Origin of the sequence: Nonomuraea sp. NPDC051191, assembly GCF_044455665.1 — a bacterium.
In the GTDB taxonomy this organism is placed as follows: Bacteria; Actinomycetota; Actinomycetes; order Streptosporangiales; family Streptosporangiaceae; genus Nonomuraea.
On the sequence record NZ_JBITEZ010000008.1, the window covers coordinates 55,170 to 475,863 of the forward strand.

At 71.5% G+C, this 420,694-nt stretch carries 379 protein-coding genes, 1 other RNA gene, 2 pseudogenes and 3 CRISPR repeat arrays (1 of these 385 running past the window's edge); of the genes and pseudogenes, 224 read left to right on the top strand and 158 right to left on the bottom strand.

Going from position 1 to position 420,694, the window contains the following annotated elements; all coding sequences use genetic code 11:
• A protein-coding gene (locus tag ACIA8R_RS23715) for a hypothetical protein (RefSeq protein ID WP_397040378.1) crosses the window boundary here: on the top strand, positions 1–657 show its 3' portion. It extends 591 nt beyond the left edge of the window; 657 of the gene's 1,248 nt are visible here — the last part of the coding sequence; its start codon lies off the left edge, out of view; the stop codon is at positions 655–657.
• On the opposite strand, the gene ACIA8R_RS23720 is transcribed toward ACIA8R_RS23715, so the two are convergent.
• The 4 genes from ACIA8R_RS23720 to ACIA8R_RS23735 all read right to left on the bottom strand — a co-directional run bounded on the left by ACIA8R_RS23720 (position 654) and on the right by ACIA8R_RS23735 (position 4,508).
• Positions 654–1,415, bottom strand: a complete 762-nt coding sequence (locus ACIA8R_RS23720; RefSeq protein ID WP_397040380.1) for a hypothetical protein — start codon at positions 1,413–1,415, stop codon at positions 654–656. The genes ACIA8R_RS23715 and ACIA8R_RS23720 overlap by 4 nt on opposite strands.
• Positions 1,416–1,631: 216 nt before the next feature.
• Positions 1,632–2,540: a phosphotransferase gene (locus ACIA8R_RS23725; RefSeq protein WP_397040381.1), complete on the bottom strand. Its 909-nt coding sequence runs from the start codon at positions 2,538–2,540 to the stop codon at positions 1,632–1,634.
• On the bottom strand, positions 2,537–3,226 hold the full coding sequence (locus ACIA8R_RS23730) for a GntR family transcriptional regulator (RefSeq protein ID WP_397040383.1): 690 nt from the start codon (positions 3,224–3,226) through the stop codon (positions 2,537–2,539). Before ACIA8R_RS23730 ends, ACIA8R_RS23725 begins: the two co-directional genes overlap by 4 nt.
• An 883-nt stretch (positions 3,227–4,109) precedes the next feature.
• On the bottom strand, positions 4,110–4,508 hold the full coding sequence (locus ACIA8R_RS23735; RefSeq protein ID WP_397040385.1) for a hypothetical protein: 399 nt from the start codon (positions 4,506–4,508) through the stop codon (positions 4,110–4,112).
• A gap of 101 nt (positions 4,509–4,609) precedes the next feature.
• Between ACIA8R_RS23735 and ACIA8R_RS23740 the strand changes: the two genes are divergently transcribed.
• From ACIA8R_RS23740 to ACIA8R_RS23750, 3 genes are all read left to right on the top strand, one after another.
• On the top strand, positions 4,610–5,866 hold the full coding sequence (locus tag ACIA8R_RS23740; RefSeq protein ID WP_397040387.1) for a multiprotein-bridging factor 1 family protein: 1,257 nt from the start codon (positions 4,610–4,612) through the stop codon (positions 5,864–5,866).
• A complete protein-coding gene (locus tag ACIA8R_RS23745) occupies positions 5,863–6,495 on the top strand; it encodes a 2'-5' RNA ligase family protein (protein ID WP_397040389.1) in 633 nt (210 codons plus the stop codon). The genes ACIA8R_RS23740 and ACIA8R_RS23745 overlap by 4 nt, the downstream gene beginning before the upstream one ends.
• A 246-nt stretch (positions 6,496–6,741) precedes the next feature.
• Positions 6,742–7,746: direct repeats of the CRISPR family, unit length 26 nt; unit sequence ATCACCCCCACGGGCGTGGGGACCGG.
• A 79-nt stretch (positions 7,747–7,825) separates the two neighbouring features.
• Positions 7,826–9,013: an IS30 family transposase gene (locus ACIA8R_RS23750; protein WP_397040390.1), complete on the top strand. Its 1,188-nt coding sequence runs from the start codon at positions 7,826–7,828 to the stop codon at positions 9,011–9,013.
• Between the two features lie 116 nt (positions 9,014–9,129).
• Positions 9,130–10,489: a CRISPR direct-repeat array (repeat unit 29 nt; unit sequence CGGATCACCCCCACGGGCGTGGGGACCGG).
• A gap of 84 nt (positions 10,490–10,573) precedes the next feature.
• Here the strand turns inward: ACIA8R_RS23750 and cas2e are convergent.
• The 9 genes from cas2e to ACIA8R_RS23795 form a co-directional block, all read right to left on the bottom strand.
• Entirely contained in the window at positions 10,574–10,870 is a 297-nt protein-coding gene (gene cas2e, locus ACIA8R_RS23755) for a type I-E CRISPR-associated endoribonuclease Cas2e (RefSeq protein ID WP_397040392.1), read from the bottom strand.
• A 42-nt stretch (positions 10,871–10,912) separates the two neighbouring features.
• Positions 10,913–11,902, bottom strand: a complete 990-nt coding sequence (cas1e, locus tag ACIA8R_RS23760) for a type I-E CRISPR-associated endonuclease Cas1e (protein ID WP_397040394.1) — start codon at positions 11,900–11,902, stop codon at positions 10,913–10,915.
• Complete coding sequence (cas6e, locus tag ACIA8R_RS23765) at positions 11,899–12,534, bottom strand: type I-E CRISPR-associated protein Cas6/Cse3/CasE (RefSeq protein ID WP_397040396.1); 636 nt, start codon at positions 12,532–12,534, stop codon at positions 11,899–11,901. Before cas6e ends, cas1e begins: the two co-directional genes overlap by 4 nt.
• Entirely contained in the window at positions 12,531–13,271 is a 741-nt protein-coding gene (gene cas5e, locus ACIA8R_RS23770) for a type I-E CRISPR-associated protein Cas5/CasD (protein WP_397040398.1), read from the bottom strand. The genes cas6e and cas5e overlap by 4 nt, the downstream gene beginning before the upstream one ends.
• A complete protein-coding gene (gene cas7e, locus ACIA8R_RS23775) occupies positions 13,268–14,392 on the bottom strand; it encodes a type I-E CRISPR-associated protein Cas7/Cse4/CasC (protein WP_397040400.1) in 1,125 nt (374 codons plus the stop codon). The genes cas5e and cas7e overlap by 4 nt, the downstream gene beginning before the upstream one ends.
• Positions 14,389–15,051, bottom strand: coding sequence for a type I-E CRISPR-associated protein Cse2/CasB (gene casB, locus ACIA8R_RS23780; RefSeq protein ID WP_397040402.1), 663 nt, complete (start codon positions 15,049–15,051; stop codon positions 14,389–14,391). The genes cas7e and casB overlap by 4 nt, the downstream gene beginning before the upstream one ends.
• Positions 15,044–16,564, bottom strand: coding sequence for a type I-E CRISPR-associated protein Cse1/CasA (gene casA / locus ACIA8R_RS23785; protein WP_397040404.1), 1,521 nt, complete (start codon positions 16,562–16,564; stop codon positions 15,044–15,046). The genes casB and casA overlap by 8 nt, the downstream gene beginning before the upstream one ends.
• A 12-nt stretch (positions 16,565–16,576) precedes the next feature.
• The gene (gene cas3, locus ACIA8R_RS23790) at positions 16,577–19,297 is read right to left on the bottom strand and encodes a CRISPR-associated helicase Cas3' (RefSeq protein ID WP_397040406.1); all 2,721 of its coding nucleotides are present in this window, start codon (positions 19,295–19,297) and stop codon (positions 16,577–16,579) included.
• A 234-nt stretch (positions 19,298–19,531) separates the two neighbouring features.
• Positions 19,532–22,009: direct repeats of the CRISPR family, unit length 29 nt; unit sequence CCGATCCCCACGCCCGTGGGGGTGACCCG.
• A gap of 484 nt (positions 22,010–22,493) precedes the next feature.
• Complete coding sequence (locus ACIA8R_RS23795) at positions 22,494–22,997, bottom strand: SRPBCC family protein (protein WP_397040408.1); 504 nt, start codon at positions 22,995–22,997, stop codon at positions 22,494–22,496.
• Between the two features lie 144 nt (positions 22,998–23,141).
• On the opposite strand from ACIA8R_RS23795, the gene ACIA8R_RS23800 reads away from it, so the two are divergent.
• A complete protein-coding gene (locus ACIA8R_RS23800) occupies positions 23,142–24,041 on the top strand; it encodes a LysR family transcriptional regulator (RefSeq protein ID WP_397040410.1) in 900 nt (299 codons plus the stop codon).
• A gap of 262 nt (positions 24,042–24,303) precedes the next feature.
• The gene (locus ACIA8R_RS23805; RefSeq protein ID WP_397040411.1) at positions 24,304–24,609 is read left to right on the top strand and encodes a hypothetical protein; all 306 of its coding nucleotides are present in this window, start codon (positions 24,304–24,306) and stop codon (positions 24,607–24,609) included.
• 49 nt (positions 24,610–24,658) lie between these two features.
• Here the strand turns inward: ACIA8R_RS23805 and ACIA8R_RS23810 are convergent, their stop codons facing one another.
• Positions 24,659–25,240 carry a GNAT family N-acetyltransferase gene (locus ACIA8R_RS23810; RefSeq protein ID WP_397040413.1) on the bottom strand — a complete coding sequence of 194 codons (582 nt, stop codon included), beginning with the start codon at positions 25,238–25,240 and terminating at the stop codon, positions 24,659–24,661.
• Between the two features lie 52 nt (positions 25,241–25,292).
• On the opposite strand from ACIA8R_RS23810, the gene ACIA8R_RS23815 reads away from it, so the two are divergent.
• Positions 25,293–26,216 (top strand): LysR family transcriptional regulator, encoded by a 924-nt coding sequence (locus ACIA8R_RS23815; RefSeq protein WP_357707743.1) that lies wholly within the window; start codon positions 25,293–25,295, stop codon positions 26,214–26,216.
• Here ACIA8R_RS23815 and ACIA8R_RS23820 read toward each other — a convergent pair.
• From ACIA8R_RS23820 to ACIA8R_RS23840, 5 genes are read right to left on the bottom strand one after another with little or no spacing between them, the layout of a single operon-like run.
• Complete coding sequence (locus ACIA8R_RS23820; RefSeq protein ID WP_364086077.1) at positions 26,185–26,937, bottom strand: serine hydrolase; 753 nt, start codon at positions 26,935–26,937, stop codon at positions 26,185–26,187. The two genes, ACIA8R_RS23815 and ACIA8R_RS23820, sit on opposite strands and share 32 nt — an antisense overlap.
• Entirely contained in the window at positions 26,934–28,517 is a 1,584-nt protein-coding gene (locus ACIA8R_RS23825) for an amidohydrolase family protein (RefSeq protein WP_397040415.1), read from the bottom strand. Before ACIA8R_RS23825 ends, ACIA8R_RS23820 begins: the two co-directional genes overlap by 4 nt.
• Positions 28,518–28,548: 31 nt before the next feature.
• Complete coding sequence (locus tag ACIA8R_RS23830) at positions 28,549–29,301, bottom strand: amino acid ABC transporter ATP-binding protein (RefSeq protein WP_397040749.1); 753 nt, start codon at positions 29,299–29,301, stop codon at positions 28,549–28,551.
• 1 nt (position 29,302) lies between these two features.
• A complete protein-coding gene (locus ACIA8R_RS23835; RefSeq protein ID WP_364086081.1) occupies positions 29,303–30,133 on the bottom strand; it encodes an amino acid ABC transporter permease in 831 nt (276 codons plus the stop codon).
• Positions 30,130–30,996 (bottom strand): ABC transporter substrate-binding protein, encoded by an 867-nt coding sequence (locus ACIA8R_RS23840; RefSeq protein ID WP_357707736.1) that lies wholly within the window; start codon positions 30,994–30,996, stop codon positions 30,130–30,132. The genes ACIA8R_RS23835 and ACIA8R_RS23840 overlap by 4 nt, the downstream gene beginning before the upstream one ends.
• 122 nt (positions 30,997–31,118) lie before the next feature.
• Here ACIA8R_RS23840 and lysA point away from each other — a divergent pair, with 122 nt between their 5' ends.
• Positions 31,119–32,354, top strand: a complete 1,236-nt coding sequence (gene lysA, locus ACIA8R_RS23845; RefSeq protein ID WP_364086084.1) for a diaminopimelate decarboxylase — start codon at positions 31,119–31,121, stop codon at positions 32,352–32,354.
• A 16-nt stretch (positions 32,355–32,370) separates the two neighbouring features.
• On the opposite strand, the gene ACIA8R_RS23850 is transcribed toward lysA, so the two are convergent.
• Both ACIA8R_RS23850 and ACIA8R_RS23855 read right to left on the bottom strand, forming a co-directional pair.
• Entirely contained in the window at positions 32,371–32,886 is a 516-nt protein-coding gene (locus ACIA8R_RS23850; RefSeq protein WP_397040418.1) for a pyridoxamine 5'-phosphate oxidase family protein, read from the bottom strand.
• Between the two features lie 100 nt (positions 32,887–32,986).
• Entirely contained in the window at positions 32,987–33,169 is a 183-nt protein-coding gene (locus tag ACIA8R_RS23855; protein ID WP_397040419.1) for a hypothetical protein, read from the bottom strand.
• A 216-nt stretch (positions 33,170–33,385) separates the two neighbouring features.
• Here ACIA8R_RS23855 and ACIA8R_RS23860 point away from each other — a divergent pair, with 216 nt between their 5' ends.
• The 3 genes from ACIA8R_RS23860 to ACIA8R_RS23870 all read left to right on the top strand — a co-directional run bounded on the left by ACIA8R_RS23860 (position 33,386) and on the right by ACIA8R_RS23870 (position 38,426).
• Positions 33,386–34,414, top strand: a complete 1,029-nt coding sequence (locus ACIA8R_RS23860; protein ID WP_364086091.1) for a polysaccharide deacetylase family protein — start codon at positions 33,386–33,388, stop codon at positions 34,412–34,414.
• A gap of 813 nt (positions 34,415–35,227) precedes the next feature.
• Positions 35,228–37,396, top strand: a complete 2,169-nt coding sequence (locus ACIA8R_RS23865) for a protein kinase (protein ID WP_397040421.1) — start codon at positions 35,228–35,230, stop codon at positions 37,394–37,396.
• Between the two features lie 55 nt (positions 37,397–37,451).
• On the top strand, positions 37,452–38,426 hold the full coding sequence (locus ACIA8R_RS23870; RefSeq protein WP_357707730.1) for a malate dehydrogenase: 975 nt from the start codon (positions 37,452–37,454) through the stop codon (positions 38,424–38,426).
• A 34-nt stretch (positions 38,427–38,460) separates the two neighbouring features.
• Here ACIA8R_RS23870 and ACIA8R_RS23875 read toward each other — a convergent pair whose 3' ends face one another.
• Positions 38,461–39,693: an MFS transporter gene (locus ACIA8R_RS23875; protein ID WP_397040423.1), complete on the bottom strand. Its 1,233-nt coding sequence runs from the start codon at positions 39,691–39,693 to the stop codon at positions 38,461–38,463.
• Between the two features lie 219 nt (positions 39,694–39,912).
• Complete coding sequence (gene galE / locus ACIA8R_RS23880) at positions 39,913–40,863, bottom strand: UDP-glucose 4-epimerase GalE (protein ID WP_397040425.1); 951 nt, start codon at positions 40,861–40,863, stop codon at positions 39,913–39,915.
• Positions 40,864–40,949: 86 nt separating this feature from the next.
• On the opposite strand from galE, the gene ACIA8R_RS23885 reads away from it, so the two are divergent.
• Both ACIA8R_RS23885 and trpS read left to right on the top strand, forming a co-directional pair.
• A complete protein-coding gene (locus ACIA8R_RS23885) occupies positions 40,950–42,263 on the top strand; it encodes a hemolysin family protein (RefSeq protein ID WP_397040427.1) in 1,314 nt (437 codons plus the stop codon).
• 14 nt (positions 42,264–42,277) lie between these two features.
• Positions 42,278–43,282, top strand: a complete 1,005-nt coding sequence (gene trpS, locus ACIA8R_RS23890; RefSeq protein ID WP_357707725.1) for a tryptophan--tRNA ligase — start codon at positions 42,278–42,280, stop codon at positions 43,280–43,282.
• 35 nt (positions 43,283–43,317) lie between these two features.
• Here trpS and ACIA8R_RS23895 read toward each other — a convergent pair whose 3' ends face one another.
• From ACIA8R_RS23895 to ACIA8R_RS23905, 3 genes are all read right to left on the bottom strand, one after another.
• Complete coding sequence (locus tag ACIA8R_RS23895) at positions 43,318–43,524, bottom strand: hypothetical protein (protein ID WP_357707724.1); 207 nt, start codon at positions 43,522–43,524, stop codon at positions 43,318–43,320.
• A gap of 96 nt (positions 43,525–43,620) precedes the next feature.
• A complete protein-coding gene (locus tag ACIA8R_RS23900; protein ID WP_397040429.1) occupies positions 43,621–44,811 on the bottom strand; it encodes a helix-turn-helix domain-containing protein in 1,191 nt (396 codons plus the stop codon).
• A gap of 134 nt (positions 44,812–44,945) precedes the next feature.
• The gene (locus tag ACIA8R_RS23905; protein WP_357707720.1) at positions 44,946–45,419 is read right to left on the bottom strand and encodes a MarR family transcriptional regulator; all 474 of its coding nucleotides are present in this window, start codon (positions 45,417–45,419) and stop codon (positions 44,946–44,948) included.
• A gap of 93 nt (positions 45,420–45,512) precedes the next feature.
• Here ACIA8R_RS23905 and ACIA8R_RS23910 point away from each other — a divergent pair, with 93 nt between their 5' ends.
• The gene (locus ACIA8R_RS23910) at positions 45,513–46,376 is read left to right on the top strand and encodes a haloalkane dehalogenase (RefSeq protein ID WP_364086109.1); all 864 of its coding nucleotides are present in this window, start codon (positions 45,513–45,515) and stop codon (positions 46,374–46,376) included.
• Here ACIA8R_RS23910 and ACIA8R_RS23915 read toward each other — a convergent pair.
• Positions 46,373–46,879: a MarR family winged helix-turn-helix transcriptional regulator gene (locus ACIA8R_RS23915; RefSeq protein WP_357707717.1), complete on the bottom strand. Its 507-nt coding sequence runs from the start codon at positions 46,877–46,879 to the stop codon at positions 46,373–46,375. The two genes, ACIA8R_RS23910 and ACIA8R_RS23915, sit on opposite strands and share 4 nt — an antisense overlap.
• A gap of 61 nt (positions 46,880–46,940) precedes the next feature.
• Here ACIA8R_RS23915 and ACIA8R_RS23920 point away from each other — a divergent pair, with 61 nt between their 5' ends.
• Positions 46,941–48,218 carry an amidohydrolase family protein gene (locus ACIA8R_RS23920; RefSeq protein WP_397040432.1) on the top strand — a complete coding sequence of 426 codons (1,278 nt, stop codon included), beginning with the start codon at positions 46,941–46,943 and terminating at the stop codon, positions 48,216–48,218.
• A gap of 30 nt (positions 48,219–48,248) precedes the next feature.
• A complete protein-coding gene (locus ACIA8R_RS23925) occupies positions 48,249–49,262 on the top strand; it encodes a YihY/virulence factor BrkB family protein (protein WP_364086114.1) in 1,014 nt (337 codons plus the stop codon).
• Between the two features lie 48 nt (positions 49,263–49,310).
• On the opposite strand, the gene ACIA8R_RS23930 is transcribed toward ACIA8R_RS23925, so the two are convergent.
• Entirely contained in the window at positions 49,311–50,297 is a 987-nt protein-coding gene (locus ACIA8R_RS23930; RefSeq protein WP_364086116.1) for a D-alanyl-D-alanine carboxypeptidase, read from the bottom strand.
• Between the two features lie 198 nt (positions 50,298–50,495).
• Between ACIA8R_RS23930 and ACIA8R_RS23935 the strand changes: the two genes are divergently transcribed.
• Complete coding sequence (locus ACIA8R_RS23935) at positions 50,496–50,726, top strand: SCO4848 family membrane protein (RefSeq protein WP_357707710.1); 231 nt, start codon at positions 50,496–50,498, stop codon at positions 50,724–50,726.
• Here the strand turns inward: ACIA8R_RS23935 and ACIA8R_RS23940 are convergent.
• Positions 50,698–52,089 (bottom strand): peptide ligase PGM1-related protein, encoded by a 1,392-nt coding sequence (locus ACIA8R_RS23940; protein ID WP_357707709.1) that lies wholly within the window; start codon positions 52,087–52,089, stop codon positions 50,698–50,700. The two genes, ACIA8R_RS23935 and ACIA8R_RS23940, sit on opposite strands and share 29 nt — an antisense overlap.
• Positions 52,090–52,578: 489 nt before the next feature.
• On the opposite strand from ACIA8R_RS23940, the gene ACIA8R_RS23945 reads away from it, so the two are divergent.
• Positions 52,579–53,805, top strand: coding sequence for a M20 family metallopeptidase (locus tag ACIA8R_RS23945; protein WP_357707707.1), 1,227 nt, complete (start codon positions 52,579–52,581; stop codon positions 53,803–53,805).
• Between the two features lie 47 nt (positions 53,806–53,852).
• Here ACIA8R_RS23945 and ACIA8R_RS23950 read toward each other — a convergent pair whose 3' ends face one another.
• The gene (locus tag ACIA8R_RS23950) at positions 53,853–55,733 is read right to left on the bottom strand and encodes a Xaa-Pro dipeptidyl-peptidase (RefSeq protein WP_364086120.1); all 1,881 of its coding nucleotides are present in this window, start codon (positions 55,731–55,733) and stop codon (positions 53,853–53,855) included.
• A gap of 289 nt (positions 55,734–56,022) precedes the next feature.
• Here ACIA8R_RS23950 and ACIA8R_RS23955 point away from each other — a divergent pair, with 289 nt between their 5' ends.
• The 6 genes from ACIA8R_RS23955 (at position 56,023) to ACIA8R_RS23980 (ending at position 62,887) form a co-directional block, all read left to right on the top strand.
• The gene (locus tag ACIA8R_RS23955) at positions 56,023–57,090 is read left to right on the top strand and encodes a BMP family ABC transporter substrate-binding protein (protein WP_364086122.1); all 1,068 of its coding nucleotides are present in this window, start codon (positions 56,023–56,025) and stop codon (positions 57,088–57,090) included.
• Between the two features lie 95 nt (positions 57,091–57,185).
• Complete coding sequence (locus ACIA8R_RS23960; protein WP_357702388.1) at positions 57,186–58,793, top strand: ABC transporter ATP-binding protein; 1,608 nt, start codon at positions 57,186–57,188, stop codon at positions 58,791–58,793.
• Positions 58,793–59,935, top strand: a complete 1,143-nt coding sequence (locus ACIA8R_RS23965; RefSeq protein WP_357702390.1) for an ABC transporter permease — start codon at positions 58,793–58,795, stop codon at positions 59,933–59,935. Before ACIA8R_RS23960 ends, ACIA8R_RS23965 begins: the two co-directional genes overlap by 1 nt.
• Positions 59,932–61,221, top strand: coding sequence for an ABC transporter permease (locus ACIA8R_RS23970; protein ID WP_357702392.1), 1,290 nt, complete (start codon positions 59,932–59,934; stop codon positions 61,219–61,221). The genes ACIA8R_RS23965 and ACIA8R_RS23970 overlap by 4 nt, the downstream gene beginning before the upstream one ends.
• Positions 61,218–61,613 carry a cytidine deaminase gene (locus ACIA8R_RS23975; protein ID WP_357702394.1) on the top strand — a complete coding sequence of 132 codons (396 nt, stop codon included), beginning with the start codon at positions 61,218–61,220 and terminating at the stop codon, positions 61,611–61,613. Before ACIA8R_RS23970 ends, ACIA8R_RS23975 begins: the two co-directional genes overlap by 4 nt.
• Positions 61,614–61,615: 2 nt before the next feature.
• On the top strand, positions 61,616–62,887 hold the full coding sequence (locus ACIA8R_RS23980; RefSeq protein ID WP_397040437.1) for a thymidine phosphorylase: 1,272 nt from the start codon (positions 61,616–61,618) through the stop codon (positions 62,885–62,887).
• Between the two features lie 74 nt (positions 62,888–62,961).
• Here the strand turns inward: ACIA8R_RS23980 and ACIA8R_RS23985 are convergent, their stop codons facing one another.
• Positions 62,962–63,348 (bottom strand): MarR family transcriptional regulator, encoded by a 387-nt coding sequence (locus tag ACIA8R_RS23985; protein WP_357702398.1) that lies wholly within the window; start codon positions 63,346–63,348, stop codon positions 62,962–62,964.
• Positions 63,349–63,435: 87 nt separating this feature from the next.
• On the opposite strand from ACIA8R_RS23985, the gene ACIA8R_RS23990 reads away from it, so the two are divergent.
• Positions 63,436–64,842: an MFS transporter gene (locus tag ACIA8R_RS23990; RefSeq protein ID WP_397040439.1), complete on the top strand. Its 1,407-nt coding sequence runs from the start codon at positions 63,436–63,438 to the stop codon at positions 64,840–64,842.
• 49 nt (positions 64,843–64,891) lie between these two features.
• On the opposite strand, the gene ACIA8R_RS23995 is transcribed toward ACIA8R_RS23990, so the two are convergent.
• Positions 64,892–66,547: a hypothetical protein gene (locus tag ACIA8R_RS23995; RefSeq protein WP_397040441.1), complete on the bottom strand. Its 1,656-nt coding sequence runs from the start codon at positions 66,545–66,547 to the stop codon at positions 64,892–64,894.
• A gap of 124 nt (positions 66,548–66,671) precedes the next feature.
• Here ACIA8R_RS23995 and ACIA8R_RS24000 point away from each other — a divergent pair, with 124 nt between their 5' ends.
• From ACIA8R_RS24000 to ACIA8R_RS24015, 4 genes are all read left to right on the top strand, one after another.
• A complete protein-coding gene (locus ACIA8R_RS24000; RefSeq protein ID WP_364086131.1) occupies positions 66,672–67,271 on the top strand; it encodes a hypothetical protein in 600 nt (199 codons plus the stop codon).
• 5 nt (positions 67,272–67,276) lie between these two features.
• Positions 67,277–67,627: a cupin domain-containing protein gene (locus ACIA8R_RS24005; protein WP_364086133.1), complete on the top strand. Its 351-nt coding sequence runs from the start codon at positions 67,277–67,279 to the stop codon at positions 67,625–67,627.
• A gap of 91 nt (positions 67,628–67,718) precedes the next feature.
• The gene (locus ACIA8R_RS24010; protein WP_357702408.1) at positions 67,719–68,792 is read left to right on the top strand and encodes an adenosine deaminase; all 1,074 of its coding nucleotides are present in this window, start codon (positions 67,719–67,721) and stop codon (positions 68,790–68,792) included.
• Positions 68,789–69,415 (top strand): PH domain-containing protein, encoded by a 627-nt coding sequence (locus ACIA8R_RS24015; RefSeq protein ID WP_357702409.1) that lies wholly within the window; start codon positions 68,789–68,791, stop codon positions 69,413–69,415. The genes ACIA8R_RS24010 and ACIA8R_RS24015 overlap by 4 nt, the downstream gene beginning before the upstream one ends.
• 35 nt (positions 69,416–69,450) lie before the next feature.
• On the opposite strand, the gene ACIA8R_RS24020 is transcribed toward ACIA8R_RS24015, so the two are convergent.
• From ACIA8R_RS24020 to ACIA8R_RS24030, 3 genes are read right to left on the bottom strand one after another with little or no spacing between them, the layout of a single operon-like run.
• On the bottom strand, positions 69,451–70,179 hold the full coding sequence (locus tag ACIA8R_RS24020) for an enoyl-CoA hydratase/isomerase family protein (protein WP_397040444.1): 729 nt from the start codon (positions 70,177–70,179) through the stop codon (positions 69,451–69,453).
• Positions 70,176–71,663 (bottom strand): AMP-binding protein, encoded by a 1,488-nt coding sequence (locus ACIA8R_RS24025; protein WP_397040446.1) that lies wholly within the window; start codon positions 71,661–71,663, stop codon positions 70,176–70,178. Before ACIA8R_RS24025 ends, ACIA8R_RS24020 begins: the two co-directional genes overlap by 4 nt.
• Complete coding sequence (locus ACIA8R_RS24030) at positions 71,623–72,294, bottom strand: TetR/AcrR family transcriptional regulator (protein WP_364086140.1); 672 nt, start codon at positions 72,292–72,294, stop codon at positions 71,623–71,625. Before ACIA8R_RS24030 ends, ACIA8R_RS24025 begins: the two co-directional genes overlap by 41 nt.
• Positions 72,295–72,411: 117 nt before the next feature.
• Here ACIA8R_RS24030 and ACIA8R_RS24035 point away from each other — a divergent pair, with 117 nt between their 5' ends.
• Genes ACIA8R_RS24035 through ACIA8R_RS24045 form a run of 3 tightly spaced genes read left to right on the top strand, consistent with a single transcriptional unit; the run spans position 72,412 to position 74,650 of the window.
• Entirely contained in the window at positions 72,412–73,230 is an 819-nt protein-coding gene (locus tag ACIA8R_RS24035) for a MerR family transcriptional regulator (RefSeq protein ID WP_364086142.1), read from the top strand.
• A complete protein-coding gene (locus ACIA8R_RS24040) occupies positions 73,191–74,150 on the top strand; it encodes a sigma-70 family RNA polymerase sigma factor (protein ID WP_397040448.1) in 960 nt (319 codons plus the stop codon). The genes ACIA8R_RS24035 and ACIA8R_RS24040 overlap by 40 nt, the downstream gene beginning before the upstream one ends.
• Positions 74,151–74,164: 14 nt before the next feature.
• Positions 74,165–74,650 carry a GyrI-like domain-containing protein gene (locus tag ACIA8R_RS24045; RefSeq protein WP_364086146.1) on the top strand — a complete coding sequence of 162 codons (486 nt, stop codon included), beginning with the start codon at positions 74,165–74,167 and terminating at the stop codon, positions 74,648–74,650.
• A 96-nt stretch (positions 74,651–74,746) separates the two neighbouring features.
• Here ACIA8R_RS24045 and ACIA8R_RS24050 read toward each other — a convergent pair whose 3' ends face one another.
• Complete coding sequence (locus tag ACIA8R_RS24050; RefSeq protein ID WP_397040450.1) at positions 74,747–76,252, bottom strand: MFS transporter; 1,506 nt, start codon at positions 76,250–76,252, stop codon at positions 74,747–74,749.
• Between the two features lie 156 nt (positions 76,253–76,408).
• On the opposite strand from ACIA8R_RS24050, the gene ACIA8R_RS24055 reads away from it, so the two are divergent.
• A complete protein-coding gene (locus ACIA8R_RS24055; RefSeq protein ID WP_357702424.1) occupies positions 76,409–76,777 on the top strand; it encodes a YciI family protein in 369 nt (122 codons plus the stop codon).
• Positions 76,778–76,854: 77 nt separating this feature from the next.
• On the opposite strand, the gene ACIA8R_RS24060 is transcribed toward ACIA8R_RS24055, so the two are convergent.
• From ACIA8R_RS24060 to ACIA8R_RS24075, 4 genes are read right to left on the bottom strand one after another with little or no spacing between them, the layout of a single operon-like run.
• Positions 76,855–78,498: a phospho-sugar mutase gene (locus ACIA8R_RS24060; RefSeq protein WP_397040751.1), complete on the bottom strand. Its 1,644-nt coding sequence runs from the start codon at positions 78,496–78,498 to the stop codon at positions 76,855–76,857.
• A gap of 38 nt (positions 78,499–78,536) precedes the next feature.
• Entirely contained in the window at positions 78,537–79,340 is an 804-nt protein-coding gene (locus ACIA8R_RS24065) for a purine-nucleoside phosphorylase (protein ID WP_357702426.1), read from the bottom strand.
• A gap of 3 nt (positions 79,341–79,343) precedes the next feature.
• Entirely contained in the window at positions 79,344–80,648 is a 1,305-nt protein-coding gene (locus tag ACIA8R_RS24070) for a M20/M25/M40 family metallo-hydrolase (RefSeq protein ID WP_357702428.1), read from the bottom strand.
• A complete protein-coding gene (locus tag ACIA8R_RS24075; protein WP_357702430.1) occupies positions 80,645–81,625 on the bottom strand; it encodes an Lrp/AsnC family transcriptional regulator in 981 nt (326 codons plus the stop codon). The genes ACIA8R_RS24070 and ACIA8R_RS24075 overlap by 4 nt, the downstream gene beginning before the upstream one ends.
• Before the next feature lie 113 nt (positions 81,626–81,738).
• On the opposite strand from ACIA8R_RS24075, the gene ACIA8R_RS24080 reads away from it, so the two are divergent.
• Positions 81,739–83,043 (top strand): MFS transporter, encoded by a 1,305-nt coding sequence (locus tag ACIA8R_RS24080; RefSeq protein WP_397040453.1) that lies wholly within the window; start codon positions 81,739–81,741, stop codon positions 83,041–83,043.
• Here ACIA8R_RS24080 and ACIA8R_RS24085 read toward each other — a convergent pair.
• Positions 83,040–83,465, bottom strand: a complete 426-nt coding sequence (locus tag ACIA8R_RS24085) for a gamma-glutamylcyclotransferase (RefSeq protein ID WP_364086158.1) — start codon at positions 83,463–83,465, stop codon at positions 83,040–83,042. The genes ACIA8R_RS24080 and ACIA8R_RS24085 overlap by 4 nt on opposite strands.
• Positions 83,466–83,712: 247 nt before the next feature.
• On the opposite strand from ACIA8R_RS24085, the gene ACIA8R_RS24090 reads away from it, so the two are divergent.
• From ACIA8R_RS24090 to ACIA8R_RS24100, 3 genes are all read left to right on the top strand, one after another.
• Positions 83,713–85,107 (top strand): NAD(P)H-quinone dehydrogenase, encoded by a 1,395-nt coding sequence (locus ACIA8R_RS24090; protein ID WP_357702436.1) that lies wholly within the window; start codon positions 83,713–83,715, stop codon positions 85,105–85,107.
• A 27-nt stretch (positions 85,108–85,134) separates the two neighbouring features.
• The gene (gene vph, locus ACIA8R_RS24095; protein ID WP_397040456.1) at positions 85,135–85,989 is read left to right on the top strand and encodes a viomycin phosphotransferase; all 855 of its coding nucleotides are present in this window, start codon (positions 85,135–85,137) and stop codon (positions 85,987–85,989) included.
• Between the two features lie 184 nt (positions 85,990–86,173).
• Entirely contained in the window at positions 86,174–86,680 is a 507-nt protein-coding gene (locus ACIA8R_RS24100) for a hypothetical protein (RefSeq protein WP_364086164.1), read from the top strand.
• A gap of 83 nt (positions 86,681–86,763) precedes the next feature.
• Here the strand turns inward: ACIA8R_RS24100 and ACIA8R_RS24105 are convergent, their stop codons facing one another.
• On the bottom strand, positions 86,764–87,309 hold the full coding sequence (locus ACIA8R_RS24105) for a TIGR03086 family metal-binding protein (protein ID WP_397040458.1): 546 nt from the start codon (positions 87,307–87,309) through the stop codon (positions 86,764–86,766).
• Here ACIA8R_RS24105 and ACIA8R_RS24110 point away from each other — a divergent pair.
• Complete coding sequence (locus tag ACIA8R_RS24110; RefSeq protein WP_397040459.1) at positions 87,308–88,135, top strand: DUF6597 domain-containing transcriptional factor; 828 nt, start codon at positions 87,308–87,310, stop codon at positions 88,133–88,135. The two genes, ACIA8R_RS24105 and ACIA8R_RS24110, sit on opposite strands and share 2 nt — an antisense overlap.
• Positions 88,136–88,149: 14 nt before the next feature.
• Here ACIA8R_RS24110 and ACIA8R_RS24115 read toward each other — a convergent pair whose 3' ends face one another.
• Together ACIA8R_RS24115 and ACIA8R_RS24120 are read right to left on the bottom strand one after the other, a co-directional pair.
• Positions 88,150–88,491, bottom strand: a complete 342-nt coding sequence (locus ACIA8R_RS24115) for a DUF5713 family protein (RefSeq protein WP_357702445.1) — start codon at positions 88,489–88,491, stop codon at positions 88,150–88,152.
• Between the two features lie 75 nt (positions 88,492–88,566).
• A complete protein-coding gene (locus ACIA8R_RS24120; RefSeq protein WP_357702447.1) occupies positions 88,567–89,013 on the bottom strand; it encodes a hypothetical protein in 447 nt (148 codons plus the stop codon).
• A gap of 72 nt (positions 89,014–89,085) precedes the next feature.
• On the opposite strand from ACIA8R_RS24120, the gene ACIA8R_RS24125 reads away from it, so the two are divergent.
• The 3 genes from ACIA8R_RS24125 to ACIA8R_RS24135 all read left to right on the top strand — a co-directional run bounded on the left by ACIA8R_RS24125 (position 89,086) and on the right by ACIA8R_RS24135 (position 91,133).
• Positions 89,086–89,892 (top strand): helix-turn-helix domain-containing protein, encoded by an 807-nt coding sequence (locus tag ACIA8R_RS24125; RefSeq protein ID WP_397040462.1) that lies wholly within the window; start codon positions 89,086–89,088, stop codon positions 89,890–89,892.
• 105 nt (positions 89,893–89,997) lie between these two features.
• On the top strand, positions 89,998–90,387 hold the full coding sequence (locus tag ACIA8R_RS24130) for a VOC family protein (protein ID WP_364086176.1): 390 nt from the start codon (positions 89,998–90,000) through the stop codon (positions 90,385–90,387).
• Between the two features lie 242 nt (positions 90,388–90,629).
• Positions 90,630–91,133 carry a GNAT family N-acetyltransferase gene (locus tag ACIA8R_RS24135; RefSeq protein WP_397040463.1) on the top strand — a complete coding sequence of 168 codons (504 nt, stop codon included), beginning with the start codon at positions 90,630–90,632 and terminating at the stop codon, positions 91,131–91,133.
• On the opposite strand, the gene ACIA8R_RS24140 is transcribed toward ACIA8R_RS24135, so the two are convergent.
• Positions 91,067–91,444 carry a hypothetical protein gene (locus tag ACIA8R_RS24140; protein WP_357702455.1) on the bottom strand — a complete coding sequence of 126 codons (378 nt, stop codon included), beginning with the start codon at positions 91,442–91,444 and terminating at the stop codon, positions 91,067–91,069. The genes ACIA8R_RS24135 and ACIA8R_RS24140 overlap by 67 nt on opposite strands.
• Before the next feature lie 167 nt (positions 91,445–91,611).
• Between ACIA8R_RS24140 and sigJ (ACIA8R_RS24145) the strand changes: the two genes are divergently transcribed.
• Complete coding sequence (sigJ, locus tag ACIA8R_RS24145; RefSeq protein ID WP_397040466.1) at positions 91,612–92,505, top strand: RNA polymerase sigma factor SigJ; 894 nt, start codon at positions 91,612–91,614, stop codon at positions 92,503–92,505.
• A 65-nt stretch (positions 92,506–92,570) separates the two neighbouring features.
• Complete coding sequence (locus tag ACIA8R_RS24150) at positions 92,571–93,071, top strand: carboxymuconolactone decarboxylase family protein (protein WP_397040468.1); 501 nt, start codon at positions 92,571–92,573, stop codon at positions 93,069–93,071.
• 9 nt (positions 93,072–93,080) lie between these two features.
• Here ACIA8R_RS24150 and ACIA8R_RS24155 read toward each other — a convergent pair whose 3' ends face one another.
• From ACIA8R_RS24155 to ACIA8R_RS24185, 7 genes are all read right to left on the bottom strand, one after another.
• A complete protein-coding gene (locus tag ACIA8R_RS24155) occupies positions 93,081–93,842 on the bottom strand; it encodes a PIG-L family deacetylase (protein WP_357702460.1) in 762 nt (253 codons plus the stop codon).
• Positions 93,843–93,850: 8 nt separating this feature from the next.
• Positions 93,851–94,987, bottom strand: a complete 1,137-nt coding sequence (locus ACIA8R_RS24160; protein ID WP_357702462.1) for an ROK family protein — start codon at positions 94,985–94,987, stop codon at positions 93,851–93,853.
• A gap of 2 nt (positions 94,988–94,989) precedes the next feature.
• On the bottom strand, positions 94,990–95,811 hold the full coding sequence (locus tag ACIA8R_RS24165; RefSeq protein WP_357702464.1) for a carbohydrate ABC transporter permease: 822 nt from the start codon (positions 95,809–95,811) through the stop codon (positions 94,990–94,992).
• Between the two features lies 1 nt (position 95,812).
• Complete coding sequence (locus ACIA8R_RS24170; protein ID WP_397040470.1) at positions 95,813–96,694, bottom strand: carbohydrate ABC transporter permease; 882 nt, start codon at positions 96,692–96,694, stop codon at positions 95,813–95,815.
• A 3-nt stretch (positions 96,695–96,697) separates the two neighbouring features.
• The gene (gene ngcE, locus ACIA8R_RS24175; protein WP_397040472.1) at positions 96,698–98,125 is read right to left on the bottom strand and encodes an N-acetylglucosamine/diacetylchitobiose ABC transporter substrate-binding protein; all 1,428 of its coding nucleotides are present in this window, start codon (positions 98,123–98,125) and stop codon (positions 96,698–96,700) included.
• 113 nt (positions 98,126–98,238) lie between these two features.
• On the bottom strand, positions 98,239–99,195 hold the full coding sequence (locus tag ACIA8R_RS24180; protein ID WP_397040474.1) for an N-acetylglucosamine kinase: 957 nt from the start codon (positions 99,193–99,195) through the stop codon (positions 98,239–98,241).
• Positions 99,189–100,439, bottom strand: coding sequence for a 6-phospho-beta-glucosidase (locus ACIA8R_RS24185; RefSeq protein WP_397040476.1), 1,251 nt, complete (start codon positions 100,437–100,439; stop codon positions 99,189–99,191). The genes ACIA8R_RS24180 and ACIA8R_RS24185 overlap by 7 nt, the downstream gene beginning before the upstream one ends.
• 179 nt (positions 100,440–100,618) lie before the next feature.
• Here ACIA8R_RS24185 and ACIA8R_RS24190 point away from each other — a divergent pair, with 179 nt between their 5' ends.
• Positions 100,619–101,218, top strand: a complete 600-nt coding sequence (locus ACIA8R_RS24190) for a dihydrofolate reductase family protein (RefSeq protein WP_364086193.1) — start codon at positions 100,619–100,621, stop codon at positions 101,216–101,218.
• On the opposite strand, the gene ACIA8R_RS24195 is transcribed toward ACIA8R_RS24190, so the two are convergent.
• Positions 101,196–101,642: an ATP-binding protein gene (locus tag ACIA8R_RS24195; protein WP_397040478.1), complete on the bottom strand. Its 447-nt coding sequence runs from the start codon at positions 101,640–101,642 to the stop codon at positions 101,196–101,198. The two genes, ACIA8R_RS24190 and ACIA8R_RS24195, sit on opposite strands and share 23 nt — an antisense overlap.
• A 209-nt stretch (positions 101,643–101,851) precedes the next feature.
• On the opposite strand from ACIA8R_RS24195, the gene ACIA8R_RS24200 reads away from it, so the two are divergent.
• From ACIA8R_RS24200 to ACIA8R_RS24215, 4 genes are all read left to right on the top strand, one after another.
• The gene (locus ACIA8R_RS24200; protein WP_397040480.1) at positions 101,852–102,667 is read left to right on the top strand and encodes a Scr1 family TA system antitoxin-like transcriptional regulator; all 816 of its coding nucleotides are present in this window, start codon (positions 101,852–101,854) and stop codon (positions 102,665–102,667) included.
• The gene (locus ACIA8R_RS24205; RefSeq protein ID WP_364086199.1) at positions 102,655–102,861 is read left to right on the top strand and encodes a DUF397 domain-containing protein; all 207 of its coding nucleotides are present in this window, start codon (positions 102,655–102,657) and stop codon (positions 102,859–102,861) included. The genes ACIA8R_RS24200 and ACIA8R_RS24205 overlap by 13 nt, the downstream gene beginning before the upstream one ends.
• Before the next feature lie 201 nt (positions 102,862–103,062).
• On the top strand, positions 103,063–103,716 hold the full coding sequence (locus tag ACIA8R_RS24210; RefSeq protein ID WP_397040482.1) for an RNA polymerase sigma factor: 654 nt from the start codon (positions 103,063–103,065) through the stop codon (positions 103,714–103,716).
• Positions 103,706–104,725 (top strand): CU044_5270 family protein, encoded by a 1,020-nt coding sequence (locus ACIA8R_RS24215; RefSeq protein WP_397040484.1) that lies wholly within the window; start codon positions 103,706–103,708, stop codon positions 104,723–104,725. The genes ACIA8R_RS24210 and ACIA8R_RS24215 overlap by 11 nt, the downstream gene beginning before the upstream one ends.
• Positions 104,726–104,804: 79 nt before the next feature.
• Here the strand turns inward: ACIA8R_RS24215 and ACIA8R_RS24220 are convergent, their stop codons facing one another.
• The 5 genes from ACIA8R_RS24220 to ACIA8R_RS24240 form a co-directional block, all read right to left on the bottom strand.
• Positions 104,805–105,908 carry a hypothetical protein gene (locus ACIA8R_RS24220; RefSeq protein WP_397040486.1) on the bottom strand — a complete coding sequence of 368 codons (1,104 nt, stop codon included), beginning with the start codon at positions 105,906–105,908 and terminating at the stop codon, positions 104,805–104,807.
• Positions 105,905–106,399, bottom strand: a complete 495-nt coding sequence (locus tag ACIA8R_RS24225; RefSeq protein ID WP_364086210.1) for a SigE family RNA polymerase sigma factor — start codon at positions 106,397–106,399, stop codon at positions 105,905–105,907. Before ACIA8R_RS24225 ends, ACIA8R_RS24220 begins: the two co-directional genes overlap by 4 nt.
• A gap of 102 nt (positions 106,400–106,501) precedes the next feature.
• Positions 106,502–107,905 (bottom strand): hypothetical protein, encoded by a 1,404-nt coding sequence (locus ACIA8R_RS24230; protein ID WP_357702488.1) that lies wholly within the window; start codon positions 107,903–107,905, stop codon positions 106,502–106,504.
• Positions 107,906–108,010: 105 nt separating this feature from the next.
• The gene (locus ACIA8R_RS24235; RefSeq protein WP_397040488.1) at positions 108,011–109,762 is read right to left on the bottom strand and encodes an acetyl/propionyl/methylcrotonyl-CoA carboxylase subunit alpha; all 1,752 of its coding nucleotides are present in this window, start codon (positions 109,760–109,762) and stop codon (positions 108,011–108,013) included.
• Between the two features lie 27 nt (positions 109,763–109,789).
• Entirely contained in the window at positions 109,790–110,509 is a 720-nt protein-coding gene (locus ACIA8R_RS24240) for an SDR family NAD(P)-dependent oxidoreductase (protein WP_397040490.1), read from the bottom strand.
• A 123-nt stretch (positions 110,510–110,632) separates the two neighbouring features.
• Between ACIA8R_RS24240 and ACIA8R_RS24245 the strand changes: the two genes are divergently transcribed.
• The 3 genes from ACIA8R_RS24245 to ACIA8R_RS24255 all read left to right on the top strand — a co-directional run bounded on the left by ACIA8R_RS24245 (position 110,633) and on the right by ACIA8R_RS24255 (position 114,587).
• On the top strand, positions 110,633–110,905 hold the full coding sequence (locus ACIA8R_RS24245) for a WXG100 family type VII secretion target (protein ID WP_397040492.1): 273 nt from the start codon (positions 110,633–110,635) through the stop codon (positions 110,903–110,905).
• 90 nt (positions 110,906–110,995) lie between these two features.
• On the top strand, positions 110,996–112,144 hold the full coding sequence (locus ACIA8R_RS24250; RefSeq protein WP_364086224.1) for a S8 family serine peptidase: 1,149 nt from the start codon (positions 110,996–110,998) through the stop codon (positions 112,142–112,144).
• Between the two features lie 91 nt (positions 112,145–112,235).
• Complete coding sequence (locus tag ACIA8R_RS24255) at positions 112,236–114,587, top strand: protein kinase (protein WP_397040494.1); 2,352 nt, start codon at positions 112,236–112,238, stop codon at positions 114,585–114,587.
• 3 nt (positions 114,588–114,590) lie between these two features.
• On the opposite strand, the gene ACIA8R_RS24260 is transcribed toward ACIA8R_RS24255, so the two are convergent.
• Genes ACIA8R_RS24260 through eccCa form a run of 3 tightly spaced genes read right to left on the bottom strand, consistent with a single transcriptional unit; the run spans position 114,591 to position 119,943 of the window.
• The gene (locus tag ACIA8R_RS24260; protein WP_364086228.1) at positions 114,591–115,673 is read right to left on the bottom strand and encodes a transglycosylase SLT domain-containing protein; all 1,083 of its coding nucleotides are present in this window, start codon (positions 115,671–115,673) and stop codon (positions 114,591–114,593) included.
• Positions 115,670–115,954, bottom strand: coding sequence for a hypothetical protein (locus ACIA8R_RS24265; protein WP_364086230.1), 285 nt, complete (start codon positions 115,952–115,954; stop codon positions 115,670–115,672). The genes ACIA8R_RS24260 and ACIA8R_RS24265 overlap by 4 nt, the downstream gene beginning before the upstream one ends.
• On the bottom strand, positions 115,954–119,943 hold the full coding sequence (gene eccCa, locus ACIA8R_RS24270) for a type VII secretion protein EccCa (RefSeq protein ID WP_397040497.1): 3,990 nt from the start codon (positions 119,941–119,943) through the stop codon (positions 115,954–115,956). The genes ACIA8R_RS24265 and eccCa overlap by 1 nt, the downstream gene beginning before the upstream one ends.
• A 102-nt stretch (positions 119,944–120,045) precedes the next feature.
• On the opposite strand from eccCa, the gene eccD reads away from it, so the two are divergent.
• Positions 120,046–121,482, top strand: coding sequence for a type VII secretion integral membrane protein EccD (gene eccD, locus ACIA8R_RS24275; protein WP_364086234.1), 1,437 nt, complete (start codon positions 120,046–120,048; stop codon positions 121,480–121,482).
• 28 nt (positions 121,483–121,510) lie between these two features.
• Here the strand turns inward: eccD and ACIA8R_RS24280 are convergent, their stop codons facing one another.
• The gene (locus ACIA8R_RS24280; protein WP_397040499.1) at positions 121,511–121,939 is read right to left on the bottom strand and encodes a YbaB/EbfC family nucleoid-associated protein; all 429 of its coding nucleotides are present in this window, start codon (positions 121,937–121,939) and stop codon (positions 121,511–121,513) included.
• Between the two features lie 125 nt (positions 121,940–122,064).
• Here ACIA8R_RS24280 and ACIA8R_RS24285 point away from each other — a divergent pair, with 125 nt between their 5' ends.
• From ACIA8R_RS24285 to ACIA8R_RS24325, 9 genes are all read left to right on the top strand, one after another.
• Complete coding sequence (locus ACIA8R_RS24285) at positions 122,065–122,379, top strand: hypothetical protein (RefSeq protein WP_357702509.1); 315 nt, start codon at positions 122,065–122,067, stop codon at positions 122,377–122,379.
• A complete protein-coding gene (locus ACIA8R_RS24290) occupies positions 122,376–123,290 on the top strand; it encodes a hypothetical protein (RefSeq protein WP_357702511.1) in 915 nt (304 codons plus the stop codon). Before ACIA8R_RS24285 ends, ACIA8R_RS24290 begins: the two co-directional genes overlap by 4 nt.
• A 46-nt stretch (positions 123,291–123,336) precedes the next feature.
• Positions 123,337–123,780 carry a YbaB/EbfC family DNA-binding protein gene (locus tag ACIA8R_RS24295; protein WP_364086240.1) on the top strand — a complete coding sequence of 148 codons (444 nt, stop codon included), beginning with the start codon at positions 123,337–123,339 and terminating at the stop codon, positions 123,778–123,780.
• Between the two features lie 126 nt (positions 123,781–123,906).
• Positions 123,907–124,233: a WXG100 family type VII secretion target gene (locus ACIA8R_RS24300; RefSeq protein ID WP_364086242.1), complete on the top strand. Its 327-nt coding sequence runs from the start codon at positions 123,907–123,909 to the stop codon at positions 124,231–124,233.
• Between the two features lie 13 nt (positions 124,234–124,246).
• The gene (locus ACIA8R_RS24305) at positions 124,247–124,561 is read left to right on the top strand and encodes a WXG100 family type VII secretion target (RefSeq protein WP_364086244.1); all 315 of its coding nucleotides are present in this window, start codon (positions 124,247–124,249) and stop codon (positions 124,559–124,561) included.
• 52 nt (positions 124,562–124,613) lie between these two features.
• Positions 124,614–125,018 carry a hypothetical protein gene (locus ACIA8R_RS24310; RefSeq protein WP_364086248.1) on the top strand — a complete coding sequence of 135 codons (405 nt, stop codon included), beginning with the start codon at positions 124,614–124,616 and terminating at the stop codon, positions 125,016–125,018.
• Positions 125,019–125,027: 9 nt separating this feature from the next.
• The gene (locus tag ACIA8R_RS24315; protein ID WP_397040503.1) at positions 125,028–126,473 is read left to right on the top strand and encodes a hypothetical protein; all 1,446 of its coding nucleotides are present in this window, start codon (positions 125,028–125,030) and stop codon (positions 126,471–126,473) included.
• Positions 126,474–126,483: 10 nt separating this feature from the next.
• Positions 126,484–126,942 carry a hypothetical protein gene (locus ACIA8R_RS24320; RefSeq protein ID WP_357702523.1) on the top strand — a complete coding sequence of 153 codons (459 nt, stop codon included), beginning with the start codon at positions 126,484–126,486 and terminating at the stop codon, positions 126,940–126,942.
• A gap of 7 nt (positions 126,943–126,949) precedes the next feature.
• Positions 126,950–128,230 carry a hypothetical protein gene (locus ACIA8R_RS24325; protein ID WP_397040505.1) on the top strand — a complete coding sequence of 427 codons (1,281 nt, stop codon included), beginning with the start codon at positions 126,950–126,952 and terminating at the stop codon, positions 128,228–128,230.
• A 140-nt stretch (positions 128,231–128,370) separates the two neighbouring features.
• On the opposite strand, the gene ACIA8R_RS24330 is transcribed toward ACIA8R_RS24325, so the two are convergent.
• Complete coding sequence (locus ACIA8R_RS24330; RefSeq protein WP_397040507.1) at positions 128,371–129,291, bottom strand: M23 family metallopeptidase; 921 nt, start codon at positions 129,289–129,291, stop codon at positions 128,371–128,373.
• A gap of 130 nt (positions 129,292–129,421) precedes the next feature.
• On the opposite strand from ACIA8R_RS24330, the gene ACIA8R_RS24335 reads away from it, so the two are divergent.
• A complete protein-coding gene (locus ACIA8R_RS24335) occupies positions 129,422–130,501 on the top strand; it encodes a hypothetical protein (protein WP_397040509.1) in 1,080 nt (359 codons plus the stop codon).
• Between the two features lie 13 nt (positions 130,502–130,514).
• Positions 130,515–131,252 (top strand): hypothetical protein, encoded by a 738-nt coding sequence (locus ACIA8R_RS24340; protein WP_357702531.1) that lies wholly within the window; start codon positions 130,515–130,517, stop codon positions 131,250–131,252.
• A 91-nt stretch (positions 131,253–131,343) separates the two neighbouring features.
• On the opposite strand, the gene eccB is transcribed toward ACIA8R_RS24340, so the two are convergent.
• Positions 131,344–132,747, bottom strand: coding sequence for a type VII secretion protein EccB (eccB, locus tag ACIA8R_RS24345; protein WP_364086257.1), 1,404 nt, complete (start codon positions 132,745–132,747; stop codon positions 131,344–131,346).
• Between the two features lie 55 nt (positions 132,748–132,802).
• Complete coding sequence (locus ACIA8R_RS24350) at positions 132,803–134,425, bottom strand: alpha/beta hydrolase (RefSeq protein WP_397040512.1); 1,623 nt, start codon at positions 134,423–134,425, stop codon at positions 132,803–132,805.
• A 79-nt stretch (positions 134,426–134,504) separates the two neighbouring features.
• Here ACIA8R_RS24350 and ACIA8R_RS24355 point away from each other — a divergent pair, with 79 nt between their 5' ends.
• Entirely contained in the window at positions 134,505–135,068 is a 564-nt protein-coding gene (locus ACIA8R_RS24355) for a helix-turn-helix domain-containing protein (protein WP_357702537.1), read from the top strand.
• A 30-nt stretch (positions 135,069–135,098) separates the two neighbouring features.
• On the opposite strand, the gene ACIA8R_RS24360 is transcribed toward ACIA8R_RS24355, so the two are convergent.
• Complete coding sequence (locus tag ACIA8R_RS24360) at positions 135,099–139,784, bottom strand: FtsK/SpoIIIE domain-containing protein (protein WP_397040514.1); 4,686 nt, start codon at positions 139,782–139,784, stop codon at positions 135,099–135,101.
• A gap of 349 nt (positions 139,785–140,133) precedes the next feature.
• Between ACIA8R_RS24360 and ACIA8R_RS24365 the strand changes: the two genes are divergently transcribed.
• The 12 genes from ACIA8R_RS24365 to ACIA8R_RS24420 all read left to right on the top strand — a co-directional run bounded on the left by ACIA8R_RS24365 (position 140,134) and on the right by ACIA8R_RS24420 (position 150,375).
• Complete coding sequence (locus tag ACIA8R_RS24365; RefSeq protein ID WP_397040516.1) at positions 140,134–140,808, top strand: hypothetical protein; 675 nt, start codon at positions 140,134–140,136, stop codon at positions 140,806–140,808.
• Position 140,809: 1 nt separating this feature from the next.
• Entirely contained in the window at positions 140,810–141,526 is a 717-nt protein-coding gene (locus ACIA8R_RS24370) for a hypothetical protein (protein WP_352361875.1), read from the top strand.
• Positions 141,523–142,818 (top strand): ATPase, T2SS/T4P/T4SS family, encoded by a 1,296-nt coding sequence (locus ACIA8R_RS24375; protein ID WP_364086266.1) that lies wholly within the window; start codon positions 141,523–141,525, stop codon positions 142,816–142,818. The genes ACIA8R_RS24370 and ACIA8R_RS24375 overlap by 4 nt, the downstream gene beginning before the upstream one ends.
• 2 nt (positions 142,819–142,820) lie before the next feature.
• A complete protein-coding gene (locus tag ACIA8R_RS24380; protein ID WP_357702547.1) occupies positions 142,821–143,669 on the top strand; it encodes a type II secretion system F family protein in 849 nt (282 codons plus the stop codon).
• Positions 143,662–144,582 (top strand): type II secretion system F family protein, encoded by a 921-nt coding sequence (locus ACIA8R_RS24385; RefSeq protein WP_397040519.1) that lies wholly within the window; start codon positions 143,662–143,664, stop codon positions 144,580–144,582. The genes ACIA8R_RS24380 and ACIA8R_RS24385 overlap by 8 nt, the downstream gene beginning before the upstream one ends.
• Positions 144,582–144,812, top strand: coding sequence for a hypothetical protein (locus ACIA8R_RS24390; protein WP_357702551.1), 231 nt, complete (start codon positions 144,582–144,584; stop codon positions 144,810–144,812). The genes ACIA8R_RS24385 and ACIA8R_RS24390 overlap by 1 nt, the downstream gene beginning before the upstream one ends.
• The gene (locus ACIA8R_RS24395) at positions 144,796–145,218 is read left to right on the top strand and encodes a TadE/TadG family type IV pilus assembly protein (protein ID WP_397040521.1); all 423 of its coding nucleotides are present in this window, start codon (positions 144,796–144,798) and stop codon (positions 145,216–145,218) included. The genes ACIA8R_RS24390 and ACIA8R_RS24395 overlap by 17 nt, the downstream gene beginning before the upstream one ends.
• Entirely contained in the window at positions 145,215–145,610 is a 396-nt protein-coding gene (locus ACIA8R_RS24400; protein WP_364086273.1) for a TadE family protein, read from the top strand. Before ACIA8R_RS24395 ends, ACIA8R_RS24400 begins: the two co-directional genes overlap by 4 nt.
• Before the next feature lie 20 nt (positions 145,611–145,630).
• Entirely contained in the window at positions 145,631–146,017 is a 387-nt protein-coding gene (locus ACIA8R_RS24405; RefSeq protein ID WP_357702557.1) for a pilus assembly protein TadG-related protein, read from the top strand.
• Positions 146,018–146,087: 70 nt separating this feature from the next.
• On the top strand, positions 146,088–148,820 hold the full coding sequence (locus tag ACIA8R_RS24410) for a hypothetical protein (protein ID WP_397040524.1): 2,733 nt from the start codon (positions 146,088–146,090) through the stop codon (positions 148,818–148,820).
• Positions 148,817–149,437, top strand: a complete 621-nt coding sequence (locus ACIA8R_RS24415) for a hypothetical protein (protein ID WP_397040526.1) — start codon at positions 148,817–148,819, stop codon at positions 149,435–149,437. The genes ACIA8R_RS24410 and ACIA8R_RS24415 overlap by 4 nt, the downstream gene beginning before the upstream one ends.
• Positions 149,434–150,375 (top strand): hypothetical protein, encoded by a 942-nt coding sequence (locus ACIA8R_RS24420; RefSeq protein ID WP_397040528.1) that lies wholly within the window; start codon positions 149,434–149,436, stop codon positions 150,373–150,375. The genes ACIA8R_RS24415 and ACIA8R_RS24420 overlap by 4 nt, the downstream gene beginning before the upstream one ends.
• Here the strand turns inward: ACIA8R_RS24420 and ACIA8R_RS24425 are convergent.
• The 5 genes from ACIA8R_RS24425 to ACIA8R_RS24445 form a co-directional block, all read right to left on the bottom strand.
• Positions 150,372–150,803 (bottom strand): MarR family transcriptional regulator, encoded by a 432-nt coding sequence (locus ACIA8R_RS24425; RefSeq protein ID WP_364086285.1) that lies wholly within the window; start codon positions 150,801–150,803, stop codon positions 150,372–150,374. The genes ACIA8R_RS24420 and ACIA8R_RS24425 overlap by 4 nt on opposite strands.
• Positions 150,804–150,937: 134 nt before the next feature.
• Positions 150,938–151,861 carry a hypothetical protein gene (locus ACIA8R_RS24430; protein WP_397040530.1) on the bottom strand — a complete coding sequence of 308 codons (924 nt, stop codon included), beginning with the start codon at positions 151,859–151,861 and terminating at the stop codon, positions 150,938–150,940.
• 36 nt (positions 151,862–151,897) lie between these two features.
• Positions 151,898–152,404, bottom strand: a complete 507-nt coding sequence (locus tag ACIA8R_RS24435) for a methylated-DNA--[protein]-cysteine S-methyltransferase (RefSeq protein ID WP_357702569.1) — start codon at positions 152,402–152,404, stop codon at positions 151,898–151,900.
• Positions 152,401–153,804, bottom strand: coding sequence for an AlkA N-terminal domain-containing protein (locus ACIA8R_RS24440; RefSeq protein ID WP_397040532.1), 1,404 nt, complete (start codon positions 153,802–153,804; stop codon positions 152,401–152,403). Before ACIA8R_RS24440 ends, ACIA8R_RS24435 begins: the two co-directional genes overlap by 4 nt.
• A 77-nt stretch (positions 153,805–153,881) precedes the next feature.
• Positions 153,882–155,138 (bottom strand): MFS transporter, encoded by a 1,257-nt coding sequence (locus ACIA8R_RS24445; protein ID WP_397040534.1) that lies wholly within the window; start codon positions 155,136–155,138, stop codon positions 153,882–153,884.
• A gap of 60 nt (positions 155,139–155,198) precedes the next feature.
• Between ACIA8R_RS24445 and ACIA8R_RS24450 the strand changes: the two genes are divergently transcribed.
• Positions 155,199–156,197 carry a DUF5937 family protein gene (locus ACIA8R_RS24450; RefSeq protein WP_364086297.1) on the top strand — a complete coding sequence of 333 codons (999 nt, stop codon included), beginning with the start codon at positions 155,199–155,201 and terminating at the stop codon, positions 156,195–156,197.
• Here ACIA8R_RS24450 and ACIA8R_RS24455 read toward each other — a convergent pair.
• The 3 genes from ACIA8R_RS24455 to ACIA8R_RS24465 all read right to left on the bottom strand — a co-directional run bounded on the left by ACIA8R_RS24455 (position 156,155) and on the right by ACIA8R_RS24465 (position 158,990).
• On the bottom strand, positions 156,155–157,096 hold the full coding sequence (locus ACIA8R_RS24455; protein ID WP_352321648.1) for an NYN domain-containing protein: 942 nt from the start codon (positions 157,094–157,096) through the stop codon (positions 156,155–156,157). The two genes, ACIA8R_RS24450 and ACIA8R_RS24455, sit on opposite strands and share 43 nt — an antisense overlap.
• Positions 157,097–157,203: 107 nt before the next feature.
• A complete protein-coding gene (locus tag ACIA8R_RS24460; protein WP_357702576.1) occupies positions 157,204–157,404 on the bottom strand; it encodes an acyl-CoA carboxylase subunit epsilon in 201 nt (66 codons plus the stop codon).
• Positions 157,401–158,990: an acyl-CoA carboxylase subunit beta gene (locus tag ACIA8R_RS24465; RefSeq protein ID WP_364086300.1), complete on the bottom strand. Its 1,590-nt coding sequence runs from the start codon at positions 158,988–158,990 to the stop codon at positions 157,401–157,403. Before ACIA8R_RS24465 ends, ACIA8R_RS24460 begins: the two co-directional genes overlap by 4 nt.
• Before the next feature lie 36 nt (positions 158,991–159,026).
• Between ACIA8R_RS24465 and ACIA8R_RS24470 the strand changes: the two genes are divergently transcribed.
• The 3 genes from ACIA8R_RS24470 (at position 159,027) to ACIA8R_RS24480 (ending at position 164,151) form a co-directional block, all read left to right on the top strand.
• On the top strand, positions 159,027–159,833 hold the full coding sequence (locus tag ACIA8R_RS24470; protein ID WP_357702580.1) for an ABC transporter ATP-binding protein: 807 nt from the start codon (positions 159,027–159,029) through the stop codon (positions 159,831–159,833).
• Positions 159,830–161,461 (top strand): hypothetical protein, encoded by a 1,632-nt coding sequence (locus ACIA8R_RS24475; RefSeq protein ID WP_397040538.1) that lies wholly within the window; start codon positions 159,830–159,832, stop codon positions 161,459–161,461. Before ACIA8R_RS24470 ends, ACIA8R_RS24475 begins: the two co-directional genes overlap by 4 nt.
• A 113-nt stretch (positions 161,462–161,574) precedes the next feature.
• Positions 161,575–164,151, top strand: a complete 2,577-nt coding sequence (locus ACIA8R_RS24480; RefSeq protein ID WP_364086662.1) for a phosphoenolpyruvate carboxylase — start codon at positions 161,575–161,577, stop codon at positions 164,149–164,151.
• A gap of 50 nt (positions 164,152–164,201) precedes the next feature.
• On the opposite strand, the gene ACIA8R_RS24485 is transcribed toward ACIA8R_RS24480, so the two are convergent.
• Positions 164,202–165,281, bottom strand: coding sequence for an epoxide hydrolase family protein (locus ACIA8R_RS24485; RefSeq protein WP_364086306.1), 1,080 nt, complete (start codon positions 165,279–165,281; stop codon positions 164,202–164,204).
• Positions 165,282–165,442: 161 nt separating this feature from the next.
• On the opposite strand from ACIA8R_RS24485, the gene ACIA8R_RS24490 reads away from it, so the two are divergent.
• Positions 165,443–167,257, top strand: coding sequence for a hypothetical protein (locus ACIA8R_RS24490; RefSeq protein ID WP_397040541.1), 1,815 nt, complete (start codon positions 165,443–165,445; stop codon positions 167,255–167,257).
• Between the two features lie 64 nt (positions 167,258–167,321).
• Here ACIA8R_RS24490 and fdhD read toward each other — a convergent pair whose 3' ends face one another.
• Both fdhD and ACIA8R_RS24500 read right to left on the bottom strand, forming a co-directional pair.
• Entirely contained in the window at positions 167,322–168,164 is an 843-nt protein-coding gene (fdhD, locus tag ACIA8R_RS24495; RefSeq protein ID WP_364086310.1) for a formate dehydrogenase accessory sulfurtransferase FdhD, read from the bottom strand.
• Positions 168,161–170,365, bottom strand: coding sequence for an FdhF/YdeP family oxidoreductase (locus tag ACIA8R_RS24500; RefSeq protein WP_397040543.1), 2,205 nt, complete (start codon positions 170,363–170,365; stop codon positions 168,161–168,163). The genes fdhD and ACIA8R_RS24500 overlap by 4 nt, the downstream gene beginning before the upstream one ends.
• A gap of 84 nt (positions 170,366–170,449) precedes the next feature.
• Here ACIA8R_RS24500 and ACIA8R_RS24505 point away from each other — a divergent pair, with 84 nt between their 5' ends.
• From ACIA8R_RS24505 to ACIA8R_RS24550, 10 genes are all read left to right on the top strand, one after another.
• Positions 170,450–171,271 carry a biotin--[acetyl-CoA-carboxylase] ligase gene (locus ACIA8R_RS24505; RefSeq protein ID WP_357702592.1) on the top strand — a complete coding sequence of 274 codons (822 nt, stop codon included), beginning with the start codon at positions 170,450–170,452 and terminating at the stop codon, positions 171,269–171,271.
• Positions 171,272–171,317: 46 nt separating this feature from the next.
• Entirely contained in the window at positions 171,318–171,836 is a 519-nt protein-coding gene (locus ACIA8R_RS24510) for a PH domain-containing protein (protein WP_357702594.1), read from the top strand.
• A gap of 83 nt (positions 171,837–171,919) precedes the next feature.
• Positions 171,920–172,837, top strand: a complete 918-nt coding sequence (locus ACIA8R_RS24515) for an adenylate/guanylate cyclase domain-containing protein (protein WP_364086664.1) — start codon at positions 171,920–171,922, stop codon at positions 172,835–172,837.
• Positions 172,838–172,852: 15 nt separating this feature from the next.
• The gene (locus tag ACIA8R_RS24520) at positions 172,853–173,938 is read left to right on the top strand and encodes an S-(hydroxymethyl)mycothiol dehydrogenase (RefSeq protein ID WP_397040546.1); all 1,086 of its coding nucleotides are present in this window, start codon (positions 172,853–172,855) and stop codon (positions 173,936–173,938) included.
• On the top strand, positions 173,939–174,559 hold the full coding sequence (locus ACIA8R_RS24525) for an MBL fold metallo-hydrolase (protein ID WP_364086319.1): 621 nt from the start codon (positions 173,939–173,941) through the stop codon (positions 174,557–174,559).
• 120 nt (positions 174,560–174,679) lie between these two features.
• On the top strand, positions 174,680–174,856 hold the full coding sequence (locus ACIA8R_RS24530; protein ID WP_125632481.1) for a bacterioferritin-associated ferredoxin: 177 nt from the start codon (positions 174,680–174,682) through the stop codon (positions 174,854–174,856).
• Positions 174,857–174,882: 26 nt separating this feature from the next.
• A complete protein-coding gene (gene bfr / locus ACIA8R_RS24535; protein ID WP_357702600.1) occupies positions 174,883–175,368 on the top strand; it encodes a bacterioferritin in 486 nt (161 codons plus the stop codon).
• 135 nt (positions 175,369–175,503) lie between these two features.
• Entirely contained in the window at positions 175,504–176,043 is a 540-nt protein-coding gene (locus ACIA8R_RS24540) for a hypothetical protein (protein ID WP_397040549.1), read from the top strand.
• A 317-nt stretch (positions 176,044–176,360) separates the two neighbouring features.
• Positions 176,361–177,029 (top strand): response regulator transcription factor, encoded by a 669-nt coding sequence (locus ACIA8R_RS24545; protein WP_043620820.1) that lies wholly within the window; start codon positions 176,361–176,363, stop codon positions 177,027–177,029.
• A 4-nt stretch (positions 177,030–177,033) separates the two neighbouring features.
• Positions 177,034–178,311, top strand: coding sequence for an ATP-binding protein (locus ACIA8R_RS24550; protein WP_357702604.1), 1,278 nt, complete (start codon positions 177,034–177,036; stop codon positions 178,309–178,311).
• On the opposite strand, the gene ACIA8R_RS24555 is transcribed toward ACIA8R_RS24550, so the two are convergent.
• The gene (locus tag ACIA8R_RS24555) at positions 178,295–178,771 is read right to left on the bottom strand and encodes a GtrA family protein (RefSeq protein ID WP_364086323.1); all 477 of its coding nucleotides are present in this window, start codon (positions 178,769–178,771) and stop codon (positions 178,295–178,297) included. The two genes, ACIA8R_RS24550 and ACIA8R_RS24555, sit on opposite strands and share 17 nt — an antisense overlap.
• A gap of 227 nt (positions 178,772–178,998) precedes the next feature.
• Between ACIA8R_RS24555 and ACIA8R_RS24560 the strand changes: the two genes are divergently transcribed.
• The 3 genes from ACIA8R_RS24560 to purE are packed head-to-tail and all read left to right on the top strand — an operon-like array spanning position 178,999 to position 181,460.
• Positions 178,999–179,772 (top strand): hypothetical protein, encoded by a 774-nt coding sequence (locus ACIA8R_RS24560; protein ID WP_364086326.1) that lies wholly within the window; start codon positions 178,999–179,001, stop codon positions 179,770–179,772.
• A 42-nt stretch (positions 179,773–179,814) separates the two neighbouring features.
• Positions 179,815–180,963 (top strand): 5-(carboxyamino)imidazole ribonucleotide synthase, encoded by a 1,149-nt coding sequence (locus ACIA8R_RS24565; protein WP_357702610.1) that lies wholly within the window; start codon positions 179,815–179,817, stop codon positions 180,961–180,963.
• Positions 180,964–180,983: 20 nt separating this feature from the next.
• Positions 180,984–181,460, top strand: coding sequence for a 5-(carboxyamino)imidazole ribonucleotide mutase (purE, locus tag ACIA8R_RS24570; protein WP_357702729.1), 477 nt, complete (start codon positions 180,984–180,986; stop codon positions 181,458–181,460).
• Positions 181,461–181,640: 180 nt separating this feature from the next.
• Here the strand turns inward: purE and ACIA8R_RS24575 are convergent, their stop codons facing one another.
• Positions 181,641–182,954 carry a UDP-glucose/GDP-mannose dehydrogenase family protein gene (locus tag ACIA8R_RS24575; RefSeq protein ID WP_357702612.1) on the bottom strand — a complete coding sequence of 438 codons (1,314 nt, stop codon included), beginning with the start codon at positions 182,952–182,954 and terminating at the stop codon, positions 181,641–181,643.
• A gap of 123 nt (positions 182,955–183,077) precedes the next feature.
• On the opposite strand from ACIA8R_RS24575, the gene ACIA8R_RS24580 reads away from it, so the two are divergent.
• A complete protein-coding gene (locus tag ACIA8R_RS24580; protein ID WP_364086331.1) occupies positions 183,078–184,241 on the top strand; it encodes an acyl-CoA dehydrogenase family protein in 1,164 nt (387 codons plus the stop codon).
• Between the two features lie 57 nt (positions 184,242–184,298).
• Here the strand turns inward: ACIA8R_RS24580 and ACIA8R_RS24585 are convergent, their stop codons facing one another.
• Complete coding sequence (locus ACIA8R_RS24585; protein WP_397040553.1) at positions 184,299–184,952, bottom strand: hypothetical protein; 654 nt, start codon at positions 184,950–184,952, stop codon at positions 184,299–184,301.
• 151 nt (positions 184,953–185,103) lie between these two features.
• On the opposite strand from ACIA8R_RS24585, the gene ACIA8R_RS24590 reads away from it, so the two are divergent.
• A complete protein-coding gene (locus tag ACIA8R_RS24590) occupies positions 185,104–185,769 on the top strand; it encodes a DNA alkylation repair protein (protein WP_397040754.1) in 666 nt (221 codons plus the stop codon).
• A gap of 523 nt (positions 185,770–186,292) precedes the next feature.
• Here ACIA8R_RS24590 and ACIA8R_RS24595 read toward each other — a convergent pair.
• Together ACIA8R_RS24595 and ACIA8R_RS24600 are read right to left on the bottom strand one after the other, a co-directional pair.
• A complete protein-coding gene (locus ACIA8R_RS24595; protein ID WP_397040554.1) occupies positions 186,293–186,748 on the bottom strand; it encodes a hypothetical protein in 456 nt (151 codons plus the stop codon).
• Between the two features lie 170 nt (positions 186,749–186,918).
• Positions 186,919–187,155, bottom strand: a complete 237-nt coding sequence (locus ACIA8R_RS24600) for a hypothetical protein (protein WP_364086337.1) — start codon at positions 187,153–187,155, stop codon at positions 186,919–186,921.
• Between the two features lie 471 nt (positions 187,156–187,626).
• Here ACIA8R_RS24600 and ACIA8R_RS24605 point away from each other — a divergent pair, with 471 nt between their 5' ends.
• On the top strand, positions 187,627–188,331 hold the full coding sequence (locus ACIA8R_RS24605; protein WP_397040556.1) for a hypothetical protein: 705 nt from the start codon (positions 187,627–187,629) through the stop codon (positions 188,329–188,331).
• Between the two features lie 143 nt (positions 188,332–188,474).
• On the opposite strand, the gene ACIA8R_RS24610 is transcribed toward ACIA8R_RS24605, so the two are convergent.
• From ACIA8R_RS24610 to ACIA8R_RS24630, 5 genes are all read right to left on the bottom strand, one after another.
• Positions 188,475–189,167: a DUF4097 family beta strand repeat-containing protein gene (locus tag ACIA8R_RS24610; protein WP_364086341.1), complete on the bottom strand. Its 693-nt coding sequence runs from the start codon at positions 189,165–189,167 to the stop codon at positions 188,475–188,477.
• A 153-nt stretch (positions 189,168–189,320) separates the two neighbouring features.
• On the bottom strand, positions 189,321–190,160 hold the full coding sequence (locus tag ACIA8R_RS24615) for an LLM class flavin-dependent oxidoreductase (protein WP_364086343.1): 840 nt from the start codon (positions 190,158–190,160) through the stop codon (positions 189,321–189,323).
• A complete protein-coding gene (locus tag ACIA8R_RS24620) occupies positions 190,157–190,987 on the bottom strand; it encodes a GNAT family N-acetyltransferase (protein WP_397040559.1) in 831 nt (276 codons plus the stop codon). The genes ACIA8R_RS24615 and ACIA8R_RS24620 overlap by 4 nt, the downstream gene beginning before the upstream one ends.
• A 113-nt stretch (positions 190,988–191,100) precedes the next feature.
• Entirely contained in the window at positions 191,101–191,448 is a 348-nt protein-coding gene (locus tag ACIA8R_RS24625) for an STAS domain-containing protein (protein WP_357702635.1), read from the bottom strand.
• Positions 191,449–191,483: 35 nt separating this feature from the next.
• Entirely contained in the window at positions 191,484–192,926 is a 1,443-nt protein-coding gene (locus ACIA8R_RS24630; protein WP_364086348.1) for an LCP family protein, read from the bottom strand.
• An 81-nt stretch (positions 192,927–193,007) separates the two neighbouring features.
• Between ACIA8R_RS24630 and ACIA8R_RS24635 the strand changes: the two genes are divergently transcribed.
• Positions 193,008–194,024 (top strand): glycosyltransferase family 2 protein, encoded by a 1,017-nt coding sequence (locus ACIA8R_RS24635; RefSeq protein WP_357702639.1) that lies wholly within the window; start codon positions 193,008–193,010, stop codon positions 194,022–194,024.
• Here the strand turns inward: ACIA8R_RS24635 and ACIA8R_RS24640 are convergent, their stop codons facing one another.
• Positions 194,025–195,758 (bottom strand): CDP-glycerol glycerophosphotransferase family protein, encoded by a 1,734-nt coding sequence (locus ACIA8R_RS24640; protein ID WP_397040562.1) that lies wholly within the window; start codon positions 195,756–195,758, stop codon positions 194,025–194,027.
• A gap of 69 nt (positions 195,759–195,827) precedes the next feature.
• Positions 195,828–196,562, bottom strand: coding sequence for an IspD/TarI family cytidylyltransferase (locus ACIA8R_RS24645; protein WP_364086353.1), 735 nt, complete (start codon positions 196,560–196,562; stop codon positions 195,828–195,830).
• A gap of 91 nt (positions 196,563–196,653) precedes the next feature.
• On the opposite strand from ACIA8R_RS24645, the gene ACIA8R_RS24650 reads away from it, so the two are divergent.
• The 6 genes from ACIA8R_RS24650 (at position 196,654) to ACIA8R_RS24675 (ending at position 202,443) form a co-directional block, all read left to right on the top strand.
• Positions 196,654–198,069 carry a CDP-alcohol phosphatidyltransferase family protein gene (locus ACIA8R_RS24650; RefSeq protein ID WP_397040564.1) on the top strand — a complete coding sequence of 472 codons (1,416 nt, stop codon included), beginning with the start codon at positions 196,654–196,656 and terminating at the stop codon, positions 198,067–198,069.
• 52 nt (positions 198,070–198,121) lie between these two features.
• Positions 198,122–198,745, top strand: a complete 624-nt coding sequence (locus ACIA8R_RS24655; RefSeq protein ID WP_357702646.1) for a DUF5941 domain-containing protein — start codon at positions 198,122–198,124, stop codon at positions 198,743–198,745.
• Positions 198,746–198,822: 77 nt separating this feature from the next.
• The gene (locus ACIA8R_RS24660; protein ID WP_364086357.1) at positions 198,823–199,557 is read left to right on the top strand and encodes a phosphocholine cytidylyltransferase family protein; all 735 of its coding nucleotides are present in this window, start codon (positions 198,823–198,825) and stop codon (positions 199,555–199,557) included.
• 29 nt (positions 199,558–199,586) lie between these two features.
• Entirely contained in the window at positions 199,587–200,627 is a 1,041-nt protein-coding gene (locus ACIA8R_RS24665) for an iron-containing alcohol dehydrogenase family protein (protein ID WP_357702733.1), read from the top strand.
• Complete coding sequence (locus ACIA8R_RS24670) at positions 200,605–201,372, top strand: CDP-alcohol phosphatidyltransferase family protein (RefSeq protein WP_357702650.1); 768 nt, start codon at positions 200,605–200,607, stop codon at positions 201,370–201,372. The genes ACIA8R_RS24665 and ACIA8R_RS24670 overlap by 23 nt, the downstream gene beginning before the upstream one ends.
• A 186-nt stretch (positions 201,373–201,558) precedes the next feature.
• Positions 201,559–202,443: a glycosyltransferase gene (locus ACIA8R_RS24675; RefSeq protein ID WP_357702652.1), complete on the top strand. Its 885-nt coding sequence runs from the start codon at positions 201,559–201,561 to the stop codon at positions 202,441–202,443.
• On the opposite strand, the gene ACIA8R_RS24680 is transcribed toward ACIA8R_RS24675, so the two are convergent.
• The 5 genes from ACIA8R_RS24680 to ACIA8R_RS24700 form a co-directional block, all read right to left on the bottom strand.
• Entirely contained in the window at positions 202,440–203,111 is a 672-nt protein-coding gene (locus tag ACIA8R_RS24680; protein ID WP_397040566.1) for an acetoacetate decarboxylase family protein, read from the bottom strand. The genes ACIA8R_RS24675 and ACIA8R_RS24680 overlap by 4 nt on opposite strands.
• Positions 203,112–203,185: 74 nt before the next feature.
• Entirely contained in the window at positions 203,186–204,148 is a 963-nt protein-coding gene (locus ACIA8R_RS24685) for a glycosyltransferase (protein ID WP_364086361.1), read from the bottom strand.
• Between the two features lie 56 nt (positions 204,149–204,204).
• Positions 204,205–205,404 carry an acyltransferase family protein gene (locus ACIA8R_RS24690; protein WP_357702658.1) on the bottom strand — a complete coding sequence of 400 codons (1,200 nt, stop codon included), beginning with the start codon at positions 205,402–205,404 and terminating at the stop codon, positions 204,205–204,207.
• Between the two features lie 172 nt (positions 205,405–205,576).
• Complete coding sequence (locus ACIA8R_RS24695) at positions 205,577–207,199, bottom strand: LCP family protein (protein WP_397040569.1); 1,623 nt, start codon at positions 207,197–207,199, stop codon at positions 205,577–205,579.
• A gap of 143 nt (positions 207,200–207,342) precedes the next feature.
• Positions 207,343–208,932, bottom strand: coding sequence for a hypothetical protein (locus ACIA8R_RS24700; RefSeq protein WP_397040571.1), 1,590 nt, complete (start codon positions 208,930–208,932; stop codon positions 207,343–207,345).
• Between the two features lie 65 nt (positions 208,933–208,997).
• Here ACIA8R_RS24700 and ACIA8R_RS24705 point away from each other — a divergent pair, with 65 nt between their 5' ends.
• From ACIA8R_RS24705 to ACIA8R_RS24720, 4 genes are read left to right on the top strand one after another with little or no spacing between them, the layout of a single operon-like run.
• Entirely contained in the window at positions 208,998–211,022 is a 2,025-nt protein-coding gene (locus tag ACIA8R_RS24705; protein WP_397040573.1) for a glycosyltransferase family 39 protein, read from the top strand.
• A gap of 33 nt (positions 211,023–211,055) precedes the next feature.
• Entirely contained in the window at positions 211,056–211,883 is an 828-nt protein-coding gene (locus tag ACIA8R_RS24710) for a hypothetical protein (protein WP_397040575.1), read from the top strand.
• A 58-nt stretch (positions 211,884–211,941) separates the two neighbouring features.
• Positions 211,942–212,871 (top strand): glycosyltransferase family 2 protein, encoded by a 930-nt coding sequence (locus ACIA8R_RS24715; protein ID WP_357702668.1) that lies wholly within the window; start codon positions 211,942–211,944, stop codon positions 212,869–212,871.
• 3 nt (positions 212,872–212,874) lie between these two features.
• Positions 212,875–213,939, top strand: coding sequence for a glycosyltransferase family 4 protein (locus tag ACIA8R_RS24720; protein ID WP_364086372.1), 1,065 nt, complete (start codon positions 212,875–212,877; stop codon positions 213,937–213,939).
• Here ACIA8R_RS24720 and ACIA8R_RS24725 read toward each other — a convergent pair.
• Positions 213,840–214,799 (bottom strand): YbhN family protein, encoded by a 960-nt coding sequence (locus tag ACIA8R_RS24725; protein ID WP_397040577.1) that lies wholly within the window; start codon positions 214,797–214,799, stop codon positions 213,840–213,842. The two genes, ACIA8R_RS24720 and ACIA8R_RS24725, sit on opposite strands and share 100 nt — an antisense overlap.
• A gap of 144 nt (positions 214,800–214,943) precedes the next feature.
• On the opposite strand from ACIA8R_RS24725, the gene ACIA8R_RS24730 reads away from it, so the two are divergent.
• From ACIA8R_RS24730 to ACIA8R_RS24760, 7 genes are all read left to right on the top strand, one after another.
• A complete protein-coding gene (locus ACIA8R_RS24730) occupies positions 214,944–215,771 on the top strand; it encodes a methyltransferase domain-containing protein (protein WP_357702674.1) in 828 nt (275 codons plus the stop codon).
• Complete coding sequence (locus ACIA8R_RS24735) at positions 215,768–216,676, top strand: lysylphosphatidylglycerol synthase domain-containing protein (protein WP_397040579.1); 909 nt, start codon at positions 215,768–215,770, stop codon at positions 216,674–216,676. Before ACIA8R_RS24730 ends, ACIA8R_RS24735 begins: the two co-directional genes overlap by 4 nt.
• A 95-nt stretch (positions 216,677–216,771) precedes the next feature.
• Positions 216,772–217,890 (top strand): glycosyltransferase family 4 protein, encoded by a 1,119-nt coding sequence (locus tag ACIA8R_RS24740; protein WP_397040581.1) that lies wholly within the window; start codon positions 216,772–216,774, stop codon positions 217,888–217,890.
• Between the two features lie 20 nt (positions 217,891–217,910).
• Positions 217,911–219,002 (top strand): NDP-sugar synthase, encoded by a 1,092-nt coding sequence (locus tag ACIA8R_RS24745; RefSeq protein ID WP_357702680.1) that lies wholly within the window; start codon positions 217,911–217,913, stop codon positions 219,000–219,002.
• 74 nt (positions 219,003–219,076) lie between these two features.
• Positions 219,077–219,970: a DNA-3-methyladenine glycosylase family protein gene (locus ACIA8R_RS24750; RefSeq protein ID WP_397040756.1), complete on the top strand. Its 894-nt coding sequence runs from the start codon at positions 219,077–219,079 to the stop codon at positions 219,968–219,970.
• Positions 219,971–220,021: 51 nt separating this feature from the next.
• Positions 220,022–222,574 carry a bifunctional FO biosynthesis protein CofGH gene (locus ACIA8R_RS24755; RefSeq protein WP_357702682.1) on the top strand — a complete coding sequence of 851 codons (2,553 nt, stop codon included), beginning with the start codon at positions 220,022–220,024 and terminating at the stop codon, positions 222,572–222,574.
• 116 nt (positions 222,575–222,690) lie between these two features.
• The gene (locus ACIA8R_RS24760; protein WP_397040584.1) at positions 222,691–224,403 is read left to right on the top strand and encodes a substrate-binding and VWA domain-containing protein; all 1,713 of its coding nucleotides are present in this window, start codon (positions 222,691–222,693) and stop codon (positions 224,401–224,403) included.
• Between the two features lie 41 nt (positions 224,404–224,444).
• Here the strand turns inward: ACIA8R_RS24760 and ACIA8R_RS24765 are convergent, their stop codons facing one another.
• From ACIA8R_RS24765 to cofD, 4 genes are all read right to left on the bottom strand, one after another.
• A complete protein-coding gene (locus ACIA8R_RS24765; protein WP_364086381.1) occupies positions 224,445–224,870 on the bottom strand; it encodes a DoxX family protein in 426 nt (141 codons plus the stop codon).
• A 15-nt stretch (positions 224,871–224,885) separates the two neighbouring features.
• Positions 224,886–225,617, bottom strand: a complete 732-nt coding sequence (locus ACIA8R_RS24770; protein WP_357702688.1) for a lytic polysaccharide monooxygenase — start codon at positions 225,615–225,617, stop codon at positions 224,886–224,888.
• Positions 225,618–225,717: 100 nt separating this feature from the next.
• Positions 225,718–226,989, bottom strand: a complete 1,272-nt coding sequence (locus ACIA8R_RS24775; RefSeq protein WP_357702690.1) for a coenzyme F420-0:L-glutamate ligase — start codon at positions 226,987–226,989, stop codon at positions 225,718–225,720.
• Positions 226,986–227,924 carry a 2-phospho-L-lactate transferase gene (cofD, locus tag ACIA8R_RS24780; RefSeq protein ID WP_364086386.1) on the bottom strand — a complete coding sequence of 313 codons (939 nt, stop codon included), beginning with the start codon at positions 227,922–227,924 and terminating at the stop codon, positions 226,986–226,988. Before cofD ends, ACIA8R_RS24775 begins: the two co-directional genes overlap by 4 nt.
• Before the next feature lie 182 nt (positions 227,925–228,106).
• Between cofD and ACIA8R_RS24785 the strand changes: the two genes are divergently transcribed.
• From ACIA8R_RS24785 to ACIA8R_RS24800, 4 genes are all read left to right on the top strand, one after another.
• A complete protein-coding gene (locus ACIA8R_RS24785) occupies positions 228,107–230,785 on the top strand; it encodes a hypothetical protein (RefSeq protein WP_397040587.1) in 2,679 nt (892 codons plus the stop codon).
• 321 nt (positions 230,786–231,106) lie between these two features.
• A complete protein-coding gene (locus ACIA8R_RS24790) occupies positions 231,107–231,367 on the top strand; it encodes a WhiB family transcriptional regulator (RefSeq protein ID WP_020546325.1) in 261 nt (86 codons plus the stop codon).
• Between the two features lie 104 nt (positions 231,368–231,471).
• Entirely contained in the window at positions 231,472–234,291 is a 2,820-nt protein-coding gene (locus ACIA8R_RS24795; protein ID WP_397040589.1) for a glycosyltransferase, read from the top strand.
• Complete coding sequence (locus ACIA8R_RS24800; protein ID WP_397040590.1) at positions 234,288–235,592, top strand: DUF5719 family protein; 1,305 nt, start codon at positions 234,288–234,290, stop codon at positions 235,590–235,592. Before ACIA8R_RS24795 ends, ACIA8R_RS24800 begins: the two co-directional genes overlap by 4 nt.
• A 24-nt stretch (positions 235,593–235,616) precedes the next feature.
• Here ACIA8R_RS24800 and ACIA8R_RS24805 read toward each other — a convergent pair whose 3' ends face one another.
• Together ACIA8R_RS24805 and ACIA8R_RS24810 are read right to left on the bottom strand one after the other, a co-directional pair.
• Positions 235,617–235,976: a metallopeptidase family protein gene (locus ACIA8R_RS24805; RefSeq protein ID WP_357702700.1), complete on the bottom strand. Its 360-nt coding sequence runs from the start codon at positions 235,974–235,976 to the stop codon at positions 235,617–235,619.
• A 133-nt stretch (positions 235,977–236,109) separates the two neighbouring features.
• The gene (locus tag ACIA8R_RS24810) at positions 236,110–236,409 is read right to left on the bottom strand and encodes an ArsR/SmtB family transcription factor (RefSeq protein ID WP_397040592.1); all 300 of its coding nucleotides are present in this window, start codon (positions 236,407–236,409) and stop codon (positions 236,110–236,112) included.
• Between the two features lie 207 nt (positions 236,410–236,616).
• Here ACIA8R_RS24810 and ACIA8R_RS24815 point away from each other — a divergent pair, with 207 nt between their 5' ends.
• From ACIA8R_RS24815 to ACIA8R_RS24835, 5 genes are read left to right on the top strand one after another with little or no spacing between them, the layout of a single operon-like run.
• The gene (locus tag ACIA8R_RS24815; protein WP_352323386.1) at positions 236,617–236,985 is read left to right on the top strand and encodes a DUF3499 domain-containing protein; all 369 of its coding nucleotides are present in this window, start codon (positions 236,617–236,619) and stop codon (positions 236,983–236,985) included.
• Positions 236,986–237,026: 41 nt separating this feature from the next.
• Entirely contained in the window at positions 237,027–238,379 is a 1,353-nt protein-coding gene (locus tag ACIA8R_RS24820) for a phosphomannomutase/phosphoglucomutase (RefSeq protein WP_397040594.1), read from the top strand.
• Positions 238,376–238,543, top strand: a complete 168-nt coding sequence (locus ACIA8R_RS24825; protein ID WP_352323388.1) for a Trm112 family protein — start codon at positions 238,376–238,378, stop codon at positions 238,541–238,543. Before ACIA8R_RS24820 ends, ACIA8R_RS24825 begins: the two co-directional genes overlap by 4 nt.
• Complete coding sequence (locus ACIA8R_RS24830; RefSeq protein ID WP_397040596.1) at positions 238,540–239,646, top strand: SIS domain-containing protein; 1,107 nt, start codon at positions 238,540–238,542, stop codon at positions 239,644–239,646. Before ACIA8R_RS24825 ends, ACIA8R_RS24830 begins: the two co-directional genes overlap by 4 nt.
• A 48-nt stretch (positions 239,647–239,694) precedes the next feature.
• Positions 239,695–240,621 (top strand): cation diffusion facilitator family transporter, encoded by a 927-nt coding sequence (locus ACIA8R_RS24835; protein ID WP_357702708.1) that lies wholly within the window; start codon positions 239,695–239,697, stop codon positions 240,619–240,621.
• Positions 240,622–240,624: 3 nt separating this feature from the next.
• On the opposite strand, the gene ACIA8R_RS24840 is transcribed toward ACIA8R_RS24835, so the two are convergent.
• Entirely contained in the window at positions 240,625–240,960 is a 336-nt protein-coding gene (locus tag ACIA8R_RS24840) for a MerR family DNA-binding transcriptional regulator (protein ID WP_357702710.1), read from the bottom strand.
• Positions 240,961–241,062: 102 nt separating this feature from the next.
• On the opposite strand from ACIA8R_RS24840, the gene ahcY reads away from it, so the two are divergent.
• Positions 241,063–242,490 (top strand): adenosylhomocysteinase, encoded by a 1,428-nt coding sequence (gene ahcY, locus ACIA8R_RS24845; RefSeq protein ID WP_357702712.1) that lies wholly within the window; start codon positions 241,063–241,065, stop codon positions 242,488–242,490.
• 65 nt (positions 242,491–242,555) lie between these two features.
• Positions 242,556–243,791, top strand: a complete 1,236-nt coding sequence (locus ACIA8R_RS24850) for an adenosylhomocysteinase (RefSeq protein ID WP_357702714.1) — start codon at positions 242,556–242,558, stop codon at positions 243,789–243,791.
• Positions 243,792–243,808: 17 nt separating this feature from the next.
• Here the strand turns inward: ACIA8R_RS24850 and ACIA8R_RS24855 are convergent, their stop codons facing one another.
• Positions 243,809–244,441 carry a DUF305 domain-containing protein gene (locus ACIA8R_RS24855; RefSeq protein WP_397040598.1) on the bottom strand — a complete coding sequence of 211 codons (633 nt, stop codon included), beginning with the start codon at positions 244,439–244,441 and terminating at the stop codon, positions 243,809–243,811.
• A 167-nt stretch (positions 244,442–244,608) separates the two neighbouring features.
• On the opposite strand from ACIA8R_RS24855, the gene ACIA8R_RS24860 reads away from it, so the two are divergent.
• Positions 244,609–246,015 (top strand): hypothetical protein, encoded by a 1,407-nt coding sequence (locus tag ACIA8R_RS24860; protein WP_364086408.1) that lies wholly within the window; start codon positions 244,609–244,611, stop codon positions 246,013–246,015.
• 15 nt (positions 246,016–246,030) lie between these two features.
• Here ACIA8R_RS24860 and ACIA8R_RS24865 read toward each other — a convergent pair whose 3' ends face one another.
• Complete coding sequence (locus ACIA8R_RS24865; protein ID WP_364086410.1) at positions 246,031–246,957, bottom strand: RDD family protein; 927 nt, start codon at positions 246,955–246,957, stop codon at positions 246,031–246,033.
• 51 nt (positions 246,958–247,008) lie between these two features.
• On the opposite strand from ACIA8R_RS24865, the gene ACIA8R_RS24870 reads away from it, so the two are divergent.
• Positions 247,009–248,001 (top strand): stage II sporulation protein M, encoded by a 993-nt coding sequence (locus ACIA8R_RS24870; RefSeq protein ID WP_364086412.1) that lies wholly within the window; start codon positions 247,009–247,011, stop codon positions 247,999–248,001.
• Here the strand turns inward: ACIA8R_RS24870 and ACIA8R_RS24875 are convergent.
• The 5 genes from ACIA8R_RS24875 to ACIA8R_RS24895 are packed head-to-tail and all read right to left on the bottom strand — an operon-like array spanning position 247,998 to position 253,502.
• Complete coding sequence (locus ACIA8R_RS24875) at positions 247,998–249,371, bottom strand: DUF58 domain-containing protein (RefSeq protein WP_397040601.1); 1,374 nt, start codon at positions 249,369–249,371, stop codon at positions 247,998–248,000. The genes ACIA8R_RS24870 and ACIA8R_RS24875 overlap by 4 nt on opposite strands.
• 55 nt (positions 249,372–249,426) lie before the next feature.
• The gene (locus ACIA8R_RS24880) at positions 249,427–250,383 is read right to left on the bottom strand and encodes a MoxR family ATPase (RefSeq protein ID WP_357703060.1); all 957 of its coding nucleotides are present in this window, start codon (positions 250,381–250,383) and stop codon (positions 249,427–249,429) included.
• Between the two features lie 13 nt (positions 250,384–250,396).
• Entirely contained in the window at positions 250,397–251,575 is a 1,179-nt protein-coding gene (locus ACIA8R_RS24885; protein ID WP_397040603.1) for a DUF4350 domain-containing protein, read from the bottom strand.
• Positions 251,572–252,198, bottom strand: coding sequence for a DUF4129 domain-containing protein (locus tag ACIA8R_RS24890; RefSeq protein WP_364086420.1), 627 nt, complete (start codon positions 252,196–252,198; stop codon positions 251,572–251,574). Before ACIA8R_RS24890 ends, ACIA8R_RS24885 begins: the two co-directional genes overlap by 4 nt.
• Complete coding sequence (locus ACIA8R_RS24895) at positions 252,195–253,502, bottom strand: glycerophosphoryl diester phosphodiesterase membrane domain-containing protein (RefSeq protein WP_357703054.1); 1,308 nt, start codon at positions 253,500–253,502, stop codon at positions 252,195–252,197. Before ACIA8R_RS24895 ends, ACIA8R_RS24890 begins: the two co-directional genes overlap by 4 nt.
• 268 nt (positions 253,503–253,770) lie before the next feature.
• Here ACIA8R_RS24895 and mtrA point away from each other — a divergent pair, with 268 nt between their 5' ends.
• From mtrA to ACIA8R_RS24925, 6 genes are all read left to right on the top strand, one after another.
• On the top strand, positions 253,771–254,448 hold the full coding sequence (gene mtrA, locus ACIA8R_RS24900; protein WP_043620615.1) for an MtrAB system response regulator MtrA: 678 nt from the start codon (positions 253,771–253,773) through the stop codon (positions 254,446–254,448).
• Between the two features lie 17 nt (positions 254,449–254,465).
• Positions 254,466–256,214 carry an MtrAB system histidine kinase MtrB gene (gene mtrB / locus ACIA8R_RS24905; RefSeq protein WP_397040605.1) on the top strand — a complete coding sequence of 583 codons (1,749 nt, stop codon included), beginning with the start codon at positions 254,466–254,468 and terminating at the stop codon, positions 256,212–256,214.
• The gene (locus ACIA8R_RS24910) at positions 256,201–257,925 is read left to right on the top strand and encodes an LpqB family beta-propeller domain-containing protein (protein ID WP_364086425.1); all 1,725 of its coding nucleotides are present in this window, start codon (positions 256,201–256,203) and stop codon (positions 257,923–257,925) included. Before mtrB ends, ACIA8R_RS24910 begins: the two co-directional genes overlap by 14 nt.
• A 345-nt stretch (positions 257,926–258,270) precedes the next feature.
• Positions 258,271–258,864 (top strand): ComF family protein, encoded by a 594-nt coding sequence (locus ACIA8R_RS24915; RefSeq protein WP_364086427.1) that lies wholly within the window; start codon positions 258,271–258,273, stop codon positions 258,862–258,864.
• Positions 258,865–259,491: 627 nt separating this feature from the next.
• On the top strand, positions 259,492–260,154 hold the full coding sequence (hpf, locus tag ACIA8R_RS24920; protein WP_357703046.1) for a ribosome hibernation-promoting factor, HPF/YfiA family: 663 nt from the start codon (positions 259,492–259,494) through the stop codon (positions 260,152–260,154).
• A gap of 264 nt (positions 260,155–260,418) precedes the next feature.
• Entirely contained in the window at positions 260,419–261,117 is a 699-nt protein-coding gene (locus ACIA8R_RS24925) for a response regulator transcription factor (RefSeq protein ID WP_357703044.1), read from the top strand.
• Between the two features lie 782 nt (positions 261,118–261,899).
• Here the strand turns inward: ACIA8R_RS24925 and ACIA8R_RS24930 are convergent.
• The gene (locus ACIA8R_RS24930) at positions 261,900–263,093 is read right to left on the bottom strand and encodes a winged helix-turn-helix domain-containing protein (RefSeq protein ID WP_397040608.1); all 1,194 of its coding nucleotides are present in this window, start codon (positions 263,091–263,093) and stop codon (positions 261,900–261,902) included.
• Between the two features lie 252 nt (positions 263,094–263,345).
• The gene (locus tag ACIA8R_RS24935) at positions 263,346–263,606 is read right to left on the bottom strand and encodes an HGxxPAAW family protein (RefSeq protein ID WP_357703040.1); all 261 of its coding nucleotides are present in this window, start codon (positions 263,604–263,606) and stop codon (positions 263,346–263,348) included.
• 225 nt (positions 263,607–263,831) lie between these two features.
• Here ACIA8R_RS24935 and secA point away from each other — a divergent pair.
• Positions 263,832–266,348: pseudogene (secA, locus tag ACIA8R_RS24940) on the top strand (preprotein translocase subunit SecA); the annotation flags it as partial.
• A 102-nt stretch (positions 266,349–266,450) separates the two neighbouring features.
• Positions 266,451–266,621 (top strand): annotated as a pseudogene (locus ACIA8R_RS24945) (SEC-C metal-binding domain-containing protein); the annotation flags it as partial.
• Between the two features lie 78 nt (positions 266,622–266,699).
• Here the strand turns inward: ACIA8R_RS24945 and ACIA8R_RS24950 are convergent.
• From ACIA8R_RS24950 to ACIA8R_RS24960, 3 genes are all read right to left on the bottom strand, one after another.
• On the bottom strand, positions 266,700–267,962 hold the full coding sequence (locus ACIA8R_RS24950; protein WP_397040610.1) for a PTS transporter subunit EIIC: 1,263 nt from the start codon (positions 267,960–267,962) through the stop codon (positions 266,700–266,702).
• A gap of 79 nt (positions 267,963–268,041) precedes the next feature.
• Entirely contained in the window at positions 268,042–269,358 is a 1,317-nt protein-coding gene (locus ACIA8R_RS24955; protein WP_364086435.1) for a PTS transporter subunit EIIC, read from the bottom strand.
• A gap of 69 nt (positions 269,359–269,427) precedes the next feature.
• Positions 269,428–270,168: a GntR family transcriptional regulator gene (locus ACIA8R_RS24960; RefSeq protein WP_357703032.1), complete on the bottom strand. Its 741-nt coding sequence runs from the start codon at positions 270,166–270,168 to the stop codon at positions 269,428–269,430.
• 176 nt (positions 270,169–270,344) lie between these two features.
• Between ACIA8R_RS24960 and ACIA8R_RS24965 the strand changes: the two genes are divergently transcribed.
• From ACIA8R_RS24965 to ACIA8R_RS25010, 10 genes are all read left to right on the top strand, one after another.
• Positions 270,345–271,379, top strand: a complete 1,035-nt coding sequence (locus tag ACIA8R_RS24965) for an SIS domain-containing protein (RefSeq protein ID WP_364086438.1) — start codon at positions 270,345–270,347, stop codon at positions 271,377–271,379.
• A gap of 51 nt (positions 271,380–271,430) precedes the next feature.
• Complete coding sequence (locus ACIA8R_RS24970) at positions 271,431–271,667, top strand: glucose PTS transporter subunit EIIB (protein ID WP_125632338.1); 237 nt, start codon at positions 271,431–271,433, stop codon at positions 271,665–271,667.
• 10 nt (positions 271,668–271,677) lie between these two features.
• On the top strand, positions 271,678–272,124 hold the full coding sequence (locus ACIA8R_RS24975; RefSeq protein WP_357703028.1) for a PTS glucose transporter subunit IIA: 447 nt from the start codon (positions 271,678–271,680) through the stop codon (positions 272,122–272,124).
• A 170-nt stretch (positions 272,125–272,294) separates the two neighbouring features.
• Entirely contained in the window at positions 272,295–272,558 is a 264-nt protein-coding gene (locus ACIA8R_RS24980; RefSeq protein ID WP_357703026.1) for an HPr family phosphocarrier protein, read from the top strand.
• The gene (ptsP, locus tag ACIA8R_RS24985) at positions 272,555–274,219 is read left to right on the top strand and encodes a phosphoenolpyruvate--protein phosphotransferase (RefSeq protein ID WP_397040614.1); all 1,665 of its coding nucleotides are present in this window, start codon (positions 272,555–272,557) and stop codon (positions 274,217–274,219) included. Before ACIA8R_RS24980 ends, ptsP begins: the two co-directional genes overlap by 4 nt.
• Before the next feature lie 70 nt (positions 274,220–274,289).
• A complete protein-coding gene (locus ACIA8R_RS24990; protein WP_397040616.1) occupies positions 274,290–275,585 on the top strand; it encodes a glycoside hydrolase family 3 protein in 1,296 nt (431 codons plus the stop codon).
• Between the two features lie 59 nt (positions 275,586–275,644).
• A complete protein-coding gene (locus ACIA8R_RS24995) occupies positions 275,645–276,292 on the top strand; it encodes an HAD family hydrolase (protein ID WP_397040618.1) in 648 nt (215 codons plus the stop codon).
• A 31-nt stretch (positions 276,293–276,323) separates the two neighbouring features.
• Positions 276,324–276,827: a DUF6912 family protein gene (locus tag ACIA8R_RS25000; protein WP_364086445.1), complete on the top strand. Its 504-nt coding sequence runs from the start codon at positions 276,324–276,326 to the stop codon at positions 276,825–276,827.
• A gap of 12 nt (positions 276,828–276,839) precedes the next feature.
• Positions 276,840–277,466 carry an HAD hydrolase-like protein gene (locus tag ACIA8R_RS25005; RefSeq protein ID WP_357703017.1) on the top strand — a complete coding sequence of 209 codons (627 nt, stop codon included), beginning with the start codon at positions 276,840–276,842 and terminating at the stop codon, positions 277,464–277,466.
• 94 nt (positions 277,467–277,560) lie between these two features.
• Positions 277,561–278,268, top strand: coding sequence for an HAD family hydrolase (locus ACIA8R_RS25010; RefSeq protein ID WP_397040620.1), 708 nt, complete (start codon positions 277,561–277,563; stop codon positions 278,266–278,268).
• A gap of 43 nt (positions 278,269–278,311) precedes the next feature.
• Here the strand turns inward: ACIA8R_RS25010 and ACIA8R_RS25015 are convergent, their stop codons facing one another.
• On the bottom strand, positions 278,312–279,919 hold the full coding sequence (locus tag ACIA8R_RS25015; protein ID WP_397040622.1) for a penicillin-binding transpeptidase domain-containing protein: 1,608 nt from the start codon (positions 279,917–279,919) through the stop codon (positions 278,312–278,314).
• 86 nt (positions 279,920–280,005) lie between these two features.
• Here ACIA8R_RS25015 and ACIA8R_RS25020 point away from each other — a divergent pair, with 86 nt between their 5' ends.
• The 3 genes from ACIA8R_RS25020 to ACIA8R_RS25030 are packed head-to-tail and all read left to right on the top strand — an operon-like array spanning position 280,006 to position 283,809.
• The gene (locus tag ACIA8R_RS25020; protein WP_397040624.1) at positions 280,006–280,935 is read left to right on the top strand and encodes a LysR family transcriptional regulator; all 930 of its coding nucleotides are present in this window, start codon (positions 280,006–280,008) and stop codon (positions 280,933–280,935) included.
• Positions 280,932–281,789, top strand: coding sequence for a serine hydrolase (locus ACIA8R_RS25025; protein WP_397040626.1), 858 nt, complete (start codon positions 280,932–280,934; stop codon positions 281,787–281,789). The genes ACIA8R_RS25020 and ACIA8R_RS25025 overlap by 4 nt, the downstream gene beginning before the upstream one ends.
• A 58-nt stretch (positions 281,790–281,847) precedes the next feature.
• Positions 281,848–283,809, top strand: coding sequence for an acetoacetate--CoA ligase (locus ACIA8R_RS25030; RefSeq protein ID WP_357703007.1), 1,962 nt, complete (start codon positions 281,848–281,850; stop codon positions 283,807–283,809).
• 13 nt (positions 283,810–283,822) lie between these two features.
• Here the strand turns inward: ACIA8R_RS25030 and ACIA8R_RS25035 are convergent, their stop codons facing one another.
• A complete protein-coding gene (locus ACIA8R_RS25035) occupies positions 283,823–284,458 on the bottom strand; it encodes a GNAT family N-acetyltransferase (protein WP_397040628.1) in 636 nt (211 codons plus the stop codon).
• Between the two features lie 639 nt (positions 284,459–285,097).
• Here ACIA8R_RS25035 and ACIA8R_RS25040 point away from each other — a divergent pair.
• Positions 285,098–285,694, top strand: coding sequence for a L,D-transpeptidase family protein (locus ACIA8R_RS25040; RefSeq protein WP_397040630.1), 597 nt, complete (start codon positions 285,098–285,100; stop codon positions 285,692–285,694).
• A 1-nt stretch (position 285,695) separates the two neighbouring features.
• On the opposite strand, the gene ACIA8R_RS25045 is transcribed toward ACIA8R_RS25040, so the two are convergent.
• The 4 genes from ACIA8R_RS25045 to ACIA8R_RS25060 all read right to left on the bottom strand — a co-directional run bounded on the left by ACIA8R_RS25045 (position 285,696) and on the right by ACIA8R_RS25060 (position 291,261).
• Entirely contained in the window at positions 285,696–287,210 is a 1,515-nt protein-coding gene (locus tag ACIA8R_RS25045) for an FAD-binding oxidoreductase (RefSeq protein ID WP_397040631.1), read from the bottom strand.
• Positions 287,211–287,296: 86 nt separating this feature from the next.
• Positions 287,297–288,904 carry an NADH-ubiquinone oxidoreductase-F iron-sulfur binding region domain-containing protein gene (locus tag ACIA8R_RS25050; protein ID WP_357702999.1) on the bottom strand — a complete coding sequence of 536 codons (1,608 nt, stop codon included), beginning with the start codon at positions 288,902–288,904 and terminating at the stop codon, positions 287,297–287,299.
• A gap of 31 nt (positions 288,905–288,935) precedes the next feature.
• Positions 288,936–289,766: a hypothetical protein gene (locus ACIA8R_RS25055; RefSeq protein ID WP_357702997.1), complete on the bottom strand. Its 831-nt coding sequence runs from the start codon at positions 289,764–289,766 to the stop codon at positions 288,936–288,938.
• 55 nt (positions 289,767–289,821) lie between these two features.
• Positions 289,822–291,261, bottom strand: coding sequence for a DUF1996 domain-containing protein (locus tag ACIA8R_RS25060; protein WP_397040634.1), 1,440 nt, complete (start codon positions 291,259–291,261; stop codon positions 289,822–289,824).
• Between the two features lie 218 nt (positions 291,262–291,479).
• Between ACIA8R_RS25060 and ACIA8R_RS25065 the strand changes: the two genes are divergently transcribed.
• The 3 genes from ACIA8R_RS25065 to ACIA8R_RS25075 all read left to right on the top strand — a co-directional run bounded on the left by ACIA8R_RS25065 (position 291,480) and on the right by ACIA8R_RS25075 (position 297,360).
• Positions 291,480–292,034: a sigma-70 family RNA polymerase sigma factor gene (locus ACIA8R_RS25065; protein WP_364086468.1), complete on the top strand. Its 555-nt coding sequence runs from the start codon at positions 291,480–291,482 to the stop codon at positions 292,032–292,034.
• On the top strand, positions 292,034–292,231 hold the full coding sequence (locus tag ACIA8R_RS25070; protein ID WP_357702991.1) for a zf-HC2 domain-containing protein: 198 nt from the start codon (positions 292,034–292,036) through the stop codon (positions 292,229–292,231). The genes ACIA8R_RS25065 and ACIA8R_RS25070 overlap by 1 nt, the downstream gene beginning before the upstream one ends.
• Before the next feature lie 269 nt (positions 292,232–292,500).
• Positions 292,501–297,360: an NAD-glutamate dehydrogenase gene (locus ACIA8R_RS25075; protein ID WP_397040636.1), complete on the top strand. Its 4,860-nt coding sequence runs from the start codon at positions 292,501–292,503 to the stop codon at positions 297,358–297,360.
• Between the two features lie 19 nt (positions 297,361–297,379).
• On the opposite strand, the gene ACIA8R_RS25080 is transcribed toward ACIA8R_RS25075, so the two are convergent.
• Positions 297,380–298,411, bottom strand: coding sequence for a hypothetical protein (locus ACIA8R_RS25080; RefSeq protein WP_364086472.1), 1,032 nt, complete (start codon positions 298,409–298,411; stop codon positions 297,380–297,382).
• A 47-nt stretch (positions 298,412–298,458) separates the two neighbouring features.
• On the opposite strand from ACIA8R_RS25080, the gene prfB reads away from it, so the two are divergent.
• The 6 genes from prfB to ssrA all read left to right on the top strand — a co-directional run bounded on the left by prfB (position 298,459) and on the right by ssrA (position 304,634).
• The gene (gene prfB / locus ACIA8R_RS25085) at positions 298,459–299,574 is read left to right on the top strand and encodes a peptide chain release factor 2 (protein ID WP_357702985.1); all 1,116 of its coding nucleotides are present in this window, start codon (positions 298,459–298,461) and stop codon (positions 299,572–299,574) included.
• A 378-nt stretch (positions 299,575–299,952) separates the two neighbouring features.
• A complete protein-coding gene (gene ftsE / locus ACIA8R_RS25090) occupies positions 299,953–300,642 on the top strand; it encodes a cell division ATP-binding protein FtsE (protein WP_020541427.1) in 690 nt (229 codons plus the stop codon).
• A 20-nt stretch (positions 300,643–300,662) separates the two neighbouring features.
• Positions 300,663–301,571 carry a permease-like cell division protein FtsX gene (gene ftsX, locus ACIA8R_RS25095; protein WP_364086475.1) on the top strand — a complete coding sequence of 303 codons (909 nt, stop codon included), beginning with the start codon at positions 300,663–300,665 and terminating at the stop codon, positions 301,569–301,571.
• Between the two features lie 23 nt (positions 301,572–301,594).
• Positions 301,595–302,062: an SsrA-binding protein SmpB gene (gene smpB, locus ACIA8R_RS25100; RefSeq protein WP_357702981.1), complete on the top strand. Its 468-nt coding sequence runs from the start codon at positions 301,595–301,597 to the stop codon at positions 302,060–302,062.
• A gap of 20 nt (positions 302,063–302,082) precedes the next feature.
• A complete protein-coding gene (locus ACIA8R_RS25105; RefSeq protein ID WP_364086478.1) occupies positions 302,083–303,948 on the top strand; it encodes a penicillin-binding transpeptidase domain-containing protein in 1,866 nt (621 codons plus the stop codon).
• A gap of 301 nt (positions 303,949–304,249) precedes the next feature.
• Positions 304,250–304,634, top strand: a transfer-messenger RNA (tmRNA) gene (gene ssrA / locus ACIA8R_RS25110).
• A gap of 77 nt (positions 304,635–304,711) precedes the next feature.
• Here ssrA and ACIA8R_RS25115 read toward each other — a convergent pair.
• From ACIA8R_RS25115 to ACIA8R_RS25125, 3 genes are all read right to left on the bottom strand, one after another.
• Positions 304,712–306,082 (bottom strand): hypothetical protein, encoded by a 1,371-nt coding sequence (locus ACIA8R_RS25115; RefSeq protein ID WP_397040640.1) that lies wholly within the window; start codon positions 306,080–306,082, stop codon positions 304,712–304,714.
• Positions 306,083–306,153: 71 nt separating this feature from the next.
• Positions 306,154–306,414 (bottom strand): hypothetical protein, encoded by a 261-nt coding sequence (locus ACIA8R_RS25120; protein WP_397040641.1) that lies wholly within the window; start codon positions 306,412–306,414, stop codon positions 306,154–306,156.
• A gap of 104 nt (positions 306,415–306,518) precedes the next feature.
• Positions 306,519–306,923: a hypothetical protein gene (locus tag ACIA8R_RS25125; RefSeq protein ID WP_397040643.1), complete on the bottom strand. Its 405-nt coding sequence runs from the start codon at positions 306,921–306,923 to the stop codon at positions 306,519–306,521.
• A 99-nt stretch (positions 306,924–307,022) separates the two neighbouring features.
• On the opposite strand from ACIA8R_RS25125, the gene ACIA8R_RS25130 reads away from it, so the two are divergent.
• From ACIA8R_RS25130 to ACIA8R_RS25140, 3 genes are all read left to right on the top strand, one after another.
• Entirely contained in the window at positions 307,023–307,991 is a 969-nt protein-coding gene (locus ACIA8R_RS25130) for a GlxA family transcriptional regulator (RefSeq protein WP_397040645.1), read from the top strand.
• An 84-nt stretch (positions 307,992–308,075) separates the two neighbouring features.
• Entirely contained in the window at positions 308,076–308,654 is a 579-nt protein-coding gene (locus ACIA8R_RS25135) for a hypothetical protein (RefSeq protein WP_397040647.1), read from the top strand.
• Positions 308,638–309,183: an OmpA family protein gene (locus ACIA8R_RS25140; protein WP_364086489.1), complete on the top strand. Its 546-nt coding sequence runs from the start codon at positions 308,638–308,640 to the stop codon at positions 309,181–309,183. Before ACIA8R_RS25135 ends, ACIA8R_RS25140 begins: the two co-directional genes overlap by 17 nt.
• Before the next feature lie 20 nt (positions 309,184–309,203).
• On the opposite strand, the gene ACIA8R_RS25145 is transcribed toward ACIA8R_RS25140, so the two are convergent.
• Together ACIA8R_RS25145 and ACIA8R_RS25150 are read right to left on the bottom strand one after the other, a co-directional pair.
• Positions 309,204–310,283 carry a trypsin-like peptidase domain-containing protein gene (locus ACIA8R_RS25145; RefSeq protein WP_364086492.1) on the bottom strand — a complete coding sequence of 360 codons (1,080 nt, stop codon included), beginning with the start codon at positions 310,281–310,283 and terminating at the stop codon, positions 309,204–309,206.
• Positions 310,284–310,302: 19 nt separating this feature from the next.
• Positions 310,303–311,733, bottom strand: a complete 1,431-nt coding sequence (locus ACIA8R_RS25150; RefSeq protein WP_397040649.1) for an AMP-binding protein — start codon at positions 311,731–311,733, stop codon at positions 310,303–310,305.
• 746 nt (positions 311,734–312,479) lie between these two features.
• Here ACIA8R_RS25150 and ACIA8R_RS25155 point away from each other — a divergent pair.
• The 8 genes from ACIA8R_RS25155 (at position 312,480) to ACIA8R_RS25190 (ending at position 325,660) form a co-directional block, all read left to right on the top strand.
• On the top strand, positions 312,480–313,262 hold the full coding sequence (locus ACIA8R_RS25155; protein WP_357702961.1) for a hypothetical protein: 783 nt from the start codon (positions 312,480–312,482) through the stop codon (positions 313,260–313,262).
• Between the two features lie 70 nt (positions 313,263–313,332).
• Positions 313,333–315,510 (top strand): acyl-CoA dehydrogenase, encoded by a 2,178-nt coding sequence (locus ACIA8R_RS25160; RefSeq protein WP_357702959.1) that lies wholly within the window; start codon positions 313,333–313,335, stop codon positions 315,508–315,510.
• Between the two features lie 77 nt (positions 315,511–315,587).
• Positions 315,588–317,141 carry a hypothetical protein gene (locus ACIA8R_RS25165; RefSeq protein ID WP_397040651.1) on the top strand — a complete coding sequence of 518 codons (1,554 nt, stop codon included), beginning with the start codon at positions 315,588–315,590 and terminating at the stop codon, positions 317,139–317,141.
• Positions 317,142–317,265: 124 nt separating this feature from the next.
• Complete coding sequence (locus ACIA8R_RS25170; RefSeq protein WP_260477562.1) at positions 317,266–317,397, top strand: hypothetical protein; 132 nt, start codon at positions 317,266–317,268, stop codon at positions 317,395–317,397.
• 85 nt (positions 317,398–317,482) lie between these two features.
• The gene (locus ACIA8R_RS25175) at positions 317,483–318,703 is read left to right on the top strand and encodes a glycosyltransferase family 4 protein (RefSeq protein ID WP_397040653.1); all 1,221 of its coding nucleotides are present in this window, start codon (positions 317,483–317,485) and stop codon (positions 318,701–318,703) included.
• Positions 318,700–322,851 (top strand): alpha-(1->3)-arabinofuranosyltransferase family protein, encoded by a 4,152-nt coding sequence (locus ACIA8R_RS25180; RefSeq protein WP_397040655.1) that lies wholly within the window; start codon positions 318,700–318,702, stop codon positions 322,849–322,851. The genes ACIA8R_RS25175 and ACIA8R_RS25180 overlap by 4 nt, the downstream gene beginning before the upstream one ends.
• The gene (locus ACIA8R_RS25185; protein ID WP_397040656.1) at positions 322,848–324,686 is read left to right on the top strand and encodes a hypothetical protein; all 1,839 of its coding nucleotides are present in this window, start codon (positions 322,848–322,850) and stop codon (positions 324,684–324,686) included. Before ACIA8R_RS25180 ends, ACIA8R_RS25185 begins: the two co-directional genes overlap by 4 nt.
• Entirely contained in the window at positions 324,683–325,660 is a 978-nt protein-coding gene (locus ACIA8R_RS25190; RefSeq protein WP_364086506.1) for a DUF3068 domain-containing protein, read from the top strand. The genes ACIA8R_RS25185 and ACIA8R_RS25190 overlap by 4 nt, the downstream gene beginning before the upstream one ends.
• Here ACIA8R_RS25190 and ACIA8R_RS25195 read toward each other — a convergent pair.
• The gene (locus ACIA8R_RS25195; protein ID WP_364086508.1) at positions 325,601–326,338 is read right to left on the bottom strand and encodes a methyltransferase domain-containing protein; all 738 of its coding nucleotides are present in this window, start codon (positions 326,336–326,338) and stop codon (positions 325,601–325,603) included. The genes ACIA8R_RS25190 and ACIA8R_RS25195 overlap by 60 nt on opposite strands.
• A gap of 34 nt (positions 326,339–326,372) precedes the next feature.
• Here ACIA8R_RS25195 and ACIA8R_RS25200 point away from each other — a divergent pair, with 34 nt between their 5' ends.
• Positions 326,373–328,196 (top strand): ArnT family glycosyltransferase, encoded by a 1,824-nt coding sequence (locus ACIA8R_RS25200; protein WP_397040659.1) that lies wholly within the window; start codon positions 326,373–326,375, stop codon positions 328,194–328,196.
• Here ACIA8R_RS25200 and ACIA8R_RS25205 read toward each other — a convergent pair.
• The gene (locus tag ACIA8R_RS25205) at positions 328,139–329,386 is read right to left on the bottom strand and encodes an acyltransferase (RefSeq protein ID WP_364086514.1); all 1,248 of its coding nucleotides are present in this window, start codon (positions 329,384–329,386) and stop codon (positions 328,139–328,141) included. The genes ACIA8R_RS25200 and ACIA8R_RS25205 overlap by 58 nt on opposite strands.
• A gap of 120 nt (positions 329,387–329,506) precedes the next feature.
• Between ACIA8R_RS25205 and ACIA8R_RS25210 the strand changes: the two genes are divergently transcribed.
• The 6 genes from ACIA8R_RS25210 (at position 329,507) to ACIA8R_RS25235 (ending at position 335,483) form a co-directional block, all read left to right on the top strand.
• Complete coding sequence (locus ACIA8R_RS25210) at positions 329,507–330,427, top strand: DUF3068 domain-containing protein (RefSeq protein WP_364086516.1); 921 nt, start codon at positions 329,507–329,509, stop codon at positions 330,425–330,427.
• Entirely contained in the window at positions 330,424–331,311 is an 888-nt protein-coding gene (locus tag ACIA8R_RS25215; protein ID WP_397040661.1) for a decaprenyl-phosphate phosphoribosyltransferase, read from the top strand. The genes ACIA8R_RS25210 and ACIA8R_RS25215 overlap by 4 nt, the downstream gene beginning before the upstream one ends.
• On the top strand, positions 331,308–332,657 hold the full coding sequence (locus tag ACIA8R_RS25220; protein ID WP_397040663.1) for an FAD-binding protein: 1,350 nt from the start codon (positions 331,308–331,310) through the stop codon (positions 332,655–332,657). The genes ACIA8R_RS25215 and ACIA8R_RS25220 overlap by 4 nt, the downstream gene beginning before the upstream one ends.
• An 88-nt stretch (positions 332,658–332,745) precedes the next feature.
• Positions 332,746–333,486: an SDR family NAD(P)-dependent oxidoreductase gene (locus ACIA8R_RS25225; protein WP_364086522.1), complete on the top strand. Its 741-nt coding sequence runs from the start codon at positions 332,746–332,748 to the stop codon at positions 333,484–333,486.
• An 89-nt stretch (positions 333,487–333,575) separates the two neighbouring features.
• Positions 333,576–334,682: a nitronate monooxygenase family protein gene (locus ACIA8R_RS25230; RefSeq protein WP_357702936.1), complete on the top strand. Its 1,107-nt coding sequence runs from the start codon at positions 333,576–333,578 to the stop codon at positions 334,680–334,682.
• A gap of 24 nt (positions 334,683–334,706) precedes the next feature.
• A complete protein-coding gene (locus ACIA8R_RS25235) occupies positions 334,707–335,483 on the top strand; it encodes an arginase family protein (RefSeq protein ID WP_397040665.1) in 777 nt (258 codons plus the stop codon).
• Between the two features lie 35 nt (positions 335,484–335,518).
• Here the strand turns inward: ACIA8R_RS25235 and ACIA8R_RS25240 are convergent, their stop codons facing one another.
• Positions 335,519–335,992 carry a carboxymuconolactone decarboxylase family protein gene (locus ACIA8R_RS25240; RefSeq protein WP_357702933.1) on the bottom strand — a complete coding sequence of 158 codons (474 nt, stop codon included), beginning with the start codon at positions 335,990–335,992 and terminating at the stop codon, positions 335,519–335,521.
• Between the two features lie 103 nt (positions 335,993–336,095).
• Positions 336,096–336,905 carry a crotonase/enoyl-CoA hydratase family protein gene (locus ACIA8R_RS25245; RefSeq protein WP_397040667.1) on the bottom strand — a complete coding sequence of 270 codons (810 nt, stop codon included), beginning with the start codon at positions 336,903–336,905 and terminating at the stop codon, positions 336,096–336,098.
• A gap of 126 nt (positions 336,906–337,031) precedes the next feature.
• Between ACIA8R_RS25245 and ACIA8R_RS25250 the strand changes: the two genes are divergently transcribed.
• Genes ACIA8R_RS25250 through ACIA8R_RS25270 form a run of 5 tightly spaced genes read left to right on the top strand, consistent with a single transcriptional unit; the run spans position 337,032 to position 343,231 of the window.
• Positions 337,032–338,582 carry an acyl-CoA synthetase gene (locus tag ACIA8R_RS25250; RefSeq protein ID WP_364086530.1) on the top strand — a complete coding sequence of 517 codons (1,551 nt, stop codon included), beginning with the start codon at positions 337,032–337,034 and terminating at the stop codon, positions 338,580–338,582.
• Positions 338,572–339,474, top strand: a complete 903-nt coding sequence (locus ACIA8R_RS25255; RefSeq protein WP_364086532.1) for an OB-fold domain-containing protein — start codon at positions 338,572–338,574, stop codon at positions 339,472–339,474. Before ACIA8R_RS25250 ends, ACIA8R_RS25255 begins: the two co-directional genes overlap by 11 nt.
• Positions 339,471–340,490 carry a thiolase domain-containing protein gene (locus tag ACIA8R_RS25260; protein WP_397040670.1) on the top strand — a complete coding sequence of 340 codons (1,020 nt, stop codon included), beginning with the start codon at positions 339,471–339,473 and terminating at the stop codon, positions 340,488–340,490. The genes ACIA8R_RS25255 and ACIA8R_RS25260 overlap by 4 nt, the downstream gene beginning before the upstream one ends.
• Positions 340,491–340,493: 3 nt before the next feature.
• The gene (locus ACIA8R_RS25265) at positions 340,494–341,642 is read left to right on the top strand and encodes a thiolase domain-containing protein (protein ID WP_357702923.1); all 1,149 of its coding nucleotides are present in this window, start codon (positions 340,494–340,496) and stop codon (positions 341,640–341,642) included.
• Entirely contained in the window at positions 341,642–343,231 is a 1,590-nt protein-coding gene (locus ACIA8R_RS25270; RefSeq protein ID WP_397040672.1) for an acyl-CoA synthetase, read from the top strand. The genes ACIA8R_RS25265 and ACIA8R_RS25270 overlap by 1 nt, the downstream gene beginning before the upstream one ends.
• Before the next feature lie 158 nt (positions 343,232–343,389).
• Here the strand turns inward: ACIA8R_RS25270 and ACIA8R_RS25275 are convergent, their stop codons facing one another.
• The 3 genes from ACIA8R_RS25275 to ACIA8R_RS25285 all read right to left on the bottom strand — a co-directional run bounded on the left by ACIA8R_RS25275 (position 343,390) and on the right by ACIA8R_RS25285 (position 351,471).
• A complete protein-coding gene (locus ACIA8R_RS25275; RefSeq protein WP_397040674.1) occupies positions 343,390–349,854 on the bottom strand; it encodes a hypothetical protein in 6,465 nt (2,154 codons plus the stop codon).
• An 84-nt stretch (positions 349,855–349,938) separates the two neighbouring features.
• Positions 349,939–350,568: a LysE family translocator gene (locus ACIA8R_RS25280; protein ID WP_397040675.1), complete on the bottom strand. Its 630-nt coding sequence runs from the start codon at positions 350,566–350,568 to the stop codon at positions 349,939–349,941.
• 21 nt (positions 350,569–350,589) lie between these two features.
• Positions 350,590–351,471 carry a LysR family transcriptional regulator gene (locus ACIA8R_RS25285; protein WP_397040677.1) on the bottom strand — a complete coding sequence of 294 codons (882 nt, stop codon included), beginning with the start codon at positions 351,469–351,471 and terminating at the stop codon, positions 350,590–350,592.
• Between the two features lie 117 nt (positions 351,472–351,588).
• Between ACIA8R_RS25285 and ACIA8R_RS25290 the strand changes: the two genes are divergently transcribed.
• Positions 351,589–352,110, top strand: coding sequence for a cysteine dioxygenase family protein (locus ACIA8R_RS25290; protein WP_357703067.1), 522 nt, complete (start codon positions 351,589–351,591; stop codon positions 352,108–352,110).
• Positions 352,111–352,114: 4 nt separating this feature from the next.
• Here ACIA8R_RS25290 and ACIA8R_RS25295 read toward each other — a convergent pair whose 3' ends face one another.
• From ACIA8R_RS25295 to ACIA8R_RS25310, 4 genes are read right to left on the bottom strand one after another with little or no spacing between them, the layout of a single operon-like run.
• On the bottom strand, positions 352,115–352,681 hold the full coding sequence (locus tag ACIA8R_RS25295) for a TetR/AcrR family transcriptional regulator (RefSeq protein ID WP_357702914.1): 567 nt from the start codon (positions 352,679–352,681) through the stop codon (positions 352,115–352,117).
• Positions 352,678–354,933 (bottom strand): YhgE/Pip family protein, encoded by a 2,256-nt coding sequence (locus tag ACIA8R_RS25300; RefSeq protein ID WP_397040679.1) that lies wholly within the window; start codon positions 354,931–354,933, stop codon positions 352,678–352,680. Before ACIA8R_RS25300 ends, ACIA8R_RS25295 begins: the two co-directional genes overlap by 4 nt.
• A complete protein-coding gene (locus tag ACIA8R_RS25305) occupies positions 354,933–355,487 on the bottom strand; it encodes an ATP-binding cassette domain-containing protein (RefSeq protein WP_364086550.1) in 555 nt (184 codons plus the stop codon). The genes ACIA8R_RS25300 and ACIA8R_RS25305 overlap by 1 nt, the downstream gene beginning before the upstream one ends.
• 60 nt (positions 355,488–355,547) lie before the next feature.
• Positions 355,548–356,216 carry an alpha/beta fold hydrolase gene (locus ACIA8R_RS25310; RefSeq protein ID WP_397040681.1) on the bottom strand — a complete coding sequence of 223 codons (669 nt, stop codon included), beginning with the start codon at positions 356,214–356,216 and terminating at the stop codon, positions 355,548–355,550.
• 114 nt (positions 356,217–356,330) lie between these two features.
• On the opposite strand from ACIA8R_RS25310, the gene ACIA8R_RS25315 reads away from it, so the two are divergent.
• Both ACIA8R_RS25315 and ACIA8R_RS25320 read left to right on the top strand, forming a co-directional pair.
• Positions 356,331–356,918: a helix-turn-helix domain-containing protein gene (locus ACIA8R_RS25315; protein WP_357702906.1), complete on the top strand. Its 588-nt coding sequence runs from the start codon at positions 356,331–356,333 to the stop codon at positions 356,916–356,918.
• A gap of 12 nt (positions 356,919–356,930) precedes the next feature.
• Positions 356,931–357,143: a hypothetical protein gene (locus ACIA8R_RS25320; protein ID WP_357702904.1), complete on the top strand. Its 213-nt coding sequence runs from the start codon at positions 356,931–356,933 to the stop codon at positions 357,141–357,143.
• A gap of 14 nt (positions 357,144–357,157) precedes the next feature.
• Here the strand turns inward: ACIA8R_RS25320 and ACIA8R_RS25325 are convergent, their stop codons facing one another.
• Both ACIA8R_RS25325 and ACIA8R_RS25330 read right to left on the bottom strand, forming a co-directional pair.
• Positions 357,158–357,928: a phytanoyl-CoA dioxygenase family protein gene (locus ACIA8R_RS25325; protein WP_397040684.1), complete on the bottom strand. Its 771-nt coding sequence runs from the start codon at positions 357,926–357,928 to the stop codon at positions 357,158–357,160.
• An 81-nt stretch (positions 357,929–358,009) separates the two neighbouring features.
• The gene (locus ACIA8R_RS25330; protein ID WP_357702900.1) at positions 358,010–359,365 is read right to left on the bottom strand and encodes a dipeptidase; all 1,356 of its coding nucleotides are present in this window, start codon (positions 359,363–359,365) and stop codon (positions 358,010–358,012) included.
• Positions 359,366–359,596: 231 nt separating this feature from the next.
• Between ACIA8R_RS25330 and ACIA8R_RS25335 the strand changes: the two genes are divergently transcribed.
• Entirely contained in the window at positions 359,597–360,979 is a 1,383-nt protein-coding gene (locus tag ACIA8R_RS25335) for an aspartate aminotransferase family protein (protein ID WP_357702898.1), read from the top strand.
• A 54-nt stretch (positions 360,980–361,033) separates the two neighbouring features.
• Positions 361,034–362,143: an alanine dehydrogenase gene (ald, locus tag ACIA8R_RS25340; RefSeq protein WP_357702896.1), complete on the top strand. Its 1,110-nt coding sequence runs from the start codon at positions 361,034–361,036 to the stop codon at positions 362,141–362,143.
• A 34-nt stretch (positions 362,144–362,177) separates the two neighbouring features.
• Here ald and ACIA8R_RS25345 read toward each other — a convergent pair whose 3' ends face one another.
• From ACIA8R_RS25345 to ACIA8R_RS25365, 5 genes are all read right to left on the bottom strand, one after another.
• On the bottom strand, positions 362,178–363,566 hold the full coding sequence (locus ACIA8R_RS25345; RefSeq protein ID WP_397040686.1) for a sel1 repeat family protein: 1,389 nt from the start codon (positions 363,564–363,566) through the stop codon (positions 362,178–362,180).
• Positions 363,567–363,622: 56 nt separating this feature from the next.
• Entirely contained in the window at positions 363,623–364,501 is an 879-nt protein-coding gene (locus tag ACIA8R_RS25350; protein ID WP_364086561.1) for a sulfite exporter TauE/SafE family protein, read from the bottom strand.
• Between the two features lie 116 nt (positions 364,502–364,617).
• Positions 364,618–365,388, bottom strand: a complete 771-nt coding sequence (locus ACIA8R_RS25355) for a class I SAM-dependent methyltransferase (RefSeq protein WP_397040688.1) — start codon at positions 365,386–365,388, stop codon at positions 364,618–364,620.
• A 59-nt stretch (positions 365,389–365,447) separates the two neighbouring features.
• A complete protein-coding gene (locus tag ACIA8R_RS25360) occupies positions 365,448–365,909 on the bottom strand; it encodes a Clp protease N-terminal domain-containing protein (protein WP_397040690.1) in 462 nt (153 codons plus the stop codon).
• Positions 365,910–365,917: 8 nt separating this feature from the next.
• Positions 365,918–366,115 (bottom strand): helix-turn-helix domain-containing protein, encoded by a 198-nt coding sequence (locus ACIA8R_RS25365; RefSeq protein WP_357703066.1) that lies wholly within the window; start codon positions 366,113–366,115, stop codon positions 365,918–365,920.
• 57 nt (positions 366,116–366,172) lie between these two features.
• Here ACIA8R_RS25365 and ACIA8R_RS25370 point away from each other — a divergent pair, with 57 nt between their 5' ends.
• Positions 366,173–367,645, top strand: a complete 1,473-nt coding sequence (locus ACIA8R_RS25370) for an FAD-dependent monooxygenase (protein WP_397040692.1) — start codon at positions 366,173–366,175, stop codon at positions 367,643–367,645.
• Here the strand turns inward: ACIA8R_RS25370 and ACIA8R_RS25375 are convergent.
• Positions 367,626–368,273: a response regulator transcription factor gene (locus ACIA8R_RS25375; protein WP_357702885.1), complete on the bottom strand. Its 648-nt coding sequence runs from the start codon at positions 368,271–368,273 to the stop codon at positions 367,626–367,628. The two genes, ACIA8R_RS25370 and ACIA8R_RS25375, sit on opposite strands and share 20 nt — an antisense overlap.
• Positions 368,270–369,379 (bottom strand): sensor histidine kinase, encoded by a 1,110-nt coding sequence (locus tag ACIA8R_RS25380; RefSeq protein WP_364086570.1) that lies wholly within the window; start codon positions 369,377–369,379, stop codon positions 368,270–368,272. The genes ACIA8R_RS25375 and ACIA8R_RS25380 overlap by 4 nt, the downstream gene beginning before the upstream one ends.
• Before the next feature lie 95 nt (positions 369,380–369,474).
• On the opposite strand from ACIA8R_RS25380, the gene ggt reads away from it, so the two are divergent.
• Together ggt and ACIA8R_RS25390 are read left to right on the top strand one after the other, a co-directional pair.
• Positions 369,475–371,199 carry a gamma-glutamyltransferase gene (gene ggt, locus ACIA8R_RS25385; protein ID WP_397040695.1) on the top strand — a complete coding sequence of 575 codons (1,725 nt, stop codon included), beginning with the start codon at positions 369,475–369,477 and terminating at the stop codon, positions 371,197–371,199.
• 311 nt (positions 371,200–371,510) lie between these two features.
• Complete coding sequence (locus tag ACIA8R_RS25390; protein ID WP_397040697.1) at positions 371,511–372,182, top strand: glycoside hydrolase family 25 protein; 672 nt, start codon at positions 371,511–371,513, stop codon at positions 372,180–372,182.
• Between the two features lie 10 nt (positions 372,183–372,192).
• Here the strand turns inward: ACIA8R_RS25390 and ACIA8R_RS25395 are convergent, their stop codons facing one another.
• Entirely contained in the window at positions 372,193–373,596 is a 1,404-nt protein-coding gene (locus ACIA8R_RS25395) for a flavin-containing monooxygenase (protein WP_397040759.1), read from the bottom strand.
• A gap of 235 nt (positions 373,597–373,831) precedes the next feature.
• Positions 373,832–374,005 carry a hypothetical protein gene (locus ACIA8R_RS25400; RefSeq protein WP_357702875.1) on the bottom strand — a complete coding sequence of 58 codons (174 nt, stop codon included), beginning with the start codon at positions 374,003–374,005 and terminating at the stop codon, positions 373,832–373,834.
• A 105-nt stretch (positions 374,006–374,110) separates the two neighbouring features.
• On the opposite strand from ACIA8R_RS25400, the gene ACIA8R_RS25405 reads away from it, so the two are divergent.
• Positions 374,111–374,893 (top strand): SURF1 family protein, encoded by a 783-nt coding sequence (locus ACIA8R_RS25405; protein ID WP_397040699.1) that lies wholly within the window; start codon positions 374,111–374,113, stop codon positions 374,891–374,893.
• Between the two features lie 2 nt (positions 374,894–374,895).
• Entirely contained in the window at positions 374,896–375,207 is a 312-nt protein-coding gene (locus ACIA8R_RS25410) for a DUF3817 domain-containing protein (RefSeq protein WP_357702871.1), read from the top strand.
• Positions 375,208–375,235: 28 nt separating this feature from the next.
• Here ACIA8R_RS25410 and ACIA8R_RS25415 read toward each other — a convergent pair whose 3' ends face one another.
• The 4 genes from ACIA8R_RS25415 to ACIA8R_RS25430 all read right to left on the bottom strand — a co-directional run bounded on the left by ACIA8R_RS25415 (position 375,236) and on the right by ACIA8R_RS25430 (position 378,915).
• A complete protein-coding gene (locus tag ACIA8R_RS25415) occupies positions 375,236–375,427 on the bottom strand; it encodes a hypothetical protein (RefSeq protein WP_364086579.1) in 192 nt (63 codons plus the stop codon).
• Positions 375,428–375,532: 105 nt separating this feature from the next.
• The gene (locus ACIA8R_RS25420) at positions 375,533–376,957 is read right to left on the bottom strand and encodes a glycosyltransferase family 39 protein (RefSeq protein ID WP_397040701.1); all 1,425 of its coding nucleotides are present in this window, start codon (positions 376,955–376,957) and stop codon (positions 375,533–375,535) included.
• Positions 376,954–378,021 (bottom strand): protein kinase, encoded by a 1,068-nt coding sequence (locus tag ACIA8R_RS25425; protein ID WP_397040703.1) that lies wholly within the window; start codon positions 378,019–378,021, stop codon positions 376,954–376,956. The genes ACIA8R_RS25420 and ACIA8R_RS25425 overlap by 4 nt, the downstream gene beginning before the upstream one ends.
• 39 nt (positions 378,022–378,060) lie before the next feature.
• Entirely contained in the window at positions 378,061–378,915 is an 855-nt protein-coding gene (locus tag ACIA8R_RS25430) for an arylamine N-acetyltransferase (RefSeq protein ID WP_397040705.1), read from the bottom strand.
• A gap of 72 nt (positions 378,916–378,987) precedes the next feature.
• On the opposite strand from ACIA8R_RS25430, the gene ACIA8R_RS25435 reads away from it, so the two are divergent.
• From ACIA8R_RS25435 to ACIA8R_RS25460, 6 genes are read left to right on the top strand one after another with little or no spacing between them, the layout of a single operon-like run.
• A complete protein-coding gene (locus ACIA8R_RS25435) occupies positions 378,988–379,671 on the top strand; it encodes a response regulator transcription factor (RefSeq protein WP_397040707.1) in 684 nt (227 codons plus the stop codon).
• Complete coding sequence (locus tag ACIA8R_RS25440) at positions 379,668–382,694, top strand: DUF4153 domain-containing protein (RefSeq protein WP_397040709.1); 3,027 nt, start codon at positions 379,668–379,670, stop codon at positions 382,692–382,694. Before ACIA8R_RS25435 ends, ACIA8R_RS25440 begins: the two co-directional genes overlap by 4 nt.
• Positions 382,695–382,702: 8 nt before the next feature.
• Positions 382,703–384,232 carry an amidohydrolase family protein gene (locus ACIA8R_RS25445; RefSeq protein ID WP_397040711.1) on the top strand — a complete coding sequence of 510 codons (1,530 nt, stop codon included), beginning with the start codon at positions 382,703–382,705 and terminating at the stop codon, positions 384,230–384,232.
• A 42-nt stretch (positions 384,233–384,274) separates the two neighbouring features.
• Entirely contained in the window at positions 384,275–385,351 is a 1,077-nt protein-coding gene (locus ACIA8R_RS25450) for an alanine racemase (RefSeq protein WP_364086594.1), read from the top strand.
• A 9-nt stretch (positions 385,352–385,360) separates the two neighbouring features.
• Entirely contained in the window at positions 385,361–385,741 is a 381-nt protein-coding gene (locus ACIA8R_RS25455) for a RidA family protein (RefSeq protein ID WP_189649864.1), read from the top strand.
• A gap of 9 nt (positions 385,742–385,750) precedes the next feature.
• The gene (locus tag ACIA8R_RS25460) at positions 385,751–386,947 is read left to right on the top strand and encodes a hypothetical protein (RefSeq protein ID WP_397040713.1); all 1,197 of its coding nucleotides are present in this window, start codon (positions 385,751–385,753) and stop codon (positions 386,945–386,947) included.
• A gap of 10 nt (positions 386,948–386,957) precedes the next feature.
• On the opposite strand, the gene ACIA8R_RS25465 is transcribed toward ACIA8R_RS25460, so the two are convergent.
• Together ACIA8R_RS25465 and ACIA8R_RS25470 are read right to left on the bottom strand one after the other, a co-directional pair.
• Positions 386,958–387,497, bottom strand: coding sequence for a TetR/AcrR family transcriptional regulator (locus ACIA8R_RS25465; RefSeq protein ID WP_397040715.1), 540 nt, complete (start codon positions 387,495–387,497; stop codon positions 386,958–386,960).
• Between the two features lie 3 nt (positions 387,498–387,500).
• Positions 387,501–388,115: a LysE family translocator gene (locus ACIA8R_RS25470; RefSeq protein ID WP_364086600.1), complete on the bottom strand. Its 615-nt coding sequence runs from the start codon at positions 388,113–388,115 to the stop codon at positions 387,501–387,503.
• Positions 388,116–388,217: 102 nt separating this feature from the next.
• Between ACIA8R_RS25470 and ACIA8R_RS25475 the strand changes: the two genes are divergently transcribed.
• The 5 genes from ACIA8R_RS25475 (at position 388,218) to ACIA8R_RS25495 (ending at position 395,494) form a co-directional block, all read left to right on the top strand.
• The gene (locus ACIA8R_RS25475; protein ID WP_397040717.1) at positions 388,218–390,956 is read left to right on the top strand and encodes an AAA family ATPase; all 2,739 of its coding nucleotides are present in this window, start codon (positions 388,218–388,220) and stop codon (positions 390,954–390,956) included.
• Between the two features lie 322 nt (positions 390,957–391,278).
• A complete protein-coding gene (locus tag ACIA8R_RS25480; RefSeq protein WP_364086604.1) occupies positions 391,279–392,058 on the top strand; it encodes a hypothetical protein in 780 nt (259 codons plus the stop codon).
• Positions 392,059–392,232: 174 nt separating this feature from the next.
• Positions 392,233–393,525 (top strand): ArsB/NhaD family transporter, encoded by a 1,293-nt coding sequence (locus ACIA8R_RS25485; protein WP_364086606.1) that lies wholly within the window; start codon positions 392,233–392,235, stop codon positions 393,523–393,525.
• A gap of 57 nt (positions 393,526–393,582) precedes the next feature.
• Positions 393,583–394,485, top strand: coding sequence for an RNA polymerase sigma factor SigJ (gene sigJ, locus ACIA8R_RS25490; RefSeq protein ID WP_364086609.1), 903 nt, complete (start codon positions 393,583–393,585; stop codon positions 394,483–394,485).
• Between the two features lie 7 nt (positions 394,486–394,492).
• Positions 394,493–395,494 (top strand): LacI family DNA-binding transcriptional regulator, encoded by a 1,002-nt coding sequence (locus tag ACIA8R_RS25495; RefSeq protein ID WP_397040720.1) that lies wholly within the window; start codon positions 394,493–394,495, stop codon positions 395,492–395,494.
• Here ACIA8R_RS25495 and ACIA8R_RS25500 read toward each other — a convergent pair.
• Positions 395,491–396,912 (bottom strand): MFS transporter, encoded by a 1,422-nt coding sequence (locus tag ACIA8R_RS25500; RefSeq protein ID WP_357702839.1) that lies wholly within the window; start codon positions 396,910–396,912, stop codon positions 395,491–395,493. The two genes, ACIA8R_RS25495 and ACIA8R_RS25500, sit on opposite strands and share 4 nt — an antisense overlap.
• A gap of 78 nt (positions 396,913–396,990) precedes the next feature.
• Between ACIA8R_RS25500 and ACIA8R_RS25505 the strand changes: the two genes are divergently transcribed.
• Positions 396,991–397,479, top strand: a complete 489-nt coding sequence (locus tag ACIA8R_RS25505; protein WP_364086614.1) for a helix-turn-helix domain-containing protein — start codon at positions 396,991–396,993, stop codon at positions 397,477–397,479.
• A 28-nt stretch (positions 397,480–397,507) separates the two neighbouring features.
• On the opposite strand, the gene ACIA8R_RS25510 is transcribed toward ACIA8R_RS25505, so the two are convergent.
• The gene (locus ACIA8R_RS25510; RefSeq protein WP_364086616.1) at positions 397,508–398,047 is read right to left on the bottom strand and encodes a hypothetical protein; all 540 of its coding nucleotides are present in this window, start codon (positions 398,045–398,047) and stop codon (positions 397,508–397,510) included.
• 110 nt (positions 398,048–398,157) lie between these two features.
• Between ACIA8R_RS25510 and ACIA8R_RS25515 the strand changes: the two genes are divergently transcribed.
• The 20 genes from ACIA8R_RS25515 to ACIA8R_RS25610 all read left to right on the top strand — a co-directional run bounded on the left by ACIA8R_RS25515 (position 398,158) and on the right by ACIA8R_RS25610 (position 419,109).
• Complete coding sequence (locus ACIA8R_RS25515) at positions 398,158–399,498, top strand: lanthionine synthetase LanC family protein (RefSeq protein ID WP_357702833.1); 1,341 nt, start codon at positions 398,158–398,160, stop codon at positions 399,496–399,498.
• Positions 399,499–399,860: 362 nt separating this feature from the next.
• On the top strand, positions 399,861–400,379 hold the full coding sequence (locus tag ACIA8R_RS25520; RefSeq protein ID WP_357702831.1) for a flavin reductase family protein: 519 nt from the start codon (positions 399,861–399,863) through the stop codon (positions 400,377–400,379).
• A complete protein-coding gene (locus ACIA8R_RS25525; protein ID WP_397040723.1) occupies positions 400,376–401,287 on the top strand; it encodes a glutathione S-transferase C-terminal domain-containing protein in 912 nt (303 codons plus the stop codon). Before ACIA8R_RS25520 ends, ACIA8R_RS25525 begins: the two co-directional genes overlap by 4 nt.
• Positions 401,284–402,606: an NtaA/DmoA family FMN-dependent monooxygenase gene (locus ACIA8R_RS25530; protein ID WP_397040725.1), complete on the top strand. Its 1,323-nt coding sequence runs from the start codon at positions 401,284–401,286 to the stop codon at positions 402,604–402,606. The genes ACIA8R_RS25525 and ACIA8R_RS25530 overlap by 4 nt, the downstream gene beginning before the upstream one ends.
• The gene (locus tag ACIA8R_RS25535) at positions 402,603–403,772 is read left to right on the top strand and encodes an LLM class flavin-dependent oxidoreductase (protein WP_357702825.1); all 1,170 of its coding nucleotides are present in this window, start codon (positions 402,603–402,605) and stop codon (positions 403,770–403,772) included. Before ACIA8R_RS25530 ends, ACIA8R_RS25535 begins: the two co-directional genes overlap by 4 nt.
• A complete protein-coding gene (locus ACIA8R_RS25540; RefSeq protein WP_357702823.1) occupies positions 403,769–404,803 on the top strand; it encodes an LLM class flavin-dependent oxidoreductase in 1,035 nt (344 codons plus the stop codon). Before ACIA8R_RS25535 ends, ACIA8R_RS25540 begins: the two co-directional genes overlap by 4 nt.
• On the top strand, positions 404,800–405,888 hold the full coding sequence (locus ACIA8R_RS25545) for an LLM class flavin-dependent oxidoreductase (RefSeq protein WP_397040727.1): 1,089 nt from the start codon (positions 404,800–404,802) through the stop codon (positions 405,886–405,888). Before ACIA8R_RS25540 ends, ACIA8R_RS25545 begins: the two co-directional genes overlap by 4 nt.
• The gene (locus tag ACIA8R_RS25550; protein ID WP_397040729.1) at positions 405,885–407,486 is read left to right on the top strand and encodes an ABC transporter substrate-binding protein; all 1,602 of its coding nucleotides are present in this window, start codon (positions 405,885–405,887) and stop codon (positions 407,484–407,486) included. Before ACIA8R_RS25545 ends, ACIA8R_RS25550 begins: the two co-directional genes overlap by 4 nt.
• Positions 407,483–408,388, top strand: coding sequence for an ABC transporter permease (locus ACIA8R_RS25555; RefSeq protein ID WP_364086627.1), 906 nt, complete (start codon positions 407,483–407,485; stop codon positions 408,386–408,388). Before ACIA8R_RS25550 ends, ACIA8R_RS25555 begins: the two co-directional genes overlap by 4 nt.
• Before the next feature lie 6 nt (positions 408,389–408,394).
• Positions 408,395–409,252 (top strand): ABC transporter permease, encoded by an 858-nt coding sequence (locus tag ACIA8R_RS25560; RefSeq protein ID WP_397040731.1) that lies wholly within the window; start codon positions 408,395–408,397, stop codon positions 409,250–409,252.
• A complete protein-coding gene (locus ACIA8R_RS25565) occupies positions 409,249–410,871 on the top strand; it encodes a dipeptide ABC transporter ATP-binding protein (protein WP_397040733.1) in 1,623 nt (540 codons plus the stop codon). Before ACIA8R_RS25560 ends, ACIA8R_RS25565 begins: the two co-directional genes overlap by 4 nt.
• A 47-nt stretch (positions 410,872–410,918) precedes the next feature.
• The gene (locus ACIA8R_RS25570; RefSeq protein WP_397040735.1) at positions 410,919–412,541 is read left to right on the top strand and encodes a TIGR04028 family ABC transporter substrate-binding protein; all 1,623 of its coding nucleotides are present in this window, start codon (positions 410,919–410,921) and stop codon (positions 412,539–412,541) included.
• Entirely contained in the window at positions 412,538–413,467 is a 930-nt protein-coding gene (locus tag ACIA8R_RS25575) for an ABC transporter permease (protein ID WP_397040737.1), read from the top strand. The genes ACIA8R_RS25570 and ACIA8R_RS25575 overlap by 4 nt, the downstream gene beginning before the upstream one ends.
• On the top strand, positions 413,464–414,252 hold the full coding sequence (locus ACIA8R_RS25580; protein WP_357702807.1) for an ABC transporter permease: 789 nt from the start codon (positions 413,464–413,466) through the stop codon (positions 414,250–414,252). Before ACIA8R_RS25575 ends, ACIA8R_RS25580 begins: the two co-directional genes overlap by 4 nt.
• On the top strand, positions 414,249–415,796 hold the full coding sequence (locus ACIA8R_RS25585) for a dipeptide ABC transporter ATP-binding protein (RefSeq protein WP_397040739.1): 1,548 nt from the start codon (positions 414,249–414,251) through the stop codon (positions 415,794–415,796). The genes ACIA8R_RS25580 and ACIA8R_RS25585 overlap by 4 nt, the downstream gene beginning before the upstream one ends.
• Positions 415,793–416,785: a putative FMN-dependent luciferase-like monooxygenase gene (locus ACIA8R_RS25590; RefSeq protein ID WP_364086641.1), complete on the top strand. Its 993-nt coding sequence runs from the start codon at positions 415,793–415,795 to the stop codon at positions 416,783–416,785. Before ACIA8R_RS25585 ends, ACIA8R_RS25590 begins: the two co-directional genes overlap by 4 nt.
• The gene (locus ACIA8R_RS25595) at positions 416,782–417,366 is read left to right on the top strand and encodes a CMD domain protein (RefSeq protein WP_357702801.1); all 585 of its coding nucleotides are present in this window, start codon (positions 416,782–416,784) and stop codon (positions 417,364–417,366) included. The genes ACIA8R_RS25590 and ACIA8R_RS25595 overlap by 4 nt, the downstream gene beginning before the upstream one ends.
• Complete coding sequence (locus ACIA8R_RS25600; RefSeq protein ID WP_397040741.1) at positions 417,363–417,929, top strand: alkylhydroperoxidase domain protein; 567 nt, start codon at positions 417,363–417,365, stop codon at positions 417,927–417,929. The genes ACIA8R_RS25595 and ACIA8R_RS25600 overlap by 4 nt, the downstream gene beginning before the upstream one ends.
• Positions 417,926–418,546 (top strand): VOC family protein, encoded by a 621-nt coding sequence (locus ACIA8R_RS25605; RefSeq protein ID WP_397040743.1) that lies wholly within the window; start codon positions 417,926–417,928, stop codon positions 418,544–418,546. Before ACIA8R_RS25600 ends, ACIA8R_RS25605 begins: the two co-directional genes overlap by 4 nt.
• A 23-nt stretch (positions 418,547–418,569) precedes the next feature.
• On the top strand, positions 418,570–419,109 hold the full coding sequence (locus ACIA8R_RS25610; RefSeq protein ID WP_397040745.1) for an OsmC family protein: 540 nt from the start codon (positions 418,570–418,572) through the stop codon (positions 419,107–419,109).
• Between the two features lie 32 nt (positions 419,110–419,141).
• Here the strand turns inward: ACIA8R_RS25610 and ACIA8R_RS25615 are convergent, their stop codons facing one another.
• Both ACIA8R_RS25615 and ACIA8R_RS25620 read right to left on the bottom strand, forming a co-directional pair.
• Complete coding sequence (locus ACIA8R_RS25615; RefSeq protein ID WP_397040747.1) at positions 419,142–420,233, bottom strand: YeiH family protein; 1,092 nt, start codon at positions 420,231–420,233, stop codon at positions 419,142–419,144.
• Complete coding sequence (locus ACIA8R_RS25620) at positions 420,233–420,367, bottom strand: hypothetical protein (protein ID WP_357702791.1); 135 nt, start codon at positions 420,365–420,367, stop codon at positions 420,233–420,235. Before ACIA8R_RS25620 ends, ACIA8R_RS25615 begins: the two co-directional genes overlap by 1 nt.
• Positions 420,368–420,694: the final 327 nt, after the last annotated feature.

Consider the following 420,694-nt stretch of genomic DNA (forward strand, 5'->3'; position numbering starts at 1 on the left):
CTGCAAGGATTGCGCCTTGCTCAGGTGTCCGGAGATCGCATGCTGGGTGGCCTGATCCTGGCCGACATGAGCCACCAAGCGAATTATCTGGGCCGATACGACCAGGCCATTCAACTCGCGCGTGCGGCGCAGGAGGGCTGCCGTAACGCGTCCACCGCGACGCCCATGGCCTTGTTCTTCGCCATGGAGGCCCGCGCGCACGCCGGGAACGGCGACGAGGCCGCATGCGCGCGAGCCCTGCTTGAGGCGGAGAAATGGTTCGCCAAGCGCAACGTGGACGATGACCCCTCGTGGGTCGGGTACTTCGATGCCGCCGAACTGGCCAGCGAGGGCGCGCATTGTTACCGCGACCTTCGCAAGCCGTCCCGGGCGATGGAGTTCGTCGGCCAGGCGGTCGGGCTCTGCGATCCGATGTACGTGCGGACACTGGCCTTCGACCGGCTGGTCCAGGCGGCGAGCTACGTGCACATGGGCGACCCGTCGCAGGCCGCGGCCGTCGCGCTGGAGGCCATCGACCTCGCCGGGCCGCTCAAGTCGGAGCGCTATCTCCGGTACATCCGAGACCTACAAGCAGACCTGAAGGCGTACGCGGACGATGGGCTGGTGGCGGAGTTCAACGCCGTCGTCGCCCGGAAGTATTCGCCGGAGAGCGATTAGCTGTCGTATCCGCGGCGAGGCGGCCGGCCGTATCTCCACAGGAGGTAACCGAGCGGCAGCACGAGTACCAGCAGCCGAGCAGGGGCATCGCGGAGGCCGTCGAACTGGAGTTGGTACAGCAGGCCGGCGCGTAGGGATTCGTCCCCGGTGAGGAGCGGGGCGAGGGCCACCAGCCCGTACACCACCAGGGCGTCCATGACGGTCGTCAGCGCGCGCCGTCCAGAGATCGGCGGCGCTGGGGAGTGCGATGCGAGCAGCACCAGCAGGGCAGCCGCCAGCAGGCACAACTCCCAGAGTCCCCAGCCGCCGGACAGAGCCTCGAACCAGTCCGAGGTGAACATGGGCAGTGAGCCCGAGCAGATGCTGTCCCCCTGGTAGTCGGCCGAGAGTGGCCGGGCGAGCGCGATCAGCATCAGCACCCAGGCGGCACGCGGTCCCGCCGTCGCCGAATCCCGCCGCATCAGGGCGACCAGCACGGCCAGCAGGGGCACGGCCCAGGTCGTCGCGAGTTCGGTGAGGGTGGCGAGGTCGTCGCGCAGCGGTAGGAACGGCGAGTGGTCTATCGCGTCGTACGGACGTACGCAGCTCACTACGCCCTCGGTGAAGCCCCCGAAGTGCTCCTTCGCGTAGTACTCCTCGGGCACGTTGGCGGCCGTGAACAGGGAGGACCAGTCGAACCTGGTCTTCCAGGTGTCCCAGGTGGGGTAGGCCGCAGCGGCGAGGGCCGCTAGCCAGGCTAACGGGGCTGAGGGTGACACGTCAGGGGCTCCTTTTGCTTCTGGCGCACCCTATCGGTGATCTTGAGCGACGAGAGCTGTGGCTGTTGGAGAGGGGCATTCCATCCCTGCGACTAACAGCCGTCACAACATGTCGGATACGGCACGGGAGCCGCAGACACCGACCTTGATTTCGAGTAGGTGGCACCCGTGCTGCGCTCCTGCAGGGCGGTCATCTCCCGGTTCAGGACATCGACCTTAGAAAGCACGCCAGCGGCGAGGTGTGTCGGGATTCCGTAGCGAGTTCATGCGATTGCGGAACTCCCGGGCTATGGCCGCGTCTTCGTCGACGTTCTGCATGAGCCACGTCGTCATTTTCAGCTCATTGATGTCTCTGAGCACCGGGTAGCCTTCCCAGGCCAGAACATCGAATCCGTATCGCTCCGCGAACCGGTCATATTCGGTGCCCGTTCCCCAGCCGACGGTGTGCTCGATGGCCGTGACAGCGAGATCCGTCTCCGGTGGGCCGAACGCGAAGCGCTCGAAGTCGATGAGCAGCACCCTTCCGTCGACGGTTCGGATGAGATTCTCGTTGTGCGCGTCACCATGGACTGCGCACGGCGTGAGAGGGAAGGCCAGCTCGTCGTACGCGCATTGCAGCTCGTGTCGCCGTGTCAGCAGGAAGTTTCGATCCTCGTCGGTGAGGACGGACGCCGCGTTGATGCGTTCGGAGACGCGGCTGAGGATGTCCATCGCCGGCAGCCCCAGGTCGTCAGGGACGGCCAGGCCATGGAGCTCGCGCAGGACGCCGGCCAGGTCGTCGAGGGTTGCGGGTGAGCCGCTGTCCGGGATGAGGTGCCAGAGCGTTACCGGGTGACCTCTGACGATGAGCGGTTGGTCGTGCGCCGTCGTTCTCGCAGCCGGTATCCCGGAGTCGTTCAGCCAGGCCGAGACGGCTACTTCCTTGTGTACGTCGTCCAGCACCTCGACGCTGCGCGCGATCCTCACGACCACTTGCTCGGCGGGGAGTGCGAACAGAGCGTTCTCGCCGAGGCGGATCAGGCGGGCGTCCTGGCTGGCCAGTCCTGTGCTCTCACAGGTCTCGTGCAAGGTCGCCAGTGCTTCGGTGGTGGTGAAGAGGATCGAGGGCGTCTGGGATACGGTCACGTGTCACCTTCAGCTCGTGATTTGACGACGCGGCCCATGCCGGGCCTTTTCTCGATGACTCCTTCCGCTTCCAGCAGCGCGAAGGCGCGCCTGATGGTGATGCGGCCGACGCCGCGTTCCTGGGCGAGTGCGTTCTCTCCGGGCAGGACGGACCCCACAGCGAGCCTGCCTGTGGAGATGTCCTGCCGGAACTCGGCGGCGACCGCGTCGGCTCGGGTTTGCGCGTGCTCGGGGCCGCCGACGAACCAGCCCTTGCCGTGGACGGCTGTGATGAGCCGTTCGCCGGCCAGGAGTTGCAGCGCCTGGCGGGCCGTGCCCTTCGACACCCCGAACTCCTCCGCTGTTGCGGCCTCTCCGGGCAATTGCTGGCCAGGCACCAGCTCGCCGTTCTCGATGCGCCCTCGGAGCGTCTCGGCGATCGACTCGTACTGCGTCGTCGCTGCCCGCGGGGCTGTGGGGTCCTCGCTCTTCACGCGCCGGCCGCGGCCGGCCTCGCTGGCCACCAGCCCCGAGCGTTCCAGCTCGGCGACCGCCTGACGTACGGTCCCTCTCGCCACGCCGTACGTGCTGGCGAGGGTGGATTCGGAGGGCAGCATGGCACCGGCCGGCAGATCACCTTGGAGGATGCGATTGCGGATGTCCTCTGCAATCCGGACGTAGATACGGGCGTCCTTCGCCTTGCTCATCGCGCTCCCTCGCCGAGGCACAGTGTCTCTAGGGTAGGGCGGGGGACATGTCCACTGGCGAAGCTTCACGGACCATGTCACCCCTTGGTCTTTCCCTACGCGCAGCGAGGGGACGCCGTACAGAACCGGCTTGTTCACGCTGGTGGGCAGGCGTCGATCTTGTCGGGCTTGCCGCGCAATCCGCAGAACCCTCTATCCCAGCTTCCAAGCCCATGACCCCTCGCTGGCCCTCGCGGCCATGGCGGCTCGCACTTTGCCGCGGAACACCGCAGATTGGATCAGCTCTCTTTTCCAAGGGGGTTGCTCTGGTGGCGGTTCACGTGGCCTTCCCCGGAAGTGCCCGGCCACGCTGCTTGGGGCGAGCAGCCATCCGAGCCCGAGCCTTCCGCTTGTGCTCGTCCTCGTGAAGGATGAGCAGCGCCTCCCAGACGGACCGCGCATGCCGGTACAGCCCTCTGGCCGTCTCCTCGTACTGGCCTGTAGAGGTGCGCCGGAGGATCAGGAACTGCCCGCCCTGGCAGGCCCACTCCAGAGCACCGCAACACGAGGTCTCCGTGATCCGGATGCGGTCCCTCGGAGGACGCAGATACGGCTCCCACTCAGGGACGGGCTCGTCAGGAAGCTGGGTCATGCTCCGGTTTCCCTGCGCCGTACCGCCTCACGTACCGGTAGACCTTGCGACGGCTCCGCTGCCAGGTGCACCTGTAGGCGAGTTGCAGGGGCGAGTCGGCGACCAGCTCCCGCAGGACGCCGTAAGCGACTTCGCCGGCCGTCAGCTTGGGCAGCGGCCTCGCATGCCATAGACCCGTGGCGTCGCACCAGACGTAAAAGCGCCTGAACGCACCGCGCAGATCAAGCTCACATGCCTGCTCAAGCGTCGACGTCATGCCGGCCGCCCCTGCAGTTGGTGAGCCGGATGGCTGTGCGGAGGTCCTGCAGCGTTCTCGACGTTGCCGATCAGAGTCGACTGCCAGGCCAAGGCCGCCGCGAGCGCGATCGCGTCCTCGCACCGGACGATGCGCATGACCCCCTCCGCCACCAACTCGACAGTCAGAGACCGGTTCGGCACGGCGGTCCACCACAGCCGTTCCGCGGAGTCGACCTCCAGGGTGATGTCCCAGGCCGGATATGTGCCGCACAGTACGGAGAGTTGGCGGTCCCGCAAGTCCTGTATGAGCGCCGCCAGTGCGGAGGCTTGGCGAACGCTCTGAGCAGTGGCCCTCAGCAGCTCGTCCAGCCCGGCTTTGGTGTCGGCGTCTAGGTGATTCGTGTCCCAGTACACGAATCCATCACAACGCTGAGTAAGGACGCGTAGACAGATGCGATTGGGGGACACTGGGGGCGGCGACCGTGTCCCCCAACTCGGTGGTGAGGTGCGACGGCATGCTGGAACAGCCCAGAACTCCCCGGTGGGCCGAACGCATTCGTGATGAGCGACGTCAGCGCGGCTGGTCACAGAAGCAACTGGCCAGACACCTGTTCCTGGCGGCGGGCGAGGAGATCGCCTTGCCCGAGTTCGAGTCGGTGGTCCGCAGAATCAAAGATCACGAGGCAGGCAACAGCCGCCCGAAGGACCCATACCCATTGCTGTACTGCCGCGTGTTCGGCATCGACGAGGCCGTCCTCTTCGACCATGACGGCGAACTGGTGGGGACGCTGCCGACGAGCGGTGACCTGATCGAGCACACAGCCTGGATCGAGCAGACCAACGTCGGCAACAGCACCATCGCGATGATTGACGAGACCCGTTACCACCTGACGCAGCGCCACACCCAGACTGCACCCGCGCCGCTACTCGCCGATGTACTGCGCCTGCACCGGCGAGTGCTGGGGCTCCTGCGGGGTGGCAAGCAGCGGCTCCACCAGACGCGTGAGCTGTTCCGGATCGACGCCGAACTCCTCGCCCACGCCTGCATCCTGCTGGGCGACCTGTACGACGACGAATCAGCCATCGTCCACGGTAGAGCCGCCCTCCTGTCCGCCCAAGAGGCCGGCGCGAGCGAGGCGGCGGCATTGAGCGCCCAGGCTAAGACCGAGCGGTGGCGATGCCGGTACGCCGTCTCTGCCGACGCGGCCAGGCGCGGCTACGAATGCAGCCCACCCACGCCCCTGCGGGTACTCCTCGCCAGCCAGGAAGCGAACGCCGCAAGCCTGCTCGGCGACTTCGACCGAGCCCGAGAAGCCCTTCACCGAGCGGACGAGGCGGCCGGTTCCGTGGGCGGCGACTCCGGCGTGACGCCCTGGTCGTGCCCACCACCCAGGCGGGCACTGTACGCCCTGTCGGTGGCGCTCCAGGCCAGCGACCATGCCGCGGCACTGCAGGCGGCAGCGGCGGCCGACGACGCATGGGCCAACGGCGCTCCCTGGGTGGCCGGCACCTGGGCACAGGTCCGCTTCGGCGCCGGAATCGCGTACGTGATGATGGAGGACCTGGACGCCGCCGCCGAACAGGTGACGCCGGCCCTGTCCCTGCCGCCCGAACACCGACTGTCCACGATTACCAACTACCTGGTGAGGATGGATGCTCGATTGGCCGCTCCTCGGTTCCGCGGCTCGGATATGGTGACCACGCTGCGCGAGCAGATCAAGACGTTCAACTCCGCTCGGGCTCTGCCCGCCCCTGTCGAGGAGGATGCGTGAGCCCGTTGCCAACGCGGATGGTGAACCGCTGGGAGAAGCGACGAGCGCTCATGCTGCCGCCAGGCCAGGGCCAGCTCTACTGGCATGTCCTCCTGGGAGAGGACCCCGAAGCGCAGGCCATCGTCCAAGAGGCTCACGACCGCCTGGCCGGCCTGCCCGGCCTCGACCTGGTGCCGCAGAAGTTCATCCACCTCACCACGTTGGTCGCCGGCTACTCACACGAGATCACCGATCATCAGGTGAACGTGATGGCTGAGGAGGCCACGACTCAACTCTCCCGGATCGCGCCCATCACTGTCTCGCTGGGGCGTGTGCTCTACCACCCAGAGGCGGTGGTCCTAGAGGCGCGGCCGGCGGACCGTCTTAGGCCCCTGTTGGAAGCAGCCAAGTCCGCCACACGGGCGGCCACCGGCCGCGATGGCGCTCTTGCTCATGCAGCATGGGTACCGCACGTCACTGTTGCCTACAGCAGCGCTGATGGCCCAGCGGCTCCCATCATCGAAGCGCTCGGTAAACAGCTTCCCGAGCGCAACGTCACCGTCCGGAGCATCCACATCGTCAATCAGGACGGCCCGGAGACGGTGTGGGACTGGCGTCCATTGGCCGAAATCCGGCTGGGTCAGGCTTAGCGCCCATTCTCGTGAACCGTTCCACGACAAGGTGATGCCTGCCTGGTCGTTCTGCGAAATTCCGAGGAATTATGCGGATCGAGATCTCCGTTGGAGTTGCGATCTGATGTGCGGCTGACTTGCGGTCCTCATGAATGTGCTGGTTTTGCGGATGCGAGACATGACCTGAGAGCATCTCCAAGTTTGGGAACTGTATGAGGGTGCAGTCGACGTCGTGCACCCTCTGCGGGTTACCCGCCTCTGCCAATCACACTCATGGGCGTGGGGACCGGGCTGGGACCTTCGTCATCGACACCATCAACACCGAATCACCCCCACGGGCGTGGGGACCGGGGCGACACCACCGTGCCGGTGACGCCGACAACCGGATCACCCCCACGGGCGTGGGGACCGGCAAACCCCAGCGATGACGCCGACCAGTGCGTCCGGATCACCCCCACGGGCGTGGGGACCGGGAGGCGCATACCACGTCGACCTCGGGCCACACCGGATCACCCCCACGGGCGTGGGGACCGGCCGGTCGGGCCTTCTTCATGCCCAGTTGCCGAAGGATCACCCCCACGGGCGTGGGGACCGGGGTCATCGCCTCCGGTGTAGCCGCACCGGAGGCGGATCACCCCCACGGGCGTGGGGACCGGGCTAGCAACATACCGCCTAGCCATCCAGAAGACGGATCACCCCCCACGGGCGTGGGGACCGGGTTCACCACGGGAGCCTCGCCGGGCTCGTTGGCGGATCACCCCCACGGGCGTGGGGGACCGGTGGACGTCTCCGTGCTGCGTCATGTCCGTCTCTGGATCACCCCCACGGGCGTGGGGACCGGACCGATGGCGACCGGGTGATCCTCATGAACGTCGGATCACCCCCACGGGCGTGGGGACCGGCGAAGGCCCACCTTCGCGAGCTGCCGTATCGTCGGATCACCCCCACGGGCGTGGGGACCGGGGAGTCAGTATCTGCTACGTGCGCGCTGATCGCGGATCACCCCCACGGGCGTGGGGACCGGGTTCGCTTACGAGGCGAGGCCGGCTCGGCGACCGGATCACCCCCACGGGCGTGGGGACCGGGAGATCTGTTCAGTTCCCATGCCCGAACGAACCGGATCACCCCCACGGGCGTGGGGACCGGGAGATCGAGTTGAGCGACGACATGGCCGCCCACTGGATCACCTCCACGGGTGTGGGGACCGGCCAGCCGCACGGAGGTCAGCTATGTCTGACGTCGGATCACCTCCACGGGCGTGGGGACCGGCAGCCGTGTGTCGACGACGCGTGAATACTGACCCCCAGGCGACGCTCGGGTTCTAATGCTTGTCGCAACACACCTGATCATGGAAGGCGTGTTGATGGCGAGGCGAGGCCCCAAGCGCAGGCTGGACGTGGAGTCGGAGTACTGGCGGCTGGTGCTGTCCGGCGTGGGAACGGTGGAGGCTTGTCACGCCCTGGGGATCGGACGCAAGACCGGCTACCGGTGGCGGGCGGAGAACGGCGGGCTACCGCCGGCGCGGCTGGCTGAGAGCGCCCGGTCGAGCCGTTTCTTATCGCTGCTGGAGCGGCAGCGGATCGCGGCCTTGCGGGCGCAGGGCCTGGGAGTGCGCGCGATTGCCGACCGCATGGGACGCTCCCCGTCGACCATCAGTCGCGAGCTGCGACGCAATACACTCCCGCACGATCGGGGCGTCTACGACGGTGATCTCGCCCATGCGCGAGCGCGGCAACGGGCCCGGCGGCCGCGTCAGGGACGACTGCTGGAAGACGCACAGCTCCGCGCAGAGGTGCAGGCCAAGCTGGAGCTGGACTGGAGCCCCGAGCAGATCGCCGCGTACTTGCGCAGCAGGTGGCCGGGCCGGCCGAGCTGGCACGTCTGCCACGAGACGATCTATCAGGCGCTCTACCACGGCGGCAAGGGTGGCCTGAGCCGCAGCCTCACCCGTCGGTTGCGCACCGGTCGACCGCTGCGCAAGCGCCGCCGCCGACCCGACCAGCGTCAGCCGCGGTTCATCGCGCCCGCACTGCTCATCGACCACCGGCCCGCCGTCGTCGAGCTCCGCCATCGAGTCGGGGACTGGGAGGGAGACCTGATCACCGGTCGGCTCAACCAGTCCGCGATCGCCACTCTCGTCGACCGCAAAAGCCGCTACCTGCGCTTGGTCCCGCTGCCGGCTCGTCACGACGCGCAGGCCGTTCGCGATGGCCTGCTCGCTGTCCTCGATGGCCTACCCCTGGCCGTGCGGTTGACGCTGACCTGGGATCAGGGTGCGGAGATGGCTTGTCACGACCAGATCGCCCCCTTCCTGAGTGAAGGCGTCTACTTCGCCCATGCAGGCAGCCCATGGCAGCGCGGCACCAACGAGAACACCAACGGGCTGCTCCGCCAGTATTTCCCCAAGCGCACCGACCTGTCCGTTCACACCGAAGCAGACCTCCGTGCCATCGAGGAACGCCTGAACAACCGTCCCCGGAAGACGCTCGGCTGGCGGACTCCGGCCGACATCTTCCATGAAGGTCTGGCACTATGACTGTTCCGTCACCGTTGCGATGATCGCTCGAATCCGCCTTAGAACCCGAGCGTCGTCAGGGGGTCAGAATTCGGCCGTCGTTGACAGCCGTGGTCGCCCTTACGCAGTGTGGGGAGCGGATCACCCCCACGGGCGTGAGGACCGGGCGATCCGCAACGGCGACATCACCGCACAGTCCGGATCACCCCCACGGGCGTGGGGACCGGCCCTGCGTGTACCCGTACTTGCCACGTGCCGCCGGATCACCCCCACGGGCGTGGGGACCGGGGCGTTCCTCAGCCCGTTTAGCCGGGGCAGCAACGGATCACCCCCACGGGCGTGGGGACCGGGGGCCGGGCTGGGCACCGAGGCATACGAGCGCCGGATTACCCCCACGGGCGTGGGGACCGGCGCTCCGCGATCACGAACAGCACGACGCGCTCCGGATCACCCCCACGGGCGTGGGGACCGGGACTCGGGCAGTCGCATGGTGACGAACACCCGCGGATCACCCCCACGGGCGTGGGGACCGGGCCGTGAAGAAGATGCTCGCCGGAGACTACGACGGATCACCCCCACGGGCGTGGGGACCGGGCGGCCGGGACCTGGCCGACCTGCCGAGGTCGAGGATCACCCCCACGGGCGTGGGGACCGGTTGCAGTCCGTGCCCGGGCTTTGGATCACCCCCACGGGCGTGGGACCGGGAGTCCGACACCGCCACCATCATGGTGAACGCCGGATCACCCCCACGGGCGTGGGGACCGGACCGGATCGACATCAGCCAGCGTGAAAGGCGTCGGATCACCCCCACGGGCGTGGGGACCGGGCATGCTCCTGCGCGCACAAGCTCTTGTCTGCCGGATCACCCCCACGGGCGTGGGGACCGGGTGATTTTCACCCAGATGTCGTAGGTGAGCCCCGGATCACCTCCACGGGCGTGGGGACCGGGCCAGGGAGGGCCGGGTCAGCGGGAGCATGCGCGGATCACCCCCACGGGCGTGGGGACCGGATCCAGTCCCGGGCACCGGGCGGTGGCGGCACCGGATCACCCCCACGGGCGTGGGGACCGGGGCGTGCGTCCACTAGATCGCTCTGGTCTCGGCGGATCACCCCCACGGGCGTGGGGACCGGGGGCTGGCCGACAAGAAGATCACCGCCCACAACGGATCACCCCCACGGGCGTGGGGACCGGTCCGGTCAATCCCGGTGATCACCGCTCAGCAGCGGATCACCCCCACGGGCGTGGGGACCGGACGATGCGGCCCTCCGACGGCGGAAGGAACAGCGGATCACCCCCACGGGCGTGGGGACCGGCAGGGGCTGTAGCGGCCCTCTCGCCAGGTGTTCGGATCACCCCCACGGGCGTGGGGACCGGTCTAATCGGAGTGTCCATGCGTTGATGCTTACCGGATCACCCCCACGGGCGTGGGGACCGGTATCCGCTCTTGAGGTGCAGGAGACGCCCCACCGGATCACCCCCACGGGCGTGGGGACCGGACTGCTGAGCTGGGAGTATATGGGCGACCTGGGGAAACGTGGATGTCGGTGATTGTCGCGCTCGGAGAGATGCCACTGCGTTGGCTATGTGGTTGGCGGAGGCAGGAAGCGGATGAGTTGCAGGCCGTCGAAGTCGGCGACGTGGCGGCGGCGTTCGCCGGCAGTGCGGATGACGAAGCCCTGTTCGTTGTCCGCGGGATGGACGCAGACGGCAGCGCCGTCGGCGATGCAGTCGGTGACGGCGGACCAGAGTTCATCACGGACGCGAGCGGAGACGGTGCCCACGTACAGTCCTGGGGCAGGTTCGATGAGCCAGCGGGATAGGGCACCGCGGACGTGGTCGGGCACAGCAGTCGTCGATATGACGATCATTGACGCCATCGGTTCACCTGATCGAGGTATGGCAGGGTTCGAGGTAACCGACTACCAAGGGATGTCGGTGTCGGCGCTGGGCAGCTCGTCGCCGTAGTTGACTCCGGCAGGCAGGGAGCCGAGCTCGGGATCCCACAGGTGCACGATGTCGGCCGTACGTGGTGAGGCAGGTTGCTGCGCCTGGCCGGGAGCGATCATCTTCTGGATGTCGGTGATGATCGCAGGCATGAGCTTGAGCAGGCGGAACTCTTCCCGTAGCCGAGTGCGAGCCTCTCGCTCGGGGTTGTGCGACGCCGCCAGAGAGAACGCGAGGGGGATGGTGACGGTGGCCTTGTACAGGTCGGCGATGTCGTACACGAAGGCCATCTGAGTACCGGAGTGTATGAAGCCGAGGGCGGGTGAGCAGCCGAGGGCAAGAGTGGCGGCGTGAACGACGCCGTAGAGGGCTGTGTTCGCCGCCGAGAGGGCGAGGTTCACGGGATCCTGGGTGTCCCACGCGGCGGGGTCGTAGTTGCGCCGGAAGCGGGTGATGCCGTGCTTGGTGGCCAGCAGGCGGTAGAGGGCCTTGACACGCTGGCCTTCGAGCCCGCGTAGCTGCGCCAAGCCGGCTCCGGTGGGAGCTGTACCGAAGCGGTGCTCGTACATGCGGATGGCCACCTGAAGGCGTTGGTCCTCGTCGGCCCAAGCGCGGGCTTGTCGTTCCAGCCAGTCGGTGGTGAGTTGAGCAGGCAGGATGCCAGCGTAGGAGCGAACGCCCCCAGCGCCGACGCAGACCAGAGTGGTGCCGTGGCGCGCGAACGTGGTCAGCGCGGGTTGGGTGATGGAGGTACCCGGGCCGAGCAGAGCACAGGCCAGGGAGGCTGTGGGCAGGTACACGCGTTCGATGCCCCGAGGAGACTCGACCTGGGCGCAGACGCCGGTGTCGTCTTGGACGATGCGAACGCTCTCCAGATAGAGGAACGACAGCGAGTCGGCGATGCGAGGCAGCATGGCCAAGGTCGGCTGGCCGAGTCGTCTCTTGGCGTCGGGGAAGTTGCTCACCGCAGATCAGCCGGAGCAAGACTGAGCAAGCCGCAGCCGTGGGCCTTCCCGCGGCCGACTCCGGAGAGAACGGCCTGCCGTGCCAAGTCGGCGTCTTTGATCACAGCGATGCCCTCGAAGCGAGTGGCGGCGTGCTGCACCCTGCCGGGACCCTTGCCGCGAATGTCGGGCAGCGAGGTGGAGATCAGGGTGCGCAGAATGAGGCCGCTGGCATGGGCGCGGTTGTGCCACCACTGGTCGGCCTCGTCGCCGCGCAGGGCGACCAGCTTGCCCGAGCGCTCGGAGGTGCGGCCGAGGCGCTTGGTGGGGTTACCGACGATCCGATAGTGCACGGCCATGTCTGCCCGCAACAGGTTCAGCAGCGGGGTCAGGTCGCGGACGGCCAGCGAGCCGTACTGGTCCGGCAGCAAGGAGCTGTCGATGGGCAGCTGAGTCTGGATGAGCAGGTGGGGCCCGGCCTGGTCGGTCTCGTCGTAGCGGTAGAGCACTCCGGCCGTTGCTCGGGCCCGCTCGCCCAGGTCGTTGGGGACCAGGGACATGACGCGTTTGTGCAGCGCGTCGGCATCGCCGAGGTCGCGGCGAGCGGCGCGGCTGCCGGCGTTGAGGATGATGCGAGTCAGCCATGCGCTCACGGTGCTGCTCCTGCGTAGGTGAACAGGGCTTCTTGATAGGACCGTCCCCGTCCCACCCAGAGGTGCTTGGGAACGGCGATGGGGGTGATGCTGACGGTCCGCGGCCGGTAGCGGCGTTCCAGGCTGGCGAAGCTGACCGGGTCGTCGAGCAGTTCGGCAACTGAGGCGGCGTCGTGATGATTGCCGTCTTGCACGAAGTCCAGCAGGCCGTCGTCTGCGAAGTGACGGGGCACGGGGACACGTTCGGTGAGTTCCGCGACGGGATCTTCCGTCAGACGAAGCAGAAGGGGCGGGTCAGGCGGGCAGGAGCGACGCCCGAGATACGGCTGCCAGCGGGGACGGCGCAGCCGTTCTGCCAGGTCAGCGATCAGGGAGGGCGGTCCGGAGACGCCGACGACGAAGACAGCGTCGGCCAGGTAGTGGCGGCGGGTGACGATGGTGGCGGTCTCCACGCTGCGCCGGCCACCTTCGGCGGTGGGCACGGTGTGCTGACGGGCCCGGCCGCCGCCGACGGTGTGGAAGTCGACGGTGGGAATGCCAGGCCGGTCAATGCGGATGGTGAAGGCGAGGGGGGCGAAGCGCGACAGGTCCTCGCCTCGGCGCAGGCCGTAGGCGCCGGCGAACAGGCCGATGAGCGCCGAGCGGGTGGGGAAGCGCTGGGTGTCACGCTCGGCGAAGGCACTGTGCTCGCCCCAGGACTGCAACGGCCCGGCCAGGCGCAGCACCAGGCCGCTCACGCGCCGGGCTCCACGCCGTAGGCGGCGGTCACCGAGTTGGCGATCAGGTTCGCGTAGGAGGAGTCCTTCTCGCCGAGGCCAGGCAGCGTCTTGGGGTCGATCGTCGCGTGAGCGTGCCGGAGGATGCCGTCTTCGCCCCACAGGGTGTGCAGTCGTTGGGCGTACGAGGCCAGCGCGTCACGGGACCGGGCGGCGTATCCGCCTTCGTCGGTGAGCCGGATCGGGGTCTCGAACGCGGGGGCCAGCGAGATCGGCCGGTCGGCACGAACCGAGATGTAGGCCAGGTCGGGAATCGTGTTGGCGGCGGTGGAGTGCTGCTTGCCGGTGGGCAGTGCGGCGATGAATGCGGTCAAGAAGGCGGCGGTGAGCTCGGCTGCCGCCGACTGGTCGTCGAGGTTCTCACGCAGGCCGGTCAGGTCGAGGCTGGCGTAACGGTAGAAGACGCCGGAGGAGAACTCTGCGGAGTTCATGTGGCCGCTGCCACGCATCTCATTGGTGTTGAGGTCGTCGACGGCGGTGAAGAAGTCGACCTCGGTGCTGGTCTCGTGAGTGGTGAAGGCGTGTGCGACCTGCACCGAGCCGTCCACCTCCGCGCCTGGCAGCTCGGCGAGCATCCTGCCGAACAAGTTGATCACTCCGTTACGACGGGAGAGCAGTTCGGCGATGCGGCCGGCGGGTAGTACGGGCGCGGGCTTTTTCTGCCCGAGCTGGGCCTCGATCTGGTCACGGTGCTCGGCGGCAAGGTCGGCCAGCTCGTCCAAAGCGGACATGGGAAGGTACAGCAGTACTGACGTGACGCCGTCGCTCTCCACCTTCAGGCCCTTGCCCGCAGACAGGACCACCTGCTGACCGGCGGCTTTGGCAAGCTCGGACGGCCACTCGTGCTTGTCGGTAAGGCGCTGGGCGACCTGTTCGGGGATGCGGCGGGTGCGGGCGGCCGGATCCCCCAGCGACTTTTCGACCGCCAGACGCACCGCCCGCTTCCAGCTCTGACTGCTGACGCGGGTGCGGCTGACTCCGCCATACACCACGCTCTTGGGGGATCCCAGGTCGTCGCGGTTGATGTTGCTGTAGGGCAGGGTCTGCAGCAGGTGGATGTCGATGAATCGCGGGATCGTCACTGGTCCTCGCCCTCGTGCTTGTCGGGATGGGTGTTCTTGGCGCGCGCGGCGCGGACCGCGTTCAACGTGCGGTAGTACTCCTGCAGCCATTTCTTGGTCACCAGGTCCCGCTCGCGCCCCCAGCGGGACAGATCGACGGTGAGGCGTACCCAGTTCACGGGCAGCAGTTCGGCGCGCAACGTCGCGATCAGGCGGGGCAGGTGTCGATGGATGCCGGCCACGTTCTGCCGACACATGAGGTGCAGCCGCGCCTCGATGGTGTCTTCGCGGAGTTTGCCCTGCGCCACCGCACGTCCCAACGTGGCTCCAAGGCTCTCCTGCGGCTTGGCTGACTCCGCGGGATCTGCGTCCGTGACGGTCTGCGCCGGCTCCTGGAGATCCTCAGCGGTACGGCCGGTGGTCTCGTCCCGTGCCTCGCGTGCCTGGGCGGCGATCATCGCGGCCACGGAGTAGAAGGCGCGTTCGGTGGCCTCGTCACAGTGCTGCGGTAGGGCGGGCGCGACGACGAGGTGCGCAGCCCGCGAGGCCGGGTCGGACGGGGAGCGGCCGAGGGATCTGCGCAGGGCGACGCGGTGGCGCTTGTCGGGGTGGGTGAGCGTCCTGACCGCTGCTCCCACCAACACGCTTGCCTGCTGTCGCAGGGCCTCGTGGTCAGGCATGCGTTCTCCTTGCCTGGGACGGCTTCTGAGCACCGAAGATGTAGCCGCGGGCTTGCTCGATGGCGCGCCTGGCACGTGGTGCGCTTCCGGCCTTGTCGGTGACCTCGTCGTAGATGCTCAGGGCGAGCTTGACGAAGTCGGCGGACGGCTCTTCGAACTGCTGGCCGAACAGCTTCTTCCAGAAGACGCGTTCGGCGCGGGGCCAGTAGCGGGCATCGCCCTGGTCTCGCCAGGGGCCCGCGGGAATGTCACTGCGTACCGGCGGGCCCTTGCCGTTGGACGGGTCGTTGATCGATACCCACGCGGTGCGCAAGGCCGAGCGGAGGTGTCGTGCCACGCGCTCGGCGGCGAGCCTGACGTGGCTCACTCCGGCGGCGCTCTCCATGTCTTGGAGCAGGGACAGTACCGCCGGCGTGGTCGCGGTGAACCACTGCCGGTCACGCGTCTGACCGTCCTGGTCGAAGCCGAAGGCCCGCACACGTAGCGCGTCCAGCAGTTCGAACGGCAGGCCGGCCGCCTTGTCCAGCACGTCCGGCCGCCGGGCATGCTCGTCGCCGACATCGTGCAGAAGCAGGGCGTCCACGTCGCGCCACAATGCTCGCCCGCTGCTTGCTCCACGGGCATAGCGGTCGCCTGTCTTGCTCACCTGATAGATCAGATATGGATCGTTGACCGGAGCAGTGGGCTGCCGCCACGCCCAGGTGATCCAGGCGTCGGAGACCAGGCCGTCGTGCTGGGCCAGCAGAATCGCGTGACGGAACCGACCGGTCAGCACCCCGGCGACCCCGGTCGGTGTCGGCGGCAACCCCAGTGGATCGGGCAGGCCCTCGCGTTCCCAGGGAGCCAGGTCTTCGGCAACGGGCTGGCTGCCTGGATAGGGGATGCTCACGATCAGGGATTCGAACACGCTTCGGCCCAGGGGATGGAACGAGATCGTCCCTCGCAAGGGCCCTGCCGTGCTGTTGGCTTCACTGCGGCCCGCGACCTTGCGACTCGTACATCTCCCGGACGGTCCGTAGTACAGCTGCGCGAGCAGGTACCAGACCGCCTCCTGAGCCGGGATCGGACGAGCGTCCATGTCCGTGTGGTGGTCGAACCACACCTGGTTGTTGCCCGCCGGCCGGGACAGGATCAGCTTGTTGACGCCCGAGGTCTTGCCGCACTCCTCGGCCAGCCGAGGATCCTGGAGGAACGGGCGGGTGGGGTGGAACAGGCCGAAGCGGTCTTGGTGACGCTGGAAGTAGGCCCGCACTGCGTCTTCCTGGAAGCGACTGTCTGCCAGGACGCGCGCCCGCCGGCTCTCCCAGGTGGCGAAATCAGCAGGTTGATCAAGGGCGGTGAGCCGGGCGGCGATCACTGCCAGTACTCGCCACAGGCCGGCTCCTGCCGGAGCGAGAGGCACGATGACGTCTTCCAGGGCGTGAGCGTGCAGGAACAGGTCGCGCAGCCCTACCAGTCGTCCGCCTGGAACTGGAGCCCATTCTTGGCTCAGCAGGTCGAAGCTGTCACTCATGGCATCCCTTGCTCACGACTGGTTGCTGATGTGAAGACCGAGATCTGCGTCGAGATGAAACTCCCGGCCGCCGACGCGACCGACGGCTCGACCGTCCGGCCCGACCTGGAGGGGAATGATGATCAGGTCGCGCAGCCAGGCGTTTTCCGCCCAGCTCGCCGGAGGCTGATGGGAGTCGTCCCGGCCTGCCAGTAGCGTGCTCCGCAGCGGGATGGTCTCGGCCAGCACCGCTTTGATGACGCGGCGGGGCAGCTTGGCGGCATCCGGCAGGGGAACGGACAGCCCGGCGTCCAGGAACAGTTGTCCGCCAGGCCCTTGGTAGGCGCCCAGCACACGGGCCGACTCCGCACCGAGGCGAGTGGCGATCATGTCTTCGCTCACCTCTGACGACGTGAGCTGGTGCAACCCCGACACCTCGTCAGGTGCCGGGATCGCCACCAAGTCCGCCATGCTGGCCTCGGCGATCTCCTTGCCCACCCACTCCAGGTCCTCGTCGCTCATCCGTTCGTCGGCGAACGTGTCGTCGTAGACGGTTACCATCAAGCCCTGCACATCCGAAGGGATGGCGATCACGCCGTCCTGCAACTGCTCATCGGTACGGCGCAGCAGCGATGGGGAGTAGACGAAGGGCCATGCGCGAGGCAGGTGCAAGGCACCAGAAGCGTCGGTGGGACGCAGTACATCGAGACGTGGCACATCCGCCCAGGACGGACGCCTTCTGCCGGGGTGGCGCTGGCACCGTCCGGCCCGCTGCAGGAGCAAGGCGACAGTGGTCAGATCGCTGACCATGAGGTCGAAATCGAGATCCAAGGACTGCTCGATCACCTGGGTCGCGACCAGAACCGCCGCCTTGGGGCGGTGATCGCACTCGGCGAGATCTGGGCATCGCGTGCATTTGCCGAACTTCTGAATGATCTGCCCAGTGAGCTCCTCGCGGCGCCGAGCCGGGAAACGGGCATGCAGCAAGGCCAGCTCCGGTGCCTGCGGAAGCTCGGCGAACCAATCGCGAAGTGACACATAGGTCTGCTGCGCTTCCGCCACCGTGTTGCACACGATGCCGACGCAGCCCCCCTCGCTCAGGACAGGCCCCAGCGCGGTACGCAGCGCATGGGAACGATCCACCCCGGCCCCTGCCACCGGAACGTGCCTCATCCGGACATGCAGATCGCGAGGCTTGCTGTGCACCTCGAAGGAGGCGAGCTTGCCGGTGGCGGCGTCGGCGTAAGACCAGCCCGGATACTGGATCGTCGGCAAGGACGTCTCCAGATGCCCGGCGCCACGCAGATAGGCCGCCACCAGGCGGCCGGCGATGCGGGTGGGCAGGGTGGCCGACATCAGCACCACTGGCACCCCGAGCCTTCCCAGCCAGGTCAGTGCTCTGGCCAGCAAGCCCTGCATGTAGGCGTCATATGCATGTACCTCGTCGACGATCAGAACCTTGCCGGCGAGCCCCAGGAGTCGCAACGGCAGATGCTTGACGGGCAGCGCGGCCATCAACGCCTGGTCGATCGTGCCGACCGCCATCGATGCCAGCAGGCCACGCTTTCTGCCATGGAGCCATTCGGGAGCCGTCACATCGGCGTCATGGCTGATCACCGTGGTGTCCTGACCCATGCCGGTGTAGGCGTCGTTCAGCCAGGACATGCTGTGCAGCAGAGTCAGTGCGGCATCGTTCTCGGCCTGGTGTCGGCCATAGGCCGCGGCCCTGCTGTACATCTGATCGGTTGTCGCCATCGTGGGCAGCCCGAACAGGAAGCCCTGGGCTCCGCAGGCTTGCCCGAGCAGTCGAGCTGCATGGAAGGCGACCTCGGTCTTGCCCACACCCATGGGAGCCGTCACCAACAGCAGTCCGGGACCGTTCCCGAGCAATCCGGGCAGGTACTCCGCGACCGAACGCTGCAGATCATTGGGTGCTGGGATATACGGAAACTCGTCGGCGAAGCTCGTCGGGCGCAGCCGTACTGGGACCAGGCCCGCTTCTTTCAGCAGGGCCGGTGCCAGCCGAAGAGACTCCTGATAGTGCGGGCTCAGATCATTGTCGCCCGTCGGGAGGCTGGCCAACCGCTGGGCAAGGTGATCGTCCTGGCTCACGAGCCAGTCGGCCAGGATCGTGATTCCGCAGGCCAGCGTGGCTACCTCTACGCACACTGTGGTCGGAGCGGGAGGCGGAGTCAGGGCGTCAGCGACTGCAGAGAGCAGGATGTAGCGCTGTTCCTCCCACTTGCCGTCCCCCAGCTCTCGCATGAGAGAGGTCGGAGGGTAGCGACATTCTCTGTGATCCCTACGGAGAAAACGGCCATGGTGGCCGCCCAGCAATTGCGCTACGACAAAGGCGGGGCTTGTTGTGGATGCGGTGCTGTAGCCCATGGTGGATAAGGCATGGCCTAGCCACACATGCGCAGCATGTTCATGGCGGCGTTTTTCGCCATGCAGATCGGGGTAATCGTGCAGGCTTTCATATGCGCCGGAATCCATTGCCTGAAAGCAGGGCATGCATTTTCCGATGTCGTGCAAGCCTGACCAAAAAGAGATCAGGTGGCCGGCTTGGCTCTCCGGCATGCCTAGGAGGTCGGCAATCCTGCCTCGGAGTGCTGGTGAGAGGTAGTGCTGCCAGAGCGTGGTGGCCATCGCTGCCGTATCGAGCAGGTGGCAAATCAGCGGGTACGGACGAGCCAAGCCGTGTGACTTGCCCCAAAGCAGCAAATCAACCGAGTCTCGGTTCATCCGATTCATGAACGACAGTCACCGTCTTTCGGTTTTGTCCGTATCTTGAGACCTGCTTGTGGATGGGAGCATATGTGATCAGAGGGTGAGCAAGGCAACACTTCGATGCAACTTCTTTCGGAAGAACATTCTGGAGCTCTGTGTAGTGCGCCTCCTGGCTCGGCATGACGGACGACAAAAACTCCGACAATAACCGACGCTTGCATCGCCGCAGGTCGTCGCTATTCTCGCTGCTCAGGAAGCCCGATCCCCACGCCCGTGGGGGTGACCCGTCGAACGTCTTGCCCGGCGTCTTGTGGTTCTGCCGATCCCCACGCCCGTGGGGGTGACCCGTCGTCCACGACCTGCTTGACCAGCCGGGCGGGCCGATCCCCACGCCCGTGGGGGTGACCCGGCGGACCAAGATCCGGCCACCTGGCAGCCGCCCCGATCCCCACGCCCGTGGGGGTGACCCAGCCCGCCGACGTGTTGGCCATCATGCTGTACGGCCGATCCCCACGCCCGTGGGGGTGACCCGCACAAGGAGGCGCATTGAAAACGGTCAAGGCCCCGATCCCCACGCCCGTGGGGGTGACCCGCCGGGCGGACACCTGCTCGCTTTCGGAGCGCCCCGATCCCCACGCCCGTGGGGGTGACCCGACCCGGGAGTGGGAGCCCGCACCAAGCTCGTGCCGATCCCCACGCCCGTGGGGGTGACCCGCCTCGGCACGCTGACCGGAGCGGGCCGCTACGCCGATCCCCACGCCCGTGGGGGTGACCCGAGGCGGACGGGGTGATCTCGTTCCAGCAGCTTCCGATCCCCACGCCCGTGGGGGTGACCCACCACTATCAACACGCCGACCAGGGATTTTGCCCCGATCCCCACGCCCGTGGGGGTGACCCGGAAGGGGAGCAGGGTACGCAGGCGCAGCTCAACCGATCCCCACGCCCGTGGGGGTGACCCGAACATCGAGTTGAGGTAGAGGATGCGGTACTTCCGATCCCCACGCCCGTGGGGGTGACCCGCTGAACGTGTGCGTCGAGCTCACCGACTGCGCCCGATCCCCACGCCCGTGGGGGTGACCCGGCCAGTCAGTGACGCAGTGAGAGCCGTCTGGTCCGATCCCCACGCCCGTGGGGGTGACCCGCCGCGGCGGCCCCGGCGTTCCCTCACCGTCTCCCGATCCCCACGCCCGTGGGGGTGACCCGGCGATGCCGGTCGCCGTACCCAGGGTGATCGCCCGATCCCCACGCCCGTGGGGGTGACCCGCCCACGCACGGCGGCCCGCCGGGGGAGAAGCACCGATCCCCACGCCCGTGGGGGTGACCCGGCTCGGACGATCTCGGAGTGGGAGACCTTGGGCCGATCCCCACACCCGTGGGGGTGACCCGTCCACCAGGAAGTAGCCCGTCCCGGGGGGCCCCGATCCCCACACCCGTGGGGGTGACCCGCCCACTCGGCGACTGGGATGGGCGTGACGTTACCGATCCCCACACCCGTGGGGGTGACCCGGCGGAGGTGTAGCCGATGGAGTTGACGGTGACCCGATCCCCACACCCGTGGGGGTGACCCGGTGGCCGCGCCCGAACAGGTCGCGCTCGGCCTCCGATCCCCACACCCGTGGGGGTGACCCGGACTTGTACGCCTGCGCCCAGTCCACCGCGGCCCGATCCCCACACCCGTGGGGGTGACCCGCACCCCTCGTGCTGGAGTGGCCCGAGGAACTGCCGATCCCCACACCCGTGGGGGTGACCCGATCGGCTACTGGACGCCCGCGTTGGCGTGGTTCCGATCCCCACACCCGTGGGGGTGACCCGCTTCGGGAGCTTGACGGCAGGACCGTCACCACCCGATCCCCCCACCCGTGGGGGTGACCCGCTAAAGGGGGCGACCCTGCGAACCTGGCAGGCCCGATCCCCCCACCCGTGGGGGTGACCCGGTACGCACCCCGCCGCTGGATCGCGGTCGGGTTCCGATCCTCACACCCGTGGGGGTGACCCGTTCGCCACGGGCGGCCGGGTCAACCAGGGGAGCCGATCCCCACACCCGTGGGGGTGACCCGACCTGTACGGCTACCGTAGGCCGGTTGCTCATCCGATCCCCCCACCCGTGGGGGTGACCCGCTAAAGGGGGCGACCCTGCGAACGTGGCAGGCCCGATCCCCACACCCGTGGGGGTGACCCGCCTCCCCACACCGGAGAGGCACGATCGCTCGGAGGACCGATCCCCACGCCCTGGGGGTGACCCGGCAAGAACCGGGCCGTCGCGGGCCCTGGGAATGCCGATCCCCACGCCCGTGGGGGTGACCCGGCCGACCTGTACACGCGCGGCTAAGTCCGCCTCCGATCCCCACACCCGTGGGGGTGACCCGTCGAGGCGCACGGTGGCGTCCGGGGCGTACTCCCGATCCCCACGCCCGTGGGGGTGATCCGGTGACGACCAGCTTCAGGACCGTGAACTTCACCCGATCCCCACACCCATGGGGGTGACCCGGGCATCGAGGCCGACCCGCACAACGAGTTCGACCGATCCCCATACCCGTGGGGGGACCCGAACGTCTACGCCTACGGCAACCCTCGCGTGGCCCGATCCCCACACCTGTGGGGGTGACCCGTTGTATCAGCGTGCGCCCCTTTGTGACCCTGGCCGATGCCCGATTTCCACGCCCGTGGGTGACCCGGTCGTCCGAGCCGCCCGTACGGTCCTGTTCCGCCGAGCCCCACCCCCTTGGGGTGACCCGTGCATGGCGTGCTGGGTATGCCGGCACCGGCGCCGCTCCCCCACACCTGTCGGGGAGACTTTCCAAGCCTGGGGGTGACCCGTCCGCACGACGCGCATGCCCGATCAGCTGGTCCCGATCCTCACGCCCGTGGGGCTGATCGCGGCTAGGCCAGTTGCGGGGCCGTCTCTGGGCCGTCTCTGGGCCGTGCGAGGTGGGTCGACGATGACAGACGTTGATCGATGATGACGGTGTTTGCCCAGGTCAGAGCCATGGTCGGTCATGATTCCGCAGGTCGGTGAAAGGGGCTTACAGTCCCTCAAGAAGAAGATGTCTGCTTGAGAAAAAGCGGCCTCTACCTGCGGCTTCGTCGTACGGTAGGGGCCGTTTCGCATGTCTGGCAGTCTGAGCTTCGGGATGACACCTGCTCGTACGAGGGCCGTCCTTCAGGGAACGTTGTTGAGGTCGCCTCGCAGCAGGCCATCTCCTTGCCGTGACTGCCAGGGTCACGGCTGCTCGGCGGCGGTCTTGATCGAGCCGAGCCAGCGCGTCAGCTCGGCGTGCAGTTTCGCGCTGTTGTAGAAGAGCCCGAGCAGGGAGCCGGCCATGGACTCCTCGGTTCGCAGGAGCGTGGTTCCGTCCTGCCGGGTGGTGATGAGGTGGCGGTGCGCGGCGCGCGAGCCCATCGCGCTGCCGGTCCAGGTGATCTCGCGGAGCGGCTCGACGACGGCGAACCGGGAGCTGATGGCGGTACGGCCGTTGACCCAGGTGAACGGCGTATCCACCGTGACGCCGCCGTCGCCCGCGACGCGCACGTCGCGGATGGCTCGGTCGAATGCCGACCATGCGGTGGGGTCGGCGAGCAGGCCCCAGACCCGCTCAGCCGGTGCGTCGATCACCACCTCGTGCGCGGAGCGGATGGGCGCCTCCTCGTCGATCCGGTGCCGCTTGGCGTAGTTGTTGTGCAGCTCATCCAGCGACGGTCCGCGGTAGCGAATCTCCCGCAACATCTGGGTCCCCCATGCGTGATCACGAGTGGGCTGGGCGTTCGCCAGCCGTTTGCTCCGTCCACTCTCGTCAAGACCCTGGCCTGGATCAACGTAGACTTCACGCCCGTGCCGATAACGCACGGGTTATGACTAGGGGCGGGGCTTGTGGAACTTCGGGACATCGAGATCTTCCTGACGCTGGCCGAGGAGTTGCATTTCGGGCGGGCGGCCGAACGGCTGCACGTGTCCCAGGCCCGTATCAGCCAGGCCATCAGTCAGCAGGAACGCCGGCTGGGCGGGGAACTGTTCGACCGCTCCAACCGCCGCCAGATCCGCCTCACCCCGCTGGGCCGGCAACTCAGCGACGACCTTCGACCGATCTACACGAGCCTGAACGACAGCTTGGAACGCGCGCGAATGGCCGCCGAAGGCGTCGCCGGTGTGCTCACGCTCGGCAGCATGGGCCCGCAGGGCTGGATGATCCGCGAGATCGTCGATCGGTTCCGCAACCGATGTCCGGCCGTCCGGCTCGTGCATCGCGAACTCAACGTCGTCGACCCGCTCACATCGCTTCGAGCCGGTGAGGTCGACGTGGCCCACCTGTGGCTGCCGGTCGGCGAACCCGACATCACCACCGGTCCGGTCACCCACACCTCACCGGTCGTCGTCGTCATGGCCGCCACTCATCCGTACGCCGACCGGGAGTCGCTGAGCTTGGAGGACTACGGAGACCTGACCTTCATGGGACACCGATCACCGATCCCGGCATCCATGGAAGAGGCGTTCCAGCCCTTTCACACCCCGTCCGGGCGCCCGGTCGCCCGCGGCCCGGTCATCTCCAACTGGGAGGACGAGCTCAAGGTCATCAGCACTGGACAAGCCGTCGGTGCCGCCGCCGCCGAGGCCGCCCGTTTCTATCCTCGACCGGACCTCGCCTATGTCCCCGTGACCGATGCCCCGCCCCTTCGATGGGCTTTCGCCTGGCGCGCCACCGACACCAACCCGCTCATCCGTGCCCTCGCCGAGGCCGTCGACACCCTGCCGCGTCCAGGCTCGCGGCGCTGAAGGACCTGCCGGCGGAGAGCGCATCCACTCATCACAGCAGTCAGTCGGCGAGTCCGCAGGTCGGGGAAAGGGGCTTGCAGTCCCTCAAGAAGATGTCTGTTTGCGGGAGAACGGCCTCTATCTGCGGCTTCGTCGTACGGTAGGGGCCGTCTTGGCCGGCGGGGCGTCGTTCGCGGGGGTTGACGTCCGGGCAGGGGCGATTAGGGTCCATTTAGGAAAGTTTCCTAAAAGAAGCATCCCTCGGTCCTCAGGAGGCGTCCTCGTGCTGTCCAGGAAGTGGGCCACCGGCCTGCCCGCCGCGACCCTGCTCGCCACCGCGCTGCTCGCGGGCCTCGCCCCGGCCGCGCACGCCGTCCCCGACGGCTGCACCACCAGCGTGAACGGCTCGACGGCCGAGAGCCGCTGCACCGGTGGCACGGGGCAGCACCAGATCGCGATCACCGTCCTGCACGTCAACCCCAGCGTCGGGTACGTCTACAACGTCGGCCCATGGGTCTCTCCCGGCCAGGTCTCCGCGGCCACCATCCCGCCCGGCACGATCATCTCCATCCGCACCAACAAGCGCTGAGACGCGGGCGGCCGCCTCCGGGCGGCGGCTGACCCGCCGCCGAGGCGGGCTACCTGCTCGCCCGGCGCCAGTCGCTCGCGGCGAGGCGGTACAGGACGTGGCGGCGCAGTCGGTGCCCGGGGGGCAGGACGGGGTGGTCGAAGTCCCCGCCAGGGTCATGGACCATGCCGAGTCGTCGCATGACGGCGCTGGAACGCGTGTTGACCGTGGCCGTGAAGGAGACCACCTCCGCCAGCCCGAGGCGGTCGAAGGCGAAGCCGAGCGCGGCGGCGGCCGCCTCGCTCGCGTAGCCGTGGCCCCACGAGGCCCGGTTCAGCCGCCAGGCGATCTCCGTGGCCGGCATGAAGTCGGCCTCGAAGGTGGGCTGGTTCAGGCCGGTGAAGCCGATGAACTCGCCGGTGTCCAGCCTCTCCAGCGCCCAGCGTCCCCAGCCCTGCCGGGTGATCGCCTCGTCGCTGGCGGCGGCGAACGCGTCGCTCTGCTCGCGGCTGAGCGTGGCGGGGAAGTGTTCCATGACCTCGGGATCGGCGTTGAGCGCCGCGAAGGGCTCGCGATCGGCGGGCAGCCAGGGGCGCAGCAGGAGCCGCTCGGTGCGCAGCTCGACCGGCGGCAGAAGGGTGGAGTCGATCACCGGTGACATTTTATGCGCGGAGCGAGGTGGGGGAGCTCGTACGCTTGGTCCCGTGTTGAGTAGTAACCGGCTGCGTGTCCTGCTTGAGGTGTTCCGGACGGGCAGCATCGCCGGTGCGGCCCGGGTGTTGAAGCTGTCGCCGTCCGCCGTGTCCCACCAGCTGTCGCGGCTGGAGCAGGAGGCGGGGGTCGGGCTGGTCGAGCGCAACGCCCAGAGCCTGCGGCTGACCGAGGCCGGACGCCGCCTGGCCATCCGCGCCCAGGAGGTCGTCGACATCATCGAGGCGGCCGAGAAGGACCTGCTCGCCCAGGCCAGGGTGGACGCCGGCGAGCTGCGCATCGGCTTCTTCGCCTCCGCCGGGTACCGGTTGCTGCCGCTGGCGCTGTCGCGCTTCGCCTCCCGGTATCCCAAGGTGGCGCTCGACCTGGTGGAGGGCCAGCCGTACGAGCTGCTGCCCGATCTGGAACGCGGCGCGCTCGACGTGCTGGTGGTCTTCGAGCACGCGCTCGACCCGTGGCAGTGCCCGGAGGGGGTGGAGGTGGTCCACCTGTTCCACGAGCCGCAGCTCCTGGTGCTGCCGACCGGCCACCCCGCCGCCCAGCGCTCCGGCATCCGGCTCGCGGACCTGGCTGAGGAGCCGTGGATCACCACGTTCGGCGCCGAGCACCCGGTGTCGATCCTCGAACGGGCCAGCACGCTGGAGGGCTTCTCGCCGCGCATCCGCTGCCGCAGCGACCACTACGAGGTCACGATCGGCCTGGTACGGGCCGGGCTCGGCGTCGCGCTGGTGCCGAGCCTCGGCCTGCAGGGCGCGACCGGGCTGCACACCTGCCGCCTGACCACGCCCAACCTGTTCCGCAGGATCGGCGTGGCCAGGCGGCCGACCAATCCGAACCCGGCCGCCCGGTCGTTCCTGGCCTACCTGCGTACGGCCTCGGCCCAGCTCAGGAACTCGCTGGAGCCTTCGCTGCGCTGAGGCGGGCGGCGACGTCCAGGCCGGCTCGCCGTACGGCGGAGGTCAGGTCGTGCTCGCTGCCCGCCGGGCCGTGGGCGAGGACGGCGTAGGCGATGCGGCCGTCCATGATGCCGACGTCGGACCGGACGCCGTCGTCGGTGCCGGTCTTGTTGGCCAGCCAGTCGCCCTCGGGATCGTGCCTGAGCAGGGCCGGGACGAGACCGTGGTCGGTGTTCCTGCGCATCCACCCGCGCATGAGCGCCTGCCAGCCGCCCGGACCGGCGAGGAGCGCGGCCAGGCCGGAGAGCTCGGCCGCGGTGCCGATCGCGAACGTCGGCGGGTCCTGGGGGGTACGCGGCTCCCTGATGCGGTCGAGCAGCCTGGTCCGCGACAGCCCGAGCGCCGCGGCGGCGGCGTTGACCCGGTCCAGGCCGATCGTGCGCAGCAGCGCGTTCGTGGCGGTGTTGTCGCTGACGGCGGCGGTCAGCACGGCGAGGTCGCCGACCGTCCAGCTGCGCGCCGACAGCGCCGTGAGCAGCCCGGAGCCGCCGCAGTAGTCGTCGTCGTGCAGCGTCACCGGCGTGTCGGGGGCCAGGATGCCGCCCTCGACGCTCATCGCCACCTCGGCCAGCAGCAGCAGCTTGCCGACACTGGCCAACGGCAGCTCGGCGTCCTCGTTGACGCCGTGGAACTCGCCCGTCGCCAGATCGCGCGTCGCGACGGCGAGCGTGATGTCGTTCACCGCCCGATGATCCTTCCTGGTCTGTCCTCGGTGAGCCTGTTGTCCTGCACGGCGAGTCGTCCGGCCACGACGACGGCCCTGATGCCGACGGGGGGCAGCAGCGGGTCGGCGTAGGTCGCGCCGTCGGCGACCGTCCCGGGGTCGAAGAGCACCAGGTCGGCGTGCGCCCCGTCGCGTACGACGCCCCTGTCCTCCAGCCCGAACCGGTCGGCCGCCATGCCGGTCATCTTGTGGACGGCGGTCTCCACCGGGAACAGCCCCTGGTCGCGGGAGTAGCGGCCGAGCACCCTGGGGAAGGTGCCGGCCAGACGGGGGTGCGGGTGGCCCGGCTTGGGCACGCCGTCCGAGCCGATCATGGCGAACTCGCTCGACAGGACCCGCTGGACGTCGTCCTCGCGCATGGAGTGGCTGATGATCGTCACCTCGCCCTCCTCGGCGAGGAGCAGCTCGGCCGCCGCGTCCACGGGGTCGCCGCCCAGCTCGGCGATCGTACGGCCCTCGGCCTCGGGGTGACGGGTGGCGCAGGCGACCGAGATGCGGTCCCAGCCGCCGTTGCCGACCGTGTTCTCCCAGCCCGGCACGCCCGTCTCGATGGCCGCGCGCATCCGGTCGCGCTGGCCGCGGTCGCGCAGCCGGTCGAGCAGCGCCTCGGTGCCGCCGTCGTTGGCCCACGGGGGGAACATCGCCGACAGCGACGTGCTGCCCTCGGTGTAGGGGTAGACGTCGCAGGTGAGGTCCATGCCCTGGGCGCGCAGCGCGGCGATGCGGGGGAGCGTGCGCAGGGTCTTGCCCCAGGCGTGCTTCCCGGCGGTCTTGTGGTGGCTGACGTGCAGCGCGGCCCCGCTCCGGCGGGCGATCTCGACGGCCTCCTCCAGCGCCTCCTCGACGCGGGACATCTCGTCCCGCAGGTGGGTGACGTACGGCTTGCCGTGCCTGGCCGCGACACGGGCCAGCGCGACCACCTCGGCGGTGTCGCCGTACGTGCCCGGGGTGTAGATGAGGCCGGTGGACAGCCCGGCGGCCCCGGCGGCGAGCGCGTCGTCCAGCAGCGCGCACATGGTGTCGAGCTCGGCGGGAGTGGCCGGGCGGTCCTCGTAGCCGAGCACACCGGCCCGGAGGGTGCCGTGGCCGACGAGGGAGGTCAGGTGGTTCGACCGGGGAGCCCGCTCGTGCGCCTCCACGAACCCCTCGTAGTCCTGAAAAATGGGGATGTTGCCGCCGAAGCCGGCCCTGCTGGACCGGCGCAGCGCCGGCACCCGCTCGGGCAGCGCCGGGAACAGGCTCGACCCGCAGTTGCCGCAGATCTCCACGGTGACGCCCATGAGCACGGGCGCGGCGGCCAGCTCCCGGCCCGCCTCGCCGAGCAGGGTGACCGCGTCGGAGTGGGTGTGGACGTCGATGAAACCGGGCGCGACCACCAGCCCGGCGGCGTCGATCACCCGCCCTCCGCCGCCGTCGGACGGGCCGCCCCCGGGCAGCAGGACGAGGCGGTCACCGCGGACGCCGACGTCGGCCCGGCGCAGCGGCGAGCCCGTCCCGTCGGCCACGAGGCCGCCGCTGATCAGCATGTCGAGGCTCACGTGGCCGAACCCTTCCCGAGTGGCGAGCCGTTCACAGCACCTGCCCGAGAAAGGCCCGGGTGCGTTCGTGACGTGGCGCGGACAGCACCTCGCGGGGCGGCCCCTCCTCCACGATCACGCCGTCGTCGATGAACACCAGGTGGTCGCCCGCCTCTCTGGCGAAGCCCATCTCGTGGGTCACCACGATCATCGTCATCCCGCTGGCCGCCAGGTCGCGCATGACCTGCAGCACCTCCTGCACCAGCTCGGGGTCGAGCGCGCTGGTCGGCTCGTCGAACAGCATGAGCTTGGGGTCCATGGCCAGGCTGCGCGCGATCGCGACCCGCTGCTGCTGGCCGCCCGAGAGCTGCCGCGGGTAGTGGCCGGCCCGGTCGGCCAGCCCCACCCGGTCGAGCAGCGCCTTCGCCCGCTCGGCCGCCTTCGCCTTCGGCAGGCGCTTGACCGTGCACGGGCCCTCCATGACGTTCTCCAGCGCGGTCATGTGCGGGAACAGGTGGAAGCGCTGGAAGACCATGCCGATCTCCTGGCGCTGGCGGCACAGCTCGTCGGACCGCAGCAGGTGCAGCTTGCCGCCCTGCTCGCTGAAGCCCATGAGCTTGCCGTCGACCCACACCCGGCCCGCGTCGATCGTCTCCAGCCGGTTGACGCAGCGCAACAGCGTCGACTTGCCGGACCCGGACGGGCCCACCACGCAGACCACCCCGCCGGCCGGCACGTCGAGGCTGACGCCCTTCAGCACCTCAAGCTGGCCGAAGCGCTTCCTGACCGATTCGATCTTCACCATGCTAGTGGCCACGGCTGAACCTCCTCTCCAGAAAGCGCTGGCCGACGGTGGCCACGCTGGTGAGCAGCAAGTACCAGGTGGAGGCGACCACCAGCAGCGCGATCACCTCGAAGTTGTCCAGGTAGATGCGCTGGGAGACGGTCAGCAGCTCCGCGCCGGAGATGACCGAGACCATCGAGGTGGTCTTCAGCATGGAGATGAACTGGTTGCCGGTCGGCGGGATGATCACCCGCATCGCCTGCGGCAGCACGACCCTGCGCAGGATCTGCCGGTGCGACATGCCCAGCGACTCGGCCGCCTCCTGCTGCCCCGGATCGACCGACCGGATGCCGGCGCGGACGATCTCCGCCATGTACGCGCCCTCGTTGATGGTCAGCCCGAGCAGCGCCGCCGTGAACGGCGTGATCAGCTCGTTGGCCGGCCACTGGAGGAACATCGGCCCGCCGAACGGCACGCCGATCCCGATCTCGGGGAAGACCAGGCCGATGTTGAACCAGAAGATGAGCTGCACCAGCAGCGGCGTGCCCCGGAAGAACCAGGTGTAGAGGCCGGCCGCGCCGCGCAGCACCGGGCTGTCGGAGAGCTGCATGACGGCGGCGACCACGCCCAGGGCGACGCCGATGACCATGGACAGCGCGGTGAGCGCGATCGTGATCCACAGGCCGCCGAGCACGCGGCCGTCCAGCAGGAACTCGGAGATCACGTCCCAGTGGAGGTTGGGGTTGACGATGACGGTGTAGGCCAGCCACGCCATCAGCAGCGCCGCGACCACCGCCGCGACGAGCCGCCCCGGTCTGGGCGGCTTCACCGCCTCGATCGGGAGCTCCATCATGCGCCGGTGTTGATCGTGACCTTGGGCACGGCGTTGGCCGTCGTGCCGTACTTCTCCAGGATCTTGCCGTACTCGCCGCTGTCGATCAGTTCCTGGAGCGCCTTGGCGACGGCGTCGCGCAGGCCGGTCTGCTTCTTGTCGATCGCGATGCCCCAGGGGCCGGCGTCGTACTGCTCGGCCAGGACCTCGTACTTGCCGGTCTCCTTGGCGTACATGGCGGCCACGGGGGAGTCGACGATCGTGGCGACGGTGCGGCCGGAGTCGATGGTGAGCAGGCCGGTGGGGGCGTCCTCGCTCTGCATGATCTCCATCTTCTGGGCGCACTTCTCGTTCTGGCGCTTGCCGATCTCCAGGTTGGAGCTGCCCTTGGCCAGGACGACCTTCTTGCCGCACAGGTCTTCGAGGGTCTTGATGCCCTCGGGGTTGCCCTTCTTGACCATGATCGAGCCGCCGGCGTTGAAGTAGTCGACGAAGTCGACGGCCTTGCGGCGCTGTTCGAGGTCGCTGAGCGCGGCCATGGCGATGTCCCACCTGCCGCCCTGGAGGCCGGGGATGAGACCGTCGAAGGAGGCGTTGATGATCCGGGTCTTCAGCCCGAGTCGCTGCCCGACGGCCACGGCGAGGTCGGCGTCGACGCCGGTCATCTCCTGGGTGCCCGGCTTGTACATCTCCATCGGGGGATAGCCTTCCGAGGTCGCCATGCGGAGCTCGCCCGACTTCCTGATGGAATCGGGGACGAGATCGCTGGCGCTCTTGCCGGTCGAGGAGGGCGGCGTGGGGGTCGCCGTACCCGAGGTGGACCTCCCGCATCCCGCGCCGAGAGCGCAGGCCGCCACCAGGGCGATGACCAGGTGTGTTCGCATGGCATGTCATCGTGGCCAGGCCGTCAGGCGCCACCAAGCCTCGTGAAGGCATGCGACCCTCAGCAACGAATCCGTCGATGCTCGACCCCGTGAGCCCTCGGGGTTGCTTACGCTCGCCCCTCATGAGTTTGGACATCTGGCCCCAGACCGCCGCATGGCACGACGGGGAGCTGCATCTCGGCGGGATCGGCGCGGTCGAACTGGCCCGGGTGCACGGCACGCCCGCGTACGTGCTGGACGAGGCCGACTTCACCGCCCGCGCCCGCGCCTGGCTGGACGCGCTCCCCGACGGCGACGTCCACTACGGCGGCAAGGCGTTCCTCTGCCCCGAGGTGGTGCGCTGGCTGGACCGGCTGGGCCTGTCGCTCGACGTCTGCACGGGCGGCGAGCTCGCCGTGGCCATGGCCGGCGGGATGCCGCCCGAGCGGGTCGTCTTCCACGGCAACAACAAGTCGGCCGACGAGCTGCGCCGGGCCGTGGCCTGGGGCATCGGCTGCGTGGTCGTCGACTCCTTCACCGAGATCGGCAGGCTGGCCGGGATCGCCGCCTCCCTGGGCGTGCGGCAACGGGTGATGATCAGGGTGACGCCGGGCGTGGACCCGCACACCCACGCCTTCATCGCCACCGGCGGCGAGGACTCCAAGTTCGGCTTCTCGCTCAGCGCCGGCGCCGCGGCGCTCGCGGTGGCGCAGGTGACCGCCGAGCCCTCGCTGGAGCTGTACGGCCTGCACTCCCACATCGGCTCGCAGATCTTCGAGCTGGACGGCTTCGCCACCGCCGCGGCCCGGATGGCCGCCTTCGCCGCCGAGACCGGCGTCACGAGGCTCGACCTGGGCGGCGGCCTCGGCATCGCCTACACGCCGGACGACCCCACCCCGCCCACGCCCGCCGAGCTGGTCGCCGTGCTCAGGAAGGAGACCCAGGGCCTGCACCTGGCCGTCGAGCCGGGCAGGTCCATCGCCGGTCCGTCCACGGTGGCCCTCTACGAGATCGGCACGATCAAGGGCCGGTACGTCAGCGTGAACGGCGGCATGAGCGACAACCCCCGCCCCGGCATGTACGGCGCCGCCTACACCGCCGTGCTGGCCAACCGCGCCTCCGACGCCCCTGCCGGTGCCTTCACCGTGGTCGGCAAGCACTGCGAGAGCGGCGACGTGCTGGTGCGCGACATCGCGCTGCCCGGCGACGTGCGGCCCGGGGACCTGCTCGCCGTACCGGTGTCGGGCGCCTACCAGCGCTCGATGGCGAGCAACTACAACCACGTGCCCCGGCCGCCGGTCGTGGCGGTGCGGGACGGCGAGGCGCGGGCCGTCGTCCGCCGGGAGAGCGAGGAGGACCTGCTGCGGCTCTACCTGTGAGAGCCGCGCCGGCCGGTCAGGACGTGAGCTTGGCGAGATCGGGGGCGAAGACGGTCATCCAGTGCGGGTGCAGCCGGAAGTAGACGACGTCGTTGTCCCAGTCGAAGGCGTTCTCGCCGTAGAAGTCCTTGAGGTAGGCGAGCAGGTCGGGCCAGTCGGCGGCCGGCTCGCCGTCCTGCGGGTTGAGGATCTCCACCGTGCCGTGGGTGAACACGCCCAGGTCCTCCCCACGCATGTGCGCGACGCTGGCCACCGGACGGGCCGCCAGGTGGCGTGCCTTGGCGGCCCCGCGCGCGGTGCCGAAGACCCACCTGCCGTGCAGGAAGTGGCCGTCCGCGCCGCTGATGCGGGGCTCGCCCTTCGCCGTCACGGTGGACAGGGCGAGGACGCACATGCCGGTCAGGACGCGGGTGAGCTGCTCGGCGTCCAGGGTGCGCTCGGTGACGATCGAGCGCAGGTGCGAGGTGGAGCGGGAGAGTGAGGCGTCGAGGAGCGCCTGAAGCTCTTCGAGCTCCTGCGGGGTTTCACGCATTGATGTCCTTGTCTGTCCGTACGCACCGGCCCCCGTTCGGCTGGGCCGGCAGGACCATGCTCGGCCGGAAACCCGACACCCTGTGTCATGTTTTCCGGACTCAGGACGAATCTCTGACGCGGGAGGCCTGTTCCTCCTGGACCCCGCGGGCGGTGCGCAGGAAGCCGAGGATCACCGCCAGTTCGTCCGGCCCGTAGCCGTCCAGCGCCCGCGCGCCCGCCAGGCCGACCGGGACGAAGATCTCGGTCTCGGCGGCGCGGGCGGCGTCGGTCGCGACATCCACAACGGCCGGGTCCGGCCGGTCACCGTCCCGGAGCCGGACGCGTTCCCGTCCAGGATGTCGCAGCTGATGGCCCGGATCGCCCGCCGGTTCGGCCTCGGCAGGGAATGACGCTTTTCGCAATCCCTGACGCTTCTTTGACGAGGTCGCGGCGTGGCGCAGTTGATCATCTGGGTAAGGCCCAACCTGTAACAGTCGTACGCGTCTCGGGGGGTTCGGATGCGACTGGGTATTTTGACAGGAGCGGGGCTGCTCGCGGTCGCCGTCGTCCTGACCGGGTGCGACTCGCCGCCCGACACAGCCAAGATCACCGACAGCAAGGCCGAGGCCGCGGCCAGGCTGAAGCAGAGCAAGGCGGCCAAGATCGCGCTGGCGCGCAAGGTCAAGGCGAACGAACTGGGCCAGATCCCGGTGCTGATGTTCCACCGGGTCATCAAGAACCCGGCCACCACCGACGACAGGACTCCGCAGCAGTTCCGCTCGGACCTCGAACGGCTGGTCAAGGAGGACTACGTCCCGATCAGCGCCTCGGAGATGGTGACCGGGAAGATCAACGTCCCGGCGGGCAAGCATCCCGTGGTGCTCACGTTCGACGACTCGTCGCCCTCGCAGCTCACCCTGAACGAGATGGGCGTCCCGCAGCCGGACACCGCCGTGGCGATCCTGCGCGAGGTGGCCGCCAAGCACCCGGGCTTCCGGCCGGCCGCCACCTTCTACGTCACCCGCGACATGTTCGGCAAGACCGTGCGCGAGGAGCAGGCCCAGACGCTGGGCTGGCTCAAGGACAACGGCTTCGACATCGGCAACCACACCCGCGACCACGTCAACCTGCGCGGACGTTCGGAGAAGGAGGTCGAGGACCAGATCGGCGGCATCGCCAAGCAGATCGACGACCTGACCAAGGTCAAGCCGAACTCCATCGCCCTGCCGTACGGCAACCAGCCGAGCAAGAAGGAGTGGGCGCTGCACGGCAAGTTCTACAACCACGCCGGCGCGTTCCTGGCCGGGTACACGCCCGCGCCCTCGCCGTTCAGCAAGGCGTTCGACCCGGGCGGCATCCCGCGGATCCGCGTCATGGAGAAGAAGGGCGACTGCGCCCAGTTCTGCTCGGCGGCCTGGCTCGACTGGCTCAAGAACAACCCGGACATGCGCTACACCTCCGACGGCGACGTCAGCACGGTCGCGTACCCGAAGTTCAAGAACCCGTACCTGCGCAAGTCCTTCACCACCTGGAGCCTGCCCTACTGACGGACGCGCCCGAGCACCACGCCCAGCTCGGCGGGCTGACCGTGAGGGTGTCCTCGTCCTCCCGGCGCAGGAGGGCGGCGAGCCACCAGCCGGTGGCCAGCTGCGGGGTGACCGCACGTGCTTGCCCGTCTTCGTGTCGAACAGGGCGACGCCCTGCTGGAGCACGCCGTCGGGGGTGAGCTCCCGGTGCCGTGACGCGATCAGGCGGCCGGAGGGGGACGGCTCGATGGTCCACTCCACGTTGCCCGGCATGGTGTAGCTGCGCAGCAGGTGGCCCTTGGGCGAGTAGACGGCGAACCAGACCGATCTGAGGTGTCCCGGAGAGCGGCGGGAGGGCTCGCCGCTCTTCATGGCGAGGCCTTCCGACGTCCATCCGGCCACCTGCCCGCGACCCGGGAGTGGCCGTGCTGCGCGCGGCTGCCTGACGGGGAGCCGTTCGACGGTTCCCGTCCGAAGGTCGGCCACGACGTGGATGTTGTCACTGTCCCTCAGGAAGGCGGCACGCCACTCCGTCCACGTGATCTCCTCGGCCGCGACCAGGAACGTGCACTCTCCCGTTGATCAACCGTAGCGATCGGCAGAGTCGGGATGCCAGGTTGGAAGCAGGATTTCCTGATGGACCCGATGCCGGCGGGAGGCCGTCGGCGGCCTGATCCATAAGCAGTCAAGACCGTAGTTACAGGGTCCGAATGGACGCTGTGTACGGGCTTTGTGTAAAAACCGGTGAGTCACGAACGGTTAACGGATCCCTGGGAAGTTGCTGAGCGTCGTAAAGTTTGCGTGGTTGGGGTTCAGTGAACGTGGGGAAGACGAATGCCGCAGATCGCGCCGCTGGTGGCCGGCGATCCAGCGCTGCTGGGTTCGTTCCGGCTGTCCGGACGGGTCGGCGAAGGCGGCCAGGGGATCGTCTACCTGGGCGTCAACGAGCAGGGTGAGCGCGCCGCGATCAAGCTGCTGCACGTGAAGTTCAGCGGTGACACGATCGCCAGGTCGCGTTTCGCCCGGGAGCTGAAGGCGGCGCAGCGGGTGGCCTCCTTCTGCACCGCGCGGGTGATGGAGGCCGACCTCGACGGCGACACGCCGTACATCGCGAGCGAGTACATCGACGGGCGGGCGCTGCGCGACATCGTCGAGACCGACGGCCCGCTCAGCGGCACGGTCCTCGACCGGCTGGCCATCGGCACCGCCACCGCGCTCACCGCCATCCACCACGCCTCGATCGTCCACCGGGACTTCAAGCCCGACAACGTGCTCATCGCCGCCGACGGGCCGCGCGTGGTCGACTTCGGCATCGCCCGCATCATCGACTCGACCGGCACGATCACCAGCCGCGCGATCGGCACGCCCGCGTACATGGCGCCCGAGCAGATCGCCGGCGACGACATCGGGCCCTTCACGGACGTGTTCGCCTGGGGGGCGACCATGGCCTTCGCCGCCACCGGGAAGGCGGCCTTCGAGGGCAAGTCGATCGCGGTGGTGCTCAACCGCATCCTGAACCACGAGGTCGACGTGGAGATGATGCACGAGCCGCTGCGGGGGGTGGTGCGTTCGGCGCTGGCCAAGTCGCCCGACGAGCGGCCCTCGGCCGACCAGCTCCTGCTGCGCCTGCTCGGCCAGACCGGCACGGCCGCCGGCGCCTCGACGGCGGTGCTGACCAGGGGCGTGCAGGTGGCCGGTGACGACACCACGCCGTTCACCCGGGTGTCGGCGACGTCCATCACCGAACGGCCCGTCACGCAGGCCACGGGTCACCCCGCCGACCCCGCCGCCTCCGGCCGTCCGCCGACCGGCACGGCCCCCGGCCACGACCGTACGACCGGGCAGCAGGTCCGCCATGACCGCATGACCGGGCAGAGCCGGTCGGGCCCGCCGGTGACCGCGCCCCCCGGCCCGGTGACCGGTTCGGTGACCGGTTCGGTGACCGGTTCGGTGACCGGTTCGGCGAGCGGCCCGGTGACCGGCTCGGCGGCGGGTCACATGACCGGGACCGGGAGCCACGCGACCGGGACCGGTGGCGCGGGGCAGGTGGATACGACGCCCCCCGGCCAGGGCCCCGCGCCGCGGCCCCTTGACGAGCCCGTGCCGTCCGGCGGCCGGCGGCGGCTCAAGGTGTGGCTCGCGCTGGCCGCCGCGCTCGTCATGCTGGTGGTCGTCGCCGTCGCTGCGATGGCGAACGGCTGGTCACCGCTGGCGTTCAAGGGTGAGGTCGTGACCCCTTCGACGACGGGCAAGAAGACCCAGCGGCCCCCCACGTTCGCCTCGGTGGTGGACAAGGTCGCCCAGACCGGCAAGATCGTCATCGGCGTGAAGGCCGACCTGCCGGGCGTCGGCCTGCAGAACGGCGACGAGTTCACCGGCTTCGACGTCGAGGTGGCCAAGCTGGTGGCCGCGGCGCTCGGGGCGGAGGAGACCAGGTTCGCCCGGGTCGGCCGGAACGACCGGGCGGCCGCGCTGGCCGAGGGCAGGGTCGACCTGGTCGTCGCCACGTACTCGGTGGACAAGAGCGAGACCCGGTTCGCCGGGCCGTACTACGTGGCCCACCGCGACGTGCTGGTCCGCGCCGGCACCGGCATCGACTCGCTGGACGACCTCAAGGGCAGGAAGATCTGCGCGCTCGACACCCCGACGGTCGGCGAGGTGCAGGACAGGGTGAAGGTCGAGCCCGTGACCGCCGCCAACTACGCGGAATGCATGGACCTGCTCAGGAACGGCAAGGTCGACGCGGTGCCCGGCGAGGACCTGATCCTGGCCGGGTTCGCCAGCCGGGAGAACCTGCGCTACAAGATCATCGGTGCCAAGCTGGACAACGAGCGGTACGCGGTCGGCATACGGGGCGGCGACACCAAGACCTGCGCCGCGGTCAAGGGGGTCATCGCCGACCTCTACCGCACGGGCACCATCAAGAAGCTCCTGAACAGCCACTTCGACAAGGTCGACTTCCAGCCCGAGCTGAAGGTGCCCGCGATGGAGCCCTGCGGATGACGAGCGGTAACATCCGAAAGTCCAACGAATTCATCCTGTGAGTTAGGGGAAGGCCATGGCCACGCCCGTCAAGGTAACCGTCACCGGGGCCGCCGGTCAGATCGGCTACGCACTGCTGTTCCGCATCGCGTCGGGACAGCTGCTCGGCGCTGACGTCCCGGTCAAGCTGAGCCTGCTGGAGATCCCGCAGGCGGTGAAGGCGGCCGAGGGCACCGCCATGGAGCTCGACGACTGCGCGTTCCCGCTGCTGTCCGGCATCGAGATCACCGACGACGCCAACGTCGCCTTCGCCGGCGCCAACGTCGCCCTGCTGGTCGGCGCCATGCCGCGCAAGGCCGGCATGGAGCGCGGCGACCTGCTCGGCGCCAACGGCGGCATCTTCGGCCCGCAGGGCAAGGCGATCAACGAGCACGCCGCCGACGACATCAGGGTCCTGGTCGTGGGCAACCCGGCCAACACCAACGCGCTCATCGCCCAGCAGAACGCGCCCGACGTCCCGGCCGAGCGCTTCACCGCGATGACCCGCCTCGACCACAACCGCGCGCTGTCCCAGCTCGCCGCCAAGCTCCAGGTCCCGGTCACCGAGATCAAGAAGATGACCATCTGGGGCAACCACTCCGCCACCCAGTACCCCGACCTGTACCACGCCGAGGTCGGCGGCAAGGTCGCGGCCGAGCAGGTCGACGGCGAGTGGCTGCGCGAGACGTTCATCCCGACGGTCGCCAAGCGCGGCGCCGCCATCATCGAGGCCCGTGGCGCCTCCTCGGCCGCCTCGGCCGCCAACGCCGCGATCGACCACGTGTACGACTGGGTCAACGGCACCGAGTGGACCTCGGCCGCCGTCGTCTCCGACGGCTCGTACGGCGTGCCGGAGGGGCTCATCTCGTCCTTCCCGGTGCGTTCGGTCAACGGCCGGTACGAGATCATCCAGGGCCTGGAGATCGACTCCTTCTCCCGCGAGCGCATCGACGCCAGCGTGGGCGAGCTGACCGAGGAGCGCGACGCGGTCCGCGAGCTCGGCCTCATCTGAACCCGGCGCGACACCACGGACGCGCGTCCCCGGCTCAGCGGGGGCGCGCGTCCGTCGTCATGAGGGGGATGGCGGCGGCGCGGGTGTGCTCGGCCCAGCGGGCCACCGGCGGCACGGCGAGCCCGGCCGCCAGGAACAGCCCGCCGAACAGCAGCCAGCCCGGCAGCCCCCAGCCCACGATGACCGTGGTCATGACGGCCGGCACGACGATGTTGGCCACCTGCTGGCCCATCCCGTACAGGCCCTGGTACTGGCCGATGGCCTGCGGCGGGGCCAGCTCGTACGACAGGCCCCAGGAGCCGGCGGCCTGGAGCAGCTCACCGAAGACGTGCAGCAGCGCGCCGCCGAACAGGGCGACCAGCGCCACCCAGACCGGCTGCCCGGCGGCCAGGGCCAGCAGCACGCAGGCCAGCAGCAGGAACACGCCCGAGCGGCGCTGGGCGCGGGCCGCGCCGGCCGCGTCGTCGGTGCCGCGGCTGAGCCGCACCTGAAGGAGCGTGACGGTGACGGTGTTGACCATGGCGACCGCGGCGACCGTCCAGGTGGGCGCGGACGTGCGGCCGGCCACCCAGAGCGGGATCGCGATGGTGAGCAGCCCGTTCTGCATGAACAGCACGGCGTTGAGCAGCGCCAGCACCGCGTACGGCCGGTCGCGCAGCACGATCCAGACCGGCTCGCCCGCCTTCCGCCGGACCGGCGCGACCGACGGCACCCGGAGCGTCAGGGCCGCGCTCCCGAGGTAGCAGAGCGCGCAGCCGAAGATCATCCCCAGGTACACCGGCCTGCTGTCGAAGTGCAGTGCCGCGCCCGCGCCGAGCCCGCCGACCGACCAGCCGACGTTGGTCACCGCCCGCAGGTACGCCCGCACCCGCACCCGGTCGGGCCCCGGCACCGCGCCCCCGACCAGCGCCGCCCGCGCGGTGCCCTCCGCGGCCTCGGCGAACGTCACCAGGGCGGCCACCACGACGAACCCGGCGAACCCCGACACCAGCGCGTACACCGGCACCAGCAGCCCACCCGCGGCGGAGAAGGCGATCTGCACCCGGCGCGGCCCGGCCAGGTCGGCCAGCCGCCCTGCGGGCAGCCCGGCGGTGAGCCCGACGGCCGCGGCGATCGTCATCCCCAGCCCGATCTCGCCGTCCGACAGGCCGACCGAGAGCTTGAAGAACAGCACGCTCACGGTGACGAACAGGCCGCGGCCGACGGAACGCAGGAGTGTGGCGTAGGTGAGCGCGCGGACGGGCCGGCTCTCGGGGAGGAGTGACACGGCGGAACACGCTACTGGTCACCCGGAATCTCCTGTTCGTCCACCCCCGGGCAGGAGGGGACGGGCTGGGCGGCCGGCGCGGGCTGGGAGGTCGCGAAGATCACCCCGGCTGCCGCGGCGAGGCTGCCCAGCAGGATGAGGGCACCAAAGACCAGCTTCGTGACCCTTGGTGAAAAGCTCCTCACATTTGGGTATCACAGCACATACTCGCCACCCACATCAGGCGTTCCCGGAAAGTGCCGTCCACGCGTCGGAGACGATGTCGCGCAGCGCCGCCCGCTCCGCCTTCCAGCCCAGGTCGCTCTGGATGCGCGCGGACGAGGCCACCAGGACGGCCGGGTCGCCGGGCCGCCGGTCACCGACGACGACCGGGATCTCGTGGCCGGTGACCTCGCGGCAGACCGAGATCACCTCCTGCACGCTGAACCCGGTGCCGCTGCCCAGGTTGTAGATCTTGTGCTCGCCCTCGGCGATCGCCTCCAGGGCCAGCAGGTGCGCCCGCGCCAGGTCGCTGACGTGCACGTAGTCGCGCACGCAGGTGCCGTCGGCAGTGGGGTAGTCGGTGCCGAACACGCTCACCGAGTCGCGCTCGCCGGTGGCGACCTTGAGCACGTTCGGGATGAGGTGGGTCTCGACCGTGTGCCGCTCGCGGAAGCGGCCGTAGGCGCCGGCCACGTTGAAGTAACGCAGGCTCACCGCGCCGAGCCCGCGGATGCCCGCGTAGGCGCTCAGGGCGGTGTCCACGGCCAGTTTGGAGGCGCCGTAGGGGTTGGTCGGGCGCGTCGGGTCGCTCTCCTCGACGGGGGAGCGCTCGGGCTCGCCGTACGTGGCCGCCGTGGAGGAGAAGACGATCCTGCGCACGCCCTTGTCGCGCATGGCGTCGAGCAGGGCCAGGGTGCCGCCGAGGTTGTTGGCCCAGTAGAGGCCCGGCTTCGCCACCGACTCGCCCACCAGGGACTTGGCCGCGAAGTGCAGCACGGCGTCGATGCCGTCGAGCGCCTCGTGGGCGTTCGTGATCGACTCGCGGACGAACCGGGCGCCCTCGGGCACCGCGTCCTCGTGCCCCGTGGACAGGTCGTCGAGCACGGTCACCTCGTGCCCCGCCTCGACGAGCTGCGCGGCGACGACGCTGCCGACATACCCGGCGCCTCCGGTGACCAACAGCCTCATGTTCACTCCTGTTTACATATGTTTGATTTTGTACGGCTTGCCGTTCAGCATACGCGGGAAACCCGCCGAGTACGCTGCCAACCACCATGTTTGACACCCTCGGGGCGAACATCGCCCTGGTCCTGCTCTTCATCCTGGTCGGCGGGTTCTTCGCGGGCGCGGAGATCGCGATGGTCTCCCTGCGTGAGAGCCAGGTCCGCAAGCTCGCCGAGCGCGGCCGCAGGGGCGAGCGCGTGGCCAAGCTCGCCCGCGACCCCAACCGCTTCCTGTCGGCGGTGCAGATCGGGGTGACCGTCGCCACCATGCTCTCGGCCGCCTTCGGCGCCGACCGGCTCGGGATGCAGCTTGTCCCGGTGCTCGAACGCTGGGGGGTGCCGCAGGGCGTCGCGTCCGTGCTCGGGCTCGTGCTGGTGACGCTGGCCATCTCGTACGTCTCGCTGGTGCTCGGCGAGCTGGCCCCCAAGCGGCTGGCCCTGCAACGGACCGAGGGGCTGTCGCTGTTCGTCGCGCCCTTCCTCGACCGCATCGCCTCGCTGTCCCGGCCGATCATCTGGATGTTGTCGAAGTCGACCGACCTGGTCGTCCGGCTGCTCGGCGGCAACCCGGAGGCCGACCGGGAGGAGGTCACCACCGAGGAGCTGCGCGACATGGTCGTCGGGCACGCCGAGCTCACGGCCGACGAGCGCAAGCTCATCGCCGAGGTGTTCGCCGCCGGCAAGCGCCAGCTCCGCGAAGTCATGCTGCCCCGCACCGAGGTCGAGTTCATGGACGCCGAGACGCCGCTGGCCGAGGCCGCGCACCTGGCCGCCACGCTGCCGCACTCCCGCTTCCCCGTGTACCGCGAGTCATACGACGAGGTCATCGGTTTCGTGCACGTGCGCGACCTGCTCGACCCCGCGCTGATCGGCCGCACCGAGCCCATCAGCGCGGTGGTGCCGGTCCGGCCCGCCAAGTTCGTGCCCGCCTCCAAGCGTCTGCTGAGCACCCTGAACGAGATGCGCGACGAGGGCCAGCACCTGGCCATCGTGGTCGACGAGTACGGCGGCACCGCGGGCATCGTCACCATGGAGGACCTGGTCGAGGAGCTGATCGGCGACATCAGGGACGAGTACGACGTCGAGGAGGACGTCGTCGTCCTGCCCGCCGGCGAGATCGAGATCGACGGCCTGACCAACCTCAACGACTTCGCCGTCGAGACCGGCGTACGGCTGCCCGACGGCCCGTACGAGACGCTGGGCGGGTTCGTGATGGCCATGCTGGGGCACGTGCCGGCCGTCGGCGAGCAGGTGGAGGTCCAGGGCTTCGAGCTCACGGTCACCGAGCTGGACGTGCGCCGCATCGCGCGGGTGAGGGTGAAACGCCGGGCCGCCGTCGAGTCGCCGCCCGACCAGGATTCCTGACACAATTGCCTGCTATGGCCAGACCTCGTGTTCTCTCCGGCATCCAGCCCACCGCGGACTCATTCCACCTGGGCAACTACCTGGGTGCGGTCCGTCAGTGGGTCACGATGCAGGAGACCCACGACGCCTTCTACTGCGTGGTCGATCTTCACGCGATCACCGTGCCGACCGAGCCCGCCGCCCTGCGCAGGCGCAGCCGGGTGGCCGCCGCGCAGCTCTTCGCCGCCGGGCTCGACGCCGAGCGCTCGACCGTCTTCGTGCAGTCGCACGTGCGCGAGCACACCGAGCTCGCCTGGATCCTGATCTGCCTCACCGGCATGGGCGAGGCGGCCCGGATGACGCAGTTCAAGGACAAGTCGGCCAAGTTCGGCGAGAGCGCGGCCAGCGTCGGGCTGTTCACCTACCCGATCCTCCAGGCCGCCGACATCCTGCTCTACCAGGCCAACGCCGTCCCGGTGGGGGCCGACCAGAAGCAGCACCTGGAGCTCACCCGCGACCTCGGTCAGCGCTTCAACCACCGCTTCGGCGACACGTTCACGCTGCCCGACCCGTACATCCTCAAGGAGGTCGAGAAGATCACCGACCTCCAGGACCCGACGGCGAAGATGTCGAAGTCGTCCTCCAGCCCGGCGGGCATCCTCGACGTGCTGGAGCAGCCGGGGCCGCTGCGCAAGAAGGTCATGCGCGCGGTGACCGACACGGGCTCGGAGGTGCTGTTCGACGAGGAGAACAAGCCGGGCATCTCCAACCTGCTGCGCATCCAGTCGGCGCTGACCGGCACCCCGATCCCCGACCTGGTCGCCCGCTACGAGGGCCAGGGCTACGGCACGTTCAAGAAGGACGTCGCCGAGGCGGTCGTGGAGACGTTCACGCCGATCCGGGAGCGCACGGAGAAGCTGCTGGCCGACGAGGCCGAGCTCGACCGCCTGCTGGCCGTCGGCGCCGAGCGCGCCGCGACCGTGGCCCGGCAGACGATGGCCGAGGTCCGCGACCGCGTGGGCTTCCTGCCCAAGCTCTGAGGCCGGAAGGGCGGCGGGTCGCCGCCCTTCACGGGTCATCCGGGGCGCGCGCCTGAGCGGTCGAGCGGGCGTACGCGCAGCCGGGCGCGCAGCGCCGCCAGGCTCCGGCCGGTGAGCCGGACGTCGCCCGACACGGCGGTCCATCCCGCTCGTCCCCGGCTGAACGCCCAGCCGGGGAACTCGCGCATCGCCTCCTCCAGCAGACGTTCCATGACGACGGCGGCACTCGGCGTTGTGGTCATGGGACGCACAGTGCCACCCCGGCGCCTCTCCGTGACGAACCGCGGTGACAGATCTCCCTGTTCGGCCGGAGCGAACTCGGAGTTCGGTCGCCGGCCTCAGACGTCGATGTTGTGCCGTTCGGCGAGGAAGCGCACCTCCGGCGCCCACGACGGCCGCGCGCGGCGCACCAGCGAGCGGACCATCTCCCGCAGCAGCAGCTTGTGGTCGAGCTCCTCGGGGCTCTCGCGCTCGATGCGCAGCAGGTAGACCAGGCTCGCGGCGTCGTCGCCCAGGTCCTCGCAGGCGCGGGCGACGTGGCACAGGTGCGTGGTGCGCCGCTCGATGGAGGGCGTCCTGCGGATGTCGATGTCGTCGGCCAGCCGCAGCACGGCCTCGGGGTGGGCGGTGTCGTTCTCGATGCTGGCCATGTGGATGGCCACGTTGGTGGGGCCGAAGAAGGCCAGGTCGTAGGCGCCGGAGTGGTCGTCGGCGTGTTCGGCCAGCCGGGCGGCGGTGCCGCGCACGGTCTCCCTGGCCTGGTCGTCGTCGCCGCCCCGGGCCGCGCTGATGGCGGCCAGCAGGTGCAGCGCGCCGAGGGCCTTGATGTGCCGGACGTCGCCGTCGGCCACGTGGGGTTCGAGGATCTCGATGCCGCGCCGGGCCACGTCGTGGGCGATCTGGTGCATGTCGTCGGAGAGCATCGACTGGCCGAGGTTCCAGTGGGCCCAGGCGAGCATCAGCGGGTCGGCCGACTCCTCGGCGTAGCGCATGGCCCGGTCGGCGGCCAGGTGCGCGAGATCCACCCGCTGCAGGTGCTTGAGCACCCCTCTGGCCAGCATGTACGCGTCCGTCGCCGCCCTGTATGCCGTGGGCGTGCGCTCGGCCGCCAGGCTCTCGGCGTCGGCCACCAGCGAGGGCAGCGCGGCCATCAGGATCGAGTACCGGCGGGCCGAGGTGAACCAGGCGTTGCGCGCCGCCGCCACGCGTTCGGTCAGTTGCCCGGCGTCGGGCGGTTCGAGGTCGGGCTCGCCGGCCCGGCAGGAGAACAGGGCCCGTTCGATGTCGCGGATCTGCGGCCTGCTGGGCTCGTGGGAGTCGCGGGGGGTCTCGCCCAGGAGCACGGCGGTGCGTACGCCGAGGACCTTGGCGATCTCGCGGAGAAGGGGCAGCGAGGGAGTGCGTTTGCCGTGTTCGATCAGTTCGATGTGCCGGGTGGTGCAGCCGGACTGGGTCGCCAGCGCGGTCGTGCTCATGCCCCTTCGTTCGCGTTGGAGTCGCACCATCTGCCCGGTGCTGATTTCGGTCATGGGGGTGACGCCTCCTGGCTAGGTCCCGACACAGCACAGGCTAGGGTCACCGGACCGGCGCTGCCATGCGTTCCCCCTGGTCAGGAGGTATGTCGGCAAGCTCCCGCGCCTCGGCTTTTACTGGTTTTTGCCCACTATTGGGATGGTTGGGAGTGGTGGTCGCGCAGCCGTGCGAGCAGCCCGGTGAGCTGGTCGCGCTCGGGGCCGGTCAGGGGGGCCAGCAGCTCGTCCTGGACGGTGTCGACCAGCGCGTCGAGCCGGGTGAGCCGGTCGCGGCCGCGCTCGGTCATGGAGATCACGTTGCGCCTGCGGTCGGCGGGGTCGGGTGCGCGCTCGACGAGGTCGCGCTCGGCCAGCTCGTTGAGCAGCGCGACCATGTCGCTGCGGTAGATCCCGGTGCGCCGGCTCAGCTCCGCCTGGCTGGCCGGGCCGGCCTCGCGCAGCGCGACGAGCACCGCGTAGTGCCACTTGCGCGCGTCGGCGTCCGCGAGCCGTTCGGTGACCAGACGGTCGGCCTGCGTCGCGACGTGGGCCAGCAGGCGGCTCGGCAGGCTGCGCAGGCGAGCGGGGGCGGCCTGGTCGCCGGCGTCGGTCATGTCGTGGCTCATGCCGGCGATCCTATCCCGGTTGCGTTAGTGGCACTAACGATGTACTTTCGTTAGTGCAACGAACGTTAGAGAGACAAACGAAAGAGGCGTGTCATGCCTGTTGTCGATGTGCTGGACTCGACCATGTACTACGAGGACCGGGGCGAGGGTGTCCCGATCGTCTTCCTGCACGGCAACCCGAACTCCTCCCACCTGTGGCGCAACGTGCTCCCCGCGGTGGGCGGGCCCGGCCGGTTGCTGGCCCCCGACCTGATCGGCATGGGCCGTTCGGGCAAGCCCGACCTGGCCTACCGTTTCACCGATCACGCCCGCTACCTCGACGCCTGGTTCGACCGGCTCGGCCTGGAGGACGTGGTGCTGGTCGGGCACGACTGGGGTGGCGCGCTGGCCTTCGACTGGGCGGCGCGGCATCCGGACCGGGTGCGCGGGGTGGCCTTCTTCGAGACCATCGTGCGGCCGATGAGCTGGAGCGAACTGGGCGAGGGGCCGCGCGCCCGCGGCGAGCTGATCAGGAGCGAGGAGGGCGAGCGGCTGGTGCTCGACGACGACTTCCTGGTGCGGACGGCCTACACGGGCGGGGTGCTGAACCCGCTGAGCGAGGAGGAGATGCGGCCGTACCTGGAGGCGTACGCGACCAGGGAGAGCCGCCGGCCGCTGCTGCAGTGGGCGCGCTCGATCCCGCTCGACGGCGACCCCGCCGACGTGACCGAGGCGGTCGAGCGTTACGACAAGTGGCTGGCGAGCAGCGGCGACGTGCCCAAGCTGCTGCTCACCTTCGACTCCTCGCCAACCCTGCTCATCCAGGGCGAGGTGCTCGACTGGTGCGCCGGCAACATCTCGGCGCTGGAGATCGAGCACCTGGGCCCGGCCGGCCACCACGCCCCGGAGGACCAGCCGGAGGGCATCGCGGCGGCGATCCGCTCGTGGGCCGACCGCCACGCCCTGCGTGCGAGCTAGCGGAAGCGGCGGCGGCCGACGAGGCCGAGCACCTCGCGCAGCGCGTCGGCCGCCGCTCTGACGTCCTGTTCCGGCACCCCGGCCAGCACCTCCTCGTGCGCCCGCGACGACGCGTCGAGCGCCGTCAGGGCCACCCGGAGGCCCTCGGCCGTGAGCTGTACCCATCGGCTGCGCGCGTCGCCCGCGTTGGCCTCCCGCTCGACGTAGCCCGCCGTCGTCAGGCGTTGCAGCACGTTGCTGGTGCCCCCCGAGGTGAGCAGCAGCGCCTTGGACAGCTCGCTCGGCTTCATCCGGTGCGGCGCCGGCGTACGGGTGAGCGCGGCCAGCACGTCGAACTCGGCGTAGGTCAGCCCCAGCTCGGCCAGCTCGGCCTTGATCGCCTGCTCGAAGACCAGGTGCAGCCGGGACAGGCGCTTGCTCAGCTCCAGACCGGCGATCAGCGATGACGACAGCCCGGACTCCGTCCAGCGCGGCACCATCGCGTCGATCTCATCCGGTTTCACGCCATCGAGAATACCCATCGCCAGATTGCTTTTCGAAAAGCTTCCTCTTAAGCTTTCTGGCATGACAACTCTCCTGATCAAGAACGGCACCGTGATCGACACCGAGCCCGAGCCCGTGGTGCTCGGCCAGGTGGACGTGCGCGTCGAGGACGGCCTGATCGCCGAGGTGGGCCCCGGCCTGCCCGACGTCCCCGGTGCCGAGGTGATCGACGCGACCGGGCGGATCGTGCTGCCCGGGTTCGTCGACACCCACCGGCACACCTGGCAGGCCGGCATCAGGGCGGTCGCCCCCGACCTCGCCTTCGACGGCTACCTGCGCCGCGTGCTCAACGAGCTGGCCCCCGGCTACCGCCCGGCCGACGTCTACGCGGGCAACCTGGCCGGCGCGCTGGAATGCCTCGACACCGGCATCACCACGCTGCTCGACTGGTCCCACATCCAGCTCTCGCCCGCCCACACCGAGGCGACCGTGCGGGCGCTGCGCGACTCGGGGATCAGGGCCGTGCTCGGCTGGTGCCACGGAGGCGAGCCCGGCGGGCTCGTCCGCGAGGGGCTGCGGGTGCACGGGGAGCACTTCGGGGCGGGCGGCGGGCGGGTCACCATGGTCGTCGCCGCGCTCGGGCCGGAGATCGTGGGCGAGGAGCACGCGCTGGCGGAATGGCGTCTGGCCCGCGAGCTCGACCTGCCGGTCACCGTGCACATGGGCGTCGGGGGCCCGGACGGAGCCGCCCGCGGCCTGGCCTTCCTGGAGACGAACGGCCTGCTCGGGCCCCGGACCACGTACGTGCACGCCACCAGCTACAGCGACGACGACCTCAAGCGCGTCGCCGGCAGCGGCGGCAGCGTGTCGGTCTCGCCGGTGGACGAGATGACGCTCGGGATGGGCTACCCGGTCACCGGACGGGCCAGGGCGGCGGGCATCCCGACCGGTCTCGGCATCGACACGGTGAGCTGCGCGCCGGGCGACATGTTCAGCCTGATGAGGGCGGCGTACCTGCTGGAACGCGGCCGGCCGGGCGGCGGGGGCATGGGCTTCACCACCCGCGACGTGCTGCGCATGGCCACCGTCGAGGGGGCCGAGGTGGTGGGCCTGGGCGACGTCGTCGGCTCGCTGCGGCCGGGCAAGCAGGCCGACCTGCAACTGCTGCGTACGGACACGCTCGGCATGGCGGCGGCGCACGACCCGATCGGCGCCGTCGTGCTCAACGCCGACCCGAGCGCGGTGGAAACCGTGCTGGTCGGCGGGCGTGCCGTCAAGCGAGGTGGGCAGATGCTCCACCAGGACCTGGCGGCGGTCCTGGCGTCACTGACAGAATCGGCCGACGCCGTGACGAGGTGATCGTTCGCCTCCGGCAGGGGGTGTGAGGGCGTGAAGGCGAGTCTGACCGAGCGGATCGCGTCGATACGCGCCTGGGGCCGCAGGACGCTCGACCACTGGCGGGTCCGCCGGCTGTGGATCGACCACCTGGTCAGGGCCGTACGCCGCTACCAGCTCCAGGGCGGCGACCGGCTGGCCGGCTCGGTCACCTATTTCTGCTTCCTGTCCTTCTTCCCGCTGCTCGCGCTCGGGTACGCGGTGCTCGGCTTCACCCTCGACGCCAGCAGCGCGACCAGGGAGGCGCTGGAGACCGCCATCACCGAACGGCTGCCGGGCATGGCGGCCGACCTCAACCTGGAGCAGATCGCCGGCGCCCGGACCACCGCGGGCATCATCGGCCTCCTCGGCCTCCTGTACGCCGGCCTCGGCGCGATGGACGCCCTGCGCGCGGCGCTGCGCGAGATGTCGATGACCACCGTGCCGCCGCCCAACTACTTCCTGGGCAAGCTGCGCGACCTGGTCTCGGTCATCCTGCTCGGGGCGACGCTGGTCGTGTCCGCGCTGGTGTCCGGGGCCGCGACCACGGTCACCGACAAGGTGCTCGATCGCGTCTTCGGCGACAACTCGCTGCTCAGCACCGAGGCGTTCCGGATCTTCGCGGTGGTGGCGAGCGTCGCGGCCGACTGGGTGCTGTTCGTGATCATGCTCGGCTGGGTGGCCAAGCCCGCCGAGCCTTTCAAGGTCATCGTCAGGGGCGCGCTGCTCGGCGCGATCGGGTTCGGGCTGCTCAAGCAGCTGGCGAGCCTGCTGCTCAGCCACACGCTCAGCAACCCGGTCTACGGCGCGTTCGCCGCCACCGTGGGGTTGCTGGTGTGGATGAACTTCTCCGCCCGGCTCGTGCTGCTGGCCGCCGCCTGGACGTCCACCACGGGGTTGTGCCCGCCGCCGTCCCCGTCGCCGATCCCGTCGCTGGGGGACCCGACGGAGGTGCCGGCGGCCGACCAGGGCCCGGCGCCCGGCCCCGAGTGCAAGGGCGCGACCCCGCGCCCGACCTCGGAACCCTGACCCGGCCCCCTCCTCGGGGCCCAGTCCGGACCCCGCCACGCCCTGTCGTCAGAGGCGGGACCTGTTGCGCTTGCGGCGGATGCCGAAGCCGAGCCACACCAGCCCGAACAGCAGGCCGCCGCCGATCACGGCCGACCCGACCGTGCGGGTGGAGTCGGTCTGCTTCGAGGCGGCGGCGTCGAGCAGCGGTGGCTGGGCGGCCGGCGTCACCTTCGAGACCGGCGCCTGCGGGGCGGCCTGCACCCGGTCGGGCACCGGCTCGACGAGCTGCCCGACCGGGGCCGCCTTGCCCCTGACCGAGAAGCCCCAGTCGAGCAGCTTGGCCACCTCGTCCCAGAAGTAGCCCTCGTGCCGCATGATCGTGACGAGGATCGTGTGGCCGCCGCGCGTGGCCGCGCCGACGAAGCTGCCCTGCGCCTTCGACGTCCAGCCGTTCTTGACGCCGATCATGCCCTGGTAGCGCCAGAGCAGCTTGTTGTGGTTGCTGATCTCGTAGTAGTCCTTGGGCGCTGGAAACTTGGCAACCTTTGTACTGATATATCGCCGGAAATCGGGGTTTGCGAGGCCGGCGCGGGCGATGAGCGCCAAGTCGTACGCCGAGCTGCTCTGGCCGGGCTTGTCCAGGCCGCTCGGGGTCTTGGCCACCGTGTCGTACGCCTGCAACCGCTTGGCCTCGGCGTTCATGTCGCGCATGGTCTGGGCCACGCTGCCGTTCGTCTCGGCCAGCGCCATGGCGGCGTCGTTGCCCGAGGACATCATCAGCGCCCGGAACAGGTCGTCGACCTTGTACGTCATCTTGGGCGTCAGCCCGACCGCCGTGCCCTCCTGGTTGCAGGCGTTCTGGCTCGGCCGGACCTTGCGGTTCTTGTCGAGCTTCGGGAGCAGCGTCAGCGCCGTGAGCGTCTTGAGGGTGCTCGCCGGCAGGTAGCGACCGTGCGCGTCCTTCGCGGCGAGCACCTGACCCGTCTCCACGTCCGCGATGACGTAGGAAGTAGCCTTGCTCTCGGGGGGCGCCTTGACGCCTTGGGGTTGCACCAGCCCACGGCTTCCCAGCGCGTCACCGCCGACAGGCGTCGTCGGCGTGGCGGATGCGGTCCCGCTCGTGAGCGTGACCGCTGCGAGAAGTGCCGTAACCGGCACAAATTTCGTCCACATGGCGGTCTCAGCGTAGCTCCGTGTGAATGCCCATGTGGCGACACATTCCCCGGATGATCCGCCTTCGATACTGGAGAGATGACCATGTCACCAAAGATCGCCGGTTTCCTCGTCATCCTCGGCGTGTTCATGATCGTCGAGTGGATCAACCTGGGGTTTAACTTGGCCGACGGACATCCCACCGGCTTCTACGTCGTGCACGGCATCCTGATCGCGGTCAACGTGATCCTCGGCGCGGTGCTGGCGGTGATCGGGTGGCGCGGTCTGCGGGAGGCCGGGATCAGGCGTCGCAAAGAAGGCGCCGGGTGAGCGCGTGCAGCTCGTCGGCCTCCTCGCGCGAGTCGCCGATGGTGGTGAAGCCCAGCTTCCCGTACTCGGGGAGTGCGCCGAGCAGGTGGAAGACGTTGCCCGTGCGCCGGTCGGCGTCGAAGCCGATCCCGAGCCGGCGGGCGGTGCGCATGACCTCGCCCGGCGTGCGGCCACGCAGGCAGGACGAGGAGCAGTTGTCGGTCGCGGTGTAGAACTTCGGCTGGTTCCCGGCCATGAGGAGGCCGGTGGCCGGGTCGTACCTGGCTCCGGTCGTCAGCACCGCGGCGCCGTACGGGTGCGTGGTGCCGCCGATCCGCAGGTTGATCTCGCACAGCAGCGCGGCGTACCCGGCGTCGGCCTTGAGGGCGAAGAAGTCCATGCCGAACAGGCCGACCACGCCGCGCTCGGCCAGGATGCCGGCGATGCGCTCGGCCGACTCGCCCACCTCGTGCCGGTACTCCGGGGCGGCGGGGAACGTGCAGCCCTGGTAGACGTCGTTGTTGGGGCCGCCGAGCACCTGGTCGTGCGTGGCCAGCACGGCCGCGTGCCCGCCCGGCGTGATTCGAGCCAGGGCGCTCGGGTAGTAGAGCGGGCGATGTTCGATGAACTCCTCCACCACCGCGCCGCGCTCCCTGATCTTCGTCGTGAAGCTGGTCCAGGTCTCCCCGGCCGCCGAAAATCGGGTCAGTGAGCGGTCGGCCTTGCTGACGATGGCGTTGCCCAGGCCCGAGTAGCCGTCGTTGAGCTTGACGATCACCCGTTCGCCGGGCAGCGAGTCGATGGCCTCGTCGATCGCGATGATGCTGTGCACGTCGCCGAAGCCGCGGGCCATGGGCACGCCGGCCTCGTGCCCGACCTCGCGGGCTCCGCTCTTGGAGCCGTAGTAGGCCAGCGAGGTGGCGGGTCCGTAGATGGGGACGTTGAGTGACGCGGCCAGCTCCTCCTCGGTCTCGCTGAGGACGAACGGCACCAGCCAGGCGTCGGCGTCGATCGCCGACCGTAACCGGTCGAGGACGTCGGGTCGGCGCAGCAGCGTCCGGGTGAGGGGTTGCGACCAGGGCTCGTCGAGGCTGATGAGCTCCAGGCGCTTGGCGGCGTCGTCCGGGTCGGGGAGGAAGCTGAGGTAGTAGTCGATGATGTCGGGATCGATCGGCGCGGAGGAGAGGTAGATCACCTTGACCCCGGGTTCCCGGAGCGTCAGGAGGAGGAAGAGAAGGCGCTCCTCGTACGATCGGGCTGCCGTGATGCGGCGGAGCTCGTCCTGCGGCAGGGAGAGCGAGGGTACGACCACCAGGGTCCCCTCACTCGGCTCGAAGATGCTCAACCCGGCATACTTCTCCCCGAACGGGATATTAGTGATCATATAGCGAGTGAAACACGCATTCTTCACAAATGCAGCAAGCGACAAAGTGTCATGACCATGACAGAAGGTGACAGGATTCAAAATCGGTGAGCACGTTTGGAAGTGGCGACATCGGGTCACCATCTAATGATCCCTTGTGACTATTTTCCGGATCAGGCGGACATGTGCGGAACGTGACCACCTGCGGTTACGGGCATGCCGTCGGCCAACTTTTGGTGTATCTGTCGGCGCGAAGGCGCACGGGAGCGATAAAGTCAGAAGCATCGCCATCGGGCTCACGGCTTACCGCCGTGCACCCGGGCTGCTGCGACCGATGAACGCGAAGCCCGTGCTGACGATCTCGCGCACCGAAACCTCCGGGTGTGGCTTTTGATTCGCCGAGCGGCCGCCTCAACCAGGTGGCTACCGCAGGATGGATGATTTTCGAGAGCGTTATGAGCCGCCGTCGCCGCGTGGGACGCGCGGCCTCGACGGGATGGATGGTGACATATGCGGGGACGTGAGCTGCGGGGAGAGCTGGACGCGTTCCTGGCGGAGATCGAGCAGGAGCTGGTGGCGTTCCGTCGCGACCTTCACATGCATCCTGAGCTGGCCTTCGCCGAATACCGCACGACCCAGCGCATCGCCGACCGGCTGACCGCCGCGGGGCTGACCCCGTCGGTGCTGCCGCGCGGCACCGGCCTCGTCTGCGAGGTGGGCAGCGGCGACGGCCCGACCATCGCCCTGCGGGCCGACATCGACGCGCTCCCGCTCCAGGACGAGAAGGACGTGCCCTACCGCTCCACCGTCCCCGGCGCGTGCCACGCCTGCGGCCACGACGTGCACACCACGGTCCTGCTCGGCACCTCGATCTTCCTGGCCCAGCAGGCCGCGGCCGGTCTGCTGCCCGGCCGGGTCCGGCTGATCTTCCAGCCCGCCGAGGAGCTGCCCGGCGGCGCCCTGGAGGTCATGGCCCACGGCGGCATCAGCGGCGTCGACCGCATCTTCGGCCTCCACTGCGACCCGCGCGTCGACGTCGGCCAGCTCGGCCTGCGGAGCGGTCCCATCACCTCGGCCTGCGACAAGCTCGTGGTCAGGGTCTCCGGCCCCGGCGGCCACACCGCCCGTCCGCACCTGACGGCCGATCTGGTCTTCGCCCTCGCCAAGATCCTCACCGAGCTGCCCGCCGCGCTCTCCCGCCGGGTCGACCCGCGCTCGTCGCTCAGCCTCGTCTGGGGCCGGGTCGAGGCGGGCTCGGCGGCCAACGCCATCCCCGACGACGGCATCGCCGAGGGCACGATCCGCTGCCTCGACGAGAACGCCTGGCACGCCGCGCCCGACCTGATCAAGGCCCTGCTGGAGTCCGTCGCCGGCGCGTACGGCGTCGAGGCCGTGATGGACTACACGCGGGGCGTGCCGCCGGTCGTCAACGACGAGGTCAGCGTCGAGATGCTGGCCGAGGCGGCCGAGCGGGCCCTCGGGGCCGGCGCGGTGGTGCCCACCCAGCAGTCGCTCGGCGGCGAGGACTTCGCCTGGTACCTGGAGTCGATCCCCGGGGCCTTCGCCCGGCTCGGCACGCGCTCGCCCGACGGCGTCACGTACGACATCCACCAGGGCACCTTCGACGTCGACGAGAAGGCGATCGCGATGGGCGTGCGGGTGATGGCCGCCACGGCGCTGACCGCGCTGTGGGACGTCGGCCCGCTCGACTCGATCAGCAACAACGCCATGGCCTGAGCCCGGGTCCGACGGCCCGCCGCGCGACGCGGCGGGCCGTCGGCGTGTCAGGAGAGCCTGCCGAAGACCACCGGCAGCCGCAGGGACGAGTGCCCCGGCGACACGGTGACCCGGGTGCCCGCCGGGTAACGCAGGGTGTAGTCGCGGTCGGTCGAGATGATCACCAGGCCCAGCCGGTGGCCCTTCTTGAACAGGTAGTCCTTGGGCTGGAAGTCCCAGGTGAAGGTGTACTCCTTGCCGGGGCGCAGCGGTTCGGTGCGGTCGGCGCGATGGCGGTTGCGCACGTCCAGCCATCCCCTGGAGACGATCTTGTACGCGGTCGTCGCCGTGCCGAGCCGTCGCAGCGTCGTGCAGCCCGTGTCACCCGGGACGCCCTCGCCGTAGCAGTAGCTCTGGCCGGTCGAGAGCAGGCTGCCGTCCGGGCGCACGTCGGTGCCGTAGTCCACCAGCAACGCCGTCAGGTACGGCGAGGCGCCGTCCTTGAACGAGGCCCGCACCGACACCGTCGGCGTGCCGGAGATCCGCACGTCGGCGGGCAGCTCGCCGGTCCGGTACGCCAGCCGGTTCGGATCGGCCCCGGTCGCCTCCACCAGTTGCTCGGCGCTCCTGGCGCTCTGGTCCACGAAGGACTCCTCGGGCGACAGCGGCCGGGGCAGCAGGCCGAGCCGTTCGCCCGCGGCCGGGTGCAGCGAGACCGTCGTGGCCCCGGGCAGCGGCCAGGAGGCGTGCTGCTGCCACTCGCCGACGCCGATCTCCACGTCGGCCTGCGGCTCGCGCATGATGCCCGAGTCGATGCCCTGCAACCAGTAGTCGAACCAGCCGTGCAGTTGGCGCAGCCACTCGGCGGTGCGCAGGTTGAAGGGGTTCATGTGGGTGCCCTGGTGCAGCCAGATCTTGCGCGGCACGTGCCGTTCGGCCAGGGCGTTCCACCATTGGGCGAACTGCTTGGTCTTGACGTTCCAGTCGTTGAGGCCGTGCACGAGGAAGACGCTGGCCTTCACCTTGTTCACGTCGTTGAGGTAGTTGCGGGCGTCCCAGAGCGGGCCGTAGTCGCCGGTGATCCGGTCCTGGGCCGCGGCGAGGGCGTCCATCTTGGCGCCGCAGACCTCGAAGCCCTTGTCCCTGGTCAGCACGAACTTGGCCAGCACGTCCAGGTCCTCGCCCTGGTAGCCGCCGGGGGCCAGGACGCCGCCGTTGGCGCGGTAGTAGTCGTACCAGCTGGAGATGGCGGCGATCGGGACGATCGTCTTCAGGCCCTCGACGCCGGTCGAGGCGACGGCGTTGGGCAGGGTGCCGTTGTAGGAGACGCCGATCATGCCGACCTTGCCGGTGGACCAGGTGGCACTGACCTCGTTGCCGTCGGCGTCGAAGCCGCGGGCGCGGCCGTTCAGCCAGTCGATGGCGGCCTTGGGGCCGGCGGTCTCGTTGCGGTCGCCGGAGGTCGGGCAACCGGTCGCGCGGGCGCTGCCCACGTTCTCGACCAGGGCGATGGCGTAGCCGCGGGGCAGGAAGTAGTTGTCGTAGTAGCCGTCGAACGGCTCACTGGCGAGCTTGTTCGAGGGCGACTTCAGGGTGGGCAGCGGGTTGCCGTTCTCGTCCACGTCCACGGGGTGGTTGGGGACGTCGTTGCCCGGGGCGTAGTACGGGCTGGCCTCCATGATCACCGGGACCTTGAGTCCCTGGTCGGTCTCCTTGGGGCGCAGGATGTCCATGGCGACGCGGTCGGGTTTCCCGTCGTCGTCGCTGTCGGTCCCGGCGACCTCCACGAACACCGTCTGCTTGACGGCGTCGGCACGGGAGAAGACGGGCTGGGTGGCGTTGTTCTCGATCTTCAGGGCGGGGGTGTCCGCCGTCGCGGGGGTGGGGCCGCCCAAGGTCACGGCGAGGATCGCGACCAGCGGTACGGCCAGTGTCTTCCAAGGCTGCATACGGGGCTCCGATACGAAATTTCCACCGTTGATCGGAATCTCTGCCATGATCGACCGCTCGGCAAGGGCCCCTTCCCTACCAAACTTGGGCAAAATCTTGCGGACACCGTCCCAAGTGCCTGAACCCAGATTCAGGTCACGGACGCGCTTGATGTCGATAACGGAGCGGTTGCGACCCTGTGTGCCGGTTTGGTCTGCCCTGGTCAAGCAACTATCTTCCGTGCAGGTGCCGTACGTTTCTTCGCGCCTGCGATGAAGTTCGACGGCGAGGAAATGGAAGGGAGTCGCCTTGCTCGGCAAGCGATTCAGCAGGATTGCCGTCGGCTCGGTAGCCGGCGTCATGCTCATGGCAGTCGCGGCCTGTGGCAGCGAGGGTGGAGGCACCTCGGCGAGCACGCAGCCGAGCTCCGGCGCGAGCAGCGAGGCCCCCAAGGGCGGGCTGAAGGTCGGTCTGGCGTTCGACGTCGGCGGCCGTGGCGACAAGTCGTTCAACGACGCCGCCTACGCCGGCCTGGAGAAGGCCAAGACTGAGCTGAACGCCGACATCAAGGAGCTCAGCCCGGCGGCCGACGGCTCCAACCGCGGCGACCTGCTGCGCCAGCTCGCGGACGCGGGCTACAACCCCATCATCGGCGTCGGCTTCGCCTACGGCGACGACATCAAGAAGACCGCCGCCGAGTACCCCGACGTGCAGTTCGCCGTCGTCGACTCGGCCTCCAACGGCCCGAACGTGACCGGCCTGCTGTTCGCCGAGGAGCAGGGCTCCTACCTGGCGGGCGTCGCCGCGGCGACCAAGTCGGAGGCCGGCCACGTCGGCTTCGTGGGCGGCGTCGAGAACGACCTGATCAAGAAGTTCCAGGCGGGCTTCGTGATGGGCGCCAAGTCGGTCAAGTCGGACATTAAGATCGACATCAAGTACCTCACCCCCGACGGTGACTTCTCCGGCTTCAAGGCCCCCGACAAGGGCAAGGTCGCGGCCGAGAAGATGTACCAGGACGGCGCGGACATCGTCTACCACGCCGCCGGCGACTCCGGCCTCGGCGTGTTCCAGGCGGCCGCCGCGGCCAAGAAGAAGGCCATCGGCGTCGACTCCGACCAGCGGCAGACGGTCAAGGAGACCGACCTGCAGTCGGTCATCATGACCTCGATGCTCAAGCGCGTGGACGTCGGCGTCTTCGAGTTCGTCAAGGCCTTCCAGGGCGGCGCCAAGGGCGGCAGCAACACCGTCTACGACCTCAAGGTCGACGGCGTGGGTCTGTCCACCACCGGTGGCGAGATCGACGACATCAAGGACAAGCTCGACGCTGCCAAGAAGGACATCGTCGACGGCAAAATCACGGTTCCGTCCAAGCCGTAATCTGGGTAGGAACGGACGACCGAGGGCCCGGAGTCCCCACTTCGGGCCTTCTCGCTATCCGCCCCGTCCGCCCCCCATGCTCTAGGAGAGGCGAAATGAGCTCGGACACCCTCGCCGCGGTGCAACCCGCCGTAGAGCTGGAGGGCATCACCAAGCGTTTCCCCGGCGTCGTCGCCAACCACGACATCCGCATCACCGTCGAACCCGGCACGGTGCACGCGATCGTCGGCGAGAACGGCGCCGGCAAGTCGACCCTGATGAAGATCCTCTACGGCATGCAGAAGCCGGACGAGGGCACGATCCGGGTCAACGGCCGCGAGGTCACCTTCCGCACCCCCAGCGACGCCATCGACGTCGGCATCGGCATGGTCCACCAGCACTTCATGCTGGCCGACAACTTCACCGTGCTGGAGAACATCGTCCTCGGTGCCGAGCCCACCAAGGCCGGCGTGCTCGACACCGGCAGGGCGCGGGCCCGCATCGCCGAGCTGGCCAGCAGCCACGGCCTGCGCGTCGACCCCGACGCGCTGGTGGAGAACCTCGGCGTCGGCGACCGCCAGCGGGTGGAGATCCTCAAGGTCCTCTACCGCGGCGCCCGCATCCTCATCCTCGACGAGCCGACGGCGGTCCTCGTGCCGCAGGAGGTCGAGGAGCTGTTCGAGAACCTGCGCGAGCTCAAGGCCGAGGGCCTGACCGTCATCTTCATCTCGCACAAGCTCGACGAGGTGCTGAACATCGCCGACGCGATCACCGTGATCCGCCGCGGCACCACCGTCGCCAGCGTGAACCCCGCCGAGGTCACCGCCCGCCGGCTCGCCGAGCTGATGGTCGGCAGCGAGCTGCCCACGCCGGAGACCCGCGAGTCCACCGTGCGGGAGAGCGTCACGCTGAGCGTGTCCCGGCTGACGATGGAGGCCGACGGCTTCCGTCCCGTGCCCAAGGGCACCTCCGTCGGCCTGTACGTCGACAAGCTCCGCGAGGAGGGCAAGCGCCTGATCCTCGACGACGTCTCCTTCGACATCCACGCGGGCCAGATCCTGGGCATCGCCGGCGTCGAGGGCAACGGCCAGTCCGAGCTGATCGAAGCGATCATGGGCATGCGTCCCGCCCACGGCACGATCACCCTCGGCGGCGTGGACGTCAGCGCCTGGTCCACGCTGAAGCGCAGGGAGGCCGGCATCGGCTACATCCCCGAGGACCGCCACCGGCAGGGCCTGCTGCTGGAGGCGTCCCTGTGGGAGAACCGGGTGCTCGGCCACCAGACCAGGTCCCCGGCGCGCCGCGGCATCTGGGTGGACCGCCGCGCCTCGAAGGCCGACACCGAGCGCATCGTCAAGGAGTACGACGTGCGCACCCCCAGCGTGGACACCCTGGCCCTGGCCCTGTCCGGCGGCAACCAGCAGAAGCTGATCGTCGGACGCGAGATGAGCGGCGAGCCGTCGTTCCTCATCGCCGCCCACCCCACCCGCGGCGTGGACGTCGGCGCCCAGGCCGCCATCTGGGACCACCTGCGCAACGCGCGGGCCGCCGGTCTGGCCGTGCTGCTGATCTCGGCCGACCTCGACGAGCTGATCGGCCTGTCCGACACGATCCGCGTGATCCTGCGCGGCCGGCTCGTGGCCGAACTCGACCCGTCCGACGTCACGCCCGAGCGGCTTGGCGGTTACATGACCGGCGCCATCGCCGGTACTGAGGAGACGTGATGCCCGCCGGGCTCAACCGGGCGCTGCTCACCGTCGCAGGCGCCATCGTCGCCATCGTCCTGGCGATCGCGATCTCCAGCGTGGCGATCATCGCGGCGGGCGCCAGCCCGATCGACGCGTTCGCCGCCTTCTTCGACTTCGGCGAGACCGCGCGTTCGGTGTCCAACGGCATCGCGGCGTTCCTCAACCGGGCGGTGCCGCTGTTCATCGCCGGTCTCGCGGTGGCGGTCGGCTTCCGCATGAACCTCTTCAACATCGGCGTCGAGGGCCAGTACCGGATCGCGGCCATCTGCGCGGCCTACGTCGGCTCGACGTTCACCGCCCCGAAGCCGATCCAGATCCTGGTGATCATCGTCGTCGCGGCGGTCGTGGGCGGCGCGTACGCGCTGATCCCCGCGGTCATGAAGGTGACCCGCGGCGTCAACGAGGTCATCTCCACGATCATGCTCAACTACATCGCGATCTCGCTGGCCTCCTACCTGGTACGCGGCCCGTTCGCGGGCCAGCGGGCCGCCGGTCAGCTCACCACGACCACGCCGCAGCTCCCCGAGTCGGCCATGTTCCCCAACCTGAACTTCGTCTTCGACTGGTTCGGGCTGCTGCCGCCCACCCGCGGCGGCGGCGTGTGGGGCTTCCTGCTCGTGGCCGTCGTGCTCGGCCTGGTGGTCTGGGTCGTGCTGGAGCGCACCCGCTTCGGCTTCAACGTCAAGGCCAGCGGGCTCAACGGCCCGGCCGCCTTCGCCTCGGGCGTCAACCCGAAGAAGATGGTCATCGCGGCCATGGTGCTGTCCGGCGCGATCGCGGGGCTCATCGGCCTGCCCGAGATCCTCGGCGACAAGGGCGCCTTCAACTCCAACTTCACCGCCGGCCTCGGCTTCCTCGGCATCGCGGTGGCGCTGCTGGGCAGGAACAAGCCCGTCGGCATCGCGATCGCCGCGCTGCTGTTCGCCTTCCTCGACCGGGCGCAGGGCGCGCTGCAGATCGCGGACGTGCCGTCGTCGGTCATCACGATCATCCAGGGCGTCATCGTCCTGCTGGTGGTCATCGCGAACGAGGTGACCAACCGCATCGCCATGCGGCTTGAGGAGCAGCGGGCCGCCCGGCAGCTCGACACGAACAGACCGGTTGAGGTGGCAGCATGAGCAGGGTCGGCAAATACCATCTGGCGCTGCTCGGCGTCGCCGCGCTCATCCTGCTGCTGTCGCTGGTGCGGATCATCTCCGGCCAGGACGACCTGACCTCCTCCGGCACGTTCAACGCGGCGCTGCTGCTCGCGGTGCCGATCGGGCTGGCCGGTCTCGGCGGTCTGTGGGCCGAGCGGGCCGGCGTGGTCAACATCGGCCTCGAAGGCATGATGGTGCTCGGCACCTGGTTCGCCGGCTGGGCCGGATACCAGTGGGGCGCCGTGGCCGCGCTGCTCGCCGGGCTGCTCGGCGGCGCGCTCGGCGGGCTCATCCACGCGATCGCGACCGTCACGTTCGGCGTCGACCACATCATCAGCGGCGTCGCCATCAACCTGCTCGGCCCCGGCATCACCCGCTTCCTGTCCGAGGTCCTCTACGGCGAGGGCACCTCGGCCAGCGCGAAGGGCGCCGGCATCACCACCTCGCCGGCGATCAGCTCGGGCGCCCCCGAGGTGAGCCTGCCCGTGTTGTCGTCCGGCCCCGACCTGCTCGGCAAGCTGGAGAACACCCACTGGTTCCTGCTCTCCGACCTGGCCGGCATCCTGCGCGGCCTCACCCACGACGTGAACGCGCTGATCATCCTGGCCGTGCTGCTGCTGCCGGTGACGTACCTGGTGCTGTGGCGCACGTCGTTCGGGCTGCGGCTGCGTTCGGCGGGGGAGAACCCGTGGGCGGCCGAGTCGCTGGGCGTGAACGTCTACCGGATCAAGTACCTCGCGGTCGTCGTCTCCGGCGCGTTCGCCGGGCTCGGCGGCGTGTTCCTGGTCTTCGTCTCCAACAAGTACGTCGAGGGCCAGACACAGGGACGCGGTTTCATCGGCCTGGCGGCCATGATCTTCGGCAACTGGCGGCCCGGCGGGCTCGCGGCCGGCTCGTCGCTGTTCGGCTACGCCAGCGGCCTGCAACTGCGCAGCTCCGGCGACGCCAACGCGGTCACCACGTTCTTCCTGTTCGGCTCGCTGCTGCTGGTGATCTACATCGCGCTCCAGATCCGCAAGCTGGTCGCGCCGAGCCAGCCGGCCGAGGTCGTGACCAGGGGCGTCAAGGACTACACCGTGATCGCCGCCGCGGCGGTGGGCGCGCTCGTGCTGTTCTGGCTCTGGCGGACCGTGGAGACGCTGCCGGGCGAGTTCGTCTTCATCACGCCACACGTGCTCACGCTGCTCGTGCTCCTGGTCGCCTCGCAGCGTCTGCGGATGCCCAAGGCCGACGGCGTACGCTTCCGTCGGGGGGATCAACATTGAACATCGATTGGGACGGCCTGCGCGCCGAGGCCGCCACGGCCATGCGCAACGCCTACGCGCCGTACTCCAAGTTCCCGGTGGGGGCGGCGGCGGTCGTCGACGACGGCCGGATCGTCACCGGCTGCAACGTCGAGAACGCCTCCTACGGGCTCGGCCTGTGCGCCGAGTGCGGCCTGGTGTCGGCGTTGCAGATGTCGGGCGGCGGCCGGCTGGTGGCCTTCACCTGCGTCGACGGCCACGGCGAGCTGCTCATGCCGTGCGGGCGCTGCCGTCAGCTCCTGTACGAGTTCGGCGGTGAGGACCTGCTGGTCGAGACCGTCGACGGCCCCAAGCGCATGGCGCAGATCCTGCCGTACGCGTTCGGCCCCGACGACCTCAGCAGGAGTACGTGACCATGGACGCCATCGAGGTCATCCGCGCCAAGCGCGACGGCGGCGAGCTCGGCACCGCCCAGATCGACTGGGTGATCGCCGCCTACACCCGCGGTGACGTGGCCGACGAGCAGATGTCCGCCCTGGCCATGGCCATCCTGCTCAACGGCATGAACCGGCGCGAGATCGCCGACTGGACGCAGGCCATGATCCGCTCGGGCGAGCGGATGGACTGGTCGATGCTCGACCGGCCCACGGCCGACAAGCACTCCACGGGCGGCGTCGGCGACAAGATCACGCTGCCGCTGGCCCCGCTGGTGGCGGCGTGCGGGGCGTACGTGCCCCAGCTCTCCGGGCGCGGCCTCGGGCACACCGGGGGCACCCTGGACAAGCTGGAGTCCGTCCCGGGCTGGCTGGCCTCGCTCTCCAACGACCAGATGCTGCACGTCCTGCGCACGGCCGGTGCGGTGGTCTGCGCGGCGGGCTCGGGGCTGGCCCCGGCCGACAAGAAGCTCTACGCGCTGCGCGACGTCACCGGCACGGTCGAGTCGATCCCGCTGATCGCCTCCTCGATCATGTCGAAGAAGATCGCCGAGGGCACCGGCTCGCTGGTGCTCGACGTGAAGGTCGGCTCCGGGGCGTTCATGAAGACGACCGAGACGGCCCGCGAGCTGGCCGAGACCATGGTCGCGCTCGGCGGTGACGCGGGCGTGCGCACGGTCGCGCTGCTGACGGCCATGGACCGGCCGCTCGGCCGCGCCGTGGGCAACGCGCTGGAGGTCGAGGAGTCGATCGAGGTGCTGGCCGGCGGCGGGCCGTCCGACGTGGTGGAGCTGACCGTACGACTGGCGCGCGAGATGCTGGCGGCCGCCGGGGTCTCCGGCAAGGACCCGGCCGACGCGCTGCGCGACGGCTCGGCCATGGACGCGTGGCGGCGGATGATCTCCGCCCAGGGCGGCAACCCCGACGCGGTCCTGCCGAGGGCGGCCGAGACCATGACGGTCGCGGCGCCGTCGTCCGGGGTGCTGGCCCACCTCGACGCGTACGCGGTGGGGCTGGCCGCCTGGCGGCTCGGCGCCGGACGGGCGCGCAAGGAGGACCCGGTGTCGTTCGGGGCCGGGATCGTGCTGCACGCCAAGCCCGGCGACCTGGTCCGCGAGGGGCAGCCGCTGATGACGCTGCACGCGGACGAGACGGCCAGGTTCGAGCGGGCGCTGGAGGCGCTGGCGGGCGGCTACGAGGTCGCCGAGTCGGGGCGCGAGCTGCTGCCCCTGGTCATCGACCGCATCGGCTGACCACCGGGAACACTCGTGCGCGGCGGCCGGACCCCTGCCGGGGACGGCCGCCGCCGGTCTTTCTCGCGGGCCGGCTAGGTGGTGACGGCGGGGACGTCGGTGAAGACGTCCGCGAGCACGGCGCGCTGCGTGGGCAGCGCCTCGGTGTACCGCTCGCGCCCCTCGTCGGTGATGCAGACGAACACGCCCCGGCGGTCGGAGACGCAGGTGTCGCGGGTGACGAGCCCGCTCTTCTCCAGCCTGGCCACGACCCTGGACAGGGCGCTCTGGCTCAGGTGGACCTCCTCGCAGAGCTCCTGGATGCGCAGCTTCCTGTCGTTGTGGACGATGCGGTCGAGCACCTCGAACTCGCTGGGCCCGAGCCCGTGCCGCTCGCCGAGCTCCCGCTCCAGCGCGCACATGGCCTTGGCGTGTTTGGCCAGGACGTAATGCCAGGTCTCGACCACGAACTCCTCGTCCATGTCGCGGAGGTTACCATCTCGGGAAGATTCATGCAACGGCATTAAATGCGCTTGCATTAGATGCGAGCGCATGTATTGTTCTGACTCATGTCCTCTTCCTCATCCCGTTGGGGCGCGCTCGCCGTGCTCTGTGCAGTGATCTTCCTTGACGCCCTTGACGTCTCCATGGTCGGTGTCGCCCTGCCGGCCATCCAGCACGACCTGGGCCTCAGCACCTCTTCCCTGCAGTGGGTGGTCAGCGGCTACGTGCTCGGCTACGGCGGTCTTCTGTTGCTCGGGGGCAGGACCGCCGACCTGCTCGGGCGGCGCAGGGTTTTCCTGGTCGCTCTGGGCGTCTTCGCCGTCGCGTCGTTGCTGGGTGGTGTCGTGGACGACGGGGGCCTGCTGATCGCCGCCCGGTTCGTCAAGGGGGTGGCCGCCGCCTTCACCGCGCCCGCCGCCTTGTCGATCATCACCACCACGTTTCCCGAGGGGCCGGAGCGCAACAAGGCATTGAGCATCTTCACCGCCTGCGCCGCCAGCGGCTACTCGCTCGGCCTCGTGCTCTCCGGCCTGCTGACCGGGCTCGGCTGGCAGTGGACGCTCCTCATGCCGGTGCCGGTCGCGGTCATCGCGCTGATCGCCGCGTTGAAGGTGCTGCCGAAGGGCCAGGAGGAGCGCGCCGAGGGCGGTCACGACCTCATCGGCGCCGTGCTGATCACCGCCTCGATGTTGCTGCTGGTCTTCACCGTCGTGCAGGCTCCCGAGGCCGGCTGGGCCTCGTTCCGGACGATCGGCTCGCTGGTGGCCGTGGCGGTGCTGCTCGGCCTGTTCGTCTTCACCGAGCTGCGGTTGAAGCACCCGCTGGTGCGGCTCGGCATCCTGCGCTCGGGGCACATCGTGCGGGCCAACCTCGGGCTGCTCATCCTGATGGGCTCGTACGTGGCCTTCCAGTTCGTGGCCATGCAGTACTTCCAGAACCTGCTGCACTGGTCGGCGCTCGGCACGGCCCTGGCGTTCCTGCCCGCGGGCCTGCTCGTCGCGGTCACCTCGACCAAGATGGGCGACTTCGCCGACAGGTTCGGCACCGGCAAGCTGATCGTCATCGGCGCCGCGGCCCTGGCCGGCGGGTACGCGGTCTTCCTGGGCATCGACGAGACGCCGAGCCTCGGCGGCCTGGTGATCCCCGGCATGGTCCTGCTGGGCGTGGCCTTCGCCCTGTCCTTCCCCGCGCTGAACATCCAGGCCACCAACGGCGTGGACGACGACGAGCAGGGCCTGGCCTCCGGGCTGCTCAACACCTCCGGCCAGGTCGGCGGCGCGATCGTGCTGGCCGTGGTGACCGCCGTGCTCACCTCGGGCGGCGAGACGCTGTCGATCGGCGCGCTGCGCTCGGCGATCGTGGTCGCGCTGGTGCTGGCCCTGGTCGGGCTGGTGATCTCGGCCACCGGCCTGCGCTCGGGCAAGGCCGCCGCGGTCGAGCAGGAGGACGCGAAGGTCTTCGAGGCCGTCTGACCTCCGCGCGGCAGGGAAGAGGGTTCCGCTCGAAGCGGGGCCCTCTTCCTCATTCCTCCAGCGCGCCGATCGGGTCGGAGTAGTCGATCCACTCCGTCGCGGAGTCGTCGAAGGCGGTGGCCTCGCCGGTGCGGACGTCCACCTGGATCAGGTACACGTCCTCGCGGTCCCACAGGCGCACGAGGACCTTGCCGGGGCCCAGCCAGCGTTCCACCCTGATCACTTCGAGGTCGTCGTCGTCCAGGCGGGTGCGGGGGCCGGCGACGCGGCCGGTGCGGGCGTCCATGGTGACCAGCCGGGCGTCGGCCGTCACCAGGGCCAGAAGGCGGCCGTCGGGCGAGAGCGCGGCGCCGTGCTCGACGAGGGCGGGGTCGATCCGGAACCCCTTCGTGCGGGTGCGCGCGCCGTCCAGCCTGAGCGTGCTGACGGAGGCGTGGCCGGGCACGTCGGTGGTGTCCCGGCGTTCGGCGACCACGCGCGTGCCGTCGTCGTCCACGGCCAGGATCTCGACGTCCTCGCCGCGTACGGTGCTGGTCGTGCCCGTCCGGAAGTCGAGCACCGCGCCGTCGCCGGACGCGCCGAAGGACAGCGAGAAGTAGCGGCCGTCCGGGGACGACGCGATGTGCGCCTCGCCGTCCCCGGCCGTCGCCTCGATGCGCTTGACCGCGCCCGTGGGCAGGTCGTGGACCAGGTAGCGGCCCTGGGGGTTCTGGTAGGCGAGCCGGTGGCCGTCCTGGCTGAGGGCGAGCGGCATGGAGTCGCCGGTGGCCGGGTCGTAGCCGGCCCGCGCGCCCGGCAGCCGCCACTCCGTGCCCGATCGGGTCGTGAGCACCCACTGGCCGCAGGGCCGGGGGTCGTGGGCGTCCACCTCGGCGTCGCGGCAGTAGCCCGGATAGGCGAAGCGGACCGGGTCGGGGAGCGCGGCGGGCAGCGGGTCGCGGGTCTCCTCGGCGGCGCCCGCCGCCCCGGGGTCGAAGGGGGAGCGGGCCATCGCCTCGTTCACGTTGTCGGCCACCGCGGACAGGCCCGCCACGACCGTCGCGACCAGCGCGGCGACCAGGCCGGCGGAGGCGAGCGTCCACACCGACGCCCGTACCCTGCGCCGCGTCGTGAGCCGGCGCAGGACGGTGCCGGCGAGGTCGGTGCGCGGCAGCTCGGCGGCCAGGGAGAGCAGGGCGGCGCGCAGGGCCGGATCCGCGTCCTGACCCTCCTCCGCCGGGGCGGCGGGCTCGGGGGCGGCGCCGAGCGTCCAGGGGGAGGAAGGCGTCGTGTCGGTCCGGGGAGGCTCGTCCGGGAACAGGTGCGGGTGGGAGGCGCGGAGCCGGGCGCGGGCCCGCCGCAGCTCGTCGTCCAGGGCGCCGGTCCACAGGCCCGTGACCGCGGCCGCGTGCGGGAGGCTCAGCCCGTCGTGGAAGGTGACGACGACGGCCGCGCGGGTCGTCGGGGCGAGCCCGGTGAACAGGTGGCCCTCCGGCAGCGGCCAGGGCTCGCCCGTCGCGCCCAGGAACCGTCCGTACAGCTCGCGCAGCACCGCGTCGGCCGGGCGGTGGTAGCGGATGGCGGACCACCGGCGGCAGGCCGCGAGCAGGGCGTGGACGGTCAGCTCGCGCGCCTTGTCCACGTCGCCGGTCAGCAGGTACGCCGTCCGCGCGAACGAGGGCTCATAGGACGCCAGAAAAGCCGATAAGTCGTGGGATTTGCTCACTTGTATGACTCCTTGGAGGTTGATCAGCGTAGAGGCAGTCCCGGCCGCGCGGAAGTGCCCCGGAAACCCGGACCGATCCGCCGTGGAGCCGCTTGCAGGCCCGTGGGCTGGGCATCTACCGGGCATGCGCCCGTCATCCCCGACCTGCGACCGGTCGTCGCGCCTTCGCCTCGTCGCGCCGCTCGCCTGCCTCGCCGTGCTGACCGCGTGCGGCACCGTCACGCAGACCGCCCGGCTGGACACCCCCGCGGAGACCAGCCCGGCCGCCACCCCACGCAGCACCCCCTCCGACGTCCCCACCAGCACCGCCGAGGTGGACGTCGAGCGCGACGGCCTCGACCCGGCCGTGGTGACCGGCGTCCGGTACGCCACCCACGACGGCTACGACCGGGTGGTCATCGACCTCAAGGGCGACATTCCCGGATACAAGGTCAAATGGGTGGACGAGTTCCTGGAGGACGGTTCCGGCGAGCCCATGGGCGTCCGCGGCGGCGCGTACCTGCAGCTCACCCTGGTCCCCGCCAACGCGCACGACGACGACGGCTATCCCACCTGGAAGGGCGGCCCCGTCTACCCGGCCAACCTCAAGAACGTCTCCGACGTCGTCAGGACCGGCGACTTCGAGGGACGCGTGGGCATCGGCCTGGCGCTCGCCCACAAGGCCGGCTTCCGGGTGAAGGAGCAGTCCGCGCCGAGCCGGCTGGTGCTCGACGTGGCACACTGATCCCCGTGGTGAGAAAGATCGAGGGCCCGACCCGCATCCCCGTCCCCGGCGGCAAGCTCATCGACGAGCACGTGGGGCGCGTCAACAGTGGCGACGAGCAGGTCTCGATCGCCCACATGACCGCCCCGCCCGGCTGGGCCGAGCCCGCCCAGACGCCGTCGTTCACCGAGTACACCGTGGTCCTGCGCGGCAGCGTGCTCGTCGAGCACGACGGCGGCACGGTCGAGATCGCCGCCGGCCAGTCGGTGGTGACCTCGCCGGGGGAGAAGGTGCGCTACAGCGCGGGCCCCGACGGCGCCGAGTACGTCGCCGTGTGCCTGCCCGCCTTCGCGCCGGAGGCCGCGGGCCGCGACTGACCCGGGAGGCCGCGCGGGTGTGCCGGAGGGGTCGTCCACAGGCGGGCGCGACGTGTGCGGCGGCGGAGGAGTGTGCTCATATCATGGCCAGATGAGCCCCACGCTTGACAAGATCCGGCTGGCTCCCAAGGTGTTGTTGCACGATCACCTCGACGGCGGGCTGCGCGCCGAGACGATCGTCGAGCTCGCACGGGAGATCGACTACGGGCGGCTGCCCTCCACCGACCCCGACAACCTGCGCCTGTGGTTCGAGGAGGCCGCCGACTCCGGGTCGCTTGAGCGCTACCTGGAGACCTTCGACCACACGGTCGCGGTCATGCAGACCCGCGAGTCCCTGGTCCGGGTGGCCGCCGAGTGCGCCCGCGACCTCGCCGACGACGGCGTGGTCTACGCCGAGGTGCGTTTCGCCCCCGAGCAGCACACCACCATGGGGCTGAGCCTCGACCAGGTGGTGGAGGCGGTGCTCGAAGGGTTCACGCTCGGCTCGCAGGGGCGCGGCATCCGGGTCGGCACGCTGCTGACCGCGATGCGGCACATGGCGCGTTCGATGGAGATCGCCGAGCTGGCCGTGCGCTACCGCGACGCCGGCGTCGTGGGGTTCGACATCGCCGGGGCCGAGGCCGGCTACCCGCCCACCCGGCACCTCGACGCCTTCGAGTACCTGCAGCGGGAGAACGCGCACTTCACGATCCACGCCGGCGAGGCGTTCGGGCTGCCGTCGATCTGGCAGGCCATCCAGTGGTGCGGCGCCGACCGGCTGGGCCACGGCGTGCGGATCATCGACGACATCGCGGTGGCCGGCGACGGGTCGGCCAAGCTGGGGCCGCTGGCGGCGTACGTGCGCGACAAGCGCATCCCGCTGGAGATGTGTCCCACGTCCAACCTCCAGACCGGGGCCGCCGCCTCGATCGCCGAGCATCCCATCGGGCTGCTGCGCAGGCTGCACTTCCGGGTCACCGTCAACACCGACAACCGGCTGATGAGCTCCACGAGCGTGTCGCTGGAGTTCGCCAAGCTGGTCGAGGCGTTCGGCTACGACTGGGACGACCTCCAGTGGTTCACGGTCAACGCGATGAAGTCGGCCTTCCTCCCGTTCGACGAGCGGCTGGCGCTGATCAACGGCGTGATCAAGCCGGGGTTCGCGCAGATCAAGTGGCAGCCGTGAAGCACACCTACCGGTCCAAGACCGCCTTCGTGCTGGGCTGCGCGTGGCTGGTCTTCGTGGCGTTCAACGTGTGGGACCTGACGGCCCACTACAACGGCAAGCCGTCCATGGTGGCGCTGGCCGTGCTCGGGGCGATGTCGGCGCTCGTCTACGCGATCGCGATCAGGCCCGCCACCGTGGTCGGCGAGGAGGGCCTGCTGGCCCGCAACCCGCTGCGCACGACGTTCCTGCCGTGGGCGTCCGTCGGCGAGGTGACGGTCACCCACTCCATCGCGGTCCGCCACGGCGGCGAGGGCGCCGACGAGCAGGTGCTGCGGTTGTGGACGCCGATGAGCAGCGCCCGCGAGCGGTCCAAGGCGCAGCGGCGCGGTGTGCCCAAGCCCGAGCGCGGCGGCCGGTTCCGGGTCGAGACCACGGTGAGCAAGGCCGAGCAGGCCGCCGCCGAGGCGTTCACCGGCAAGACGCACGCCGACTTCGTGGGCGACCAGATCCGCGACCGCGCCGAGGCCGCCCGCCGCCGCGAGGAGCCGGCGACCCCGGCCAGGGTCACCTGGTCCTACGACTCGATCGCGGTCCTCGTGGCCGCGGTCGCCCTGATCGTCGCCGCCGTCGTCATCGCCTGACCGTCCGCCGGCCCGGGCGGGCGGGCGGCGCGATGTCAGGAGGTCCGGCGGGTGAGGAAGCGGGTCATGCCTGCCTGGGCCAGGCCCGCCCGCTCGACCTGCCGGGCCGCCTCGGTCTCGGCCTCGAAGGCGCGCTCGACGTCGGCGAGCGCCGGGCGCAGCAGCCGGAGGTGCGTGGCGGTGGCCGTGCCCGGCCGCGTCCAGTGGCGCACCCGCGCGATCGCCGTCTCCACCAGCTTCTCGGCAGGCACGAGCTCGTCCAGCAGCCCGGTCTCCAGCGCGCCGGCGGCGTCCAGGCGGGCCGAGTCGAGCACCAGTCGCAGCGCCCGGCCGCCCGCCAGCCGGGGCAGCAGGTGACCGGCGGCGTTCGAGATCGACAGGCCGAGGTGGTTCTCGGGGAAGAAGTACTCGGCGGCCGGGGCGCCGAGGCGCGTGTCGAAGCAGAGCGTCCACTCGGCGGCGCCGCCGACGGCCAGGCCGTTGACCGCGGCGACCACCGGCACCTCGGTCTCCAGCACGGCCCTGGTCATGTCGTGGAACAGCTCCACCTCCGCCTCCAGCGGCTTGCCCGCCGCCTCGGCGATGTCCTCGCCCGCCGAGAAGGCCCGGCCGGCGCCGGTCACCACGATGCCCCTCGCCGTACGGCCGTGCGCGCGGACGGCCGCGGCCAGGTCCCTGCGCATGCCGGCGGTGAGGGCGTTCAGTTTCTCGGGGCGCGTGAGGGTGATCAGGGCCACCTCGTCGCGTACGGTCACGTCGATCATGCCGGGTCCTCCGTGGGGATGGCGGGGGCAGCGCGCTGGTCGCGGCCGGGGCGGAGCAGGTGGCGCTTCTCGATGCGGGCGGACGGGGTGAGCGTGAACGACTCCACGAACTCCACGTACGCCGGGATCTTGAAGCGGGCCAGGCGTTCCCTGGCATGGGCGATGACGGCGGCGGCCGTGCCCGCGTCGGCGGCGTGTCCGGGGCGGAGCTGGATGAACGCCTTGGGCAGCTCGCCGAAGAGGTCGTCGGGGATGGGGACCAGGGCCGCGGACAGGACCGCGGGATGCCCGGCGAGCACGCTCTCGACCTCGGCGCACGAGATGTTCTCACCGCCCCTGCGGACCATGTCCGTCAGCCGCCCGGCATGTCGGATACGCCCTAGCTCGTCGCGTACGCCCAGGTCGCCGGTGTGGTACCAGCCGCCGCGGAAGGCGTGCGCGGTGGCCTCGGGATGGTTCCAGTAGCCGTTCATCATGGGTGCGCCGCGGACCAGGATCTCGCCGGTCTCGTCGTCGAGCCGGACCTCCTTGCCGGGCGGCGGCGTGCCCATCGCACCGGTGCCGACCGTGTCGTCCGCGTCCGGGGCGGCCATCAGGTCGCAGCCGCTCTCGGTGGAGCCGTACAGCTCGCGCCAGGGTGCGCCCCAGCGCTCCTCGAACGTGCGGTGCAGGCCCGGGACGATGCCGGAGCAGAGCACGAGCCGCATCCGGTTGTCGCGGTCGAGGGGGCTCGGCGGCTGCTTGTGCATCAGCAGGGGCATGGTGCCCAGCACGTACGTGAGGGTCGCGCCGTGCTCGCGGACGGCGGGCCAGAAGCCGGAGGCGGAGAAGCGCGGGAGGACCACCAGCGGGATGCCGCCGGCCAGGCAGAGCAGGGTGGTCCATTGCGGGTCCATGTAGGAGTACGCCTGGGCGATCAGCAGGACGTCATCGTCGCGCAGGTGTACGAGGTCGGCGACGACCCGCGCGGTCCTGATCCAGTAGTCGTGGGTGAGCAGGCAGGCTTTGGGGAAGCCCGTCGTCCCCGACGTGTACTGGAAATTAGCGACATTGTCCGCGCTGGGGGATATGTCGAGAGGTGGGCCATCTGTCAGCGTGTCCACGAGGTGCACCACGCCGGGCACGCGCGCCGCGTGGGCCCGTCCGGCCAGGGTGGCGACCGCGCCGGAATCGCGCAGGACGTGCTCCAGGTCGGCGGCCTGGTAGCGGACGTTCACGGGGACGGTGACCGCCCCCGCCTTCAGGACGGCGAACCAGCTCAACGGCCACCACGGCTCGTTGTCCAGCATGACGGCCACCCGGTCGCCGGGGCGTACCCCTCGGGCGGCCAGCGCGCGGGCCAGGCGGTCGGACTCGGCGTCGGCCTCGGCGAAGCTCAGCGAGGTCGCGGGGACGGTCGGTGAGGGGGCGGGGAAGCGGAGGAACTCGCGTTCGCCGTACGTGCTAGCGGCGGTCCTCAGCAGGTCGGGGATCGTGGTGTGCATCCGGCGGCTCCCACGGGAAGTCGGGCAGCAGGCGTGGATCGAGGGGCGCCACGACCGGGACGGCGGCGCGCACGGCGGCCAGGCCGATCGTGACGAACTCCGCGCACACCTGCTCCAGCGTCGAGTCCCCGTCGGGGCGGTACCACTCGCTGGTGCCGGTGCACATGGACATGAGCGCGAGGCGGGTCAGCCTCTGGTCGGCGAGGTGGAAGACGCCCTCGGCGACGCCGTCGGCCAGGGCGCTCCTCCAGTGGCTCTCGTAGGCGTCGCGCAGGGCGATGACCTCGGTGTGGGCGGGGGAGCCGGGGGTGAGGGAGCGGAGCTCGCCGTCCATGACGCGGCTGGTCAGGGGGCTGCGCGCGTGCAGGGCGGTGAGCGAGGTGATCAGCAGGGCGAGGCGGTCGGCGGGACGCGTGGCCCCGTCCAGGACGCGGGCGGTCGAGTCGATCAGGCCCTGGAGGCCGGTCCGCATGAGGTCGGCGAGCAGGGCTTCCTTGCTGGGGACGTGGTGGTAGATGCCGGCGTTGGTCAGGTTCGCCGCCCTGGCCAGGTCCCTGATGCCGGTGGCGGCGAAGCCCTGCCGGGCGAAGAGCCGCACGGCCGCCGTCCTGATCCGGAGCAGTGCGTCCACGTCCACGGCCACCTACCGAACGTTCGGTTGCTTGTTACGCTGGAAATTACCCCATGTCTGTAGAAACCGCCATAGGTTGACTCTGACACCGTGTGAGCCCCTACTCCTGGAGCGGACATGTTCAGCATCGGAGAATTCGCCAGGCTGGGGCTCGTGTCCGTACGCATGCTCCGCCACTACGACGCCATCGGTCTGCTGCGTCCCGCGCAGGTGGACCCGCTCACCGGTTACCGGTCCTACCAGGCCGCGCAACTGGCCAGGCTCAACCGCATCGTCGCCATCAAGGACCTCGGCTTCACGCTGGACCAGGTCCGGGCGATCCTGGACGAGAAGGTCAGCACCGAGGAGCTCCACGGCATGGTACGGCTGCGCCGCGCCCAGCTTGAGGCGCAGATCAGCGCCGACCTGGCCAGGCTGCGCGGCGTCGAGGCGAGACTCCGCAGCATCGAGACGGAGGGTCAGATGAGAACCGCGGAAGTCATGCTGAAGAAGGTCAGCCCGGTACGGGTCGCCCAGCTCAGCGCCAGAGCCGCCAGCTACGAGGGCGAGGACGTCGGCCCGGTGATCCAGCCGCTGTTCGCCGAGATCTGCGCCCGCGTGGAGCAGGCCGGCCTCAAGGTGGTCGGCCCCGGCCTGGCCCACTACCGCCAGGAGGACGACGGCTCGGTCATGGTCCACGCCTGCCTGCCGGTCAACGCCGACCCCGACCCCCGCCACGACTTCGAGATCAGAGACCTGCCCGCCATCGGCACGGCGGCCACGATCATCCACCACGGCCCGATGGAGGCCGTCGGGCCGACCTTCCAGGCCCTGGCCCACTGGATCGAGGAGAACGGCTACCGTTCGCTCGACCTGGCGCGCGAGGTGTCGCTGCACTGCCCGGACGACCGCGCGGAATGGGTGCACGAGCTGCAGATCGAGGTGGCCCCGATCTAGTGGAGGCGACCGAGCTGGAACACCACCGGGTCGAGCTGACCGGTTACTGCTACCGCATGCTCGGCTCGGGCTTCGAGGCCGAGGACGCGGTGCAGGAGACGTTCGTCCGGGCCTGGCGCACGTACCAGGCCGGGCGGGGGCCGTTGCGCCCGTGGTTGTTCCGGCTCGCCACGTCCGTCTGCCTCGACATGCTGCGCGGGCCGCAGCGGCGGGCGCGGGCGATGGACCTCGGGCCGGCGGCGCGTCCGGGTGACCCGCTCGGCGAGCCGCTGCCCGGGGACGCCTGGGTGTGGCCCGTCCCCGACGACCGCGTGCTCCCGGCCGACCCGGCGGAGCTGGCGGTGGCCAGGGAGAGCGTGCGGCTGGCGTTCGTGGCCGCGTTGCAGCGGCTGCCGGCGCGGCAGCGGGCCGTGCTGATCCTGCGTGACGTGCTGAAGTGGCAGGCCGCCGAGGTGGCGGGCCTGCTGGAGATGAGCGTCGCGTCCGTGAACAGCGCGTTGCAGCGCGCCCGCGCCCGCCTGCCCGCCGTCACCCCGGAGGACGCCGAGGTGGACGAGAGGCTGCTCGACCGCTACGTCTCGGCCTTCGAGCGGTACGACGTGGACGCGCTGGTCTCGCTGCTGCGCGAGGACGCGACGATGTCGATGCCGCCGTTCGCGTGGTGGTTGCGCGGCCGGGAGGCGATCAGGGCGGTCCTGGTGGCCGCCGCGGCGCCCTGCGACGGCACCCGCCTGCTGCCGGCCAGGGCGAACGGCGCGCCCGCCTTCGCCCAGTACCGGGACGGGAAGGCGTTCGCCCTGGTAGTCCTGGAGATCGGCGGCGGAGTCGTCACCGGCATGACCACCTTTCTCGATCCCGGGCTCGTGTCGTCCTTCGGCCTGCCGATGAGTTTCGGGGGCGCGCTCCGTACTGACAGGTGAAGGAGGACAGACACATGCCACAGATCGTCGAATTTCCCGAGCGTCCTTACATCGGGATCCGGAAGACCATCACGATGACCAGCTTCGGCCTCGTCGGGGACCGGATCGCGGAGATGATCGGCTGGCTCGCCGAGCGCGGGCACACGCTCGCCGGAGCCCCGTTCTTCCGGTACGACAGCATCGACCTGCCGCAGGACCGGCTGGTGGTGGAGGCGGGCGTGCCCGTCACCGCGCCCGTGGCGGGGGAGGGCGAGTTCCACGCGGGCACGCTGCCCGCGGGCCGTTTCGTCACCGAGACCCACCACGGCCACCCCGACCAGCTCTCCGGCGTCATCGAGTCGGTGCTGACGTGGGCCGCCGAACAGGGCCTGACCTGGGACATGACCGAGAAGGGCGGGACCGAGCACTGGGGCTGCCGGCTGGAGCTGTACCGGACGGACCCGCGGGTCGAGCCCGACCTGAACAAGTGGGACATCGACCTGCAGTTCCGCCTGGCCTGACACTCGGCCGGATGACGCGGCCCGTCATCCGGCCCCTCATCCGGCCAGAAACCGGGCCTGTCATCCGGCCCCTCACCGGGCCAGTCATCGGGCCCGTCACGCCGCTTCGGTGCGGGGCAGCCGTGAGGTCAGCAGCGCGGCCAGCACGAACAGGGCCGCGCCCGCCAGGCCGATCGTCACGAGCCCGCTGACGAACGCGGCGTGACTGGCCCGCAGCAGCTCGGCGGCCTGTGCCGGGGCGAGCCGCGCGGCCACGGCCGCCGCGCCCGCCACGGTCTCCCTGGCGGCCTCGGGCACGTCCGCGGGCAGGGCGTGGTGGTAGACGGCCGCGCCGACCGTGCCGAGCAGGGCCAGGCCGAGCGTGCCGCCGAGGAAGTTGCCGGACTCGGCCAGCGAGGCCGCCGACCCGGCCTTCTCCGGCGGCACGGAACCGACCACGATCCCCGTGCCCAGGGCGAACAGCGGGCCGGTGCCCAGCGCCAGCACGGTGATGGCGGTGATCACCACCGGCAGCCCGGACCCGGCCTGCGTGAGCAGCGCCGCCCCGGCGGCCGACAGCGTCAGGCCGCCCACGACGGCCGTCCGGGGGGCCAGGCGGCGGGTGAGCCCCGGGGTCAGCGTGGTGCCCAGCGCGACGCCGAGCCCCATGGGCGCGAACCACAACGCCGACTGCGCCGGGGTGTACCCCAGCACCGACTGCAGGAGCTGGGTGACCAGGAGACCGGTGCCCGCCATCGCGATCCCGGCGAGCACGAGCGCGGTCAGGATCAGGGTGAGCGGCCGCTGGGCGAACAGGCGCAGGTTGAGCAGGGGAGCGTCGAGCGTGAGCTGCCGCCGTACGAACGCCGCCCCGAACGCGAGACCGACCGCGATCACCGCGAGCGGCACGCCGGGCCCGGCCGACACCGACGAGGCGGCCAGCTCCTTGACGCCCCAGACCACCGGCAGGATCGCCAGCATCGACAGCGCCACGCTGACCAGGTCCATGCGCCCGCCGTCCGGGTCGCGGAACTCCGGCAGCAGCAGGACGCCGGCCACGAGCAGCACCACGATCACCGGCACGGCCAGCAGGAACACCGACCCCCACCAGAAGTGCTCCAGGAGCAGCCCGCCGACGACCGGCCCGAGCGCGGCCCCGGCGAACTGGCAGGTGGCCCAGACGGCGATGGCCGTGCCGCGCTGCCGGGCGTCGCGGAACATGTTGGTGATGAGCGCGAGCGTGGAGGGCATGAGCGTGGCCCCGGCCACGCCCAGCACGGTACGGGCGGCGATCAGCATGGCGGGGCCGGTCGCGTACGCCGCCACGACGGAGGCGACGCCGAAGGCCGCCGCGCCGGTCAGCAGCAGCCGGCGGCGGCCGATCCGGTCGCCGAGGCCGCCCATGGTGATCACCAGCCCGGCGACCATGAACCCGTAGATGTCGATGATCCACAACTGCTGGACGGCGCCGGCCCCCAGGTCCACGCTCAGCCGGGGCAGCGCCAGGAACAGCGCGTTGATGTCGACCGCGACGAGCAGGGTCGGCAGGGCGAGCACCGCCAGCCCGGCCCATTCGCGCCGCCCGGCCCGGGGCTCGGCGGCGGTCTCGGTGAGATTCGGCATGTCGGCACCCTCCTGGTGTCATCGGTTCCGCCAGGAGGTCGGAGCGGGGGGCGCGCGCTCGACATGCTTTCCGGAGAAGTTCCGCGGGGATGTCGAGAGGGCCGCGCCGGCTCCGACTCCAGCACGACGGAACTCGCACGACCACGAGGAGAGACGATGAAGTTTCTGCTGATCATGCAGGTGAACCAGCAGGTCATGGACACCCTGACCGAGGAGCAGCGCGAGCTGATCATGAACGGCCACGGCGCGTTCATGAAGACGATCCAGGAGTCGGGCGAGATGATCGGCACGCAGGCGCTCGGCGACCCGTCGACCAGCGCCGTCGTCCGCACCCGCAACGGGCTGCCCGCCGTGACCGACGGCCCCTACCTGGAGGCCAAGGAGTACATGGGCGGCTACTACATCGTCGACTGCGAGAGCCGCGAACGCGCGATCGAGCTGGCCGGGATGATCCCGGACAGCCGGATCGAGGGCCTGGCCGTCGAGGTCCGGCCGATCATGTTCTCGGCCGGCGCCGACATGTGACCCCGAGACCCCGGGCCCGCGACGCGACGCGGGCCCGGCCCCCCGGAAACCCCTGGCCCGAGCGGGACCGGAGGCGCTCAGAGTTCCAGGGCGGTGGTGAGGTCGGCCTTCAGGGCGTCGAGGTCGCGGGCGGCGGACGCGCGGGCCTGCGACACCTCGCCCGCCACCGGCACCACCACCTCCAGGTAGCACTTCAGCTTCGGCTCGGTGCCCGACGGGCGGACCACGACGCGGCCGCCGTCCGACAGGCGGAAGCGCAGGCCCTCGGTCGGCGGCAGGCCGCCGTCGCCGCGGCTCAGGTCGTCGACGGCCTCCACCGCGTGGTCGCCGAGCCGGGACGGCGGGGCGGCGCGCAGGCGGTCCATCGCCCCGGAGATCAGCGACAGGTCGGCGACCCGGAAGCTGAGCTGGGACGTCGCGTGCAGGCCGTACCGGACGGCCTGGTCGTCGAGCAGGTCGAGCAGGGTGCGCCCGTCGCGCTTGGCGGCGGCGGCGACGGCCGCCACGGTCAGGGCCGCGCCGATGCCGTCCTTGTCGTGGACCGGCAGGCCGGCGTCGGAGCCGACGCTGTAGCCGATGGCCTCCTCGTAGCCGAAGACCAGGCCCTCGCCCGCCTTCATGATCCACTTGAACCCGGTCAGCGTCTCGCCGTAGCGCACGCCGTGGGCCTGGGCGATCTTGCTCAGCAGCGTCGAGGAGACGATCGTGGTGGCCACCAGGCGGTCGCCCGTGGTGTGCGTGATCACGTGCTCGGCCAGCAGACCGCCGACCTCGTCGCCGGTCAGCATGCGGCACGTGCCGTCGGGCAGCGGCACGCCGACCGCGCACCGGTCGGCGTCGGGGTCGTTGGCCAGGATCAGGTCGGAGCCGAGCTTGGCGGCCAGCGCGACGGCCAGGTCCATCGCCCCGGGCTCCTCCGGGTTGGGGAAGGCCACCGTCGGGAAGTCGGGGTCGGGGTTGCGCTGCTCCTCCACGGCCATCGGCGTCTCGAAGCCGGCCGCGAGGAAGGCGCCCGTCAGCGTCCCGGAGCCCACCCCGTGCAGCGGCGTGTACGCCACCCGCAGGTCGCGCGCCTCGCCCAGCGGCAGGGCGGTCACCGCGTCGATGTAGTCGTCGACGATGTCCTCGCCCAGCTCGGTGAGCGTGCCGGGGCCGTCGAGGGGGAGCTGGTCGACCCGGCCCGCGGCGTCGATGGCGGCCGAGATCTCCCGGTCGACCGGCGGCACGATCTGCGAGCCGTCGCCCCAGTAGACCTTGTAGCCGTTGTCCCTGGGCGGGTTGTGGCTGGCCGTGACCGTCACGCCCGCGTCGGCCCCGAGCTGGCGCACGGCGAAGGCCAGCACCGGCGTGGGCAGCGGGCGCGGCAGCAGCGAGACGTGCAGTCCCGCGCCGGTCAGGACGGCGGCGGTGTCCCTGGCGAACACGTCGGACTTGTGCCGGGCGTCGTAGCCGATCACGACGTGCTTGCCGGGGCCGAGCACACCGGCCAGACCGGCGGCGGCGCGCATGACGGTGACCCGGTTCATCCGGTTGGGGCCCGCGCCCAGCTCGCCGCGCAGGCCGGCGGTGCCGAACTCCAGCTTGGCCTGGAACCGCTCGCGCAGGGCGGGCAGGTCGTCGTCCTCCAGGAGGCCGGACAGCTCGGCCCGGGTGTCCGGGTCGGGGTCCTGGGCCAGCCACTGACGGGCGCGGCGCAGCAGGTCGGCGTCGACGGGCGGCAGCGGCACGTCACCGCCGGACTCGGGCGGGAGGCCGGGGGTCACAGGCGGTCCACCACCTTGGCCAGCAGCACGCCCATGCGGGCGGCCGTGGCGCGGCCCACCTCCAGGACCTCCTCGTGGTTGAGCGGCTCGCCGGACAGGCCCGCCCCCGGGTTGGTGACCAGGGAGACGCCGAGCACCTCCAGGTTCGCCTCGCGGGCGGCGATGGCCTCCAGCACGGTGGACATGCCCACCAGGTCGCCGCCGAGCGTGCGCAGCATCCGGATCTCGGCCGGCGTCTCGTACGTCGGGCCGCGGAAGGCCACGTAGACGCCGTCGGCCAGGGTCGGGTCGATCTCGCGGACCAGGGCGCGCAGGCGGCGCGAGTAGACCTCGGTGAGGTCGATGAAGGTGGTGCCGGTGATCGGGTTGGCGCCGGTCAGGTTGACGTGGTCGCTGATCAGGACCGGGTCGCCGACGTTCTGGGTCTCCGGCCGCAGACCGCCCGCCGCGTTGGTCAGGACGATCGTGCGCACGCCCGCCGCGGCCGCCGTGCGCACGCCGTGGACGACCGCGTCGACGCCCAGGCCCTCGTACAGGTGGGTGCGGCCGAGGAAGACCAGCGCGTGCCGCCCGGACGGGGTGCGGACGACGCGGATCTTGCCACCGTGCCCGGCCACGGCCGGGGCGCGGAAGCCGGGCAGATCGGTGAACGGGATCTCGGCCACGGTCTGCCCGATCGCGTCAGCGGCGGGAACCCACCCCGACCCCATGACGAGGGCCACGTCGAAGGTGTCGAGGCCGGCCGCGCCGGTCAGGGCGGCGGCGGCCTCTACGGCCAGGGTGTATGCGTCGTTGCTCACATCTCAGTAGTTTAGGAGCAGCCTGTCTAGGACCCGCACCCCGAACTGCAGCGCGTCCACCGGCACCCGCTCGTCCACGCCGTGGAACATCGAGGCGAAGTCCATGTCGCCGGGCAGCCGCAGCGGCACGAACCCGAAGCCGCGCACCCCGAGGTCGGCGAAGAAGGTCTTGTTGTCGGTGCCGCCCGACATGCAGTACGGCACCGCCCGCGCTGTCGGGTCCTCGGCCTTCAGCGCCGCGATCATCGACTCGACCAGCGCGCCGTCGAACGTCGTCTCCAGCGCGATGTCGTGGTGCACGAACTCGCGGCGCACGTTCGGCCCGATGAGCGAGTCGACGGTCTTGAAGAAGTCGTCCTCGAAGCCGGGCAGGAAGCGCCCGTCCACGACGGCCGTGGCCTGGCCGGGGATGACGTTGGACTTGTAGCCGGCGTCGAGCTGGGTCGGGTTGGTGGTGTGGCGGAGCGTCGCGCCGACGAACCGCACCAGCGGGCCGAGCTTGTCCAGCAGCGGGGCCGGGTCGTCCTCGTCGAACGGCAGGCCGAAGGCGTCGGCGACCTCGGTGAGGAACTGGCGCACGGTCGGCGTGTAGGTCAGCGGCCACTCGTGCCCGCCGAGCCGGGCCACGGCCTTGGCGACCTCGGTGACCGCGTTGTCGGAGTTGAGCATCGAGCCGTGCCCGGCGGTGCCGTCGGCGACCAGCTTCATCCAGGCCAGGCCCTTCTGGGCCGTCTCGATCAGGTACAGCCGCAGCGACGGGTCGACCTCCAGCGAGTAGCCGCCGACCTCGCTGATGGACTCGGTCACGCCCTCGAACAGCTCGGGGTGGTGGGCCGTGAGGTACTTGGCGCCGTACACGCCGCCGGCCTCCTCGTCGGCGACCCAGGCGAAGACGATGTCGCGGCGCGGGCGGCGTCCCTCGCGCTTCAGCTGGCGCAGCACGGCCAGCATCATCGCGTCCATGTCCTTCATGTCCACGGCGCCGCGGCCCCAGATGTAACCGTCCCTGACCTCGCCGGCGAAGGGGTCGACCGACCAGTCGGCGGCGTTGGCGGGCACCACGTCGAGGTGGCCGTGGACGAGCAGCGCCGGCAGCGACGGGTCGGTGCCCTCGACGCGGGTGACCACGTTGCCACGGCCCGGCTCGCTCTCGACGTACGTCGCCTCGATGCCGACCTCGTCCAGCCGGGCCATGACGACCTCGGCCGCGGCCCGCTCACCGGGGCCGCTGCCGTCCCCGTAGTTGCTGCTGTCGACGCGGATCAGCTCCACGCACAGGTCGGCGACTTCCTTCTCGGCAGGTGTCATGGCGTCTTCTCCAGGGTGAGCAGTCCGGACTTGTGGAGGTGGCCGCGTTTGTACGCGCGGGTGATGAGGGTCAGGTCGCTGTCGGTGATCTCGTCGAGCCGGCCGAGCACGTCGGTCATGAAACGATAGAGGTCCGCCTCATGGGCCACCGCCACCTGCACGATGAGGGAGTGGGTGCCCGACGTGGCGGCGCAGTAACGCACGTTGGGGTGCGCGGCCAGGCGCCGGCCGGTCTCGCCGAGCCCGTACGGCCGCACCTTCAGCCACAGCATGGCCTCGACCTCCAGCCCGAGCAGCGCGGGCTCGACCTCGGCGCGCGGCAGCAGTAACCGCCGGTCGATGAGCGAGCCGACCCGCCGCCGGGCGGTCGGCACGGAGAGGTCGAGCCGTTCGGCGATCGTGGTGAAGGCGGCCCGGCCGTCGGCCGCCAGCAGTTCGGCGATCTCCTTCTCCAGCGGCGACAGGCCGTCCTCGTCGGGCAGGTCGGGCGGCGGCGGCGCGGGGCGCAGCTCGGCGACCTCCCGCTCGGTCAGGAAGGGCGCGTGCCACTCGGCCACGGTCGTGAACGTGTGCAGCACGACCTGGGTCTGCGTCTGGAGCACGCCGTCGATGTCGCTGATGTCGTGGGACAGGATGGTGTGCAGGTCCTGCCGGGACGGCGGCACCAGCTCGCAGGCCAGGTCGGCGGCCCCGGTCAGCGCGTAGACCGACCGCGTGTCGCGCCGGTCGGTGAGCGACCTGGCCACCTGGGCCGCCGTGCCGGGCCGCACCTGGACGTGCAGGTGCGCGGGGCGGCCGTGGCCGGTGCGCAGGTCGTCGTAGATCGCGGTGACACGGACGACGCCGTCGGCGATGAGCCGCTGGAGCCGGCGGGCGACCGTGCGTTCGTGCTCGCCCACCGCCCGGCCGATCTCGCCCCACGTGGCGCGCGGGCTGACCTGGAGCGCGGCGACGAGCCGTCGGTCGAGAACGTCCACCTGCAACCGCTTCCGTGTCGGGTTTGTTAATAATTGCCCAGACATTTGACTGTTTCGGTCTTCCGAATGCACAGTAAGCCATCACCCCACGTGTCAGCAAAAGGAGACATGCCGTGTCGACCTCCCCCGTCGCGCAATCGCCGCTCGGCATACCCAAGAGCAGGGTCCGTCAGCTCATGGCGGCCAGCATCGGCAACGTGGTCGAGTGGTACGACTGGTACGCCTACACCTTCCTGGCCACGGTCTTCTCGGCGCAGATCTTCCCCGACAGCTCGGGCAACAGCCTGGTGCCGCTGCTGAGCTCGTTCGCGGTCTTCGCGGTGGGCTTCTTCATGCGGCCCCTCGGCGGCCTGCTGGTGGGCGCCTTCGCCGACCGGTACGGCCGCAAGTCCGCCATGACCTTCACCATCGTCCTGATGGGCGGCGGCTCGCTGCTGCTCGGCCTGACCCCCACCTACGAGGCCGCGGGGCTGCTGTCACCGGTCATCCTGACGCTGGCCCGGCTCGTCCAGGGCCTGTCCGTGGGCGGTGAGTTCGCCGCCGCCACCACGTTCCTCGTCGAGTCGGCCCCGCCGCGCCGTCGCGGCCTGTTCTCCTCCTTCCAGTACGTCAGCACCACCATCGGCCAGCTCATCGCCTCCGGACTGGCCGCGGTGCTCACCGCGACGCTGGTCAAGGAGGACATGAGCTCCTACGGCTGGCGCATCCCGTTCCTGGTGGGCGCACTGCTCAGCCTCGTCGGCCTGTGGATCCGCAAGGGCGCCGACGAGACCTCGGCGGTCGCGGAGGAGATCCAGCGGGGTGAGGTCAAGCGGCCGGGCATGTTCGAGTTCCTCAGGCTCCACCCGAAGTCCGCGCTCACCATCGTCGGCATCACGATCGCCGGCACCGTCGCGTACTACACCTGGACCAGCTTCCTGCCCACCTACGCGCAGATCACGGTCTCGTTCGACAAGGCCGAGTCGCTGCAGGTCGGCACGATCTCGCTGGTGTTCTTCATGTTCTTGCAGCCGCTGCTCGGCCTGCTGTCGGACAAGATCGGGCGCAAGCCGATGCTGATCGCGTTCGGGCTCGGCTTCCTGATCCTGCCGGTGCCACTGCTCGGGCTGCTCACCGACTCCTTCGCGAGCCTGCTCGTCGTGCAGATGATCGGCATGGTGTTCCTGGGCTGCTTCACCTCGGTCTCGGCCGCGGTGAACTCCGAGCTGTTCCCGACCCGGGTGCGGGCGGCGGGGGCCGGGTTCCCGTACTCGCTGACCGTGGCGATCTTCGGTGGCACCGCGCCGCTGATCGGCACCGCGCTCCAGAAGGCGGGCAACCCTGGGATGTTCCCGTGGTACATGTCCGCTCTGGCCCTGATCTCCACGCTGGTCTACGTCTTCGTGCTGCGTGAGACCAAGGACGAGCCGCTGCGCTAGGGCGCCGAGGTGCAGGGGCGCTCCCGCAGCTCCTTGACGTAGTCGTCGGGGGCGCCCGCACGCTCGGCCGCGTCGGCCAGGTTGCACAGGTAGCGGGCCGAGGGCAGGCCGCCCTCGTAGCCGTCGAGCACGTAGAACCAGGCCACGGCCTCGCCGTCGAGGGTCTGCACCCGCAGCCGCACCTTGTGGTACGCCCCGCGGACCGCGCCCTCCCACTGGTCGAGCGAGGTCTCCTCCCATTCGGGCACGTCGTAGAGCACGACGAAGACGTGCTCGTCGGGATCCTCCACGATGGTGGCGAGCGAGCTCTCCCACTTGCTGTCGGTGCGGCCGAAGGTCAGCCGCCAGCCGGTCAGCCAGCCGACCCCCCAGATCGGGGAGTGCGGGGCGCGCATGGCCATCTGCTCGGGGTCCATGTTCATCCCGTAGGAGGCATACAGCCGTAGATCATTCGGCTTCCCTGATTGATCCGAAAGCCACGCCACGATCCACCCCTCTCGCCGGGTGCCGCTCGTCATCCAGCTACCGCGCCATCCTGCCACGCTGACCCGGCGTGTCGGTCCATCAAGCCGGGCACGGAAGGCCCATGTGTCCCCCATGTCCACGGGAGCGTCATCCCGCCATGGCCCGGTTGCGGCTTCCGGGGGCACGTGCGGGAGAATGGGACACGTGACGAGGATCGTGATCATTGGTGGCGGACCAGGCGGCTACGAAGCGGCGCTGGTGGCCGCCCAGCTAGGCGCGCAAGTCACGATGGTCGAGCAGGACGGCCCGGGCGGAGCCTGCGTGCTCACCGACTGCGTGCCGTCCAAGACGCTGATCGCGACCTCCGTCCGCAAGCAGGCACTTCTCGACGCGCCCTCGCTCGGCGTGTCGTTCTCGGGCGGCCCCGACGGCGACGCGGGCGTGGTCGGCGTCGACCTGCCGCTGGTCAACAAGCGGGTCAAGGAGCTGGCCCAGGCCCAGTCGGCCGACATCGCGACCCGGGTCGAGGCCGAGGGCGTCGAGATCATCAAGGCGCGGGGGCGGCTGGTCGATCCGCAGGTCGTCCGCGCGGGCGACCGTACGATCAGGGCCGACGTGGTGCTGGTGGCCACCGGCGCGACGCCGCGCGTGCTGCCGGGGGCCGAGCCCGACGGCGAGCGCATCCTCACCTGGCGGCAGCTCTACGACCTGGAGGAGCTGCCCGAGCACCTGATCGTGATCGGCTCCGGCGTGACCGGCGCCGAGTTCGCCGGCGCCTACCGCTCGCTCGGCGCGGAGGTCACCCTGGTCTCCAGCCGCGACCGGATGATGCCCAACGAGGACGCCGACGGCGCCGAGGTGCTCGAAGAGGTCTACCGGCGGCGCGGCATGAACGTCATGGGCCGCTCGCGCGCGGCCTCCGTCAAGCGCACGGCCGACGGCGTGGTGGTGACCCTGGAGGACGGCCGCACGGCCGAGGGCTCCCACGCGCTGATGACGGTCGGCATGGTCCCCAACACCGGCGGCATGGGCCTTGAGGAGGCCGGCGTCCAGCTCGACCGCAACGGCTTCGTCAAGGTCGACAAGGTCTCCCGCACCTCCGCGCCCGGCGTCTACGCGGCCGGCGACTGCACCGGCGTGCTCATGCTGGCCTCGGTCGCCGCCATGCAGGGCCGCATCGCCGTGTGGCACGCGCTGGGCGAGGCCGTCCAGCCGCTGCGGCTGGCCACGGTGGCCTCCAACATCTTCACCGACCCAGAGATCGCGGCGGTCGGCGTGGCGCAGCGCTCGATCGAGGCGGGCGAGATCGACGCGAACGTGGTCAAGCTGCCGCTGGCCACCAACGCGCGGGCCAAGATGCAGGGCTTCAACGACGGCTTCGTCAAGCTGTTCTGCCGCCCCCACACCGGCATCGTGCTCGGCGGCGTGATCGTGGCCCCGCGCGCCTCGGAGCTGATCCTCGCGGTGTCGCTGGCCGTGCAGCAGCGGCTGACGGTCGACCAGGTCGCCCACACGTTCGCGGTCTACCCGTCGCTGTCGGGCTCGATCACCGAGGCGGCCCGCCGTCTCATGCAGCCCGAGGCCGCCATCGGCATCTAGCGCCGTGGCCGATGACGCCCTGAGGAGATGTCGCGGGTGAATCGTGCTCTGCTGAGCCGGCTGCTGCCGGGCGTCGACCTGGAGGACCTCACCGTCCGTCAGGGGCAGTTCCACCAGGTGGTGATCGGCGCGGACCAGGTCGTGTGCCTGCCTCGCACCGAGGCCGCCGCCACCCGGCTGCCGCAGCGGGCCGCCGTCCTGCGCCTGCTCGCCGGGTTCGAGCTCGGGTTCCGTACGCCCCGGCCGCTGTCGGAGGGCGGCGGCCACGGCGCGGACCAGCCGCGGTTCCTGGTGCTCAGCCGCGTTCCCGGAGCCCCGCTGGAGGCCGAGGCGCTCGAAGATGCCCGGGTGGCCGAGGCCGCGGCGGCTCAGTACGTCACGCTGCTCACCGAACTGGCCAGGATCGGCGCCGAGGAGAGCGTGCGAGCGGCCCTGCCGGCGCCGCGCGATCGATGGCGGGAGTTCGCGGCGGACGTCCGCGCCGAGCTGTTCGGGCTCATGTCCGACGGCGGGCGCCGGCGGGCCGAGCGGGAGCTCGCGGCGCTCGACGGCCTTCCGCACGTCGCCGACGCGGTGGTGCACGGCGATCTCGGCCCCGAGAACGTCCTGTGGGAGTGCGCGGACGGACTGCCCGTGCTGGGCGGGGTGATCGATTGGGACGAGGTCACGATCGGCGATCCCGCCGAGGACCTCGCGGCCGTCGGAGCCGGCTACGGCACGCGGTTCCTGGATCGGGTGCTCGCGCTGGGCGGCTGGTCGGACAGCGGGACGGCCGGCCGCATCGCCGTCATCCGGGCGACCTTCGCCCTGCAACAGGCCCTGTCCGCGCACCGGGACGGTGACGAGGAAGAACTGGCGGACGGCCTGACCGGCTACCGCTGAAGCCGTCCCCGTCGTCGACGGACCGACCTGCGCGGTTTCCTCGTCGTCCCGGAGCACCCGGACCTGGTCTTCAAGGACGACCTGCGGCTCGGGGACGTCTCGCCGGCCCGTTTGCCATGACACTCATTGGATAGTAGCATTATCCAATGTTCGGATAACTCTACTATCCAATGAGGTGTTCCCGGTGACTGTGATCGTTCTCTTGGTGGCGACGGTGGGCTTCCGGTTGCTGGGCGTGCTCGGGGTGCGGCGGTTCGGCACGTGGCAGGTGTCCGTGGCGCACGGGCTGGCGGTGATGCTGGTCATGACGGGAAGCGCGCACTTCGTCCCCGAGGGTGTGACCTTCATGCCGAACCATGGCGACCTGGTGCGCATGGTGCCACCTTTCGTGCCGTTCCCGGCCGCGATGGTCTACCTGACCGGCGTGTTCGAGCTGGCCGGGGCGCTCGGGCTGGTGCTGCCGGGCACGCGCCGGGCCGCCGGGCTCTGCCTGGCTCTGCTGTTCGTCCTCCTGCTCCCGGCGAACATCTACGCGGCGGTCTCCGACGTGCCGTTCGCGGGCGGGGAGGCGTCGCCCTTGTGGCAGCGCGTTCCGGAGCAGGTCCTGTACATCGCCGCGGCGCTCGTCGCCGTCGGGCGGCGTGCCGTCCCTGCCCGGGAGGGCGCGGAGCCCGTCACTGCCGGGCGTTGATTCGTTGCCTGACCCAACCAGGGGCCTGCTGACGGGCCCCGCGGGGGCGCTGCGCGCATGTGGAGCTGCCGCAGCGCACCCTCTCAGGGCCTCCAGGCCGGGTCGCGGCCGATCAGGCCGAGCAGGCGGTCGAACGGCGGGGCGTCGTCCGGCACCGCCACCGGCGGCCCGAACGCCCCCTGCCGCCGGCCCATCTCCACCGTCTCCTCGGTGAACCGCAGCCCCCGGGACACCGCCTCCGCGTCCGGTTCGTACGCCTGGTCGGTGGCCCTGGCCAGGTCCCAGCCATGGACGACCATGTCGACCAGCCACAGGTGGGCCACCACGGGCATCGGCAGGCCGCCCAGCGCGTCGCAGGTGCCCTCCCACGCCTCCGGCCGCGACCAGGCGTCCAGCATGCGCCCGGCCCGCTCGGGGAAGTCGCCCGCGTACGGGCCCTGCTCGGTGCGCTCCCCGCCGCGCGCCAGCGACTCGAACATCTCCGCCACCCATTCCAGGTGGCTGACCAGCGCCTTGACGTCGAACTCCGCGCAGGGCGTCGGGGAATCGAACTGCTCGGGCCGCACCCCGGTCACCAGACCCGCGGTCCGGTCGGTGGCCCGCGCCATCAGCGGCATCATGTCTTCCATGGCAGACATGATGTCCCGCCTGCCCGAGGCACGGCTTGTAGAAACGCGACAGCGCGGCTGGGTCAACCCGTACGCGGGGCTCGCCGCCTTCGATTTCGCGCGGCAGGCGCCGTCGCCGGAGCTGGCCGCGTACGTGGACCACTTCTGGGTCGTCACCTGGACCGACCTCGCCGAGCCGTACGAGCAGCGCATCCTGTCGCACCCGACCGTGAACATGACGATCGTCCAGGACTTCCACCAGGTCGCGGGCGTGATCGACGGTGGGTTCTCGTACACGATGCGGGGCAGCGGCCGGGCGCTCGGCACCCGCTTCCGCCCCGGCGGCTTCCGGACACTGCTCGGCGCCCCGGTGTCGGAGCTCACCGGCCGGTTCGTGGAGATCGGCGAGATGTTCGCGGCCTCCGGCCCGGCCCTGGTCGAAGGCGTGCTGGCCGAGCAGGACCCGGGCGCCGCCATCGCCTTGGTGGAGGCGTTCCTGCTGGAGCTCGGGCCCGAGCCGGACCCGCTGGCCGAGGAGGCCGCGGCGCTGGTGGGGATGGTGGAGGACGACGTGACCGTGACCAGGGTCGACGAACTGGCTGCCAGAGCGGGCCGGTCGGTGCGCTCGCTGCAACGACTGTTCCGGGACTATGTCGGCATCGGCCCAAAATGGGTGATCCGCCGCTTCCGGCTGCACGAGGCCGCGGAACGCGTGCAGCAGGGCCTCGACCTCGCCACGCTCGCCGCCGAGCTCGGCTACACCGACCAGGCCCACCTGACCCGCGACTTCACGGCCGCCGTCGGCATGCCGCCCGCGGCCTACGCCCGCCTCAACCCCCGGGCCTGACGCCTGCGGGCGGATCACCACTCGCGGGGGGCGATCAGCTCCTCCACGTCCGCCTCGGGGAAGCCGTAGGTCGAGGCCACGAACCAGAACTCCTCGCCGATCGCGTCGCGCGCGACGGTCTCGATCTCGCTGCCGGCCTCGTGGAACTCCTCGTCGAGCTCGTTGAACTCCTCCGTCGCGGCATGCGTGAGCGCGTAGAGGGCCGCCAGGTCGGCGGGCTGCTCGGTCTCGATGCGCTCGCACAGCCGCAGCAGGACGGCCCGGCCCTTGTCGACGACGTGATCGGGGTAGTAGCCGTCGTCGTACATGGCCTTGAGAAAGGGGTGGCCGGTCACCTGCGGATGTGTGGGGGACATCCCGAGCTCCTTCGCGGTCGCGGTCGAACGGCTCGATCATGCACCGCGCGACCGACAGAATCCGCCGGGCCGAGGTCAGCGCATCAGCTCGTACGCCGCGTACGCCGTGACCCCGTACGCCAGGTGCGGGATCACGTCGGAGACCCACGCGCCCGCCGGCCACTCGCGCGGATCGGTGACGTCGAGCAGCGTCAGCGGCACGTTCGAGCCGGACATGGCCAGAGCGGTGAGCGCCAGCACCCCGACCGGCCACGACCTGCGCCGCCCCGACAGGACCCCGTAGGCGATGGCCGAGGCGATCCCGGTCGCGTACCCCATGAGCGAGCCCAGCGCCTCCACGCGGTTGGCGCCCCGGTCGCCGTCGCCGAGGTCGGTGTGGGTCAGGCCGGACAGCTTCTCCACGGCCTGGCGCGGCGTGCTGCTCGCGGCCCGCGCCCGGACGAGCATGTCCAGGTAGGAGACGGTGTTGAGCGCCGTGGTGCCTGCCGCTCCCGCGATCAGTCCCTTGACGAGTGTGTGCATGCCCTGGCCGCTACCCCGCCCTGCCCGCCCCTCACCCGCACGTGAACCGGTGGCGGCACGTACTGTGGCCGGGTGAGCGCTGATGGGATGCCCGCCGCGCTGTCGCCGTACGTGACGACGCTGGCCGCCTACGACCTCGGGCCCGGTTCTGGCGGGGTTCATCGCGGGCTGCCGTCGTCCACGTTGTCGATCACGATCCCGGAGGCGGACCCGGTCGACATCGCATGGGTCGGGCGGCCGGACCCGGGGCGGCGGCTGCGGGCCGCCGTGGCCGGGCTGCACCTGGACGCGGCCGAGCTGCGGCAGCGGGGATGCACGCGCGGGCTGTGGCTGACGCTCACCCCGCCGGGCGCCGCCGCGCTGCTCGGGGTCCCCGCGTCGGCGCTGGCGGGGGAGGTGGCCGAGCTCGCGGACGTCGTCCCGGCGCTGGCCGACCTGCCCGAGCGCCTGGCGGCCTGCCGGTCCTGGGCCCAGCGCCGCGCCCTCGTCGAACGCCGCCTGCTCGCCGGCCTGGCCCGCCACGGCGACCGCGCCGCCCGCCGTACACCCCGCGCGGCGCTGGCGGCCCTGTCAGGGACCGGCCGGGTCGAGGAGGCCGCCCGGCTCCTCGGGTGCTCGCGGCGCCACCTGAGCGGCGCGGTGCGCGCCGAGCTGGGGGTGACGCCGAAGGAGTACCAGCGGCTCGTCCGGTTCGAGGCCGCCCGGGCCCGGCTCGTGGCCGCCGCGCGGTCCGGCGCGGCCGGGTTGGCGGACGTGGCCGCCGCGTCGGGCTTCGCCGACCAGGCCCACCTCACCCGTGAGTGGCGCGCGATGGCCGGCTGCACCCCCACGGAATGGCTGCGCACCGAAGGCCCAACCCCCCAACCACCCCCGCGCTGACGCCCGTCGCGCCGCCCCACCGGCGCCCACGGGCGCCGGTGGCCCGTCGCGGGGCGTTCCCAGATGTTCAAGACCGCCGTCGCCGCGCGAAGCCACGATGGCCGTATGGACCTGAACCTCATTCCCCGTCTCATCGTGCCCGACCCCGACCGGGCCTCCGCCTTCTACCAGGACACCCTGGGCGCCGAGCAGGTGTTCCGCGCCGACCAGGGCGAGGACGGGCGGCCCGCCGTCATCGAGCACCGCCTCGGGCGCGCCGCCTTCCGGGTCTCACCGGCCGTCGCCGCGTGGGGCTGGCTCTCGCCGGACGACCTGGGCGGCTCCCCGGTGCTCCTGGAGGTCGAGGTCGGCGACCCCGACGCCGTCGGCGAACGCATGACCGCCCAGGGGGCGGAGACGGTCGTGCCGATCGAGAACCGGCCCTACGGCAAACGTTCGGGCCGCCTCCGTGACCCCTACGGCCACCTCTGGATCATCACCGGCGACCTGCGCTGAAGCACCCGCGCCGGGCCGCGGCAGAGCGGTCAGGAACGGAGAAGCGGCCGGAGGCGGGCGACGCCTGGCTTGGGCGGCATGACCATCGCACTCCAGTACTGCCACATCACCGTCGACGACCTGGACGAGTCGCTCGCCTTCTACCGCGACCCGTCGGGGAACATGGTCCGGATCCAGCAGCGGGCCTGACCCGCGTACCCGAGGCTTTTTTCCTGATGGTCCGGCCTGTCATGCTGCTCGGCATGGAGGATCCGGATCAGGCGCACGTCCGTGTGCGGCCCTTCCGCGAGGAGGACCGTCCGGGGGTGCTGGCGCTGGCTCCACGGCTGGCGGAGGGGGTGGCGTCCTGGCGGGACGCCGAAGCCGCCGCACGGGCGGCGGAACGGTGGCTCACCGGGTCCGTCGCCTCGGCGGGGGAACGACGGGGAGCCGTCTTCGTCGCCGTACGGGGGACCCGGGTCGTCGGCGTCGTCTCGGTGGACCGGCAGCGGCACTTCACCGGCGACGAGGACGCCTACGTGGGCGAGCTGGCCGTGGCCCCCGAGGCCGTCCGTGCCGGTCTGGGCCGCCGGCTTATGGCGGCGGCCGAGGACTGGGCCCGTGGCCAGGGGCTGCGGCACGTCACCCTGGAGACGGGCGCGGACAACGCGACCGCCCGCCGCTTCTACGCGGCTCTCGGCTACACCGAGGAGGGCGTGCGGCTGACCCGGTCGCTGGACCGCGCCGTCCAGACCCGGCTGAGCTGAAGCACGCTGCCGGCGAACAGCAGCACGCCCAGCGGCACGTGCACGGTCGTCACGTGCGCGATGCCCAGCGCGACCTGGGCGCTGACCAGCACCAGGAACCCCGCCGCGTGCATGATGGGCTTCGGGGAGCCGCCGCCCGGCCGCCACGCCAGGATCGCGGCGACCAGGTGCAGCACCGCCACGCCGAACACCGTGTACGCGGCGGCACTGTGCAACGGCTGCCCGTTGGGCACCGACAGCAGCAGTCCGGCGGTGACCGGCGCGGCGAACAGGGCCAGGGTCTGCAGGGTGATCGCGACACGCAGCAACATGGGGAACTCCTCGGCCGCCGGGTGGTGGCGGCCCGCTTCTGGGGCTTGCCTTCAAGAGTCCGACGACGTGACCGCCGGAAATGTGAGGTCGGCGCGGTGACCTCACGATCAGAGGCGCTGTCTCGTCGGACACGATAGGGCAAAAGCGACTAAGGGAGTCGTCCACCATGACCACCGCATCCGACCCGAGCCTGGACGCGATCATGAGCGAGCGCAGGCAGCTCATCAACCTGGCCTACCGGCTGCTGGGCTCGCTGGCCGACGCCGAGGACGTCGTCCAGGAGACCTACACCCGCTGGTACGCCATGTCGCGGCGGCAGCAGGAGGCCATCGAGTCGCCGGGCGCGTGGCTGACCAGGGTCGCCGGCCGTGTCTGCCTGGACCTGCTCGGCTCGGCCCGTGCCCGCCGCGAACGGTACGTGGGCGAGTGGATCCCCGAACCGCTGCCCGGCCGTACGGAATGGGCCGGTGACGACCCGGCCGACCGGGTCACCCTGGACGAGTCGGTCAACATGGCCTTCCTCGTCGTGCTGGAGTCGATGACGCCGGCCGAGCGGGTCGCGTTCGTCCTGCACGATGTCTTCCGCTACCCCTTCGCCGAGGTGGCGGAGATCGTCGGCCGCACCCCGGCCGCCTGCCGCAAGCTGGCCTCCTCCGCCCGCCACCGCATCGACGCCGCGCGGACCTCGGTGACGCCGGCGGCCCGGCAGGCCGGCATCGTCCGCGAGTTCAAGCAGGCGTGGGAGGCCAAGGACATCGAGGCCCTCATCGCCCTCCTCGACCCCGACGCGGTCGGCGTCGCCGACGGCGGCGGCGTGGTCAGCGCGGTGCTCCGGCCGGTCGAGGGCGCGGACCGGCTCGCCCGCTTCGCCATCGAGATCGGCGTCCGGGCGCCGTCCATGACGTTGCTGGAGCGCACGGTCAACGGCCGGCCCGGCCTGGTGGCCCAGCGGGACGGCGTCACCGTGATGGTCGTGGCCTTCGACGTGGCCGGCGACCGGATCAAGCGCCTGTGGGCGGTACGCAATCCCGACAAGCTCCACCCCTGGACGGCGGCCTGACCCTCACATTCCCGGACGCTGCGTCGTCGGACCGCCGAGAGACGATCGCAGAAGAAGGGAAGCCGATGTCCACGACGACCGAGCAGGAGAACCTCCAGTCGCGTCTGCCCGATCCCTCCCGGTTCTTCCCCGAACTGGGAGAGATCGCCGTCGCCATGACCAAGGCCACGCGCAACGGCGCGATCCCGGGGAGCACCGTCGGCCTGGTGCAACTGCGCGCCGGGCAGATCGTCGGCAGCACGTACCACACGGTCCGGCAGGCCGACCTGCTGCGCAGGGCGGGGGAGCCGGACGAGCGCCTGGCCGCCGTGGCGTCCTGGCGGGACGCCCCCTACTTCTCCGGCGCCGAACGGGTGGCGCTGGAGCTGGTGGAGGCCGTCCTCACCGCGAACCCGTCCGGGGAACGCGTCCCGGACGAGCTGTACGCCAGGGCGGCGGCCCACTACGACGACAAGGCCATGTGGACGCTCATCCTGGCGATCAGCCAGATCTGCTTCTTCATCCCCGTCGCCGTCGTCGCCAAGCCGATCCCCGGCAAGGCCCCCGGCAAGAACTACACCGGCTGAGGCGGGCGGCTACGCGGCCGGTTCGCGGTTCCCGGCGAGCAGGCGCCTGACCTCCTCGACGTCGGTGCTCCTGCCGTAGCCGGCGAGCTGGAAGGTCTCCTCCTTCGCGAAGTCCGCCCAGTGTTCGAGCACGAACGCCCGTCCGGCCGCGACGTCGCCGGGCTCGGGCGCCTGGTCCAGGAAGCCCCGCTGCCACGGCGCGAACTCCAGGAACTGGGAGGCGTGGGCCAGGCAGGCGTCCAGCTTGGCCGTCAGCACGGGGGACACGTCCACCACCACGTCGGGGCGGTGCACGGGGGCGGAGGCGTAGTCCGTCATGAGCAGGCACACCGGCATGCGCTCCAGGGCCGGCTTGCCCACCTCCAGGTTGCGCGTCATCGCGAACTCGACCGCGTGCGCGGCCAGCTGCCCGGCGGCGCGGTTGTCGGGATGGCCGCCACCGTCGGCGTGCAGGGCGATCACCAGGTCGGGACGCCAGGCGCGGATCTCCGCCAGCACCCGCAACCGCAGCTCGACGGTGGGCTCCAGCATGCCGTCGTGCACGTCGAAGATCTCGTAGTCCACCACGCCCAGGGCGTCGGCCGCGCGCCAGGCCTCCTGGGCGCGGCGGCGGGCCAGCGGACCGCGTTCCAGCACGTGGTGCCCGGCGTCGCCGTTGGTGAGCGTCAGGAACTTCACCGCGTGGCCGGCCTGGGCCAGCAGCGCGGCCGTGCCGCCCGCGTAGATCTCGGGCTCGTCGGGATGAGCGGCGATCACGAGGGTTCTCAACATGTGCGTCCTTAGGGGTTGGATTCGCCGGTACGGCCGGCCGTACCGGCTTGGAAGACCCGCTCGCGGGTCAGGTCCAGGGCGTAGCAGAGGGCGCCGTCGAGCACGGCGTTGCCGCGCGCGGCGCTGAGGGCGACGGTCACCGGCACCAGGGGTGTCGAGGCCAGGCGGTCGGCGACCCGCGCCCTGAGCGGCTCGCCTCCCGCGACGCACAACGGCCCGGCCAGCACGACCAGGCCCGGGTCCAGCACGCCGATCGCGGCCGTCACGCCGAGCGCCACCCGTGCGGCGGCGTCGTCGAGGAAGCCCGGGTCGGCGCCCGCCAGCGTCCGGCTCACGGCGGTCAGCGTGGGTTCGCCGGCCAGGCCGTGCGCCTCGGCCAGCGCGGCCAGCGGCTCGGCGCCGAGCAGCGCGCCGAGCGGCCCGCCGTCCTGTCCGTAGCGGCGGCCGGTGGTGACCGGGTCGGGCACGATGACCGAGCCGACCTCGCCGCCGCGCCCGGTGACGCCACGCCAGAGCCCGCCGTTCAGCACGACTCCCGCGCCGACCCCGCCGCCCACCCAGAGCAGGACGAAACTACTGTCCTCGTGCTCCTGGAGCTCCCGGATGGCGACCAGGTTGACGTCGTTCTCCAGGCGGACGTTGCCCGGCAGCTCGTCCAGGCCGGACCAGCCGGAAAGCTGCACGGCCTGCCGCAGCCGCCGCCCGTCGGCCTCCACCACGCCGGGCACGCCCACCACGACCTGGTCGAGCTCGTCCAGGTCGAAGCCGGCCGCGCCGAGCGTCTCGGCCAGCAGCCGCCGGGCGTCGCCGGTGGCCTCGGTCCGGTGGCTGCCGAGCACCCGGCCGGTCAGGTCGGCGACCGACACCTCGATCGAGCTGGTGGTGAGATCGACCCCCGCGACGCGCGCCGCCGCGCCGTCGAGCTGCCACATCTGCGCGGCCGGCCCGGCGTTGCCGGGCTTGAGGCCGGCCTTCCTGGCGAGCCCGCTGCCCTCCAGCCTGCGCAGCACCTCGGCCGCCGACGCCTTGGACAGGCCCGTGTGCAGTTCCAGCTCGGCACGGGTGAGGCCGCCGTGCTCCAGGAGCAGGGTCAGCGCGGCGCGCTCGTTGAGCGTGCGGAAGACGGTGGGGTTTCCCGAAGACATGCCTACTTCAGCGCTCCTGATGTCAGCCCGGACTGGATATGTCGCTGGAAGACGATATAGATCAGCACGACGGGAAGCACTGTCATGCTGAGAGCGGCGAACAGTCCGGGCCAGTCGGCCTCGTACCCGGCGATGGTGGAGATGTCGGCCACGCCCTGGGTGATCACCCACAGGCTCTTGTCACCGGGCAGCAGGACCAGCGGGATCAGGTACTGGTTCCACTGGCCCAGCACGTTGAAGATGGTCAGGCTGACCAGCGCGGGCCGGGCCATGGGCAGCATGACCTGGAAGAACGTGCGGGTGTGCGAGGCGCCGTCGATCATCGCCGCCTCGGCGACCGCGTCCGGCAGGGCCCTGAAGAAGGACGTCAGGAAGAACACCGTGAACGGCAGCGAGTAGGCGATGTACACCAGCACCAGGCCGACGTGGCTGTTGAGCAGCCCGAGCCCGTCCACCACGAAGAACAGCGGCACGAGCGCCAGGAAGACGGGGAAGGCCATGCCGGAGACGAACAGGAAGTAGACCAGCCGGTTGCCCCGGAAGCGGTAGCGGGCCAGCACGTACGCGGCCATCGAGCTGAGCAGCATCGTCCCGGCGACGCCGAAGAAGACCACGATGACCGTGTTGAGCATGTAGCGGCCGATGTTGGCCCGCTCCCAGGCCCGCGCCCAGTTGTCCCAGCGCAGCTCGCCGGGCAGTTGCAGGGCGTCGCCGAAGATCTCGGCGTTGCTCTTGAACGAGGCCAGCAGGGTCCACAGCAGCGGGGCGATGATGAGCAGCGCCCAGAGGCCAAGAACGGCCTGGATGCTGATTTTTCGGAACATTTCAGTAGACGACCTTCTGGCGACGGGTCACGCGCAGCGTCAGCGCGGCGAAGGTGAGGGTCAGGAAGAACAGCGCCACGCCCATGGCCGAGGCGTAGCCGAAACGGGAGTAGGAGAAGGCGTTCTTGTAGATCTCCGTGGCCAGCACGGTGGTCGCGCCGTCCGGCCCGCCCTGCTCCACCGACAGCACGTTGACCAGCGCGAACCCGTCGAACGCGGCGATCCCCAGATAGACCCAGGCCACCTGGACGGTGTCCCAGACCAGGGGCAGCGTGATGGAGAAGAACATGCGCAGCCGTCCGGCGCCGTCGAGGGCGGCCGCCTCGAAGACGTCCTTCGGGATGGCCGCCATACCGGCCGAGAACAGCACGACGTAGAAGCCGACCGCCTGCCACACCATCACCGCGATGATCGACCACAGCGCCAGGTTCTGGTCCGTCAGCCAGCCGACCGGCTCGACGCCCAGCTTCGTCAGCGCGCCGTTCAGCACGCCGCTCGCGTCCGGCCGGTAGACGGCCTTGAACAGCACCCCGACCACCGCGACCGCCAGCACCTGCGGCAGGAAGAAGATCACCCGGTGGACCTTGGCGCCCGGCGTGCCCGCCGAGTCCCCCAGCAGGTACGCGAAGACCAGCGCGAGGGCGATGGTCACCAACGGCACCGTGACCAGCAGGACCGCGTGGTTGCGGACCGCCTGCCAGAACGTGTCGTTGCCGAGCATCCGCCGGAAGTTGTCCAGGCCGACGAAGTTCAGGTTCGCCGAGACCCCGCGCCAGTCGGTCAGCGCGATCTGGAACGCCTGGACGTACGGGCTGATCACGAAGACCGCGTAGAGGATCACGGGCAGGGCGAGGAAGCCCGCGACGAAGCCGTGCCGCCTCATCGGTCAGACGCTCCGGGTCTGCTTGGCGATCGACGAATCGGCCTTGAGCTCGTCCGCCTTCTTCTGCATGTTCGCGCAGAACTGCTCCGGAGTGATCCGTCCGGACATCACCGAGTTCGTCTGGACCTGACCGTGGTCGAACAGCTCCTTGTACCAGCCCTCGAAGCGGGCGTCGGTGATGATGTTCGTCCCGGCGGCCTCCTGGGCCTTGGCCGCGCTGCGCACGGCCGAGGTCAGGTCCAGGCCGTCGACCACGCCGTTGACGACGGTGAGGTTCTTGGTCATCTCGGTGTAGCCGCGCGCGCCCTCCCGCGACAACATCAGGCGCAGGTACTCCAGGCCGCCCTGCGGGTTCTTGCCCTTGGCCGCCACGAAGAACGCTTCACTCACCCCGATCATGATCGCCTCGTACGGCATCGCGTCGGCGGCGGTGATGCTGGGCACCGGGGCGATCGCGTACTCGAAGGAGGCCGGCCGGTCCTTGGCCATCTCGTTCTCCAGCCAGGCGCCGCAGGGGTAGAACAGCACCTTGTCCTGCAGGTGCTTGACCTGCGTCTGGGTGTGGTCGAGCCCGAAGTACGCCTTGTCGCCGAAGTCGCGCTGCACCTGCGCCCACGCCGCGACGGCCTGCCGTACGGGCTCGGCCTGCCAGGCGCCGTCGGCGAGGTTGTCGATGTCGACGATCACCTTGTTGCCGCCGACCTTGGCGGCGCTGTAGACGAGGTTCCAGAGCTGGTAGAAGGGCCCGACCTGGCCGGGGTAGGCGAACAGCGCGATGCCCGCCTTCCTGGCCTCCTCGCCGAGCGCGTTGAACTCCGCCCACGTCTTCGGCACCTGCCAGCCGCGCTTCTCGAACAGCTTGGCGTTGTACCACAGGGCGCGGTGGGCGACCGTGTACTGCAGCACCCGCGGCACGCCGTCGATCAGGGAGTTGTCGTAGACGCCACCGACCAGCGTGTCGCGCACCTTCTTGGCCGGGTCCACCAGGGAGGGGGCGTCGAACAGCGGCGTCAGGTCGGCGAGGTGCCCCTCGGCGACGAGCGACTGCAGGTCGAGGGCGTCGGGGCCGGAGTTGTTGACCACGTCGGGCGCGTCGCCGCTGATGAAGCGGGGGCGGAGTTGCGTGCCCACCTTCTGCGTCGGTACGTGCTTGATCTTGGCGGTCTTGTACGCCTTGCTGTACAGGGCCTCGTGCAGGTCGGTCGCGTAGCCGTCGCCGTTGCCGCCGCTGAAGATCACGACTTCCAGTTGCCGGGCGGCGTCCACGCCGAGGGGGTTGGCGGCCGAGGTGGGGGCGGCCGAAGTGGAGGCGACGGGGGCGGCGGATCGGCCGGTGGCGCACGCGGCGAGCAGCCCGGCGCCCGGGCCCGTCGCGAGGGCGGTGAGCCCGATACGTCGAAGAACCTCACGTCGGCTGGGGTTGGTGGACATGGGTGGCCTCCTTGAACCGCCAACCGTCCGGATACCTTCCAGACGGTTGGCGGCTGACTCTAGACTTACCGCCCCACGTGCGTCAATACCTTCTAGAACTGCGCTCGGAACCGTTAGAACTGCGCTCGGAGTCGAGCCTTGGCCTCCTCGGAGGCCCCGACGCGGTCCAGACCGTTCAGCGCGGCGCCCACGATCGGCGGCTGGTCGGGGATGACCTGCTTGGCCAGCGGGGCCCGCGCGGCGAACCGCTCCTCCAGCATCGCGACCAGCAGCGGGATGCGCGCGTGCAGCACGCCCCCGCCGAGCACGACCTCCGTCGGCGTCTCCAGCAGGTCCAGCCGGCGCAGGCACACCTCGGCCATCACGACGATCTCGTCGGCCAGCCGGCTGACCAGCGCCAACGCGACCGCGTCAGCCGACGCGGCGGCCTCGAACACCCCGGGGGCCAGCGCGGTCAGGTGATGCCGCTCGATCTGCCCGAAATGCACGCCGAGCACCACCTCCTCGACCGTCCGCGTGCCGAAGTGCGCCTTGACCAGGTCGGCGAGCGCGGTCGGCGCGCCCCGGCCGTCCTCGGCGCGGACGGCGTGCCACAACGCCTCCTCGGACAGGCCGCCGCCCCCGCCCCAGTCGCCGCTGATCTTCCCGAGCGCGGGGAAGCGGGCCACCTGACCGGTGGGCGAGACGCCGACCGCGTTGATGCCCGCGCCGCACACCACGGCGACGCCGCTCGGCCCGGACGCCCCCGAACGCAGCAGCGCGAAGCTGTCGTTGCCCACGACGACCTCGGCCGCCATCCCGCGCGCGCGGAACTCGGCCGCGAGGGCCTCCTCCTCCACCGGCAGGTCGGCCCCGGCCAGGTAGGCGTAGAGCTGGTCGGCGTACGGGGGAGCGGCCGCCGGTCCGAGCGCCCGCCGCACGGCCTCCTCCACGACGTCCACCGCCGCCGGCACGCCGACGGTCTGCGGCTCGAACGGCCCGCCGTCGCCCTGGGCCAGGACCGTGCCGTCGTCCGAGAGCACGACGACGTGGGTCTTGCTGTTGCCCGCGTCCACGGCGATGATCACCATGACAGGTACCGCTCGTTCGCCGCCAGCAGCAGGCCGGTCAGCTCGTCCGCGACGGCCTCCTGGCCGATCAGCGGGTGGGCGAGCAGGGCGTTCCGCACCCGGTCCGCGCCGCCGCGCAGCGCCGCGTCGAGCGCCAGCTCCTCGTACGCGGAGACGTTCGCGATCAGGCCCGCGTACAGCGGCTCCACCGGATCGACCGGCAGCGGCGCCGCCCCCGACGCCGAGATCCTGGCCGGGACCTCGATGACCGCCTCGTCACGCAGGAACGGCAGCGTCCCGTCGTTGCGGGTGTTGACCACCTGCACGTCGCCCCGGTCGCCGAGCAGCGAGGCGATCAGCGCGACCGCCGCCTCCGAGTAGTAGGCGCCGCCGCGCTTGTCCAGCAGGTCCGGCTTGGTGTCCACGGCCGGGTCGGCGTACAGCTTCAGGAGCTGTTCCTCCATCGCCGCGACCTCCGCCGCCCGCGACGGCTTGGCCCGCTGCTCGGACACCACCAGATCGTGGGCGTAGAAGTAGCGCAGGTAGTAGGACGGCACCACCTGGAGCCTGCGCAGCAGCCCGAGCGGCAGGCCCAGGTCGTCGGCCAGCTCCTGCCCGTGCTCGGCGAGCAGTCGCGGCAGCACGTCCACGCCGTCGACCAGGACCGACCGCTCCCACGTCAGGTGGTTGAGCCCGACATGACCGAGCGTGACGCTCTCCGGCGCCACGCCCAGGTGCCGGGCGAAGCGGCGCTGGAACCCGATGGCCACGTTGCACAGGCCGATCGCGCGGTGCCCGGCGTCCAGCAGCGCCCTGGTGACGATGCCGACGGGGTTGGTGAAGTCGACGATCCAGGCGTCGGGCGCGTGGGCGCGTACCTGCTCGGCCAGTTCGAGCACGACCGGGACCGTGCGCAGCGCCTTGGCCAGCCCGCCCGCCCCGGTCGTCTCCTGCCCGACGCAGCCACATTGCAGCGGCAGCGTCTCGTCGACGTTCCGCGCGGCCTGGCCGCCCACCCTGAGCTGGAAGAGCACGGCGTCCGCGCCCGCCACCCCCGTGGCCACGTCGGCGGTGGCGACCACCTCGGCCGGGTGCCCGGCCCTGCGCAACATCCTGCGGGACACGCCCGCCACCAGGTCGAGCCGGGTGGCGTCCGGATCGACCAGGGCGATCTCGGTGAGCGGCAGCTCGTCGCGCAGCCGGGCGAAGCCGTCGATGAGCTCGGGGGTGTAGGTCGAACCGCCCCCGATCACGGCGAGTTTCATGTGCACTCCTTGAATTAGGAAACTTTCCTAACCGGCGAACCTACCCGACCGCCGCCCGCCCGACTCCTCCCGCCCCCGTTCGCGAAAAGTTTCCCCGCGCCGTGTAGAGAACCCGTCCCCGGCTCCGACTCCCTGGTGATGGCGCCGCCAGGGCGCCACGAGACAGGAGGCGAACCGAGATGGGCAAGGTCACCTGCGACATGGGAACGTCCCTCGACGGCTACGTGGCGGGGCTCAACCAGAGCCTGGAGAACCCGTTCGGCGACGGTGTGGGCGACCGGCTGCACCAGTGGATGTTCGAGGAGCCGGAGCGGCACGCCGAGGTGATCGAGGCCATCACGGCGGCCGGGGCGTTCATCATGGGCCGCAACATGTTCGACCCCGGCCGCGGCGACTGGGACCCGGACTGGACCGGCTGGTGGGGCGAGGAGCCGCCGTACCACGCGCCGGTGTTCGTCCTCACCCACCACCCGCGCGAGCCGCTGCCCATGAAGGGCGGCACGACGTTCTTCTTCGTCACGGACGGGATCGAAGCCGCCATGACCCGGGCCCGCGAGGCCGCGGGGGACCGCGACATCTCCATCGCCGGCGGCGCCGCCACGGTCAACCAGTACCTGGCCGCCGGTCACATCGACGAACTGCGCCTGCATGTCGCGCCCGTGATCCTCGGTCGCGGCGAACGCCTCCTCGCCGACGCGGGCGACATCACCCTCACCCCGGCGGCCCCGCCCACGGGCACCGACCTGGTCACACATCTCACGTACCGGGTGGTCCGCTAGGGACGTTCCTTTCCAGGTCGGCCCATACGACACGGTGGCCGTACGGTTCGGCGACGTGCGTGCCGCTCCTGACGGACAGTGCGGCCACCAGACCGAGGCCGCGACCTGACTCCCGCAGGGACCCGGCGTCCAGGGGGGCGAAGCGCGGCTCTCGCTCCGCCGTCCCGGGGTCGACCACTTCGAGGCGTACGAACCCGTCCCCGACCCCGAGCAGCACCGTGACCCAGTCACGCTCGGGCCCCGGCGGCACATGCCTGACCGCGTTGGTGACCAGCTCTGAGACGACCGTCAGCGCATCGTCCCTAAGCAGTGGATCGACCTCGTCCAGCCAGCGCCGAATCGTCTGCCGGCTTTCTCCGGGGGCTCGGTCCCCGGGCCTCAGCGTCATGCCTTTCCAGCTGGAGACGGTCTGGAGAAGTGACATGAATTCCCTCCAAAGCGAATCCTGACGTTTCTTGCGACAAAAGCGCTGTCGCCCGGGATCCAGCATGAAGGGGCGCGCGATGGCATAGCACTCACACCTCGCGAAACCTGGCCGACAAGGAATGACGCCTGGCATGTATTGATTGTCGGAAGGACGTCGCAGTAGCCTTCCGGAAGGCAATCCCCCTGCTCTTGACCTGCGGAGACGCCATGACTCCCGATGTCAGCGATCATTTGTCACCCAGGGCGCGTTTCGCTCGTGACCTCGCAGAACGACGTAAAGCGGCTCGAATGACACAATCCGCACTTGCTCTACGCATTCTCTGTCACGAATCACTCGTCAGTCATGTCGAAAAAGGCCGACGGGTCCCCACGCTGGTATTCGCTCGCGAAGTGGACAGGGCGTTCGGCACCGACGGCCATTTCACCGGCCTCCACGAGCGCATCTCTCAGTCACCCGCTCTGGGCTGGTTCGCACGGTGGGTCGAGGAGATCGAACCGCAAGCCGTCATCATGTACTCGTGGGATCCGCTCGTGATCCCCGGCATGCTCCAGACCGTGGACTACGCCCGTGCCGTCTTCGCGGGTACAGGCTCGTCCGATCAGGTGGAAGAGCAGGTCCAGGCGCGGATCCGGCGCATCGGCGTCTTCGAGGCATCCAAGCCGCCATCCCTTCTCGCAGTCATTGAGGAGGGAGTCCTCCATCGGCCCTTCGGCGGGGCCGGTGTCCTGGTCGGGCAACTGCGTTTTCTGCTGGAGCTCACCGAGCATCCCCAGATCACTGTTCAGATGCTTCCGCACACGGCTGGTTGCATAGCCGGCATGGTGAGCGCGTTCGCGCTGGCGCGGCTGCGCGACGGATCCGAGGTGGTTTCGGCGGACTCGCTTCTGTCCGGACAGGTGTCAGGCGACCACGACGCAGTCGCGCGTTTGAAGCAGAGGTATGACAGCATCAGAGCGCACGCACAGCCGAAGAATGTCACTCGACAGGCGATAGAGGGTGCGATAGCCAAATGGACCAGCTGAACCTTGATGATGCGCAATGGCGCAAGTCCAGCGCCAGCGCCGACACAGGGCAGTGTGTCGAGGTCGCGACCAACCTCCCGGGGATCATCGCCGTCCGTGACAGCAAAAACCCGCAGGGCCCAGCGCTGATCTTCACTCCTGAGGAGTGGAAGGCGTTCCTGCATGGCGCCAATCGGGGCGAGTTCGCCATCTGAGGCAGACGTCTGTCGCTTCGGAGTCGGGTTCGTCCGAGGGGCGCGGGGACCGGCAGGTCCCCGCCGGGGGTGTGGGGGCTTTCCCCGACACAGCCTGAGCTCACCGCGCCCATCGGCGAAGCCCTTCATGGCCCACGCGAGAACCGGATCCGTCCTATCGGGTGAAAGGGGGTGTTCAGCCCGAAGAACGGAGCCGAGAGTTTGACGCAGGACACCGAGGTGGACGACGCGGAGGTGATCAGACGTGCCCGCAGCGACCCCGCCGCCTTCTCGGCGTTGTACGACCGGCACGCCCCCGCGCTCCACAGATACGTCACCCGCCGCCTGGGCGATTCGCTGGCCGACGACATCGTGGCCGAGACGTTCCTGGACGCCTTCCGCCGCCTGGCCCGCTACGACACCACCCACCGCGACGCCCGCCCCTGGTTGTACGGCATCGCCGCCAACCTGATCGGCAAGCACCGCCGTACCGAGATCAGGGCCTACCGCGCCCTGGCCAGGACGGGCCTCGACGCGGTGGCCGAGAGCTACGCCGACCGGGTGGAGGCCCGCGTGTCGGCCGGGGCGGCGCACCGCGAGCTGGCGGGGGCGCTCGCGATGTTGTCGCCGCAGGACCGCGAGGTGCTGCTGATGATTGCCTGGGCCGACCTCAGTTACGAGGAGGTCGCCCGCGCGCTCGGCGTCCCGATCGGGACCGTGCGTTCGCGCCTGCACCGCGCCAGGAGAAAGACCCGGGCGGCCCTGGGCGGCATCGACCCGTCAGCCATCCACGACACCGCCCCCTCAACCACCCACGACGCCGCGCCGTCAGCCATCCACGACACCGACGAGGAGGAGCCCGGCCGTGGACGATGACCTCACGCTCCTGCGCGAGCTGCGCGCGGACGCCCCCGAGCCCGACGCCGCCCGCCTGCGCGCCGTGCGCGCCCGAGCCCTGGCCCCGGCGTCGCCGCCGGTCCTCGCCCCGGCCCCGGCCCGGAAGCGGCGCCGGTTCTGGGCGGTGCCGTCGCTGCTGGCCGCCGCGACAGCCGCCGCCGTCGTCGTCGTGGCGGTGAACGGTTCCCACACCCCGGCCCCCGCTCCGCCGGGCGCCGTGACCACCATGCCGGTACGGGCCGAGACGGTGCTGCGCCAAGCCGCCCTGGTGGCCGAGGGACGCCGCAAGCACCACGAGCCGCGCCCCGACCAGTGGTTGTACCGGAAGGATCTGGTCAAGCAGCCCTCCGAGGAGCGAGGCACGGTCGGGGAATCCTGGACCCGGTACGACGGCACCCGGTACGCGTACCGCCAGAACGGCGGCTCCATGGAATCCCTGGACATCACCCCCGACCCGGACGACGACGACCTGACACCCCGGCAGTACGCGGCCAAGTTCGCCGACCTGCCCACCGATCCCGCCGCGCTGCTGGACCACGTCAGGGGCGACCGGCACTGGTCGACCCTGCCGAAGGGGGCGGAGGCCGAGCAGCCGGACGCGCGGGCGTTCCGCGTGTTGTCGGTCTACCTCGACGCGGGTGTCCCCATGCCGCCGCAGGTCGAGGCCGCCATCTTCCGCGCGCTCGCGGAGCTCCCCGGGGTGCGGGTGGACCTCGGCGTACGGGACGCAGCGGGCCGGGCGGGGATCGGCATCGCCTACGAGCCCGCCGGTTCCGTCCCCGGGGGGTCGGTGCGGGACGCGCAGGGCCGGATCGTCTCGCGGTCGTACCTGGTGCTGGACGCCGCGACCTACCGCTTCCTCGGCAGGCGCGTGGACACCCTCCAGGACGAGGTCATCGGCGGTGAGGTGACGGCCCGCAGGGGCACGTTCTACGCGAGCGCCGACCTGGCGACGGGCGTAGTGGACGAACCAGGCCAGATCCCCTGACCGACCCCGGAGCGGCCCGCGAGCGGGCGGGCCGCTCGCAGGCCGCGCGACCGGAAGACCGTTCGAGCCGCAGGCCACGCTACGGACGCTCGCCCAGGCGGTCGACCCAGCCCGTCTCCTCGTACGTGGTCTGGATCAGCGGCTCGGACCGCCCGGGCGGGCGGAGCTCGTAGGCGAGCAACCGCGCCGTCGCGACGTCCACGACCAGGCGCGACTCGCCCGCACCCTCACCAGTGCCCGGCGTGGTCAGCGTCAGGGCGACGCCGGTGCGGCCCAGCGGGTCGGTGACCTCGCCCAGCGACCTGATCGCGGGCTGCTCCGCGAGCAGCCGATACAGGGAGGAACGGGTTCCCGGGCTGATGGGACCGGCGAGCAGGTCCTGCGCCGTCGCCCACACATAGGAGGTGAACGTCGGCTTGCCGGGCCACCAGTCGCCGGGCTCCTCCTCGTCGAACAGCCGCCGCAGCAGGCTCGCCAGCTTCTCCTTATCGGCCGGGAGGGCCAGCAGCTGGCGGAGCGTGTAGCTGTGGCTGCCGATCAGGAAGCGGAGTTGCATGGCGTAGTCATTGCTCGACGGCTTTCCCCCGCTCAGGTCGGGGGAGCCGAGCCGCCTCCATCGAGCCTCGTCCTCGGGGGAGGCGAAGGTGACCTTCGGGTCCTGGCGGGTCATGGTCCGGCTGGGCGCGCCCCGGCGGGCCGCGTACCAGGTGTCCTGGGTGTTCGTCACCCTGGCCGAGAACGGCGGGTTCTTCGCCTGCGGGTGGCTCACCGGCTGGGTGGTGCGCGCGCGGACGTGCCAGTACCGGCCGGCGGCGGCGGGCCCGTGCCCGACGGCGGACTCGGCCGCGGCCAGCAGCACGGACCGCGCGTCCAGAGCCTGGCGCGCTCCTTCCGAGGACGTCGGCGTACCGGCCGGCACGGCGCTCGGCGGCGCGCCCGCAGTGCCGATCCCGGGGCCGATCCCGGGGCCGATCCCAGCGCCGAGCCCGGTGCCGCCGAGGATCACGAAGGCGGCCGCCGAGGCGAGCAGCGCGCCCGCGGCGGCCCGCGTCGCGGTGCGGATCCGCCTGGCCCGGCGCCCTCGTCGCAGCAGCGCAGGCACCGGCGGGGGCGCGAGCGCGGGCCCCTCGCGCCGGGCGAGAACACGCAGTGCCCGCGCCAGGAGTTCCTGGTCGTCCTTCATCGTGCTGCCTCCTGATCTTCGCGCAGAGCCGTACGCAGGCGCGCCATCGCTCTGGAGTGCTGGCTCTTGACGGCGCCGACCGAGCAACCGAGTACGGCCGCGACCGCCTTCTCCGTCAGGTCCTCGTAGTGCCGCAGCACGACCACCGCCCGTTGCCTGGGTGACAGGGCGAGCAGGGCGCGACGCAGGTCCTCGTGCGGCTCGTGAAGCTGCTGACGGGGATCGGTGTGCTCGGGCGGACTGGCGGTGGGCACCTCCCGCCGTCGCCGCCGCCACCGGCTGACGTTGCCGTTGGCCAGCATGCGCCGCAGGTAGGCGTGCGGGTCGGCGGACCGCACGCGCCGCCAATGGACGTACAGCCGCACCAGGCAGTCCTGCAGCAGTTCCTCGCCCCGGTGCCGGTCGCCGGCGAGCAGGATGGCGACGGCCATGTGCCTGTCCCAGGCCGCCGCCACGAAGGCGGCGTAGGAGGCGTCGTCGGATTCACTCACACGGCCTCAACGCGGAAGTGGGCCGGGAAGGTTTACCCCGGAACACGAAAAGGGCGCGCCCCCCGGAATGGGAGGGCGCGCCCGTCAGGGTCGGCGCAGGGGTTACCAGTCGCCGCCGCCGAAGTCGCCGCCGCCGAAGTCTCCGCCGCCGCCGCCGAAGTCGCCCCAGCCGCCGCCACCGCCGCCGAAGTCCCCTCCGCCGCCGAAGTCGCCGCCGCTGAGGTCGCCCCCGCCGCCGCCGTCCTGGTAGCCCTCGGCGTAACCGGCGCCGTAGCCGCCGCCGCCCCAGCCGCCGTGGAACATGCTGCCCATCATCGTGCCGATGAACATGCCGGTCATGATGTCGCCGAAGCCGCCGTAGTAGCCGTAGGCGTACGGCTGGTAGGCCGGGCCCGCGTCGTAGTAGGGGCGACGGTGACCGTCGACCATGACCTCGCGCATCTGCGGGTCGAAGCCGCGCTCGACGGCCTCGGCGTCCATCGCGCAGGCCGGCACGTCGCGCACCGCGCCGCCGGGCGGGGCCCAGCGCACGTCACGGGCCGACGGGCCGTGCTGCGGGTTGAAGAAGCAGGGGGCGCGCCGCTCGGGGATCGGCCGGTTGTTGACCTTGGCCTTCACCACGGCCAGCGCGTAACGGCCGTCCTCAAGGGTCTGGGTGACCTCGCGGACCTGGTCGGCCCGCTGGACCGCGTTGAGCTGCGTCTTGGCCTTCTCGTAGGAGTCGAGCGCCTGCTGCCACTCGGTGATGTGGCCGCCGCCCTGGCCGGCGAGGGTGACGTCGGTGTCGAGCTCGGTGATCTCCTCGCCCAGCTTGGTGACGTCCTCCTCCACGGTCTGCTTGACCGCGGCGAGGTCCTTGGCCTCCTGGATGGCGCGCTTCTTCTTCTTGTTCTTGGAGTACAGGAAGTAGCCGCCACCGCCGACCACCAGCAGGCCGAGCAGGGCCACCAGCGCGAACTGGCCCCCGGCGCCGGGGTTGGCCTGGCTGCTGGTGCTCAGGGCGCCGCTGCGGTCGTTCTTGCCCGCCGCGTCGACCCGGTTCGTGAAGTCCTTCACGCCCGCGACGATGTCGCCCGAGTTGGCGTTCACCGAGAGCTTGACCAGCTGGCCGGCGAGGTTGTTCCGCAGGGCGTTGGACCCGGCGAACATCGTCTCGCCGTCGAACACCACCACCGTCACCTTGGGACGACCGGCTTCCACCAGCGCCTTGCCCAGCGACGACAGGTACGGCCCGACGGTGGAGTTGTCAAAGGTGCCGTCGGGCAGCGCGACAGCGTAGATCTTGCTGTCGGCGTCCTTCAGCGCGTCGTTGATGTCACTCTGCTGGCTGGAGCTCAAGGGGGAGCCCGACACCACGTAGAGCGGGGCCTTCTTCCAGTTTTGCACCACAGTCTGTGCGTCAGGTGGCGCCGCCGCGTTGGCGGCAGGGGACAGCGCAAGAACGACGAACAGCCCGGCGATCAGAGCCGCGATCGCGGCCCCTGCTCGGCGCAGCGAATGGGTCATTGGCAGCAAGCCTCCTTCGCCCATGAGGACGAACGGGCGGTCGGCAAAGTTCCTCACTGGGCACGTTACCTGCCCGCGACGGCGCGGAAGCACGGGGGAGCGGGCTCAGGCGTCCTTGATCTCGCAGATCGTGGCGCCCGAGGTGACGGTCTGGCCGACGGCGGCCGACAGGCCCGTGACCGTGCCCGACTTGTGGGCGGTCAGCGGCTGCTCCATCTTCATGGCCTCCAGCACCACGACCGTGTCGCCCTCGCCGACCACGTCGCCGTCGTTCGCCACGACCTTGACGATCGTGCCCTGCATCGGGCTGACCAGCGCGTCGCCGCCCGCGGAGGCGTGCTTCCGCGGGCCGCCGGCGCGACGCGGCGCCTTGCCCGCGGCGGGCGCGGGGCCCGCCATGCCGAGCCCGGCCGGGAGCACCACCTCAAGGCGCTTGCCGCCGACCTCGACCGTCACCGTCTCGCGCACCGCCGGGGCGGACGGAGCCGCGGCGACCTCGCCCGCGTACGGCTCGACCGGGTTGTCCCACTCGGTCTCGATCCACCGGGTGTGCACGGCGAACGGCTCGGACGTGAACGCCGGATCGGTCACGACCGCCCGGTGGAAGGGCAGCACGGTCGGCATGCCGTCGATCTCGAACTCGGCCAGCGCCCGCCGGGCCCGGTCGAGGGCCTCGCGGCGGGTGCGGCCGGTCACGATCAGCTTGGCCACCAGCGAGTCGAACGTCTGCGGCACCGTCATCCCGGCCTCGTAGCCCGAGTCGAGGCGCACGCCGGGCCCGGACGGGGTGCGCATGGCGGTCAGCGTGCCGGGGGCGGGCAGGAAGTTGCGCCCGGCGTCCTCGGCGTTGATGCGGAACTCGATCGAGTGGCCGCGCAGGGCCGGGTCGTCGTAGCCCAGGAGCTCGCCGTCGGCGATCCTGAACATCTCGCGCACCAGGTCGACGCCCGCGACCTCCTCGCTCACCGGGTGCTCGACCTGGAGGCGGGTGTTGACCTCCAGGAAGGAGATCGTGCCGTCCTGGCCGACGAGGAACTCGCAGGTGCCGGCGCCGACGTAGCCGGCCTCCTTCAGGATGGCCTTGGAGCTGGTGTAGAGGAGGTCGATCTGCTCCGGCGACAGGAACGGCGCGGGGGCCTCCTCGACGAGCTTCTGGTGGCGGCGCTGGAGCGAGCAGTCGCGGGTGCTGACCACGACCACGTTGCCCTCGCGGTCGGCCAGGCACTGGGTCTCGACGTGCCGGGGGCGGTCGAGGTAGCGCTCGACGAAGCACTCGCCCCGGCCGAAGGCGGCCACCGCCTCGCGGACGGCGGACTCGTACAGCTCGGCGACCTCTTCCAGCCTGCGCGCGACCTTGATGCCGCGCCCGCCGCCGCCGTACGCGGCCTTGATCGCGATCGGCAGGCCGTGCTGCTCGGCGAACGCCACGACCTCCTCCGCGCCGGAGACCGGGTCCTTGGTGCCGGCCACCAGCGGCGCGCCGACCTTCTGCGCGATGTGCCTGGCCTGCACCTTGTCGCCCAGCGCGGCGATGGCGGCCGGGGGCGGGCCGATCCAGATCAGGCCGGCGTCGATGACGGCCTGGGCGAAGGCGGCGTTCTCGGCCAGGAAGCCGTAGCCGGGATGCACGGCGTCGGCGCCGGAGCGCGCGGCGACGTCGAGCAGCTTGGCGATGTCGAGGTAGGTCTCGGCGGGGGACTGCCCGCCCAGCGCGTACGCCTCGTCAGCCGCCCTGACGTGCAGGGCGTCGATGTCTTGGTCGGCGTAGACGGCCACGCTGCCGATCCCCGCGTCCGTGCACGCGCGGGCCACCCGTACGGCGATCTCGCCGCGATTGGCGATCAGAACCTTCCGCACCGACCTTCGTCCCTTCCTCGTGAGTGCTCAGCGGCCGAGGTACGCGCCGCCGTTGAGATGCAGCACCTGCCCCGTCATGTGCCCGGCTCCCGCGGATGCCAGAAAGAGAACGGTATCGGCCACGTCAGAGGGGGTGCCAGGGCGCCCGTTGCGCGTTTTCTGCACGCGGGCCTTGACGCCCTCCTCCGTGAGCCTGCCGCGGAAGAACTCGGTCTCCATCACCAGCCCGGGAGCCACCACGTTGGCGGTGACGCCCCGGGTGCCCAGCTCGGCGGCCAGGTCGGCGGTCCAGGACTCGACGGCGGCCTTCGCGGCCCCGTACGAGCCGGACCCGGTGCCGCGCGCGGCGATCGAGCCGATGGAGATGATCCGGCCGCCCTCGCCCATGCGCGGCGCGAGCGCGGTCGTGACCAGGACGGCGGACAGCAGGTTGGCGTTGAGGTTGGCCCACCACGCCTCGGCGACGTCCGCCAGGTCGCCGGACTGCCCGCGGTCCAGATCGGTGTTGCCCCCGGCGTTGTTCACCAGGACGTCGACGTGCGCGGGCAGGCTGTCGAGCGCGCCCTGCACGGCGGCGGGGCTCGCGGCGTCGAACGGCACGTACGCCGCCCCCAGCCGCCCGGCCGCCGCCTTCAGCACCTGCTCGCGCCGGCCGGTGATCGTGACATGGTCGCCGAGGGAGACGAACGCCTCGGCGACGGCATAGCCGATCCCGGTGCCGCCACCCGTCACCACGACCTCGCGCATGAATGAATCACTCCTTTGATCCGAATAATCCTCTGGACGACCATAGCCGCTCGGCATAACGGGGGCGATGGGCGGTGGCCCGCTTTAAGGTGAGGGCGCTTTCAACAGTCCCAGGAGGTATGCATGAGCCAGAGTATGCTCGGCGGCAACCCCATTGAAATGCAGCAGATGGCGAGCCAGTTCACCCAGCAGGCCGAGGCGCTCCAGAACGTGTCGGCGGCGCTCGACCGCGAGGCGGCCAAGGTGGGCACCGCGTGGACGGGCGACGGGGCCAAGCGGTTCGGCGAGGCCTGGCAGCAGTACCGCACGGCTTTCCAGCGCATGACCGCTGAGTTGCAGGAGGCTTCGCGGGTGATCAACACGTATCGGCAGAACATCGAGTCCGCCACGCAATGAGCACGGACGGGGGCCCTGGCCGGGCGCCGGGGCTTCTTCCGTCCTGAGGGGAGCGTTCCTCCCGGATCGGGCAGGCTACGCTCTTTCTTCATGATTGGTCGCGCCTTGGCGGCGAGCGTGCTCGCCCTGCAGTTCGCGGCGGCGCCGGCGCAGGCCGCGCCCGAGCGGTGCACGCCCAAGAAGGCCACCATGGCGATCGCCGAGAGCTGGGCGCAGCGGCGGCTCAACGTGCAGCGGGTGTGGCCGCTGACCACGGGCCGGGGCGTCACGGTCGCCGTCATCGACAGCGGCGTGGACGAGACGCACCCGCAGATCCGCCTGAGCGGCAAGGCCGACCTCACCAACACGGGCTTTCGCGACTGCGTCGGCCACGGCACGGCGGTCGCCGGGATCATCGCCGGCCAGCCGCGCAAGGACGTGCCCTTCCACGGCGTCGCCCCCGGGGTCAGGCTGCTGTCGATCAAGCAGGTCAACGGCGACAGAGGCGACGTGGGCCTGCTGGCCAAGGCCATCAAGACGGCCGTGGACGAGCGCGCCACCGTCATCAACCTCTCGATCGACGCCCCCGACACGGCCGACCTGAGGGCGGCCGTCGCCTACGCGCTGGAGCGGGACGTGGTGATCGTCGCCGCCGCCGGCAACCTGACCAAGGAGGACGGCACGTCGGCCCCCTCCTATCCCGCCGCCTACGACGGGGTGCTGTCGGTGGGCTCGGCGACCCCGGACGGGGGGCGTTCGACGTTCTCCAACCCCAACGCGGTCGCCGTGCTCGGCCCGGGGGAGGGGATCAGCTCGACCTGGCCGCTCAAGGGCTACCAGTCCGCCCTGAAGGGCACCAGCTACGCCGCTCCCTACGTGGCGGGCGTGGTCGCGCTCGTCCGGTCCCGCCATCCCGGGCTGACGCAGCTCCAGGTGCGCAGGCGCATCACGATGACCGCCGACGGCGCGTCGGGGACGGGCACCGGCGCCGGCATGGTGAACCCGCTGCTCGCGGTGACGGCGGTCCTGCCGTCGGAGCAGGTGGCCGTGGCGCCGCCGGTGCCGCCGCCGCTGCCCGCGACCGTGGTGCGCAAGGCCGTGCCGCCGGACCAGCGGTCGATGGAGGTCGCGACGGTGGTCGCGGTGGGCGGATTGTCGCTGGCCGGGGTCGTGATGGCGGCCTGGGTGGTCGTGCCCATGGGACGCAGGCGGCGCTGGCGGCCCGGCTCGCCGCCGGATCTTGGGCGAATTGACGGTTAACTGTAAGAACGAGCGACCGAAACTGCTGATGCTTATGGGGCTTATTTGGTTAAATGTCTCTCGATCATGACAGACTCCTGAAAGGACGGTCATGGTGGAGAAGGACTCCCCCCAGGCGCCTGTACCGGAGCGCTTCGGCGACCACGACATTGTGAGCCAGTTGGGGCAGGGCCCGCGTGGCGCCGTTCATCTGGGCAAGGAGTCCGAGGACGCCGATCCGGTCGCGATCAAGACGCTGACCGTCGACCCGGCGACCGACCCGGACTTCGTGACCCGGCTCAAGGACGTCGCCCGCGTGTCCAGCTCGTACGTGGCCCGCACGCTCGACGCCGGCGTCCAGGACGGCCGGCTCTACGTCGTACGTGAGCACGTCGAAGGACGTTCGCTGGCCGAGACCGTCGCCGAGGACGGCCCGCTGACCGGTGACGCGCTCGAACGCGTGGCGGTCGGCATGCTCACCGCGCTCACCGCGGTGCACCTGGCCGGGTTCGCGCACCGCGGGCTCACCCCGAACAACGTGATCCTCACCGGCGAGGGTCTGCGCGTCACCGACATCGAGATCGGCGACCCGGCCGGCGAGATCGGCTACCGCGCCCCCGAACAGCTCAACGGCCTCCAGTACGGGCCCTACGCCGACGTCTTCGCCTGGGCGGCGACCGTGGTGTTCGCGGCCACCGGCTCCGCGCCGTTCGGCCAGGACGCGCACGCCGTCCTCACGGACGAGCCCGTGGTGGACGGGCTGCCGGACCCGCTGCGGCAGACCGTGCTCGCGGCGCTGTCCAAGGACGTGTCCGGACGGCCCACGACGTACACGGCGCTGCTGCGGCTGCTGGGGGACGACAAGGCCCCCATGCCGGCCGCGCCGATCGACGGCGTGCCCGTCCAGCTGCCGTCCGACCCGGCGGCCCTGGTCACCCTGATCGACGGCCAGTACCCGATGCCGGGTCAGCCTCCGGTGCCGGGTCAGTCTCCGGTGCCGGGGCAGCCGCCCGTGCCGGGCCGGCCTCCGGTGCTGCCCCTGGCCATCGAGGGCGCGCCGGCCCCGTACGGCCCGGTGCCCCCGCAGCCCGCACCCCCGGGATTCCTGCCGGAGGGCGCGATCCCGCCGGGCGCGTTCCCGCACGACCCGATGCAGCAGGGCCCGATCCCGCCCGGCGCACTGCCTCCCGTCCCGATGGGGCAGGACCCGATGCAGGCCGGTCCGATGCAGGCCGGTTCGATGCAGGCTGGTCCGATGCAGCACCTTCCCGCGCACGAGGAGCCGGTGCAGGGGGTGCCGGTGCAGTACCCGCCGGTGCCCGTGCAGGCCGCGTGGGGACCGCCGCCCGGACCGCAGAACCCGCCCGTGGAGCCGGGCCGGCCCGTCGCGGCGGGCGCCGCCGGCGCCGCCCCGGCACGCAAGCCGTTCCCGATCGGCCTGGCGGCCGGCGTGATGGCGGTCGTGCTGCTGTCGGCCCTCGGCCTGTGGGGCGCGAGCCGCTACTCCTCCAACGTCACCTTCGAGCCCGCCGCCGCGGCGGCCTCCGCCTCGGCCAGCTCGGGCGCGGCAGCCGCCCAGCAGGCCATGACCGCCGCGCCCACGCAGCCCCAGCCCGAGGTCACCGCCCCCTGGGCGACCACGCCGTCCCCGGACGACGACGGCGTGGGCCCGCTGGTGCTGCCGGACGACGACGACTCCACGGACACCCGCCAGGTGCCGGTGCTGACCTCGGTGCCGACGCCGACGGTGACCCAGCAGATGGTGGTCCCGACGGTCCAGCAGCCGACGGCCCAGCCGACCGCGCAGGCGAAGAAGACCGACAAGGAGCCCGAGCCGACGGCCACGGTCACCAGGACGGTCACGCCGACCCCGTCCGAGACGCCCACCCAGAAGCCGACGGAGAAGCCCACCGAGGAGCCGACCCCGAAGCCCACGGAGAAGCCGACGCAGAAGCCGACGGAGTCGCCCACCCCGACGCCCACGCCGACCTCGACTCCGACGCCGACGCCGACGCCGACGCAGAAGCCGACCGAGACGCAGAAGCCGACCGAGAAGCCCACCCAGGCTCCTGAGCCCACCACCCAGAAGCCCACCCAGGCGCCGGAGCCCACCAAGACCTCCGAGCCCCCGGCCAAGCCGAACCCCTACACGGCGACGCAGGTGTGCGGGTCCGGTTTCGTGGTCCAGCGGTCGACCCCGTTCAGCGGCGGCACGACGTACCAGCTCTACAACAGCAGCACGGGCCAGAACTGCGTGGTCACCCTCAAGTCCGGCGCCGACGTCGGCAAGGCGAGCCCCGTCAGCGCGACCCTGGAGGTTCAGGGCGGCCCGAGCAGCACCGACAGCGGCAACTACGAGTACTACGCGGGCCCGGTCAAGCTTCCGGCCAAGGGCAAGTGCGTGCGGTACTCGGGCAGCGCGGGCTCCGTCAAGGGCGGCGCCGACTGGGCCAACTGCGGCTAGGGCTCAGTATCCGCGGTAGCCGGATCCGGTCTTCGTCCCGACGACCCCCGGCACCGCGGACACACTGCCGTAGCGATCGATCGAGTAGCGCACGCCGGCGATGATGTTGTCCACCGGGTTGTAGATGTTCCGGTGGCCGTCCATAGCGTGGGCGTTGAAGGTCGGGTCGATCGTCTGCATGAGCCCCTTGGAGGGGTGCCCGGCCGCGGCGTTGGAGTCCCACAGGTTGATCGCGTGCGGGTTCCCGCCGGACTCGTGCTGGATGATCATCCAGATGTCGTTGACGTTCATCTTGTCGGCCGGGTAGCCGTTCGCCTTGAGGATGGCGACGGCCTCCTCGATCCACTCCTTCACCTTGCCCGAGGGCGCCGGCCCGCCGCCCGCGGCGGGCGGCGGGCCGCTGGAGCCGTAGCCGCCGATGATGGGGCTGCCGCCGCTGCCCGAATAGGGCGAGGTGTAGCTCTGGGTACGCCGCCAGTCCAGCCGATGATCGGCGTCCGGCACGAACCTGTGCTCGCCCTCCTGCTCGCCCGCCGCCTTGATCTTGGCGAAGGTCATCTTGCGCTCGGCCAGCGCGGTGTCGATGGCCTTCTTGGCGTCGGAGACGGCGGTCTTGGCGTCCTTGACCGGCTGCCCGGCGTTCTCGGTCTCCTCGCGCACCAGGCGGCCGATCTCGGCGTTCAGGTCCTCCGGCTTGGCGTCGGGGTTGGCGTCCTTGTAGGTCTGCACGCGGGTGAGCAGGCGGTCGCAGATGCCGTCCACCTGGCGCTGTGAGCTCTCCAGCGCGTCGGCGGCGGCGTCGAGCGCGTCCGCGCAGGCGTCGAACGCGTCGTGCAGGCCCTGGCCGGCCCTGCCGTAGTCCCACATGTAACGGACGAACGCGTCCGCCGAGGCGCCCTCCCAGGCCAGGTCCACGGTGGTGACGGCGCTGCCGAGCTCGCCCGCTCCGGCGAGCACCTCGCCCGCGGCCGTACGCCAGCGCGCGGCGATGCCCCGGATCGAGCTCGGGTTGCCGGTCACCTGCTCGGCCAGCGCGGCCAGAGTGGGACCGCCGGGCAGGCTGTTGATCGCCTCCGGTGCGCTCATGACGGGTCGTTCGCCTTCCGCACGTTGCTCTCCACCAGGTCCAGGGCCCGCTCGACGCTCTGGACGAGGCTCTTGGCCTTGCCGCACTCGCTGTCGGCGACGCCCTCCACCCGGCCCACGGCGGTCGCGAGGGCCGAGGAGTCGGCCAGCTTGCCGAAGATCGAGGAGTCGACGGCCGTGGCGGGGAAGCCGTCGGCCAGGTCGCCGAACTTGTTCGCCACGGCATGGGCCGCGATGCGGCAGTCGTCCAGGGCGTCGAAGTGGATGTCGAGTCCTGCCATCACTCCTCCTCCGGGGGCGGCCAGAACGCCGTCTGCGCCAGCCGCGAGCCGAACCTTCTGTCCACCACGAAGCCGCGTCCCGGAGGCTGCGGCTGGGCGCGTACGTTGCCGAACAGGAAGCCCTCGTCCCTGCTGCCGGACAGGATCACCGCGGGGCTGGCCATGTCCTTGATGCGCTGGATCACCGGGTCGAACATGGCCCGGCCCAGGCCGCCCATGGCCCGCGACATGATCAGGTGCAGTCCGATGTCCCGGGCCTGCGGCAGCAGCTCGACCAGCGGCAGCAGCGGGTTGTTGGACGTGGCCACCAGGTCGTAGTCGTCGACCACGATGTACAGGTCGGAGCCCTTCCACCAGTCGCGGGCGCGCAGCTGCTCGGGCGTGAGGTTCGCCGGCGGCAGGCGCTTGAGCAGGGCGTTGCGGGCGTCGTTGACCAGTTCGAGCGCGGCGGCGCTGGAGGCGGCGTAGCCGATGCGGTTCTCGCTGACCGCCGTGTCCAGCAGCGACCGGCGGTAGTCGATCACGATCATCATGGCCTCGCGCGGCGTGTGCCGGGCGACGACGTTCTCGGCGATCACCTTGAGCATGTTGGACTTGCCGCTCTCGGTGTCGCCGACCACGATGAAGTGCGGGTCGGCGTCGAAGTCGATCAGCACGGGCGCGAGCGCGGCCTCGTCCACGCCGATCGCGATCCGCTCCTTGCCGGTCTCCTCCACGCCCGGCAGCGACGCGGCGGGCAGCACCGACGGCAGCAGCCTGACCTGCTTGGCGGGCGGCCCCTGCCAGGAGTCGCCGATCGCCTGCACCAGGCCCTGGAGCCCGGTGGCCAGGTCGTCGGAGTCCTGCACGCCGTCGATCCTGGGCAGGGCGCCGAGGAAGTGCAGGCCGTCCTTGGTCAGGCCGCGTCCGGGCACGCCTTCCGGCACGGCCAGGGACTTCTTCCTGTTGATCTCGGACTCGTAGGCGTCGCCGAGCTTGAGCTCCACCCGCGTGCCGAACAGGTCACGGATGCCCGGCCGGAACTCCGACCACTTGCCGGTGGCCGCCACCACGTGGATGCCGTAGCCGAGGCCGCGCGCCGCCAGGTCGGTGATCACCGGTTCCAGGGTCTCGAAGTCCTGCCGGATCGTCAGCCAGCCGTCCACGACGAGGAAGATGTCGCCCCAGCCGTCGCCCTGGAGGGAGCCGTCGGCCACCCGCTTGCGGTAGGTGCCCATGGAGTCGACGCCGTTCTCGGTGAACTCGCGTTCCCGGTCGCGCAGGATCAAGGCGATCTCGGCGACCGTGCGGCGCACCCGGTCGGCGTCGAGCCTGGAGGCCACGCCGCCGACGTGCGGCAGCCCCTCCAGTGAGGACAGCGCGCCGCCGCCGAAGTCCAGGCAGTAGAACTGCACCTCGGCGGGCGTGTGCGTGAGCGCCATGCTGGTGATCAGTGTGCGCAGGATCGTGCTCTTGCCGCTCTGCGGGCCGCCCGCCACGCCCACGTGCCCGGCCGCGCCGGACAGGTCCAGCCAGTACGGGTCCCGCCGCTGCTCGAACGGCCGGTCGATGAGCCCCACGACGGCCTGCAGCCGGCCGCGTCCCGGCCAGCCGGCGGTGGACAGCCCCAGCTCGGGCGTGACCGACAGCGGCGGCAGCAGGTGCGCCAGCGTGGGCGGCTCGGCCAGCGGCGGCAGCCAGATGCGGTGCGCGGCCGGCCCCTGGCCCACCAGGCGGCCGACCACGATGTCCAGGAGGCTCTGCTGCGCCTTGTTGCTCTCCTCCTGCGCCGCGGGGTCCTCGGGCTGCTCGTCGACCATCGGGACGGGCACGAAGTCGGGGCCGTACTCGACGATCTCCCTGACCGTCACCGAGCCGTCGTGGGTGGCGACGTGCCGCAGGTCGACATGGTGGGGGCCCGACACGTACGCGGCCTTGAAGCGGGTCATGCCGGTGGTGTCGAACTTCAGGTACCCGTTGCCCGGCGCGGACGGCAGCTCGTACGCGTCGGCCACGCCCAGCACGACCCGGCTCTCCATGGCCGAGAACGTCCGCAGGCCGATCCGGTACGAAAGGTGCGTGTCGAGGCCGCGCAGCCGTCCCTCCTCCAGCCGCTGTGAGGCCAGCAGCAGGTGCACGCCGAGCGAACGCCCGAGCCGGCCGATCATCACGAACAGGTCGATGAACTCGGGCTTGGCCGTCAGCAGCTCGCTGAACTCGTCCAGGATGACGAACAGCGTGGGCAGCGGGCGCAGGTTGGCGCCCTGCTCGCGGGCCTTCTCGTAGTCGCGCAGGGAGGCGTAGTTGCCGGCCGCGCGCAGCAGCTCCTGGCGGCGCACCATCTCGCCGTGCAGGGCGTCGTGCATGCGGTCCACGAGCGGCAGCTCGTCCTCCAGGTTCGTGATGACCGCGGAGACGTGCGAGAGGCCGTCCAGGCCGAGGAAGGTCGCGCCGCCCTTGAAGTCGACGAGCACGAAGTTGAGGATCTCCGAGGAGTGCGTGACCGCGAGCCCGAGCACCAGCGTGCGCAGCAGCTCGCTCTTGCCCGAGCCGGTCGCGCCGATGACCAGGCCGTGCGGGCCCATGCCGCCCTGCGCCGACTCCTTGATGTCCAGCTCGACCAGCCGGCCGTCGGCGCCGAGCCCGATCGGCACCCGCAGCCGGTTGCGGCCCGCGCGCGGACGCCAGGTCACCGACGGCTCCAGCCGGGTCGGGTCGCCGACGCCGAGCAGCTCGGTCAGGGTCGTGTTCACCGCCAGCACGTCCTGGGCGTCGCCGCCCTTGGCCGAGGACGCGCGCAGCGGCGCGAGCTGGCGGGCCAGCCCCTCGGCGCGCAGGTAGTCCAGCGAGTCGGGGTCGCCGAGCCGGTTGGTGTTCTCGCGGCCCGCGTGGTCCAGCTTGACCATGTGGAAGCCGGCGGCGTCGATGCGCAGCCGCAGCGTGCTGCGTTCCTCGACGGTGCCGGCCGAGTTCGTCAGGTCGATCACGGTCACGCCGTCGATGGCGTCCGCGCCGAGCTGCGAGTCCTGCGGCACGTGGCCGCCGTCCAGGATGAGCACGTGGTACGGCAGCGCGTCCGGCGAGGCGCCCGGCTTGAACCGGGCCCGTTCCTTCAGCTCGCCGCCCACCAGGCGGTCGAGCTGGGCCAGGTTCTCGGCCATGAGCCTGACCTGGCCGGCGCCGTCGGTCTCCTCGGGGTGCAGCGCGTGCGGCAGCCACTTGACCCATTCCCAGTGGCTCATCCACTCCTTGCTCGCGCACACCATGATCCGCATGTCGTCGGGGGAGTGGAAGACGGCCATCTGCGCGATCATGGCCCGGACCAGGTCGCGGACCAGGGCGGGGTCGCCGTCCAGCTTGATGCGGGCGAAGGAGTGCAGCGCGACGGCGACCGGGAGGCGTTCGACGGTCGAGTGGGTGCGGATGAAGCGGCGCAGCGCGCCGGCCGACAGGGCGTCCAGGTCCTCGACCGGCTTGGAGTCCGGGGGGATGAGCTGGACGGCCAGCTTCTGGATGCCGGTGCCGAGCCGTACCGTGCTGAAGTCCTCGTCGCGGGGGCGGCGCTCCCACAGGCGCGGGCCCATCGCGGTCCACCAGAGCGTGTCGGGGGACGGGCCGCTCCACTCCAGGGCCTCGCGCTGCTGGATGGCGGCCTTGCGCACCTTCTTGCGGATCTGCGCCAGGTAGCGGAAGTAGTCGCGCCGGGCGCCGTTGAGCCGCTGTTTGCGCTCGCCCGCCTGGCGGCCCATCTGACCGACCGTCATGCCGACCATGGAGAACGCGAACAGGCCGCTGGCCACGTACATGATGGGGTTGGCGTTGGTGCCGCCGGCGGTGAACATCAGACCCATCGCCGCCGCGCCCGCCACCATCGGCAGGTACGTCAGCACCGCCATCATGCCTTGTGACTGGACCTCGGGGATCTCCGGTGGAGACTCCAGCAGGATCTCCCCGCGCGGAGCCTTCGGGCTGGGGCGGCGCTCCGGGCGCCGTACTACGACGATGCTCACCCTAGTGACAGGCCCTTCTGGTGCTCGGAAGAACCTTCTTACCAGATGTGCCTTACGTCCGAGTTGAGGTCTGAGTTAACACTGTCTCGCTATGTTGTGTTTGTGACATCGTTGGCCGAGATCCCGCCTCCACAGCAGGGCGCGTTGCACCAGGTGCCCGCTCCGCTCCCGCCGCTGTGCCACGTGACGGTTGTAGGGCCGCGCAGGAAGGCCGACCTGGCGCTGCCCGCCGACATCCCGCTGCCGCACGTGCTTCCCGGGCTGCTCAGGGCGATGGGCGAGCTGGGCGGCGACATCGCGACCGCGCCCGGCTGGACGCTCCAGCGCCTCGGCGGTCCCCCCTTCGACCTGGGTCAGAGCCTCGGCGCGCTGGGCGTGCTGGACGGCGAGATCCTCTACCTGCGCCCGCGCGCGGTCGCACTGCCGCCGGCCAGGTTCGACGACGTGGCCGACGTGGTCGCCACCGGCGTGCGCGAGGGCAAGGGCAAGTGGTCGGCCGACCTGACCCGCGGGATGGGCGGCGGCGCGGCCTGCGGGCTGCTCGTCGCCGGCGCGGTGGCGCTGGCGTTCGGCGGGCTCACCCCCATGGTGACCGCGATCGTGGCCGGGGCGCTCGCGCTGCTGATCATCGGCGTGGGGATGGCGATCTCGCGGGCGGTCGGCGACTCGGGCTCGGGCGCGCTGATCGGGTACGCCGCGCTGCCGTACGCGTTCCTGGCCGGGCTGCTCGCCCCCGCCGCCGGCGGCGGATTGGCCACCGTCGGCGCGCCGCAGCTCCTCGGGGCGCTGGCCTGCACCGCGCTGGTGGCCACGCTCGGCGGCACCGCGATCGCCGACGGCGTGCCGGGCTTCCTCGGCACGGCCATCGCCTCGATGGCCGGCGCGATCTGCGCAGCCGTGATCATGGTGACCGGGGCGTCGCCCGCGGGTGTGGCGGCCGTCGGCGCGGCCGTCGTGATGGCGTTCAGCCCGCTGGTGCCCGTGCTGTCGTTCCGGCTGGCCCGCGTGCCGCTGCCGTCCATGCCCACCAACGCCGAGGAACTGCGCGGCGACAACCAGCGGCTCGACAGCGCCTCGGTGCTGGAGCGCACGGGCGCGGCGCGGCGGTACGCGACCGGCATGATCGTGGGCGTCGCGCTGGTCGGGGCCGGGGCGCACGCGCTGTTCGTCGCGGACGGCCGGTGGGTCTCGGTGGCCATGTCCCTGGTGCTGGCGTTCACGCAGATCATGCGGGCCCGGGTGTTCCAGGGCGTCGGGCAGCGGTTGTGGCTGCTGCTGGTCGGGCTGACCGCGCTCGGCGCGGTGGCCGTGTCCGTCGGGATCGGCATGGGCGGCGTGGCCTCGGTGGCCGTGGTGCTCGGGCTGCTGTGGGCCGCCATGGTGGTCGTCGGCATGGGCGTGTGGCTGCCCGGCGGCAGGCCCTCGCCGTTCTGGGGGAGGGCCGCCGACATCACGGAGTGGGCGCTGATCGTCGCGCTGGTGCCGCTGGCGCTCGGGGTGCTGGAGGTCTACGCCTGGGTGCGCGGCCTGGCCGGTTAGCCGTACCGGCCTGGGAGGGGGGCGGGGCTCAGTCGTCCGACAGGACGCGGCGGCGGATGGCCTCCAGGGCCTCGAAGCGGTCGTTCAGCTCCCGCGAGAGGCCGTCCTGGAGGTCCTGGAACTGCCGGGTGACCGCCTCGGCCGACAGGCCGCCGAACGACGCGGGCGGGATCACGTCCCTGAGCCTGCGCGACTGGTCGTCCTGGGCGGCGCGGACGGCCTGGACGATCTCCTCGGTCAGCTCGTCCAGCTCCAGGCGGCTCGCCCTGGGCGCCAGCCTCAGGTCCTCCAGGCGGCCGTCGGCGTCCACGCGCGCGGTGACCGCGCCGCTGCGGCTCTCGCCCTGGCCGGTGACCAGGCTGAGCTCGTCCAGCATGCCGGCCAGGTTGCGGACCGAGCGTTCGCTCTCGCTGATCACGCGGTCGAGGTCGTCGGGGTTGAAGTCGATGGGGTCCATGGCCTGCACGCCACCGCCCGTAGGTTAACGAACGGGGAGCGGTGGTTTTCCGTCCCCTGAAGTGATCACGAAAACCGCGCTATGGGTACTGAAATAGGGGCAAACCGCCGCAACAATCGGACGTCGTGGCAACGAATCGGGAAATCCATATCACCTCGACGACCATCGGCAAGACGCGCCAACGGGTGGAGTCCGAGCTGAAGACGGGGATCGTCGGTTTCGTCAAAGGCCTGATCCCGCTCACGGCCGTGGACGGCCTGGGCTTCGGCATCCTGGGCAACATGATCATCGGCAGCACGTACGAGGCCGTCATGGACCGTGCCGACGGCCTGATGGGGGAGGCCGAGGGCGCCCTGGACGGCTGGTCCGGCGCGCTGACCGTGTGCGAGCGCAACTGGCGGGCGGCAGAGGACGCCAGCATCATCCAGTACCGCGCATGAGCGACCCCTATCTCGACGCCATCAACAAGGGCAGGGGCGCCTCGCGCGGCGGCGGCGGTTCGTCCCTGCTGAAGGCGGTCAACAAGGGCGGCTCGGTCGGCCCGCCGCGCTCGCCGTCGATCCCGCTCAACCCCGCCACCGGCAAGCTCGGCCCGGTGGGCGCCGGCTCGGCGGAGTCGCTCAGCACGCGGGTGCTGAACCTGCTGAAGCGCGCGGGCCGGTTCTCGCCGTACCTGGTGGCCGTGACCGCCATCGTGGCGGTGGGCGCGGCCGACGAGTTCGCCATGGCCGAGGCGGCCAACGTCTGGAAGTACGGCATCAGCGCCCGCCTCGACGACGGCGTGAAGAACCTCATGCCGCAGATCCTGGCCACGTCCAGGACCGGCTGGATCGCCGCCGACCAGACGGAGTTCGGCCGCGTGCAGGCGCTGTTCCACCAGGAGATCGGCGCGCTGCGCAACTCGTTCGGCGAGATCGGCGGCGTGCTGGACGAGGTGGCCGCCGGGGTGCGCAACTACTGGATGCAGATCGGCTCGACGGTCGTGACCGGGATCACGCTGCTGCTCACGGCCGTGCGGATGAAACTGGCGCCGGTCCCGCAGGTCGCGGCGGCCGGGATGATCCTGGAGCACCTCGTCGGCTCGGCGCTGATCAGCGCCGCCGCGATCATGACCGGGATGCTGGCGCAGCTGCTCAGAGGCGGCATGCAGGTGCTCGGGACGCTGATCAGGAAGCAGCACCAGTTCGGCTTCGTGCTGCCGGGGGGCGCGGCCGCCGTCGACTTCGGCCGGGCCACGATCGACGCCAAGAACCTGCCCTCCTTCCAGGAGCCCGCCGCGCCCGGGCAGTTGCCCGCCGGGTACCAGGGCTTCGACTGGGTCGTCCCTGAGGTGAGTACCACTAAGCCGTGATTGTGGTTAGATCGCCGGGATATGCCCTAGGGGAGGGATGGAGTCGATGGCGGATTTCGGGGACCTCGGTGACATCGACATGGACCGGCTCCTGAACAACATGGACGAGCAGCTCAGCAAGTCCGAGGAGCTGCAGAAGGCCATGTCCGCCCTGGTGGGCCGGGGCGAGGACGACGGACACCTGATCCTCGTCGAGTACGGCCAGGAGGGCCTGCGCACGCTGGACATCCAGCCGAAGGCGATGCGGCTGAGCGCGGTCGAGCTGTCGGAGCGGATCAAGGTGGCCGTCGATCTGGCGACCGTCGACCTCCAGCGGCAGGCCGACGCGCTCCTGACCCAGATGTTCGGCGAGAGCGGTAACCCGATGCGGATGCTGGAGAACCCCGACCAGGCGCTGCGTCAGATCCGCAAGGCGGAGGCCAGCTACGAACGGGCCTTCGAGAGCACCATGCAAGAGTTCGACAGAATCCGCCGCGAACTGGACCTGTGATTGACCAGGGCGTTTGCTGGCATGTCGAGAAGTTGTTACATCTAGGCCACTGAGTCCGCTGTTACTCATGGGACCTTTGGTGCTTATATGGGTTAGCGACCGAAATGATCGTTACGGAGGTGGCGAGTGGTTGACTTCTTTGGGGCAAGCCCGAGCCAGATCAAGGTGGCCTCTGGCCACGTGGTGGACACCGCCCAGTACATCGAGGGTCTGAGGACGGCGGTGGAGACGACCGCCAATGGCCTTCTCACGACCGGCTGGCTCGGCCCGGCGGCGGCCAGGTTCCAGAAGGCCATGACCAGCTGGGACGAATCCATGCGGGCCGTACGGACCGACCTGGAGCTCATCGCCGACAATATGGGCGTCAACGCGGTCGTCTACTCCGCGGCCGACGAGGACGTCCAGGCCGGTATGGGCCGCGTCGAGTCCCTGATCAACGTCGACATCAAGTAGGAGGGGGAACGCGGTGTCAGCTGAGCTCGACTTCACCAAAGTCAACTTTGGGCACATGGAGCTCGCCCAGGAGGACTTCATCAAGATCCTCGGTTCCTTCGAGAAGGCCACCCAGGACCTGATGACCCGGTTGCAGACCGACCTGAAAGGTCATTGGGAGGGCCCGGACGGCGCCGAGACGTGGTTCCGGGAGCGCGAGAAGAAGTGGCAGGGCGCGGCCACCCAGATGCGCGGGCAGCTGGACGAGCTGCAGAAGGCCGTCCAGATCGCCAACGAGAACTACCGCGCGGCCGAGAACCGCAACAAGTCCATCTGGTACGACGGCTGACGTTTTCGGGTCGGCCACCCCTGCGGTGGCCGAGCCTTGTGAGGGGAGGATCATGGCCGGGCTCGAACCCGAACCGTGGCCTGGGCTCGACGACACCGACGCCGAGCTCTACTACGACGTGGGCAGGATGCGCGCCATAGCCGAGGACCTGGAGATCGCTCTCGCGCTCACCCAGGGCGCCGGCGGCAACAGGGACGGCGTCACCGGCTCTGTGGAGACCCTCACCAGGTACTTCACGCTGGGCGAGGAGCACATAGGGCGGTGGCCGGCGGCCAGCGCCCTCGCGCACAGCGTGGGCAGCACCGGCGCGGACCCCGGCGGCCAGGTGTCGCTGGAGGGCCGCGGCGCGTTGCTGGCCGGCCTGTACCAGGACTACGTCGAGTGCTGCCAGAAACTGGTCAAGGCGATCAGGGACAGCGCCGACAGCTACGCCAAGACCAACCCGGGCCGAGAGTGAGCAGCAGCGTTGGCTGAGCGCAAGGTCGACATCCGTGACGAGTCCCGGCGTCCGACGACCGGGCCCGTCACCGCGTCGCGGGAACAGATCGAAGGATGGCTCAAGGCCACCTCCGCCATGGAGGTGCACGACCGGGGGCTGTCCTACAAGCAGGTAGCCAAGATCATCCGCGGGGTGGCCGAGGCGCTGCCCCAGATCGGCAAGGATCTGTCCGGCGCGTGGCGGTCGGACACGTCCGCGCAGGCGCAGCGGGCGCTGCAGCTGCTCAACGCCTCCGGCCAGGAGATCGCCGAGGCCATGGACAAGATGTCCGAGGCGCTGATCCTGTACGGGCGTGACTACCTGCCGACGGCCATCGAGGAGGTCGAGGCCGCCAAGAACGCGCAGACGGCCACCCCGAAGCCCTCGGCGGGCCCGCCGCCGAAGGCTCCGACCTCGACGCCGTCGCCGTCGTACACGCCGCCGGTGCTCGGGCCCCAGACGTCGCACAACTACCCGGAGCCCAAGCCCGGCCTCACCAAGTCGCCCACCGAGATGCAGGCCGACGTGGCCCGGCGGGCGCTGGAGAAGCTCAACAACCACATCGTCGACCTGTACGACTTCCGCATCCCGGCCAGCGTCGTCGTCGAGCTGCCCGAGGTGAAGCCGGCCGAGACGCCGGCCCCCGAACGGGACATGCCGCTCGACCAGCACACGCCGTACACGAAGGGCACGTACTGGAACGGCGGCGGTTCCGGCGACTCCGGCGGCGGCTCGAACGGCTCCGGGAGCGGCGGCGGCGCCCACGGCGGAACCGGCGGTTCCGGTGGGTCAGGCGGATCGGGCGGATCGGGCAGCGGCGGTAACGGCGGCCAGGACGGCGGCAACGGCGGCAACGGCGGTAACGGCGGCACCGACCCCCGCCCCGGGGACCAGACCCCCGGCAGCGACACCCCCGGCACGGACCGCCCGGACACCCCCGGGACGGACACCCCGGGCACCGACCCCTCGGGCGGTCAGGGCACCGGATCCGGCACCGGCGGCTCGTCCTCGACCGGCGACGGCACCACGCCCCCCGTGCTCGACAACAACACCACCGGCGACCGCGCCACCCAGCCGCAGGACGTGGACGCCCGCGACCCGCGCGCCACCGAGACGGCCGGCTACCACCCGACCATCACGCCCACCAACCCCACGCCCCCGAACCAGTCGTTCGTGACCCAGCCGACCTACCCCTCACCGGCCTCGGGGACGCCCGCGGTGATCGGCGGCCCCGGGTCGTACACCCAGGGGAGCGCACCCGCGGCGGCGGCGGCACGGGCGGGCGCGGCGGGCGGCGGCATGCCGTTCATGCCCTTCACCGGCGGCGGCGGGCAGGGCGCCGAGCAGGGACAGGTCGAGACCTCGACCCTCCTGAAGGAGGACAACGACGTGTGGAGCCACCACGAGGGCTCCATCTCACCGGTGATCGGTTAGGGAGGCGGCCATGGCGCTCGAACTGGACCCCAACTGGCCCGGGCTCGACGGGGACAAGGACAACTTGACCAACCGCACGGAGATCAAGCGCATCGCCGGCGAGGTGAACGAGCTGCTCAAGAAGCTCAAGACGCCCACGCGTCCACCGGTCACGGAGTTCCTCACCGCGCCTGGGGCCAAGGCCCCCGAGCCGCAGTTGCCCGAGGGGGCCGGCGCGCTGCCCGACCTCCAGCGGTACTGCGCGCTCAGCCAGAACCAGATGGGCGAGTGGCCCGCCGCCATGCACTTCGCGCTGGCGGTCAACTCGGCCTATTCCCAGCTGATCGGCGAGCAGGGTTCCGCCAGCGGCCTGTACGCCTCCATGGTCGAGCAGGCCGGTAGCACGGTCGAGGCGCTGCTCGACATCTCCAAGGCGTCGGACGGCGCCGAGCAGGCGACCGAGGAAGCCGCCGCGCGGCGGGAGGTCTGAGACAGCCATGGCCGAGCCCAAGAAGCAGACGTTCAAGCTCGTCTACAACACCGGCCCCGTCGACACCTCCACCCCGGACGTGTCGTTCATGGGCAGCATGTTCACGGACACGCTCTCGAAGGTCAGGGACTGGATCGACGCCACCGACCCGGGTTCGGTGAAGCTGGCCGGTCTCTACTACTCGCACGCCGAGGCGTTGCTGAACGGGTTCGCCGGCGATCTGAAGACCAAGGCGGCCGAGCTGGCCAAGAACTACACGGGCCCGGCCGCCGTCGAGACGCAGAAGCAGCTCCAGACGCTGCACGCCAGCGTGCGCGAGCTGGCCAGGAAGCTCGGCGAGATGGGCCGGCCCCTCCAGGGGTACGGCGAGACGCTGCACTGGGCGCAGGCCAACGTGGTCGAGTCGATGGACCACGACTCGCGCACGGACCGCGACGTGGACTGGGCCGGACGGGTGCCGTTCTACCGGCTCTACCGGGGGGACAAGCGGGCCGTCGAGCACCTCAAGAAGGTCAACGAGCGCATCGTCGAGCACTACAAGCAGCTGCCCGCCGAGATCCAGACCGCGCTGCCCGACCCGAGCGTCCCCGAGCTGCCGGACTTCAACAACGGCGGCGGTGGCGTGCCCGGTCCGGACCTGAACGGCGACGGCCTCCCGGACAAGTACCCCACGGCCTCGTTCGGCCCGAACGCGGTGCCCGGCGGGCCCGGGTACGTCGACGGCAAGCTGCCCGGCGACGGCGGAACGGGGACCTACCCGACGGTTCAGTACCCCGACGGCACCAGCGGCTCCGGCGCGAACGTCGGCGGCGTCCCGGGCTACGACGGCGGGGACAACCCGTACGGGGGCGCCGACTCCTCGGCCCTGAACGGCTCCTCGCTGGGCTCCGCGCCCAACGGGACGTCGCCCAACCTGTCCACCTCCCTGCCCCCGGGGTCGAACGACGGGACCACCAAGCTGGCCGGGTACGACCCGTCGTTGTCCGGCATGAACAACAGCGGCTACCCCACGTCCACGTCCACGACCGGCGGCTCGCCCTACGGCTCGGGAACGGGGTCCGGCGCGGGCGGCATGGGGACGGGGCAGGGGGGCGTCGCGGTCAACGCCGCCGCCATGCGCGGTGTGAACGGCGGCTCGGGCTTCGTCGCCCCGGGCATGATGGGCGGCGCGCCCGCCCGCGGCGGCGAGGGCGGCGAGAAGCACACCGACGAGAACACCACCTGGCTCGCCGAGGACGACGACGTGTGGGGCGGCCCGGAAGGCACCACGCCGAGCACCCTCGCCTGAGGCCCACCCTGCCCCCTCACCCGGCTCCGGCCCCCGGAGCCACCGCACCACGTTTCCGGCTCAGCCCTCGTGACCGGGCCGCCCGCGCTGATCGGGGTGGCGCCCGGAGGCGCCACCCCGATCACGGACGTGCGGTCGCGTCAGCCGCAGTGCTCGAAGGGGCTGTCGTACGCGGCCGAACCGACCGCGCCGCCCCACTTGACGCAGGTACGCGACGCCTTGGCCCGGACCGGACCGGCGTAGTACTGGTAGCTGCCCGCGTCGGTGGTCCGGGCCTTGCCCTTGACCTCCAGGTAGGCCCGCACGGCCGCCTTGCCGGAGCCGCTGTTGCGCAGCGTGGTGACGCAGTTCTGGCCAGTGGAGGCCGAGTACAGCAGCACGACGCGCCCCTGGCTGCCGAGCGGCGCGGAGCCGATCTGCTTGAAGCCGGCGCCGCAGACCTGCTCGGCCGAGTACGGGTTGCCGCTGCCGCCGCCGGTGGGCTTGCCCGGGTTGCCGGGGGCGGGCGTGCCGCCGCCGCCGCAGTTCTTCGACGTCAGCGTCTGGTGGCTGTAGCCGAAGGTGGAGCCGTTGAACTTGGCCGCCACGATCGAGCCGGACGACGTGCGCTGCTCGTAATGCAGGTGGGCGATGATGCCCTTGTACTTGGCCGAGGTGTTGCCGACCTGGCCGATCTGCTGCCCCTGGGCGACGTTCGCGCCCGCGGAGACCGCCCGCGACTTCATGTGGGCGTACAACGAGACGCTGCCGTCGGCGTGCCGGATCTTGACCACGTTGCCGAAGCCGTCGGTGGTCCGGTACTCCGACATGATCACCTTGCCGGCCGCCGAGGCCACCACGGTACGGCCGAGGTCGGCGTTTCCGTCGTTGTACCTGCCGTTGAAGTCGATCTCGTAGCCGGCGGTGTGCGCGCTGCTGTCGTTGCTGTCGCCGGTCCAGGTCTCACCGCACGGGAAAGGAAGCTGGTGGACGACGGCAGCGCTGGCGTTGGCGGCGCTCGTGCCGGCGAAGGGCAGCGCGGCGATGCCGCACACGCCCACAATCAGGGTCTTGATCCGCATATGGGAAAGGCTGCCATCCTGATCGACGGCGAGTCTAGATCATTCGCAAAGTGTTCACGCTAAAAGTCGATATTTGTCGATATCGTAGCCAGGACTGTGCAAAACGCAGTTTTCGGACAGGGAGGGTCAGATGGGCGCAGGGGAGAACTCCGCCCCTAACCTGGGGCAATCCTCGGCGAGTGCCCTCGGCGGCGGCGTCACGATCCGGTTCACCGACAAGAAGATCAGCAAGCTGGGCAGCGACATCGCCGACCAGGAACCCAACATGGGCAAGATCGAGACGAACACGAAGGGGATCACCATCGAATCCCCCGGGTTCGGCATTGTCGGTCTCGGCCTCTCGTACGCCCACGAGCAGATCAAGGATGGCGCGAGCGGCACGGTCGCCATGGCGAGGACCGTCCTGAAGGACTACAAGACCGCGCTGGAGAAGCTCGAGAAGAACTACGAGAAGGCCGACAAGGACAACGACGGCCTGATCAACGAGATCGGCGACGACGGTCCCGGCGGCCCCGGCGGTCCGGGCGGTCCCGGCCCCATCGACACCAATCTGGGTGGCGGTGGCGGTATGCCGAAGATGGAAATGCCGGACAACAAGCTTCCGGACGACAAGTTGCCGGACAACAAGCTGCCCGACCAGAAGTTCCCCGACCAGAAGCTGCCGGACGACAAGTTCCCCGACCAGAAGCTCCCTGACCAGAAGCTGCCGGACAACAAGCTGCCCGACCAGAACCTCCCGAACTCCAACCTGCCCAACTCCAACCTGCCCGACCCCAACGCGGTGAACGCGAACCTCCCCAAGACGCCGTCCATCGAGGACCAGCTCAACCACAACACCGGCGTCCCGGACCTCAAGAACACCGTCCCGGACCCCTCGGCGACCAAGCTGTCCGGGTTCGACCCCACCGGTTTGAACTCCGCCATCCCCAGCACCGGCAACATGACCGGTATCCCGACCGACTACCCCACGTCCGGCGGCTACGGAAGCGGCTCCGCGGGCGGCGGGACCACGGCGGGGGCAGGCGCCGGCGCGGGCGGCCTGCGCGGCGCCGGCGCGGGCGGCATGTCGGGCATGCCCTTCATGCCCATGTCGGGCGGCGCGGCCGGCAACGAGCAGAACCGCGATCGGGACAAGGCGGAGTACGTACGCGGCGACGAGAACGACTGGCTCGACGACATGGACATCGCACCGCCGGTCCTCGGCGAGTGAGAAGGGGAACGACATGGCATACGAAGCGGATCGTTATCTCATCCTCGCCGCGGCCGGTGTGACGAGCGCGAACGCGGCGGTGCTCTTCGAGTATCCGGTGGCCAGGAACGTCGCGATGTTGGTCATCTCCCTCGTCTCGCACCCCGAAACCCTGATGAAGGCGGCCAAGGACTGGGCCTCGATGGACTTCGAGGCCGTGGCCAGGGACGTCGCGAAGCTCTCCGAGGAGATCGCCACCAAGGAGTACTGGACGGGGCCGGCCTGGGAGGTGTTCAAGGACTCCGCGCACGCCTTCGCCAAGCAGGTGGAGGCGTCGTCGACCTACTTCAAGAGCGTCTCCGGCGGCATGGACACGATCGGCACGCTCTACCACTACGCCGTCTACGTCGCCTGCCTGGCGGCCACCATCACGACGGCCCTCGCCGTGGCGAAATGGATGACCTTCATCGTCCCCGTCTTCGCCGCGGTGGTGCTGCGGGGGCAGATCAACGGCATGCTGATCGCGCTCGGCCAGATCCTCAGAGGCGTCGTCGGCAAGAACGTCAAGTCCGCCGCGATGCTCGCCGGCATCCTGGCCACCGTGAACGGCATGTGCGCCATGATGACCCAGTCCATCGACAAGGGCCGTCCCAAGGCCGACTTCGCCCCCAGCGACCTGGAGTACGTCGACAGGGGGAGCGACAGTGTCGGCACTCTTCAGCGGAAGAACGGCGGAATGCCGAGCATGAACCTGGGCGGCGGCCTCATCTAGCCCCTGCTCATCCCGCCCGGCGGCCCATGCGCCGCCGGGCGCCCGGCCGGGGTGCCCGGCCGCCTGTGCGCGCCGCCGGGCCGGGCTGTGCTTACTGGGCCGTCACCTGTACCGGCGAGCGCGCCGCCGTCGGGTCGAGCGCCGGGCCCTCCGGGATCAGGTGGACGAGGTTGTAGGGGACCGGCGCGACGTCCTCGGCGCCGTACCCCAGCTTGTTGATCTGGTCCCCGGACTGCAGCGGGAACTTCCTGCCCTGGTCGGTGAGCAGGAAGTAGGTCTGCACGAACGCCTTCTGGCCGTCACCCGGCAGCAGGCCGCCCAGCGCGGCCCCTCCGGCGGGCAGCAGCACCTGGTCGAAGTGCTCCTGGTCGCCCCGGGCGGTGGGCACGGGGATGGCCATCGTCGCGCCGACCGTGATCTTCGCCTGCGCCGAGCCGTTCTGGGTGTCGGCGTACACCGCGCACAGCGCCGCGGCGGAGGTGACCGTCTTCGGCAGGCTCGTCGGCAGGCCGCCGACCGTGAGGTTCTGGCGGGAGGTCCTGCCGTTAGCGGTGGCCGCGTCGATCTCGATCGGGACGGCGGCGCGCCTGCCGTACGCGGTCTTGGTCCTGGGGTCGGCGAGCAGCAGCGTGGCCTGGGTGAGGTTGACGGGGGCGAGCCCGTCGGCGAGCAGCACGTACCAGCGGTCGGGGGCCCCGCCCATGCCCTTCACGGTGTAGACCTGACCGACCGCGCCCTTCCCGCCTGCGGGGGCGACGGCGCGCCGGCCCAGGCCGGTGATCCCCGGCGGCATGAGGTCGGGGCCGGGGGGAATGGCGTTGATCCAGGTCGAGGGCACTTTTCTGGGATGCGCGTTGAGCGCGCGCACGCCGGTGTCGGACACCTTCATACGGTGGTCGTTCCAGATCACCCAGCCCTGCTGGCCGTCCGTGACGACCAGCGCGTCGCCGCCCACGGGTGTGCCGCCGACGTCCTGGCCGCCCACCAGCGTGACGTACGGTCCCCGCACCCCCGCCTGGGTCGGCTCGGTCACGCAGGCCGACCACGGGCCCTTGATCAGCTTCTCGCGGGCCGGAAGGCTGTCCGGCGCCCCCGCGATGCCCACCAGCGGCCCGCGTGGCAGCGTCGCCAGCGAGGCGGCGGAGACGTTGCGCACCTTGAAGTCGGTCGCGTCGAGCAGCAGCAGCGCCGAGACGTAGTTGGCGGTCGGCAGCAGCCGCGCCTGCTCCTGGCTGTAGACGTAGGTGGCGCCTGTCTCCTCCTCGACCAGGAGCTGCCCCGCCTCGGTCAGGTTCGTCGCCCCGCCCGGCTTGAGCAGCCCCCAGATCCCGAACACCGCCGCGATGAGCACGCCGACGAGCACGCCGCAGAACATCGCCACGTTGTGCCGCCGCATGGGCGTCTCCGGCACATCGGGCTCAGCCTGCAGCAACGCCATGCCCAGGCGCTGCTGCATCAGCCGATGAGCCTGGTAGAGGTCCTTCCGGGTCTGCATCTCACCTCTCCCGTATCGCAGGGATCAGCATAGAACGCTCTTGTGTCATGAACCCCTACGGAAGCAGCAAACCCCAATAGAACGCCCACGGAACGAAGGCCACGCCCGCCGCGACGAGCAGGCCCAGGCGTACCCGCTCGCCGGTCGCGCGCTCCTGCCGCCACCTGCGCGCGGCGAGCGCCGTCGCCACGACGGTGGCCACCGCCAGGGCCTGGAGCACCAGCCAGAGGAGCGGCCTGCCGAGGATCATCGGCCCCGGCGCGGCCAGTTTCCCGCCGGTCGAGATCAGGTAGAACAGGTACGCGAACCCGCCGAGCGCCACCGCCGGCCCACCGGCACTGACCACCCGAGCCGCCCCCAGACCCCTCCCAGGTGCGCCGTACCCCACGCCGCGTCTCTGCCCAGGTGTGCCGTGCGCCGGGTCGCCGCCGCGCCTCCGGATCCTGCGGACCACGGCGACCAGCGGATACCCGGCGAACCCCACGAGGAACAGCGCCAGCGCCACCGACTGCGTGAAAGCCGACTCCCACCACGCGGGAGGCGGCACCCCGACGGAGTCGCTCGCCTGGACGGGCTCCGGCCCCGACACCTCCGCGACCGGAGCCCGCCCCGAGACCGCCTTCGCCACCCAGCTCCCCACCAGCTCGGCGTAGCCGGGAGCGAGCTCGGGCGACCGCGTGACGCCGCCGTCCGGGGTCAGGTGCGCCGCGTGATCGGCCCCCTCGAAGAACCGGAACGTGTACCGCCTGTTGCCCCCCTTCTCCAACGCCGCGCGGAACACGGGCGGCGTCTCCCGGGGCGGGGTCAGCAGGTCGTGCACCCCCCAGATCGCCAGCACCGGCTGCCGCAGCCGGGCCAGGACCGCCTCGGAGTCGTAGTAGGGCTCCGGGAACATGCCGCCGTCCGCGATCGCCCGGTACAGCTTCGGCTCGGCCTGATCGACGAGCGACCCGGCGACCCCCGCCTTGCGCAACCCGGCCGCCACAGCCCACGTCTGCTGCCGCAACGGCTGTAGCGCGTTGGCCCCGACCACCACCACGAACGCGATCTCCTTGGACTTCGAGGCGGCCAGCGGCGCGACCCACCCGCCTTCGCTGAGCCCCCAGATGCCGACCTTGCCGGGATCGACCCCCGGCTCCTTCCGCAGGGTCGCGACCGCGCCGAGCGCGTCCTCGGCGAGCTGCGCGTACGACCGCTGGAACAGCGAGTACCCCTCCGAGCGCTTGTCGTAGACCAGCACCGACAGGCCCTGCCGGGCGAAGGCGACGGCCTCGCCCAGCAGCTTCTCGCGGGGCGTGCCCGTCCCCGCGCCATGCACGAGCACGACCCCGGCCCGCCCGCCCGTGCCGTTGCCGCTCTGACCCGCCTGCCCGCCCGTGCCCTGGGCCGGGGACGTCGCGCCGCTGCCGGACGGGCTGATCACGCTGCCGCGCAGCTCCAGCCCACCGCTGCCGCGAAAGCTCACGTCGTGGACCGCCAGGTCACCGGGCACCGCCGGCCCCGCACGATCGACCAGGACCGATCCGGCTCCCACGGTCCGCCCGGCGACGGTCGTCCCGGCCTTGGGGAAGAGGTCAACGGTGGCGGCCCGAGCCAGTCCGGGCGTGTTCAGCCATAACAGGACACCGGCGACGGCACTGAGGAAGACGGCGACGGTGGCCGTGAGGATTCTCCGCATGCCGCCGACGTTAGTCTGCAGAGAGTTCTCGGCAAAGAGATGTCTGCAGATATCGTTCTCAAGGACTAGCCTGCTCCTCATGAAGGATGACGAGCCCCTGGTGCTCCACGACCCCGACCGGCTCAAGGCACTGGCCCATCCCATGCGCCGCCGCATGCTGACCCACCTGAACATCCACGGCCCCGCCACCTCCACCACCCTCGGCGAACTGCTCGGCGCGAAGACCGGCACCACCAGCTACCACCTGCGCCAACTGGAGAAGTACGGCTTCATCGAGGAGATCCCCGAACGCTCCTCCGGCCGCGAACGCTGGTGGCGCCGCGCCCAGCTCCCCAGGGACATCCGCCTCCCCGATCCGGGCGAACTCGGGCCGGAGGAGCAGGCCGTCCTGATCGAGTTCCACCGGATCGGGCTGGAGGAGGACCGCGCCCTGCTGGACCGCCTCCCCGCCGCCTTCCAGGCCGACCCCGACTGGGTCAAGGGCTCCCGAGGGCTCGCCCGCATGACCAAGGACGAGCTGAGGGAGTTCCACGACGCCTACGTGGCCCTGCTCCTGAAATACAGCCACCCGGCGGACGAAGCCCCACCCGACGCCCGCCCGCTGTACGTCCGCATGTACACCCTCCCGGCGGACGAGGACTGACCCCCGGCGCGGCCCGGAAGTGGGCAGTGGTCAGGGGGTGTCGGGGAGGGCCGTCTGGACAGGGGTGACGTTGCCGGTGGTGACCAGGAGGCCGCGCCCCGGAGGACCGCCGCCGGCCCCGCGAGGCAGCCGGATGCCGAACAGGTCGCCGTCGGTCGGGCCCTGGACCGACAGGAGCACCCCCGTACGGGACTTGCGCGTCTCGGCCACGAACCCGCGGTAGACGACCGCCAGATCCCCGGTGGCACCGGCGATCAGCAGGCCGTGATCGCCGTCCCGGCCGGAGCGCAGCACCTCCTCCAAGGCGGTTCCCAGTGGTGAGTCCGGGTTGACCAGCTCGGCGTCGTCCACCACCACGACGTACTGGCTCAGGTCTGCGACCAGTTCGGGCAGGTTCGTGGCGTTCCCGTCGAGCACGGCCACGGCGTCCGCCAGCTCGCGCAGCGGGCTCCGCCTGGGCGCGACGGCGATGACCGGCGTGCCCGCGGCGACGAGCGACCGCGCGGCCGTCACCAGCACGGACGACCGCCCCGAACGCGACGGCCCCGCGACCACCGCGCCCGGTCCGTGGGCCAGCAGGTCGAAACCGAGCGGGGTGAGCGCGTCCCCACCCGCGCCGACCAGCGCCCACAGCGGTGACGGCGGCGTGAACGCGGGATCGAGGTCCATCGTCTGGGAGGCGGTGATCCGCATCGGGAGCGCGTCGACGCGCAGCGGCCGCTCGCCCTCCCGGCCTCGGCCGTCGAGCCCCGCGGACTGCGGGCTCGCGGAGCGGGCCAGGGCCTGGAGGGCGGCGACCTGGGCCGGGCCCGCGGGATCGGCGGACAGGAGGGCGATGTGGTGTTCGGTGATGCCGTGCTCGCCCAGCGACAGGGCGCGTCCCGGAGGCATGGACGCGGGCAGGCCCTTGAGCGGGAAACCGGCCAAGCCGTAGTCGGACGGGTCGGCCAGACGCAGGAGAAGGCGGTCGTCGAAGACCGTCGAGACCTGGCCGAGCAGGCCCGACCGGTCGCTGGTGACCACCGCCCGCAACCCCACCGCCGGGCCCTCGCGCAGGAGCTGGAGCAGGGCTTCGATCAGACGTCCGTAGTCGTAGCTCTCGAACGCGGCGACGAAGCCCTCCCAGCGGTCGAGCATGAGCACCAGCCAGGGCAGGCGGTGCCCGGCCTGGCGGTATTCGGCCAGCGAGGCGTGGCCCGCCTCGGCCAGGAGCTGCTGGCGGCGGCCCACCTCGGCGCGCAGGCGGCCGAGCAGGCGCTCGACCCGTTCGATCTGGTCGCGGGTGACGACGGCCCCGCAGTGAGGCATCGCCATGACGGGCAGCAGCGCGCCCGAGCCGCAGTCGATGGCATGGACGTGCACGTCGGCGGGCGACGTCCGGGCCGCGATCGCGCCCGCGATCGTGCGCAACGCCGTCGAACGGCCGCTGCGGGGGGCGCCCGCGATCAGCAGATGGCCTCCGTTGGCCAGGTCGAGCGCCAGCGGGCACCGATCCTGCCGCCACGGACGATCGGTCACCCCGAACGCCAACGCCCCCACCTCGGAGAACCCCTCGGCCGCGCCTTCCGGTGACATGGGCTCGCCGAGCGGCGGCGGGCCGGTGGGGGGCAGGTCGAGGACCAGCTGGGTGGGCAGAGGGTCCAGCCACGGGCTCGGCTGGGCCGGGACGCCCGCCAACCGGGCGGCCTCGATGAGCGCGTCGGCCACCAGCCCGAGGTCGGTGCCCGCCGCCTCCTCCTCCGGCTCCGGAGGCGGCGGCAGGGCCCTGCCGAGCGAACGCCAGTCGACCTCCAGCACGCGCACGCGCCGGGCCGGGCCACCGGCGGACGGCGTGCGGGCGGGGCTGCGCCCGCCGACCCGGGCCGTCTGGACGGCGATCGCCGCCCCCGCCCCCGACCGCACGTAACACCGCCCAGGGGTGGACTTGGAGATCGCGGCCGCGTCGGGAAGGTCGATGACGTCGGTGGACTCGGCCGGCTCGGTCACCCGCAGCGCGATCCGCAGCGACGTGTTGGCCTGGATGTCGGCCGTGACCACGCCGGCCGGCCGCTGGGTGGCCAGGATCAGGTGGATGCCCAGCGAACGGCCGCGCCGCGCGATGTCCACCAGGCCGGCCACGAAGTCGGGCAGCTCGGCCACCAGCGCGGCGAACTCGTCGATGATCAGCACCAGGCGCGGCAGGGGCGCCTCGCCGGCGTAGTCGTCGATGTCCTTCGCGCCCGCCGCCAGCAGCAGGTGCTCCCTGCGCCGGATCTCGGCCGCCAGCGAGTCGAGAGCCCGCTGGGTCAGGTGCCCGTCGAGGTCGCTGACCATGCCGACCGTGTGCGGCAGGCGTACGCACTCCTTGAAGGCGGCCCCGCCCTTGTAGTCGATCAGCACGAACGTGAGCTGGTCGGGCCGGTTGGCCACCGCCAGCGAGCAGATCAGGGTCTGGAGCAGCTCGGACTTGCCCGCGCCGGTGGTGCCGGCGATCAGCCCGTGGGGGCCGTCGAACTTGAGGTCGACCGAGAACGGGCCGTCGGGGCCGACGCCGATCAGCGCCTGGGTCGTGCCGTGGGCCCGCCACCGGCTCGCCAGCTCCTTGCCGGCGGGCTCGGGCATGCCCATCAGGTCGAGCAGGCGCACGGCTCCGGGCAGGTTGCCCGCCGGATCGTCCCTGCTCACGTCGCGGATCGGGGACAGGGCCCTGGCCAGCCGGTCGCACCAGGCGGACGAGACCAGGTCGCCCAGCACCGGCCCGATCACGTCGAGACCTCCGCCGAGCAGGCGGACGAGGCCGTCGGAGCCGCACGCCGCCACCGTCTGGCACTCCTCGGGCAGCAGCCGCTGGTCGTCGTCGATGGCCAGGGTGAACACCCCGGTACGGGGGCCCTGCCGCAGGACCTGGGGCATGTTGGGCAGGCCGCGCAGGATCTGGGCGCCGTCGAGGATCACCAGCACGTCATGGGGACGCACGTCGTAGGAGGAGAAGCTGGGCTTCTCGGGACCGCCCAGATCGTCCCAGCCTGTGGGGATCTTGCCGAACTCGGGGATGGCGGTGTTCTGGCGTTCGTCGATGAGCGCGGCCAGCTCGGCGACGCGGCGGGCGGCCGACTCCGGGTCGGTGCCGACCAGGGCCACGCAGTCGTCGCCGGAACGCGGGGCGCAGTGCGGCAGCCAGCGTGTCCAGCCCCAGCGGCGTTCGCCGTCGGCGCGCGCGGACACGACCACGATGGCCAGGTCGCGCGGGCTGTGCAGGGTGGCGGCCTGGGCGATCAGCCAGCCGGCCAGGCTGGTCGCGGCCTCACGGGGGCCGGTGACGCCCGCGACGCCGAGCCGGCGCATGGCCAGCGCGACCGGCACGGCCCGGCAGAGCGGCGGGTCGATGGGGCCGCCCTGCTCCTCCGACAGGTCGAGGTTGGCGGGCAGGTCGGCGAGGCCGACGCGCAGCCGCAACGAGTCGGCGTCGTGGATCCTGCGCTCCCACAGCCGCCTGCGCGGCCCGGTGGCGGTGAGCAGGACCTGGGCCGGGTCGGGCGCGTCGGACCGGCGCGCGGCCTCGTCGGCGACCCTGGCCTGCTCGACCTCCTCGTCGTAGGCCCGGACCCGTTCGCCGAACTCCTTGAGCGCCTGCTTGTGCTTCTTCCTGCCGTGGCGGCGGTCGCTGACCCACTGGCCGATCATGATGATCGGCGTCATCAGGGCGACGAGCAGGTAATAGGGGGCGCGCAGGGCGAAGGCCAGCGTCACGCCGAGCACGGCGGGCAGGAGGGCGGCCAGCAACTGCAGCCGCATGCCCTCGGCCCTGGTCGGCTCCTTGGGCTTGACGAACTTGCGCGCGGGCTCCGGACGGCGCAACCTGGGCGGCCGGTTGTAGGCGAGGCCGCCCTCGCTCCTGGGGGCGAGGTGGGCGTCCTTCGGCTCGATCGAGGTCAGCACGAACACCGACGATCCGCAGGTCAGGACCGCCTGGTCGGGCCACTCGGCGGGCTCGGTGAGCGCCCTGCCGTCGAGCTCGGGAGTCTCGCCCTGTTCGGCGGCGAGCTCGTCCGCCTCCCGCTCGGCGACCCGCGCGGTCAGCTCGGCGACCTCCTCGGCCCACCGCCCCTTGAGCTTGAGCCTGGAGGTCTGCCCGGGGCCCTGTCTGGACGCCCGCTCGACGGTGATCGCGTCGGGCGTCACGCGCACGGCGACGGCCTCGGCGGCCAGGAGGGGGTCGGCGACCGCCATCGCGCACGTCGCGTCGGATCCGATGACGTGCACGCCCAGCCCCAGGCGGTGGACAGTGCCCGCCGCCGGGCCGCCGATCACGCGGACCTCGGCCACCCCGCCGGGCTCCTCGACGACGGTGGCGCGGGCCAGGCGCGGGTCGAGCGTGACCTTGTCACCGTCGCGCAGGACGGCCGCCGCCACGGCACGCGGATCAAGGGGACGCCCGTCGCGCCAGAGCAGGGCGCCGGAGTCACCGGGCACGCCGGCGGGGGCGTCGAGCCGGTCGGGGACGCGCGGACGGGGGATGCGCGCCTCGACCCGGCCCCGGCCCCGCACCTTGGCCTCAGCCTCGGCCTCGGGCGACAGGCCGTAGGGCGCGCGTGTCCTCGGCAGGTGGACGACCTTCGCCATGGACGTGCGCCCGCTCAGCGCCTCGGTCACCCCGGCCACCGTGGCGCCGTCGTCGCCGTCGATCACCACGTCACGGTCGCCCTGCTCGCCGAGCACGGTGAGCATGATCCGCATGTGCCGTCTCCTCGCTCGACCTCGGGCGCCAAGGTAGCGCCAGAAGCGAGAGTAGGCGTCCCGGTTGACGCCAACGGCATGAGAACGCGTTCCTGTGGATAACTCGCCCGCCCACACAGGAGCAATTCTGATAAACCTGGGACCAGCGTGACCGAAGATAAAATTGTGACTACCATGCCGATAAATCGGTATTCGTCAACTTGGTAGAGACAATAGGCATCGATTGTTCCGGGTTGACATCACGCCACCTGCGAAACAAGCATGGGTCCTCGCATTCCGCCCACGCCTCACCCGGGCGCCCCACATAATGGGCGTGAATTCCGCATTTCACAATGGGAGCCCCCCACCCATGAGGACCAGTGAAAAACCTGTCGCCGACAACGCGGCGGTGTTGTCCGGCCCGGCCTCGCGCAAGCTCCCCGTGCCCCCACGCGAACGCAAGCCGGCCCTCGCCGCGCTGGCCGTCCTGCTCATTCTCGGCGGCGCGCTGGCCACCACGCTGCTCGTCCTGCGCAGCGGCGACCGCGTCTCCGCCATCAGGATCACCCAGCAGGTCGGCGCAGGCCAGAAGTTCGTGGACGGCATGCTCGAAGAGGTGAAGATCGCCTCGGACACGGGTGTCGACTACGTCCCCTGGTCCCGTCGGGGCGAGGTGACCAAGAGCTTCGCGGCGGTCACGATCCTGCCGGGCACCCTGCTGACCAACCGGATGGGCAGCAAGGCCAGCGACGAGCTCGGCCCGGGGAAGGCCACCGTCGGCCTCGCCCTCAAACCCGGCCAAATGCCCGCCGGAATTGAACAGGGCGACCGCGTCCAGGTGGTGTACGTGCCGAACCGTACGGCTCAGGGGCAAAGCCGCGTGCTCGCCGAGAGCGCGCTCGTGTTCAGCACGGGCGACAAGAGCAGAACCGGCGGTAATTCCGGGCAGATCACCGTGATCGTTGATTCGTCCGACTCGCCACAAATACTCGCCTACGCCTCCAGCGGAGAGATCGCGGTGGCCGAGCTTCCGGGAGCGCGCTGACGTGGCGCTGATCGTTCTGGCCGCCGACAAGGGCGCGCCCGGCGTGACCACCGCGGCCACGGCCCTCGCGGCGGTGTGGCCGCGGCCCGTGCTGCTGGCCGAGTGCGACCCGGCCGGAGGCGACCTCGCCTACCGGCTGCCGGCCGCCGACGGCGGCGTGCTCAACCCGGGCAAGGGCCTGCTCACACTCGGCGCGACCGCCCGCAGGGGCCTCGAACCCGCCCAGATCCACCAGCACACGCAGAAGATCATCGGCGGGCTCGACGTGCTGGCCGGGCTGACGCACGGCGAGCAGGCGGCCGGGCTCACCTGGCTCTGGGGCCCGCTGGGCAGGTCGCTGGCCGCCATCCCCGACGCCGACGTGATCGCCGACTGCGGCCGGCTGGGCTCCCACCCCCAGATCGCCGACCTCCTGGCCGAGGCCGAGCAGGTGCTCCTGCTCACCAGAGCCACCCTCGACCACGTCGCCCACCTGCGCGAACGCCTTCAGATCACCAAGGCGCACGGCGTCGTCGTGATCGCCGACCCGCGCAACTACCGGGCCTCCATCGAGGACGTGCGCAGGATCGTCGGCCCCATCGTCCAGTTCGTCCACGGGCTGGCCCACGATCCCAAGGGCGCGGAGCTGCTGCGCGGCCAGTGGGGCGGCCGGCTCGACCGGTCCCTGCTGATCCGTACGGCCCGCGACCTGGCCGCGAGGCTGGTGAGCCACCGATGATCGACCACACGCTCGTCAAACGCTTCCGCCAGGAGGTCGGCGACCGGCTGGCCCACCAGCGCCGGATCGACCAGGCGAGCGGCGTCCCGCCGATGTCCGGCGAGGACGAGCGGCAGTTCGCCAGGGCGCTGATCTCGCAGGTGCTGGAGGAGCACGCGCGCAACGAGATCGGCCTCGGCCGCACGCCGCCCACCATCGAGGAGGAGGAGGGCCTGGCGGCCGGCATCCACGCCGCGCTGTTCGGCGTCGGCCGCCTCCAGCCGCTGCTCGACGACCCCGAGGTCGAGAACATCGACATCAACGGCTGCGACCGCGTGTTCGTCAGCTACGCCGACGGCCAGGAGATCATGCACGACCCGGTCGCCGAGTCCGACGACGAGCTGGTCGAGCTGATCCAGATCCTGGCGGCGTACTCGGGGCTGTCCAGCAGGCCGTTCGACACCGCCAATCCCCAGCTCGACCTGCGGCTGCCCGACGGCTCCCGGCTGAGCGCGGTGATGGACGTCACCGTGCGCCCGGCCGTGTCGATCCGCCGGTCCCGCCTCGGCAAGGTCTTCCTGTCCGACCTGACCGGCAACGGCACGATCAGCCCGGAGATCGGGAGGTTCCTGACGGCGGCCGTCGCCGCCCGCAAGAACCTCATGATCGCCGGGTCCACCAACGCCGGCAAGACCACCCTGCTGCGGGCGCTGGCCAACGAGATCCCGGCCACCGAGCGCCTGATCACCGTCGAACGCGCCCTGGAGCTGGGCCTCGACCAGTTCTCCGAGCTCCACCCCAACGTGGTCGCCTTCGAGCAGCGCCTGCCCAACTCCGAGGGCCAGGGCGAGATCTCCATGGCCGAGCTGGTCAGGCGCTCGCTGCGGATGAACCCCAGCCGCGTCATCGTCGGCGAGGTGCTGGGCGACGAGATCGTCACCATGCTCAACGCGATGACCCAGGGCAACGACGGCTCGCTGTCGACGATCCACGCCAACTCCAGCATGGAGGTCTTCAACCGCATCGCCACCTACGCCCTCCAGGCCGGCGAGCGCCTCCCCATCGACGCCACCCACATGCTCATCGCGGGCGCGATCGACTTCGTCGTCTTCATCGAGAAGCGCAACGACTACCACGTCGGCGGCACCCTGCGCCGCTACGTCTCCAGCATCCGCGAGGTCAACGGCTGCGACGGCCGCGTGCTGTCGAGCGAGGTGTTCGTGCCGGGCCCCGACGGCACGGCCGTGCCGCACGCGCCGGTCTCGTGCCTGGAGGAGCTCATCGCCCACGGCTACAACCCGGGAGGCTGGTGAGGATGGCCTTCGACCTCGACCCGTTCGCGATGCTGGCCGGAGCGGCCGCCGGCGGCGGCCTCTTCCTGTTCTTCCTGGCCCTGTACGGCCTGCGCCGCCGCCCGTCCCAGCCGAAACGTCCGCTCGTCAAGATGCTCACCACCCGCACCGCCGTCGCCGTGGTGGCCGCCGGCCTGGTCCTGGTGATCACGGGCTGGCCGGTCCTGGCGGTGGGCGCGGTGCTGCTCGTGTTCGCCTGGCGCGGGCTGTCCGGCGGCGCGGCCGAGGAACGCGCCGCCATGCGCCGCCTGGAGGGGCTGGCCGCCTGGACCGAGTCGCTGCGCGACACCATCGCCGGGGCGGCCGGGCTGGAGCAGGCGATCCCGTCCTCCATCAGGGCCGCCGCGCCTTCGCTCCGGCCCCACCTACGGGCCATGGTCGACCGCCTGCACACCAGGATGGCGCTGCCGGAGGCGCTGTCCCGCTTCGCCGACGAGCTCGACGACCCCTCGGCCGACCTGGTGATCGCCGCGCTCATCCTCAACTCCCGGCTGCGCGGCCCCGGCCTGCGCGACGTGCTCGGCGCGCTCGCCGTCTCGGCCCGCGAAGAGCTCGACATGCGCCGCCGCGTCGAGGCCGAACGTCGCTCGACCAGGCGCAGCGTGCAGATCGTGGTGATCACCGCGCTGGTCTTCGCCGGGCTGCTCATCCTGTTCAACCCCGCCTACGTCAGCGAGTACGGCTCCACCCTCGGCCAGGCCGTGCTCGTGGTCGTCGGCGGCCTGTTCGGCGCCGGCTTCGCGTGGATGCGGCGGCTGGCCAGGTTCGACAAGCCGACCCGGCTGCTCATGGGAGGAGGCGGCCATGGTTGAGGGCGTCCTGGCCGGAGCGGTGCTCGGCCTCGGCCTGTTCGTACTGCTGCGCGCGCTGTTCCCGGCCCGTCCCGGGCTGGTGGCGCGGCTGCTGGCGCTCGACGCCGTGCGCGAGGACGCCGACGCCCCGCGCATCCAGCTCCTGCTGCCCGAGGAGGAGGTCAGCGCCTTCCGCCGCGGTCTCGGCGTCCGCCTGGCCCGCCTCTACGGCGCCCGCGGCTGGGAGGCCCGCTCGGTCAAGTCCGACCTGGCCCTGCTCGGACGCTCGTTCGAGGCGTTCCTGGCCACCAAGGTGCTGCTCGCCGCGAGCGGCCTGCTGGCCTTCCCGATCCTGCTCGGCTGGCTGGCGCTCATGGGGTGGGGCGTGTCGTTCACGGTCCCGTTCTGGTCGGCCGTGCTCGTGGCGCTGCTCTTCTTCTTCCTGCCCGACCTGCAGATCCGCAAGGAGGCCGCGGCCATGCGACGCGACTTCCGGCACGTCGTGGGCGCCTTCCTCGACCTGGTCTCGATGAACCTGGCGGGCGGGCGCGGCGTGCCCGAGGCGCTGATGATGGCCGTCTCGGTCAGCGGCGAGCAGCCCAACTGGGCGATGGGCCGCATCCGCGACGCGCTGGGCGGCGCCCGGATCGTCGGCATCACCCCGTGGCAGGCGCTCGGCCAGCTCGGCGAGGAGATCAACGTCGACGAGCTGCGCGACCTGTCGGCCGCGCTCGGCCTGGTGGCCGACGACGGCGCCAAGGTACGCGCCTCGCTCACCGCCAGGGCCGCCACCTTGCGCCGGCGCGAACTGGCCGAGATCGAGGGACGGGCGGGCGAACGTTCGCAGTCGATGCTCGTGGCCCAGCTCCTCCTGTGCGCCGGTTTCGTGATCTTCCTCAGTTTTCCCGCCGCAATGAAGATGTTGGGGGCCTGATGAACCATCCCTGGATCGTCTATCTCACCGCCTACCTCGGGGTGCGGATCCAGCGTGCCCGCACCGCGCCCAGCAGGGGCGCCTCGGCCGTCGAGTGGGTGATCATCACGGCCATCATCGCGGGCGTCGCGCTCGGGCTGGCCACGCTGATCAAGACCCTGGTCGAGCAGAAGTCCAGCGAGATCGAGGGCACGTTCGGCGGCGGCGGTGGTGGTGGCGGAAACTCGTGAGCGGGGCGCGACCGTGATCGAGCTGGCGCTGCTGATGCCGGTCGTCCTCGCGGTCGCGCTCCTCGTCGTGCAGGTCGCGCTCTGGTTCCACGGTCGTGAGATCGCCGAGGCGGCGGCCAGGGAAGGCGCGCGGGTGGCCCGGTCGGCGCCGTTCGACTCGGGCGACTGGCAGGGCGCGGCCACGGCGAAGGCCACCGACATCGTCAAGGCCGTCGGCCCGCGTCTGCTGGAGAACGCCGCGGCCACCACCTCCGAGCAGGACCCCGACCAGCGCTTCGTCACGGTGACGGGCAGCGCCGTGCAGGTCGTGCCGCTGCTGCCGCCGCTCACGTTCACGATCACGGCGACCGCGGGCGGGCCGATCGAGTGCTTCCGTCCCGACAACGGCGGTGATGACTGCCGATGAAGCCGGGCGAGCGCGGTTCGATGGCCGTGGAGACGGTGATGCTCGCCCCCGTCTTCCTGCTGTTCCTCATGTTCCTGGTCGGGGCGGGGGTGCTGGTGGAGACGCAGGGGCGGGTCAACGGGGCGGCCAGGGACGCCGCGCGCGCCGCGTCCGTGCAGCGCGGCTTCGACGACGCGGGCGCCGCGGCGGAGAGCACCGCGAAGAGCGCGCTGGAGGGCAAGTGCGGCGGCACCACCGTGAACCTGGACGGGTCCACCTGGGAGGCGGGCGGTCAGGTGCAGGCGGAGGTGGCCTGCGAACTCGACCTCGGGTTCCTGGGGTTCGGCGGCACCAAGCGGTTGACGGGCACCGCCGTGGTGCCCCTTGAGCAGCTCGTCAGGCGGGAGCCGTGAAGGAGGGGGAGCGGGGGTCCATGTCGGTGTTCACCGTGCTCTTCTCCGTCGTGGTGTTCCTCCTGGCCGGGCTGCTGGTCGACGGCGGCGCGGCGATCAACGCCCGGCTGCGCGCCGCCGACGTCGCCGAGCAGGCCGCGCGGGCGGGCGCGGACCAGATCGACGTCGACCGGCTGCGCACCGACGGGCAGGTCACCCTGCTGGGCGAGGGCCAGGTCTGCGCCAGGGCCGACGAGATCGTCGCGGCCCAGGGCGGCGACGGCGTGGCGCGCGGCTCCTGCTCGGTCGAGCAGGAGCGGGTGACGGTCAGCGTCTCGGTGCGGTGGGAGGCGTTCTTCCTCGGGGCCCTCGGGTTCCCGGGTTCGGAGATGAACGGCGAGGCCACGGCCGCCCCTGAAGCCAGGTAGACCGATTCCCGCCACTCGGTGGCCGGGGCAACGCACGAGGCAGGACGCTGGACGGAAGAAGGGAGCGGCGATGCCGACGCGAGAGCCGACGCGAGAGCCGACGCGTCCCCCGGGGCGGCACCAGCCCAGGCGGCCGCCTGCGCGCGTCCCGGCCAGGCGGACGTTCGGCGACGTGGTCGCCGGGCTCGCGGCGCTGGTGGCGCTGGTGGCGCTGGTGGGCGGGGTGCCGTACGCGCTGCTCATGTTCGCCGGGCCGCCGGTCACGGCCGAGATGCTCGACCTGCGGTTCTTCACCGCCGAGGTCGGGCCGAGCACGATCCAGGCCGTGCTGGTGCTGCTGGTCTGGCTGGCCTGGTTCCAGCTCTTCGTGTGCGTGCTGGTCGAGGTGTACGCCGGTGTCCGGAGAGTCGGGATGCCCGCCCGCGTACCGCTGTCGGGCGGCACGCAGGCGCTGGCCAACAAGCTCGTCGGCGCGGTGCTGCTGCTGTTCACCGCCGGGGCGATGATCGCGCCCATCGCGCGGATGGCCGCCCCGCCCGCCGCGCCGCCGGTGACCGCGGTCGCCTACTCCGCGCCGATCGTCGAGCGGACGCTGGACACCCACAAGACCAAGAAGGTGTACGTGGTGCAGCCCCCGCACGGGCGTCACCACGAGAGCCTGTGGGAGATCGCGGAGAAATGCCTGGGAGACGGGCGCCGATATCCCGAAATTTACCGACTCAACCAGGCCAAGGAGCAACCGGACGGCACCCGCCTGCGCATGGCCGACCTGATCCGGCCCGGCTGGGTGCTCGACATGCCGGACGACGCCAGGAACGCCCACATCGTCCCCGCCGGCCAGTCCCGCGAGCAGACGCTGCGCGAGCACCCCGGCGTTGCCCACACGCGCGCCCAGCCCGACGCCCGGCACGACGTCGGGAAGAAGACCGCCGACAAGGCCGACAAGACCGAGAAGGACCAGGCCAGGCACCGCAAGCCCGACGTCCGGCAGGACCAGCCCGAGATCACCATCAGGGAGGCCCAGAGCCTCGACCTGATCGACTACCTGGCCGGGGCGTCGCTGGCCGCCGCCGGGCTGCTGGCCCTGCTGGCCAGGAGGCGGCGGGAGCAGTTGTGGCGCAGGGTGTTCGGGCGCAGGATCGTCCGGCCGCGCGACGACGCCGCCCAGGCCGAGGTCGCGCTCAGGCTGGGCGGCGACGCGCCCGGCGCGCGCATCCTCGACATCGGGCTGCGGCTGCTCGGCGCCGAGCTGGCCGCCCAGCACCGCACCCCGCCCACCGTCTACGGCGCCCACCTGTCCCCGCGCACGCTCGACCTGTGGATCCACCCGCCGGACGACGACCCGCCCGAGCCGTGGACGGCCCAGGACGGCGGCCAGGTGTGGCGCCTGCCCGCCCACGAAGGCCGCCTGCTGGAGGAGCAGGCGGGCGGCGCGCCGTACCCGGGGCTGGTCTCGATCGGCACGGACACGGGCGGCCGGGTGCTGATCGACCTGGAGGCCGCGCAGGGCCTGATCAACGTACGCGGCCCGCAGACCACCGCGGCGCTGGCCGCGCTCGCCGTCGAGCTGGCCACCAACCGCTGGTCCGACCGCATGCGCATCACGCTCGTCGGGTTCGGCGAGGAGCTGACCGCGATCGCCCCCGACCGGATCAGGGCCGTCGGCAGCCTGGCCGAGGTGCTGCCCGAGCTGGAGGCGACCGCCGCGCCGCGCAGGGAGGTGCTCACCGGACGCGTCTCCGGCAGCCCGCGCGACGCCCACTACCTGCTGTCGGCCGTGGCCCCCACGCACGAGGAGGCCCGCCGCCTGGCGCTGCTGGCCCGCCGGGACACCGCCGGGTACGTCCTGGCCGGCGACGTCCCGCACGCCACCTGGACGCTGGAGATCGGCGACGACGGCAAGGCGCGCATCGCCGAGCTGGGCTTCGAGGTCGAGGCCCAGCTCCTGCCGCGCCGCCACTACAAGGCGCTGGTCGACCTCTTCCACACCGCCGGACGGCTCGACGGCGAGGCGTATCCCGAGGCGGAGCCGCTGGAGGGCCTGCACCCGCCCGCCGTCGAGATCAAGATGCTCGGGCCCGTCCAGATCGTGGGGCTCGCGCCGCTCGAAGAGGGCCGCATGGCGCTGGCCACCGAGCTGCTGGTCTACCTGGCCACGCATCCCGGCGGCGTGCATCCCGTCGTGCTCGGCGGCGTGCTGTGGCCGCGCGGCGTGCAGACCATGGTCAGGGACGCCACGATCGCCCGCGTCGCCGACTGGCTCGGCCCCGAGCACCTGCACGTCGACGATGCCGGACGGCTCAGGCTCGGTCCGGAGGTCCGTACGGACTGGATCCTGTTCCGCGAGCTGGTCCGCCGTTCCCAGCACGACGCGACGGCCCGGACCGTCCTGCTGGAGAAGGCGCTCGGCCTGGTACGCGGCCCGCTCCTGGCCAATCGCCCGTCCGGCCGGTACGCCTGGCTGGCGGCCGACGACCTGGAGTACGACGTGGCGGCCGGCGTGGCCGACGCGGCCCACCGGCTGTGCGAGCTGCGGCTGGCCCAGGACGAGCCGGACGCGGCGGTGGCGGCCGTACGCGCGGCGTTGCTGCTGGCGACCGACGACGAGGGGCTCTGGCGCGACCTGCTGCGGGCCACGCACGCCACCGGCGACGCCGTCCGCATGCGGGCCGTGGTCGAGGTCCTGACCCGCAGGGCCGCCTCCCACCCGTACGGCGGCGGGATGGCCCCGGAGACCGAGGCGTTGATCGAGGAACTGCTGCCCTCGTGGCGCATCCACGTGGTGAGGGAGTCGTCCGCATGAGACGTATGTCGGTGATCGCGCTCGTCCTGGTCGTGGCGGGGTGCGGGCAGGCGGCGCGGCCGTACACGCCGCAGCCGGGCACGGCGGGGAGCGCCCCGGCGCCCGCGACCGCGACGGAGGGCTCGGCGCGACCCTCCGCGGGCGCGCCCGGGGTCGAGACGATCGAGGTCGGCGGCGGGAAGTTTCGGGTGGACATCGACTGGCCGGACCGGCGCGATCCGCTCATGACCGTCATCACCGACTGGTACCTCGCCTCCCGCAAGGTGATGGTCTCGGGAAGCGATCGATACCTGAAGGATCTGGATCTCGAACTCCAGGCGGTGCGCCAGGCGTATGACGGAGTACGCCGGTACACCGAGGAGGACAGAAGAGTGAAGGGCGTCGCCCGGCTGTACGACCTGCGCGTCACGAAGGTCCTGGACAAGGGCGCGCAGGTCGACACCTGCGTGGATGAGTCGAAGGTACGCGTGGTCAGCGCGAGCAGCGGCGAGGCCGTCTCACCCCAGCCCTCCATCATGCGCGCCCCCTACCTGCAGAGGGCCCTCGCGCACCGCGGCGACGACGGCGTGTGGCGGATCCGGGAACTCTTCTACGACCAGGAAGGATGCGCGCGATGAACCGCGTGATCTCGCTGGCCACCGTGGCCCTGATGCTGCTGGGGCACCTCGACGCCCCGGGCGACCCGGGTGACACGGCCGGCAGCCCCATCGAGCACGGCAGGACCAGAGGGATCGAGCTGCGCAACTCCCGGATCGTCGTCTCCGGCAACGGCGCCAAGGGCGGCAACACCGACGGATACGTTCTCAAACGCCCCTGCTGGTACGAGCCCGGCATGACCGGGGCCGAGATGCTGAAGTCGCAGGAGTCCGTGCGCGACTACTGGTTCCGGTACACCAAGGACGCGTCCGAGGAGAAGTTCCAGGAGTTCCTCAAACAGTTCAAGGACAAGGTCGGCAAGGACGGTCGCTGGTGGGGCCCGGCCTACGACGCCTCCGACCCGAAGGGCCAGGTCTGCTTCGCGGCGCTCGACCCGTTCGTGTTCGTGCCGCCGGGCACGACGCCGCCCGCCGGGATCACGATCCGGGAGCTGGCCGAGATCGCCAGGGCGTCCCTGACCGTGCCCGAGCCCACGATCAAGCTGAGCCCCGACGCCAAGAGCTTCGTCAACCTGCCCACCTGGGTCTGGGTGGAGGGCCTCGGCGAGCGGCGCAGGTCGGTGACCGCGGAGATCCCGGGCGTCATGAGCGTCACCGTCGTGGCCACGCTGAAGAGCATCAAGATCGACCCGGGCACCACGAAGGACCGGGCCGAGGTGCACGAGGAGGGCTGCGGGGCCGCCGGACGCGCGTACGCCAAGGGAGCCTCCTTCACCTGCGGCGTACGTTACCTGCGGGCCTCGATCGACCAGCCGCGCGAGGCGTACCGGCTCACCGTGACCACGTCGTGGCCGGTGGAGACGACCGGTGACGCCGTGCCGTTCCAGTTCGCGCCCGTCGAGGTGGGCGCGACCCGGGACGTGCCGGTCGGCGAGATCCAGAGCAACGTGAAGCCCTAGGCGATCACCGCGGCCAGTGGGGCCAGCTCGGGCTGCTCGGCCGCCTCGGCCAGCACCTCCTTCAGCACCGTGTCGTGCGTCGGGCCGGCCCGGGTCAGCAGGTCGCGGCCGCCGGGGGTGACCTCGGAGTAGATGCCGCGCCGGTCGTCCTCGCACAGGTAGCGCTTGAGCAGGCCGCGCTTCTCCAGGCGGGTGACCAGCCGCGTCGTGGCGCTCTGGCTGAGGACGACGGCACGGGCAAGCTGCTGCATGCGCATGTGCCAGCCGTCCTGGCGGGCGAGCACGTCGAGCACGGTGTACTCGCTCACGCTCAGGCCGTGCTCCTTCTGCAGCGCCTTCTCCAGCCTGTCCTCGATCTTCGCGTGCAGCGCGGCGAGGGTACGCCACCCCTGGGCGCGCGCCTCCACGGCGTCGTCGGCTAGAGGCATGTGACACCCTCCTCCTCATACGAGCGTCCGACAGATAGTCGGCGTGCACAAATAATGCCTACGCCTACTAACGTCGTATGAGAAGTATTCTATGCCTCCAGCCCTACGGCATCGGGGCCACCGGGCGACGCGCCTCAGCTCGGGTCGAACAGCTCCTCGGCGGCCTCGACGGTGAGAGCCCTGTCGATCCAGGATTCGAGAACGTCGAGGTCGGTGCACTGACCGATCCGCTCGGCCGCTTCCTCCGGCACCGTGATGCCTCGTGCCTCCAGGATCCGCAGGATCGCCTTGGCTTCGCCTCGGGCTTCACCTCGGGCTTCACCTCGGGCTTCGCCGAGGGCCTCGCCTTCGGCCACGCCTTCGGCCTTGCTCTCGGCGACCCACTGGCGGACCCACTTGCTCTTAGGCTCGCGTGTTCCCATAGCCATAGTGAACTCCAGGAAGTTGTTGACGACGACCTCGGGCAGCATCGATAGCACGAGGTCACTGTAGATTTCCCGCTCTTTGGGCAGATGCTCGACAGAGTCGAAGAAGGTTTGCAGGATCTTGAGGCCCTCCTCGCCCGAGCGGCCGTGCACGATGGCCGAGAGCGTGGCGAGCTCCGGTTCGGCGATGGCCTGGAGGAGGTCAGTGACCTTGGGGATCCGGTCGGGCCCGATCACGATCGGGTTGAGTATCCAGCCGGGGTGCCCCATCTCGATGGCCTGCTCGCACTTGAGCGCCTCCGCGGGATCCGGGCAGAAGACCAGCAGCATGCACGGGCCCTTGATGCGGGCGCGCAGCGTGGCCAGGTAGACGGGCCAGGACCAGGTCTTCTCCTTCCGGTATCTCCGCTGCACCTCCACGACGACCCCCGCCAGCGGCTTCCCGTTGGCGAGGACGACGACCGCGTCGGCGCGGAACTCGGTCGGCTGGCAGGCGGTGAAGTCCGAGCTTTCCAGCCGGGCCTCGTCGAATGGGGGGATCGGCACGCCCGCCTCGGTCAGCAGGGTGGCGACCAGAGAGGGGCGTTGCCGGACGAGTTCGAGGAGGAACTCATGTTCCAGGGTCGGCGACATGCGAACACATTACCGAACGCTGTCGAGTGATTACTCTCAGTTGGGCTTTTGTCCGCTTTCGTGGGCGAGGAGCCATTCCTTCACCGGGACGCCGTAGTAGTAACCGCCGTAGCCGCCCGTGCTGGGGAGGACGCGGTGGCAGGGGACGAACGGGGCGATCAGGTTCTGGGCGCAGGCGGAGCCGGCGGCGCGGGCGGCGGTGCGCGGAAGGCCGGCGGCCTGGGCCAGTTCGGCGTACGAGACCGTCGTCCCCGCGCGGACCTCGCGCAACGCCTCGTGCAGGCGCTTGCGGGTGGGGGAGCCGGGCTGGGAGACCGGGACGGCGTCCAGGGCGTCGAGGTCGCCGTCGAAGTAGGCCCGGACGGCTTCGGCGGGGGCGCCGAGGTCGTCCACCACGTCCAGGCCCTCCGCCTGCAGGGCGGGGGTGAGGCGGACGAACATCTCCGCCGGGTCGGCCGTGAAGCCGCCCGCGACGAGGACGCCCTCGCGGGTGAGCAGCGACAGCGAGCCGATCGGCGTCGGCAGGACCTGAGCGGTGATCATGAGGAGCTCCAGAGGTGCAGGGCGGCGTAGGCCCGCCAGGGCCGCCACCGTTCGATGTGGTCGTGCGGGATGCCCAGGGCGGCCATGCGCTTGTTCAGCACGAGGTCGCCCGTGGGCCAGGCGTCGGGGTCGCGCAGGGCGCGCAGGGCGATGTAGCTGGCGGTCCACGGGCCGATGCCGGGAACCTTCAGCAGCTCGGTCACGGCCTCGGCCGGGTCCTGGCCGCCGTCGAGGTCGATGTCGCCGTCGGCTACCCGGCCCGCCAGGTCGGAAAGGGTCGCGATCCTGCGGTTGGTCAGGCCGAGGCCCGTCAGGTCGGCCTCGCGCAGTTCGGCCGCGGTGGGGAAGAGGGGGCCGCCGGTCCTGGCGACGATGCGGCCGAGCAGCGTACGCGCTCCGGCCACCGAGATCTGCTGGCCGACCACCGCGCGTACGGCCAGCTCGAACCCGTCGAACGTGCCCGGCACCCGCAGCCCCGGCCGCGCCCGGACGAGCGGGGCCAGCGAGGTCTGGCCGAGCACCTCGGCGATGGCGTCGGGGTCGGCGTCCAGGTCGAGCAGGCGGCGGCAGCGGGCGACGACGCGGGCGAGCTGCCGGGTGTCGGCCACGGCCACGTCAAGGGCGATGTGGTCGGGACGGGGGGTGAGGCTGATCGTCCCGCCCGGCACGACCCTGGAGTACGACGCCGGGCCCGCGACCTCAAGGCCGGGGATGGCCCGCGAGGTCAGGAACCCGAACACGCCCGCCACGTCGTACGGCTCGCGCCGGTGCAGCCGCAACCTCAGCGTCACCGGCCCGGCGACCTCGGGCTCGGGCGGCGCGGCCGGACGTCCGGCGGTGGCGCGCAGCTCGCTGGGCGTGAAGCCGTACGTCTCCCGCATCGTGGCGTTGAACTGCCGCACGCTTCCGAACCCGGCCGCGAACGCCACCTCGGTGACCGGCAGCCCGGTCTCCGTCAGAAGCTGCTTGGCCAGCAGGAGCCGCTTCGTCCGGGCCACGGCCAGCGGCCCGACGCCCAGCTCGGCCACGAACAGCCGGTGCAGGTGGCGTTCGGTGATGTGCAGCCGCCGGGCCAGCCCCGCCACGCCCCGCTCGTCGGCGGCGCCGTCGTCGATCAGCCGCAGGGCCCGGCCGACGAGGTCGCCGCGCAGGTCCCAGCCGGGGTCGCCGGGCGACAGCTCGGGACGGCAGCGCTTGCACGGCCGGAACCCGGCCGCCTCCGCCGAGGCCGCGTGCCGGTAGAAGCGCACGTTCCTGGAGGAGGGGGTACGCGCCGGGCAGATCGGCCGGCAGTAAATGCGTGTCGTCGTCACCGCGGTGTAGAAGCGCCCGTCGAACCGGGAGTCCCTGGCGGAGACCGCCCGGTAACAGGAGTCGAAGTCGAGCTCTAGGGGTGACATGCCTCCGAGACTATGCGCGCGCCGCGGGTGCCGACCGGCGGAAATCGGACCTGACCATGAAAACGCAGGTCACCAGCTCAGAGCGCCTGACCAGCGGTATTCGGACCCGACCGGCGAAGGGCTGAGAAGTGGATCGGCAGCCAGCTCACGGCCATGATCACCGCGCCCGTCCAGAGCGACGCGCGCACCCCCCACAGCTCGCCGATCAACCCCGCCAGCAGCCCGCCGAGGCCGACCGCGCCCGTCAGCAGCAGCCGCATCGTGGCCGTCATCCGCCCGAGCAGGTGGTCCGGCGTGACCCGCTGCCGCAGGCTCACCAGCAGCACGTTGTTCATCCCGGTACGGAAGGTCACCACGAACCACGCCACAGCCGCGGCCCACAGCCACGCCCCGGGCCCCAGGAACGGGATCACCAGCGCGGGCGGGGCGGTGACCAGGCTGACCAGCCACACCGCGCGGCCGGTGCCGAAGCGCCGGCCGAGCAGATGGGCCGACGACGACCCGGCGAGCACGCCGAGCCCGCTCACCGCCAGATACGCTCCAAGCACCCACTCCGGATAGCCGAGCTGCCCCACGATGAGCACCGGCAGCAGGACCGAGCAGAGCGGGAACGCCAGGTTCGCCATCGCACCCTGGACCAGCGCCGCGACCAGCACCCGGTTGCCGAGGATGAACCGTACGCCCTCCGCGATCCGGGCCCGCATGGACTCCGCGTCGCCCGCCGGGCCGTCCTGGACGAGGGCCGGCTCGGGGACGCCGCGCAGCCAGGCCGCCGACCACACGTAGCTCAGCGCGTCCAGCAGCACGGCCACCGGCGCGCCGGCGACCTGGACGAGCACCCCGGCGACGCTGCGCCCGGCGACGTCCATGCCCGCCGCCGTGCCCACGAGCAGCGAGTTGGCCGACGTCAGCCGCTCGCGTCCGATCAGCCCCGGCATGATGCTCATGGACGCCACGTCGAACAGCAGCGTCCCCGCCCCGACGAGCGTCGTCACCACGTAGAGCTGCGCCATGGACAGCACGCCGGCCCACCACGCCACCGGCACCGACAGCAGCGCCGCGGCCCGCGCGGCGTCCATCGCGACCATCAGGCGGCGCCGCCGGACGCGGTCCACCCATGCCCCGGCGGGCAGCCCGAGCACCAGGGCCGTGAGCGTGGCGAGGGCCGAGAGCAGCCCGACCTCGCCCGCGCCCGCCCCGAGGACGGTCACGGCGAGCAGCGGGAGTGCGACGTAGCCGATCTGGGTGCCGAGCTGGCTGACCGTGCCGGCGACGTACAGGTTGCGGAACGCGTGAAGGCGCAGAAGTGGAGCTTCCACCAAGGTTGCTGACATGTCGGCAGAATGCTGAAATGTCGCTCAAGGCCGCTATCGATTAAGTGACAAGCAAATCCAATGACCCTGGACCTGACGTTCACCGCCCACGACATCGCCAACACGCGCTTCGCCGTCTCGCCGCTCGGCGAGGTCGTGACCAGCGTGCGCGTGGTGAAGAACCCCGCGGCGCACCCGCTCCTGCGCCCTTGGGCCGACCAGGTGCGCCGCCGCCTCCAGGACGTGGACTGGGGGCTGCTGTCCGACCTGGTCCCGATTCCCACGGTCTCGATCGCGGGCTTCACCTGCACGCCGCCCTCGACGTCCATGCCGGACCTGGAGCTGGAACTCGCCACGATGCGGGGCGCGGCCGCACGGGTCCGCACGGACCTGGACAAGATCGGCGGCCCCTGGACGAAACGGGTGCAGGCCCTCTACGACGACCCGGAACAGGGCCTCGAACGCCTGGCCGTGGAGGTGGCCGACTACTGGGAGGCGGCGATGGCGCCGTACTGGCCGCGGATCCGATCGCTGCTGGAGGGCGAGATCCTGTACCGCGCCCGGCTGCTGGCCGAGGGCGGCGCCCAGCGCATGCTGGCCGACCTCGACGACGCCGTCACCTGGGACGGCGGCACCCTGCGGCTGGAACACCTGTACGTCACCGGCCGGCGGTCACTGAGGGGGCTCGGGCTGCTGCTGGTGCCGTGCGTGTTCGCCTGGCCGCGGGTCCTGTCGGTCACGACGCCGCCGTACCAGCCGACCGTGCGCTACGCGCCGCGCGGCATCGCGACGCTCTGGGAGCGCCGCGAGGTGGACCCGCCCGAGGCGCTCGCCGCCGTGCTCGGCAGGACGCGCGCCCGGCTGCTGGCCGAGCTCGACCAGCCGGCCTCCACGCGCGACCTGGCCCAGCGCGCCGGGCTCTCCGAGCCCGGCGTCAACCAGCACCTGACGGCGCTGCGCAAGGCCGGCCTGTGCACCGCGCACCGCACCGGCCGGTACGTGCTCTACGCCCGTTCGGCCGTCGCCGAGACGCTGCTCTACTTGGAGGAGACCCCCACCCCCAGGTCGAACTCCCGGTAGACGCGCGCCCAGAACCCGTCGCGCAGCCAGACCCGGGCCTCCGGGTAGGGCCGCAGCGAGTGGCCGAGCTCCTTCTCCGCCTCGATCAGCAGCTCGGTGTCGATCACGGTCGGCAGGATCGGGCCAGGCAGCAGGTCGCGGATGTTGTCGCGGCCGCGGGTGAGTATCCACTTCTGGGCGACGTGCTCGCCGACGTCCTCCACGCGCGGGCGGCTGGGCCCCAGCTTGGCGACCTGGCCGGGCTTGGCGTGCGGCTTGACCGGCGCGCGCCCGGCGAACACCTGGGCGGGCGAGGGAGCCGCGGCGGGCGGGGTGACCGCAACCGGCTGCGGAGCGCGACTGAAAAAGGGTCTCAGGAAATCGGCGGAGATCACTTCCACCGTGTCGGACTCCCACACCAGGCGCTCGGCCTGGTTGGTGCCGTAAGGGGGCTCGACGCCCCACAGGTGGATGCGCACGCCGTACGCCTGCGCCGCCTCGACCGCCGGGACCATGTCCTCGTCGCCGGCCAGCAGGATCGTGTCGGTCACCGCGTGATGCCGGGCGAGTGCCTCCAGGTCGCTCCTGATCTGCGCGTCGACGCCCTTCTGCTGGCCGCGGGCGTTGAGGTTGCCAAGGCGGACCTTGACCCACGGGAGCTGGGCGATGACCCGCTGATCGACGGTCGGCACACGGTCGCGGGCTGCGTCATACCAATAGATCCGCAGAAGTTCGCCGGAAATACGTTCCTCTGCATGTTTCTGTAGACTCTGGATGAGCTCATCGGCGGCCACCCGATATTCCTTGCGTTCCTTCGCGCCGAGCAGCACCTCACCTGCCGCAGCGTACAGATAACCGACATCCACTAGGACGGCGTACTTGGCTGCCACAGGATGCGGCATGAGGTCTGGGATGGCCATGTCGTCCTCCAGGCCGCGGTGTTAGTTGATCGGCTGACTATATACGCCTACTTTCTCTAGATAGTCCCAACTCCCGGGGAACTTGACACCCGATTCCCGGGATCTATCTAGGGTAGTGCGCTCATCCGCCAAGCCGCCTTCCCCGGCAGGCCAGGGTTACGCATACCTCTGGCGGGGTTTCGCCATGTTTGTCTACGAGGTCTCTCGGGTTCCGCGTACGCGCTCCTGCGCGTGGCGAGCACGGCCACCACGGCCGCGATCTCCTCAGGCGTGGCCTCACCTCGGACTATACGCAGGTGGTCGCTCATAGAGGAATGTTCCCATGCTTCTTCGGTGGCAGCGAGGCCCTCTTGTTACGCAGGGCGCGAAGTGCCCGGACAACTTGGGGGCGAGTTTCGGACGGCCGAATCACCGAGTCCACATAGCCGCGTTCGGCCGCGATGTACGGATTGGCCAATGTGTCCTCGTACTCGGTGACGAGCCGGGCGCGCTCGGCGTCGGGGTCGTCGGAGGCGGCCAGTTCGCGCCGGTAGAGGATGTTGACCGCGCCCTGCGCGCCCATGACCGCGATCTGCGCCGTGGGCCAGGCGAGGTTGACGTCCGCGCCGAGGTGCTTGGAGCCCATGACGTCGTAGGCGCCGCCGTACGCCTTGCGGGTGATGACCGTGACCAGCGGGACCGTGGCCTCGGCGTAGGCGTACAGGAGCTTGGCGCCGCGGCGGATGATTCCGTTCCATTCCTGATCGGTCCCGGGAAGGAATCCCGGTACATCAACAAAAGTCAGGATCGGAATATTAAAGGCATCACAAGTTCGAATAAATCTGGCGGCCTTCTCGGAGGCGTCGATATCCAGACATCCGGCGAAATGCATGGGTTGGTTGGCGACGACGCCCACCGGCTGGCCGTCCACGCGGCCGTAACCGACCACGATGTTCGGCGCGAACAGCGCGTGGACCTCCAGGAACTCCCCGTCGTCGAGCACGTGTTCGATCACCTGGTGCATGTCGTACGGCTGGTTGGGGGAGTCGGGGATGATCAGGTCGAGCTCGGGCTCGGGCTCCAGGTCGTCGGCCGCGGCGAAGGCGGGGGCCTCGTCCAGGTTGTTGGAGGGCAGGTAGGACAGCAGCGCCTTGACGTAGTCGAGGGCGTCGTCCTCGTCGGCGGCCTGGTAGTGGGCCACGCCCGACTTGGTGTTGTGCGCGCGGGCCCCGCCCAGCTCCTCGAACGTGACCTCCTCGCCGGTCACCGTCTTGATCACGTCGGGACCCGTGATGAACATGTGGGACGTCTGGTCCACCATCACGACGAAGTCGGTCAGGGCGGGCGAGTAGACGTGGCCGCCCGCGGCGGCGCCCATGATGAGCGAGATCTGCGGGATCACGCCGGAGGCGTGCACGTTCCGCTTGAAGATCTCCGCGTAGAGGCCGAGCGCGACCACGCCCTCCTGGATGCGCGCGCCGCCGCCCTCGTTGATGCCGATGATCGGGCAGCCGGTCTTCAGCGCCAGGTCGAGGACCTTGACGATCTTCTCGCCGTACACCTCGCCGAGCGAGCCGCCGAAGACCGTGACGTCCTGGGAGAACACGCAGACCTGCCGGCCGTCGATCGTGCCGTGGCCGGTGATGACGCCGTCGCCGTACGGCCGCCGCTTCTCCAGCCCGAACATCGTGGACCGGTGGCGGGCGAACTCGTCGAACTCCACGAACGAGCCCTCGTCGAGCAGCGCGAGCACCCGCTCGCGCGCGGTCATCTTGCCCTTGGCGTGCTGTTTGTCCACCGCCGACGACGAGCCGGCGTGCACGGCCTCGTCGAGCCTTCGCTCCAGGTCGGCGATCTTGCCTGCGGTGGTGTGGATGTCCGGCATCTCCGGCATGGGATCGGCGGCAGCGCTCATGCGCGTTAGGCTAGCCCGTCCTCCTAGAGTGGATCCATGACGGATGCGGTTCGCTCCCACGGCCTCTACAAGCGCTACGGCGCCCAGGTCGCGGTGGCCGGGGTCGACCTCGTGGTGCCGGCGGGCAGCTTCGCGGGCCTGGTCGGTCCCAATGGGGCAGGCAAGACGACCACGCTGAGCATGATCACCGGGCTGCTGCGGCCCGACGGCGGCCAGGCGGCGATCGACGGGCTCGACGTCTGGCGCGACCCCGTCGCCGTCAAGGCGCGCATCGGCGTGCTGCCCGAGGGGCTGCGGCTGTTCGAGCGGCTGTCGGGCCGCGAGCTGCTGCTCTACAACGGCCGGCTGCGCGGCATCCCCAAGGCCGACGTCGAGCAGCGCGCGGGCGAGCTGCTCGACGTGATGGACCTGACCGGGGCCGCCGACAAGCTCGTCGTCGACTACTCCACCGGCATGCGCAAGAAGATCGGGCTGGCCGCGGCGCTGCTGCACAACCCGTCCGTGCTGTTCCTCGACGAGCCGTTCGAGGGGGTCGACCCGGTCAGCTCCAACACCCTCACCGAGGTGCTGCGGCGCTTCACGGCCTCCGGCTCGACCGTCATCTTCTCCAGCCACGTCATGGACCTGGTCGAGCGGCTGTGCGACTGGGTGTCGGTGATGAGCGGCGGCCACATCGTCGCGCAGGGGCCGCTCGACCAGGTGCGCGGCGGCTCCAGCCTCAACGAGGCGTTCATGCGGCTGGTCGGCGGCTCCCGCGCCCACGGCGAGGCGGGCCTGAGCTGGCTCGGCGCCAAGCCCGGCGAGCAGCGCCCGGCCGCGCCCGCCCCCCAGGACACCCCGTGAGCGCCCCCGGGCCGTCCGCGGCGACCTCCGGCGGGCAGTCCGCCGCCGTCACCGGCTCGCCGATGGCCACGGCCGCGCTCTTCGCCCGGCTCAAGCTGCGCCTGCTCGCCGGCAACCTGCGCGGCGACGTCCAGCGCAAGCTCGGCTTCGTCTTCACCCTGCTCGCCGCGGCCGGCCTGGCCGTGGTCGGGTTCCTGCTGATGAGCCTGCTCAGGCTGGCGCCCTCCGACGTCGCCGCCGAGCTGGTGATCGTCGCGTTCGCGGTCTTCCTGGTGAGCTGGATGATCGTGCCGCTGCTGGCGTTCGGGCTGGACGACACGCTCGACCCGGCGCGGTTGTCGCTGTTCCCGCTGCGTACGCGCGAGCTGGCCGTCGGGCTGTTCACCGCGTCCGCGACGGGCGCGTGGCCGCTGGCCATGCTGGTCATCACGGCCGGCGCACTGGTCGGGCTGCCCACGGGCGTCGGGGGCGTGCTGCTGGGCGTGCCCGCGGTGCTGCTGCAGTTCGCGCTCTGCGTGGTGACGTCGCGGCTGATCACCACCTCGCTGTCCGGCGCCCTGCGCAGCCGGCGCGGTCGTGACGTGCTGGCCGTGGCCGCCCTGTTCGTGGTGCTGCTGGCGCAGCTGCCCAACCTGCTGATGAACCGCGGCATCGGCGACCCCGCCGCGATGCTCCACCGGCTGGCCGGCGTCCTGCGGTGGACGCCGCCGGGCATGGCCGCGCACGCCATGGCCGACGGCGGCCTGGTCGGCGTGGCGGAGCTGGCCGCCGTCGCGGTGCTCGTGGTCGTGCTGGCCTGGTTGTGGATCAAGGCGCTGGGCCGGGCCCTGGTGTCGCCGGACGCCTCCACGCAGGCGGCCTCCGTACGCCGGCGGCGGGGGCTCGCCGACCGGTTCCTGCCCGACGGGCCGCTGGCGGCCGTGGTGACCAAGGAGCTGAAGTACATCAGGCGGGAGCCCAGGTTCCGCGTGGGCTGGTTCTCCTCGGTCGTGGTGACCGTCATCCTGGCGTTCTCGCTGAACAACGGCACGCAAGGGCAGGCGGGGCCGGTGCTGCCGGTGCTGATCACCGGCATGGGCGCGCTGATGATCTCGCTGCAGTCGGGCAACGCGTTCGGCATCGACGGGCGTTCCCTGTGGATGAACGCCGTGGCCTTCGGCTCCGAGGAGGACCTGCGCCGCGACCTGGCGGGCCGCCATCTGGCCAACTGCCTGGTCGCCGCGCCGCTGCTGCTGCTCGTGGCGGTCGCCGCGGCGCTGTTCACCGGCAGTCCGCAGGCCGTCGTGCCGGCGTTCCTGACCGGGCTGGGCGCGCTCGGCGTCGGGCTCGGGGTCGGCTCGGTGACCAGCGTGACGATCCCGTACACGCTGCCCGAGCGGATGAACGCCTTCAGCGGCGCCGCGCCCGGCCAGGGCGGTCAGGCGTTCGCGTCGTCGATCGGGGCGATGCTCGGGATCGTGCTGATGTCGCTGCCGATCGTGGTGCCGCTGCTGTTCGGGTTGTTGTGGGTGTCGGCGCTCGCGCCCTTCTACGGCCTGCTGATCGAGGTGCTGGGCCGACGCCTCGCCGGCAAGATCGGATTCCCCCGGCTCCCCGAGTTGCTGGCGGCGGTGTCCAAGCCCAGCTAGTGAGTGGTCTAGTCCAATGGGCGAGACCGCCATGCGGTCGCCGAAAGCGACTCGCTACCCTTCGAAGCATGATTGACCAGGGGCTCGAGCGTCGTAGTGCCGCCGTGACCGAGATGCCTGACGAGCTGCGCCATGACGTGCGCATGCTCGGCAAGCTGCTCGGTGAGGTGATCGCCGAACAGGGTGGCGAAGACCTGCTGGCAGACGTCGAACGGTTGCGCAAAGCCGTCATCGCGGCGCGCAGAGGCGAGATATCCGCTGACGAGATCACCGACATGGTCGCCGGATGGGAGATCGAGCGGGCGGTGGCCGTCGCCCGCGCGTTCACCTGCTACTTCCACCTGGCGAACCTGGCCGAGGAGCACTACCGCATCCGTACGCTGCGCGAACGCGACGCCGAAGGGAGGGTGCAGCGGGAGTCGCTGGCGCAGGCCGTCCACGAGCTCGGCAACGAGCGCGTGCGCGAGCTGCTTCAGGGCCTGGAGCTGCACCCGGTGCTGACCGCGCACCCCACCGAGGCGCGCAGGCGCGCGGTCGTCACCGCCATCCAGCGGGTCAGCGGCCAGCTCACCGAGTACAACACACCCGGACGCGGCGCTTCGGAGCGCGCCGAGAGCAGGCGCCGCCTGCTGGAGGAGATCGACCTGCTGTGGCGTACGGCCCAGCTCCGCTCCACCAAGCTCGACCCGCGCGACGAGGTCCGCACGGCCATGGCCGCCTTCGACGAGACGCTGTTCCGGATGGTGCCCCAGGTCTACCGCTCGCTCGACGCGGCGCTCGACGCGGGCACCGGCACCCGTCCGCCGCTGGCCAGGCCCTTCATCCGGTACGGAAGCTGGATCGGCGGCGACCGCGACGGCAATCCCAACGTCACCGCCAAGGTCACCCGCGACACCATCCAGATCCAGTCCGAGCACGTGCTGACCGCCCTGGAGACGGCCTGCACCCGCATCGCCCGTACGCTGACCGCCTCCGTCCAGTTCTCGCCCTGCTCGGCCGAGCTGAAGGGCGCGCTGGCCGCGGCCGTCGACGCGCATCCCGAGCTGGTCTCCGAGCTGGCCACCCGGTCGCCGCGCGAGCCGCACCGCCAGTGGCTGCTGTTCGTGGCCGCCCGCATCGCCGCCACCCGCCACCGTGACCTCGACCTCGCCTACCGCTCGCCCGCCGAGCTGCTGACCGACCTGCGGCTGGCGCAGGAGTCGCTGGCGCTCAGCACGCCGCGGCAGGCGTACGGGGAGTTGCAGCACCTGGTCTGGCAGGTCGAGACGTTCGGCTTCCACCTGGCCGAGCTGGAGGTGCGCCAGCACTCGCAGGTGCACGCGGCGGCCCTGGAGGAGATCAGGGCGGGCGGCGAGCTGTCGGAGCGCACGGAGGAGGTGCTGGCCACGATCCGGGTGATCGCCTGGATCCAGGAGCGGTTCGGCGTCACGGCCTGCTCCCGCTACGTGGTCTCCTTCACCCGCTCGGCCGACGACATCGCGGCCGTCTACGAGCTGGCCGGGCACGCCTTGGGCGACCGGGCGCCGGTGCTCGACGTGGTGCCGCTGTTCGAGTCCGGCCAGGACCTGGCGAACTCGCCGGGCGTGCTGAGCGGCATGCTGGAGATCCCGCAGATCCAGGACCGCCTGGCCACGACCGGCCGCCGTATGGAGATCATGCTCGGCTACTCCGACTCGGCCAAGGAACTTGGCCCGGCGGCCGCCACCCTGCGCCTGTACGAGGCGCAGGAGGAGCTGACCGTGTGGGCGCACGAGCACGACGTTCAGCTGCGCATGTTCCACGGCCGCGGCGGCGCGCTCGGCCGCGGCGGCGGCCCGGCCAACCGGGCGGTGCTGGCACAGGCGCCGGGCTCGGTCGCGGGCCGCTTCAAGGTCACCGAGCAGGGCGAGGTCATCTTCGCTCGTTACGGGCACATCGCCATCGCCCGCCGCCATCTTGAGCAGGTCACCAACGCCGTGCTGCTGGCCTCCTCGCCCACGGTCGGCGCGCGTACGGCGGCCGCCGCCGAGCGGTTCCGCGGCCTGGCCGAGCAGGTCGCGACGGCTTCGGAGGAGGCCTACCGGGCGCTCACCGAGGCTCCCGGGTTCCCCGAGTGGTTCGCGCTGGTCAGCCCGCTGGAGGAGATCGGCTCGCTGCGGCTCGGATCCCGCCCGGCCCGCCGCGGCCTGGGCGCGCCGCGTTCGCTGGACGACCTGCGGGCCATCCCATGGGTGTTCGCCTGGGCGCAGACCCGCGTCAACCTGCCCGGCTGGTACGGCCTCGGCACCGGCCTGGCCGCCGTCGGCTCCCTCGACGAGCTGCGCGCGGCCTACGCCGAGTGGCCGCTGTTCAACGCGATGCTGGACAACGCCGAGATGTCGCTGGCCAAGACCGACCGCTCGATCGCCAAGCGCTACCTCGCGCTCGGCGGCCGGGACGACTTCGCCCGCCAGGTGCTGGAGGAGTACGACCGCACCCGCGAGCTGGTGCTGCGGGTGACCGGGCACACGCGGCTGCTGGAGAACCGCAAGGTGCTCTCGCGGGCCGTGCAGCTGCGCGACCCGTACGTGGACGCGCTGTCGCACCTGCAGCTCCGGGCGTTGCGCGCGATGCGTACCGAGGATCTGTCGGAGCAGGAGCGCGAGCGGCTGTCCACGCTGCTGCTGCTGTCGGTCAACGGCGTGGCCGCCGGCCTGCAGAACACGGGCTGAGCACGCGCGGACGGCCCGGCGGGGGGCCGGGCCGTCCGAAGCGCGGGAGTTCAGCGCAGGCTGTCGAAGAAGGCCGTGATGTCGGAGGTGAGCGCCTCCGTGGCGGTGTGGGCCGTGTAGTGGCCATGGGCGGGGGCGGGCAGCGTCTTCCACGAGACGATCGCGCTGTGGTCGCGCTCGGCGAAGCGGCGGATCGACTTGAAGTCGCCCTCGGCCATGGCCAGCGCGGTCGGGGTGGTCGTCGGCTCCTGCGGCTGCTCCATGCGGGCGTTCTCCCAGTAGAGCCGCAGGGCCGAGCCGGCGGTGCCGGTGAACCAGTGGATCGAGGCGTTGGTCAGCACGAAGTCGTCGTCCAGGTCCTCGTCGAAGAGCTGGGCCAGCCAGCCCACGAGCCCGGCGGGGGAGTCGGCGACGGCGTGCGCGAGCGTCTGCGGCTGCTGCGACTGCAGGACGTTGAACGCGCCCTTCTCCTTCCAGAACCAGTCGAGCACGGCCAGCCCGGCCTGGTCCTCCTCGCTCAGGTCCGCGAACTCGGCCGGGTCGCCGGAGGGGAAGGAGAAGACCTGAGTGACGTGCACGCCCGCGACGTGCTCGGCGTCGATCCTGCCCAGCTCGGGGGAGATCATCGAGCCGCCGTCGTTGCCGACGGCGCCGTAGCGCTCGTAGCCGAGACGGGCCATCAGCTCGGCCCAGGCCCCGGCGATGCGCCGGTTGTTCCAGCCGAGCTCCTTGGTCGGGCCGGAGAAGCCGAAGCCGGGCAGCGACGGGACGACCACGTGGAAGTGGCGAGACAGCGGCTCGATCGCTTCGAGGTATTCGGCGACGGTGCCCGGCCAGCCGTGGGTGAGGATCAGGGGCAGGGCGTCGGGGTTGTCGGAGCGTACGTGGATGAAGTGGATGTTCTGTCCGTCGATCTCCGTCGTGAACTGCGGGTACGCGTTGAGCCTGGCCTCCTGGGCCCGCCAGTCGAAGCCGGACTGCCAGTGGGCCACCAGGCGCTTGACCCGATCGACGCCCACGCCCTGGTCGGCGCCGGGGATCTCGTCGGTGAAGCGGGTCCGCGCGAGCCGGGACAGCAGGTCGTCGAGGTCGGCCTGGGAGATCTCGATGCGGAACGGGCGGATGCTCATGAGGGGTCCTCTCGACCGAAGAAGCGGAACGGCTTGTTCTGTTCCAACTATAGCAGAACGGAATGCTTCATTCCACAAGCTGTCACAAGAGGGATCCAAGTGACTTCCAAGGCTCACTGAGCAGCATGGGGGCTTTGACAAGTGCAGAAAGGGACCCCCTCATGAAAAGGACAGCCTTGCTGCTGGGCACGGTGCTGCTCGGCAGCCTGCTGGCCGCTCCTCCAGCCCTGGCCGCCGCCGCGCCGGCGACCTCCGTCACCCGGGTCAAGGCCGCCCCCGCCGACCGCACGGGCGAGTGCCCCACGACGGTGGCCTTCGCCGCCACGGTGGCCGCCAAGGGCCAGGGCACCGTGCGTTACCGCTGGGTGCGCGGTGACGGCAGCAAGAGCGCCATCAGGAGCTTCCGCGTCAACGGCGCGCGCAAGGTCGTCGTGAGGGACCGCCAGACGTTCGACCGCGACACGTCCGGCTGGCAGGCCGTGGAGGTGCTCGGCCGGCGCGGCCTGTCGGCCAAGGCGCGCTTCCGCGTCTCCTGCACCGGATCCCCGCAGCGGTACGACGTGGTCAACCCGCTGCCCGCCCAGCCGGACCGGCCGCTGGTGGCGGCCGCGAGCGTGCAGGCGAGCCCGTCCCGCCACGACGGCGCCTGCCCGGCCACCGTGACGTTCACCGCGACCATCCAGGTCTCGCGCACCCCGGCCAAGGTCGGCTACCAGTGGATCGACAGCGCCACGGGCGAGGGCGCGGTCGAGTCGATGTACTTCGCCGGCGGCGGTCCGCGCAGCAGGCAGGTCACGCTGCCGCTGGCCGTGGGCACCTCGACGGCCGGCTGGCGGGCCGTACGGATCCTCAACGCCGGCGGCCACGACTCCGGGCGGGCCTCGTACGACGTGACCTGCCGCGTCACGCCCGGCCCCGAGCCCACCAGGACGCCGACGCCGAAGCCCACGCTGACGCCCACCCCGACGCCCACGACGTCCTCGACCCCCAGGCCGACGACGACCTCCGAGCCCCCGGCGCAGCAGCCGCAGGCCGCGATCACCGCCCTGACGCCCGGCGACTACCAGGGCTACTGCGACGAGCCCGTCGCCTACCAGGCCACCGGCCGCCTCACCCTGCCGGCGGGCCCGGCGGCCAGCGTCGGCTACTGGTGGAGCCTGGACGGCGCCGAGTGGCAGCACCAGACCGTGAGCTTCCCGGCGGCCGGCCAGACCAGGACGCAGGACGTCACCGCCGCCTGGAGCCTCGACCAGTCGAAGACCGGCACGCACAAGCTGGCCCTGACCACCCGGCCCGCCTCGGCCCAGGCCGCCGAGCGCACTTTCGCCCTCTCCTGCACGACCGACCCCGACCCGGCCAAGCTGGCCATCCCCTACATGCTGACGCCCGTCTACCGGGGCGACTGCGGCACCGGCTCCATCGGCCTGCGCGCGGACGCCCGGATCACCACCGACCGCGACGCCGAGGTCCGCTACCGCATCGTCGTGGACGGCAAGCCCGGCCCGGTCAGGACGCAGGACGCCAAGCCCGGCAGGGCCCAGTCGATCGGCGACCTGTTCTACATCAGCCCCAAGGAGTCCGGCGGCGGCGTCATCCGCATCGAGGTGCTGAACCACAACAAGCTGGTCAAGGAGAAGCCGTACACGGTGACCTGCGTGCCGCAGGACCCGTCGCCGGGGGCCGTGCGGATCAGCGAGTTCTGGCCGGTGCACTACTTCGGCGACTGCGCCGAGGCGCCGTACGTGACCGCCCACGGCGCCTTCCGCGCCGCACCGGACACCGAGATCACCTGGCGCTGGGTCATGGACGGCAAGCCGACGGAGGCGGTCACGTACAAGACCAACAGCGGCGGGCTCCTCCAGGTGCAGGCCGCCTACTGGAACCGGGACACGAAGACCTCCGGCGTGGTCCGGCTCGAAGTGCTGAACCACAACAAGCCCTCCATCGAGGGCACCTATCCGGTGACCTGCGAATAGCCCTCACACAAGCCGCCCTGATCATCCTGGGGTCCCCGTCATCGCGAGAGGAGCCCCAGGATGATCAGGACGTGACGACCCGCTCCTGACCGGCGTAGACGTTGCAGCGCTCGCCGCGCAGGAACCCCACCAGCGTCATCCCGAACTCCCTGGCCAGATCGACGGCCAGGGACGAGGGCGCAGACACCGCGCACACCGCCGGGATGCCGGCCGCCAGCGCCTTCTGCATGATCTCGTAGCTGGCCCGGCCGCTGACCATGAGCACGTGCCCGGCCAGCGGCAGCCGGTCGGCCAGCGCCGCCCAGCCGACCAGCTTGTCCACCGCGTTGTGCCGGCCGACGTCCTCGCGCAACGCCAGCAGCGTGCCGGTCGCCGTGAACAGGCCCGCCGCGTGCAGCCCGCCGGTCTTGCCGAACACGCCCTGGGCCTCGCGCAGCGCGCCCGGCAGGCCGTAGAGGACCTCGGGGGTGAGTTCGAGCGAGCCCCGGGGGATCGGCTTGCACCGGCCGTGCAGCGCGTCGAGACCGGCCGAGCCGCAGACGCCGCACGCGCTGGAGGTGAGGAAGTGCCGGTCGAGCGCGGGCAGGTCGGGCACCGGGCCGTGCAGGCGGACGGTGACGGTGTTGTAGCGGGCCTCGGGCGGCAGGTCCTCGTCCGTGCAGTACGCGATGGCCGCGATCTCGCCCGGCCCGGCCAGCCCCTCGCCGCTCAGGAACCCGGCGGCCAGCTCGAAGTCGTGCCCCGGCGTGCGCATGGTGATGGCGATCGTCTTGCGCGTGCCGTCGTCGCCGGTGAGGCGGATCTCCAGCGGCTCCTCCGTGGCCAGGTCGTCGCGCCGGTCGCGGGCGCCGGAGCCGGCCAGCTCGGTGATGCGGACGCGGGTGGTCGGCCCGGGACGCGCCGTCACAGCGGCCGCACGGTGACGAGGGCGTTGTAGTCGGGGATGCGCGCCTGTGGCGAGCGGCGGGCCTCGTCGAGCAGGACGTTTCCCTCCGGCCAGTGGATCTGCAGGTTGCCCGGCATCACCGGGGCACGCAGCACCTTGCCCTGGTAGGAGCGCTCGCCGGCGCGCAGCTCGACCGGGGCGCCGTCGGCCAGCCCGAGCCGGTCGGCGTCGTACGCGCTCATCAGCACGGCCTCGCGGGCCGCGCCGTTGAAGCCGTCGAGCCGCTCGTGGACCATGCTGTTGAACTGCTTGCCGCGCCTGGTCGCGACCTTGAACGTGCCGTCGGGGCGCTCCAGGGCGGGCGGCTCGACCACGGAGAAGATGGCAAGCCCGTCGGGCGTCTGGAAGCGGCCGTCGGCGAAGAGGTGGCGGCCGCCGTACTGGACGTTGTCCCCGAACTTCCGCAACCCGGAGATGCCCTGGTAGAACGGCACGACCTGCTCGATCTCCGCACGGATCTGCGGAGTGCCGGTGAACCGTACATGGTCGGCTATCTCCGGACGGGTGCGCGCGGCCAGCTCGGAGAAGATCTTCCACTCCGGCCACGCCTCGCCGACGCGCGGCCCCTCGACCTCGGGCGAGAAGATGATCCGCCGCTCGGTGGAGGTCTCGGTCACGCCGCCGACCATCTCGTAGCGCGTCTGGGCGGGCAGCAGCAGCACGTCGCCCTCGCCCGGCACGAGCATCTGCGAGGACAGCACGATGTCGATGTGCACCCGCAACCCCAGCCTGGACAGCGCCTCGCGGCAGTAGGCCGGGTCGGGCAGGACCTCCAGGAAGTTGCCGCCGGAGGAGACGAGCGCGTCGAGCTCGCCCCGGTGGGCCGCGTCGATCATGTCGGTCGCGGTCAGGCCGGGCGTGTCGGGCACCTGGAAGCCCCACAGGTCGGTGAACTTGGCGGCGTTGGCGGACGTGATCGGCAGGCCGCCGGGGTAGCCGGTCGCGTACGCCCCCATCTCGGCCCCGCCCTGCACCCCGCTGTGCCCCCGGATCGGCATCAGCCCGCACTTGTCGCGCCCGACGAAACCCCGGGCCAGCGCCAGGTTGACGATCGCCCGGACGTTGTCCTCGCCGTAGGCGTGCTGCGTGATGCCCATCGACCAGACCAGGACGGCCGAGCGCGCCTTGCCGAGCAGCTCGGCCAGCCGGAACATCTGCTCCTTGGTGGCCCCCGAGAGCGCTTCGAGCTCGGCCCACGACTGGGACTCGACGGCCTTGCGCGCCTCCTCGAACCCGGACGTCCGCCCGGTCACGAACGCCTTGTCCACCCAGTCGTTCTCGATCAGGTGCTTGAGCACGCCGTTGAGGAAGCCGATGTCGCCGCCGACGTTCACGCCGAAGAACTCGTCGGTGATCTTCGTGCCGAACAGCGCGGACTCGGCGTTGGAGGGCACCCAGTACTTGTCCATGCCCGGCTCGCGGTAGGCGTTGACCATGGCGATGCGGGTGCCGGCCTTCTTGGCGTGGTAGAGGTACTTCATCGCGACCGGCTGGTTGTTCGACGGGTTCGAGCCGATGAAGACGATCAGGTCGGAGCCGATCCAGTCGGTGTAGGAGCAGGTCGTGGCCGCCGCGCCGATGGTCTGCTTGAGCGCGACCGTCGAGGGCGAGTGGCAGATGCGGGCGGCGTTGTCGACGTTGTTCGTGCCGAGCGCCCGCACCGCCTTCTGCGCCGCGTAGTAGTTCTCGTTCGGCACCCCGCGGCTGGTCAGGTACGTGCCGAACCGCGCGCCGCGCAGCCCGTCGGCCGCCACCCGCAGCGCCTCGTCCCAGCCGATCCGGGTGAAACCGGGCTCACCGGCCCGCCGCAGCATCGGGTACGGCAGCCGCCCCAGCTCCCGCAGCTCCGCGCTCTTGCGCCCGGCCAGCCCCGAGACGTCACGCAGCAGCGACACGTCGAGCGCGGGCATGGTGTTGAGCGGCAGCAGGCGCAACCTGATGTTGCACAGGTGGATCTCGTCCATCGTCCAGTCGCGCATGCCGTGCGTGCCGAGCGCGCAGCCGTCGCAGGTGCCCTGGTTGAGAATGCGCCAGGCGTAACGCCTGTTCCCCTTGACCGACCTGAACGCCTTCCACAGCTCCAGGTAGTTGTTCGGCTTGCGCAACCCGAGGCCGAAGGGCCGCCACGATGCCCAGTTGCGAGGGTCAGGACGTCTGCTCATCCCCCCATCTTTACCCCTCAGGCGCACTTCGAGACAGCCGGTGCGGTGCCACGACCTCGGTACGGGGTCGGCCAAGATAGGGGGATGGCCACCTCGCGCTACTCCGACCTCGACCGCCCGCCGCTCTCGGAGGCCGCGCTCAACCGCGCCCTCGTACGCCCGGGAACCCTGTGGACCGGCGTCACCGTCGTCGAGACCACCGGCTCGACCAACGCCGACCTCGCCATGGCCGCCCAGGCCGGGGCCGAGCAGGGCCGGGTGCTGGTGGCCGAGTCGCAGGTCGCCGGCCGGGGCCGGCTCGACCGCGCCTGGTCGGCGCCGCCGCGCTCGGGGCTGACGTTCTCCGTCCTGCTCAGGCCCACGGCGCCGGTCGCCGCCCAGGGGTGGCTGCCGCTGCTGTACGGCGTGGCCGCCGCCTCGGCCGTACGCCGGCTGGCCGAGGTCGACGTGCGCCTCAAGTGGCCCAACGACCTGCTGGTGGGCGAGCGCAAGCTGGCCGGGGTGCTGGCCGAGCGGGTCGACGACGCCGTCGTCATCGGTATGGGGCTCAACGTCTCCCTCCGCGCCGAGGAGGCGCCGGTCGAGACGGCCACGTCCCTGGCCATCGAGGAGGCGGCCTGCGTCGACCGCGACCCGCTGCTGCGGGCCGTGCTGCGCGAGGTCGAGAGCCACTACCGCGAGTGGGAGGCGGCGGGCGGCGACGCCGAGGCCGCCGGGCTGCGCGCCGCCTACCTGGCCGTCAGCGCCACGGTCGGCCGTGAGGTGCGCGTGGAGCTGCCGGGCGACCAGGTGCTGACCGGGCAGGCGACCGGCATCGACGGGTCCGGCCATCTGCAGGTGACGTCCGGCGGCGAGCGCTACACGCTGGGCGCGGGCGACGTCGTGCACGTGCGGGCCGCCCGATAGGCCAGCGGCGTAGCCGCTCGGCCGGGTTGGTGGCAGCATGTGCGGCATGACCCTTCCCGACCACCATCTGACGCAGGGTGAGCGGCGCGTCCGATCCTTCCATCCCCACTGGAAGCGCCTCGTCGGCCCGTTCTTCGCGCTGATCCTCATCGCCGCGGCAGCGGGTGCGGCCCTGTACTTCTTCCCCACCACGTGGGGGGAGAGCGTCACCTCCTACGGCAGGATCGCCGTCGTCGCCATCGCCCTGATCCTGCTGACGATCTTCTCGTTCGTGCCCTACCTGCAGTGGAAGAACACCGGTTACAACCTGACGACCCACCGCTTCACGATCAGCATGGGCGTGCTCAACAAGTCGACCGACGAGATCCCCATGGCCAAGGTCAACACCGTCAGCTCCGACCAGACGTTCCTGGAGCGCATGCTCGGCTGCGGCACGCTGACCGTCGAGTCCGCGGGCGAGAGGGGCCAGATCGTGCTGCGCGACATCCCGCACATCCAGGACGTCCGCATGGACCTGTTCAAGCTGGTGGAGGACGCGTCCGACGGAGAGATCGACGGCCGCTGAGTTGGCGTAGCCTGCTGATCGTGAACGCCACCCAACCGCCCGGCAGGCCGACCGCCGAACAGATCGAGCGCACGCTCGTCGGCATGCCGGCCCGCCACACGCGCGCGCAGGTCGCGGCCGGGGCCGGGGTGTCGCAGGAGCTCGCCCAGCGCATCTGGCGGGCGCTCGGCTTCGCCCAGTTCCCCGACGACGCCGTGGCGTTCAGCGACGCCGACGTGGCCGCGCTGCGCCGGGTGCGCAGCCTGCTCGACGGCGGCCTGCTCGACGAGCAGGCCGTCATCCGCATGGCCCGCGCGCTCGGCCAGACCACCGCCAGGCTGGCGCAGTGGCAGGCCGAGATCGTGATCGGCACGATGCTCCCGGACGCGCCCGCCGACGCCGACCTGAGCGGCGTCCTCGACACCGCCAAGGCCCTGCTGCCCGACTTCGAGCACCTGCTGGTGCACGTCTGGCGCGCCCAGCTCGCCGCCGCGGGCACCCGGCTGCTGGCCGTCGCCGACGACCAGGCCGAGCGGGCGCAGGGCCGCGTGTCGATCGCCGTCGGCTTCGCCGACCTGGTCTCCTTCACCCGGCGGTCGCGCGAGCTGGACGAACGGGCGCTGGCCTCGCTGGTCGAGGGCTTCGAGTCGCGCGCCGCCGACGTGGTGGCCGCGCACGGCGCGCGGCTGGTCAAGACGCTCGGCGACGAGGTGCTGTTCGCCGCGCCCGCTCCGGCCCAGGCCGCGGCGATCGCGCTCGACCTCGCCGACAGCCTGGAGCTGCGCATCGGCATGGCGTACGGGCCCGTCGTGCCCATGATGGGCGACGTGTTCGGCACCACCGTCAACCTGGCCGCCCGGCTCACGGCCATCGCCAGGCCGGGCACGATCCTGGTCGACTCCGAGCTGGCCGAGGGCCTGGCCGGAGCGCCGGACGGGATCGAGGTCCACAAGATCAGAAGGCGTCCGGCAAGAGGTCTCGGCGTGGTCCAGCCCTATGTCTTGCGGAGATCATCCTCCTGACACAAGATGGCTGCCATGCCGTACGAAGTGCAGGGCGTGATCGCCCGCGGTAAGGGCCAGGAAGTTTCGCTGGAGACGGTGGTCGTCCCCGACCCCGGGCCGGGCGAGGCGGTGGTGAACGTGCAGGCCTGCGGGGTCTGCCACACCGACCTGCACTATCGCGAAGGCGGGATCAACGACGACTTCCCGTTCTTGCTGGGCCACGAGGCGGCGGGCACGGTCGAGGCCGTCGGCGAGGGCGTGACCGGGCTGGAGCCCGGCGACTTCGTGATCCTCAACTGGCGCGCGGTGTGCGGCCAGTGCCGCGCCTGCCTGCGCGGCCGGCCCTGGTACTGCTTCGCCACCCACAACGCCACCCAGAAGATGACCCTCAAGGACGGCACCGAGCTGTCGCCCGCGCTCGGCATCGGCGCGTTCCTGGAGAAGACCCTGGTGGCGGCCGGGCAGTGCACGAAGGTGTCGGCCGAGGCGCCGGCCCAGGTCGCGGGCCTGCTGGGCTGCGGCGTGATGGCCGGCATCGGCGCGGCGATCAACACCGGCGGCGTGACCCGCGGCGACACCGTGGCCGTGATCGGCTGCGGCGGGGTCGGCGACGCGGCGGTCCTGGGGGCGTCGCTGGCCGGGGCGTCCCGGGTCATCGCCGTCGACGTCGACGACCGCAAGCTGGAGTGGGCCCGCGGGTTCGGCGCGACGCACACGGTCAACTCGCGCGAGAACGACCCGGTCGAGGCGATCCGCGCCCTGACCGGCGGGTTCGGCGCGGACGTGGTGATCGACGCGGTCGGCCGGCCGGAGACGTACGAGCAGGCGTTCTACGCCCGCGACCTGGCCGGCACGGTGGTCCTGGTCGGCGTGCCGACGCCGGAGATGCGGCTGGAACTGCCGCTGCTCGACGTGTTCGGCCGCGGCGGCGCGCTGAAGTCGTCCTGGTACGGCGACTGCCTGCCCTCGCGGGACTTCCCGATGCTGATCGACCTGTTCCTGCAGAACCGGCTGCCGCTCGACCGGTTCGTCACCGAGACGATCGGGCTCGACCAGGTCGAGGAGGCGTTCGCCAAGATGCACCGCGGCGAGGTGCTGCGCTCGGTGGTGATCCTCTAGATGATCGACCGCGTGATCACCTCCGGCACGTTCTCGCTCGACGGCGGCACCTGGGAGGTCGACAACAACATCTGGCTGGTCGGCGACGCGCGCGAGGTCGTGATCATCGACGCCGCGCACGACGCCGAGGCCATCGCCGCGCGGGCGGGCGGGCGCCGGGTCAAGGCCATCGTGTGCACCCACGCCCACAACGACCACGTCAACGCCGCCGCCCGGCTGGCCGAGCTGACCGGGGCGCCGATCCGGCTGCACCCCGCCGACCAGGTGCTCTGGGAGCAGGTGTACGGGCCGGAGGTGACGTACACGCCGCTGGCCGACGGCGAGAAGATCTCGGTGGGCGGGGTGGCGCTGGAGGTGCTGCACACGCCCGGCCACTCGCCGGGCGCGGTCTGCCTGCACGCCGCCGACGCGGGCGTGCTGTTCAGCGGTGACACGCTGTTCAAGGGCGGGCCGGGGGCGACCGGGCGGTCGTACTCGTCGTTCGACACGATCATCGAGTCGATCGCCGGGCGGCTGCTGTCCCTGCCGCCCGAGACGGTCGTGCACACCGGTCATGGCGACTCCACGTCCATCGGGGCCGAGGCGCCGCACCTGGAGGAGTGGCGGGCGAGAGGCCACTGACCTGGGGGTGAGCCCACTGTGACGCCTCTAACATAGGCAAGCCTTACCGAAGTGAGCTATCTTAGGTGTGCCTAACCTAAAGGCATTCCCTTCTGCTCGCTTTGAGAGGCCTGTCGCCGGATGTACGTGTGCATATGTCGTGCTGTGACCGAGAACGAGGTCCACGACTGCATCGCCTCCGGGGCGAAGAGTGCGAAGCAGATTCGCGACACCACTGGTGCCGGTGGGGACTGTGCCCGTTGTGTACGGAAGATCTGTGCGATCCTGAAGCAGTCTGAAGAACTGACGACCGCATAAGCCGTACCGCGACGAGGGGCCCGTTCATGCAGGGCGACAAGCAGATCATCGAACTCCTCAACGAACAGCTGACCGCCGAGCTCACGGCGATCAACCAGTACTTCCTGCACGCGAAGATGCAGGAGAACTGGGGATACACCAGGCTGGCCAAGCACACGCGCGACGAGTCCTTCGAGGAGATGCGCCACGCCGAACGGCTGACCGACCGCATCCTGTTCCTAGAGGGGCTGCCCAACTACCAGCGCCTCGGCACGCTGCACATCGGCCAGACCGTCGAGGAGCAGCTCAAGGCCGACCTTGAGGTGGAGTTGGCGGTGGTCGAGCGGCTCCGGCCGGCGATCCAGCTGATGAGGGAGAAGGGCGACATCACCTCCGCCCGCATCTTCGAGGACATCCTTGAGGACGAAGAGGAGCACATCGACTACCTGGAGACCGAGCTGGGCCTGATGCGCAGCCTGGGCGAGCAGCTCTACCTCGCCCGCTACGCCGAACCCCCCTCGGTCGACGACTAGAGCCAGGCTCTCTCCGGCCCCGCCGCCCCTACGGGTGGCGGGGCCGTCGCCTTTCCGCCGCCCACCGGCCGGCCGAGGCAGCCTGACGGATACTGGGGAAGGCGAGCCCCGGACACCTGTGAGGGAGTGGTCTCCATGCTCTATCTCTTCGGCTTCGAGCGCATCGGCGTGGCCGTCAGCGACCTGTACTTCGTCGACCCCGACCCCGGGGAGCACCAGGAGGGCGCCGAGCACGGTGTGCGCCTGGAGATCCGCAGGCTCGCGCCGGGCGAGCTCAAGGGGTCGATCTACTCGGCCCGTCCCATCGTCGTCGACCAGCTCGTCTGGCGGGTCGACCTGCTGGAGTCCGTCGACGGCACGCCGGGCAGCTTCGACCGTACGCACCACCACCCCGGCTCCAGCGGCTGGGAGCCCGACCGGCGGGTGTTCGACGAGGAGCTGTCGGCCGAGCCCCTGAAGTGGCTGGGGGAGCGGCTGGCCGACCTCGAAGGCGTGCTGCGGCAGTCGGGCGTCGATCCCGCCGAGGTCGGCCCGGACGACGCGGCGAGCCTGCGCGAGACCGCCCCCGAGATCGTCGACACGGTCCGTCGCCTGCTCGACCGGGTACACGCCGGCGAGCTGGGCACCGCACCGGCCGGTGGCCCGGCCACGTCCGTCCGGGCGAGCTGGCTCTGAGCAGCCCCTGACCGGGGTGTCACGCCCCGGATGCCGGTCACGTGCGACGGTGTCCGGGGTGCCGGGGTTCGTCCAGCGGTAGCCGGTACGCGTGGCGCGCGGCGCGCCGGACGGCGGATCCTGCCCGCAGGGACGGGCTTACGTGATGTGATCGGAAAGCCTGGAGCGCTTTGTGATTTCCCCTCGACAATCGCGGTAATTTAATCACGACTAACCCTTATTTAGCTTCGTTTGCCCAGGTCAATGGATAGGTCAACGACAAGTCAAACCGCGCGCTGTGCCCGGGAAACGATCGCCTAAGGACCTACGATCGCTCCATGACCTGCGTACTTCTCGCCGAGGATGACACCTCGATCTCCGAGCCACTCGCGCGTGCGCTACGCCGCGAGGGCTATCAGGTAGAGGTGAGCCCCGACGGCCCGCAGGCCCTGGAGAGGGCTCTGTCGGGCGGCATCGACCTCATTGTTCTCGACCTCGGGCTGCCAGAGATGGACGGCCTGGAGGTCGCCCGCCGGATCCGCGCCGAAGGGCACGGCACCCCGGTGCTCATACTCACGGCCCGCGTGGACGAGGTCGACACCGTCGTCGGCCTCGACGCCGGCGCCGACGACTACGTGACCAAGCCGTTCCGGCTGGCCGAGCTGCTGGCCCGGGTGCGCGCGCTGTTGCGGCGCGGCACGTCGGAGACCCCGGTCGTGCAGGGGGTGCGCATCGACGCCGACTCCCGCCGCGCCTGGATGGGGGAGAAGGAGCTGCACCTGACGACCAAGGAGTTCGACCTGCTGCGGGTCCTGGTCCGCGACGCGGGCAAGGTCGTCACCCGCGAGCAGATCATGCGCGAGGTGTGGGACACCAACTGGTGGGGTTCGACCAAGACCCTCGACATGCACATCTCCTGGCTGCGCCGCAAACTCGGCGACGATGCCGCCAAGCCCCGCTACATCACGACAGTCCGGGGAGTCGGCTTCCGGTTCGAACGCGAGTAGGCGCATGCGCCGTCGACTGCTCTCCTCCACACTGGTCGTCGCGGTCATCGCGGTCCTGTTGCTGGGGGTCCCCCTGGGCGTCGTGGTCAGCCGCCTGATCGTCGACGAGGCGGCTCAGGAGCTCGGGGCGGAAGCCAAACGTCTCGTGGGCGAGGTCGAGTACGCCCGCGTCCAGGAGACCCCGCTCGATCCGCAGCAACTGGAGCAGAAGTACCCGGGCAGGTACATCCAGATCTGGGAACGCGGAACCCCTCTCAGGGTGACCGTCGTCGGCACCGCGCCGGCGTCGGGCCACCTGATGACCGAGGACGCACAGACCAACACCGGCGTCTATGTCCGCATAAGTCGTGACAGAGACCAGGTCGAGCGGGACGTGCGGGCCAGGCTGCTGCTGATCGTGGCCCTGGCCGTCGCGGCACTCGCGGTGGCCGTGAGCCTGGCCGTCGTACAGTCGCGCAGGCTGACGTTGCCCCTGCAGGACCTGGCGAAGATCGCCGAACGGCTGGGGTCGGGCGACGCGCGGCCGAGCAAGCACCGCTACGGCATCCCCGAGCTCGACCGCGTGGCCCAGGTGCTCGACCGCAGCGCCACCCGCATCTCCGACCTGCTCACCCGCGAACGCGAGTTCGCCACCGACGCCTCCCATCAGCTCCGCACGCCCCTGACCGGCCTGACCATGCGTCTGGAGGAGATCGTCGCCGCCTCGAACGAGCCGGAGGTCGTCCGCGAGGAGGGCGAGGCGGCCATCGTGCAGGCCGAGCGGCTGACCGCGGTGATCGACGAGCTGCTGGCGGCGGCCCGTCGCCAGCGCCACGCCCAGGCCGAGCCGGTCGCCATCGACGAGGTGCTCGTGCAGCAGGTCACCGAGTGGGAGCCGGTCTTCCGCGAGGCGGGCCGCACGCTGCACCTCGACGGCACCCGCGGCCTGAAGGCGATGGCCACCACCGGCGGCTTCGGCCAGGTCATCGCCTCGCTGCTGGAGAACTCCCTGCGCCACGGCGGCGGCACGGTCACCGTCACCACCACCAGCGGCGACAACTACATCGTGATCGAGGTCTCCGACGAGGGCCCCGGCATCGCCGACGAGATCGCACCCAAGATCTTCGAACGGAACGTCAGCGGCGGCGGAGGCACCGGCCTCGGGCTCACCCTCGCCCGGGCGCTGGCCGCGGCCGACGGCGGGCGGCTGGAACTGGTCCGGCGCCGCCCGGCGACGTTCGCCATCTTCCTGCGCCCGGCGGAGGAGGACAGCAGGAACCGCGTGGTCAGCGGTCCTGCCTGACCTCGGGCAGCTCGACCGGGATCGGCTCGGTGGCCTCCAGGAACACCCACTTCTTGTACGACCAGTAGCGGAACAGCGTGCCGAGCCCGACGCCGGCGAAGTTGGCGATGTTCAGGCTGAGGCCGTCGTGCAGCTGGAGGGTGTACTTGGTGAAGCCGATCACCAGCAGGCCGAACAGCAGGGCGACGCCGTTGAGCAGGAAGAACAGGAAGTATTCGCGGCCGAGGCCGCTCTGCTCGCGGTGGCGGAAGGTCCAGAAGCGGTTGCCCAGGTAGGCGAAGGTGGCCGAGAGCGTGGTGGCCACGACCTTGGAGGTGAGCGGACCCCACTCGAAGCCGAGCAGGAAGAGGTTGTAAACACCGGTGTCGAGCAGGAAGGCGACGGCCCCGATGCTCCCGAACTTGGCCAGCTCGTGGACCAGGGACTCGAACCGCTGGTAGAGGCGCTTGGCAATCTCCACGTCCGCGCTCGGTCCTTTCCCTAGTCGAGACTGACCAACTCAGCGTACCGGCGATGTCGTACGGCCGGTGTCAGGGGGCGGAACATACCCCGCAAAGACGACTTCTAGAAATATCATCTTATTAGCGGCATTTCTGAAAGATCGGCATTACGCTGCCGTTCAGATCGCGGGCCCGCCCGCGATGTCGGACCTGCCGCTCCAGACGGCCGCCCTCCCGGGAGCCACCTGTGCCGCTTCGACTGCTCGCGTTGGTGCTGGCCCTGCTCACAGCGGGCTGTGGCACGACCGGCGGCGCCCCGGTGCTCCAGGAGGACCGCACGACTGCCCCGGCAGCCGCACCACGGGTCGACCCGGCGACCGCCGAGCAGGCGTTCTCGCTGCTCCGGCAGGTCGACGAAGCCTGGCGGCGGCGGGACTGCGCCGCCGTACGGGAGCTGACCACGTGGGCGGAGCGGACGCTGGACGGCCGTGCCTGCGAGGCGACCCGGAACGGCCGTCCAGCCCTCCCCGCCGACCCCGTCCACCTGCTGCCCGACGAAGGCGACTGGTTCGCCGCGCTGGCCCGCGAGCCCACGCCCGCGTACTACCTGTTCTTCCTGGAGGACGGACGCTGGCGGCTGGGCGCCGGACCGGTCCCCGTGCCCGGCGAGCCGGCGCGGGAGGCCGTCGAGGCGCCGTCGTCGCTGGTCAGGCAGGCTCGCCTGGTGCCGCAGCGGCACCTCACGTACCTCACCGACCCGGCCGGGGTGGCGGGGGTGCGCTTCCCGTCCGGCGATCCGCTGCGCGGCCTGCTCAAGGACGTCACCGCGCGGCGCGCCGACGTGGAGCTGTACGGCACCCGTACCCTCGCGATCCCGGTGGCCGCCGGTTCCGTCCTGGTCTTCGACGCCCTGCGTCTGACGTACGAGGGCGGGCGTACGGACCTGGTGGTGATGGCCAGCCTCGTCGGCGCGGGCAACCGGATCAGGACGCTCGGGCTGCGCCGGGCCCGCGCGAGTTGACAACGGCGAGGTAGTCGTTCCGTCCCGGTAAGCTCACCTCACGTGAGTTCCTACAGTCCCATCGGGCCGGTCGTGGGTGTGGTCGGCGCCGGCCAGCTCGCCCGGATGACGCAGCAGCCCGCCATCGCGCTCGGGGTCGAGCTGAGGGTGCTGGCCGCCGCCGCCGGCGAGAGCGCCGCACGGGTGATCGTCGACACCCGGGTCGGCGACTACCGCGACCTGGCCGATCTGCGCGCGTTCGCCCAGGGGTGCGACGCGATCACGTTCGACCACGAGCACGTGCCGACCGAGCACATCAGGGCCCTGATCGCCGACGGCCACGCCGTGCACCCGGGCGCCGACGCGCTCGTGCACGCTCAGGACAAGGCGGTCATGCGCGAGCGGCTGACCGCGATCGGCGTGCCCTGCCCCGCCTGGGCCCGGGTCGCCTCCGCCGAGGACGTCTCGGCGTTCGCCGGCGAGCACGGCTGGCCGGTGGTGCTGAAGTCGGTGCGCGGCGGCTACGACGGGCGTGGCGTGTGGGTCTGCCGCACGCCCGAAGAGGTGGCCGAGGCGTTCGCGACCGGCGTCGAGCTGATGGCCGAGGCGTTCGTGCCGTTCGAACGGGAGCTCGCGGTGCTGGTGGCCCGCTCGCCCCACGGGCAGGGCGTCAGCTATCCGGTCGTGGAGACCGTGCAGCAGGATGGCATCTGCGTCGAGGTGCTCGCCCCCGCCCCCGGCATGGACCCCGAGGACGCCGCCGTCGCCCAGCGCATCGGCCTGAAGATCGCCCACGAGCTGGGCGTGACCGGGCTGCTGGCGGTGGAGCTGTTCCAGACGGCCGACGGCCTCGTGGTGAACGAGCTGGCCATGCGCCCCCACAACAGCGGCCACTGGACGATCGAGGGCTCGACCACGTCCCAGTTCGAGCAGCACCTGCGGGCCGTGCTCGACCTGCCGCTCGGCTCGCCGTCGATGACCGCCCCCGTCGTCGTCATGGCCAACCTGCTGGGCGGCGACGACCCCGACCTGTTCAAGCGCTACGAGCACGTGCTGGCCCACGACCCCGGCATCAAGCTGCACTTCTACGGCAAGGAAGTGCGTCCGGGCCGCAAGATCGGCCACGTCACGGCTCTGGGCTCCGACCTCGACAAGGTCCGCGCCCGCGCCCGCCACGCCGCCGTCTACCTCATGACCGGGGAGTACACGTGACAGAGCGCATCGGGATCGTCATGGGGTCGGATTCCGACTGGCCCGTGATGAAGGCCGCGGCCGAGGCCGTGGCGGAGTTCGGGGTGCCGTTCGAGGCGGACGTCGTCTCGGCCCACCGCATGCCGGTCGAGATGATCGAGTACGGGCGGCAGGCGGCCTCCCGCGGCATCCGGGTGATCATCGCGGGCGCCGGCGGCGCGGCACACCTGCCGGGCATGCTGGCCTCGGTGACGCCGCTGCCGGTGATCGGGGTGCCGGTGCCGCTGAAGTACCTCGACGGGATGGACTCGCTGCTGTCGATCGTCCAGATGCCGGCCGGGGTGCCGGTTGCCACGGTCGCGGTCGGGGGCGCGCGTAACGCGGGGCTGCTGGCCGTACGCATCCTCGGGGCCTCCGACGCCGGGCTGCGTGAGCGCATGGAGGAGTTCCAGGGGCGTCTCAAGGAGCAGGCGTACGCCAAGGGCGAGAAGCTGCGCGCGGAGGCCGCTGAGCTCTGAGCATGCAGCTCAGAGCCGTACAGGCCCTTTCAGGACGGGCGCCCAGGAGGTCTTGTCTCCGGGCGCCCGGGGGTGTTTCTGCGGGTGTCGGGAGGTCTTGTCTCCGGGCGCCCGGGTGTCTTTTGCGGGCGCCGGGAGGTCCTTCTCCGGGCACCCGGTGAGCTACGGCGGGCGCAGGGGCTACGGGCGGCCGAGTGCCCGGTAGTGCCAGCCGGCCGAGCGCCACACCTCGGCGTTGAGCGCGTTGCGGCCGTCGACGATGCGCCGGGTCGCGACCACCGCGCCCAGCTCCTCCGGATCGAGCTCCAGGAACTCTTTCCACTCCGTCAGCAGCAGCACCACGTGCGCTCCACGGACCGCGTCGACGGCCGACTCGCCGTAGTTCAGCTCCGGATGAGCCTTACGAGCGTTGTCGAGCGCGATCGGGTCGTAGACGGTGACCTGTCCGCCCTGGTGGCCGATCGTCACGGCGACGTCGAGGGCGGGGGAGTCGCGAATGTCGTCCGAGTTCGGCTTGAAGGCCGCGCCCAGCACGCCGACCGTGCACCCGTGGAACGAGCCGCCCGCCAGCTCCCTGGCCAGGTCGACCATGCGGGCACGCCGGCGCATGTTGATCGCGTCGACCTCGCGCAGGAACGTCAGCGCCTGGTCGGCCCCCAGCTCGCCGGCCCGTGCCATGAAGGCCCTGATGTCCTTGGGCAGGCAGCCGCCGCCGAAGCCGAGCCCGGCGTTGAGGAAGCGTCCGCCGATGCGGTCGTCGTACGAGAGCGCCTCGGAGAGCTGCTTGACGTCGGCGTGCGCGGCCTCGCAGACCTCGGCCATGGCGTTGATGAAGGAGATCTTGGTGGCGAGGAAGGCGTTGGCCGCCGTCTTGACCAGCTCGGACGTCGCGAAGTCGGTCACCACGAACGGGACCTCCCCGAGCGGCGCGTACACGTCGCGCAGCACCTTCTCGGCCCGCTCCGAGCGCACGCCGAGCACGATGCGGTCGGGGTGGAGGGTGTCCTCGACCGCGAAGCCCTCGCGCAGGAACTCCGGGTTCCACGCCAGCTCGACGCCGACGCCCGCGGGGGCCAGGCGGGCGAGCTTGTCGGCCATGCGCTCGGCGGTGCCGACCGGCACGGTGGACTTGCCCACGACCAGGCACTCGCGGTCGAGGAGCGGCGCGAGCGATTCGATGGCGTTTTCCATGTACGACACGTCCGCGGCGTACTCGCCCTTCTTCTGGGGCGTGCCGACGCAGACGAAGTGCACGTCACCGAAGGCGGCGACCTCTTCGTAGGAGCTGGTGAAGCGAAGACGTCCGGAGTCGAGCCCACGGCGGAGCACGGGTTCCAGCCCGGGCTCGTGAATGGGGAGCTCACCGTTGTTCAGCCGGCGGATCTTGTCCGCGTCAATGTCGAGGCCAAGGACTTCGAATCCGAGATCAGCCATGCAGGACGCATGCGTGATGCCCAGGTATCCGGTCCCGATCACCGTGAGGCGATATGGCACGAGCGAGCTCCTTTCGATCGCCAGGCATGCTACCGGCCTTCGCTACCTCCTTCGTGCCACCTGCACCTGTTCGCAAACCGTACTAGCTGGTAACAAAGTGCTCGGACGTCCTAGTATCTATGCATGAGCTTCCCTCTCTATGCGCCCGCCGAAGAGCACGACATGCTCAGGGAGACGGTCCGCGCCCTGGCCGACGAGAAGATCGCGCCGCAGGCCGCGGCGGCCGACGAGTCCGAAGAGTTCCCCTGGGACGTCTACAAGGCCCTCGTCGCCGCCGACCTGCACGCCGTACACGTTCCCGAGGAGTACGGGGGCGCAGGGGCTGACGCGCTGGCCGCTGTGATCGTCATCGAGGAGGTCGCGCGGGCCTGCGCGTCGTCCTCGCTCATCCCGGCGGTCAACAAGCTGGGCACCGTGCCGCTCCTGCTCTCGGCGTCCGAGGAGCTCAAGCAGCGTTACCTGAAGCCGGTGGCGAGGGGCGAGGCCATGTTCTCGTACGCGCTGTCCGAGCCGGAGGCGGGCTCCGACGCCGCCGCCATGAAGACCCGCGCCGTTCTCGACGGCGACCACTACGTGCTCAACGGCACCAAGATGTGGATCACCAACGCCGGCGTCTCCGAGTACTACACGCTGATGGCCGTGACGGACCCGTCCGCGGGCGCCCGGGGCATCTCCGCCTTCGTGGTGGAGAAGTCCGACGAAGGGGTCTCCTTCGGACCGAAGGAGAAGAAGCTCGGCATCAAGGCCTCGCCGACCCGCCAGGTGATCCTGGAGAACGTCCGCATCCCGGCGTCCCGCATGATCGGCGAGCCCGGCACCGGCTTCAAGACGGCCCTCGCCACCCTCGACCACACCCGCGTCACCATCGCCGCCCAGGCACTGGGCATCGCCCAGGGCGCCCTGGACTACGCGATCGGCTACGTGAAGGAACGCAAGCAGTTCGGCCGCGCGATCGGCGACTTCCAGGGTTTGCAGTTCATGATCGCCGACATGGCGATGAAGCTGGAGGCCGCCAGGCAGCTGACCTACCGCGCCGCCGCCAAGAGCGAACTGGCCATGCACGGCCGGCCGCAGAAGGACCTGACCTTCCTGTCGAGCGCCGCCAAGTGCGCCGCCTCGGACGCCGCCATGGAGATCACCACGGACGCGGTGCAACTCCTGGGCGGATACGGGTACACGAAGGACTTCCCGGTGGAACGCATGATGCGCGACGCCAAGATCACCCAGATCTACGAGGGCACCAACCAGATCCAGCGCATGGTGATGGCCCGCCAGCTCCTCAAGTAACCCTTGACGTGCGAAAACCCCGCCTGCTTGTCGGGCATGGCGGGGCTGGGCTGTCGGTCAGACGAAGCCTTCGGCGATGAGTTGGGTGCCGTGTTCGTTGATGACGTGGCGCCGGCCTGATCCGCCGGCGACGCGGCACCAGCTTTCCACGGTCAGGCGGGACTGTTCCAGTCGGTAGCCGAAGCCGCCGTACATGCCGGGGACGGGGAACCAGCAGGCCGGGTTGCGCTGTTCGGTGAGGGGCTCCAGTTCGGGGAGGCGCAACTGGTGTTCGGTGATCAGGTCGTCGGCGCGTTCGTGGATCAGTGCGTGGAAGTGGAGTTGGATCGAGGCCAGGGTCTCGGCCGGCACGTGGTGGTGGACGACCGGCGTGAGCGGCTCCAGCAGGTGATGGTGTCCCAGGCGGGCGGCGATGGCTGCCGCCTGCTCTCCTTGGGCCGTGCGCAGCGTGCGCCAGGCGCCGCGGGCGATCAGTCGGTGAGCGATGTCGGCGTCGGCGCCGTGCCAGGCGGCCTGGTGAAGCGGGGTGTATCCGCTGGTGCCGCCGACTCTGGCGCCGTTGATCCAGTCGGGGTGCTCTTCGAGCAGGTCGAAGACCGCAGGCCAGTTACCGTCACGGGCGGCGTCGGCCAGTTCGTCGCGTGCCTCGATCACCCGATCGTGGTAGCTCGACCGCAGGGTGACGCCGTCCCAGGTGGAAGCGTTGACCATCCGGCACTCCTCTGATCGGCCCGTCGGAGACACACCGAGCAGTGTGTCAGGGCCGGAGCTGCGGGCAGCCCGTGGGCGGTGGTCGTCGTAGGGTGGAGCTGCGTCTGAGGGATGGGAGGCTGAGGTGGCCGGGGTGACGCTGACCGAGGTGATGGCCGAGCTGGCCGCGTTGGAGGACCCCAAGGCGCGCGAGGTGAACGAGAGACACGGCGACGATCACGGCGTGAACCTCGGCAAGCTGCGCGCGCTCGCCAAGCGGTTGAAGACGCAGCAGGAGCTCGCGTGCGAGCTCTGGGCGACGGGGGACACCGCGGCGAGACTGCTGGCGATGCTGATCTGCCGTCCGAAGGCGTTCGGGCGTGACGAGCTGGACGCCATGGTGCGCCAGGCGCGTAGGCCCAAGGTGCACGACTGGCTCGTGAACTACGTGGTGAAGAAGAGCCCGTACGCCGAAGAGCTGCGTGTGGCCTGGTCGGGCGATGCGGATCCGGTGGTCGCGAGTGCCGGGTGGGCGTTGACCGTCGAGCGTGTGGCGAAGAAGCCCGAGGGGCTCGACCTGGTGGGGCTGCTCGACGTCATCGAGGCGGAGATGAAGGACGCCCCCGATCGCCTGCAGTGGGAGATGAACAACTGCCTGGCTCACATCGGGATCGAGCACGCCGAGCATCGTGCCCGTGCGGTCGACATCGGTGAGCGGTTGGAAGTGCTCAAGGACTACCCGACGTCCCCGGGGTGCACGTCGCCGTTCGCGCCCGTCTGGATCGCGGAGATGGTGCGCCGGGGGCAGGGCGGGACGGTGGCTTCTCAGGCGAAGTGAGTCGCCATGACGTCGAATGGCAGGGTTCGAGGGACGGGCCTGGTTCACATTTCTAGTTGTGGCGGGAGATCGAGCTCTTGGCCAATGTCGCGCGGGCTCAATTCGGAGGGTCCGTTTGGCGCCCTTTCCAATGGATTTCCATTGGTTTCGATGATCGGCCGCGTCCCTGGCGAGAAGGGCCTTCGTCGTCACTCGGCATTCGCGTGGGTATTTCGGAGTCCTGGTAACCGTGACGGGTGTAAAGCGCAATGGCGGGAGCGTTGCATGGTTTGACGGAAAGCTGCAGGGTGGCCGTCGAGGAAGGTGACGACGTTGTGCGAGCCGCGCATCGTCAGGCGTGCCCGCCGGCGTTCCTCGCGCTCGCCTTCGCCCTGCCAGTCGGCCAGTGTGGCCCCGAAGGCGCGGCCCGCTTCGGTGAGCGCGGTCAGTCGTCGGGGGACAGGATGCGTAGTCGGATCACGTTTCCGGCCTTGCCCGTCGACCGGTGGGACGGGCAACGGAATTGTCGCCGGAGGAAGTCGAATTACGGAGTCCGGTCGGGCCCGGCGTTCTCGCGGCTCCAGATCCGCCTGGCCCGGGGGAGATCCCTGATCGTGCCGCCTTCCGGGATCATGCCCCAGAGGAAAGGGATCAGATAGGCGGGCGGTCCGTCCAGGAGTTCGGTCAGTTCGTCCTCGGTGACGGGGAGGGTGAATGCGGGGCCGGGGCGCGCGGGGAGCCAGCCTTGTCCGAGGGCACGGCGGACGCATCCGGCGACGAGCGGCGGACGGATCGCGATTGTCCGCGCTCCCTCCCAGTTGTCCGGCCGGGCGCAGGGGAGTGACACGCGGAGAACGCGGCCGGGATTCTCGTCGCGTTCGACGACGAAGGTGAGCGGGCTCGGGGAATCGCCGCGAGAGGCGGGTCTGTGGCTGACGCGCCAGCGGAAAGCGGTGCCGTCGACCGTGATGAGCCGGGAGCCCTTCTTGGGCATCGTCATGGGCGCCTCCGGGGGTTGTCGAATCGCAGGACGGCCGTCAGCGTAACTCGCCGGACTTCGCGGGCGGATGTGGACCGGTGCGGGGTCTCCGACCGGTCCTTGGGGCGTTCGCCGTCCCGTGTGGTTGCGGGGGCGTGGGGTTGCGGGGGCGGGCGGGGCCGGGCGCGGGGTCAGTCGCCGGTGTTCTGCGAGGGGGTTTCGGGCTTCTGGGAGTTCAGCCAGGTGTGCGCGGCCGAGGTGCCGGTGATCCAGAGTGCCGCGAAGCCGCCGGAGGCCGTCGCGCCCGCCATGATGGCGCCGGCGACCGTGCTGCCGTTCCCGGTGGCGAGCAGGCCGGCGACGACACCGACGAGCACCGCGAGCAGGGCGCCGCTGACCGCCGACCAGATGAGGGTTGCCTTGCTCATTCGTATCCCCTTGCCGTACGGGCTTTTTTCATGACGTAGGAGTACCAGCGGGGCTCGGGGACGCGTCCTGGCAATTGATCATTCCGGCCATGATCGCGCTTGCCTCGGACGTATTCGGACGATCTCGGATGGATTCGGCTGAGAGGGGCTGAAGGGGCAGATGTGTGTGTTGTGCTTGGCACCCCGACAAGACCGACTTATGGCACTATGGCTACTTATCTCAGCGCGATGAGATGTGGCGCCCGTCTGTCTTCTCGTGCGCCACTTCCACTCTTAAACCGGACAACGGTGTCCGAACCGGAGCGGCTCATGAAAGATGTCGATCAAGACGAAGATCACCTTGCTGTGCTTGTGGCGCGTCTGAACAGGTTGCGTAAAGTTGAATGCGGAAACCCCTCGCTGAAACGGATTGAAAAAGTCGCCCTCGCTCTTTTGGCAGAAGACCCCGAACGAAACAGATGGCGCCGGCCGTTGCCGACCTCGACCGTGTCCGACCTGCTGAACGGCAGGTCGCAGAAGGTACCGGACTTCATGCTGATGCGGACCATCGTCGAGGTGTGCCAGGTGATCGCGGTGAAGTCCGGCATGCCCATCGAGACTCCGGAGGAGCTGACCAGGGAGTTCAGTGCCCTGTGGCAGATGGCCAAGGAAGGGGAGGGCGAGTCCGTGCGGCGCGGGGACAGGCCGCCGGCCGCCGATCGGACCGGCGGGGACGTCCTGGAGCCCGTTCCCGGTGAGCAGTCGTCGTGGCGGCCGTCACCCACGGAACTGCGTGTTCCCCTGCATTGGGGGCGTTTGGGCATGTTCCGGTTGCGGTCGGCGGAGAGAGGTGACGCCAGGGCCGCGCACGAGCTGGCCGTCCTGCTGGCGTGCGAGGCGTGCGGCGCGGGTGGGAAGGAGGCCGAGCACTGGCGGCGGCTCGCCACGTACTGGAACCACCGGGCGCTCGGCGCGGTGCCGGAGGCGGCGGGCTTCCAACTGCGCGGGCGCCGGTTGGCGGCGATGGCCAGGACCCTGGCCGAGGAGTGCGCCGAGGCGGGAAAGCCCAGCTCGACGTACTTCTGGAAGGCCGTCCGGCAGGCGGAGGCGTCCGTACCGGCTGTGGAGGTGCGGGCGGTGGAGATGCTGCGGGAGGCCGAGGTGCCCGCGGGCGCGGTGGAGGCGGAGGTCGGCTGATCGCGGTGTGGCGGTCCGCCGCGATTCGCGGGTACGGATCCGTGCGCCGCACGGCGGGCCTCGCCGGACGGCCCGCCCCAGAGCTGGGCACTCGCCCCCCGGCGGCCTCCAGGACGAGGCCACCGGCGGTTCGACGGCGACGGCTACCGGGCCAGGACGCGGACGTTCCCGTACGTGCTGCGCGCGAGGATGGTCCTCGGGCTGGACTTCGTGCTCTTGAAGTCGGAGTGCTCGGAGCCGTCCTCGCTCTTGACCGTGACCTGGTAGGAGTCCTTCGGCACGCGGACGGTCACGCCGCCCTCGCGGGACTTCAGGTCCAGGTTCGTGGGCGGCGTGGCGAAGGCCAGGGAGATCGAGCCGTCCAAGGTGCGCCCGCGCACGCTGGGCGACCGCAGGCCCTCGCCCTCGATCATGCCGGAGTCGCTCAGCAGGCGCAGCTTGCCCGAGGCGTCCTTGACCTCGATGCGGTCGCCGCTGGAGACGTCGACGTCCTGGGTGAGTCCGTTCAGGATGACGCCGTCGGGGGAGTCGATCGTCAGCCGCACCCCGGCCGGGACCTTCACGTGGTAGCGGGCGCCGCAGTCGCCGACGATGAGCGTGCAGTCGGCGCTGAGCCGCAGCACGCCGTCCCGCAGCGACCAGGAGGAGTTGGTGGCGGCCTTGCCGCGCGCCCAGCGCTGCACCTCGATGGCCGGGCTGGTGCCGGGCAGCACCCGCAGCCCGCCCAGCGAGGACGCGATCTTCAGTTCGGCTCCCGTGAACGGGAACGTCTGGACGGCCGGCACCTCTTCGCTGTCGAAGCGCACGCTACAGCCGGTGACCGCCAGGATTGCCACGATTACCACCAAAAGCCTCATGGAATCGATCGTGGCGAAGCGGCGGCGAAGGCCCATCGGCCGTTCGACCGATGGCCCTCCGCCATTCGGCCATTGGAACCACACCCCCGACGCCAGGGAACGCCGGTGGGACCCAGCCCGACGCCGGTGGGGCTACAGCGCCGACAGCAGGGCGCGCACGTGCGGCAGCGGATCACGGCCCAGCGGGCGGACGACCACCGTGCGCGCCCCGGCCGCCCACATGCTCCTGACCTGCTCCGCCGCCTGCGCAGGGGAGCCGGCCGCCATGACGACGTCCTGCGGCGGCACGCCCAGGAAGGCCGCCTGGTCCCGGACCACCGGGTGGGCGAGCCGGTCCGCCTCGTCACCGATGTGCAGGAAGGTGAAGACGGCCAGCTCGTGCTCGTCGCCGCCGGCGATTTGAGCGACGATGCCGGGAAGCTGCTCAGGCCCGACGCCCTCCGGCACGATCGTGCCCTGCGCGACGCGGCCCGACAGCGCCAGCGACCGCGGCCCCTTCACGCCCGCCAGGACGGGCGGCGGCACGTCCGGCGGATGCACCAGCGACACGCCGTCGAGGTGCACCGCCTTGCCGTGCAGGGTGACCGTCTCGCCGCGCAGCAGGGCGCGTACGGTCGTGATCGTCTCCTCCAGCAGGGCGAGCGGCGACGGCACGGCGGCGCCGACCTGGCGCATCCATTCCTGCACGCCGTGCCCGATGCCCGCGGCCAGCCGGCCGGGATGCATCCGGGCCAGGTTGCCGATCTCCATCGCCAGCAGCATCGGGTTGCGCAGCGGTGCGGGGGTGATGCCGATACCGACGCGCAGCCGCGACGTGACGGCCAGCGCGGTGGCCGCCGCGGAGACGCCGCCGGTCCAGCCCAGGTCCTCCACCACCCACAGGTCGTCGACGGCGGTCTCGTCGAGCGCCCGGGCGAACGGGATCAGCTCCTCGGGCGGCAGGTCCCGGTCGAACATCACGCCAAGCCTCACGAAGCCCTCCAGTAATAGCGGAACAACCGGCCGACCTCCGAGTATCCGGCACGCAGGAAGGCGTTCGCGGTAGGCGTGTTGCCCACGTCGGTCCCGGCGACGATCCGCTGGAGCCCGGCCTCGGCCAGCGTGCGCGTGCCGTGGGCGAGCAGGTCGTCGACGTAGCCCTGCCCCCGGTGCTCGGGCACCACGCCGATGTAGGCGATGGAGTGGTCGTCGGGCGCGACCAGGCCGACGGGGGAGTCGCCCAGATGGCCGACGACGAACCAGCCGGGCTTGGCCCTGCGGTTGAGCAGGTCGTCGTACATCCAGCGGGCCTCGTGCGCGGCGCCGGCGGTGGCCACCTCGACCTGCGTGTCGTGGTCGAGCGAGCCCTCGGAGATGCGCATGAGGAGGGCGAGCACGTCGTCGGGGCGCATCTCGCGGGCCGGCCGGTACGTCAGCCTGCCCGGGTCCTCCGGCAGGTCGGTGCCGGCCGCCCATTCGAGCGTCAGCCGTTCGACCTCCATGACGAACCCGGCCGCGGTCAGCGCCTCGTGCTCCACCGCCCGGTCCACGACGGGGGTCAGGCCGGGCGCGAGCGAGATGTCGTACATGATCTTGTCGAGCCCCGTCGTGCGCAGGCCGCGGCGCAGCAGCTCGGCGGCGGCCGCGGGGTCGGGGCCGGGGTCGAACTGCCAGACGATCACCGGGTCCGCGCCCGCGAAGGGGGCCCAGAACGCCAGGCGCGCCCGTCCTTCCGCGAAACACCACTCCGGCCGGGTCCTGCCCTCGTCGAAGGCCGCGGCGAGCTGGGAGCGGGCAGGCTCGGGGAACTCATCGAACAACGTGGAAGCCTCCGGACGTGAGGGGGGCTCTCCCCGTGAGCCTACGAGCCGGCGGCTCAGGGAAGGTGTGCCCTGGATGACATCACGTCCAATGATCCCGGCGGCCGGCGCGGTCAGGCGGCCGGGTCGAGGGCGGCGCGGGCCTCGCCGAGCGTGGCGCTGGTCTCGAAGTGCCGGTCGAGATTGGTGATCGTCAGAAGGTGCCGGATCATGCCCGGCCCGAGGACGAGGATCATCCGTCCGCGCAGGTCCTGGACGTGGTTGAGCGTCGCCACCAGGACGCCGAGCCCGACCGAGTCGCAGAAGGGCACCTCGGTCAGGTCCATCACCAGATTGAGCGGATCAGCCGCCGCCAGCGCCTGATCGAGCTCGGCGCGAAGCCGAGGAGCGCCCGCCACGTCGAGATCGCCGACGACGTGCAGGACGGTACAGGGGTCCTCCCGCCAAGACTTGACCACCATGGCAATTCACGTGCCCTGGCTTTAGCTAGTTATGCCTATTTCTTGCAGATGTTCTCCATGGCGGTCTTGGTCGTCGGGGTGGCGCTCGGCTTGCTGGACGGTGCGTCCGGCTGCTTGAGCTTCTTGATCTTCGGCTGGTCGCTGCCGGCGATCACCTCGACGCCCTCGACGTCGGCCTGCCGCAACTCCGCGCCCGGGATGACGGACGCCACCAGGCGGGCGGCGGCCTCCTGGCCGGCGGCGTAACGCACGAGAGTCTGCTTGTGGTCCTTCTTGTCGGTGTTGCCGGGCTCGCCGGGCACCTTGAACCCGGAGGCCGCCAGCGCCGACTTGGTACGCGCCCCCAGCCCCGTGATGAGCGTGCCGTTCATGACCTTGACCGTGACGCTCTCCGGCGGGACCACCGTCTTGACCGGCGCGGGCGTGGCCGTCTTGGTCGGCGCGGGCTTGGCGAGGTCCTGGTCGGCGTCGATGCGGCGGAACATGTCGCGGGCCGCCGGACGGTCCCACAACACCGCGGACTCGCCGGTCGGGGCCTTGAAGTCGACGTTCGCGAGCGGCACGTCGGCGAACCGGACGTCCTCCAGCGAGACGTCGCGGAGCTGGGAGGCCAGCCCGATCAGCCCGTCGTCGGGATCGACCTTGACCGTGCTCAGCGTGGAGTTGACGAACGCGGCGAGCTTGGCCGGGTTGGCCAGCGTGTCGGCGCTGAGCGCGCGATTGAGCAGCGCGGAGATGACCTGCTGCTGCCGGTCGATGCGGTCGAGGTCGGAGCGGGCGGTGGCGCGGGTGCGGGCGTAGCCGAGCGCCTGGGCGCCCTGGAGCTGGTGGGTGCCGGCGGGCAGGTTGAGGCCCGTCTTCGGGTCGTTGATCGGGATGGGCGTGCAGACGGTGACCCCGCCGAGCGAGTCGACCACGTCGATGAACCCGAGGATGTTCACCTCGATGTAGCGGTTGATCTCCAGCCCGGTCGCGGCCTTGACGGTCTGCATGGTGAGCTTCGGCCCGCCGTACTGGTAGGCCGAGTTGATCTTGTGGTCGCCCTTGCCGGGGACCGTCGTCCAGGTGTCGCGCGGCAGGCTCACCACGGTGACGCGCTGGTGGTCCTCCGACAGGTGGATGACCATCATCGTGTCGGTGCGCTGGCCGGACTCGCGGCCCAGCTTGAGCTGGTTCTGCTGCTGCCGGGTCAGGTCGTCGCGCTTGTCGATGCCGACCAGCAGGATGTTCTCGGCCCCCTGCGACTTGGGGGCGGTGACGCCCGCGTCGACCGTGCCGATCTGGCGCGGGGTCGCCCAGACCACGCCGGTGGTGACCAGGATGCCCGTGGACAGCACGCCCGCGACGATCACGTTGCGGCGGCGCGCCTTGGCACTCCTGACGGGCCTGCGGGGACGGGTGGCAGGGGTCAGCCTGACGCCGCCGTAGGCGTCGCCGCCCACCAGCACGCCGCCGTCCTCCTCGCCCGGTTCGCGCATGCCCTCCTCCTCGTATCCGCCGGGGACGTAGGGCTTTCGATTGCCCTTCTCCCCTGGTCGTACAGTAGCGTGAGCCCCGCCATGAAGCAGTTCCCCGACTCGCCGCACGCGCCCGCGGAGACGCGCGGCTGGCCCCCCATCTCCGTCGTCATGCCGGTCCTCAACGAGGAGCGGCACCTTCGCGAGGCCGTCGACCAGGTCCTCGCCCAGAGCTACCCCGGTGAGATCGAGGTCGTCCTCGCCGTGGGTCCGTCCCAAGACCGCACCCAGGAGGTCGCCGACGCCATCGCGGCGGCCGACCGCCGGGTGACCGTGGTGCCCAACCCGACCGGTCGCACGCCCAACGCGCTCAACGCCGCCATCGCCGCCTCACGCAACGGCATCATCGCCAGGGTCGACGGGCACGCCATGCTGCCCTCCGACTACCTGCGCGTCGCCGTCGAGACGCTGGCCGAGACCGGCGCCGACAACGTGGGCGGCGTCATGGCGGCCGAAGGCGTCACACCGTTCGAGCAGGCCGTGGCCTGCGCCATGACCTCCAAGATCGGCGTCGGCGCCGCCGCCTTCCACGTGGGCGGCACCGCGGGCCCGGCCGACACCGTCTACCTCGGCGTCTTCCGCCGGTCGGCGCTCGACCGGGTCGGCGGCTACGACGAGCACTTCCAGCGGGCCCAGGACTGGGAGATGAACCACCGCATCCGCCAGACCGGCGGGCTGGTGTGGTTCCAGCCGCGCATGCGGGTCTCCTACCGTCCGCGGCCCAACGTGAAGGCCCTGGCCAAGCAGTACTTCCACTACGGCCGCTGGCGGCGCGTGGTCGCGCGCACCCACGAGGGCACGATCAACCTGCGTTACCTGGCGCCGCCCGCCGCGGTGCTGGCCATGGCGCTGGGGCTGGTCCTGTCGCCGTTCTTCCCGCTCACGCTCGTCGTCCCCGGGGGCTACGCGCTGGCCCTCGTGGCCGGCTCGGCGGTCACCGGCAGCGGGCTCCCGGGCGCCGCCAAGCTGCGGCTGCCCCTCGTCTACGCGGCGATGCACGTCTCGTGGGGCTGGGGCTTCCTCACCAGTCCACGGAAACTGGCCAGGCCGCCACACTGATCACGAACCCGCGAAGACCCGCTCGACGGCCGCGTCGAAGCGGGTCAGCGCGTCCGGGTACTCCGGCCCGAGCAGGTAGCTCCTGAGCTTGATCCTGGCTCGGGCCAGGGTGTCCTCACCGTCCAGGAAACCGGCGAGGGCCGCGAGGTCCTCGCCGAGGAGCACCCCCGCCTCGGTGCTCGGGTAGCGCTCGTGGAAGGCGCGTTCGGGCAATCCCGCGACGTTCGTCACCGCGTACGGCTTCTCGCTGGCCAGGAAGTCGGCCACGACGCTGGAGATGTCGCTGATCAGCAGGTCGCACTCGTTGAAGCACTCGTACAGGTGCGGGCGTTCGGCGGTGACGATCAGGTGCCTGACCTCCGGCGCCCCGCCGGGGCTCGACGGATGCCTGGCCTTCGACTTCGCCAGCTCGGCCGCCTCGATCATGGACACGATCCTGCGGTGCGCCCGCGCGGCGCTCTTGTCCCGGTGGCCGGTCAGCGGGTGCGGCTTGTAGATGATCCGCAGCGGCGGGTCGTGGTCCAGCAGGGCGCGCACGATGCGCGGGCCCATGGTGATCAGCGACGTGTGGAACAGGTCGTCGTTCCAGCCCTCCCAGGTGGGGGCGTACAGGACGGTCCGGTACGGCAGCCGCGGGCCCTCGGTCGAGATGCCTTCGAGCTGCGGACGGCCGACCTCGTGGATGCTCTCGTCCCGGACGCCCACCCGGGCCCGGCGGTAACGGTCGCGCCCGGCCGGCCCGGCCACCCACACCTCGTCGTAGACCCGTGAGAACGGGTTGAACGACGCCTCCTTGTCGCTGTCGCCGTGGTTGAGGAACACGCTGCGCAGGGTCGGGATGCGCAGCATGTGGACGTTGCGGCCGACGTTGGAGACGTATAGGCAGAGCTTGGCGCCGAACAGGGCGCGGAAGCTCATCAGGTCGGCCGAGGACGGGATGCACACCATCGGCAGCGTGGTCGACTCCAGGTGCCTGGCCATGCCGCGCTCGCGCAGCACGACGATGGCGCGCCTGCCGATGCGTTCGAGCGTGGGCAGCCACATCCTGGCCTGGTAGGCGGCGGCCGTCGCGCCGGAGAAGTACAGGATGACCTCGGGGTCGTAGGCCCTGACCTGCTCGCCCACGACCTCCAGCACCCGCGCCCGGTCACCGAGCGGACGGGTGCGGCGCACGTACGGGAGGAGCGCCAGCACGCCCGCCGCGCCGAGCACCAAGGCCACGCCCGCGCCGAGCGCGCCGGCCGCCGCGCCCAACGTCGCGCCGAGCACCGGCAGGGCGTCCAGACCGAGGAAGCGCAGGCCGCGATGGGCGCCCAGGAACGGGGGCGGCATCTTGGGGATGCGCAGCGCGGACACGTCGAGGTTGCGGGTGGTCACCGGCATGCTGCTCAGCGTCTGCCGCAGGCGGATGGCCAGGCCCGAGTGCGCGGCCCGCGCGCCGTGCAGCGCGAACAGCCCGGCGGCCAGCGCCACGAACCACGGCGAGTCGGCCCCCGACACCCGCGCCACCAGCAGCAGCGCGGCCGTCTCCCTGGCCGCGAACCGCAGGGTGGTCCCCAGGTGCATCCGGCTGAGCAGGTCGGTCAGCCCGTCGGCCAGACGTCCGGCGGCGAGCTCCATGGCGTAGGAGACCACGGCGACCAGCCCGAACAGCAGCGGCGCCGGCCACAGCGCCGACGCCAGCAGGATGGGGTAGCAGCCGAGCAGCGCGCCGATCGCCAGCAGTCTTCTCATGCGACCGCACGGTAACAACCCGCAGGTCAAGGGCCTTCCACGCGAACGTCTACGACATGCCCGGACACGTCAGGAGATGGACCCCTTGATCGCGAAGAGCTGTTCGGCGATCCGCAGGTCGTCCGGATGGGTGACCTTGATGTTGCGCTCGCTGCCCTGGACCAGGTGGATCGGCACCTCGGGCAGGTAGCGCAGCACCACGCCGCAGTCGTCGGTGGCCGGGCGGGCGGCGAAACCCGGGTCGGCCATGGCCCGCTCGTACGCCTCGCGGATCACCGAGAGCCGGAAACACTGCGGCGTCTGGCTGCGGCGCAGCCGCGACCGGTCGAGGACCTCGCCGATGACCTCGCCGTCGGGGCCCGGCACGGCCACCAGGACCGTGTCGGAGCTCGGGATCGCCACGTTGACGGCCCGGTGGGTACGCAGCGCCGCCACGCACTCGGTGATGATCCGCGGCTCCAGAAGGGGCCGTACGGCGTCGTGCAGCAGCACGTCGCACTCCTGCGTGCCCAGCGCGCGCAACGCCCGCCACGTGCTCTCCGTACGGCTCCGGCCGCCCTCCACGATCTGGGTGACCTTGCGGTGGCCGCCCTTCGCCACGATCTCCTTCACCCGGTCGGTGAAGCCCGGCGTCATCAGCACCACGATCTCGTCGATCTCCGGCGCCTGCTCGAACACGGCGATCGAGTGCTCCAGAATCGTCCGCCCGGCTACTTCGATGAGCTGTTTGGGTATCTCATGTCCGACCCGCTGCCCCACGCCTCCCGCGAGGAGCACTCCGACCGACCGCCGCGCTGCATCCATGTCGGCAGCGTAACGGTCCTGTTCCGTGATATCGCGCCCCCCTGTCGCTACGCTGAGTCCACGCACTCCCTACCGGGAGGAGACCTGCGCTTTGCCCGACTCACTCATCCGCGAGGGCACGACCACCTCGGTGGTGCTGCTCGCCACGACCCCGGCGTGCCGGCTCTCCTGCGCCGACGGCACGCTGCTCGACCGGCTGAGCGACCAGTTCGCCATGCTTCCCGTCCGTGACGTCCAGGTGGTGACCCCCGGTGGCGGGCTCGGCGCCGACCTGCGGGGTGTGGCCAAGATCGCCCGGGTCGCCTCGGGCACGGTCGTGGTGCTCCCCGCCGACCTCGTCGCCCACACCGAGGCGCTCGCGCTCCTGCTCGAACATCCCGCGCACGACACCGGGGCGCTCGTCTCGCACGACGACGCCGCCGCCCCGATGCGGCCGCCCGTGCGCGTCGAGTCCGGCCGGATCGTCGCGGCCGGCAGCTCGTTCCACACCGTCCCGGAGGCCAACGCGACCTTCAGGGGCGTGCTCCAGACCGGCGAGGCCGACCTGGCGTCCCTGGCCGACCTCGCCGAGGAGCTGGCCGAGCTGGCCGACCTCGGCAAGCTCGGCCCGGTGACCGCCGTCGAGGCGGTCGACCTGCTGCTGGTGGGCCTGGTCAGAGCGGGCGTACGGGTGCGCGCCGCCTCGATCGGCCCGCTGCACGCCGACCGCGTGACCGGCCAGAACGCCGCCGACAGCGCCCTGACCAGGCTCGCCGAGGTCGACGAGGCCAGGGTCAGGCTCGACACCTCGGTCAAGGAGGACGACGGCTTCTTCGCCACGTTCTTCGTCTCGACCTGGTCGCGCCACCTGATCAAGCCGGCCGTACGGCTCAAGCTCACCCCCAACGCCGTCACCGGCGTCTCGATCGGCCTGGCCGCGCTGGCCGCCGTCTGGTTCTCGGCCGGCACCCAGCCCGGACGGGTGGCCGGGGGCGTGCTGTTCCTGATGTCGTTCGCGCTCGACTGCCTCGACGGGCAGCTCGCCCGCTACACCCGCGCGTTCTCCCCGCTCGGCGCCTGGGCCGACGGCATGGCCGACCGGCTGAAGGAGTACCTGGTCTACGTCGGGCTCGCCTTCGGCTACGGCGGGACCGCCATCTGGTACCTGGCGGCCGCCGCGATGATCGCGCAGGTCGTCCGGCACTCCGTCGACTACTCCTACGCCGGGGCGGTCGCCGACGCGGGCCGCGTCGGGGCGCTGTGGGCCAGGCCGGCCCGGTCGCTGCTGGAACCGGGCGACGCGCGGCAGGCCCACGGGGTGCGCGGGCTCGCCCAGCGGATCGAGGGCGACTCGGTCGCCCGCTGGTTCAGGAAGATCGTCGTGCTGCCCATCGGCGAGCGGACCGCGCTGATCGCCGTCACCGCCGCCGTGTGGAACGCCAGGGTGACGTTCGTGTCCCTGCTGTGCTGGGGCGGGGTCGCCGCCCTCTACCAGCTCGCCGGGCGCGTCGCGAGGTCGGCCCGGTGAACGGCGTCCGGCACGGCGGGGCGGCCGTCCGACGGATTGCGAGGTGGGCAGCGTGATCTCCGTGCACATGACCCCCGTGCCAGAGAGCAAGGTCGTCGCCTACCGCGACGACGGGCCGCTCTCGCGCGCGATGGGCCTGCTCGTGGCCGGGCAGCTCCCGCCGCTGCCGCCGGTGATCGCCGGCACGTTCGTCACGGGCGTGCTGCTGCTGATCGGCGTGGCCGGCTCCGACGGGCTCGCGGTGTTCGCGCCCGCCGTGACGCTGCTCCTGGCCGGGCCGGGCAGCACCCACCCGCACGACGGCCGCTTCGACTGGCTCGTGCCGCCGATCCTGCGGCTCATCGAGTACAGCTTCATCGCCGCCTGCGGCTTCGCCCACGGCCTGCCGCCAGTGCTGACCTTCCTGCTGCTCGGCGCGCTCGCCTTCCACCACTACGACCTGGTCTACCGGCTGCGCCAGCGCGTCTACCCGCCGCCCTGGCTCTCGACGCTCGGCCTCGGCTGGGACGGCCGGATGATGGCGGTCTCGCTGGCCGCCCTGGCCGGCTGGATGACCGCCGGGTACGTGCTGCTGACCCTCTACCTGTGGGCGCTGTTCGGCTGGGAGAGCATCACGTGCTGGGTGGCCGCGCCCCGCTCGGGCGTCGAGGCGAGCGAGATGGGAACGCAAGACTAACGCCGGATTACCCGCGAAGGGGCCAAAGGCAACTAACCTTTGGGCACACGTAGTCATGCTCGACCGAGGAGTGCACGTTGCTGGGAATGGTTCTGGCCGCCGGGGCCGGACGACGCCTGCGGCCGTACACCGACACGCTGCCCAAGGCGCTCGTGCCGGTTGACGGCGAAACCACGATCATGGACATCTCGCTGCGCAACCTGGCAGAGGTGGACCTGCGGGAGGTCGTGGTCGTCGTCGGTTACGCGGCGCAGGCCGTGCACGAGCGCAAGGAGGAGCTGGAGCGGCGCCACGGCGTCAAGCTCACCCTCGTGCACAACGACAAGGCCGAGGAGTGGAACAACGCCTATTCCCTCTGGTGCGCCCGCGACTACTTCGCCCAGGGCGTGCTGCTGGTCAACGGCGACACCGTCCACCCCGTCTCGGTGGAGAAGACGCTGCTGGCCGCCCCCGAGACCAGCGACCTGCTGCTCGCGGTCGACGACGTCAAGAAGCTGGCCGACGAAGAGATGAAGGTGACCCTCTCCCCGGAGGGCTCGCTGCGCCGCATCACCAAGCTGATGGACCCGGCCGAGGCGTACGGCGAGTACATCGGCGCCACGCTCATCAGGCCCGGCGCGGCCGAGCGGCTGGCCGACGCGCTCAAGGCGACGTTCGAGCGCGACCCCCAGCTCTACTACGAGGACGGTTACCAGGAGATGGTCGAGCGCGGCGAGGCCGTCCACGTCGCGCCCATCGGCGAGGTCGACTGGGTCGAGGTGGACAACCACGACGACCTGGCCAAGGCTCGCACCATAGCCGTTCGCTACTAGAGGGAGCGCGCATGCCGCTTCTAGCGAGGATGCTGCCGGCGCCCCTGACCATGGAGGTCAGGCGCGGCGCCGTCGCAGAGCTCGGCGCCCTGCTGGCCGACAGCCGTGTGGCGACCTCCGGCCGCGTGGCCGTGGCGGTCGGGCCCGGCCAGGGCGATCACATCGAGAGCCTGATCGCGCCCACGCTCGGCGAGGCCGAGGTGTTCAGGGTGAGCGACGGGTCGGTCGAGGCGGCCGTCTCGCTCGGCGCCGACCTGCGCAAGGGCGCCTACGAGGTCGTCGTCGGGGTCGGCGGCGGCAAGACGATCGACGCGACCAAGTACGCCGCCTCGCTCGCGGGCATCCCGATGGTGGCCGTGGCCACCAACCTCTCCCACGACGGCATCTGCTCGCCCACCGCCTCCCTGGTGTACGAGGGGGGCAAGGGCACGTTCGGCGTGCCGATGCCGCTGGCCATCCTGGTCGACCTCGACTTCGTGCACAACGCGCCCAAGTCGCTGGTCAGGGCCGGCATCGGCGACGTCGTCAGCAACCTGTCGGCGATCGAGGACTGGCAGCTCGGCAGCGTCGAGCGCGGCGAGCCCATCGACGGCCTGGCCTGCTCGATGTCCCGCACCGCCGCCGAGGCGCTGGTCGGCCGGAGCGACGGCATCGAGTCCGACGCGTTCCTGACCGTCCTGGCCGAGTCGCTCATCCTTTCCGGCATGTCGATGGTCGTCGCGGGGTCGTCGCGGCCCGCGAGCGGTGGAGATCATGAGATCCTTCATGCCGTGGATCAGCTCTTCCCCGGCACCTCCAACCACGGCGAGCTCGCCGGCATCGGTGCCGCCTTCTGCTTCTTCCTGCGGGAGGACGCCGCCAGGGTGACCCAGGTGGTCGACTGCCTGCGCCGGCACGAGCTCCCGGTCGTGCCCGCCGACATCGGGCTGACCGGCGAGCAGTTCGCCGAGGTCATCGCGCTGGCGCCGTCGACCCGTCCCGGCCGTTACACGATCCTGGAGCACCTGCGCATGCAGGACTCCGAGATCCGCGATCGGGTGGGGGACTATGTCCGGGCCTTCGGTAGCTGAGCTGCGGCGGGTCGCCCAGCCAGAGGGCCATCTCGACCGCAGGAACGGCGAACACTGGGCGGGCGTGCTCTACATGCGCCGCCTGTCCATCTACGTCACCTGGCTGACGAGCAAGACGTCGGTCACGCCCAACCAGCTCACCTGGGTGATGACGGTCGCCGGGGTCGCGGCGGGCTTCGTGCTGGCCCTGCCGGGGCTGTGGGCGGCCGTGCTGGCCGCCCTGCTGGTCCAGGTCTACCTGCTGCTCGACTGCTCCGACGGCGAGCTGGCCCGCTGGACGGGCAAGACGTCGCTGGCCGGGGTCTACCTCGACCGCGTCGGGGCCTACTTCACCGAGGCCGCCGTGCTGGCCGGGCTCGGCTGGCGGGCCTCGGCCGTCCTGCCCGACTGGTACACCGTGCTCGGCTTCGCCGCCGCGCTCGGCGCGATCCTCATCAAGGCCGAGACCGACCTGGTGGAGGTGGCGCGGGCCAAGGGCGGGCTGGGCGCCTCCTCCGAGGCGTCGGCGGTGCAGTTCCGTTCAGGGCTGCTCGGTCTGGGCAGGAGAATCCTGGCGGCGACGAAGTTCCATCGGATCATGCAGCCGATCGAGCTGTCCCTGCTCGCGGTGGCGGCCGCGGTGATCGACCTGGCGACCGGCACGCTCGGGGCCTCCCGCGTGCTCATCGTGGCCTGCGTGATCGCCGCCGCGCTGCAGACCGTGCTCCATCTGATCAGCATTATGGCGTCGAGGCGGCTTGGGTGATCTCATGTCGGAACCGGAGGAGCTTCCCGTCCGTCGTATTGATCGGACGTTCGCTGTTCGGTGGGGGTTCACCATCGGTTCCGATACGCTTAGCTCCACCATTGTCAACAAGATGCAGACCAGCAGACTCGGTGATCATGAAAGTATGCTCCGCTCGTGTCCTCAACGCGTCAGGACGATGACCCGTTGAAGATTTCGTGCGTCATCCTCACCATGGGCAACCGGGTCGCGGAGCTGAACCGGGCCGTCGAGTCCGCGCTCAACCAGATCGACGGCGACGTCGAAGTGGTGATCGTGGGCAACGGCGCCGACGTGCCCCAGGTGCCGGCGACGCCACCCGAGGGCTCGGCCGCGGTCGTGAAGACGATCCGGCTCGACCACAACACCGGCATTCCCGCCGGCCGTAACCGCGGCGTCGAGGAGTGCTCCGGCGACGTCGTGCTGTTCCTCGACGACGACGGCTGGTACGCCAACCAGAAGGTCGTCGCCCACGTGCGCGACCGGTTCGCCACCGAGCCCGACCTCGCGGTGATCTCCTTCCGGGTGATGGACCCCGAGGGCGGCGTCGGCCAGCGGCGGCACGTGCCCCGGCTGCGCGCGGGCGACCCGCAGCGCTCCTCGCCGGTCACCACGTTCCTGGGCGGCGCCTCGGCCGTGCGGCGTTCGGCCTTCCTCCAGGTCGGCGGCCTGCCGGAGAAGTTCTTCTACGCGCACGAGGAGACCGACCTGGCCTGGCGCCTGCTGGGCGAGGGCTACCGGATCGAGTACGACGCCGAGACCGTCATGTACCACCCGCAGGTCCCGCCGACCCGCCATGCGCAGTTCTACCGGCTCAACGCCCGTAACCGCGTCTGGCTGGCCCGTCGTAACCTGCCGTGGCCGCTGGCGTTCCTCTACCTGACCAACTGGGTGGTGCTCACCCTGATCCGCGAGCGCCGTTCGGGGGTCGCGATCAAGGCGTGGTTCTCCGGCTTCTTCGAGGGGTTGCGCACGCCCGCGGGCGAGCGGCGTGCCATGGCCTGGCGCACCGCCTGGCGCATGGTCAAGCTCGGCCGTCCGCCGATCGTCTAGACCGCCTCCGCCTCGCCGAAGGTCATCGAGGCCCGGGAGACGGTCGAGGCGAACAGCGCCCGCTTGGGCAGCCCCAGCTCGCTGAGTTCCTTGGCGATCGGGTGGTTGCCCAGGCGGATCAGCGCGCCGCCCGGCCGCACGCGGGCGCCCTCGGCGCGTACGGACCACGGGATGCGCCGGGTGACGCCCTCCAGATGGGTGAAGGCGTCGAGCGGCGCCATGGCGGCCGGCGCCGGCACCCCGGGCCTGATCAGCAGGTCGAGCACGAGCCTGCCGTCCTTGCGCAGCACACACCGCTTGTACGGCGACCCGAGCCGCAGCTCGATGTCGGCCAGCTCCTTGGGGAAGCCCCAGATCGTCCGCCCCGCCTCCAGCGTGAACCGCTGGTCGACGGGCAGCCAGTGGACGAAGACGCCCGCGCCGCGCAGGTCGCCGAGCCCGATCTTGCCCGCCGTCCCCGGCCGCCGGATCAGGAAGGCCATCCCGAACTCGTGGTAGGCGTCGAGGTCGCCCCTGCGGTAGTCGACGAACAGCAGCACGCACACGGCCTTGCCGGGCAACACCTCGGCCACGTCGAGGCCGGAGTAGGCGATCACCGCCCGCGCCGCGTCGGCCCGCACCGCGTAGAAGGCGCTGCAGACCTCCGCGTCCTCCACTCGCACAGGCATGCCCACCGTCCGGCCTTGGATCAGATGCGATGCCATGGGTCCAGTACATCAACCCCGGCGCCCGCTGGCCATTCCTACACCGCCAGCGCGTGTTCGGGCAGGGCCGCCCACGACTCGGCCAGCTTGACGAAGTCCGCGGCCCGGTCGGGCCAGTGGTGGCGCAGCCGGGCCTCGGCGTGCCCGAGCGCCCCCAGGTCGGCCCGCCGCACGGGGTCCTCCTTGAGGTCCAGTACGGCGTCCAGCAGCGCGTCCACGTCCAGGGGCACGACCAGGCCGCAGCCGGTGCCCCTGACCAGCGGAGCGGCCTGCGGGGTGGCGATCACCGGCAGGCCGCGGCCCATGTAGTCGAGGATCTTCGTCGGCGGCTCGGTCACGGCGTCGCCGGCCAGGGACAGCCCGGCCAGAGCGCCCTCGGACATGCGCAGGGCGTGCCGGTTGGGCACGTACCCGAACCAGTCGAGCAGGCCGACGCGCTGGGCGTCGCGCAGCAGCGGGCGCACGTCGCGGTCGGCGCCGCCGATGAGGTCCATCCGGACGCCGTGCGGCGCCAGGCGCTCGGCCAGGGCGATCAGCTCGGCCACGCCGCGGTCGGCCGCCAGGCGGCCGATGTGCACGACCCTGGTGTCGCCGGGAGGAGGCGGGCTGGGCGACACCAGGGTCGCTTCGGGCACCACGGCGGAGGTGATCACGTGGTGCCGCCTCTCCGCGCGTGCCCGCCGCCTGGGGGAGACGTCCTCGCGGACGTCCCAGACGACCGGAGGGCGCCGGTGGGGCAGCGCGCGCAGCAGCCGGTGATCATGCACGATCAGCAGGTCGGCGTCCCGCACGCCGCGTCTCAGCGCCGCGCGGGCCTTCCCGTACGGCGCCTGCCGGGCGACGTCGACGGCCGTGAGCCCGACGGCCGGGGTCACGTTGTAATAGGTGAACGGCGCGACGTAGGTCACCTCGTGGCCCGCGTCGAGCAGCGCCCTGATCTGCCGGTGCATGATCCGGGCGTCCTCGGGATGATGGACGGTGGTGGCGACACATGCGCGCATGTGTCGATGCTCCGCGTCTACCAGGTCAAAGGCGTTAACTCAGGTAGAAGTGCCGCTTAACTTCCAGATGGGCGGCGATAGAGCCAGGTCAGGCGAGGTTCGAGCACCCATTTGAAGACCGTGCGCGTCTCCGGCAGGCACAACACGATCGCCAGCGCGAACGAGCTGCACGCGATGGCGAGCACCCCGAGCGGCCCGTGCAGCCACGGCAGGGCCAGCCAGCCCTGGTCCTTGGCGATCAGCACCGGGATGCCGTGGAGCAGGTAGCAGTAGAGCGTGCGGGTGCCGAGGTCGGAGTACCAGGTCTCGCCGCGCGGCACCAGCGCCAGCACGGCGAAGCTCATCGCAAGTGCGCAGACCAGCAGCCCGGCCTTGAGCAGCAGGCCCATCCACCAGGACAGGTCCATGTCCTGGAAGCTGTTCTTGAAGTAGAACGGGGCGAGCGGCGCCTTGGGCGCGATGACGATGGCCACGGCCGCCGCGCACAGCAGCGTGACGCCCGACGCGATCTTGATCCAGAACTTGTTGAGCATCTCGAAGTGCTCGGGCTGCATCACCAGGCCGATCACGAAGAACGGCAGCAGGCCGAAGAAGCGGTCCATGCTGAAGTCGCCGGTGATCTGCGAGAACCCGGCGAACATGTAGATCACGATGGCGACGGGGACCGGGTGCTTCATCCGCTTCCACACCGGTGTGGACAACCGCCAGAACAGCAGCGCCAGCAGGTACCAGTTGAGCCACGCCGGATCGATGATCGTGAGGCTCCACTTCTGGCCGAGCCCGGCGCGGACGGCGGCGTAGCCGATCTCCACGATCACGTACGGCACGACGAACGTGTCGACGAGCTTGTTCGTCTTCGCGTTCGAGTTCCAGAAGTTCCTGGACAGGTAGCCACTGATCAACACGAACAGCGGCATGTGGAACATGTAGATGTAGATGTAGAGCGCTCTGGAGGAATGGGCCGCGAGCGTGGGTACCAGTGAGTGGCCCAGCGGCACGAGCGCGATCAGGATGAACTTGACGTTGTCGAGGTAGGGGTCGCGCCGGCGCTTGGGCGGCTCGGGTTCCTCGGCGGGCTCCTGCTGCTCGGCGGGACGCTCGGCCGTCGCGATGCCGTGGGGGTCGGTCTGGTTGCCCCAGACGGGCTCCTGGGGCAGGGGCCAGCGAGCTCCAGTGTTCGCCGGCCCGCCTTCCTCGCCGGGGCCGTCAGGGCTCCGCGGGGTCGTGACCGGTGGGGAGAACTTTGTGTCAGACACTGGGGAGCTCAGCTTCGCTAGGGGCCGGGGTGCACGACGCAATTCTGACATTTCATACTTACAACCGCCTTAACCGCGGCTGTGTCGCGCTGCGTCGCCGACCCGCAAACATTATCTCGATCTAGTGGTCCCTGTCTCACCAGACGTCCGGTTCCACAGGGAACTTGGAGCCTCAGGTGCACACGTTCTTCTGGTCGGAGGCGGTGATCGTGCTGTTGTTCACGCTGTCAGGAAGCTTGGTCACCTTGACCGACTTGAAGTCCGAGCCCACGACGAGCTGGAGCACCGGAGCGCCCTTTCCGCCGGTTCCGGCGGTCACGCCGGAGGTGTAGGGCTGCGGGTTGGTCGCGGTGACCTTGCCCGCGGTGGGGGCCGGCTTGGGCAGCACCGCGCCGGACAGCACGGCCGCGTAGTCGGCGCCGGTGGCGGCGCCCTTGGCGTAGTGGATCTCGCTGGCCGGCAGGCTCGCGCCGTCGGCGGCCTGGTAGTTGCCCACGCCGACGACGTTGAAGCCCTGCTTGGCCAGCTCGTCGGCCACCAGGCGGGCCTTGCCCGGCGTGGTGGTGCCGTTGAGCACCTGGACCTTGACCTGCTCGGGCTTCGGGGTGACCTTGGGCTTGGTGGTCGCGCCGGCGCTCGGGGACGGGCTGGGCAGATCGGTGTCGCTGATGACCGAGGCCCACAGCGCGGAGGCGTCGGGCTCCTTCCAGACCACCCGGTTGGGGTCCTGTGGGTCGGGCAGCCACGGGATCGTGGTGAGCTGCACGCCGCCCGCGGTCAGCTCCTTGGCGCTGGTGGCGATGTCGATGAGCTGCTGGGTGTCGTTGGCCAGTTCGGGGTCCATGGTGACCGAGCCCGCCGCCGCCTTGATGAATCCGGTCAGCTTGCCGATGTCGGTGAGCAGCTCGCTGCTCGTGGCCTTGGCGATGACCTTGCTCAGGAAGATCTGCTGGCGCTTGATGCGCTGGATGTCGCTGCCGTCGCCGTAGTGGCGCAGGCGTACGTAACCGAGCGCCTTCTCGCCGTTGAGCAGGCTCTTGCCCGGAGGCAGGACGAGATGGGACGCCTTGTCGTTGACGCCGGACTTGAGGCAGATCTCGATGCCGCCGAGGGCGTCGACGATGTTCTTGAAGCCGCTGAAGTCGACCTCGACGAAGTGGTTGATGCGGATCTGGGTGAGCGTCTCGATCGTGGAGATCGTGCACGCGATGCCGCCGGAGTTGTACGCCGAGTTGATCATGTCCCGGCGGGGCGGCATCTCGGCCTTGGTGGTCTCGTTCTTGCACTTCGGGATCTGCACCATCGAGTCGCGCGGGAAGCTGATCAGGCGCGCCTTGTCCCGGTTGGGGGAGATGTGCATGACGATGATCGTGTCGGTGCGCTTGCCGCCGGCGTCGGCCGTCCTGGCGATCTGCTGGCCGTATCGGGCGTTGCCCTTGCCCGCGCGGGTGTCGGAGCCGACGAGCAGCACGTTGAGCGCGCCCGTGTCACGCGGACGCGGGTTGATGATGTCCTCTTTGACGCTCTTCTGGGTGATGTTGCCGAAGGCGTCGCGGTAGACGGTGTAGCCGGTCAGCGCGCCGGCGACCATGACCGTGGTGACGGCGATGCTGACCCAGGCCAGCACCCGCATCTTGCCCTGCCCGCCGCCGTCGCCGTCGCCGCGGTGGCCGCGTGCGGGCCGGTCGTCGGGCGGGGAAGGCGGGGAGCCCGCCGCCCGTCGCGCCATCCGGCTGCCCGGAGCGCTGGAGGCGACTCTGGCGTCCTGAACGGACGCGCTCCTGTAGTCACTCATACGCCCCCCAGCCTCGTTCCTTGCGCCAACGCGCCGGCTTGGTCGCTCCGCGCCACGAGATTAGGTCACGTACGGCGTGCCCGGTGCCATGACCGCCGGAAACGACCGTGACCCGGGCGTGATGTTTCCGCGGCACAGCATACTCAGAGCCGGACATTTCGTGGAATATCATTGCCAAAGTCTTTCCCGCTTTCTGACCGTCTCCGCAGGTCAGGCCGGACGCTCAGGGCCCCCGCCAGGCAGGCCAGAGGCGCGGCCGGGAGCACGTACCGGTAGTCGAACTCGGCCACGGCGGGCGGTGTGACGAGTAGCACAACGGCTGCCGACCAGGGCACCAGCCACGCCGGCGGACCGGCGTGACGCAGGCCCCGCGCCCTGCGCACGGCGGCCGCGACGGGCGGCGCGAGCAGGAGCACCAGCAGCACCGGGCCGGGCAGGCGCACCACGCTCTGGTAGCCCCGCAGCCATCCTGCGTAGGGCTCGACGATCTCCGTACCGATCGCACCCTGCTCGTAGAGCTTGGCATAGTCGGCGCCGACCTGCGCGGGATAGCGGCCAGGTGGTCCAGGTGGGGTCACCGGGAACTCGTAGTAGGCGTAGATCTCCGCGTCGGGATAGACCGGACGTCCCCACGCGAACGTGCGGCCCAGCTCGGACAGCACCGAGCCGGCGTAGTCGAGCGGCTGGCTGGTGACGGCCAGGGTCGCGAACCTGGAGGCCAGGTCGTCGTTCGCCTTCGAGAACGTGATCCCCGGCAGCTTCACCAGCGGCGAGTCCTTGCTCCAGATGTACTCCTGCGACGGCGGGCGCAGCTCCGGCGGACGCGGGTCGCACAGGACCCGCAGGTCGGCCGGCGGGTCCATCTTGGCGCAGTCGGCGAAGGACATCGTGCGGGCGTAGAGGAAGACGCCGTTCGCGCCCACCAGGCCGACGCGGTGGTTGGCGACGTAGAACCAGGCGCCGTAGGCGACCACCGGGACCAGCGCGGCGGCGAGCAGCACCCCGGCCAGGCCCACGCGCCTGCGCAGCACGAACCACGCGGCCAGGACGACGATGAGCGGCTGGCCGACGGTCCTGGTCAGGGTGGCGGCGGCCAGCAGCAGGCCGATGGCGGCGACGGTGGAGGGCCTCTCGGTCAGACTCAGCGCCACGGCGGCCACGATCAGGAACAGGAACAGCGTGTCGGAGACCAGCAGGTGCTCCAGCTCGACCTGGTACGCGTCCAGCAGCACGGGGACGGCCGCGAGCGTGCGCGCCCAGCGGGGGGCCCGGCGCGCGGCCACGTAGACGATGACGCCGGTGGCCAGTCCGAGCAGGTGTTGCGCGGCGGTGACCGCCCAGAAGCCGTGGAACGGTTGCAGGAGCTTCAGGAACATCGAGTAGCCCGCCGGGCGCACCAGGTCGGGGCGTGGGTGGAAGACGGTGACGATGTAGGTGTAGGAGTCGGGGAACCACAGGGCCGGGCGGTAGCCGAGCATGGCGAGCGCGCGCAGCGCCGCGCCGACCGCCAGTACGCCCGCGAACCAGCCGTGCCGCCGCCACCAACCGAGCTCCTTGACCCGGGAGGCGATCCGCCGCCAGCCGGGCTCCTTGACGCGAGCGACGATCCGCCGCCGACCGGGCTTCTCGACGTCCGAGGTGGGCCGCCGTCGGCCGAGGGGCGCGACGTCCCGGGCCGGGGCTCCCGCACCCGGCCCCGGCTTCACCTGCGCGTCATCCCGCTCCTCCTGCACCTCGCGTACGCTACCCGCGTTTCCGTGGACGCCGTGACTCCGGCGTTGGATACGCTCGCTCACCGATGGAACGTGATCGATCGGGCCGTGTACTGGCCGCGCTGTCGGTGTCGCCCGCGCTCGCCGTGGCGGGCTGGCTGCTCGTGGGCCTGCCGCTGTTGCTGGCCGGCCGGTTCGCGCCGCTGCCCGCGCTGCTGCTCGGGGTGACCGCGGGGGCGCTGTTGTGCTGGGCGGGCACGCGCGGCGTCCGGCGCGGGGCGCGTGGCGCGGGCCAGGGCGTCCAGGCCACGCCGTGGCAGGTGGCCGGGGTCCTCGCGGTGGCCGCCGGGTCGGGCGTGTTCAACGTCGTCATGCACTCCGAGCAGCTCCTCGTCCGGCGCGACCCGGCGACCTACGCCCAGTACGCTGCCTGGATCGCCGGGCACGGCTCGCTGCCGATCCCCGACCAGGCCGCGGCGTTCGGCGGCCACGACCCTTCCCTGTACTTCGACAGCGTCGGCACCTACCCGGTGGACGGCGGCGTGGTGCCGCAGTTCATGCCGGGGCCGCCGATGTTGTTCGCGATCGGCGACTGGCTGGGGGCGCCGTTCGCGGTGCCGGCCGTGCTGGGGGCGCTGGCCGTGCTGACGGTGGCCGGGGTGGCGGCGCGGCTGGCCGGCGGGCGGTGGGCGGTGCTCGCGGCGGCGGCGTTCGCGGTGAGCCTGCCGATCCTCTACACCTCGCGCACGACGTTCAGCGAGATCCCGTCGCTGATCCTGCTGTTCGGCGGCCTGGCGCTGGCGCAGGACGCGATCGAGGCCGAGCGGCCCGGCTGGCGGCAGGGGCTGCCGGCCGGGCTGGTGCTGGGGCTGGCCGTGCTGGTCAGGGTCGACGGGCTGCGCGACGTGCTGCCGGTGCTGGCGTACGCGGGGCTGCTGATCGCGATGCGGCGGTCGGGCAGGCCGCAGGGGGCGGTGGGGATGCCGCTGCTGGCCGGGCTGGTGGCGGGGGCGGGGCTGGGGCTGGTGGCGGCGTACGCGCTGGCCCGGCCGTACCTGGAGTATCTGTCGGGTTCCGTCCGGCCGTTGCTGGTCATCTGCGCGGTCGTGCTCGTGCTCACTCCGATCGGTGTGGCGGCCGCGCCCGTCCTGGCCAGGATCCGGCCGCCTCGGTGGCTGCCGACGGCGGGGGCCGCGCTGGTCGTGCTGGTCATGGCCGCCCTGTACGCCCGTCCCTGGTTCCAGACCGTGACCAGGAAGGCCACGAACGTCGACGACGCCCGCACGGCCGAGTTCATCGCCCAGACCCAGCAGGCCAACGGCCTGCCCATCCAGCCGGAGCGGCTGTACTTCGAGTACTCACTCCACTGGGTCACCTGGTACATCGGCATCCCGGCCGTCGTCCTGGCCACGGTGGCGGCGGCCGTGCTGCTGCGCAGGCTGCTGCGCGACGGCAGGCCGTTCGTCTGGCTGCTGCCGCTGGCGGTGATCGGCTGGACGACGGTCACCACGCTGCTGCGCCCCGAGATCACCCCCGACCAGCCGTGGGCCTCGCGGCGGCTGGTCCCGGTCGTGATCCCCGGGCTGATCGTGCTGGCGGTGTGGGGGCTGGGCTGGTTGCGTGAGCGGTCGTGGCCGCGCGAGCCGGTACGGCGGTGGGCGACGGTCGCGGGGGTGCTGCTGGTGCTCGCGCCGCCGGTGGTGACCTCGATCGGCACCGCGTTCACGCCGGTCGAGCGGGGGGAGGCGGCGGCGGTCCGGACGATGTGCGCGGCGATCCCGCCCGAGGCATCGGTGTTGTTCGTCGAGCGGGTGACCGGCGACCGGTTCACCCAGCTCGTCCGCGGGATGTGCGGCCGTCCGGCGGCGCAGGTGACACGGCCCCCGACGCAGGACCTGGCGGAGGAGCCGGCGGTCCGGGCGGCCGTCGAACGGGTCAGGGCGGCCGGCCGGGTGCCTGTCGTGCTCGCCGCGGACCCCGCCCAGGTAGCCCCCTACGGAACCCCGCGCCAGATCATGGGCCTGGTGACCCGCCAGGACGAGCGCTCGCTCGTGGATCCGCCCAACGGCACGTGGTCTCTGCGGGTGAACGTGTGGATGGCGATGGGTTGACCCCGGTCCGGGAAGATCGCGATAGTTCTGGACATGTCTGACACCGACGAGCTGTCGTTCGGCGACGACCGGGAGCCCTGGTTACGGCCCTGGATCAGAGCCCACCAGAGGACGGCGGCGATGATCGTGACGGCCGTCCTGGTGGTGGCGGCGCTCGGCGGGGGCGGCTGGTTCCTGTACCGGCGCTCGCTCCTGCCCTCACCTCCTCCCGTCGGCGCGCTGCCCGTCGTGGACGGCTTCACCGTCACGCTGTGCACCGAGGGGACCCAGGGCTGCCCGGAGGGGACCGCCGAGCGGGTGCTGGCGCTGGTCCGGCAGATTCCCGAGGCGGTCGCGCCCACGCTGGTGCCCGCCGACGAGATCGAGCGGCGCTGGGCCCAGAAGGTGATCATCGACGAGGGGCTGGCCAAGCCCCGCGAGGCGAGCTGGACCCCACAGATCGAGGCCGGGCTGCGCGGCCCGGCCGACTACGGCGCCGTCCGGCGGCGGCTGGCCGGAGAGCCCGGCATCCTGGTCATGCCCCGGATGCCCGGTTTCTGGGAGGGCAAGGCCGACCTGAGCGTCGTGATGTGCAGCCGCCGGCGGCAGTACCCCGCCTGCCGGGCCGCGGCGACCGAGGCCCAGCGCGACGCGGTCGTGGCGCGGCTGCGCGAGCTGGACGGCGTGGACGAGGTGTTCCTTCAGGACAAGCCGTTCGGCCTGCGCCTTTCCCGGCTCTACCAGGGCGACGTGCCGGCTCTCACGCTCGACGCCGTCTCCGAGGTGTTGTGCGTACGGTTCGACGACCCGGCGAGGGCCAAGGCCGTCGGTCAGGAGATGCTCAGGATGCCCGGCGTAGGATGGTCGCAGCTGATCAAGTGAGTCTGAAGCCCGTCGATGTGGACTCGGCTTCCAGCGGGGCAGAGTACCCTCGACCCCCGTGAGCACGCTTGAGACCCCCAAGAGTGGACCTGCCGTGGAAGAAGCGCCGTACGTCACGATCGTCCTGCCCTGCTACAACGAGCAGGACCACGTCATCGACGAGGTCGAGCGCATCACGCGGGCGATGGACTCCAGCGGCTACACCTACGAACTGGTCGCCGTCGACGACTGCTCGACCGACCAGACCCTGGCCCGGCTCAAGGAGGCCGCGCCCGACTATCCCCACCTGCGCATCCGCGCCTTCCACCGCAACGGCGGCTCCGGCACCGTGCGCCGGATCGGCACGCAGGAGGCCAAGGGCGAGATCGTCGTCTGGACCGACGCCGACATGACCTACCCCAACGAGCGCATCCCCGAGCTGGTGCAGATCCTGGAGAAGGACCAGACGGTCGACCAGGTCGTCGGCGCGCGCACCAGCGAGGAGGGGTCGCACAAGATCCTGCGGGTGCCCGCCAAGTGGGTGATCCGCAAGGTGGCCGAGAAGCTCGCCGGGCAGAAGATCCCCGACCTCAACTCGGGCCTGCGCGCCTTCCGCAAGTCGGTGGCCCGGCCGTACCTGCGGCTGCTGCCGCCCGGGTTCTCGTGCGTCACGACGATCACGCTGTCGTTCCTGTCGAACCAGCACGACGTCTACTACCTGCCCATCGAGTACGCCAAGCGGGCCGGCAAGTCGAAATTCAGCTTCGTCTCCGACGCCTACCGCTACATCCTGCAGGTGCTGCGGATGATCATGTACTTCAACCCGCTCAAGGTGCTCATGCCGCCCGCGCTCTGGCTGGTGGCGATCGGCATGGTGAAGGGCGTCTGGGACATGATCCGGCAGCCGTTCTACTTCCCGGCCAACACGGTCATGATCTTCCTGTCGGGCCTGCTGATCGGCTCGGTGGCGCTGCTGGCCGACCTGATCGTGCGGTCGCGGGGGGAATAGCGCGTGCGCATCGCGATCGTCGGCCCGACCTACCCGTACAAGGGGGGCGGGGCGCAACACACCACCGAGCTGGCGCACCGGCTGGCGGCCCAGGGCCACGACGTGGTGATCGAGTCGTGGCGGGCCCAGTACCCGTCGTTCCTCTACCCGGGGCAGCAGACGATCTCCGAGCCCGAGGGCACGCCGTACCCGAGGACCGCGCGGCGGCTCGACTGGCGGCGGCCCGACGGGTGGTTCGCGGCGGGGCGGCGGCTGCGCACGGCCGACCTGGTGGTGCTGGCGGTGCTGAGTCCTGTGCAGGTTCCTCCGTACCTGGGGATCCTGTCCGGTACCGGGCGGAAGGTCCGGACGGTCGCGCTCTGCCACAACGTGCTGCCGCACGAGCGGAAGCCGTACGACCAGCCGCTGATGAAGGCGCTGTTGCGACGGGTCGACGGCGTGCTGGCCCACTCCGAGCAGCAGGCCGAGCTGGCCAGGGGGCTCGCGCCGGGCAGGCCGGTCGGGGTGGCGGGGCTGCCGCCGCATCTGCCGTCCACGTCGGCCGAGCAGTCGGGCGGGGTGCGCGGGCGGTTGCTGTTCTTCGGGATGGTGCGCCCGTACAAGGGGCTCGACCTGCTGCTGCGGGCGTTGCCCGAGGGCGTCTCGCTGACCGTCGCGGGCGAGTTCTGGGGCGGGCTCGACGGCACGAAGGCGCTGATCGACGAGCTGGGCCTGGCCGACCGGGTCGAGCTGCGGCCCGGGTACGTCCCCGCCGCCGACGTGCCCAAGCTGTTCGCCGCGGCCGACGCGCTGGTGCTGCCGTACCGGAGCGCGACCGCCAGCCAGAACGTCTGGCTCGGCCACGAGCACGGCGTGCCGGTGATCGCCACCCGGGTGGGCGCGCTGGCCGACCACGTGACCGACGGCGTCGACGGCCTGCTGGTCGAGCCGGGCGACGCCGGGGCGCTGCGCGCGGCGATCGAGCGCTTCTACGCCTCGGGCGAGCCGGAGAGGTTGCGGTCGGGGGTCAAGGCGGTCGATCCCGAGCCGTTCTGGGCCGCGTACGCGGGCGCGCTGCTCGCGCTCTGACGGCCGAGCACGAACGCGACCCCCGCGGCGACCGCGTCGGCCAGCGTGAACGCCAGCCGCGACACGATCGCCACCGCGATGGCCGGAGCGGTGCCGATGACCGGCCCGAGCACCAGCACGAGCGCGCCCTCCCGCACGCCCACCCCGGCGGGCACCACGAAGGCCAGGATGCCGGTGCACCAGGCGAACGCGTACGCGCCGGTCGACACGAGGTAGAGGTCGGGACGGCCGGACAGCAGCCAGGTGTGCAGGCCGTAGACGAACCAGCCGAGCGCCGTCCAGGCGACCGTGACGACGACCGTGCGGCCGGGCAGCACGCTCTCCAGCGGTTCCTTGCGGGCGATGCGCAACGCCAGGTTGAGCCCCCAGGTCAGCACCTTGGGATGCAGGCACACGATGATCACCGGCACGAGCAGCACGACGTACCAGGCCCGGCGGACGGCCTCGTGCGAGCTCAGCGTGGCGGCGGCGATCGAGATGCCGGCGCCCAGGTTGACCACCAGCCCGAGCGAGATCGTGGCGAACGTGCGCCGCGGCGGGCTCCCGTGGTCGCGCCCGAGGTCCATCATGGCCGCGTACGCCCACACCGCGCCCGGGATGTACTTGCCGAGCTGTCCCACGAACATGATCCGCCCGGCCACCCGCAGCGGCAGCCGCGTGCCGAGCCCCGCCATGATCTGCCGCCAGGCCACCAGCATGCAGACCTGCCCGGCCAGCACCGCCCCGAACGCCCCGAGCACCGCCCACGGCGACAGCCTGGTCAGGGCCTGCGTCGTGTCGTGCCAGTTCCTCGCCAGGCCGTAGCCGAGGAAGGCGAGGGCGACCAGCGCGAGCAGGACGCGCAGCAGGCGACGCAGCATCAGGCCAGGCTACGCGGGAGCCCGGGCGGAGAGCCAGCATGCCGGGCAGGTCGCGGAGAGCCGGCCTGCCGGGCGGTCGTGGAGAGCCGGCATGTCGGGCAGGTCAGCGTACCGGGGCCCGCGGCGCGGGTACTGTTGGGCGGCGTGGGCAAGCAACGCGTCGCGCAGCTCGAGTACTCCGAATTCCAGTCGGCCATGCTCGACGAGGACAAACGCCGCCGCAAGGCCGCGAAGATCATCGCCGTGCTGGAGCACTTCCAGGGGCCGCTCGGCGGGCTGACCGTGGGAGATGTCGGCTGCTCGGCCGGGTTCATCGCCGACGAGCTGGCCCAGGCCGGGGCCAAGCACACGCTGGGCATCGACATCGACGTGCCGGGGCTGCGCAAGGCCGCCGACCGGTTCGGCGAGCGGGTGGCGTTCGTCTGCGGCGACGGCACGGCGCTGCCCTTCCCCGACGGGTCGATCGACGTGCTGGTGTTCAACCACATCTACGAGCACGTGGTCGACCCCGACGCCGTGGTGGCCGAGATGCACCGCGTGCTGTCCGACGACGGGGTGCTCTACCTCGGGCTCGGCAACCGGCTCGGGGTCGTCGAGCCCCACTACAAGCTGCCGTTCCTGTCGTACCTGCCGCCCGCGCTGGCCGACCGCTACGTGCGCGCGTCCGGCCGGGCCGACCACTACTACGAGCGGTTCAGGACGCGGCGGGGGCTGCGCAAGATGTTGCGGGCCTTCCACGTCTGGGACTACACGTTCCCGGTGCTGGCCACGCCGACCAGGTTCGCCGGCTCCGAGCTGTTCCCCGGCCTGCCCGGGCGGCTGGTCAAGGCCGTGCTGGCGCGCGTCCCGCGCGAGGTGCTGCGGCTGCTGCTGCCCGTCGTGCCGACGTACCTGTGGGTGGCCACCAAGACGCCGCGCAGGCCCGCGGGGCCGGCGCTGCCGCAGCCGCCCGAGCGGGTCCTGCCGCTGTGAGCCTCGTGGAGGAGACCGGCGCGAGCGCGATCCCCAAGCGGTCGCTGCCGCGCCGGCTGCTGCGCTTCGGCTTCCTGGCCGTCGCGCTCGCCTTCGGCGCGTGGGCGGTGGCCCGGCAGTGGGACGCCGTGGTGGCCGGGTTCGCCCGGCTGTCGTGGCCGGCGCTGGCCGGGTCGCTCGTCGCGGTGGTCGCCGCGCTGCTCGGGGCCATGCTCACCTGGCGCACCCTGCTGGCCGACCTGGGCTCGCCGCTGCCGCTGCGGCCGGCCGCCAAGGTGTTCTTCGTCGGCCAGCTCGGCAAGTACATCCCCGGCGCTGTCTGGCCGGTGCTCGCCCAGATGGAGATGGGCCGCGACCTGGGCGTGCCGCGCCCGCGCAGCGCCACGGCGTTCTTCCTGATGATGCCCGTCCAGATCGCCAGCGGCCTGCTCGTCACGCTGGTCACGCTCGGCTGGCACCGGTTCGGCTGGGTGCTGCTGTTCATCCCGCTGCTGCTGGTGCTGCTGGAGCCCAAGGTCGTCAACGGCGTGATCGGCTTCGGCCTGCGCAGGCTCGGGCGGGAGCCCCTGGAACGTCCGCTCACCCGTCGCGGCATGCTCACCGCGCTCGGCTGGGCGCTGGCCGGCTGGACGGCCTACGGCGTGCACTTCTTCTTCATCGCCCCGCAGGGCGGCCTGCTGTTCGCCGTCGGGGCCTTCGCCCTGTCGTGGTGTCTGGGCATCGTGACCTTCGTCGTGCCGGCGGGGGCCGGGGTGCGCGAGGCGGCGATGGTGGCGGTGCTCGCCCCCGTGCTCGACAGCGGCGCGGCCATCGCTGTGGCCCTCTGCTCCCGCATCGTCATCGTCGTCGGGGACCTGATCTGCGCGGGCTTGGCGGGAATCGCCTCACGTCGCGACTCGGTGTGATTTGCCCCACGATTTGGGGGAGGGTGGTCATAAGCTGAATCGAAGAGGGGGCCCGCCAGGTCCCACGTCGATCTTGAGGGGAGAAGATCCACGTAATGCCTCGAGTGCTCGTCGATGCCGCCGCGGTCCCCGCCGACCGTGGCGCGTTGATCCGGTACGTGGACGGGCTCGTGGCCGCGCTCCACCGGGCCGGGAACGATCTGGCCGTGGTCTGCCAGCGTGCGGACGCGGAAAGGTACCGGCGCCTGGCGCCTTCGGCCCGGGTCATCCCCGGCCCCGTCGCCATCACCAACAGGGCCGCCAGGCTCGCCTGGGAGCAGACCGGCGTGCCGCTGCTCGCCCGCCAGACGGGGGCCGAGGTCATCCACGCCCCCTACTACTCCATGCCGCTGCGTTCCGGCGTCCCGACCGTCGTGACGGTGCACGACGTGACCTGGTTCACCGAGCCCGAGCAGCACAGCCCGGCCAGGGCCGCGTTCTTCCGCTCGGCCACGCGCACCGCCGTCCGGCACGCCCAGCGGGTCATCGTGCCGTCCAAGGCGACCAGGGACGAGCTGGTCCGCGTGCTGTCGGCCGACCCCACCCGCATCGACGTCGCCTACCACGGCGTCGACGTGGCCCACTTCCACCCGCCGAGCCAGGACGAGATCCGCCGGGCGGCCATCAGGTGCGGGCTGCACGGCCGGCCGTACGTGGCCTTCCTCGGCAACCTCGACCCCCGCAAGAACGTGCCCAACCTGATCCGCGGCTTCGCCGCCGCCGTGAAGCGGCTGGAGACGCCGCCCGCGCTGGTGCTCGGCGGCGGCGTGCACGAGGACGACGTCGACGCCGCCTGCCGCGAGGTGGAGGCCATCGTCCGGGTGATCAGGCCGGGATACCTGCGCGCGCCCGACCTGCCGGGGTTCCTGGGCGGGGCGCTCGTCGTGGCGTTCCCCTCGCGGGGCGAGGGCTTCGGCATGCCGGTGCTGGAGGCCATGGCCTGCGGCGCGGCCGTCCTGACCAGCCATCGCACCTCGCTGCCCGAGGTGGGCGGCGATGCCGTCGCCTACACTGAACCGGACGCGGACAGCATCGCCGACGCCCTGGGCGAGCTGCTGGCCTCCTCCGAGCGGAGGCGGCAGTTGCAGGAGGCCGGGCGGGCACGGGCACGCGAATTCACCTGGGAGGCCTCCGCGGAGGCGCATCTCAACTCTTATCAACGCGCAATCGAATAGTTCGCTACTCTCACGGAGTGATGGAGAGCTCTTTGCCAGACCTCGAGGCGATCCTCCTGGTCGGGGGGCAGGGCACACGCCTGCGTCCGCTGACACTGGGCACGCCCAAGCCGCTGCTGCCGACCGCCGGAGTGCCGTTCCTGGCCCACCAACTCGCCCGCGCCCGGTCCTTCGGCGTACGCCGGATCGTGTTCGCGACCTCGTACAAGGCGGCGATGTTCGAGCCCGCCTTCGGTGACGGGTCGGCACTCGGGCTCTCGCTCGAATACATGACCGAGGAGACGCCGCTCGGCACCGGCGGGGCCATCCGCAACGCAGCCGAGGCGCTCACCGCGGGGCCCTCCGACCCGGTGCTGATCCTCAACGGCGACATCCTGTCCGGGCACGACATCGGCGACCAGGTGCGCACCCACTGCGAGCGCGAGGCCGCCGTGACGCTGCACCTGACGGAGGTGGACGACCCGACGCGGTTCGGCTGCGTCCCGACCGACGAGTCCGGACGGGTCACCGCGTTCCTGGAGAAGACCCCCAACCCGGTCACCAACCGCATCAACGCCGGTTGCTACGTCTTCACCCGCTCGGTGATCGACTCGATCCCGCGCGGCGAGGTCGTCTCCGTGGAGCGCGAGACGTTCCCCGGGCTGATCGACTCCGGCGAGCTGGTGCTCGGGTACGCCGACCGGACGTACTGGCTCGACGTGGGCACTCCCGCCGCGTTCGTGAAGGGCTCGCGCGACCTGGTGCTCGGGCGGCTCGACTCGCCCGCGCTGCCCGGCCCGCAGGGCGAGCACCTGGCGCTCGACGGGGCCGAGATCTCGGCCGAGGCCAAGGTCCAGGGCGGCACCGCCGTCGGCGCGCGGGCCGTCGTCGAGGCGGGCGCGTCCGTGGTGGGGTCGGTGCTGTGCGACGACTGCGTCGTCGAGTCCGGCGCCACCGTGAGCGATTCGGTCGTGGGCAAGGGCGCGCGGATCTGCGCCGGCACGGTCGTGCGCGACGCGGTGATCGGCGACGGCGCGGTGGTCGGGCCGGGCAACGAGCTCCAGGGCGGGGTGCGCGTCTGGCCCGGCATCGAGCTGCCCGAGCGCGCGGTGCGCTACTCCAGCGACGTCTGACCCGGCCCTGACCCGCTCGGCCGGGCCGTGCGGGTGAGCGACCACCCGCCGCCGCGCGGCAGACTGGACGGGTGATGGAACGCAGGTGGGAGCCCGACGGGCCGCTCGACGTGGAGCTGGCCCTAGGCCCCCACAGGCGCGGCACCGGCGACCCCGCCTGGCGCCGCACCCCCGACGGCTCGGTCTGGCGCACCTGCCGCACCCCCGACGGCCCGAGCACCCTGCGCGTCACCGTGACGGCCGGATCCGTGCACGCCCAGGCGTGGGGGCCTGGCGCCGGCTGGTCGCTGGAGACCCTGCCAGCCCTGCTCGGCGCGCTCGACGACGTCTCCGGCTTCCGCGTCCGGCACGACGTGCTGGCGGACGTGGCCCGCAAGCACGCGGGGCTGCGCATCGGGCGTACCGGGCGGGTCATGGAGGCGCTGGTGCCCGCCGTGCTGGAGCAGAAGGTCGTCGGCCGGGAGGCGTGGCGGGCCTGGCGCCACCTGCTGCGCCACTACGGCGAGCCCGCGCCCGGCCCGGCCCCCGACGGCATGCGGGTGGCGCCCGAGCCGGTCGTGTGGCGGCAGATCCCGAGCTGGCACTGGCACCGGGCGGGCGCGGAGGCCGTCCGGGCCAGGACGATAGCCAACGCCGCCTGGCACGCCGCCAAGCTGGAGGCCGCCGCCACCACCGAGGAGCTCGACCGGCTGCTGCGGGCCCTGCCCGGGATCGGCGTGTGGACGTCGGCCGAGGTGCGCCAGCGCGTCTTCGGCGACGCCGACGCGGTGAGCGTGGGGGACTTCCACCTGGCCAAGCTGGTCGGCTACGCGTTGACGGGGGAGAAGACCGACGACGTGGGGATGATGCGGCTGCTGGAGCCGTACCGGGGGCATCGGCACCGGGCGACGGTGCTCATCTGGCTCAGCGGCGTGCGTCCGCCCGCGCGGGGGCCGCGGATGCCGGCGCGCGACTACAGGTCCTTCTGACACCCAGCCCTGAGTGCGTGTCACGAACTCAGGTGTGCGTACTGTGCCTCTATGAGTGTTGTCAGTGATTCCGCGCTCCGCCGTGCCCTCGCCCGTGCCCGTGACGGCAAGGCGCTCGACCTCACCGAGGCCGTCGTGCTGCTGCACGCGCGCGGCGAACAACTCGACGCGCTGCTCGACCACGCCTCCCGCGTGCGCGACGCCGGGCTGAAGGCCGCCGGCAGGGAAGGGGTGATCACCTACAGCAGGAAGGTGTTCATCCCGCTGACCAGGTTGTGCCGGGACCGTTGCGGCTACTGCACGTTCGCCACCGCGCCGCACAAGCTGGAGTCGGTGTTCCTGAGCCCGGACGAAGTGCTGGAGATCGCCCGGCAGGGCGCGGCGATGGGCTGCAAGGAGGCGTTGTTCACGCTGGGGGACCGGCCGGAGGACCGCTGGCACCAGGCCCGCGAGTGGCTGGACGCGCACGGCTACGACGACACGCTGTCCTACGTGCGGGCCATGGCGATCAGGGTGCTGGAGGAGACCGGGCTGTTGCCGCACCTCAATCCCGGTGTGCTGAGCTGGCGTGACCTCCAGCGGCTCAAGCCGGTCGCGCCGTCGATGGGCATGATGCTGGAGACCACCTCGCGGCGGCTGTTCGAGGAGAAGGGACAGCCGCACTACGGCTCCCCCGACAAGGACCCGGCGGTACGGCTGCGCGTCCTGGAGGACGCCGGACGCACCAACGTGCCGTTCACGACCGGCATCCTCATCGGCATCGGCGAGACCGTCGAGGACCGGGCCGAGTCGATCTTCGCCATCCGCCGGGTCGCCCGCGAGTACGGCGGCGTCCAGGAGGTCATCGTCCAGAACTTCCGCGCCAAGCCGGACACGGCCATGCGCGGCCTGCCGGACGCCGACCTGCACGAGCTCGCCGCCACCATCGCCGTCGCGCGCCTGGTCCTCGGCCCCCGCGTACGCCTCCAGGCCCCGCCCAACCTGGTCGACTCCGAGTACGCGCTCATGATCCGCGCCGGCATCGACGACTGGGGCGGCGTCTCGCCCCTGACCCCCGACCACGTGAACCCCGAACGTCCCTGGCCGCAGATCGACGACCTGGCGGCCCGTACCGCCGAATCCGGCTTCGACCTGCGGGAACGCCTGACGATCTACCCCGAGTACGTGCGGGCCGGCGAACCCTGGCTGGACCCCCGGCTGTTCGCGCACGTCGAGGCCCTGGCCGACCCCGCCACCGGCCTCGCCCGTGAGGACGCCGTGCCGGTGGGCCGTCCCTGGCAGGAGCCCGACGGCGGGTTCGCCGCCTCCGGACGGGTGGACCTGCACGTCGAGGTGGACACCACCGGCCGCGCGACCGACCGGCGCGACGACTTCGACCACGTCTACGGCGACTGGGCGGCCCTGCGCGACCGGCTCGGCCCGGTCGCGGCCTCGACGCCGAGCGACGTCCGGCAGGCGCTCAGGCGGGCCGAGGCCGACCCGGCCGGGCTGACCGACGCCGAGGCCGTCGCGCTGCTGGGCGCGGAGGGCGAGGCGCTGGACGAGCTGGCCGCCATCGCCGACGCGCTGCGCAAGGAGGCCGCCGGCGACGAGGTCACCTACGTCGTCAACCGGAACATCAACTTCACCAACGTCTGCTACACCGGCTGCCGCTTCTGCGCCTTCGCCCAGCGCCGGACCGACGCCGACGCGTACACGCTCAGCCTGGACCAGGTGGCCGACCGGGCCGAGGAGGCGTGGGCGGCGGGCGCGACCGAAGTGTGCATGCAGGGCGGCATCCATCCCGACCTGCCGGGAACCGCGTACTTCGACATCGCCAAGGCGGTCAAGGCCAGGACGCCCGGCATGCACGTGCACGCGTTCTCCCCGATGGAGGTCATCAACGGAGCCTCCCGGACGAACCTGTCCGTACGCGACTGGCTGGAGGCCGCCAAGGAGGCCGGCGTGGACTCGCTGCCCGGCACGGCGGCCGAGATCCTGGACGACGACGTGCGCTGGGTGCTGACCAAGGGGAAGCTGCCGGCCAAGGAGTGGATCGACGTCATCACCACGGCCCACGAGGTCGGCATCCCGACGACGTCCACGATGATGTACGGCCACGTGGACCACCACCTGCACTGGGTCAGGCACATCAAGCTGATCAGGCAGTTGCAGGAGCGGACCGGCGGGTTCTCGGAGTTCGTGCTGCTGCCGTTCGTGCACACCAGCGCGCCGATCTACCTGGCCGGCATCGCCCGTCCCGGCCCCACCGCCCAGGAGAACCGCGCGGTGCACGCCCTGGCCAGGATCCTGCTGCACGGCGCGATCTCCAACATCCAGTGCTCGTGGGTCAAGCTCCAGGACGACCTGTGCCGCCAGGTGCTCCAGGGCGGCGTGAACGACCTCGGCGGCACCCTCATGGAGGAGACGATCAGCCGGATGGCGGGGTCGGAGAACGGCTCGTACAAGACGATCAGCGAGCTGCGCGAGATGGTCGAGGTCACCGGCCGTCCGGTGCGCCAGCGCACCACCGAGTACGGCAGCCCCACGGCCGAGCGGCTGGCCGCCGCGCAGGCGAGCGACGGGGTGTGCCAGAGCGTGAGAAGAATCTTGCCGATGGCGTAGTTATAACAAGTTCTAACAAGGCTTGCGCCCGGCACGGGAGGCACTGGAAGAATCATCACTCCACTGGAGAGAGGTTCATCGTGCGGTTTGGTCGACACCGTGCCGCGCTGCCTCCCGTGCAGCGACGCAGGAAGGCGCTCCAACGCGGCCTGCTGGCCGGCCTCGCCGCCGTGGCCGTCGCCGCCGGCAGCCTCTACGTGGTCCTCGGCGGCGGTCCCGCCCTGTGCGTGTCACGAGAGCCTGTTCTGGTCAGCGTGGCCGCCGCCGTGGACGTCGCGCCGGCGGTCATGGAGGCCGCCGGGCGCTTCAACGAGACCAAGACGTCGGTCGGCGGGCGGTGCGTGCTGGTCCAGGTGACCGAGCAGCCGTCGGCCACGGTGCTGCGCACGCTGATCGGCGACCGGGCCGGCGTGCTGCACGAGCGTCCCGACGGCTGGATCGCCGACTCCTCCGCCTGGATCAGGCTGGCCCGCAGCCAGGGCGCGAGCGCGCTGCCCGCGGGGGAGACCGTGGTGGCCACCTCGCCGCTGGTGTTCGCCACGCGGTCGTCGCTGGCCCGGCGCTTCTCGGTGGGCGGGACCGAGATGAACTGGCGGATGGTCTTCCCACCGACCCTGCGCGGGCGGCTGACGCCCAACTCCGACGAGCCCGACGTCGTACGGGTGCCCGACCCGTCCCTGGTGGGGGCGGGGATCGCGACCGTCGCCGCGGCCAGGGACGTCGTGGGCACCGGGCCGGCCGCCGACAAGGCGCTGACCGCGTTCGTCCGGTGGGCGCAGGCCGGGTCGGCCCCCGACTACCGCAGCATGCTCGACGCCGTGGACGACCGCGGGTTCTGGCAGCGGCCGGTGGTCATCGTCCCGGAGCAGTCGGTGTGGAACCACAACCGGGTGCCCTCGTCCGACCCGGTCGTGGCGTTGCATCCGCGCGAGGGCACGATCGACCTCGACTACCCCTACGTCGTCACGGCCGCCGATCCGGCCGTCGCGGAGGCGTCCACGGCCTTCGCCGACTGGCTGAAGGGCGCTCAGGCGCAGGAGATCGTCCGGCGGGCCGGGTTCAGGTCGGGTGACGGCAGGCTGGGGCCGCTCTCGCCGGGCCCGCAGATCCCGTCGCAGGCGCCGCGGACCAGGCCGTCGGTGTCGCAGCAGGACATCGACGAGGCGCTGCGCGCCTGGAGCAGGCTGGCGCCGCCGACCAACATCCTCGTCCTGGCCGACACCTCCAGGCACATGGCCGAGCCGCTGAACGGCAGCACCAAGGTGCGCATCGCGCTGGCCGCGGCCAAGATCGGGCTCCAGCTCTTCCCGAACTCCACGCACATGGGCATGTGGGAGTTCGCCGACAAGGTGGGGAACACCAGGAACTACCGGGAGCGCGTCAGGCTGGGCCCGATCAGCGAGCCGGAGTCGGGCCAGGTGCTGCGGCGCAGCGTCCTCGACGAGCTGACCAGCACGATCGCCCCCCACCCCGACCTGGACAGCTCGCTCTACGACGCGATACTGAGCGGGTTCCGCAGGGTCGGCGGCGACTACCGCGACGACATGAACAACACGCTGCTGGTGATCACGGCCGGCCAGGACGACGGCAAGGGCGTCAAGCTCCCGCGGCTTCTCGGCACGCTGCGGAACGAGTGGGACCCGGACAAGCCCATCCAGATCGTCATCATCGCGTTCGGCAAGGACGTGGACCGCGGCAGCCTGTCGCAGATCGCGGCGGTCACGAACGGCTCGCTGCACGTGGCGCAGGAGCCCGGAGAGATCATCGACGTCTTCCTCGGCGCCCTGGCCCGCAGGCTCTGCCACCCGACCTGCAAGCCGGCCGCCTGAGGGGATGCCGGTCGCCCGGCACCCCCCGGCCTGGATCTGGCCTAGATGTGCTGCACGGTGGCGTTCTCGCCGCGATGGTGGAGGTGGGACACGAGCTTGTCCAACGACCACGCGCCGCTGCCCAGCAGCGCCAGCATCAGGAACGACCACGAGAACATGGCCGCGGTCTCGCCCCCGTTCTGCAACGGGAACAAGCCCTTGGGCAGGTGGACGGTGAAGTAGGCGTAGGCCATCGTGCCCGAGCAGAGCAGGGCGGCGATACGGGTGGCGAGCCCGATGAGGACGAGGCCGCCCGCGCCGAGCTCGATCACCCCCGCCCACCAGTCGGGCCACTGGCCTACGGAGGGGGTCGTTCCGCCGTACGGACCGCCGAGTACGCCGAACAGAGTGGCGGCCCCGTGGCAGGCGAACAGCAGGCCCACCACGATGCGGAACAGCGACAGCGCGGCGTCACGAAGCTTGGTCATCGACGTGTCCAGACCTCAGACCCGCTGCCAGAGCGCCGGGACGTTCGGCGGCTCCCAGCCCGCGATGGCCGTGTGGGGCTGCAGGCACCGGTAGGAGACGCCGTTGTAGGTGACCGTGCTGCCCGTGGTGTAGGCCGTGCCGGCCTTCCAGGTGCCCGAGGCCGTCGTGGTCGGCGTCGGGGTCGGGGTGGGCGTGGGGGTCACGGTCGGGGTGGGAGTGGGGGTGGGCTGACCGCCGCCGCCGATCTGCAGGTCGATGCAGGAGTAGAAGGCGTTGGAGGTGTCGGAGATGTTCCAGATCGCCAGGACCTTCTGGCGGCCGGAGTAGCCGGACAGGTTCACCGTGTGCGAGATGGTCGACGGCGGCTGCTGGCCGTTGCCGTTGAAGACGGCGACCCGGGTGCCGCCGATGTAGTACTCGTAGTTGAGCGTGGCGTGCCTGGCGGTGAACGTCCAGGTGAAGGTCACCGAGCTGCCCACGGAGGTGGCCGGCCACGGCTTGCTCTCGTCACTGAGCTGGGCGAACTGGCCGAGGTTGGCGTTGCAACTGCGCAGGCCCTTGGGGCCTTCCACGCTCTGCGGCTCATAGACGATCTGGCCGCAGTCGGCCACCTTGCCCTGGGCGCAGTTCGCCTGCCGGCTGGGGGGTGAGTTCACATAGCCGTGGGCGAACGCGGGAGAGGTGTTGAACACCGCCGTGGCGATGGTGATCACCGCCACGGCGACTAACGTGAGAGTCCTTCGCATTGAAGCGGCTCCTTTACATGGGGGGATAGTCCAAATGTAAAGGAAAGTTTCCTAACGGTAAACGGTCGGCTTACCAGAATTCCGGACTCTCGTCAGAGGCTCAGCGCGTCACGATGTAATCGCGCGGGTCACGGGGGGCGCGCTCGCGCGGCGGCGCCGCGGCGTGCCCGATCGCCACGCAGCCCATCGGGTCCCACGACTCCGGCAGGTCGAGCACCCGCCTCACCACAGGACGGCAGAACATCGTGGAGGACACCCACGCCGAGCCCAGCCCCTCGACCGCGAGCTGGATGAGGAAGTTCTCCACGCCGGCGCCCGTCGCCACGACGAACATCTCCCGCTCGGCGGCGTTGCGCCGGTCGTCGCGGTAGGTGTGGGAGCCCTCCATCACCAGGCACGGCACCACCAGGTAGGGGGCGTCGCGCAGGACGTCGCCGCGCCTGACCCGCTTGGCGATCGACTCCTCGGTGAAACCGTCGCCGCGCAGGTCCTCGATCCACGCCTCGCGCATGGCGTCGAGCAGCTCGGTGCGCGTGCGCGCCGACTCGACCAGCACGAACCGCCAGGGGGTCGTGTGGTGCGGCGCCGGCGCCGCGATGCCCGCGGCCACCGCCCTGCGCACCGCCCCGCCGTCGACCGGCCGGTCGGAGAACCCCCTGATCGTACGGCGGGCGAACACGACGTCGCGGGAGCCGAAGCGGAACAGGTCCTCGTCGGCCGGACGGACGAGCGGCCTGACCCCCGGGCCGTCGTCGTCGGTCACCAGATGGCCGAGGCCGCGCACGATCGCCACGGGAACGCCGTCGAGCTTGCCCTTGACCAGCTCGGCCGCGCTCGCGATCTCGTCGGCCAGCGCGGTGACGGTGGCGCTGAGCGCGTTGCCGTAGGAGTCGGAGGTGCCCCGGAAGTCGTCGAGCGGACGCACCCCGGAGACGCCGATCGCCACGTCGGTCTGCCCGTTGCGCCACGGACGCCCGAACGTGTCGGACAGGATCACCCCCACCCGCGCGTCGAGCCCGGCCCTGATCCGCGCCGCGGAGGCGTCGGGGTCCTCGGGCAGCAGCAGGACGGTGCCGGGCTCGGTGTTGGAGGCGTCGACCCCGGCCGCGGCCATCACGAAACCGTGGCGGGTCTGGGCGATCACCGTGTCGCCGACCCTGGCGACCACCCGCTCGGTCTCCTCCTCGATCGCGCCGGCCCGGTCGGGCGCCCGGCGGACGCGCCCCTCCGCCTTGCTCACGATCTTCGAGGTGACCACCACGATGTCGCCGTCGCGCAGGTCGGCCTCCTTGAGCAGGGCCGCCACCTCGTCGCCCGGCCGGACCTCGCCGATGCCGGTGACGGCGATGACCTCGATCCGCCGCGTGCTCATCGGACCAGCTCCAGGGCCAGGTCGAGCGCCGTACGGGCGATGTCGGCGGTCGCCTCGGCGTCGTGCATGAGGATCGGACGGGACACCACGCGCACGCCGTCGAGCGCCACCCCGGAGTCCTCCTCGGCCACCAGCCAGCCGTCGACCAGGCCGGAGCCGTAGAGGTCGAGCACGGCCTGGGCCGAGGTCTCCACCCCGATGGCCGTCAGGCACGCGTCGGCCATGCCGCGCACGGGCGCGCCGCCGATGATGGGGGAGACGCCGACCACGGTCTTGGCCGCGACCGCCTCGCGGATGCCCGGGACCTGGAGGATCGTGCCGATGCTCACCACCGGGTTGGACGGCGGCAGGATGACCACGTCGGCCTGCTCGATCGCCTTCAGCACGCCCGGCGCGGGCTTGGCCGTCTCGACGCCCACCAGCGCGAACGACTCGGCCGGGACCGAGGCGCGCAGGCGCACCCACCACTCCTGGAAGTGCACGGCCCGTTTGCCGCGCTCGTCGGAGATCACCACATGTGTCTCACAGCGGTCGTCGGTCATCGGCAGCAGCCGCACGCCCGGCTGCCAGCGCGCGCACAGGGCCTCGGTGATCTGCGAGAGCGGGTAGCCCGCCTCCAGCATCTGCGAGCGGACGATGTGGGTGGCGAAGTCGCGGTCGCCGAGCCCGAACCACTGCGGCTCGACCCCGTAGGCGGCCAGCTCCTCCTTGACGACGTGGGACTCCTTGGCCCTGCCCCAGCCCTGCTCCTCGTCGATGCCGCCGCCCAGGGTGTACATGACGGTGTCGAGGTCGGGGCAGACGCGCAGGCCGAACAGGGTGATGTCGTCACCCGTGTTGCCGATGACGGTGATCGAGGCGTCGGGTGCGGTGGCGCGCAGGCCGCGCAGGAAACGGGCGCCGCCGATACCGCCGGCGAGGGACACGATGTGCATGTGTCCCAGTCTTCCACCGGCCTCTGACATCCCCGTGGGGGGAGTGGTTCTGTCCTACTTCATGGCAGAGAAGTTCCAGGTATGGGGGTAAATGGGATGGAAGAGGTTCTTGGGACGCCCGCCGCGAAAGTCGGCAATGTGGCAAACTCCCTTCGGGCCAAAGGGTCCGATGGGGGTTACTCATGAGCAAACTCAATGCCGCCCGACTACGGGAGCCGGCAGCCTGGATCATGCTCGTCACCGGGCTGCTGGACGTCGTCCTGACGATCGGCCACATCCTGATCGGCGCGGGCGGCTCGCTCGACGGCGGGTTCGCCGGCCGTGCCGCCGCGAACCTGCCGGGCCTGACCAGCCCGGTCGTGACCGGGCTGTTCGTGGGTGCCGTGCTGCTGGTGACCAGGGCGGGCGAGCGCTCGCCCAAGGCCAGGACCATCGCCTACGGCTCGGCCGCCGGCCTCGGGCTCGCCGCCGTGTTCGGCGCGCTGGCGCTGATCGTCGGGCTGTTCGCCGGAGGCGGCTTCCGCGGGGTGGTCGAGTACGTCCTCACGGGCGTGCCCACGCTCGCGCTGACCGTCGTCGGCCTGGCCTACTTGCTCCCCGAGGTCATGTCCGACCGTTCCGCCATCCCCACCCTCGACGGGTACGGCCGCCCGACCACCCACTACGGCCAGCCGCAGCAGTTCGGCCAGTCCGACCAGCCCCAGTACGGCCGCCCCCAGCAGTTCGGCCAGCCGGACCAGCCCACCTACGGCCAGCCGGACCAGCCCGCTTACGGCCAGTCCGACCAGCCCGGCCACGGCTCCGACCAGCCGTCCCAGCCCGCGTACGCGCAGCCGCACGCCGCGCCGACCCCCTACGGCCAGCAGCCCGCGCTCGCGCAGCTCCCCCCGGGCCAGGACGCCCAGTCCGCCGCTCCCGCCCCCCAGCCCGCCTCCTCCGGCTACGCCCCCCAGCCGCCGTCGGGCCAGATCCCCGCAGCTCCGGGCTACGCCCCCCAACCCCCCTCGGGCCAGCAGACCCAGGGCTACGCCCCCCAGCCCCCCTCCTCCGGCTACGAGCCCCAGCCCGCCTCCAACGGGTACGCCCCCCAGCCGCCGTCCGGCCAGCAGTCGACCGTCGCCTTCGGCCAGCAGTCGGCCAACAACCATCAGGACCAGCAGGCGCCCTACGCCCAGCAGGACCAACAGGCCCCTTACGGCCAGCAGGACCAGCAGGCCCCCTTCGGTCAGCAGGACCAGCAGTCGGCTTTCGGTCAGCAGGACCAGCAGTCGGCTTTCGGTCAGCAGGACCAGCAGTCGGCTTTCGGTCAGCAGGACCAGCAGGCCCCCTTCGGTCAGCAGGACCAGCAGTCGGCTTTCGGTCAGCAGCCCGGCTACGGCGCCCAGGCGACGAACCCCGGCGGGCAGCCCGGCGGAGGCTACGGCCACCAGCCCCCGAGCTACGGCGGCCAGTCGGAGCCCTCCGGCTACGGCCAGCCCGAGCCCTCCACCCCCGGCTACGGCCGGCCCGCCCCCGCCGCGCCCGCCTTCGGCCAGTCCGACCCCTCGGGCTACGGCCAGCCCGCGCCCGGCTTCGGCCAGCACGACGCCACCGCCCCCGGCTACGGCCACCAGCCCGAGACCCCCGTCCCGCAGGCGGCCGACGCCCAGTCCCCCTACGCCCCCCAGCCCCCCGGCGCCCAGCCCGCCTACGGCCAAGCCGAGCCTCAAGGCCAGCAGCCCGCCTTTGGCCAGGGCGAGGTTCAGGGACAGCCCGCCTACGGCCAGGCCCAGCCTCAAGGCCAGCAGCCCGCCTACGGGCAGCCCGACCAGATGCCGTTCGGCCAGCCGTCGCAGGGGCCGTCGCAGGGCAGGCAGCCCGAGCCGTACCAGCAGCAGCCCTACCAGCCGGCCAGGGCCGCGCTCCCCGCCGCGTCCACCGACCAGCCCGGACGCCAGCCCGACTCCCCGTTCCCCCCGGCGCCCGAGCGCCCGTACGGCCAGGCCGACCAGCCCTTCGGGCACCCCCAGGGCCCGGCCGGACAGCCGTTCGCACAGCCGGGTACGCAGCCGGGCGCGCAGCAAGACCAGGGCTTCCCGCCGCAGAGCTTCGGCCAGGACCAGGGGTACGCCCCACCGGCCTACACCCCGTCCGAGACGCTCCCCGACTCCGGCTACCAGCCGCCCGCCGGCGAGTACACCCCCGCGCCCTACGTTCCGGCCGACAGCCAGCCCAGCGCGTACGGCCAGGCCGGCTACCCCACCCCCGACAACCCGTACGCCCCGAGGGACGGCTCCCAGAGCACCTTCGGCGACCAGGCGTACCCGAGCGGCGAGACCAGCCCGAGCGTCCCGTACCCGCAGGCGGAGCAGCAGCAGCCGTACCTCGACCGCCAGAGCGCCTTCGACCAGCAGGGCGGCCAGCCGTTCACCGGCTACTCGGGCCACGGGTACGCCACCCCCGCCTACCAGGAGCCGGACCCGCCCGTCGACCCGCGCTCCCAGCAGCTCCTGGACGCCTACCAGCAGGCCGAGACCTACCAGAGCTCGACGGCCGCCTCCGGCACCCAGCCCGACCTGAGGGTCCCCGACTACGGCGGCCAGCCGGCCAGGCCGTACGACGACCCGTTCGGCCACCCGCAGCAGGGTCAGCCGTACCCGCAGCAGCAGAACGCGTACGAGCCCCAGCAGCAGGGCCAGTACGAGCCCCAGACCTACCGCCCCACCCACCAGGCCCCGGCCGGGTGGACCGAGGCGCAGGGCGAGTCGACGATGCGGCTCGACCCCTCGCAGTTCGGGGACGCCCTCGGCGCCCAGAACCGCCCGGGTGACGACCCAATCGACCCAACGGCCATATACACGCCCAACGAGCCACGCAGGTAACGGACCGGCAAACGACGGCTAGAGAGAAGGTGGCCCAAAGGGCGGGCGTCTACCCCGCCCTGCTACGGTTCCGACCGCTGACAGCGTTGAACGAACCGGGTCGAAGCCTTGCTGTGCAGGGGGTCTCGGCCTGGTGCGAACACCACATGCCGAGCACACCGGGGCGAGAGTCGGTCTTTCCCCGGATACCGTCATGCCGCTTGACGTCACGTACGGCACGCGCGTGTAATTACAACCATGTTGTTACGCCTTCCCTTGGGTGGGTAGGAGGAAGGCGTCCATGGGGGGCTCCATTGCGGGCGGGCGGCAGGGAGGTGTGCAGTGACCGATCCGGTCATCGCACAGGATCAGCTTGACGCTGAAGAACTCGGATGGCAGGAGCGTGCGTTGTGCGCGCAGACCGATCCGGAGGCGTTCTTCCCGGAAAAAGGCGGCTCCACCCGAGAAGCCAAGAAGGTCTGTCGATCGTGTGAGGTCCGTGCCGAGTGCTTGGAATACGCACTCGAACACGATGAGCGATTCGGCATCTGGGGTGGGTTGTCGGAGCGGGAGCGCAGACGGATCAAGCGCCAGGCCGTTTAGGGGATATGAGCGAAAGGGTCACGCGGTAGCCCGCGTGACCCTTTTTCGCGTGTGGTCACACCTGTAGGGTGGGCGCGCCTGATCAACGCTGGAGTCGCCCGACCATGACACGTCCCCTCGTCACCGTGATCGTCGTCGCCCATGATGGCGGGCGCTGGCTGGGGGAGACGTTGCGTGCGCTGGCCGGTCAGAGCCGCAGGCCGGAGCGCGTCGCGGGCGTCGACAACGGCAGCAGGGACGGCTCGGCCGACCTGCTCGCGCAGACGCTCGGCCCGTCCAACGTGCTCGCGCTGCCGCGCTCGGCCTCGTTCGGGGACGCGGTGGCGGAGGTGCTGGACAAGCTGCCGCCGTGCGGCCAGAACGAGTGGCTCTGGCTGCTGCACGACGACTGCGCCCCCGACCGGCGGGCGCTGGAGGCCCTGCTCACGGCGGCCGAGCAGGACCCCAAGGCGGCGGTGCTCGGCCCGAAGCTGCGCGACTGGCTCGACCGCAGACGCCTGCTCGAACTGGGCGTGACCGTCGGCCTCACCGGGCGCAGGGACACCGGGCTGGAGCCGCGCGAGTTCGACCAGGGGCAGCACGACGGCACCCGGGAGGTGCTCTCGGTCTCCACGGCGGGCATGCTGGTCCGCCGCGACGTCTGGGAGCGGCTCGGCGGCCTCGACCCGCTGTTCCCGCTCTTCCGCGACGACCTCGACCTGTGCTGGCGGGTACGCAACGCCGGCCACAGGGTGCTGGCGGTGACCTCGGCGGTGGCCTGGCACGCCGAGGCGGCGGCGCGCAGGCGACGGCGGATCACGGTCAGCGGCGACCATCCGCGCAGGCTCGACCGGCGGAACGCGATGTTCGTCATCATGGCGAACCTGCCGTTCCGTGTGATGTTGTGGGCACTCGTCCGGAACCTGGCCGGGTCGGCCCTGCGCACGCTGCTGTTCCTGCTGGGCAAGCAGCCGGCGAACGCGCTGGACGAGATGGTGGCGCTGGGGTCGATCCTGGTGCACCCGTTCCGGCTGCTGAAGGCGCGCAGGGCTCGCCGCGACGGCCGTAAAAAGGGATTTATCCGTATAAAGCGGTTGCTGACGCCGCCGGGAGGCGCCTACCGGCGGCTGACCGACATGGTGCAGAGCTTCCTCGCCGGCGAGACCCCCGTGGACTCCACCGGCCGCCACCACCACCACCACCACCACTCCGCCACCGAGGACGACGAGGCGAGCACACCGGCGGACACCGGCGCGGTCAAGGGCTTCCTCCGGCGTCCGGGCGTCGTCCTCATGCTCGCCCTCGCCGTGATCTCGCTGGTCGCCGAACGGTCGCTGCTCGGCGGCGACCGGCTGGGCGGCGGCGCGCTGGTCCCGGTGACCGGCGGCGCGGGGGACCTGTGGCGGTTCTACACCGAGGGCTTCCACGACATCGGGCTCGGCTCCACCGACTGGGCGCCGCCGTACGTGGCGCTGCTGGCGGTGGCCTCGACGCTGGCGCTGGGCAAGACGTGGCTGGCCGTGTCCGTGCTGCTGCTCGGCTCGGTGCCGCTGGCCGGGGCGTCGGCGTACCTGGCGACCAGGCACATCATCCCGGCGGTGCCCGCGCGGGCCTGGGCGGCGGGGACGTACGCGCTGCTGCCCGTCGCGACCGGTGCGATCGCGGCCGGGCGGCTCGGCACGGCGGTGGTGTTCGTGCTGGTCCCGGTGTACGCCGCGCTCGGCACCACGCTGCTGTCCGGCGAGCGGCGCCGCGCCAGGCGCGCGGCCTGGGCGCTCGGGCTGCTGCTGGCCGTGGGGACCGCGTTCGTCCCGCTGGTGTATCCGCTCTTCGCGGTGCTCGGCGTGCTGGCCGCCGTCGCGTACGGCGGGGTGCGGCGCGGCGTGGTGACCTCCATGGCGGTCGCGCTCGCGGTGCCCGTCGTGCTGCTGTTCCCCTGGCTGGCCGGGCTGGTCGCGGACCCGGGCCGCATCCTGCTGGAGGCGGGCCTGCACGATCCCGCCCTGGTGGAGGCGGGGCTCGCGCCGGAGTCGCTGCTCGCGCTCAGCCCGGGAGGGCCGGGGCTGCCGCCGTTCTGGGTGACGGCCGGGCTGGTGGTGACCGCGCTGGCCGCGCTGCTCATGCGCCGCCAGCGGATGATCGTCGCGATCGGCTGGGGCGTCACGCTGTACGGCGTGCTGGCGGCCATCCTGGTCAGCCGGATCGGCGTCGAAGGGGCGCGGGCCTGGCCCGGCGTGCCGCTGGCGTTCGCGGGGACCGGGCTGCTGGTGCTCGTGGGCCTGACCGCGCACCGGCTGGCCGAGCTGCGGGCCGGCGGCGGGCTGCGCAGACTGGGCGCGACCCTGGTGGTGGCCGCCGCCGTGAGCACGCCGATCCTGGCCGCCGGCTACTGGATGGCGTACGGGGTGCGCGGCCCGCTGACCGGCGACGCGCCCGAGACGCTGCCCGCGCTGGCCACCTGGAGCACCCGGCACGGCGAGCGCACGCTGCTGATCAAGGGGCACGCCTTCACCGTGCTGCACGGCCGTACCCCGTTGATCGGCGAGGCCGAGCTGCCGGTCGCGTCCGAGGGCCGTACGAAGGTCGCGGTCGCGGCGCAGGGCCTGGTCGGCGGGCGCGGCGGGACCGACGCGGCGACGCTGGCCGAGCACGGGATCGCCATGGTGGCCGTGGCCGCGCCGGTGCCGCCGGAGCTCGCCAGGTCGCTCGACTCGCAGCCGTCGTTGGAACGCATGAGCCTGTCGGAGGCGGGCGGCCTGTGGCGGCTGGCCGAGCCGGTCACCCGCGTGGCCGCCGAGCCGGCCGACGTCCTGCACACGCCCTGGTTGTGGGCCCAGGGGGCGCTGGCCCTGATCGTGCTGGCCCTGGCCACGCCCGGACGCCGGGAGAGCGGCGCGGTCGAGGGCGTCGAAGCGCCCGTGCCCGCGCCGGCGGGGGTGCGATGAAGACGTTCGTGGAGAACAGGTTCGGCCTGCTGGTGCTGGTCGTGGTGGCGCTGTCGGCCCTGTACGGCGTCGCGTTCGTCACCCGTCCGGCCCCCGCCCCGGCCAAGGCGGAGGGGCCGAGGAAGGTGGCCGTCGAGTCGGTGACCGCCGTCTGCCCCGGTGCCAAGGGCGCGCAGATGAACGTCTACCTGCCCGGACGCCTGTCCCGCGAGGTCATGAAGAACGCCGAGCCGTACGTGACGAACGGCCCGGGAGCGCTCGAAGCCGGATACACCACCCGGGTGACCTCAGGCGCGGCCCGCGGGCTGTCCGGGGTGCGCTGCACCGAGCCGGCGCAGGCCGCCTGGCTGGTCGGCCCCGGTCCCGCGGTGGCCGACGTGGTCCTGCACCTCACCAACGCCGACAAGGCCCCGGCCCAGGCCGACGTCGAGGTGTACGCGGCCGAGGGCCTGGTCTCCGGCGACAAGGGCCGCGGCCTGGAGCTCGCGCCGGGCGAGCACAAGGAGATCGACCTCAGGACGCTCGCGCCCTCGGCGGACGTCATGGCCGTCGGCGTCACCACCGTCTTCGGTCGACTGGCGGTGGCGGCCAGGGCGTCGATGCAGGCCGGCGGCGTGGACTGGCTGCCGCTCGCCGCGCCCCCGGCCACCCGCGTGGTGGTGCCCGGCATCCCCGGCGGCGGCGGAAGGCGCGAGCTGCTGGTCGCCGCCCCCGGCGAGAACGACGTGTCGGTGCAGGTCAAGGCGGTCAGCCAGGACGCCGAGTACGCGATGAAGGGCCGCGAGACCATCGACGTGCCGGCGGGCAGCGTGGTCGCGATGGACGTGACCACCGGGATCGGCGGCGAGTCGGCCGCGCTCGTGCTCACCGCGCCGGAGCCGATCGTGGCCGGGCTCGTCGTCGCCGGCACCGGCGTGCGGCAGGACGTGGCGTTCACGGCGGGCACGCCCCCGCTCGACCTGGGCAGCGCGGTCGCGGGCAACGGGCCCGGCACGCGGCTGCTGTTCACCGCGCTCGGTGGTCCCGGCGAGATCCGGGTGCAGGAGGTGCCGGTGAAGGGCGAGCCGGGCAGGCCGTACGACGTGGCGGTGCCCGCCGGGCGGACCAAGGAGCTGCGGCTGCGCGGCAAGGGCGAGTTCGCCGTGGTCGTCACGCCCGTGTCGGGCCAGGTCTACGGCGGCCGGGTCATCGAGGAGCGGCAGAAGGACGGGCTGCTCGTCACGGCCCAGCCGCTCGCGCCCGCGCGCATGTGGACCATGCTGCCCGCGCTGACCGACAGCCCCCTCGCCGTGCTGCCCTGACCCGGGTCACCCGGGCCGGGCGGGTCAGCGGCGGTCGTCGTAGCCCGGGTCGACGGTCTCGGGGGCGAGGCCGAGCAGCGTGGCGACCTGCTCGACCACCGTGTCGTGCACCATCGCGCCCAGGGTGTCGCGGTCGCGGGCACGGGCCTCCAGCGGGCGGCGGTAGATCACCACGGAGGCGGGCGACTGGCCGCTGGCCGCGTCGGCGCGGCCGAACGGGATGGGCTCGGTGCCCATGCTCGGGCCGTCGCCCAACTCGTTGAGCGGCGGCACCTCCTCGACCGCGAACTCCACGGCCGACAGCTGTTTGTCCCATCGCGGCCGGAGCCGGTCGACGGCGTCGAGCACGAGGTCGTCGAAGCGCTCGCTGCGGGAACGGGCCATGGGGACGTGGGAGGGGGCGAGGGGGCCGCGCAGGCCACGACCGTGGCGATCGCGCCGTCTGGGACCGCGCTTTGGAGTCACCGACCAAGTGTAAGGGCACCCGCCCGCGAACCCCCGGAACCCCCGCCCCGCGTCATCGCGGTCCGGAGCGGGGGGCGAGGAACTCGCGGTACTGCTCCATCCACGTCAGCACGTCGCGCAGCGGCTCGGGACGCAGCCGGCACGGGCGCCACTGCGCCTGCCGGCCCTGCTCCACGAGCCCCGCGCGGGCCAGCACCTTCACGTGCTTCGAGACGGTCGGCAGCGTGAGGTCGAACGGTTCGGCCAGCTCGCCGACGGTCGCCTCGCCCTCGGTCAGCCGGGCGAGCATCGCCCGCCGCGTCGGGTCGGCGAGGGCCGCGAAGACGGCGTTCAGCTGATCGTCCCGGCTCATCACTTTCCTTGGTGGTTAATTAACTGATGGAGAAAGTACAAGGCCACCGGTGTGGCGTCAACGGCGACGGGGCAAGGTTGTCCCTCAGGCGCGCGCATCGGTGCATGTGGGTGGAAAGCCTGCGACAGGTGTCCGAATTGTGGCGACACGCTCGTTAAGAGCGCTCAGATAGTGGCGCCTCGCACTCTTAGCAGATACGGTCCCTCCGTGAGCCCCGTCCGCCGCTGTTCCCGCACCGCTTGCAGCCAGCCTGCCGTCTTCACGCTCACGTACGTATACGCCGACTCGACCGCAGTTCTCGGCCCTCTGGCGACGTACGCCGAGCCACACTGTTACGACCTGTGCGCCGAACACGCCGAGCGGCTGACCGCTCCCCGCGGCTGGGAGGTCGTCCGGCTCCCCACCGACGGCAACTCCCCCAGCTCGGACGACCTGGAGGCGCTGGCCAACGCGGTCAGGGAGGCCGCCAGGCCCACACCGTCCGGCAGCGGCGAGCCGGTCGGCCAAGGGGTCGAGGTCGGGCGCAGGGGCCACCTGCGCGTTCTTCGGTCGGCCCAGCAGCACCGCGACCGGTAGGCTCGTTTCACACGACAAACGACCTAGGGCGGAGCTGAAGAGTGGGCGACCTCGCCAAGATCTTCAAGGCGTACGACGTTCGCGGGGTGGTTCCCGGCGAGCTCGACGAGCCGATCGCCGAGGCCGTGGGGGCGGCGTTCGTCGAGGTGACCGGGGCCGTGTCCGTCGTCGTGGCCCATGACATGCGCGAGTCGTCCGTGCCGCTGGCCGAGGCGTTCGTCAGGGGCGCCCGCTCGCGCGGGGCCGACGTCGTGTTCGCCGGGCTGGGCTCCACCGACCTGCTCTACTACGCCAGCGGCAGCCTGGGCCTGCCCGGCGTGATGTTCACCGCCAGCCACAACCCGGCCCAGTACAACGGGATGAAGATGTGCCGCGGCGGCGCGGTGCCGATCGGCGGCGAGACCGGGCTGAGCGAGATCCGCGACCGCGCGGCCGAGCTGGTGGGCGCCGCCACCGCCGCCCCGACCGGGTCGCTGATCGAGAAGGACCTGCTGTCCGGCTACGCCCACCACCTGCGCTCCCTCGTCGACCTGTCGGCGATCCGGCCGCTCAAGGTCGTCGTCGACGCGGGCAACGGCATGGCCGGCCACACGGTCCCGCCCGTGTTCCAGGGCCTGCCGCTGGAGCTGGTCCCGCTCTACTTCGAGCTCGACGGCGACTTCCCCAACCACGAGGCCAACCCGCTGGAGCCGCAGAACCTCCTCGACCTGCAGCGGGCCGTCGTCGAGAGCGGCGCCGACCTGGGCCTCGCCTTCGACGGCGACGCCGACCGCTGCTGGGTGATCGACGAGCGCGGCGCGTCCGTCTCGCCGTCGGCCGTCACGGCCCTGGTGGCCACCCGCGAGCTGGCCAAAGACCCCGGCGGCACGATCATCCACAACGTGATCACCTCGCTCGGCGTGCCCGAGATCGTCCGCGAGCACGGCGGCGAGCCCGTGCGCACGCGCGTCGGCCACTCCTTCATCAAGGCGGAGATGGCCCGCACCGGCGCGATCTTCGGCGGCGAGCACTCCGCCCACTACTACTTCCGCGACTTCTGGTTCGCCGACTCGGGCCTGCTCGCCGCGATGCACGTGCTGGCCGCGCTGGGCGAGCAGGACCGCCCGCTGTCGCAGGTGGTGGCGGCCTACTCCCGCTACCACGCCTCCGGCGAGCTCAACAGCGCGGTCGCCGACCAGGGCGAGGCGCTGGCGCTCGTGCGCGCGGCCTTCGCGGGCCGCGGCGAGGTCGACGAGCTCGACGGCCTGACGATCACCGGCCCCGACTGGTGGTTCAACCTGCGCGCGTCCAACACCGAGCCGCTCCTCAGGCTGAACGCCGAGGCGGCCGACGAGAGCAAGATGAAGGCGATCAAGGACGAGGTCCTCGCCATCGTGGGAAGGGTGTCACTGTGAAGATCGACGACTGGCTGCTGGAGATCCTGGCCTGCCCGGCCTGCAAGGCGCCGCTGCGCGCCGAGGCCGAGACCGAGGAGCTGGTCTGCACGGACTGCGGTCTGATCTACCCCGTGCGCGACGACATCCCCGTCCTGCTGGTCGATGAGGCAAGGAAGCCGTGACCTGGGAGCCCGGGCGGCTCGATGACCAGCATCACCTCACCGAGGCCGATCCGGGCGGCATGCTGCTCGCGGTCGCGGCCTCGGCCGCCCAGGTGCGCACGGGTCGCCGTGCCGCGGTCGAGGCCGGCGTCGACCGGCTGGTCGGCCAGGGCCGCCCGCGGGCCGTCGTGGTCGCGGGCATGGGCACGGCGGGCCTGACCGGCGACATCCTCGCGGCGGTGTGCGGCAACGGCGTGCCGCTGCCGATCATGACGCTGCGGTCCTACCAGCTCCCGGGCTGGATCGGCGCGACCGACCTGGTCATCGCCGTCTCCGCCACCGGAGACGAGGAGGAGACGGTCTCCCTCGCCGTCCAGGCCGTCCGGCGGGGGTGCGGGCTGCTGGCCGTGTGCCCGCCGGGCTCGCCGCTGGAGGCCGTGGCCGTGCAGGCGTCGGCGATCCACGTCCCGGTGCGGCCCGACGGTCCGCCCAGGGCCGCCCTGTGGCTGCTGACGATCCCGGTGATCGTGGCCGCGTCCGCGCTCGGGCTGGTCACGGCAGGGCCCGAGGTGTTCGAGCGGGTGGCCGCGGCCCTTGAGGACATCGCCAACCGCTGCCGTCCCTCCAGCGAGTCCTTCGTCAACCCGGGCAAGTCCCTCGCCATGGATCTGGCCGAGAGCATCCCGATGATCTGGGGTTCCTCGCCCGTGGCCCGTGCCGCGGCGTACCGGCTGGCCTGCCAGCTCAACGAGACCGGCAAGTACCCCGCCGTCTTCGGCGAGCTGCCGGAGGCGGGCCACAACCAGGTGGCCGCCCTGGAGGGGCCGCTGGCCGAGCGGGACATCTTCGCCGACACGGCCGGGCCGACGCTCAGGCTCGTCATGCTGCGCGACGTCGAGGAGCATCCTCAGGTGACGCGGCAGCGCGAGGCGTCGCTGCGGCTCGCGCGCGACCGGGACGTGCCGGTCAGCGAGCTGACCGCGGAAGGGCTGCATCCGCTCGAACGGCTGGCCGCGCTCGTCGGCCTGGCGGACTACGCCGCCACCTATCTGGCCCTCGGCTACGCGCTCGATCCGACGCCTGTGGCCACGATCACTGAGCTTCGGGCAAGGGTTTCGCAATAGGATCCCATGTCAGGTCCATGCAGGTGATCTTATGAGCGGAGACGACCGGTGAGCGCGAGTGGTGGCACCAAGGCAATCATTGCGGCGCTGAGCGCCAACCTGGCGATCGCGGTGGCGAAGTTCGTGGCGGCGTTCTTCACCGGGTCGTCCTCGATGCTGGCCGAGGGCATCCACTCCGTCGCCGACTCGGGCAACCAGCTCCTGCTCCTGATCGGCGGCAAACGGGCCCAGCGGGCCAGCGACAAGGCCCATCCCTTCGGCTACGGGCGCGAGCGGTACTTCTACGCGTTCGTGGTCGCCGTCGTGCTGTTCACCATCGGCGCGGTCTTCTCGATCTACGAGGGCTGGCACAAGATCTCCTCGCCGGCCGAGGTCGATGCGCCGATCTGGGCGTTCGCGGTGCTGATCTTCGCGATCATCGCCGAGGGCTTCTCGTTCCGTACGGCGGTCAAGGAGTCCAACCCGCTGCGCGGCAAGCAGTCGTGGTTCGCCTTCATCCGCCGTTCCAAGTCGCCCGAGCTGCCCGTCATCCTGCTGGAGGACCTGGGCGCGCTGCTCGGCCTGGTCTTCGCGCTGTTCGGCGTGACGATGGCCGTCGTCACCGGCGACGGCGTCTGGGACGGCATCGGCACCCTCATGATCGGCGTGCTGCTGGCCGTCATCGCGATCGTGCTGGCCGTCGAGACCAAGTCGCTGCTGCTCGGCGAGGGCGCGTCGCCCGAGGTCGAGGAGCAGATCCGGGTCGCGCTGGAGGGCGCCCCCGAGGTGACCAGGATCATCCACATGCGCACGCTGCACCTCGGCCCCGAGGAGCTGCTGGTGGCGGCCAAGATCGCGGTCGCGCACGACGACACGGCCGGCGAGGTGGCCCGCGGCATCGACGAGGCCGAGCGACGCATCCGCGACGCCGTGCCGATCGCGCGGGTGATCTACCTGGAGCCCGACCTCGACCGGCTGCGTACGACCGCCGGCTGACGCTCAGCCCCGGGGCCGCAGCAGCCTCAGGGCCTTCTCCTTCTCGAAGTCCAGGGCCCTGCGCGGTACCTGGATGCGGCCGATGCGCACGCCCAGCTCGCGCACGGCCGCGGCCACCTGGGGCTCGCTCAGCACGCGCAACGCGAAGGCCAACTCGGCGGGCGAGACGTCGAACCGCTTCTCCAGCTCCACCCCCTGGGCCACGGCGGCGAGTTCGTCAGGACCGAATCTGCGGTGCGCACCGCGCTCCCGGACGGGCGGCAGCAGGCCCAGAGCCTCCCGGTATCGGAGCATTCGTGGGGACATGCCGAGCCGCTTGGCTGCTTCCGTGATGCGCATCCTTACATTCTTACGTCAGTTTCGCCGTCTCGGAGATGCGAGGCCGCCCGAGCGCCGCCTAAACTCGTCCGCGACACCAATCGTGACGCGAGGGGAATCCCGATGGACTTCAAGGTCGCCGACCTTTCACTTGCCGACTTCGGCCGCAAGGAAATCCGGCTCGCCGAGCACGAGATGCCCGGCCTCATGGCGATGCGCAAGGAATACGCGGCCTCCCAGCCCCTCCGCGGCGCGAAGATCATGGGCTCCCTGCACATGACGATCCAGACGGCCGTGCTCATCGAGACACTGGTCGCGCTCGGCGCCGAGGTCCGCTGGGTGAGCTGCAACATCTTCTCCACCCAGGACCACGCCGCCGCCGCGGTCGTCGTAGGCCCCGGCGGCACCCCGGAGGACCCGAAGGGCGTCCCCGTGTTCGCCTGGAAGGGCGAGACGCTGGAGGAGTACTGGTGGTGCACCGAGCAGGCCCTCACCTGGCCGAACGGTGACGCCCCCAACATGATCCTCGACGACGGCGGCGACGCCACGCTCCTCGTCCACAAGGGCGCCGAGTACGAGAAGGCCGGGGCCGTGCCCCCCGCCGGCGCCGACGACCCGGAGGAGTGGCACGTCATCATCGACCTGCTCACCCGCACGGTCGGCGAGGACAAGCGCTGGACCCGCATCGCCGAGAGCATCAAGGGCGTGACGGAGGAGACCACCACCGGCGTGCACCGTCTCTACGAGATGCACAAGAACGGCCAGCTCCTCTTCCCGGCGATCAACGTCAACGACTCGGTCACCAAGTCGAAGTTCGACAACAAGTACGGCTGCCGCCACTCCGTCATCGACGGCCTCAACCGCGCCACCGACGTGCTCATCGGCGGCAAGGTGGCCGTGGTCTGCGGCTACGGCGACGTCGGCAAGGGCTGCGCCGACGCGCTGCGCGGCCAGGGCGCCCGGGTCATCGTCACCGAGATCGACCCGATCTGCGCCCTCCAGGCGGCCATGGACGGCTTCCAGGTCACCACGCTGGAGGAGGTCGTCGGCATCGCCGACATCTTCGTCACCACCACCGGCAACTTCAACATCATCACCGCCGCGCACATGGCGCAGATGAAGCACCAGGCGATCGTGTCCAACATCGGCCACTTCGACAACGAGATCGACATGGCCGGCCTGGCCAAGCTGCCCGGCATCGTGAAGAACAACATCAAGCCGCAGGTCGACGAGTGGGTCTTCGCCGACGGTCACTCGATCATCGTGCTGGCCGAGGGCCGCCTGATGAACCTGGGCTGCGCCACCGGCCACCCCAGCTTCGTCATGTCCAACTCCTTCACCAACCAGGTGATCGCGCAGATCGAGCTGTTCACCAAGACGGCCGAATACCCGACCGGCGTCTACACGCTGCCCAAGCACCTCGACGAGAAGGTCGCCCGCCTTCACCTCGACGCGCTCGGCGTCAAGCTCACCGAGCTGACCAAGGAGCAGGCGGCCTACATCGGCGTGCACGTCGAGGGCCCGTACAAGTCCGACCACTACCGCTACTGATCCGCAGGGCGGCTCCGGGAGGGCCTGGTCCCTCCCGGAGCCGCTTCTTTCGCGAGGGGCTGGGCATGGATCTCTGGGAAAGCGGCGAGCGGCAGATCTCCTGGGCGGCGCGCTCGATGCCGGTGCTGACCGCCATCGGCGAGCGGTTCGCGCTCGAACGGCCGCTCGACGGGCTGAAGATCGCGGCCTGCCTCCACGTCACGGCCGAGACGGCCGTGCTCATGGGCGCGTTGAAGGCGGGCGGCGCCGAGATCGCGCTGGCCGCCTCCAATCCGCTGTCCACCCAGGACGACGTGGCCGAGGCCCTGCGCGCGTACGGGATCGCCGTGCACGCCCGTGCCGGGGTCGATCGCGCCACCTACTACCTGCACATCCACCGGGCCCTCGACCTCGGGCCCGACCTCGTGCTGGACGACGGCTGCGACCTGGTGAACATCCTGCACACCGAGCGCACCGACCTGCTGGACGGTGTGAGCGGCGGCTGCGAGGAGACCACGACCGGCATCATCCGGCTGCGGCAGATGGCGGCCGAGCAGGCGTTGCGGTTCCCGGTCGTGGCCGTCAACGACACCCGTACGAAGCGCATGTTCGACAACCGGTACGGCACCGGGCAGTCCACGCTCGACGGGATCATGCGGGCCACCAACACCATGCTCGCCGGCCGTACGGTCGTGGTGGCCGGGTTCGGGTTCTGCGGGCGCGGCGTGGCCGAGCGGGCCAAGGGGCTCGGCGCCCGGGTCATCGTCACCGAGATCGACGCGGTCAAGGCCCTCGACGCCACCCTCCAGGGCTACGAGGTGCGTCCCATGGCCCAGGCGGCGATGGTCGGCGACCTGTTCGTCACCGTGACGGGCAACCGGGACGTCATCAGGGCCGAGCACCTGTCGGTCATGAAGGACGGCGCGATCCTGGCCAACGCCGGCCACTTCGACGTGGAGATCGACGTACGGGCCCTCGACGAGATGGCGCACGAGGTGCACCGGGGGGTGCGCCCGAACACCGACGAGTACGTCATGCCCGACGGCAGCCGACTGCTGCTGCTGGCCGAGGGCCGTCTGGTCAACCTGACCGCCGCCGAGGGGCATCCGGCGGCCGTCATGGACATGTCGTTCTCCGCGCAGGCGCTGGCCGTGGCCTGGCTGGCGGGGCAGCGGGCGGGCCTGACGCCCGGCGTGTACGACGTGCCGGAGGAGATCGACCACGAGGTGGCCAAGCTCAAGCTGGCCGCCGCCGGCATCGGCATCGACACGCTGACCCCCGAGCAGGAGGACTACCTCCACTCCTGGCGGGTCGGCTCCTGACGGGCTGCTGAGAGCCCCTAGAGGGCCGCCTGCATCTCCTGCATGCGGCGGATCTCGGCCGTCTGGGTGACGCTGACGTCCGTGGCCAGCTCCTCGATCTTGATGTGCGAGCCGCGGGTCAGGACCTGGTCGGACATTTCGAGCGCGCCCAGATGATGTTTGATCATCAGTTCCAGGAACAGCCGGTCGAAGTCCTTGCCCGTGGCCGCCTTCAGCTTCGCCATCTGCTCGGGCGTGGCCATGCCGGGCATGTCGCCGTGCGCCGCGTGATGGTCGGGCACCTTCTGGTCCTGCTGCTTGAGCCAGGTGGACATGAACTGGATCTCCGGGCCCTGCGCCGCCTTGATCCGGTCGGCCAGGCTCTTGAGCTTGACCGAGTCCGCCCTGGTGGGAGCCAGGATCGTCATGTCGAGGGCCTGCTGGTGATGGACGATCATGTCCTGGACGTACGTGATGTCGGCGGCGTTGGCCGTGGGCCTGGGGACGGCGGTGGCCGCGTCGCCGGGGGCCAGCGTGCGGGCCTGCTCGCCCGGACGGCCCGGGGCGAGCACCGGCGCGGTGGAGTCGGCCCGCGGCTGGGAGGAGGCGCCCGAGGAGCAGCCGGACAGGGCAATCAGCGTGCCCGCGATGACGATGAGCGCGCCGCGCACTCGGCCTCCTGACTGGCTTGGGACGAGAATGCGGACTCTAGGCCATGAATCGCCCGAAGGAAAGAGGTCGAAACGGAACAAGATTTGACACATTGGACGCTGGCCAGGTCGCGGGGAGTAAGCGACGATGGCGGAGATTTATGCCCCCTTTATAGGAGGACCACGGAGTGTTCACCCCCCGCAGGGCCCTCATCCTGGTAGCCGCCCTCGTCGCGGCAACGGGCGCCACCCTGCCCGCCCAGGCTGCGGACATCCCGGCTCCAGGCGAGATCGTCATGAGCTCGAACATCACGCACGTCGCGAACGTGCCCAAGCCGGAAGCGCTGTCCGACATCCACACGGACATGGCCTTCCAGGGCGACTACGCCTTCGTCGGCAACTACTACGGCTTCTCCATCTACGACATCAAGCACCCGAAGAAGACCTCGCTCGTGAGCTCGGTCGTGTGCCCCGGCGGCCAGATGGACATGTCCGTCTACGGCAACCTGCTGTTCGGCTCCGTCGACTCCTCGCGCAACAACGACTCGTGCAGCAGCACGTCCCAGAGCGCCTCCGTCAAGGAGTCGTGGGAGGGCATGCGCATCTTCGACGTCAGCGACAAGTCCAACCCCAAGTACATCAAGTCGGTCGAGACGAACTGCGGCTCGCACACGAACACGCTGGTGCCCGACCCGGCCGGCAAGAACGTCTACATCTACGTCTCCTCCTACGGCCCCAGCGCCAATTACCCCGACTGCAAGCCGCCGCACGACCTGATCTCGATCATCAAGGTGCCGCTGGACAACCCGACCGCCGCGGCCGTCATCGCGACGCCGAACCTGTTCCCCGACGGCGGCAACCCCGGGCTGCCGCTGCCGTACCCGAACGGCAAGTCGGCCACCACCGGCTGCCACGACATCACCGCCTACCCCGAGAAGGGCATCGCCGCGGGCGCCTGCATGGGCGAGGGCGTGCTGCTCGACATCTCCAACCCCGAGCAGCCCAAGGTCACCGCGAAGGTGCGCGATGACGTGAACTTCGCCTTCTGGCACTCGGCCACGTTCAACAACGAGGGCACGAAGGTCGTCTTCACCGACGAGCTGGGCGGCGGCAGCCGGGCCACCTGCAACGAGGCCATCGGCCCGAACAAGGGCGCCAACGCCTACTACGACATCGTCGGCGGGCAGCTCGTGTTCAAGGGCTACTTCAAGATCGCCCGCCACCAGGCCGACACCGAGAACTGCGTCGCGCACAACGGCTCGCTGATCCCGGTCAAGGGCCGCGACGTCATGGTGCAGGCGTGGTACCAGGGCGGCATCTCGGTGGTGGACTTCACCGACTCCGCCAACCCGCAGGAGATCGCCTACTTCGAGCGCGGGCCGGACGAGACCGCCCCGCCGCTCGACGGCGGTTTCTGGTCGGCGTACTACTACAACGGCTACATCTACGGCTCGGACTTCAACCTGGGCCTGGACGTGCTCAAGCTCAACGACCCGCGGACGAACCAGGCCAACAGCGTCAAGATGGGCCAGCTGAACGCTCAGACGCAGGGCTCGTACCCCGAGCACGGGCGCGGCGTCCCCGGCGGCAAGTAGTCCCGCGCCGCCGGCTCACTGCGGCGGCGCGAACCCGCCCGGAGTCGCCTTCGGCGGCTCCGGCGCGGGCCCCGGCTGAGGCCGGTGAGGAGCCTGCACCGGGTGGTGCGCCTGCTGGTACGGCCCCTGCTGCGGATACGTCGGATACGGCGAGTACGGCGTGGGCCTGGGCGCGGACCCGGCGACCAGGGCGGCGGCCTGGCGCGCGAAGCGGGCCTCCGCCCGCCGCCGGCGCTCGGCCAGGACCGCGCTCAGGTACGCGTGCGGCGGCACCCCCGCGGGCGCGGCCGGCGACACGAAGGCCGCCGTCTGCCTCGCGATGCGCAGCCCCATCTCGTGCTGGACCTGCGGCGTGAGGTCGTGCCAGCGCGTCAGGTACTGGCGGGCGGCCTGCGCGAGCTCCTCGGGAAGCTGGGAGAGCTCCAGGGTGGCGGCCCAGGCGGCCAGTGGCGGCGGCATCAGGATGGCCTGCCCGCTCTCGCGCGGCGCCCGATCGGAGATCACGATGGTCCCGGCGAAGATGTCGCCGAGCCGCTTGCCCTGCTGCGAGACCAGCGAGGAGATCAGCGCGGGCGCCCCGGAGAGCATCCAGAACTCCACCAGCCCGGCCAGGCCGCGGAACAGCGCCTGCCGGAAGCGCTCCGGGCTGCCGTCGTCCGCGACCACCCGCAGGCCGAGCGCCAGCTTGCCGAGGCTGCGCCCCCTGGTGAGCGTCTCGAAGAGCACCGGATAGCCGACCATCACCAGCACCAGCAGGACGATCATGACCGCGCCGAACATGGCCTCGTCCGTGACGATCGCGAACGCGCCCAGGAGCATGTACGCGCCGATCAGCACGATGACCTGCACCGCCATGTCGATGACGACCGCCACCGCGCGCGAGGGCATCTGGGCCACCCGTACCTCGACGACGACGGCGTCCCCGGTCACAACCTCTGACATATGTGGAGCCTAACGGCAATGCCGCACTGAACGAGCGGCCACAATGGTCGGGTGGACATCGACGCGTTCGTCACAGCACACCGCCCCGTCTGGGACCGGCTCGACCACCTGGTCAAGAACCGCTCCTCGCTGACCGGCGCGGAAGTGGACGAACTGGTCGACCTCTATCAGCGGGTGTCGACGCATCTGTCCATCGTGCGCTCCTCCTCCCGCGACGCGGCGCTGATCGGACGGCTGTCGGCCCTGGTCGCCAGGGCGAGGTCGGCGGTGACCGGCGCGCACACGCCCGCCTGGCGGGAGCTGGTCAGGTTCTTCACCGTCTCCTTCCCCGTGGTCGCCTACCGGGCGCGGCGGTGGTGGCTGGCCACGGCGCTGGCCAGCATCGCGGTCGCGTGGGTGCTGGGGGCGTGGGTGGCCGCCAACCCCGACGTGCAGGCGTCGATCGCCTCGCCCGACGAGATCGCCCAGCTCGTCGACCACGACTTCGCCGACTACTACTCCGAGAATCCCGCCGCCTCCTTCGCCGGCCACGTGTGGGTCAACAACGCCTGGGTGTCCGCCCAGGTCGTCATCTACGCCATCCTGCTCGGCATCCCCATTCCCTTCATCCTCTACAGCAACGCCGCGAACGTCGGCGTCTCGGCCGGGCTGATGGCCTCCAGGGACAAGCTGGACATCTTCTTCGGCCTGATCACGCCGCACGGCCTGCTGGAGCTGACCGGCGTCTTCCTGGCGGCCGCCGTCGGCCTGCGCCTGGGCTGGACGGTGATCGACCCCGGGCCGCGCAGACGTCTGGAGGCGCTGGCGGAGCAGGGCAGGGCGGTGATGAGCGTGGCGCTCGGCCTGGTCGTGGTGCTGTTCGTGTCGGGGCTGATCGAGGCGTTCGTGACCCCGTCGGGGCTGCCCACGGCCGCGCGGGTGGGCATCGGGGTGCTCGCCGAGGCGGCCTTCCTGGCGTACGTGATCGTCTTCGGCCGCAGGGCCCTGCGCGAGAACGAGACCGGCGACGTCGAACGCGCTCCCGACGTCGCCCCCACCGCTTAGAGCCGGCCCGCGGCCTTCAACGCCAGGTAGGCGTCCGCCAGCGCGGGCGCGATGTCCTCGGGCGGCGCGTCCACGACCTCGACGCCGTGCCGGCGCAGCCTGGCCGTGATGCGCCTGCGGGCGAGCTGGGCCTGCTCGGCCGCCGCCGCGTCGTAGACCTCCTCGGTGCTGCCGCGCCTGGCCGCCATGGCCGCCACCCGCGGGTCGGACACGCCCGCGACCAGCACCAGGTGCCGCGAGGAGAGCTGGGACAGCACCGGCATCAGGCCCTCGTCGAGCGCCGCCGCGTTGAGGTCGGTGAGCAGCACGACCAGGCAGCGCCGCTTGGCCCGGGACAGCACGGCGGCCACCATGCCCTGCCCGTCGGCCTCGACCAGCTCGGCCTCGATCGGCGCCATCACGTTGACCAGCGACGACAGCAACTCGGTACGGGACGCGCCGCTCACCCACGCGCGCACCGCCCGGTCGTAGGCCAGGAAGTCGACCTGGTCGCCGGCCCTGGCGGCGAGCGCGGCCAGCAGCAGCGCCGCGTCCATCGACCAGTCGAGGCGCGGCCAGCCGGGGGCGGGCCGCGGGTCGGGGCGTACCAGCAGCCCCGGGCCCTGCGCGACGGCCCCGGTCAGGGGGACCGGCGCGTCGCCCACCCGGCCCGCCGACGTGCGGCCGGTGTCGAGCACGATCAGCACCCGCCGGTCGCGCTCGGGCCGCCAGGTGCGCACGACCACGTCGTTGCGGCGCGCGGTGGCCCGCCAGTCGATGGACCGCACGTCGTCGCCCACCACGTACTCGCGCAGGGAGTCGAACTCGGTGCCCTGCCCGCGCACCAGCGCCGGATGCCGGCCGTCGAGCTCGCGCAGCCGCGCCAGCCTGGACGGCAGGTGCTTGCGGGACAGGAACGGCGGCAGCACGCGCACCGACCACGGCGAGCGGTGGTTGCCCTGGCGGGCGGCCAGGCCGAGGGGCCCGACCGAGCGCACGGTCACCGCCACCGACGACCGGTCGCCGCGCCTGGTCGGGTTGAGCGTGACCACGATCCTGCGCCGCTCACCGGCCGGCACGTCGAGCGCGGCGACCCGGGGTTCGGCCCCGGCCGAGGGCGGCCAGGCGTCCCTGATCCGCCCGCGCACCCGCCGGCGGCCCGGGTTCTCCACGATCAGCTCGACCGTGGCCGTCTGCCCCAGCCGTACGAGCGTGTCCCCCGAACGGTGGAGCCGCAGCGGCCGCACGGCGCCCGCGAACACCAGGTCCACGATGATCGCGGCGGTCAGCAGCAGGCAGACCCCGGCCAGCGCGGCGGCGGGCTGCGGCGCGAGCAGGACCACCACGATCCCGGCCGCGGCGAGCAGCCCGGCGCGTCCCGTCAGAGCCATCGGCGCCTCCCGGGCGACAGCGTCGCGGACCACTCGCGTTCGTCGGAGCGGGCCATCAGCGCGGGACCGGGACCGAGGCCAGGATGCCGTCGAGCAGGCCGTCGGCGGTCGCGCCCTCCAGCTCGGCCTCGGGCCGGAGCTGGACGCGGTGCCGCAGCGCGGGCCTGGCCAGCGCCTTCACGTCGTCGGGCGTCACGTAGGGCCGCCCGGACAGCCACGCCCACGCCCTGGAGGCCGCCAGCAGCGCCGTCGCGCCACGCGGCGAGACGCCGAGCTGCAGCGACGCCGAGCTCCTGGTCGCGCGGGCCACGTCGACGATGTAGCCGAGCACCTCGGGGGCCACGTGCACCTGGGAGACCGCCTCGCGGCCGGCCGCCAGGTCCTCGGCCGTGGCCACGGGCTTGACGTCGGACAGGTCACGCGGGTCGAAGCCGCGCGCGTGCCGTTCGAGCACCGAGATCTCCTGCTCGCGCGGCGGCAGCGGCACGGTCAGCTTGAGCAGGAACCGGTCGAGCTGGGCCTCGGGAAGCTGGTAGGTGCCCTCGTACTCGACCGGGTTCTGGGTCGCGCAGACCACGAACGGGTCGGGCAGCGGCCGGGCCGAGCCCTCCACGCTCACCTGGCGCTCCTCCATGGCCTCCAGCAGCGCCGCCTGCGTCTTGGGCGGGGTGCGGTTGATCTCGTCGGCGAGCAGCAGGTTCGTGAAGACCGGCCCCTCCCTGAACTCGAACTCGCTGGTCTTCGCGTCGTAGATCAGCGAGCCCGTCACGTCGCCCGGCATCAGGTCGGGCGTGAACTGCACGCGCTTGAAGTCGAGCGACAGGGCCGCGGAGAGGGTGCGCACCATCAGCGTCTTGGCCACGCCCGGCACGCCTTCGAGCAGCACGTGCCCCCGGCACAGCAGGGCGATGACGAGCCCGGTGACCACGGCGTCCTGGCCGACCACGGCCTTGGACACCTCGGCCCGCAGCGCGCCGAGCGCCTCCCTGGCCGCCTCGCCCGAGGGGGCCACGCGGAATGTCTCCTCAGAGTTCACTGACCTGCCTTTCGATGGAGTCCAAGTACCCGGCCAGCGCGACGAGCCCGGCGTCGTCGGCCGGCGGCGGGCCGTACAGTGCGGCGCCGACCACCTGCGGGTCGTCGGCGATCCGCGCGGCCAGGGCCGCGACCAGCTCGTGCGGCCCGGCGCCCTGGGCCAGGCCCAGGCGGGGCGTGAGCCGGTCGATCGTGCCGGCGCGCAGCGAGTCGGCGGCCCGCTGCCTGGCCTTCCTGGCGCGGTAGAGCCTGCCCCGGCCCTCGACCGTCTCGGCGGCCCGCACGATGACGGGCAGCTTCTCGGTGACCACCGGCCCGAGGCGGCGCCCGCGCCAGAACGCGACGAGCACCACGGTCAGGCAGGCCATCAGGAGCGCCCAGGGGATGCTCGGGGGCATCAGGTCGTACATCGACTTGCCCTCGGAGCCGGGCAGGTCGAGCGGGGGCGGGTTGTCGGGGCGTACCAGCCAGGTGACGGGCCTGCCGGTGCCGACGAGGTTGAGGGCGAGGGCCGCGTTGCCGTCCTCGGGCAGGCGCAGGTTGGTCATGAACGCGCCGTCGCCGACGACCGTGGTGGTGGCGCCGTCGGGGGTGCGGTAGCTGACCAGCGAGTGGCCCTCGCCGGCCGGGTAGCAGGCGGCGGCGCCCGGCGGGCCGGTCAGGACCAGGCCGCCGACGTACGCGCTGCCGGCCCGCGTGGCGGCGGGCAGCCCGCATTCCGGGTCGCGGGAGCGCACGCGCGACGGCTCGCGCAGGGGGCGCGCCTCGGGGGCCAGCACGTCGAGGCCGGGCAGGTCGCCGACGATCAGCCGGTCGCCCGGGATCTGCGCGAGCCGGTGCTCGTCGAGGTAGGTCAGGTCGGTGACCAGCAGCAGCCGGCCGCCGTCCGCGGCCTTGCCGGCGGCCGCCTCGACCGAGTCGACCCGGTCGACCTGGACGCCCCTGGCCCGCAGCAGCTCCGCCAGCGCCTTCGACCCGGCCAGCGAGGTGTCGGCCGGGTCGAGGAAGCGCGAGGGGCCGCGCTGCGGGCCGAACAGCACCGCGGCCGCCGCGAACAGGACGACGACCAGGCCGAGCACGACGATCATGCGGCCCGCCCGCCAGGTGGAGCGGGCGGTGGGGGAGGTGGGGGCGGAGGCGGCCGGCGGCGCGGAGGTGGACAGGCTCATGAAGGGACGCCTCCCACGGCCAGCGGGACGGGCCGCGCCTGGCGCAGCCGCTCGTCCAGGTCGCTCATCGCCTGGTAGGCGGCCTGTGTGCCGGGCACGCCGCCGTAGCTGACGTCGTCGAACGAGCGGGCGGCGGCGGCCAGCTCGGCGGCGAAGGCGGGCAGCGCCGCGCCCGCCTCGGCGGCCAGCTCGTCGGCCGTGCGGCCCGGCATGCCGTCGACCAGGGCGCGTTCCTCCAGGTCACGGGCGATGGCGCGAAGGCGTTCGCGGACGGCCTGCGTCCAGTCGCCCTCGGCGGCCAGGCGTTCGGCGGCCCTGCGGTGCTCGGCGGCGTTGAGCACGCGTTCGCCGTAGAGGCCGCCGACGGCCATGGCGTTCCTGCGCGCGGTCCCGCGCAACCGCCAGGCGACCAGCAGGATCACGCCGAGGATGATCAGCGCGATCACGATGGCGGCGATGATTCCGCCGGTCGAGCCGCCGCCCGTCGCCGCGTCGGTCAGGTCACCGATGAACTGGTTGAAACGCCGATAGAGCAGGTCGAACAGGGATTCCTTCTCGTATCCGGGCTTGAGGAGCTCCTCGGCCGCTCTGCGGGCCGCCTCCTCCCGGTCGACCGGGCTCACGACCCGGCTGAGTTGGACGGGTGCCAGAGCTCGTCGGCGGAGGAGTGCACCCACCCCTGGCGCTGCTGCTCGATCGCCGCGGTCTGCAGCACGAGGTCGAACGCCTCGCCGCGCATGCGCCGGTCGGCGTAGAGCAGCCCGGAGACGCCGGCCTGGAAGGGGTAGGAGAGCATCGCGCTCAGCGTGCCGCCGACGGCGATGAACACGGCCGCGGCCACGGCCGAGCCGGGCGAGCCGCCGCCGAGCACGCCGATCACCGTCCCGCCCAGCGTGAACGGCACCGACAGCACCCCGGACAACAGCCCGACCAGCAGCGACGTCAGCAGCAGGATGCCGAGCACCCGCCAGAAGTCACCGGTCACCAGGTGCCACGAGCGCCGCATCGCGTCGATCGGCCCCCGCCCCTCCAGCACCACGGCGGGCGCGGCGAACGCGAAGCGCGTGGTGATGAACAGGTAGTACGGGATGAAGAGCAGGACGAACAGGCCCATCACGCCGAGCATCAGGCCGACGCCGTCGGAGGAGGAGACGTTCATCGCGAGCGCGAACAGGATCACCAAAAACACGGCCACGGGCACGACCATCATGACGGCCATCAGCCCCACGACCCCGAACAGCGCGGGGATGCGGCCCTTGCAGAGGTGCCACGCCTCGGCCGCGGTGATCTTGCCGCCGAAGACGGCCCGGCCGAGTATGCGGGTCAGCACGCCGGTCAGCACCGTGACCACGACGAACTGGACCGCGTACGAGACCAGCATGCCGCCGTACTGGGCGATGACGCCGTTGACGCTGTCGTAGCCGGCGGAGGCCGACGCCGGGTCCTCCAGCGCGTCGCCCATCGAGCCCAGCATGAGCGCCTGGCCCACGGCCAGCGGCACCGCGCCGAGCAGGGCGGCGATGGCCGACAGGCCGAGCACGGCCTTGGGGTTGGACCTGACCAGCTTGATCGTGCCGTCGAGGATGTCGCCGAGCCCCAGCGGGCGCAGCGGGATGATGCCGGGACGCAGCGCGGGCGGCGGCATGTAGCCGTAGCCGGGCTGCTGGTAGCCGTACTGGGGTTGGCCGGGTTGCGGATGACCGGAGTGCGGGTGGCCCGGCTGGGGGTAGGGTGTTTGAGGCCCCGGCGGGCCGTAGGGCGGCGGCTGGGGGGCTTCGCCCTGCGGCTCGTACGGTTGGCCGTACGGCGTCTGCGTGGGCGAGCCCGGCGCGGTCCACGGGGAAGCCTGCGGGGCGCTGTAGGGCGGGGGCTGTTCGGCAGACCAGCCTGGGGGCGTCTCGGGCGTGCGTCCGTGACCGTCTGACATATCCCAATCCTGGCACGCTGGGCGGGTGGCTGGTGTCACGGAGGGCATTCGCCGGCTCATCCAGCCCTCATTTATCGGCGAATCAGGGCAACGAAGGCTGCCGGGGATGGCCGAAAGTCGCTCCGTTACCGCAGACTGGGTTTGTGGTTGCGGGGGGAACCTAAAATTCGCCTTTCGTGAGGCTCATGTCCCACACATGGGCCGACCAAGGGTAACCTTCAGCGATCGTGCGGGTATGTCCCACAATGCGTAGAACGAATGAGGGGCCATGAAAGGTCGCGTGCTGGTCGTCGACGACGACGCCGCTCTCGCCGAGATGCTCGGCATCGTGTTGCGCGGAGAAGGCTTCGAGCCGTCCTTCGTCTCCGACGGCGACAAGGCCCTCGACGCGTTCCGGGATACACGCCCGGATCTTGTCCTGCTCGACCTGATGCTGCCGGGCGCCGACGGCATCGACGTGGCGCGCAGGATCAGGGCGGAGTCGGGGGTGCCGATCGTGATGCTCACCGCCAAGAGCGACACGATCGACGTGGTGCTCGGGCTGGAGTCCGGCGCCGACGACTACATCGTCAAGCCGTTCAAGCCCAAGGAGCTCGTGGCGCGGGTGCGGGCGCGGCTGCGCCGTACCGACGAGCCGACGCCCGAGATCCTCCAGATCGGCGACATCACCATCGACGTGGCCGGCCACTCGGTCAAGCGCGGCGAGGAGACGATCAACCTCACGCCGCTGGAGTTCGACCTGCTCGTCGCCCTGGCCCGCAAGCCGCGCCAGGTCTTCACCCGCGAGGTCCTGCTGGAGCAGGTCTGGGGCTACCGGCACGCCGCCGACACCCGGCTGGTGAACGTGCACGTGCAGCGCCTCCGCGCCAAGATCGAGAAGGACCCCGAGCACCCCGAGATCGTCGTGACGGTCCGCGGCGTGGGCTACAAAGCCGGCCCCGCCTAGCCTTCCCCCGCCCCGCCATGCCCCCGACCAGGCCCTCGACCCGGAATGCCCGCCGACGGACGGTCCGCCAGATTCTCGGCGGCGTCCGCCGGAGGGTGCGTCGTGCGGCGGGCCGGGTGCGCAGCGTGTGGCGGCGCTCGCTCCAGCTCCAGGTGGTCACCAGCACGCTGGTGATCTCGGTGACCGTCGTGGTCGTCCTCGGCACGTTCCTGTCCGACGAGATCAACAGGTCCGTGATCGCGAGCAGCCAGCAGTCCGCGCTCAACGAGGCCTACGCCGACCGGCTGCAGATCGCCGACGCGCTGATCCCGCCGTCCGACGACGGGGCCAAGGCCGCCGACGCCGACCAGAAGGTCAACCCGCTCGACCAGGTCATGGACACCGTCACCGGGTCCGGCGAGGACGGCTCCAAGAAGCGCTACGACGTCCTCATACTCAACGAGGCCACGCCCGGCATGTCGCGGGCCTCGGGCCGGGTCGTGCAGGCCGACGTGCCCGCCTCGCTCCGGCAGCGCCTGCAGAGGTACATGAACCGGGCCGAGTACGGCAAGACCGAAGTGTCCATCGAGACGATCAGGTTCGCCGGGCAGAGCCAGGCCACGCTCACGTTCGTGGTCGCCGGGGTCGTGCACGAGACCCTGACCGGCGAGGACTACCAGGTCTACCACTTCTTCCCGTTCAACGAGGAAGAGGAGCTGCTGTCCAACGTCCGGCTCGCCATCGTCGTGGTGGGGCTCGGGCTCGTCCTGCTGCTGGCCGCCATCGCGTACCTGGTCACCCGGCAGGTGGTCACGCCCGTACGGCTGGCCCGCCAGGCCGCCGAGCGCCTGGCCGCCGGCAAGCTGGACGAACGTCTCAAGGTGCGCGGCGAGGACGACCTCGCCCGTCTGGCGAACTCGTTCAACGAGATGGCCGCCAACCTGGCGCTCAAGATCCACCAGCTTGAGGAGCTGTCGCAGGTCCAGCGCCAGTTCGTCTCCGACGTCTCCCACGAGCTGCGCACGCCGCTGACCACCGTCCGCATGGCCGCCGACCTGCTGTACGACGCCCGCGAGGACTTCGACCCCATGGCCGCCCGCTCGGCCGAGCTGATGCAGGCCCAGCTCGAACGGTTCGAGTCGATGCTGGCCGACCTGCTGGAGATCAGCCGCTACGACGCCGGCGCCGCCACGCTCGACATCGACTCGGTGGACATGCGCGACGTCGTCCACCGGGCCATCGCCGATTCCGAGGCGCTGGCCGAGCGCCACTCCACCCGCTTCGACATCCGCCTGCCGCACGAGCCGTGCATGGTCGAGGTCGACAACCGCCGCGTCGAGCGCATCCTGCGCAACCTGCTGTTCAACGCCATCGAGCACGGCGAGGGCAGGGAGATCGTGGTGACCGTGGGGGCCGACCGCGACGCCGTCGCCGTCGCCGTCCGCGACCACGGGATCGGGCTCAAGCCGGGCGAGGAGACGATGGTGTTCGACCGGTTCTGGCGGGCCGACCCGTCCAGGGCCAGGACCATCGGCGGCACCGGGCTCGGCCTGGCCATCTCCCGCGAGGACGCCGTGCTGCACGGCGGCTGGCTCCAGGCATGGGGGCAGCCGGGCGAGGGCTCGCAGTTCCGCCTCACGCTGCCCCGGCTGGCCGGGGCCGACCTCAAGGGCTCGCCGCTGTCGCTGGTGCCGCCCGAGATCGAGATGCGGCGCACCTGGCGCAGCCACATGACGCCGGTGCTGCTCCCGGCCTCGGGGGACGGAGGCGGCCATGACGAGGACTAGGCGGATGGGGGCCGCGGTCGCCATCGCCGCGGCCGTGGCCTGCGCGGGGTCGGGCTGCACCGTGATCCCGGTGACCGGGCCGTACACGGTGAGCGACGCCGGGGGCGGCGACCCGCTGAACAAGCCGTTCCAGCGCATGATCGCCGTCGCGCCGCGCGACGACTGGGACCCGGAGCTGCTGGTCAAGGGGCTCCAGGCGGCCATGGCGGCCTACCCCGACGACCCTTCCGTGCTGGCCAAGTACCTGACGCCCAAGGCCCAGGCCAAGTGGAAGCCGTCCGGGCCGGTGACGGTGATCGAAGACGTGTACCAGGTGGACCCGGTGGAGGGCGACGCCGCGGAGACGTACGGGCTCAAGGCCAAGCAGGTCGCCCGCATCGACCCCGACGACGCGTACGTGCCGCTGTCGGGGAACGCGCCGGAGCGGCTGTTCGTGCTGAAGAAGGACGCCCGGGGCGTCTACCGGGTGGACGACCTGCCGGACGGGCTGCTGCTCACCAAGTCCGACGTGGCCCGGGCGTACCGGCTGACCAACCTGTACTACCTCAACAGCGCCCGCGAGCGGCTGGTCGTCGACCGGGTGTGCCTGCGGCTCAAGCCGACCGAGACCTTCGCCCAGACCATCGTCAGGCGGCTGCTCAAGGGGCCCAGCGGCGCGCTGCGCGGCGCCGTGGGCACCGTGTTCCCCGAGGGCACCGAGGTCGAGTCGATCGGCACCGGCGACGACCGCGTCGTGATCAACTTGTCGGGCCCGCTCCTGCCGCTCGACCTCGGCGAGAAGGCCGCGCTGGTGGCCCAGCTCAAGTACAGCCTGACCAACAACAAGGTCGCCATCAGCCGCACCATCGAGGTGCAGGTCGAGGGCGAGCAGTACTGGACCGAGCCGCCCAACTCCGAGACCCACTGGCTGGACAACGGCGGCAACACGCCGTACTACACCAACAAGGGGTCCGTGCACGTCATGAGCAACAACGAGGGCGCGGGCGTCGCGGTGTCCGGACCGGCGGGGGAGTCGAACACCGACTTCAAGGCGTTCGCGCTGTCCACGCAGCAGACCGGCGCGATCGTCGCGGCCCGGACCTCCACCGGCATCTCGATCGCCGGGCTCACCCCCGAGGGCCGCTGGCAGCAGGTCATCGAGGGCGCCGACCTCACCGACCCCACCTGGCGCCGCGACGGCTCCCTGTGGACGTTCGACCAGCACAACAAGGTCGTCCTGCGGTACGACCCCAACGGCGGACACGGGCCTGAGCGCGTCTCCGCCCCCGGACTCGACGGCCTCGACGTCACCGCGCTCAGGATCGCCAGGGACGGCGTGCGGGTGGCCCTGCGCACCGGCAAGAACACCGTGCAGCTCGGCGCGCTGAGCGAGGGGCTCAACGGGCCCATGCTCGGCAACCTCCAGACGCTGACCTCGACGGAGGTCGAGTACGAGATCGAGGACATCGCCTGGGAGGACGACGAGCACCTGCTCGTCCTCATCAAGAGCAAGGCCGGGCAGATACTCAACGAGATCGACATCGGCGACGGCGAGACGATCGGGATCCCGCTGAAGGACCGGCTGGAGCGGGTGACTGCGCTGATCGGGCGGGTGCTCGCGGAGGCGAACACCGACAAGGGGCCCAAGATCATCGAGCTCAACCCGGACCGGCAGGGCTGGACGAGCAGGATCGACCCCAGCGCCAAGAACCCGTTCTTCCCCCTGGGCTGACCTGGACCCACCTCCCTCCGCGCGCCCGCCTCCCCTGGGCACGCTTCTCGCTGGGTCCGCCTCCCTCGGGGTCTGGTTCCCCCTGGCGCGCTTTCCTCTGGGGCCGCTCCCTCTGGGGCCGCTCCCTCCGGGTTCGCCTCCCTCCGGGTCTGTTTCGCCCTGGCCCGCCTCCCTCCGGGCTGACCTCTGCCCGCGAGCGTGCGGTGCTCGGGTTTCCCAGAACTGTCGGTGGCGGTAGGCATGCTGGGCGGCGTGTTCGGGGGCGTGCTCGATGTGTTCCTGCCGCAGTCCTGTGTGGGCTGCGGCCGTGCCGGTGCTCGGTGTTGTCCGGGGTGCGCGGCCGAGATGGCCGCCGTCCCCGCCAGGCGGGGGCCGAGACCGGGCCCGGCCGGCCTGCCCGAGTGCTGGTCGGCCACGCCGTACGAGGGCGCGGCGCGCAGGGCGATCCTGGCCTACAAGGAGCGCGGCGCGGTGGCGTTGGCCGGCGTGCTGGCGCAGGTGCTGGCGTTCACCGTGCTCACCGCCCTGGGCGCCGGGGCGGGGGCAGGGTGGGCGCGGGGGCCGTTCGCCGTCGTGCCGGTGCCGAGCGCGAGGAGGGCGCTGCGGGGCCGGGGGCACGATCCCATGGGCCGGGTGGCCGTGCTCGTCACCCGTCACCTCGTGGCGTCCGGCCTGCGGGCCGAGCCGTGGGCGGGGTTGCGGCAGGCGCGCCGGGTGGCCGACCAGGCGGGCCTGAGCGCCACGCAGCGCGTCGCGAACCTCGCCGGGTCCCTCTGTGTCGCCGGACGCGCGAAAGGCCCTCCAGCGCCCTCTGCGCTGCTCCTGGACGACATCGTGACCACGGGCGCCTCGCTCGCCGAAGCCGCCCGCGCACTGCGCGCTGCCGGCGTACGGGTGCCGATGGCGGCCACCGTCGCCGCGACACGCCGAAGATCTTGAAAACGCTTGACATCACTGTCGGTAAAGAAAGATCCAATTCTTAGGCCCATCTTGAAGGATGGATTTCCTGTTGGGGGAAGAAGAAGTGGTGCAGCTCAGACCGTCGGAAGGCGCGTGGCCACTGGGCTTGCCGACAGGGCGCTCCGAGGTCCCCCGGGCGTCCGGAACCCCGGAAAAGTCACGGAACGTGATCCTTTGGCCGACGCTCCGGCTGACATTCGCGCAGGATGCGGATAGCGTTCTGACATGGCACCCGTTCGGGTCCGTGGTTGCGCAGAGTCGGTGTCCCCGGCTCTGCTAGCCGATGCCAGCCGCAGGCAAAACGGTCCACGTAAGGCGACTCTTTGTCGACCGATCACGGTGCGGCTTAGGGATAAGTCCTGCCTTCCCGAGGGTCCAGATGTCCCTCGTCAGAAGAGAAGGGCAGTAGTGGCAACAGAGCTGCGAAATCCTCAGCAGGCGGATGTGGGGTCGAAGACCAGGTCGGCCGGACGGGTGCCACCCGAGAACCCGGTGACGTCGTGGCGGAAGAGGGTAGCGGTGACAGAGAGGCGGACCCGAAACCCCGTCCGGAACGCACAGAGTCGGGCGCTCTTGCTCAGTCGTTAGACGAAGGGGGGCTGTTGCATGGACATCATCGTCAAGGGTCGGCACACAGGAGTGAGTGACCGGTTCCGAGACCAGGTGACGACCAAGCTGGCCAGGATCGAACGTCTGGACAACAAACTCATCCGAGTCGATGTGGAGGTGTCGAAAGAACGCAACCCTCGCCTCGCCGACCAGCGCGAGCGTGTCGAACTCACCATCCATTCCAAGGGCCCGGCCATCCGCGCCGAAGCCTCGGCCGACGACCGGTTCGTAGCCCTCGACATCGCCCTCGACAAGCTGGAAGGCCGCCTGCGGCGGCTGGCCGACCGGCGCAAGGTTCATCACGGCAACCACTGCCCGCCCTCGGTGGCGGAGATCACCGCGACGCTCCCTGACGTCGGCCTGCCGCCTCTCGGGGCCAAGCACGTCCCTGAGCCGGCCGAGTCCTACGAGGACCTGCCGGTGCAGGACGAGAAGCTCGACGACGACATCGTCCCGATCGAGATGGACGGCGACGGACCGCTCGTCGTCCGGGAGAAGTTCCACAAGGCGGAACCCATGACCATCGACCAGGCCATGCTCGAAATGGAACTGGTCGGGCACGATTTCTACCTGTTCCGTGACAAGGAGAGCGGCCTGCCGAGCGTGGTCTACAACCGGCGCGGGTACAACTACGGCGTGTTGCGGCTCATAGAGCCCTGATCGCACGCTAAAAGATCTTCTCGACCACCCGAGGACCGTGCCATACGTGCCATCATGGCGGTCCGACGGCTCTGGCCCCCCGACGAGGAGGACACGTGAGCGAGCTCAGTCAGGTTCAGATGAGCGAGCGAAGCGAGGGTACTGACGGGACAACCGCCATGCGGACAGCCGCCACGGCCCCGACCGGGCGTGACAACGGAGCGGCCGTCCGATGAGCAGGTTCCCCGTGAGCAAGGCAGGCGCACGACGGACCGAGGAGGGCTCGTGACCGAGTCCGGCGAGGTCCGCACGGCAGAGAGCGAGCCGATCCGCGTGCTGATCGTTGACGATCACGAGCTGATCAGGCGCAGCCTGGCGTTGACGCTGGCCGCGGAGCCCGACATCGAGGTGGTCGGTGAGGCGAGCGACGGGCAGGAGGCGGTCGAACTGGCCGATCGCCTCATGCCCGACGTCGCCCTCATGGACGTACGCATGCCCCGGCAGGACGGGATCGAGGCGACCAAGAGCATCAGGGCCTCCGTCCCGAGCACCCGGATCATCATGCTGACCGTGAGCGACGAGGAAGAGGATCTCTTCGAGGCGATCAAGGCCGGCGCCACCGGTTATCTGCTGAAGGACGTGCAGATCAACGACGTGCCCGCCGCGGTGCGCGGTGTGCACGAGGGACAGTCCTTAATCAACCCGGCGATGGCCGCCAAGCTCATCAGCGAGTTCGCGAACATGAGCCGCAAGGAGGCCGAACGCCCGCCGCAGCTCCCCGTGCCCAGGCTGACCGACCGCGAGATGGAGGTCCTGCGCCTGGTCGCCAAGGGCATGAACAATCGCGAGATCGCCAAGCAGCTGTTCATCTCCGAGAACACGGTGAAGAACCACGTCCGCAACATCCTCGACAAGCTGCAGCTGCATTCGCGGATGGAAGCGGTGGTGTACGCGGTGCGGGAACGCATGCTGGAGATCACCTGAGGCCACCCGGCCCCCCACAGAACACCCCGAAGCCCCCTCCGCTGACAGCGACCACAACACGATCCCCGGCCCACCCTCGGTCCCGGTCCTGGCCGATCCCGGTCCTGGCCCTGGTCCCCGATGGCCCTGGTCCGGCCCCCGGCCCCCGGCCCCCGGCCTCCAACCCCGGCCTTCGGTCGCCCTGATTCGGTCCCGGGCTCTTGGTCCTGGTCCTGGTGCTGGTTCGGTCTCAGGCTCCTAGCTCGGGTGCTGGTTCGGTCTCGGTTTCCTGGTGCTGGCTCGATTCCTGGTTCCGGTGCCCGGCCCCGGGTGTCCAGCCCCGGCCCTCGTCCGGTTTCCGAGTGCGCTGCTTCCCGGCTGTGGCTGTAGCCGGCGGCCCGCTGCTGAGAGGGCCGTTCCAGCGCCAGGAAGCGCCGAGCTCCCGTAGCGCGGGGCACCCCACCGATGCCCTCCCCAGCCCCCCGCCGCTCTGGCGCGCAACCCGCAGGGCACGGTCCGTTGAGAGCGCCCAGCGGCCCCGGCACGTAACCCGCCGCGTACGGCTCGTTGAGAGCGCCCAGCGGCGCTACAACCCCGGCCCCCGCGCCCGGCTGCAGCCGGACCGCTCGCCCTTAGGGCAGGCCCCTCCCCGAAGCCCCCGGCCCGAGCGCGGGCTGAGGTCAGGGGCGGGGGAGGGAGTGCGGAGCGCCGAAGAGAGGGGCGGGGGTGCGGGGTGGTCGGGGTGGTGCCGGGGAGCTCGGAGGCGGGTTGGTGGTGCGGTGGGGCGTCCGTTTCTCGGGGGGTTACGGCTGGGGTGTGGTCAGGAGGGGGGCCAGTTCTGGGGGGTCGGTGCGTTCGACGCGTACGGAGTCGCAGCCCACCCATTCGGCGGCCGACCACAGCGCGTCGCGCAGGGCGTCGGCCCACTTGGCGGGGGACAGGCCGGGCTCAAGGTGGACCTGGCGGGCGACCAGGGTGGTGCCCTCGCGGGCCGGGTCGACCCGGCCGATCAGGCGGCCCCCGGCCAGCACGGGCATCGTGAAGTAGCCGTGGACGCGCTTCTCCTTGGGCACGTACAGCTCAAGCTGGTACTTGAACCCGAAGACGCGCTCGGTGCGGCCGCGGTGCCAGATGAGGGAGTCGAACGGGGACAGCAGCGTCGTACGGTGACGGCCGCGCGGCTCGGACTCCAGCGCCTGCGGGTCGGCCCACGCGTTGGCGTGGCCCTTCTTGGCGGGCCAGCCCGCCACCTTGACCGGCGCCAGACCGGCGGCGCCGCTGAGCAGGGCCTGGTCGAGCATCGCCGCGTACTTGCCCTTGAGGCGCAGGAAGTCGAGCAGGTCGGTACGGTTGGCCACCCCGAGCGACCGGCCCGCGATGGCGGCCAGCAGGACGATGCACTCCTCGTCGGACAGGTCGTCGGCCAGCGAGTCGGCGGGTACGACACGCTCGGTCAGGTCGTAGACGCGCCGCCAGCCGACGCGGCGCACGCAGGCGATCTCGCCGATGTCGAGCAGCCACTCCAGCCCGATCTTGGAGTCGGACCAGTCCCACCACGGGCCGCCGTTCTTGGCGCCGCCGACGTCGGACGTCGTGAGCGGGCCCGAGTCGCGCACCTGCTGCAGCAGCTTGTCGACGCTGTCGGGGACCTCGTGCCAGCGGTAGCGCCGGTCGCGGTAGGCGCGGCGCCGGAAGGCGTAGAGCGGCCAGTGCTCGATGGGCAGGATGCAGGCCGCGTGACACCAGTATTCGAAGCTCTGGGCGGGATCGTGCCAGTAGGCGCGCTCGACCGCGGGCCTGCCCACCGCGCCGAGGCGCGCGTAGGCGACCAGCTCGTGGGAGCGGGCCAGGACGGAGATCGTGTCGAGCTGTACGGCGCCGAGCCGGCGAAGCATGCCGCGCACCCCGCCCTTGCGCACGTCGGCGCCGATGAGCCCCTGGGCGCGCAGAATGACCCGACGCGCTTCGTCAGCGGTCAGGTCGGTCACGTTCGTCATGCGGCGAACCCCAGGGGGCCTTGGGGGACGGTAGGGCTATCCATGGGGGAAATTTAGCGGCGCCCACCGACAGAATCGCTCCGTCCCAGGTGGGGACGGCCGGAGGCGGCCCCACGACCTGTGCGCCGTGGGAGCGACACGCCGATGTCCTGGGGTTGGGGAATTGGATGCCGAGAACAGGGGGTTCCGGAGGGGCCGGGCATGGGAACGGCGGGCGCCCGGATGGTCGGGGCCCGCCGTGTGCCGGAGTGGTCAGCGGTGGTCTTCGGCGTGCATGCCGACGCGGGGTGCGTCGATCACCACGTCCGTGAAGATGTCGAAGACGAGGGCGAGGATGCCGCCGACGACGAACGCACCGGCGCCGACCCAGACCAGCGTCCAGTTGTCGGCCGTCAGTCCGAAGCCGGCCACGATGGTGCCCACCACCATGACAGTCACGGCCAGCCACGAGGAGGCGCGCCCGCCGTGGTTGCCGAGATTCTGCGCGTGCTCGGACTTCTTCCCCTCAACCATGACTAAATCCTTCCTTTGCCGGATATCCCGCTATTGGTGCGAACCGGCGCTCAACCGGCATACCCTCTGCCTTGACCCCATTCTCCCAGACGTGTCCGGCGCCCTCGTCGTCACGGTGGCTGTGTCTGGTTGTGGAACCGCCTACGATGGCAACCGGGGAAGTTTGTCTCGGCCTCTCCTCCTGGCGGCGCCGCCGGGGTAGACCTGCGAGGAGCTTTACATAAAGTGGCAGCCATTCTCGACAAGATCCTACGTGCCGGCGAAGGCAAGACTCTGCGCAAGCTCAAGCGGATCGCCGATCAGGTCAACTCCATCGAGGACGACTTCACGAGCCTGTCCGACGCGGAGTTGCGCGCCCTGACGGACGAGTTCAAGCAGCGTTACGCCGACGGCGAGAGCCTCGACGACCTGCTTCCCGAGGCGTTCGCGACCGTCCGTGAGGCGGCCCGGCGCGTGCTCGGCCAGCGGCACTTCGACGTGCAGATCATGGGCGGGGCCAACCTGCACATGGGCAACATCTCCGAAATGAAGACGGGTGAGGGCAAGACCCTGACCTGTACGCTGCCGGCTTACCTCAACGCGCTGGCGGGCAACGGCGTCCACGTCATCACCGTCAACGACTACCTGGTCAAGGTCGGCGCCGAGAACATGGGCCGCGTCTACCGGTTCCTGGGCATGGAAGTCGGCATGATCCTCTCCGGCCAGGCGCCGGATGAGCGGCGCAAGCAGTACGAAGCGGACATCACGTACGGCACCAACAACGAGTTCGGCTTCGACTACCTCCGCGACAACATGGCGTGGTCGCTGGAGGAGTGCGTCCAGCGCGGCCACCACTTCGCCATCGTCGACGAGGTCGACTCGATCCTCATCGACGAGGCCCGCACGCCGCTGATCATCTCCGGCCCCGGCGAGCAGTCGGGCAAGTGGTACAGCGAGTTCGCCAAGATCGTTCCCAGGCTGCGCAAGGGCGTCGAGGCGAAGAACCCGGGCGAGGAGAGCACCGGCGACTACATCGTCGACGAGAAGAAGCGCACGGTCGGCGTCCTGGAGGCCGGCGTCGAGAAGGTCGAGGACTGGCTCGGCATCGACAACCTCTACAAGCCCGAGCACACCCACCTGGTCGGCTTCCTGAACAACGCGCTCAAGGCGAAAGAGCTGTTCAAGAAGGACAAGGACTACATCGTCTCCGACGGTGAGGTGCTCATCGTCGACGAGTTCACCGGCCGCGTGCTGCACGGCCGGCGCTACAACGAGGGCATGCACCAGGCCATCGAGGCCAAGGAAGGCGTGAAGATCAAGGACGAGAACCAGACTCTCGCCACGGTCACCCTCCAGAACTACTTCCGCCTCTACGCCAAGCTGTCCGGCATGACCGGTACGGCGGTCACCGAGGCCAACGAGTTCCACCAGACGTACAAGCTCGGCGTGGTCCCGATCCCGACCAACCGGCCGATGGTCCGCAAGGACCAGCCCGACGTGGTCTACAAGACCGAGGACGCCAAGTTCAACGCGGTGGTCGAGGACATCAAGGAGCGCCACGAGGCCGGGCAGCCGGTCCTCGTCGGCACGACCTCGGTGGAGAAGTCCGAGCGGCTGTCCAAGGCGCTCAAGCGCCGCGGCGTGGTGCACGAGGTCCTCAACGCGAAGAACCACGCGCGTGAGGCGGCGATCGTCGCCGAGGCGGGCCGCAAGGGCGCCGTCACCGTCGCCACGAACATGGCCGGTCGAGGCACCGACATCATGCTCGGCGGCAACTCCGAGTTCCGCGCCGACCTCGAGCTGCGCCAGCGCGGCCTCGACCCGGTCGAGACGCCGGAGGAGTACGAGAAGGCCTACCCTGAGGCGCTGGAGAAGGCCAGGGCGGCCGTCAAGGCCGAGCACGACGAGGTCACCCAGCTCGGCGGCCTCTACGTGCTGGGCACCGAGCGCCACGAGTCGCGCCGCATCGACAACCAGCTCCGCGGCCGTTCCGGCCGTCAGGGCGACCCCGGCGAGTCGCGCTTCTACCTCTCGCTCGGCGACGACCTCATGCGCCTGTTCAACGCGGCCAGGGTCGAGATGATCATGAACAGGCTGAGCATCCCCGACGACCAGCCGATCGAGTCGGGCATCGTCTCCAAGGCCATCGCCTCCGCCCAGCACCAGGTCGAGCAGCAGAACTTCGAGATCCGCAAGGAAGTTCTGAAGTACGACGAGGTCATGAACCGGCAGCGCAAGGTGATCTACTCCGAGCGCCGCCGCGTGCTGGAGGGCGCCGACCTGCACGACCAGGTGCGCGGCTTCGTCGGCGACGTGATCGACGGCTACGTCGCGGGCGCCACCTCCGAGGGCTTCGCCGAGGAGTGGGACCTGGAGAAGCTGTGGAAGGCGTTCGGCGAGCTCTACCCGGTCTCGCTCCGGATCGACGACCTGGTCGAGGAGGTCGGCAGCCGCGAGGAGCTGACCGCCGAGATCATCTCGGAGAAGATCAAGGCCGACGCCCTGGAGGCGTACGCCAGGCGCGAGGAGCAGCTCGGGGCGGAGGCCACGCGTAACTTCGAGCGCCAGGTCATCCTGTCCGTGCTCGACCGCAAGTGGCGCGAGCACCTCTACGAGATGGACTACCTGCGCGAGGGCATCGGCATGCGGGCCTACGCGCAGAAGGACCCGCAGATCGAGTACCAGCGCGAGGGCTTCGAGATGTTCGCCGCGATGCTGGAGGGCATCAAGGAGGACTCGGTCGGCTTCCTGTTCAACCTTGAGGTCGAGGTGCAGGAGAACCCGATCGTCGAGGAGGAGGACGCCGCGGTCACCGAGACGCGGTCGATCATCTCCACCGCCCTGCGCGGGCCGCAGCGCCCGGCCGAGCTCGAATACTCCGCCCCTGGCGAGCAGGGCGACGTCGAGCACACGCGGGTGCGCACCACGCCGGCCGAGCGGGCCGCGTACGGGAACGTCGAGCGCAACGCGCCGTGCCCGTGCGGGTCGGGCAAGAAGTACAAGCGCTGCCACGGCGACCCGAAGAACGCCGTCTGACAGGCTGAGGCGAGAGCCTGAGCGGGCCCCCGTCTCCCCGTGCGAAAGCAGGGGGGGCGGGGGCTTCGTCATGCGTGATCAGGCGGGGGGTTCGCGGCCGGGGGTGGGGATGTTCAGGCGGCGGATCAGGAATGCGAAGATCAAATAGTAGAGGACGAAATACAGCAGGCCGAAGCCGATGATCAGGCCGAGCCGATGGGTGTTCGATTTGCTGGCGTTCAGCAGCATGTCGATGGCTCCGCCGGAGAAGGTGAACCCGAGTCGCGCGCCGAATTCCGCCATCAGGGCCATCGACAACCCCGTCAGCAGGGCGTGCACCACGAAAAGCACCGGCGCCACGAATATGAAGGCGAATTCCAGCGGTTCGGTAATGCCGGTGATGAATGCCGTCAGCCCCGCCGACAGCATGATGCCGCCCACGGACTTGCGGCGTTCCGGCGGGGCCGCCCGCCACATGGCGATGGCCGCTCCGAGCAGCCCGAACATCATCACGGGGAAGAAGCCGGTCATGAAGATGCCGGCGCCCTGCTCGCCGGCGAAGTAGCAGTTCAGGTCGCCGGCGGCGTTCCGGGTGGCGCCGTTCAGGCCCGCATGGCACTCGGGCAGGGTGAACCAGACGATGGTGTTGAGGAAGTGGTGCAGGCCGACGGGGATCAGCAGGCGGTTGGCCACGCCGTAGATGCCGGTGCCGGCGGTGCCGTGGGCCGACAGCCAGTCGCCCACGCTGGACAGCCAGTCGCCGACCGGACGCCAGACCAGCCCGAACACGACGCCGAGCAGCAGGGCGGCGACGGCGGTGATGATCGGGACCGAGCGGCGTCCGCCGAAGAAGGCCAGCCACGGGGGCGGTTTCAGCCGGTAGAAGCGCTGCCAGAGCAGCGCCGCCGTGATGCCGATGACGATGCCGCCGAGCACGCCGGTAGGGTTCTGGGCGCCGAGGTTGAGCATGGGCCCCTGGGGGGTGGCGACGACGACCTTGTCGTAGACCGCGCCGTGGCCCGCGTCGTAGAAGAGCGTACGGCTGACGCGGTCGAACACCAGGTAGCCGACCAGGGCGGCGAGGGCGGTGGAGCCGTCCGACTTGCGGGCGAACCCGATCGCCACGCCGATCGCGAACAGGACGGGCAGGTTGTCGAACAGGGCGCCGCCGGCCGCGGCCAGGACGTTGGCGACGGGCAGCATCCAGGGAAGGATGCCGCCGAGTCCGTCCTTGCCGAGCAGGTCGTCCTGGCCGAAGCGGAAGAGCAGGCCCGCCGCGGGCAGCACGGCGATGGGCATCATGAGCGAGCGGCCGATGCGCTGCAGCACCGCGAACGTCGCCGACCAGGGCGACGCGCCCATGCCCCTCACCCCCGGTCGGTGGTCCGTCAGCGGGGGAATGCCAGGTTCCTACCACGGCGGGAGAGGCGGAAAACGGGCGCTAGGTCTCGCCGGAGTCGAGGTCGGGCTCGGGTTCTCGGCCCGGTGTCATGATGTCGAACCTGCGGATGAGGAACGTGAACACGACGTAGTAGACGACGCCGTAGATCAGGCCGAGCAGCAGGATGCCCGGAAGGTTCTGGGTGTTGGACTTGCTCACGTTCAGCAGCATGTCCAGCAGGCCCGCGGAGAAGCCGAAGCCGAGCTGCCCGCCGATGAGCGTGGTGAGCGCCATCGCCAGCCCGGTCAGGATGGCGTGCGCGACCAGCAGCGCGGGCGCGACGAAGATGAACGCGAACTCGATCGGCTCGGTGATGCCGGTGACGAACGAGGCCAGCCCCGCCGAGAGCATGATGCCGCCCACCGTGGCCCGGCGGTGCGGGGGCGCGGCCCGCCACATGGCCAGGGCGGCGGCCGGCAGGGCGAACATCATGACGGGGAAGAAGCCGGCCATGAACTGGCCGGAGTGCGGGGCGCCGCCGAAGTAGCAGTTCCAGTCGCCGCCCAGCACGTGACCGCCCACCTCGCACTGCGGCACGACGTACCAGACGACCGAGTTCACGAAGTGGTGCAGGCCGAGCGGGATGAGCAGGCGGTTGATCAGGCCGTAGATGCCGGTGCCGATGGGACCGATGGCGGCCAGGGCCTCGCCGGCGTGGCGGATCCACTCGCCGAGGACCGGCCAGAGCCAGCCGAACAGCACGCCGAGCAGCAGCGCGACGATGGAGGTGATGATCGGTACGAATCGGCGTCCGCCGAAGAACGCCAGCCACGACGGCAGCTTGATCCGGTGGAAGCGCTGCCACAGCAGCGCGGTGACCAGGCCCATCACGATGCCGCCGAGCACCTTGGTGGGGTTCTGCATGCCGTAGTTGATGACTTCTTTGATGCCCTCGTCCTGGACCTGGCGCATGGCCACGGTGTCCCGGATGTCGGAGCCGAAGAACATCACCTTGGTCACCCGGTCGAACACCAGGTAGCCGACGACGGCCGCCAGTGCCGTGCTGCCGTCGGCCTTGCGGGCGAAGCCGATGGCCACGCCCACCGCGAACAGCAGCGGCAGGTTCTGGAACAGCGCGTCCCCGGCCGCGGCCAGCACCGCGGCGACCTGGCTCATCCACGCGAACCCCGGGACGTCGGCCAGGCCGCCGGAGGCCGGGCCGTTGGAGCCCAGCATGTCGGGCTGGCCGAACCGGGAGAGCAGCGCGGCCGCGGGCAGGGCCGCGATGGGCAGCATCAGCGAGCGGCCCAGCCTCTGGAGCACGTTCATCACGCGTGCGAGCGGCGAAGGCCGGGCGGCGGCGGTGGTCTCGTTCACCGGGCGTTCCTCCGGGGGGTGGGAGTGGGGCGTCCGCCGGGCCGGCCGTCCGGGCCCGGCGGAGTGGCCCTAGCCCCGTCTAACGGGCATTTCGAGTATGGTCCGCAGCTGATAGCGGTCAGCGCGGTAGGTGGACACGCCGAGCTCCGCGCAGACGCCGCCGGAGAAGGACCTGCGCTGGAGCAGCAGCACGGCGCCGCCGCGCGGGAGCTTCAGCAGGTCGGCGTCGCTCGGGTCGGCGATGCCGCCGTCGATGGTGAGCTCGCCGGCGTCCATGACCAGGCCGTAGCGGCTCTCCAGCAGCTCATACAGCGATTTGTCGGACAAGTCGTAATCGGCCAGGTCGGGGGCGAGCTTGACCGGGATGTGTGCCCGTTCGATGGACAGCGGCTCACCGTCGGCCGTACGCAGGCGTTCGATGAAGTGCACTTCCTCACCCGGCTGGATCCCCAGCTCCTTGGCCAGGTGGGCGCTGGCCCGCACGATGCGACGGTCGAGGTCGCGCGAGCCCGGGATCATGCCGCGCGCCCTCATGTCGTCGGTGAACGACGTGAGCTGCAACGCCAGCTCGATCTTGGGCCTGGCCACGAACGTGCCCTTGCCCGGCACGCGGTGCAGGCGTCCCTCGGAGACCAGGTGGTCGACGGCCTGCCGTACGGTCATCCTGGACAGGCCGAACCGCTGGCAGAGCTCCCGCTCGGACGGGATGGCGGCGCCGATGCTGAGCTCGTTGCTGTCAATGAGGTCCAGCAGGATCTCGCGAAGCTGGAAGTACTTGGGCACCGGGCTATCCGGATCGATGTGCGCCACGGATCCTCCCCTCGATCGGCAAAGAAGAAATCTGGGACTGGTGGTGCGGCAGTCTATGGGCAGATTTCTTGTTTGGTGGTCATGGGCTATGGTTCGTACTGGTCTAGTCCGGACTAGACCACATGTCGCGAAAGACGGTCAAGTGCGAACCGTATGAATCGAGGGATGAGCTCAGGATGACCACCAAGATGCGCAGTGAGATCGCCGAGCAGCCGGAGGCGCTGCGGGCCACGCTCGACGCCCTGCTCCCCAGGGTCGGCGAGGTGAAGGCGGTGGGCGAGCAGACTCGCCAACTGCTGTTCATCGCGCGTGGAACCTCCGACAACGCCGCAGTCTACGGCCGCTACCTGGTCGAGTCCCACGCGGGACGGATGGGCGCGCTGGCCGCGCCGTCCATCGCGACGACCTACAAGCGCAAGGTCGACCTGGACGGCGTGCTGGCCGTCGCGATCTCGCAGTCGGGTCGTACGGAGGAGATCGTCGAGACCCTGGCCTGGGCCAAGGACTGCGGCGCGAAGACGGTCGGCATCACCAACGGCGGCGAGGACAGCCCACTCGCCCAGGCGGCCGACGTCGCGCTGTGCACGCTGGCCGGCGAGGAGAAGGCCGTCCCGGCGACGAAGACGTACACCACGCAGCTCGCCGCGCTGGCCGTGCTGGCGCTGGGCCTGGGCGCCGACGTGGACGCCGGGGACCTGCGGCGGGTGCCCGAGGCGGTCGAGAAGCTGATCGCCGAGCCGGGCGACCTGGACGCGGTCGTCGAAGGGCTGCTGGACAAGCCGGGCGTGGTCGTGTCCGGACGCGGGCTCGCCTTCTCCACGGCCCTGGAGACCGCGCTCAAGCTCAAGGAGGCCTGCTACCTGCACGCCATGGGCCTGTCCTACGCCGACCTGCTGCACGGCCCGATCGCCGTGGTCGACGCCGACACCCCGGCGCTGCTGGTGGCCTCGGAGAACAGCCCCACGCTGTCCGGCACGGTGGCCCTGGCCGAGCGGGTCGTGGCGGCGGGCGCGGCGGCGTACACGATCGGCGGCGGCGACGCGCTCGCGCAGGCCGGCACGGCCGCGCTGAACGGCCCCGACCTGCCCGAATGGGTGGCGCCGATGGGCCTGATCATCCCCGGCCAGCTCCTCACCGAAGCGCTGGCCCGGCGCCTCGGCATCGACCCCGACTCGCCGCGCGGACTCAACAAGGTCACGCAGACGGACTGAGCGAGGCGCCTCGTTTAGCCTGGTCAAGGAGTTGGAACGAGGGAGGACCGGATGGCGGCGGATGTGAATGCGATCATCGCCGGTCTCGGCGGTGCCGACAACATCATCGAGATCGAACCCTGCATCACCCGGTTGCGCACCGAAGTGCACGACGCGTCCAAGGTCGACCAGGCCGCCCTCAGGGCGGCGGGGGCGCACGGCGTGATGGCCGCGGGCAACGTGGTCCAGGTCGTCGTGGGGCCCGAGGCGGACACGATCGCCAGCGACATCGAGGACATCATCGGCTAAGGGCGAGACCATGACGACTGTTCTCGCCCCGGTCGAGGGGGCGGCTGTGGGGTTGGCCGCCGTGCCCGATCCGGTCTTCTCCGCGGGCATGGTGGGACCGGGAACGGCGATCGACCCGTTGCGGGGGCCAGGCAAGGCCGTGGCCCCCATAGCGGGAAAGATCATGAAACTGCATCCGCATGCCTACGTCATCGTGGGGGACGACGGCAGGGGCGTGCTGGTGCACCTGGGCATCGACACGGTCCAGCTCAAGGGGAAGGGCTTCCGGCTGCTGGCGGCCGAGGGCGACAGGGTCAGCGCGGGGCAGCCCGTCGTGGCGTGGGACCCGTCCGCCGTCGAGGCGGGCGGACGGTCCCCGGTCTGCCCGGTCGTGGCCCTCGACGCCCCCTCGGAGTCGGTGACCGGCATCGTCCAGGGGGCGGTGCACGTGGGGGACGAGCTGTTCACATGGATGTAGCGGCCGTCGGCGCGGTCCCCGAGATCGCCGTACGGGCACGGTCGTACCGGCAGAAGACGTCACAATAGGCGTGCCCCCAGCCATACCGGGCACCGGCCCGACCGCGAGCGGCCGGCCGCCATTCAAGCAGGGGTCCAGCTGGTCTGGACCGGGTAGAGAAGGAGAGGCTCATGGGTGAGCGCAAGGTCACGGTCGCGGCGGAGGTGGGTCTGCACGCCCGTCCCGCGGCGACGTTCGTGAAACGGGCCCAGCTGGCCCCGATGGACATCAGCGTGGCCAAGGCCAGCGGCGGAGGGGCGCCGGTCAACGGCAAGAGCATCCTCGCCATCATGGCGCTCGACGTCCGGCAGGGCGAGACCGTCGTGATCAGCGCCGAGGGCGACGGCTCCGAGGAGATCCTGGACGAACTGGCCACGATCGCCGGAGCGCCATGAACCTGCGGGGGGTTGGGGTCAGCCCGGGCATCGGGCACGGCCCCGCGTACGTTCTGACCGCCTCTGTGCCCGAACCCCCCGAGGGCAGCACCTACACCGGTGAGGCGGAACAGGAGAAGGAGCGGGCGACGGCCGCGCTCTCACGGGTCGCGGGCGAGCTTGAGGCCCGCGGCAACCAGGCGGGCGGCGAGGCCGAGGAGATCCTCAAGGCGCAGGCGCTGATGGCCGAGGACCCCGGGCTGGTGGTGAAGGTCAGGACCCTCATCGACCGGGGTCTCGCCGCTCCGCGGGCGGTCTTCGAGGCGTTCACCAAATACCGGGACGTGCTCAGCGGGGCCGGCGGATACCTGGGCGAGCGGGCCGCCGACCTCGACGACATCAGGGACCGGGTGATCGCCCTGCTGACCGGGCACCCGATGCCGGGGCTGCCGGTGGCGCCCGAGGAGCCGTACGTGCTGGTCGCGGTCGATCTGGCGCCCGCCGACACGGCGTTGTTGTCCCGGCGGCACGTGGCCGGGTTCGTCACCGAGCAGGGCGGGCCCACGAGCCACACCGCGATCATGGCACGGGCGATGGGCGTACCCGCCGTGGTCGCCTGCCCCGGGGCGACCGGCATCCCCGGCGGCGTCCGGGTGCTGGTGGACGGCACGACGGGCGAGGTGAGCCTGGAGCCGTCCGACGACCACGTGGCCGGGGCGCGCGACGCGGCGGCGGCGAAGCAGGCGGCGATCAGCGCGGCCAAGGGGCCGGGCCGGACCGCCGACGGGCACGCGGTGCCGCTGCTGGCCAACGTCGCCGGCCCGGCCGAGCTGGCGGAGGCGGTGGCCGCCGGGGCGGAGGGCGTCGGGCTCTACCGGACCGAGTTCCTCTTCCTCGACCGCGCCGACGCCCCGGCCGTCGAGGAGCAGCGGCGGGCCTACCGCGCGGCGTTGGAGGCCGTGCCCGGCGGGACCGTGGTCGTGCGCACGCTCGACGCGGGCGCCGACAAGCCGCTGCGGTTCCTGCCCGCCCCCGCCGAGCCGAACCCGGCGCTGGGCGAGCGCGGGCTGCGCCTGTTCAGGCGGTTCCCCGAGGTGATGGACGCGCAGTTGCGCGCGCTGGCCGCGGCGGCCGAGGACGCGCCGGCCGAGCTGCTGGTGATGGCGCCCATGGTGGCCACGGCCGAGGAGGCCGAATGGTTCGCCGACGCCTGCCGGGCGCGCGGGCTGTCCAAGGTGGGCGTCATGATCGAGATCCCGTCCGCGGCGCTGCGGGCCGGGCAACTGGCCGGGATGGTGGACTTCGTCTCGCTCGGCACCAACGACCTGGCCCAGTACGCCTTCGCCGCCGACCGCCAGCTCGGCACGGTGAGCGGGCTCCAGGACCCGTGGCAGCCGGCGCTGCTCGACCTGATCGCCATGTCCTGCGGCCACGGCAAGCCGGTGGGCGTCTGCGGTGAGGCGGCCGCCGATCCCGCTCTGGCGTGCGTTCTGGTCGGGCTCGGGGCGACCACGCTGTCGATGGGGGCGGGGGCTCTGGGGGCCGTCCGGGCCGCGCTGGCCGCGCACACGCTGGAGCAGTGCAGGCTGGCGGCGCGCAACGCGCGGGCCCAGGTCACGGCCGCGAACGCGCGCGCGGTGGCGCGCACGCACCTGCCCGGGCTCGCGGCGCTGGGGGTGTGAACGGGGCGTTTTGGGGTCGCGGGCCTCGGACGGGCCTCGGACGGGCCGCGGCATGGATACCTTGGAAGGCATGTTCAGACGGATCGGCCCGGCAGGGCTCCTGGTGTTGGCGCTGACCGCGTGCGGCGGCGGGGGTGGCGCCCCGGCGAGTGCGGCCCCGGCGAGGGACGGGGCCACCACCCCCGCGGGGAGCACGACACCACAGAGCCCGCCCCAGGCCGAGGCCGACCCGGTGCTGCGGGCCCTGCGGCGGATGACCCTGGAGGAGAAGGTCGGCCAGCTCTTCATGCCCGTCCTGTACGGCACCGCCGCCGACACCGTCTCCGGCGAGAACCAGGCCCGCTACGGCGCCCAGACCCCGGCCAAGGTGATCGCCCGCTACCACCTGGGCGGCGTGATCCTCTTCCCGGCGAACGTCAAGTCCACCGCCCAGGTAGTCAAGCTCACCAACGGCCTCCAGGAGGCGTCGAAGAAGGTCCCGCTGCTGGTCGGCACCGACCAGGAGAACGGCCTGGTGTCCCGCATGTCCGCGCTGATGACCGACTTCCCGGGCGCGGCCGAGATCGGCGCCACCAAGGACCCGGCGATGTCCAGGGCCGTGGCCAGGGCGACCGGCGAGGAGCTGCGGGTGCTCGGGGTCAACCTCGACTTCGCGCCCGTCGCCGACGTCAACATCAACCCGAGGAACCCGGTCATCGGCAGGCGGGCCTACGGGAACGACCCGTCCGCGGTGGCGAAGATGGTCGCGGCGGCGGTCAATGGCTTCGGCGACGCCAAGGTGGCGTCCACGGCCAAGCACTTCCCGGGCCACGGCGACACCTCCGTCGACAGCCACACCGGCCTGCCGGTGATCAAGCACACCATGGCCCAGTGGGAGCGGATCGACGCGCCGCCGTTCAGGGCCGCCGTCGGCGCCGGGGTCGACGCCGTGATGAGCGCCCACATCGTCTTCCCCAAGCTCGACCCGTCGGGTGACCCGGCGACGCTGTCCAAGCCCATCCTGACCGGCCTGCTGCGGCAGAAGCTCGGCTTCAAGGGCGTGATCTCCACCGACGCGCTCAACATGGAGGGCGTGCGCAAGAAGTACGGCGACGGCGAGGTGGCCGTGCGCGCGGTGCTGGCCGGGGCCGACCTGCTGCTCATGCCGTACGACCTGGGCAAGGCGTACCAGGCGGTGCTGGGGGCGGTGAAGTCGGGGCGCGTCTCGGAGGACCGCCTCGACCAGTCGGTCGTCCGGCTGCTCAGGCTCAAGCAGAAGAGGGGGCTGCTGTCCGCGGCGCCCGTCGCGTCGGCGCAGGAGGCGGCCGGTGTGCTGCGGTCGCCCGAGCACCGCAAGCTGGCCGCCGAGGTGCGGGCCGCGGGGTAGGCGCGAAGGCCGATTCGCGGGGTTCTATCCTAGAACCGGATTCGAGCGAGGAGGCGGTCGTGGTCGCAGGGGTGCTCATCGACTGGGGTGGCGTGCTCACGACCAGCCTGACCGACTCCATCGCCCGGTGGCTGGCGGCCGACCGGATCGACGCCGAGCACTACCGTTCGGTGATGCGCGAGCTGGTCGACCATGCCTACCAGGGCGGCGAGGGGCAGAACGTCGTGCACGCGCTCGAACGCGGCGAGCTCGACGGCCCGGCCTTCGAGCGTGACCTGGCCGCCCGGCTGCTCACCGTCGACGGCGTGCCGCCGGTGGCCGAGGGGCTGCTGGAGCGCATGTTCGCGCAGTTCGAACGGGTCGACGCCATGTACGACATGCTCCGCGACGTACGGAAAAATGGGGTTAAGACGTGTTTGTTGTCTAACTCCTGGTCGAACACCTACCCCCGCCACGAATGGGACGGCCTCTTCAACGCGGTCGTGATCTCCGGCGAGGTCGGCATGCGCAAACCCGAGGAACGCATCTTCCGACACGCCCTCGACCAGGTCGGACTGCCCGGCGAGCAGTGCGTCTTCATCGACGACATCGAGGCCAACATCCTGGCCGCCCGCGCGCTCGGCATCACCGGAATCCACCACCGCGACGCCGACACGACCCTCACAGAGCTGGAGTCCGTTCTCCGGCTCACGCTGCGACGGGCATGATGGTGCCCTTGCGATTTCGGAAAGGTTCGTGATGCGCGTCTATCTGCCGTGCACCCTCCCCGCCCTCGCCCGCGCGGTCGAGGCAGGGGAACTGGGGCCGGCCCCCCTGACCGGTTACGCGGTGACCCCCGCGCTGACCGAGTGGTACGCCTCGGGCGACACCGAGGAACTGGAGTACGTCGCGCTGACCGAGGCGGCCCGCGCCTCGCTGCGCATGCTGGCCGCCGACGGCGTGGCCGCCGGGCCCAGGCGGGTGGTGGTCGCCGCCGAGGTGCCCGACGGCTCGGTCTCGGCCGGCGTCGGCCTGGAGGAGCGGGCCCGCGTGCGGCTCGCCGCGGCCGTCCCGATGGCGAAGGTGGCCGCGGTGCACATCGACGACCATGACGCCGCCGCCGACATCGAGGCCGCCGTCGAGGCGCTGCCCGCCTCCGACGACGGCGACGACGACGCCCGGTTCACGGTCGACGGCGCGGAGGCCCATGAGCTCATGTGGTATGCCACCCAGGAGATCCCGGACCTGCTGCGTTCAGAATAAGCTTGATGGGACATGACAAAACACATCATCTGGGATTGGAACGGGACGCTCTTTCACGACGTCGAGGCCGTCGTAGGTGCCACCAACGCCCTCTTCAAGCCGTACGCGCTGCCCGAACTGACCGCCGACGGGTTCCGCGCGGTCTACACCCGCCCCATCTGGGTCGCCTACGAGCGCCTGCTCGGCAGGCCGCTGGCCGAGGGGGAGTGGGAACTGCTGGACGACGGGTTCCATGAGCACTACTTCAGGCTGAGCGCCGCCTGCGGCCTGGCCCCCGACGCCGAGGTGGTGCTCGGCGGCTGGGCCGGCACCCAGTCGCTGTGCTCGATGGCCCCCCACGCCCATCTGGTGCCGATCGTCGAGTCCTTCGGCATCACCCGGCACTTCACCCGGGTCGACGGGCTGGTCGGGAGCACGGGGGGCGAGAAGGCCGTGCACATGACCACGCACATCCAGGCCCTCGACGTCGATCCCGGCGAGATCCTGGTGATCGGCGACAGCGTCGACGACGGGCTCGCCGCGCGGCACGTGGGTGCGCGGGCGGTGCTCTACACCGGCGGCATGACCTCGCGGGCCGAGCTGGAGGGCACCGGCCTGCCCGTGGTGGACACGCTCGCCCAGGCGCTCCAGTACGCCTGAGGGGCATGCCGGATCCGCCTCGGGGGAAGCACCGGGGCGGGCGGCGGCCGTACCCTTGCCGGTAACCCCTCAGGAGGTCGCCATCAACCGCCTTGTGCTCTGGAACGTCGATCTCACCCTGGTCGACGTCGCCATCGTGACCCGGGACGCCTACGCCGAGGCGTTCCGCGCCGTGACCGGCCGGCCGCTGGTCAAGCTCGTGCCGCCGCTGGGCCGCCCCGACTCCGAGATCGTCTTCGAGACGCTGGCCGTCAACGGGATCCAGGCCGAGGACGACCACCTGCCCCGGTTCCTGGCCGCGCTCGCCCTCGCCTTCGCCGACCGGCGCGGCCGGCTGGCCAAGGAGGGCCGGATGATGCCGGGCGCCAAGAGCGCGCTGAAGACGGTGGCCCGGCTCGACGGCGTCGTGCAGTCGGTGCTGACCGGCACGATCAAGGGCAACGCCGTGCACAAGCTCAAGGCGTTCGGGCTGGACAAGTACGTCGACTTCGAGCTCGGCGGCTACGGCGAGGAGGTCTACCCCAAGGCGACGCTGCTGCAGGTCGCCCAGGGGAGGGCCAAGCAGCGGCTGGGCACGCCGTTCACGGCGGCCAACACGGTCGTGATCGGCGACTCCACGCGTGACGTGCAGGCGGCCAGGATCGGCGGGGCCGCCGTGATCGGGGTCGCCTCCGGGCGGTCCATGGCCGCCGAGCTGCGGGAGGCGGGCGCCGACCTGGTGCTGCCGGACCTGTCCGACGCCTCGGAGGTGGTGGCCGCCGTGAACGGCCTGACCTCCCCCCTGGACCGCAAGGCCGGCTGACCCGCCTGCTCCGCCCTGCCGACCTACGCCCCCGTGCGGTGGATCAGGGCAGGGCGGTGAGGAAACGGGCCGCGACGGGGGCCGCCACGGCCGAGCCGGCGCCGCCGCCCTCCACGACCACCGCGAACGCCACGTCCCCCTTGTAGCCGATGAACCACGAGTGCGCGGGCGGCTCCTTGCCCGAACCGTATTCGGCCGTCCCGGTCTTGCCCGCGGTGCCCGCGGGGAAGTGCGCGGCCTTGGCGGTGCCGTCCGTGACGACGGCGGGCATGAGCTTGCGCAGGGCGGAGACCACGCCGCGCTCCAGCGGGCGCGGGCGGTCGTCGGAGACCATCCCCTTGGGCACGATCCGCGGCGGGATCCAGGCGCCCGAGGCGATGGCGGCGGCGACGGAGGCCATGTTGAGCGGGCTGGCCAGCACCCGGCCCTGGCCGATGGAGGCCGAGGCGAGGTCGGTGTCGTCCTTGGGGTCGGGGAACTCGGCCCGCACGGCGGGCACGCCAGGGTTGATCGCGGTGCCGAAGCCGAAGCTCTTGGCCACCTCGGCCAGCCTGCCGCCGTTCAGCTCGGCCACGCTCATCTCGCCGAACGTGGTGTTGCACGAGTGCGCGAAGGCGTCCTGGAAGGAGAGCGTGCCGTAGTCCTTGAAGCCGGCGTTGTGGAAGGGGAAGCCGCCGATGTTCTTCTCGGCCGGGCAGGTGACCGTCTTGGCGGGCTCGACCCCGTCCGCGACCAGCGCCGAGGCCGTGACGACCTTGAACGTCGAGCCGGGCGGATACTTGCCCAGCAGCGCCCGGTTGAAGCCGCCGGGCTTGTTGACGACGGCCAGCATCTCGCCGGTCGAGGCGCGCAACGCCACCAGCGAGGCCGGCTTGGTCACGCCTTCGAGCGCCGCGGCCCCCGCCTCGTGCACCTTCAGGTCGATCGTGGTGGTGAGCGGCTCGGTGCCGCCCGGCTTGACCAGCGTCTCGACCAGCTCGTCGCCCTTGTAGAGGCCGATGATGGAGTCGCCGCTCCCGTTGAAGCGGTCGGGGTAGGTCTGCTTGATGCCCTCCACCAGTTGCTGCACCGAGCCGGGGGCGTCCGCGCCGCCGATCTCGGTGCCGTCGGCGGCCCGGACGCTCACCGCGTCGCGCTTCTGGGCTACCAGGCGCAGCGAGAGGCCCTTCTTGAGCTGGGGATGGAGGACGGCCGGGGTCCAGGCGACCTTCCACGCGCCGTCCTGCTCGACCACCTTGAGCCGGCTGCTGTACTTCCAGTCCCGGCGGCCTTGCAGGTTGACGTTGAAGCCCAGGTAGCCGTCGTCGTCCGGGCCGTCGTCGGCGAAGGGGCCGGTCGACCGGGAGCGGGAGAAGGTGGCCTGCTCGACCTTGAGGTCGGTGCTGAAACGCCGGTGCCAGGCCTCGAAGTCGGTGGGCGGGTCGGCGACGAGCCGGCGCATCTTCGCATAGTCCTTGACGGACCAGGCCGAGAGGTATTCGTCGGTCGTCTGCTCGGGTGAGCCTTCCGTCCGCAACAGCCAGATGGTGGCCCCCGCCGCCACTACCAGCACGAGAAGGACTGCCAGGACCAGCGGCCACCTGCGCCGCCGTCGGCGGCGCGGCTCCTCCGGCCGAAGTCGCCCGTACAGGGCCCCCGTTTGTGATGCCATGGCCTGAGGACACCAGACAGTGAGACGTCCCGTCCAATATTGATATGACGGCTACATAGATATAAATCTGGATATAGTGGCTGGTCATGGACTTGGTCCGGCATCTCCGCTACTTCGTCGTGGTGGCGGAGGAACTGCACTTCGGGAACGCCGCGATCCGCCTCGGCATGGCCCAGCCGCCGCTCAGCCAGCGCATCAAGCGCCTGGAGGAGGAGCTCGGCGTGCCGCTCTTCGACCGGTCCGCCCGCCAGGTGCGCCTGACCGAGGCCGGGCGGCTGCTGCTCGGCGAGTCCCGGGAGATCGTGGCCAGGGTCGAGCGGCTGCGCGAGCTGGCCCGCCACGGCGACGGCGGCGTGCTCAAGATCGGGGTCCCGCCCGACCTGGCCGCCTCCGTGATCGCCGCCCTGGTCGCGGGCTTCCGGGCGGCGAATCCGGACGTACGGCTCGTCCCCGCCGAGATCTGGACGGCCCACCAGGTGTCCGCGCTGGCCGAGGGCACGATCGACGTCGGGCTCGTCCGCCATCCGGTCGCCGCCCCCGGCCTGGACTTCGGCCAGGTGCTCGTGCAGCCCCAGGGCGTGCTGCTGGCCGGGGACGACCCGCTGGCCGAGGCCGGCGAGGTGCACCTGACCGAGCTGGCCGGGCGCGAGCTGCTGATGCCGCCCAAGGAGGGCGAGCCGGGCTGGCACGCAGAGACGCTGGCCGAGTGCCGCCGGCACGGCTACGTCCCCGCCCAGGTGCACCAGGGCGCCGGGCTCGGCCTGGTGCTCGCGGGCCAGGCGGTGGCGTTCGGGCCGAAGGCGGACGTCCCTGGGCTGGCGTGGCGGCCGCTGCTAGGCTCGCCGATCGCGTGCCGGGTCTCCACCGCCTGGCGAGCGGCGACGGGCACGAGGAAGGACTGGGTGGCCGAGTTCTCGGCCGTTGCCGTACGCACGTTGAAGGAGAGCGCCGGGATGACCGACGAGGGCGCCGCGCCCGCGCGGCGGATCAGCCGGAGGCCGGGGATGCTGGCATGAGCGATCCCGACTACGCGGCGCTGTTCCGGATGGCCGGGGTCACCGGCTGGCTGCACGCCTGCGACATCGACTCAGGGCGGGAGGCCGGGCACGACGCCGACGAGCCGGTGCCCCTGGCGTCGGTGTTCAAGCTGCCGCTGCTGGTGGAGTTCTGCCGGCAGGCCGACGCCGGGCTGCTGGACGCGACGGCCCCGACGACAGTCACGGCCGACCGGCGGGTCTCGGGGCCCACGGGCCTGTCGGCCATGCTCGACGACGTGACGATGTCGCTGCGCGACCTGGCGTACCAGATGATGGCGGTGAGCGACAACACCTCCGCCGACGTGCTGCTCGACCGGGTGGGCATGGAGGCGGTCAACACCATGCTGGACGCCTTCGGCCTCGACGGCACCCGGCTGCGGCAGAGCGGCCGGGCCCTGTTCGAGTCCATGGAGCTGGACACCGGCCACGGGTGGCCGTACCTGGATCCCGACGACATCTCCCGCCTGCGGGTGCTCGACCCGGCGCGGACGAACCGCAGCACCCCCCGCGAGATGACCCGCCTGCTCTCCATGATCTGGCGGGACGAGGCCGCCACGCCGGAGTCCTGCTCCTGGATGCGCGCCGTGCTCAACATGCAGGTGTGGCCCCACCGGCTGGCCTCGGGCTTCCCGTACGACGACGTCGAGGTCGGCGGCAAGACCGGGTCGCTGCCGACGCTGCGCACCGAGGTCGGCGTGGTCGAGTACCCCGACGGCGGCCGGTACGCGGTGGCGGTGTTCACCCGCTCGTCCAGCACGGCGGTCATCCAGCCGCGCGCCGACGCGGTGATCGGCACGGCGGCGCGTATGGCGGTGGACCACCTGAGGAGGTAGCAAGTTATGTGGGAGGTCAGGTATGACTTTCCACCTACCGGGCGACAGGATGGGGCACATGGTTGCTGAAGGTGCGCTTCTCTGGGAGCCGACCGACGAGGTCGTGGCCGCCGCCAAGCTGACCCGCTACCTGGAGTGGCTGGGACGGTCCGGAGCGAGCTACGAGGAGGTGTGGCAGTGGTCCGTCGACCGTCCTGAGGACTTCTGGACGTCGGTCTGGGACTACTTCGACGTCATCGGGGAGCGCGGTGACGGGCCGGTGCTGTCGGGCGAGATGCCCGGCGCGACCTGGTTCGCGGGAGCCTCGGTCAACTACGCCGAGAACGCGCTGCGGCGTACCGAGGGCACCGCCCTGGTCTTCGTCTCCGAGGACGGCGCCCGCCAGGAGCTGACGTACGCCGAGCTGCGCGACGAGGTGGCCCGCGTCCGCGCCGGCCTGGCCCGGCTCGGCGTCACCAGGGGCGATCGCGTGGCCGGCTACCTGCCGAACATCCCGCAGGCCCTGATCGCCTTCCTCGCCACCGCCTCGCTCGGCGCGATCTGGTCGGCCGGCTCGCCCGACTTCGGGGTGCCGAGCATCGTCGACCGGTTCAAGCAGATCGAGCCCAAGGTGCTCATCGCGGTCGACGGCTACCGCTACAACGGCAAGACCTACGACCGCTCCGACGCCGTCAACGAGATCGCCGCCGAGCTGCCCACGCTGCGCGCCACGGTCTGGATCCCCTACCTGTCGGCGGCCGGCGACGGCCGCGCCCCCCAGCAGGCCGAGCCCGGTGCCGCGCACACGCGTTCGGTGCCGCACGGTGAGGTGATCGGCTGGGAGGGGCTGCGGGCCGAGGCGGGGCCGCTGGAGTTCGACCGGGTGCCGTTCGGCCACCCGCTGTGGATCCTCTACTCCAGCGGCACGACCGGGCTGCCCAAGCCGATCGTGCACGGGCACGGCGGCGTGCTGCTCGAACACCTCAAGTCGCTCGCCTTCCACCAGGACCTGGGCGAGGAGGACGTGTTCTTCTGGTACACCACCACGGGCTGGATGATGTGGAACTACCTCATCGGGGCCCTGCTGGTGGGGGCCACGCCGGTGCTCTACGACGGCTCGGCCACGCATCCCTCGTCCGCCGCGCTCTGGCGGATCGCCGCCCAGGAGCAGGTGACGTACTTCGGGGTGGGGGCGCCGTACATCATGGCCTCGCTGAAGGAGGGGATCCGGCCGACCGGGCTGGAGCGGCTGCGCGGCATCGGCTCGACGGGCTCGCCGCTGCCGCCCGAGGGGTTCGAGTGGGTCGCCGCCGAACTGCCCGGTACGCCGATCGGGTCGTTCTCCGGCGGCACCGACGTGTGCACCGGGTTCGTCGGGGCCACGATGCTCCACCCGATCAGGGCGGGGATCATCCCGTGCCGGTCGCTGGGGGCGAAGGTGGAGTCGTACGACCCCAAGGGCGAGCCGGTGGTCGGCGAGGTGGGCGAGCTGGTGCTGACCCGGCCGATGCCCTCGATGCCGGTGATGTTCTGGAACGACCCCGACGGGCGGCGCTACTTCGAGAGCTACTTCGACGTCTACCCCGGCGTGTGGCGGCACGGCGACTGGATCAAGATCAACGAGGACGGCGGCTGCGTCATCTACGGCCGCTCCGACTCCACGCTCAACCGCGGCGGCGTGCGCATGGGCACCAGCGAGTTCTACCGGGTCGTGGAGCGGTTCGACGAGATCGCCGACAGCCTGGTGATCGACACCGGCCAGCTCGGCCAGGAGGGCCGCCTGCTGCTCTACGTCACCCTCGCCGAGGGCGCCGAGTTCGGCGAGCAGCTCGAACGCGCCCTGTGCGCGGCCCTTCGCCAGGAGCTGTCGCCCCGGCACGTGCCGAACGAGATCCGCGTCGTGCCCGGCATCCCCCGGACGTTGTCCGGCAAGAAGCTGGAGGTGCCCGTACGCAAGATCCTGCTCGGCACACCCGTCGAGGAGGCGGCCAACCCCGACGCCATGGCGAACCCGGAGGTGTTGCGGCACTTCAGGCCGTAGCGACGGCGGATGCTCAGGGCTCCAGGCCGAACAGGGGCAGGCAGGCGTCCAGGTGGTGGATCTCGATGTCGGGCGACGGCGACCAGTCCTCGCGGGCCATGCGGAAGCGCCGGGTGACGACCGGCTCGCCCCTGCGCGCGTGCACGGTGACGCCGTCGTCGCGGTAGCCGAGCTTCCTCGTCACCGCCAGCGAGGCGTGGTTGTCCTCGAACGCCTCCGTCACGGCGTGCCGCGCGCCGAGCCCGGCGAAGGCGAAGTGCAGGACGGCCCTGCGCATCTCCGTGCCGATGCCGAGGCCCTGGAAGCGCCGCCCCAGCCAGGAGCCCGTCTTGACCTGCCGGGCCACGGGGAAGCTCGTCGCGGTGATGCCCTGGGTGCCGACCACCTGGCCCTCGTGCACCGCGACCAGCTCCACCGACCAGTCGTCGGCGGTGAACTCGGCCCAGCTCCTGAAGTGGTACTGGACCGTACGGCGTACCCGCTCGGCCGGGGCCGCCTCGGACCACGGGCGCAGGAACGGCATGAAGCCGGCGTCGTGGACGCCCTCGGCCGCCCGGTCGGCCAGTTCGTCGAGGTCGTCGAGGCTGGGGTGCCGCAGTTCCAGTCGCGGCGTGGTGATGGAGAGCTCGAAGAGCGGCCAGTTACGCATATCTCGGCATACTTCCACCCGTGCTGACGCTCGCGCGACTCGTTTTTTGCCTGCCCCCGATTTTCTCCGGAAAGGTTTTGCCGAACGGTGTGCGTTCCGGGCTTCGGCTTGGCTAAGGTTGGGGCTGTTCGGAGGGGTGAACAGAGGTCCGGGTGGGTGAACGCGCAGCTCACTCCCCGGCTTCTGGAGGAAAGGCGGATGCGTCCATGGCGCATCCGCCTTTTCTTGGTCGCCCCCTTCTCTGCTTGCCCAAGACGCCGCTAAAGCTTTGACTTTGTTGTCGTATAAAAGCGATATGCCGGTTTTTAGTCTGATTTACCAGTGTCGTGAATTGTTGGTGATCTGGGTAGGCGTTGACCTATGATCACAAAGGTTCGGAGAGCGGTTGTTTTCGCCGCTCTCGGGTGTGGTGGGCTTCCCTTCCTGGCCGGTGCGCCCGCCGTGGCGGACACGGCTGTGCCCGGCACCGCTGGGCCCGGCGCGACTGGGCCCGACACGACCGGGCCCGACACGACTGGGCCTGGCACGACCGGGCGCGGCACGACTGGGCGCGACACGGCCGGACGTGGCACTACTGGGCGCGACACGGCCGGGCGCGACACGGCCGGGCGTGGCACGACCGGGCCTGGCGCGGAGGTCGTGCTGCGGCCGGGCGACCGCGGCGAGACCGTCAGACGCCTCCAGGAGCGGCTGCACCGGAACGGCTACTACTACGGCCGGATCAACGGCGTCTACGACGAGCAGACCAAGTTCGGCGTGTGGGCCCTCCAGAAGCACCGGCACCTGCGCCCCCAGGGCGCGGTCGGGCCCGAGGTGTGGAAGGCGTTCGACCGCCCGGTGCGCATGCGGCCGCTGGTCCCGAACGGCGAGGCCGACCGGGTCGAGATCAACCTGCGCTACCAGCTCCTCGTCGTCTACCGTCACCGCCGCCCGGCGCTCGTCTCGCACGTCTCGACGGGCGCTCGGGTCAGCTACTGCGAGAACGGCCACTGCGGCAACGCGATCACCCCGACCGGCGACTTCCACGTCACCAGCCGCGCGCCGGGCTGGACCGAGGGGCCGCTGGGCACGATGTACGACTCCCTCTACTTCGTCGGGGGCATCGCCATGCACGGCTCGTCCAAGGTGCCGCTGCGGCCCGCTTCGCACGGGTGCGTCCGGCTGCCGCTGCCCACCTCGAAGCGGCTGTTCGACATGGTGAAGATCGGCGAGCCCGTCTACGTGCGGGAGAAGTAGGTCAGATGCCCTGCGGCAGGCGGAACAGCCGGTCGGGGTCGTAGGTCGACTTCACCTCGGCCAGGCGGGCGGCGTTGGGGCCGTAGTAGGCGCCGCGCCAGCCGGTCAGGTCGGGATCGATGTAGTTCACGTAGGCGTGCTCGCCGAAGTGGGGGGTCATCTCGCCGTGCAGCCCGCGCAGCCATGTCCGGTCCGTGCCCTCCGCGTAGTACTGCACGCTGTAGAGCGCGGCCCGGTGCGGGAACGCCGTGGCGGTCGGCTTCACCCGGCCCACCGCGCCGCCGAGCGCGTCCAGCAGCACGGAGTGCCGTCCGCCGCGCGCCACCCCGTCCACCAGCCTCCGGACGCCGTCGGCCGGGAGCTTGGCGTAGGCCAGGTGCGACTTGGCGGCGAACGCCTCCCTCGGCGTCCGGCGGCACTGCTCCACCGACCGCGAGGCGCATCCCGCCATGATCATCATCGCCTCCCGGTACGACGTGGTCCGCACGGACCTCGACGACGGCGTGCCGATCCGCGCGACCAGCGGGGCGAGCAGGCGGTCCAGTGACGCCTTCGGGCCCTCGTACGTGCCGACGACGAGCACGTCCAGGCCGCGTTCCGCGCGCGTCAGGTGCAGCGACGACCACAGCTCGTCCGGCGCGGACGGGCCCCACGACTGCCAGGCGCGCACCGCGGCCCCCGCCTTCGACCACGGCCAGTGCAGGAAGAACACGGTGAGGTCGCGCGTGGCGTGGGTGCGGAAGGTGAAGGAGACCGCGATGCCGACGTTGCCGCCGCCACCGCCGCGGCAGGCCCAGTAGAGGCCGGAGTGGTGGGTGGCGTCCGCGGTCAGCAGGCGGCCGTCGGCCGTGACCACGCGGACGGACTCCAGGGTGTCGCAGGTGAGCCCGTACTTCCTCGACACCACGCCGAGGCCGCCGCCCAGCGTCAGCCCGGCGATCCCGACCGTGGGGCACGAGCCCGCCGGGATGCTCACGCCGTGCCGGGCCAGCCGGTCGTAGACGTCGATCAGCTTGGCGCCCGCCCCGACCGTGGCCCGGCCGGAGGCGTAGGAGACCGCGTTCATCCGGGACACGTCGATCACCAGGCCGGTGCCGGTGGACCAGCCCGCGTAGGAGTGGCCGCCGGAGCGGGCGGTGACCGCGACGCCGGTCGCGCGCGCGAACGCCAGGCACGCCGAGACGTCCGCCGGGCTCGCGCAGTACGCCACGCCGCCCGGCCTGATCCGGTCGTAGGCGGGGTTGAACAGGCGGCGGGCGCTGTCGTACCCGGAGTCGCCGGGCAGCACCAGCGTGCCCGCGAGCTGCCTGCGCAGCCGCGCCCAGTCCGGCGGCGGCGCCGACCGCCCCGCGCCGACCGCCCCGACGCCGGACACCTCAGCGCCGGACACCTCAGCGCCGGACAATCCGAAGCCGGACGTTCGCGCACCGGTGGCCGGTGCGCCGGGCGTCCTCGCGTCGGCGGCGAGTGCCAGCGGCGCGAGCGCGGTGAGGTGGAGAAAGTCGCGGCGGTCCATGGTCGTCCCCCGTCGGTCGTGTCGAACCGATCGATGAGACGCGTGGATCTCCGGACAAGTTGGTCACAACTCCATCACTGCAAAAATCACCCCGCCGTCCCTCCGAATCCAAAGATGTTCTGACCGGCCCCCACCCGCGTCAGCCCCGGGGCCTTCCTCAACACGCCGTCCTTGACCAGCCGAAGCGGCGACATGGGCGGTTTCGGCCCGTCCCCGTTCGTCTGGGCGATGCGCAACGCCAGCGCCGGGCACATCTCGACCGCCCGCCGCGCGTCCTTGACCATCCATCCCGGCACGTTCCTGAACGACGGGAACCCGTAGTCGTCCAGGTCCACGAACTCCGGCAGCAGGTGCGCGCACAGTCCGTGCCCCTGGCAGCGGGTCCAGTCCACCTCCAGCCGGTACTCGGGCTCCACCTCGGGCTCGGGCATCGGCAGCACGCCGCGCACCGGTCGGCCGCACGAGCCGTGCTCCAGGTGGAGCGCGATCTCGCTCTCGAACGCGTCCAGCGCCGACAGCACGAACTTGGCCGTGCCGTCCGGGTGGAAGCACGCGCCACGCCGCTCGACGGCCCGCACGCACCGGCGTACGGCGTCCACGGAGCCCGTGCCCTCGGCGATCGCGCACAGCGCCCGCGCCACGTCGGGCAACCCCAGGCGGCAGGGACCGCACTGCCCGGCCGACTCGGCGGCCAGGTACGAGGCCACCCTGGCCGCCTCGCCCAGGGGACAGGTGGCGTCGCCGAGCGGCACGATGATCCCGGCCCCCAGCGTGGCCCCGGCCAGCTTCATGCCCTCCCGCGAGATCACCGCGGACCTGGCCACCTCGGCCGACAGCCACGCGCCGTGGTAGCCGCCGACCAGCACGCCGTCCCCGGCCTCGGCCTCGCACAGCGCGAGGACGTCGGCCAGCAGGACGCCGGTCGGCGCCTCGATCACCGCGCCGTTGGCCGCGCCGCCGCTCACCGTGAGCAGGATCGTGCCGGGCTCCTTGCTGGTGCCCACCTCGGCGTACTTCTCGGGGCCGTACTCGGCCAGCAGCGCGAACTGCGCGTAGGTCTCGGTGTTGGACAGCAGGGTCGGCAGCCCGTCCACGCCGCTCGTCGCGGCCCGCCGCTTCCTTCCCGGCGGGATGGCCTCCTCGCCGTTCACGCCGCGGACGAGCGCACCGCCCTCCCCGCTGATGAACCTCTCCGCCAGCCCGACCACCCGGATCGGGATGCGGCTCTCCGAACCGCCCGACACGTTCGCGGCCCGGCGTTCGGCCACTGCGGCCGACACGGACGACTCGGCCACCTCGCCCGCGACGGTGGCCACGACCACCTCTCGGGCGCCCAGGGCCTCCGCCGCCAGGATGGCGCCGTCCAGCACGAGGTGCGGGTTGCGGGTGAGCAGCATGGCGTCCTTGGAGCTGGCCGGCTCGCCCTCGGCGCCGTTGACCAGCACCACGCTCTCGCCGGTGCCCGCCGCGTCCGCCACGGCCCGCAGCTTGCGCCCGAACGGGAAGGCGGCGCCGCCCCGTCCGCGCATGTCCACCTCGTTCACCATGGAGATGAGCTCGGCCAGCTCGCGCGGGCGCGGTTCGCCGTGCAGCGTCCGGTGCGCGGGCAGGTCGAGCCGCCGGCAGTGATCGAGCCCGGCGGTCAGCCGCGCCGGACCCATCCGCAGCACGCGCGGCACCCGGTGCGGGATCACGACCGGCTCCCTGAGGTCACACGGCGCGGGCTCATCCGGCCTCCCGGTACCTGCGTCGCGCGTCGGCCAGGCTCACCGGCGCGTCTGCCGGCGCCCCGGCGGTGGCCGCCGCCGCTGCCGCCGTGGCACGCGGCCGCTCGACGGGCACGTCCGCCGCGACCCCGGCCGTCACGACGGGCGCCTCGACCCTCTCCGGTACGACGGGCGGCCTGCGCAACGTGGCCAGCACGCGCACGACCAGCGCCGAACCGACCGCGGCCAGGCACGCCACGTACGACCAGGCCACCCAGCCGGCCGGCGAACGGCCCGCCGTCAGCCCGTGCATGATCGCGATGGGCCAGGCCAGGTAGGCGGCCGAGTGCAGCAGCCGCCACAACCACGGCGTGCCGCGTACGGCGAAGCGGCCTCGGAGCATGCCCGTGACCACCGCCACGATCATGAGGTCGAAGGCGAGCGCGCCGAACCCCACGTAGAGCCCGGCGACCGGCACGACCGCGGCCCCCGGCGGCGCGTGTCCCAGGCCGACCATGAGGACGATGTGCGTGACCAGGTAGGCCAGGCCGATGAGTGCGGTGGCCCGGTGCGCGAGCTGCGCCCTGACCCGGTTGGGCGGGGACAGGAACACGCGTTCGGTGGTGAGCAGGCCGAGCGCGACCGTCGCGGTCAGCAGCACCAGGGCGAACACGCCCGCGTAGAACTCTAGGAAACTGACTCCCCGGCCGAGCAGCGCGACGCCGCGTTCGGTCCTGGCCAGCGCGAACACCGACAACAGGACGGCGGTCAACGAGGCGCTCGCCCCCAGCCGGACATTCCTTGTGTCCAGCTTTGTGGGGGCGTGCCGGGGGTGTCGTCTGTGGAGCATCTGTTTCCCTCCAAGGTCGGGTGAGGGTACGACTCGGAAGGCTGATGGGGACGTGTCAGCAGCGGCGCCCCCGGTTGATGCACGAGACGACGAACTGCATCAGCCGATCGGGCATGACGTTGGCGAAATCCGCGTGGTCGGTAACCGGGTTGTGCTTCTGTTCAGGGAACGCGTCCACGGCGAACGACGGACCCTGTGGAACTGTGTAGGCGAGGATCATGCGCAGTTGCGGAATCGCCCTGGTGCCTTGCGGACAAGCGCCGTTCTGCCCGGGGAAGCCCACGTGCGTGCGGTGATTGGCGCTGTCGGTGTTCTGACCGTCCCAGCAGCTGGGGAAATCCAGAATACGAAGAACCTGACTTCCGCGCGGGCAAAGCGGATATTTATCGGGACTTATGCGATTTGTGAATCCTGTGCAGGTCCAGCGGGCCCGCGCGTTGGCCGCGCCGTTCGTCCCGGCCTTGGCGTCGCCGGTGATCAGCCGTAGGAACCTCGGCATCGCGACGACCCTGGAGGTCGCGTTGCCCCGGAACTGCAGGGTCACCGCACGGGCGCGGATCACCTGGCCCACGTTGCCGTCGGGGTCCTGGGCGTTCGCGTCCACTTTACGGTCACGGAGAACCGGCCAGAAGTAAGTGGATTTATCCCCTGCGCGGCAGGTGGTGTCGGCGGCGGCCAGGCTCTCGTCGGTGGAGAAGCCGTCCGTGGACAGGTTGCCCACATAGTCGTGGAGGTGGTGGGCGCCGTTGCTCACGCCGGGGGCCACGATGAAATTGTCGGGGTTGTTGTGGCCATTGCGATTGGTGCCGCATTGAGCGACGAATGTGCCGCGTGAGCCGTTCCTGCCGATGCCGGCGTCGAGCCTCAGAGGCTGCACCTGGCGGATGTCCACGAAGTCCTCGACGAACGGGCCCAGATTCCGACAGTCGTCGTCCTGGGTGGCCGTGGGGGAGGGGGAGGCGGTCCTGGTCGGCCGTCCGCGCCGGTCCGACGACTGGTCGCCGGGGTCCTGCGGGTCCTGGGGATTCTGGGGGTCTTGGGGGTTCTGCGGGTCCTGGGGGTCCTGGGAGTTCTGGGGGTCCTGGGAGTTCTGGTCGGGGTTCTGGGGTGCCTCCGGGGTGGGGGTCCGGGGCGAGCGGTTGCGTCTGAACAGGCCGGTGGACTCCTCCGGATCCGGCGACTGCGCGGGGTCGCGCAGCCCGATACCGCCGCCCTGCACCTGCTGGTCGGGCGCCTGCTGATCAGGGGCCTGCTGGTCGGGCGCTTGCTGGTCCGGCGCCTGTTGGTCGGGGGCCTGCTGGTCCGGCGCCTGCTGGTCAGGGGCCTGCTGGTCAGGGGCCTGTTGGTCGGGGGCGCGGTCGCCCTGGCGACGGGCGTTCTCCTGGCTGGCCTGGGCCGGGTCGCAGAGGTCGGCCCGCGCCGGCACCACCCCGATCACGGCGGCGGACACCAGGCTCCCCGCCGCCACGGCAAGAGCGGACATGGCCGCGGCCATGCGCCCAGTTCTCCTCATGGTTGTCTCCTCGTTTCGACCGCCTCGGCGGCGGCGGGCGGCCACCACGGAGCCGCCGGGCATGAGGGTCTCGCCGCACGAAGCCGTTGCATGGTGGGAGGTACGCGGGCTTACACCATCAGGTTCAGCCATGACCGGAGATAGTTAGAAATAACTGGAGTTATCGGAGTGGCTGCCGGACGGATAACGAAGGTGTAAAGATGTGCCCCGTGCTAGGTCACCTCGACGGCAGGTTCGAGAGTGCGGATGCCGAGGCGGAACATCGCATCGCGGTGCTCTACCAGGAGTTCGGCGGCCCTCTGCTGCGCCACGTACGCAAATCGACTGGTAACGATCTGCAATGGGCTGAGGACGTCGTACAGGAGACGCTGGTCAGGGCCTGGCGTAACTCGGCAAGACTGCAATGGGAACCGAGCCTTTTATGGGCGTGGCTGCTGACAGTGGCCCGCCGCATCGTTATCGATGGACGTCGACGGAAGAGCGCCCGGCCTCACGAGGTCGAGCCGCCCGAGGTCGACCAGATGTCAGTGCCGGACGGCTCCGAGCGCGCCCTTTCGGCGATCGTGGTCGCCGACGCGCTGCGCAGCCTGTCCGACGAACACCGCGAAGTCATTGAGCAGACCTACCTCCGAGACCGTACGATAAGTGAGGCGGCGGAGATTCTGGGGATACCGCCGGGCACGGTGAAGTCCCGGCTCTACTACGGGATCCGGGCTCTCCGCGAACAGCTGCGGGACAAGGGGGTAGCCGGCTGATGCACGACGGGGTGGCCGCCTACGCCCTCGGTGTCCTCGACGATGAGGAGCACGAGGCGTTCGAGCGCCACCTCGACGCATGCGAGCGGTGTCAGGCCGAGCTCGTGGAGCTGGCCGAGCTTCCCGACCGGCTCGACGACCTCAAGAACGTCCCCTCGGCCTCCGGCGATGATCCCCCCATGTCGATGTCACGTTGACGTCTATGCCCTTTTCGGGTGATATCGGTACGGCGAGGCGTACGCCCGGAATCAGGCCGGGTGTTCAGGGGGAGGTGTTCGGTGGGCATCGACGGTGATGCGCCCGTTCCCCCGCATCGGCGGATCCGCACCGGGCTGGGCACGCGTGGCCCGGCCGGTGTCCCCTGTCTCCGCGGACGTACGCGTCTGCACTACTTCCCCTTGCCATGGGAACGAAGAGCCTGGCTATGAACAGCCATGGCAAACCCTCACAAAGGAGTGAGAGCGAAATGCCGCTCGACGAGGCCAAGGATGAGCTGCTGCAAAGAGCCGCGGAGAGTTGCGCGGTCGGCAGCGAGCACATGAGCGCGGAGGAGGCCCTCTCCTTCCTGCGGTTCTACTACCGCCATGTCGCACCCGAGGACCTGCTCGACCGCAACCCCGTCGACGTGTACGGCCCGGCGATGTCCCAGCGACAGCTCGCCGAGGTACGCCCCCAAGGCCGGGCCGTGGTCCGCGCCTACACCCCCACGCTGGAGGAGAACGGCTGGGACCCGGGGCACTCGGTCGTCGAGGTGGTCACCGACGACATGTCGTTCCTCGTCGACTCGGTCACCATGGAGCTCGACCGGCACGACATCGGCGTCCACCTGGTGGTCCACCCCCAGATGCGGGTACGCCGCGACATGACGGGCCGGATGCTCGGCCGCGGCCAGGAGGACGTCACCGGCCAGATGCTGGTCGAGTCCTGGATCCACATCGAGATCGACCGGCAGGCCGACCCCGCGGTGCTCAGGCGCGTCGAGGCCGACCTGCTGCGGGTGCTGGCCGACGTGCGGTACGCGGTCGAGGACTTCAGGAAGATGCGGGCGCTGGCCGTCCAGACGGCCGAAGACCTCAGCATGAACCCGCCGCCGCTGGAGCCCGCCGAGGTCGAGGACAGCCTCGACCTGTTGCGCTGGCTCGCCGACGGGCACTTCACCTTCCTCGGCTACCGCGAGTACCGGCTGGAGCACACCGACCAGGGCGAGATGCTGAAGGCCCTGCCCGGGGCCGCGCTCGGCATCCTGCGCGACGACAAGGTCGGCTCGGACAGCTTCTCCGCGCTGCCCGCGGAGGTGCGCGCCAAGGCCCGCGAGAAGCAGCTCCTGATCATCACCAAGGCCAACAGCCGGGCGACCGTCCACCGGGCGACCTACCTCGACTACATCGGGGTCAAGCTGTTCTCGCCCGAGGGCGAGGTCATCGGGGAGCGCCGCTTCCTCGGCCTGTTCACCCACGTGGCCTACAACGAGTCGATCTCCCGCATCCCGGTGCTGCGGCGCAAACTGGCCGAGGTGCTCAACGCCGCCGGCCACTCGCCCGACAGCCACGACGGCAAGGACCTCATCGAGATCCTGGAGACGTTCCCACGCGACGAGCTGTTCCAGACCTCGGTCTCCCAGCTCCTGCCGATCGCGCTCGGCGTGCTGCGGCTGCGCGAGCGCAAGCAGGTCAAGCTGTTCCTGCGGCGCGACGACTACGGCCGTTACATCTCCTGCCTGATCTACCTGCCACGCGACCGCTACACCACCAAGGTGCGGCTGAAGATGCAGGAGGTGCTGCTCAAGGCGCTCGGCGGCAGGTCGCTCGACTACAGCGCGATGATCGGCGAGTCCGTGCTGGCCCGGCTGCACGTGGTCGTGCGCGGCGAGCAGCTCCCCGTGCCCAGCGTCGACGTGGAGGAGCTGGAGGCGCGTCTGGCCGCGCTGACCCGCTCCTGGGAGGACGACCTGACCGTCGCGCTCGACGAGATGACCTCCGAGGAGGAGGCCCCCGCGCTGGCCAGGAGGTACGTCTCCGCCTTCCCCGAGGGGTACAAGGCCGACTTCCCGCCCAAGGTCGCCGTGGTCGACCTGCGCCGCCTGGAGCAGCTCGTCGCCGACGGCGAGGAGGTGGCGATCAACCTCTACGAGCCGTACGACGCCACCGAGGGCGAGCGGCGGCTGAAGATCTACAAGGTCGGCTCGCCGATCTCCCTGTCGGAGGCCCTGCCCCTGATCCAGCGGCTCGGCGTCGAGGTCGTGGACGAGCGGCCGTACGAGATCGACCGGGACGGCGACGCGAGCACCAAGAACGCCTGGATCTACGACTTCGGCCTGCGCTACACGCCCTCCGGCGAGGTGGACAGGAACGACTTCAAGCGGCTCTTCCAGGACGGCCTGAGCGCTCTGTGGCAGGGCCGCGTCCAGGCCGACAACTTCAACGCCCTCATCCTGCGGGCGGGCCTGACCTGGGAACAGGTCGAGATCCTGCGCGTCTACGCCAAGTACCTGCGGCAGGCCGGCAGCACGTTCTCGCAGCTCTACATGGAACGCGTGCTGCTGGGCAACGTGCGGCTGGCCCGGCTGCTGGTCCGCCTGTTCGAGGCCAAGCTCGACCCCAAGCGCGGCGACGACGTGCGGGTCGACCTCGTGGAGGCGCTCAACGAGGAGATCCTGGGCGCCCTCGACGAGGTGGCCTCCCTCGACGAGGACCGCATCCTGCGGGCCTACCTGGAGATGATCCAGGCGACCCTGCGCACCAACTACTTCCAGACGGTCGACGGGCAGCGCAAGCCGTACATCTCGCTCAAGGTCGACCCGCAGGCGATCAGCGTGCTGCCGCTGCCCCGGCCGAAGTACGAGATCTTCGTGTACTCGCCCCGCGTCGAGGGCGTGCACCTGCGGTTCGGGAAGGTCGCCCGCGGCGGCCTGCGCTGGTCCGACCGCATGGAGGACTTCAGGACCGAGATCCTCGGCCTGGTCAAGGCCCAGATGGTGAAGAACACCGTCATCGTGCCCACCGGGTCCAAGGGCGGGTTCGTGGTGAAGCAGCCGCCCGTGTCCGGCACCCGCGAGGACATGCTGGCCGAGGGCGTGGCCTGCTACCGGACGTTCATCTCCGGCCTGCTCGACGTCACCGACAACCTGGTGGACGGCAAGGTCGTGCCGCCGGCCGACGTGGTCAGGCACGACGGCGACGACACCTACCTCGTCGTGGCCGCCGACAAGGGCACCGCGACCTTCTCCGACATCGCCAACAGCGTGGCCAAGGAGTACGGCTTCTGGCTCGGCGACGCCTTCGCCTCCGGCGGCTCGGTCGGCTACGACCACAAGGCCATGGGCATCACCGCCCGCGGCGCCTGGGAGTCGGTCAAGTACCACTTCCGCACGATGGGCGTGGACGTGCAGACCACCGACTTCACCGTGGCCGGCATCGGCGACATGTCCGGCGACGTGTTCGGCAACGGCATGCTGCTCTCCCAGCACATCCGCCTGGTGGCCGCCTTCGACCACCGGCACGTCTTCATCGACCCGACGCCCGACGCGGCCCGGTCGTTCGCCGAGCGGCAACGCCTGTTCGACCTGCCGCGCAGCTCCTGGGACGACTACGACGCCTCGCTGATCTCGGCGGGCGGCGGCGTGTTCCCGCGTACCGCCAAGTCCATCCAGATCACCCCGCAGATGCGCGAGGCGCTGGGCATCGAGGCGGGCGTCAACGCCCTGGCCCCCAACGACCTGATCAGCGCAATCCTGCGGGCCCCCGTCGACCTGCTGTGGAACGGCGGCATCGGCACGTACGCCAAGGCCGGCTCCGAGTCCAACGCCGACGTCGGCGACAAGGCCAACGACGGGCTCCGGGTGAACGCCGGAGACCTGCGGTGCAAGGTCATCGGCGAGGGCGGCAACCTGGGCTTCACCCAGCTCGCCCGCATCGAGTTCGCGCTGAACGGCGGTCTGGTCAACACCGACTTCATCGACAACTCCGCCGGGGTGGACACCTCCGACCACGAGGTGAACATCAAGATCCTGCTCGACCAGGTCGTGCGCGACGGCGAGCTGACCGACAAGCAGCGCAACCAGGTCTTCTCGTCGATGACCGACGAGGTCGCCGACCTGGTGCTGCGCGACAACCACGCCCAGAACGTGGTGCTCGACGCGACCCGCGCCCAGGCGGTCGACATGCTCCACATCCACGCCCGTTACCTGCGCAAGCTCGAACGGGACGGGCTGGTCAACCGGGAGCTGGAGTTCCTGCCCTCGGACAAGACGCTGGCCGAGCGGCGGCAGGCCAGGCTCGGGCTGACCGCGCCGGAGTTCTCGGTCCTGCTGGCCTACACCAAGCTGGTGGCCGACGCCGAGGTGCTGGGGTCCGAGCTGCCCGACGACCCGTACCTGGCGTCGTGCCTGGTGTCGTACTTCCCGTCGGACCTGCGCGAGCGGTTCCGCACGTACATGGACGCGCATCCGCTGCGCCGCGAGATCATCACGACCTGCGTGGTGAACGAGCTGGTCAACTCCATGGGCACCACGTTCATGTTCCGCTTCGGCGAGGAGACCGGGGCCTCCACGTCGGACATCGTGCGGGCGTACCTGGTGGCGCGTGAGGTCTTCGACCTGCCGAGCTTCTACCGGGCCGTGGAGGCGCTGGACAACGAGGTGGACACCGCCACCCAGGTCGCCATGCTGCTGGAGGGCCGCAAGCTGCTGGAGCGCGGCACCCGCTGGCTGCTGGTCAACCGGCGTCCGCCGCTCGACCTGGCCGGGTCGGTCGCCTTCTTCCTGAAGGGCGTCAACGGGCTGTCGGCGCACATCCCCAAGCTGCTCACCGGGCCGGACCTGGCCGCGTACGAGGAGCGCCGGGACTCGTTCGTGGCCCGCGGCGTGCCGCAGGAACTGGCCGAGCGGGTGGCGTCGATGGTGCCCGCGTACTCGACGCTGGACCTGGTCGAGGTGGCGTCGCTGACGGGCCGTCCGGTGAACGAGGTGGCGGAGGTCTACTTCGACCTGGCCGACCGCCTGCAGCTCGCCCGCCTGCGCGAACGCGTCATCGCCCTGCCCAGGGACAACCGGTGGAACTCCATCGCCCGCTCGGCCCTGCGCGACGACCTGTACACCGCGCACGCGTCGCTGACCCGTGACGTGCTGGCCCACAGCAAGCCCGGCCTGCCCCCGGAGGAGCGGCTGGCCGGCTGGACCGAGGCCAACTCGGCCGCTGTGGGACGCGCCCGTCAGACGCTGTCGGAGATCTGGGAGAGCGACCACTTCGACCTGGCGACGCTGTCGGTGGCCCTGCGCGCGATCCGCACGCTGGTGGGCGCCAGCGGCCTGCCGCGCACGGAGGCCTAGGAACCGCCCGAGGGGGCCCTCACTCGCCGCTGGCGCGGGTGAGGGCTCCGTCGTGGGCGATGACGCGGGCGGCGGCCGGGGCCGTCAGCGGCGGCACCGCCGTGGCGTACTGGTGGACCTCGGTGAGCTTGAGGCTGCGGCGCACCGAGGAGCCCGAGATGGCCCAGCTCGCCTCCGGCGGCACCGGGATGATGTAGGTGTTGTTGGCGACCGTGCGGGTCGAGGTGTTGCGCGACAGCGAGTACTGGATCAGCGCGCCGCCGTCGGACGTGCGCAGCGCGTAGACCGGCCAGTTGTCGGCGCTGAAGATCGAGTCGTAGCTGAACCCGTCCTTCTTGGCCTTCTCCCGGTCGGTGGCGATCTGCTTGGCCACCTCGGTCGTGTACTGCCCGTCGGCGAGCAGGCCCGCCGTCACCCCGGCCGCCCCCGTCTCGGCCACGCTGGCGTGCACCGGGCCCATGTACTGGGGGCTGATCGTGACGGTCTTGTCGTCGGGGGTCAGCGCCTTGGCGTAGCCGTCGGAGTCGAGCTCGACCTGCGGCAGCCGCTGCCCCGACAGGAGCTGCGCGGCCGAGCTGAGCTGCCAGTCCTCGCCGCTCTTGGCGAACGTCAGCAGCGTCGGCTGCCCGTTGCGCGTCACCAGCGCGCTGAACCAGGGCGCCCGCTCGCCCTGGGCGAACCTGGGCACGTAGAGGGTCGGCGAGCCCCACGTGTAGCGCGGCGGACGGTCGCCGGTGGACTCGTAGGCGGCCTGGGTGAGCGCGAACTGCCCGTCGCGGACCAGGTCGCTGTCGAGCGCGAGCCGCCCCGGCACGATGCTCTCGACACGCAGCACGTCGTCGGTGGGCAGGATCGCGGCGATCGCCTCCGCGGCCTCCTGACGCGTGACGGCGGGAGGCGGCGCGGACGGCGAGGGCGTGGCCGAGCCCGTGGCAGGCGCCTTCCCCTGCGAAACTCCGGAGGACGTTTGAGCAGGGCCTGTGCACGCGGTAGCCGCGGCCAGCACGCCGACGGCGAGCGCCAGCATCTTCCCCCGACGGTATGCGCGCACCTCGCCATGTTATTCGTGCACGCGAGGGTCGCGTACCCTAGGGAGACGTGGCAGGCATCGATCCGGCAGAAGAGATCAACGAGCTCGCGAACACGCTCCGCAGCATCCAGGACGTGCTCGACCTCGACGCGATGCGCAAGCAGATCGAGGAGCTGGAGCAGCAGGTTGCCGCCCCAGACCTGTGGGACGACCCCGAGCAGGCGCAGAAGGTCACCAGCAAGCTCTCCCATCTCCAGGGTGAGCTCAACCGCGTCGAGGGCGTCGCACGCCGTCTCGACGACCTGAAGGTGCTCTACGAGCTCGCGGCGGAGGAAGGCGACGACGACACGCGCGTCGAGGCCGACAAGGAGCTGGAGTCCCTCAAGTCCGACATCGGCGCCCTTGAGGTACGCACGCTCCTGTCGGGCGAGTACGACGCCCGCGAGGCGCTCGTCACCATCAACTCCCAGGCCGGTGGCGTCGACGCGGCCGACTGGGCCGAGATGCTGCTGCGCATGTACCTGCGGTGGGCCGAGCGCAAGGGCTACTCCACCGAGGTCTACGACACCTCCTACGCGGAGGAGGCCGGCATCAAGTCGGCCACGTTCACCATCAAGGCCGCCTACGCCTACGGCACGCTGCGCGGCGAGCACGGCACCCACCGGCTGGTCCGCATCAGCCCGTTCGACAACCAGGGCCGCCGCCAGACCTCGTTCGCGGGCGTCGACATCGTGCCGGTCGTCGAGCAGACCGACCACATCGACATCAACGAAGACGACCTGCGCATCGACGTCTACCGTTCGTCGGGCCCCGGCGGCCAGGGCGTCAACACCACCGACTCGGCGGTGCGCATCACGCACATCCCGACCAACATCGTGGTCTCCTGCCAGAACGAGCGCTCCCAGCTCCAGAACCGCGCCTCGGCCATGAACGTGCTCCAGGCCAAGCTGCTGGAGCGCAAGCGACAGGAGGAGGCGGAGAAGATGTCGGAGCTGCGTGGCGCGACCACCACGTCATGGGGCACGCAGATCCGCAACTACGTGCTGCACCCGTACCAGATCGTGAAGGACCTGCGCACGGGCACGGAGGCGGGCAACCCGACGGCGGTGCTCGACGGCGACCTCGACGGGTTCATCGAGTCGGAGATCCGCTGGATGCGCAGGCAGGAGTCAGGCACCGACTAGGTGCCTGAGCACCAGCGTCGCGAAGAGCAGGACGAGGAGCAGGACGGCGACGAGGGCGGGTGACAATCCGGCGAAGCCGTGGTTGTGCATCCGCTCCCTGTTGGCTCGGCAGAGGGGGCAGCGGCCCTCGATCACGGGGTGGGCGCACTGCGCGCATACGAGGTGTTCGCAACTCATGACAGCCCCAAGTGTAGCCGCACAATCGTTTTGTTTCCGTTATGGACGTTCCATGCCAGTCTTCCCCCTAGACTGTCGTCTGGCCAATCGGAACGTCGATCATCAGTAAAGACGGCGTCCCCGATCGGCCGGCGGCGGGAATGGGCATGTGCCACCCTCGCTTCCGTCCTGACCCCTAGACTGGCATGCCGTGATGCTCTCGTGATCCATTTCGATAATGTCACCAAGGTCTACGCGAACCAGAACCGGCCCGCTCTCGACCACGTCTCCGTCGACGTGGACAAGGGTGAGTTCGTGTTCCTCGTCGGCCCTTCGGGGTCAGGCAAGTCCACGTTCCTGCGTCTGGTCCTGAAGGAGGAGCGGCCCAACTCCGGGGCGATTCACGTCGCCGGCAAGGACCTGGCCCGCCTCTCCAACTTCAAGGTGCCTCACCTGCGCCGCCGTATCGGCTGCGTCTTCCAGGACTTCAGGTTGCTCCCGAACAAGAACGTCTACGAGAACGTGGCGTTCGCCCTAGAGGTGATCGGCAAGCCCAGGCGGTTCATCCGCAAGGTCGTGCCCGAGGTCATCGAGCTGGTCGGCCTGGAGGGCAAGGCGCACCGCATGCCCGACGAGCTGTCCGGCGGCGAGCAGCAGCGTGTCGCCATGGCCCGCGCGTTCGTCAACCGGCCGATGATCCTGCTGGCCGACGAGCCCACGGGCAACATCGACCCCGCGACGAGCATCGGCATCATGAAGGTGCTCGACCGCATCAACCGGACTGGCACCACGGTCGTCATGGCCACGCACGACGCGGCCATCGTGGACTCCATGCGCAAACGCGTCGTCGAGCTGGAAGACGGGAAAATCGTCCGTGACCAGTCGCGTGGCGTTTACGGCCAGGCGTACTGACAGGGAGCGGCAGACAGAACATGCGGGCGAACTTCATCTTCTCCGAGGTCTGGATCGGCCTCCGTCGCAACCTGACCATGACGATCGCGGTCGTCATCACCGTGGCCGTCGGCATGGCGATGTTGGGCGTCGGCCTGTTGATCAACACCCAGGTCTCCATGCTCAAGACCTTCTGGTACGACAAGGTGGAGATCTCGGTCTTCCTGTGCACCAAGGGCTCCGCGATCCCTGCATGCAACGGCAAGGCGGTCACCCCGGCCCAGACCAAGGCGCTGGAAGCCCGCCTGAAGGGCCTCCAGGGGGTCAAGGAGGTCTTCTACGAGGACCAGACCACGGCGTACGACAACTTCAAGACGGCCTACCAGGGCAGCCCGACGCTCGTCGAGGCCACCCGGGTCGAGGACATGCCGCAGTCGTTCCGCGTGAAGCTGGTCGACCCCGACAACTACCAGCCGGTGGTCCAGGCCGTGAAGGGCCAGCCGGGCGTGTCCCAGGTGATGGACCACAAGCAGCTCATCAACAAGTTCTTCGACATGCTCGACAAGCTGTCCTTCTACGCGCTGGCCGTCGCCATCATCCTGGTGCTGGCCGCGGCGCTGCTGATCGGCAACACCGTCCGGCTGTCGGCGTTCAACCGGCGCCGGGAGACCGGGATCATGCGCCTGGTGGGCGCGTCCAACCTGTACATCCAGCTCCCGTTCGTCATGGAAGGCGTGATCGCCGGCCTGATCGGCGGCGTCTTCGCGGCGATCATCCTGATCGTGACCAAGGTCCTCCTCTTCGAGGAGATCGCGGGCTACTTCGGCAGCGGCATGGCCCAGCTCGGCTGGGACTCGGTGGCCCAGACCATCACGGTCACCATGGGCATCGGCGTCGTGATCTGTGTGCTGGCCTCGTTCGTGACGCTCCGCCGATACCTCAGGGTGTGAGGAATCGCCGGTAAGGTCGAAGCATGCCACGTGAGACCGGGCGGAAGGTCATCGCCCAGAACAAGCGGGCCCGGCACGACTACCACCTTGAGGACACCTTCGAGGCGGGGCTCGTGCTCCAGGGCACGGAGGTGAAGTCGCTCCGCGAGGGCCGCGCCTCGCTCGTCGACGGCTACGCCAGCATCGACGACGGCGAAGCGTGGCTGCTCAACGTGCACATTCCCGAGTACACGCAGGGCACGTGGACCAACCACGCCGCCCGCCGCAAGCGCAAGCTGCTGCTGCACCGCAAGGAGATCGAGAAGCTGGCCGCCATCACCAAGGAGGGCGGCCTCACGATCGTCCCCACGGTCCTGTACTTCCAGGACGGCCGGGCCAAGGTCGAGATCGCCGTGGCGCGCGGCAAGAAGGACTGGGACAAGCGGCAGTCGCTGGCCGAGCAGCAGGCCAAGCGGGAGATGGCGCGGGCCCTGCGGCACCGCAACCGATGAGAGCGGCGGCACTCTAACCGATGACACGCGCGCGCCGCACCCTTGCCGCGACCGTCACGCTGGCGGTCGCGAGCATGACGCTGACCGGCTGCTTCGAGGAGTCCTCGCCGCACGACGCGGTGCGTGACTTCCTCGTGGGCTGGCAGTCCGAGGACTACGCCCTGGCCGCGGGCCGCACCGACGGCGACCCGGCCACGGTGGGCAAGGCCCTGGCCAACGCCAAGCTGGAGCTCGACGCGGCCTCGTTCCGCTTCAGGATCAAGAGCGTGAGCGTGACCGGCGAGGAGTCCAAGGCCGACTTCCGCGCCGAGGTCGACCTGGGGGAGAACACCCCCCTCTGGGAGTACGACGGCTCGCTGCCGCTGCACCTGGTCGACGGCCGATGGAAGGTGCGCTGGTCGCCGTCGGTGCTGCATCCGCAGCTCAAGGAGGGCCAGCGGTTCGCGGTCGAGACCAACCCCAAGCCGCGCCAGCCGGTGGTCGACCGCTCCGACGATCCCCTGCAGAACGAGCTTTACGTCTACGTGGTGGGCGTGGTGCCGTCCGCGCTGGGCGACCGGGCCGAGGACGTCGTGGCCAAGCTGTCGGCCATCACCGGCTACGCCCAGGACCGGCTGCTGAGCCGGATCAGGTCCTCGCCGCCCGACAAGTTCGTGCCGCTGGTCACGTTCGGGCGCTCGCGGTACCTGTCGATGAAGTCCAAGCTGGCCGGCATCGCCGGCATCGAGACCGACCCGCAGCCGCAGCCCATCGACCCCGCCGCGCCCAAGCAGATCGTCGGCAAGGTCAGCGCGCTCACCCCCGAGGACGAGCAGAAGCTCGGCGGGCCGCAGCGGGCCGGCGACTCGGTCGGTCAGAGCGGCCTGCAGCAGGCGTACCAGGACTATCTGACCGGTTCCACCGAGACCAAGGTGATCACCCTCGATCTCAAGACCGGCAAGCAGGTGGCCAAGCTGCGCGAGTGGCCGGGCCGCCAGAACGTCTCGGTCAAGACCACGATCGACAGCCACGTCCAGGCCGCGGCCGAGCGGGCGGTGGCCGAGACGGCCACGAGCGCGCTGGTGGCCGTGCAGCGCGACACCGGCGAGATCCTCGCGGTCGGCACCAGCGGGCTCAACCAGGAGAAGGACGCGCTGGCGGGCAGGTTCCCCGCGGGCACGGCCTTCTCGATCGTGGCGGCCGACGCGCTGATCAAGGGCGGCGTCAGCCCCAAGCAGCGGCTGGCCTGCCCGGCCGAGCGCACGGTCGGCGGCGCCAAGTTCGTGCACACCAGCCAGGCCGCCGGGGTCACCTCGTCGGCCACGTTCCAGGACAACTTCGCCAAGGGCTGCGTGACCGCGCTGGCCTCGCTGGCGCGCCGGGCCACCGCGGGCGGCCTGGCCACGAGCGCCAAGGCGTTCGGCATCGGGCTGCCGTGGCAGCTCCCGCTGAAGTCGTTCAGCGGGGCGATGCCCGAGCTGTCCAGCGACGCCGACAAGGCCAGGGCCATCGCGGGCCAGAACGTCGAGGTCAGCCCGCTGTCGATGGCGCTGGTCGCGGCGGCGGTGGGTTCGGGCACCTGGCGGCCGCCGGTGCTCGTGACCGCCCCCAAGTCGCCCGATCCGGCCGCGGAGGTCGTCCCCGACCGGCAGCCGCCCCCCGTTGCGATGGATCCGAAGGTGCGCACGGCGCTGACCGCGATGATGCGTGCCGGCGCGGTCGGCAGCCCCGCGCAGGCGGGCCGGGGCCGGGTCTACGGCGTCCGCGCCACGGCGGGCAGCCAGGACAAGCCCATGACGTGGTTCGTCGGCTGGCAGGGGGACGTGGCGATCGCCGTCCTGGCCAAGAACTACGACGCGGCGGCCGTCGCGGGCAGCTTCTTCTCGGGCCTTCGTGACCCTGCGTGAAAATTCGTGACGGTGAGCAACCTTTCCGGACGTCGGCTGCGTCTTACTGAATGACTGGGCCCGCTCGGGGGGTTGCGGACTCAGTCGCCGTGATGAGATCAGGACTTCATCTCGGGGGAAGTCCTGCCGTCCGGACCGGCTCGACCCTGCCGGTCGGCCCCCGGGAGCGCGTGCTGCTGTGCCACGCTCCCGGGGGTTTCGCCATGCTGGAATTAAGTTGGCGTTGAGGGTGTTGTCACCTGTAGATTCAGTGTTGCTCGTCTCTGTGTGATCAGCATTGAGGCGTGTTGACAACTGCACAGGGGGTGACTGGCTTCGACTTCGATCTTGCAAGCCAGGTGAAGCGGGCCGAGGACTGCGGACATAACCTCGTTAATCCTGTGACCGCAAAACAATAAGTGCCAATTCCAAGCGCACTGAGGTCGGCCAGGGTTCCCTGGCCCTCGCTGCCTAAGTAGCGAAACCTCTGTCAGCCCGGGAGCGCCTTCGGCCCGGTGTCTGGCATCGTGAGAAGGCTCAACCGATCGACCCGGCCACGGGGGAGATCGGGAAATCAAACAGTGGCTGAGCCCGTCGGCGACTCGCCTGTGTGATCGCCGGGGCTGAGAAAAGCACAACAGGCTGCGCCCGGAGAAGCCCTGACTTGGGGTTGAAGGACGCGGGTTCGATTCCCGCCACCTCCACGTGACCAGAACGCCTCCGACCTGCCGAGATCTCGGCAGGTCGGAGGCGTTCTGCTGTCCGGGGTGTGTTGTTGTGCTGCCTAGAGCGTGCGCAGCCATTGGCGGAAGCGGTCCAGGCCGGGGCTCGGCGTCGGTGACGGCAGGGTGCGGAGCAGCTCGTCGTCGGTGGCCGGGCGGGCGTCGAGGGCCGCCTGGCGCAGCAGCTTCGCGTCCACCCGCAGGCCGCCGAGCACCTGGACGGTCACCGTGTCGCGGCGCATCGCGTAGCCATGGGTGTCCTCTTTGCGGACGTACGTGAGGCCGGGGCCGGCGGTGGTGCACTTCTTGGCGAGGAAGCAGACGTCGTCACCGTCGACGTAGCTCGCGTACATCGTGATGCGGACGGTCTGCGCGCCGTTGCCGGTGTGGTCGGCGGGCGTGTAGATCAGGCCCGTCGGGATGCCCGTGAGCTGTGGGGTGTATCCCGGGATCTTCGCCGCGTAGTAGTCGCCGGTCTGCTCCTGGTCGCCCAGCTCGCGGGCGGTGGCCGGGCGCAGGGTCCGGGCGGCCGACCGGAGCAGGGCGTGGTCGACGGCCGCGCTCCCCACCACCGCGACGTACCGGCGCCCCACTCGCACCTGGTAGCCGTGTTCCACCGGGCCTTGCCGGTAGACCAGGCCGCCGGGCTCGGCCGTGCACGACTCGACCGGCAGATGGGCGTCCAGCGCGGTGGGTTGTCCGCATCTGTCCTCGCCCACCATGAGCCGGTCGTACGCGGCGATCGTGATGTACCGGTCGGGCGGGACGGAGGCCGGGTCCGCGGGCATGAAGCCGGAGGCGCCCAGCCCGTCGCCGTAGGCGTTGCCGTCGGGGCGGTAGCCGGGGATGGCGACCACGTACGCGGTCTTGCGGGAGAGGTTGCCGGCACTCAGCCGCGTCTCCAGGTCGTCCGGCGCGTCCTGGCGCAGCACGGCCACACCGGCCGCCAGGAGGGCCAGGATCAGCCCGAGTGCGACCGCCCGGTAGCGCCACCCGCGGACGAACACCCCGGCCACCAGGGCGTGCGGGACCCCGCCGAGCAGGAACGTCAGCAGCGCGTCGCGGCTCACGCCGAGGCCGGCGATGTCGGTCACCCTCCAGCCGAGTAGCCATCCGGCGGTCCCCAGGCCCAGGACCAGCAGCGCCCACAGCAGCCGGCCGCCGAGGGTGGTGCCGAGGACCGACACGTCACGGGTGGCCTTGATCACGAAGACCAGGTAGCCGAGGATGGCCGCCACGGCCAGTGCCGCGGCGACGAGGGGCATGGTCTCGTTGACGGCGAACAGCAGGATCATCAGGACCATCCCCGCCGCCGGCAGGATGAGCGATCCCACCGTCCAGGCCGCGGCGAGATGGGCCAGGACCCGCACCGGCTTCGGCACGGTCGGCCCGGTAGCCCCGGGCGGTCGGTCGTTCTCGGTCTCCGCGCGCACGCCGCTCTCCGTTCTTCGCGTCAGCCAATGTGTTGGATGAACGCCGGGCGGCGGGGGTTCGGCGGGCCGGGTCAACGTTCGAGGGTGGTCTTGAGGTGGCGGTTGCGGACGTTGATGAGGTGGGTCATGTGGCGGCGGAGGACCAACCGGTCGATCAGGCGGCCCAGGAGACCGGCGGGGGCGGAGAGGTCCACGATGTCGGTCATGAGGGTGGCGCCCGCATGCGGGGCCGCGTCGAAGCGGTGTTCGTGGCGCCAGTGGCGGAACGGGCCGGACACCTGCTCGTCCACGAAGTACGCGGGCCGCTCCCACGCGCTGATCGTCGAGGTCATCCGCCAGGTGAGCCCGAAGTGCCTGGCCTGCCAGGTGACCTCGTCGCCGAGGCCGAGCAGGCCCGTGGTGACGCCCGCGACGGCGCGTGGTGGAGGTCGTCGGGTCAGTGGGCGCAGCCGGCGTACTCGTCGAGGCGGCGGAGCATGGCGGCCAGCATGAGCGGGAACATCGCGACGTGCGCGACGACCATCAGGACGCCGCCGTCGATGACGCCGAGCCACAGCAGCGGATACAGCGGCACGACCGGGACGAACATCGCCGCGCACATCTCCAGCGTCGGTGGCCAGCGGTGGCCGCGGAAGCGCATCCACGCGGCCATGCCCACCGACATGTCGACGGCCATGATCAGGTACGCGAGCTCCGGCGACTCCTCGTGGGAGACGGACAGGCCGACGGCCGACTGGAGGGCGCCGAGCACGAACATGCCGGCGAACATGGCGAGGATCATCTCCACGTAGTGGAGGGCGAACTTCGACCAGCGACGTCCGGTGATGGAAGGCGGTGTCATGCTTCCGACTGTGGCCGGGCGGGGGCGGCATAAGGGAAGGGCAAGGTGGTACATGTCCGGAAAGTTGGGTTGTCTGTCTGCCCTACTACAGTCGTGCCCATGGAGTACCGGCGGGTCGTGGTCGTCGCCTACGAGGCGGCCGAGCTGCTCGACATCGCGTGCGTCACCTCGACGCTGGAGAACGCCAACTGGCACGGAGCCTCACCGTACTACCAGGTGCGGATGGCCACTCCCGGAGGCCATCCCGTCACCACCGCCAGCGCGCTGGTGCTCCAGGGCCAGCTCGCGCTTGAGCGGATCACCGGGCCGCTCGACACGCTCATCGTCTCCGGCGGCACCGGCCACCTGGACGCCGCCGAGAACCCGCTGGTCGTCGGCCACGTCCGCAGGCTGGCGCGGGAGAGCAGGCGGGTCGCCTCGGTGTGCACCGGCGCGTACGTGCTGGCCGCCGCGGGGCTGCTCGACGGCAGGCGCGCCACCACCCACTGGCGGGAGGCGGCCGACCTGGCGGCCCGCCATCCGCGCGTCACCGTGGATCCCGCCCCGATCTACGTCCGCGACGGCGAGGTGGCCACGTCCGCCGGGGTCACCGCCGCGCTCGACCTCACGCTTGCCTTGGTCGAGGAGGACAACGGCGCCGAGCTGTCCAGGACGGTGGCCCGCGGCATGGTCACCTACCTGCAACGGCCGGGCAACCAGGCGCAGATGAGCATGTTCGTCAGCCCTCCGGCGCCGGCCGACAGCCTGGTCAGGCGGACCGTCGAGCACATCTCCGCCAACCTGGCCGCCGACCTCACCGCGGCCACGCTGGCCGCCGCGGCGGGCGTCAGCGAACGCCACCTGACCCGGCTGTTCCTCAGGCATCTGAAGCAGACGCCGGGCAGGTTCGTGCGGCAGGCCCGTACCGAGGGGGCGGCGCATTTGCTGGTCTCGACCTCGCTGCCCATGTCCGCGATCGCCGTACGCTGCGGTTTCGGTACGGCCGAGACGTTGCGCCAGGCGTTCGTGGACCGGTACGGCATTCCGCCGTCCCGGTATCGGCTGACTCAGTCGTCCGCGACCGGTTGATTGCCTTTTGTCCGGCCCGAAAGGAGTAATTCGGGCTAGTGTGACTGACTTGGGCATTTTCCCGAGCATGAAGGTGATCATCAGATGCGAAAGACGATCGCGCTGACCGGGGCGGCCGTCGTCCTGTCGGGGTGCGGCATGCTGCCCGGCGCGCAGTCGCGGACGGCCGCGCAGGAGACGGCGGCGACCACCGCTCCCGCCGCCACCACCTCCTCTGCCTCACCGCCGCAGAGCGCGCCGCCGCAGCAGGACGAGGTCATCGCCACCCGCGAGGCCAAGGTCGGCTCGGGCGGCCAGCACGGCAAGGCCCGCGTCGACATCACCGCGCTCAAGCGCCAGGGCAGGACCGTCACACTCAACTGGACGATCACCGCCACCGAAGGCAAGGTCAACGTGCACAACGGCCTCGGCACCGGCACACTCGACTACACGGTCGCCAACGTCTCCCTGATCGACCCGGTGAACGCCAAGCGCTACCGCGTCGCCCGCAACGGCACCGGCCCGGACGCCACGTGCGTGTGCTCCGGCACCCAGGGCCAGTTCCTGGAGAGCGGGCAGGCCAGCACGCTCTACGCGGTCTTCGCCGCGCCGCCGCCGGAGGTCACCAAGGTCAACGTCGAGATGCCGATGCTGGGCGTGCTCACCGATGTTCCGCTCTCTTAGCCTCGCGCTGGCCCTCGTTCTGACGCCGGCGCCGTCCCCGGTCCAGGTCCCGCCCGACGCCATCGGCCCGGTCGAGGACCTGGTGCTGCCGGTCGAGGACATCGTCGGCGAGGTCGAGTCCATGGACGGCGCCGAGAGCGAGACCAAGCAGGGCCGCCAGGTGACGGTCGCGCTCACCAGCGACGTGCTGTTCGCGCTGGACAAGTGGCGGCTCACACCCAAGGCCAGGAAGCGGCTGGTGGACGTGGCCGCCAAGGTCGAGGCGGAGGGCGCGGGCGGCGTCGTCAGGATCGGCGGGCACACCGACGACCAGGGGAGCGACGCGTACAACCTGGTGTTGTCGCGGCGGCGCGCGCAGGCCGTGCGCGCGGCCCTCGCGCCGCTGCTCGGCGGCGGGAACGTCACCCTCCAGGCCGCCGGCTACGGCGAGACGCGGCCCAAGCTGCCCAACCTGGTCGAGGGCAGGCCGGTGGAACGGAACCGGGCGAAGAACCGCCGCGTGGAGATCGTCTTCACGGCCAAACAGTGACGGGCGCGGTCGGGCGGGTGTCACTCGGCCTTGAGTTCGCCGAGCGTCACCGTGACGGTCTGGGTGCCGCCGTTGGCGCGCAGGATCTCCACCTTGACCTGGTCGCCGGGTTTGTAGGCGCTGACCTCCTCCGCCAGCGCGGCCATGGTCGCGGTCTTCTTGCCGTTGATCGAGAGGATCACGTCGCCGGACCGGATCCCGGCCTTCTCCGCGCCGCCGCCCTTCTCCACGCTGGCCACGCCCACGCCGCTCGGCTGCCCGGTGGCGCCGATGACCGTGCTGCCGCGGATGCCGAGCGCGGCCCGGTGGCTGTTGGTGACCTTGCCGCTCTTGACGATCTGGGCCGCGATGTCGGTGGCCGTGTTGCTCGGGATCGCGAACCCGATGCCGGGTGCGGCCCCGCCGCCGAGCTGGGGGTCGGTGGCGGCGAGCGTCGGGATGCCGATGACCTCGCCGGCCAGGTTCACCAGCGCGCCGCCGCTGTTGCCGGGGTTGATCGCGGCGGAGGTCTGGATCGCGCCGCTGATGGTGGCTCCCGGCGATTCGGGGTTCTGGGGCTCGCTGACGGTACGGCCGAGCGCCGAGACGATGCCGTTCGTGACGCTGCCCGACAGGCCCAGCGGGTTGCCCATGGCCAGGACGATCTGGCCGACCCGCAGCTTGCTAGAGTCGCCGAACCTGGCCGGACGCAGGCCGTCGGGCTGCTCCACCTTGATCACGGCCAGGTCGCCGGCGCCGAACGCCTTGACCAGCTTGGCCGGGCGGGGTGCGCCGCCGGTGGCGATCGTGACGTTCATCTCGGTCGCCTCGCCGACCACGTGCGCGTTCGTGACGATGTGACCCGCCGTGTCGTACACGATGCCGGAGCCGAGGCCCACCTTGGTGTTGATCTGCACGATCGACGGCAGGACGTCCGTGATGACCCGTTCGTACGCGCTCTCCAGCGACTCCGGCCCGCTCCCCGGCGCCGCTGCCGAGGTGGGCGACGGCGAGCCCGGCATGGTCGTGGCCGGCGAGACCGTGGACGTCGAAGTGGACGAGGACGGCCCGCAGGCGGTGAGCAGTGCGACGGCGGCCAGCCCCGCCACGATCTCCCTCATGGGGAGGTCTCTGCCCAGCTCAGCAGGAAAGATACGCCTCCCGGACGTCGCGTCTGCTCAGCTTGCCGGTCGGGGTGCGCGGCAGCGACTCCCGGTACTCGATCACCCGGGGGTGCTTCAACCGGGCCAGCCGGGGCGCGCAGTGCCGCAGCAGTTCGGCGGTCAGCGCCTCGCCGCCCGCCACGCCCGGTGCGGGCTGGACCAGCGCCACGACCTTGTGCCCCCACTCGGGATCGGGCACGCCGATCACCGCGACGTCGGCGACCGACGGGTGTTCGAGCAGCGCGGCCTCGATCTCGGCGGGGTAGATGTTGACGCCGCCCGAGATGATCAGGTCGGTCCTGCGGTCCAGCAGGAACAGGTAGCCGTCGGCGTCGAGGTAGCCGATGTCACCCGGGGTGTAGGCGGCGCCGCGCATGGCCGAGGCGGTCTTGCCGGGGTCGCCGTGGTACTCGAAGCGGTTGATGCCGCCGATGTAGACCGTCCCGGGCTCGCCGGGGGGCATCTCGTCGCCGTCGTCGCCGATGATCGTGAAGGCCATCCCGTCGAGGGCCCTGCCCACCGTGCCCGGCCTCTCCAGCCACTCCCGGGACGACACCATGGTCGCCACCGCCGCCTCCGTCGAGCCGTAGTACTCCCACAGGACGGGGCCGAGCCAGTCGATCATGGCCTGCTTGGTTGCGGGCGGGCAGGGGGCGGCGCCGTGATAGAGGTGGGTGAGGGAGGACAGGTCGTACCTGTCCCGGTCCGGCACGGCGAGCAGCCGGTGGAACATCGTGGGCACCATGAACGCGTTCGTCACCCGGTGCCGTTCGATCAGCTTCAGCGCCTCGGTCGCGTCGAACCGTTCGGGGGCCACGATCGTGTGGCCGAACTGCAGCGCCATCATCGCCTGGCCGTACGGGGCCGAGTGGTAGAGCTGCGAGCACACCAGGTGCACGCCGTCGGACGGCAGGCCGAAGTGACGCCAGCTCTTGCGCATCAGGATGGGGTAGAGGTCCTCGGGCGTCAGGTCGAGCAGGCGGCGGCGCACGCCCTTGGGACGGCCCGTGGTGCCGGAGGTGTAGAGCATCATCGAGCCGGCCCGGCGGTGCCCGGGGGCGGTGTCCGGCCAGCCGTCGATCAGGTCGGCGACCGTGAGCGCCTCGGGGGAGACGACGACGTCGGCCGCGCAGTCGGCGATGACGTAGTCGATCTCCTCGGCCGTGAAGTGCCAGTTGACCGGTACCAGGTAGGCGCCGATCTGGTAGGTCGCCAGCATCATGGTGAGGGCGTCGAGCCCGTTCTTCAGCACGGTCACCACGGCGCCGCCCGGCCGGACGCCGCGCGCGACCAGGCCGTGGGAGGCGCGGTTGGCGCGGCCCAGCAGTTCGCCGTAGGTCGCTTCCTCGTCGCCTAGCAGGGCGGGACGGTCTGGATCGGCGGCTGCGATCTCGTAGAAACCCCTCATGTTCGCAGACCATACAGAATTAGATTCTGCTGGGGGAATAGAGGAATTATCCTCCTCTGTGGTGACGTAACCTCAAGGCCATGGCGGACGTCGGCGACGAGAGATCAGCACAGGACACCCAACCTTTCCGCAAGGTCGTCGTGCCGCCTGCCGAGCAGACCGTCAAGATCCCGCGCCCGCCTCGGCCGGGGGCGTCCCAGCCGGTCGGGTCCGCTCCGCAGCCGCCGTCCGGCCCCCAGGCTCCCCGCCCCTCCCCTCCCGGCTCCCGGCCCGGCCCGCCGCCCGCCCCGCAGTCCGCTCAGTCGCCCGCACCATCGCCCGCCCCGGCGCCCGCTCGGTCGCCCGCGCATCCGTCTGGTCAGCCGCCGTCGGGGCCGCAGTCGCGCCCGCATCCGGGGCCGCCGTCCGGCCCGCAAGGGCGCCCACCGTCCGGCCTGCAGGTGCGCCCGCAGCCTCCCTCCGGGCCGCAGCCCCTCTCCGGGCCGCAGGCTTCCTCCGGTCGGCGGCCTTCCGGCCCGCAGCCTTCTTCCGGTCCGCAGGCGGGCCCGGCCGGTCCGCCGGGTTCCCTCGGCCCGCTCGGCCGCCCGCCGCAGCCGCCGCAGGGCGGGAACCCGCAGCTTCAGGGCGGGAATCCGCAGCTTCAGGGTGGGGGACGGCAGGGGCAGGGGAGGGCGGCGGGGCATCAGCCTGTGCAGGTGTGGCCGCCGGGAGCGCCCGGATCACCCGAGCCGGGCCCGGGCGGACCTGTGACGCCGGTCGTCACCAAGCCGCACAAGCGCGGCATCGGGGACATCCCCATCCGCGTGGTGTACCTGGCGGGCGCGATCCTCGTCACCGTCGTGGCGGTGCTGCTGGTGTTCGTCGTGTTCTCCGGCGACGTGCCCACGCGCGTCGACTCCACCGGGACGCCGGTCTCCGTCGCCCCCGTACCGGCCGCGACCGCCACCCCGACCGCCTCGCCGACGCCCAGCGAGACGCCGGTCGTCCTCCCGGCGGTGCCCGAGAGCAAGGCGTTCGCCACGTTGCCGGGAAAGGCGTCCGTGGTCAGCGGGATCATCTCCGACCGGACGTCCGGCATCAGCTACCCGCGCCTGGCCGCGCCCTGGGACGCCAAGTCGTTCGCGCCGTTCACCGTCGCCCAGCGCATCGGCAAGGTCGCGGTGCCGCACACCGTGATCGCCTCGGCCATGTTCCCCGGCGACGCCCCCGAGAAGAAGCCCTCCAAGGACGCCGACTACCGCGAGATGGCCACCCGCGCGGCCCGCTGGACCCTGCGTACGCAGTACCCGGCGGGCGCCACGCTGACCTCCTGGACCGGGTCCAGGAAGGTGCCGGTCGGCAAGGGCTGGTCGCTGGGCTACAAGGTCACGTACGTCTCGGGCGGCAAGACCGAGACCGCCCAGGCCATGGTGACGATCGTCGAGGTCGGCAAGACGAAGCCGGCGATGCTGATGGCCTCGATCCCCGAGAAGAACAAGGCGCGATGGCCTGATTTGAACACACTCGTCCAGCAGGTGAAGCCCCTCTAGGCCAGAAGCATGCTCTAGAATATGGTTCTGGGCATCAGGCGTGGACTTTGACCTGGCTGGAGGATGAGCAATGGCGATCGGATTGAGCGAGGAGCACGAGGCGCTCCGTGACTCGGTGAGCGGCTGGGCCGACCGGAACATCCCCTCGGAGCTGCTGCGATCCGGGTCGGACGGGCGTCCGCCGTTCTGGCCGGGCCTGGCCGAGCAGGGGCTGCTCGGCCTGCACCTGCCCGAGGAGTCCGGCGGCTCGGGCTATGGGCTGCTGGAGGCGGCCGTCGCCGTCGAGGCGCTGGCCGAGAAGCTGGCCCCCGGCCCGTACGTGCCGACCGTGCTGGCGAGTGCGGTCATCCACGCCAGCAAGCGGCACGACCTGCTCGAAGCCCTCGCCGACGGGACGCTGACGGGCGCCGTCGCGCTGTCCGGCTCGCTCACCGGGGCCCGCGCCGACGACGGCTCGCTGGTCGTCTCCGGCACGGCCGACCCGGTGCTCGCCGGCTCGCTGGCCGACGTGCTGGTGCTGCCGGTGACCACGTCCGAGGGCGAGGAGTGGATCGCCGTCGACGCCGCCGCCGTCACCGTCACGCCGGTCGAGTCGCTCGACCTGACCCGTCCGGTGGCCAAGGTGGAGCTGTCGGAGGTGAGCGTGCCCGCCGAGCGGGTGCTCGACGGCGTGGAGAGCCCCGACGTGCTCAACCTGGCCGCGATCCTGCTCGGCGCGGAGGCCGCCGGGCTGGCCTCCTGGTGCGTCACGGCCGCCGCCGCCTACGCCAAGGTACGCGAGCAGTTCGGCCGCCCGATCGGCCAGTTCCAGGGCATCAAGCACAAGATCTCCCGCATGCTCGTCGCCCTTGAGCAGGCCCGCGCCACCGTCTGGGACGCCACCAGGGCCGAGGGCCGCGAGCTGGAGTACGCCGCCGCCGTCGCCGGTGTGATGGCCCCCGACGCGGCCGTCCAGTGCGCCAAGGACGCGATCCAGACGTTCGGCGGCATCGGCTACACCTACGAGCACGACGTGCACCTGTACTACCGGCGCGCCCTCACGCTGCGCGCGCTGCTCGGCTCGTCGGCCGAGTGGGCCGCCTCCGTGACCGCGCTCGCCCTTCAGGGCGTCGGCCGCGAGATGGAGATCGACCTGCCCGAGGGCGCCGAGGAGCTGCGGGAGGGCATCCGCGCCGAGATCGCGGAGATCGCCCGGCTTGAGGGCCAGGAGCAGAAGCGGGCGCTGGCCGGGCGAGGCTTCGTCATGCCTCACCTGCCCAGGCCGTGGGGCCGCGCGGCCAAGCCGCTGGAGCAGGTGCTCATCGCCCAGGAGCTCAAGGCCGCCAAGGTCAGGCTGCCCGCGATGATCATCGGCGCCTGGGTGGTGCCGTCCATCGCCGTGTACGGCACGCCTGAGCAGCAGGAACGTTTCCTGCCCAAGACGCTCGCCGGCGAGATGATCTGGTGCCAGCTCTTCTCCGAGCCGGGCGCCGGGTCCGACCTGGCCTCGCTGCAGATGAAGGCGGAGAAGGTCGAGGGCGGCTGGCGGCTCAACGGCCAGAAGATCTGGACGTCGGTCGCCCACGTGGCCGAATGGGGCATCTGCATCGCCCGCAACTCCTCCGAGGGCACCAAGCACGAGGGCATCACGTACTTCCTGGTGGACATGAAGGCCCCCGGCGTCACGGTCAGGCCGCTCACCGAGATGACCGGCGAGAACCTGTTCAACGAGGTCTTCCTCGACGACGTCTTCGTCCCGGACGACCTGGTCGTGGGCGAGGTCGGCGACGGCTGGAAGGTCGCCCGCAACACGCTGTCCAACGAGCGCGTGTCGCTCTCGTCCGGGTCGGGCGGCACCGGCGCGTCCGTGCCCGACCTGCTCGGGCTGATCGGGCGGCTGGGCCGCGAGCTCACGCCGGCCGAGGAGCAGGAGGTGGCGGGGGTCGTGTGCGAGGGGCACTCGATCAACGCGCTGTCGCTGCGGGTCACGCTCAAGCAGCTCGCCGGGACCGAGCCGGGCGCCGACGCCTCCGTACGGAAGCTGCTGTCCACCTCGCACGCCCAGCACGTCTCCGAGACGGCCGTGAGCCTGCTCGGCGCCAAGGCCGTGGTGGCCGCCGACATGAAGCTCGGCGATGCCGGCTACTGGAACCGGGCGGTGCTCGCGACCAGGGCCATGACCATCTACGGCGGCACCACCGAGGTGCAGCTCAACATCATCGGCGAGCGCATGCTCGGCCTGCCCCGGGACCCCGAGCCGGGCAAGTAACACATGTGAGGTTTCGGCGGCTACTCTCCCTTGTGCCCGGACTGCCCGTCCCGGCGCGAGGGAGAGGCGGTGTCACGGTGCGCGAAGGCCGTGCGGGCCGCTGGGGGCCCGCGGCGCTGGGGCTCGGGCTGGCGGTGCTGGCGCTCGGACCGGCGCTGGCATGGGGGCTGGTGCTCCGGTACGACCTGCTCTTCGTGCCCGACCCGCCGCTCTGGCCCGACCGCGGCGGGTTCCCCCGGGCGGTGCCCAGCGACCTGGTCGTGGCGCTGCTGTCCAGGGCGCTGCCCGTGGAGATCGTGCAGAAGGCGGCCCTGGTCGCCGTCTTCGTGCTGGCCGCGAGCGGGGCGGCGGCGCTGGTGCCGGGGGAGCGCAGGCTCGCCCGGTTCGTGGCCGCCGCGTTCTACGCCTGGAACATCTACCTCGCCCAGCGGCTCATGCTCGGCCAGTGGGCCCTGCTCCTGGGCGTGGCCGGACTGCCGTGGGCGATCCGCGCGCTCACGCGGGACGACCCCGGCGACGGCGCGCGCGAGGCCCTCCCCCCGGCCTCTCGGTCGCGGGCGGGATTCGTGCGATGCGGGCGGCTGGCGGCGGCGTTGCTGCCCGCCGCGGTCGGCGGGTTCCAGGCGATGCTGGTCTCCTGGCTGACCCTGATGCCGATCGCCGTCGCCCGGCGCAGGGTGCCGGTCGCCGCCGGGGTGCTGGTGGCGTTCAGCCTGCCGTGGGCGGTGCCCGCGCTCGGCTCGGGCGCGGTGACGGACCCGGCGGGGGTGGACGCGTTCGCGGCCCGCGCCGACGGGCCCTTCGGCGTGCTGGGCAGCCTGCTCTCGCTCGGCGGCATCTGGAACGCCGAGGCCGGGCTGCCGGGCCAGGAGTCGTGGTGGACGGCGACTGCCCGCCTCCTCCTGGTCCTCGCCGGTCTGTACGGCTACGCCCGCCTCCGCTCGGCCCCCGTACGGCCCGCGTGGTGGGGCGGACTGGCGGTGGCGGCGGCGGCCGGGTTCTGCGTCGCGGGGCTGGGTGCGTTCCAGGCCGGGCGGGAGGCGCTCAAGTGGCTCATCGCCCTGTGGCCCGGATTCGGTCCGCTGCGCGACGGCCAGGTCTACCTGGCTCCGCTGGCCCTGCTGACGGCGGTCGGCCTGGCCTCGGTCCTGCGGTCGGGCGCGCTCGCGCTGGTCGGGGTGCTGGCCCCGGTGCTGGCGCTGCCGACGTTCGCGCTGGGGGCGTTCGGCCGGCTGGAGGCGGTGACGTACCCGGCGGAATGGACGGCGGTCCGGCGGATCGTGGACGGCGACCCGGCGCCGGGAGCCCTGGTGTCGCTGCCCTGGGGCGCCCACCGGGCCTTCGCCTGGAACGGCGGGCGGGTGGTGCTCGACCCCGCGACCAAGCTGTTCAGGCGCCGGGTGCTCTGGGACGACACGCTGCTCGTCGGGCTGCCCGGCGGCGGCCGGCTGCGGGTGCGCGGCGAGGACCCGCTGAACCGCCGTGCCGGCGACCTGCTGGCCGCCCACGCCTACGGCGAGCTGCCTGCCAGATACCTCCTCATGGCCGCGGTCGAGAACGGGTTCCCGTCCGCGCCGCCCGGGTGGAGAACGGTCTTCGACGGCGAAGAGCTGCGCTTGCTGCGGCATTGACCGGCTGTTTCATGATGTACCGGAGGGTAACTTGCTTTATCACGGTTTGACCAATGTTATGGATTCAAGACGAAACACGTTCTAGTCTCGGCACACCGCGTCACCGGAAGGAAGGGAGTGCTTCGTGTTGCGACTTCTCGTGGCCCTGGCAATAGGAGCCCTGCTGGCGGTCGGAGCCTCGGTCGCGGTGGTCAACGTGGCCTCACCCTCGCTCACCCCACCCAACCAGCCGCTCTACAACTACGGCACCAGGTGATCCATCCCGCTTGACGCGGGGCCATGCACAGCGAGCACGGAGTGTGGCTCCGCCATGCCCGCATGCCGGCCGACGAGGAGTGACGGTGGTCTTTACCGGTGAGCGCAAGGCGGACCCGGCACGGCTGGCCGAGCCGCGTACGAGCGACAGGACGGCGGACGAGCGGCCACTCGCGGGCGTCCGCGTGGCGATGCTCAACTTCCGCGAGCCCCGGCAGTCCACGGCCGGCGGCGCCGAGGAGTACGCCTGGCAGGTCAGCCGGTTCCTGCTGACCCAGGGAGCCTCGGTCGTGTTCGTGACCGGCCGCCAGCGCGGGCAGCGCCGCGCCGAGGTGCTCGACGGGGTCGAGCTGCGCAGGATGGGCAACCCGTACCTGGTCTACCTGCTGGTCCCGCTCTGGCTGCTGGTCCACCGGCGGCGCGTGGACGTCGTCATCGACACCATGAACGGCATTCCCTTCTTCTCCCCGCTCGTCGTCCGCCGCCGCACGCCCGTGATCAGCCTCGTGCACCACGTCCACGACCGGCAGTTCCACGCCTTCCTGCCCGCCTGGCTGGCCCGGATCGGCTGCTTCGTGGAGGGCGAGGTGGCCCGGCTGGTCTACCGGCGCTGCCTGACGATCACCGTCTCGGAGTCGTCGAGGCGCGACCTGGCCGACAAGCTGCGCTGGCTCGCGCCGGTCACCGTCGTGCCCAACGGCTGCGCCCAGCCCGCGCGGACCGAGCCGCCGGACGTGGCCGGCGACCCCGCCCTCGTGTACGCCGGCCGCCTGATCGGCCACAAGCGCATCGAGCGCGTCGTGGACCTGGCCGCCGAGCTCGGCGACGCCTGGCCGGGCCTGCGGGTGCACGTCGTCGGCCGCGGCCCCGAACGCGACGCCCTGGCCGCCCGGGTCGCCGACCAGGGCCTGGACGGACGCGTCGAGCTGCACGGCTTCCTGCCGGAACCGCGCAAGAACGCCCTGCTGGCCGCGGCGAGGCTCAACGTGACGGCCTCGGAGTTCGAAGGCTGGGGCCTGACCGTGATCGAGGCCGCCGCGCTCGGCGTGCCCACCGTGGCCTACGACGTGGCCGGGCTGCGCGACTCCGTGCGGGACGGCGTCACCGGGTGGCTCGTACGGGACGGGGAGAGCCTGGCCGAGGTGACCGGCCGCGCGCTGGAGGAGCTGGCCGACCCGCGGCGGCGGGCGGAGGTGGCCGCGGCCTGCCGCGCCTGGGCCAGGGAATTTACGTGGGCCCGAACTGGGGCTAGCATGACCGGACTTGTCCTGGCGAAACTCCAAGATTGCGGCGGAGCCCCTCAGTGACCCAAGCCTCGCCTGGACCCCCGGGGGAACGCGGGGACTCCATCGTCGAGAGCGCCGTCGAAAGCTACGAGGCACGGATCAGGCACAGGTTGCGGCTGCTCGCCGCCTGCCTCCTGCTCAGCGCCATCGCGTTCAACACCTCGACCGAGAAGATCATCCCCGAGACGAAGCTCGACATGGCGGTCAACCCGCTGGGCTTCCTCGGCCGGGCGCTGCACCTGTGGGACGGCGCCTACTTCGGCCACCTGCAGAACCAGGCGTACGGCTACCTGTTCCCGATGGGCCCGTTCTACGCGATCTTCCTCAAGCTGGGCATGGAGTCGTGGACCGTCCAGCGGTTGTGGATGTCGCTCGTGTTGTGCGCCGCCTTCCTCGGCGTCGTCCAGCTCGCCCGCGCGCTCGGCGTCGGCGGTCCGCACACCCGCGTCCTGGCCGGATTCGTGTACGCGCTCGCGCCGCACGCCCAGGCGCTGATCGGCATCAACTCCTCGGAGTTCCTGCCCAGCGCCGTGTTGCCGTGGATCCTTCTCCCGCTGGTCAAGGGGGCCAAGGGCGAGCTGACGCCGCGCCGGTCGGCCGCGCTGTCGGCGTTCGCCTTCCTGTTCTGCGGCGGCGTGAACGCGGTGGCCGAGGCGGCCGTGCTCGTGGTGCCGATGGTGTACCTGCTGACCAGGCGCGGCGGGCCGGTCAAACGCCGCCTGATCGCCTGGTGGCTGCCGCTGGTCGCGCTGGCCTCGATGTGGTGGGCCGTGCCGCTGCTCACGCTCGGCGGCTACATCTTCTCGTTCCTGCCCTACATCGAGACCGCCACCGCGACGACCGGCGTGACGTCCCTGGTCAACGCCCTGCGCGGCACGTCGAGCTGGCTCAGCTTCCTGACCGTGGACGGCCAGACCTGGCTGCCCGACGCCCACCAGCAGTCCACGGTCCCGTGGCTGATCGTGGTCACCGCCGCCGTGGCCGCGCTCGGCCTGGCCGGGCTCACCCTGCGCCGGCTGCCCGAGCGGCCGTTCCTGCTGATCAGCCTGCTGTGCGGGATCGCCATCATCACCACCGGCCATCCGGGCACGCCGCACGAGCAGTTCATGGTCGGGCTGCTCGACGGCCCGCTGGCCGCCTTCCGCAACCTGCACAAGTTCGACGCGCTGATCCGGCTGCCCGTCGCGCTCGGCTTCGCGGGGCTGCTCTCCCTGGCGCGTCCGCGCCTGCGCACGCCCCTGACCGCGCTGGCCGCCGGGCTCGTGGCCCTGTCGGGCCTGCCCGTCCTGTACGCCGGCCTCGCCCCCGCCGGCGGCTTCACCGCCATCCCCGACTACTGGCGGCAGGCCATCACCTGGCTCAACCGCAACGCCGGCGACGGCATGGTGCTGGCCGTGCCGGGCGCCAAACGCGGGGAGTACCTCTGGGGCCGCCCCCTGGACGAGCCGCTGCAGGCGCTCTCGCAGGCCCGCTGGTCCACGCACACGATCGTGCCGTGGGGCTCGGCCGGCATCTCGCGGCTCATGGCCGCCGTGGACGACCGTCTGGCCACCGGCCAGGGCTCGCCGGGGCTGGCCGTCACGCTGCGCCGGATGGGGGTGTCGTACCTGGTCGTCAGGAACGACCTGGACCGGGCGACGATCGGCACGGCTTGGCCGGTCCGGGTGCACCAGGCGCTGGAGGACTCGCCCGGCGTCTCGCTCGTGGCCCAGATGGGACCGGGCGTCGGCATCGGCCAGTACGGCAGAGCCGCCGCCTGGCTGGACCAGCCCTACCCCGCCGTCGAGATCTACCGCGTGGCCGGGGCCGCGCCGCTGGTCGGCACCGTGGACGCCACCCGCCCGCTGCGCGTGGGCGGCGCGCCGGAGTCCGTGCTCTCCCTGGCCGAGCAGGGTCTCCTGGGCGACGACCGTCCCGTCCTGCTCAACGACGACGCGGGCGTGGTCAAGGTGCCCGCGCACGACACGATCCTGACCGACACGCTGCGCCGCAGGGAGGTGGCCTTCGCCGACCTGCGCCGCAACGCCAGCGCCACGCTCACGGCCGACGAGCCCCTGCGCGGCAGCTCGCCCTCCAACGACCTGCTCGACCCCGGCTGGGCGCGGTACGTGTCCACGGCGGGCCTCACCGGCGTCGCGGGCGTCACCGCCTCCAGCTCCGAGGCCGACGTCGGGGCCGCCCCCAACAGCCGCGAGCCCGCCCACCAGCCCTTCGCCGCCCTGGACGGCGACCGGCGCACGAGCTGGCGCTCCACCGGCTGGAACGGCGCGGTGGGCGAGTGGCTGGAGGTGACCTTCGCCGACCCGTTGACGATCCCCACGATCCAGGTGGCGTTCGAGAACTCGCCGATCGGCCCGCCGCCCAGCGAGGTCGTCGTGGAGACCGGCGCCGGCTCGCTGCGCCAGAAGGTGCGCGCGACCGCCGACCCGCAGGAGCTGGCCGTGCCGAAGGGCCCGGTCGAGCGGCTGCGCGTCAAGGTCGTCGCCACCGCCTACCAACCGGCCAACCGCCTGGGCGGCCGGGTCGGCATCACCGAGCTGACCATCCCCGGCGTCCAGCCCGGACGGTCGATCGTCGTGCCCGACCCGCGCGAGGACACCGGCGAGCCGGCCACGATCGCGCTGGCCAGGACCGGCGACGTGCCCGGCTGCGTCAGGGGCTCGGCCGCCTGGAGCTGCGCCAAGGGCCACGAGGTGCTGGGCGACGACGGCAACGGCTTCGACCGCACCTTCGTCACCGGCAAGGACGGCGCGTACGGCGTCTCGGGCCGCACCACGGTCACCGACCGCGCCACCGTCGAACGCCTCAGCACGCTGCCCGGCGACCCCCTGAGCGTGCGCGCCTCCTCCACCTCGGTGGACGGCGGCGCGGCGGGCGGGCGCTGGGCCTTCGACGGCGACCCGAAGACGGCCTGGTTCGCCGACCCGCTCGACCCCAGGCCCACGCTGACCGTCGAGCTGGCCCGCGAGACGAAGTTGTCGCAGCTCCGCGTCATCACGCCCGACTCCTACCTCGGCGCCCCTCCCGTCCGGGTGACGATCCGCGCGGAGGGCGGCGTGCGGCAGAGCTGGGTCGGCACGGACGGTCTCATCCGCTTCCCGGAGATGCGGGCCAAGAAGGTCGCGCTGGAGTTCGGGGCGTCGGGCGGACGGCCCATCGAGATCAGCGACGTGGCCTTCCCCGGCGTACGGCCGCTCGGCGCGCTGACCGGTTTCAAGCTCACGCTGCCCTGCGGCTTCGGGCCGACGCTCACCATCGACGGCAACGAGGTGCACACCGCCATCACCGGCGGCACCCTGCACGACGTGGTCACCGGCCGGCCGGTGACCTTCGAGACCTGCGAGCGGCTGCAGCTCGTGGCCGGTCCGACCAGGCTGTCGGTGCGGCCGGGCGAGTCGTACCGGGTCGAGTCGGCCGTCGTGCGGCACGAGCCGGGCAGCCCGGCCGCCGGGCCCACCGTCATGCGGCCGACGCCGGTCGGCAAGTGGGCGGCCGGTGAGCGGGTCGTCCAGGTCAGCGTCCAGGACGACTCCTACCTGGTGGTCAACGAGAACTTCAACGCCGGCTGGAAGGCCACGCTGGGGGCCGCGGCGCTCAAGCCGGTCCGGCTGGACGGCTGGCGGCAGGCGTGGTTCCTGCCCGCGTTCACCGCCGGGACGGTGACGCTCACGTACGAGCCGGACGAGCCGTACCGGGCGGGGCTCGCGGCGGGCGGGGCGCTGGCGCTGCTCGTCGCCGGGCTGGCCCTGGTGGGAAGGGGCAGGCCGGGACGCCACCTCGCGCCCGTCCTGGCCGCCCGGCCGCGCGTCCGGCACGTCGCGGTCTTCGCCGTGGCGCTCGGCTACTGGGTCGGCGGGCCGGCGGGCGCGGGCGTGGCCGGGGTGGCGTTCGTGCTGGGCGCCTGGTCGCGTCCGCTGCGCGAGGCCGAGCACCTGCGCGGGCGGCGGCGCTGGACCCTGCTGCTCGGGCCGCCCGGCGGGATCGCGCTCTACCTGGCCGTCACGGTCGCCACGGCGTTCGGCGCGGGCGGCCTGTGGACGCAACTGCTCTGCCTGCCGCTGCTCGGGCAGCTCATCGTCGAGGTGGCGGCCAGGCGGGCGCCGGTGAGGCAGACGACCGTACCGATCACCGTCGCCGCAGGCGGCCCGACCATGACGAGTGTTCCGTGACCGACACGATCAAGCCGCGTCCGGGGACCGTGATCACGGTTCCCGGCCCGGTGGCGCGGGCCGCCCGCCGGATCCGCCGCCACGGCGTCCTGCTGGCCGGGCTCGTGCTCATCGCCGTGGCGATGGCGGGCAAGGCGGCCGTCGTCCAGGAGGCGTACTTCAAGGAGGACGACTACGAGTTCGTGGCCAGGGCGATGGAGAGCGACCTGTCGTTCGACTACCTGACCCGGATCCATTTCGGCCAGTTCATGCCGGGCGGCTTCCTGCTGGCCTGGCTGGTCTCCCGGCTGCACCCCTTCGACTGGGGGTGGGCGGCCGGCACGGTGCTGGCGCTGCACGCCGTGGCCGCCCTCGGCGTGCTGCGCATGCTGCGGGTGGTCTTCGGCAGGCGGCCGGCGACGCTCGTGCCGCTGCTGGTCTTCCTCCTCGCGCCGGTCACCGTGCCCGCGCTCGCCTGGTGGGCGGCCGGGCTCAACACCGTCTTCCTCCAGGTCGCGCTGCCCATGGCGGTCGCCTCGCACTGGCATCACCTGCGCACGGGCAGGCTGCGGCACGCCGTGGCCGCGGCGCTGTGGGTGCTGGTCGGGCTGCTGGGCTTCGTCAAGGGGTTCGCGCTGCCGCTGCTGCTGTTCGCCCTCACCGCGATCTACCACGGCGGGCTGCGCGCCGCGCTGCGCCGCCACCTGGCCGCCTGGGGCATGTACCTCACCGTGCTGGTGGCCTTCGGCGCGCTCTACGTCCAGCGGTCGTCGGCGGCGCCGAACACCGGGGCGCTGCCGATCTTCGACCAGGCCCTCGGCTTCCTGTGGGAGCTGCTGGGCAGGACGTTCGCCACCACCGTGCTCGGCGGGCCGTGGCGGTGGTTCGCGGGCGGCGACTGGGGAGTGGCCTCGCCGCCGCTGCCGCTGGTGATCGCCTCCCTCGCCGTCCTCGCCGCGCTGGTGATGATCACCAGCCGGTACCGCAGGCGGGCCCTCCTGGCCTGGGCCACGCTGCTGGGCTACCTGCTCGTCGCGGACGCGCTGCCGGTGTTGTGGGGACGCGTCCACCTGCTGGGCTCGTTCGTCGGCACCGACACCCGGTACGTCGCCGACGCCGTCCCGCTGCTCGCGCTGGTCGTGGGCCTGGTGCTGCTGCCGCTGCGCGGCGAGGAGGAGCCGTACCGCGGGGCGCTGCCGGCGCGGGAGCGGGTGACGGGCGCGGCCGGCGCGATGCTCGGCCTGTTCGCGGGCGCGTCGCTGGTCACGGTGACGCTCTTCGCCGGGTACATGGGCGCCGAACGGCGGCACGACTACATCGAGACCGCCCGCGCCGAGCTGGCCAGGGCGGCCCCCGACAGCGTGATCTACGACCGGCTGGTGCCGACCGAGGTGCTGCCGAACTCGTACCGGACCTACAGCCTGACCTCGCGGGTGCTGGGCGCGATGGCCACGCCCGCGCTCAGGGCCAGGATGCAGGCGCCGCCCGCCGCGCTCGACGGCCTCGTCTTCGACGATCAGGGCCGCCTGCGGCCGGTGGACGTGCAGGGCATCCCGCTCGTGCCCACCACGCGCGACCGGTGCTGGCCGGTCACCGGCGGGACCGTCCAGGTGCCGCTGGACAACCGCGTCACCCGCGTCGAGGGCACCCTGGTCAGGCTGGGGTACGCGGCCCGCTCCGACACGACGGTCACCCTGTGGATGGGCGACCGCGCCACCGACGTGAAGCTGCGCGCGGGCTTCGGCAGGGTCTTCGTGCTCGCCGCTCCGGGGGCCGACCGGATCGTCGTGCACGACGTGCCGTCCGGCCTGTGCCTGGGCGACGTGACGCCAGGACAGGCGGTGCCCCGGCCGTGACCCCCCTGAGCCGCAGGAGCCTCGCGCCGGTGCTGGCCGGCGTGGGCGCCTTCCTGCTGACGCTCATCCCCCTGACCCGCCTGTACGTCTACGACCAGGTGCTCAAGGCCCCCCTCGAACAGCAGAGCATGACCAGGGCGACCGCCGCGTCGGCCACGTACGTGGACCCGGCGACCATGCGGCAGACGACCGGCGACCTGGTCCAGACCCGGTGGCTGATCGGCGACGTGCTGGCCGGCGACGACGACCGGGCGGTGTGGGGCGAGTCGGTCTCCCTGGCCACCCGCGACGGCCGCCGCCTGGACTACCACGAGCGCCGCCTGGCCTTCGACCGGCGTACCGGCGAGATCGTGAACTGCTGCGGCGAGTACCTGGACGAGGACGTCTCCGTCCGGCAGACCGGGCAGGCCTTCCGCTGGCCCTTCAACGCCGAACGCCGCGACTACCCGCTGTTCGACCTGCGCCTGCGCCGCCCGGTCACGGCCGCCTTCGACGGGGTCGAGCGGGTGCGCGGCGTCGAGACGTACCGCTACGTCCAGCGCACGCCGCGCCGGCTCGTGCCCGGGGAGACGCCGCCGCTGCCGCGCCACCTGCTCGGCCTGCCCGGCAAGGGCGACGTCGGCCTCGGCCGCTACGCCGAGATCCGGCGCACGTACTGGGTCGAACCGGTCAGCGGCCTGCCCGTCAGGACGCAGGAGGAGGTGACCGAGACGCTGGTCACCGCGGACGGCCGGGGCCGGCTGACCGCCCTCGACGCCGACCTCCGCACCTCGGAGTCGGACGTCGCCGCGTCCCTGGCGACGGCGGCGGCCTACCGGCGCTGGATCCTGCTGCTCGGCACGGTGGCGCCGATCGGCGGCGGCCTGCTCGGCGTGGGCTGCGTGGTGGCCGCCCTGTGGTTGTCGCGGCGGCGCTCACCTGCGGCGCAGGACGAGGAGCAGGTTCCAGGTGACCAGCTCGCGGATGCCAGGTAGGTGGACGACGTGCCTGGCCCAGCGTGGGTGGTACCGGGGGACCGCGTCGAGGATCTCCACGTCGCGCCGCCCGCGCGCCCAGGCCAGGGGCTTGGCCACGCCGATGGCGTACATGCTCTCGCCGTAGACGTTCTTGGGGGGCCTGCCGTGGGTGCGGGCGTAGCGGCGGGCGGCATAGTGGCCGCCGAGGTAGTGCCAGGGGGACGTCTCGTGGCCGCCCCAGGGCGAGAACCAGATCGTGTACGACAGGTACACCACGCCGCCCGGCCGGGTCACCCGGACCATCTCGGAGGCCATCCGCAGCGGGTCGGGGACGTGCTCCAGCACGTTGGAGGAGAAGCACACGTCCACCGAGCCGTCGGCGAGCGGCAGGTCGAGCGCGCTGCCGAGCACGGCGTCGCGGGGTGGGACGCCGTCGCGGAGGCGCATCTCACCGGCGTCGCAGTCGACGCACAGGGGACGCGCGCCGACCGCGCGCAGGGCGTCGGCGAAGTAGCCGGGGCCGCCGCCGATGTCGGCCACGGTCGCGCCGGCCAGGTCGGTGTAGGTCGCGAGCTGGGCCACCGTGTCCCTGGCCAGGGTGCCGTAGAAGAAGTCGGGGTCGCTCTGCTCCAGGCGGAAGGCGCGCAGCAAACGGACGGATCTGCCGAGATCCGCTCGGAACGGTTCGGTGTCCACGGCGCGGAGCTTACTGCAGTGGAGGGATACGTCCATGACTGAAGACCTCAAGCGAGCAGAGCCCTTCCAGATCACGATCCCGGCGGTGCGCACCGGGCCGGTCATCGGCGTGGGCCTGCTGATCATCGTGGTCTCGCTGGTGTTCCGGGCGAGCCTGCTCAGCAAGGCCTACTTCGTCGAGGACGACTTCCTCTTCGTGGCCGGGGCCGGCGACAGCGGGCCGACCTGGGAGTACCTGATGAGGGTGCACAAGGGGCACCTCATGCCATGCGCGCTCGGCCTGGTGTGGCTGCTCACGTCGGTGGCGCCGTACAGCTGGGCGCTGGTGTCGTTCGTGACCGTCGCGATCCAGGGGGCCGCCTCGGTCATGTTCCTGGTGCTGCTGCGGCGGCTGTTCGGCGACCGGGCGGCCGTGCTCGCCGCGCTGACCGTCTACGCCTTCGCGCCGCTCACCGCGCCCGCCATGAGCTGGTGGTCGGCCGCGCTCAACGCCGTGCCGTTGCAGCTCGCGCTGGTCGCGGCGCTGGCCGCGCACGTCCGGTACGTCCGCGAGGGCAAGGGCCGCTGGCGGGCCCTGGCCTGGACCGCCGTCGGGATGGCCTTCTCCACCAAGGGGGTGTTCATCCCGTTCGTGGTGCTCGGGGTGAGCAGCGCCTACCTCGGCCGGGGCCTGTGGGCCCGCGCCCTGCTCGCCGAGCTGCGCAGGCCCGTCTGGTGGGCGCACGGCCTGCTGCTGGCCGGGTACGCCCTGCTCTACTGGCTGCGCCGCGACACCGCCGGGGCCGACGCGCTGACCGGCCCGAAGGCCGAGGTGGTCCCCGGGCTGCTGCGCAGGCTGCTGGGCGAGACCTTCCCCACCGGGGCCGTCGGCGGTCCGCTGCGCTGGGGCGGTGTCACCTCGACCGGCGGGCTGGCCGACCCGGCCCCGGTCACCGTCGTCGTGGCGTGGGCGGTGCTCGCGGCGCTGGTCATGGTGACCTGCGTGTACCGCAGGCGGGCCTGGCGGGCGTGGGCGATCCTGGCGGCCTACGTGGTGGTCGCCGACGCGGTGCCCACCGTGATCGCGCGGGCCACCGCCTGGGACCTGGTCGGCGCCGAGACCCGGTACGTCGCCGACGCCGCCGTGCTCTTCGCGCTCTGCCTGGCGCTGGCCGTCATGCCGGTGGAGGACGAGCCCGACGTCGTCCGCAGGCCGGCGCCGTCGAGCATGCCGGCCGTCGGCGCCGGGCTGACCGCCGTGTTCCTCGTCGTGTCGCTGGTCTCGATCAACACCTTCGGCGACACGCTCACCGGCGACCGGGTCAGGACGTACCTGGAGAACGCCAGGACCTCGCTGGCCGCGGCGGCCGGGGACGCCGACATCTACGCGCGTCCCGTGCCGCCGGAGATCGTCCTGCCGTGGAACGGGGAGCGCCGGATGACCTCGTACGTGCTGGCGCCGCTGGTCGACGCCGAGACCCGGGAGCGCATGCGCGACCCGCGGCCGTCGTCGGAGCCGTACGTGCTGGACGACACGGGCAAGCTCGTCCTGGTGGGACGGGTGGCGCCGTTCTTCGACGCGGTCAAGGGGCGCAGGTGTTACCCGGCGGGCAAGGAGTTCCCCGTCGAGTCCTTCGGCGGGGCCGGCGTGGTGGTGGCCATGTCGTACGTCAGCCCGCAGCCCGTGCAGGTCGTGGTGGAGGTCGGCGAGGCCCAGCGGGCGGCCACGCTGCCCGCGACCGGCGCCATGGGCGCGCTGTTCTACGTGCCGCACGACGGGCCGGGCAAGGGCATGCGGATCACCGCGGCCGGGGCGCAGGGTCAGGCGTTCTGCCTCAGGGCGGTGGCCTTCGGCGAGCCGGGTCCGGCGGCGCGCTGAGGCACCAGGCGGACGAGCCGCCTGGCGGGTTCCTCGACGTAGCGGTGGGTGAGCCCGGCCATGGTGACGGTGATGGCGGTGACGGCGACCAGGTTGACCAGGAGGTTGCCGGTCCACGGCTTCTGTCCGGTGAAGTCGTACCAGAGGTAGAGGATGACGAACTGCCACAGGAAGACGCCGTAGGAGATCTGGCCCAGGTAGCTCATCACCCGTCCGCCGAGCAGCTCGCGCACCCGCGTGGACCGTCCGGGCTCCAGCGCGGCCGGGGCGACCAGGCAGAAGGCGACGAGCGTGTACAGGCCCTGCTCGTAGAACGCGGTCCAGATGCTGCCCAGGCCGACCGCGCGCGGCCCGGTGACCGGCGTCGAGGCGATGAGGTACGCCAGGCCCGCGATGACCCACAGCGTGCCCCAGGAGGAGGCCAGCGCGGCGCTCAGCCGCCGTGCGCGGCCGTCCTCGGCCCTGGCCCAGACGGTCAGCACGGCCAGCGCCATGCCGGGCACGAAGAACGTCCAGGAGCGCGGCAGCCAGATGTTCATCCAGGGCCGGTAGTCGGGGAAGTACTCGAAGACCGTGTACACGTACGACAGCGCGCCGAAGGCGGCCAGGCCGACGAGCAGCCGTCGGCCCCTGGTCCGCAGGTCGGGGTCGCCGCGCAGGGCGAACCTGCGCAGCACGGCCGCCATCAGCGGGAGCGTGAGGTAGAAGGTCAGCTCGACCGCGAGGCTCCACATCTGGCCCAGCCCCTTGGGGCCGAGGCCGTACCACCAGGGGGTGATGTCGTAGGTGTGCACGAGGAACAACATCTGCGCCCACGTCCAGGGGTCGGCCCGGTGCGCCTCGCCCCACAGCAGCAGCGCCACGGCGACCACCAGCCAGTACGCCGGCATGATCCGGAAGAAGCGTTTCCACAGGTAGCGGCGGGTGTCCGGGGCCCGGTCGCCGAGCAGCACCTGCGCCGCCCACGGCCGGTACAGCAGCAGGCCGGAGAGCGTGAAGAAGATCGGCACGCCGATCTCGCCCCTGGACAGCACGCCACCCAGGAACCCCGGGTCCAGGGCCGTCCCCGCCTCCATGGACACGTGGAAGAGCAGGACGGCGAAGGCGGCCACGGCGCGCACGCCGTCGAGCGAGGTCTGGTGTCCTGAGACCACCGGAACCCCGCTCGAAGTAGAACCTGTTTCGGTCACGTTTCCGCATCCCTGGTGACGTCGGTCACTCATCGCAATAACATACCGGCGAGTAGGTAGTTCGTTTCAGTACTTAACCACCCAAACGGGCGTCCGTGCACCTGCACACATGGAGGGTCCATGAACCGGGTCGTCGTTGGCAGCGTCCTCATCGCCGTCGGGGCATTCCTCATCGTTCTGGCTCCCCTGGTCCGTCTCCAGGTCGCGCCCGCCTTCATGGCCGCCAAGGGCGACCAGTACAGCATCAGCAAGCTGCACGCGACGGGCGCCCAGTACTTCAGCATCCCCGACGGCAAGGTGCTGACCGCCGACCTCGACATCATCGTGACCACCCGCGGTGACGTGAAGGAGGCCAGCGACGACCGCGTCGTCTGGGACGAGTTCACCGCCGTCAACGACGTCACCAACAGCAAGCCCGGCATCAACTTCAGCGAGCGGCGCAGCGCCTTCGACAAGCGCACCGGCGTCGGGCTCAACTGCTGCGGCGTCAGCATCGACAAGGCCCCCGTGCAGCTCCAGGGGCAGATCTACAAGTTCCCGTTCGACGTGGAGAAGAAGACCTACCTGGTGTTCAACGCCAGCGCGGGCAAGGCGTTCGACGCCAAGTTCGTCGGCGAGGAGCAGGTCGACGGGCTGGCCACGTACAAGTTCGAGCAGACCGTCCCCGAGACCAGGACGCAGACCCTGAACGCGCCCGCCGCCTGGTTCGGCATGGGCACCACGGGCGACGTGCAACTGAACCGGTTCTACTCCGGCACCGTCACCTACTGGATCGAGCCCACCACCGGCGCGCCCGTCAAGCAGGAGCAGGTCCGCAACGAGGTGCTCAAGAGCCAGGACGGCATCGAGCGCTCCAAGGCGTTCGTGGCCACCGCCAAGATGACCGACGACACGGTCAAGGGCCTGGTCGACAGCGCCGCCGACGGCAAGAGCCAGATCAACCTGATCAGGACCACGCTGCCGATCGTGCTCGGCGTGGTCGGGATCGTCCTCCTCCTGGGCGGCCTCCTGCTCGCCCTGCGCGGCCGCCGGTCCGCATGAGCCAGGGCGTGGTCGCCCGGCCCTGGTCGGCCGCGCCCGCGCTGGCCCTGGCCAGGGCCGCCCGGCCGCGCCAGTGGCTGAAGAACCTGCTCGTCCTGGCCGCACCCATGGCGGCCGGGGTGCTCGGGCAGCCGGACCGGCTGCTGTCGGCGCTGCTCGTCCTGGCCGCCTTCTGCCTGGCCGCCAGCGGCTCCTACCTGCTGAACGACGCTTCCGACGTCGAGGCCGACCGGCTGCACCCGCGCAAGCGCCGCCGTCCCGTCGCCTCCGGCGCGGTGTCGGTGCGCACGGCCCGGGTGGCGGGGGTCGTCCTGCTGGTCCTCGGGCCCGCGGTCGCCGCGCTCACCGGCGGCTGGCAGTCGCCCGCGGTCGTCGCCGGGTACGTCGCCCTGACCCTGGCCTACACGACGTGGCTCAAGCACCAGGAGGTCGTGGACCTCATCGCGGTCGCCGGATGCCACGTGATCAGGGCCTTCGCCGGGGCCGTCGCCGTCGGCGTACCGGTGACCGGCTGGTTCCTCGTGGTCGTCTCGCTGGCCGCGCTCCAGCTCGTGGCCGGCAAGCGCGAGGCCGAGCTGCGGTCGCGGGGCGTGTCGGGGACGCGGGCCACGCTCGCCGCGTACCCGGCCGCCTACCTGACGCAGGTGCGGATCATGGCGTCCGGGGCGATGATCGTCACGTACTGTCTGTGGGCGCTGAACGCGCACGAGAACCTGTTCTACGGGCTCAGCATCGTCCCGTTCCTGCTTCTGGTGCTCCGGCACAACCTGCTCGTCGAGCGGGGCGCCGGGGAGGAGCCCGAGGAGCTGGTGATCCGCGACCGGCACACCCTCGTCTTCGCCGCCGCACTGGTCGTCCTGGTGGGGCTGGGGATCTACGCATGAGCACGTTCCTCACCGGCTGGGGACGCACCTCGCCCAGCTCCGCCGAGCTGCGGCGTCCCCGCTCCCTGGCCGAGCTGCGCGACCTGGTCCTGGCCGCGCCGGGCCGCGGGGTCGTCGCCCGCGGGCTCGGCCGCTCGTACGGCGACGCCGCCCAGAACGCCGGCGGCCTCGTCCTGGACTGCACCGGCCTGGACACGTGGAGCTTCGACGAGCGCACCGGCGTCGTGACCGCGGCGGGCGGGGTCAGCCTGCACGAGGTGATGACGGCGCTCGTGCCCCGGGGCTGGTTCGTGCCCGTGAGCCCCGGGACCAGGCACGTCACGGTCGGCGGGGCCGTCGCGGCCGACGTGCACGGCAAGAACCACCACCGCGACTCCTCCTTCGGCGCGCACGTCCGCTCGCTCACCCTGGTGACCGCCGACGGCGCCGCCAGGGTGCTGCGTCCCGGCGAACCGCTCTTCCGGGCGACCGTCGGCGGCATGGGGCTGACCGGGGTGGTGGCCGAGGCGACGTTCGGCTGCGTGCCCGTGGAGACGTCCCTGATGCGGGTGGACGTCCGGCGCACCGCCGACCTGGACGAGACCCTCGACGTCATGGCCCGCACCGACGACCGCTACCGCTACACGGTCGCCTGGATCGACCTGCTCGCCCGGGGACGCCGGATGGGCCGCAGCGTGCTGACCAGGGGCGACCATGCGCCGCGCGACACGGAGAAGCCGCCGCCGGGCTTCGCGCCCGACGACGAGGACGCCCTGGCCTTCGCGCCGCGCGCGCGGCTGCACGCGCCGCCGTGGGCGCCGGACGGCCTGCTCAACGGGCTCAGCGTGCGGGCGTTCAACGAGCTCTGGTACCGCAGGGCGCCGCGGAGCGCGACCGTCACGCAGGGCATCGCGCCGTTCTTCCACCCGCTCGACTTCGTCGAGGGCTGGAACCGCATGTACGGCTCGCGCGGCTTCGTCCAGTACCAGTTCGTCGTGCCGTTCGGCGCGGAGGAGACGCTGCGCGGCATCGTCGGGGCGTTGTCGGCGCACGGGACGGTGTCGTTCCTGACCGTGCTCAAGCGGTTCGGTCCCGGTTCGGGCGGTCTGCTGTCCTTCCCCGTGCCCGGCTGGACCCTGGCCCTGGACATCCCGGCCGGTCAGCGCGGCCTGAGCGGGCTCCTGCGCGGCTTCGACGAGCGCGTCGCGCAGGCCGGGGGACGGGTGTACCTGGCCAAGGACGCCCGCCTGCGCGCCGACATGATGGCGGCGATGTACCCCGAACTGGAACGATGGCGGAGCATCAGGGACGAGGCCGACCCGGAGGGCCTGTTCCGCTCGGATCTGTCCAGGAGACTACGACTGTGACCACCGCTTCGCCCTCGACGGCCAGCGCCGCACTCGGGAGGGCCGCCGCTTCGCGCCCCGGGACCGTCGCTTCGGGCCGGAGGGCCTCGTGAGGAACGCGCTCGGGGCCGTGGACAGTGTGCTGCTGCTGGGCGGCCGGAGCGAGATCGGCCTGGAGATGGTCAGGCTGCTGGTCGGGCTGGGTGCGACCAGGGTCGTGCTGGCCGTCCGGGGCGAGCTCGCGCCGCCGGCCGACCTCGCCGCCGAGGTGCACGTCCTGCCGTTCGACGCGCTGGACGTGGGCTCGCACGCCGCCGTCCTCGACCGGGCCGTGGAGCTGGTGGGCGACCTCGACGTGGTGATCTCCGCGTTCGGCGTGCTCGGCAGCCAGGACGACTACGACGCCGACCCGGCCGCCGCCGCCGAGGCGGTCGCGGTCAACTACGGCGGCCACGTCTCGGTGGACCTGCACGCCGCCAGGGTCCTGCGCGAGCAGGGACACGGCACTCTCGTGGTGCTCTCGTCGGTGGCCGGCGCGCGGGTGCGCAAGGCCAACTTCGTCTACGGCTCGGCCAAGGCCGGGCTCGACGGGTTCGCGCAGGGGCTCGGCGACGCGCTGCACGGGTCGGGCGCGCGCGTGCTGATCGTCCGTCCCGGCTTCGTCGTCGGCCGGATGACCAAAGGGCTGCCGCCCGCGCCCCTGTCCTCGACGCCCCGCCAGGTGGCCCTGGCCGCCGTGCGCGCGCTGCGCGAGGGCGCGTCGTCGGTGTGGGTGCCGCGGGCGCTCGGCCCGGCGTTCGGCCTTCTGCGCCTGCTTCCGAGGCCGCTCTGGCGCCGGCTGCCGCGCTAGGACGCGTTCCACGCGTGGGAGCCGACCGACCAAAGGTTCTAGAGTAGAACGCGTTGCAGTTCGGCTGCGCCGCGGCTTATCGTCGGGCCATGCGGACACGTGTCACGGACATGTTCGGAATCGAGCTCCCGATCTTCGCGTTCAGCCACTGCCGGGACGTGGTCGCCGCGGTCAGCCGCGCGGGCGGCATGGGAGTGCTCGGCGCGCTCTATTTCACCCCGGAAGAGCTCGAAATGGAGCTCAAGTGGATCGACGACCACGTCGACGGCAAACCGTACGGGGTGGACGTGGTCATGCCCGCCTCCTACGAGGGCGCCGACTTCGCCCCCGAGGAACTGGTCGGCCGCCTGCAGGCGATGATCCCCGAAGGGCACCGCGCGTTCGTCGAGAACCTGCTGGGCAAGCACGGCGTCCCGGCGCTGTCGTCCGACGCCGACCCCGGCAGGGTCCTGCTCGGCTGGACCGACGCCACCGCCCGTCCCCAGGTCGAGGTCGCGCTCCGCCATCCCATCGCCCTGCTGGCCAACGCCCTCGGCCCGCCACCGGCCGACGTCGTGGACCTGGCCCACCGGCACGGCGTCAAGGTCGCCGCTCTCGCCTCGACCCCGCGCCACGCGCTCAAGCAGGTCGAGGTCGGCGTGGACGTCGTCGTCGCCCAGGGCACCGAGGCCGGCGGCCACACCGGCGAGATCTCGACCATGGTGCTCATCCCGCAGGTGGTGGACGCCGTGGACGTCCCCGTCCTCGCGGCGGGCGGCATCGGGAACGGCCGGCAGATGGCGGCCGGGCTGGCCCTGGGCGCGGAAGGCGTCTGGACCGGCTCCCTGTGGCTCACCGTCGAGGAGGCCGACACCCCCGAGATGGCGAAGCGCCGCATCCTGGAGGCCACCTCGCGCGACACCGTGCGCTCGCGGAGCTGGACCGGCAAGCCGGCCCGCCTGCTCAGGAACGAGTGGACCGAGGCGTGGGAGTCGCAGGAGTCGCCGGGCACGCTGCCGATGCCGCTGCAGTTCATGCTGGTCTCGGACGCGCTGCGCCGGATCGGCCGGTCGGACGCCTCCGAGCTGGCCACGTTCCCCGCCGGGCAGGTCATCGGCCTCACCAACCAGGTGCGCTCGACGAAGGACGTGGTGTTCGGGCTCGTGGAGGAGTACGCGGACGCCCTGGAACGCCTCGGCCGCATCACCGAGGACTGATCGTCCGGCTGTTACCGTGGGGACGTGTCGGTCTTATACGTGCCGTACCACCTCGATGAGCACCAGCCCGATCTCAACGTCCCGCTGCCCGGCGGCGTGCCCGTCGCCGAGTTCGCCGTGGAGCTGCCCGGAGCGGACGTCTGGTCGCGGCTCGGGCGGCTCTACGACGCCGTCGCCACCACAGTCGAGCGGGCCGTGCGGGCGGGGGAGAGGCCCGTCGTGGTCTCCGGCGACTGCACGGTGTCGATCGGCATGACGGCGGGCCTGCAACGAGCAGGGCTCGACCCCTCGATCGTCTGGATCGACGCCCACGGCGACCTCCAGACGCCGGAGACGACCACGTCGGGCTATCTCGGCGGCATGGCGCTGCGCTTCCTCCTCGGCTACCGCCCCCGCGACGTGGCCGGCCGCCTGGCCCTGCGTCCGCCGCCAGAGGACCGCGTGCTCCTCGTCGACGCCCGCGACCTCGACCCGCCCGAGGCCGGCTACCTGGCCTCGTCGGGCGTGACCCGGGCGGGCCTCGACGAGGTGACGTCCGAGAGCCTGCCGCCCGGCCCTCTCCTGCTCAACCTGGACCTGGACGTCCTCGACCCGTCCTGCCTGCCCGGCCTGCGCTACCCGGCGGCCGGCGGGCCCGACGTCCCGGCGCTGCTGCGGGCCGTACGGGTGGTGCTGGGCAGCGGCCGGCTCGCCGCGCTCAATCTCGCCTGCACGTGGCACCCGGGCCGGGACGACCCCGGCGGCGTCCGCGAGCGCCTGGTCGCGGCGATCCTCGCCGACCTGCGGGACAGCGCGGGCTGACCCGCAGGTCGTGCCTCCCGGCGTGAGGTTCCCCGTCAGTCGAACATGCCGGGCACGTAGTCGCCCGCGGGCTGCTGGGTGACGACGTTCACCCGGTTGAAGGCGTTGATGAGGGCGATCAGGCACACGAGCGCCCCGAGCTGCTCCTCGTCGTAGTGCTTGGCGGCGTTCGCCCAGACCTCGTCCGGGACGCCGCCGGCGGCGTCGGCGATGCGGGTGCCGTGCTCGGCCAGCTCCAGCGCGGCCCGCTCGGCCTCGGTGAACACCTTGGCCTCCCGCCAGGCGGCGACCAGGTTGAGCCGGATCGGGGTCTCCCCGGCGTGCGCGGCGTCCTTGGTGTGCATGTCGGTGCAGAAGCCGCAGCCGTTGATCTGGCTGGCCCGGATCTTCACCAGCTCCTGCGTCGCGAGGGGGAGAGCCGAGTCCATGATCACCTTGTTGGACGTGATGAGGTGCTTGAGGACCTTGGCCGTGATCTGGTTCTGGAAGAGGTTCATGCGAGCTTCCATGACGCGCTCCTTGCCGTGGCTGATTGCTTCCACCTCTCCGACGGGACAGCCCGGCCGCACGTGACAGGAATGGATGTGACGTGCGTCTCTCCGTGTGCCGGGGTCAGTGGCCCTCGTACCGGGAAGGGCGCTTCTCGCGGAACGCCCGGGTGCCCTCCTTGGCGTCCTCCGAGCCGATCACCGGCCAGCCCAGCTCGTCCGACACCTTCAGGGCCTCCGGCTCCGGCATGCCCAGCGTGTCCCGGTACGTCCGCAGAATGGCCTGCACCGCCAACGGCCCGGAACCGGCGATGTCCTCGGCCAGCTCACGAGCCGTCGCCAGCGCCTGGCCGTCCGGCACGACCCGGTTGACCAGGCCCATCGCCAGGGCCTCGGCGGCGGTGACGGAACGGCCGGTGAGCAGCAGGTCCATGGCGTGGCAGTACGGGATCTGGCGCGGCAGCCGGATCGCGCTGCCGCCCATCGGGAAGAGCGCACGTTTGGCCTCGAAGAGCCCCAGGGTGGCCGATTCCGCCACCACCCTCAGATCGGTGCCGACCAGCAACTCCGTGCCACCGGCCACCGCGTGACCCTCGACGGCGCTGATGATCGGCTTCGTCGGCAGGTCCTCCCTCAGAAGCCCTTTCCAGTGGAAATTCGGGATCTGGGCGGCCCTTGCCTGGACGTCCGGATCGGTCGAGGGTTGGCCCATGGCCTTGAGGTCGGCCCCGGCGCAGAACGTCCCCTCCGCCCCGGTCAGGATCGCGACCCGGATCGAGGGCTCGGCCGACGCGTACGCCCAGGCCGAGGCCAGTCCGATCAGCATGTCCGAGGAGAGGGCGTTGCGGGCCTCCGGCCGGTTCATCGTGACGGTCAGGACGTGGCCGTCGCGTTCCACCCGGCAGTGCGGGGTGCTGATCGGCAGAAGCTCCATGTACGCCTCCCTAGTCCCAGAAGCTACAGAATCAAGCGCTTGCTACGGACTTTACCCGCGGGATACGCTCCGCACAGCAAACGAGAACAAGTTCCTGTTTTGCTACGCCTGAGCTGAGGAGATCAGATGGGCACGCTCGGTTTCTGGAGGCTGGCGCAGGCGGATCCCGAGTGGATCGCGGCCGTCGACCCCGACGGCACGGAGCACCGCGCGGGTGACCTCCTGGCCCGCTCGAACCGCCTCGTCCACGGATTACGCGAGCTCGGCCTCCAGCCGGGCGACGGCATCTGCGGCCTGGTGCCGAACGGCGCGGACGGCCTCGTCCTCTATCTGGCCGCGCTCCAGGCGGGCTGGTACTACACGCCGATCAACTGGCACCTGACCGGCCCGGAGATCGCCTACATCGTGTCCGACAGCGAGGCCAAGGCGTTCTTCGTCCATCCCCGCTTCCTCCAGGAAGGCTCCAGGGGAGCCGAGGCGATCGAGCCGCACCGCCGCTTCCTCCTCGGGGACGGCCGGCAGGACGGCTTCCGCCCGGCGGACGACCTGACCGGCGGGCAGCCGGACACCGCGCCGCCCGACCGCACGGCCGGCGCCACCATGCACTACACCTCGGGCACCACCGGCAGGCCCAAGGGCGTCAGGCGCACGCTGAGCGGCCTCGACCCCGACGACGGCGCCGAGCTGATGACCTTCCTGCTCGGCCTGTTCGGCATCACGGCCGGACCGCCCAACGCGCACCTGGTCACCTCGCCGAGCTACCACACCGCCGTCACCCAGTTCGGCGGCAGCGCCCTGCACATGGGCCACACCCTCGTCTACATGGACAAGTGGGACGCCGAGGAGACGCTCCGGCTGTGCGAGCGCTACCGCGTCACGAACTCCCACCTGGTCCCCACGCACTTCAAGCGCCTGCTCGCGCTCCCCGAGGCCACCAGGGCCAAGTACGACCTGTCCTCGCTCAAGTGGATGATCCATGCCGCTGCCCCCTGCCCGGTCCCGGTCAAATGGGCGATGTTCGAGTGGTGGGGCGACTGCATCTACGAGTACTACGCGGCCACCGAGGGAGGCGGCACCCTGGCCACGCCCGAGGGCTGGAAGTCGCACCCGGGCACGGTCGGCTCCGCCTGGCCCATCAGCGAGCTGCTGATCGCGGACGACCAGGGCGAACCCGTCCCGACCGGCACGCCGGGGACGATCTACATGAAGATGATGGGCGTGCCCTTCGAGTACAAGGGCGACCCCGCCAAGACCGCCGCGAACCGGCTCAAGGACTACTTCACGGTCGGCGACATCGGATATCTGGACGAGGACGGCTTCCTCTTCCTCTGCGACCGCAAGGCCGACATGATCATCTCCGGCGGGACGAACATCTACCCGGCCGAGATCGAGAACGAGCTCATGGTCCATCCCAAGGTCGCGGACGTGGCCGTGTTCGGCATCCCGGACGAGGAGTGGGGCGAGCAGATCAAGGCGGTCGTCGAGCCCGCGCCGGGCGTGCCGCCGGGGCCCGGGCTCGCCGCCGAGCTGATCGCCTCACTGGAGGGCCGCCTGGCCCGGATGAAGTGGCCCAAGAGCATCGACTTCATCGCCGAGATGCCCCGCGAGCCCAACGGCAAGCTGCTCAAACGCAAGCTCCGCGCACCGTACTGGGAGGGTCACGACCGTGCCATCTGACGACCCGCTGGTCGCCCAGCATGTCCTGGAGTTCCCCGGCGGCTACACCCGGACGACCGGGCCGGTGATCGGGCGTTTCCTCACCGAGTTACGCGGCCGCCGCATCGTCGGAGTACGTACGAAAGAGGGCAAGGTCCTCGTGCCGCCCCTCGAATACGACCCCGCCACCGGCGAACCCGTCACCTGCGAGTACGTCGAGGTCGGCCCGGCCGGCACGGTCACCTCCTGGGCCTGGGTGCCCGAGCCCCTGGCGAACCACCCGCTCGACCAGCCCTTCGCCTGGGCCACGATCCTGCTGGACGGCGCCGACACCGCGCTCGTGCACGCCGTCGCCGCCGACAACCCCAAGGCGTTGTCGAAGGGCTCCCGCGTCTGGCCGGTGTGGCGCGACCGGCCCACCGGCCACATCACCGACATCGCCCACTTCGCGCCCGAGGTCACGAAGATCGTGTCCAACGTCCGCGCCGAGTACCGCCTCCAGGCGGGCGGCTCGCTCCGCGTCTTCCTGGAGGGCGTCGAGCGCGGCGTCTTCCTCGGCGGACGCTGCGAGCAGTGCGACCAGGTGTACGTGCCCTACCGGATGTCCTGCCCTCAATGCGGAGGTCTCATCCCGGAGACGCTCGAACTCCCCGACACCGGGACGATCACCACGTTCGCCATCAACAACCTGCCGGATCCGCGCGCTCCGGAAGTGCCGTTCGTCTCCGCCTACATCCTGCTCGACCACGCCGACATCCCCATGATCGCGCTCATCGGCGACGTACCCGCGCACGAGGTGCGTCAGGGCATGCGGGTCAGGGCCGTCTGGGTGCCCGAGGAGGAGCGGAGCAAGTCCATGGCGAACATCCGCTGGTTCGCCCCCACCGGCGAGCCCGACGTGGAGCTGTCATGAGAGAGGTCGCGATCGTCGCGTTCGCGCAGACCGTCCATACCGACCACGACACCGGGCTCACCGAGCCCGAGCTGATCCTGCCCGTGATCAGCGAGGTCAAGGAGCGGACCGGGCTGACCAGGTTCGGCTTCACCTGCTCGGGAAGCTGCGACTACCTGGCCGGGGCCCCGTTCTCGTTCGTCAGCGCCCTCGACGCGCTCGGCGCCTGGCCGCCCGTCTCCGAGAGCCACGTCGAGATGGACGGCGCCTGGGCCCTGTACGAGGCGTGGGTCCGCCTCCAGCACGGCGACATCGACTCGGCCCTGGTCTACGGCTTCGGCAAGTCGTCGCTCGGCGACCTCCGCACGATCATGACCCTCCAGCTCGACCCCTACTACCTGGAACCCCTCGGTCTCGACCAGCTCTCCCTGGCCGCACTCCAGGCGAACGCGCTCGACGCGGACAGGAAGCACCTCGACGAGATCGTCCGCAGGTCCAGGGCGGACGGCAGAAGCAACCCGTACGCGCTCGACCTGCCCGAACCGGACGGCGAGGACGTCGCCGTCGAACCCCTCAGAAGAACGGACGTGCCGCCCATCACGGACGGCGCGGCGGCGATCGTGCTCGCCACGGACGAACTGGCCCGCCGGCTCACCAGCCGTCCCGCCTTCATCAGGGGCATCGCCCATCGCATCGAGCCCCACTACCTGGGCATGCGGGACCTGGCCCGCTCGGCCTCCGCCGCCGACGCCGCCCGAGCCGCCGGGGTCGGCAAGGGCCCGGTCGAGGTGGCCGAACTGCACGCCCAGTTCCCCCACGAGGAGCTGATCCTGCGCGAGGCGCTCGAACTGGGCGGCGACACGGTGATCAACCCCTCCGGCGGCCCGCTCGCCGCCAACCCCGTCATGGCCACGGGGCTCATCCGCATCGGCGAGGCCGCGCGGCGCATCCTGGACGGCGGCGCGAGCCGCACCGTCGGGCACGCCGCCGGCGGCCCCTGTCTTCAGCACAACCTCGTCACGGTCCTGGAGGCGTGAATCATGGGCAACCGGTGCGCGGTGATCGGGGTCGGGCAGACGCACTACACCACCAAGCGCAGGGACGTCTCCATCGCGGGCCTGGTCCGCGAGGCGGCGCTGCGGGCCCTGGAGGACGCGGGGCTGACGTTCAAGGACATCGACGCCGTCGTGGTCGGCAAGGCTCCCGACCTGTTCGAGGGCGTGATGATGCCCGAGGCGTACCTGGCCGACGCGCTCGGCGCGGCGGGCAAGCCGATGATGCGGGTGCACACCGCGGGCAGCGTCGGCGGCTCGACGGCGCTGGTCGGCGCGAGCCTCATCCAGGGCGGCGTGCACGAACGGGTGCTCGTCGTGGCCTTCGAGAAGCAGTCGGAGTCCAACGCCACCTGGGCGCTCTCCACCCACCTGCCCTTCAGCGCGTCGCTCGTGGTCGGCGCGGGCGGCTACTTCGCGCCGCACATCCGCGAGTACATGCGCAGGTCGGGCGCGCCAGGCCACGTCGGCACGCTGGTCGCCGTCAAGGACCGGCTGAACGCGCTGAAGAACCCCTACGCCCACCTCAGGATCCCCGGCATCGACCAGAAGATGGTCGAGTCCACGCCGATGCTCTGGGAGCCGATCCGCTACCTGGAGACCTGCCCGTCCAGCGACGGCGCCTGCGCGATGGTCCTGGCCGCCGAGCACAAGGTCACCGGCACCCCCGCCTGGGTGCACGGCACCGCCATGCGCTCGGAGCCCATCTTCCGGGCCGGCCGCGACACCGTCAGCCCCCAGGGCGGCAAGGACTGCGCCGCCGACGTCTACCGCCAGGCCGGCGTCACCGACCCGCGCCGCGAGATCGACGTGGCCGAGGTGTACGTGCCCTTCTCCTGGTACGAGCCGATGTGGCTGGAGAACCTCGGGTTCGCGGCGGAAGGTGAGGGCTGGAAGCTGACCGAGTCCGGCGCCACCGCCCTCGACGGCGACATCCCGTGGAACGCCTCGGGCGGCGTGCTGTCCAGCAACCCGATCGGGGCCTCGGGGCTGATCAGGTTCGCCGAGGCCGCCCTCCAGGTCCGCGGCCAGGCCGGCGAGCACCAGGTGGACGGCGCCCGCACGGCGCTCGGCCACGCCTACGGCGGCGGAGCCCAGTTCTTCGCGATGTGGATCGTCGGACGGGAGAAGCCCTGATGGAGTTCAACCACGCGGACCTGTTCGAGGCGCTCGCCGACGCGATCGGGGACCGCACCGCCGTCATCTGCGGCGCCGACCGGCGCACCTACGCCGAGCTGGACGCCGAGGCCAACCGGCTCGCCCACTACCTGACCGACCTGGGCGTCGGGCCGGGCCAGCACGTCGGGCTGCACCTGTACAACGGCGTGGAGTACCTGGCCGGGCTGCTGGCCGCGCTCAAGATCCGGGCCGTGCCGATCAACGTCAACTACCGGTACGTCGAGGCCGAGCTGCTCTACCTCTACCAGGACGCCGACCTGCGCGCGCTGGTCTACGACGTCGAGTTCGACCCGCGCGTGGCCGCCGTCGCGCACCAGGCGCCGCTGCTGGAACATCTGATCGCGGTCGGGGGCGAGTCGTCGATCGCCTCCGCGGTGCCGTACGCGGCGGCGCTGGAGCGCGGCAAGCCGGAGCGCGGCTTCGCCCCGCGCACCGGCCAGGACGTCTACATCATCTACACCGGCGGCACCACCGGCATGCCCAAGGGCGCGATGTGGCACGTCGAGGACCTGTTCATGGCCTTCGGCGGCGGCAACCCGTACGGCGACCCGCGCGCCACGCCGCAGGAGGTCGTGGACGAAGCCGTCAAGGCCGGCCCGATGGTCATGATGGCCACTTCGCCGCTCATGCACGGGGCCGCGCAGATGGCCACGTTCATCAGCTGGTGGGCGGGTGGCACGATGGTGCTCGTCCCCAGGTTCGACGCCGGGGAGGTGTGGCGGGCGGTCGAACGCGAGCGCGTGCTCACCGTCAGCATCACGGGCGACGCCATGGCCCGGCCGCTGGCCGAGGCGCTGGAGACGGGCACGTACGACCTGTCGTCGCTGTTCGTGGTCAGCTCGACCGGCGCGATCCTGAGCGGCGCGGTCCGTGACCGGCTCCAGAGCCTGCTGCCCGCCGTCATGATCGTGGACAGCTTCGGCTCGACGGAGTCCGGCTACACCGCCTCCGCGCTGCCCGGCTCCACGCCCGAGACCGGGCTGCGCTACCAGCCCAACCCGTCGGCCAGGATCAGCGTCCTGGACGAGCGGGGACGTCCCGTTCCGCCGGGTTCGGGGCAGATGGGGACGGTGGCCAGGTCGGGACGGGTGGCGTTCGGCTACTACAACGACCCGGACAAGTCGGCACGCACGTTCGTCACCGACCCCGACGGCACCCGCTGGCTGCTCACCGGCGACCTGGCGACCGTGGACGCCGACGGCACCGTGCACGTGTTCGGCCGGGGCTCGCAGTGCATCAACACCGGGGGCGAGAAGGTGTTCCCGGAGGAGGTCGAGGCCGTGCTCAAGGGGCATCCGGCCGTGTTCGACGCGGTGGTGACCGGTGTGCCGGACGACCGGTGGGGGAGCAGGGTGGCGGCCGTGGTCGAGCCGCGCCCCGGCGTCGAGCTGACCGCCGCCGAGCTGGACGTCCACTGCCGGGCGTCGTTGTCGGGGTACAAGGTGCCGCGTTCGTACGCGTTCGTGGAGGAGATGGTGCGCTCCCCTGCCGGCAAGGCCGACTACCGCTGGGCCAGACAAACCGCCGAGTCCGCCACCACCCCCTGACCGTCCCTCCCTAGGGCGCGGCGCCGCCACCCCTGCTTCCTAGGGCCCGGCGCCGCCATCCCCTGACCACCCCTTCCTGGGGCTCGGTGCCGCCACCCGCGGCCTGTCCTTCGCCGGGCGCGGTGCCGTCGCTGTGGGCGCGTTCCGCGCGGGGGCTGCTAGGTCGCTCGTAGCTCGGCAGCCACCTGGGACGCCTCCTCGCGCCTGCCGGACTTCTCCAGAAGCCCCAGCCGGCCGCGTAGCACGTCGCGGAGCAGCTCGGTCAGCTCGCGGTTCTCGTCGTGTTCGCGACGTTCGAGGTGTCCGTCGTTCGCGCCGGTGGTGGGGTCGCCTGTGGTCAGGAGGCCGCGTAGCAGGCCGTGGGCGACCCGGAGCGCGGTGTCGGCCGCGTCGTCCCTGCCCAGTTCCTGCTGGCAGAAGCCGAGCCGGGCGTGGGCGACGGCGGCGGCCGGCTCGTCGCCGATGACCTGGGCGCCGCGATGGAAGACCAGGCTCGCCTCCAGCGCCCGTCCCGACTCCATCAGGGCGTCGCCCAGCATGAGCATCGCCCGGGAAAGGATGCCACCGAGCAGGGGGTTCGCGGGGGCATGGCGTTCGAGCACGGCGACGGCCTCGCGCAGCGGCCCCACCGCCTCCGCCGGCTGCTCGCGGAGCCGGAGCGCGGCGGCCAGCGTGAGCCCGGCGCCCGCCCGGCTGACGTGCAGCGCCTCCGCGTTCATGCCCGTGGTCAGCAGCTCGTCGTAGATCGCGATGGCCTCGCGGGCCCGCGCCTCGGCCTCCGCCGCCGCGCCGGGCCGCAGCAGGGGCAGCAGCTCCGAGCTCTGCGCCAGCGAATCGGCCAGGATCGCCCGGTACGTCAGGTCGCCCGGAGTCCGCCTGGCCAGCCGGATCAGCTCCTCGGCCAGCACGCCCGCCTCCCGCGCCTCGCCCAGCATCATGTGGCACCTGACCAGGCGCTGGGTGGCGAGGGCGTGCCTGAGCGTGCGCGGCGGATGGCCGGTGACGGCGATCCTGGCGTACTCGGCGGCCTCCTCGGGACGCCCGGCGGCCAGCAGGTCGTCGGCGATCGTCCCGGCCACCTCGGCCGCCGCCGCGGGCCGGGCGAGCCGGACGTGGAGCCGCATGGCCTCCGTCAGGTCGGCCAGCGCCTCCTGCGTCCTGCCGAACGCGCGCAGCACCTGCCCGCGCACCTGGATCACCTGCGCGCGCACCCCGAGCAGCCCGGCCTCACCACCCCGCCCCTGCCCGCCCTGCTCCTGCGTGGCGCGTTCCTGTTCGGCCAGGGACCAGGTCACCGCCTCCAACGCGGCCTGCGGGCGGTCCAGGGCGGCCAGCGCCGCGCCGAGCTGGGCGTACGTGACGGCGGCGACGGCGGGCTCGTCCAGCTCGTCGCAGAGGTCGGCGGCGCGTTCGGCGTGGGCCAGCGCCTCCACGGCCCGGCCGGCCTCCAGCAGCCTGACCGCGTACCTGTTCAGCGTCTCGGTCAGCGCCCTCCCGTCCTCGGACAGCAGGTCGACGGCCTGCTCCAAGGTGGCCAGGTCGGCGTCGCCGAGCGCGGCCAGCGCCAGGCCCAGGGAGCGCCGGTGGCGGGGGTCGATCGCGGCCAGCCCCTTGTGGACGCGTACGGCCGGGGCCGCCGTCCCGCCGCTCAGCATCAGGCAGCGGCCGAACCGTTCGTGGAGCAGCGGGTTCTCGCTGACCGGAGCCCAGTGCTCCAACGCCTCGGCGAACGCCGTGAGCTGCGGCAGCAGCCTGACAGCCGTCCTGGCGGTGGCCGTGCGCAGGTGGGCCGACAGCTCGTCCACGACTGTCGTGAGCACGTCGGGGCGAGGCAGCGGACGTACCCGGAGAAGCTGGGCGTACAGGTCGATCCCGGCGGACGGGCCGTGTCCGGTCACGCGGAGTCTGGCCAGGCGGGCCAGGGCCTGCACGTGCACGCCGGTCAGGTCGCGGGTGAGCGGGCCGTCCTCGGCCGTCAGGGCGATGCCCTTGGCCAGCTCGGCGGCGGCGAGGTCGCGTTCGTCCAGGTCTGCGTGGCACAGGCCGCTGAGCTCCAGGCAGGTGGCGGTCAGCAGGCGGGTGCGCTCGGGCGGCTCCGGGACGAGGATGTCCAGGGCGCGGGTGACCGATTGGAGCGCTCCTTCCACGTTCCCGCGCGACCGGCGGAGGCCGGCGTGCAGGCGCAGCGCGCCCGCCAGCGCGATCGGGGACTCCAGGCGCTCGGCCACCAGGCCCTCGCACACCGCGACCAGCCGTTCCGCCTCGGCGTCGGCGGCGTCCAGGTGGCCGGTGCCGTCCAGCGCGACGATCTCCAGAATGAGCAGCTTCGCCAGCTCCTGCTGCACCACGAAGCTGACCTCGGCCTGCGGCCCGTACGACTCGACGGCGGCCCGCAACCACGGCAACGCCTCCCGGTGACGCCCGAGCCCCACGAGCGCTCGCCCGAGCGCCCCCGCCACCACCCCACCCACCACACTCCCGCCCACCCCCGCACCACCCGCCACCGAACCCCCCGCCGTCGGACCACCCGTCTCGGGACCGCCCATCTCGGGACCGCTCGCCTCCGGGCCGCCCATCTCGGGGCGGCTCGCCGCGGGGCTGATCGCCTTCGAGTCCCCCATGGTCGGGGCGCTCGTCACCTGGCCGTCCGTCACCCGGACGTCCGCCTTCGGGGCGTACGTGACCGGCGGCGGTTGGTGCAGCAGGTCGGTGGCCTGCGTCGCGAGCAGGAACCCGTCGCGGGGGCGTCCCGTGTCGGCCCAGGCACGGGCCAGCGCTGCCTGGGCGGCGACGTACGCGTGCACCTGCGCGATCTCCGGCCCGTCCGCGCCCTCCGCGCCCTCCGCGCCCTCCGCGCCCTCCGCGCCCGCCGCGCCCTCCACGGCGGCGCGGCGTTCGGCGAGGTGTCGTTCGGCTCTGGCCACGTCGGGAGGCGGGGTGATCAGGGACAGCATCCAGGGTTGCTCGGCCTCCCCGGTGGCGGTGGCGGGGTCGTCCGTCGATTCCCGCCAGGCCCGGACCTCGTCCCGGTGCCGCCGACAGGACGGGTCATCGGCGCTCAGAACGTCATAAAACCCGGCCGCCGCCTCCATGTGGGCACGGGCGTCGGCGGGACGGTCGAGCTCGGCCAGGCAGAGGCCGAGGAGGTGCCTGGAGCGGGCCTTGGCGGCCGTGTGCCGTGGTCCGTCCAGCGCGGCAGCGAGGATCGCGGCGTCCTGGAGCGGGTCGAGCGCCTCGTGCGGGCGGCCGTCGGTCAACAGCAGCTCGCCCAGGTCCAGGAGCTGGGCGGCCAGGGACGGGCGGTGCTCGTCGGGTTCGAGCGCGACCAGCGCGCGCAGGCTGCGCACGGCCTCGGCGGCGAACCGTTCGGCCTGGTCCAGGTCGTCCAGGTCGCGGTGGAAGCCGGCCAGCAGGCCCGCGGCCTCGGCCAGCAGCTGCCGCAGGCCCGGCTCCTCGCCCGCCAGGCCGCGCAGCCGTACGACGGCCTCGGCGGCGGGGGCGACGGCCTCGGCCGCCCTGCCGTGCTCCCCGAGCCACGCGGCCAGCAGGCACAGCCGTTGAGCCAGGTCCCGATCGGTCGGAGCCGCCCCCGCCACGGCCGCCGTGGCCGCCACGACGAGACAGGCGGCCAGTTCGGCCATCGCCTCAGGATCGGGGCCGCCGAAGTCGAGGGGCGGGATGGGGGCGGGGGCCCGCCTGACGACACCGGGCATGGTGCCTGGCCCGAGGAGGCCGGGGGCGGAGGTCTGTCCGAAGATGCGGGGCGTGGGGGACTGTCCCATGGTGCCGGATGTGGGGGGCTGGTCGAGGGCGCCAGGTGTAGGGGGCCGTCCGGGCACGCCGGGCGTGGGGGGCTGCCCAATGGCGGCGGATGTGGAGGTCTGTTCGAGGGGGCCGGATGTGGAGGTCTGTTCGAGGGGGCCGGATGTGGGGGGCTGTTCGTGGGGGTTGGGTGTCGGGGCTCGGACGGGAGTGGGTGGCTCGGGGAGGGGGAGCGTCGGGAAGACACTCACTGTGAGGACGCCCGCCAGAGCGGCGGCGACCTCGTCGTCCCCGCCCGCCGCCGCGAACGCCTCCACCGCCTCGCCCGTCCGCCCCGAGTCCAGGAGCGCGCACGTCAGGTTGTGGTACGCCCGAGCCGCCCGCGCCGCGTACCGGGGGTCGTCCTCGGCCAGGATGCGGAACCGGGTCGCCGCCTCCTGGGCGGGCCTGAGCGCGCTGCCGGACTCGCCCGCGAGCAGCAGGCACGCGCCCAGGACGAACAGCGCCTCCGCCTGACCGGCCGCCTCCTCGTACGGGGGCGCGGCGGCGAAGATCTCCACGGCCTCGGCGGCGGCCACCACCGCCTCACCCACCCGTCCCACGGCCGCCAGCCGGGCCGACAGCCGCGACAGCGCACCCGCCAGCGCGGTCCGCCCGCCCCCCTCCCGGAAATGCCGCACGGCCAGCTCGGCCAGCGTCACCTCAAGAGCCCGCAGCCCGAGCGGCGCCCCCGCCCGCGCCGCATCCGGCAGCGCGCCCACTGCCCCACCTGGCAGCGCGGACACCGCCCCACCTGGCAGCGTGGCCGCCGCCGCGACCGTCGCGCGGTCGTCCGGCAGCATCGTGAGTGCGGCGTTGAGGAGGTCGCCGAGCCGGGTGGCGGGGTTCGCCGCCGCCTCCGCGACCAGCGCCCCGATCCTGGACGTCACCAGCACCCGCAGCGCCCGCCCCACCTCCTCCCGCCCCGCGCCCAGCCGGAGCACGTCGAGCAGCCGCACCAGGTGCCCCGGCGAGCGCCGCTCGTGGTCGTGCACGGCCAGGACCAGCGCGTCCAGGTCCTCGGTCTCGGCGAGCGCCTGCTCGGCGACCAGGTCGGGCCCGAGCGGGCACAGCCGGTCCACGCCGGGGAAGACGCGCCCCAGCCAGTCGGCGACGACCTCAGCGGCATGGGGATCGCCGTGCAGGGCGGGCACGGCCGACAGCAGGCCGGGCAGCTCGGCGGGGGTGGGGGCGGTGAGCGTGAGCAGGGCGACGGCCTGCCGGGCGGTGACCTCGTCCACCTGTTCGCGGCCGGCGGGCCAGACGGTGGCCCACTGGTCGCGTTCGCGGTCGAGGAAGCGGCCGAGCAGTTCCTCGCCGGAGCCGGCCAACGGACGCGTCCGGGTCCCGCCCCGGCCGCCGGGGCGGAAGGCGTTCCAGGGCTCCGGCGCCGTCCGGTAGGGCGGGGCGCCGATGCCGCCGCCCGGCAGGGTGCCGGGGACGGCGGGCGCGGGCAGGACCTCCGTCTCGCCGCCGCGCATCCGCAGCAGGGCCGCCAGGTGGACGCGGAGCGGCAGGCCGTACTCGGGGTCGTCCAGGCGCGGGGGAGTGGGCAGCGCGGCCCGGCTCGGCGCGAACGCCTTCATGGCCGTGAACGCGTGCTCGGTGCGCTCGTTCAGGGTGAGTGGATGCTGGTTGAGCTGCACGGTCGTGGTGTTGAGCCGGCGCAGCCAGCCGCCCGCCGCCGTGTCCAGCCGCCGCCACCACTCCGCGTCGCCGGGCTCGCGGGCCCGCAACAGCACCCGTACGCGGGGGTTGTGCCCGTGTTTGGCCAGCCGCCGTATCAGCTCGCCCACCAGCGGAGCGGACGGCTCCGGCGACTCCACGACGACGAGCGAGGGCCGCACCGCCTCCAGCGGCACGGCCTCGGGCCCGGACAGGGCGGCGAGCGCGGCGTCCAGGGCCAGGAAACCGGCGTCCCAGCCCGCTTCCCGCAGCTCCTCGCACAGCTCCCCGGCCAGCCGGGTACGGCCCGTGCCGCTCCGCCCGGTCACCACCGCGACCGACAGCGCGGCCGGTTCCGCGGCCCAGGTGCGCAGGGCCGCGAGCTGCCCGCCGCGCCCCGCGTACGGCACCACGGCGTGCCGCGGCAGCAGCAGCCGCCAGTCGGGGCAGTCGGACGGCAACGGCTCACGCGCCGGCAGCAGCAGCCCGGACAGGACCACCCGCCCGTCACCGGCGGAAACGCTCTCCAGCGGGCCCGGCGGCGTCCCGGTGAGCGCGCGGAACCGGTCGTCGCCCAGCAGCACGCGCACGGGCACCGCGTCGAGCCGCGTCCCGGCGGGCCCGGCGGCCGAGGCGACGACGACGGCGGCGACCTGCCCGGCGGGCTCGGCCAGCACCGCGGCCCCGGTCAGACCCGCCCGCACGTCCATGGGAGGCGAGGGGCTGAGCACGTCCATGGAGAGCGTCCGCGACGCCGGACCCGCGGGGGCGTCGGCCAGGCCGGACAGCACCCGGACGTCCCTGAACCCCGCCCTCCGCCGCGCCCGCGGGAACCCCATGGCCAGGCACGGCACCCGCTCCCCGGCCAGAACGGCCCACCGGACGTGCCCGATGCCGGGGACGTCGGCCCACGGCGGTCCGGGCACCCGCAGCAGCGCCGCGCCGTGCCCGCGCCAGACCTGCTCGGCCGCCGCCCACCGGGACGACCACGGCGGGCGCACGTGACAGGGCGCTCCGGGGTCCACCACCAGGGACGAGGTCAGCACGAGCTCCGGGCCGACCACATGGCCGGTTCCGGTCACGCCGACCACGTCGTCGTGACCCGAGTAGACCTCGACGACTCGTTCGAGGCCGAGGCGGTGCGGTGGCGCGTCCATGGGTCCGCCTAGCTGCTACGTCCCGGCTTTTCGTCCCCCGATTGATCTAACTATCGCATCATGGACGCAAAATTTCCCGGCTTGTCATGCCTTCTCAGTTGTGAGCCAGGCGGCCAGCCCGAGGTACACCAGGCCGCTGCTCACGTCCAGCCGCCGCCGGGCCCGTACGGACCCGCGCAGCCGCGCGGCCAGCACCGACGACAGCAGCGCGTACATGCCGTCGCTGGCCATCCCCAGCACCAGCCACAACGCGCCGAGCAGGAGGATCTGCGGCCCCACCGGCCCCGCCGCCGGGTCGGTGAACAGCGGCAGGAAGGTCAGGAAGAACACGGCCGTCTTCGGGTTGAGCACGTTGACCACGAACCCCTCCCAGAACAGCCGCCGCCTGGACTGCACCTTCAGCTCGACGACCTCCTCGGACTCCCCGCCGCGCTTCATCAGCTTGCGCAGGCCGAGCCAGAGCAGGTACGCCACGCCCACGTACTTGACGACCGTGAACGCGGTCGCCGAGGCCGCGATCAGCGCGCTGACGCCGAGGGCCGCGGCGCCGATGTGGACCAGCGAGCCGGTGTGCACGCCCAGCACCGAGACCAGCCCGGCCGACCGGCCCTGGGAGACGCTCCGGGTGACGATGTAGAGGACCGCCGGTCCGGGGACCAGCAGCAGCCCGAGTGTGGCCGCGCAGAAGAGTGCGAGATGCGTGATGTCCGGCATGTGCTCATCGTAGGGACGTCGTCAACGATTTTCCCGGGCGGGTGACAGGCTTTCCGTCAGCGCTTCGAGCAGGGCGCCGCTGGCCGGCGGATGGGGCGGCTCGCCGTAGACGGCGGCGTAGACGTGCCTGGTGGAACCGGGCACCCGGGTCACCTCGACGTCGGGGTTGCGGTGGGCGGTGAGCGCCAGGCCGGGCAGCACGGTCAGGCCCATGCCGGCCGCCACGAGCGCCTGCACGGCCACGATGTCGTCGCTGGTGAAGGAGATGCGCGGCTCGAAACCGGCCTTGGCGCAGATGTCGAGCAGGTGGCTGCGGCAGCGGTCGCAGCCGGCGATCCAGGGGGAGTCGGCATGGTCGGCCAGCTCGCCGCCGGGCCCGATGGAGACCAGGTAGCTGGGGTCGTCGAAGAGGTGGATCAGGTGCAGGCCGGGTTCTTCGGGGGCGGTGTCGTCGTACCGGAACATGACCGCGACGTCGACGCGCCCGGCGCGCAGCAGCCTGAGGGCCTCGGGCGGCTCGGTCTCGGTGAGCTGCATGCGCAGCCCCGGATGGGCGCCCGACAGGCGTCGGACGGCGGACGGGATGAACGTGCCCAGCGCTGACGGGAAGGCGGCCAGCCGGACGCGCCCCTCGCGCAGGCCCACGTGGGCGGCCAGCTCCTCGGCCGTGGCGTCGATCCGGCCGATGATGTCGGCGGCCCGGTCGGCGAGCATCCGGCCCGCCTCCGTCAGCCGGATGCCGCGGCCCACCCGCTGGACGAGCTTGGCGCCGGTCTCGGCCTCCAGCCGGGCCAGGTGGTGGCTGATGGAGGGCTGGGAGTAGTGGAGCTCCTTGGCGGCCGCGGTGAGCGACCCCTTGCGGGCCACAGCGACGAGGACGCGGAGCCGGGCGACGTCGAGCATTCATCAATCGTATCTATCGATGGGCCAGAAGACTTCTGTTGGACCTATCGATTCACTTGAGACACCGTAGAGAGGGAGGACAAATTGCCACATTTTCCCTAGGGGGACACCGTGAACATGGTCGCGACCACCACCAGGCCAGGGCTCGACGTGCTGGTGTCCGGCATCTCCGAGATCGTGGCCAGAAAGCTCCCCGCCCGCGAGACCGCGTTCGCCGTGGCCGACCTGCTGCGCGACCGGCTGCCCGGCATGGACGTCCTCACCCCCGAGGAGCGCCTCGGCACGCCCGACCGCTACACCTCACACCTGCTGCACGCCCAGGACGAGTTCTCGATCGTGGCCGTCGTGTGGCGTCCCGGCCAGTACACGGTGATCCACGACCACGTCTCGTGGTGCACGTTCGGCATCCTCAGCGGCATCGAGCACGAGACCCTCTACCGCGACATGGGCGACCACCTGGTGGAGATCGGACGGGCCGACAACCGGCCGGGCGAGGTCAGCGGGTTCGCACCTCCCGGCGACATCCACATGGTCCTCAACACCAGCGACGAGGTCGGGGTGTCGCTGCACGTGTACGGCGCGGACGTGGGCAAGCTCGGCAGCAGCGTGCGCCGCGTCTACGAGCTGCCGGTGCGCTGACGCCTCACCTGATGCGGCCGTGGAGCAGCTCGACCAGGGTCTGGTGGGTCTGCTCGATCGGCCGCTCGGGGTAGAGGGCGCGGCGTTCGATGGCGACCGTCAGGACCATGCCGAACAGGGCGGTCGCCGCCGTCTCCACGTCGAGGTCGGCGCGGATCTCGCCGCTCGCCGCCGCCCTGCGCAGGACGCCCGCGTACACGCCGAGCGCGCTCTCGCGCAGCCGGGCCACCGCCTCCTGCCAGGCGGTGCGCCACATCTCGGACAGCAGCACCCGGGCGAACGGCCCGTGCTCCTCGAAGAAGCGCAGCTGGCCCAGCACGACCGAGTCGAGGGCGGCCACGCCGCTCTCCCCGGTGTCGGCGGCGGCCAGCGCGCCCGCCAGCCGCTCGATCGAGTGGTCGAGCAGCGCGGAGAACAGGCCCTCCTTGCTGCCGAAGTTGTAGAACACGGTGCCCTTGGCCACCCCGGCGCGCTCGGCGATCGCGTCGACCGTGGTGGCCGCGTAGCCCTGCTCGGCGATCAGCTCGACCGCCGCCGTGAACACCTTCGCCCGGGTGTCCTGCCTGCTCACAGCGACAGCTCGGGGTGCAGGCGCTTCATGGACCAGACGCGGCCGCGCTCCACCGCGAGGGTGGTCAGCGCGAGCCCGAGCACGAGGAATGCGGACAGCACGCCGCAAGCCTGCCACACCACGGTCAGATCGCCGCCACTGATCAGCCTGCGCAGGGCCGAGACGACCCAGCTCATCGGCAACCACGGCGAGATCGTCTGGAAGAACCCGGGCGAGGTCTCGATCGGGTACGTCCCCGCCGCCGAGGTGAGCTGGAGCATCAGCAGCGCCAGCCCCACCACCCGGCCGGGCGGCCCGAGCAGCGCGTTGACCGCCTGCACCACCGCCAGGAACGCGGCCGCCGCCAGCAGCAGCAGCCCGATCACCCCGAGCCAGTGCGCCGCCTCCAGGCCGAGCGCGAACCGCAGCACCGCCGCCAGCACCCCGACCTGGGCCGCGCCCAGCGCCACCGCTGGCAGCCAGCCTGCCAGCGCGATGCGCACCCCGCCCTGCGTCCCGGCCAGCCGCCGCTGGTTCAACGGCTTGAGCACCATGAACGTGATCATCGCGCCCACCCAGAGCGCCAGCGGCAGGAAGAACGGCGCGAAGCCGGTGCCGTAGTTGGGGACCTCGTTGTCGACCGTCTTGGCCAGCCGCACCGGGTCGCTCATCACGTCGGCGCGGGCGGCCCGCTGCCGGGCGTCGTAGTCGGGGATCTTCTCCGCGCCCTCGCCGAGCCCGCCGGCCAGGTCCTTCGAGCCCTTGGCGAGCTGGTCCATGCCCTTGTCGACCTGGCCCGCGCCGTCGTGCAGCCGGTCGACCCCGGCGTACAGGGTGCCGGCGCCGTCGCTCAGCTTGACCAGGCCGCCGCCGAGCTGCCCGAGGCCGCTGGTCACCTTGGCGGAGCCGTCGTGCAGCTTGGTCGCGCCCTGGTAGAGGGTGCCCGCGCCGGTGCCGGCCTTGGCCAGGCTCGCGTCCACGGTCGCCGCGCCGGCGGCCAGCTTGGCCAGGCCGTCGTCCAGGGCGTTCACCTGGCTCCTGACCTGGTCGACCTTGGGGCCGATCTGCGGGGCCACGGCCGCGATCTTCCGGGCGTTCCTGGCCAGCTCGCGGGCCTGGGCGGACAGGGCGGAGGCGCCGCCGGAACCGCCGGTGCCCGCCGATCCGGCCTGCTCGGCGGCGCGTTCGGCGGCGTTCGCCGCGCTGCGCAGCAGGGAGCGCAGCTCGGGGTCGGCGTCCGCGCCGAGGCGGTCGAGGGCGGCCTGGGCCTGGGAGGCGGCCTCCCGGGCGCTGCCCGCGGCGCGGGTCGCGCCGGTGCCCGTGCCGGAGCCGTCCGCGAGCCGGTCGGCGGCGTCGGCCACCTGCTCGGCGGCGTCGGCGACCTTCGGGCCCCACTCGTTCAGCACCGGTACGTACTTGTCGGCGAGCTGGTTGACCCCGCGCGTCTGGGTGTGGACCTGGTCGGCCGCCTTGCGGGTGCCCTTCCGCAGCTCGGAGGTGCCCTCGCGGCGGAGCTTGGCCAGGCCGTCCCGCAGCTCGCCGATGCCCTGCTGCGCCTTGCCGATGCCGCCGGTGACCTGCGCCGAGCCGTCCCGGAGCTTGCCGGTGGCGGTGTTGGCGCTGTTCAGGCCGACCGAGAGCTGCTGGGCGCCGTTCTCGGCGGTGCCGAGGCCGGAGTTGAGCCGGGAGACGCCGTCGCCGGCCTTGACCGCGCCGTCGTGCAGCTTGCCGGCGCCGTCGGCGGCCTCGGTGGTGGCGTCGTGGATGTCGCCGATCGAGACGAAGACCTTGTCGAAGTAGTCGTGGACGGCCGTGCGCTCGGCGGCGGCGCGCACCTCGTTGAAGACCGCGTCGGAGATGCTGCCGACGATGTAGCTGCGGCCGGTGTCCACACGCAGGCCGAGCTGGGCGGGGGTGGGGGTCGTCGTGTCGTCGGACGGCGAGGCCAGGCGGGCGCTGAAGTCGGCGGGCACGGTGAGCGACAGGTAGTAGCTGCCGTCGGCGACCCCGTCGGCCGCCTGCCGGGGCGTGGCCTCGTGCCAGGCGAACGTCCTGCGCTCGCGCAGCTCGTCGGCCAGGTCCTGGCCCGCGTGCAGGGTCTTGCCGTCGACCGTGGCCGGACGGTCCTCCATGACCAGCGCGACCGGGACCCGGTCCAGGTTGCCCTGGGGGTCCCAGAACGACCACAGGTACAGTCCGGCGTACAGGAGCGGCAGCACGATCACCGCCGCCAGCGCAGCCCGGGGCAACCGGGACCGCAGCATGCCCTTCATCACAGCTCCACGAGGTGGTCGTAGCGGGCGGGCGGGCGCACGCAGCTCGCGACCACGGCCGTGCCGAGGCCGCGCAGGAGGTCCCACAGCTCGCCCACGCGGTCGTCGGGCAGGCCCGCGTCCACGTTGTCGGCGAGGATCAGCGCGGGCTCGTCCAGCAGGGCCAGGGCGACGCCGAGGCGCACCTGCTGCTCGCGGTCCAGCTCGCTCACCGGCGTCGTGTCCGGCGCCGCGAGCCCCGCCCGCTTCAGGACTTCCTGGTACGGCTTGCGCCTGCGCTCGCGCAGGTGCTCCTTGACCGTCAGCGCTCTGTCGAGATCCGTCACGCCGTCCACCAGCGCGAGGGCCGCCACCTTGCGGATGGCCCGCGGCCTGGCGTGCCCGGCGACGGAGAGCGTGCCCGTCGTCGGCTTCATCCGCCCGGCCAGCGTGAGCAGCAGGCTCGTACGCCCGCTGCCCGCCGGCCCCGCGACCGCCGTGAGCGTCCCGGGGCCCGCCTTCAACGAGACCGCCGGGTACACCCCCTCGATCGACAAGCCCTCCGCGACGATCACCACAACCCCATCTCTTGAACTGACTGGTCAGTACAAAAGATTACCTCGTGATGCGGTGCGTCACACTGTGAGATACGCCTCCAACCGCTCGGCCAGCTCCTTCGGCCGCGACAGCATGACCATGTGGCTGCCCCCGATCTCGTCGGGCACGACACCGAGCCGTTCCCGGACCACCCGCCGCATGAACTCGGGCGGGAAGAACCGGTCGTCCCGGCAGAGCAGGAATTTCGTCGGCACGTCCGGCCACACCGTGCCCGGCCACGGCTCGACGGACGACTTCTCCGCCTGTGGACGCCCACGGGTCAGCTCCTCCGCGGCCAGCTCCGCCGGGACGTCGTGCATGAACTGGGCGATCGTGTCCAGGTCTTCGGCGCTGCGGTGGCCGGTGTTGGCCCACCACTCGCCCGGCGGCTCGCCCGGCACCGGGATCATGGCCGTGACCAGCACGAGCAGCTTGACGGGCAGGCGGTCGCAGACCAGCGGCGCGACGAAGCCGCCCCACGAGTGGGCCACCACGACCAGCTCGTCCGCCTCGCCGACGGCCCGCGCCACGGCGTCGGCGTAGTCGGCCAGGCCGGCGGACTCGTCCTCGATCGGCAGGTCGACGGCCACCGTGCGGTGGCCCCTGGCGCGCAGCTCGGCCTCGACCAGGTGCCAGTCCCATGCCGAGCTGCCGCCGCCGTGGATCAGCGCGAACGTGGCCGGACGGCCCTGGGGCGCCTCGCTCATACTCTTGCTCCCTTCGTCGGTGGTGCGGAAGTAGTTCTACGCCCCGGGGGAGACAGAAAAGCAAAGTCCGCAACTTTTATTGCGCAATTTTTCTTTCGCATCTAGGATGGAGGCATGGCAAGGCACGAGCGGCAGCGCGTCCAGGACGTCGGCACCCTCAAGGCGCTGGCGCACCCGCTACGCATGAAGCTGTACCGCGCGCTCAAGGTGGCCGGGTCGGCGACGGCCTCGCAGCTCGCCGAGCAGGTGGACGAAGCGGTCTCCCTGGTCAGCTACCACCTGCGCAAACTCGCCTCCCACGGCCTCATCGAGGAGGCGGAGAGCGGCCGGGGCGACGGCCGGGAGCGCTGGTGGCGGACGTCCGCGGAGAGCTTCTCCACCCGCAACTCCGACTTCCGCGACAACCCGGAGGGGGCCGTGGCCCACCAGGCGATCTCACGCCTACATGCCCGCCAGCTCACCGAGATGTACGACGGCTACCTCGACGCCCAGTGGGCCTGGAGCGAGGACTGGCAGGACTCCTCCTTCGGCTCGGAGTTCCTGCTCACGCTGACCGCCGAGGAGTTGCGCGGCCTCAGGCAGGAGATCGACGACGTGGTCCTGAGGTGGACGGCCCGCGGCAAGGCGGCCGCCGAGGCGGGTGACGCCAAGGGCCGCGAGAACGTCGCCGTGCACCTGTACGGGTTCCCGTTCACGACGTGAGGAGAGAGCAGGATGTATCCCGACTTATACCTACTTGTAGAGCAGGTACGCGGCCAGGAGTTGCGCGCCGCGGCCCGGACCCCCCGACGGGCGTGGCGGGCGCGCCGCGGAAGGGGCGCCCGCTCCTGGGAACGGCGGCTCGGCTGGGCCCTCGTGGAGACCGGGCTGCGCCTGGTGTGCCGCGGCGCGGCCAAGGGCCCCCGCCTGGTGGACCGCCACGCCTGACCCTCCCGCCGGGATCAACCGCCGTTCAGGCCCTTCAGGCCCTTCAGGACCGCGCGTTCCACCGGGGTGGGGGCGGTGCCGGTGAGGTCGAGCAGGCCGGTCGGCACCAGCGGCGGCTGGGCCATGAAGCGCGGCACGCTGCCGCGATGCGGCTGGGCGGCGTGGATCAGGAACGGGTGGCACAGGTAGACGTCCCCCGCCGAGCCGGTGACGGTGACCTCCCTGCGCCCCTCGCTGAGCGGCACCGCCTCCCCGCACAGCGGGAACCATTCACGCCCTTCGTCCCCGGAACCGGCGAGCAGAGCGGGCACGTCCAGATGTGAGCCGACCCGTACCCGGGTGGGGGCGTCGTCCGGGCCGACCTCGGAGAACAGGAACAGCATGAGCAGGGCACGGCCGCGCGAGCGCAGGTTCACCCGGTACTCGCCGCCGTCGCCGGTGAAGCTCGCCTCCAGGTGCCACCCGTCGTCGCCGGGCTCCTGGTCGCTGGGGAAGCGCAGCGGGAAGGTGCCGAGGCCCATGGGCGCGGTCCATCGTCCGGCGCCCGCGAGCTGGTCGTACGCCTCGTGCAGCGCCTGTGTGTTCGCCGCGGCGCGGAACGGCGGGGTCGCCAACCCGCCCAGCCGGACGACCGGCTGGGTCCAGCTCGACGGGTCGTCCGGATCGCAGCCGCTGGCCGCCCACAGCTCGGCCCGGCACTGGTCGACCGTCTCCCGGGGAACCGCGCCGGGCAACCGGACGAACCCGTCCTCGACGAACGACTCGACCTGCTCGTCGGTCAACATGCGCTGCCCTTCCTGACGGACTCCGGTGAACGCCGTGCAGTCTGGCGAACCGGGCCCCGGAAGGGCAACGCGTTTACCGGCTCAGACGCCGAGCGCCGACGGCAGGCTCAGCTCCTGCAGGAACAGCGCCTCGGCGGTGGCCACGCGGCGCAGCTCGTCGAGGTCGACCCGCTCGTTCGGGGCGTGGATGGCGGCGTCCTCGTCCTCGGCGCCGAACAGCAGGATCTCGGCCGCCGGGTACTGCTTGAGCAGCGTGTTCACCAGCGGGATCGAGCCGCCCGCGCCGACGTCGCGCGGCGGGCGGCCGAAGGCGCGCTCCATCGCCCGGTTGAGCGCCGCGCGCGCCTTGCCGCCGGAGTCGGCCTGGAAGCCGGACCCGACGGTGAAGTCGCCGAACGACACCTGCACGCCCCACGGCGCCACCTGGCGCAGGAACTCCACCACGGCGTTGACCGTGGTCTTCGGGTCGCCGGACGGAGGAATCCGGACGGTCACCCGGGCGCGCGCCGCGGGCTGGACCGCGTTCACGGCGCCCGACACGCTCGGCACGTCGAGGCCCGTGACGGTGATGGCGTACGACGCCCACAGCCGGTCGGCCAGCGAGCCGGACCCGACCAGCGACACGCCGTCCGCCACGCCGGCGGTCTTCCTGAACTCCTCCTCCGACGGGCCCTGGCCGAGGAAGCTGCCGCGCGGCAGGCCGGGGACGCGGATGTCGCCGTTCTCGTCGTGCAGCGCGGTCAGCATGCGCATGAGGGCGGCCAGCGCGTCGGGGGCGGCGCCGCCGAACGAGCCGCTGTGGACGGCCTCGCGCAGCGTGCGCACCTCGATGGTGAAGGCCGCCATGCCGCGCAGCGACGTCGTGATCGCCGGGTCGCCGACGCGCGGGTTGCCGCTGTCGGCCACCACGATCGCGTCGGCGCGCAGCAGGTCGGGGTTGCGCTCGACGAAGGACTCCAGGCGCTCGCCCGCGTACTCCTCCTGGCCCTCGATGATGACCTTGATGCCCACCGGGAACCGGCCCTGGAAGGCACGCAGGGCGGTGACGTGGGAGATGATGCCTGACTTGTCGTCCGCGCAGCCTCGGCCGTACAGCTTGCCGTCGATCAGGGTCGGCTCGAACGGCGGCGTGCGCCAGGCGGCCAGGTCGCCGGCCGGCTGCACGTCATAGTGCGCGTAGAGCAGGACCGTGGGCGCTCCGGGAGGGGCGGGGGCCTCGCCGTAGATCGCGGGGAAGCTGCCCTCGACGGCGACCTGCTGGACGTGCGGCAGGCCGGCCGAGCGGACGAGTTCCTCCGTCACCGACGCGGCGGCGAGGACCGGCTGGTCGGGGTGTCCCGGAAAGGCCACGGAAGGAATGGCGGCGAGCCGCTTGAGCTCCTCGATGGCCTGGGGCATCGCGGCGGCGACAGCGCTCTCGATCTGGTCAGGAGTCACGGGACGGTCCCCCGGGGGTCGTTCTCGACAGTTTGGTCTCATTGGATCACAGAACGTTCCACAGTACGGAAACAGGCATGACCCGCGCGTTAATCTACCTGCGGATTTCGTTGCTGTTACACAACGGTTCTGCGGATCTCGATTTTCTTGCATAGTGCTGCGACCGATTCGCTTGGCAAACCGCAGGTGAAGATGCAGACTGTGGGGAGTTCGACACAAGGGAAGATAACCATGACGCAGCCGGAAAACGACGTCCTGAAGGCCGCGCAGGACAACCTGTGGTTGCACTTCACGAGGCACAGCGCCTACCAGAAGAACGAGATCCCGACCATCGTGCGCGGTGAGGGGTCCTACATCTACGACATTCACGGCAAGCGTTACCTCGACGGCCTGGCCGGGCTGTTCGTCGTCCAGGTCGGGCACGGGCGTGGCGAGCTGGCCGAGGCCGCCGCCAAGCAGGCGCAGGAGCTGGCCTTCTTCCCCCTGTGGTCCTACGCGCACCCCAAGGCGGCCGAGCTGGCCGCCCGCCTGGCCGCCCAGGCGCCGGGCGAGCTGAACCGGGTCTTCTTCACCACCGGCGGCGGCGAGGCCGTCGAGACCGCGTGGAAGCTGGCCAAGCAGTACTACAAGCTCGTCGGCAAGCCGCTCAAGCACAAGGTCATCAGCCGCCAGATCGCCTACCACGGCACCCCGCAGGGCGCCCTGTCGATCACCGGCATCCCGGCGTTCAAGCAGATGTTCGAGCCTCTCGTGCCGGGTTCGGTGCGCGTTCCGAACACGAACTACTACCGCGCCGACGAAATCAGCGGCGTTCCCGGCATGTCGCCGGAGGAATACGGCATCTGGGCGGCCGACCGCGTGGCCCGCGCCATCGAGATGGAGGGCCCCGACACCGTGGCCGCCGTCTTCGCCGAGCCCGTCCAGAACGCCGGCGGCTGCTTCCCGCCGCCCCCCGGCTACTTCCAGCGCCTGCGCGAGATCTGCGACGAGTACGACGTGCTGCTCGTCTCCGACGAGGTCATCTGCGCCTTCGGCCGCCTCGGCACCATGTTCGGCGGCCAGAAGTTCGACTACGTGCCCGACATCATCACCTGCGCCAAGGGCCTGACCAGCGGCTACTCGCCCATCGGCGCGATGATCGCGCACGAGCGGCTGTTCGAGCCGTTCAAGGAGGGCGACACCATGTTCGCCCACGGCTACACCTTCGGCGGCCACCCCGTGTCCGCCGCCGTGGCCCTCGCCAACCTCGACATCTTCGAGCGCGAGGACCTGCTCGGCCACGTCACCAAGAACGAGCCCCTCTTCCAGGCGGCCCTCGACGACCTGCGCGACCTGCCGATCGTCGGCGACGTACGGGGCTCGGGCTACTTCTGGGGCATCGAGCTGGTCAAGGACAAGGCCACCAAGGAGACGTTCAACGCCGAGGAGTCCGAGCGGTTGCTGCGCGGGTTCCTGTCCAAGGCGCTGTTCGACGCCGGACTCTACTGCCGGGCCGACGACCGCGGAGACCCCGTGATCCAGCTCGCGCCCCCGCTGATCGCGGGGCCAAGGGAGTTCGACGAGATCGGATCCATCCTGAGGGGCGTGCTCTCGGAAGCGTGGGCGCGCCTCTAACACCCTCCCCACCCGGTACGACGAAGTGCCGCGGTCTCCGAAAGGATCCCTACGATGAAGATCGGCGTCCCTGCCGAGGTCAAGAACCACGAATACCGTGTGGCGGTCACCCCCGCCGGTGTTCACGAGCTGGTGCGGAACGGTCACGACGTCACCGTCCAGCGGGGTGCCGGCCTCGGCTCACACATCACTGACGAGGAATACCTCGCCGCGGGCGCGAAGATCCTCGACAACGCCGACGCCGTATGGGCCAGGGCGGACATGGTCCTCAAGGTCAAGGAGCCCATCGCGGAGGAGTACCACCGCCTGCGCGAGGGCCTGGTCCTGTTCACCTACCTGCACCTGGCCGCCTCACGGCCGTGCACCGACGCCCTGCTCGCCGCCAGGACGACCGGCATCGCGTACGAGACCGTGCAGGTGGGCCACACGCTGCCGCTGCTCGCCCCGATGTCGGAGGTCGCGGGCCGGCTCGCGCCGCAGGTGGGCGCCTACAACCTCATGCGCTTCAACGGCGGCCGCGGCGTCCTGCCCGGCGGCGTGCCCGGCGTGGCCCCGGCCAGGATCGTCGTCATCGGCGGCGGCGTCTCGGGCCTGAACGCCGCCCAGATCGCCGTCGGCATGGGCGCGGACGTGACCGTGCTCGACACCAACATCGACCGGCTCCGCCAGATCGACGCCATCTACCAGGGCCGGCTCAAGACCCTCGTGTCCACCTCGTACGCGATCGAGCGGGAGGTCCTCCAGGCCGACCTGGTCATCGGCGCGGTGCTGATCCCCGGCGCCAAGGCCCCGACGCTGGTCTCCAACGACCTGGTCTCACGGATGAAGCCGGGCTCGGTGCTCGTGGACATCGCCATCGACCAGGGCGGCTGCTTCGAGGATTCGCGGCCGACCACGCACGCCGAGCCGACGTACAAGGTGCACGAGTCGATCTTCTACTGCGTGGCGAACATGCCCGGCTCGGTGGCCAACACCTCCACCTACGCCCTGACCAACGCGACGCTCCCGTACGCGGTCAAGCTGGCCAACCTGGGCTGGCGTGACGCGCTGAAGGCCGACCAGGGCCTCGCGGGCGGTCTGAACACCCATGACGGCCAGCTCACCAACGAGCCGGTCGCCCAGGCGCTGGGGCTGGCGTACACGCCGGTCGCCGACGTGCTCTGAAACCTCTGAAGGGGCGCGGCACGAGGTCGCGCCCCTAACTCACTCCCAGGCGGCGGCGCAGGTCGCGCGCGGTGGCCAGGACGTGGTGGATCTCGCCCGTGCCCGGCCACGGCGCGCTGCCGGGACGCAGCAGCGTGCCGCGCACCGACGCCAGGTGCTCGACCGCGCTGCGGTGCACCCCGCTCCGCTCCACCAGCCAGCCGATCACGTCGGAGTGGTCGTGCAGCGGCCTGGTCACCAGGTCCCAGGTGCCCAGGACCTCGGTCAGGTCCGGCACGGACAGCGGCACGCCGCCCCGGCGGCCCGTGGCCGCGGCCGCCAGCTCGGCGCGGGCGGCCAGCTCCGGCTCGGCAGTGCGCGCCCACGTCGGCGGCGGCGGGTCGGCCAGCCACTCCTCGGCCTCGCCCAGCTCGCCGGCGACCGTCAGCAGCCCGCCCAGCTCGACCGCCGCGCCGTGGTGGCCCGCCCGCGCGGCCTGGCGAAACCAGTGGCGGCCGCCGGCCAGGTCGCCGAACTCGGCGATCAGCAGCAGGCCGTAGTTGAAGGCCGATTCGGCGTCGCCGCCCGCAGCCGCCCTGCCGAACCAGTGGCTGGCGGCCGGGGTGTCGCCGAGCTCCACGCAGACGAACCCGGCCATGCGCTGGTCCTCCAGCCGCCCGGCCGCGGCCGCCCGCTCGTACCAGGCGCGGGCCGTGCGCAGGTCGCCGCAGGACAGGGCGATGGCGCCGAGGCGGGAGGCGGCGCCCGGGTGCTCGTTCTTGGCGGCCAGCCGGTAGTAGGCCTCGGCGCCCTCGGGGTCGCGGCTGGCGTGCAGGTAGAGGCCCATGCAGTGGGCGGAGTCGGCGTGGCCGCCCCTGGCGGCGTACTCCCACCAGCGCACGGTCTCCTCGTCCTCGCCGGCGGAGTAGGCCAGGAAGCCGAGGTCGTGGGCCGAGGTCATGTCGCCCTCGTCGGCCGCCCTGCGGTGCCACTCGCGGGCCACGCCGGTCTCGCCGGTGTCCTCGCACAGCAGGGCCAGCCGGCGCGCCGCGGTGCGCGACCCGGCCAGGGCCGAGCGCTCGAACCAGGCCCTGGCGGCCCCGGCGTCGCCGCGCTGTTCGAGCAGGAGCGTGGCCAGGTTGGCGGCGGCCTCGGCGTCGCCGGTGGCCGCGGCGGTCTCGTACCAGCCGACCGCCTCCTCCAGGCTGCCGTGCTTCTCGTGCCAGACGCCCAGGTTGTAGGCGCTGTCGACGTTGCCTCCCGAGGCCGCCAGCTCCCACCAGAGCCGGGCCGCCGCGCGGTCGCCGTGCTGGGCGTAGAGCTTGCCGAGCCGGTGGGCCGCCTGGGCGTCGCCCTGCCGCGCGGCCGCCAGCAGCTCCGGCTCGTCCCCCGCCCGTGGCGCCGGAACGGCCGGCGTCGCCACCTCTCCCTGCCACCAGGCCATGGCGACAGACTGGCACGTGATCATACGATCGCGAACCGTAATCGCCGACAACGGGCCTAGGAGAACCTGATGAACCCCGAATACATTCCCATCCCGCACACGTAACGCAGCGAGCCGGGGCGGTGGGGCGGCAGCCGTACGGTGGCGGGCAGGGCCACGTCGCGCCCGTCGATGGTGACCGTGCTCGTGCAGCCCGGATCGACCAGTTTGAAGATGACCTCGACCGGTACGTTCGCGCGGGCGGACACGGTGGCGGGCCGGTAGCCGTCGCGGGTGGCGAAGACCGTGACGATCTGGGCGGCGGGCCCGGCGGCGGCCGGTGCGGCGTCCCCCGTCCAGCCGCCCAGGTTGAGCCCGGCCACGACGGTCCAGAGCCCGGCGGCCATGGCGACGACCCCGGCGAGCCGGGCCAGCCTGGTGCGGGAGATCCGCCGCAGCACGTACCCGAGCAGCGCGAACGCGGGCGCGGTGCCGAGCACGAAGCCCGCCATGGCCGCCGCGCCCGACAGCGGCGAGCCGCTGGACACGGCGAGCATCTCCATGCCGAGCGTCACCCCGCAGGGCACCAGGACGGTGGCCGCGCCCAGCAGCGGCGCCTTGTAACCGGACGTCCGGACGGGCTCGGCGCAGGCGTGGCCCCCGCCGCGCAGGAGCCGGATCGCGAACCCGATCACCGCGCAGCCCGCCGCGACCAGGAGCAGGGCCCGCGCCCGCGGCGGCAGGCCGACGGCCGAGCCGAGCAGCCCGAGCAACGCCCCCACCAGCGTGTACGAGGCCAACCGCCCGCCCAGGAACCAGGCCACCAGCGCGGGGTCGCCTCCGGGACGCCGACCGACCAGGCCCACCAGCAGCCCGCCCTGCGCGGCGGTGCAGGACGCGGTGCCGCCCACCAGCCCGGCGGCCACGCCCCCGGCGAACAGGGTGACGGCCTCCACGTTCAGCCCCTCCCGGCTCTCTCGCGAAGCTCTGGGGGAAACGTAACGCGGCCCGCCGGATGCGGCCAGTGACAGTTCTTGTACCCTTAGTGACGTTTAGGTGGTTGCGCCCGCAATCACGCCCCGGACGTCGGTACGCCGGGACGCCGGGCCTCGATGAGGAACCTGGACGAATGGGCCACGAACGGCCCTTCGGCCTCGATGAGCTCGTGCAGCTCGCGCAACTGGGCGCCGTAGCGGCCGACCGAGAAGCCCGGCACGATCCAGATCACCTTGCGTAGGAAGTAGATCACCGCGCCGATGTCGCGGAACTCCATTCGCAGCCGCTCGACCCGCAGGTCGGCCACTTCGAGCCCGGCCGCCTCCGCCTCCGCCACGGCCTGGCGCGGGTCGCGGGCCGAGCCGTCCTGCGGGCCCATGAAGAACTCGGTCAGCTCGAACACGCTGCGCGGGCCGACCTGCTGCGAGAAGTACGCGCCCCTGGGGCGCAGCACCCTGGCGATCTCCGCCCACCAGGTCTCCACCGGATGGCGGCTGACCACCAGGTCGAAGACGCCGTCGCGGAACGGCAGGCGCGGCTCGTCGTCGTCGGCAACCACCCGCGCCCCGCGCGGGCGCAGCCGGGCGGCGGCCAGCGCCAGGTTGGGCGGCCACGACTCGGTCGCCACCGTCACCTTCGGCAGTGTGGGCAGCCCGGCCAGGATCTCGCCGCCGCCGGTCTGGACGTCGAGCGCCGCCTCGGCCGCCGCCATCCGCCCGGCCAGCAGGCGGGAGTAGCCCCATGAGGGCCGTTCCTCGGTGGCCCGGCCCTCCAGCCAGGAGAAGTCCCAGCCGTCCACGGACACGGTGTCGGCCTCTTCGACCAGGTCATCGTACGTACGCCGCATCCTCCGACCATGTCAGCGCCCGGGGGGTGGCTTCAACCGGATTTCTCCCGTGTCGCGGATCAGGCGATGCGGGCGCGCACGGCGGCGCGGTCGATGCCGAGCTGGTCGATCAGCCCGGCCACCGGGTCGTGGCGGTCCCGCTCCAGCAGGGCGAGCAGGAGGTGCCGGGGAACCTCCTGCCTGGTCTTGTGCCGCGTGGCGCCGATGGCGGCGTTGACCACCGCGCGGGCGCTCGACGTGAGCGAGGTGCCGGGGACCGGCGGGTGCCGGCGCGGCGTCGCGCGCGGTGCCTGGCCGAGGTCGAGGCCGATCGAGCGCAGCGCCTCCCGGTCGAGCTCGTCGAGCGCGGCCCGCGCCCCCGCCAGGTCCACGCCGAGCGCCCGCGCCGGCTCGGCGGCGGGGTCGTGCAGCAGGCCGAGCAGCAGGTGCTCGGTGCCGAGCCGCCGGTCGCCGCGCTGCCTGGCCTCGTCGAGCGCCGCGCTGACGACGGCCGCGAACGGGCTCTTCTCCTTGCCGAACATGGCGATCCTCACTTTCCGTATCGGGCGTGCACGGACTGCCGCGACATGCCGAGCGCGTCGCCGATCTGCTCCCAGGTCCAGCCCTGTTCCCTGGCCAGCGCCACCGACGTCGCCTCGACCTGCTCGGCCAGCCGGTGCAGCGCGCCCACGGCCCGCAGGCCGAGGGCGGGGTCGTTCGACCTGATGCGTTGAGACAGCTCTTCCATGTCCACGTCGTCAGGCTAGATTGACAGACAGGTTTTTGTCAATCTAGCCTGACGGGCATGGACGACGTGATGATCGTGGGAGCGGGCCCGGTCGGGCTCATGCTCGCGGGCGAACTGGCCCTGGCTGGACTACGCCCGATCGTGCTGGACAAACGCCCTGAACCGAGCGAACTACCCAAGGCGAACGGGCTCGCGGGCCAGATCGTCGAGCTGCTCGACCACCGGGGCCTGCTCGGCCCCCTCTCCGAGGGCAGCGGCTTCGCGGGCCCCGCGCCGGGGTTCCCGTTCGGGCAGGTGCCGCTGCGGTTCGCCGGGCACGACGACATGCCGCTGCGGCTGCTGCTGATCCAGCAGCCGCGGCTGGAACGGCTGCTGACCGAGCGGGCCGGACGGCTCGGAGCCGAGATCAGGCGGGGCCACGAGGTGCTCGGCCTCGTCCAGGACGAGGAGGGCGTCACGCTGGAGCTGTCCACCGGCCGGGCCCGCGCCCGCTACGCGGTGGGCTGCGACGGCGGGCACAGCACCGTGCGCGCGCTGACGGGCATCGGCTTCCCCGGCACCACCGACGACGAGGTGCTGCGGCTCGGCCACTTCGCCTGGGACGGGCAGGGCCCGTTCGAGGAGCCGCGGGTCGAGGGCCTGGAGCCGGGCTGGAACCGCACCCCCGCCGGACGCCTGCTGCTCACCTCGCTCCGGCCCGGCGTGCTCGTCGCGGGCGTGCGCGAGCGCGGCGCGGCGCCCGAGGGCCCGGTCACGCCGGAGGACTTCCGCGCCGCCGTGCGCCGCGTGATCGGGCGGGACCTGCCGCTCGGGGAGCCGCTCTGGCTGTCCGGCACGGTCGCGCAGGCCCGGCTCGCCGACCGCTACCGGGCCGGCCGGGTGTTCCTGGCCGGGGACGCCGCCCACCTGTTCCCGGCGGGCGGGACGGCGCTCAACGTCGGCATGACGGAGGCCGTCAACCTGGCCTGGAAGCTGGCCGCCGTGCTGCTCGGACGGGTGCCCGAGGGCCTGCTGGACACCTACGAGGAGGAACGCCGTCCGGTGGCCGGGCGGGCGCTGGCGCAGACCCGTGCCCAGGCGGCGCTGGAACGGGCCCCCGGCGAGGACGGCGACGCCCTGCGCGCGCTGCTCGCCGAGCTGTTCGCCCACGAGCAGCCGCTGCGCCACCTCGCCGCGATCCTGCACGGCTCCGACACCCGCTACCCGCCCGGCCCGGAGCACCCGCATCCGCTCGTCGGCCGGTTCGTCCCCGACCTGCGGCTGAGCACGGCGGAAGGGGAGCGGCGGGTGGCCGAACTGATGCGCGCCGGGCGGCCGGTGCTCCTCGACCTCCGCGGCGAGACCGGCCCGGCGTCGCCCGGCGGCGGCTGGATCGACGTGGTCAGGGCGCGGTGCGCCGAGCCGCCCGCCGACGTGCTGCTGATCCGCCCCGACGGGTACGTGGCCTGGGCCGGCACCGACGGCCTGGCCGGGGCCGCGCGGGCGTGGTTCGGCGCGGAGCCGCCCGCCGTCAGAGCCACCCCGGCTTGACCAGGCCCGACTCGTAGGCGATGACCACGAGCTGCGCGCGGTCGCGGGCGTGCAGCTTCATCATGGCCCGGCTGACGTGAGTCTTGGCGGTGGCCGGCGACATGAACAGCTTGGCGGCGATCTCGTCGTTGGTCATGCCCGTGCCGACCAGGGAGAGCACCTCGCGCTCGCGGTCGGTGAGCTGGTCGAGGCCCTGCGTGGCGACCGGTTCCTTGGCGCGCGAGGCGTACTCGGCGATCAGCCGCCGGGTCACGCTCGGCGACAGCAGCGCCTCGCCCGCCGCCACCACCCGTACGGCCTGGATGAGCTCGGCCGGCTCGGTGTCCTTGACCAGGAAGCCGGACGCGCCGCCGCGTAGAGCCTCGAAGACGTACTCGTCCAGCTCGAACGTGGTCAGGATGATGATGTGCGGGCCGGGCGGCATCAGGCGGGTGGCGGTCAGGCCGTCGGTGCCGGGCATGCGGATGTCCATCAGCACGACGTCCGGGGCGTGCTCGCCGGCCAGGCGCACCGCCTCCGCGCCGTCGGCCGCCTCGGCCACCACGGTCATGTCGGGCTGGGCGTCCAGCAACGCCTTGAAGCCCGCGCGGACCAGCGCCTGGTCGTCGGCGAGCAACACCTTGATCACGTTGGGTTCTCCTCGGGTAGGGGCAGACGGGCCTCGACCTGGAAGCCGTCGCCCGACGGGCCGGCGACGAGCGTGCCGCCCAGGGCGGAGGCGCGTTCGCGCATGCCGGGGATGCCGTTGCCGCTGCCTTCCTCCGACAGCACGGCGGGGGTCGTCGCCCCCGTGTCGGCGACCACGATGACGAGCTGCGCCGCGCCGTACTCCAGGCGCACCGTCACCCGCGAGCCGGGCGCGTGGCGGGCGGCGTTGGTGAGCGACTCCTGCACGATCCGGTAAGCGGCCCGCTCGACCTGCGGCGGCAGCGGCCGCGAGCCCACCCGCCTGAGCGAGACCTCCATCCCCGAACGCTGGACGAGGTCGTCGAGGCGGTCGAGCCCGGCCGTCGGGGAACGCGGAGCGCCCTCGCGCAGCACGTTGAGCACCGAGCGCATCTCGCCCAGCACCTCCTTGGACGCCGTCTTGATCGTGGCCAGGGCCGAGCGGGCCTGCTCGGGGTTGGCGTCGATGAGGTGCAACGCGGTGCTGGCCTGCACGTGGATGAGCGAGATGTTGTGCGCGAGCACGTCGTGCAGCTCCTGGGCCATGGTCAGGCGCTCCTCGCTGGCCTGCCGCCTGGCCTCCTCCTCAAGGATGCGCTCGCGCTCGGCCCGGCGTTCCCTGACGATCCTGACCAGCTCGGCCACGACCATGAACAGCAGGATGAAGGCCAGGATCGACAGGCTGTGGAACAGGTCGCGGTTGCCCACCCACCAGGCGTAGCTGAGGAGTGAGGTCACCGTCATGGTCGCCATCGTCCAGGCCATCAGCCGTCTGCCCCCGGTGACCAGGAGGAACAGCAGGACGCCCGGGCTGAGGAAGGCGGGGCCGTAGGCGTAGCCGCCGATGAGGAACAGGTCCATCGCGGCGAGCGCGACGGAGACCGTCAGCAGCGGGAACCGCCTGCGGAAGAGGATGGCCAGCGGCCCGATCAGCAGCAGCGCGTACGCGTACGGGTCGAGCTGCTCCCTGAGGAGACGCTGGCCCCACGTCGCGCCTTGGGCGATCACCAACTGGGCGACCGCCACGATCAGGGCGAGATAAGGGTCGAAACCGGACTTCCTGCGCACCCCACCACGCTAGGCCACCGGCGGAGGGCCGGACATCCTCCCCTCGTGCGAGGGGGCCCTACCACGACGGGCGTAGCTGGGTCATGGTGGACACCATGCGCCGTGTGATCTATTCCGCAGCAGCAGTCCTCATCTCCCTCCTGCCCGCCGCGCCCGCGTCCGCGGGCCCCCAGCAGAAGTCCCCGGTCGCCGAGGGGTACGGAGGCGCCGTCGCCACCGTCGACCTCGACGCCAGCAAGGCCGCGCTCTCCGTGCTGAGACGCGGCGGCAACGCCGTCGACGCGGCCGTGGCCGCCGGAGCCGTGCTCGGGGTCACCGAGCCGTACTCGGCCGGCCTGACCGGCGGCGGCTTCATGGTGTTGTACGACGCCAGGCAGCGCAAGGTGTTCACCATCGACGGCCGCGAGACGGCCCCGCGCGCCATGACCGCCACCAGCTTCGAGGGCATCCCGTTCGACGAGGGCGTCACCAGCGGCCTGTCGGCGGGCGTGCCCGGCACGCTGGCCCACTGGGACCTGGCCCTGCGCAGGTTCGGCACGCTCTCGCTCGGCCAGGCGCTCCAGCCGGCCATCGAGGTGGCCTCCCGCGGCTTCGTCGTGGACCAGACGTTCCACGACCAGACGGCCGCCAACGTCGACCGCTTCAAGGACATCGCCTCCACGGCCCGGCTCTACCTCCCGAACGGCGCGCCGCCGCCGGTCGGCTCGGTGTTCAGGAACCCGGAGCTGGCGAACACGTACCGGGAACTGGCCCGGCGCGGCCCCGGCTGGCTGTACGGCGGCCGGCTCGGCCAGGAGGTCGTGGCCACCGTCAAGAAGCCGCCGGTCACCCCCGGCAGCACCCGCAACGTGCGGCCCGGCCTGATGGAGCTGTCGGACCTGCGGGACTACCGCGCCCTCCTGCGCGAGCCCACCAAGATCTCCTACAACGGCATGGACGTGTACGGCATGGCGCCGCCGTCCTCGGGCGGCTCGACCGTCGGCGAGGCGCTCAACATCCTCGAAGCCCTGCCCAAGGTGGGCCTGCACGAGTACCTGGAGGCGTCCAGGCTGTCCTTCGCCGACCGCAACGCCTACGTCGGCGACCTGCCCGGCGTGCCGCTGCGCGAGCTGCTGTCCGACGGCTTCGCCAAGGAGCGGGCCTGCCTGATCGGCGACCGGGCCCTGAGCAGCCCGGCCGCCCCCGGCAGCCCCGACGGCACGTACGGCGCCTGCGCCACCCCGACCGGCAGCGCGACCCCGATCGCGGACGAGGGGCCGGAGACCACGCACCTGGTCGTCGCCGACCGCTGGGGCAACGTGGTCGCCTACAACCTCACCATCGAATCGACCGGAGGCAACGGCATCGTGGTGCCGGGCCGCGGCGTGCTGCTCAACAACGAGCTGACCGACTTCACCTTCGGCCCCGCCCCCGGCGACCCCAACCTGCCCGGCCCCGGCAAGCGGCCGCGCTCGTCGATGGCGCCGACGCTGGTGTTCGACCACGGCAGGCCGGTGCTGGCCGCTGGCTCGCCGGGCGGCTCGACGATCATCACGACCGTGCTGCAGATCCTGGTCAACCGGTACGAGTTCGGCATGAGCCTGCCCGACGCGCTCGCCGCGCCGCGGGCCACCCAACGCAACACCGCCCAGACGCAGGCCGAGCAGGCGTTCCTCGACAAGTACCGGACCGAGCTGGAGGCCAAGGGGCACAGCTTCGTGCTGAACCCCGAGATCGGCGCGGCCACGGCCCTGGAACTGCGCGGCCACGGCCTCGTCCAGGCCGTCGCCGAGCCCGTACGGCGGGGCGGCGGCAGCGCCCTGGTGCTCGACCCGCGCTGAACCTGTGCTGAACCTGCGCTGAACCCGCGCTGAAACCCGCGCTGAACCTGCGCTGAACCTGCGCTGAGCGCGCACGGCGGCGGCCCCCGGCGGGCCGCCGCCGCTTGCGGGGGTGACCGAGGTCACGGCTTGACTGCCGCATGAGGGAATGTTTGCGCAGGTCACAGGGTTGTAACGGGCATCGCGACGGGTCGTGGCGCCGTGCCGCCGAGCGGAATCCGCCGGCCGCACCCTCATTCAGCCGCCGTCGTTCGAGCCGGATCCCGAGAGACATCCGTGGGCTGCCCCGGCCTGCCCTCAGGAGGAACCCTGTGAACGCCAAGAAGCTGTACGCGACCGCCCTGCTGGCCGCCACCGCCGCCGTGTCGGCCCTCGGCCTGACGTCCGCCCCGGCCCACGCCGACGGCCTCACCTACGGCCAGGACGTCTCCAGCTACCAGCCGGACCACGACTGGGCCGCCAGCGGCGCCTCGTTCGGCATCGTCAAGGCCACCGAGGGCGCCACCCACGTGGACGCCTCCTTCGCCCGCCACTGGGCCGACCTGGGCACGAAGGGCAAGGTGCGGGGCGCCTACCACTACGGGCACCCGTCCAACGACCCGATCGCCGAGGCCGACCACTTCCTGTCCGTGGTGAACCGGCAGCCGGCCGCCAAGGGCGACCTGCTCGCGCTCGACCTGGAGACCACCGACGGCCAGTCCGTGACCGCGGTCAACGCCTGGGCCAAGAAGTGGCTGGCGCACGTCCAGGCCAGGACGGGCATCACGCCGCTGTTCTACAGCGGCTGGAACTTCGCCGACGAGTACGGCCACGGCCTGCAGCAGTACCCGCTGTGGGTGGCCCGCTACGGCCAGGGCCCCGGCCAGGTGACCGCCCCCGCCGACTGGAAGACCTGGACCATCCACCAGTACGCCGACGCGCCGGTGGACCAGAACGTCTCCGCCCTCACCCCCGTCCAGCTCAAGGCGCTGGGCCGCAGGTGACCCGCCGTCCTCAGTAGATGAGCTCGTACGCCGCCGGGCGCACCTTCCGCGTACGGGCCCAGTACTCGAAGGTGAAGCCCGGCCAGATCGTCCGGTTCACTCCGTGCTCGTCCAGGTACCAGGAGGTGCAGCCGCCTGCGTTCCACACGAGCGGGTCCAGGCGGGCGCGCAGCCGGCGGTTGAAGGCGTCCTGGACGTCCTTCCTGACGTCCACCGCCCTGGCCCCGGTCCTGGACAGCAGGCGCAGGCACTCGACGACGTGGCGCACCTGCGACTCGATCATGAAGACGACCGAGTGGTGGCCGAGGCCGGTGTTCGGGCCGAGCAGGAAGAACAGGTTGGGGAAGCCGGAGGCCGTGATGCCGAGGTAGGTCTCGATGCCGTCCTGCCAGGCGTCCTGGAGCTTCAGGCCGTTCCGGCCGGTGATGCGCTGGGTCTGGAGGGCGTCCACGACCTTGAAGCCGGTGCCGTAGACGATCACGTCCACCTCGTGCTCCTCGCCGGTCGCGGTCACGATCGAGCGGGGCCGGATCTCGGCGATGCCGTCGGTGACGAGGGTGACGTCGGGCCTGGTCAGGGCCGGGTAGTAGTCGCTGGAGACGAGCAGGCGCTTGCAGCCGATCGTGTAGTCGGGCGTCAGCTTCCTGCGCAGGTCCGGATCGGGCACCTGGGCCGCCAGGTGCCTGAGCGCCAGCGACTCGTGCGGCTTCATCAGGCACGGGTGCACCGCGAAGCCGAGCGCCCGGCTCTCCAGCGCCCAGTAGATGCCGCCGCGCAGGGCCCGGGCCATGCCGGGCAGGCGCAGGACCCGCCGGGCGGCGGGGGAGAAGGTGAGGTCGGGCTTGGGGTGGATCCACGGCGGCGTGCGCTGGAAGACGGTCAGCTCGCGCGCCTGTGGGGCGATCCGGGGGACGAACTGCACGGCGGAGGCGCCGGTGCCGACGACCGCGACGCGCTTGCCGGTGAGATCGACCGAGTGGTCCCATTCGGCGGAGTGGAAGGAGGGGCCGGCGAAGGACTCCCTCCCCACAATTGCCGGAAATTTCGGGATATGGAGGGCGCCGATGCCGGAGACGACCGCGTTCGTCCGGATGGTGGCGCCGTCGTCCGTGGTGACCGACCAGCCTCGGTGGTCGTCGTCGTACTCCAGGGCCGTGACGTGCTTGTTGTAGCGGATGTGGGGCGTTACTCCGTACTTGTCCGCGCACGTGCGCAGGTAGTCCCAGATCTCGGCCTGCGGGGCGAACATCCGCGACCATCCGGGATTCAGCTCGTACGAGTAGGAGTACATGTGCGACGGCACGTCGCACGCGCACCCGGGGTAGGTGTTGTCCCGCCAGGTGCCCCCGAGGTCGGCGGCCTTCTCCAGGATCACGAAGTCGTGGTAGCCCGCCTCCTTGAGCTTGATCGCCATGCCGATCCCGGCGAAGCCGGTGCCGACGATCACCAATCCTGGCTCGGCCACTGAACCTCCACGACGACCGCGACCACCGCGGGCCGATGTATTGGACGTATCGTCCAATGTAGTCGGCCGGCCACCGCCGGTCCAGGGAGGCGGTACGCCCGGCCTGTGCGGAAACGACTGTGCGGAAACGACGAAGACCCGCCACGGCGTCGGGGCGGGTGGGTGGTCCGTATGGGGTTGTGTGCTAGCGGAGCAGCAGGAAGGCGGCGACGCCGATGATCACGATCACCACGGCGACCGCCAGGATCGGCAGCAGCGGCGACTTCTTGGGAGCCGCCTCGGCTTCCTGCTCCTGGCGCTGCGCGAAGGCGCGGAACTGCTGGGTGTTGCCCGCCGGGTCGATATGCTGGTCAGACATGGCCAGCAGCCTAGCGTGATGACATGGTCCATTTGCACCCTTTGCCACTATCTATAGGCATGGGCTGATGAGGGGACCACTCCACCCGGCGGATAGCTTTGAGTCATGCTCCGGACCCTGCTCTCACCCCGCGTCGTGGGGCTGCATCTGCTGACGATCGGGGTCCTGATCGCGTTCATCCTGCTCGGCCGCTGGCAGCTCGGTGTGTTCCAGGACTCCGGCAGGCCGCACGCCGCCGTCGACCCGGCCCCCGTGGGGGTCGCCACGCTGGCTCCCGTGGGCGGGCAGATGGACGGCGAGGCCGTCGGCCGCAGGGTCACGGCTGAGGGCACGTACGAGGCCGCGCGCCAGCTCCTGGTCGCCGACCGCCGCCCCGACGTCGACGCCCCCGGTGGCAACGTCTCGCGCGACCACGGCTACTGGGTGCTCACCCCGATCAGGCTCGACGACGGCACGCTGATGCCGGTCGTGCGCGGCTGGGCGGCCAAGGCGGACGACCCGGGCGTTTCCGTCGTGCCCGAGGGCCGGGTCGCGGTGATCGGGCGGCTGCGCGGCCAGCAGGGCACCGACAGCGTCCAGCGGCGGGTGGAGGGGCTGCCTCCTGGTCAGGTCCAGACGGTGTCCACCGGAGAGCTGATCAACCTGTGGACCGGCCAGAAGCTGCGGACCGGCTTCATGGTGGCGCAGCCGCCGTCCGGCTCGCTCGGGCAGGTCAAGATCCGGCCGCCGGAGGTCGGTGGCACACTGACCTGGCGTAATCTGGCATATGCCGCAAATTGGTGGATCTTCGCTGGATTCGCCGTCTTCATGTGGTTCCACTTCGTACGCGACGCCGTACGGGCGGATCGGGACCGCGACAAGTCCCCCGAGATGGTTCTGGAAGGTTAACGGTGGAATCGGCTCTCAAGCCCTTCCGGGTGCTCGCCTACGTGGTCGGCGTCATGCTGCTCATCCTGTGCGTCGCCATGGTGCTGCGCTACGGCTTCGGCGCCGCGGAGATGTCCAAGATCATCGCGCCCATCCACGGCGGCCTCTACATGATCTACCTCATCACCGTGATGAACCTGGGCATGAAGGCGCGCTGGAGCTGGCCCTACATGCTCGGGGTCATGCTCGGCGGCACGATCCCGTTCCTGTCGTTCTACGTGGAGCGCCGGGTGCACAGCCGGGTGCGCACCGAGCTGAGCGCGGCGAGGGCCTGACGACGGCCCCCGCCGCGGCTCGCGGGCCTCAGCTGCCGATCCCGCGCCTGCGGGCCCGCTTGAGCCGCTCGCGCTGCGACGGGTCGAGCATGAGGTAGCCGACCACCGGCGCCGCGACCGCGCCGAGGACCACCAGCAGCGTGATCCAGCCCGGCAAGAAGATCAGCGAGAGCAGAACCGCGGCGCCTGCGCCGATGACGTACTTCTGAACTGGCGACATCCCTGGCTTCCTCCGAACGCGGAGCCCGTGCCCCGCCTCTCCCACATTCTGCGTCGCCCTTCCAACGAGTGGACCCGTGCCCTGGGTTCCAGGACGCGATGTATCTCAATTGTTGCGGGACCAGAGGGTCAGGTGGATCGAGCCGTAGGTGCGTGTCTGTCCTGGTACGAGCGTTCTTTTCAGGGTGCGGTAGCGCTCGTCGTCGGCGTACTTCGTCCCGATCCTGGGGGAGATGAGCCAGACCCGGTCGACGCCCTTCAGCGCCGCGTCCAGTTCGTCGGCCGTCCGCGGGCCGGGCGCGCTGGGCGCGCGGGTGAGGTCCGTCAGGCGGTCGTACGGGGTGCCGTACACGGCCACGAACAGCCGGAAGCGCTGCGGCACGAACAACACCCGGTCCCCCGGACGCTCCTCCGCGGCCAGCGCGGCGGCCAGCGTGCGCAGGTCGTCGGGACGGGCGGCGGGCTGCCTCATCGCCACCTGCGCGGGCAGGACGAGCACGGCGTACAGGGCCAGCGCGGCGACCGCCACGGGACGCCACCGCACCCCGGCCAGGCCGATCCCGGCCAGCAGAGCGAGCAGCGGGACCGCGAAGAGCACGTAACGCGGATGGTAGACCGGCTGGACCTGGGAGATCGCGAACGAGAGCGCCACCGGCGACGCCGCCCACACCGCCACCGCCGGGGCGCGTACGGCCCCCCACAGGGCGGCGGCGAACAGCACGGCCGCGCCCGCCCCCGCGACCTCGCCGGGGAAGGCGGCCAGCTCGGCCCAGCCCGGTGACCTGAGCCAGAACACCTGGGCGTCCCGCTGACCGGCGGCCAGGGCGAGGAGCGGGACGAGCGCCACCCCCGCCGCCCCCACGGCGACCAGCGAGCGCACGACGGCGGGCGCCGGGTTCGCGGCGAGCGTGCGGCGGAGCACCGGCAACCAGGCGGTGAGCAGGTGGGCGGGGACGAGGAGCAGCGCGTACAGGTGCAGCCAGCCGAGCAGGGCCACGCTCGCGCCGTAGGCCACGAGGGCGGCCCGGCCGGGACGGTCGAGCAGCCTGACCAGCAGCCACGTCGCCAGCACGGCGACCGCGCTCACCAGGGCGTACGAGCGGGCCTCCTGGGCGTACCGGGCGGCCATGGGGGTGAGGGCGTACAGGAGACCGGCGTACAGGCCGGCGGCGGTGCCGGCCAGGCGGCGGCCCAGGGCCGCGACCCCGTAGGCGGCGGCCACGAAGGCGAGCACCGAGGGCAGGCGGACGGCGATCTCCGGCGGCCAGGGAAGGGCGGCGAAGGGCCGCAGGAGGAGGTAGTAGAGGGCGTGGACGGCGTCGAGGTCGGCGAGGAAGCGGCGCAGCTCGTCGAAAGACATGCGCGCGACCAGCGCGCTGACCGACTCGTCCCGCCACAGCGACGGCACCGGGAGCCCCCAGAACCCGGCCACCGCGGCGACGAGCGCGGGCCCGGCGGGCCACCACCGGCCGGCGCCCCGCCCGGCGGCTCCGGCCTCGGCCTGACGCGGCAGGACGGTCGCGCCGGTCATCGGCGCGGGCCCATGACCGCGAGGAGCTGCTGACGGAGGGCCTCGGGGGTGGGACGGTCGGCCGGGACGCCGGACAGGAGGCGGACCAGGACGGGAGCCAGCGCCCCCGCCCGCGCCAGCGACGCCCCCGGCGCGGGCGGCACACCTTCCACGGCCATGAAGAGCGTCGCGCCCAGGGACCACAGGTCGGCGGCCGGGCCCGCGCCCCCCTCCGGAGCCGTGTACGCCGGGACGGTGGCCGACCGCAGCGGGGCGACCAGCGTGGCCCGCCCCTGGTCGGAGATGAGGATGCCGCCCGGCTGCACCGCCCCGTGGTGGCCGCCCCTGGCCTGGAGCTGGTCGAGCACGGCGAGCCCGATCTCGGCCACCTCGGCGGGCGGGAGCGGTCCAAGGGCGTGGACGACCTGGTCGAGCGGCTGGTCCACGGCCAGCCGCTCCAGCGTCTCGCGCACCACCTCCACCGGCGGCGATCCGGCGGGATGCAACATGGCCCGGATCAGCGACCTGAGCGGGTCGGCGCCCTCGGCGGGCACCTGGCCGGGCGGGCGGCCCTCCACGGCGAAGTGCAGCGTGGCCGCCAGCGACCACAGGTCGGCCGAGGGCCGCATGCTCAGGCTCGGCACCCCGAACCCGGTGAGCACCGCCCTTCCGGTGCTGGTCAGCAGCACGTTCCCGGGGCTGACCTGCCCATGGACGATCCCGGCCGCGTGCGCGGCGTCCAGCGCCGACAACACGCAGACGCCCATCCTGGCCACCTGGACGACGGGCAGCGGCTGCCGCCCGCGTACGGCCTGCTCCAGGGACACGCCCGAGACGAACTCCATGACCAGCCACGGCACCCGGTCCTCGACCAGCACGCCGAGCACCCGGGCGATGGAGGCGTGCCGCAACCCGGCGGCCCTGCGCGCCTCGTGCAGGGCGGACTCGCGGAGCTCGGGCGGGATGCGCAGCTCCCTGACCGCGACGTCGCGGTGTTCCGTCTCGTCGAAGGCCAGCCGTACGGACCCCGCGCCCAGGGGGTTGAGCAGCCGATAGCGCCCGGCGAGCTTCCTGGTCTCAGCCATGTCGAGTGCACGATAGCGCTCGCCCGCACTGCCCGGCCATCACGCGGTCCTGCCGGTCAGCCACGCCTCGTGGGCGTCGTTCAGCCTGCTCCAGAGCCCTTCGGCGTCGTGGGTGCCCAGGTCGTCGAAGGTCAGCCGGAACACGTCGGCGAGCGCGGCGTAGTAGTCGCGCGCCGTGTCCAGGGTGATCGAGTGGCTGCCGGCGCCGACGCGGGACAGGACGAGCCCGCGCAGCGAGTCCACACCGGAGGCGTCCCGCCGTTGGACCACGGCCGTGCGCACGAACCCCGACGACGGTGACGTCGACAAATGGTTGTGCATATCAGCGAACGCGGACATGTCTGTGGAGGTCCGCTCGAAATCCATGCCCACGAACGAACCACTCGGATCGTGGTCGAACCGCCACCCGCCGGGCGCGACCTCCGACGGCCGCAGGGCGTACGTGAACGGCCCCTGCCGGTACGCGCCCGCGACCAGCGGCAGCGGCTCGTGCAGGCCGTCCCCGAGCCCGAGGTCGGCCAGCCACTCGCCGCCCGGGTTGTCCTCGCTGGGCAGGCCGCGCACGGTCAGCACCAGGTGGTTGCCGGTGACGCCGGGCTCGCTGCCGGGGTTCTGCACGCCGCCGACGTGCCTGGTGACGTCGTAGCCGAGGTTCCTGATCAGCTCGGAGAAGGCGCCGTTCAGGTGGTAGCAGTAGCCGCCGCGCCCCCTGATGATGCGCTCGGCGGACTCGACGGGATCAAGGGAGGTGGGACGGTTCAGCCAGATCTCCAGCGCCTCGTAGGCGACCCTCTCGACGTGCGCGACGTGGAGCGCGCGCAGGCCCTCGGCGCTCGCGGGGGCGTCGATCAGGCGGGACAGGCCCAGACGGCTGAGGTAGCCAGCGGTGTTCACCGGCCAAGTCTGCACCAGATGTGCACAAATTATGGAGTGTCGTCTGCACGGCGCACTTCTACTCTTTCGTACGTGGCAGAGCAGCGGTGCGTCCTCGTGGTCGAGGACGATGTGACGATCGCCCTGGCCGTACGGAACAGGCTGGCCGCCGAGGGCTTCGACGTCCGGGTGGCGGGCGACGGGCACGACGCCCTGGTCCAGTACGGGAAGGCGGAGCCCGACCTGGTGATCCTCGACCGGCTGTTGCCCGGTCTGGACGGGCTGGAGGTGTGCCGCAGGATGCAGGCGGCGCGCCCGGTACCCGTCCTCATGCTGACCGCGCTCGGCGAGGAGACCGACGTGCTGGTCGGGCTGGGGGTGGGGGCCGACGACTACCTGGCCAAGCCGTTCAGCATGCGCGAGCTGGTGGCCAGGATCCACGCGCTGCTGCGCCGGGTCGAGCGGGCCGCCCAGCTCGCGGTCGAGGACACGGTGATCAGGGTGGGCGAGGTGGAGATCGACACGGCCGCGCGCCGGGTGTTCGTCCGGGGGGTCGAGGCCCAGCTCACCAGGACCGAGTTCGACCTGCTGCGACGGCTGGCCGAGCGCCCCGGGCAGGTCTTCGAGCGCGACCGGCTGCTGTCGGACGTGTGGGGCTTCTCCGAGGCCGCCGCGACCAGGACCGTGGACAGCCACGTCCGCGCGCTGCGCCGCAAGCTGGGCTCCGACGTGGTGCGTACCGTCCACGGTGTGGGCTACGCCCTGGTCCGGCAATGAGGCCGCTCGACTTCCTCGGCCGCATCAAGGTCAAGCTCGGCATCGTCATCGTGCTGGCGGTGGGCACCGCGTTCGTGGTGAACGAGGTGGGGCTCAACGCCGGGTTCACCCGGGACGTCCGCATCGTGGTCGCGGTCATCCTCGCGTTGATCATGGTCCAGGTGCTGGCCATGGGCATGACCAAGCCGCTGCGCCAGATGGCCAGAGCCGCCCAGACCATCGCCAAGGGCAGCTACGGCCTGCGGGTCAGCGCCACCTCACGGGACGAGGTGGGCGAGCTGGCCAGGGCGTTCAACGCGATGGCCGCCGACCTCGGCGCGGTGGACCGGCAGCGGCGCGAGCTCGTCGCGAACGTCAGCCACGAGCTGCGCACCCCCATCACCGGCCTGCGCGCGGTGCTGGAGAACGTCGTGGACGGCGTCTCCGCGCCCGACCCGGTCACCATGAGGACCGCGCTCGCCCAGACCGAACGGCTCGGCCGCCTGGTCGCCCAGCTCCTCGACCTGTCCAGGCTCGACTCGGGCGTACGGCTGATCGAGCCCGAGGCCGTCGAGCTGGCGCCGCTGGTCGAGCAGGCCGTGCGGGAGGCGTCGCTGGCGCGCGAGGACGTCACGATCACGGCGTCGGCGCCCGGCGGGCCGGCGGTGCGGGCCGATCCCGACCTGCTGGCGCAGGTGCTGGCGAACCTGCTGGACAACGCCGTACGGCACAGCCCTTCCGGGGGCGTGGTGACGGTGACGTGCTCGGCCGGGCGGGACGGGGCGCGGATGGTGGTGGCCGACCAGGGGCCGGGCATCCCGGAGGCGGCCAGGGGACGGGTGTTCGAACGGTTCTTCCGGCTGGACGCGGGGCGGGCGGCCGACTCCGGGGGCGCGGGGCTGGGGCTGGCGATCGTCAAGGAGGTCGTGGAGCTGCACGGGGGGTCGATCCGCATCGACGACTGCGCGGGGTGCCGCATGGTCGTCGACTTACCAGGAAGGACGACGATGACGGAGACACCGTTCGACAAGGGGGCGAACAGGGTGCACGAGGGCCGTCCGGCGGACGCGCCTCCCCTGGGCGACGCGCTCCCCGCGGCCGAGGACGGCCCGCCTCCGCCCCCCGCGCCCCTTGGCACGGCGGGCCCTGGCCCGGCGACCCCGGGCGGGGCGGGCCCGCAGCCGCCCGCCGGACCGGGCGCCGCCGGGGACCCGGCGCCGCTCCCCCCGGACGCGACGGCACCAGGGGCCGGCACCCTCGTGGGGGCCGGGGCGGGGATGCCTGCGGGAGCCCCGGTTCCGCCCGTGAACCAGGCGGGGAGCGGGGGGCTCGCCAGGATGGTCGGGGGCGGGGTGCTCGGGGTCGTGGTCGGCTTCCTGGGCGGGCTGTTCGCGGCCGTGCTGGCCTCGGTGACCGTCGGCGACGGCCTCGCGCTCGTCACGCTGGTCATGGTGACCGCGCTGGGCGGCGCGCTCGGAATGGCGCTGGGCGCGGGGTCGGGGCGCAGGGCGGCGGCGTACCAGGCCGCGTACCAGGTGGCGGGGCGGGGGCCGGGCGGGGGCGGGCCGGCGTACGTGCCGCCGCCGCTCTTCCCCAGGCCCGAGCTGCCCGTCGCGCCACGCTGGCTGCTGTCGGCCGCCGCGGGCGCGGGCGTGTTCGCCGCCGTGGCGCTGCCCGAGGCCCAGGTGGGGCTGGGCATCGTGCTCGTGGCCATGGTGCTCGGCGCGGCGGCGCTGCCGGCCGTGCTGCGCAGGATGACCCCCTGGACGCTGGCGTTCGGGGTGACGGCGTACTGGCTGATCTCCATGGCGGCCGTGCGCGACGCGGACTGGCTGGTCGCGATCCTGCTCGTGGCGGGGGCCGGGCTGGGCGCGCTGGCGGTGTCCGGCGCGGGGGCGGGATGGCTCGGCGTGATCAGGGGCGGCGTGTCCGTGGTGCTCGCGCTCGGTCCGGTGCCGTGGTTCCTCGCCGGGCCGATCAGGAAGCTGACCGCCAGGCGGCGGATCATGCCGGTGCTCGCGGGGCTCGGCATCACGGTCGTGCTGGTGCTGGTGTTCGGGCTGCTGTTCGCCTCGGCCGACGCGGTGTTCGCCGCGTACGTCGAGCGCCTGACCAGCACCCCGGCCTGGGCCGACTCGGTGCCTTCGCGGATCTTCGTCTTCGGGTTCGTCGCCGTGCTGCTGGCCGCCACGGTGCTGGTCGCGCTGCGGCCGGTGATCGACCCGGTCGGTCCCGCGCACAAGTTCGGCGTGAGCAGGAGCGTGTGGCTGGTGCCGCTGGTCTCGGTGAACCTGCTGTTCTCGGCGTTCGTGGCGGTCCAGATCAGGGCGCTGTTCGGCGGCGCCGACTGGGTGCTGCGGACGGCCGGCCTGACCTACGCCGAGTACGCCAGGCAGGGGTTCTTCCAGCTCGTGGTGGTCAGCGTGTTCGTGCTCGGCATCGTCGCGGTGGCCGGGGGGCTGCTGCGGACCGAGCGCGGCGAGCGCTGGCTGCTGGCCGTCGTGCTCGGCGTGCTGTGCGGCCTGACCATGGTGGTGCTGGCCTCGGCCCTGCACCGGATGAACCTCTACACCGACGCCTACGGCCTGTCACGGTTGCGGATCTCCGTCCAGGCGACCGTGTGGTGGCTGGGCGCGTTGTTCGCGCTCGTGCTGCTGGCCGGCGCGGCACGCCTGGCGGGCCGCGGCTCCGGCTGGCTGCCGCGCACGGTCGTCCTGGTCACCGGGCTCGGCCTGGGCGTGTTCTCGCTGGTGAACCCCGACCTCCAGGTCGCGCAGACCCAGGTCGAGGTGCGCGGCGTGACCAACATGGACTCCGACTACCTGGGCGACCTCGGCGCGGAGGCCGTGCCCGCGATCGACCGGCTGCCCGAGCCGCAGCGCAGTTGCGTGCTCGCCGACGTGGTCCGCGCCAACGGGCTCGACCGCGCCGACCCGTGGAACGGCTGGAACCTCGCCCGCGCCCGGGCCAGGGACCTGCTGGCCGAGCGGCCCGTAGACCGCTGGTCACCGTGCCCATCGGCGTCCTCGCGCGGCTCTGATTGAATCTTGGTGTGAGGTTCGACGTAGTCATCAGCGGCGGCCGGGTGCTCGACGGCACGGGCGCGCCGCCGTACCGGGCGGATGTGGGGATCGCGGGCGACGAGGTCGCGGCGGTCGGCAGGCTGGACGGCGCGCAGGCGGAGACGGTGATCGACGCGACCGGGCGGTTCGTCGCGCCCGGCTTCGTCGACTGCCACGCCCACGGCGACGCCGCCGTGTTCGACCCGGCCGTGCAGCTCGCGGCGCTGCGGCAGGGGGTGACCACGTTCGTCCTGGGACAGGATGGTCTGTCCTTCGCGCCGGGGTCGGCCGAGACCGTCGCCTACGCCTCCCGCTACTTCGCCGCCGTCAACGGCGCCCTGCACGAGGGCCCGCTGAGCGTGGCCGAGCTGCTCGACGGCTACGACCGCGTGGTGGCGCTGAACACGGCCTACCTGCTGCCGCACGGCACGATCCGCTACGACGTCCTGGGGGCCTCGCCGGAGCAGGCCTCGCGGGCGGAGCTGGCCGCGATGGTCGAGCGGGTCGAGCGCGGCCTGTCCGAGGGCGCGGTCGGGCTGTCCAGCGGGCTGGAGTACCTGCCGGGCCGCTACGCCGACGCCGCGGAGCTGGCCGCCCTGTGCGCGCCGCTCGGCGGCCTGCCGTACGTCACCCACATGCGGGCCTACGGCGTGAACGCCGGGGTCGGCATGGCGGAGGTCGTGGACATCGCCGGGCGTTCCGGCGCGGCCGTGCACGTCTCCCATCTGCACGGGCCGGCCGACGTGCTGCTGCCGCTGGTCGGCAGGGCCCACGACGAGGGCGTCGACCTCACCTTCGACACCTACCCCTACCTGCGCGGCAGCACGATCCTGGCCATGGTGGTGCTGCCGCCGTCCGTGCCGGGCGCCGAGACCGACGCGGCGCTGGAGATGATCACCTCGCCCGAGCTGGACGACTGGTGGGCCGGGCTCGGCGACGTCTACCCCCGGCTGACCGTCTCCCACGCGCCCGGCCTGGAATGGGCCGAGGGGCTCGCCCTGCCGGACGCCGCCGCGCGGGCCGGCATGACGCCCGCCGCGTTCTGCCGCCACCTGCTGGTGGAGACGCGGCTGGAGGCCGGGTGCGTCTCCGCGCGTCCCGACGAGGGCCCCGCGGGTGAGGAGTCGGTACGCCGGATCCTGCGCCATCCGTCCCACACCGGCGGCTCCGACGGCATCTACGTGGGCGGTCATCCGCATCCGCGCGGGTTCGGGGCCTTCGCCAGGTTCCTCGGCCGGCACGTCCGCGAGCTGGGCGACTGGACGTGGGAGCAGGCGGTCGTGCACCTGGCCTCCCACCCGGCCCGGCGGTTCGGGCTCGACCGGCGCGGGCTGGTGCGCGGCGGGTGCGTCGCCGACCTGGTGGTGTTCGATCCGCTCACGGTGTCCGACCGGGCGACGTATGCCGATCCGCGCAGCCCGGCGCACGGCGTCGACGACGTGCTCGTGTCCGGCGTACGGGTGCTGGCCGGGGGCGAGCTGACCGGGGCCCGTCCGGGACGGGCACTTCGATCACGCTGATCCCGCCTGGGATAAGGTCAGACGCGGATAAAGGGGGGTGTCGTGCAGGTAATCCTTGGGCAGTCGGTCCTCGACGGCGAGCTCGGCTTTCCGCTGATGATCGTGCACCGCGACGCGCTGGAGCACAACGTGGCCACGATGGCGGCGTTCGCCCGCGACCACGGCATGGAGCTGGCTCCGCACGTCAAGACCCACATGTCGCCGGAGATCTCCGCCATGCAGCTCGAAGCGGGCGCGTGGGGGCTGACGGTCGCGACGACCCGGCAGGCCAGGATCGCCCGCGGCTACGGCGGCGACCGCATCATGGTGGCCAACCAGATCGTCGACTCCGCCGGGCTGACATGGGCCGCCGGAGAGCTCGACCGCGACCCGGCCTTCGAGTTCCTCAGCTTCGTCGACTCCGAGGCCGGGGTGGACATTCTCGCCCGGCACGCCTCGACCCGCCCGTTCCGGGTGCTCGTGGAGCTCGGGCACGAAGGCGGACGAGCCGGCTGCCGCACCCTCGACGAGCTGCTGAAGGTGGCCGCCTACGTGCAGGAGACGCCCGGCGTCGAGCTGGCCGGCGTCGCCGGGTACGAGGGGGCGCTGAAGAGCGCGGAGGAGGTCCGGCGTTACCTGGGCGGGCTTCAGGAGGCCGTCGAGCACGTCCGCGTCCGCAACCCGATCCTGACGATCGGCGGCAGCCAGTGGTTCGACGTGATCGGGCGCGAGCTGGTCACCACGCACGCCCGCATCCTGCTGCGCAGCGGCGCGTACGTCACCCACGACGACGGCTACTACCGCGAGCGCACGCCGTTCAACCGGATCGAGGGCGAGCTGCGACCGGCCCTTGAGGTGTGGGCGCACGTGCTGTCCACGCCCGAGCCGGGCCTCGCGGTCGTGGGCATGGGCAAGCGCGACGCGCCCTACGACGAGGGCCTGCCGGTGCCGCGCCGGAACGGCGTCACGATCACGAAGATGCAGGACCAGCACACCGTCGTACGGGCCGACGGGCTCAAGCCGGGCGACCTGCTGGCCTTCGGGATCTCACATCCGTGCACCGCCTTCGACAAGTGGCGCGTTCTGCCGTTGGTGGACCGGGACTACCGTGTCGTCGGCACGATACACACCGATTTCTAGGGAGATTTCGTGAAGAAAGAGCTCAAGACCACCGAGGGCGCCGCTCCGGTCGGGGCCTACTCCCAGGGGCTCGTGGTGGGCGACTTCGTCTACACCTCCGGGATGGGCCCGCTCGACCCGCACACCGGCGAGATCGTCGGCGACGACGTCGCCACCCAGACCCACCAGGTCATGAAGAACCTCGGGGCCATCCTCGCCGCCCACGGCCTGGGCTTCGACGACGTCATCAAGTCGACGGTCCACCTCCAGGACGTCAAGGAGGACTTCGCCGCCTACAACGAGGTGTACAAGTCGTACTTCACCCAGCCGTACCCGGTGCGGACGACGGTGGGCTCGCAGCTCATGAACATCCTGGTGGAGATCGACTTCGTCGCGCACAAGAGCGCGTAAGGTCTGCACGTGGACAGTTCGGTATACGTCTTCGCCGAGGACCTGCACGGTGAGGGCGTCGAGCGGGTGCTCGACAGGGTCAGCGCGTACGGCGTGGGCGGGGTCACGGTCGGCGCCGTCCACCACGCCGCGCGCGACGTCACCCCGCACGGACTGTCCAGGCTGACCGTCAGGCACGACGGCGCCCACTTCACCCCGCCGGCCGGGCTGTTCGACGGGCTCCGGCTCGCTCCCGTGCCCGGCCACGTCCACGCCCTCGACGGGCTGCGCGAGGCGTGCGCCGGACGCGGCCTGAAGCTCCACGGCTGGACGGTCTTCCTGCGCAACGCCACGCTCGGCAACGAGCACCCCGACGTGACCGTCCGCGACTGCTTCGGTGACCGCGGCTCGCTGATCGACCTGTGCCCGGCCCATCCCGACGTGCGCGAGTACTCCGTCGCGCTGGCCAGGGCGGTGGCCAGGCTGGGCGTCGACAGCGTGGTCGCCGAGGCGCTGCACTTCACGCCGGTCGAGCCGCAGCGCTCCTTCGTGCAGCTCGGGCCCATGGACACGTACCTGTTCGGGCTCTGCTTCTGCGACTACTGCATGCGCCGGGCCACCGACCTGGGCGTGAACGCCGAGGTGGCGCGTGAGGAGTGCGCGCGGATCGTGGGCGGCGTCTTCGACGGCGACCCGGCCGCGCAGGGCGAGGTGACCAGGGCGGCGCTCACCGCCTACGCCGGGCCCGAGGTGGTGGCGTACGCGCGGGCGCGCTCCGAGACCGTCACCACGCTCGTCTCCGAGGTGTCGTCGGCGGTCGCCGAGGAGGGCTCCAGGCTGGTCTTCATCGACTCCACCGGAGCGGTGAAGGGCTACCGCGACGGCCTGCCGACGCCCGGCCTGGCCGCCCACGACGCCTGGCAGCTCGGCGTGGACCTGGTGGCGCTGGGCGACCTGGTGCCCGCCTTCGGCGTGCTGGCGTACGCGCGGGACGCGGCGCGGGTGGCCGACGACGTGGGCGCGTACCTGCGGTCGGTGGGCAAGGACCGCGAGGTGCGGGCGGTGCTGCGGCCCGGCTACCCCGACAGCGACTCGACCGACCGCCTGGTGGCCAAGGCCAGGGGGGCGAAGGCGGCGGGCGCGCTGGCGGTCGACTTCTACGCCTACGGCCTGGTGCCGCACCCGGTGCTCGACCGCATCCCGGCCGCCCTCGCCGCCGCCGGCTGACCCCGCCCGCTCAGAAGGTGTCGAGCAGGGCTGAGACGGCCTTCTTCGCGAAGCCGTCGGGCAGGGGCATCCCGCGGAGGACCGTGCGCATCCACACGGCCCCCGCCAGCAGATCCATGATCAGCAACGGATCGGCCGACCCGCTCAGCTCACCCCGCCGCACCGCCCGCTCGAACACCACACGCTCCCGCGCGAACCGGTCGGCGAAGAACCGGCGGGCGTCGAGCTCGGGATGGCGCACGGCGGCGGCCAGCGCCGCGACCGCGATGTCGCTGCCGGGCGGCTCGGTGAGCAGCCGCTCGACCTGCTCGACCAGCGCCACCAGGTCACTCCGGAACGACCCGGTGTCCGGCGGCTCGAACGCCAGCACGTCGGACTCGACCAGCGCGGCCCCGAGCAGCGCCGCCTTCGACGGCCACCACCGGTAGATCGTCGTCTTGTTGACCCCGGACCGCTCGGCGACCCCCTCGACCGTCAGCCCGTCATAGCCCTTCTCCGCGACCATCCACAGCGTCGCGTCGAAGATCTCCTGCTGCTTCCTCGGCGCCATAGGTCATTTTCTCCCGGCGAACGCCATGGCCACGCCGAGCCCCAGGTAGACGACGCCGCTGACGTACCGCATCGCCTTGGCGGCCCTGGTCAGGCGGGCGCCGAGGGTGCCGGCGGTGAGGGCGTACACGATGTCGGAGGCGAACCCCAGGAGCAGCAGCGTCAGGCCGAACACGACGATCTGGAGCGCCGGCGAGCCGGCGCCGGGGTTCACGAACTGCGGGAGGAACGCCACGAAGAACAGCGCCACCTTGGGGTTGAGCACGTTGACCAGGACCCCTTCGAGGAACACCTTGGACAGCGGCTGCACGGGCGGCGTCCCGGCCTGCGCGTCCTTGCCGGTGAAGGCGCGCACGCCCAGGTAGACGAGGTAGCCCACGCCCGCCCACTTGACGACCGCGAACAGCGTCGCCGACCGCGAGATGACGTAGGAGAGCCCGGCGGCGGCCGCGGCGATGTGCACCAGCGTGCCGGTCTCGACGCCGAGCGCGCTGGCCAGCCCGGCCGCCCTGCCCTGGGCCAGGCCCCTGGCGGCGATGTACAGGTGGTTGGGCCCGGGGACGATCACCAGGGTGAGCGAGGCCATCACGAAGAGCGCGAAAGTCGTCAAGGAGATCACGAAAGAGCAGCGTAGAGTGACTTTGGTATGACGATGAGGGCCAATTCCGCGGCGGTCGGGCGGACCAATGAAATGTCGCAGGAGCGTGGCACACTTGCTGGCGTGAACGGTCTTCTCGTCGGGCGCTCGGCCGAGCTGTCCAAGCTCGTGCGTGTGCTGGAGTCCGCGGCCGGCGGCACGGCCGGGGTCGCGCTCATCGGCGGCGACGCGGGGATCGGCAAGACGCGTCTGGCCGGTGAGCTGGTGGCCGAGGCGCGCGAGCGCGGCTTCCACGTCATGGTCGGCCAGTGCGCCGAGCTGGGCGACGCGCTGCCCTACCTGCCGCTGGCCGACGCGCTGCGCGGGGCCGAGCCCGGCGTGCGCGAGGCGGTCGCCGCCCATCCCATGCTGGGCCAGCTCCTTCCGGGCCAGGAGAGCGGGGCGCCCTCGGCCGGGCTCACCCAGCAGCGGCTGTTCGGCTCGCTGCTCGGGCTGCTGGCCGACGTCCAGCCGGTGCTGTTCGTGATCGAAGACCTCCACTGGGCCGACCGCTCCACCCGCGACCTGCTGGTCTTCCTCAGCCGCATGCTCCAGAGCGAGCGCGTCTGCGTGGCCGGCACCTACCGCACCGACGACCTCCACCGCCGCCATCCGCTGCGCGGGGTGCTGGCCGAGCTGAAGCGGCTGCCGTCGGTGACGAACGTGGAGCTGGGTCCGCTGGGGTCCGGCGAGATGTCGGACTATGTCACGACCTTGGGAGAGGTGGGGGCGCAGGAGCTCGGGGTCATCGTCTCGCGCGCCGACGGCAACCCGTTCTACGCCGAAGAGCTGTTCGCGGCCATGTCCGAGGGCGACAGCCTGCCCGACGGGCTGGCCAGCCTGCTGCTGTCGCGGGTCGAGGTGCTGTCCGAGGCCGGGCAGCGGGTGCTGCGCGCCGCCGCGGTGGCCGGCCGCCGGGTGGAGGACGAGCTGCTGCGCGAGGTCTCGGGCCTGCCGCTGGCCGAGTTCGAGGAGGCGGTCAGGGAGATCGTCTCGCGCGGCCTGCTCAAGGTGCAGGGCCACGGCTACACCTTCCGTCACGCCCTGCTGCAGGAGGCGGTCTACACCGATCTGCTGCCCGGCGAGCGCACGAGGCTCCACGCCGACTTCACCCGTCTGCTCACCTCGCCCGCCGAGCTGGCCCACCACCACCTCGCCAGCCACGACCTGGCCGGGGCGCTCGCCGCCTCGGCCCAGGCGGGCCGGGACGCCGAGCGGCTGGGCGCGCCCGCCGAGGCCCACAACCACTATGACCAGGCGCTCGCCCTGTGGGACCGCGTCGAGGGCGCCGACGAGCTGGCCGGGGAGAGCCGGGTCGCGCTGGCCTTCCGCAGCGCCGTCGCGGCGGCCGACAGCGGCGACAACCACCGGGCGGTCCACCGGCTGCGGGCGCTGCCGTCGTCCTCCGAGGTCGACGAGCGGCTGGCCTACTACCTCTTCGAGACCAACGACCCGCCCGGCGCCATCGCCGCCGCCGAGCGCGCGGTCGAGGAGGCCGGAGACCGGCCGAGCCTCGCCCGCGCCCTCGCCACCCAGGCCCGCACGCTGCTGTGGACCGCGCGCCACCACGAGGTCGAGCCGCTGACCGCGCGCGCCCTGGAGACGGCCCGCGCGTGCGGCGCCGTCGACGCCGAGGTGGGCGCGCTGCTCACGCTGGCCAGCTACGTTGAGCAGCGGGGTGATGTGGCGCGGGCCCATTCGCTGGTCGAGAGCGCCTCCGCCCGGGAGACGGGCGACCTGGCGATGGACCTGCGGGCCCGCTTCCACCACGCACGCATCCACTACGAGCAGGGCCTGCTCGCCCAGGCCGCCGAGGTGGCCGACAACGGCATCGAGCTGGCCGTCAGCACCGGCCTCAACTGGAGCACCTACGGCACCGACCTGCGCTTCCTGCGCCTGCTCATCCACTACGTCGCCGGCGAGTGGGACGCCGCGGAGGCGGTGGCCGCCGGGTTCGGCGCGCGGGTGGGCACGCTGTCGGAGGCCATCCTGTCGTCGTTCGCCCTGTTCATCGAGGTGGGGCGAGGGTTGCCGGTGGTCGAGGAGCGGCTGGGGTGGCTGCGTCCGTTCTGGCATGATCCGCTGGCGACGTACATGTCGCGGGGCATGGCCGCCGAGCACGCCCTGTGGAACGGCGACCCGGCCGCCGCGCTCGACCACGTCCACGCGGCCATGGCCACGCTCGACGAGGGCGAGTCCGGCGCGCTGCGGCTGGCCGCCGTCGGCCTGTGGGCGATGGCCGAGCTGGGCACCACGGAGGGGGCCGACGACCTGCTGGCCCGCGCCCGGTTCGCCGCCACCAAGGGGCCGACCGGCGAAGGTGGCCACCTCGGTCCCGAGGGCCAGGCCTGGACGCTGCGGGTGGAGGCCGACTGGCACCGCCTCCACGGGCGGCTCGACGTCGAGCTGTGGCGCGAGGTGGTCGCGGCCTTCGACTTCGGCTTCGTCTACGAGGTGGCCAGGGCGCGCTGGCGGCTGGCCGAGGCGCTGCTGGCGGCCGGCGAGCGGGAGGCGGCGCAGGCGGAGTGGGCCCTGGCCAAGGAGGCGGCCGGCAGCCTGCGGGCCGCGCCGCTGGAGGCCGCGCTGCTGGAGTTCGGCAGGCGGGCCCGGTTCGGCGGCGGGCAGCCCGAGGGTGGCCTGACCGCGCGCGAGGTCGAGGTGTTGCGGCTGGTCGCCGAGGGGCTGACCAACCGGGAGATCGCCGGGCGGCTGTTCATCGCGCAGAAGACGGTGAGCGTGCACGTCTCCAACATCCTGAGCAAGCTCGACGTCTCCACCCGTACCCAGGCGGCCGCCGCCGCCCGGACGCACGGGCTCGTGTGATCGCGGCGCTGAACGAGGCCGCGCGGTGGTCGGGCGTGGTGGTCGAGTTCTCCGGCAGGGGGGCCGATGGGCGACGGCACCTGGGCCAGGCCAAGCAGACCCGTTGGCGGGACAGGCAGGGGTGAGTCCGTACATCTGGGACGCCACGTGCGGCCATTTGGGACGACGTTTGCGTCTCGCCTCGTAGCGTCCGAGATCGGGACCTCTCACCGGAGAGCGATGGCGGGCCCGGCCGGCGGCTCGCGTCGACCTGTCCTGTCGTGACAGGTCGGCCCATCCCGTTGTGATGCGCCGACCCGTCCTGTCTCGAAAAGGAGCAGTCATGCCCACTCTCGCCACGTCACTGCCCGCTCTGGCCGCCGCCGGGTTGACCGTCCTGGCTCCGGTCGTCGTCCCGGGGGCCGCGCACGCCGCGGCCGCGATCTCGTGCACCGTGTCCGGCAAGGCCCAGTACCTGCCGGGGGCGGGCCGGCTCTCGCAGACGGAACGTTCCGACAGGGGCGCATGGAACTGCGTGGACCGCAGCGGCTCCGGGGTCACGGCGGCCCAGCTCCACGCCACCTTCAACGGCGTGCACTCCAACTGCGACGGGAGCAGGGCGTTCACCTCAAGAGGGCGCCCGTCCGGCGGCGGCAACGCGTTCGACCAGGTGTTCGGCACCCGCGACTACGAGCGGCGCAACCTCGCCAACCGCATCATCTACGACCGCGAGGGCCACAACCTGGCCGACCGCATCATCCACGACCGCGACGAGCGCGAGATGGCCGACCGCATCGTCTACGACCGCGAGCGCTGGGGGGCCTCCGACGGGGTCGTCCGCGACCGCGCCGCCTCCGCCGGGAGCACCGCGCCCGGGGGCATCGGCACGGTCACCATCGACTGGACCATCAGAGGCACCAAGCAGACCAGCATGGCCAGTGCGCGCATCGTCGACGTCGTGCACGACACGGCCAAGGTGTCCGGGACGATCCAGTCCGGGCCGTTCAGGGGCAAGACGTTCACGGGCCGGTTCGGCAGCCACCTGCTCGGCGGTTCGTGCGTCTCGGGCGCGTCCGGCAGCGTGCTGAACGCGGACTTCAGGGGCGAGTTCGAGGTCGCCTGACCGCCACGCCACAGGGCGCGACCGGCGCCTGGCCCCCGTACGGGCGGCCAGTCTGCCGGTCCCGCTCGATCGCGTCTGTTTGGTAAGTTGTCGTGAGGTGTGCCGGGAAGTCTGGTCGGCGATTCTGCCGTCGATCGTGGAGTTCTCCTTGAAGGCTTTCCCAGGTGGTCCGCCGTGACCGTCACCGCGTGGCTGGCGGTCGCCGTCTTCCTCGTCTCGTACACGCTGATCGCCACCGAGAAGGTGCACCGGGTCGCCGCGGCGCTCGGCGGCGCTGGGATCATGCTGGTGCTGCACGCCACCGACGGCGGCGCGGCCTTCTTCGACGAGCACACCGGCATCGACTGGAACGTCATCTTCCTGCTGCTCGGCATGATGATCATCGTCGGCGTGCTGAAACAGACGGGCGTCTTCGAATTCCTGGCCATCTGGGCCGCCAAACGGGCCAGGGGACGCCCGTTCCGGCTCATGGTGCTGCTGATCCTGATCACCGCGGGCGCGTCGGCGCTGCTGGACAACGTGACCACCGTGCTGCTGATCGCGCCGGTGACGTTCCTGGTCTGCGAGCGGCTGGCGCTACCGGTGGCGCCGTTCCTCATCGCCGAGGCGATGGCCTCCAACATCGGCGGCACCGCCACCCTGGTCGGCGACCCGCCCAACATCATCATCGCCAGCCGCGGCGGGCTGACCTTCAACGATTTCCTCGTGCACCTGACCCCGCTGATCGTGGTGCTGATCGTCGTCTTCATCGGGTTGTGCCGGGTGATGTTCCGCCGGTCGTTCACCTACGATCCCGAGCTGGCGGCCGAGATCATGGCGCTCGACGAGCGCGAGGCCATCGCCGACCGCAGGCTGCTGTGGCAGTCGCTGACCGTGCTCGCGCTGGTGATGGCGGCGTTCGTGCTGCATCCCGTGCTGCACTACGAGCCGTCGGTGGTGGCGCTGCTCGGCGCCGGCGTGCTGGTGGCCCTCACCAAGGTGACCACCGAGGAGGCGATCGCCGAGGTCGAGTGGCCCACGCTGGTGTTCTTCGCGGGCCTGTTCGTCATGGTCGGGGCGCTGGTGGAGACCGGGGTCATCGACCGGGTCTCCCAGGCCGCCGCGCGGGCCACGCACGGTGAGCTCGGGCTGACCGCGATGGTGCTGCTGTGGGCCTCGGCGGGCCTGTCCGCCATCGTGGACAACATCCCGTACGTGGCCACCATGAGCCCGATCGTGGCCGACCTCGTCCAGGCCAACGGCGGCAACGGACCGGCGCAGGTGCTGTGGTGGGCCCTGGCGCTCGGCGCCGACCTGGGCGGCAACGCGACCGCCGTGGGAGCGGCGGCGAACGTGGTCATCCTCGGCATCGCGGCCCGCAACGGCACCCCGATCAGCTTCTGGCAGTTCACGAAGTACGGCCTGGTCGTCACGGTGACGACGGTCGCGCTCGCCACGCCGTACCTGTGGCTGCGCTACCTGGCGTGACGCGGCTCATGTCACACCAGGGGGCCGCGAACGCTCTCAGAGGACATGATGCCTGGAATGACGGACGTTTTCGCCGGCCACAGGGAGCTGCTGTTCTCCATCGTCTACAACATGCTCGGCAGCGTCTCCGACACCGAGGACGTGCTCCAGGAGACCTGGCTGTCGTGGTCGTCGAGAGATCCGGACGAGATCGGGAACCCGCGCGCCTACCTGGTGCGCATCGCCGTGAACCAGGCGCTCGCCCACCAGTCGGCGCTGCGCCGCCGCCGCGAGACCTACGTCGGGCCGTGGCTGCCCGAGCCGCTGGTCACCGCGGCTGACAGAGCAGCCGACAGAGCAGCCGACAGGGCGGCCGACGGGGCGGAGGAGGTGGTGCGGGGCGAGTCGGTGTCGCTGGCGCTGCTGGTGGTGCTGGAGACGCTGACCCCGCTGGAGCGGGCCGTGTTCATCCTGCACGAGGTGTTCGCCTTCCAGCACACCGAGATCGCCGGCATGCTCGGCCGCAGCCCCGCCGCCGTACGGCAGGTCGCGCACCGGGCCCGCGAGCACGTCCAGGCCAGACGGCCGCGCAACCGGGTGGACGCGCACGTCCAGCAGGAGGTGACCGAACGGTTCGTGGCCGCGGCGTTCGGCGGCGACCTCGACGCGCTGATGGAGCTGCTGGCGCCGGAGGTGACGTTGTGGGCCGACGGCGGCGGCAAGTCGGTGGTGGGCGGCCCGCGTCCGGTCCGGGGCCGGGACAAGGTGGCCCGGCTGCTCGTCGCGCGCACCGCCCAGCCGATGGAAGGGTTGGACATCCAGTACAGAGAGACCAACGGGGACCCCTCGGCGGTGGTGTTCGTGGAGAACGCGCCGTTCGCCGTCATGGTCGTGGACCTGACCCCCGACGGGTCGCAGGTGCGCGACATCTACACGGTCGCCAACCCCGACAAGCTCTCCAGGGTGCGGAAGGAGCCATGATCTAGGCGTGAGACCTACAGCCCGCCAGGTGGCCGAACTGGCGAACGTGTCCGTGGCGACCGTCTCCTACGTGCTCAGCGGCCGGGACCGTCCCGTCGGCGCGGAGACCAGGAAACGGGTGCTCGACGCCGCCAAACAGCTCGGCTACACCCCCAACCAGGCCGCCCGCAGCCTGCGCCGGCGCAGCACGCAGCGGGTCTGCCTGGTGCTCGGCTCGCTCGGCGGGGTGCCCGCCGACGAGCGGCTGGCCGCCGACCTGCACGACATGGCCGACGCCCGCGGCTACTCGGTGGTCACGCTGGCCGTCTACTCGCCGGCCCGCGCCCGTTCCGCGGTCGACGTGCTGCTCGGCGGCATCGCCGACGGCGCGCTGTTCAACGTCACCGGTGACCATCTCACCGGCGACCTGCTGGCCGAGCTGGCCGCCGCCGGGCTGCCCATGGTGGCGCTGCGCAACGAGGAGGTGCCCGAGGGCTGCGACGTCGTGCGCACCCCCGAGACGGAGGCGTGCGCCGAGGCGGTCGAGCACCTGGTGGCCGGGGGACGGCGGCGGATCGCGTTCATGGGCCAGCGTTACGAGCTCTACCGCGACCGGCCGGTCGGCCGCCTGCTGGGCTACACCACGGCCCTCGACCGGCACGGCGTCTCCGACCGGATCATCACCTCCGGCGCGGACGACCGGGTCTCGGCCTACCAGACCGCCGCCGAACTGCTGCGCTCGCCCGACCGTCCCGACGCGGTCTTCGCCGCCTCCGACCGGGCCGCGATCAGCGTCATCTGGGCCGCCCGGGACGCGGGGCTGCGCGTCCCCGAGGATCTGGCGGTGGTCGGCGTCGGCAACATCGACGAGGGGCTCATCAGCAACCCGCAGCTCAGCACCGTCGGCCCGCTCAGGCACGACTACACCGACGTCGTACGCCTGCTCTTCGACCGGCTCCAGGCCGAGGAGCCGCCACCCGGCCGGGAGATCGTCCGGCCGTGGCGGTTCCTGCGCAGGGGATCGTCCTAACCGACGGTCTCGGGCACCGGGCTCTCGACGGGCGCGGCGGCGGCGCGGGCCCGCAGGCCGAACGCGGTCACCAGCACGGCCACCACCGCGGCGGCCACCGGGACGACCAGCGCGATCCGGAGCGAGTCCAGGGTCGGCGCGGTGCCCCCGCCGAGCGCGGCCACGTTCACGGCGGTCACCGCCGACAGGCCGAGCGCGGTGCCGAACTGCATCGCCGTGTAGAGCAGGCCGCCGGCCAGGCCCTGCCGGTCCTCGTCCACGCCTTCGGTCGCGGCCATGGTCAGCGGGCCGTACGTCAGCGAGAAGGCCAGGCCGAGCAGGAGCATGGTGGGCAGCATGGCGGCGTACGTCCAGTCCGGGCCGACCGGCAGGAACAGCGCGTACGCCAGCGCCGACAGCACGATGCCGCCGAACAGCACCCGGGCGTTGCCGAACCTGTTCACCAGGCGCGGCGTGAGCGTGGGCGCCAGGACCGTGTCGATGCCGATCACCAGCATGGCCAGGCCGGTCTGCAGGGTGCTCCAACCGCGCACCTCCTGGAGGTAGAGCGTGGCCAGGAACTGGAACCCGGCGAACGAGGCCAGGAACAGCAGCGCGCCCAGGTTGGCCCGGACCAGCGGCCCCGAGCGCAGGATGTCCAGCCGGACCAGCGGGTTGGCCGAGCGGCGTTCGATCAGCACGAACAGGGCGAGCAGCAGCAGCCCGGCGGCGAACGTCGCGAGCGTGACGCCGGAGCCGTCGGCGGGCGCCTCCAGGCGGACCACGCCGTACACGAGCAGCAGCATCGAGCCGGTGATGGTCAGCGCCCCGGCCAGGTCGAACGAGCCCCGCGCCCGTTCGCCGGAGTCCTTGACCAGCGGGACGGCGGCCAGCAGGATCACCGCCGACAGCACCACGGGGGCGAAGAACACCCAGCGCCAGCCGATCGAGGCCAGCAGGCCGCCGGCGACCAGGCCGAGCGAGAAGCCGCCGGCCGCGGTCCCGGCGTAGACGCCGAGGGCCTTGGTGCGCTGCGGGCCCTCGGGGAAGGTGCCGGTGACCAGCGCCAGCCCGGCGGGCGCCATGAACGCGGCGGCGACCCCCGTGACGAACCGGGCGAGCAGCAACATCCACCCCTCGGTCGCCAGGCCGCCCAGGCCGGAGAAGAGCAGGAACACCGTCATCCAGGTCAGGAACATGCGGCGGTGCCCGAGCAGGTCGGCGGCCCGTCCGCCCAGCAGCATGAACCCGCCGTAGCCCAGCACGTACGCGCTGACCACGCCGCTCAGCGTGCCGGTGGACAGGCCGAGGTCGGCGCGGATCGACGGCAGCGCCACGTTCAGCATGGCCACGTCGATGCCTTCCAGGAAGACGGCCCCCGCCAGGACGAACAGCGCGCTCCACGCGCGTGCGCCCATGCGCTCGTTCGAGGGAGACATGGGAGACATGATGCATTCCTTCCACAAGAGTCGGTTCCTTCTTGTAACCAGCAGCATTTTTGGTGACTATTGGGACTCATGGAAGACGGAACTTCGATGTCACTCGGTCACTGCGGGGATACCGACTACGACGTGCTGCAATGGGACCAGCGGGAGGACTGCGAGGTCAGGCAGATCCTCGACCGGGTCGCCGACAAGTGGTCGCTCCAGGTGATCGCGCTGCTCGACCGGCGCAGCCTGCGCTTCACCGAGCTGCGCCGCATGATCGACGGCGTGAGCCAGCGCATGCTGACCAGGACCCTTCGTCACCTGGAACGCGACGGCCTGGTGAGCCGTACGGTCCATGCGACCGTGCCGCCCCGCGTGGACTACGCGCTGACGCCCCTGGGCGGCACGTTGCACGCCACCATCCGCGCCCTGGTCACCTGGACCGAGGAGCACCAGGGCGAGATCGCCGCCGCCCGCGCCGCCTACGACGTGCGCGTGGCGGGCGAGCAGGAGGCGGCGGCGGAGGGGGCGGCCGAACGCGACGCCGTCGCGCGCGGCGTGCTCGCGGGCATGCGCTGACGGCCGTGGCGGTCGGCAGCCGTCAGCCTCAGTGGCCGGGTGAGTGCCGGGGAGCGTGCTTGGGCGCGTGTCCCGGCGCCGCCGGGGTGGTGGTGGCGGCCGGGCCGGCGGGGGGCTGGGACGCGTTCTGCTTCACCGGCACGATCACCCGCACGGCCCCCGCGTCGCGGAAGACGAAGGTCATGGGCACGGAGGGTCCGCGTACGCCGGTGACCGTGCCGAGGGGCTGCTCGTTGGTGCCCACGGGCTGGTCGGGCCGGATGTCGGTGGCGGCGCCGGAGAGCTGCACCGAGCCGCCGCCGTCGACGGTGATCTGCTGGAGCTGGTCGGGCTTGTGGCCGTCGTTGATCAGCACGGCGTAGAGGGTCTGCTCGGAGGCGGGCGAGACGGGCGAGGCCGCCTGGCCGGAGGCGGCCCGGAGGTGGGCGTTGCGCACGTGCAGGACGCCCTTGGCGTCGGCGTTCGCGCCGTCGTTCTGCGGCAGGTGCTGCCCCGTGTCGAACCCGGTGTTCGTGCAGCCCGTGGCGACCAGGGCCAGGAGCGCGGCACAGCTGATGGGACGCTTCACGACGCCCTCCCCGTTCGGTACACACCGTCATCGTTCCGTTACCCGTCATGATGGAGGCGAACCCTTGGCGAAACACCAATTTTCCTACCGGAAGTGTGGGAGAATGGAGCATGGGATTGGACCGGACCCGCTCGCCGAGTGAGCGCGCCGAGACTCCGCTGACCGCCGCGATCATGGCGGGCCGCTGGATCCGCACCGCCGCCGTGGACGACGGCCGAGGCCGTCACTGGCGTGCCAACCCCGACCCCCGGGGCAGGTCGGCCGCCGCCGGCGACTCCGCCTCCCTGTACGCGGGCGCGGCCGGCATCGTGCTGTTCTTCCTGGAACTGGCCGCCGCGACCGGCCACGAGGCGTACCTGGACGACGCCCGCAGGGGCGCCCGCTACCTGGCCGCCACCTGGCGCGAACGCGCCGACCTGTCCCTCTACCACGGCCTGACCGGCACCCTCGTCGCGCTCATCGAGGCGGGCTGGGCCTTCGGCGACGGCGTCTTCGAGGAGGAGGCCGTCGCGGTGGCCGACGCGATCGTCCGGGCCGCGCGCCCGCTCGACGGCGGGCCCGGCTGGACGCGGGAGCCCGCACAGCGCGGCGATGGCGGGATCGTGCTGGGGCTGCTCCAGGCGTCGGCGGCGCTCGGCGTGCCGGGCTATGCGGAGACGGCCGTGGCGGCGGGCGAGCGCATCGCCGGGCTCGCCGTGCCCGGCCACCGCTTCGGCGACTGCGCCGACCTGCCCCTCGACGCCGTCACCCCGGGCTTCCTGTCCGGCACGGCGGGCACCGCCTTCCTGCTGGCCAGGCTCTTCGGCGTCACGGGGGAGCGGCGCTTCCTGGAGGCGGCCGCCCGTGGCGCGGGCTTCGTGCGCGAGGTGAGCGCGGTGGCGGGCAGGTGCGCGGTCGTCCCCCACCACGTGCCGCAGGGGCGCGAGCTGCACTACCTGGGCTTCTGCTCGGGCTCGGCGGGCGTGGCCCGGATGTTCTACGAGCTGTACCGGGTGACCGGCGACCCCGGCCACCTCGACTGGGTCGAACGGCTCGCGCACGGCGTCGTCGAGAGCGGCGCCCCCCACCGGCAGACCGACGGCTTCTGGAACGTGGCCTGCCAGTGTTGCGGCGCGGCCGGGCTGCTCGAACTGTTCGTCGGCCTGTGGGCGGCGACCGGCGACGAGGCCCGCCTTGAGCACGCCCGGGTGCTCGCCGAGCACCTCATCGGACGCGGCGACAACCACGACGGCCAGGGGTTCCGCTGGTACCAGGCGTACCGGCGGCTGCGTCCGGGCGAGGTGAGCGCGGACACCGGGTACATGGTCGGCGCGGCCGGCATCGGGGCCGCCCTGCTGCACCTCGACGCGGCCCTGCAGTCCCGGCAGGCGCGCCGGGTCATCCTGCTGCCGGACAACCCTTTCCCGGCGATCCCGGTGCCGTCCGCCAAACTTCGCGATTCATCCCAATAGGTATTCCCTTTAAAACCAGTAGGGAATATTGACTTCCGGCTTGCGGCGGCCTAGCGTCGTGGGCATGAGCCAGGGCACTCTCCTGACCAGGCGCCCGCACGTGGACTTCGGCCACGTCGCCAGCGCCCAGTGTCGTTGATCACGGACCAGCAGCCGCCCGCCTTCCCCCGAGCGCTCCAGCGTGGCCGACGCCGTCCACGACTCCGCTGACGAATCCCCCTCTCCGTGCCCCCTTCCCGGCGCTCCCGGCCCCGCCGCCGGGAGCGGCGTGAGCACGCCCTCTCTCCCGTGAGGAGCCTTTCCGTGATCGCATTCCGACCTGTCCGCCCGTCCCGAGCCCGCCGACCTGGCAGGGCCGGCGCATGACCGACACGCTGCCCGACCAGCAGGCCGTCGGCGCGGACGTGTTCCGCCAGGCGCTCGCCGTGCACGCCAGCGGAGTGGTGGTGATCACCGCGCAGAGCGACGGCATCCCCGTCGGGCTCACGGCCACCTCGTTCTCCTCGGTCAGCCTCGATCCGCCGCTCGTCTCCTTCTACGTCGACCAGTCCTCGACCACCTGGCCGTGGCTGCGCGGAGCCGACCACTTCGCGGTCAACATCCTGGCCAGCGACCAGGCCGAGCTGGCGGCGCGGTTCGCGCGCAAGGGAGTGGACCGGTTCGCCGCGCCCACGCGATGGAGGGCCGGGCCGCTGGGCGCGCCGCTGCTCCAGGACGTCTCCGCGCACCTGATCTGCCTGCCGTACGAGACCGTCGAGGTCGGCGACCACGTGCTGGTCGTCGGCCTGGTGGCCGAGGCGGCCACGCACAACGCCGGCCGTCCGCTCCTCTACCACCAGGGCCGGTTCGGCCGCTTCCTACCCCACCAGGAGAACCTGTGACCGCCACCACCGGCACGCCGGTCTACGCCGGCCCGCTCGACCGCACCGCCTACGGCCAGTACGGCCCCGGCCGCCTGCACCTGTCGTCCGGCTGGGACCGCCCGATCTACCCCTTCCAGGACCGCATCACCGCCGACGGGACCAGCGGCTACCGCGCCGAGCCCGGCCGCTATCACCTCTACGTCGCCTGGACCTGCCCCTACGCCCAGCGCGCCGTGATCGTCCGCAAGCTCAAGCGCCTGGAGGACGTCGTCACGCTGTCGTACGTGGACGACGAGCGCGACGGCCGCGGCTGGGCCTTCAGGGAGCGCAGGGGCCCGGACCCGGTCAACGGCTTCACCCTGCTGGAGCAGGCGTACGACGCCACCGAGAAGGGCTACCCGGGCCACATCTCGGTGCCCGTGCTCTGGGACAGGGCGCGGCGCAGGATCGTCAGCAACAACTTCCCCGACATCACGATCGACCTGGCCACCCAGTTCGAGAAGTGGGCCGACACCTCGGTCGACCTCTACCCCGAGCACCTGCGGGCCGAGATCGACAAGCTGAACGGGTGGATCTACCACGACGTCAACACCGGCGTCACGCGGGTGGCCCCCGCCGGCACCGAGGCCGCCCGCGAGGAGGAGCGCCACCGCGTCGTCTCGGCCCTGGAACGCCTGGACGAACGCCTGGCCGAGCAGCGCTTCCTGACCGGTGACACGATCACCGAGGCGGACGTGCGGCTGTGGGTGACGCTGGCCAGATTCGATGCGCTGCACAACCGCGACCACCTCGTCAGCGAGCGCGAGCTGCCCGACTTCGAGCACCTGTGGGGCTACGCCCGCGACCTCTACCAGCGCCCGGCGTTCGGCGAGACCATCGAGGGCCTGCCCGACGCCTGGAACACGCCGCACGGGCGGGGCCGGTGACGCGCAAGAGGCAGGTGCACCTCGCCGCGCACTTCCCCGGCGTGAACAACACCACCGTGTGGGCCGATCCCCGGTCGGGGAGCCAGATCGACTTCGCCTCGTTCGTCCACCTCGCCAGGACGGCCGAGCGCGGCACGTTCGACTTCTTCTTCCTGGCCGAGGGGCTGCGGCTGCGCGAGCTCAAGGGCCGCGTCCACGATCTGGACGTCGTGGGCAGGCCCGAGGCGCTGACCGTGCTCAGCGCCCTGGCCGCGGTGACCGGACGGCTCGGGCTCGCGGGCACCGTCAACGCCACCTTCAACGAGCCGTACGAGCTGGCCAGGCGGCTGTCCACGCTCGACCACCTGAGCGAGGGCCGGGCCGCCTGGAACGTGGTGACCACCTCCGACGCCTTCACCGGCGAGAACTTCCGCCGCGGCGGCTTCCTCGACCGCGCCGACCGGTACGAGCGGGCCGCGGAGTTCGTCCGGCTGTCGCGCGAGCTGTGGGACTCCTGGCAGCCGGACGCCGTGCTCGCCGACGCGGACACGGGCCGCTTCCTGAGGGAGGGCGCGATCGGCACGGTCAGCCATCGGGGCAGGCACTTCACCGTCGAGGGCCGGTTCACGCTGCCGCGCGCCCCGCAGGGACACCCGGTGATCATCCAGGCCGGCGACTCGGACGACGGCCGCGAGTTCGCCGCCGCCCACGCCGACGTGATCTTCACCCCGCACGGCAGGCTGGAGGACGGCAGGCGCTTCTACGCCGACGTCAAGGGCCGCCTGGCCAGGTACGGCCGCGAACCCCACCAGCTCAAGATCATGCCCGGCGTGACGTTCGCGCTGGGCGACACCGAGGAGGAGGCCACCGAGAACGCGGCCCTGATCCGGCGGCAGCAGGTCGGGCCGCAGACCGCGATCGCGTTCCTGGAGCAGGTGTGGGGGCGGGACATGTCGGCCTTCGACCCCGATGGACCGTTCCCCGACGTCGAGCCGGACCTGTCCGAAGGCGTCTCCCAGGGACGGGTGCCGATCAAGGACCGCGCCGAGGTGGCGGCCAAATGGCGGGCGCTGGCCGGGGAGAAGGGGCTGAGCATCCGCGAGCTGGTGATCGAGGTGACCGGACGGCAGACGTTCGCCGGCACCCCGCAGAGCGTGGCCCGGCAGATCGACGAGCACGTGCAGGCCGAGGCGGCCGACGGCTTCATCCTCGTCCCGCACCTGACCCCCGGCGGGCTGGACGAGTTCGTGGACCGCGTGGTGCCGGTGCTGCGGGAACGCGGCGTCTTCCGCACCGAGTACACCGGGACCACCCTGCGCGAACACCTGGAGCTGTCATGACACTGCACCTGGCCGTGGCGCTGGACGGCGCGGGCTGGCACCCCGCCGCCTGGCGCGAGACCCCCGGCGAACGGCTCTTCTCGGCCGGCCACTGGGCGGGGCTGGTCGCCGAGGCCGAGCGCGGGCTGCTCGACTTCGTCACCGTCGAGGACGCCCTCGGACCGCAGTCCACCCTGCCCGACGGCCCCGACGACCGCACCGACCAGGTGCGCGGCCGGTTCGACGCGGTGCTGCTGGCGGCCCGGCTGGCGCCGCTCACCACCCGGATCGGCCTGGTGCCGACGGCCACCACCACGCACACCGAGCCGTTCCACGTGGCCATCGGCATCGCCACGCTCGACCACGTCAGCGGCGGCCGGGCGGGCTGGCGGCCGCAGATCTCGGCGCGGGCGAGCGAGGCGGCCCACTTCGGCCGCCGCCGGTTCCCCCCGATCGACCAGGTGCTGAACCGGCCCGGCGGCGTGGACCTGTCGGCCGACCCGCACGTGCGCGCCCTGTTCGCCGAGGCCGCCGACGCGGTGGAGGTGGCCCGGCGGCTCTGGGACAGTTGGGAGGACGACGCCGAGATCAGGGACGTGGCCACCGGCCGGTTCATCGACCGGGACAAACTCCACTACATCGACTTCGAGGGCGGGTTCTTCTCCGTGAAGGGGCCGTCCATCACGCCCAGGTCGCCGCAGGGGCAGCCGGTGGTGGCCGCACTGGCCCACGCGCGGCTGCCGTACGAGTTCGCCGCGGCGAGCGCCGACGTCGTCTTCGTCACGCCGCGCTCGGCCGAGCACGCGCGGGACATCGTCGAGGAGGTCCGGGGCCTGTCCGGCACGATCAAGATCTTCGCCGACCTGGTCGTCTTCCTGGGCCCGGACGCGGCCCGGCGCAAGGCGCGGCTCGACGAGCTGGACGGCGCCGAACTGGCCTCCGACGCGGCGATCTTCACCGGGAGCGTGGCGGAGCTGGCCGGCCTGCTGCTGGAGTGGCGGCGGGCCGGGATCGAGGGGTTCCGGCTGCGGCCGGGGGCGGTGCCGTACGACCTGGAGCGGATCAGCCGGGAGCTGACGGCCGAGCTGCGCGGGCGCGGGGCCTTCAGGAGCAGGTACGAAGCCGGGACGTTACGCGGGCTCCTCGGCCTGCCGCGCCCGGCGAGCAGGTACGCGGAGGTGTCATGAAATTTCTCGGCATCACATTGATCGTCCACAACGACGGCAGATCACCGACGGAACGTTTCCGCGAGGTCGTCGAGAACGCCGTGCTCTTCGAGGAACTCGGCTTCGACGGCTACGGCGTGGGCGAGCGGCACGAACGGCCCTTCATCTCCTCCTCGCCCCCGGTCGTGCTCAGCCACATCGCGGCCCGGACGTCCAGGATCAGGCTGTTCACCGCGGTCACCACGCTGAGCCTGCTCGACCCCGTCCGCGCCTACGAGGACTACGCCACGCTCGACCACCTGTCCGGCGGCCGGCTCGAACTGATCGTCGGCAAGGGGAACGGCGCGGCGCAGGCCAAGCTCTTCCACGTCACCACCGAGGACCAGTGGGAGCGCAACCGCGAGTCGTACGAGCTGTTCCGCCGGCTCTGGCGGGAGGACAGGGTCACCTGGGAGGGCAGGTTCCGCCCCTCGCTGACCGACGCCGAGACCTGGCCGCGTCCGCTGCAGAAGCCGATCAGGGTCTGGCACGGCAGCGCGACCAGCAAGGAGTCGGTCGACCTGGCCGCCCGCTACGGCGACCCGCTGTTCTCGGCCAACGTCACCAACCCCATCGAGCCCTACGCCGAGCTGATCGACCACTACCGCGAACGCTGGGCGCACTACGGCCACGACCCCGCCGACGCGCTGGTCGGGGCGGGCACCGCGGGCTACTACGCGGCCCGCACCTCGCAGGAGGCCGTCGCCGTCTACCGGCCGATCTACGAAGCCCGCCTGGAGACGTTCCGGCGGGTCGGCGTGGAGCCGGTCTTCCCCACCCTGGAGGACGCCATCGAGCGCAGCTCGATCCTGGTCGGCAGCCCGCAGCAGATCATCGACAAGGTGCTGCGCTACCACAAGCGTTTCGGGCACGAAGTCATGCACCTGCAGGCCGACGCCGACGGCCTCACGCCGGGGCAGCACCGGGAGACGCTGGAGCTGTTCCAGGCCGAGATCGCGCCGGCGTTGCGCAAGGAGATCCCCAGCCGTCCGTTCCCGGGGAGCGCGTCATGAGCCTGTCCATCCTCGACCTGGCCCCCATCAGCTCGGGCGGCACCGCGGGCGAGGCGCTGCGCAACACCATCGACCTCGCCCGCCGCGCGGAGGAACTCGGCTACGTCCGTTACTGGCTGGCCGAGCACCACTTCGCCCGGGGCGTGGCCGGCTCGGCCCCCGCCGTGCTGATCGGCCTGGTGGCGGCGGCCACCGCGACGATCAGGGTCGGCTCGGGCGCCGTACAGCTCGGTCACCAGACGCCGGTGTCGGTGGTCGAGCAGTTCGGGGTCATCGACGCGCTGCATCCGGGACGGCTCGATCTGGGGATCGGGCGGTCAGGGCAGCGCAGGACCGAGCCGGCCCCCGCGCGGCCGCCTGGCCAGGAGGCCAGGGTGGTGGACGGGCTGCTCATCCCGCCGCCCTTCGACTGGTCGCGGCTGGCCAAGGTGCCCCGCCTGGCCTTCCAGGCGAGCCTGCTCCAGCAGCCCGGAGCCGTCACGCCTGACTTCGCCGACCAGATCGACGAGGTGCTGGCGCTGCTCAAGGGGACCCACGAGGCGCACGTCGTGCCGGGCGAGGGAGCCGACCTGCGGGTGTGGATCCTCGGCAGCAGCGGCGGGCAGAGCGCCCAGGTCGCGGGGGAGCGCGGGTTGCCGTTCGCGGCGAACTACCACGTCAGCCCGTCCAGCGTGCTGGAGGCCGTGGAGGCGTACCGGGAGGCGTTCAAGCCGTCGGACGAGCTGGCCGAGCCGTACGTGATCGTGTCGGCCGACGCGGTGGTGGCCGAGGACGAGGCCAGAGCGCGCGAGCTGGCCTCGCCGTACGGGCTGTGGGTGCGCAGCATCAGGACCGGGGAGGGGGCGATGCCGTACCCGACGCCGGCGGAGGCGGCCCGGCACGTCTGGACCGACGCCGACCGCGCGCTGGTCAAGGACCGGATCGACACGCAGTTCGTCGGCACGCCGGAGACGGTGGCCGAGCGGCTGCGGGTGCTGCGCCGGGTCACCGGGGCCGACGAGCTGCTGGTCACCACCATCACCCACGACCACACCGACCGCGTGCGCTCCTACGAGCTGCTCGCCGAAGCCTGGGAACGCCCGTGAAGCGCCTGCCCGCCGTCCTGCTGGCACTCGCGCTGGCCGCGTGCGGCGCCCAGCGACCCGCCGAGCAGGCCCCCGGAACCTCCCTGACCTGGGCGATCGAGACGCAGCCGATCACCCTCAACCCCCAGCAGTGGGCCCAGAACAAGGTCCGGCTGCTGGTGTTCAACCAGTTCGACGCGCTGCTCTCGCGGGCCGAGGACGGCACCTTCCACCCCTGGCTGGCCACCTCGTGGAAGGCGTCGGACGACGGCCTGACCTACACCCTCGACCTGCGGCGGGACGTGACCTTCCACGACGGCACGCGGTTCGACGCCGCCGCGGTGAAGGCCAACCTCGACCAGTTCCGCGTGCCCGGCTACAACCCGGCCGTCTCGGCGATCCAGTTGCGCGCCTTCGACCAGGCCGAGGTGGTCTCGCCGTACACGGTCAGGATCACGCTCAAGGAGCCCGACGGGCTGTTCCTCGACTTCCTCGCCTCCCCGTACGCCGGGCAGGTCTCGCCGGCCTCGCTCAAGCACGCCAAGGACCTCAAGTTCGGCGGCACGGACCTGGTCGGAACCGGGCCGTTCATCCTCGACCGGTACGTGCCCGGCCAGGAGATCCGCTACCGCCGCAACCCCGCCTACAAGTGGCCGCCCGCCGGGGCCGCGCACCAGGGCCCCGCCTACCTCTCCGAGCTCACCTACCGGTTCCTGCCGGAGGCGGCGGTCCGGGTGGGCGCGCTCACCTCGGGGCAGGTGCAGGTCATCGAGGGCGTCCCGGCCACCGACGTCGAACTGATCAAGAAGGACCCCGACCTGGCCCTGCGCACGTCGCTCAACGCCGGCACCTCCTTCTCCTACTACTTCAACACCGGCCGCGCCCCCTTCGACGACCAGCGCGTGCGCGAGGCCTTCCGCGAGGCCGTGGACGTGGACGCCGTCCTGCGGTCGGTCTACCAGGGCACCGCCACCAGGGCGTGGAGCGTCGTCGGCGAACGCAGCCCGTTCTACGACGCCACCCTGGAGAAGGCCTACGGCGGCGACCCGGCCAGGGCGAACGCGCTGCTCGACGCGGCGGGCTGGCGGCAGCGCGACGCCGAGGGCTTCCGGGTCAAGGACGGCAGGCGGCTCACCGTGCGCACGGTCGCCTCGGCGCCGTTCGTCCGCGACCGCCGCGACATCCTCGCCCAGGCCGTCCAGGCCCAGGTCAAGCAGAGCGCGGGCATCGACTTCCAGGTCAAGATCGTCGATCAGGGCAGCGCGCAGAAGGCCGTGGAGGAGAACGAGTACGAGATCTTCGAGAACTCGCGCGGCGACCCCGACGTCGGCGCGGCGCTCAACCTCATCCTGCCGGGCCAGGGCGCGATCAACCGGACCCACTTCACCGACGAGCGCGTGGACAAGTGGCTCGCGCAGGCGTCGGCCAGCTCCGACCAGGCCAGGCGCAAGGAGCTCTACGCCAAGGTCCAGCAGGCGGTGGTGCGGGAGAAGGCGATCGTGTTCCCGCTCTACGTGCCCGCCGACCAGCTCGCCGCGCGCAGGAGCGTGCAGGGGCTCGGCTTCGATCCCGCGTCCGGCACGCCGGCCGGCGCCTACGACGTACGGATCGGGACGTGATCCGACGACTCGGGACCGGGCTCGCCGTCCTGTGGGCGGCGGCCACGGCCTCCTACCTCGCGCTGCTGCTCGCCCCCGGCGACACCGTGGACATCCTGATCGGCGATGGGGCCGACACGCCGGAGATCCGGGCGCGGATCGTCCAGGAATGGGGGCTCGACCGGCCGGAGGTCGTCCAGTACCTGTCCTATCTGTGGCGGTTGCTGCACGGCGACCTCGGGCGCTCGTACCGGCTCCAGCTCGGCGTCGGCGAGGTGCTGGCCACGCAGATCCTGCCGACCGCGCAGCTCACGCTCGCGGCGGCCGGGGTCGGCGTCGCGCTCGCCGGGGTGATCGCGATCGTCACCGCCGGGCGCGGGCGGCTGCCGCGCGGCGTGGCCTCGCTGGCCGAGCTGGTGTCGGTGTCGGTGCCGCCGTTCCTGATCGGGATCGTGCTGCTGTCGGTGTTCTCGTTCACGCTCGGCTGGTTCCCGGTGTCGGGGGCGGCGGGGCCGCTCGCGCTCGTGCTGCCCGCGCTCTCGCTGGGGCTGCCGATCGCGGGCGTGCTCGGCCAGGTGCTGCGCGGCGGGCTGGAACGGGCCCTGGAACAGCCGTTCGCGGTCACCGCCAGGGCCCGCGGGCTGACCGAGCGGGCGCTGGTGGCCAGGCACGCGCTCAGGCACGCGCTGATCCCCGCCGTGACGCTGGCCGGCTGGTTCACCGGCACGCTGCTCGGCGGGACGGTGATCACCGAGGTGCTGTTCGGGCGTCCCGGGCTCGGGCGGGTGGCCATGGAGGCCGTCACGGGGCAGGACATGCCGGTGGTGATGGCCGTCGTGCTGCTGTCGGCGGTCGCGTACGTGACCATCAGCACCCTGCTCGACCTGGCCTACCGCGTCATCGACCCGCGGATGAGGGGCTGAGCGGCGATGAGCGCGCCGGTTCTCGCGCTCCCGCGCCGCCGCCCGTCCGCCGCCGCGCTCCGGACGGCGGCGCCGGTCCTGCTGCCGGTCCTGCTGCTCGCCCTGCTCGCGCTGGCCGTGCTGGCGCCGGGGCTGCTCGCCGGGGCGGACCCGCTGGCCGCCGACCCGCTCGGCGCGCTGTCCCCGCCGGGCGGCGCGCACCCGCTCGGCACCGACCATCTCGGCCGGGACGTGCTCGCCCGCGTCGTCCACGGCGCCCGGCACTCGATCAGCATCGGCGTCGGGGCCACCCTGCTCGCGGTCGTGACGGGCGCGCTGCTCGGGCTGGCCGCCGGGCTGTCGCCGAAATGGCTGGACGAGGCCCTGGCCCGCTCGTTCGACGTGCTGTCCACGCTGCCCGAGCTGCTGCTCGCGCTGCTCGTCGTGGCGATCACCGGGCCGGGCACTGTCAACGTGATCCTCGCGATCGCCGTCGCGCAGATCCCCAACTACGCCCGCGTGGTCCGCGCCCAGACCTTCGTGGTGCGCCGATCGGGGTACGTGGAGCAGGCCCGCACGTTCGGTCGCCCGCCCGCGGCGATCACGTTCGGGCACGTGCTGCCGAACGTGCTCGGGCCCGTCCCCGTGCTGGCCACGATCGGGCTCGGCACGGCGGTCATCGCGGGCTCGGGGCTCAGCTTCCTCGGCATGGGGCCGCAACCGCCGGCCGCCGAATGGGGGGCGATGCTCTCCGAGGGCCGCAACTACCTGCGCGTCGCCTGGTGGGAGGCGCTGTTCCCGGGCCTGGCGATCACGCTGACCGTGGTCTGCCTGACCGTCGTCGGACGCCGGCTGCAACGCCGTTTCGAAGGGAGGACCCCATGACCGCCGTCCGGGACGAAGGCACCGCGCCCGCCGTGGCCCGGCCCGCCGGCTCCGCGCTGGTCGCCGTGGAGGACCTGCGGGTGAGCTTCGGCGACGCCGAGGTCGTCCACGGGATCTCGTTGTCGGTCGCGGCCGGGGAGTGCGTGGCGATCGTGGGGGAGTCGGGGTCGGGCAAGAGCGTCACCGCGCGCACCCTGCTGGGGCTGACCGGGCCGGGCTCGTCCGTGACGGCCTCGGCGTTCACGGTCGCCGGGCGGGACGCGCTCGCGTTCGGCGAGCGGGAGTGGCGGCGGCTGCGCGGCCGGTTCGCCGGGCTGGTGCTCCAGGACGCGCTGGTCTCGCTCGACCCGCTGCGCACCGTCGGCGCGGAGATCGCCGAGGTGCTGGCCACGCACGACGTCGTGCCCCGCGCCCGGCGCGCGGAGCGGGTGCTCGACCTGCTGGCGGCGGTCGGCGTGCCGGAGCCCGCCCTGCGGGCCCGGCAGCGGCCGCACCAGCTCTCGGGCGGGCTGCGGCAGCGCGTGCTGATCGCCTCGGCCATCGCGGCCGACCCCGAGCTGATCATCGCCGACGAGCCCACGACGGCGCTCGACGTCACCGTGCAGGCCCAAGTCCTGCGGCTGCTGGCCGAACGCAAGGCGGCCGGCACGGCGTTGCTGCTGATCAGCCATGATCTGGCCGTCGTGTCCTCGATCGCCGACCGTGTCCTGGTGATGAAGGACGGCCGGGTCGTCGAGGAGGGCCGGACGCGGGACGTGCTGGGCGCCCCGGCCCACCCGTACACGCGCACGCTGCTGGCTGCCGTGCCGTCGGCGGCCTCCCGGGGCTCCCGGCTCACCGCCGGCCCGCCCATCGCCGTACGCGAGCCGGACCCGTACGCCCGGGTGCTGGCCGGCACGGGCCTCACCCGCGCGTACGGGCGGCGGGTGGTGGTCGACCACGTCTCCTTCACCCTGCACGAGGGCGAGACGCTGGGCGTCGTCGGCGAGTCCGGCTCCGGCAAGAGCACGCTCGCCCGGCTGGTCCTGGCCCTGCTGGAGCCCGACGCGGGCCGGGTCAGCCTGCACGGACGCCCCTGGAGCGACCTGCCGGAGAGCCGCCGCCGCCCGCTGCGGCCCCGGATCCAGCTCGTCTCGCAGGACCCGCTGGGCTCCTTCGACCCCCGCCACACCGTGGGCCGCCTGGTCGCCGAGCCGTTGCGGCTGCCGCGCGGCGAACGCCGGGCCCGCGTGCTCGACCTGCTGGCCCGGGTCGGCCTGCCGCCGGGGACGGCCGGCCGCCGTCCCCGCGAGCTGTCCGGCGGCCAGCGTCAGCGCGTGGCCATCGCGCGGGCCCTGGGGCCCCGCCCCGACGTGCTGGTCTGCGACGAGCCGGTCTCCGCGCTCGACGTCTCGATCCAGGCGCAGGTGCTCGACCTGCTCGCCGGGATCCAGGCCGAGGACGGCACGGCGATGGTGTTCATCTCCCACGACCTGGGCGTCGTGCACCACGTCAGCCACCGCGTGCTGGTCATGAAGGACGGCCAGGTCGTGGAGGAGGGCGAGGTCGGCGAGGTGTTCACCCGCCCGCGTCACGCCTACACCGAGGCCCTGGTGGCTTCGGTGCCACGTTTGCTGTAGCCTTTTCCTACTTTTTAGGTATGTTTTGTCTGAAAGGCAGTACCCCCATGTCCTCATCCAACCTGCGCACCGCAGCCGTCATGCTCGCCGTCGTTGGGCTCCTCGGCGCCTGTGGAGGTCAAGGGGGTGCTGCCGGCGCGGCGCCGTCCAGCGATCAGCCGGTCTACGGCGGCACGCTGACCTACCTGGAGCACCAGCCGCCCACCTGCCTCTACCTGCCGGCCGCCGGCTTCTATCCCAACGGCGGCATCCTCAACCAGATCACCGACAAGCTGACCTGGCAGAACCCTCAGACCCTGGAGATCGAGCCCTGGATCGCCACCAAGTGGGAGGTGAACAAGGACGCCACCGAGTACACCTTCCACCTGCGCCAGGGCGTGACCTTCAGCGACGGCAGCCCGCTCGACGCCGCCGCCGTCGCCGCCAACTTCGACGTGTACGGCCTCGGGAACACCGAGCTCAAGCTGCCGGTCGCCGAGTTCGTCAACAACTACGAGCGCAGTGAGGTCATCGACCCGCTGACCGTCAAGTTCCACTTCAAGAAGCCCTCGCCCGGGTTCCTCCAGGGCACCTCGGTCATCGGGGCCGGGCTGGTGTCGAAGAAGACGATCTCGCTGCCGTACGAGCAGCAGTGCCAGCTCAAGAACATCGTCGGCTCGGGCCCCTTCACGCTGAAGAACCAGATCGTCGACAAGGAGGTGGACCTGGCCGCGCGCAAGGACTACGACTGGGCGCCGCCCTCCTCCAAGCACCAGGGACGGGCGTACCTGGACGAGATCAAGATCATCGTGACGCCCGAGGACAACGTCCGGGTCGGCGCGCTGACCTCCGGCCAGGCCGACTTCGTGCGCTACGTCCAGGCCTACGACGAGAAGACGGTCAAGGACGCGGGCTTCCAGATCTACGCCGAGCCGACCAGGGGCGTGAACAACGGCCTGTACCTGCGGCCGTCCAACAGCATCCTGAAGGACCTCGACGTGCGCAAGGCGCTCCAGGCGGGCACCGACGTCAAGGAGGTCGTGGACACCCTGTTCACCGCGAGCTACCCGCGCGCCACCTCCGTGCTCAGCCACCTCGCCCAGGGGTACGTCGATCTGTCGAAGGACCTGGCCTACGACCCGGTCAAGGCCGGCGAGCTGCTCGACAAGGCCGGCTGGACCAAGGGCGCCGACGGCGTGCGCGAGAAGGGCGGCGTCAAGCTGCGGCTGGGCGTCTTCGTGGCCGGGCCGCAGCCGCTGTCCAAGCAGACGCTCGAACTCGTCGGCCAGCAGTGGGCCAAGCTCGGCGTGCAACTGGAGATCCGCCCCGCCGACGCCGGCACCCAGGCCGTCGACATCAAGGACGCCGAGAAGACCGCCGTCGCGCACAGCATGGTCGGCCGCGCCGACCAGGACGTCATCAAGAGCCACTTCCACAGCCAGAACCGCGACGTCATCCTCTCCAAGGACAAGAAGCTCGACACCCTGCTGGAGGAGGAGTCCGCCGAGCCCGACAACGCCGAGCGCAACGCCAAGGTCGCCGAGATCCAGCGCTACGTGATCGACCAGGGCTACGCCATCCCCCTGTTCGAGGAGCCCCAGGTGTACGGCGGCGCGCCGTACGTCAAGGGCGTGGCCTTCGAGGCGGTCGCCCGCCCGTGGTTCTACTCGGCCTGGAAGACGCAGCAATGACCAGGTACCTCCTGACGAGGGCCGGGCAGGCGGTGCTCGTGCTGTGGGCCGCCTTCACCGCGAGCTACGTGCTGCTGCAACTGCTGCCCGGCGACTCGATCCTGATCAAGTTCCAGAACCCGGAGCTCGGCCTGTCGCCGCAGCAGATCGCCGACATCCGGGCGTACTACAGCGGCGGCTCGCCGATCGGCGAGTACCTGCGCACCCTGTCCGGCTTCCTGACCGGAGGCTTCGGCTACTCGATCGACACCGGCACCCCGGTGGTCGAGCGCCTGGGCGAGGCGCTGCCCGAGACGGCCCGGCTGGCCTCGGCGGCGTTCGCGCTGGCGGTGCTGCTCGCCGTGGTGATCGCCTTCGTGGCGAGCTACAGCAGGACGTCGTGGCTGCGCGGGGCGCTGCTGTCGGTGCCGTCGCTGTTCATCTCGGTCCCGGCGTTCTGGCTGGGGATCCTGCTGATCCAGGCCTTCTCCTTCCGGCTGCGGCTGGTGCCGGTCATCGGCGGCGGCGAGCTCCAGCAGCTCGTCCTGCCGGTGGTGACGCTGGCCGTGCCGATCTCGGCGCCCATCGCGCAGGTGCTGGCGCGCGGCATCGACCAGGTGTACGCGCAGCCGTTCGTGCCGGTGATCGCGGCCAAGGGCGCCACCCGCTGGTGGATCCTGTGGCGGCACGTGGCGCGCAACGCCGTGCTGCCGACGCTGACCGTGGCGGGCCTGACGTTCGGCGAGCTGATCGCGGGCTCGGTCGTGACGGAGACCGTCTTCGGCCGCAACGGCATCGGGCGGCTCACCGAGCAGGCCGTGACCGCCCAGGACACGCCGGTGATGCTGGCCGTCGTGGTGCTCGCCGCGGCGGTGTTCGTCCTGGTCAACCTGGTGGTGGACGTGTTGTTCCCGGTGCTCGACCCGCGGCTGAAGGCGGCGTCGTGAGGGCCGGCCTGATCCTGTCCTGGACGGTGATCGCCGTGGTGCTGCTGTGGGCGGTCGTCCCTGGCCTGTTCACCGGGTACGACCCGATCGCCGGCGTGCCGGTCGAGAAGCTCCAGGCGCCGAGCGGGCAGCACCTGTTCGGCACCGACGCCGTCGGGCGTGACGTGTTCGCGCGGGTGGTGCACGGAGCCGTGAACTCGCTGTCGGGGGCGTTCGTCGCCGTCGCGGTCGGCCTGCTGCTCGGCACGCTGCTCGGGCTGCTGGCCGGCTCGCTCGGCGGGGTGACCGACGCCGCCGTCATGCGGGTCGTGGACGTGCTGCTGTCGGTCCCCGGCCTGCTCCTGGCCCTGGTCGTGATCATCCTGCTCGGCCCGGGGACGGTGAACGTGGCCGTCGCGGTCGGCGTCGGCTCGGTCGCCGCGTTCGCCCGGCTGTCGCGCTCGGAGGTCGTCCGGGTGCGCCGCACCGACTACGTGGAGGCCGCCTTCGGCAGCGGCGGCCGGTTCACCGCCGTGCTGTGGCGGCACGTGCTGCCCAACTCGCTCGGTCCCGTCGTCGCGCTGGCCGCCCTGCAGTTCGGCGTGGCCATCCTGGCCATCTCGACGCTCGGCTTCCTCGGCTACGGCGCCGAGCCGCCCACCCCCGAGTGGGGGCTGCTCATCGCCGAGGGCCGCAACTACCTGGCCACGTCCTGGTGGCTGACCACGCTGCCCGGGGCCGTGGTGGTCGCGGTCGTGCTCGCCGCCGGCCGGATCAGCCGGTCCATCGCCAAGGAGTCCTCGTGAGCCTGCTCGACGTCCGCGACCTCGCGGTCTCCTACGACGGCCGCCCGGCGGTGCACGGCGTCTCCTTCACCGTCGAGCCGGGCGAGGTCGTCGCGGTCGTCGGCGAGTCGGGGTCCGGCAAGACCACGACCGCGCACTCGATCATCGGCCTGCTGCCGGCCAACGCCTCGCTGGAGCGCGGCAGCGTGCTGCTGGGCGAGAACGACCTGGCGACCTGGTCGCCGCGGCGGATGGAGTCCGTACGCGGGGCGCAGATCGGGCTCGTGCCGCAGGATCCGTCCAACTCCCTCGATCCGGTCAAGACGGTCGGGGCGCAGATCGCCGAGGTGCTGCGCATCCACAAGCGCGGCGACCGGGCCGCCGTCCGGCGCCGGGTGGTCGAACTGCTCACCCGCGTCGGCCTGCCCGACCCCGAGACGCGGGCCCGCCAGTACCCGCACGAGCTGTCCGGCGGCATGCGCCAGCGCGTGCTGATCGCCATCGCCGTCGCGCTCGAACCCCGGCTGATCATCGCCGACGAGCCCACCAGCGCCCTGGACGTCACTGTGCAGCGGCGCATCCTGGACCTCATCGACGACCTGCGCGCCGAGTTCGGCACGGCCGTGCTGCTGGTCACCCACGACCTCGGCGTGGCCGCGAGCCGCTCGGACCGGCTGGTCGTCATGAAGGACGGCCGCGTCGAGGAACAGGGCCCGACCAGGGAGATCCTGGCGGCGCCCGGCGCGGACTACACCCGGCGGCTGCTGCACGACGCCCCCGCGTTGTCGGCCCGTCCCTTCCGCGAGCCGGTGGCCGCCGAGCCCGCGATCGTGGTCCGCGACCTGGTCAAGGAGTTCCGTTCGGGCCGGCGGGCCTTCCGGGCCGTGGACGGCGTCTCGTTCGAGGTGCCGCGCGGCACCACGCACGCCCTGGTCGGGGAGTCGGGATCGGGCAAGACCACCACCGCGCGCATGGTGGTGCGCTTCGCCGAGCCCACGTCGGGAACGGTCACCGTCACCGGGGCCCCCGACGGCCGCGGATTCCGCCGTCACGTCCAGCTCGTCCACCAGAACCCGTACGGGTCGCTGGACCCGAGGCAGTCGATCGCCGACATCGTGGAGGAGCCGTTGCGCAACTTCGGGCTCGGCGACCGGGCCGCCCGCCGGGCCCGAGTCGCGGAACTCCTCGACCGGGTGGCGCTGCCCGCCGACGTGAGCTCCCGCAGGCCGCGCGAGCTGTCGGGCGGGCAGCGGCAGCGGGTGGCCATCGCCCGCGCGCTGGCCGCCGGCCCGGAGGTGCTCGTGCTCGACGAGGCCGTCTCGGCGCTGGACGTCACCGTCCAGGCGCAGATCCTCGACCTGCTCGGACAGCTCCAGCGCGACCTCGGCCTGACCTATCTCTTCATCTCGCACGACCTGGCGGTGGTGCGGCAGATCTCACACACCGTCTCCGTCATGAACAAAGGACGCATCGTGGAATCAGGATCCACCCGGCGGGTCTTCACCGACCCGGCCGACGACTACACCCGCGAGCTGCTCGCCGCCATCCCGGAGCCGGTGCGATGAGGCTCGGCTTCTTCACCCGGGTCCTGGACGAGGCGCCTCCGGCCGAGCGTTACCGGCTGGCCGCCGAGCAGATCGCGCACGCGGAGTCGCTCGGGTTCGACACCGCCTGGGTGGCCCAGCACCACTTCGACGGCGAGGAGGGCGGGCTCCCCGCGCCGCTGGTGTTCCTCGCCCACGTGGCGGCCAGGACCAGCCGCATCCGTCTCGGCACCGGCATCATCACCCTCCCGCTGGAGCAGCCCGTCCGGGTGGCCGAGGACACCGCCGTGCTCGACCTGCTCACCGGCGGGCGGCTGGAGGTCGGGGTCGGCAGCGGCGGGACGCCGTCGTCGTTCGGGCCGTTCGGGCACGACAGCGGCGACCGCGCCACCCTGTACGCCGAGCACCTGTCGATCCTGCTCAGGGCCTGGTCGGGCGAGGACCTGGGCGGCGGCAACCGGCTCTACCCGCCCGCGCCCCGGCTGGCCGGCGCCGTCTGGGAGGCGACGTTCTCGGTCTCCGGAGGAGCGCGGGCCGGCCGGGCGGGCAACGGGCTGATGCTCTCGCGCACGCAGCCGCGGCCGGCCGACGACCCGCAGGCGACGCTCGCCGACCTGCAACAGCCGATCGTGGACGCCTACCACGAGAACCTGCCCGCGGGCGCCGTCCCGCGCATCGTGGCCTCGCGGACCGCGTTCGTGGCCGACAACAGGGCCGAGGCGCTGCGCCTGGCCGAAGCGGGGCTCGGCCGCCGTCCGCTGCCGTGGGAGCTGCCCGGCGGCGACCTCGACAGCCGCATCGCCGCCTTCGACGTGCACGTGGGCACCCCCCAGGACGTCATCGACAGCCTGCGCGCCGACCCGACCCTCGAACGGGTCACCGACCTGGTCTTCCAGGTGCACTCGGTGGACCCGCCGCATCCGCTCGTCCTCCGTTCGATCGAGCTGCTGGCGACCGAGGTCGCGCCCGCGCTCGGCTGGCTCCCCTCCACCGAAATGAGCTCCACATGATCAACGACGTCATCGACCACCTGGCCGGGATAAGACCGGGCTCCCGCCTGGACAAGCTGCGCGACCTGCGGCCCGCCGCCCGCGAGCACGCCCAGCGCGGCTTCGACGCGCTCTTCGTCCCTGACGAGGAGGGCGAGGTCACCCTCGTCGAACGGGACGCGGTCGCGGCCTTCGTGGCCGGGCTGCACCGCGACGCCGTCGTCGCCGGCTTCTACGCCGACCGGCTCGCCGAGCTGGCCCCCGGCCTGCTGAAGACCGTCGAGGCGGAGGTCGAGGCGGGCGTCACCACCGGCCCGTACGGGGTCTACCCCGCGCCGCTGGCCGCCGAGAGCGACGAGGGCCTGCGCTACCGGGTACGGAACCCGGACGAGCTGGGCGTCCGGCTCGCCGCCGCGTTCGAGCACGCGCACCTGCTGGTCTTCCGGCCGCGCGAGGCGAGCCGGCAGGCCCTGGACGCGCTGGCGGCGGCGGGCTGGAGCCCGACGGGCGTGGTGACGTTGTCGCAGCTCGTCGCCTTCCTCGCCTTCCAGGTCAGGGTGGTCGGCGGGCTCCGGCTGCTCGGCCAGGAGGTGGCCGCGTGAGCACCGGATTCACCCGGGAACAGCTCGGCTGGAAGCCCTGGCTGCCGCCGCTCGCGCCGGAGGAGCTGACCGAGGCCCACCACGAGGCGCTGGTGGACCGGGCGCGGGCGTCGTCGCCGTACTTCCTGCTGCTGGCCCGCGACCCCGAGATCCTGCACGCGCGCACCAAGACCGACAACGACATCTTCTACAACGCCGACGGCGGGCTGCCGCGCGCCGAGCGCGAGCTGGCCGCGACCGCCACCTCGCGGCGCAACGGCTGCGTGTTCTGCGCGTCGGTGCACGCCCGCTTCGCCGCCCACCACTCCAAGCGCCCGCAGGACGTGCAGCGCCTGCTCGACGAGGGGGTGGACGCGCCGCAGGACGACACCTGGCGGGCGGTCGTCGACGCCTCGGTCGCGCTGGCCGCCACGCCCGTCGAGTTCGGGCCCGAGCACCTCGCGGCGCTGCGCGCGGCCGGGCTCGACGATCTGGCGATCAGCGACACCATCCACGCCGCCGCCTTCTTCAACTGGGCGAACCGGCTCATGCTCTCACTCGGCGAACCGGAGGACCACCGATGACCGACCGTCACCTCGACCACCTCGTTCATGCCGTGCCCGACCTGCTCAAGGGGGTTGAGGACTTCGCCGCGCGCACCGGCGTGCGGCCCGTCCGGGGCGGCAGCCATCCCGGGGGCACCGCGAACTACCTGGTGCGTTTCGGGCCGGACGCGTACCTGGAGATCATCGGCCCGGACCCGGAGTCGGAGGTGCGGCCGAGGGCGTTCGGGCTGGAGACGCTGACCGAACCCCGCCTGGCCGCCTGGGCCGTGCATCCGCGGGACCTCGACAAGACCGTGGAGCTGGCCCGCGAGCGCGGCTACGACCCCGGCGACGTGCAGCCGCTGTCCCGGCGCACCCCGTCCGGGGAGTTGCTGGAGTGGCGGCTCACCCGGCGCGAGGAGCCGGCCGCGGTCCGGCCGGTGCCCTTCCTCATCGACTGGGGCTCGACCACCCATCCGGCCGCCACGGACCTGCCGCTGGTCGGCCTGGTCTCCTTCGCCGCCGTCCACCCCGACCCCGGCGCGCTCCGCCGCGACCTGGCCGCGCTCGACGTAACGCTCGACGTCACCGAGGGGCCCGAGCCCGCCCTGCGGGCCGTCATCGACACCCCGCTCGGCCACGTGACCCTGAGCTGAACCCCTTCCGGAGAGAAAGACCCATGAGCACCCTTCGCGAGTACCTGTCGCACAAGCGCGCCGCCCTGCTGGCCCGCCGGGAGGCCCCGGCGGGCGGCCCGGTGCCGCTGCACGCCCACGTCACGGCCGAGGGCCGCAGCGGGATCCGGCGCGTCAGGATCAGGGACTTCCAGATCATCAGCGACAGCGGCCCCGACTTCGCCGGCTACGACCTCGGCCCCGGCTCGCCCGAGCTCCAGGCCGGCGTCCTGGGCAGCTGCGTGACGCACATCTTCCTGATCAAGGCGGCCGAGCTGGAGGTGCCGATCGACTCCCTGGAGGTGGACGTCCGCGCCGAGTACGACCCCAAGGCCCAGCTCCCGGGCGACCAGGGTGTCCCGGTGTCCCCGCACAACTTCACCTACGAGGTGCAGATCAGCTCGCCCGCCTCCGACGAGGAGCTGGCCGGGCTGCACGCCGAGGTCGAGCGGGTGTGCCCGATCCTCAACCTGATCCGCAACCCGCAGCAGATCAGCGGCTCGATCGTGCGGGTGGCGGACCCCGCCGAGCTGCCCGTCGCCTAGCGGGACGGCCCCGCCCCCCGGGGGCGGGGCTCTCAGCCGGCCGTGAAACCGGAGAACAGCGCCAGGGCCAGGGCCAGCGCGACGACCACGTTGACCACCGTCGCGGCGGCGAACACGGCGACCGGCCGCCATCCGGCCTCACGCAGCGCCGACACCCGGAACTCCAGCCCGATGCTGACGAACGCCAGGATCAGGAACCAGGTCCGCAGGTCGTTGGCGACCCCGATGACCGCCTTGCCCTCGCCCGCGGCGACCGTCGTCAGCCACCAGGTGGCGACCACGGACGCGGCGACGAACCCGAGCACGAACTTCGGGAAGCGCCGCCACAACTCGATCAGGCCGGGCCGTTCGGCGTCGGCCCGCCGCTCGACCCGGAAGGCGAACCAGGCGGTCAGCGCGACCACGACGACGCCGATGAGCGCGTTCTGGGTGACCTTGACGATCGTGGCGATGGCCAGGGCGTCCTCGCCCGCGATCGTCCCGGCGGCGGTGACGGCGGCGGTGGTGTCGATGTTGCCGCCGATCCAGGCCCCCGCCACCTCGGGCGGGAGCCCGAGCAGCGAGGCCAGGGCGGGCAGGACGAAGATCGACGGCAATGCGAACGCGATCACCAGGCTGGCGCTGTAGGCGAGCTGCTCCTTCCTGGCCTGGACGGCCCCCGCCGCCGCGATGGCCGCGCTGACCCCGCAGATCGACACGGCCGACGACAGCAGCGCGCGCAGCCGGTCGTCGAGCCCGAGCCGTCCGCCGAGCCACCAGGTGAACAGGAACACCGCGCTGATCAGCACGATCGCCTGGACCACGGCCGGTCCGGCGGCGGTCACGATCACCTTGAGGTTGATGGACGCGCCGAGCAGGACCAGCCCGGTCTTGATGAAGAACTCGGTGCGGAACCCGCCGGACAGCCGCTCCCGCAGCCCGGACGCGGTGAGCAGCGCGTTGCCGAGCAGCCCGAGCGCGATCGCGTAGACCGGGAACTCGACGGCCTTGGCCAGGCCGGACCCGGGGAACCAGCCGGGGACGCCCTTCTCCAGGACGCGGGTGGCGGCGGCCAGCACGAGCACGACCAGGACGCCGAGCGCCGTCCCGTGCCAGGTCGCGCGGTCGCCGGTGACGGTGCTCATCAGGGCACCAGCCCGACGGGGATGACGCCGGTGAGGACGAGGACGAGCAGGACCAGGCCGACGGCCGTGGCGGCCCAGTCCTCGTTGACCGCGACGCGGCTCTCGCGCCCGGTGGGAGATTCGTCGGTGCTCATGTGCGTGCCTTTCACATCGGGGGGTGAGACGTGAAAGGCGTGGTCAGGTGCCTTTCACATCGGGGGGTGGGACGTGGGGGGGGGGGGGGGGCCCCCCCCCCCCCCCCGGCCGCGGGCCCGCCCCCGCGCCCCCCCCCCCCCCCCCCGGCGGGGGGGGGGGGGGCCGGGGGGGGGGGGGGGGGGGGGCGGGGGCGCGCGGGGGGGGGCCCCGGGGGGGGCCCGCCCCGGGGGGGCCGGGGGGGCGGGGCCCCCCCCCGCCCGGGCCCGACACGACTGGGCCTGGCACGACCGGGCGCGGCACGACTGGGCGCGACACGGCCGGACGTG

Coding starts and splice junctions, on each gene's coding strand:
- ACIA8R_RS24640 (WP_397040562.1), bottom strand. CDS start 195,758: ATGAGAAGACTGCTGGCGATCGGCGCGCTGCTCGGCTGCTACCCCATC.
- ACIA8R_RS24240 (WP_397040490.1), bottom strand. CDS start 110,509: ATGCGCGAGGTCGTGGTGACGGGTGGCGGCACCGGGATCGGCTATGCC.
- eccB (WP_364086257.1), bottom strand. CDS start 132,747: ATGCAGACCCGGAAGGACCTCTACCAGGCTCATCGGCTGATGCAGCAG.
- ACIA8R_RS25370 (WP_397040692.1), top strand. CDS start 366,173: ATGGACGACGTGATGATCGTGGGAGCGGGCCCGGTCGGGCTCATGCTC.
- ACIA8R_RS24445 (WP_397040534.1), bottom strand. CDS start 155,138: ATGTCAGCAACCTTGGTGGAAGCTCCACTTCTGCGCCTTCACGCGTTC.
- ACIA8R_RS24485 (WP_364086306.1), bottom strand. CDS start 165,281: ATGAGCATCCGCCCGTTCCGCATCGAGATCTCCCAGGCCGACCTCGAC.
- ACIA8R_RS24500 (WP_397040543.1), bottom strand. CDS start 170,365: ATGAGCAGACGTCCTGACCCTCGCAACTGGGCATCGTGGCGGCCCTTC.
- ahcY (WP_357702712.1), top strand. CDS start 241,063: ATGGACTTCAAGGTCGCCGACCTTTCACTTGCCGACTTCGGCCGCAAG.
- ACIA8R_RS25290 (WP_357703067.1), top strand. CDS start 351,589: ATGGTCGCGACCACCACCAGGCCAGGGCTCGACGTGCTGGTGTCCGGC.
- ACIA8R_RS24630 (WP_364086348.1), bottom strand. CDS start 192,926: ATGCGCGAACCGGGCGAGGAGGACGGCGGCGTGCTGGTGGGCGGCGAC.
- ACIA8R_RS24280 (WP_397040499.1), bottom strand. CDS start 121,939: ATGGACCCCATCGACTTCAACCCCGACGACCTCGACCGCGTGATCAGC.
- ACIA8R_RS24045 (WP_364086146.1), top strand. CDS start 74,165: ATGCCACAGATCGTCGAATTTCCCGAGCGTCCTTACATCGGGATCCGG.
- ACIA8R_RS24220 (WP_397040486.1), bottom strand. CDS start 105,908: ATGAAGGACGACCAGGAACTCCTGGCGCGGGCACTGCGTGTTCTCGCC.
- ACIA8R_RS24195 (WP_397040478.1), bottom strand. CDS start 101,642: ATGTCACTTCTCCAGACCGTCTCCAGCTGGAAAGGCATGACGCTGAGG.
- ACIA8R_RS25590 (WP_364086641.1), top strand. CDS start 415,793: ATGAGGCTCGGCTTCTTCACCCGGGTCCTGGACGAGGCGCCTCCGGCC.
- ACIA8R_RS25325 (WP_397040684.1), bottom strand. CDS start 357,928: ATGTTGACCGACGAGCAGGTCGAGTCGTTCGTCGAGGACGGGTTCGTC.
- ACIA8R_RS24550 (WP_357702604.1), top strand. CDS start 177,034: ATGCGCCGTCGACTGCTCTCCTCCACACTGGTCGTCGCGGTCATCGCG.
- ACIA8R_RS24775 (WP_357702690.1), bottom strand. CDS start 226,989: ATGAGCACGCGGCGGATCGAGGTCATCGCCGTCACCGGCATCGGCGAG.
- ACIA8R_RS24505 (WP_357702592.1), top strand. CDS start 170,450: ATGGCCACCTCGCGCTACTCCGACCTCGACCGCCCGCCGCTCTCGGAG.
- ACIA8R_RS25060 (WP_397040634.1), bottom strand. CDS start 291,261: ATGGCCGCGGCCATGTCCGCTCTTGCCGTGGCGGCGGGGAGCCTGGTG.
- ACIA8R_RS25250 (WP_364086530.1), top strand. CDS start 337,032: ATGGGCACGCTCGGTTTCTGGAGGCTGGCGCAGGCGGATCCCGAGTGG.
- ACIA8R_RS25515 (WP_357702833.1), top strand. CDS start 398,158: ATGGGATTGGACCGGACCCGCTCGCCGAGTGAGCGCGCCGAGACTCCG.
- ACIA8R_RS25505 (WP_364086614.1), top strand. CDS start 396,991: ATGGAAGACGGAACTTCGATGTCACTCGGTCACTGCGGGGATACCGAC.
- ACIA8R_RS24635 (WP_357702639.1), top strand. CDS start 193,008: ATGAAGCAGTTCCCCGACTCGCCGCACGCGCCCGCGGAGACGCGCGGC.
- ACIA8R_RS23850 (WP_397040418.1), bottom strand. CDS start 32,886: ATGCGTGAAACCCCGCAGGAGCTCGAAGAGCTTCAGGCGCTCCTCGAC.
- ACIA8R_RS24185 (WP_397040476.1), bottom strand. CDS start 100,439: ATGAAACTCGCCGTGATCGGGGGCGGTTCGACCTACACCCCCGAGCTC.
- ACIA8R_RS24670 (WP_357702650.1), top strand. CDS start 200,605: ATGTCCGGGCCTTCGGTAGCTGAGCTGCGGCGGGTCGCCCAGCCAGAG.
- ACIA8R_RS25135 (WP_397040647.1), top strand. CDS start 308,076: ATGCGAAAGACGATCGCGCTGACCGGGGCGGCCGTCGTCCTGTCGGGG.
- ACIA8R_RS25125 (WP_397040643.1), bottom strand. CDS start 306,923: ATGACACCGCCTTCCATCACCGGACGTCGCTGGTCGAAGTTCGCCCTC.
- ACIA8R_RS25105 (WP_364086478.1), top strand. CDS start 302,083: ATGACACGCGCGCGCCGCACCCTTGCCGCGACCGTCACGCTGGCGGTC.
- ACIA8R_RS25480 (WP_364086604.1), top strand. CDS start 391,279: ATGCCCACTCTCGCCACGTCACTGCCCGCTCTGGCCGCCGCCGGGTTG.
- ACIA8R_RS23750 (WP_397040390.1), top strand. CDS start 7,826: ATGGAAGGCGTGTTGATGGCGAGGCGAGGCCCCAAGCGCAGGCTGGAC.
- ACIA8R_RS23730 (WP_397040383.1), bottom strand. CDS start 3,226: ATGAGCAAGGCGAAGGACGCCCGTATCTACGTCCGGATTGCAGAGGAC.
- ACIA8R_RS25020 (WP_397040624.1), top strand. CDS start 280,006: ATGGACTTGGTCCGGCATCTCCGCTACTTCGTCGTGGTGGCGGAGGAA.
- ACIA8R_RS25395 (WP_397040759.1), bottom strand. CDS start 373,596: ATGGCGATCAAGCTCAAGGAGGCGGGCTACCACGACTTCGTGATCCTG.
- ACIA8R_RS24600 (WP_364086337.1), bottom strand. CDS start 187,155: ATGAGCAAGGCAACCCTCATCTGGTCGGCGGTCAGCGGCGCCCTGCTC.
- ACIA8R_RS25270 (WP_397040672.1), top strand. CDS start 341,642: ATGGAGTTCAACCACGCGGACCTGTTCGAGGCGCTCGCCGACGCGATC.
- ACIA8R_RS24250 (WP_364086224.1), top strand. CDS start 110,996: ATGATTGGTCGCGCCTTGGCGGCGAGCGTGCTCGCCCTGCAGTTCGCG.
- ACIA8R_RS24520 (WP_397040546.1), top strand. CDS start 172,853: ATGCCGTACGAAGTGCAGGGCGTGATCGCCCGCGGTAAGGGCCAGGAA.
- ACIA8R_RS25540 (WP_357702823.1), top strand. CDS start 403,769: ATGAAATTTCTCGGCATCACATTGATCGTCCACAACGACGGCAGATCA.
- ACIA8R_RS23870 (WP_357707730.1), top strand. CDS start 37,452: ATGGCCACGCCCGTCAAGGTAACCGTCACCGGGGCCGCCGGTCAGATC.
- ACIA8R_RS25260 (WP_397040670.1), top strand. CDS start 339,471: ATGAGAGAGGTCGCGATCGTCGCGTTCGCGCAGACCGTCCATACCGAC.
- ACIA8R_RS24680 (WP_397040566.1), bottom strand. CDS start 203,111: ATGCCTGTGCGAGTGGAGGACGCGGAGGTCTGCAGCGCCTTCTACGCG.
- ACIA8R_RS24755 (WP_357702682.1), top strand. CDS start 220,022: ATGAGTGTTGTCAGTGATTCCGCGCTCCGCCGTGCCCTCGCCCGTGCC.
- ACIA8R_RS23965 (WP_357702390.1), top strand. CDS start 58,793: ATGCCCGCCGGGCTCAACCGGGCGCTGCTCACCGTCGCAGGCGCCATC.
- ACIA8R_RS23945 (WP_357707707.1), top strand. CDS start 52,579: ATGCGGGGACGTGAGCTGCGGGGAGAGCTGGACGCGTTCCTGGCGGAG.
- ACIA8R_RS24710 (WP_397040575.1), top strand. CDS start 211,056: ATGTCTGACACCGACGAGCTGTCGTTCGGCGACGACCGGGAGCCCTGG.
- ACIA8R_RS23950 (WP_364086120.1), bottom strand. CDS start 55,733: ATGCAGCCTTGGAAGACACTGGCCGTACCGCTGGTCGCGATCCTCGCC.
- ACIA8R_RS25605 (WP_397040743.1), top strand. CDS start 417,926: ATGACCGACCGTCACCTCGACCACCTCGTTCATGCCGTGCCCGACCTG.
- ACIA8R_RS23865 (WP_397040421.1), top strand. CDS start 35,228: ATGCCGCAGATCGCGCCGCTGGTGGCCGGCGATCCAGCGCTGCTGGGT.
- sigJ (WP_397040466.1), top strand. CDS start 91,612: ATGACCACCGCATCCGACCCGAGCCTGGACGCGATCATGAGCGAGCGC.
- ACIA8R_RS24430 (WP_397040530.1), bottom strand. CDS start 151,861: ATGTCGCCGACCCTGGAACATGAGTTCCTCCTCGAACTCGTCCGGCAA.
- ACIA8R_RS23740 (WP_397040387.1), top strand. CDS start 4,610: ATGCTGGAACAGCCCAGAACTCCCCGGTGGGCCGAACGCATTCGTGAT.
- ACIA8R_RS24330 (WP_397040507.1), bottom strand. CDS start 129,291: ATGCGGATCAAGACCCTGATTGTGGGCGTGTGCGGCATCGCCGCGCTG.
- ACIA8R_RS25200 (WP_397040659.1), top strand. CDS start 326,373: ATGACTGAAGACCTCAAGCGAGCAGAGCCCTTCCAGATCACGATCCCG.
- ACIA8R_RS24150 (WP_397040468.1), top strand. CDS start 92,571: ATGTCCACGACGACCGAGCAGGAGAACCTCCAGTCGCGTCTGCCCGAT.
- ACIA8R_RS25025 (WP_397040626.1), top strand. CDS start 280,932: ATGAGCGATCCCGACTACGCGGCGCTGTTCCGGATGGCCGGGGTCACC.
- ACIA8R_RS25265 (WP_357702923.1), top strand. CDS start 340,494: ATGGGCAACCGGTGCGCGGTGATCGGGGTCGGGCAGACGCACTACACC.
- ACIA8R_RS24415 (WP_397040526.1), top strand. CDS start 148,817: ATGAGACGTATGTCGGTGATCGCGCTCGTCCTGGTCGTGGCGGGGTGC.
- ACIA8R_RS24320 (WP_357702523.1), top strand. CDS start 126,484: ATGGCGCTCGAACTGGACCCCAACTGGCCCGGGCTCGACGGGGACAAG.
- ACIA8R_RS24625 (WP_357702635.1), bottom strand. CDS start 191,448: ATGGTGGTCAAGTCTTGGCGGGAGGACCCCTGTACCGTCCTGCACGTC.
- casB (WP_397040402.1), bottom strand. CDS start 15,051: ATGCCTGACCACGAGGCCCTGCGACAGCAGGCAAGCGTGTTGGTGGGA.
- ACIA8R_RS25245 (WP_397040667.1), bottom strand. CDS start 336,905: ATGGAGCTTCTGCCGATCAGCACCCCGCACTGCCGGGTGGAACGCGAC.
- ACIA8R_RS24200 (WP_397040480.1), top strand. CDS start 101,852: ATGACTCCCGATGTCAGCGATCATTTGTCACCCAGGGCGCGTTTCGCT.
- ACIA8R_RS24595 (WP_397040554.1), bottom strand. CDS start 186,748: ATGACGATGCCCAAGAAGGGCTCCCGGCTCATCACGGTCGACGGCACC.
- ACIA8R_RS24085 (WP_364086158.1), bottom strand. CDS start 83,465: ATGAACATGGACCCCGAGCAGATGGCCATGCGCGCCCCGCACTCCCCG.
- ACIA8R_RS23980 (WP_397040437.1), top strand. CDS start 61,616: ATGGACGCCATCGAGGTCATCCGCGCCAAGCGCGACGGCGGCGAGCTC.
- ACIA8R_RS24580 (WP_364086331.1), top strand. CDS start 183,078: ATGAGCTTCCCTCTCTATGCGCCCGCCGAAGAGCACGACATGCTCAGG.
- ACIA8R_RS24390 (WP_357702551.1), top strand. CDS start 144,582: ATGAACCATCCCTGGATCGTCTATCTCACCGCCTACCTCGGGGTGCGG.
- ACIA8R_RS23885 (WP_397040427.1), top strand. CDS start 40,950: ATGTTTGACACCCTCGGGGCGAACATCGCCCTGGTCCTGCTCTTCATC.
- ACIA8R_RS24025 (WP_397040446.1), bottom strand. CDS start 71,663: ATGCACACCACGATCCCCGACCTGCTGAGGACCGCCGCTAGCACGTAC.
- ACIA8R_RS24110 (WP_397040459.1), top strand. CDS start 87,308: ATGGCAGACATGATGTCCCGCCTGCCCGAGGCACGGCTTGTAGAAACG.
- ACIA8R_RS24230 (WP_357702488.1), bottom strand. CDS start 107,905: ATGACCCATTCGCTGCGCCGAGCAGGGGCCGCGATCGCGGCTCTGATC.
- ACIA8R_RS24120 (WP_357702447.1), bottom strand. CDS start 89,013: ATGCACACACTCGTCAAGGGACTGATCGCGGGAGCGGCAGGCACCACG.
- ACIA8R_RS24255 (WP_397040494.1), top strand. CDS start 112,236: ATGGTGGAGAAGGACTCCCCCCAGGCGCCTGTACCGGAGCGCTTCGGC.
- hpf (WP_357703046.1), top strand. CDS start 259,492: ATGGACATCATCGTCAAGGGTCGGCACACAGGAGTGAGTGACCGGTTC.
- ACIA8R_RS25005 (WP_357703017.1), top strand. CDS start 276,840: ATGACAAAACACATCATCTGGGATTGGAACGGGACGCTCTTTCACGAC.
- ACIA8R_RS25070 (WP_357702991.1), top strand. CDS start 292,034: ATGCACGACGGGGTGGCCGCCTACGCCCTCGGTGTCCTCGACGATGAG.
- ACIA8R_RS25035 (WP_397040628.1), bottom strand. CDS start 284,458: ATGCGTAACTGGCCGCTCTTCGAGCTCTCCATCACCACGCCGCGACTG.
- ACIA8R_RS25230 (WP_357702936.1), top strand. CDS start 333,576: ATGCGGACACGTGTCACGGACATGTTCGGAATCGAGCTCCCGATCTTC.
- ACIA8R_RS25440 (WP_397040709.1), top strand. CDS start 379,668: ATGAGGCCGCTCGACTTCCTCGGCCGCATCAAGGTCAAGCTCGGCATC.
- ACIA8R_RS24115 (WP_357702445.1), bottom strand. CDS start 88,491: ATGTCCCCCACACATCCGCAGGTGACCGGCCACCCCTTTCTCAAGGCC.
- ACIA8R_RS25310 (WP_397040681.1), bottom strand. CDS start 356,216: ATGAGCGAGGCGCCCCAGGGCCGTCCGGCCACGTTCGCGCTGATCCAC.
- ACIA8R_RS25320 (WP_357702904.1), top strand. CDS start 356,931: ATGTATCCCGACTTATACCTACTTGTAGAGCAGGTACGCGGCCAGGAG.
- ACIA8R_RS24645 (WP_364086353.1), bottom strand. CDS start 196,562: ATGGATGCAGCGCGGCGGTCGGTCGGAGTGCTCCTCGCGGGAGGCGTG.
- ACIA8R_RS24935 (WP_357703040.1), bottom strand. CDS start 263,606: ATGGTTGAGGGGAAGAAGTCCGAGCACGCGCAGAATCTCGGCAACCAC.
- ACIA8R_RS25355 (WP_397040688.1), bottom strand. CDS start 365,388: ATGCGGCGTACGTACGATGACCTGGTCGAAGAGGCCGACACCGTGTCC.
- ACIA8R_RS24545 (WP_043620820.1), top strand. CDS start 176,361: ATGACCTGCGTACTTCTCGCCGAGGATGACACCTCGATCTCCGAGCCA.
- ACIA8R_RS24135 (WP_397040463.1), top strand. CDS start 90,630: ATGGAGGATCCGGATCAGGCGCACGTCCGTGTGCGGCCCTTCCGCGAG.
- ACIA8R_RS25405 (WP_397040699.1), top strand. CDS start 374,111: ATGCTCCGGACCCTGCTCTCACCCCGCGTCGTGGGGCTGCATCTGCTG.
- ACIA8R_RS25570 (WP_397040735.1), top strand. CDS start 410,919: ATGTCCTCATCCAACCTGCGCACCGCAGCCGTCATGCTCGCCGTCGTT.
- ACIA8R_RS24590 (WP_397040754.1), top strand. CDS start 185,104: ATGGCCGAGCTGGCCGCGTTGGAGGACCCCAAGGCGCGCGAGGTGAAC.
- ACIA8R_RS24970 (WP_125632338.1), top strand. CDS start 271,431: ATGGCGGCGGATGTGAATGCGATCATCGCCGGTCTCGGCGGTGCCGAC.
- ACIA8R_RS25280 (WP_397040675.1), bottom strand. CDS start 350,568: ATGCCGGACATCACGCATCTCGCACTCTTCTGCGCGGCCACACTCGGG.
- cofD (WP_364086386.1), bottom strand. CDS start 227,924: ATGCACATCGTGTCCCTCGCCGGCGGTATCGGCGGCGCCCGTTTCCTG.
- ACIA8R_RS25620 (WP_357702791.1), bottom strand. CDS start 420,367: ATGAGCACCGACGAATCTCCCACCGGGCGCGAGAGCCGCGTCGCGGTC.
- ACIA8R_RS23985 (WP_357702398.1), bottom strand. CDS start 63,348: ATGGACGAGGAGTTCGTGGTCGAGACCTGGCATTACGTCCTGGCCAAA.
- ACIA8R_RS24010 (WP_357702408.1), top strand. CDS start 67,719: ATGAGCCCCACGCTTGACAAGATCCGGCTGGCTCCCAAGGTGTTGTTG.
- ACIA8R_RS25520 (WP_357702831.1), top strand. CDS start 399,861: ATGACCGACACGCTGCCCGACCAGCAGGCCGTCGGCGCGGACGTGTTC.
- ACIA8R_RS24260 (WP_364086228.1), bottom strand. CDS start 115,673: ATGAGCGCACCGGAGGCGATCAACAGCCTGCCCGGCGGTCCCACTCTG.
- ACIA8R_RS24380 (WP_357702547.1), top strand. CDS start 142,821: ATGGCCTTCGACCTCGACCCGTTCGCGATGCTGGCCGGAGCGGCCGCC.
- smpB (WP_357702981.1), top strand. CDS start 301,595: ATGCCACGTGAGACCGGGCGGAAGGTCATCGCCCAGAACAAGCGGGCC.
- ACIA8R_RS24785 (WP_397040587.1), top strand. CDS start 228,107: ATGAGCAAACTCAATGCCGCCCGACTACGGGAGCCGGCAGCCTGGATC.
- ACIA8R_RS23835 (WP_364086081.1), bottom strand. CDS start 30,133: ATGATGGAGCTCCCGATCGAGGCGGTGAAGCCGCCCAGACCGGGGCGG.
- ACIA8R_RS25210 (WP_364086516.1), top strand. CDS start 329,507: ATGAACCGGGTCGTCGTTGGCAGCGTCCTCATCGCCGTCGGGGCATTC.
- ACIA8R_RS25275 (WP_397040674.1), bottom strand. CDS start 349,854: ATGGACGCGCCACCGCACCGCCTCGGCCTCGAACGAGTCGTCGAGGTC.
- ACIA8R_RS24805 (WP_357702700.1), bottom strand. CDS start 235,976: ATGGCCCGTTCCCGCAGCGAGCGCTTCGACGACCTCGTGCTCGACGCC.
- ACIA8R_RS25000 (WP_364086445.1), top strand. CDS start 276,324: ATGCGCGTCTATCTGCCGTGCACCCTCCCCGCCCTCGCCCGCGCGGTC.
- ACIA8R_RS23860 (WP_364086091.1), top strand. CDS start 33,386: ATGCGACTGGGTATTTTGACAGGAGCGGGGCTGCTCGCGGTCGCCGTC.
- ACIA8R_RS24440 (WP_397040532.1), bottom strand. CDS start 153,804: ATGTCACCCCTAGAGCTCGACTTCGACTCCTGTTACCGGGCGGTCTCC.
- ACIA8R_RS24930 (WP_397040608.1), bottom strand. CDS start 263,093: ATGACGAACGTGACCGACCTGACCGCTGACGAAGCGCGTCGGGTCATT.
- ACIA8R_RS24165 (WP_357702464.1), bottom strand. CDS start 95,811: ATGTTCCGAAAAATCAGCATCCAGGCCGTTCTTGGCCTCTGGGCGCTG.
- ACIA8R_RS24980 (WP_357703026.1), top strand. CDS start 272,295: ATGGGTGAGCGCAAGGTCACGGTCGCGGCGGAGGTGGGTCTGCACGCC.
- ACIA8R_RS24325 (WP_397040505.1), top strand. CDS start 126,950: ATGGCCGAGCCCAAGAAGCAGACGTTCAAGCTCGTCTACAACACCGGC.
- ACIA8R_RS23935 (WP_357707710.1), top strand. CDS start 50,496: ATGACCATGTCACCAAAGATCGCCGGTTTCCTCGTCATCCTCGGCGTG.
- ACIA8R_RS24450 (WP_364086297.1), top strand. CDS start 155,199: ATGACCCTGGACCTGACGTTCACCGCCCACGACATCGCCAACACGCGC.
- ACIA8R_RS24695 (WP_397040569.1), bottom strand. CDS start 207,199: ATGAGTGACTACAGGAGCGCGTCCGTTCAGGACGCCAGAGTCGCCTCC.
- ACIA8R_RS25415 (WP_364086579.1), bottom strand. CDS start 375,427: ATGTCGCCAGTTCAGAAGTACGTCATCGGCGCAGGCGCCGCGGTTCTG.
- ACIA8R_RS25130 (WP_397040645.1), top strand. CDS start 307,023: ATGGAGTACCGGCGGGTCGTGGTCGTCGCCTACGAGGCGGCCGAGCTG.
- ACIA8R_RS24490 (WP_397040541.1), top strand. CDS start 165,443: ATGAAAAGGACAGCCTTGCTGCTGGGCACGGTGCTGCTCGGCAGCCTG.
- ACIA8R_RS25215 (WP_397040661.1), top strand. CDS start 330,424: ATGAGCCAGGGCGTGGTCGCCCGGCCCTGGTCGGCCGCGCCCGCGCTG.
- ACIA8R_RS25075 (WP_397040636.1), top strand. CDS start 292,501: ATGCCGCTCGACGAGGCCAAGGATGAGCTGCTGCAAAGAGCCGCGGAG.
- ACIA8R_RS24910 (WP_364086425.1), top strand. CDS start 256,201: ATGACGAGGACTAGGCGGATGGGGGCCGCGGTCGCCATCGCCGCGGCC.
- ACIA8R_RS24525 (WP_364086319.1), top strand. CDS start 173,939: ATGATCGACCGCGTGATCACCTCCGGCACGTTCTCGCTCGACGGCGGC.
- ACIA8R_RS24170 (WP_397040470.1), bottom strand. CDS start 96,694: ATGAGGCGGCACGGCTTCGTCGCGGGCTTCCTCGCCCTGCCCGTGATC.
- ACIA8R_RS24435 (WP_357702569.1), bottom strand. CDS start 152,404: ATGATCACCGCTCAGGTCCTGCCGACGCCGATCGGCTCGCTGTCGCTG.
- ACIA8R_RS25140 (WP_364086489.1), top strand. CDS start 308,638: ATGTTCCGCTCTCTTAGCCTCGCGCTGGCCCTCGTTCTGACGCCGGCG.
- mtrB (WP_397040605.1), top strand. CDS start 254,466: ATGCCCCCGACCAGGCCCTCGACCCGGAATGCCCGCCGACGGACGGTC.
- ggt (WP_397040695.1), top strand. CDS start 369,475: ATGCGCCGTGTGATCTATTCCGCAGCAGCAGTCCTCATCTCCCTCCTG.
- ftsX (WP_364086475.1), top strand. CDS start 300,663: ATGCGGGCGAACTTCATCTTCTCCGAGGTCTGGATCGGCCTCCGTCGC.
- lysA (WP_364086084.1), top strand. CDS start 31,119: ATGAGTTTGGACATCTGGCCCCAGACCGCCGCATGGCACGACGGGGAG.
- ACIA8R_RS25240 (WP_357702933.1), bottom strand. CDS start 335,992: ATGGAAGCTCGCATGAACCTCTTCCAGAACCAGATCACGGCCAAGGTC.
- ACIA8R_RS24840 (WP_357702710.1), bottom strand. CDS start 240,960: ATGCGCATCACGGAAGCAGCCAAGCGGCTCGGCATGTCCCCACGAATG.
- ACIA8R_RS23960 (WP_357702388.1), top strand. CDS start 57,186: ATGAGCTCGGACACCCTCGCCGCGGTGCAACCCGCCGTAGAGCTGGAG.
- ACIA8R_RS25315 (WP_357702906.1), top strand. CDS start 356,331: ATGGCAAGGCACGAGCGGCAGCGCGTCCAGGACGTCGGCACCCTCAAG.
- ACIA8R_RS23795 (WP_397040408.1), bottom strand. CDS start 22,997: ATGTTGCGGGAGATTCGCTACCGCGGACCGTCGCTGGATGAGCTGCAC.
- ACIA8R_RS24795 (WP_397040589.1), top strand. CDS start 231,472: ATGACACGTCCCCTCGTCACCGTGATCGTCGTCGCCCATGATGGCGGG.
- ACIA8R_RS24685 (WP_364086361.1), bottom strand. CDS start 204,148: ATGCGCGCATGTGTCGCCACCACCGTCCATCATCCCGAGGACGCCCGG.
- ACIA8R_RS24810 (WP_397040592.1), bottom strand. CDS start 236,409: ATGAGCCGGGACGATCAGCTGAACGCCGTCTTCGCGGCCCTCGCCGAC.
- ACIA8R_RS24800 (WP_397040590.1), top strand. CDS start 234,288: ATGAAGACGTTCGTGGAGAACAGGTTCGGCCTGCTGGTGCTGGTCGTG.
- trpS (WP_357707725.1), top strand. CDS start 42,278: ATGGCCAGACCTCGTGTTCTCTCCGGCATCCAGCCCACCGCGGACTCA.
- ACIA8R_RS23900 (WP_397040429.1), bottom strand. CDS start 44,811: ATGACCGAAATCAGCACCGGGCAGATGGTGCGACTCCAACGCGAACGA.
- ACIA8R_RS24875 (WP_397040601.1), bottom strand. CDS start 249,371: ATGGCTCTGACGGGACGCGCCGGGCTGCTCGCCGCGGCCGGGATCGTG.
- ACIA8R_RS24070 (WP_357702428.1), bottom strand. CDS start 80,648: ATGACACCTGCCGAGAAGGAAGTCGCCGACCTGTGCGTGGAGCTGATC.
- ACIA8R_RS25500 (WP_357702839.1), bottom strand. CDS start 396,912: ATGTCTCCCTCGAACGAGCGCATGGGCGCACGCGCGTGGAGCGCGCTG.
- ACIA8R_RS24965 (WP_364086438.1), top strand. CDS start 270,345: ATGACCACCAAGATGCGCAGTGAGATCGCCGAGCAGCCGGAGGCGCTG.
- ACIA8R_RS25565 (WP_397040733.1), top strand. CDS start 409,249: ATGACCGCCGTCCGGGACGAAGGCACCGCGCCCGCCGTGGCCCGGCCC.
- ACIA8R_RS25615 (WP_397040747.1), bottom strand. CDS start 420,233: ATGAGCACCGTCACCGGCGACCGCGCGACCTGGCACGGGACGGCGCTC.
- ACIA8R_RS24865 (WP_364086410.1), bottom strand. CDS start 246,957: ATGTCAGAGGTTGTGACCGGGGACGCCGTCGTCGTCGAGGTACGGGTG.
- ACIA8R_RS25560 (WP_397040731.1), top strand. CDS start 408,395: ATGAGCGCGCCGGTTCTCGCGCTCCCGCGCCGCCGCCCGTCCGCCGCC.
- galE (WP_397040425.1), bottom strand. CDS start 40,863: ATGAGGCTGTTGGTCACCGGAGGCGCCGGGTATGTCGGCAGCGTCGTC.
- ACIA8R_RS24725 (WP_397040577.1), bottom strand. CDS start 214,799: ATGCTGCGTCGCCTGCTGCGCGTCCTGCTCGCGCTGGTCGCCCTCGCC.
- ACIA8R_RS24410 (WP_397040524.1), top strand. CDS start 146,088: ATGCCGACGCGAGAGCCGACGCGAGAGCCGACGCGTCCCCCGGGGCGG.
- ACIA8R_RS24365 (WP_397040516.1), top strand. CDS start 140,134: ATGAGGACCAGTGAAAAACCTGTCGCCGACAACGCGGCGGTGTTGTCC.
- ACIA8R_RS24745 (WP_357702680.1), top strand. CDS start 217,911: ATGGAGAGCTCTTTGCCAGACCTCGAGGCGATCCTCCTGGTCGGGGGG.
- ACIA8R_RS25610 (WP_397040745.1), top strand. CDS start 418,570: ATGAGCACCCTTCGCGAGTACCTGTCGCACAAGCGCGCCGCCCTGCTG.
- ACIA8R_RS24155 (WP_357702460.1), bottom strand. CDS start 93,842: ATGTTGAGAACCCTCGTGATCGCCGCTCATCCCGACGAGCCCGAGATC.
- ACIA8R_RS24190 (WP_364086193.1), top strand. CDS start 100,619: ATGGGCAAGGTCACCTGCGACATGGGAACGTCCCTCGACGGCTACGTG.
- ACIA8R_RS24055 (WP_357702424.1), top strand. CDS start 76,409: ATGAAGTTTCTGCTGATCATGCAGGTGAACCAGCAGGTCATGGACACC.
- ACIA8R_RS25575 (WP_397040737.1), top strand. CDS start 412,538: ATGACCAGGTACCTCCTGACGAGGGCCGGGCAGGCGGTGCTCGTGCTG.
- ACIA8R_RS25465 (WP_397040715.1), bottom strand. CDS start 387,497: ATGGCGCCGAGGAAGCAGCAGGAGATCTTCGACGCGACGCTGTGGATG.
- ACIA8R_RS25400 (WP_357702875.1), bottom strand. CDS start 374,005: ATGTCTGACCAGCATATCGACCCGGCGGGCAACACCCAGCAGTTCCGC.
- ACIA8R_RS24205 (WP_364086199.1), top strand. CDS start 102,655: ATGGACCAGCTGAACCTTGATGATGCGCAATGGCGCAAGTCCAGCGCC.
- bfr (WP_357702600.1), top strand. CDS start 174,883: ATGCAGGGCGACAAGCAGATCATCGAACTCCTCAACGAACAGCTGACC.
- ACIA8R_RS24990 (WP_397040616.1), top strand. CDS start 274,290: ATGTTCAGACGGATCGGCCCGGCAGGGCTCCTGGTGTTGGCGCTGACC.
- ACIA8R_RS24000 (WP_364086131.1), top strand. CDS start 66,672: ATGCGCCCGTCATCCCCGACCTGCGACCGGTCGTCGCGCCTTCGCCTC.
- casA (WP_397040404.1), bottom strand. CDS start 16,564: ATGAGTGACAGCTTCGACCTGCTGAGCCAAGAATGGGCTCCAGTTCCA.
- ACIA8R_RS25360 (WP_397040690.1), bottom strand. CDS start 365,909: ATGTTCGGCAAGGAGAAGAGCCCGTTCGCGGCCGTCGTCAGCGCGGCG.
- ACIA8R_RS24740 (WP_397040581.1), top strand. CDS start 216,772: ATGCCTCGAGTGCTCGTCGATGCCGCCGCGGTCCCCGCCGACCGTGGC.
- mtrA (WP_043620615.1), top strand. CDS start 253,771: ATGAAAGGTCGCGTGCTGGTCGTCGACGACGACGCCGCTCTCGCCGAG.
- ACIA8R_RS24265 (WP_364086230.1), bottom strand. CDS start 115,954: ATGGCAGGACTCGACATCCACTTCGACGCCCTGGACGACTGCCGCATC.
- ACIA8R_RS24585 (WP_397040553.1), bottom strand. CDS start 184,952: ATGGTCAACGCTTCCACCTGGGACGGCGTCACCCTGCGGTCGAGCTAC.
- ACIA8R_RS23910 (WP_364086109.1), top strand. CDS start 45,513: ATGCCTGTTGTCGATGTGCTGGACTCGACCATGTACTACGAGGACCGG.
- ACIA8R_RS24385 (WP_397040519.1), top strand. CDS start 143,662: ATGGTTGAGGGCGTCCTGGCCGGAGCGGTGCTCGGCCTCGGCCTGTTC.
- ACIA8R_RS24360 (WP_397040514.1), bottom strand. CDS start 139,784: ATGCGGATCATGCTCACCGTGCTCGGCGAGCAGGGCGACCGTGACGTG.
- vph (WP_397040456.1), top strand. CDS start 85,135: ATGTCGCGGGTGAATCGTGCTCTGCTGAGCCGGCTGCTGCCGGGCGTC.
- ACIA8R_RS25345 (WP_397040686.1), bottom strand. CDS start 363,566: ATGGCCTGGTGGCAGGGAGAGGTGGCGACGCCGGCCGTTCCGGCGCCA.
- ACIA8R_RS24850 (WP_357702714.1), top strand. CDS start 242,556: ATGGATCTCTGGGAAAGCGGCGAGCGGCAGATCTCCTGGGCGGCGCGC.
- ACIA8R_RS25045 (WP_397040631.1), bottom strand. CDS start 287,210: ATGGACCGCCGCGACTTTCTCCACCTCACCGCGCTCGCGCCGCTGGCA.
- ACIA8R_RS24350 (WP_397040512.1), bottom strand. CDS start 134,425: ATGCGGAGAATCCTCACGGCCACCGTCGCCGTCTTCCTCAGTGCCGTC.
- ACIA8R_RS23970 (WP_357702392.1), top strand. CDS start 59,932: ATGAGCAGGGTCGGCAAATACCATCTGGCGCTGCTCGGCGTCGCCGCG.
- ACIA8R_RS25150 (WP_397040649.1), bottom strand. CDS start 311,733: ATGAGGGGTTTCTACGAGATCGCAGCCGCCGATCCAGACCGTCCCGCC.
- ptsP (WP_397040614.1), top strand. CDS start 272,555: ATGAACCTGCGGGGGGTTGGGGTCAGCCCGGGCATCGGGCACGGCCCC.
- ACIA8R_RS23920 (WP_397040432.1), top strand. CDS start 46,941: ATGACAACTCTCCTGATCAAGAACGGCACCGTGATCGACACCGAGCCC.
- ACIA8R_RS24885 (WP_397040603.1), bottom strand. CDS start 251,575: ATGAGCCTGTCCACCTCCGCGCCGCCGGCCGCCTCCGCCCCCACCTCC.
- ACIA8R_RS24050 (WP_397040450.1), bottom strand. CDS start 76,252: ATGCCGAATCTCACCGAGACCGCCGCCGAGCCCCGGGCCGGGCGGCGC.
- ACIA8R_RS24540 (WP_397040549.1), top strand. CDS start 175,504: ATGCTCTATCTCTTCGGCTTCGAGCGCATCGGCGTGGCCGTCAGCGAC.
- ACIA8R_RS24245 (WP_397040492.1), top strand. CDS start 110,633: ATGAGCCAGAGTATGCTCGGCGGCAACCCCATTGAAATGCAGCAGATG.
- ACIA8R_RS25145 (WP_364086492.1), bottom strand. CDS start 310,283: ATGAGGGAGATCGTGGCGGGGCTGGCCGCCGTCGCACTGCTCACCGCC.
- ACIA8R_RS23895 (WP_357707724.1), bottom strand. CDS start 43,524: ATGACCACAACGCCGAGTGCCGCCGTCGTCATGGAACGTCTGCTGGAG.
- ACIA8R_RS24705 (WP_397040573.1), top strand. CDS start 208,998: ATGGAACGTGATCGATCGGGCCGTGTACTGGCCGCGCTGTCGGTGTCG.
- ACIA8R_RS24530 (WP_125632481.1), top strand. CDS start 174,680: ATGTACGTGTGCATATGTCGTGCTGTGACCGAGAACGAGGTCCACGAC.
- ACIA8R_RS24040 (WP_397040448.1), top strand. CDS start 73,191: ATGGGTGCACGAGCTGCAGATCGAGGTGGCCCCGATCTAGTGGAGGCG.
- ACIA8R_RS25420 (WP_397040701.1), bottom strand. CDS start 376,957: ATGACCGGCGCGACCGTCCTGCCGCGTCAGGCCGAGGCCGGAGCCGCC.
- ACIA8R_RS24295 (WP_364086240.1), top strand. CDS start 123,337: ATGGCGGATTTCGGGGACCTCGGTGACATCGACATGGACCGGCTCCTG.
- ACIA8R_RS24335 (WP_397040509.1), top strand. CDS start 129,422: ATGGGCGCAGGGGAGAACTCCGCCCCTAACCTGGGGCAATCCTCGGCG.
- ACIA8R_RS24460 (WP_357702576.1), bottom strand. CDS start 157,404: ATGAGCGACCACCTGCGTATAGTCCGAGGTGAGGCCACGCCTGAGGAG.
- ACIA8R_RS24470 (WP_357702580.1), top strand. CDS start 159,027: ATGACGGATGCGGTTCGCTCCCACGGCCTCTACAAGCGCTACGGCGCC.
- ald (WP_357702896.1), top strand. CDS start 361,034: ATGAAGATCGGCGTCCCTGCCGAGGTCAAGAACCACGAATACCGTGTG.
- ACIA8R_RS24180 (WP_397040474.1), bottom strand. CDS start 99,195: ATGGTGATCATCGCCGTGGACGCGGGCAACAGCAAGACCCACGTCGTC.
- ACIA8R_RS25425 (WP_397040703.1), bottom strand. CDS start 378,021: ATGGCTGAGACCAGGAAGCTCGCCGGGCGCTATCGGCTGCTCAACCCC.
- ACIA8R_RS25535 (WP_357702825.1), top strand. CDS start 402,603: ATGACACTGCACCTGGCCGTGGCGCTGGACGGCGCGGGCTGGCACCCC.
- ACIA8R_RS25335 (WP_357702898.1), top strand. CDS start 359,597: ATGACGCAGCCGGAAAACGACGTCCTGAAGGCCGCGCAGGACAACCTG.
- ACIA8R_RS24140 (WP_357702455.1), bottom strand. CDS start 91,444: ATGTTGCTGCGTGTCGCGATCACCCTGCAGACCCTGGCCCTGTTCGCC.
- ngcE (WP_397040472.1), bottom strand. CDS start 98,125: ATGTCCACCAACCCCAGCCGACGTGAGGTTCTTCGACGTATCGGGCTC.
- ACIA8R_RS24160 (WP_357702462.1), bottom strand. CDS start 94,987: ATGTCTTCGGGAAACCCCACCGTCTTCCGCACGCTCAACGAGCGCGCC.
- sigJ (WP_364086609.1), top strand. CDS start 393,583: ATGACGGACGTTTTCGCCGGCCACAGGGAGCTGCTGTTCTCCATCGTC.
- ACIA8R_RS25055 (WP_357702997.1), bottom strand. CDS start 289,766: ATGCTCCACAGACGACACCCCCGGCACGCCCCCACAAAGCTGGACACA.
- ACIA8R_RS24975 (WP_357703028.1), top strand. CDS start 271,678: ATGACGACTGTTCTCGCCCCGGTCGAGGGGGCGGCTGTGGGGTTGGCC.
- ACIA8R_RS23840 (WP_357707736.1), bottom strand. CDS start 30,996: ATGCGAACACACCTGGTCATCGCCCTGGTGGCGGCCTGCGCTCTCGGC.
- ACIA8R_RS25545 (WP_397040727.1), top strand. CDS start 404,800: ATGAGCCTGTCCATCCTCGACCTGGCCCCCATCAGCTCGGGCGGCACC.
- ACIA8R_RS25160 (WP_357702959.1), top strand. CDS start 313,333: ATGGCGATCGGATTGAGCGAGGAGCACGAGGCGCTCCGTGACTCGGTG.
- ACIA8R_RS24400 (WP_364086273.1), top strand. CDS start 145,215: ATGAAGCCGGGCGAGCGCGGTTCGATGGCCGTGGAGACGGTGATGCTC.
- ACIA8R_RS24420 (WP_397040528.1), top strand. CDS start 149,434: ATGAACCGCGTGATCTCGCTGGCCACCGTGGCCCTGATGCTGCTGGGG.
- ACIA8R_RS24665 (WP_357702733.1), top strand. CDS start 199,587: ATGCTGCCGGCGCCCCTGACCATGGAGGTCAGGCGCGGCGCCGTCGCA.
- ACIA8R_RS24770 (WP_357702688.1), bottom strand. CDS start 225,617: ATGCGAAGGACTCTCACGTTAGTCGCCGTGGCGGTGATCACCATCGCC.
- ACIA8R_RS24290 (WP_357702511.1), top strand. CDS start 122,376: ATGAGCGACCCCTATCTCGACGCCATCAACAAGGGCAGGGGCGCCTCG.
- ACIA8R_RS24950 (WP_397040610.1), bottom strand. CDS start 267,962: ATGGGCGCGTCGCCCTGGTCGGCGACGTTCGCGGTGCTGCAGCGCATC.
- ACIA8R_RS23940 (WP_357707709.1), bottom strand. CDS start 52,089: ATGATCACTAATATCCCGTTCGGGGAGAAGTATGCCGGGTTGAGCATC.
- ACIA8R_RS25030 (WP_357703007.1), top strand. CDS start 281,848: ATGGTTGCTGAAGGTGCGCTTCTCTGGGAGCCGACCGACGAGGTCGTG.
- ACIA8R_RS24915 (WP_364086427.1), top strand. CDS start 258,271: ATGGCCGCCGTCCCCGCCAGGCGGGGGCCGAGACCGGGCCCGGCCGGC.
- ACIA8R_RS24375 (WP_364086266.1), top strand. CDS start 141,523: ATGATCGACCACACGCTCGTCAAACGCTTCCGCCAGGAGGTCGGCGAC.
- ACIA8R_RS24405 (WP_357702557.1), top strand. CDS start 145,631: ATGTCGGTGTTCACCGTGCTCTTCTCCGTCGTGGTGTTCCTCCTGGCC.
- purE (WP_357702729.1), top strand. CDS start 180,984: ATGGGGTCGGATTCCGACTGGCCCGTGATGAAGGCCGCGGCCGAGGCC.
- ACIA8R_RS25120 (WP_397040641.1), bottom strand. CDS start 306,414: ATGACCTCGACGATCAGCGCGTGGGAGCGGCCCGCGTACTTCGTGGAC.
- ACIA8R_RS23830 (WP_397040749.1), bottom strand. CDS start 29,301: ATGGTGAAGATCGAATCGGTCAGGAAGCGCTTCGGCCAGCTTGAGGTG.
- ACIA8R_RS24765 (WP_364086381.1), bottom strand. CDS start 224,870: ATGACCAAGCTTCGTGACGCCGCGCTGTCGCTGTTCCGCATCGTGGTG.
- ACIA8R_RS24750 (WP_397040756.1), top strand. CDS start 219,077: ATGGAACGCAGGTGGGAGCCCGACGGGCCGCTCGACGTGGAGCTGGCC.
- ACIA8R_RS25595 (WP_357702801.1), top strand. CDS start 416,782: ATGATCAACGACGTCATCGACCACCTGGCCGGGATAAGACCGGGCTCC.
- ACIA8R_RS23905 (WP_357707720.1), bottom strand. CDS start 45,419: ATGAGCCACGACATGACCGACGCCGGCGACCAGGCCGCCCCCGCTCGC.
- ACIA8R_RS24895 (WP_357703054.1), bottom strand. CDS start 253,502: ATGTCAGACGGTCACGGACGCACGCCCGAGACGCCCCCAGGCTGGTCT.
- ACIA8R_RS24340 (WP_357702531.1), top strand. CDS start 130,515: ATGGCATACGAAGCGGATCGTTATCTCATCCTCGCCGCGGCCGGTGTG.
- ACIA8R_RS24425 (WP_364086285.1), bottom strand. CDS start 150,803: ATGCCTCTAGCCGACGACGCCGTGGAGGCGCGCGCCCAGGGGTGGCGT.
- ACIA8R_RS24515 (WP_364086664.1), top strand. CDS start 171,920: ATGCCGGCCCGCCACACGCGCGCGCAGGTCGCGGCCGGGGCCGGGGTG.
- ACIA8R_RS24510 (WP_357702594.1), top strand. CDS start 171,318: ATGACCCTTCCCGACCACCATCTGACGCAGGGTGAGCGGCGCGTCCGA.
- ACIA8R_RS24105 (WP_397040458.1), bottom strand. CDS start 87,309: ATGGAAGACATGATGCCGCTGATGGCGCGGGCCACCGACCGGACCGCG.
- ACIA8R_RS25300 (WP_397040679.1), bottom strand. CDS start 354,933: ATGAAGGGCATGCTGCGGTCCCGGTTGCCCCGGGCTGCGCTGGCGGCG.
- ACIA8R_RS25015 (WP_397040622.1), bottom strand. CDS start 279,919: ATGGCATCACAAACGGGGGCCCTGTACGGGCGACTTCGGCCGGAGGAG.
- ACIA8R_RS24455 (WP_352321648.1), bottom strand. CDS start 157,096: ATGGCCATCCCAGACCTCATGCCGCATCCTGTGGCAGCCAAGTACGCC.
- ACIA8R_RS24355 (WP_357702537.1), top strand. CDS start 134,505: ATGAAGGATGACGAGCCCCTGGTGCTCCACGACCCCGACCGGCTCAAG.
- ACIA8R_RS25285 (WP_397040677.1), bottom strand. CDS start 351,471: ATGCTCGACGTCGCCCGGCTCCGCGTCCTCGTCGCTGTGGCCCGCAAG.
- ACIA8R_RS25065 (WP_364086468.1), top strand. CDS start 291,480: ATGTGCCCCGTGCTAGGTCACCTCGACGGCAGGTTCGAGAGTGCGGAT.
- ACIA8R_RS24480 (WP_364086662.1), top strand. CDS start 161,575: ATGCCTGACGAGCTGCGCCATGACGTGCGCATGCTCGGCAAGCTGCTC.
- ACIA8R_RS24035 (WP_364086142.1), top strand. CDS start 72,412: ATGTTCAGCATCGGAGAATTCGCCAGGCTGGGGCTCGTGTCCGTACGC.
- ACIA8R_RS25220 (WP_397040663.1), top strand. CDS start 331,308: ATGAGCACGTTCCTCACCGGCTGGGGACGCACCTCGCCCAGCTCCGCC.
- ACIA8R_RS23990 (WP_397040439.1), top strand. CDS start 63,436: ATGTCCTCTTCCTCATCCCGTTGGGGCGCGCTCGCCGTGCTCTGTGCA.
- cas3 (WP_397040406.1), bottom strand. CDS start 19,297: ATGAATCGGATGAACCGAGACTCGGTTGATTTGCTGCTTTGGGGCAAG.
- ACIA8R_RS24310 (WP_364086248.1), top strand. CDS start 124,614: ATGGCCGGGCTCGAACCCGAACCGTGGCCTGGGCTCGACGACACCGAC.
- ACIA8R_RS24130 (WP_364086176.1), top strand. CDS start 89,998: ATGGACCTGAACCTCATTCCCCGTCTCATCGTGCCCGACCCCGACCGG.
- ACIA8R_RS24465 (WP_364086300.1), bottom strand. CDS start 158,990: ATGAGCGCTGCCGCCGATCCCATGCCGGAGATGCCGGACATCCACACC.
- ACIA8R_RS25365 (WP_357703066.1), bottom strand. CDS start 366,115: ATGGAAGAGCTGTCTCAACGCATCAGGTCGAACGACCCCGCCCTCGGC.
- ACIA8R_RS24020 (WP_397040444.1), bottom strand. CDS start 70,179: ATGATCGACGTGACCGTACGCGACGAGGTGGCCCTGATCACCCTCACG.
- cas2e (WP_397040392.1), bottom strand. CDS start 10,870: ATGGCGTCAATGATCGTCATATCGACGACTGCTGTGCCCGACCACGTC.